This window comes from Bacillus sp. FSL W8-1141 (assembly GCF_038593205.1).
GTDB lineage: Bacteria > Bacillota > Bacilli > Bacillales > Bacillaceae > Bacillus > Bacillus altitudinis.
In genome coordinates, this window is record NZ_CP151973.1 from 2,629,282 (window position 1) to 3,090,654 (window position 461,373).

Genomic DNA, 461,373 nt, shown 5'->3' on the forward strand with positions numbered 1-461,373 from the left:
GCAATATTTTCATGCTGAGTATCCTTTAAATTCTTCATGACATCAATCGCTACTGCACAGCCGATACGGTTGTCCCAGGCTTTTGCAAGAAGCATTTTTTCGTCATTCATTACCGTAAACTCAAAGTAAGGTACGATTTGATCTCCAGGGAGGACGCCCCATTCCATTGCCTGTTCTTTGCTCGAAGCCCCAATATCAATGAACATATCTGTGATTTCGATTGATTTCTTTCGTGCTTCTGGTGATAAGACATGTGGCGGTTTAGAACCAATCACACCTGTAATGTCTCCTTTTTTCGTCACAATGGTGACACGCTGCGCCAACATAACTTGTGACCACCAGCCACCGACCGTTTGAAAACGAATATAGCCTTTGTCATCGATTTTTGTCACCATGAATCCTACTTCATCTAAGTGACCAGCAAGCATCACTTTAGGCCCATTTGCATTTCCTTCCTTCTTAGCAATTAAGCTGCCAAGGCGGTCTGTAGAGACTTCATCCGCATATGTTTCTATGTATGACTGCATGACTTTTTTTACATCACGTTCATTTCCTGGAATCCCTTTTGCATCCGTTAGGTCTTTCAGCATAGTTAATGTTTGATCTAGTTTTGTCATTCTGTGTATCCTCCTTTTTCTTCATGGTGCATTCTTATTATACAAAACCTCTTTCGTTCAATACGATCTTTTTATGAATATTTTTTCGTTAATCGAAATATTTTTTTAAAAAAAGTTGAAACCTTTTGTCTTTCTCATTCGTAGTACATCAGATAACGGTATTGGAGGTGCATCCTGTCATGTTTGTCATCCTCATTAGACTTGCTCTTGTTGCATTGCTTGTCTATATATTCTACATGGCGGTAAAATTCTTCTCAAACCCGAGAAGAAAGCTGAAACAAGCACAATTAAAAGAAGGCTTTTATTTTATGGACGAACAGCAAAATGCCCGTAAAAATTTTAATTTCGTCTATAAAGGTGTCTTGTTTGAAGGGGAGAAGCATGTTCCTTCTAAGGATCATCCTCTGTTTGTCCACTCCATTTACGTTTGGACGGAGTCACCTGAGAAGCTAAATGAATTCACATTAGAAGACTTTGAAAAACTTGAGGAAAACATCATTGAACGGTATCCTCAAACAAAAATTGATTGGGATCAGCCCATCAAAAAAATCAAACAAAAAAAGGGAGCAGACACGCCGACTTAACGGCGTCTGCTCCCTTTTCAGATGAGATTGAGATAGACCAATATCACCAATTGGACAACAATTAAAGCAGGCATACCCATTTGAAAGGCAGGATGCTTTGTTTTATGACGGAAATACTGCATGCCAAGAAATGACCCAGCAGCACCAAAAAGTACTGCAGCACTCCATAAGTGCGCTTCTGATATTCTCCATTTGTGTGCTTTCGCCCGGCGTTTATCCTCTCCCATGAGACAAAACCCATAGACATTGACCAAGATGAGCAGCACGATCAGAGCGATATTCATTGATTTCACCTCACATGATGAGAAAAAAAGATCACTCCTTGGCGGAATGATCTTTTATATGACTTACTTGTCTAGTTGTGCTTTTGCAGCATCAGCAAGCTGGTTGAATGCGTTTAGGTCATTCACAGCAAGATCAGCAAGCATTTTGCGGTTTACTTCGATACCAGAAAGCTTTAAGCCATGCATTAAACGGCTGTAAGAAAGACCGTTCATACGAGCTGCAGCATTGATACGAGTGATCCATAGTTTACGGAAGTCACGTTTTTTCTGACGACGGTCACGGAAAGCGTAGTTTCCAGATTTCATCACCTGTTGGTTTGCTACTTTATATAATCTATGTTTTGAACCGAAATAACCTTTTGCTAATTTAAGAACCTTTTTACGACGCTGACGCGACACAGTTCCGCCTTTTACTCTTGGCATTGTAATTCCCTCCTATGTTTCCTATTCCAGATTACTTGATGTTTGCAAGTTGTTGTTTGATACGTTTGAAATCTCCAGCACTTACGATTGCGCTCTTACGCAATTTACGTTTTTGCTTTGTAGATTTGTTAGCGAACAAGTGACTTGTGTACGCATGAGAACGTTTAAGTTTACCAGAACCTGTTTTTTTGAAACGTTTAGCAGATCCGCGGTGAGTTTTCATTTTTGGCATTGGATGTTTCCTCCCTCTGTTACTTTTACTTTTCGACTTTTGGTGCAAGCATGAGGAACATGCTGCGTCCGTCCATCTTAGGTTTTGTTTCTACTGTTGCTACTTCAGCGCAAGCTTCAGAGAAACGGTCTAACACGCGCTGTCCGATTTCTTTATGCGTAATCGCACGGCCTTTAAAGCGGATAGAAGCTTTCACTTTATCTCCCTTTTCAAGGAATTTGATTGCATTACGGAGCTTCGTGTTAAAATCATGTTCATCGATTGTCGGGCTCAACCGAACTTCTTTTAAGCTAATGATTTTTTGATTCTTACGTGCCTCTTTTTCCTTCTTCTGTTGTTCGAATCGGAACTTACCGTAGTCCATGATTCGGCAAACAGGTGGTTTTGCATTTGCAGCAACTAACACAAGGTCAAGATTGGCTTTCGTAGCAATTTCCAGAGCTTCCTGGCGGGTTTTAATCCCCAGCTGATCGCCATTTTGTCCGATCAAACGAACTTCACGCGCACGAATACCTTCATTAACTAATTGATCTTTGCTAATAGTGAGCCACCTCCATGAGATTTTGAATTGAGTTCACAATTCATTTTGACCATTTCGTTGTATGTTTTACAGGCAAACAAAAAGTGTGGGCATATAAAACACCCACACTGCGAACATTTGCATGAAAAAATAAATGTACGGTCAACCTGTCAACTACAAACATGTGTCAATCAGGTGAGAAGCGGGTGCTTCTGCTTGTGATATCTATTCAATTCGTTAACTATTCTACACAATTTTCATTTGTCCGTCAAGTAACCGAACTCTTGAAACAACTTTTTCATTTTAGCATGACGAAACGATTTGAGCAAGCCTTTTTCAAACAATGCTGCGATTAAAGAATCAATTGCAAGAAGATTGGGATGACAATTACGGTGACAACCCCTACTACCACCACAGCGATACTCGCCATTGCCGCTTCCACTTCCCCCATCTCAATCCCAACAGAAACGCCAAGCGCATGTCCAGATGTACCAAGTGCAAGGCCTTTGGCCACTGGGTTTTTAATCCGAAACAATTTTAAGAAGAAGGCACCTAGCGCATAGACAATCACCGCATTAAAAATGACTGCAAAGGCTGTAATATCTGCAATTCCGCCAATATCTTTTGCAATTGGCAAAGCAATCGCTGTCGTCGCTGCTTGTGGGAGCATGCTTTTCATAACAGCAGCATCAAGATGAATCCCTTTTGCTACTACATAAACAATTGTAATAGAACAAAGTGAGCCGACAAAAATAGCGGATAAAATTTGCCACCAATATTTTTTCAGCAAAGCTCGCTGTTTATAAAGAGGAATCGCAAACGCGATGGTCGCAGGCTCTAAGAAAAACTTGATAACCTTACCGCCTTCATTATAATCTGCATAGGAAAAACCGCCAATTTTCAAAAACAAAATGCCTAACACCATGGCAACAAATAGCGGGGTGAATAAGAAGAAACCTTTAGACTTTTTAAATAAAAATGTGCCAATTCCAAAGGCCACTAATGAGACGACAATGCCAAAATAAGGACTCATAGTACTTGTACCCATCTTACACCTCTCCTTTAATGCGTAGTTGAAGCTGGTTTATTTGAATGAGAAGGAGTGGATTTGCTCTCCTTTGTCTTTTGACGCTGTGGTCTTTCTGATAACTGCATCAGAAGCTGAGAGAACAGCCCAGTGGCGGCAAGTAACATAATGGTTGCAATGATAATCACACCCACTACCTGTACCCCTACTTCTTGCATGACACCTAATGATTGAATGACTGAGATACCAGAAGGAACAAATAGAAAACTAATAAGACCTGTCAATGAGCTACCTAATTGCTCTACTTGCTCTAGTTTCACAATCTTTGTTGTTAATAAAATAAATAATAGAACCAAACCAATAACAGATGCTGGCATCGGAATCGGTAAATACATTGAAATGAGATTAGAAACGAACATTACCGTTGCAAAGATAAATGCTTGAGATAGAAATCCATATACTTTTGTGGCACTCATGCCCTTTCACCTCTTTCTTCGACTGCCCTCAGTATATGGCATGAAACAAACAAATGAAGCGTTTACAATAAAACTCACCTAATATCCTGACTGAAATGCAGAAAATGAGGATTGAAATGCAAATGAAAAAAGCCGCCCTATTCTAATAGGAGCGACTTCTTTAGTTCTTTCGCATATGTTCGGCTGACAGGGACGATAGACCCGTCTGTCATATGAAGATTATACGTTGAATTAAACCAAGGCTGCACTTCTTTCATATGAGACGTGTTGACGATATAGCTTCGGTGAACTCTCATAAAATAAGCCTCAGGTAATTTCTTTTCAATGACCACAAGCGGTTCTGTCACCTCATACATATGATCTCTTGTTTTCACAACCTTTTTTCCTTCACTAAGCCCTACATACATAATCTCGTCAACCTGCAAGATCACAATAGACTCATCGACAGAGATCGCTAATTTTTGGTTGTGAGAAAATTTGTCTTCTGAAAGAGACGGTTCCTGCGTCTCAATAGCTTTCCACTTCTTAAACTTTTGCATCGTTTGCAACAGCCGCTCTTCATCAAAAGGTTTTGTTAAGTAATCTAGTGCACTCACCTCAAACGCCTTCAGCGCATATTGATCAAATGCTGTAGCAAATACAATCGCCGGCGGATCAGACATTCGGTTGAGTCTTTTGGCAATATCAAACCCATTCTCGCCTGATAAATCGATATCTAAAAAGAGCAAATCGGGCTTATGATCGACCATCCGGTCAAAAGCAGATTCTATATTTTCCGCTTCCTCTATTTGAACATTCTCTTTTGTTCTTTGTAACAAATATTTTAATTCGTCTCTTGCTAAAACTTCATCATCTACAATCAATACCTTTATCAACGAGAATCATCCTTTTTTACATAATCCATTGGAATGCGAAATGAGATGTCAGTACCATTGCCGCTATGAATGGATAAAGCAGCTGGCCGGCCAAAAATTCCTCTTAGCCGCTGGTCTAAATTATAAAGTGCTGTACCTGTTCCTTCTTTTGATTCAACTGGCGATTTTAATAATTGAGCCATCTTGTCGTCTTCAATCCCCTGGCCATTATCTGTGACTTTCATATAGACATGCCCATCTTTTATCAAAGCGGATACGATGACTTCACAATTTGTTTGATGTTTAGGAAAAGCATGTCTCACTGCATTTTCAACAAGCACTTGAAGCACAAAGGGAGGGATCATGACCTGTTCCAGCTCTTTTTCAATTTGAAAGGTCACTAGATATTTATTTGGAAATCTCGCTTGCTCCAGTGATAAATAAGCCTCCACATGCTGAATTTCTTTATGCATTGGAATAAGCAGCTGGCGAGCACCTTGTAAATTCGATCGAAAATAAATACTCAGCTGTAGTAGCAACTTCCTTGCCATCTCTACATTCGTTCTACACAAAACGGAGATGGTGTTAATGGAGTTAAATAAAAAGTGCGGATTCACCTGGGCCTGAAGCGCCTTGATCTCTGCATCTTTCAGCAGACGGCTTTGGGTCTCAGCCTCCCCAAGCTCAAGCTGTGTGGAAAAGAGCATCGCCAAACCTTCTGCAAGCTCTTCTTCTACTCTGCTTAATCCGACTGGAGAATTGAAATACATTTTTAATGTTCCAATTGTTTGACCATTAGACGTGAGTGGAAGCACTATGGCTGCTTCAAGCGGGCAGTGGGCGACTGAACAATTGATTTCATCTTTTGAGTGCGCCTTCATAATCTTCCCACTTATCAACACTTGCTTAGACAGTCCTGTAATCAGGCTTTTCGATGGAATATGATGATCAGTTCCATCTCCGACATGTGCTAAAATCTTTTCTGTATCTGTTAAGGAGACAGCATCTGTTTCTGTTAAACGATGAATGATTTCTGCCACACTTTTACATGATTGTTCGTTTAGCCCTTGCCGGAAATAAGGAAGTGTTTGATCTGCGATAGAAAATACTCGATGCGTCTGCATCGCTTTTGCCTGCTCTTCCTGACGAATCACTGACTGTAAAATAGATAAAAAGATAAAACTCCCGATTCCATTCACAAAGATCATCGGCAGAGCAATAATACTCACAAGGCCCCAAGCATCAGCAAATGGCTTCGCAAACAGAAGGATAATGACCATTTGTAAAGATTCCATCGCTACACCAAAAATCGCTGCTTGTCGCGGTGTGACCATTCGATTCTTCCGCTTAAATCGCCTGCCGACATAGCCTGCAATCACACCGGCTAAAATGGAAGAAATTGCACAGCTAAGCGCGGTGCTCCCTCCTAGTGAATAGCGATGAATGCCAGCTAAAAGCCCAGCACCAATCCCTACAAACGGCCCTCCTATTAAGCCGCCCATTTCGATCCCCATAATTCTCGTATTGGCGATAGAACTTGATGAGCCTAAGTGATATGAAAATTCGTGGTTCATCACAATCTGCTGCTGGATTTCAATTCCAGTGTAATTGCTGATGATACTAAAAGAAGCAAAGATAAAGACAAGGATTGCCTTTTTTCGAAACCCTTGATTATGTAGTAAGAGATTGCGAAAGCCCTTGACATGGGCAAGCACAAATCCCAAAATAACGATGATTCCTACACGCTCAATCATCATAATAATTAAATGAAGCAAACCGGCCACCTCAATTGATGTATGTGATATCTACTGTCTATCTATTCTATCATGCACGGTCAATGCTCAAAAATCTCTCAAATCTTTTCTTTATTGCCCTCTGCTTCTATTGTAAAATGAACATGAGCCTGTCACATGCAATTGAGGGTAACTACATACATAACAAGGGAGAAGATCATGAAAGCCGTATTTTTCGATTTAGATGATACTTTGCTTTGGGATGAAAAAAGCATTCATACCACTTTTCAGGAAACATGCAGGGAAGCGGAAAAGAAATATGGACTTGATCCAGAATCGTTTGAACAGATCGTGCGTGAAGAAGCAAGAAAGCTGTACTCTTCTTATGAAACATATGATTATACTGTTATGATTGGCATTAATCCTTTTGAAGGACTGTGGTCTAATTTTAGTGAGCCGATTAGCGAAGGCTTTCAAAAGCTGAACGCCCTTGCACCAGAGTATCGCAAAAACGCATGGACGAACGGCTTAAAAGAGGCAGGAATTGATGATGAAGCATTTGGTCAATACTTAGCAGATTTCTTTGCAGCAGAGCGCAGAAAACGCCCGTATGTCTATGAAGAAACGTATCCTGTTTTAGAGCGCCTGAAGGGCACCTATGAATTACTCCTTTTAACAAATGGAGATCCTAGTCTGCAAAAAGAAAAACTTGCAGGTGTTCCGGAACTTGCCCCTTACTTTAATGAAATTGTGATTTCTGGAGATTATGGAAAAGGAAAGCCTGATCCTGGCATCTTTGAGCACTGCCTTCAGCTGTTAAATCTCACAAAAGATGATGTCATCATGGTAGGAGATAATCCAAAAACAGATATTCTCGGCGCTTCTCGCGCTGGCATCCAAACCGTTTGGATCAATCGTCATGGCAAGAAAAATGAAACAGATGTGACACCAGATTATGAAATTAAAGACTTACACGAATTGTTTGATATTTTAAAATAAACCATAGGAAAAACACCCTTCTCCTGATCGAGATTGGGTGTATTTTCGTTTTCGGCTATACAATTGCTGCTAAACTTTGTGCTTGACGATCTAAGCCGCGTGCTGCTTCTCCTACATTCATGAATTCCTCGCTTGCCTGCTTGACAAGATCCCGGTTTGTAAACACGCTTGTCTTTGCACGGCTTGTTCCGGTGCTGACCTTTTCAACTTCTAAATGGATCGCCTTCACATAACGATCCACCTTTACGATCGCTTCCTTTGAATCTGTCGCAAGCTTACGGATTTCTGCCGCGACGACACTAAAGCCATTTCCATAGGAACCCGCATGCGCAGCTTCTATGGCCGCATTTAATGCGAGCAGCTGCGTTTGGGAAGCGATACTGTTAATCGTTGTAGCAATTGAGCTGATCGACTCCACCTGCTCTGTTAACTCTTCTAGCAAACTCATATTTTGATCAGTTTCACTCGCGATATGTTCAAAAGAAGCATTTACACTTTGACTATGCTGGATGCCGATTTCCGCTCGCTCCATTAATTTTGCAGACATATCCTTTAGGTCTTCTACTACCTGCTTCATTGTGTTTTCTCTCTCTGTAATATCTGTTGCCACTTTCACGACAGCCACTACATTCCCCTCTTCATCGAGCACTGGCGTATACGTCGCTTCAAGCCATAAGGTGTCACCGTACTTCGTGATCCGCTGCACCTTTTCCTGAAACACTTGACCATTCTTCAAACGCTTCCAAAACATTTGATAACTTGCGTCTTCTGCAATATGCGGAGGACAAAACTGTCTATGCTTTAAACCAATCATTTCTTCCTTTGAATATTTCATGGCTTTTGCAAAAATATCATTGACCCATAGGACCTTACCTGTGACATCAAATTCAATCATCGCCAGTGAGTGCTCTAGCGCACGAAGCACAGCTGATTGCTCCAATACTTGTGTTGATACAGTATTTGTTGTTTGAATCATTGCTTTCATTCCCCCAATTTGCCTCTCTCTAATAGTACATACTTACCCATACTTTCGTACTATCTAAACGTATCATTTGCGCAAATGGATCACTAGTGGAGAATTTTTTTCCATAAGAAAAAAGCCAGCAACCTCAATAGATGAGATCACTGACTGTTTCGTTCGCCTTCATTATTTTTTTGCTTCTGCGACTGCATGTTTCACAAAAGCTTCGAGGTCCATTGTTTCTGAATCTTGTTCCCCATATTTTCTTACATTGACCGCGCCATTTTCTGCTTCTTGATCACCGACAACTAGCATGTACGGGATCTTTTGCATTTGCGCTTCTCTAATTTTGTATCCTATTTTTTCATCACGACTGTCTAGTTCTACACGCAGTCCTTCAAGCTGCAAACGTTCTTGCACTTTTTTCGCGTAATCTAGATGGACAGATGGTGAAACCGGGATGACTTGGAATTGTACAGGTGCCAGCCATGTTGGAAGAGCTCCTTTGTATTCTTCAATTAAGAAGGCAACGAAGCGTTCCATTGTGGACACAACTCCTCTATGAATGACAACTGGACGATGGTGTTTTCCATCTTCTCCGATATATGTGAGATCGAAACGCTCTGGAAGTAAGAAGTCTAGCTGTACAGTAGACAAAGTCTCTTCTTTTCCAAGAGCTGTCTTTACTTGGACGTCAAGCTTCGGACCATAAAATGCCGCTTCGCCTTCTGCTTCATAGTAGTCATGTCCAAGCTCGTCCATTGCATCTTTCAGCATAGACTGTGCTTTATTCCACATTGCATCATCGTCAAAATACTTCTCAGTATCTTCTGGATCACGGTAAGATAAGCGGAACGTATAATCATTTAAGCCGAAGTCTTGATACACTTCTTCAATTAGGCGAACTGTACGAATGAATTCGTCTTTGATTTGATCTGGACGAACAAAGATATGGGCATCGTTTAATGTCATCCCACGAACACGTTGAAGGCCGGATAAAGCACCTGACATTTCATAACGGTGCATTGTACCAAGCTCTGCAATCCGAATTGGTAGTTCACGATAGCTATGCGGTTCATTTTTATAAATCATCATATGGTGCGGACAGTTCATTGGACGGAGAACAAGATCTTCATTGTCCATTTCCATCACAGGGAACATGTCTTCTTGATAATGCGCCCAGTGGCCTGATGTTTTATACAATTCTACACTCGCAAGAACGGGTGTATACACATGCTCATAACCAAGGCGTACTTCTTTATCAACAATATAACGCTCAATGACGCGGCGAATTGTGGCCCCTTTTGGCAGCCAGAGCGGAAGACCTTGGCCCACCTTTTGAGAGTTCGCAAACAGTTTCAATTCTTTGCCTAGTTTACGGTGATCACGCTCTTTTGCTTCTTCAAGCAGACGTAAATGCTCGTTTAATTCCTCTTTGCTGAAGAAAGCTGTTCCGTAAATACGCTGAAGCATTTGGTTGTTACTGTCGCCTCTCCAGTAAGCACCTGCAAGGCTTAACAGCTTGAATTCTTTGATTTTCCCTGTAGACGGCAAGTGAATACCACGGCATAGATCGAAGAATTCACCTTGCTCATAAATTGTGACGGCTTCGCCTTCTGGGATTGCTTCTAACAGCTCTAGCTTCAATTCATCACCAATTGCTTCAAAGCGTGCTTTCGCTTCTTCTCTTGAAACTTCAATGCGCTCAATCGGCAAATTGCTGTTAATGATTTTTTTCATTTCTTTTTCAATCTTTGGTAAATCTTCAGGTGTAATCGCTACATCGATATCGACATCATAGTAAAAGCCATTTTCGATGACAGGGCCTACACCAAACTGGACGTGATGCTCCTTTCCATAAATGCGTTTGATTGCCTGTGCAAGCAAATGCGCTGTGCTGTGTCGCATAATATCGAGCGCTTCTTCACTCTTATCTGTGATGATCTCGATTGTTCCACTTTCTAACAGCGGCGTACGCAGATCTATTTCTTTGCCGTTCAATTTACCGGCAAGCGCTTTTTTCTTTAGGCCTGGGCTAATTGATGCCGCGATGTCTTCTGTTGTAGCTGTTTTATCAAACTCCTTGACTGCTCCATCTGGAAATGTAAGTTGAATTTGTTCTGACATCTCTAGTCACTCCTTTTTTTGGCAATATAAAAACCCCGCCCCCTGGAAAGGGACGAGGTTGAATAAACGGAATCGTGGTTCCACCCTTTTTCCCGTATTTGCAGCTTGCTTTGTCAAAAGCAAATACGGCTTGTGGTTCAATAACGGGAATTCCCGTCAGCTATTACTAAACAGTTCACAGCTGATGTTCAAAGGTGGTAAAGCAAATGGTCCTCTGCTAGGAAGCTTTCAGCCACGGCTTCCCTCTCTTTAAGCGGGTGTTCATTTGTTCATGTCCTTATCAATACGGTCTCTGTATGAAGTTACACCGTATTATAAAACGTTTTTTCGTGAAAATCAAGAAAGCTTTTCACTTTTCTTTTCCAAATGACTAGGAACAAATTGAACATGCTGTTCCTGAAACGAATGAGAAGGGAATACCTCAACTCTTTCTTGAAAAATATTTTGAATGGTTTGCACCATCGAGTGACCTGTATCATCTGTAAATAGGTCAATCTTTTGTGGCGCAATGGATACAAGCGGTGCAATCAACTGCGAATCAATATACATTGGATGCTCTCTTACAAACTGTCTGTCTATGTATTGTTTTTGATCACGCTCAGAAGCGTACCGAAATTCCCAAATCATCAGGCGGTCCTGATGCACAACATGTACTTTTTCAAGCTTAGGTTCTCTTGACATCACATAGTCTCGAAGGGATTGAATAAAGTTTTGATATTCTTGTTCCATTTTATATTCTTCAATGGATACTTCAACATAGTTCTTCAGCCTTCTGTCATACGCTGAGAGCCTAAATGTCATAAATGAACCAATGGAAAAAACACCTTTCTGTAAAGAAATCGTCTCAAGCTCTTTTTTTAACAGATCCTCCCTCGGTGGGTCTTGATGAATTCCAGGAATATCATCTAGATCCCCTTTCATGATGCTATGGGCGATTGAAAGAATTTGGTGCTGCTCTTCTGGATCTTTAAATAAGTATGTGTTTTCAAGGATGCTGCGCATGCGTTCATTTTCTTTGCATTCCAAAAAAAAGTGAATCAGTAATGTCCGCACAATGTGCTCTATGGCTTCTCCTGATTTCTTCGCTTCTATGAGAAGCCGGTCTTTCCCTTGTTGAATCGAAATGTGATGCCGACTGTCCAAGTGTTCAGCAAGATGTAAAAAAGCGGCGGTATCATATTCATCTTCAAAGATTATTTCAAGCATGTTTGTCCCCCCTAACGACATCTGTTACATATATATGGGGGGAACATAAAAAATAGACGCCTAAAATAAATCAGGCATCTTTCTTTTTAAAATCAGTGGCACTGAGATAAAGATCAAATAAATCAAACAAACAATCGCTAAGGCGGCATAATTTCCGCTCACAAAGCTTGATCCAAGGACATTTAACGCCACAGTACCAGGTATTAACCCTAAAAAAGTCGCCGCCGCAAATGCACGATAATTCGCACGTGAAGCTGCTGCGGCATAACTGACAAAATCAAAGTGAATGGGCGCAATGCGTAATAAGAGGATATAAAGAAATCCATGCTCTTGAATACGGGACGTCACCGCTTTTAGCTTCCGATTGCTTGATTCGGTTTCCTGCTTGTTTGAACGGAAGGTTGAGGCAAGCAGGAAAGATCCTGTTGCACCTGCTGTCGCACCAGCTAAGGCATAAATGGTCCCAAGGACACTGCCGAATGCCAAACCTGCTGCTAGCGAAAAGACGGTGAGAGGGACAAGCACAAATGGACGAAAAAGTGATAAGAAAAGAAAGACAAAGGGAGCTAGCATCCCAAATTGAAGAATCCAATTCTTCACATCTTTCGGCGACAGTTGAAAATGCTGTTTGTTGAGCCACCATAGCACAGCAGCTAGGACGCCAATCACGAGGAAAAGCAGCCATTTTCTTTTATTCATTTCATCCGCTCCCCTTCACGTGACCTATCTTTTTATAAATGACGGCGATTTTCCCCTTCAAGCAGAACTGGTTCAGCTAGGTAGAGAATACGTTCCATTAATCGAGCTGCCTTCACCTCTTCTTTTTCCCCGCGCTGTGAGTACGTAAAGTGATGCTTTAACTCATTCGGTGAGAAATTAGAAGAGAAAAAAGTCGGCAGCTGCTCTGCCATGCGGTATTGCAAGATTGTTCCTAAAAGTTCATCTCGTACCCAGCTTGTCATCGACTCTGCTCCAATATCATCAAGCATTAAAATTGGTGTTGATTTGACCATATTCAGCTTCTCTTCGAGTGTATGATCAGCTAACGAATTTTTTAACTCTCTCACAAATTCAGGCACGTATACAAGGAGAGATGGATACTCTTTTACCGCTAGCTGCTGCGCAATCGCTGCCAGAATAAATGTTTTTCCGACCCCAAACTTTCCATGTAAATAGAGGCCTTTTCCCTTACCTGTTTCATCATAACTTTGCAGGAATTGACCTACTTTTTGAATGACTTCTTGTCTTCCAACCACATTTAAATCAGCAAACGTCGCTTGAAGAACATTCTGTGGAATGTACATACTTTTCATAAGTTCTTGCTGTTTTTTCTGTCTATCAAGTCGCAGTTTGACAGGACAAGGGGAATATTCAATATCAATGCTCTGACCTTTGATCACAAGCTTCGGGTGATACCCGTCTAAAATGACATTTACATTCTCTTCCTCTAAGCAGTAAGAACAGCCCTTTGATTGTTGTACATATTCAAAGAGCCTATTCAAGCTGCGATTGATCATGTCTTCTTGGATGTCCTCTTGATGCTCCTTTAAAAAAGCTTTTACATCTTCATCAGCTAGGACACTTTCTTTAATCTGATTGTATCTCACGCGAAAATCTACCCGCCCTTTTAGCTGATCAAATGAACGACCGATCGGTTTCATCTCCATCTCACCTCACATTAATGTGCATTGTACTTTTTCATATTATTAAACTGATCTAACAATTTTTCTTTTTCTCGTTCGAGGTCCTCTGTAGACAAGTTATCTGTCTGTTCTTTTGGCTGTTCTTTCGTTTCAGCTTCTTTCATCCAGTCAGGCAGCTTCTCCTCGCGGATCACTTTTCCTGACCCATATGATTGACGCTTATTTTTTTGCTGCGCCCATTCTGTCATTTGCCTATTCTCTTCTTTGGCAATTTTCATAGCAGCTGCCACTGTTTTGATTTTCTTTCGCACCCAGTGGGCGGCGATTTTCTGCATATATGTTTTGGACAGTTTCATATCGGTTTTTAGCAGTGTATAGTAGATCAGGACATTCATGACCCCAGGCTCTAGCTGCTGCTCAAGCATAATATCTTCAACAATTCTTAAGTCTGCATACGTCGGCTCAATGCCATCTGCCATATCTTTTAGAAGCTCTCTAGGCGAAATATGATCAAGCTTTTCAATCAATTTCGCATCAGGCGCATCTGCACCTGAATTCTGCGTGACATTGTGACGTAAATGCCTTGGCTGTTTTTGATCAATCAGCTTCGGCTGTTCACCTCTGTATTCAATTTGATACCAGTCTCTCGCTGCTTTTCGCAGATCCTCAGTTGATATCATCTGATCTGAACCACAGGCACCTGCGACAATATTTTGCATTTGCAGCGGGGTGATGCCATAGACGACCGCTAACTTCTTAATTGTCTCTTTCACTTGCTTTGTCAAAGCTTTTCTCGGAATCATCATATCCGACATGCCTGCTAACAATAGATCAAAATCAAAAGATTCATCTGAAAGCGGTGCAGGCTGACTTGAGCCAACTGTCACATATTCGTAGCCCTCGTCAAGCGATGACGCCTGATTGATTTCCTCTGTCATCTTGCGCTCTCCTGGCTGCAAGACGTGAAACACTTCTTCAAACGATCGGGAGATGTTCTTTGCATCAGCAGGAACTCCTGGATAAGAAAAATAATCACGAAGCTGCATATATTTTGCTTTCTCTACCCGATGATACAAAAGGACATTCAGCATACCGTCTTGGAAAAATTCATCCGGTCTCAGCGGCGGCACGAGCTCATATGTAAACAGTCTGCCTTCTTCCGTTTCCTGTTCATATGTGCGGAGTAATCCGATCGCTTCAAGCTTTAAGCGCTCCTCAAAAATATCATTTAAATTCGTTTGCAGCATCACCATCAGCTGACGGTGAGGTGCGGGTTTCCCCCACATTCGATTTTGTTCCAGCTCTCCCCACAGCGTCATGTATAAACTGAAAGCGGACATGCCAATAAGCGGCTGATATAAAAGAGTTATAAGCTGTCTATCGATGTCACCGAGCAATGAAGCGCTTTTGACGACATACGGATCGACGGCTAGCACTTCCTTCCAATGCTCTGTCATATGCTGATCCTCCCTTAATACGGTTGTCTTCATTGTACACTCTTTTCGCGTTTTACGCTTTACGCAGGAAAAAGAGCATGAAGAATCTTCAGCTCTTTTTTAGCGTTCTTTCTTTAATAAATCTTTTAATTCATCAATAAATACATTGATATCTTTAAATTGACGGTATACCGAGGCAAACCTGACGTAAGACACTTCATCAATTTTCGCCAGCTCGTCCATCACCATTTCCCCTACAAGCTCGCTTTTCACCTCTGACATGCCTTGGTTACGCAATTCCTTCTCGATGTTAAAGCAGACATCCTCGAGCTGTTTTAAAGCGACAGGACGCTTTTCACACGCTTTAATGAGGCCTCTCAGCATCTTTTCCCGGCTGAATTCTTCTCGAATTCCTTCTTTTTTCACCACAATCAATGGCAATTCTTCTAATTTTTCAAACGTCGTAAAGCGATATTGACAGCTTTCACACTCTCTTCTCCGACGGATGGACTTCCCTTCATCTACTGGTCTTGAATCAAGCACCCTTGTGCCAAGGTGCTGACATGTGGGACATTTCATTTCATCAGCTCCGATCTCTTCTTGGAAGTTGTTTGTCTAGTTCTTTATAAAGGGACAAAACAGCCTTTTGACTGTAGCCAAAGTCTGTTGGCAGTGCTGTTTCTGTTGTCACATTAAAATCGACAGCTGTTTCAAAAGGACGAATTGAAATGACAGTCGCCACGAGAAAAGCTTTTTTCGGCGTTCGTATGTTTGCGCTGATTTCACCTCGTTCTGCTGAAACAGATGTCACTTGATAGGAATCGTTTCTTAAAAGAACGGCTTCTACCGCTTGGAAAACTTGAGTTTGTGTCGATTTGTAGTAATGGCTTTTCAGCTCTGACACTGGATGATGGTCAGATGTTTCTGTATGATTTGAAATGAATCGTTTGAGCTTTTGTCCTAAAGTCATACACATATCCCCTTTGTCATAAACCCTCTTCTTTATTTTATAAAAAAAACCTTTGTTTTCCTAGAACAAAAGTATAGACAGGTTGGATCATGCTGGATGCCCGTGTATGGAACAAATATAAAAAGGAGCATAACACAAAGGCATTTAATGCTTTTGGCCAGCTCCCATTGCAATCTTTTTTATGTTTACAGTGCTTTGGCTTGCGCCTGTTTCACTTGTACAGGTCCCATGCCTCGAGGAATTTCGATGTTTTCTCTTGTTTCAGCACCTAGTTCATCTCCGATATGATCTGCTGCAATATTCGGATCTAGATCGCCGCAAGTATAAACATCTATGCTCGCATAACCATGTTCAGGAAAGCTGTGAATTGTCAGATGAGATTCAGAAATAATGACAACTCCACTTACTCCTTGAGGTGCAAATTTGTGAAAAGCAACCTCTCTTACTTCAGCTCCTGATTTCAAAGCTGCATTTACAAACGTTTTTTCAATAAAATCCATGTCGTTCAGTTTATCACAGTCGCATCCCCATAACTCGGAGATAACGTGACGTCCGATTGTTTCCATCATGGACCCCCCTTAAACAAGAATGAAAGAGTGAAGTTCTAAGCAGCCGGACCGGACATATACCACGGGGGAAAGTTAGTCCAAAGAGGTCCTAACCCTTTAAGTATACCCGAATGAGTCTGCGAACAAGAAGTTCACGAAAAATAGTATACTTTGTTTAGACCCATTTTGCAAGCTGTGTTTTTAGTGGGATTTTCTCTCATTTCTTGAAAAGGGACGTTCATTCTTCTTCATTTCAAACAGCTGAAAGCTCTTTCATCTGGGAACCAACAAACTTTACAAGATCAACCACTCTGCAAGAATAGCCCCATTCATTGTCATACCATGCAAGAACTTTTACTTTTCTGCCTTCCATCACCATCGTTGTAAGTCCATCAACGACAGCAGAATAAGGGTTTGTGTTAAAGTCTGTGGAGACAAGTGGTTCATCTGTGTAATCTAATATGCCAACAAGAGATGTTTTTGAAGCCGTTGCAAAGGCAGCATTTACCTCTTCTGCTGTGACATCTTTTTTCAAGTCGACCACAAGATCAACCATCGACACATTTGAAACCGGTACGCGAAGTGCAAGTCCATGTAATTTCCCTTTCATGTGCGGCAGCACTAAAGAAAGCGCTTTAGCGGCACCCGTCGTCGTTGGAATGATGGACTGGGCACATGCTCTTGCCCGGCGCAAATCCTTGTGGGGGTTGTCGATATTTTTTTGATCATTTGTATAAGCATGAACCGTTGTCATTAAGCCGTTGTCGATGCCAAATTCATCATCTAACAGCTTGACAACTGGTGCTAAACAGTTTGTTGTACAAGATGCATTTGAAATAATGACATGCTTTTCAGGATCAAGATCATCCTCATTGACACCCATCACAATTGTAATGTCTTCATTTTTACCTGGAGCTGTGAGTACGACCTTTTTCGCTCCGGCATCTATATGGCCCATCGCTTGATCTTTTGAATTAAATTTCCCTGTTGCTTCGATCACGATATCAATCCCAAGCTCTCCCCATGGAAGCTGCTTCGGGTCTCTATTATTGAGCAAAAGCACTCTTTTGCCATTGACAATCAACGCGTCATCTTCTGCTGTCACATCGCATTCGTAACGTCCATGATTTGTGTCATATTTAATTAAATGTGCTAGCGTTTCGGCAGGATAGCTTGCGTTCACCGCTACAATTTGAATTTGATCATCAAGCATTGCTTTTCTGAAGACCATGCGTCCAATTCTGCCAAACCCATTGATCGCTGCTTTTACCTTCATGAACAGGTCACTCCTCTATTATGTGTTATACTCAATAAATTTATTTATGAAATTAGTATATCACATTAGAATGTAATTGCCAGTATATAAACGTATATTTTCAAAAAAGGGCTGTTCTTTGCAATGAAATTGACGAAAAAAGCATAAAAAAAGAAGAGTACTGTATGTACTCTTACTTATCTGTATGTTCCCATTCGTTTAATATGTTCTCTAATTGCTTTCTAATAAAAGCAAGATCTTTTGTGTTTTCTATCACGCGGTCTGCTTTTTGGCATTTTTCCTCAAGAGGCTGCTGGGAGTGAATGCGATTCAGTGCTTCTTCCTCGCTCAGGTCGTTTCGATTCATGAGCCGCGACAGCTGCAATTCAGGCGTCGTGTACACAACGATGATGCGGTCGACTAGACCTTCCAGCTTGCTCTCGAATAGGAGCGGGATATCAAGCACAACGAATGTTTCATTGTTGCTCACCCCTTCATCACGCTGCTCGAGCATTTCCTTTCTGACTTCAGGATGAACGATGGCATTGAGCTTTTTTCTTTTCTCTTCATCAGAAAAAATGATCGCTCCAAGCTGCTGCCGGTTCAGTTCACCATTTGGCAGAAGAACCTCTTCACCAAAAGTTTGAACGATTTGATGAAGGGCAGCCGATCCTTTAGAAACCGCTTCTTTTGCAATGATATCAGCATCCACCACCCGAATGCCTTTCTCTTTTATCATCTGCGAGACTGTGCTTTTTCCGCTAGCAATCCCGCCTGTTAATCCAATGACGAGCGTCAATTCGTTTCCTCCTTTACAGCTTCCACACCCCAATTAAAATGAGCAACAGCCCTGGTAAGCATGCGAGTTTATCGATCCAGCGCCAATTGGCCAAATAATGACCTGCACGCAGTCCGATGCATACAAAAAGAGAACTCATCACAGCGACCGTGATGCTCATGACAATTGGAGAAAAACCAAGAATCGCTGCACCAATCCCTGCACCAAATGCATCGATGGATAAAGCAATTCCAAGAAGCACCGCTTCCATTCCATTAATGGTGCCAGAGCGGTCAATATCTGCACTTGTAGGCTTTCGTAAAATATGAATGACAAGCCCAAGAGACTGCACTTCTACATTGAGAAGTGTTTTTTCATGAAGGAGCAAATCACGCTCTTTCGCTGGTTTATAAAATTGATACAGAACCCAAAGTCCGATGGCAATTAAAATGCCTCCACCCAGTTTATCTGTCACTGAGACAGGGAGGAATGTCGTGAGCAGGCTGCCAATCAGCATGGAAATGAGCAACACAATTCCTGAACAGCAAGCAATAATAACGATGGCTTTAAATGGAATCCTCATCTTGCGAAGACCATACGTAAAACCTACAGAAAAGCTGTCAATGCTGACGGCAATAGCTAAAAACAGAAGCGAAAACGAAATCATACCTGTACTCTTCCTTTCTGTTCATGCAACGATGATCAAGAGTCTCTAGGCGTCCTTAGACTCTTCTTCACTATATGAAGAGCAGGTGGGCTGTGTGTCAGTCTACACCTTGCTGAAAAAAGAATGTTTTTTATCGTATGCATGGCAAAAAGGAAGCATGCTGACGGCTTACCTTTATGAAGGGCGTTTTTGGCAGGTCACACAAAAATGGGTGCCGCGCCCTCCCACCACTGTTTTCTCTATGATACTGCCGCACGTCTGGCAAGGTTCTCCCCGCCGGTCATATACAAGAAGCTGTAATTGAAAAGTCCCAATATCACCTTGTGAATTGATGTAGGAGCGAATGGTGCTACCTCCTGCATCAACAGCCACTTGAAGCGTGTCAATAATATGTTTGTGGAGCACCTTGCAAGATGCAAGACTTAGCTGATTCGCTTTTGTTTCTGGATGAATACCTGATTTAAACAGCACTTCATCTACATAAATATTACCGAGGCCAACCACGATTTTTTGATCAAGTAAAGCCGTTTTGACTACGCGGGAGGTTTTCTTTAATTGCTCCCATAAATAGTCTGGTGTAAATGAATCTGAAAAAGGTTCATACCCCAGCTGTGATAGCGGAAGTTCTTTTTCTTCTTCGCCTGGCTGAAATAGATGCATCGTCCCAAATTTACGGACATCATGGTACCGAAGTTCGGTACCGTCTGTGAACGTAAAGACGACGTGTACATGTTTATCATAAGGCTCACCAGTTTCATGTACACGGTATTTCCCTTCCATTCTTAAATGGGAGACCATCACATAGTGGTCTAAATGAAAGAGTAGAAACTTCCCTCTTCTTTCAATGGTTTGAATGGTTTCTCCTACCATCCTTCTAGCGAACTCTTCCGGTTCCCCAGGACGTTTGATGATATTTGGCCATTTGATATCGACCGTTTCAATCGTTTTTCCTTTGACTAACCGTTGAAGAGTGCGCCGGACGGTCTCAACCTCTGGTAATTCCGGCATGCTCCTCGCTCCTTTTTCTCTCTCTTTATTTTGCGTCGTACCAAGATGGGCCTGAAGCGAAATCGACTTTTAGCGGCACATCGAGCTGAAGTGCGTTTTCCATGACTTCAGGGACGATTTTTTCTAATATGGCGATTTCTTCTTTTGGCGCTTCAAAAATCAGTTCGTCGTGCACTTGCAATAACAGATTTGCCTGCAGATTCTCTTCTTTTAACTTTCGTGCCATATCAATCATCGCTTTTTTGATGATATCGGCAGCACTGCCTTGAATCGGTGTGTTCATTGCCGTTCTTTCCGCAAAGCTTTTCACATTAAAATTACGGCTTGTGATATCTGGGATATATCGTCTGCGTTTAAGAAGCGTGGTCACATATCCTTTTTGTTTTGCTTCCTGCACGATGTCCTCCATATAGGTTTTCACGCCTTTAAAGCTTGTTAAATAACGTTCAATGAAGGCCGCTGCTTCTTTTCTTGTAATCCCAAGGTTTTGAGACAGTCCATAATCACTAATTCCATATACGATTCCGAAGTTGACAGCTTTGGCCTGTCTTCTCATAGAGGAAGTCACTTCTTCTTCTGAGACATGGAACACATCCATGGCTGTTTTCGTGTGAATATCCATATCTTGCGTAAAGGCTTCAATCAAGTTCTCATCTTGAGAAATGTGCGCGAGTACACGCAGCTCAATTTGAGAATAGTCAGCTGCAAACATGAGCCAGCCTTCTTTTGACGGAACGAACGCTTGACGAATTTTTCGGCCTTCTTCTAAACGAATCGGGATGTTTTGAAGGTTTGGGTCTGTTGAGCTTAGTCTTCCTGTTTGTGTAAGTGCCTGATTAAATCTTGTGTGCACTTTATGCGTATCTTTGCGCGTCACTTTCATTAAGCCTTCCACATAAGTGGATTGCAGCTTTCCTATTTGACGGTAATGCAGAATGGACCGAATAATTTCGTGCTTATCTTCAAGCTTTTCAAGGACATCCGCAGACGTAGAGTAGCCTGTTTTGGTCTTTTTGATAACCGGCAGTCCTAATTTTTCAAATAAAATCACACCAAGTTGCTTCGGTGAATTGATGTTAAATGTTTCTCCTGCTAACCGATGAATGGTTTCTTCATATTCCTTCAGCTTCTTCGTGAGTTCTTCACCCATTTTCTGAAGACGTTCAACATCCACTTTTACCCCAAGAGATTCCATTTCACCTAAGATGAGGGCAAGTGGCAACTCTAAATCTTCATACAGTTCATGCTGATCATTTTTTTCTAACGCTTCAAGGGTCAAATCATGCAGCGCAGAGATCGCTGCTGCTTTTCTTCCAAGATGGTCTTTTAGCTCTTCTTCAGATGGAATCGCCTGTTTCGCTCCTTTTCCGTAAACTTTTTCATCGGAAAGGGCTATGTTCAGGCCATATTCCTTCGCCACACTTGCAACGTCCTCATAAGATTTCTGCGGATTGACCACATAGGAAGCGAGCAGGACATCGTTATCGACACCTTTTAGATCAACATCATGCCATCTAAGGGCAACAACCGCTCTTTTGGAATCAAAGACCCATTTCTTCTTCGTTGCATCCTGTACCCATTGTTTAAACGCTTCAGATTGCAGAGCATCTTCTTTTGTCATAAAAAATGCACCGTTCTCATTATGGATCGCAAACCCTATCAAATCGGCTTCGTGATAATTGTCTCCTAGCTGTTCTACCACAAGTGCAGCGTGATCTGTCAGCATGTCCTCCGTGACATCTGTCATTTTCTTCACGTCTAGTTCGTCTATTTCTACTGGTTCATCTGATTCTGGCGCTTCTCCTAAACGCTCTAGCAGCGTTTGAAAGCCCAGTTCTTTATAAAGCGAGATGACCTGCTCCATGTGAGGACCTTCATAGGCGAGCTCTTTGCTTGACACATCTATTGGTGCTTCTACGAGAATCGTCGCCAGCTTTTTACTCATCACCGCTTGTTCTTTATATTCTTCAAGCTTTTCTTTTAGCTTTTTCCCGCTGACTTCGTCAATATGATCAAGCAGATTTTCAAGGCTTTCAAACTGCTTTAGTAATTTAATCGCTGTTTTTTCACCGACACCAGGCACGCCAGGGATATTGTCTGATGAGTCTCCCATCAGCCCTTTCATGTCGATGATTTGATCTGGTCTGAGGCCATATTTCTCTTCAATATGGGCCGGAGTGTAATATTCTACTTCTGTGATACCTTTTTTCGTAATGGCTACTGTTGTATGATCTGTTGAAAGCTGCGTTAAGTCTTTATCTCCTGAGAAGATTTTGACCTCAAAGCCGTCCTTTTCTGCCTCTACAGCCAGTGTGCCGATAATGTCATCCGCCTCGTATTGCGGAAGCTCGTACCTTTTCACTTGATAAGCATCTAATAGCTCACGGATGAACGGCATTTGTTCTGATAGTTCTGGCGGAGTTTTTTGTCTTCCGCCTTTATATTCCTTAAAGGTCTCGTGACGGAAGGTGGTTTTACCCGCATCAAATGCTACGAGCATATGAGTCGGCTTCTCGTCTTCCAGCATCTTCATTAAGATCATCGCAAAGCCATAAATGGCATTTGTATGTACGCCTTTATCATTGGATAATAGCGGCAAAGCAAAAAAGGCTCGATAAGCGAGACTGTTTCCATCCACAAGTACTAATTTCTTTTGATCTGTCATCTTTTAATCCTCCATCGACTGAGCCGGCTCAGCCGTCTCTTTCGCACATTGTATGTTCATTTTATCAAAGTTTATTTTGAAAAGAAAATAGACGAGCCTGCATAAAAAAGGGACGAAAACAACAAGTGTTTTCGTCCTTCCAAAATTGGCTCCTTGGATGAAGGGGTTCCTATTCATCCTACCAATGATTGATTAACAAAACATGAATTCATTGTAAAGATCATGTAAATTTTAACGCCACTTTCCATTCTTCTCTATTTTGACTTTAAACTCACGGTAAACGTCGTCCCTTTGCCTTGTTTGCTATGAACAGAAATCGTTCCTTCATGTGCTTCGACAAGGTGTTTGACAATGGCAAGACCAAGCCCTGTACCGCCTGAGTTTCTACTTCTATCTTTATCAATTCGATAAAATCTCTCGAATATTCTTGGAATCTCACTCTTTTTCATACCGATCCCTGTATCTGCTACATCAAATTCATAGCTGTCTTTCCTCTGTCTTGCTGTGATCGTGACACTTCCTCCCTCTGGTGTATAGGTGAGGGCATTATTGATCAGGTTGAGGAAAATTTGTTTTAATCTCAACGGATCTGCCATGACATAGACCGGCTCTTTCGGAACACGCACTTGTAGGTCAATGCCTTTTTCAGCAGCCTTTTGTTTTAGCAGTACTTCAATCTCTTGAATGATTTCTGTCGCATTGGCTTCTTGAATATTCAGCTTAAAATGCTGCTGTTCAATTTTCGAGAGATCAAGTAAGTCTTGGATGAGCGTTTCTAAACGAATACTCTCTTTTAGGATGATGGACAAAAATTGTGTCAGCGCTTCTTTATCGTCAATGGCACCATCCAGAAGTGTTTCAGAAAAGCCTTTAATTGACGTGATCGGTGTCTTTAATTCATGTGACACGTTAGCGACAAAGTCTTTTCGCATCTGTTCTAGCTGCTTTGTTTCTGTCACATCATGAAAGACAAGAACAATCCCTTTCCATTCATCGTCTGTACTTAAGATCGGAACACCATCGACTTGGAAATAACGGCGCTCGATGTCAACAGCGAGACGTAAAAACTTTCGGACCTTGGTTTCTGTCATGAAAATTTCGTCTATTAACTCAATAATCTCTTCATGGGTAAAGGCTTCATGATACAGCTTGTGCATGTAAATATGTTTTTGCACTTTGAATTGCTTGCGGAATGTTCGATTGACTAAGTGGATATAGCCCATTTTATCAATCAAAATGATCCCCGCTCCAATGTTTTCAATGACTGTTTGCAGACGATCTCGCTGCATTTCGCCAGCGCTTGTCATGTCTTGAAGACTTTCTGCCAGACGCTTCATTGATGTATTGAGTTCACTTGTTTCAATGATCAGCTCTTCATAGTTATTTGTATCATAGTTCCCTCGTTCAAGCTGTTTGGCCACCTTTGTGGCATAATCAATCGGCTTTACATACTTCATCGACATGCGATAGCCAAAGAAGACGATGATAATGATGGCCGAACCAAGACAAAAGGCTAATGCAAGCCAGAGCTGACCATCAATCTCATTCAAAGGCTGGAATGAAGCATGAAGAAATAAATATCCCGCCGGTTCGTTTTGTTTCATCATTGGGACTGCATAATGAAACAGCGCATCCTTCTCATCCTCAATGAACGTTCCTTTTGTTTGGAGCTGCTCACTTTTCAGTGTGTTTAAAATGACAGCCCTTTGTTCTGCTTGACCCGTTGTATGTATGATATTCCCCTTCACGTCCACAATCGACGCATTCATATCGAGATGCTGCTTTGCTTGATTGAGAATCTTCTTGTTTTGCTCCGCATTCAAATCTTCAACATTCATAGAAGAAAGGAGAAAACTCGATTCCTTTTCCATTCGTTCGGTTAATTTTGTTTCATAGAAAATATGAAACATATGATCCAAGAAAAGACCAAGCGCAACAAACACAATAAACAGGAGAAAAATGAGCCCAGAAAAAAGGCGGGTTCTCACTTTACTCATTTGGCTTTGGCTCCTCCAATTTGTAGCCTAAGCCTCGAATGGTTTTAATATATGTTGGTTTTTTCGTGTTCTTTTCAATTTTGTCCCGCAAGTGGCTGATATGCACATCCACAATACGAGTATCACCTGCAAAGTCATAATTCCAAACCGCACTTAACAATAGATCACGCGTAAGGACACGGCCTTTATGCTTAGCCAAATAAAGAAGCAGTTCAAATTCCTTTGGCGTAAGCTCTAGACGTTCTTCTTGGAAATAAACTTCGTAATGTTCAGGTAAAATGCGTAGGTCTCCAATTTTGATTTGGTCTGCAATGATCTCTTCCTTCTCTTCTTGCACGGGAGCCGGCTGAGATTGCTGTGCTCTTCTCAAAATGGCTTTTACCCGAGCACCCACTTCTCTAGGACTGAAAGGTTTTGTCATGTAATCATCGGCTCCAAGTTCAAGACCGAGCACCTTATCAAATTCATCGTCCTTTGCTGTCAGCATTAAAATAGGGAACATCATTTTTTGAATTCTCAGTTGTTTGCACACTTCAATGCCGTCCATTTTCGGCAGCATTAAATCAAGCACAATCAGATCAGGCTGTTCACTTGCTGCTTTTTCAAGCGCTTCTTCTCCGTCTCTTGCTGTGACGACATCGTAGCCCGCCCTTTCAAGGTTATAGCTTAGAAGTGTTACAATTGATTCTTCATCATCCACAACTAATATTTTTTTATTCATGTTGTGCCTCCAATTAGTGATTTCCCCTGCATCCGGTTTTTTGTATCTTATGTGAAAAGCGAGAAGTCATGCTTTCTCTTTCATTTTAACGAAAGCTTAACAAGAGAACAATTTAAAATTTCGACAAGGTTGGCTTTGTAAACAAAAAGAAGACTCCTCATACGAGAAGCCTTCTTTTTTATTCATATTAAGACAATACTTTCATGACGTTCTTTACAGATTCAACAGAACGGTCAAGCTGACTTCTTTCTTCTTCTGTCAGCTCAAGCTCGATGATCTGCTCAAGGCCGTTTCCACCTACGATTGTTGGAACTCCAAGGTAAATGCCTTCGTAGCCATATTCACCTTCAAGGTATGCAATCGTCGGCATGACGCGACGTTGATCTTTTAAGATCGCCTCAACCATTTCAACGAGTGAAGCAGCAGGTGCATAATACGCACTACCGTTACCTAATAGGTTGACGATTTCACCGCCGCCTTTTCTTGTTCTTTCAACAATTGCATCAATTCGCTCTTTAGGAATTAATGTTTCCAGCGGGATACCGCCTGCGTAAGAGTAACGTACAAGAGGAACCATGTCGTCCCCATGTCCACCAAGAACAAAGCCCGTCACATCTTTCACAGATAGGTTTAATTCTTGAGCAACGAACGTACGGAAACGTGCTGTATCAAGAATTCCTGATTGTCCGATGACTTTTTCTTTTGGTAATCCTGATTCTTTATAAACTGCATATGTCATTGCATCAACAGGGTTTGTTAACACAACAATGATCGCTTCTGGAGAATATTTAACGATTTCACGTGTCACACTGCGCATGATTTTTTCATTTGTTGACACGAGGTCGTCACGGCTCATTCCCGGCTTTCTTGCAATTCCTGCCGTAATGACCACGACATCAGAACCGGCTGTATCTTCGTAGTTAGAAGTTCCTGTAATATTCGCATCGAAGCCTTGAACAGGACTTGCTTCCAGCATGTCAAGTGCTTTCCCTTTTGTCGGGTTCTCAAGCTGAGGGATATCCACTAATACGACATCCGCTAATTCTTTTTGAGCTGTTAGAAATGCTGTAGTTGCTCCAGTAAAGCCTGCTCCGATGACAGATACTTTTTTACGCTTGTTTGCCATTTCCTTTTTCCCCTTTAACTTTAAAGTTTAAGAATCAAGACAAGTTTTTGATGAGCTCGTCAGCAAACTCAGAACATTTCACTTCTGTTGCACCATCCATTAATCTAGCAAAATCGTACGTGACGACTTTAGATGCAATTGTTTTTTCAACAGATTGAATCACTAGATCAGCAGCTTCTTGCCATCCAAGGTGCTCAAGTAAAAGCACGCCTGATAGAAGAACAGAAGATGGATTCACTTTATCAAGACCAGCATATTTCGGTGCTGTTCCGTGAGTCGCTTCAAAAATAGCGTGTCCTGTTTCGTAGTTGATATTTGCACCAGGTGCGATACCAATTCCACCAACTTGTGCTGCAAGTGCATCAGAGATGTAGTCTCCGTTTAAGTTCATTGTTGCGACAACATCGAACTCAGCTGGACGAGTTAAAATTTGTTGAAGGAAAATATCTGCAATGCTGTCTTTGACAATGATTTTGCCAGCAGCTTCTGCTTCACTTTGCGCTTTGTTTGCCGCATCTTTTCCATCTTGTTCTACAATACGATCATATTGTGCCCATGTAAAGACTTTGTCGCCAAACTCTTTTTCAGCCACTTCGTAGCCCCAGTTTTTGAAGGCTCCTTCTGTAAATTTCATGATGTTTCCTTTGTGAACAAGCGTCACAGATTTACGGCCTTGGTCAATCGCATATTGGATCGCTGCTCTGACAAGACGAGATGTTCCTTCTTCAGAAACTGGTTTGATTCCGATACCTGATGTTTCTGGGAAACGGATTTTATTCACACCTAATTCGTTTTTCAAGAAGTCGATTAACTTCTTCACTTCGTCTGATCCTTTTGCATACTCGATTCCTGCATAGATATCTTCAGTGTTTTCACGGAAGATGACCATGTCTGTGTCTTCTGGACGTTTCACAGGAGATGGTACACCTTTGAACCAGCGAACTGGACGTAAGCATGTGAATAAATCAAGCTCTTGTCTTAGTGCCACGTTCAATGAACGGATTCCTCCGCCAATTGGTGTTGTCAGTGGTCCTTTGATCGCGATTAAATATTCACGAATGTCTTCAAGTGTTTGCTCTGGAAGCCACTCGCCAGTTTTATTGTAAGCTTTTTCACCTGCATATACTTCTTTCCAAGTGATTTGCTTTTCACCTTTATATGCTTTTTCTACAGCTGCTTCAAGAACTCTTGATGCTGCTTTCCAAATGTCAGGACCGATTCCGTCCCCTTCGATAAACGGGATAATTGGATTATTTGGTACATTCAATACGCCGCCAGTAACTGTAATTTTTTCGCCTTGTGACAATGATATTACCTCCCAGGTTATGTAGTGAATATTTGAAACTTCCAAGCTTGATGTCTGCAAGCCAAGAAGTTTTTCACGTGATTCGTTTTTTGTTGATATGGAGGCTGATTGGTTTAGATGGATCAGCCTCCGCTATTCTATAAACATTAGTCTCTTTCACTGATCGGAACAAACGTTTGAAGATCAGGTCCAATATAGTCAGCTCTTGGACGGATCAGACGGTTGTTGTCATATTGCTCTAAAATGTGAGCAATCCATCCAGAGAATCGGCTGATCACGAAAATTGGTGTAAACAAGTCATGATCAATCCCAAGACTGTGATAGACAGAAGCAGAATAAAAATCAACATTTGGCGGAAGATTTTTCTCTGATGTCACGATTTCCTCTGCGCGCACAGACATTTCATACCATTTTGGCTCGCCCGTGAGATTTGTTAAGCGCTGGCTCATTTCTTTTAAATGTTTTGCACGCGGGTCACCCTGGCGGTAAACGCGGTGGCCAAAGCCCATAATTTTCTCTTTCTTCTCTAGCTTACCATGAATATAGGAATCTACGTTTTCAACTTCGCCAATTTCTGAGAGCATCTTCATTACGCCTTCATTCGCGCCGCCATGAAGTGGTCCTTTCAATGCGCCGATAGCCGCTGTTACACCAGAGTAGATATCTGATAGTGTAGCAACACATACACGTGCTGTAAATGTCGATGCGTTTAATTCGTGATCCGCATGTAGAATGAGCGCTTTATCAATCGCTTCAATTTCTACTGGTGAAGGCTCTTCGCCGTTTAGCATATATAAGAAGTTTGCAGCATAGCTGTATTCTTCTTTTGGCTGTACAGGCTCAAGTCCCTTTCGAATACGTGAGAATGCAGCGACAAGTCCAGAAATTTTCGCTTGTAAGCGAATGGCTTTTCTGTAATTCGCTTCTTTGTCCATAATCTCTGATTCGTCATCAAGTAAACCTAATAAGGATACCGCTGTACGAATCGCAGACATTGGATGAACCCCATCCAGCGAATAAGATTTAAAGTGCTCAATGATCTCTTGCGGAATATGAGCATTTTCATTGAGCTGCTGCTTTAACTCGCTTAGCTCCTGCTCATTCGGCAGCTTTAAGTGCCATAACAGGTAGACAATTTCTTCGAAAGTCGCATTTTCAGTTAAATCATCGATATTGTACCCTACATAAGTAAGAGTATCATCAATAATTGAGCTTACGGATGAAGTTGTTGCCACGATACCTTCAAGACCTCTTGTTGCTGTCATGTTCAATCTCCCCTTTTTAAAAAGATTCCCCTTCGTTGCAAAATTCTCGCTTTTTGAAAGCGCTATCCAACCAAAATAGGCTGGCAGGTTTAGAAAAGAAAATGCTTACATTTACCTATACGGTTAGAGCGCTTTTAGCCTCATATCTCGTGTTAGATCAATGAGTTCAAAATTAAGCCTATTCCCATTATAAACAATAATCAGACATTTGTTAAATGTTTAACTATAATTTTTTTTGATATTTTTTTTTCCAGCCTTCCGGTTCGGGCATGGAATAAAGGGATTTTGCTTCTTTTAATATATTTAATTATGTTTTTTTGCAAAAGCTCACGCCAGAAAAAAATCAAAAGAAAGTGGCATGAGCCACTCTCTTTTTAACCGCTGAAAAATTTCACTGCTTGCATCGCTAAATAGGCAATTCCAGCACCAATCAGCGGGCCAACAGCCACACCTTTGAATAAGCTGACTGCCAAAATCGTACCGAATACAAGTGCTGCTGTGATATGCGGATCGTTTTCGAGTAGCACAATGCCGTTTTTTGCAATTAATGCTACTAATATACCCGCTCCAAGAGCTATCCAAGCATAGGAAGATTTCATCGCTTCTCCAAGCTGTTTAAATCCAATGTCCCCTGTTGCGATCGGTACAAGCACAGCGATCGTGATGACCGTCACACCCCAATTGATACCTTTTGATTGCAGAACCGGGAATATTTTTTGATCCAGGCCAATCAGCTTAATGGCAATCAGCACAGAGACCGCTAAAATTAACGAATTGTTTTTTGCAATAAGTGCAATAACGAGTAAAAGAACCAAAAACAAATTTGCTTGAGTAAACATACGCCGCTCCTTTCTTTCTTTTTATTGCGACCTTTTCATATTACTAATCTTTTTGAATAAAATGAAGTATCGGACATGCTTGTTTTTTGGAGGGGATTGTGTGAATCACACTTATGTGGGCATTTTTTTGCGAAGTTTGATGATTTTCAGCATCGCCGTTTGTGCGGTTGTTTTTTTATATCAGTCTTTTCCGTTTTTATATCCATTTTGGATTGCATTTGCCGTGTCGTGTTTGATTCATCCAGCCGTATGCAAAATTGAAAACATGACCGGGATGCCAAGAGGTTTTGTTGTCATCATTGTGTTATTACTCTTTTTAGTGGCAGCAGCTGGATTCATGACACTTTTAGTGGCGGAAATCATTTCAGGAAGTGCTTATTTAGCAAAGGTCCTGCCAGGTCATCTTGATCAACTGATTGGGATCGTGGAACGTTTTTTCACAGATCAGATTTTGCCTTTATATCATGATTTGACTGCTCAATTTAATACACTTCAAGCAGGTCAAAAGGAATCGATTTTAGGACAAATTCAAGCACTTGGTGACGAAGCAGCGGCAAAAATCGGGACTTTTCTTTCAAAAACTCTTGAATTCATTCCAGCTTTTTTAGGTCTTTTGCCTGATGCAGCAGCGACGCTTTTATTTTCCGCACTAGCGACTTTTTTTATCACAAAAGATTGGTTTACGTTAAAAAAATATAGTTCTCGTATCTTTCCCGCCAAATGGATGCTTCATACACGTGCCATTTTATCTGAAATCAAAAAAGCCATTTCTGGCTTTATGAAAGCCCAGCTTCTCCTTGTTGCCATGACCATTGGGATCGTGCTGATTGGACTTTTCATCTTAAAGGTCGAGCATGCGATTGTGATTGCTCTATGTATTGGTCTAGTTGATTTACTTCCTTACATCGGGAGTGGCACGGTTTTTCTTCCGTGGATCATTTACTCCGCCATGACAGGAAATCTTTCACTCGCCATTGGACTGGGCATTTTGTATATTGTGGTGCTCATTCAAAGACAAATATCAGAGCCAAAAGTCTTAAGTAAATCAATCGGTCTAAATCCTTTAGCAACACTTGTGGCGCTGTTTGTCGGGTTAAAATGCTTTGGTTTTCTTGGACTTGCACTCGGTCCCGCTTCTCTTGTCGTTTGGCAGGCGTTTCGTAATGCAGGGGTTTTCAGAGACCTTTATCAGTACATTCGGTATGGTGCGCAAAAGTAAAAGAGACCTGATGCGAAGGTCTCTTTAGCGTATAATCGTATAGCGTTTGCGATTGGACATGTTTCTAAGCCAGCGCTCAAAGAGCGGTTTGATCCGTTTTCTTGTCATGGGAATGAGCAGCACAGCCCCAATCAGATCAGAAAGGAATCCAGGTATGAGCAGCAGCAAACCACCGATCAGAATGCAGAAGCCATCGACAATGGTGGCCCCTGGCATTTTGCCATACTGTAAATCTCGCTGCACTTTCTGAAATGCTTCTATTCCTTGTTTCCTTGCAAAGTAAGCACCTAGTGCGCTTGTTAGCACAATGAATAGCATCGTTGGTAAAATACCAATGATGTTACTTGAGATTAAAAATAAACTAATTTCCACTGCTGGGAACAGAATCAATAATAGTAGAAAATATTTTTTCAACCATATCACCTCATGGGGTCTCTTTCATCGAAAGCTGTTTACTTTTTTTAGTGTAACATAAAAAAAGAGAGGAGTCAGATAACTCCCCTCGTGTGTGATTTAAAGGACGCTTGCACGGCCTTTGTAGATCGCTCCGCGTGCTGGATCTACTGTAATCTCTTCGCCTTCTTTTAGAAGTGTTGTGGCACTGTCAAGACCGACAATGACTGGAATGCCAAGACTAAGCCCAACGACTGCTGCATGGCTTGTTAGACCGCCTTCTTCCGTGATAAGGGCAGACGCTTTTTCTAAAGCACCCATCATATCACGATCTGTGCAGTTTGCGACAAGAATCGCACCATCATACATTTTTTCCTCTGCTTCTTTTCCGCTTTGTGCAATAACAACCGGTCCAAATGCAGATTTGCGGCCAATTCCTTGACCCTTCGCAATGATGTCACCGACAACATACACTTTCATTAAGTTCGTTGTACCAGCTTCCCCAACCGGCACACCAGCTGTAATGACAATCAAGTCGCCATGTCTTACATAGCCAGATTCAATAGATTTTTCTACTGCATTCTCTAGCATTTCATCAGTAGATGACGTATTTGATCCACTCTTCGCAAATACACCGAATACGAGAGATAGCTTTCTTGCTACTGATTCGTTTGCTGTGACTGCAACGATTGGTGCTTTAGGTCTATATTTTGAAATCATTCTTGCTGTATGACCACTCTCAGTAGGTGTCACAATCGCTGCCACATCAAGCTTCATAGCTGTGTGCGCAACAGATTGACCGATTGCATCTGTAATGCTGACCTCTACTTCTTCGCTTCTGCGAGAAAGGATTGCTTTATAGTTAAGTGCTTCCTCTGAACGTGAGGCAATGTTGTGCATCGTTTGCACAGCTTCAACTGGATATGTTCCTGCTGCTGTTTCACCAGATAGCATGATCGCATCTGTACCGTCAAAAATAGCATTTGCCACGTCACTTGCTTCCGCACGTGTTGGACGCGGGTTACGCTGCATGCTATCCAGCATTTGAGTTGCTGTGATGACAGGCTTGCCTAAACGGTTGCATTTTTTGATCAGCATTTTTTGAACAAGTGGTACTTCTTCTGCCGGAATCTCTACACCAAGATCTCCACGCGCGACCATTAGTCCATCTGATACCTCAAGGATTTCATCAATGTTATCCACGCCCTCTTGGTTTTCAATCTTCGGAATGATTTGAATGTCAGCTGCGTTGTTCTTTTCAAGTAGCTCACGAATTTCAAGAACATCAGAAGCTCGTCTTACAAAAGAAGCTGCGATGAAATCGACACCTTGTTCAATTCCAAACAGAATATCATTGGCATCCTTTTCTGTAATACCCGGCAAGTTCACACTCACACCTGGTACGTTGACACCTTTTTTGTTTTTCAGTGTGCCTGTATTCATTACTTTTGTGACGATTTCTTTTCGGTCCTTATTTAACTCTTTTACTTCTAGACCAATCAGACCATCATCTAATAAGATGGTTGAGCCCACTTCTACATCATGAATTAAATCTTCGTACGTCACACTGATTTTTTCAGTGTTTCCCACAATGTCTTCCATACTCACGATAAGATCAGCACCAGCAACTAACTCAATTGAGCCGTTTTCAACTGTGCGTGTACGGATCTCTGGACCTTTTGTATCAAGAAGGATCGCAATGTCCTTGCCTAAAGTTTTACCTGCTTTGCGAATGTTTTCAATACGTGCACCATGCTCTTCAAAATCTCCATGAGAGAAGTTTAGTCTGGCTACATTCATTCCTGCTTCAATCAATTCAGTCAGCTTTTCAATGCTTTCACTTGCTGGACCGATTGTACAAACGATTTTTGTCTTTCTCATTACTGTTCCTCCTAAGGTCTTCTCGTTTTATATAGAGAGCTCTTGTGAAAGTCGGTACATATTTTGATCGACTGTATGCTTTTTATCTAAGATGTCTAAAATATCGTGATGAACGAGTTCGTTGCTTTGTATGCCTACACAGCGTCCGCCTCTTCCTTCAAGAAGAAGTTCTACTGCATACGCTCCTAGGCGACTTGCGAGCACTCGGTCAAACGCACTTGGAGAACCTCCACGTTGAATATGTCCTAAGACAGATACACGCGTTTCAAGGCTTGTCTCCTCTTCAATTCTCTTACCAAATTCGACACCGCTGCCTACGCCTTCTGCGACAATGATGATACTGTGCTTCTTGCCGCGCTCATGTCCTCTTCTCAATCTGGCAATAATTTCGTCCATGTCATAGTCTGCTTCAGGAATCAAAATCGATTCAGCTCCGCCTGCAAGACCTGACCACAGGGCAATATCCCCTGCATGTCTTCCCATTACTTCCACTACGTATGTACGTTCATGAGATGTGGCTGTATCACGAATTTTATCAATGGCATCAATGACTGTATTTAGTGCTGTATCAAAGCCAATAGTGAAATCAGTACCAGGAATGTCATTGTCAATCGTGCCAGGGACACCTACACATGGAAAACCGAGCTCTGTTAATTTCTTCGCTCCCATGAATGAGCCATCTCCACCGATGACAACAAGTCCTTCAATACCGAATTTTTTTAAGTTCTCAATCCCTTTTTCACGACCTTCAACTGTCTTGAATTCAGGACATCTTGCCGTGTAAAGTTTTGTTCCTCCACGATGAATGATATCGCCTACTGAACCTATTTCGAGTTTCTCAATTTTACCGTTAATTAGACCTGAATATCCATTATAAATACCGTAAACTTCTACATTATGGTAAATTGCTTTCCTTACAACTGCGCGCACAGCTGCATTCATTCCTGGGGAATCCCCACCGCTCGTTAAAACTCCTATACGCTTCATCTTTTTCACCTCAGAGACCATATATGAATTAAACATACCATTTCCACTGCTTGAAAACAATCATGAGCAAAACCGGATGTTTTCAATACGAATTTCTAAAACCGTACTTATTATACAATTAAATAAAATGTTTTTAAACAAAAGTTAAGAAAGTCATGAAAGCACTTTGTTCAAAAAACAGTTGATTCAAGTGCTATAAACCCTGTTAAATCAACGTTTTCAGACGTTTCAAATTTTATGAAAACAAAAGAAAATTATTTTCAAATAGCGCTTACATCAGATCGTTTTGATGAAAAAAGACGAAAAAAATAAACGCCAGCCAAAAGGCTGTACGTTTATTTAGTTTACCCCAATATATTGATTTTCAATCGATACTTTGCCGATTGCTTTGTATTTTTGATATCTTTGTTCGACTAATTCTTCAGGCGATTGTTTGAGCAAAGATGTAAGTGACTGTTTTAATGTTTTTTCAATGTAGGCTGCTTGTTGTTTCACGTCTCGGTGTGCTCCACCTTGCACTTCTTTAATAACATCATCTATAATATCTAATTCTTTTAGGTCTGGAGCGGTAATTTTCATTGATTCTGCAGCTTTTTTCGCAAGTGATGAGTCCTTCCAGAGCAGTGCTGCTGCACCTTCAGGTGAAATCACTGAATATGTTGAGTTCTCTAGCATAAATAGGTGGTTTCCTACGCCTAAGCCTAGTGCTCCGCCACTTCCGCCTTCTCCAATGACAATACAGACAACCGGTACACGAAGTCCTGCCATTTCGAAAAGGTTTTTCGCAATTGCTTCACTTTGCCCGCGTTCTTCAGCTGCTTTACCAGGATAAGCTCCTTTTGTATCAATAAAGCAAATGATTGGACGATTAAATTTATCTGCTTGTTTCATCAAGCGCAATGCTTTACGGTAACCTTCTGGATGCGGCATCCCGAAATTACGGCGCAAGTTTTCTTTTGTGTCTTTTCCGCGCTGATGACCAATGACTGTGACAGGAAGTCCTTTAAACGTAGCAATTCCTCCAACGATAGCTTCATCGTCGCCATAAAAACGGTCACCGTGACATTCGAAAAAGTTATCAAACAGCTCTTGAATGTAATCGAGAGTTGTTGGGCGCATCGCATGACGAGCAATTTGTACTCTGTCCCACGGCTTTAAATTTGTATAAATGTCTGTTTCAAGCTTACTCAGACGCGTTTCAAGGCGCTCAATTTCCGCACTTAAATCCATCTCTGAGTTTTGTGTGAACTTTTTCAATTCATCAATTTTCGCTCGAAGTTCAATGACAGGTTTTTCAAATTCTAGTTCTCCAGCCACTCTCGTTCACCTCCTGTGCTGTGTAATGCTAAGATTTGGCCTAATGTTTCTTTCATTTCTGCACGGTGAATCACAGCATCTAGCTGACCATGCTTCATTAAAAATTCAGCCGTTTGGAAGTCCTCAGGTAGGTCTTCACGAATGGTTTGTTCAATGATTCTGCGACCAGCAAAACCAATTAATGCACCAGGCTCTGCAAAGTTGTAATCACCGAGAGACGCGAAACTAGCTGATACACCGCCAGTTGTCGGATTGGTCATCACAGAGATAATCAGACCTTGATCCTCGCTGAACAGCTTTAATGCTGAACTTGTTTTTGCCATCTGCATCAGACTAAGAATCCCCTCTTGCATTCTTGCTCCTCCAGATGCAGTGAAGATGATAAATGGCACCTTGTCCGCTTTTGCTTTCTCAATAGCTAATGTAATCTTTTCACCAACAACTGAGCCCATGCTGCCCATACGGAACGTGGCATCCATGACAGCAATGACAGCACTTTGACCTTTAATTTCACCTTTTCCTGTTACGATGGCTTCATTCAAAGATGTTTTTTCTCTGTCTTTCTGAAGCTTTTCTTCGTAGCCTGGGAAACCAAGCGGGTTCTCAGAAATGAGGTGACCGTTAAATTCTTCAAATGTGCCTTCGTCTACAAGGCTTTCAATACGTTGTTTTGCATTCATTTGCAAATGTCTGCCGCAATTCATGCAAACACGTAAATTTTTATCTAGTTCTTTGGTGAGCATTATTTTTTTACATTGCGGACATTTGGTCATGATGCCTTCAGGCACATCTTGACTTGCCTGTTCAGAGGGTACAGATGCATATTTTTTCTTTTTACTGAAAATATTCTTGATTGACAAATGACTACCTCCCTTTTTGAAGGGTTTTTTCTTTACACGCACATCCACTATTATAGGACATGTCATAACTGTACCGAAACTATTGTACTTTTTTTGTCAAACGCTGTCATCCTTCATTCAATTTTTTCAGTGGGGAATTGAGGAGAAATGAGTATAGGTTTGGGGCGCTGAGTAGTTGGTATATGTGAATTGTGAACGTCTACAAAAAAATCTCATTTAGGATGAAAAAAATTTCGTGTAAGAGAGGAAATGGTGCACGTTTTTCCTCCAAATTCAGAAAGAACGTGCACACTTTTCCAATTCGATTACTCGCCGATAATCGTTAATTTTCTTGTTTTTTCTGCAACAGCTTCTGGGTCTACTTTGATTCTTGAAACGCCCGTTTCCATTGCTGCTTTTGCCACTGCTTTGGCTACCGCTGGCGCTACTCGTGCATCAAATGGTGCAGGGATAACGTATTCCGCTGACAATTCTTCATCTGATACAAGGGAAGCAATCGCTTCAACAGCTGCAATTTTCATTTCTTCGTTAATGTGTGTCGCACGTACATCAAGCGCTCCACGGAAAATACCAGGGAATGCAAGGACGTTGTTCACTTGGTTCGGGAAGTCAGAACGGCCAGTTCCTACAACACTTGCACCTGCTGCATGTGCATCTTCTGGCATGATCTCTGGGTTTGGATTCGCCATTGCGAAGATGACAGGATCTTTTGCCATTTTTCCAACCATTTCTTTTGTTAAAGCGCCTGCTACTGAAACGCCGATAAAGACATCTGCGCCTTCAATCACTTCTTCTAAAGAACCTTCTTTACGATCTTGGTTCGTGAATTTAGCTACTTCATTTTTCACTGCATTCATACCATTCGGACGGCCTTCATAAATAGCGCCTTTTGTATCACACATGATGATATCACGTACACCGAAATGATAAAGAAGTTTGATAATCGCAATTCCTGCTGCTCCAGCGCCGTTTGCAACCACTTTAATTGAAGACATTGATTTTCCAGACAGCTTCAGCGCATTCACAAGTCCTGCCACTGTTACAATCGCTGTCCCGTGCTGATCATCGTGGAAAACAGGAATGTTTGTCTCTTTTTTCAAACGCTCTTCAATGATAAAGCAGTTTGGTGCTGCAATATCTTCAAGGTTCACGCCGCCAAACGTCGGCTCAAGAAGCTTCACTGTTTCAACGATTTTGTCTACATCGTTTGTTGCAAGTGCGATTGGGAATGCATCAACACCTGCAAAGCTTTTGAATAAGACAGCTTTTCCTTCCATTACTGGAAGAGATGCTTCTGCCCCAATGTTTCCAAGCCCTAATACAGCACTTCCGTCTGTGACAACAGCGACCATATTGCCTTTCATTGTATAATCATACACTTTGCTTGTATCGTCATAAATATCTTTACATGGCTCCGCTACACCTGGTGAGTAAGCCAAGCTCAAGTCTTTCGCATTTTTCACTTGTACCTTTGATTTTGATTCGAGTTTGCCTTGATTCTCTTTGTGCATATGTAATGCTTCTTCTCTTAATGACATGTGATGAACACTCCTTCAAGTGGAAAATGATTTAATGAATTGCTAAGTTGATAAGCACATACTTGGCAGTTTAAATACACAGAATCTTTAAAATGATAACACAATAGGTGAAATTGTAAAACATATTCAGACGATTTGTCATCATTTAATCACAACGTTTTGTTCACCTAGCAGCTCTTTTAACTGGAAAATGACCGCATGATCTGCATGAACTTTGTATGCATCTGGAAGTCTCATCGTCTTTTTTTGCTTTTCATAATACAAATAGACATCTGCTTCTCCCCTGTGCATGGAGATTACTCGCTTCACTTGTTCTAGCAGCTCCTGCGTATGGTTCTCTTCTTTGACTCGAATGTAGACAGATTCTTTTCTTTTAGAGCCCATCTCTTCCAGTAGAACAGCTTCTTGCACGATGATTTGACTGCTCTCATTTCTGACATCTATTCTGCCTTCAACATAAAGCATTGCGCCCTCCTCAAGTAAGGGGGACAGCTTTCTAAATTGCTCTGGAAAGACGACACCTTCCATTTCTCCCGTTTCATCCCCGAATGTGACAAATGCCATCGATTGTCCGTTTTTTGTCCGAATCGATTTCACCTTTGTCAAAAGACCACCCATTGAGATCTTTCGCTTTATATAGGAAGAAAGTCTGATGATTTCCATCGCACCATTCTCTCTTAAGCGATCTCGATACGCTTGTACAGGGTGATTTGATAAATATAACCCGAGTGCCTCTTTTTCAAATTGCAGGAGATCAACAAGCGGCAGTTCGTCTATCTCCGCATATTTTGGCTTAATGGAGAACGTTGTATCCCCAAGAAAGTCCAGTTGATCCTCAGGTGTTAAAAATGACACATGGTCTAACGCAATATCTATCGATGCTAATAACGAAGCACGATTTGGATGAAGCTCATCCATTGCCCCTGAGAAAATGAGGGCTTCAATCGTTTTTCGGTTGACACTCTTTGTTGATACCCTTGCGCAAAAATCAAATAAATCTTCAAATGGCCTTTCCTGTCTTGCTCTGTATATATCCTTTACAGCTGACACTCCGACATTTTTAATCGCTCTTAAGCTGTAGCGGATCTCCCCTTTTTCAACCGTGAATGGAAATTCGCTCTTATTAATAGAAGGCTTCAACACAGATATCCCTTTTTCCTTTGCCTCATAGAAATATTGAGCCACTTTGTCTTCATTTCCAATCACACTCGTTAAAAGACCGCACATAAAATATAACGGATAATGCGCTTTTAAATAAGCAAGCTGAAAGCCGATCATGCTATATGCAACAGCATGGCTTCTATTAAAACCATAGTTTGCAAATTTGACGATTAGGTCATAAACGTCATTTGCAATGTTAACAGGATACTCCTTTTTTAGGCATCCTTCAACAAAATGGCTTCGCTCTTCATCAAGCACCTTTTTATCCTTCTTTGAAACGGCTCTTCTTAGTAGATCGGCCTCGCCCAGCTGAAAGCCTGCCATCTTTGCTGCAATCAGCATGATTTGCTCCTGATAGACGATGACCCCATATGTATCCTTTAAGATGTCATACAAATCTGGATGCGGGTAGGAGACTTTCACTCTGCCATGCTTTCGGTCGATAAAGAGCGGGATATTCTCCATCGGACCCGGGCGGTATAAGGCATTGACAGCCACGATATCTTCTAGACTAGAAGGTTTCAGTCGTCTCAGCACCTGACGCATACCTTGTGACTCCAGCTGGAAAATCCCCGTTGTATCTCCCGCTGATAACAAATCAAACGTTTTCTGATCTTCATATGAAATGTCACTAAAGTTAATGTGGACGTTTTCCTGTCTTTCAATCTGGTTTTTAATGGATTCAATTAATGTTAAGTTTCTCAAACCTAAAAAATCCATTTTCAAAAGACCGAGATCTTCTAAATAATTCATCGCATATTGCGTCAAATACACTCCATCATGGCCTTCTTGAATAGGCACGACTTGTGTGAGCGGCTCCTCACTTAGGACAACGCCGGCTGCATGTGTTGACGTATGTCTTGGTAATCCTTCTACCTTTAAAGCGGTTTGAAACACTCTTTGCAGCTCTTCAGATTGCTGGAGCAGTGTTTTTAATTCTGAGGAGACTGTCACCGCTTCTTTCAGTGTCGTCCCTGGCTTTGATGGGATGAGCTTTGCAAGGCGGTCTGCTGCTTTTGAATCAATTCCCATCACACGTCCGACATCTCTTAAAGCTGCCTTTGCGGCAAGTGTTCCAAACGTGACAATTTGCGCCACATGCATATCCCCATATTTGTCTTTTACATATGAAATGATTTCATCTCTTCTCGTGTCAGGAAAATCGATATCTATATCTGGCATGCTGATTCGTTCAGGATTTAAAAAACGCTCAAATAAAAGCCCGTGACGGATCGGATCGACATCTGTAATAAATAGAACATACGCAACTAAAGAGCCTGCTGCTGATCCCCTGCCAGGACCTGTGACAATGCCATGATCATGAGCATACTTCATAAAATCCCACACAATGAGGAAATAATCACTGAAATTCATTTTTTGAATGATGCTCAGCTCATACTCAAGCCTTTTGATATATGTGTCATTTGAAGCAATCTGTCTTCGTTTCATGCCTTCTTGGCACACTCTTCGTAAAAATTGATCAGCTGTTGATTGATCAGGCGTCGGATAGGTTGGCAGTTTCGTCTGGCCAAGATTTAAATCGACCTCGCAGCGGTTTGCAATCTCAACCGTTCTTGCCAGCAATTCTGGATCATCACCATACCACTTCATCATTTCTTCGATCGATCTGAAATGCTTGTCTCCTTGGTCTTCCTCAATTTCTGATAACTGCTGGCCTGCTTTAATGGCTTTTAAACATGTATATGCGGTTTTGTCCTCTTGATGGATATAGTGGACGTCACCTGTTGCCACAAGCGGGATGTTCGCCCTTTTTGAGAGTTCCCTGAGCTTATGAGACAGCTCTTCGTCCTGCTGAAACGGCTGAACGGCTAAATACACATGTTCCTCACCAAAAAGATCTTTTAAATGGCTGGCTGCATCCCTTGCTTCATCTAGCTGATCATGTTGCAGCAGCGTTTCAATATAGCCGGATACGCCTGGTGTGATGGCAATAAGGCCATGATGATAGGCTTTCAGCCATTTCTCTTTCAGGCCGGTTTTTGACTTTGATTTCAAGACACTGCTAATTTTGATCAAGTTTTGATAGCCTTCATTGTTTTTGGCAAGGAGGATCAAAGGATAAGCCTCTGTCTCTTGTTCATCTATGAAGACAGAAGCTGTTAAACCGATAATCGGTTTGATGCCATGTGTTTTACATTCCTTATAAAATTCAACCGTTCCATACATCACATGGTCATCGGTAAGAGCGAGCGCTTGATAGCCAAGTTCTTTCGCCTTTAATACGAGCTCCTTGACCTTCGCTGCACTGCTCAACAAGCTGTATCCACTGTGAACCTGAAGATGAACATAGGACATGCTTAATCCACTCCTTTCGTCTAAATTCATTCTTTCATTATAAATCGCGATGCGGTGAGAAACAAATGTTCTTTCTTTTCCGCTCGTTCATACTTGTCCAGCATTCGCCATATATTGAATAGAGTGAGGTGGGAAAAATGGATGTGAAGGAAGCCTTTATTCCAAACTTTATTAGCTGTTATTTTATCGCACTAGGGGTTATTTTGGGCGGTGCCATTATAGGCGGGGTAGGTGCATATTTATCTGGTCAGCCGCCGCTATCAATTATTTCAAGTCTTGCCAACCGCTTAAAAATTTGGGCACTTGTTGCGGCAATCGGTGGAACTTTTGATGCGGTCTATAGTTTTGAAAGAGGGATTTTCGAAGGGAACACACGTGATATTTTCAAGCAGATCTTGCTCATTATCTCTGCTATGGGCGGTGCGCAAACGGGATATCTCCTGATTACGTGGCTCACTCAGGAGCATGTATCATCATGAGGGTGCCTGAGCTGTATAAACGTCCAGGCTGGCAGCGTTTTTTTGCTGGGATGATGTTCGGCGCAATTATCAGCTGGCTGATTTTTCTCTTTACTTATGGCACCTTTCAGGAGAAGCAGGTGACACTGCTCAGAAGCCAGCAGCACCATATGGACAGTCTGAAAGAACAAATCACACTCTATCGGGAAGATTTGCATAAATTAAATGAAGACAATAAGCAGCGTCTGCTTATTCAGAGCGTAGACGTTCACCTCGTCAACCGTGAGCAGTACAAAATCCCGGAGCCAGATACCTTGAAATTTGAAGATCAGGTGAAAGAGGATATCTCAGAGGTGATCACAAAGGATATTGAAAGTGTGTATAAAACAAAAGAGCTCTTAAAACGGACCGTGGAAAATAAAGAATATACGATTAGAGAAAAGGCATACCGCGCCAAAGTCACCGAACTGACCATCTATACAAAACTTTCGCTTGAAGTGCGTATTTCCTTTGCTGAATAATAGATGATGTGGAATTTTTATGAATTTCTGCACTCAATGATCGCTTTTCACTTGTTATTTTTATACACTAAAAGAAGAACGAGATGATTATAAGAAAGAGGTGAGAACAATGGAGGTTTACAGCTATCGTCAAATGGCACGAGACAAAGCAAGCCGGATTAAAGACGGCATGTGTGCTTATGCTGAGACAGAAATGATGGCCCATTTAATTAAAAAAGAATTAAAGCATCAAAATCTCCAAGCCTATGAAGATTCAACTGACATCGGCTGCTGGTTTATCCCTGTATCCAAGTAACCCTTTTCTCAAAGCTCAAAAAAAGAGAGGGGGACTTGAAGCCCCTCTCTCACGATGATGATGATTTACATACTTCTTCTAAATCACGCAAAATCTCATCTGCAACTGCCCAATCATATATGGACGCACCGGCTGCAAGCGGGTGACCTCCGCCATGATATTTTTTAGCAATGGTGTTAATGACGACGCCTTTTGAGCGGAATCTCACACGAATCTGATCGTTCTCTTCCACAAAAAAGACCCATGCCTTAATCCCTGCAATATTTCCAAGTGTCCCAACAAGCTGTGAGGCTTGCTGCGCTGTTGTTTGGAACGACTCCAAAATGTCACGTTTAATAAAAACAGAAGCTACGCCATTCTCTGATAAAGAGATATGTTGAAAAATATAGCCATTTAATTTCACGACATTCAAATCTGTCTCATACAATTGATTGAAAAGGTCTGATGATGAAAACGGATATTCGATGAGTTCACCCGCATATTTGAGTGTCTTTTTCGTTGTGTTTGGGAAAAGGAAACGGCCTGTGTCTCCTACAATGCCGGCATAAATGAGTTCTGCCGCCTTTGTATTCAGCTGATATCCTTCTTCTTTCCCCTCTAAATACAGCTCATAAATCATTTCACTGACAGAGCTTGCTTCTGTATCAACCCAAAGCAAATCACCATACGGATCTTCATTCGGATGATGATCAATTTTCATCAGCTTATCGCCCATTGAATAGCGCTGATCATCAATTCTAGCTTGATTCGCAGTGTCACAGACAATGACAAGGGCACCTTTGTACACTTCATCCGGCACGTCATCTAATTCATATAAAAATGAAAGAGATGGCTCAGGGGTTCCTGTTGCATAAATATTTTTTTCTGGATAGGTGGCACGCAAGATTTCCGTAAGGCCGCACTGTGATCCATATGCGTCTGGATCAGGTCTTACATGTCTATGAATGATGATGGTGTCATATAATGATATGGTTCTAATCAGTTCTTTTTTCATAAATACTCCTTCTTATGCGATACTCTTTTTATTATTAAATCATAATCTACCCAGACAGAAAAGTGAGGAATAGACAATTTATTCTAGTAAGCAAGCCTATTTACGTTTAAAATAGGGTTGTAACCACTTACAATGGAGGCTTGGCACATGCTTGTTTTGATTGTGTTTATTATTTGTTCTGCCATGTTTTATTTATACTACAAAGCAAAGAATGTCCGTACGAACCGGCCGGTCGAAAAGAAATTCTGGTCTGCTAAATCAAGTATGGCACTTGGCTGCTTTGTCCTGCTCTTCGGTGTGAATCAATTATTTTTAAACCGCTCGTCACTCGCATTTGTCATTGGGTTTGTTTTTGTTGCAGTTGGTATCGGCAGTACATGGGCCGGATATAAAGCCTATAAGCACTATCTTCCGCTCTTTTTAAAGGAAGGCGAAAAAGACCACGCATAATAGAGAAAGGGCTAAAATGAACTTGATTTTAGCCCTTTCTCTTCTTTTCAGCGTGTTAGAAAACCTTTGCAGTCTAGGAAGGACAGCTACTTTTACCGAGCGAATTTGTCATTCGTGAGCACCAGCACGCAGGACTGACAAAGAATTCAAGGGTTTGTTTACACGCTGAAAGGACGCATTCATGCCGCCCTTTTTTACCTTTTATCCTCTCTCCATCAGCTGCACCATCAACATCGCTTTGCCTACAATATTTGACTGATGGTAAACTTCCACTTCCAGCTTTCCAAACTTGCGCCCAACTTCTAAAATATTCGGTTTGATCTGTATCGTGGATTCCATTTGAACTGGTTTTAAGAAATAGACAGAAAGACTTTCTACAATTAGTTCGCCTTTTTTATGAGACTTTAAGAAGCGGTTGGCTGATTCGATTAAAATTTGTGTAAACACACCATACGAAATATTACCGAGTTGATTTGTCATTTGTGGTGAGACTTCATATTGGTACACCGCATCTGTTTTTGGTTTTTCTGTCTCAGTCTCCTTAAACCCTCGTGACACGACATCATCCAACTTTTCACCGACCTGCGGCTGCTTTTGAATCATTTGCAGCGCCTTCAGCACGTCCTGACGGCTAATCATCCCAATCAGCTTCGCATGATCATTTACAACTGGCAGTACCTCAATACCTTCCCACACCATCATTTGTGCAGCTGAAGCGACAGATGTTTTGCCAATAACGGTCAGCGGATTTTTTGTCATCACCTTTTCAATCGGTGTAGAACGGTCATGGCCCGCAATATCCTTTGAGGTCAAAATGCCGTGAATTTTCATTTGATCGTCTGCTACCGGGAACCGGCCGTGCCCGGTTTCATAATTCTTTTCATACCATTTCTCAAGTTTGTCTTCTGGCGATAAATAGACGGTCCGTTCTATCGGCGTTAAAATATCCTCCACAAGCACAATTTCTTTTTTAATCAACTGGTCATAAATGGCCCGGTTAATGAGAGCCGCTACGGTAAATGTATCGTAGCTTGTTGATAAAATGGGCAGCTCAAGCTCATCTGCGAGCTGAATAATTTCATCATCTGTTGAGAATCCGCCCGTGACCAGCACAGCCGCTCCCGCCTCTAATGCTTGCCGGTGAGCATTGATTCGGTTTCCGACGATTAACAGGTTGCCTGCTGCTGTGTATCGCATCATCGCATCCAGTTCCATTGCACCGATGACAAATTTATTTAACGTTTTATGTAAGCCGGCTCGTCCGCCAAGTACCTGACCATCAATGACATTGACGACTTCCGCATATGTCAGCTTTTCAATATTTTCTTTTTTCTTCTGTTCAATTCGAATGGTACCGACTCGTTCAATGGTGCTCACGAACCCTTTATTTTCAGCATCCTTAATAGCCCGGTAAGCCGTGCCTTCACTGACTTTCATTTCTTTCGCTATACGCCGGACAGAAATTTTCTCTCCGACATCCAATGAATCAATATACGATAAAATTTGCTCATGCTTTGTCGCCAATCCCGTTCACCCTTTTTGTTTTCAGCGTTTTCATCTATATTTCATTATAAAGGCAGGAGGCTTTTAATAGCAATTTGTCTTTTACTCAAGCACAATAAAGGCAAACAAAAAAACCGGCTTTTTTGTGCCGGTTTTAGATGGGGGAAATCCGAGATAAGTCCAAAAAGCGCCATACAAATGTAAAAAAATGAAAAAAGAACACAAAGGCCCTCCATTAAGCTGTTTTAAACCCTAATCCCAGCCTTCCATCTAAAGGTTCAGGCAGTTCTTCTAAATCAATGACGTAATCGTTCCATAAGATAAGGACTAAATACACTTAGGTCATCCGGGTCTATGTTAGTTCCAAAACTTATTCCCCAAAACAAAGTTCCATCTAAACAAATCAAAACCTTTTTGAAAAGTCATTAAAATTTACATGTTCCATCTGAACAATAATCATCGAGCGACGGCTCTAATTTATGCTCTTCAGCCTTAGCCTTCGCGTAATCTTCTTGCCAAACATTTTGTAATGTTTCTAAAAATACTTGGCTAGGTTGCGCTCCTGAGATGGCATATTTGTCATTCACTACGAAAAAGGGCACACCTTGAATCCCGATATTTGATCCCTCGGCTTTATCAGCTGCAATATTCTCGTTATATTTATCATTTACTAAAACATCCAAAGTTTCGTTGACATCAAGACCTATCTCACTTGCAAGTTGAACAAGTGTTGCATGGTCACCGATGTCTAGTGAATCCGTGAAGTGAGCTTTCATAATACGCTCTATGAACTCCTTCATTTTACCTTTCTCTTTTGCATAATAAGAAAGACGATGTGCATCATATGAATTTGTAGGAATCATTTTATCCATTTGATAATCTAATCCAACTGCTTTCGCTTGTTGCACCATGTGATCATTTAACGCTTTTGCTTTTTCATATGGGATACCATGCTTTGAAGATAATACTTGATGGATATCCATCCCTGTATTTTTTTTCGCATATGGATCTAATTGAAAACTACGAAATACGACTTCTACCTCTTCTTTATGTTCAAACTGTTCTAACCCTATTTCAAATTTACGTTTGCCAATATAACAAAAAGGACAAACATAATCCGACCATATCTCAATTTTCATTTTGAATGCTCCCTTTTAAGCTGATTTAATTATTATAGACAATGGGCATTTTTCTGTTCAATTGGCTTTGCTGAGTAGCGGCATATATGAATTTCACCACATTTTCCCTAGTGACGGACAGTTTAGCCTACCAATCGCCGAATGAATAATCATAAGATTGCCCTTTGTGTTTGACATTAGGATTATTCATTCGTACAACCGTCCTATCTAGGTTCGATTGTTTAATTATTCCTTCCATCTTCTTCATTTTTGGTGATTGATGCCGGATTATACCCCAATGGAGACATCTTGTTCACTACACCCTTTCTCTTGTTATAAACAAAAGTACAGTTTCAAATTACAGGAGGCAAGCCGGGGTCGATCCCTGTCATATCAACGGATACATCCCACAGTCGCTTGGCAAGCTTCGGATCTTTCGCCTCCTCTGAGCGGGAACATTCACGGGAAGGTCCCCGCAACTCGCCTAATCCTGACGGCCCGTAATAGCCGCCTGGCTTTATCTTCCCTGTGGCTGCGTGCAACGCGCCCCAGGCACCCATGGCCGGTTTGGCAAAGAACAGGCCGATCAACGGCATCATTACTTTGCCAGCCATGTTATCGCGTCCAAGGTCCGTTCCCACAAGGCCCGGGTGACAAGCCACGACTGTTACTGGTGATCCCGCCGCCCGCAACCGCCGGTCCAGCTCGAAGACGAAGAGCATATTCGCGAGCTTACTGGCGCCATAGCGCGGGAGCCATTTGTAGCTCTTTTCTGCATTAAGGTCTTCCCACTCGATTTTCGCATCTTTGTGTTGGCCGCTACTCGTGACGACGATGCGCGCCCCAGACGTTTCCATGAGCTTGGGCAGCAACAGCGTGGTGAACGCAAAGCAACCAAGGTGATTGACGCCGAACGTCAGCTCGAAGCCTTGCACAGTGTGCCTCAGTTTCGAACCTTGCACGCCGGCATTGTTGATCAATACATCGATGCGTGGTTCCTTGGCGGCCAATTCAGCTGCACTCCGCACACTCTCCATATCCGCCAAGTCGAGCGGCAGGAAAGCTAGGTCCGCTCCCGGGGTCTTCCTCCGAATCCGATCCATGGCTTCTTTCGCCTTCGCATGGTTGCGGCAGGCCAGCAGCACACGTGCACCTCGTGCTGCAAGCACTTGCGATACTTCGAAGCCAATTCCAGTATTGGCCCCGGTGACGATGATGCATTTGCCCGATTGGTCAGGTACATTTTCATCCGTAAATCCTGTGTGACCGCTTGCCCCAAAAATAGTGATGTTCATGGTCTTCTGCCTCCTTGTGTTATGATAGGTACTATTTTATTTATTAACAACCAATTGTCTTTTCAATTTTTGGGTATGATTCTGAATGATCACAATAATTAGCTTGATAAAACCCTCCCACAAAAACATGTGTTATTTAAGCAACACACGTTGTATAATTGATGATAAGATGAAAAAGAACTATCAACAACCACCAAAATGGCTAACATGTTGTTTACCCAACACTTCTAATGTATTGTCGTTTTTAGACAAGATGATGAACCCTAAAAGGAGAAGAAAAAATGATTATGCAAAAAAAAGATCCGAGAATACTTCGTACAAGACAATTGATTGTAGACTCTTTTCTTTCGTTAGCTAGTGAAAAAGATTTCAACCATATAACGGTACGTGATATCACAGAAAAGGCTACTATTAACCGGGCTACATTTTATGCGCACTTTGACGATAAATTTGATTTGTTACATTCTACAATCACCAATACATTTACAGACAAATTGAAAAAAAGACTCAATGATCACGATGGATTCAATGAAAAAGTCATTGCAAATATTTTTCTAGCCATGTGTGATCACCATAAAGAGATTAGCGACCTATGTCCTAAAGGTTATCAATCTTTAGGAACTATTATCGAAAGTAAAATTAAAGAGGAGTTACAGAAACTAATAGCTGATCTTATGCTAAAAGGAACTAACAACATCATCGAATTAGAGGATAAACAAATGGTAACAACCCTATCTACTATGCTAAGTTGGGGGATTTACGGAGCTGCATACACATGGAATAAGGATGGAAGACTTATTTCATCAGAAGAGCTAGTGACTAAGACCCTGCCTATCTTTAAAAATGGCATGAGTAAATATTTCTTTTAAAGAAACTTATGTTAATTATAAAAAGTAGCGATAAACTTTTGGTATTAACTGTTTTATGATAATAAGTTAAAAACTCCAGTCATCGTAATTTAACAATCGGGTACTATTGTTGAATAAAACTTAGATTTTCAAACGACTTTATTGTTAAATTTTTAGTGTAGTGAAGTATCTTACATCAAAAATTAAATAACTACAGTTTTAACCCCGTCCTAAATTTAGAACGGGGCTATGCATGTTTGAGACTTTAAAATTAAATAACTTTATTGCCATATTACAGGAGGGCTTATACGGAAAGCTAAAAGCATAATAAGGGCTTATGTACTTTTATTTACATTTTCTTGCATCTGCATGGCGCTTTTTGGACCTTATCTCGGACTTACCCCTAGATTATTGGCAAAGGGCTAAAATGTACTCTATTTTAGCCCTTTGCCTTCTTTTTAGCGTGATAGAAAACCTTTGCAGTCTAGGAAGGTCTAGCTCAGGAGCGGAGCGAATTTGACATTCGTGAGCACCGGCGCGCAGACCTGACAACGGATGCGTGGGTTTATCTACACACTGAAGCCAATATTTGTGTGCCGGTTTTTCTGCATCTTGATTAAATATCGATGGATTCTCCGCTGTTTAATACGTGACCCACGCCGCCATGCAAGCTGTCTGCAAACGCATGAGGATCTTGCTCAATCGGCGGGAATGTACTGTAATGAATCGGTACGACTTGTTTCGCACGAAGCCACTCTGCTGCGATTCTTGCATCGTCTGGTCCCATTGTGAAGTTATCACCTATTGGCAGGAAGGCGAGCTCAATATGATTCAGCTCCCCAATGAGTTTCATATCCGAGAAGAGAGCCGTGTCTCCAGCATGATAAATTGTTTTGCCTTCAGCAGTAAATAAAATACCGGATGGCATCCCTGTATACGTAATCGTTTTGGATTCTTCATCAATGACCGCTGAGCCATGGAACGCTTGCGTCAGCTTGACTTTACCAAATTCAAATTCACGGCCGCCGCCAATAGAAAGCGGGTGTGTCTTCACCCCTTGCCAGCCTAAATAAGTGGCAAGTTCGAATGGCGCAATCACGAGTGCGTCATTGTTTTTAGCGATTTCAATCGTGTCTCCGACGTGATCTCCATGCCCGTGCGTGAGCAAAATCACATCTGCTTTCACATCTTGCGGTTTGATCTCTGTATGCTTATTTCCATTTAAAAATGGATCAATCCAAATATGGTATCCGTTTGTTTCAATGTGTACGACTGAATGTCCATGATATGTAGCTTTCATGTAAATATATCCACCTTTCGAATTTGATCTCATTTTGTCTATTCCCTCTATAAAAAGCTGAAAAACTTAGTGCCTGTGAATTACATTAAGACCACCTGTTGCTTCAATGACGGTTCCTGTAATGAGGTCTGAACGGTCATCACATAGAAATGAAATGATACGACCGATATCCTCACCTGTCCCAGACCGACCAATCGGTGTTTCATCGTCTTTTATCTGACGTGCTTCCTCTATCGTTGATTCTTTCATGTCTCCAACGATTTTGCCTGGACACACCATATTAGCGGTGATGCCGTTTTCTGCTTCTTCAATCGCAATGGTTTTCGTCAATGACGCAAGACCCACTTTTGCCGCTCCGAAAGCTGATCTGTGCATCCAGCCTGGCGCATGGTCTGCTCCTTGGAAGCCATATGTGATAATCCGGCCAAAGCCTTGTTTTCTCATCATAGGGATCACCATTCGGAACAAATGGAACACTGCGGATAGGTTGCCTTCCATCATTTGATACCATTCGTCTTCAGAGTAATCCGCGAGTTTTTTTCGTTCAAAAATATAAGGTCCAGCATTATTGATCAAGGCATCAATCCGCCCAAATCGCTCTGCTGCCAACTCGACCATGTTTTTTAAATCTTCTTTGTTTGTTACATCGCCTTGGACAAATTGAAGCTTTTCTTCGTATTCTTGCAGTTCTTCTTTCATCTGCCGGACAGCTTCATCATCACTTCGATAATTCACTGTCACAGAATACCCCATATTCAGTAAAGACTCGGTGACTTTCCTGCCAAGTCCTTTAGAACCCGCTGTTATTAATGCGTGTCGCACACAATCTCCTCCTAAAGCAAAGGTTGCAAGTTCATGTGTTTCTTTTGTTATCTTTACTTTACTATAAACCGGCTCCCTTCGCACTTTTGAACCCTTTAACAGTGAGGGGAAAAACGTATAGGGTGATTCATCCACTTTTTCATATCCCATGAACCATGGATATCGAGAAGCAGCGAAACAAACCGATAGCATTCTCTCACCTCATGAAGCTGGCGAGGAAGCGGGCAAATCTCTTCATACCCTAATTGAACCGCTTGTGCAGCTTCTTTCGTCAAAAGGTATTCGAGTGCAATCAAATCAAACGCAGCTGGTCCAAATACGACATATTCCGTATCAATTAGACTCGTCACTTGATCATCGTCTTCAATATATTGCGATGGGTCTAAATCAATTAAAATGAGACTGGCTGCATCAGGAGGACTTAGCTTTTCAAGCTTTTGCTGCACCTTTTCTGCATAATTCTGATATTCAGGCTGATCAGCGTAAAAGTGGCTGATGAGTTTGGAAACTGCCTTTTTTAACAGCGCATGGAATTCTCTCAAATGTCTCTTTTCTCCACCGTATACTGCACCGAAAAAGTTTGTTTGATATGAATGAAGATGCGCTAGTTTCCTCCCGTAATCCCTATAGAATTGTGCTGAACGGCCCTCAAAAGATGTTAAAGGGATTCCTTCTACTTTTTCCATGACATAAAAGTGTTTCCCCGCCTTCTTCACTTTACGAACAACTTTCGGAATATGAAAGGAATTCGTATGAGACAGCTTTTCATTGATTTCATCAAGATGCTCCTGTACAGTACGGGCATCTACTCCATATATCATGTTGATGCCATACACAAATTCACTTTCTTCTCTTGCAGTTTTTGGAGATTTCACTACATATTCCGTCTGATCTTGCAAGGAAATCAGCCACACATCATTAGCCCGGCCGTCGTATGGTTCTCCTAACGTTTTCACTGATACGATAGGCTGATCAAACAAAGCCTGAAGCGTTTTCTTCATGAACTGTTGTCACTCCTTATTCAGCTTGACACTGGTATGCTTTCATTTTCTCCAGTGAAGATCAATCTCCTTTTTCCCATGAAAAAAACCATCCGTATAAACGAATGGTTTTGGCGAATTATGCTAGGCAGGCTTTTGCTTTTTCTAAAGCGAGCTGAATTTGTTTGAATCCAGTTCCACCTGCACTTGTTCTTTTTTCAACAGCAACATACGGATCAAGAACAGTGTAAATATCTTGTTCAAAAAGGCCGCTTGCTTCTGTAAATGTTTCAAATGGAAGGTCACTTAAATAGATGCCTTTTTGAATGCATGTATACACAAGCTTCCCAACGATTTCGTGTGCTTCACGGAATGGCATACCTTTTTTCGCAAGGTAGTCTGCCACTTCGGTCGCATTTGAGAAATCTTCTTTTGTTGCTTTTTTCATGACATCTTCGTTCACTGTCATTGTTTGAATCATACCTGTGAAGATTTGCAGGCTGCCAGCGATCGTTTTCACCGTATCAAACATGCCTTCTTTATCTTCTTGCAAGTCTTTGTTATACGTAAGCGGCAAGCCTTTCATAATCGTGAGCAGTCCCATCAGGTTGCCATATACTCTGCCTGTTTTTCCGCGGATCAATTCAGCCATATCCGGGTTTTTCTTTTGCGGCATCATGCTGCTACCTGTTGCGTACGTGTCATCAAGCTCAATGAATTTGAATTCTTGAGAGCACCATAAAATGATTTCTTCACAAAGACGTGAGAGGTGCATCATCACAAGACTGCTATTAGACAAGAACTCTAAAATGAAATCACGATCACTCACGCCATCAAGGCTGTTCTCGTAAATATGGTCAAAGCCCAGAAGCTCTGCTGTATATTCACGATCAATTGGGAATGTCGTTCCTGCTAACGCCCCGCATCCAAGTGGTGACACATTAATCCGCTTCAATGAATCTTGAAAACGCGCTTTGTCCCGCTCAAGCATCCAAAAGTAGGCGAGCATATGGTGAGCAAAGGAGATAGGCTGTGCACGCTGTAAGTGCGTATATCCTGGAAAAATCGTTTCAACGTGCTGTTCAGCTTTTTCTACAAGCACTGTTTGAAAAGAAGAGATCAGCTCAATGATATGCTCTACTTGGTTATTCAAATATAAATGCATATCGGTTGCGACCTGATCATTCCGGCTTCTCGCTGTGTGCAATTTGCCGCCAAGCGGACCAATCTCATCAATGAGCATTTTTTCAAGGTTTAAATGAATGTCCTCATAATCTACTGAGAAATCGAGTTCATCCGCCTCTGCCTTTTTCATGAGCGTATTCAGTCCGTCTTTGATTGCAGCGGCCTCCTCATCACCGATGATACCGCATTTATTCAGCATACTTGCATGGGCAAGGGAGCCGGTCAGATCTTCTTTGACTAATTGTTTGTCGAAATGAATGGATGCACCAAACTCATCGACCCATTTTTCTGGTGTTTTTTGAAATCGGCCTCCCCAAAGCTTTTTCATGCTTTAACCTGCTCCTTTTTGTTCACGATGCTGTTTACTTTTGTTGGTAAACCCCAAAGGTTAATAAATCCTACAGCTGCATCATGATCGAATTCATCTGCTTTTGTGTAAGTTGCTAGATTTTCATCATAAAGTGAATATGGTGATTTACGTCCTTCTACAATGGCATGGCCTTTAAATAGTTTCACACGTACAACACCTGTTACGTTCTTTTGCGTTTCTTGTAAGAATGCATCTAGTGCTCCTTTAAGTGGTGAGAACCATAAGCCGTTGTATATTAATTCGGCCATTTTTTGTTCAACGATTGGCTTAAAGTGTGCTACTTCTTTGACAAGCGTTAAGTCTTCAAGTTCTTTGTGTGCTTTTAACAATGTAACTGCACCTGGGCACTCATACACTTCACGAGATTTGATTCCAACAAGACGGTTTTCAACATGATCGATTCTGCCTACACCATGCTGGCCAGCAACTTCATTTAAATGAAGGATCAGATCAGATAATGAATACTGGATTCCGTCAATGGCTGTTGGTTTTCCTTTTTCAAACGTGATTTCAATGATTTCAGGTGTGTCAGGTGTTTTTTCAAGTGGATTTGTCAGATCATAAGCACCTTCTGGCGGCGCTGCCCAAGGATCTTCTAAAATACCACATTCGTTACTTCTGCCCCAAAGGTTTTGGTCAATTGAATATGGGCTGTCTAAGTTAATCGGAATTGGAATCCCGTGCTTTTGTGCATAGTCGATTTCTTCATCACGAGACCATTTCCATTCACGCACTGGTGCAAGAACTTCTAGGTCTGGATTCAATGCTTTGATTGATACTTCAAAACGAACTTGGTCGTTTCCTTTACCTGTACATCCGTGTGCAACGGCTACGGCATTTTCTTTCTCTGCGACTTCCACTAACTTTTTGGCAATGAGCGGACGAGATAGTGCAGACACGAGTGGGTATTTTCCTTCATACATCGTGTGGGCTTGCAGTGCAGCAAGTGCAAATTCTTCAGCAAACTCTTCTTTTGCGTCGATCATGTAAGATTGAACAGCTCCGACTTGAAGTGCTTTTTGTTGAACGAATGCTAAATCTTTTCCTTCACCTACGTCCAGGCAGCAAGCAACAACTTCGTAACCTTGCTCCTGTAACCATTTAACTGCAACAGAGGTATCAAGACCTCCGGAATATGCTAATACGACTTTTTTATTTTGTGACATGTTTGAAAAGCTCCTCTCGCTTGTTTTGATTCTGTGAATGTTTTTTGCATAAAAATAAGTTTTAATTTATAAACATGCATTTAGTATGTATACACTGTAACAAGGAAAAATTGTTTTTTCAACCCCTTTATGAAAAAAACTCTGCCAAATTTTCTTGGCAGAGTCATTTTGGGCTATTTTTGATCTTTTTCAAGCTCTCGCAAGACATGAGGAAGCTCTGGAATAATGAGTTTGGTCATGGCTAACCGAACTGCTCCGGTAGAGCCTGGTGTGGCAAAAACGGCTTTTTGGTTAATCACCCCTGCCGTCGCTCTAGATAAGATAGCGGCTGATCCAATATCTTCTGTATAGCTCAGCATGCGAAATATTTCTCCAAAGCCCGGCAGCTCTTTTGAGAAAAGAGGTGTAATGGATTCAATCGTGACGTCCCTTGCTGCAATACCAGTTCCCCCGTTTAACAAGACGGCATCAATCTTCGCTTCACTTGTTCCTTCTAAAACGGCATCTTGAATCGCTCCAATGTGATCTTTCACAATATCGTATGCAAGAATAAGGTGCCCTTGTTCTTTGAGCAAATCAATCATTAGACGGCCGCTTTTATCTGTTTCTTTTGTCCTTGTATCACTGACGGTAATGACTTTTACATGAAGCCTCGTTTTCGCTTCGCGTTTATGTTCTTCGACGCTCATATCTTCACACCGCTCCTTTCATATTGCCTCACATTATAGCATGCTGATTTCAATAGAAAAAAGCCCTTTTCCGCTGAGGAAAAGAGCTTCAAAAGGATATTACGCTAAACGCATAACGTCTCTTGCAATCATAACTTCTTCGTTCGTTGGAATCACGATGACTTTTACAGGAGAGTGAGGGTAGCTGATGAATGCTTCTTCGCCTCTCATGTTGTTAAGAGATGGATCCCAATATACGCCCATGAATTCTAGACCACGAAGTACACGTGCTCTCACTTCTGAGCTGTTTTCACCGATTCCAGCTGTGAAGATGATGGCATCTACACCATTCATTCTCGCTGCATAAGAACCGATGTATTTATGAATACGGCTTGCAAAAATATCTAGTGCTACTTCAGCACGGTCGTTTCCTTCTTCTGTCGCTTCTTCGATATCACGAAGATCACTTGAAAGACCAGACACACCTAAAAGACCACTCTTCTTATTCAAAGTAGAAAGTACTTCTTCAGCTGTATGTCCTGTTTTCTCCATAATAAATGGAATAAGGGCAGGGTCAATGTTACCTGAACGTGTTCCCATTGCAACACCCGCAAGTGGTGTGAAGCCCATTGACGTATCGATTGATTTTCCGCCTTCAACTGCTGCGATACTTGCACCATTTCCAAGGTGGCAAGAAATCAAACGAAGCTCTTCAAGAGGACGGCCTAATAGCTCTGCTGCACGCTCTGTTACGAACTTATGGCTTGTCCCGTGGAATCCGTATTTACGAATACCAAAGTTTTTGTAGTAGTCATACGGAAGGCTGTATAGGTAAGACTGCTCTGGCATTGTTTGGTGGAACGCTGTATCGAACACAGCAATCGCTGGTACGTCAGGCAGAATTTGTTTGAATGCTTTGATTCCTACAACGTTTGCAGGGTTGTGAAGTGGTGCAAGCTCTGAAAGCTGATCAATGTCTTTGATGACTTCATCTGTTAAAACAACAGAATCGCTGAATTTTTCTCCGCCGTGAACGACGCGGTGTCCTACGCCATCAATTTCATTAAAGTCTTTGATGATGTTAAATTCAATTAGTTTTTCAAGCAGCATTTTAACCGCTACTGCATGATCTGGAATATCTGTGACTTCTGTTTTCTTTTCTCCATCTACAGAAATCGTGAAGATACTGTTGTCCATTCCGATTCTTTCAACAAGACCTTTTGTTAAAACGGTTTCTTCTGGCATGTCGAACAATTGGAATTTAAGAGATGAGCTTCCTGCGTTGATTGCAATAATTTTGGACATTACTGTCGCTCCTTTTACTCAGTTGTTATATAAGGTTTCACGTTTTTTCGGTGCTATATTCAACCTGTTTGAACGGGTCTTTTATAGTTTAACGATAAGTCCGAAAAATATCTGACTTTTTCATTTAAACATTGAAAACTTTGCATTTCAAGTACACCTTCGAACTGTTACCGCTTACATCAATAAGTCGTTATTTTCTGAATAATAAAATAGCCAGACATCACTCTGGCTATTCTTTCGTTTCTTTTTCTTCTAAAAACCATTGGTCTAATTTTCTCATGACGCCAACCATTGCTTCTTTCTGTGAGAAAGATGGCAGATTGGCAAATAGCATACGTTTCGGTGCTTCGAGCCCCTCTTTTTTCTTTTGCATCACAAATAAGCTTTTGGCATGCTTTTTGTCTTTGAACATAGAGACTGGCAGCTGAATTAACGCATTCATATATGCATGTTCTTTGATGAAATCCTTTAATTGTACGCTTTCTTTTCCTTCAAACAAATCGTTTGGAATGATGAAGAATAAGAAGCCGCCTTCTTTCGTGTAACGCAGACTTTGCTCAATGAATAAATAATGCGCAAAGGAATGACCTTCTTTTGCCTTTAATTCATAGTCTTTAGCGCGCTCATCATTTGGATAAAACCCGACAGGAAGACTACATACAGCAACATCTGCTGGTGAGATAAGAAGCGGCTCAAGGCTGTCCTGGTGGAATAGCTCTACTTCTTTTTCTTCTAAGTTCGCTTGTGCCCACGCAATTTTAATGAGCACGTCATCAATTTCAGAGGCAAAACCGCGTGTTGTTTCTGCTGTTACATTGTTGAGGACCGCAAGCAGTAAATTCCCTGTTCCCGCTGCTGGATCAAAGACAACCAGCTCTTTTTGTCCTTCTAAAAATTTATTGACCAAATAGCTGACAAACAGACCAATTGTATCAGGTGTCATCTGCCGGTTTGGATGTGAAATATCCTTTTGTCCTTTTAATACGGCGAGCTGAAACGCTTTACGAATCTGCTCATGATCATAAGAGGCGAAATCTGCTTTCTCTATTAAATCTTTTAGTAAACCGTTTCGATCATTTGCCTGGAAAAAGGCTTCTCCTGCTTCTGCCAATGCTTCAATATAGGAAATGTTCTGTTCCTTTTTTAAACGAATTGAAGCTGTATCGAGCAGCTCAAAAATCGTACTCACTTGATCTTTCTGCAATGCTTTTCTCTCCTCGCTTTGTTAAAAGCTATATGTTCTCATTGAAAAGAGCCCCAGTATGAAGCCGGAGCTCTTGTCGATGCTGCTTTTATAACAGTGATTTCGCAGCCTCAATGGCTTTTTCATAATTTGGATGATTGGTTGCTTCGCTTACGTACTCAGTGTAAACCACTTTTCCGCTTGGGTCTAATACGAAGACCGCACGCGCCAATAAACGCAATTCTTTCATATATAAACCAAACGCTTCACCAAATGACATATCTCTATGATCAGATAATGTTTCGACATTTTCAATTCCGTTTGCTCCGCACCAACGTGCTTGTGCAAATGGTAGGTCTGCACTAATGGTATAGATATTGACCGGACCTAAACCGGCTGCCTCTTCATTGAAACGTCTTGTTTGTGCGTCACACACACCTGTATCAATAGAAGGAATCACTGAGATAATCGTCACTTTTCCTGTTAAATCAGAAAGTGAAACTTCCCCTAGTGAGTTCGTTAATACCGTGAAATCTGGAGCCTGCTCGCCTACTTTCACTTCATTTCCTACAAGCGTTACTGGGCTCCCTTTAAATGTGATCGATGCCAAAACAATTCCTCCCTTATCAAATGTATGGTTCTATCATAGTAGAGAAAGCAAAAAACTGCAAAGCCTAATCGTCCATTTTGAAAAAAAAGTTAACTGCAGGGCAGCTAACTTTTTAAAGGTCTATGTCATCTAGTTTTCGTTCTTTGTGACGATGCTCCCGTTCATCCTTCTTAAACATGTGCTGAAGACGTTCAATTGCTTGAGGAGCAGAATCCAATATTTTATCGAGCAGATGTGTGTGTTCATCCAAATGAAGCATTCGTACGCCATTTGTTCCCACAATTAAAAAGGCGATTGGTGTAATCGATACTCCCCCACCGCTTCCGCCTCCAAATGGGAGTCTCGGTTCTTTTCGTTCTTGTTCATCAGACCGTTTTTCTTTCTTTTGGTTACCGTTGAATTCACTGCCGCCGGCTGCAAATCCAAAACCAACCTTTGACACAGTGAGAATGACACTGCCGTCAGGGGTTTCGACTGGATCGCCGATGATCGTGTTCACATCAATCATTTCTTTTAAGTTTTCCATCGCTGTCTTCATCAGACCTTGGATTGGATGATCTGCCATTTTCGGGTTCCTCCTTAAACAGATGATTCATTCTTCGTTGCTTGAAGAGAGGCATTCTTTCTCGCCTTTCTCCCTTTTAACCAATGGACAAGTAATCGAATGGCTGCAAGCATAGCATGTCCAATCCGAAAATAAGCTATACATGCAAAGTGTGTCTGTGATACTTTGTGCTGAAAAGCGGGAATCACTTCATAGACGGGTTTGTGCTTAAAGGTGAGGTGCTCCTGCATAAAGGCAAGAAGTGCTCCTTTGACTGACCACACACCACCGGCTGCTACACCTGTTAAAGCTGCGTCATGAAAACCAATCCATGTGGACCAGTGAAATGAGACGATTTTTATATGAATGAAAAACGTTCGCATGATCCGGTTTAGATCGACAATTTCTTTTGTAATACGCTCCATTTGATGAAGGATTTCCTTTACATCACGTTTTCCCACTTTTTTATGCATGGTTTCTTTTTCTTGATTAGGCGTTTTGGTGCTGGCCATTTTCTTTTCACGAATATCAATCGTTTGATCTTCCGTATTCACTTTCACCATCGGAATGTCTTTCTTCAGTCTGACGATTCCATATAAGGTGATGATCTTCACCGCAATATGGTCATTGTCATTTGCATGTGAATAGTCCAGTGAAATGGTCACTTTCATAAAGATCAATAAGATCACAAGGAACAAAAAAGCTGCGATCCAAACGTACAGCACTGTGCTCACTTCCTCCATAACAAATGATGCTTCCTCTACGATTATGGCTCTCCTTCTGGATTTTATACCCAATCACCAAAAAAAAGAGTTTGACCGGTACCCGGCCAAACTCTCTTTGATTATGCGTTTGCTTCTGTTTTTTCATATAAATGTTCATGAACAACCACCGTATCTGCAAAGTAGTCATGAACCCCTTGCTTTTTCGGCGTGAACCCAACCACAGCATAGAGAACAAAAAGCGTATTAATATATCGCCCCACAATTTCTCTAAAGAAAATGACATCCCATGGCAGCTTCTTCTCCGGCTGAAGTGAGACGACTTTGATTCCAAACACCATCTTTCCAAGTGTTTGTTGGAAAATCTTTGTCATGATCGCAAAATAAAGCAGAAAGACAATTGTCGTTGTGACGGAAAATGGGGAAAACCAACCTCCCCCTTTTGACCAGCCAAAGAGACTAAAGATTGGAGAAACCGTCAAATGGTTAACACCCCATACGACGAGCCAATCTAGGATAAATGCCCAAAATCTAATCCAGAAACCTGCAAAAGCCTGCGCTTCAATTGAAGTGCGCTTCGCAAGAGTCGGCCTTGATTCTCCCTCTTGGCTGCGACTTTCCGTTACTTCATCGAATGTAGAATCCATCTATGATCCCTCCTTTATTTTGAATAGAGATACATCGGTTTAGACCCATTTGAGCCAGCCAGTGTTTCTTTTAAGTTCAGAAAATCAATTTCGCTTTTAAAGAGCTTGCTTGCACTCATATTGAAGAGAGAGTTCCAGCCGAAGCTTTGAGAATAGCTGATCACTGTCGCTCCTTTTAACCCTTTTTCATTTTTCTTCATTGCTTTTAGAGCATCTTCATAGTACCCAAGCTCATCCACTAATCCGTTCGATTTCGCCTGTGTTCCGTCATAGATTCGGCCGTCAGCAATTTTCTTGACGTCCTGCTTAGACATGCCACGTCCTTCTGAGATGACTTTCACAAAGCCTTCATAAGAGTTGTCAACCATGCTTTGCATGATGTCTCGCTCATCTTTTGTCATATCACGATTTGGGGACATGATGTCTTTGAATTTTCCACTTTTAATGGTTTCATATTTGATGCCTAAATTATCTGCCAGCTTTGCATAATTCAAACTTTGCATGATGACCCCTAGAGACCCTGTTAACGTTTCAGGTGAAGCAAAGATTTTTTTCGCTGGAGTGGATACATAATAGCCGCCAGAAGCCGCCATTGAACCCATGGAAACATAAATTGGCTTCTTCGCTTTCTTTACTTCTTCTAATTTTTTATGTATTTCAGCACTTTCATAGACACCGCCGCCAGGAGAGTTGACGCGCAGCAAGACACCTTTCACAGACGCATCGTCTTTTGCTTTATCTAATTCCTTTAAGAACGCACGATGATCATACGCTTCCCCGCCTAGAAGGCTGGATGCACCGCCGTTATCTTGAATCGTGCCATTAATCTCAAGTACAGCAATTTTACTCGCACCGCTGCCATCTTCTAGTACCTTTTCTTCGATTTCGTCCCCGAATTGATAGCTCATCTTATTATCATTGAAGCTTTCATACAAGGCCGTCGTGATACTAATCACAATCGAAAAGCCGAAAACACCAAGTGCAATGATTAAGGCTACCCATCTTTTCGCATTCATTTCTTTCTCCTCCTTTTTGTCTCACTTCGTTCATACGAATACACATATGAAATGTTTCACAGGAACTGTGGTTTTTTTACATTTCATTTCAACATATGATAGCACCGATGTGAAATGACGATCAACTTTACATCTTCTATCATTTGCTCATCATGACGAAAAATTGGTTATTTTATCCTCTTTCTACATCTAATAGATCAGCTCATCTCCACAACGAAACACCCAGACCTCTCTTTCTTCCAAAATGAGCTATTAAATTATGCTCAAAGTCAGCGTTGTCTAATCACTTACAATGACTCATTTCTCAAATGGAAGCCTCTATCAAAATGAAGCGTCTTTCTAATATTTTTACTTTCATATGAAAAAAGTGTAAAATGTGAACAAGGGTTTTCTATGTAAGCCCTTTATTACTCGAAATCTATTTTTGACAACAAAGGGGAGAACGTCAATGACAGACAATCGTCGCAATGTATTTTTCTTTTACAAAAAAGATCATGAATTGGATGGACACATTTCTTCTCTGGAGAAGCTCGCTACCGATCAAGGCTTTCACGTCGTAAAGCGTGCAGAAGATGCCCATATCATTGCTTCAATTGGTGGAGATGGTACATTTCTTCAAGCCGTTCGCAAAACGAACTTCCGGGATGACTGCTTGTATGTAGGGGTATCAAAAACAGAGAATTCGCACCTATACTGCGATTTTTCGTTAGAACATTTTGATAAAATGATTGATGCCATGAACACTGAACAAATTGAAGTGAGAAAATATCCGATCATCGATGTAAGCGTTGACAGTACAAACCAGTTCCATTGCTTAAACGAACTGTCGATCCGCTCTAGCATCATTAAAACATTTGTCATCGATGTGTATATAGATGATTTCCATTTTGAAACCTTTAGAGGCGACGGGATGATTATTTCCACTCCAACCGGTTCAACGGCCTACAATAAATCGGTCAACGGCGCCGTGGTGGATCCGATGCTTCCGTGTATGCAAGTAACCGAGCTGGCATCGCTGAACAACAACTCATACCGTACACTTGGAGCTCCTTTCATTTTAAGCAGTGACCGCAAGCTGACACTAAAGGTTGTTCAGGACGGTAACGACCATCCGATTATCGGTCTTGATAACGAAGCGCTAGGTACAAAACATGTCAAACAAATTGATATTGGCCTTTCTGGTAAAGTGATCAAGACGGTCAAATTAAAAGATAACTCCTATTGGGAAAAAGTAAAACGCAGATTCCTTTAATCAAAAAGCTCCTTTAAGGGGCTTTTGTTTTCTTTTCAGCGTGATAGAAAACCTTTGAAGTCTAGGAAGAGTGAGCACCGGAACGGAGCGAATTTGACATTCGTGAGTACCGGAGCGCAAATCTGACACCGAATGCGAGGGTTTGTCTACACGCTGAAAGCTCCTTTACGGGGCTTTTTTTGATGCTTTTTCATTCAAGGTCATGGTGTCTTTGAAAAGATATGGTATGATGTCACAAGTATACATGTACGAAAAGGAGAACACGATGCCATTACAACATTTTGATCAATATCCATTAAGCGATGAATTGAAACAAGCGCTAGAAGCGCTTCATTTCCATACACCTACACCCGTCCAGCACGAGACATTATCCGTTGCTTTTTCAAAGCAGGACCTCATTGTCAAATCTCAGACAGGCAGTGGCAAAACAGCAGCCTACGGTCTGCCAATTTGTGAAATGGTGGATTGGGCTGAGAATAAACCTCAAGCCCTCATCCTCGTCCCAACAAGAGAACTTGCCATGCAGGTCAAACAGGATCTGACCAGCCTCGGACGATTTAAACGAATCAAAGCGGCCGCCATTTATGGAAAAGCTCCATTTCAAGCACAAAAAATAGAGCTTGCACAAAAGAACCACATTGTGTGCGGAACGCCAGGACGAATATTGGATCACCTTGAAAAAGGGACACTTTCTTTAGACAATCTGTCATTTTTCGTGTTAGATGAAGCAGACGAAATGCTGAACATGGGATTTATTGATCAAGTCTCTTCTATTATTCAGCATCTGCCGCCAAAGCGGATGTCGATGTTATTTTCAGCGACGATGTCTGATGAAATGAAGGATTTGAGTGAGCAGTTTTTACAATCGCCAAAAGTGATAGAGATTGCTCGGGAGGAAACGACGAAGCAGCATATCACCCACACCTTGATTGAAACCGAGGAAGAAGGCAAGTTTTCATTACTTCAACGAACGATTGTCATTGAAAATCCAGATAGCTGTATCATTTTTTGCAATACGCAGGAGCGAGTGAATGAGCTGACGATGAAGCTGGATGAGTGGGATGTTCCTTGCGATAAGATTCATGGCGGGATGAGGCAGGAAGACCGCTTTGCTGTCATGGATGAATTCAAAAACGGGGAATTCCGTTATTTGATCGCAACCGATATAGCAGCCCGAGGAATTGATGTCAGTGATATGACACATGTCATTCATTACGACCTACCTTATGAAAAAGAACGCTATATTCATCGGACCGGAAGAACTGGCAGAGCGGGTAAAAGCGGGAAAACGATTGCGTTTATGACAAGGCACGGGCAGCCGCTTATTGAAGAATTAAAAGAGGAAGCTGGTATTCATTTTCAAATTCAGCCTTATCCTACAAAAGAAGAAGCAGAACAGCATGTGGCAAGCTTTGAAGAAAAAATTGAAACACCGATTCAAAAGGAAAATAAGCAGGCCGACATAGAGAAAGATATTATGAAGCTGTATTTTAACGGCGGGAAGAAAAAGAAGCTGCGGGCTGTTGATTTCGTTGGGACCATTGCCAAAATAGAAGGCGTTGCCTTTGATGACATTGGGATTATTACCATTCAAGATACGAAAACATACGTCGATATTTTAAACGGCAAAGGCCCTCTTGTGCTAAATGCCATGCGCCACACAACCATTAAAGGCAAGCAGTTAAAAGTACATGAAGCACGTCAATAAAAAGTGAAGGCTAAGCGCCTTTACTTTTTTATTTAAAATAAAATAAGCTTACAACCCTTGAACCATCAGCCTTTCCTGCGTCCAACATGACAAATGTCATATTGAATACATGATGGGTGCTACTATGAGCATGACACCTTTCCTTATATACTTTGAAGTAGAAAGAAACGGAAAGGACTTGAACGTTCATGACGACTTCAACAAACACACAGCAGCAAGCCACTTTAAGAAAACAAGTTGGCCAATTCTCTGGTGCTAATTCGAAAAAAAGTATCATTCAACTCTTTAATACATTCATTCCATTTTTGGGGCTTTGGTTTCTTGCCTATTATAGCCTGAACATCTCCTACCTTTTAACCCTCTTCTTTGCGGTGATTGCAGCTGGTTTTTTAGTACGTGTCTTTATTATTTTTCACGACTGCTGCCATCAATCCTTTTTTAAACAGAAGCCGCTGAATCACCTGTTCGGTTTTGTAACGGGCGTACTCACCCTTTTCCCTTATCTTCAATGGCAAAGAGATCATTCAATTCACCATGCCACAAGCAGTAATCTAGACAAACGAGGTACTGGCGACATTTGGCTCCTGACAGTTAAAGAATATCAAGAAGCATCAGCTTGGACGAAGTTTCGCTACAGATTTTACCGTAATCCTTTTGTGATGTTTATTTTAGGACCGATCTTTGTATTTCTCTTAAAAAACCGTTTCAACGTCAAAAATGCTCGTAAAAAAGAGCGCTGGAACACGTATTTCACAAACGTGAGCATCATTGCACTAGCAGCTGCAACGTGTCTTCTTTTTGGCTGGCAGGAGTTCCTGCTTGTCCAAGGTCCAATCTTCCTGATCTCAGGATCAATCGGCGTATGGCTGTTTTATGTGCAGCATACATTTGAAGATTCTTACTTTGAAGCAGATGAACATTGGAATTATGTGCAGGCGGCAGTAGAAGGCAGTTCTTTTTACAAATTACCAAAGCTTCTTCAATGGTTAACAGGCAATATCGGCTATCACCATGTTCATCATTTAAGTCCGAGGGTACCGAATTATCACTTGGAGCATGCACATGATCATAGTGAGCCGCTTCAAAATGTTCCAACCATCACTTTAAAAACAAGTATCGAATCAATGAAATTTAGACTTTGGGATGAAGAAACGAAAGCATTCGTTACCTTTAAAGAAGCACGGCAATCTAAGAAGATGCCCGCACCTGTCATTAAAGGAGACATTCTGAAGAAAAATGCATAATTGGTGCAAGCTCTTTCTTACTCTAGAAGGAGCTTGTTGCCATTTACAGGATGCAACCGTAAGTTAAATTTGATAAAGTAAGGAAAAGAACGAAAACGGAAAAGGTGGCACACGGATGAAAAAACAGTTTAAAATTCAAAAATTGCATGGGATTTCCCCCTATATATGGGCCATTTTTTTCATCCTGCCCTTCTATTTTATTTTAAAGACGCCTACGACTTTAGGTATTGTCATTGGTATTATTTTGAACGTGGTTTTTTTCGGAGTGTATCGTTTTGCCTTTGTCGCAAAAGGATGGTCTTTATATGTCTTCGGTCTTTTATTGATTGCGATTTCTACAGGCTATGTGATGCTCTACAGCTATATTTATTTCGCTTTTTGCATCGCCTATTTCAATGGGCACATTAAAAGAAAAGTCCCTTTTTATATCTTATACTATATTCATCTAGGGAGCGCCGCCGTAGCAGTGAACTTTAGCTTGATTTTAAAAAAGGGATGGTTTCTCACACAAATTCCTTTTGTTGTGATCACACTTATTAGCGCCATTCTCCTCCCTCTCAGCATTCGAAGCCGAAAAGAACGTGAACGCCTTGAAGAGAAATTAGAAAATGCCAATGAACGGATCGCCGATCTTGTCAAACTTGAAGAAAGACAGCGCATTGCTCGTGACCTGCATGATACACTTGGACAAAAACTCTCTCTTATTGGTTTAAAGAGTGACCTTGCCCGTAAGCTCGTGTATAAAGATCCTGAACAGGCTCGTGCAGAACTAAAGAGTGTTCAGCAGACAGCTAGAACGTCTCTAAATGAAGTGCGGAAAATTGTTTCTTCCATGAAAGGTATTCGGATCAAAGATGAAATATTGAACATCAAGCAAATCCTTGAAGCCGCCGATATTGACATGATTTATGATGAAAAGGAAGCGCCGAAACACATCTCTCTTCTGAACGAAAACATTGTGAGCATGTGCATTAAAGAAGCCGTAACGAATGTCGTCAAACATAGCGATGCCACTGTCTGTCAAATCACCATTCATCAAAAGTCAAAGGAAGTTGTCATTACAGTTGAGGATAACGGCACATTTAAAGGCGGTGATCCATCCTCTCAAACAAAGGGACATGGCCTTTTAGGGATTAGAGAAAGATTGGAATTTGCAAATGGACGCCTGCACATTGAAACAAAAGACGGGACGAAGCTGATCATGAGTATTCCAAATGATTCAGCAGCGAAAGATAAGGAGGAAATAAAATGATTAACATCTTTATCGCAGAGGACCAGCAAATGTTGCTCGGTGCTCTTGGATCTCTTCTTGATTTAGAAGACGATATGACGGTTGTTGGAAAAGGCACTAACGGCCAGGACGCGATTGATTTTGCTCAAAAACACCCGGTCGATATTTGTTTAATGGATATTGAAATGCCCGGGAAATCTGGGCTCGACGCCGCTGAAGAACTCAAAAAGTCTGATGTGAAGATCATCATTTTAACAACCTTTGCCCGTTCTGGCTATTTTCAAAGAGCACTGAAAGCTGGCGTTAGCGGCTACATGTTAAAAGACAGCCCAAGCGAAGATTTGGCAAGTGCCATCCGCAGCGTGATGAAAGGGAAAAAGGTGTACGCCCCTGAATTAATGGAAGACTTGTACAGCGACGAAAATCCTTTAACTGAAAGAGAAAAGTCTGTTCTAGAACTCGTCGCAGACGGAAAAAACACAAAAGAAATCGCCAAGGAACTCAGCATAAAAAGCGGCACTGTCCGAAACTACATATCCGTTATTTTAGATAAACTAGAAGTCAAAAACCGAATTGAAGCCATCACTCGTTCCAAAGAAAAAGGCTGGTTTAAATAAGAAAAAAGATCAGGTCAGACACTGCCTTGATCTTTTTTTCTTTTTATCAGAATTCCTCTATCCACTGCTAAAATATCATTGACAACAAACCTCACTTCTATGGTATGATATCTGAGTGATAATAATTATCATTATCACTCATACAATCAAATACACGGCTGATGTGCCGATTTCAAAGGAGTTTACATTCATGAAGAAAATATTGTTCCCTCTGATGCTCATCTTCGTACTTGCGTTGAGCGCATGTGGCAATAGCAGCAACTCTTCCTCAAATAAAGGAAAGCAATCAACGTCATCAGACACGATTACATATCAATCTGAAAATGGACCTGTGAAGCTGCCAGCAAATCCAAAACGTGTTGTTGTTCTCGCCTCTTATACAGGAAATGTCTTGTCACTTGGTGTGAACCTTGTGGGCGTTGACTCTTGGTCAAAAAAGAATCCACGTTTCAAAAAGAAATTAAAAAATGTGGAAGAAGTATCCGATGAAAATGTAGAAAAAATCATGAAGCTAAAGCCTGATGTCATCATCGGTTTAAGCGGTGCAAAAAATGTAGAAAAACTGAAAAAAATCGCCCCTACCGTTTTATTCACGTATAACAAAGTCGATTACCTTCAGCAGCATATTGAAATTGGAAAAGTCTTAAACAAAGAAAAAGAAGCAAAAGCATGGGTCAAGGATTTCAAACAGCGTGCAGCTGAAGCTGGCAAAGAAATCAAAGCAAAAATTGGTGAAGATGCAACCGTATCTGTCTTTGAAAGCGGCACAAAAGATCTTTACGTCTTTGGAGATGCGTGGGGTCGCGGAACAGAAATCCTCTACCAAGCAATGAAACTAAAAATGCCTGAAAAAGTAAAAGAAAAAGCATTAAAAGCTGGTTATTATGCGGTATCACAAGAGGTCATCCCTGAATTTGCCGGAGACTATATGATCATTAGCAAAAACAGCGAGATGGACAATTCCTATCAAAACAGTGAAATCTATAAGTCCATTCCTGCTGTGAAAAAACATCGTGTGTATGAAGCAAATGCGGAAGAGTTTTACTTTAATGATCCACTCACACTTGAATATCAATTATCATTCTTTAAAAAGCACTTTTTAGGTAAATAAACCGAAGCAAGGGATCTCTTCCCTTGCTTTTTTGCTGTCTGCTTCTAGCGGGAGTGCCTGTTTTCCGCTACAATGATGTACAAGTAATTCAAAAAGTGTGGTGCTCGTTTTGTTTAAAATTTTGCTGATTGAGGATGATACAACCCTCTTCCAAGAAATCAAAGAACGTTTAGTCAACTGGTCTTATGATGTGTATGGGATCAACAATTTTCAACAGGTCATGCAGGAGTTCACTTCCATCCAGCCTGATTTAGTCATTATTGATATTCAACTGCCAAAGTACGATGGCTTTCATTGGTGCCGGATGATTCGGCATCATTCTAATGTGCCCATCATCTTTCTTTCCTCTCGTGATCATCCTGCTGATATGGTCATGTCGATGCAGCTTGGAGCTGATGATTTTGTACAAAAGCCCTTTCACTTTGACGTTCTCATCGCCAAAGTAAGTGCTGTTCTTCGCCGAGTCCATGATTATAATGCGGAACCAACCAACTTAAAAGTCTGGTGCGGCGCTACCCTTGACCTCGAAAATAATACAGTGACAAATGAAAACGGTGAGATTGAATTAACAAAAAATGAGTTTTTTATTCTCAAAGAATTAATTCAGCATAAAAACCATATCGTCAAAAGGGAATCTCTCATCCAAGCTTTATGGGACGATGAACGATTCGTGAGTGACAATACACTCACTGTAAACGTCAACCGCCTTAGAAAAAAACTAGACGAAATCTCCCTTGGCGCCTTCATTGAAACAAAAGTGGGTCAAGGTTATCTTGCAAAGGAAAAGGATGATCAATGATGCTGCAAGCATTTCTAAAAGAACGACGAAGCTGGATCTTGTTCTTTCTTAGTTTGCAGCTTCTCATTCTCTTTGTTGCATATTTGGATACAACGATTCCACTCGCTTCTCTTTTTTATATCGTGCTTTTGTCTACATTACTCTTCATTGTTTTTCTTTTTTTTCGTTATCGGAAAGAAACTGCTTATTACATGCAACTGAAAGAATGGGATGAAAACATAGACCATCAAATACGTCTCAAACCCTCTTCCCCCTTTGAACAAATTGTACAGGAGGCAGCGTCAGAGCAAATTGACCGATACCGCCAGATGACGGCTAAGCAAAAGACTGCACTGGAAGAAGAAAAAGATGAACTACTCTCATGGATACATGAGGTGAAAACGCCGCTCACGGCGATGCACTTAATGATTGACCGCATAACAGAACAGCCGCTCAAATCAAATATGACATATGAATGGCTTAGAATACATTTACTCCTTGATGCACAGCTGCATCAAAGCAGGATCCAACATATAGAAAATGATTTATTTATTGAAAAACTGGATCTCCAAAACATGCTAACGAAAGAAATCAAAGCGCTCCAATCGTGGTGTATGCAAAAAGGAATTGGCTTTGACCTTTTATTAGAAGAGCGAGACGTATTAAGTGATACAAAATGGTTATCCTTTATGATCAGACAAGTGCTAACAAACGCCGTCAAGTACAGCCAATCATCTGACATTATCATCGAAAGCAAACAAATGAACGAACAAGTGGTGCTCACCATCACAGATCAAGGCAGAGGAATTGACCCAAGAGACGTGTCCCGTATTTTTGAAAAAGGCTTTACCTCCACAAGACATCACAATGACACGGCCTCCACAGGCATGGGGCTCTATTTAACAAAAAAGGGAGCTGACGCTCTTCATATCACAATCGAGGTCAACTCCACATTAGATCAAGGGACAACTTTCACCTTTATCTTTCCGAAAAAGAATGATTTTGTGCATATTGCAAGCATGTGAACATGCAGTTCAAGAAACCCAATCTCTTCATCCAACGATGCATTGAAGAGATTGGGTTATTTTATACAGCCATATCACGCTACTTCACGACACATTTCTCCTAGCTGTTTCCTTCTATAAATACTCATTAGCAGCCCGACTGACATCATTTCTAGAAGAATATGAGATCCCCCATAGCTCATAAAAGGCATGGAAACTCCTGATATAGGCAATAATCCAAAGTTTGTGAAAATACTTAAGATAAATTTTGCTGCAAATGTGGTTGCCAAACCAATCATTAATATTTTGCCATAAGCAGATTGAACTCGTTTCGCTGTATGAACTACTCTATAAATCAAAGTCACAAACAAAATAAAAACGGCCAATCCTGCAAACCATCCGAATGAATAAATGATATACGTCAACATCCAATCAGTGTGAACATCATACAATGCGTACGGATTTATTTGAAAACCATTTGAGCTAAATTCATGAAGTGAGTATTGGTAAAAGTGGGACATATCAGCTTGATAAAGAGAAAATAATTGAACAATGAGATAGACAATACCTGCTGCTGTGAATGGAATAAGCTGTCTCATTCTTGCATGAGATACATACATCATCGTTATGCATATGACCATAAAGGTGATGGTTGCAGAAAGAGATCCGACTATATGTAATAAAATAATGGGTAAAGTGACAATCGCTAACCCTAACCAAGACTTAAAACCATTCTTCCAGTTCCAAGATTGGTAAATGCCCGCTAACGAAATAATCATCAGAAATGGAAAAATTTCAGTCAGATTGATCGATCCATTATTTAAGCTTAAAAAAAGAATACCGTTCACTCTTGTCCCAATCATCATTGTAAGAATCAGCATTCCAATCGTTCCTATATATAAATGCCAAGAATAGGGTAAAAAGCGCCGATAATCAAAAGCAAACAGCCCAAACATCAACGCAAGACCAAATACATAGTAAATGAGACTTTTATAAAAGATATTCGTGTCTTGAAAATGAAGTAAATGAGAATGAAACTGAAAATAATACATCACAAACAGCCCAAATGAACAAGTAGCTAATACAAGAAGTATCGTTTTAAAGTCCACTTGAGTTTTGTGTGTTTCATGGAGCTGCATTCCGAGTATGGCTGCATCTCCAATTTGATTGAGCGCTTGATCTATCGCCTCTTCTTCTGACATGCCCGCACTGACCGCTTCCTCTTTCAGTGTGTATAAATGATCACGAAGCTCAAGCTTTATACTTGCATGTACGTCTTTATTTTTGATTCGTTTACACACATTTTTGATATATTGTTCAAATTTTTTCTCTAGTCCCATACGACTTTCTCCCCATTCAAAACGCCATCTACTGCATCTTTGAAGACATTCCATTCTTCCTTCTTTTCTTTCATAAACGCTTTGCCCTGTTCATTAATCTTGTAATACTTTCTTTTTCGATTGCCATTCCCTTCGCCCCAGTAAGACACAATGAATCCTTTCCCCTCCAAAGTGTGCAAAATAGGATATATCGTCCCCTCTTTAAAGCTAAAAATTCCTTCGGATTTCGACTCCAATTGCTTAATCATTTCATATCCATACATTGGTTTTTCACTTAACAAGCTTAAAATAAGGGTAGCAGTACTCCCCTTTAGAAGCTCTTTACTCACTTTCATCCATCGTCACCTCTAATACATAGATTTACTATGCATATATTTGATATGCATATCTTACATGAAATCACATACTCTGTAAAGGTTCATCAGAAAAAAACAAGAAATTTGATACATCATAGCGAAAAACAGATAAAATAATTGAATATCCATCTGAATTCTACATAAGGCTTTGACATATAAAACAAGCATGTGACAACAATGTCACATGCACGTCTGTTTTGTTCGCCAAATCGCAGGAAGTCTGATCGGCTTCTTTTTATACTAGAGATATCAATTAAATAAAAAAGGGGTTCGACAGATGAACATTTTAGAAGCTCGTAAATTATATAAAAGCTATGGAAATAAATTCAATAAACAAGAGGTGCTGAAAGGCATTGATTTGACGATAGAAGCTGGAGAATTTGTCAGCATCATGGGGCCATCAGGCTCGGGGAAAACGACCCTTTTGAACGTATTGTCATCGATTGATCATGTGTCCAGCGGATCGATTCGGATCGCAGATGCAGAAATGACGCAAATGAAAGATCAGCAGCTCGCTGAATTTAGAAAGAAACAGCTTGGCTTTGTTTTTCAGGATTATAACTTACTTGATACACTCACGGTTAAAGAGAACATCCTCTTGCCATTATCCATCTCCAAAACGCCTAAAAAAGAAGCTTTTGAACGCTTTCAACAGCTTGCAGAGGATATGGGGATTTATGAACTAAGAGACAAATATCCAAATGAACTGTCTGGTGGACAAAAGCAACGGACATCTGCGGTACGTGCCTTTATTCATGAACCAAGCCTTATTTTTGCTGATGAACCAACCGGAGCACTTGATTCCAAATCTGCGTCTGACTTACTGAACAAGCTGCAAGAATTCAATCACAAGCGCAAAGCAACCATTGTCATGGTGACGCATGACCCTGTTGCAGCCAGTTATTCAAGACGAGTGATTTTTATCAAAGATGGACAGATCTATACACAATTGAATAAAGGCGCATTAGAGAGAAAGATGTTTTTCGAGGATATTATGAAAACGCAAGGTGTTTTAGGCGGTGTGAAGCATGAACATTAATCAGCTCGTCTTCCGCAATCTGAAGAAAAACTTAAAAAATTACTATTTATACGTGTTTGCACTTGTATTTAGTGTGGCGCTCTATTTTTCCTTTGTCACCTTGCAGTATTCACCAGCACTTGATGATGTGAAAGGGTCTATTAAAGGCGGTGCATCCATTAAAGCCGCTTCTATTCTGCTGATCGCCATCGTCGGCATCTTCCTTTTATATGCAAATAGCATTTTCATCAAACGTAGAGGAAAAGAAATCGGTCTCTTGCAGCTCATTGGAATGACGAAACAAAAAATTTCCAAGCTGCTCCATGCAGAAAATTTTATCCTCTATATGATTTCGATGGCTATTGGAATATTGGCCGGATTTATCGGTTCAAAGCTGATGCTGATGGTTCTATTTAAAGTCACAGGTGTTCATGCAATTGCCAATCTTCATTTTTCTGGCACGGCTCTTTTGCAAACAATCATCGTGTTTCTCTTGATTTATGTTGTCATCATGCTAAGAAATAGACGTTTTATTCAGAAGCAAACGATCTTAGCTTTGTTTAGAACAACCTCTTCTACAGAGCAGCGTATTAAAAAAATCTCTGTCTTTGAAATCATCATCGGGGTTCTAGGCATTGCCTTTATCAGCTCAGGCTATTACATTTCTTCTCAGCTTTTTAATGGCTCATACACATCGATGTTTTCGTTATCTTTAGCCATGATCTATATTTTAGGTTCTGTCATTATTGGTACTTTCCTTTTCTATAAAGGCTCTGTTTCATTTATTGCCAATATCGTACGAAAAAGAAAAAATGGCTACCTTGCCATTCATGAAGTCTTGTCTTTATCGTCGATCATGTTCCGTTTAAAATCAAATGCATTGCTGTTAACGATTATTACTACCGTATCTGCACTTGCCATCGGTTTGTTATCACTCAGCTATATTTCCTACTACTCAGCAGAAAAAACAGCTGAACAGCAAATTCCAGCACATTTTGTCATGGGATCAGAGAAAGATGCTGGCACATTCACTCGCGCACTTTCTGATCAGCATATTGCCTATGAGAAAAAGCAGTTCGAGGTCATTCAAGCCGATTTTGATGCAAATCAAATCATCGATACGAAGTTAAGCAGTGTGAATAAAGCTCCAGGAGTCTTAACACTACCTGTGATCAGCGAGAAAAACGTACCAAATATTCATGTAGAGAACAACGAAGTCATGTTAAGTGGCTACAATGATTTATTGAAAAAATTCATGCCGATTAAAAGCTCTGGTGATGTGAAACTTTTAATAAAAAAACCAATTGATTTAAAAGTAATTGATATGAAAAAGGATCATTTAATCTCTTACCAGTTCACTTCTGGCGGCCTACCTGTTGCTGTCGTCAGTCAAAACGTCTTTGAGCAGCTTGATCAAAACAAAGACCCTAAGCTGCAGCGTGAGAATAACCAATATATTGCGATCAATATAAAAGATGAAGGAAAAGTTGAACAAGCCAATGACGTCTTTATGTCTGTGAAATTGAGTGATGAAAGTATGTCTAGATTTGCTACCACTCAGCAGCAAAAACAAACCATCGGACTGATGATGTTTGTAGTCGGATTTTTAGGCCTCAGCTTCCTTGTGACATCAGGCTGTATTTTATACTTCAAACAGATGAATGAGAGCGAAGAGGAACAAAGCTCATACACGATTCTGCGTAAGCTTGGTTTTACGGAGACAGATCTCTTAAAAGGCATTCGGCTCAAACAGCTTTTCAACTTTGGCATTCCGCTTCTCGTCGGGCTCTTGCACAGCTACTTTGCTGTACAATCTGGCTGGTTTTTATTTGGCAGCGAACTGTGGACACCTATGCTGATTGTCATGGCGATTTATACCGTTTTATACTCAGTCTTCGGATTCCTATCTGTCCAATATTATAAAAAAGTCATTAAAGAATCGTTGTAAAGTATTCCCCATAGGCAGTGGCCTATGGGGATATTGCACGTCATTTTGTTGATTCAAACTGATGCGATAAAATATGATCTCTTGCCGCATAAGCTTTTTGTTTGATCTCTTCTAAGTTCACTCCAACTAGCTTCCCATTTTGTTTCACTGCTTTTCCAGCCACATAGACAGAGTCAACATTTGAAGGGTGTGCCGTTTGCACAACTGCTCCAGCTGGATCTGTCATCGGAAGAAGATTCATGCTTGTCCGATCGATCAAGATAAAATCAGCTTCTTTTCCAGGTGTGAGTGAGCCGATTTTGTCATCCAGCTTCAAGGCACGAGCCCCGTTTATTGTGGCTGCTTCAAGCATTTGCTGTGCAGACAATCCAAGTTCAGGCCCTGGCATCGTCCCTTCCATCAATAAAGATTGATTTTGAATCGCTCGTTCCGCCTGTAGTCCGAATTTCATTTGAGTAAATAAATCTCCGCCTGTCGCTGTCACCACATCTACACCAAGCGTTGGCAGAACACCATTTTCAATGGCGAGCCCTGTGACAGGATATCCGTGTCCCATCATCATTTCAATCTCAGGTGTAATAGAGATGGAGCTTCCGCTGTCAGCTAACATCTTCATTTGATCTGCATCAATTGCATTGATATGCACCATATTCAAATCAGGCCCGAGCAGCCCTGCTTGATGAAGCCGCTCAATCGATCGATCCGCCGCTCCCCAATTTCCAAAGCCAATGTGCATACTGCATAATGCATCTAGTGATCTCGCTGTTTCAATTTCAAAGACGGTCGTCTCCCATGAAGAAAATTCAGGTCCACGAATGGCAAGTCCCATCGTCAACAGCTGATCCGATGATTGAAAATGTTTTTGTTTCACGCGGGCTGCGTCTTCCATATTCGTGAGCGTACTCTCTCTGTCCCAATACGCTGCATCTCCAGAGGTACCAAAACCAAAGACCGCTCGAATACCCGCATCTTTTAAACCTCCAATGAGTTCTTCTGTATGATCCATAGAATTGATCATCGTCCAGTCGAAAAACGTGGTCACTCCTGCATCTAATGCCTCTAATGCGCCTAAATAATTAGCAATTCGATCATCTGATGGACGTCTCATCGCCCCATAGTTGCCATAATAAATTTTGCTCAAATACGTTTGCAAAGACCAATCTGTTCCGATTCCCCGTATGACAGACTGCCACACATGACGATGGGTATCCACAAGCCCTGGCATGATGACCATGTCAGACGCATCAACAACATCAGCACCGCTTACTTCAATCGAAGGTCCGACTTCTAAAATATGTGCCCCTTCAATTAATAGATCTCCCTTCTCCAGAAAACCTAAAGATGGATCAAGTGTGATAAGAGCCGCATCTTTAAACAATGTTTTCTTCATCCATATCCCCCTTTTCAAATAAAGAGAATGAGTCACTCACTCTCTCTGTCATTTTAAGACATAACAGGTTCAAATTAGAAGAAAAGTGACTCAAGGAATGTGGTTTTATGAGCTGATATTCCGAAAATAGTTGTATATCCGTTTTAATTTCACGTCATGCTTCCCTTTCGGACTTTCCATCATGCCAAATTCAAAGAACTTCACCGGTTTAATCCCGACATATTGTAAAAGAGCTCGTCTCATTAACACCTTGTGGGCATTTTGCAAAAAGAAGAAAGGGTAGTGGGTCGGTCCTTGCATTGTCGATACACATACAGCCCTCTTTCCTTTTAACAAGCCTTCTGGAAGCAGCCCGCCTGTTTGACGGTAAGCAAAATTCGCTGCAAACATGCGATCAATAAAACCAAGCAGCATGGCTGGCGGCCGCCCCCACCAAATCGGATAAACAAACACGATGTTGTCTGCCCATTTGATTTTCTCTTGATATTCTTGAATCTCAGGGTCCTTATGCATATCACGTCTTTTTTTCTCTTCATTAAAAATAAGTACAGGATCAAATTTGTCTTGGTATAAATCTATGATTCTCACTTCTTGAACGTTTGGATTTTCTTCACTGCCCTTTAGGATTTCTTTAAAAAAAGCACCATTTAAACTATTGTGATGGGGGTGAGTATAAATAATGAGTACATTCATGGCTTGTCTCCTTTAGTTATCATTTGATAACAAAAAGCATACACCCCTCTTTTTTAGTTGTCAAATGATAATTGTTTTTTGATAACAAATTTGGTATGGTACGTAGGAGGTGAAAAATGATGAAAAATCCACATTTTTTCAAAGAGTTTGTCACATTTGCTTCTACTTTTTCTGAGCTAAAACATGCTATGATGAGCAAGATCAAACCATCTGATCTAACCACTCTACAATATTTGATTCTGGAGCAGTTAGCCGTCAGTGAGCCGCTAACACCTAGTGAAATCGCCGATTGTCAGCACATGTCTCTTCCGAATGTCAGCAGAGAATTGAAAAAGCTTCACGAAAAACAATTCATTGATAGACAAGAAGATAAAGATGACAAGCGAAAACATGTCATTATGCTATCTAAAAAAGGCCGTGCGTGTATGGACAAAGCATTTCAACAAATTGAATCCATGCTCATGGACAGCCTTTCTTCCTCTGACCAAAATCAAATGGATGATATCGTACAAGCTCTTCGTCTATTAAATCAAACCATCTTCAAAAAATGATCGAATGAAAAAAGCATGAGCGTATCGCTCATGCAAATGATTTTTGAACACATTAGTAAAGAGATGCTAAAAGATACGTGATGAAACCTACTATTGGAATAATCGGGATCATCAGCTTCAATGTTTTATTCGTATTCTTATATAAATTCCACAACAAGACTGGTACACCAAACGTCAATGTATCAAAGACAGCAAGCACTGCCCCTTTACGCTGTTCTTTATGAGCCATTTGAAAACCTCCACATCCAATAAAATACATTTTTTATAGTGTAGCATACATTCTATTTTGATCATTTCCTCCAGGTAATTGAATCGTCAGTATGTCTGAGATAAATGAACGGGGTGTAACCGATGCTTGCCCCGAGACAGTAGACAACAAAAAAACGCCGGATGTTTTCCATCCAACGCTTCTTCAAATGACATGTTCAACATCACGTCTCTTTTGCTCTATGTATCCTTTATCCAATAAGCTGATAGGCGATATATAATGCAACTAGCCAGATCATGACCGCAGAGGCTTTATTGATCCGGTTCATCCACTTGCCGTTTGTATCTAGCTTTCCTAACATTTTCCCGAGAAGGGCAAGACCCATAAACCATAACCACGAGACAATGATACAGGCTGCGGTAAATGCCACCTTTTCCGCCCCATGATATTGAAGAGAGTTCGTTCCTATCACTCCTATTGTATCGAGAATCGCGTGAGGATTTAAAAGTGAAACGGAACAGGCAAATATGATTTGTTTTCTCATAGGCATCAAGTCCATCTTTTCTTGATTACCTGTTGCGGAGCTCGTGTTCCAAACTGACCATCCCATATAAAGTAAAAAGAAAAATCCAATGATAAAAAGACCCATTTGCAAGATAGGAATGGTGAGTACAACAACCGAAACCCCAATGACAGCTAAAGTAATTAAAAGTGTGTCGCAGAGAGCAGCTGTAATGACCACAGGCAGTACGCGATATAATCGCGGCTGAAGGGCTCCTTGCTGAAATACAAATACATTTTGTGCGCCCAAAGGTAAAATAAGGCCAAAGGCAAGCACAATCCCATGAATTATCGCAATCGACATTTTCAGAACATTCTCCTTTTCAAGTCATCCTTACACATTTTAACATAAAACATCATGAACGAATTTTACATATTTGATTTGTCCAATAAAAAAAGCGCTGGATGATTTTCCATCCAGACGCTTATTGTTTCTACTGTTATGATGATTTTCGTGCAAGCTCTCTTTCTCTCAGCTCGACACGTCGAATTTTCGCTGACGGAGTTTTTGGTAGCTCGTCAATGAATTCGATTTCTCTTGGATATTTGTACGGTGCTGTTGTATTTTTCACGTGTGTTTGCAGTTCTTTAATCAGCTCATCGCTTTGTGCAGATGCATCACGCAGGACGACGTATGCTTTCACGATTGATCCTCTGATTTCATCTGGACTTGCCACAACCGCACATTCTTTCACTGCTGGGTGCTTAATCAGTGCATCTTCGACTTCAAATGGACCAATTGTATAACCTGAGCTGACAATGATGTCATCCCTGCGGCTTTCAAACCAAAAATACCCGTCTTCATCTTTTTTCGCTCGGTCACCGGTAATAAAGTAATCCCCGCGGCGCTGCGCCTTTGTACGCTCTGCATCTTTGTAATATTCCTTGAATAAAGCCGGTGTTTCAAGATGAACGGCAATGTCACCTATTTCTCCTGGAGCACAGATCTGGCCATTCTCATCAATGATCTCTACTTCATTTCCAGGTGTTGGTTTGCCCATGCTACCTGGCTTGATGTCCATTCCTTTCAGCACCCCGACTAGCAGCGTGCTTTCTGTTTGCCCGTAACCATCTCGCACTTCGATATCGAAATGTTTTTTGAACGTATCGATGACTTCACGGTTGAGCGGCTCTCCCGCAGAAACAGCACTATGCAATGTTGGTAGCTCGTACTGACTGAGGTCATCCACTTTTGCCATAAATCGATATTCTGTTGGTGTACAGCATAGAACATTGATTTCATTTTTTTGAAGCAGCTCTAAGTACGTATTCGGATTAAATTTCCCTCCATAAACAAAACCTTCTGCTCCACTTCCTAAAACAGATAAGAGAGGACTCCACACCCATTTTTGCCAGCCTGGTCCTGCTGTTGCCCATACTTTATCCCCTTCATTAATGGAGAGCCATGCTTTGGCCGCAGTACGTAAATGTGCATACGCCCAGCCGTGTGTATGAACAACCCCTTTTGGGTTACCTGTTGTGCCTGATGTATAAGAGAGAAACGCCATGTCTGTACGTGTTGTGTCTGCCAATTTCAACTCGCTTGACTGCTCTTCCTTTTGCGCAACAATGTTTGTCCAGCCATGATCATTCTCACCAATCGAGAATGTTTTGAAATCTTTTGGCTGGTTGGTTCCTTCAAACGATTGAATGAATGATGCGTAAACAATCGCTCCTTTTGCTTCTGCATGTTCAATTCGGTAATCTATATCTTTAGCGCGAAGCATTTCTGAACAAGGAATCACAACCATTCCTGTTTTTAAAATGGCTAAATAAATGCTGTATGCCTCTAGCATACGAGGCACCATCACAATGATTTTATCGCCTTTTTTAAAGCCTGCATTTAATAGAACATGACCAATTTTATTCGCCTCTTCCACTAATGCTGCATATGTCACATGCGCTTCATGGCCATTTCCATCCTGCCAGTGCAGGGCGATTTTCTCCTGGTCATGACTGAACGCTTCAATCTCACTGACTAAGTTATATTGTTCTGGTGCAATTAAGTCTTCTCTTTTCATGGTACAGCTCCTTTTAGCCTCTTTCTATGAAACGAATCATGTTTCAATTTACCTATTCTAACACTCATAACTGAAAAATGCTTGAATTAGGACCTACTCCTAGTATTATGCCATAATTTTTTCATTTCGTCTTCTTTTTTAAAAATATTCTAACAATTTATGTACAAAAAAAAGAGCGGGAATGAACCCGCTCATAAGCCATAGCTTTTTAATTGTGTGTCTTAGAAAGATCCGCCACCCATATGTTGTTGAGCGTAAGATACAAGACGCTTAGTGATTTCTCCACCAACTGATCCGTTAGCGCGAGCTGTTGTTTCTGGTCCAAGGTTTACGCCAAATTCTGAAGCGATTTCGTACTTCATTTGGTCGATCGCTTGTGCAGCGCCTGGAACGACTAATTGATTAGAACTGCTTTGTCTGTTTTGTTGAGCCATGTGTTCTCACCTCCTTGTGAATATAGAATGTGTAGAAACACATGACTTCATGCGATTGATTTTATGGTAATTATTATGAAATTTTTTATTTAGAATAAATCAGCGAATTTGTCAGCTGCTTTCTTTTCATTTGTGACAACGATTGTTTCGATCTGCTCCACTGCCTCATCAAGCATTGGCTCGAATTCAGCAAAGCTTTCGTAGCGTTCTACTTTTTCAAGCTTTGGTTTTGTTTTTGGAGATGGCGGCGTAAAGATCGTGCAGCAATCCTCAAATGGCTGAATGCTTGTCTCATATGTGCCAATTCGTCTCGCTTCTTCGATAATGTCATTCTTATCCACGGCAATCAGCGGGCGAATGATCGGTGTGTTTGTGACATGATTAATGGCATACATGCTTTCAAGTGTCTGACTTGCCACTTGACCAAGGCTTTCCCCTGTAATAATGGCAAGCGCATCACGCTTGGCTCTTATTTTATCTGCAATTTTGAGCATCATTCTTCTCGTTGAAGTCATCGTATAGTTTTCTGGTACTTGTTTGTGAATGAGCTCTTGGATTTTTGTAAAAGGAACGATGTGAAGCTTGACTTCGCCTCCATAGGCAGCTAAGCATTCCGCTAGATCAATGACCTTTTGCTTGGCACGTTCACTTGTATAAGGTGGGCTAAAGAAATGAACCGCTTCAATTTGAATGCCTCGTTTCATTGCCTGATAGCCGGCCACTGGGCTGTCAAAACCGCCAGAGAGCATCAGCATCGCTCTTCCGCTTGAACCAACTGGCAGTCCGCCTGCACCTTTTACATCTTTAAATGTAATGTACGTCGCATGTTCTCTTATTTCAATTCGCAAGTGAACATCTGGCTGTTTCACATTAACGGTTAAGTTGTCTGTATTCCTTAGAACATGTCCACCAATTTCTCGGTTCATTTCATTTGAATCAAGCTTAAATTGTTTATAAGAGCGTTTCGTTGAGACCTTAAATGTATTTCCTTGTTCATACACTTCCTGAACCGCTGAGAGTGCCGCTTCTTTGATGGCATCAAGATTTGTCTCACATTTTACAGCCAGGCTAAAGCTTTGAATGCCAAATACACCTTTAAGCTGTTCTGAAATCGGTTCAGGGTCTTCTCCGTTTAGCATGATCGTAATACGGTCTCTATCAGATGCATACTTTAATGCTTCAAAGTCTTTTAATACAAACCGGATATGCTGTCTTAGTTTTTCGATAAATTTCTTTCTATTTTTCCCTTTTGTTGAAATCTCACCAAAACGGACTAAAATATGGTCATACTTCATGTTGTTATCTCATTCCCTTTAATTTTTTCACACTTTGTGCGATCGATGTGATGATTTGCGGCGCTAGCTCTGGTCCTTGTCCATATGTCAAACTGATTCTCATGCTGCTTTTGGCTGCTTCTTCTGATTTTCCCATCGCGAGCAGGACACGGCTTGGTTCCTTTTTCTTAGCAGAACAAGCAGACGTTGTCGAAACGTAAATGCCTTCTTTTTCGAGCATATGCAGAAGGACTTCGATCTGAATACCTGGCACTGAAAAATTCACAATGTGCGGTGCGCTATGCGTCAGCGGTGTGTTTATGACGACGCCTTCTATCTTTCCAAGCTGCTGCTCTAGCTCCGTTTTTAAGGCGATCATCTCATCATGATGCTTGTTTGAATATTCAAATGATTGCTTTATGGCTTTTGCTAAACTGACAGCTCCAGCAGGGTTCTCAGTCCCTGAGCGAAGGCCTAGTTCTTGCTCTCCTCCTGTGATAAAAGGTGCAAGTACGATCTCTCTCTTTAAAAAGAGGGCACCTGTTCCCTTCAGGCCGTGAATCTTGTGGCCTGACATCGTTAAAAGATCAATATCCATCTCTTTAGGCAGCGGAACCTTGCCAATTCCTTGTACGCCGTCAACATGAAAAATCGCCTCTTTGGCATACTTCCGAATGATGCTGGCCGCTTCCTCTATCGGCTGAATCGCGCCTGTTTCATTGTTTACATGCATGAGACTGACAAGCACTGTATCAGGGCGAAGCACTTCTTTTAAATGCGTCATATCTGCACGGCCATGCTCATTTACTTGAATATAGGAAATATCAAAGCCAAATAATGTTTTCAGCTGTTCAAACGATTCGATGACAGATGGATGCTCAATCGCTGTTGTGACAATATGTCTGCCTCGGTTCATCTTGGCAAGAGCAGCCCCTTTGATGGCAATGTTATTTGCTTCTGTTGCACCTGAAGTAAAAATAATCTCATATTGTGTAAAACCTGTATAGTGAAGGATTTGTTTTCGCGTTTCACTTAATAGACGGCTCGCATCAATTCCAAGTTGATGCAGCGAAGACGGATTCCCAAAAAAACGCTCACTCACTTGCTGATGTACTTGTAAAACCTCTGGATAAGGCTTTGTTGTAGCACTATTATCAAGATAAATCATATCTTAAACTCCTTACAAAAAAACTTAAAAAATAAATGCATTTATATGTTACCATAATGAAGTCAGACAGAGAATTTTCTGAAAATGGCAGTTGACAACTTTTTATTTTCACTATATCATCCATAGTGCAATTGTCATATAAACACCTAAATTGTCAGAATATTTAAATTTGACACAATACACTGATTGAGGAGGGACTATTTTGAATAATAGTTTAAGTATAAAAGAGACATTGGCTATTGGACTAATGCTTTTTGCATTATTCTTTGGTGCAGGAAATATGATTTTCCCGCCTGTTCTTGGACAATATGCTGGTGAAAACGTATGGCTTGCCATCGGCGGATTCCTACTTACAGGCGTAGGTCTTCCACTATTAGGGGTTATTGCTGTCGCCCTTACAGGTACCGGCGCCAAAGGTCTTGCCGATAAAGCACACCCTAAATTCGGGACTATCTTTACCGTTATTCTGTATTTATCCATTGGACCATTTTTCGCCATTCCGCGAACTGGTACGGTTTCGTATGAGATTGGATTAGCTCCATTTCTCTCAGGTGCCCAAGCCACTTCATGGGTACCACTATTCATCTTTACCGTAGTGTTTTTCACTATTTCATACTTGCTTGCGTTAAATCCTTCAAAGCTGGTTGATCGTATTGGTAAAATTTTGACACCGATCTTATTAACTGTTATTGCTATTATTGTCATTAAAGCCATTGCTACGCCAATGGGAATGATCGGTGCTCCAGATAAAACATATGAGGCAAATCCGCTTTTCACTGGATTTTTAGAAGGCTATAAAACAATGGATGCACTTGCTTCTATCGTATTTGGAATCGTCGTGGTGACAGCTGTTAAGGACAGAGGCATCACAGAGCGAAAATCTCTTGCAGCAGCTTGTATTAAGGCAGGAATCGTAGCAGCTGTTGGACTGGCACTCGTGTACATTTCACTTGCTTATGTGGGTGCTTCAAGCCCCGATGCCACGGGAATGGTTGGAGCAAATGATGGCGGCAAACTGCTTTCACTTTCTGCCAACTTTTTATTCGGTTCTGCTGGTAACATTGTTCTTGGCGCAGCCATTTTATTCGCTTGTTTAACGACTAGTGTTGGACTTATTTCATCTTGTGGAGAATACTTTTCAAAGCTCTTCCCAGCACTTTCTTATCGTACTGTCGTTCTAATTGTTTCTTTATTTAGCACATTCGTTGCAAACCTCGGACTGGCACAAATCATTTCTCTGTCGGTGCCTGTACTCGTAGCGATCTATCCACTGGCCATTGTCATTATTTTATTATCGTTCCTTGACCGCTGGATTAACGGCAGAAGAGTCATTTATATCACTTCTCTTATCTTTACTGGTTTCTTTGCCATCACTGATGGATTATTAGCTGCCAAAGTGAATCTAGGCGGATTGCCTGGCATCTTGAAATCAATTGTTCCGTTTTACGATTTAGGCATTGGCTGGATCATACCAGCTATTATCGGTGCTCTGATTGGTGTACTTATTTCCATGTTTACCAGCCCACCAAAGCAACTTGCCTCATAATCATCACAAGCCAAAACATCCCCTTCCAAAGAAGAAGGGGATGTTTTTTTATTGTTCTTCATATACTAAAATAGAAAAATTCATGACTTTTGTACGAAAACACATGTTGACATCAGGCGTACATCCTTTATAATTAGTGATTGTTAATGATGAACGGTTACCTAGCAACTAATTAACAGAATATTTCAACATAATAATGGAGGCTTTAAATGCAATGAAGGCAACTTTGTCGACGAAAGATACGGTTATCATAGGTTTTATGCTGTTTGCTCTATTCTTCGGCGCCGGTAATATGATTTATCCACCAGAGCTTGGGCAATATGCTGGGCAAAATGTGTGGAAAGCAATGGGCGGATTTTTATTAACAGGTGTCGGTTTACCTCTTCTAGGGATTATTGCAATCGCTTTGACAGGTCGAGATGCGAAAGGATTAGCTGATAAAGCTCACCCAGCTTTTGGAACAGCGTTTACAGTCATTTTATATTTATCTATCGGGCCACTTTTCGCTATTCCTCGTACAGGAACGGTTTCATATGAAATTGGTGCACTACCCTTTTTAGCTGGTGTACCAGCTTGGCTCTCACTTCTTTTATTTACACTGGCCTTTTTTGGTATTACGTATTATCTTGCACTAAATCCAACGAAAATTGTGGATCGTGTAGGGAAAGTGTTAACACCGATTAAATTTACGATCATTTTGATTATTATCGTCAAAGCCATTTTGACACCAATGGGCGTCATTGGCACACCTGATGTGTCCTATAGCAATGGATCATTTTTCAAAGGGTTTTTAGAAGGCTATAAAACCATGGACGCTCTTGCATCTATTGTGTTTGGAGTTGTTGTCATCAACGCTATTAAAGGACGCGGCGTGACAAGTAAAAAGGCACTGACATCCGCTTGTATCAAAGCAGGCCTAATTGCAGCTTGCGGATTAACATTTGTTTATCTATCACTTGCTTATTTAGGTGCTTCAAGTACACACGCCATTGGTTTTGTTGGAGATGGCAGTAAGATCTTGGCTCAGTCTTCACAATTTCTTTTTGGCAGTTTAGGAAATATTGTGTTAGGTGCGGCGATTACGGTTGCCTGTTTAACTACAAGTATCGGTCTCGTGACATCGTGCGGAGAGTATTTCTCAAATTTATTACCTAAACTTTCTTATAAAATGGTCGTTACACTCGTCACATTATTCAGTTTTATCATTTCAAATTTTGGACTTGCTCATATTATCGCTTTTTCAGTACCTGTGTTAACTGCGATTTACCCGTTAGCGATTGTGATTATCGTCTTATCACTTGCTGACAAATGGCTTGGTCATAGAAGACCTGTGTATGTCCTTACTTTGATTTTAACTGGCTGCGTCAGTCTGTTTGACGGCTTAGCAGCGGCGAAACTGCCGATTGGTCCTGTGAAAGATCTCTTTCAAACGATCTTGCCGCTATATGACCTTGGCATTGGCTGGATTGTACCTGCCATACTCGGAATCGTGATTGGATTTGTTATCTCTCTATTCACTTCTTCTGCTTCAGAAGAACGCCAAAAGCAAGCTTCATAACATGGAAAAAGCTGAAGTCCCAAAATGGACTTCAGCTTTTTTTATTGATGCTGATATTCTTTTTCTTGCTGAGTTAAAAGCTTCTGAACGGCTCCAGGTGATGCTTTTTCGACAGCAGCTGCTGCCACATCAAACGAATCGTTATAATCATAGGCATAAAATCTTCGTTCTGCCTCTTTTAATTGCTCTGAAAGAATATGGTTTTGACTTCTAAACCGGTTGCCGTATTGTATAATCCGTTCAATTTGATCCACTTTACGAAGCATGTCATGTGTTTCATCAACGACATGTCTAACTGTTTCAGAGGCTTCTTTTAATTGCTGGTTCACTGCTAGCATATTCAGCGGCAAATTCTCTAGCTGCTCTTGCACTTGCTGAATCATCTCCTGCGCTTTTTCAGCACGTTCTTTGATGTCAGCAGGCACACCTGGAATGTTGCTTTTGTGCAGCTGGCGCACTGTATCTGTCAGCATGGTTTTAAGTTCAGCCAATGTTTCTCTTGCCTGTAATTCTTCTTTTCGTAACGATTGAAGGTGATCTTTAAACGCTTCATGAAGCGTTTTGGCTTCCTCAATAAAGGTCGCAAGCTGATTGATTTCATCCATTAATAATGTGTATGCGACATGGTCACGATCAAGCTTCTCTCGTATTTGCTTCATGAGCTTTTCAATTTCTTCTAATCGTTTTTCGAAGGCTTTCTGCTGATCCAGTTCTCCTGCTGTCAGCTTGTAGCTTTCTTTCACAAGAGCCGTTTCTGCCTTAGTCTGCGTGTGGTCTTGTTCAAGTTTTTCAAATGCCTCGGTCAGCTCAGGCATTTTGCTCTTGATTTCCTGACCTGCTTCTACTTCTGCTTCTAGCTGATCATACAGCGTCTGAATCGCATCATCAATCATTTGCAAAATGCTTGATGCTTCATCTAAATTGAGTTCATCGATCAGCAGTTTCTCCGCCCGGGTCAGCTGTTTATTCAAGTTCTCCAGCTCTTTTGTGATCTGGATGTGCTCTAGCTTGTAGCCTTTGTCTGTCATTTCTTTATAACCGTCTTTCAGCTTCGTCAGCTGACCTGGCACCGTTTGTTTGCAGTCTGCGATGAGCTTCGGTACATCATTGATATATAATTGCAGCTGATCGAGTCTACGGTCTTGCTCAAGCAAAATTTTCCTTGCTGTCATGTAGTTTCCGTTTTCTGTCTCTTCCTCATACTGCTTAATCCCTTCCCAGGCCTCGTCCAAGTCCTGCTCCATTTTGTCATAAAGGGTGCCGTATAAATGGCTGTAAGCAAGTAGATTTTTTCGTACCGTTTGATATTGCTCTTTGACCTTCTCGATGTCTTTTCGGTTTTGCTCTTCACTTGTGACAAGGTCTGCAATCTCTTTTAAAATGTCTTCGATGTTTGAATCAGCAGCGGTGAGCAGATCTCCTATATGCGCAAGGACTTGCTTCGCTTTGGAGAATCGATATTTATCAGAATACTCCTCTGCATCATATAATAGCTCCTCTACCTTTGGAAGATGGGCTGTGACGATATCGTCCCACTCTGCACGCCATCTTTCAAAAAACTGCTCTGTTTCTCCGGTCATTTTTAAATGTTTGATTTTTGAAATTTCTTCTACAATTGATCTGTTTAAAATTTCAATTTTCCATGCTTCCAATCGGTCAATCTCTTTATATATATTTTTTCTGAGGAAATAACCGACTGAAAACAAAGCAAGCAAAATGACAATTAAACCGATGATAAACTCCATAATGAGCCCCCTTGTTGTGATCTAAGTGATGTCAGGGTAGTGTCCCGAGTAGACCTGAGAACCCTTTCGTGTCCGCTTTGCATTTGTTTTTTATAAGCAGGATTGTATTTTTCCCAATACGATCCATTCACGGTTTTATGTATGTTTTTTCAAGAAAGTCATTCAGGCTTTCTATCATTTGATCACATGTATTGATGTGACCTGTTTTTATGTATGCGGAAGCTGTCGTTTTCATTGTTATTATGATACCATGTAACCAGCATTTTTGGTCATGATTTTTCATTATTTTCGCTGATAAACATGACGTTTTTCAAAATATCGACAAGAGGTGACGACATGTTGAAACAAGATGCACATTTACATACGCCATTTTGCCCGCACGGTACGCTTGATCCTTTTCATTCTTATATTGAAAAAGCAATGAAAAAGGGATTTGATTCCATCACCTTTACCGAGCATGCCCCGTTGCCTCCTTCGTTTCGAGATCCAACGCCTGAGCAGGATAGCGCCATGAAGCTTCGAGACCTTGAAGCCTATTTGACGAAGCTGGATCAGCTGAAACAGGAATACAAAGGACAGTTAATAGTAAAAACTGGGCTTGAGGTCGACTATATCAAAGAGTATGAAGAGGAAACAAGTGCCTTTTTAGACTGCTACGGCCCTGAACTAGACGATAGCATTTTATCTGTTCACTTTCTTCCTGCTGGCAATGATTATATTTGTCTTGATTTTGATGAGCACGCCTTCAAGCAGCTGATCAGCATCTATGGCAGCACCGAACACGTCTATCAAAGCTACTATGACCAAATTCATTCTTCTATTCTATCATCTTTAGGTCCATATAAGCCAAAGAGAATCGGTCATATCACCCTTGTCCAGAAATTCAAACAGCTTTTTCCATACGAAATGTCGCCAGAACTATGTCAAAGGGTCACCCTTTGTCTTGAAGAAACGGCAAAAAAAGGCATGTCCTTAGATTTTAATACATCAGGTCTTCGTAAAACATATGCCAGAAGTATCTATTTAGATCAATGGATGATCGATCTTGCAAAACAGAAAAAAATTCCGCTCATATTCGGGTCTGATGCCCATCAAGCGGAAGATCTCGGGTATGCGTATGATCAATTTGAAGACATCATGAGTTTCAGGTGAGGATCAAGTGCGGGTTCGTTTGGTTCTAACAGATGATGAAGCGACCGGCTCAGTTCCTTATAGTACGTTTGATAAAAGTAAGGCTCGTTTGGGTTGATATAAAGCACCTCTGTTAAATATTGCGGCTGTAAATATGGCATCATCAGAAGTGATTTTAGCTGGATCATAAATGATGAGAGTGACAGCTGCTTACAAATCACATGGGTGCTTTTTCCTTTTTCAATGATGAGCTGAAACAAGTATTTTTCCTTTGTTAAATAGGTGGACATGATTTCCCTGATCAGCGTTGAATCAATGGTCACCTCTCGATAAACGAAACGGGTTAATTGACGATTTTCATGCTGATAAGATAAAATATCAAAAACCACATGAAGTAAACATTCTTTTGCATGACGGGTTTCCATGTGCTGGATGTGCGATTCAATCATCTGAATATAGCCTTCATAAAAATCGGATACGAGTTGCTCGAGCAGCCCTCCTTTTCCTTGAAAGTAATAAGATATATGGGCAACGTTGACGTTTGCTTCCTTCGCAATCTCACGGACAGAGGTTCCAGAAAATCCTTTTTGGTTAAAAAGTCTGATGGCAGCTTCAATAATACGGTCTTTTGTTTGCACGGTTGTTGATGTTTTCATCCGCTCACCCCTCTTCATGTGTACATACTTCAAGGCGAAGGCGGAAGTTCCTTTAATCATTGCTCGACAAATCCCACATGCGAAGCGCAAGTTATGTATTTTTGAGATAGAAAGTAGGAGATTTTCATGTTTCATGTCGAAAAACAGTCTGGTGATCCATCGAAAGACTATCAATTACTCATCAAGCAAGTAGAAGCGATTACGGATGGTGAACCTGATCTCATTGCCAACCTAGCCAATGCTGCGGCGCTGCTTTATCACTCGCTTCCTGAAGTCAATTGGGCAGGATTTTATTTAGCAAAAGGCGGAGAACTTGTGCTTGGTCCATTCAACGGACTTCCCGCATGTGTACGCATTCCTTCTGGAAAAGGGGTTTGCGGTACAGCATTTGCGACAGGTGATGTACAGCGTATCGCTGATGTCCATGCATTCCCTGGTCATATTGCATGTGATGCAGCATCGCAATCTGAAATTGTGATCCCACTTAAAGTAAATGGACAAATCATTGGGGTACTCGATATTGACAGTCCAGTGAAAGATCGTTTCAATGAAGTGGATGAAACGTACTTAGTTCAATTTACAGAGGTTCTCCAAAATGCGTTATCAGCCTCTACTGATGCGTCATGATGCGTGAAAAGCAGACAATGTGTCTGCTTTTTTATTTTGTTTTCTTTCTCGGTAAAAGCCGGCCGTGTTTGACATTCTCCTCTTTAAATAGGTTGACTTCTCCTATCTGGCGTCATATAATAGAGTTTGTGTGAAATATGGCAGCCTTTTTGTTCGGCTTTTTTGTATCATTTTGTTCCTTCTATATGGAGGTGCATCTTGTAACTCCCTGCTGCTGGAGCGAGGATGCATGAAAACATAATGACGGAAAAGACAAAGAACAGACGGTTTTTATTTTTCACAAATAAAAACAATAAGGAGGAGTCACATTATGGCTCGCTATACAGGTCCAAGTTGGAAGATTTCCCGCCGTTTAGGCATTTCATTAAGCGGAACAGGTAAGGAACTTGAAAAACGCCCTTACGCTCCAGGCCCACATGGTCCAGGACAACGCAAAAAACTATCTGAATACGGTTTACAATTACAAGAGAAGCAAAAGCTTCGTCACATGTACGGTGTCAACGAACGTCAATTCCGTACACTATTTGACAGAGCTGCTAAACTTCCTGGTAAACAAGGTGAAAACTTCATGATCCTTCTTGAAACTCGCCTTGACAACCTAGTATACCGTCTTGGCCTTGCTCGTACGCGCCGCCAAGCTCGTCAGCTAGTAAACCATGGTCACATCCTTGTTGATGGAAGCCGTGTAGACATCCCATCTTTCTCTGTGAAACCAGGTCAAACGATTGCTCTTCGTGAGAAATCTCAAAACCTTGCAGTTGTGAAAGAATCAGTTGAAGTGAACAACTTCGTACCTGAATACCTTACTTTCGATGCTGAAAAGCTTGAAGGAACTTTCACTCGTCTTCCAGAGCGTTCTGAATTAGCGCCTGAAATCAGCGAACAACTAATCGTTGAGTTCTACTCTCGTTAATTTCATGACTCTCTCAGAGAGTGATCAAACAAACCCTAGAGACCTTGATTGTTCAAGGATTTCTAGGGTTTTTTGTTTGTATTCTATCATGTTCTAACACCTAACTAGATGAGAGTGGATGTATGACAGTGTTTAACAAAATCCTTTTTATGTTATAATACAAATAGATGTAGCGTAAATTAAAAGAAGCCAGGATGCTGTCACATCCCGGCAATGCACAAATGCTTGGCTCAAAGTGAGCTGGCTAGAAGGTACACAATAAATGGACCTACCCTACAAGTTGTCTAGGCTCAAAGGGTGGTCTATTTCTTTTTGTCTATATACGTCAACAAAGCAAGAATAAACATCCCAAATAAAAACATAAGGGACAACGCTTGAAAAGTTGACATAGGCTGCACCCCCTTTCAAGGGGATTTAGCCAAGACCACCTTTGAGTACGCCGTACATTTGTACGCTCTCTATTATACATGAAAACATTGGAAGTTATCTTCCATATTTAAAAACCTTTCTTTGCAGCATAACCACCTTCACGCTTCATTACGTGATTGTCATTCCCACATGCAACTATAGGAAAAAAATATCATTTAGCTGCCGTTTGTCTATTGGTACAATGATGATAGAGATTTTTTTCTAACGCACTAAGCTGGAGGAATTCCATGTTTTTTACCATAGTCATGATTTTCGTTCTCTTTTTCTTGTCTATTTTCGCCTATTCTCTTTTAAGAAAAAAGCAGGTCATAGATGCACCACCAAACCTACTGGCTACGATATCGTTCATATTACTGCTTTATTTTTCTCTCTGCCTCGTGATCGCTGTTCCAAGTGTCATGCTGTGCATCGGCGCTTTAGGGATAAACTATCTTTTTGGAGATTACATCACATATGATTCATTTTTTTCTTTCATCTCGTTCTCTTTACTGGTGAGTGGAATCGTGGTTTTTTGGTCACCTTTTCTTCTTTTCATAGGCAAAGGGCTGGCTTATTTACTCAAATTCCCTTCATGGCTGACTTTTGCTTTGGAGTGGATCAGTTCTTGGATCGTTTTACACCTCTCGATTAAGTATGTCCTTTACATAAAACTAGTAAATATCTCCATTTGGGAGCACGGCACACTCATTTTATCTTTTTTTGTCAGCTTCTTATTTATTGGAATTGATCTCATCTACTCAAGTATTGAACAACGAAAACAGCCGCTGGATGAACAAGCAAAAAGCTCCTAGAGATGATTCTAGGAGCTTTTGCTTGCCCAATTTGTGATCAGCTGCTCAGTTGTCAGGACAGTCGCAAATTCGTCATGCAGTGTTGCAAGTGAAAGGCGATGGATCGTTTCTGGATCATAGTATGTACCGGTTTGATCTGTTAAACCAAAGGCGGCTGTTGCATCTGACATGAGGTATGTATCAAAGCCTAGGTTTCCACTCATTCTTGTTGTTGTAGATACGCAGTGCGGTGTTGTGAGTCCAGCAATCACAACAGTGTCGATCTCGTTTGATCTTAGTTGTTCCTCTAAGTTTGTGCCTATAAAGCTGCTGTTGACTTTCTTTTGTATGACCGTTTCTTCATCTAGCGGTTTGGCGATCTCTTTGAAGGAGTGCCCTTCATTTGCTGGATAAAATAAGGAGTGCGGCTGATCCGATGTATGCTGAATATGAATGACTGTCCATCCTTTTTCTCTCCAAAACGTCAATAGACGACTGATATTCTTCTCTGCATCTAGGTTATTCCGTTCTCCCCATTTTTCGTGCTCGAATGCTTTCTGTACATCGACCATAATCAAAGCCTTTTGATGTTGTTGCACAAATACCCACCTCCGAAGATTCTCGTTCATTATATGTAGTGTAAGGAATGGCAGTTGATTTGTACATGTTTTTATTTGGCTATGTACGATGTTTTGTCTGTTTTTGCAGTAAAAAGACAAACCACACACTGGCTATTAAGTAATAGATACCAATGATGGATGTACAATTAGATATGACTTCTGCCCATTGCACTGATTTGACGATTGCCATCCAGATCATATAGATGATCAGAAATGAACATGGGAAATAGAGAAAGTAGCCTAAGAAAGCATATTTGAGTTTTTGCGTCATCTTTTATCCTCCTAAAAATCTTCTTCAACACCTAGCAGCTCCCATATAACCATGACATCAAAAAAGACAGCACAAATCGCTGTCTTTTTGATTTTTTAATTCGTATTCTGTCCTCCGCTATTCAATCCTTCTTTCACATAGCCTTTGACTTGGCTTGAGGTTAATAGACCGATATGTCCAACGCCGTGGATGAGGACGTTTCTTGCGCCAATTAAGCGAGAGAGGCTGTTGACGACGATGAGATCGGCTGAGCTATAGACGGATGTGTAAAGAATTTTTTGATTTGGATCGGTGCCTGGTAATGCTCTGAGTGATACGAGTCCGTTCGCTCCACCAAGTGTGACGACGTTTTCAATTTTATCTCCACCGTCTAGGTTTTTAATATAGTATAACGTGTTCGCACCGCCCATACTATGAGCCACAATATCTACTTTTTTGGCGCCCGTTTTGGCTAGTACATCTTTGACGAATCTAGAGAGCCTCGGGCCATTGTTCAGGTTATTACCTGTTTTGTCTATGAAATCGATTGCAAAAAGTTGGTTTTGATCCCATCCCTGTGATACCAAGTATCGTTTGATCGAAGCAAAGTTATAAGACGCACCACCCATGCCGTGTACCATTACAACCGGATTATGCTCAGCCGCATTGGCCTCTTTCGGCTGGATGAAGGCTATTGAACCTAGCACTAAGGCAAAGGCAACAAGAATTTGCAAACTCTTTTTCTTAAATCGAATCACTTTCATTCCCCCTTATTCATCTTATTCGACTCTATTTTATACAAGAAAAATATGTCAGAAAAGTGAACAAGGTAATGTTTATGAGATGATTTTACAGAAATATAAATAATCATAAAGCACCTTGGACTTTTTTAAATTAAAACAAAAAGACTACGAGCCCCTCTATCTTTCATATATAATGTGAATAGACAAAAGGAGGTTCTGCTAGATGCTGTTTACTCAAACACCTGCACTACCCTATTATGCGGTGATTTTCACATCAAAACGAACAAATGTCGAGCAGAAAGAATACGCCGTAGCTGCTCAAAAAATGGAAGAATTAGCGAAAGAACTAGACGGGTTTCTTGGAATAGAAAGTGTACGAGATGAACATGGTGTTGGAATCACTGTCTCTTACTGGGATTCATTAGCAGCCATCAAAGAATGGAAAGCACATACAGCACATCAGCGTGTTCAAAAAAAAGGAAAAAAAGATTGGTATGAATCCTATACAACCCGAATTTGTAAAGTAGAACATGCTTATACAAACGAAAATTCACTCCTTGAATAAGAAACAGACAAATGAGAGAAAACCGCTCTGTAAAAGTTTAATTCCTACTTGTGAATAAAAAAGAAAAGCACCTCAATATATATGAACATTTGAGGTGCTTTTCATGATACTTACTGTTTCATAAGGATTTATTTATACGTCACAAGGAAATATTTCTTTTTCCCTCTTCTTAAGACGGTAAATTGGTTTTCAATTCTATCTTCAGCTGAAAGGACGTAGTCTTTGTCGGTTTGTCTCTCTCCGTTGATGGAAACTGCGCCATTCGTGATATCTTCACGTGCTTGGCGTTTTGATGGAGACAGTTTTGATTCGACAAGAACATCAACCAGTGTTAATTCTTCTGCACTGTCTTTCTCCATTGATGGCACATCTTTAAAGCCTACTTTCACTTCTTCTGCTGTAAGAGATTTAATCTCACCTTTAAATAGCGCATTTGAGATGTTGACAGCCTGTTCTAGTGATTCACGGCCATGCACAAGTGTTGTGACTTCTTCTGCCAAACGGCGCTGTGCTTCACGCTTTTCAGGAGCTGTTTGCACTTTTTCTTCATACGATGCGATCTCTTCTTTTGATAGGAACGTAAAGTATTTTAAGTATTTCACGACATCACGGTCATCTGTGTTGATCCAGAATTGGTAGAATTCATATGGTGATGTTTTTTCTTTATCTAACCAAATGGCGCCGCCTTCTGTTTTCCCAAACTTCGTGCCGTCTGCTTTTGTCACAAGCGGCATTGTGAGACCGAATGCTTTTGCACCTTCTGCTTCAGACTTACGGATCAACTCAAGTCCAGATGTGATATTTCCCCACTGGTCACTTCCGCCGATTTGCAGCTTACAGTTTTCATTTCTGTAAAGGTTCAAGAAGTCTAACGATTGCAGAATCACGTAGCTGAATTCTGTGTACGAAATCCCTGTCTCAATCCGTGAGCTGACGATATCTTTTGCGAGCATGAAGTTGACGCCGAAGTTCTTTCCAATATCACGAAGGAACGTGATCACATTCATTTGACTGATCCAGTCATAGTTATTGACGATGACAGCTGGGTTGTCACCTGCTTCAAAATCAAGGAATTGAGAGAGCTGGCCTTTGATTTTCTCTGACCACTGTTCGACGATTTCTGCTGGGTTTAGTGAACGTTCTGCTTTTTTGAAACTTGGGTCACCAATCAATCCAGTTGCGCCGCCAACAAGTGCAATCGGATGATGGCCTGCTTCTTGGAATCTGCGCAATGTTAAAATTGGCAGTAAGTGACCAATGTGCAAGCTGTCAGCTGTTGGATCAAAGCCGGAGTATAGCTTGATTTTTTCTTCTGCTAATAATTTTGTTAAACCTTCTTCATCTGTTTGCTGCTGAATTAATCCTCTGAACGATAATTCTTCCATCAATTGACTCATATCCAAATCTCCTTTTTTTACAATTCAACATAAAAAACGCCCCTTCGAATGAACGAAGGGACGATATATATCGCGGTACCACCCTGCTTAAAAGACAAAACAACACGTCTTTTCACTTACACTGATAACGGACAGATCCGTTCTTTCACTAATCAGGCAACATGCATGCTCCTTTTCGTAAAAGCGGTTCGTGAGGGTAATTCGAATATCTCTTTGTACTGACTCGCACCAGCCGTCAGCTCTCTTGGACAGGGAAAGATGATTCTACTGAATCTCAGTCAAAACCTTTTCATATTCAACTAAAGTCATTTTTAACATACTTTTGATATCAAGTCAACTGACGGAAGCGATTAATCTTCCATTGTCGAGAGATCGCCAGCAGGTAAATTCAGTTCCCACGCTTTTAGCACACGTCTCATAATTTTACCGCTTCGTGTTTTTGGCAGTTTGTCTTTAAACTCAATTTCTCTCGGTGCTGCATGTGCAGCGAGTCCTTTTTTCACAAACGTGCGAATCTCTTCTTTCAGCTCATCTGTCGGTTCGTATCCGCTTCTAAGCGCTATAAATGCTTTAATAATTTCACCGCGCACAGGATCTGGTTTTCCGATGACACCAGCCTCTGCAATGGCCGGATGTTCCACCAGTTTACTTTCTACCTCAAATGGACCGACCCGCTCTCCTGACGTCATGATGACATCGTCGACACGTCCCTGGAACCAGAAGTATCCATCTTCATCCATATAAGCTGAATCTCCTGAAACATACCAATCTCCCGGCATAAAGTAAGATTCATATTTTTCAGGATTGTTCCAGATCGTATGCATCATAGATGGCCAGCCCTTTTTGATGGCAAGGTTCCCCATCCGGTATGGCGGAAGTTCATTTCCGGCATTATCTACAATCGCAGCTTCAACGCCTGGAATTGGTTTCCCCATCGAACCTGGTTTGATATCCATGCATGGATAGTTACAAATCAGTTGTGCACCTGTTTCTGTCATCCACCAAGTGTCATGAATTCGTTTACCAAATACAGCGTCTCCCCAGCGGATCACTTCTGGATTAAGTGGCTCTCCTACACTTAACACATGACGGAGTGAGCTGAGATCATATTTTTGAATGAGATCGTCTCCGGCTCCCATCAGCATTCTGAAGGCTGTCGGTGCACTGTACCAAACGGTCACACCAAGCGATTCGATGGTTTCGTACCACGTATCAGGATTGAACCTGCCGCCTAAAATGACATTCGTCGCTCCATTCAACCACGGAGAAAAAATACCGTAAACCGTCCCTGTTACCCAGCCTGGATCAGCTGTGCACCAGTAGACATCTTCTTCTTTCAAATCAAGTACCCATTTACCCGTCTGGCCTTGCTGCACCATTGCGCCATGAACATGGAGCACACCTTTTGGCGTACCAGTGGACCCTGACGTGTAATGAAGCAGGTATCCATCTTTTTCATCCATCCACTCGATTTCAAGTTCCTTCGCTGCCTGTTCAAATGCTTCTTCAAAGTGAATCGTCCGCACACCACCTGCATCCTCTTTTTCACCGCCGACAATGATGACGGATTCAAGCTTTGGAAGTTCTGCAAACGGAATCCGCTCAAGCAGATCAGGCGTTGTCACAATCACTTTTGCCTCACTATTTTCTAAACGATCTTTGACGGCACCTTCCATAAATGCCTCAAATAACGGACCGACGATCGCACCAATTTTGACAGCACCCAGCAGTAGAAAATAGAGCTCAGGTGATCTTGGCATAAAGATAAACACGCGATCCCCTTTTTGCACATGTGCCTGTTCTCTTAATAGATTTCCTGCTTTGTTTGTCTTGATTTTCATATCCCTGAACGTATACTTTTCATCCCGCTCTGAATCTTTGTAGTGAAGCGCCACCTTGTTTTTACGAAACGAGTCCGCATGTCTGTCAATCGCTTCATAAGCTGCATTTACTTTTCCTGTTTCATACCAAGAGAAATTTTTTCTCGCTTCCTCCCATGAAAATTCTTTGTATGCTTGCTCATAATCATTTAAATGATAGTCCCCTTTTACTGATGGTAGCGTTTCCACTTTCATCAAACAGTCCCCCTTTGCATACGTTTACAATGACCATTATAGTATAGATGACTTTTTTTCTCAATTTTTAAAAAACTTCTGATGAAACCGTTTTAATTATTGCAAGATTTAAGATAGAATAGAGACGACTCACTAGAATTTGAGGCGGTGGATACGTGGAGCATCCTAAAACTTATTATTCAAAAACCATTGAGCGAGAAACAGGTTCCATCCTGATTGAAGGACCGGTACCTGCATCAGAGCTTGCGAACTATACGTTTCATGAAGGACTAACGGCATTTCGCACGCCTGAGGAACAGAAACAAGCACTTGTTGAAATAGCAGATCTTCCTGAAGGACGTATTATCATTGCTAGGGTGGATGAGCTTGTCGTAGGCTATGTCACGTATTTGTACCCTGATCCGCTTGAACGCTGGTCAGAAGGCAACATGGACAATTTAATTGAGCTCGGTGCCATTGAAGTCGCTCCTCCATTCAGAGGCTGCTCACTTGGCAAGCATTTACTGGATGTGAGCATGATGGATGAGCAAATGGAGAATTACATTATCATTACAACTGAATATTACTGGCATTGGGATTTAAAGGGGACAAAGAAAAACGTGTGGGAGTACCGCAAAATGATGGAGAAAATGATGAACGCAGGCGGTCTTGTCTGGTTTGCAACAGACGAGCCAGAGATTAGCTCACATCCAGCCAATTGTTTAATGGCCAGAATTGGGAAACATGTGAGTCCTGATTCGATCGAGCGTTTCGATCGTCTTCGCTTCCATCAGCGCTTTATGTATTAACGTTCAATTCGTTTTTTTTTGGCAAAGGGGATTGGTAAACATGATGATTGAACAAATTATGGAGCGTGATGTGATCACGCTGCGCAAAACCGATACGATTGAAGAGGCCATTCAAAAAATGAGTGCACATCACATTCGGCATATTCCCATCGTATCTGAGCAGGGATCTGTCATTGGGATGGTGACAGATCGGGATATTAAAAATGCCAGTCCAAGTATTTTTGAAACAGAGAAAAGGCAGCTTTTTATTCAGCGGCCGGTTGAAGACATCATGGTGCTAGAGACGATTACCGCTCATCCGCTTGATTTCGTTGAGGAGATTTCAAGTGTCTTTTTTGAACACGGAATTGGCTGTCTTCCCGTTGTGAGACGTGGCAAGCTTGTAGGGATCATCACAAAAACAGATTTACTTCGTACATTTGTAAGACTAACAGGTGCAGATCAGCCTGGATCACATTTAGAGGTTGAAGTAGCGCAAGTGACAGAGGGTCTTGCAGACATTACGGCCATTTTAAAAGAACAGCATATCCAAATGCTGAGTGTACTCGTGTACCCACATGCCAATGAAGCCTCTAAAGTACTCGTCTTCCGCCTTCAAACGATGCATGCAGATCATGTGATGAAGCTGATTCGTGCAAAAGGTTATAAAGTGCTCTGGCCTATGGAGCAGACGATCAAATGAAGGAAGCGACCTTTGTTTTTTCACCATCTTTTCAAACGTACCAGTTTCACCAAGATCATCCCTTCAATCAGCTTCGCGTCTACTTAACTTATGATCTTCTTCAAAAAATGAAGGCATTAACGGATGATGAGATTGTCGCACCTCGTATGGCGACGCTGGAGGAATTAAAGCTCGTCCATACAACAGACTACATTCAAGCAGTACAGCGGGCAAGTGAAGGAAAACTGTCCACCGCAGAGGGGGAACGTTATGGTCTTGGCACTGAGGATACCCCGATGTTTGCAGGGATGCATGAGGCAGCTTCTCTCCTAGTTGGCGGGACATTAACAGCGGTTGATCAAGTGATGCTTGGGCATTCGCAGCATGCGCTCAATCTTGGCGGCGGGCTTCACCATGGATTTAAAGGGCGTGCTTCTGGCTTTTGTATTTATAATGACAGCTCTGTAGCCATTCAGTATATTCAAAAGACATATGGCGCTAGAATTTTATATATTGATACAGATGCTCATCATGGCGATGGTGTACAGTTTAGCTTCTATGATGATCCAGAGGTATGTACTGTTTCCATTCATGAAACAGGGCGCTATTTGTTCCCTGGAACTGGACAAGTACAGGAAAGGGGTCATGATAAAGGCTATGGCTATGCATATAATATCCCGCTTGACGCATTTACAGAAGACGAATCATTTTTAGAAGCCTATCGAACAGCAGTGACAGAGATTGCTGCTTTTTTTAAACCAGATGTCATTTTGACGCAAAATGGAGCAGATGCCCACTATTATGACCCTTTGACGCATTTATCTGCTACCATGAAAATATATGAGGAAATTCCTAGAATTGCCCATGAGCTGGCGCATCAATATTGTGATGGAAAATGGATCGCTGTGGGCGGAGGCGGCTATGATATTTGGCGTGTCGTCCCAAGAGCATGGAGCCGCATTTGGCTTGAGATGAAAGGCATTACACCACCAGATGCACTTCCTCAGGAATGGATTCGGGCATGGGAAAAACAATCGCCTGTTCCGCTTCCATCCACATGGCTAGATCCTGACGATTTATATCCACCGATTCCAAGAAGAGCAGAAATTACAGAAAAAAATGCACAAACGGTAGAAAAAGCACTCATGCCTGTTCGACGAGAAAAGAAAAAGGCATAAAAAAAAGCAGGCGTCCACTGATCAAGTGAGCCTGCTTTCTTTTTTATTTCGTCGATTGTCTTTCTTCGATTCTATGTGGCAATTCAACAATTTGATCTTCTACTTGTTCTTTGTTCATGAGCTTTGTCAAAAGTCTCATCGCAACAGCGCCAATATCGTAAGTCGGCTGAACAACTGTTGTCAATTGAGGGCGAACCATGAGGGATAGTCTTGTGTTATCAAAACCAATCACTTCTAAATCTTCAGGAATTGATACGCCTCTGTCCTGCGCTCCATGAATGACACCTAGCGCCATTTCGTCAGTAGCTGCAATCACAGCCGTCGGCTTGTCAGATTGATCAAGCAGATTAGCGAGCGCTTCAATACCAGAGTCATATGAGTAGTCTCCTTCAGCAACAAGCGCTTCGTCAAACACGATACCAGCTTCTTCAAGCGCACGCTTATAACCAGCAAGCTTTCTCATAGAGTTAATTGGTTCTGACATTGGTCCAGATACAAACGCAATTCGTTTATGTCCTTTTTCAACTAATAGCTGAACTGAATCATAAATGGCTTGTTCATAGTTAATGTTGACTGATGGTGTTTGTGCCTGCTCTTCAACAGATGCTGCAAGTACAATGGGTACAGGAGAGCGCTTAAATTCTTCCACATGCACATCTGTAATGTTTCCGCCCATAAAAACGATTCCATCTACTTGTTTGCCAAGCATTGTGTTTAACAAATGAAGTTCTTTATCAGTATTTTGGTCTGAGTTGCTCAAAATAATGTTGTACTTGTACATCGTCGCAATATCTTCAATTCCTCGTGCAAGCTCTGAATAGAAGATACTTGAAATATCAGGGATGATGACCCCAACTGTTGTGGTCTTTTTACTTGCAAGGCCTCGTGCGACTGCGTTTGGACGGTAGCCGAGACGATCAATTGCTTCAAGCACCTTTTTTCTTGTTGTTGGTTTTACGTTTGGATTACCATTAACAACGCGTGATACCGTTGCCATACTTACGTTTGCTTCTCTTGCTACATCATATATTGTAACATTATTCACATAAATCACTCCTTCAAATACACTTCATATCTATAGCATTCACCAATTGGATAGAGACATGTCAGATACGAGGAAAATAATATCCTATTTGTCATTAAAACGATGAAAAGAGACACATAATTTTTCAATCTACATCAAAATGACATTCTTTTATGAAATTATACACGTTTTTTCTTCATATGAAAACGTTCCCTTTCTTTTTATAACTAAATTAAACAAACTTTAATGAGCTTGTTACCTGTAAATTGAATCATATTTCACCAAAAATCGTCGTGAACGTCAGCTATGACAATGATCTTAGCAGATTCTATCGAATTTTAAAAATGAAAACATTGTGAACAAGCGTATTTTTAGCTTGCAATGTGCTCTCTTCCTTTCATTGCCAATCTTGATCGTATTTTTTCATGAAAAAACCGCCGGGCTGTCATCCGGCGGCTTTTCTATTTATGGTTACGCGTGAATGTTGACAAGTGGTCTTAACGCATCTAACCATTTTTCGAATTGTGGAATGTCCATTTGCTGCGCTGAATCAGATAGGGCAACAGATGGATCTGGATGCACTTCTGCCATCACACCGTCTGCTCCAATCGCAAGAGCTGCTTTAGCTGTTGGAAGAAGTAGATCTCTGCGTCCTGTTGAGTGTGTCACGTCAACAAAGACTGGTAAATGTGTCTCTTGTTTCAAGATTGGCACAGCCGAGATATCTAGTGTATTTCTTGTGGCTGTTTCGTATGTGCGGATGCCTCGCTCGCAAAGGATGATTTGGTCATTTCCTTGTGCGATGATGTATTCAGCTGCATTGATGAATTCTGAAATTGTTGCTGCTAAACCGCGTTTTAAAAGAACTGGTTTGTTCACTGATCCAGCTTCTTTTAAAAGCTCGAAGTTCTGCATGTTACGTGCTCCAATTTGGATGACATCGATATGCTCAATCGCTTCTTCAATATGAGCAGGATTCACGATTTCACTAATAACTGCAAGACCGTATTCATCTGCTACACGTTTTAGAATTTTTAGACCGTCTACGCCAAGTCCTTGGAAGTCGTATGGACTTGTGCGAGGCTTAAATGCGCCACCACGAAGAAGTTTTAGTCCCTGCTGTTTCGCTGCTGCCGCTACTTCTGCAACTTGCTCGTAGCTTTCAACGGCACATGGCCCAACGATGAAACGTTGTTTTCCGTCACCGATCGCTTCTCCATTGATATTTACAATTGTATTTTCAGGTTTTTTCTTACGAGAAACAAGAAGTGCTTTGCTGTGGTCATCTTCTTGAAGCTCTAAACCTGCTTTGAAAATTTCTTTGAAAATATGTTGAATCGTTGAATTTTCAAATGGGCCATCATTTTCTTCAAGAATTTGATTAAGCATTGTGCGCTCTCTGACAGGGTCATAACGGTTGACACCTTGCGCTTCTTTAGCCTTTCCAATTTCTTTTACAATGTTTCCTCTTTCATTGATCAGTTTTAAGATTTGAAGATTTAGTTCATCTGCTTGCTGTCTCAATTGTTCCAATTCATTGTTGCTCATTTTTGTCATCCTTTCCTCTGCCCGCTCTCGCTTTTTATTTTTGATCTCTTATAATAGGGTTTATTATAAACAAAGATTTCGGAATTGTCACGAAAAAATTCTTTATTACCCAAACGCTTTTAAGCGATAAAGTATTATGTGTAAGATTATAGCATACTTTTGATGCAAGTAAACCTTTTTTATAAAAAAAACGTCAGCAATCGCTGACGTTTCAGCGGGTAGACAAACCCTCGCATTCTTTGTCAGTCCTGCGCGCTGGTACTCACGAATGACAAATTCGCTCCGTGCCAGTGCTCGTCCTTCCTAGACTGCAAAGGTTTTCTATCACGCCGAAAAGAAGACAAAGGGCTAAAATAAAATTCATTTTAGCCCTTTGTCCACAATCTTGAACGTCAGCAATCGCTGACGTTTTTCTACATGTTATGTTCAAGCGCTTCTTTTGTAATGCTTGAGTGAGAAGCATGCCACTTTACTTTGCCACCGCTAAAGATGAGTGCCTGCGGGCTTTCGTGCTTGATCCCTGACTTTTCAGTCACATAGGATGAAAGTTCTCTTGTGTTTTGAATTTGCAAGAAATAAGCAGGAACATCCTCATGTTCTGACGCAAACGCTTCAAACTCTTGAAAAGCAGCTTGGCTGATTGGACATGTCAAACTGTGCTTAAAAAAGACAAAGGTTCCGTCTTGATTCGTTAGTTGATCAAACTGTTCTTCTGTTTCTATGAGTTGTTTAGACATGATGTGCTCCTTCCTAACTTAAGCAGCGAGTTAGCCTTTCGTAGATTGTTCTACTTTTTCTTTGACATCTTTGATGCCGTCTTCAATGTCTGCTTTTGCTTCTTGTGCTCTTACTTTTGCTTCATCTGCTACATCTGAAGCTTCATTTGCAATATTTGCTGCAGCATCTTCTGCTTCGCTTTTTACTTGTTTAGCTTTTCCAGCTGTACGATCTTTTATGTCTTTTACTTTGTCTAAAATCTGGTTTGACTGCTCTGCTACGAGCTGAGACAATTCAGATGTTTTGTCTTTCGCAATCGTCACATATTCAGTGCCTTTTTCCTTTGCATCTGTTGTGAGACGATCTGTTTTTTCTTTTAGGGCATTCGCTTGGGTGTTCAAATCATCGCGAAGCTCTTTCCCTGACTTTGGTGCTAAAAATAATGCCGTTGTTGCACCGATAATGCCACCGATAAGTGTTCCGATCAAAAAGTCTTTGCTATTGATTCCGTCTTTGCTCATGATTATTCCTCCTATGCGAAAATGGTTGTTTATTGTTGTTTACGCTGTTTCCATTTTTTATAGATTTCAAGTGCTGCGTTACTCCAGCTTACCACATCCGTGACTTTCTCTTGATTTCGTTCAACGGATGAAGAAACCGCACCAGCTGCCTGCTTTATGCTTGTATTAAATTGGTTGATCGAGCCACCAATTCCCTGCACCGCATCCACAACTGTGTTAAGTTTTGCCGATTTGTCTTGAATATCTTCAGCAAGCTGATTGGTCTTATGTAGCAACTGTGCTGTCTCTGTGGTGATGCCTTGCATCTGTCCTTCAAGACCTTCTAAAGTTGATGCGACATTCTTTAATGTCAGCTGTAAGGATTTCAATGTTTTGGACAAGTAGATGACAAGAATGAGGAAAGCGATTGCGATGAGTGCAACGCTTAAATAGAGAATAATAATCATCTGATACCTCCTTTGCTGCGGGCATATTCAATTCAATACCCTCTCGTTGTATCATTCAAACATCGCCTAGAATGACCGATTGAATAATAATTCTACACTTATTCGCCAATTCCTGTCCACAGCGAACGAAAAAAAGCGGCACATCTTGTCACATTTAGCCCCTTTGTCACATTTTATTCAAAATAAAAAAGCGCCGATTGAATCGGCACTTTTTGACAGACAATTATACTGCGACTTTCTCATAAGCACGAAGATACTTTTGAATATCTCCTGCTCCCATAAAGACCAAGATCGCATTTTCATGTGCTTTCAGCACAGATGTTTCTTCTTCTTCAATCAATTGGGCTTGCGGAATTTTTTCCCGCAAATCTTCAATGCTTAGTTTCCCAATGTTTTCACGAGCTGAGCCGAAAATATCACAGAGGTATACATAGTCTGCTTTTTTCAGACTGTCCGCAAATTCACTTAAAAATTGCTGTGTACGAGTGAAAGTGTGCGGCTGGAAGACTGCCACAATATCACGGTCTGGATACTTTTGGCGAGCTGCTTCGATCGTGACTTCAATTTCAGTCGGATGGTGCGCATAGTCGTCAATTAAGACTTGTTCACCGACTACTTTTTCATTAAAGCGTCGTTTCACACCGCCAAATGTCGTTAAAGCACCTTTGATGAGCTCTACATCAATGGCTTCATAGTGGCATAATGCAATGACCGCTAATGAGTTAAGGACATTGTGGTTTCCGTAAGCAGGAATGTAGAAGGTATCATAAAACGTATTACGTACAAATACATCAAATGTGGTGCCTTCTGTGTTTTTCACAACATTTCGTGCTTGGAAATCATTTTCTTCATTGAATCCGTAGTACACAACAGGTACTTTTGCTTGGATCTTGAGCAGATGCTCATCATCACCGCAAGCGATGATGGCTTTTTTCACTTGAAGTGCCATGTTTTGAAACGCATCAAACACGTCATCAATATCCGTGAAATAATCAGGGTGATCAAAATCAATATTGGTCATGATCGCATAGTCTGGATGGTAGCTGAGGAAATGTCTGCGGTATTCGCACGCTTCAAATACAAAATACTCGCTGTTTTCTTTCCCCATTCCAGATCCATCACCGATTAAGTAGGAAGTTGGTTTTGCCGCTTGCATCACATGTGCAAGCAGACCTGTTGTCGATGTTTTACCATGAGCACCAGTAATTGCAACGTTTGTGAATGAATCCATGTATTCTCCAAGAAATTTATGATAACGAATGACAGGAATCCCTTCAGAAAGAGCACGCTCAATCTCAGGGTGTGTATCTGGGAATGCATTTCCTGCAATCACCGTCATCCCTGGCTGAATATTATCTGGGTCAAATGGAAGAATTTTAATATTTCGTTCTTCTAATGCTTTTTGTGTAAAGATATGTTTTTCGATATCCGATCCTTGGACAGTATACCCAGTATCATGAAGAATTTGGGCCAGTGGACTCATACCTGTCCCTTTTATTCCAACAAAATGATAAACAGTCATAATTGTACCTCCAACAAACGTCTATCTGACTTACAGTATATGACGCTCATTTCAATTTGCAACTTGTGATTTTTGTCTCTAGCTGATCACAAATCGCAGCTCCAAATAAAGATTTTTTTCCGATCTTCCTATTCTAATCAATATTAACTATGATTAGTATCCGACAACTTTCCCATTTCTAACACCTGCTTTCGCTCATTTTCGTTAAAAAGCGTTCAGACAGGCATGCGAAAAGCGTCCAATTCAAAAATTGCACCTATGTGCTATCATACCATGTTTATCAAAAAAATGAAGTGGTTTGTTTAGATCAATTGTTCTAAATCACTCAGTGTCATGAGGACCTCTCTTGGCTTACTGCCTTTTGCACCAGAGATCATTCCTTCACGTTCCATCATATCAATCAATCTCGCTGCTCGATTGTAGCCAATTCTAAATCTTCTTTGCAAACTGGATGTACTTGCACTATTTTGCTCGATGGCGAATCGGCATGCGTCCATAAACAATTCATCTTCGTCTGTAATGGCAGAGCCTTGGAGCATCAATTCTTCCTGTTCAAATAGGAACACAGGCTTGCGCTGTTTTCTCACATGCGCTACCACTTCATCAATCTCTCGATCTGATACAAAGTTCCCTTGCAGCCTTGTCGGTTTGCCAGAGCCATTTTCTAAGAACAGCATGTCTCCTTTTCCGAGAAGCTTTTCAGCACCTGCCATATCAATAATGGTTCTTGAATCCACTTGGCTTGAAACAGAGAAAGCAATTCTTGTTGGGATGTTTGCTTTAATGAGGCCTGTAATGACATCAACAGAAGGTCTTTGCGTCGCAATGAGTAAGTGAATCCCGCATGCTCTAGCTTTTTGGGCAATTCGGCAAATGCTTTCTTCGACTTCATTTGGTGCGACCATCATTAAATCAGCCAACTCATCAATGACAACGACGAGATATGGTAGTTTTTCACCCATTTGTTTTTCTTTCACCAGTTCGTTAAATCGTTTGATTTCTCTCACACCAGAGTGTGCAAACAGTTCATAGCGTCTTTCCATTTCATCTACTACCCATTTCAAAGCAGCTGTTGCTGTCTTGGCATCAGTAATAACTGGGCTCACAAGATGCGGAATGTGATTATACGGCGCCAGTTCGACCATTTTAGGGTCGATTAACAGCATTTTCACTTCATCAGGTGAAGCTTTAAACATCAGGCTTACGAGAATGGTATTAATACAGACACTTTTTCCTGAACCTGTTGCTCCGGCAATTAAGCCGTGCGGCATTTTTTGCAAATCAACCACAACGGGCTGACCGGAAATATCCAATCCGAGCGCCGCCGTTAATGGAGATGGATTGTCTCTGAAGGCACTACTTCTGATCATTTCTCTTAAGAAAACCATTTTACTGTGAAGGTTCGGCACTTCGATTCCAATCGTGTTCTTCCCAGGAATCGGCGCTTCGATTCGAATATCTTTTGCAGACAAACTGAGTTTGATATCATCTGACAGGTTTGTAATTTTGTTCACTTTCACGCCTGGTTCAGGATGCACTTCAAATCTTGTAACAGAAGGACCTTGCGTCACATGAACAACACTTGCTCTGACATTGAAATTTTTCAGTGTGGCATTGAGCAGTTCTGCCCGTTCTTTCACCCATGTTCCGTCCTCTTCTTTTTGTGCTGGCGGAACGTCTAGAAGGGCTAAACTCGGAAATACATATCCTTGTGCATCTGCCGTTTTCTTCTGTCCTTGCACGCGCTGATCACTTTTTAACATCATGACGTTAAAAGGAACGGTGGAGGTTTGACCGCTTGAGCGCTTTGGCTGTGGAGAAGACGGTTTTGGTTCTTCACGTTTTATTTCAGGCGTTTCTTCAGGTGTTCCCTCAAGCTCTTCTGCCATATCCCCGGCGATCTCTGCTTGTCCAGAGTCAGCAAATTCATCTGATGCTTCTTCAACTGGCATGACTTCATCATCTGTTAATTTTTCTTCCGGCAGAGAATCATCATCTTGCGAATCTTGTATGATCACCGGTTCTTCTTGTTCAAATGCTGCCACTGACACGTCTGCTTGACTTTCTTCTATCCATGTAGCCTCTGTTATTTCCTCCGCAGCCTCTACTTCATTCTCTTCCAGCATCGCAGTTTCTTCTACTGGGCTTTCTATCTCCATGTCGAGTGCTGGTGATGCGCTTAAAGCTGTTTCAAATGTAAAGCTCTCTTTTTTCTCAGTATCATCTTCAAGCGGAATCATCGGCTCTTCTTGTTCAACGGTGACTGCCTGTTCTTGCTCCATCTCTAGAGGCTCGTTAGATGCTTCAGCTTGCTCCATATGTAAGGATGCTTCTCGATCGTCTTTGGTCTGTGACAAAGCTTGATCTTGATCCTCTGTCTCACTGAAAGGCTCGTCATATAAACGTTCCATCGTTGATTGAACGTGATCTTGATAAGCGAGTTCCTCTTGCAAAGTAAGCGGCGTCGTGACAGGTTGCTTCTCTGCTTGTTCTTCTGTTTGGGCTGACATCATGTCTTCCATACGTTGTTCTTTTCGTATAGACGGGATGTTCATTTGCTGTCTTACATTCCGTTCACGCTCTGCTTCTTCTGATAACAGTGTGACACGCTGTGACGTTTCTTCTGACGATTTCATTTTGACAGAAGATGTGTCTTCTTTGGCTGCTGCATGTTTAGGACGCATATCCTGGTGGTAGCCATAGATGGGTGAAGGAATTTGCTCTGGTTTAAAAGGCTTTTTATTGAGATCAGGCTGCACTGTTTGTTTTGGCTGATAGGTCGTCTGCTTTGCCTTTGGCTGACTTGGCCGCGTGCGCCTTCTTTCTTGTTGCTTTGCTGCCTCACGTGCAGGTTCATCTGGAACGAGAGGAAAGCGGAAATTGCCTTTTGGATATTCATAATACACTTTCGTATCTTCAACTTTTTTATATTCTTTATGCTGTTCAACAGCTGGCTGCTTTGGTGCAATCGGACCTGTTTCAGGCCTCTCAGCTTTTTCTTCTTTTTTTTCTTCTCCTAAAAATACACTAAAAAATTTATCTAACCAACTCATCATTTATCACTCACTTTAACTCCCCTTACGTTTTCTTGGGCGATTTTTAGTATACCATTGCTTTTTCATGCAGAAAAGCGAGAAAAGTGCTACGCTTTGCTGTTCATGCTGTCTGTAGATGAAAAAAAGTCACTAAGTACGTACTTAGTGACTTTTGGTATAACACATTCTTCGCTCATTTGTACCCGTTTATGGGAGGTTACGCTTCAAATGGTTCGCCAGCTTGGCGGCTTCCTTCTAGAACAAGGATTCCTTTTTCAGCAGGCGCATTCGGAAGATCTAATTCTTTTGCAGAACAAATCATTCCGCTTGAAGGAACACCTCTTAGTTCAGCATCTTTGATCACCAAACCGCTCGGCATCACAGCACCGACCTTTGCAACCACAACATATTGACCTTGATCAACGTTTGGTGCACCGCACACGATTTGTAAGGTTTCATCGCCAACATCTACTTGGCAAATGTTCAGTTTATCTGCATTCGGATGTTTTTCTTTTTCCTTCACATAACCGACCACAAACTTAGGTGATAGATCAACTGTTAATGTTTCACTGACACCGTTGCGGTTTAAAATTTCATTGATATCTTGAACAAGCGTTTCAGAAAGCGGTACAGATCCGTTTTCTTCAATTTTCATGTAAGTAGATGCATTGAAAATATTAAAACCTGTTGTTTCTTTTGTGTCTTGATTGAAGATTCTTACGACATCTCCAAACGTTTCATGACCTACTTCTTCTCTTGTTACATCTTTCAATGAAATAAGGAGTGTGTCGCCGACACCTTCTGCATTATAAAAAACGTTCATTCTTCAAAATTCCCTTCTACTGCTGTTTTGGTCTGCTTTTTGCAAGAATAAAGATCGGTTCAAGCTTGCCTTCGTCATATAAAAATGACAAGGCCGTAATCGGAACCGTGCCGCTGGCGAAGAAGCTCATCGACATTTGCCCTAAAATATCATAGCCTGATTCATTGCGTACATCTGCAATGATGAACACATCTTGATGGGGAACGGAAATGGCCATTTGCCCCTCTACTTTTTGCGCATATTCTTGTAAAATCGATTCATTTAAAATTCTGCTTGCATCGTACCCGTCGTTTGCACGGAAGAAATAAAAACGGTTGCCCGCCACTTCATCCATTTTCACCACAGTCTTTAGTGAACGGACGTTAAAACTTGCGGTTTCTCTGATTCGTTCTTTTGTCCAGTTTTCCTTTTGCAGCATCTTCTCGTCAATTAATCTGTAGGTGCTTCCAAGGTCAAGTGCATAGTAGATTCTTGTCTCTGCTGTATGCTCATCAAAAACGAGCGGAATCTCATCACTTGATGTTTCTGGAAAGGACGTTGAACGAATGACCGGATAAATGTGCTTTTCTTTGCCTGAGATGTGCTGCGCTTCACCTTTCATTGCGCTGAGCGCCTCTTTCACATAATAAACGATCTCATCCAGTGTTTCATCAGGCTTTACTTCCCACTTTGCAATAATCGGCGGGAGCTCAAGCGTGATGCCCTTTCCTGTATGTTTATCTTCCACACGAAGCGTATCTTTTTCCCTGTCAAACTGGTGGGTCCAGCTGTCGCTCGTCAGACGGCTTTTCAATTGATTGGCAAGCTGTCTTGATGTCATTTTCGCCATGATAAGACTCTCCTTTCGTTATTTAGAAAGAGAATCTGTTAAAAATGCTTCAATCTCTTCCTTTGTCTTACGATCTTTGCTGACAAAACGGTTGATCTCTTGTCCGTTTTTAAAGACTAAAAAGCTTGGAATTCCGTAAATTTCCCACTCTGCACAAGTGTCGATGAACTGATCTCTATCCACATAGAAGTATTCAAATTCTGGATAGTTTGCTTCAAGCTCTGGCAAAAACGGCTCAATAAATGTGCAGTCCGGGCACCAGTCAGCTGAAAATAGTAATACGGTTAAGTCTTCTTGAATCACTTTTTGTAATTCTTCGTTTGATTCAATTTTTTTCATGTTTGATTCCTCCAGTTTGTATACTTAAATCTCCGAATTGTATATAGCCTTTCTTTCTCATCCATTCTGATACTACCAAACTAATCACTGCCGGGCCAACGATATGCAAGAGAGCAATTGCAAGGAAAACGGAAGGATGAAATCCCATGACTGTGAGTGTCATGAGCTGGCCGACAAGTCCGCTCGTTCCCATACCCGCTCCTGCCGCATTATTGACCATCCCAAAGCCAATGATACCAATTGGCGCAAGAATCAGTCCTGCAATCGTCGGCGGAATGAGAATGAGCGGATTTTTCACAATGTTCGGCAGCTGTAGTTTTGATGTTCCAATGCCTACCGCAGCAAGACCGCCAAAACGATTTTCCCTAAATCCTGCAGCAGCAAAGCCGACCATCTGCGCGCAGCAGCCAATCGTCGCCGCACCAGCAGCAAGACCGCTTAAATCAAGCATCAGCGCAAGCGCAGCACTTGAAATCGGTGAGCTAAGAGCAAGTCCAACAATGGTTGCAACCAGCATGCCCATGATGAGTGGACTTTGGTCAGTCCCCCATACGATCAGCCTGCCGAGCCCTGTCATCACCGCCTGAATCCCAGGGCCGATGAAAGCAGCGGTGAGAAAACCTGTGATAATGGTCACAAGCGGCGTTAAAATAATATCAATTCTTGTCTCACCACTGATGAGTTTGCCTAATTCCACACCAATAAGAGCAGCCACGAAGCTTCCAGCAGGTCCCCCAAGCTCTGCTCCGGCGGCACCTGAAACAACACTTGCGAAAATAATTAAAGGAGAAGCGTTTAAGCGATAAGCAACCGCTACGCCAATTGCTGGTCCCATCAGCCCCATTGCGAGCGTTCCCATTTCCACGATGAGAGGAAATGATAACAGGCCGCCTGCTGTTTTTAAAATCAGCCCTACCACTAATGTAGCAAATAGACCTAAAGCCATATAAGAGAGTGCATCAATAAAATAGACCTTTGGCGAAAGGGAAATACCCTTTCTTTTTAAATAAGTCATCAACGTCGTCTTCCTGCTTTCTCATAGGAAAGACGAGGAGGCCTGTCCTTCCCATTATATGTAGTCTTCTTACGATGAAAAATAGTCTCTACCATGAATATCATAATCATATTTTTTTTGCTTTATCAAGCACTTCTTGTGTAACATGAAAAGAAACAGGGCAAACCTTTACTAAGTTTGTGCACAAGGAGGAGATTGTTATGCAATTAACGGTTTATTTAGCTGGAGAAATTCATAGCCAGTGGCGCGATGAAATTAAGGAAAAAAGCCAGTCTTTGAAACTACCAGTGACGTTTGTTGGTCCAATGGAGAATCATGACCGATCAGATAACATCGGAGAAGATATTTTAGGCGGGCAGCCAAATGCCATCTTGAAAGACGATGCGGCTTCTGATTTGAACAATTTCCGCACCGAACTATTATTAAATAAGGCAGACGTCGTCATCGCCCGCTTTGGTGAGAAATATAAACAGTGGAACACGGCAATGGATGCTTCTTCTGCCATTGCCAAAGGAAAACCCCTTATTTTGATTCGTCCTAAAGAATTACATCATCCCCTAAAGGAACTATCAAACAAAGCAAATATCACTGTCGAAACAGTGAATCAAGCAATTAAGGCGTTGTCATACGTGTTTGAACAAGAATAAGAAAAAGGGCTAAAATGAACTTGATTTTAGCCCTTTTTCTTATTTTCAGCGTGATAGAAAACCTTTGCAGCCCTAGGAAGGTCGAGTACCGGCGCGGAGCGAATTTGACATTCGTGAGCACCGGCACGCAGGACTGACAAAGAATGCGAGGGTTTGTCTACACGCTGAAGGCTGTGCTCTTAAAAGAGGCAGCCTTTTTCTTATCGTTTACACTTGTTGATAAATCGAATCCACCGTGCTTTGATCACAATTTTTCACAAGACGAACAATTAATTCTTTTGCCGCTGCATAATCATCCACATGCAAGACAGAGTGACTTGTATGAATGTAACGCGCACATACACCAATAACAGCAGACGGTACACCTTGATTTGAGATATGGACACGTCCAGCATCCGTACCGCCTGGCGATACGAAATATTGATATGGAATATTGTTTGTTTCGGCTGTATCGAGAACAAATTCTCTCATGCCTCGATGCGTAATCATCGTGCGATCATAAATACGAAGAAGTGCACCTTTTCCAAGCTGGCCAAATTGTGATTTGTCTCCCGTCACATCATTTGCGGGACTCGCATCTAGAGCAAAGAACAGATCAGGCTGAATCATATTCGCAGCTACCTCAGCCCCTCTGAGCCCTACTTCCTCTTGTACGGTGGCGCCTGAATACAATTGACATGAAAGGGTTTCGTCTTTTAATTCTTTTAATAATTCAATGGCAAGTCCGCATCCATAGCGGTTATCCCAAGCTTTGGCTAAAATCTTTTTCGGATTGGCCATTGGGGTAAAGACCGTTGCAGGAACGATTTGCTGCCCTGGGCGAACGCCAAGCTCTTTCGCTTCTTCTTCACTGTCTGCACCAATATCAATAAGCATATCTGACGGTTTTACTGATTTGCTTTTTTGTTCTGGTGTCAGAAGGTGAGGAGGTGTGCTCGATATAACGCCCGGAATTGGCCCGTGATCCGTATGAACATCCACACGCTGCGCAAGCATCACTTGACTCCACCAGGCACCAAGTGTTTGAAAACGAATCATTCCGTTTTTCGTAATGGATGACACCATAAAACCGACTTCATCCATATGACCAGCCACCATAATCTTCGGCGCGTTCTCTGGGCCTTTGCGGACACCAAACACTCCACCAAGACGATCCTGTATGAGTTCATCGGAATATTTCTCAAGTTCCTTTTTCATAAAAGCACGCACATGGTGCTCATTACCTGAAGTCCCTTGTAGTTCTGTTAAATTTCGGAAAAGCGACATTGTTTCTTCGTTCATTTGACAGTTACCCTCATTTCTATGTAATGACCATATAAATTCCTATAAAAATAACACTCACTTTATACTATAAGAATTCTTTCGGTTTTCCAAGTATCTCTCCAGAAATTTTGAATATGCTTTCAAGTATTCGGATTTCTTAACATCGCTGGACAAGTTTTGTATAATGGAAAAAACAGCAATACGGAGGTGCAGCACGTTGAAGTTAAAACATGTTCTGATTGGTGCGAGTATTGGCGTAGCCGCTGCAATTGTTGCAAAGAAAGTCTTTTTCCCGACGTATATCTCGTCTGAAAAAGCGTTAAAAATTGTGAAATCCGCTTTTAAACAGCGCGGCCCGATTGATGGCTCTTGGATTTATACTGTACCAGAACCGTATACCGTAAATGGTGAAACGATTGATGTGTACAAATCTGGCATTACACGCTCCGCCTTTGGCGAGCTGGAACAGTATGAAGTCATGATTGATGCAAAAACAGGCATGATCGTTGATGTCATTGATTCTGTTGCTTAATAAGAAAGCTTCGCAAAGACAAGTCCTTGCGAAGCTTTTTTTAGATGGCTTTGATTTTTTTGTATACAGGGTGCCACATGGCGTCTTGCACAGCCTGAATGAGGTCATCAGGGGTTTCTTCCGCAATTCCTTCGTCAATCGCTGCTTGTGCCACACGGACAGCCACTGTCGCTGAAACCGTTCTGAGCTGATCAACACTTGGAAGCATCGCAGCACCCGGTTTTCCGACATTGACCATGCTCGCAATCGCTTCAGCACTCGCAACAAACATGCTGTCTGTCATGAGACGGGCTTTACACACAATCGTTCCAAGACCAAGCCCTGGAAACACAAGAGCATTATTTGCCTGCCCAATTTCATATGTCACACCGCCATATTCAACTGGATCAAACGGGCTTCCCGTTGTGACAAGCGCACGTCCTTTTGTCCACTCAATGAGATCTTCCGGCTTTGCCTCTGAAAGAGGTGTCGGGTTTGACATCGGTAAAATCGCTGGCCGCTCTACATGTGACGCCATTTCTTTCACTATTTCCTCTGTAAATGCCCCACCTACAGTTGAGGTACCAATTAAGATCGTAGGTTTCGCCTGCTTCACGACCTCTAACAAATCAATTGAATGCTTTGGACCATTACGTGCATAATCCTTCACTTCATCAGAACGTCTTGCATACGGCTTTTGGAATGGCTGAATGTCGGGTGAATCATCTGTGAGCAATCCCGTTTTATCAATACACCAGAAATGATCATATGATTCCTCTTCTTTGACACCATCTCTCACGATGGCATCACGAATTTGCTCGGCTATACCAATCCCTGCTGTACCTGCTCCAAAGATCACGATTCGGTGATCTTTCAGCGGAACCTTCGATGCTTTTGCACAAGCCAGAACGGCAGCAAGTGAAACGGCTCCAGTTCCTTGAATATCATCATTAAATGTACAAATACGGTCCTTATATTTTTCCAAAATGGCGCGCGCATTTTTTGTACCGAAGTCTTCCCAGTGAAGAAGTGCATTTGGAAAAGTCGCACGGGCAAGCTCAACATATTGATCAATAAATTGATCATAGCGCTCTCCTCGAACGCGGGAGTGCTGATTTCCCACATAAAGCGGATCATTTAAAAGGCTTTCTTGGTTGGTTCCAGCATCAAGCACCACTGCCAGTACACGGCTAGGATCAATACCTGCTGCGGCTGTATAAACAGCCAGTTTTCCGACTGAAATCGCGATTCCACCAACACCCCAGTCACCGATGCCTAAAATTCCTTCTGCATCTGTTGCGACAATGAGATCAATTGATTCATCCACTCCGTAAGATGCAAAAATTTCTTCCATTCCTTCTAGGTCATCAATGGATAAATAAATTCCTCTTGGCTTTCTATACTCGTGGCTGTAACGCTGAATCGCTGTTCCTACGGTCGGTGTGTAAACAATCGGCAGCATTTCTGCCAAATGCTCATTTAATAATTTATAAAAGAGCACTTCATTTCTGTCATGAAGCGCAGTTAAATAGACATTTTTCCCAAGTGCGTCTGGCTGTGCTTTGAACTGTTCATATGCACGCTTTGCTTGATCTTCTAGTGTTAACACCTTCGGCGGCAGAAATCCCTTTAACCCAAGCTCTTCCCGCTCTTCCTTTGTAAATGCGACCCCTTTGTTTAAATAAGGGACAGACATGACTTCCATCCCTCTTAACGGTGTCTCGATGACATCACCATGTACACGATAAAATTGATTCACCTGCACTCTTCCTTTCACAAGTTCATTTTGTCGTTATTTTGTGTGAAAGGCGCAAAAACATACAGATGATCTTTTATCTTCCGGTTTCTCTTTTGACCTCATGGGTCATTGCCCCGTCTTCATTCCACTTTACAGCACGGTAGATGGCATCATGATAAAACAAGTACCATGCATTGTTTTCTTCGGCAAATGCCTGCCATTTTTGCTTCGCCGGGATCGAGGTCATTGGATAATCATCGTATGCCAAGACCCAAAGCGGGTTTTTATGAGCGTGTGTCGGCATGATATCCGCTAAATGAATAGCTGTTTCTCCCTGACTTGTGAGCGTTAAGATGCTATGCCCATTGCTATGTCCACCTGTATGATGCAGGCGAATGCCTTCTGTTACTTCGATGCTATCTTCAAATGTCATGACTTGATCGGCAACAGGCTCCCAGTTTTCTTTCCAATATGTATTTCTTGAGCGGATGTTCGGCGCTCTCATTTCGTCCCATTCAATTTTGGACGTGATGATTTTTGCCTGCTGAAAAACAGACACGAGCTCATCGCCTTCACGTTTTGTCAGCCCGCTTGCATGATCAAAATGCAAATGAGTCATTAAGACGAAATCTATATCAGATGGGCGCAAACCGAGAGCCGCAAGTGATTCTTCTATTTTCGTTTCCTCTGTGACACCATAATTGCGTTTTTGTTTCTCTGTCAGCTTCCCTGACCCGATGCCGGAATCTACTAACAGATGAAGACCGTTCCACCGTATGAGCATTGGATCACACCGTAATTCAATTTGATTTCGATCATTCACAGGGTATTTTTTTGACCATAATGGCTTTGGCACCACGCCAAACATGGCACCGCCATCCATGTGTGTATCTCCCCCATTTAACCAGAACAGTTCCATTTCACCTATTTTCATTGTCTCCATTGCTGTCATCCCTCCTTTTTCTATCGTAGCAAATACAAAGAAAAATCGCATGTACTAATCTTTTCATCAAAAAAGCTGACCGCAATCGTTCGTTGCAGCCAGCTTTGTTCGCTTGTTATTCAGGGAATTTTACTTCTGATCGATAGATCGGTTGTCCCATGGAAGAGAATTTCTCTTCATATTCTGTCATGACATTTCCTTCGAGACCATCCTCATGTAAATCAAGGCTCACATATGTTAAAAGGAGTCCGTAAGACGAAAAACTTTTCAAGGAATATTCAAATAGTCCGCGGTTATCGGTTTTGAAATGTAATTCACCGCCTGGACGGAGGATCTGTTCATATCGCTTTAAAAAGGCTTTAAACGTCAACCTACGTTTTTCATGCCTTGATTTTGGCCACGGATCAGAGAAGTTCAAATACACCCGGTCAATCTCATTTTCCGCAAAGACATCTGTCAGTGTCTCTGCGTTGATGTTTAGAAGCTTTACGTTTTCTACATCTGTTTCTTTGATTTTATCGACTGCCGTCACAATGACACTTTTAAATAATTCAATGCCGATATAGTTCAACTCAGGATGAAGCTTACCCATTCCGGCAATAAAGCTCCCTTTTCCTGTACCGACTTCGATATGGATTGGATGATCATTTCCAAACAGCTCATGCCATTTCCCTTTGTATTGTTCAGGGTTGGCTAAAGCAATATGAGCATTTTCAGCTAAGTAATCATCCGCCCATGGTTTATGTCGCATTCTCAATTTGATACACCTCTATTTTCTTTACATTTTATCAAGATACCATGAAACATAAAGAGCCGCAAGACAGCATCTTATCCGCACATATGAAAAAGACCAGCTGCTAATTGGGCTGGTCTGCTTCATGTATAAAATCAAAGCTGAATGCACAGTTTAACCACATAAATGACACGCCCTGAAAGGAGCATACGTATGGGATTAAACCGCCAACATCAGCTTCAATTAATCAAAGATATTTTAACTGATCACCAGCTGGATTGCTGCGGGACTGTTGCAGAATATGAACAGGTGGGACGCGTGATTCAATTAATGCTGGCAAAAGAAGATTTGGATGCTGACGTTCGTCAGCTACTAACAGATATTTATGATTACAGCCAAAAAGGTACCTCTGTCAGTTCAATTGATGCACATATCGAAGCGCATCAATCGCATCTATCTGACTGGGTCGAGAACATTCCACTGTCTTAATGGATGTTTAACCGTTTTAAGAGTGCATGTAGCTCGGCTTGCACTTCTTTTTGCGCCTTTTCATTTCCTTTTCTTTTATGCCAAACGACAAACGAGACGGTTTCAGCCAGCACATACCATGCCATGCGTTTTCGCAAGTTGTCGGTCAGCGGAGCACCATACATAGAGAGCCAGCTTTCCCAGTTCTCTTCTTCAACATAATGGTATAAGAGCGGTCCAAGATCAATCGCTGGATCCGCAATCATTGCCCCGTCCCAATCAATTAAATAGAGCTGGTTTTCATCTGTCAGCAGCCAATTATTATGGTTGAGGTCACAATGGCATACGACCTTATCCTCGAAATGAACTGCCTCCACATGTTTCTCTAAATACTGGATGGCGCGCGTGATATCATGTGAGTCAATCTGCTCTTTTAAGATCGATGCCTTGAGATGCATCAAGATCGATGCCGGGTCAAGCGAGTGCTTTTCTAATCGTTTCAGCATATCGAGCAGCTCTTTTGATGTATGAATTTTTCTTAGCTGCTCCGCTACAGGACGGTCATTCATGTCCTTTGGCTTCAGCTCTCTGCCGCTCAGCCAGTGCTGCGCAGTAATGACATCCCCATTTTCCATCCGTTTTGTCCAGACAAGCTTCGGCACAATGCCTTCAGCTGACAAAACCGCAAGAAACGGTGACGTATTGCGTTTTAAAAATAGCTTTTGGTCATTGTGTGTTGCGAAGTACGCATCTCCCGTAGCGCCTCCAGCAGGAGAGATGTGCCATTCGCTACCTAATATTTGTCCCAACCAGTTCATATCAATTTTCAACCCATCATTTCTTAAAATATTTTAAATCATGCTTTTTTAGTCGACAAAATTCAGCCGATTGAGATCAATTGGCTGTTTATTTTTTATTTATATGATCATAAAAACAAAAAGGACAGCTATTGAGAATGAGATGCTAAACAATAGCCGTCCTATAGATTTTATCGCTACCTTCTTATACTCGTCAAGCAAAACTAGAAAAACAGGACAAGAACCTTATGAAAAGGGAAGTCTTTTTTCATGTTTCTTTTGCTCGTGCGCACACTGGCTGCTTCTTAGCCACGTAATTTTAACGATCGCTCACTAGCCTTAACAAACACTGGAGTGGCGCCAATCACTTCTCCATCAGCGTGAAATAGGATTTTTTCATCTGCCTCCAAGTAGGCTTCTTCATGCTGAAAAAGGGTGACTCCCTCCATTACAAGGTGCTTTTTAAAAACCATTGCACTTAAAAATAAGAGGACTTTTAATGGATTCAAATCCGTGACAACGATTGTTTGAAATCCTGATTGCCTCGCACTTGCTTCCGGCGCTGCTTCCAGCCCGCCTCCATAATATGGGTGATTACATACGATCACAAACCACACTTGGCGAAAAACTTTTCTCTCATTTTCAATAAAAAGAGCAAGGTCAAACGGTTTGAAAGACCATAACGAATGTAGAAAGGACAGCGGGTAGATGATAAACCCGAGTTTGAGTCGGTTGAGCCACTTTTTCCCTCTAAAATGGACCGTTCTCTTCAAGACATGCGCATCAAAACCAACACCAATATGATTGAGAAAAAGAACAGATTGCGGACTTTCTGCATGATCTTGAAAGGAACCGAGAGAAAATGTTTTCGTCAGCATCCTCTTTTGTTTTCTCACTTCTTTGATCACATCATGACGCTGGATGCCCAGCCCCTTCGCAGCATCATTCCAATGACCTGCTGGGACAAAGCTTAGCTGCACATGATCAATTTCTTTTAAACCATTCAGTACTTCATGAAATGTGCCGTCACCGCCAATGACGATCAGCCGTTTCAATCTGTCGTCTTGCATAGCGCTAATTTGTCTCGCCAAAACTTCGGCATGTCCTTCATGCTGGGTAAGAAACGATCTGTATGAGATCTCTACCTTTTGTAATTCTTTCTCTATGCTTCTCCAAGTGCGGAGTCCTTTTCCTTGTCCTGCTGCTGGATTGACGATAAAGTACCATTCATTCATATATTAGCTCCACTCAGGTCTCATTTTTTGGTGACCTTGATATGCCTTTAATCGAGCCATTCCTGCCTTCTTTTGCTGTCTGATTCACCATAAGCAAGCAATGCCTTTGTCGCTTTGAATTGCTGGTGCTTTGTCGGCGCCGTGTTTTTCCGCTGCTTGTCAAACCAATCCTCCGCTTTCTTCTTATCGACAACCTCCATCCCGAATGGAACTTCGGGCAAATCAATATACGAGGTGCGGCTGATGAGGATTTTTTTCACAGGAAGCTCTACACCACTTTGCTGTAAAATTTTTGACACAACAGTTCCAGAGCGCAGAAGGCTTGCACAAGGGTTTAAAACGGATTGAACAGCTTTTCCCGTCGCCCGCTTTTCCCAAAAACGTTCCTTCGATCCAATATATACGCTGTCTGGCTCTGCTTCTAAGAAAGATAAACAGATGACTTCAAGCGGTGTAATGAGCACTGGACACAATTCCATCTCAGCTTTTTGAATGAGCAGCACCGGCTTGTACATCACAAAATAAGAATCTGGCAGCTGCCTTGCAAGCATCCGCAGCTTTTCATCATAGCGAATGTGATGGGAGACAGTTGAAATATGAGAAATCGTCGAGCTGGCCCATTTTAACTGAACATCGTAAAGATGATCTTTAAAAAAGTGAATCAGCTTCTTTTCATCGGTAGGAACGTTTGTAAAGACACCTTGTTCTATATCTGTTGGCTCGTTAAAAAGACTCAGGTCCCGTTCCTTTTTCATATCGGCTTCTTTTTGCTTTCTTTTTAAGGAGAATTTCTTTCTCTTTTCTTCCTCTTGTTCAGGTGCTTGCTCGATGGCTTGGTCAGCCTGTTTTTGCACCTGCTCTTTGGAAGCCTTTTTTAACTCGTCCCATCTTTGTTTTTTCAACCGAATAAACTGATTGATGTAATGATGCGGGTCTTGTTCATATCGTGATATATAATCTTGGATTTTAATAATTTGCGCCATCTGCTGCTCACTCCAACCTCTAGAATCATTTATGTAGTGTAAATTGTTTGATCGCGTGATAACGCGGGGTTTCTTTTAGACGGATTTCAAATAAAGCGATACTAGAAACCTCCATCGAATATGGTTCTTTCCGTAAGGGTGCTTGTTCTATATAGGACTGTTCCCTATTCCATTTGCGCGCAATCGTCATATGTGGATGAAAGGGTCTCTTTTCGACAGGATGACCTGCTGTCAAAACGGCTGCTTTCACTTTTTCTCTAAGATCCATCAAAGGCTTACTTTCACTAGGCTTTGCAAAAAAGACTCTCGGCCGCTCCTTTTGGCCAAATATCCCTACTTCATTCAGCTTCAGCGGGAAAGCAGACACCTCAGGAGACAGCTGTGCAAGTAGCTCAGAAATCTTATTTAAACGGTCCTCTGGAATCGCACCTAAAAACACAAGGGTGACATGATAATCAATGGGTGCTGTCCATTTTTGAAAGGAAAGTCCGCTCCTCTTGTCTATATCCGCTTTCATTTGATACGCGAGTTGTTCAGGGATTGGAATCCCGATAAAATAATGACGGCTTTCGGCCATATTTTCACCTGTCCTTTTTAACAAACTTTACGAATCCCCATTGATGATAGTATAACTAAAGTAATGCGGAATGAGAAGAAAGGGTGTCACATGATGAAGGTTGCACAAAATATAGCTGAATTAATAGGTCATACACCACTTGTAAAATTACAGCGCCTTCAGCCAGAACATGGCGCTGCTATTTATTTAAAACTGGAATCATTTAATCCTAGCGGAAGTGTAAAAGATCGGGCTGCTTACAATATGATCCTTGAGGCAGAAAAACAAGGAAAGCTCACAAAAGGGGCAACGATTATTGAACCAACAAGCGGGAATACAGGAATTGGCTTAGCGATGAACGCTGCTGCAAGAGGCTACAAAGCCATTCTGATCATGCCTGATACGATGACCCAAGAAAGAATCAATATTTTAAAGGCATACGGCGCACAGGTCGTCTTAACCCCGGGGGAGGAAAAAATGCCAGGCTGTATTCGCAAGGCAGAAGAATTAGCTGCTCAAATTCCTAACAGCTTTATTCCCATGCAATTTGACAATGGTGCGAACCCCGATGCTCATAGAGGGACAACGGCTGTAGAAATTATTGATGCAGTGCAACAGATTGGGCAGCCGCTTGCCGCTTTTGTCGCAACTGCTGGAACTGGCGGAACCATTACAGGCACTGGAGAGGAACTCAAAAAAGCATTCCCGGAATTGACGATACATGTGGCAGAGCCAAAGGGGTCTCCTGTTTTATCAGGCGGGAAACCTGGTAAACATAAACTTGTTGGCACAAGTCCAGGATTTATCCCACAAATTTTAAACGAACAGGTGTATGATGAGATTGTACAAGTGAGTGATGAAGATGCTTACGACATCACACGAAAGCTCGCCCGTCTTGAAGGTATTTTAGTCGGTCCATCATCTGGCGCGGCATGCTATGCAGCCATTGAAGCAGCCAAGCAAATGCCAAAGGATCACATTGTCATTTGTATGACAGCAGACACGGGTGAACGTTATTTATCAAGTGATGTGTTTCAAGATTAAAAAAGGAACAGGACATATGCTCCTGTTCCTTTCAGATTGTTGACAAAGGGCTAAAATGAACTTGATTTTAGCCCTTTGTCATCTTTTCAAAAACCTTTGCAGCCCTAGGAAGGACGAGTACTGGCGCGGAGCGTATTTGACATTCGTGAGCACCGAAGCGCAGGACTGACACCGAATGCGAGGGTTTGTCTACACGCTGAAAGGAACAACTCAGACCGTCTTGACCTCAGTCTGTTCGCCTGTCACAAGTAAAACTTGTTCATCAGTGAGCGGGCATAAAGAGAGCGTATTTTGATCTTTCTCTATGATATGCTGCGCGGCTTCACCTAAATAAGGATTGTTTATATGCGGTACCGGATAGCTGTTGATCTCATTGAATCCTTCAAAGGAAGATAATTCTAGCGCTTTCTCCTGATCATCCATCAGTGAGATGTATTCAATGCTTGGCGCCATGATAATACTCCCCGCGGATTCTCCGATATACAGCTTGCCTTTGCCGATCTCTTCTTTCAATACACGATCGAGCCCGTGCTTTCTTAATTCTTGCAGCAAATAAAAGGTATTGCCGCCAGATACATACATGACATCATTCTTTCCAATGATCTGTGTGATTTCCTGAACCGTTTGCCCGGTCAGCTGAACAGTCTCTACACGCATTTCTAATTGATGAAAGGCTTCTTTTGCTGCATCGACATAGTGCGTGACTTCTTCCACTTCACTGGCTGCCGGAATGAATGTCACACTTTTTCCTTTTAAGGTGTCGCCTGCAAAGTCAGACAAGAGAGAATAGCTGTCTTTGAATGAAGAGCATAAGAACATTTTTTTCACGGTGAAACCCCTCTTCTCTTTCCTTTTTTATTTCGCCAATTCATACATGGCTTGTGCATATAGCGCAGTTGCTCGTAGTAAATCATCGATTTCGATATATTCATCCTTTTGATGTGCACAATCAGGTCTTCCTGGGAATAGAGGGCCAAAGGCAACGCCTGCTTCTAATGACCTTGCATACGTTCCTCCCCCAATCGCAATAAGATGGGCAGGATCTCCTGTTTGTTCTTCGTAGACACGCTGTAATGTTTTCACAAGTGGATGGTCTTTTGAGACGTGATGAGGAGGACTGTCATCAAATTTCTCAATCGCTGCCCCTTTTATTCGTTCAATCCCTTTTTTGACTTCCTCACCGTCCGCTGTTACAGGATAGCGGACATTCAGCCCAAGCTTCGCTTCTTCGTTTTGCGAATAGCGGATTGTGCCAACATTCAAGGTCAAGTCACCACTAATATCATCTTTACAAGCGATGCCGAGTTTTTGTCCTCTTGTGTCTTGATCAAATAAAGCATTTATTTGTGATGTAAAAGCGAGCCCTCTTTCATCTAATTCATGCGCACATAAGAAATTCGCCATATGAATGCCCGCATTTGTGCCATTCGCCGGCTCCATTGCATGAACTGATACACCTTTTAATGTGAATGTCAGTCCATCTGCTGTATGGTTTGTCTCACCGGTTAGCTGATTTTCTGCAAGATAGGCTACAAAAGCCGTTTTTAATGCTTCAGCATCGTGATCATTTGCTGCTGCCACAATCGCGCGAGCCTCATCTGGGACCATATTGAGACGCATGCCTGATGTGAATTGCTTAAGGATGTAACGCTTGTTTTCTTCTGATTGTTCGTATGTAAAGGATACGATGGCATCTATGATCCCTTTTTCAGCATGAATAATTGGAAAATCAGCATCTGGCGCAAACCCAATTTGCGGCATCGCCTCATGCTTGAAATAGTGATCGACGCATCTCCAATCGCTTTCTTCATCTGTGCCAATGATGATTCGAATCTTTTTCGACAGCGGTAGACCGGCATCTTTTAACATTTTCAATGCGTAAAACGCCGCCATGGTCGGCCCTTTATCATCAATGGCTCCTCTTGCAAAGATTTTATTTTCTCTTATGTCCGCTGAAAATGGCGGGGTTGTCCAGTCGTCTCCCGCAGGCACGACATCCACATGGCATAGCACACCGACGATATCTTCGCCTTCTCCATATTCAATATGACCAGCATAACCATCAACATTTTTCACTTTGAAGCCCTCGTCCTGCCCTTTTTTGAGCATATACTGAAGAGCCTCATCCACTTTTTCACCGAACGGTTTTCCTGCTATGCCGCCTTCTTCATCCAAGACACTTTCAATTTGTAAAAAAGATTGTGTATCCTGAATCAAATTGTCTTTTTTTCGTATGACTTCTGCTTCCCAATTCATTTTTCCATTCCTCCTTGAAAAAAGGTTGCAATCCACCCTTAAAACGAATATTATATTAAGTGTTTTGTAATAATGTTCGTAAATGGAGGATTTTATGTTTCAGTTAAAAGAGAACCAAACCAATATAAAGAAAGAATTACTCGCTGGTATGACGACATTCTTTACGATGGTATATATTGTAGCCGTCAATCCAGGAATCCTTTCAGATGCAGGCATTCCTTTTGACCAAGTCTTTACTGCAACCATTATCGCTGCTGTTGTCGGTACACTCTGGATGGCACTCTTTGCAAACTATCCGATTGCCATTGCACCAGGTATGGGGCTGAATGTCTATTTCACCGTCACTGTTGTCGGTGGTGGAGGTCTCAGCTATCAAACAGCATTTAGTGCGGTATTTGTTGCTGGAATACTCTTTATTATTTTATCGTTAACATCCCTTAGAAAACAACTTATTGAGGCGATTCCAGATAATTTAAAGTACGGGATTACAGCAGGTATCGGATTATTTATTGCATTCATTGGGCTAAGACAGTCTGGAATCATCACTGCTGATCCACAAAATCTTGTGAAGCTTGGCAATTTAAGCTCACCTGTTGTCATTTTGACACTCGTTGGTTTAATGATTTCTGTCATATTAATGGTTCTTCAAGTGAATGGAGCGCTGTTTATCGGCATGTTAGCAACCACGTTAATTGCACTTGCAACAGGTCAGCTTCATTTTCCTAAAGTGCTAGTGGATACCCCAGCACTGCCTGAAGGAATGCTGATTACAAATCCATTCGCTGCGTTTGGCGATGTATTTTCCCATCACTTGTATGCTGTTGTCTTCTCCTTTTTACTTGTGACGATTTTTGATACAACTGGAACAATGATCGGGGTTGCGGAACAAGCAGGTTTAATGAAAAATGGTCAGCTCCCAAAAGTACGCAGAGCCTTACTTGCTGACTCTGCTGCAACGACAATTGGCTCAATGTTTGGAACAAGCCCAACCACAGCTTACATTGAATCTTCATCAGGAGTGGCTGCTGGCGGAAGAACTGGACTGACCTCTTTAACCGTTGCTGCATTGTTTATTGTGGCTTTGTTTTTTGGTCCGCTCGTTCAAGCCATTTCGTCTTTGCCGTCCATCACTTCACCTGTCTTAATCATTGTCGGCTGTTTGATGATGAATTCAGTGTCACGTATTCGCTGGAATGAGCTTGACGAAGCATTTCCTGCTTTTCTTGTGATTCTTTCCATGCCGCTGACATCTAGCATCTCTACAGGAATTTCACTAGGATTTATTTCATATCCACTTGTGAAGCTGGCAAAAGGAAAATGGAAAGAAGTGCATATTCTTGTGCTCATTTTTGCCGTCTTATTTTTCGTGCAGCTCTTTTTCTTAGAAGGATAACCAAAATAAAAAGACACATTTCTCATTTGAATGTGTCTTTTTTGTATGAATGATTTTTTATTTTGTAAATTTTCTGTGTTTATTTTTTGATCTTTCTTAAGTGGCAATTTTCTTTATACGCCTTGTGTTTATTGGGTTGTAACCGGATTCAAATCATGATATATACCATAATTTCATTCATGAAGACAAGTTTAAAAACACGTAAAGTTGACTTTTTGGTGGAACTAGATGCATAATAACGTGTATAATAGAATAAAACATTAAGAAACACGAACATTTACCATTGTTGCATGTCCTTATGTCGCAGTTTTAGTGTAGTAAGTTGTGGTTAGTCAAGTCCATCCGATCTTATTGATAGGGAGTGGTTTTTTGAAACCTTCAACAAACCGTATGATGACTCGAATAAAATCAGTTTATATGTTCATTCAAGAGAAAGGTCTTGTGACGACGCAAGAGCTGGTTGATGAATTCGGGATCACACCTAGAACCATCCAAAGAGACTTAAACGTGCTTGCCTATAACGATCTTGTTCATAGTCCAAGCAGAGGCAAATGGGAAACAACGAGAAAAAAAGTAAAAATATCATCATAAGCGAATAATGAACTTCCATATAACAAAAAGAACCGGCGATATGCCGGTTCTTTTCATTTTGCTGACAAAGGGCTAAAATGAACTTGATTTTAGCTCTTTGTCTTCTTTTCATTTGCTCTATATTAATCACGATTGATTAAACTGTCTAACTCTTCCTCCGTCAATTCACGGTATTCTCCTGGCGCCAAATCTTCGTCTAATGAAACAGCCCCCATCGAGAGCCGTTTTAAAAAGATCACTTCATTGCCCACGGCTTGTGCCATCAGCTTCACTTGATGGTACTTCCCTTCAGTAATCGTTAAACGGATTCGTGTATCTGCCTCTTGGTTGGCATCTACTTCAACCTTCGCTGGCTTCGTTCGGTAGTCGTCTAAAATCACAACTCCCTCTTCAAGACGAGTGATGTCTTGATCTCCAAGCGGGTATTTTAGATGAACTTCATACGTTTTCGGGACATGCTTTTTCGGAGATAACAATTGATGAGCAAGCTGGCCGTCATTTGTAAGGAGGAGGAGACCGACTGTATCCTTATCCAGTCTCCCCACAGGGAATGGCTCCCTTGCAATATCCTCTGGCTCTAGTAAATCAACAACCGTCTCATCTCGCAGATCCTCCGTTGCTGAAATGACACCGTCTGGCTTGTTCATCATGAGATAAATGAATTCTTTATACTCTACACGCTCTCCATGCACGAGCACTTCATCATTTGTTGGATCGACATGATCTTTCACCTGCTTCGCCACTTCTCCATTCACTGTGACAGCCCGGGCCTTGACCAGCTTCTTTACATCTTTCCTTGAACCAAAGCCGGTATTGGCCAGCAATTTATCAAGCCTCATGCTTCTCCACCTCTTCTTAACTCTTTTTTCTTAAAAATGATGGCATCCGGCTGCCAAGTACACGCTCTAACAATCCAACTTTATAAGATAAGAACATATACACACCGCCGCCAGTGATCATTGAAATCAAAATAACAATACCCGCTTGTATGATTCCGCCTTCATATGAAATGACTTGACTCACAAGCTGACATGTCACATAAGCCACTACAGCCATGATTGCCGTTAAAATACCAATTAAAATAAACCGTTTGAAAATCCTGCGGAACGAATAGCCTGCATGGCGCTTGATCATGATGAACATATACAAAATCGAGGCACTGTAACCTAATGCCGTTGCAAGCACAGAACCGTTTCCTTGCAACCAGCTAATCAGCGGGATATTGAGAACCGTTTTAATGATAATCCCTAACAAAAGACTGACGATCGCAAATTTTTGTTTGTTAATCCCTTGTAAAATCGCTGCGTTAATGGTGAATAAAGAAAACAGTAACGCAACAGGTGCATACCAAAACAAAATAGAAGTCCCAATCTCAGGATGCACAGACGGATAGAAAAACCAATAAACTGGTCCAGCCAATGCCGAAATACCAAATGAAGCAGGCAGAACGAAGAATAAAATGACCTGCATCGTTTGATCAATTTGTCGATTCAGCAGCTTGTAATTTCGCGCTGTAAAGGATTCCGTTATGGTAGGAATCAATGTTAAACCAAATGCAGTTGCAAGTGACACAGGAATCATGACAAGCTTCGGTAAATATAACGTCACAATAGACAGAACCGCTGTACTAATATCCTGATGTCCTGATGCAATCATCGCTCTGTTAATTGTATTTGTATCAATATAAGAATAAATCGGAATGGCAAGCCCAACAAACACATAGGGTGCTGCATAACTGAACAGCTCTGTAAACATTTGCTTATAAGATAATCCAGAATAGTCCCCTGTATTCGGCTGCATTGCCAAAAGCCGATCTTTCCGCTTCAGCCAATATAAATAAAGCGTAAATAGACCGCCAAACGCACCAATGAGTGCGGCAAATGTGGCATAACCAACCGCAATAACAAGACCGCCGTCAAGCACTTTTAAAATGATAAACGTCGCTGTTAATAGGAAGATGATTCTGACAAGTTGTTCGATGACTTGGGAAACAGCTGTCGGGCCCATCATCGAGTGCCCTTGGAAAAAGCCTCGCACAAGACTCATAATGGGTACAACCAATAGACCCAAACTGACCATCCGAATTACATAGACCACTTGATCGACCGTCAAACCGCCCGTTTCATTCGATCCTCCAAGCTGGATCTTGGCAAAGATCGGTGCGGTCAAATATAAAATAGAAAAGGCGATAATACCGGTGACAAGCATGACCGACATACCCGCCCTGAACATTTTTCTTGTTGTCTCATAATCGCCGATTGCATTATATTTAGAAACGAATTTCGATACCGCTGTTGGAAAACCGAGCGTAGCAATACTTAAAAAGATCGTATACTGATTGTATCCATATTGGAATAGCGCACCACCAGTCGCTCCGACCATTGCGCTAAATGGAATTAAGTAAATCATACCAAGAATACGAGAGAGATAAGTCCCTATCGTTAAAACCAACGTACCACGAAGCAGTTTATTAGACATGCGCTTAACCACCATTTTTCTAATGAATATTCAACTTAACTATTTTAACACATCATTTCATCGCACAGGTAACAAATCCAATACAGAAGTCACAAAACCAATCAATTCATATTTCAGCCTTCCCCAATCTTCGTTATAATAGAGAAATGACTGAAAGTAGAAAGAGGAATGTAACATGAAACATTATGATGTCATTGTCATTGGCGGTGGACCTTCTGGACTGATGGCCGCGATTGCATCGGCAGAACACGGTGCATCGGTTCTGTTAATTGACAAAGGAAACAAACTTGGCAGAAAGCTCGCCATTTCTGGCGGTGGACGCTGCAATGTGACCAATCGCCTTCCAGTAGAAGAAATCATCAAGCATATTCCCGGAAACGGCCGTTTTCTATATAGTGCATTTTCTGAGTTCAATAACGAGGATATTATTTCGTTCTTTGAAAATCTAGGTATTGAACTAAAAGAAGAAGACCATGGACGTATGTTCCCTGTCTCAAACAAAGCACAATCTGTTGTGGATGCCCTATTGGATAGGCTCCGCGTGCTCAATGTGACCATTCGAACGAATGAAAAGATTAAAACCGTTCTGTATCAAGACGGACAAGCAGCTGGAATTGTTACAAATAATGATGAAAAAATTTCAAGTCATGCCGTTGTCATTGCTGTTGGCGGGAAAAGTGTGCCGCATACAGGCTCTACTGGCGATGGCTATGCATGGGCAGAAGCCGCTGGCCATACCATTACAGAGCTCTTCCCAACCGAAGTACCCGTCACGTCAGACGAGCGTTTTATTAAGGACAAAGTGCTTCAAGGTCTTTCATTAAGAAGTGTGGCCGTGAGTGTTTTAAATAAAAAAGGAAAACCCGTCGTCACTCATGTCATGGATATGATCTTTACACACTTTGGCTTATCAGGTCCTGCCGTTCTGAGATGCAGCGGATTTGTTGTGAAGGAACTGAAAAAGCAACAGGCCGTCCGTCTTCAAATTGACTTATACCCAAAGCTCAATGACGAGGAGCTATTCCAAAAGCTTCATCGCGATCTAAAAGATGAACCAAAAAAAGCCATTAAAAATGTCCTGAAATCTTGGATGCAAGAGCGCTATTTATTGTTCCTTTTAGAACGAAATGGCATTGATCCGCAGGAGACATTTTCTGGTCTGGCTAAAGATAAACTGCGCGCTTTTGCTCATGATTGTAAACATTTCATCGTCCATGCAAATGGGACGCTTTCTTTAGATAAAGCCTTTGTTACAGGTGGCGGCGTTTCTGTCAAAGAAATTGAACCGAAGAAAATGGCATCCAAAAAAATGGCCGGTCTTTATTTCTGCGGAGAAATTTTAGATATTCACGGTTACACAGGTGGTTACAATATTACGTCAGCACTTGTGACAGGCAGGTTAGCTGGCATGAATGCCGCACTAGAAGTAAAGGAGAGATTTCAATGATTAGACGCGCACTTCCGATTGTCCTTGCAGTTGTCATTAGTTTGACAGCCGCTTTCTTTATGAAGCTGTCCATTACCCCGTTAAAAATCGCCATTATTTTAGCGTTTACGATTTTCGCAGTTTGTTTAAAAGAATATGTCTACCGTCTGCGCAAACGAATTGAAGAAAAGTCATCTTCACATATCGATGGTTGATAAATGGAAGCAAAACATGTTACGGTAAAATAGAGGTCGAGTGAGAAACTCGCCTCTTTTTGTTTGAAAATAGTTGAGACAGGGGATATTAAACAAAATCCTCTGCTTAAACGTGTAGAACAACAGGAGAGTGAGATGGTGTGAAAAACGTATCAAGTGTATTTTGGATTGTGATTGCTATCACATTTATTGCCGTTCTATGGGGAGCCTTTTCTCCAGAATCACTGCAAAATGTGACAGATCAAATTCAAACATACATTACAAATGACTTTGGCTGGTATTATTTATTAGTCGTATCGCTTCTAGTCGGCTTTTGTCTATTCTTTATCTTTAGCCCTATCGGAAAAATTACGTTAGGAAAGCCAGGTGAAGAGCCTGAATTTGGTCTTTTTTCTTGGTTTGCCATGCTATTTAGTGCTGGAATGGGTATTGGGCTTGTTTTTTACGGAGCAGCTGAACCGATCAGTCATTATGCGATTCAATCACCAACGGGTGACACTGAAACTGCACAAGCCTTCCGTGATTCCCTTCGCTATACTTTTTTCCACTGGGGACTTCATGCATGGGCGATCTATGCCATTGTTGCGCTTTGCATTGCATACTTTAAATTTAGAAAAGATGCGCCTGGCTTAATCAGTGCAACACTGCAGCCAGTTTTAGGAGATAAAACGCACGGATGGATCGGAAAAACCATCGATTGTATTGCTGTGTTTGCGACAGTTGTTGGTGTTGCAACGAGCTTAGGATTAGGCGCAGCACAAATCAATGGCGGATTGGATTATCTATTTAACATTCCAAATGCCTTTAGCACACAATTGATTATCATCATCATTGTGACGGTGCTCTTCCTTGCATCTGCTCTTAGCGGTATTGGTAAAGGGATTAAATATTTAAGTAATATCAACATGGTATTAGCAGCTGTTCTGATGTTTTTCTTACTTTTGGTAGGTCCAACAGTTTATATTTTAAATTCATTTACTGACTCTATTGGACAATACTTATCCAACATCGTTCAAATGAGCTTTCGCTTATCTCCAAATGACCCTGAAAAGAGAGAATGGATTAACGGATGGACGATCTTTTATTGGGCATGGTGGATCTCTTGGGCACCATTTGTCGGGATCTTTATTGCACGTGTATCACGTGGACGAACCATTCGAGAGTTTTTAGTTGGTGTGTTAGTTGCTCCATCTATCCTTGTATTTCTTTGGTTCTCTATTTTCGGTGTTTCTGCGATGGACTTACAGCAAAAGAATATTGTCGATGTTGCAGGCCTTTCTACGGAAACCATGCTTTTTGGTGTACTAAATGAATATCCGCTGGCAATGATCACATCGATTCTAGCTCTTATTTTAATTGCGGTATTCTTTATCACATCAGCAGACTCAGCTACATTCGTTCTCGGCATGCAGACAACCTATGGATCATTAAATCCAGCGAATAGTGTAAAGATCAGCTGGGGTATTATCCAGTCAGCAGTTGCGGCAGTGCTCTTATTTTCAGGCGGTCTTGAAGCCTTGCAAAACACAGCCAAACTTGCTGCTTTGCCGTTCTCTGTTGTCATCATTTTAATGATTGTATCCCTGTACAAGTCACTAAATGAAGAACGAAGAGCGATTAAACAAGCAAATAAGTACAATAAACCAAGAAGTCCAAGAGTAAAAAAAGCATAATCATCACAAGAGAAAAGTCGTTCCTCATCCGAACGGCTTTTTTTCTCGTTGAAATAATTGAAGATTGTCATGACATCGCGTATTCCGATAAAATAGTGTTGAATCATCACTTTTCTACATAATGGAGGTTTATATGACGTTACCTACGTTCAAGTACAACCCAGACCCAGTTTCATTACATGTGATTAAAAAAGAGCAGACGATATGCCCCGTTTGTGAGAAAGAACGAGATTATGTATATCATGGTCCTTTTTATTCTATTGAAGACGTTTCTGGCATTTGTCCTTGGTGCATTAAAGATGGATCAGCTGCTCAAACATATAATGGAATGTTTCAAGACGATGTGAGTTGTGATGACGTCGATCATGAAGAATATATAGATGAACTGATCTACAGAACGCCGGGTTACCGCGGATGGCAGCAGGAATATTGGTTAAGCCATTGCGGGGATTTTTGCGCGATTGTGCAGTATGTTGGATGGAAAGAAATTGAGCATTTAGAGGAAGAACTCTCAGAGGATATTGAAGAGATTTGCAGTGGTGGACATTTCACAAAAGAGAACCTGAAACAATGGCTCGTGAACGGAGGAGACTTGCAAGGCTATCTCTTTCAATGCGTTCACTGCAAAAAGCATCGTTTGCATATTGATGCTAGTTGATCATGGTAAAAGGACCTTTCAGCAGGTCCTTTTATTTTTTATATAAAATGAGCGCTGAAAAACAGTAGAGCTGCTCTCCTCCTTGCTCACAGATCACCGCCACATTGTATTTGATGTCAATAATTTGGTCGTCGTCCATTCCTTTTAAAAAAAGATTGATTTCGCTTTGCAAATCTTTCTCGTGCTCTTCATCAAATACGGCTACCTTCAGCACATATGCCACTCTCCCTTCTCTTGCTACTCTATTTTTATGCAAATAGAGACGGACATATGAACAAAAAAAAGCCTTCCATCTTGTCGATGAAAGGACTTCTTTTTACAGCTTCGGTTTTGTTTCTCCTGTCCATGCAAGCATGCCGCCAACGACATTGGTTGCTTGATAGCCTTGGTCTTCTAAGAAATAGCAGACATTCTCACTGCGTTTACCAGAACGGCAAATAATATAATACTCTTGCGTCTTATCAAACGCATCTAGCTTCTCAGGAATATCGCCCATTCGAATATGGACTGCCTCTGGAATCATGCCTTCTGCTACCTCTTCATCCTCACGCACATCGACGAGTTGAATGGCTTCTTCTTGCTCTAGTTTTTGCTTTAATTCTTCTATTGAAATTTCTTTTACTGACACGACTCTCATCTCTCCTTTTATTCACGGTGACACCATTATAGCAAATCATACACATCACTGCGTATTCACCCGCTTGGATTGAAGGAAAGACGGGAATCGTTTCTTCACATCAACTGCCGGCTGCTCGCTTTCAAACTCTATCTTTTTAAATACTTGATAGGCTAGCCACATGTGGCCATATGCGAGAATGCTGATGCTAAAAAACGGCACGATCCCTGGCAAATAAGCAAATAGGATAAAGAGAACAGCCGAGAAAACGAGCATAGAGAGCGTATATTGCAAATACGAGATGCCAAGCAGAAGGGAAAATTTCAAATAAAGACGCTTTTTCCAATCATAATGAGCCAGCAGCGGAAAGATATAAAACAAGCTGACAATAAACAGAAAACCAAAGATATAGATCGCAAAGCGAAGCACGTGTAAAAACCAACTCGTTGGATAAATATAAGCAAGGTCTACATAAATAATTGTCCCGATGATGACCAGCACCACTCCAATGACATTAGAGCGTACAAATTCTTCGCGGTATACTTTCCAAAAGGTTTGAAAGACGCTGACTTGCTCGTGCCCTTGTATCCACTTTCTCATCACAGAAAATAACGCTGTTGTTGCAGGCATGAAGCCAAGGATTCCAAGCCCAAGTAAAGTGAACAAAAGCCATAACAAATTCGTATAGGCAAGTCTCATCACCCACTCACACATGCGCAACATTCTGCTCATTGATCCATCATGATCCATCTCTCTTCCCTCCTCTCTTTCTCGTTACACCGTCTCTTTTTGAAACAATTCTTCTATTTCAATCGGACGTTTTTCTGCAACTGAGCGCCACATGCCTTCGCCAAGTGCAATGGAATAAGCCCCCGCCTCTGCTCCTGCCGAAATGTCATAAGAAATGAGCGGATCTTTTCCTAAAAATAAATCTGCTAATAATAGCGGATCTCCGCCTCCATGACCTCCTGATTGCTTCACAACTTCAATCGTTTCTTTTCCTCCAAACATTGGGTAGTAATCAATCGTCTGTTCTGGAAATTGAAAAGGAATTCTAGATGGTACATGAAACTCATTTGTTTCAATCCGTCCCTTCGTCCCGTTAATCGCAAGCCGGTAGCCTTCATATGGCGCTGAAAATTGAATCGAATAACTTAACAAAGCCCCCTGATCATAAGCCACTGATGCCACATACGTATCCTCAATATCAATTTCTTGATCAAAAATACAGGCATCCGGGCGATAATTTGAGTATTGCTTTGACTGCTGCTCACCCGATTCAATATGGTCATCCTCCACCTTTGTGCGCTCTACCCGCGGATTCCACCTTGCTTCATAATGACAGGTATCTCTTACATGACAGGTTCCACAATATCGATTCTCTTCACCCTGCAAAGGATTCCAAGGACTTTCATCCCCATAATAATTCAGTGCGCCATAGGCAAATACTTGCTTCGGCTTTTGATCAATCCACCAGTTGACCAAGTCAAAGTGATGGGTCGATTTATGAATAGACAGACCGCCTGAATATTGACGCGAGCGGTTCCACCTTTTAAAATAACTGGCTCCGTGATACGTATCAATGAGCCAGCTTAACTCAACAGACGTAACCCTTCCAATCTTTCCATCTAAAATGAGCTCTTTTATCTTTCGGTGGAATGGATTGTAGCGATAATTAAAGGTGACGGTGACCTTCCCTTTGCTTTCTGCCTCTTTTTCCATCACCTGTTTGGCGTCTTTTGCTGTTGTGACCATCGGCTTTTCCGTTATGACATCCAGATCATGATCCAGTGCCTGCAGGATATATGTGACATGTGTATCATCTCGCCCCGCCACAATGACGATATCTGGTCTTGCTTCCTTCACCATCTGACCAAATGCATCCTCATGAAAAAATGAGACGCCGCTTAGTGATGGAAAACGCTCCTGACAAAGTGTATACCGCTTCTCATCTACATCTAAGAGCCCTGTAATCCTGTAATGCTCGTTGAAATCCTCGGTGAGCGGTTTGATAAACATATTGAAGGCACGGTGACTAAGCCCGCAAACAGCGACCCTTTTCACATTCCCCCACCCCTTTTTCTATTGGTTTTCACGAAGCTGCTTCATGAGAGACAGTGCTTCTTTAGATTTCTCCGCATACACAGGAATAAAGGCGACCATATCTCGGTGTAATCGAAAGGTATAGCCATTTAGCTGCTTCGTTCCTTTCTTGATTTGGACCGCATAATCGACTGTATTTCCCGTCTTTGCATCTTCCACCGTATATGGTCCTGCCCCTTCGCCATCTATCCGCATCTCTTCAAGCAGCTGAAAGCTTTCAGGATCATCATATGTTCTAAACATTTCTTCCGGGACAAACATCACGTCCCCCTCTTTTGCAGTTATTTCAACAAGAAGTTTTTCAGGAATTGCAGGGAAGATGTGAACGTCGTATGTCTCCTGATTTGGTTGAAAAGCTTTCTCCACTAATTGGTCTTTCATTGCTTTTGACATGTCAGAAAAAATAAGGACATCAATCCCCTCTGTTTTCCCCTGACAGGCGGACAAATAAAAGGCAGCGATGAAGCTGAGGAGCCATGCCGCAGCCCTTTGATGCCGCCTCATACCTTTTGAAACACAGACAGCTTTTCTAGTTCAGTTAACGCCATAATAAAAGCGCCTGCTCCATGCAAATCATTCGTGCTCCGCTCTCTGCCAACGTAATAATCATAAAATCCCGCAGATGTTCCAATACAAATATCGTTCACCGTAAAATCGCCGTTGTCTTTTTCCTCCGTTTTATATTGAATCAATCCTTGATACGCTTGGACCACATGATCAACATATCGAAGACTGACATATCCTTCATTCATGGCTTTTGCCATCGCATATATGAATAGACATGACCCTGAGCTTTCAAGCCAATTGTCGCTATGACTTCCTTTATCAATGATTTGATGCCATAAACCCGTCTCGTCGTCCTGATATTTTGCTACACTTTCCAGCATATCTGTCAGTGTGTCCTTCCACACTTTTCGTCCTTCATGTCCTTCTGGTAAATCTTCGATCATATCGGCTAACGCAAGGACATACCAGCCAAAGGATCTTGCCCAAAATTCTGGGGAACAGCCCGTCTGTTGATCAGCCCATGGCATCACTTTCCGTTCATCCCATGCGTGATAGTAAAGGCCCGTTTTTTCATCTTTGGTATGCTTTCTCATGAGATGCTCTTGATGGATGACCATGTCCACCAGCTCCGATTCTCCTGTCAACTGGGCATACTTTAAAGCAAAAGGCCCACCCATATAAAGACCATCTAGCCACATTTGATAGGCATAATTGTCTTTATGCCAGAAACCGCCCTCAGACGTGCGATTCAGCGTCCGGTAAAGCCCCCGAAGCTTTTCTGCTGCCTTCACATACCGCTTCTCTCCCGTTCTTTCAATCAGCGGGAATAAAATCAGCCCTGCTTGAATGGCATCAAGCTCGTCTCTGCGGAATAACAGATTCCCATGGTCATCAATGAGTGAGTCAGCATAATTTTTCACATAATCAAAGTACGCCTCGTTTTCTGTTGCTTCGTAAAGCTTCATCACTCCGCAAAGGAAAACCCCTTGATGATAGTGCCACCTTCCAGCTGGCGGAAGTTCAATCGGTGTATACGCTTTCATTATTGTTTGTGCTAATTTCTCTGCATGCTCAAGCGGTGATCCCTTTTCAATCGATAATGTCATTGGTCTTCATCTCCCCTTTTAATAAATCCCTTCTTCTCCAAACTTCTTTGCTAAACGGTTCGCCATCATGACCAAAATAAGTCCAACGGCTGCTTTAAATAAACCAACAGCGGTACTATAGCTGAATTGTCCTTGCTTCAGACCAGCTGTATACACATACGTATCAAAAATCTCTGCAACTTCCCTGTTGGTCGCATTGAGTAATAAATAGACATGCTCAAATCCAAGCTCTAATGTATCACCGATTTTTAAAATGAGCAGTACAACAATGACACTTTTAATCGCAGGAAGGGTGATGTGCCACATTTGTCTGAGTCTGCCGGCTCCATCCATTTTTGCTGCTTCATATAGCTGCGGATCTACTGCTGTAATCGCTGCAAGATAAATAATGGTTGACCAACCCGCTTCTCTCCAGATTACCTGCAAAATGTACATGGGTCTAAACCATTCTTGACTAAGAAGGAAGTTAATCTTTTCTCCTCCGAAGAAAGCAATCAATTCATTGATTAACCCGCCATCTACCGTTAACAAAACAAAAGATAAGGACACGACAATCACCCATGACATGAAGTGAGGAATATAAATCATTGTCTGAACAAATTTCTTAAACAGTGCCAATCTGACCTCGTTTAAAAGAAGGGCTAATAAGATTGGAATCGGAAAGAAAATCACGACATTCATGGCAAATAAAATGAGCGTATTTTTTAATAAGATGAAAAATGTTGGTTCTGTAAATAAGCGAATAAAGTGTTTGAAGCCAACCCACTCACTGCCAAGAATTCCGAGAAACGGCTGGTAATCTTGAAAGGCAATGATCAGCCCCCACATAGGGACATATTTAAAGACAAGAAAATAAAGGAGCCCTGGCAAAATCATTAAATACAGAAATTTTTGACTAAGTAATTGGTTAAGTAAGCGCTTTCTCTTTTCTTTTTTCAAAGCTGCCGCAGGCACACCCTTGGCAGTGACATCCTGTGTTTTCACAGATAAAGCCTCCCCTCATGCTGATGCATGTGTTAACTGTATCTTAAGGATGAAAAATCCGTCTACAATCATATCATCAGATCATATTTACTCAGGGGAAGCTACTCAAAACGTTACATAAAACATAAGAAAATGATCCTAATCTCAGAAAATGATTATTGACAAACCTACCAGATTTTTGGATTAATAAACTAAGGGGAAAAGATTGTTTCGTTTGAAATGGGGGGTTTTATGAAAAGAAAGCAGTATAAATTTTATTACAAGCTGGTGACGTTTTTTTTCGTGCTTAGTACAATTCCTGTTATTATTGTCGGTATTTTTTCTTATCAGCATTCGCAAAAAACTGCACTCGAAAATATTTCAAATGAAAAGCTGGACAGCGTCAAACAAACGCAATCCAATATTGAGCATATTCTAAAGACAGTAGATCATTCTCTCACTCACTATGTCAGTTCGCCGCCTCTCCTTCAAACACTGGCAGAACCTTTAAATCCAGACCAATTCCAACTTTATAATCAAGTCCAGCAAGAACTGAATTACCTGCAAACCTTCGACACCGATCTCTCCAATATTACACTTGTTAGTAAAATGGAAGATTGGTATATGAACAATTCTGGTCTTTATCATGTCTCAAACGGAGATCAAGAGAAAGCGTTAACCTCTTACCTCAATATTCCGAGTCATTCCAGCTGGGCACTTGAAGAAAATAATCCACTTGTCTCAACAAAAGAAGGAAAGACATCCTTTTGCAAATACAATGTGAATTTAATTAAGCAGCTTCCAATGAACAGTGTCCAAAAGAAGGGGATCGCCGTCGCCAGCATTCCAAGCTGCGTGATTGCTGACAACATGCCTGACTTCTCTCAATCTGATAGTATGTTTGTCATTGATACAAACGGAAAAGTACTGCTACATAATCGAAAAGAACAAATTGGTGACTCGTTAAAAAATCAAGATTTCGTCAAACATGTCCTGTCACTTGAAGAACGATCCGGACAATTTGATATGAAAATCGATGAACTAAACTATCAAATTACGTTTCAAAAATCAGATTATAACGAATGGACATACTTATCCTTTGTCTCCATTCCAGAACTAAAGCAGCAAACGAAATCAATCGGGTGGATCACCTTTATTATTTGCTTTATTTTGTTAGCGCTTTCATTATTATTTTCATGGTTTGGCTCTAGACACTTTTATAAACCGATTCGCTTATTATACGAATCCTTTGCACGTAATGAGTCGTTTTTGCATAAACAGCCTTTCCAAAATGAATTTGAGCTCATCGAATCGAGCATTAAACAAATGAAAGATCAAAACAATGATCTAGAGGAACGGATTGAGCAGCAAGTGACCCACTTACAGCAATACTTTATGGTGCGGCTGCTGCTTGGCAAACTGACGGAAGAAGAGATTCACAACCGATTTCAAAGTCTAGGCTTTCCTCGTGACTGGTCCCATTTGTCCATGCTTGTGACCCAAATCGATACACTAAAAGGAACGCCGTATGAAAAAAAGGATGCAGACTTGCTTTTATTTGCGATAAACGGACTGATTGAGCAGATTATTCCGCTAGAGGAGCACCTTCAGCCGACCGTTGTCAATCAGCATCAAACGACGATTGTTCTCAATCAATCGAAGTCAGAAGAGGAATTTACTGAATATTTAAATCAATTAGCCGAAACAATTCAGCAGCGGATTGAGGAAGAGCTGGGCTTATCGATCAGCATTGGGATCAGTCGCTCATTTAAAGAGCTCTCTATGGCCAAACATGCTTATATTGAGGGAAAAGAAGCCTTAAAATATAGGCTCAAGGCAGAGAAAAAATCCATTCTTTTATACGAGCACATTCAGCAAGGAAAGACGTTTAAGACTCATTTCCCAAAACAGCTGCAGCATGATTTATTTGATGCCATTAAAGCAGGCGATCAAGGCAAGGCAGATCACTATTTACATGTGCTTCTGCAATCCATTTTTTCTAAAAATGCTGGACCACATGAGTACCAGATTGCTCTCGCTCGTTTTTTAAACAATCTCATCGAGCTGATGCATTTGCTAGGCATTGAATTGTTTGAAGTCGAAGATAATAAAATGCTCTATGATACGATCTTTGAGTTTAAAACGTTTGAAGATACAGAAGCGTGGCTGAAACATGAGATCATTCGACCCATCATTGATCAGCTCGGCGCGCGTGAAGACTCTCAATATAAAAATATCTCAGAGAAAATCATTCATATCATTCATCAAGAATTTGACTCAGATCTGACATTGGACGAAATCGCTACACGCCTACACTACAACCCAAATTATTTAAGCAGTATTTTTAGAAAAGAAATGGATATCTCCTTTAGTGAATATCTCTCGTCTTACAGACATCATGTCGCCAAAAACTGGTTGGTGGAAACGGATATGTCGGTGAAAGAAATTTCGGAAAAGCTAAAATATAAAAATCCGCAAAATTTCATCCGCTCCTTTAAAAAGCTGGAAGGCACGACACCTGGGAAATACCGTGATCAGAAAAAAGGCACATAAAGCAAAGTCCCGCTCTCACAAAAAGCGGGACTTTTTTATTTAAACTGTTCATTTAGAATGCTGTCTTCTAGCACTGAAAGCGGCTCTCCATACACTCGTTCAATATGGGCTGCCCCCCAATCACATAACGCATTCAAAATTCGCTCAAGTGACTGTCCGTATTCACTTAATTCATACTCCACTTTAGGCGGCACTTGTTCATATACAATGCGGTTAATCACACCGTCATTTTCAAGCTCTCTCAGCTGCTGTGTGAGCATTTTTTGCGTGATATTTGGCATGAGGCGCTTCAGTTCACTCGTCCGCTTTTTCCCATGTGTTAAATGACATAAGATGACACACTTCCATTTCCCGCCGATCACTTCAAGCGTTGCCTCCACAGAGATATTATATTTCTTCTTTTCCAACGTCGCTTCACTCCTTTTGATGCTGAACAGGCACTTTTTAGTACCTATATTACAAAAAAGTACGTACTTTTTTTTCTGTCATCTATGTTAGATAATAACTCTTGCCGATCGTCTTCGTCTATTAAAATGTCATGAAAGAAGGATGTGAATCACTATGCAAAATAAACAAAATCACTTTGCCCTTCTCGCACTAGCGATTAGTGCATTTGCTATAGGTACAACTGAATTTATCTCTGTAGGTCTCCTACCGATGATCTCAGAGGACTTTGGCGTGAGTGTCAGTCAGGCCGGCTGGACCGTTTCTTTATATGCGCTCGGTGTTACCTTTGGCGCACCAATTCTAACCTCCCTGACTTCCGCTATGAACAAAAAGACATTGCTTTTGCTCATTATGCTCGTCTTTTTGATCGGAAATACACTCGCCACGATTGCCCCGACCTTTTCTGTACTGTTAATCGGACGAGTGATTTCAGCCCTATCACATGGCGTATTTATGTCGATTGGCTCGACCATTGCCGCAAGCCTTGTGGTGAAAGAAAAGCGGGCAAGCGCTATTGCCTTTATGTTCACTGGTTTAACAGTCGCTACTGTGACCGGTGTGCCATTCGGTACGTTTCTTGGTCATGAGCTCGGCTGGCGGACGTCATTTGGTGTGATTGTCATGATTGGCCTAATCGCACTGATTTCTAACTATTTCCTTGTTCCGTCTCAATTGAAACAGGGCGTGAAAACAACGTTTAAGGATCAAGCAGCCTTATTAAAGACGAAAAGAATTTTGCTTTTATTTGTCATTACTGCTACAGGGTATGGAGGAACTTTTGTCGTCTTCACCTATTTATCCCCTCTCTTGCAGCATGTGACAGGTCTTGCGCCTGGAACAGTTGCCTTGATCCTGCTGTTATACGGGATGACCATCGCCGCTGGGAATGTCATTGGCGGAAAAGCAGCGAATAAACAGCCAATGAAAGCACTGATTTATATGTTTATCATTCAAAGTCTCATCTTGTTTATCCTTAGCTTTACTGCTGGATTTATGACACTCGGGATTGGAACTGTGATGCTGATGGGACTGTTTGCTTTCATGAATGTACCCGGCCTTCAAGTTGCCGTCGTTGATTTTGCAGAAAGGTATACACCTGGAGCTGTCGATGTTGCTTCCGCTCTGAATATCGCTGCCTTTAATGCAGGTATCGCCATTGGTTCATTTTTAGGCGGTATCGTGACAGATACCCTTGGGCTTGTGCATACCGGCTGGGTTGGCGGCATCATGGTGCTCATGGCGGCCATACTCACGATGGTGAGTCATCAAATCGAACAAAAAGAATACAAACAAACCATTTAAAGGAGTCTTTCATATGAACGATTTACAAAGTACAAAAACATTAAACAACGGCGTCCGCATGCCAGGATTTGGTCTTGGGGTCTTTCAGGTTGAAGAGGGAACGGAATTAATTGAAGCTGTTAAAACAGCCATTCAATTAGGATATCGCAGTATTGATACAGCTTCTATTTACGGCAATGAAGAAGGTGTTGGACGAGGCATACAACTTGGTCTAGCAGAAACAGGCCTTCGCCGCGAAGACATCTTTGTGACATCCAAAGTGTGGAATGCCGATTTAGGATATGAAGCGACACTAAAAGCATACGAAGACAGCCTGAAAAAACTTCAGCTTGATTACCTTGATCTGTATTTAATTCACTGGCCAGTTGAAGGGAAATACAAGGAAGCATGGCGCGCGCTTGAAACGCTGTACCGTGAAGGAAAAGTTAGAGCCATCGGTGTAAGTAACTTCCAGCCGCATCATCTAGATGAATTATTGAAAGATGCGGACATCATTCCAGCGATTAATCAAGTCGAGTTTCATCCAAAACTCACGCAGGAAACGCTGTTTACGTATTTGAAAACACATGGTATCCAAATGGAAGCCTGGTCACCACTTATGCAGGGGGAACTGCTAAAACACCCGCTGATCACAGAGCTTGCGGGCACATACAGCAAAACACCTGCTCAAATTATTTTGCGCTGGGATGTGCAAAAAGGCGTCATTACGATTCCTAAATCAACGAAAGCCCATCGTTTAAAAGAAAATGCCGACATTTTCGATTTTGTCCTATCTGATGAGGATATGAAGCGCCTGTCTGCTTTAAATGAAAATAAACGAATTGGTCCTGATCCCGACAACTTCGACTTTTAATGAAAACACCCCCGCTTTTTACTAAGCGGGGGTCTTCATGTTCATCATTTTGATTTTTTAAAGGAAGCTTCATATTCTTCTATGATTTTATTTCCACCATTTGATTTCCACTTCTCTACATCTTTCTTAAATTGTTCTTCGTTGATATCACCAAGAATGAACTTATAGGTTGCATCATCGATGATTTTCTTCAATTCATTTCCTCGCTCTGATGCCGTTTCTGAATACAGGCTTTCAGCAGGGTTAGCGACAATGATGTTTTTATTGTCTTCTTCTAGCTCTTCATATTTTGTACGAACTGCATCGCCTTTATTTTTCAAGTAACGTTTATCAATCCCTACGAGGCTGACAAGCGGCTGTACATCTGTCTGCCAGCTTTTCACTTGGCTTTCTTCCCTCACAAATGTATTTCCATCTTGTTTGTTATAATGCTTTCCATCAATCCCATACGTCATGAGACCATATACGTCTTCTTCTGCAATGCGGTCAAAGAAAGCCAAAATTCTCTTTAACTCTGCTTCTGATTTGACGCTTGTTTTAGGGAAGGCGAAGATGCCATTATGGCCGCCTGATGCCCATACACGTTCTTTGCCATCTGGGCCTTTGATTCGGTTGATAATATCCACTTCCATGTTCTTATCTGTTGCATCATCTCTTAAGTTCACTGCATCTACCATATTTCCAACATAGATACCCGCTTTTCCTTGTGAGAACAATTCTTGCTGCTGCGTTTTGCTTGTGACTGGGAAGTCTTTGTTTATATAGCCATTGTCACGCAGTTTTTTCATATATTTCATTGTATTCATATACTCATCCGTCATAAAGTCTGGCGTAAATTTGCCGTTTTCTTCTTTCCAATCTGTTGGCATTCCTTCATAAGAACCTAGCGTTTTAAATGCACCGTAAATCAAATCGTTACGGTCTGTAAAACCAATTGTATCGTCCTTGCCATTTTTGTTCGGATCTTTTTCAGTAAATGCCTTGGCTACTTCATAAAGGTCATCCAGCGTTTTTGGTGTATCCAAATTTAAATTTTCAAGCCAATCCTTTCGAATGACAATCCCTTGTCTTGAAAGTGGTCTCTCTCTATAAATGCCATAAAGCTTCCCATCGATAGAGGCATTTTTATTAATCAGTTCGTTCATCTTACTTAAATTTGGATAATCCTTTAAGTATGGACCGATTTCCCAGAACATGCCTGATCTGAACGCATTGATAGCAGATGAATTCTTAATGTCTTGAATCGTCACAATTTGCGGGAGGTTCCCTGCGGCAAGTGCTGAATTTAAACGGTCTTCTTTCACCGCATCAGGCACCCACGTAATATCAAGCTCTGTATTTGTGAGCTTCTCAATCTCTTTTAACACTGACTCTTTCGGCGGCTGCTGATGATATAAAATCGCCATCCATGTCAGCTTCACCTTTTTGTCTAAATCAACCTTTTCATCTGATGAGCTTGTCCCTTTACTTGAACAAGCTGACAGAATACCACTTGCGGCAAATAACAAAACAAAGGCAATCAGCCATAATTTCTTTCTCCCCATAAGATCCCTCCGTTATTCCATCTTTTTAACCCTTTACAGAACCTAGTAATGCCCCTTTGTTGAAATGCTTTTGAATAAATGGATAGACAAGCAGAACGGGAATGGTCGCCACGACGATGACCGCCATTTTAATGGTTTGGTCTGGCGGCGGTGTTGATGAGCCCATATCTGACATATCTCCCTGCATACCGCTTGATACAATGACGATTTGTCTTAACAGGACCTGAATTGGCCATTTCACCGAATCGTTTAAATATAAAATGGCTGTCATGTACGTATTCCAATACGTCACGGCATAAAAAAGTGAAATCGTCGCAATAGCTGGCAAAGAAAGTGGCAGCACGATTTTAAAGAAGATCCCTAAATCGTTACAGCCGTCCATCTTCGCTGATTCTTCAAGGCTAGCCGGTATGTTTTGAAAGAAGTTTTTCAAAATGATCAAATTGAATGCATTGATGGCCACTGGCAGAATGAGTGACCAGTAAGTATCAAGCAGCCCAAGTGTTTTCACGACGATAAACGTCGGAATCATCCCTCCGCTAAACAGCATCGTAAAGACAACGAGAAACATGAGGGTTCTTCGGCCCTTTAGCTCCTGACGAGACAGCCCATACGCCATGAGTGAGGATAAAAACATGCTGACCGCTGTTCCAACGAATGTCACAAGAATGGATACAATCAGGCTGCGATACACAATATCTGTAGAAAAGATATAGCGATAGGCCTCTAGAGAAAACGTCGTTGGAAACAAAATAAACTTCTTTGAGATGACCTCTTCTACTGTCGCAAAAGAGGCGGCAATGACATGGATGAACGGGAGCACACATATTAATGCGAACATGAGTAGAAAAGAGTAATTAAATACATTGAACAATCGGCCTTTAATAGAACGATCTATGTTCATCACGCCCTTTCTTTGTAAGCGTTATCATTTCGTCTGAACATAAGCTGCAGCCTTTGACGATATCGTGATTAAAATGTAACAAACGGGGGAAGAAAGCGTCTATAATCATCATGACAGACCACAGAGATGATCATGCCATTCGTGCTTTTAGCCTCATCAATGAAAAGAAAAAGATCATGAGCTAATGTCATGATTATGCCCTATGCCTGATCGTTTTCTTTCAAAATTTCTGCCGTATTGACATCTGGCCTGTAGCCTAACTCCTGCTTCGTTTTCTCAGTAGACCAAGGTTTTCCTTCGTTTTCTGATACAGCATAATAAGTCCCGAATGGAACGTCCGTTTCGATGGCAGCCTTGATCATGCCGAAAAGGTCTTCATGTGAAAGAAGCGTTCGTTTCGTTCTTTTTTTAGTGTGCAATCCTTCCATCTCATCTGTCACGACGGTTCCAATTCTCAAATTGATGACAGACATACCTGTTTGATCGTGAAACAAACGTCCAAGCTGTTCGGAAGCAAATTTTAAAATGCCATACACATTTTTCGTTGCTGGTACATCATCAGTCGTAATTTCTCGCCCTAGTAAGGAGTGACCATCTTTTTCATAGCGATCTGTCACATGGTTACTGCTTGCAAAAATGACTTTTGGAATGCTTAACCGGGCCGCTGAACGAAACATATTATACGTGCTTATCCAAAACACATCATTCATTTTTGTAAACTCCTTTTCATTCATCACATCATGCGTCATGCCTATGTTTAAAAGATGAATGATCACATCTGTATCTCTTGGAATGGCTTGAAACAACTCCTCTTCAATTGCCGCATTTGCAAAAATGACTTCTTCTACACATCTTGTTTGATCAATGATGGTCAGGTCATACTCCGAAGAGAGCTCTTTAGTTAATAAACGTCCGATGACACCACATCCGCCAATCATGGTGATTTTTTTCATCTGTTTCCTCCTTCATCTTCTATCGGAGTAGTATGTCCATGCCGTCTATTGATTACAGCCACTTTTTCAAAAAACGTGTAGCCTCGTGGCGCATAGCAGCCGTTTCAAAATGACCTGCATGTAAACCTACAAGCTGATAACGTTCCTTTAAGGAAGCAGCTTGATAGGCTTGACTTAATGTCTGTTGAATTCGTCCAACACCTTCAGCAGGTGTAAGCTGATCATGCTTTCCAACTAAGCTTAAATGCGGTCTTGGGAAAATCATTTCTTGGATGTCAGCTGCTGTAAAGTGCTTAGCTAAGCTCGGTACATAATAGTAAAAACCGTGTCTATCTAAATGATTTGTTTCAATCAATGTGTGATGATCAACCTGTGCGCAAAGATCCACACACACACTGACCCTCTCATCAAGTGCTGCCGTCCACCATGAAAGAAGGCCGCCCATTGACATCCCAAAAACAGCTAAACGCTCTGGAAGCACATCAGAGCGGGACAGCAAATAATCAATTGCACACATGCTCTCATACAGCATCATGCCCCACATCACTTTTCCTGTTAACAGCATTTCTTTGAAAATTTCACTTTCTGTTCTTCCCCTTCTTTCACCAAATCCCGCATGATCAATCGCCAACACACTATAGCCCTTTGAAGTGAATTCTTTTGCGTATGAAGGCGCTTGCAAATAATGAGCCCCCTTCAATAACTCTTCTTTCCCATCCACATAATTCCCACCATGAGAATGCTGAAACAAGACAACAGGCCTTTTTTTCACTGTATCTTTCGGCTTCACAAAATAAGCCGGAACTTCCTCCACCCCATGAATAGAGAGAATGAGTGTTTCTACTAAGTACGATTCACGTTCCTCAATCTTTAACGTATACGCCTCCACACGATGGCGCTCCGGCATTTCCCCTAATAAACTGAGCAGTTGTTCACGTTTGCTTTCCTTTTCCATTGACGTCACTCCTCATTTTCTTGATCAACTTGTTAAATACGAGATTGATGGAGGAATTACCTTGTTTTCGACAAAATTATGTCCCGGGAAATAAACAACACCCATCGGCTGATACCGATGGGTGCGTTCATTAGTTCGCGACAATATTGACAAGTTTTCCAGGAACTGCAATCACTTTACGGATTGTTTTCCCTTCAAGCTGTTCTTTTATCCGTGCATCATTTTTCGCAAGCTCTTCTAGCTGCTCTTTTGTTGCATCAGCAGGGACCGTTAATTTTGCTTTCACTTTTCCATTTATCTGTACGACAATTTCCACTTCATCATCGACAAGTTTTGACTCATCATATTGCGGCCATGCTTCATAAGAAATAGACCCTTCATGACCAAGTTTATTCCAAAGCTCTTCCGCTACATGCGGTGCAATCGGAGAAAGAAGTTTCACAAATCCTTCTGCATATTCTTTCGGCAGTGTGTCAGCCTTGTATGCATCGTTGATGAACACCATTAATTGTGAAATCCCAGTATTGAAACGTAAGCCTTCATAATGATCCGTTACCTTCATGACGGTTTCATGGTAGCTGCGCTCTAATGCGCCGCCAGATTGCTCTGTCACTTTATCACTGATGGAGCCATCTTCATTTGTAAACAGACGCCATACACGATCTAGGAAACGACGAGCACCATCAAGACCTGTTTCAGACCAAGCAATCGATGCATCTAAAGGTCCCATGAACATTTCATACAGTCTTAATGTATCTGCACCATGAGATTCTACGATATCATCTGGGTTGACAACATTCCCTTTTGATTTACTCATTTTTTCATTATTTTCACCAAGAATCATTCCTTGGTTGAACAATTTCATGAACGGTTCTTTTGTTGGAACAACACCAATATCATACAAGAATTTATGCCAGAATCGTGCATATAGCAGATGAAGCACAGCATGTTCTGCTCCACCAATATACACATCAACCGGAAGCCATTTCTTCAGCTTTTCAGGCGATGCAAGTTCTTCTGTGTTATGTGGATCAATATAACGTAAGAAGTACCAGCAGCTACCTGCCCATTGTGGCATCGTATTGGTTTCACGGCGTCCTTTTTTACCTGTCACTGGATCGACGACCTCTACCCAATCTTTAATATTCGCTAAAGGTGATTCACCTGTTCCGCTTGGCTTAATCTCAGTCGTCTTAGGCAAAATCAGTGGAAGCTCTTCTTCTGAAACAGCTGAAGATGTTCCGTCCTCCCAATGAATAATTGGAATTGGCTCTCCCCAGTAACGCTGACGGCTGAACAGCCAGTCTCTTAAACGATAAGTGACTTTCTTTTCACCTTTTTGATGTTCTTCCAGCCATGCAATCGCTTTTTCAATTGCTTCTTCTTTCCCTAAGCCGTTTAAGAAATCAGAGTTGATGTGCTTTCCATCACCTGTGTAAGCTTCTTTGTCAATGTCTCCACCTTCGACAACCTCTTTGATTGGAAGATCGAATGTTTTGGCGAATTCATAATCACGCTCATCATGAGCAGGAACTGCCATGATCGCTCCAGTGCCATATGTGGCTAACACATAATCTGCAATCCAGATCGGCATCTTTGCCCCATTCAATGGATTGATGGCATAAGCACCTGTGAAAATGCCCGTTTTCGTTTTAGCAAGATCTGTTCGCTCTAAGTCACTCTTAGACTGAATTTCTTTGATATATGCTTCAACTGCTTCTTTTTGAGCAGCTGTTGTAATTTTTTCAACTAGTGCATGCTCTGGTGCAAGAACGGCATATGTTGCACCAAATAGTGTATCAGGACGTGTTGTAAACACCGTAAACTGTTCGTCATGTCCTTCTACTTCGAAGTGAACATGTGCACCTTCAGAACGACCAATCCAGTTGCGCTGCATATCTTTGATGCTTTCAGGCCAATCAATGTCTTCTAAATCTTCTAACAGCCTGTCCGCATATGCTGTAATTTTTAGCATCCATTGCTTCATTGGACGTCTTTCAACAGGATGCCCTCCGCGCTCACTTTTCCCATCAATGACTTCTTCATTTGCAAGGACTGTACCAAGTGCTGGGCACCAGTTTACAGGTACTTCATCAATATACGCCAATCCTTTTTCGTACAATTTCAAGAAAATCCACTGGGTCCATTTATAATAATTCGGATCTGTCGTGTTAATTTCTCGATCCCAATCATACGAGAAGCCCAATGATTGAATTTGACGGCGGAAATTATTAATGTTCTCTTCTGTAAATTCAGCTGGATCATTTCCTGTATCCAGCGCATATTGTTCCGCTGGAAGACCAAATGCGTCCCATCCCATTGGATGAAGAACATCGTAGCCCTGCATACGTTTCATACGTGATAAAATATCCGTTGCTGTGTATCCTTCAGGATGCCCTACATGAAGCCCTGCTCCTGATGGATAAGGAAACATATCTAGCGCATAAAACTTTGGTTTATCTTCCGAGTCAGATGTGGCGAATGTTTTATGTGTCAGCCAATAATCCTGCCACTTTTTTTCAATTTCCCGATGCTGAAAACTCAATGTGAAAACCTCCTTTAATATGTACGGCTTTATCTGCTCAGATGACCACTGCAAGAATTCAGATTTTTCTAAAATCAACAAAAAACCCTCATCCCTGGAAAGGGACGAGAGATTTTTTGGTTCCCGCGGTACCACCCTTGTTAGCGTCATGAACTGTTCATACGCTCACTTAATATCTTTAACGCAGACATGCGACAGAAGCTTTAACGCAACTGCAACTCTGAGGCGAGTTCAGAAGCAGATTTGATTGACTTTCACCAGCCGTCAATTCTCTAAAGACAAATACTGCTTTCCTACTACTCCTCTTCACTGTTCTTATCGTAACCGTCATCTAAGTAGTATTTTATAGAATTATGATCATAAGTGCAAGCAGGTTTGTATACAATGGGAATGTACCCTAGACTAGGGTAAAGTGAGGATATTATTCGTGTGGAGATCGGTTATGACGGTTGGAGCCTGCATCCTGTGAACGTTCTTCTCTCACAAAATCGAAGCTTCGCAGAACTGCTTCTCCTCCGTAACCTGAAATAATGGATAAGATGATCAAGTGCAGACTAGATTCGGGATTTGAGGATAAGACAAGCAGTGTAGCAGCAATCATCCCAACGAGCCAATCTTCAATAAACCCTAGATAAATAAACTTCTTTGTCATTCTGGGCTTCTCTAGCCTGCCTTTTTTCTTTACGTGACCGAGAATGCCCATGACCCCTCCAATGGCGCAAGCAATAATGACTTGTTGCAGCATTTTCATCACCTTCCTAAAGCCCTTAGAATAGTAAAGCGACTTCAGGCTGTCCAGCCCCCTGTAATGCCATTCTGCTGTTCCGTCATAATCCATGTAAAAGGTCTATTCTCTCTAACGAAGAAAAAAAGCTTGTTTCTTCCATTATATGTGAATGACCCAAAAACAATCTTGATGCATTGGAATCATTTTCACCTAATCCATATTAACTATTTTTGTCATTTTATGAATTATCCTCAAATGATCCCTTCTTTTTCTAATGAAAAGTCTCCTTACTTACTCTATTCTAATGGAGGACAAACTATGATGACAAATTTAACAAAGCGATTGCAATCATTGAAACAGAACATATGTTATGTTACGTTTAAAAAGAATTCATTTGGTTTTAAAAAAAACCATCTTAAATGTCTGATAGCAGCAGCAAAGGAGGGTAATATGGTCAGCTCGAACATCTTCGGCTTGCAAAAACAGCTTGAACTCATAAAAAAAGCGCTGGATCATGCGCGGATTGGTGTTGTCATTACAGACCCTTCTTTAGAGGATAACCCTATCGTTTATGTGAATCATGGCTTTACACAAATGACTGGATATAAACCAGATGAGATTCTTGGACGTAATTGTCGATTCCTCCAAGGAAAAGACACAAATCAAGAGCAACTTGCCTTAATACGTCACGGAATTCAAAACAAAACACCTATTACCACACAGCTCAAAAATTATAAAAAAGACGGTACTTTTTTTTGGAATGAACTCAATATAGACCCTCTATACATTGAACAAGATGACAAAACATTTTTTATTGGCTTTCAAAAGGACATTACAAAGCAGAAAGAATATGAACAACTCCTAGAAGATTCCTTACAGGAAGTCACCTCTCTGTCGACGCCAATTGTCCCAATCAAAAATGGTGTTTCCGCTCTTCCACTCATCGGAAAATTATCAGAAGAACGCTTTGATGCTATCGTCGCGAAGTTAACTTGTATATTAGAAGATTCAAAGGATGATTATTTAATTGTCGATCTTTCTGGTTTAATTGATGTCGATGATTCCGTTGCAGCGCGAATTTTCAAACTGCATCACCTGCTGAACTTAACTGGAACTGAACTCATCATCACTGGGATCAAACCACAGCTTGCGATGAAAATGAAAGACTTAGATACAGACTTCCAGAATACGATCACTTATTTAACAGTAAAAGAAGCAATCAAAGGATTGCCATTAGCTGAAAACCCTGTTTAAACAGGGTTTTTTTAATTGAACCGCTCCCCAAAATGGAAAAATGAGGTATGATAGGTATAAATAGCGATATAGGGGGGCTGCCAGATGATGATGTTACTCATCATAGGTCTTTTATGTATTTGTTTCGCCATAGGATATGCCGTCAATTTCTTATTACTTAAACACCAAAATCAACAAATCTTTTCAAAAAAACTCTTCTATTCTTTTTTGACCATTGGTCTTGTTTTTTCTATTATGTCATTACCGTTTGCCGGCACAGGTGCTCCGAAAGCACAAGCAGATCCATCTTCTGAACAGCTGCTGAAAGAGCAAAAACAATTAGCATCTGACATTTCTCGTCTAAAGGAAGACAAAGAAACGCTGACGGCCTCTTTAGAAGACGTGACCAAAGAAAAAGAAAAGCTATCCAAGAAATTAGAAACCATCACCTCCGAAAAGAAGACAGTCAAACAGCAAGAAAAAACCATCCATGAGCTTGAAGAGAAAATAGACAAGCTCACCTCTACAAACGAAACACTCAAAAAAGAACACCAGAAAGTAAACAAAGACACCACGTCATCGGCCCAGCGATCTGCTCCTAAAGATGATGGGTCGAATACTGGCGGTCATGAGTCACAAAAAGAAACAAAAAAAGAATCTGCCGCCTGTAATATTAAAGGAAGTGTCAACGGCATATATCACACACCGAGCAGCAGATACTACTCACGGACAAAAAACGTGACCAAAATGTTCTGCTCCGTAGAAGAAGCTGAGCGTGCAGGGTACCGGGCACCAAAGCAATAGACATCTTTTGACGATAAAAAAACCTCCTGTCAGCCCAATATAGGTACAGGAGGTTCTTCTTTAAATTTCTCTTCTTAATGCTGTTAATACATTCGTTTTTGTCGCCTTACGTGCTGGATTGAGTCCAGAAATAATGGCGACTCCTGCACTAATCACTGTTGCTGTGACCACAAGGCTTAGCGGAATATAGGAGAAGGTGATCGAGAATTGATCACTGGATCCCCCTTCAGACATAGAAGACAAAATTGCTGGAATGATTAAATTCACTGCAAAACTAACGATGTACGAGATGATAATCCCGATGATCGATCCAATTACCCCAATATAAGCACTTTCCATGAGGAACATTCGCTTAATAATGGAAGGATTCGCACCGATGGCTTTCATGATCCCAATCTCTTGTGTCCGCTCTGTTACGGCCATTGTCATCGTATTGAAAATGCCGATCGCCGAAATAATTACCGCAATACATCCAACAAAGATGAGTCCAATTTTAAAGACTGTAAAGAACATATCCATTCCTTCAAGCTGATTCGTCACAGAGATGACTTGATAGCCGTCATCTGTCAGCTTATCTGTGAGCGTACCGACATTGTCGAACTTATCAGCATAGACAGACGTCATTTTTTCGACATTTCCTGCATCAGGAGACAGATCGAGCACTTGACTAAATTCTTTTTGATAAGCATTCGGAATAAGAATTTTATGATCCTGCTGCCACTCCAAATTCGGTTTCTTCAATACACCGACGACACGGAAATCGAACGTCTTTTCTTTCACCACTTCATTTTCTTCATTCAGTTTTGGCACCTTGATTTGAATGACTTTGTTTAAAATTTCCTTCGTATAGCCTTTTGGCTCTTCCGGTGTATCTTCACCATTTGATGTCTGATTCATTTCTTTTTCATAGTCTTTTCGTTCTTTTTCCGTCCAAAGTTGTTCTGCCATTTGATACCCAACTACAATTTCATTCGCCGATGTTGGGACTTTTCCACGGTCTAGTTCAAGGCCTGCCTCTTTTTCTTCTTTCATATCTGTCAGTACAGCCTGCGTATCACTTGAGCGATTATCGAGCTCGACGTGAACCGATGGAATGATTGACGTTCTCGCAACGACAGATTTCGCATGATCATATTTCTTTAAATCGTCAACCTTGACGTCACCTTTTTCTTTGCCTAACACTTTAATTTCTGTGATAATTTGTTGTTTCATGATTTCATCTTGAGCCGATTTTTGCAGACCAAAACCAACTGACGCTAGAACGATTAAGAAAGAGCATGCCATTGTCGTTGCAAGTATGGTCATAAACACACGCAATCTATTTTTCTTCATATTTCTTCTGATGAATTTGACCTGATCTCTAAATTTCAATGGACTGATCCCCTTTCTTTAATACACCATCATGAAGCTGGAACGTTGTGTCTGCGATTGAAGCGACTTCATCGTCATGTGTAATGATGACAAATGTAATTCCTTTTTCACGATTAAGCTGCTGGATAAAGGCTAGAATTTCGCCTTCAGTTTCTGAATCCAGACTGCCTGTTGGTTCATCTGCTAAAATAATAGACGGATTAAGGATCAAGGCTCTTGCAATACTCACACGCTGCTGCTGTCCACCTGACAGTTCATTAGGATAATGCCCTGCGTGATGTTCAAGACCAACTCGTTTCAGCATTTCCTTTACTTTCACTTTTCGCTCAGACGGCTTCACACCTTTTAAAGTGAGCGGAAGTTCAACGTTCTCATATGTTGTTAAACTCCCGATCAATTGAAAGCTTTGAAAGATAAAGCCAAAATGATCTAACCGAAAGTCTGCCCATTCTTTCTCATTAAAGCCGGTCACATTGGTGCCATCAACCATAATTTGTCCGCTTGTTGGCGTAATATATCCCGATATTAAATTCAGTAAAGTTGATTTCCCCGAACCGCTTCGTCCGACGATACATGCAATTTCGCCTCTTTTAATAGACAAGTCAATGTCTTTGAGCACAGGAATCTCGTTCTCCCTGCCCTTTTTCCCAATTTTAAACACATGATCTAACGATTGAATTTGAATCATCTCTACTCCCCTGCTCTCTGTTTATCTTTTTCGATAGATTAAGAAATAACTCGTCAGTGCGCCTACAGCTCCACCGATGCACATGCCAACAAAATATCCAATTAATGAATCTGAAGAGAAACCAACCCAGCCAAACCCTAAGACGCCAAACACGATCACCATAATTTGAATTGGGCGATCCATTATTGAATAAAGGAAGAATCGGCCATTTCGTTCAATTGGATGTTTAATAAAGCTAAACAAGCCTATAAGGTAAAATAGCAACATCATGACAATTGGAACGATGTATTCTTCACCATTGAACCAAAGCGGATATTCCTGATAAAAACTGTTAGCTGTAATATAAGTAATGGGGGAAATGGGCGTGATCAAAAAATTAAAGATTTTATCCAGCCACATCCCGCTTGTTTTAAAGATAAAATCTAAATGAAGGATTGGTAAACCAATCACTAAGTAAGGTAAAATAGCTGTACTAAATCCAACGATTGCTTGAGAAATAGCACTCCCTGTTAAAGCACCTGCTGCAAAAAACAAACTATAGATCATCAAGGCTGACAACAACGCAGAGAAATAATGACTGTTGAATCCAGGTGTCTCTATTGGCCCAAGACCTAATTTTAATAAATAAATGAGAAGGTATGAAACAGCATGAACACTTGCAATAATTCCAGCACCTAAGAAAAACTTTGTGTGAAAGATGGAACTTCTACTAAACGGCAAGGATACGGTAAAGTCCATCTGCCCTTTATTTCTTTCAAATCCTAGCTGAATCACAGCAAAAAATATTCCCATGACCCATGAAAGTGAGAGAAATGCGTCCGTCTTAAAAATATAAGTGAATGTTGTTGTATCCATTAGACATTCTCGGTTTTCTAAACAATCTTGAAAGGATGAGTATTCCATTAAAAAGGATAATGGCGTCGCAAATACCGCAACAAGCATCACTAAAATGAATGTCAGCTCAGACTGCTTCCATTCCTTATATAACAATTGCCGCTTTACCATCTGCGTTTCCCTCCAAACTTCGCAATGAATACTTCTTCTAAATTTACAGGCAGTTCATGCCAGACTTTTGGTTCAAGCGATTTCAAATACTCTTTTGCTTCTTCATCTGTTTTGAGTACAAGTGCTGTATAGAACACACCCGCTTGATCTAAGATGGCAACGCCTTTTTTTCTAATACTTAAGTTCATATCCTCTTCAAATGCCATCTGGATTTTAACGTAGTCATTCTTTAATTCGTCTAAATCCATAACACTTGTGAGCTGATTTCCTTCCAAAAACCCGATTCGGTTACACATACGCTCAATATCCTCTAAACGGTGAGATGTAATTAAAATCGTTGTTTGTCGTTCTGCCACCTCGTCAATCATCAGCTGAAGAACGTCATTTCTTGTGACTGCATCAATCCCGTCTGTCGGCTCATCTAACAAAATGACTGCTGGTTTGATGGCAAAACTTAAAATGAGGGATAGCTGTTTCTTTAGACCTGTCGACAATTCACGGTATTTCACTTTTTCCGGAATCTCATACCGGTTCACAAGCTCATTGGCATATGTCACGTCAAACTTTGGATACAGTTGTTTTAACAGCTTCACAAGCTGTCCATAATTGTACCGGTCAAAGTAGGGATTTACGACTGGCATATACACAATATTTTGCTTCACTAACGGGTGGTCTTTTACGAGTACATCTTTAAAATAAATCTCTCCTTCATCTGGAAGAAGGATTTGCTGAATCAAGCGAAGAAGTGTTGTTTTACCAGAGCCATTCCGGCCAAGCAGACCAAAGATCTCTCCTTCGCCTATCTTGAAGGAAACGTTGCTGAGTACTTCGCGTCCATTTAATTTCTTTGATACATTTCTGACCTCAATCAACTTGTTTTCCTCCTTTTAGACTTGAGCTGATCTCCTCCAGCCACTCTTTGAGTTGATGAATATCAATACCGGCATAATGAGCTTCAATAATGAGTTGCCTTAATTGCTCCTTCATCTCTAACACCTTCCCTTCATTCAGCTTTAACTGTGCACCTTCTGTCACATACGTTCCACGGCCTCTTAATGTTTCAATAATTCCTTCCCGTTCAAGCTCTTTATACGCTTTGCTGACGGTGTTTGGATTCGCAATAATAATGGTGGCAAGCTCTCTCACAGAGGGCAGTTTGTCACCTGGTTTCATCACGCCTTTTAAGCACAAAATTTTTAACTGCTCAATGATTTGTTCATATATTGGTGCAGCGCTTCTTGGATCTATTTGAATCATGATGGCTCCCTCTTTTCTCATTCATGCTTTTGCAGTCCTATCGCTTGATCATGTCCTTGCATTAAAGGGACCGAATTTGGAATAAAATCTTTTTGAACTTCAAAACCAATGAAAACGAGAACGAAAAAAAATGTACATGCTAACGCAACAGCCAGCACCATCCACTTTAAATTGATTGGTTTTTTTTCTTTTTTCATGGTTAAACACCTTTCTTCACGTTTAAGTGTCTGTAGTGTATTAGTTGATGTAGTACACTTAATACAATATAGACACTTAATTGAAAAGTCAAGAGACTCTAGAAAAAAATAGGCAGACGAACCAGATAAAATGACGAAGCTACTTAAAAGCTTTCGGAAGCCAGGTTTGCTTCTGGTTTAGGGTGTTCAACACGTTAATAACTTTCATAATCGCCTGAAAAAGTGCATAATAAAAGACCCCGAATATTGAGGTCTCTACAATGTTTTAATTAGATACTATTACTTTGTTTTTGGACTTGCTTTTGAACAGGATTAGCACCCACCATACTAATAAAAATATATAGCCTATAACTGTAAAGATAGACCAAACTGCACCCTGTCGCAATTGACTAAATAAGTGTTCAAATTCATTCATTCCTTCTACTCTACCAATGCTATTTATCAGGCTAATAATCGGAATTGTAACAGTAAATACAATGGTTAGAATGGACAATCCCCTATGTTTATTTTTCACAACACTGAATATTGCGGTTCCTAATGTTGCTAAGAAAAACAAGTAATATAATGCCCAAAACCAATCAGGAAGAGTCTCCAACATTTCTTCTACCCCCTTGAAGATATTTGCAATTTCTATATATAACATACTTTAACAGAATAAAAACCTATTTATCCAAAAACAACTTTGCGAAAACAGCCAAAAAATAAAAACAGACCCTTAAAAGAAGGATCTGTTCATCATTCGTTCTCGTATGAAATACCTAAAATCATTTGGTTTTGCAGACTTTGAATTTGTACACGCGTTCTGTCTAAACGTTCTCTTTGCTGATCATTGGCGACATCTTTTAACTTTTCTAATTCATTCACCGCATCCTCAAGCATGAGCTGCGCTTTTGAAAATTCTTCTACGTTATAATGTTCTTGGCGAGAGCTCAAATCAAACTGTTCGCTTGCAAACTCAAGAGTCTCAGTGCTTTTTTGGACAAATTCATCGATTGATTTTCTAGTTGCCATCTAGCCATCCCTCCATTTCATCATTGCTCTCGCCTATTTTGCCCACGTAAAGCTTTTTCACTAAAGAAAATGTTGGACAGATTCAATTGTCCTCTTTCGTGATTTTTGTTAAACTTTAAGGATGCCTATTATTATGCAAGGAGGTTACTGACTTGGATCAGCATAACCCTTTTTTATATTCAAACAGCGAAAAACGTTATCACACATGGAATTATCATTTGCGTGAGCACTTTGGTCATAAAGTATTTAAAGTCGCATTAGACGGCGGCTTTGATTGTCCAAACCGTGATGGTACTGTCGCACATGGAGGCTGCACATTTTGCAGCGCAGCAGGATCTGGTGATTTTGCAGGGAACCGGGCGGATGATCTCATCACTCAATTTAATGAAATCAAGGACCGGATGCATACAAAATGGAAAGATGGAAAATACATGGCGTATTTCCAAGCTTACACAAACACACATGCGCCGCTTCCTGTTTTAAAAGAAAAATACGAAACCGTCATGAATCTGGATGGAGTGGTTGGTTTATCGATTGCCACAAGACCTGATTGCCTGCCAGATGACGTCGTGGAATATTTAGCTGAGTTAAACGAACGGACGTATTTATGGGTTGAACTTGGTCTACAAACTGTGCATGAGCGGACAGCGATGCTCATCAACCGTGCCCATGATTATGAATGCTACGTAAAAGGTGTAGAAAAACTGCGAAAACATGGCATTCGAGTCTGTTCACATATCATCAACGGTCTTCCTCTTGAAAACCCAGATATGATGATGGAAACAGCAAAAGCTGTCGCTGATTTAGATGTGCAAGGAATTAAAATTCATCTACTTCACCTGTTAAAAGGAACACCGATGGTAAAGCAATATGAGAAAGGCAAACTAGAGTTTCTCAGCCAAGAGGAATATGTCCAGCTTGTCTGTGATCAGCTGGAGATCCTGCCCCCAGAAATGATTATTCATCGTATTACAGGCGATGGTCCCATTGAATTAATGGTAGGTCCAATGTGGAGTGTGAATAAATGGGAAGTGCTCAATGCCATTAATGCTGAGCTTGAAAGACGTAACAGCTACCAAGGTAAACGCTTCGTCAGATTGGAAGAAGCGGCAAAATGATTTTAAAACGGATGCTCCCTTTTAGTAAAGAGCTGTTAGAACGTGCTTGTCAAAAAGGCGATATTGTCATTGATGCAACGATGGGAAATGGCCATGATACACGCTATTTAGCTGACCTTGTCGGGAGAGATGGACAAGTTTTCGCATTCGATGTACAGAAGGAAGCCATTGAGCAAACAAGCAAAAGACTTGGTAAGCACTATCCAAACGTTCACCTGATCCATGACGGACATGAACAACTTGCTGAGCATCTGCCAGCGGATGCTTATGGTCACATATCTGGTGCAGTGTTCAATCTTGGGTACTTACCAGGAGGCGATAAAACCGTCACGACTCAGGCCCATACGACCATTGAAGCGATCAAACAGCTCATTGATTGGTTAAAGCCTGGAGGTCTGATCGTTCTTGTGATTTACCACGGGCACCCTGAAGGAAAAAAAGAGAAGGACATCCTCCTTGATTATTGCAAAACACTCCATCACGAAGAAGTACAGGTGATATCTTATCAATACATGAATATTCAAAACGACCCGCCCTTTGTGGTAGCCATCGAAAAAAAACTCAAATCCTCTTAATGGATTTGAGTTTTATTATTTAATAAGCGTATTGGTCAATGATTTCTTCAAGCACTACTTCTAGCTCTTCTGCATCTGCAAGCTCTGATCGAGTAAAGCGGACACGTACAAGCTGTTCTCCGTCATTATACATTTCTTCCAGCCAGCCACGCAGCCCTCTTGCTCTGCGGTCAACTTCAAAAATGAGATCTAGCCCCTCTTCATCAATGAAGAAAATCACCTCTAACTCATCAAGCATTTGACGATAATAATCGGAAGTCGGTATGAACTCAAACTCTTGAACAAAGGGAAGGCGGCGCCTGAAATAAGGTGCTTCTTCGCAGTCTGCTTCATGAAGGTGAAAGCCTAAGTTTCCAACAGCTTCAAGCACACGATTCACCCACGGGTGCGCGCTTACAAAAATGCGGTCATGATCAGATTTATCAATACCACCTTGAATATCAAGGTCTGTCACAACAGCCACCTCTACTTTACCTACAGTCATTGGTGTATCAAGAGGAAGGTAAAAAGAGAAAGTAAACTGATGAGCTTCCCCTGGCTGAATCGTGAATGATTCAGTCACTCGGACAGAATGGATCGTTGTGTATTTTCGCTGCTCTTCATCATCTTTTACGATGGTGTACCATGTATTCAACTTTAAATCAATATAGCGAATATCTTGAGGCACTTTTCCGCCCTTCACATGGACTGTTCCCTTTACTTCTTCTCCCGGTTCATACGCATCTTTCTCCAAAATTGTATCCACTTTTGCTGCACCGATTCCTACACTTGCTGCAAACTTTTTAAAAAACGACATATTCGACCTTCCCCTTTTTTAAAATTTCCAACAAATATACGCCATAAGAAGGAGATACGATTCGCTTGATTCATACTTTTCTCCTACTTTTCGCACACTAAGAATAATATCGGTAGCAAATAAGAGGATTGTAATCATAAAAGAACTGTACATGGCCCAAAGCAAAACAGTTCAAAACAAAAAAGCTTGTAGAAAAACATTTTCTACAAGCTGATGAGCTTATTTTATACGTTAAGAAGATTTCATCCAAGGCATTTTCTGATAGGTTCGATAGGCTCTGCCATTGATATAGAAAAAGAACGATGTTTTCCCGCTTGATTTGATCAACCGCTTTGCCAGCTTGTTCATCTCTTTTTGAGCTGTCACTTTTTCATCAGACAAATAGACCGCAAGTAACCCTCTATTGATTAGTTTGTGAAAATTCTCGTGTGGAATGCCTTTCAGCTGTTCATCCGCTTTTTCAATAAAATGCTGTAGTCTATCCATCATCTCATGATGAGAGTTGTAGTACGAGCAAAAATTCAAATCGCCTTCCAACCTGTCCTCTTCTTGGTCGATTAAATAGTCCAGTAAGATGTGCAGACCTTGGATATAAGGGAAATAACTTTCGTAAATTTGCTTCGCCTGCTTCTCTGTAAAATCAGGCTGCAGTGCATAAGCCACAAGACAGAAAATACCCAGCGTTGATCCTGCACATGCGGAAAACTCATACCACTCCATCTTTGGTAAATCCTTTTCATACTGGCGGAACCATGACTCTAATCGAGGTTCACGCTCATGAGGAACCACATGCTTATGTACTTGTAAATCACTATAATAATCACACAGCGTATGTAAATAGGGCTGAATGATCGGATAATGCGCTAGACGTGACAGCACATCTTGGCACGTCCTGACTAGCGCATGCAAGTACCCATGATCCTCTTGATCATCACGGAATTGATAATACGGCTTAAGCTCCGCATGAATATCGAGTGCATCTCTCATCGCTTGATGCAGCATATGAAAATCCTTTGGATCAAGTGATGTACTGCGGTCACACAAGTTATCTAAGTAATCGCTAATCGTTTGGTACGCCACAATGAATTCAATACACGTTTCCTTCGCTTCACCTGCAAGAAGAGATAAAATTCCCCCGCCTTCACAGTGAAAGGTTTTACTGGATATGCTCGCTAGTGCCTGCGTTCTCAGTTCTTCATTTTCAATCATTTCTGCATGCGCCCGCCACTTTTTTAGCTCCTGATGAACTAGCGGAAAAATATCTTTATACACCTTCGTCATCAGTGCAAAAGGACGTTCTGGTACTGACAAATCAATCCACCCCCAACTTAAGCTCACAATCAAATATATTGATCAGTAAAGGCTCTTGCCGCCTTAAACACATCTTCTCGCTCGGGCTCATTAAAAATTTCATGATAAAGCCCTTCCCATTCACGGTATGATTTATTGGTTGATTCAATGCCATTGAACCATTTCATCACTCTTGTTTTATCTACAATCTTGTCATCGCCTGCCTGCATGAGCAGGAGTGGAATCGACCGAAAGACATTCGTTGGCTGCATCGCCGCATCGATATTTTTCACCAGTTCTCGATACCAGCGAACCGACACCTTCGTCACATAAAGCGAATCATTGGAATCTGCCTCTATCACATCTTGATTCCGTGTAGCAAGTTCGATCGACAGCCCAGATTCGACTTTAAAAGACGGCGCCAGCACATTTAGCCCTTTTGACGCAAAATCCATCAGCTTCTTCGGTTTAAATTGCAGACCTAAACAAGGTGATGATAAAATAAGGCCATCAATCTTCGTATGGGTATACTGCTTGAACCATTCAATCGAAATCAGTCCCCCCATACTATGTCCAAGTAAAAATGTCGGAAGTCTGAACGACTTCGCATGTTCAATCCATTCATCCACTGTATCAATGTATTCTTGAAAAGAACGAATGTGGCCTCTCGCACGTGTCGATGTCCCTTGCCCAGGCAGGTCACCCATGACGACGTGATAGCCTGCATTTCGCCACATTTCGATCAGCCATTTATATCGGCCATGATATTCACTAGCACCATGTACAATGACAATTGTACCAACCGGTCTTTCAGCATGCCAAGTCCACAAAGTAAACACCTCACAAATGTTGTATTAAGAAAGGAAGTCGAAAAAGTGATTTATCCATATCATCAGTTTACACCTGAGATTCATGAATCGGTCTTTATTGCAGAAAACGCCACCATTACAGGTGATGTCACAATTGGAGAATATTCAAGCGTTTGGTTCCAAACGGTCATTAGAGGCGATGTAGCTCCTGTGAGAATTGGAAAAAACGTCAACATTCAAGACTTATCCTGTCTGCATCAAAGTCCTGGAAAAACACTTCTTATTGAAGATGGTGCTACCATTGGACACCAAGTCACATTACATAGCTCTATCATTCGAAAAAATGCCCTCATTGGCATGGGTTCCATCATTCTCGATGGTGCGGAAATTGGCGAAGGAGCCTTTATTGGTGCAGGTAGCCTTGTCCCGCAAGGAAAAGTCATCCCAAAAGGTTCACTCGCTTTTGGCCGTCCAGCCAAAGTCGTTCGCCAGTTAACAGATGAAGATATCCAAGACATGGATCGTATCCGCAGAGAATATGTAGAAAAAGGACAATACTATCGTTCCCTTTTATCGCGTTAACATCATACATGTATCTTCACTTTATCATGTTTTTTTCAGGATATTAAGCAATAACTGTGTACCGCTTGTTATTTTACCCTTTTCCACTACTTTCTATCATGACAAAAAAGGTTTTCAGCACAAAGCTGAAAACCTTTTTCATTAGCTAAAAATAACTTCTTTCGGCTGGTGATTCAACTGCTCTGGATCAATGCTGCGCTCTACATAGATGCTATGCCAGATCATAAAGATCAGGACAGTCCAAATCTTACGGCTATGATCTGCTTTTCCAGCACAATGATCATTTAATAAATCAAGAACATATGCCTTGTTAATGTATTCATCTGTCTGACTGTTTTTAATGATATCTTTCGCCCAAGCGTTCATCTCATTTTTCAGCCAATGACGAATTGGAACAGGGAAACCTAGTTTTTTACGGTTTAACACATGGTCCGGCACAATGCCTTCTGCTGCTTTACGCAATAAATATTTCGTTGTGCCGTCTTTCGTTTTCAACTCTTCTGGAATTTTAGAAGCTGCTTCAAATACGACCTTATCAAGGAATGGAACACGAAGCTCAAGAGAATTCGCCATTGTCATCTTATCTGCTTTCAGCAGGATATCCCCGCGCATCCACGTATGGATATCAACATATTGCATTTTGTTAATATCGCTGTAGCCTGCACTTTCCTCGAAGTATGTTTTCGTCACGTCACGATACGTGATGTTCGGATCATACTGCTTTAAGAGGTTTTTCTTCACTGGCTCTTCAAAGATTTTCGCATTGCCGATATAACGTTCCTCTAATGGCGTACAGCCGCGAACGATAAAGCTTTTCCCTTTCATTCCTTCTGGCATTAAACGAGCCAGACGAAGAAGAAGCTTTTTCAGCATGGATGGTACAGATTCAAAAGGCTTTAGAGATAGCGGCTCACGGTAAATATTATATCCACCGAACAGCTCGTCTGCTCCCTCACCTGAAAGAACAACTGTGACTTGTTTTTTCGCTTCTTTTGCCACGAAATACAATGGAATCGCCGCTGGATCAGCCAAAGGATCATCTAAATGCCAGACGATCTTTGGAAGCTCATTCATATATTCCTCAGGAGAAATCACAGCACTAAAGTTTTGCAATCCCAGCTTATCAGCTGTTTCTTTTGCTACATCTACCTCACTGAATCCATCCTGCTGGAAACCAACAGAGAATGTCTTCAGTTCAGGGTGAAATTCCTTTGCGACCGACACGATGAAAGAAGAATCGATCCCGCCTGATAGGAATGAACCAACAGGCACATCACTTCTCATGTGGACTTTTACAGAATCATAGATAGCATCACGTACTTCTTCTACTAATTTCTGCTCTTGTGTTTGTTCAGGTTTGAATTGAACTTTCCAGTAAGTCTTAAATGCAATGTCTTGGCCTGGACGCAGTGTAAACTGATGACCTGGCTCGACTTTGTGCACTTTTTGATCAAGTGTATTTGGCTCAGGAACGAACTGAAAAGACATGTACTGCTGCAAAGCAGTCTCATCAAATAAAATGTTCTCATTCACAGCCATTAAGCTTTTGCGTTCAGAAGCAAAGTACACTTGGTCATCCAATTGTGTAAAATAGAGCGGTTTAATGCCGAAAGGATCTCTTGCGCCATATAATAACTGCGCTTCTTTATCCCAAATTAAAAATGCAAACATCCCGCGAAGCTTCGATGCCGCTTCTTCTTTATAGTGGCGATATGTGGCAAGAAGGACTTCCGTATCAGAATCTGTGCTGAACGTATAGCCTTTTTTCACAAGCTCTTCTTTCAGCTCCACATAGTTATAAATTTCTCCGTTGAAAATAATCCAATATTTTTCATCTTCATAAGAAAGCGGCTGCTTTCCGTGTTCAACATCTATAATACTTAAACGTCTAAATCCAAATCCTACATGCTCATCATGAAAGTACCCCTCATCATCCGGACCTCGATGAACGATGAGACGATTCATTTGCTTAATTAACTCTTCCTGCTCAGTAGTTTCGGACAATGGACGGTGATTAAATACACCAACAAACCCACACATATTATTGCCTCCACGTTATGTTATTTCTTAAAAGTAGACCTATAATTAGACAGTATTTTGTCCAATTTTGTTTCACATTTTTACGCTTTTTGTAGAATTTTTTTTAATCAAAAGGAAAACCGCTTAAAATAAGCGGTTTTGTATGTTGTTATTCTCCTAATGCTTCCTTGCGAAGCGTGTCGGCTTTATCCGTTTTTTCCCATGGAAGATCCAAGTCATGACGGCCAAAGTGTCCGTATGCAGCGGTTTGTTTATAGATCGGACGACGTAAGTCAAGCATTTTAATAATGCCAGCTGGACGAAGATCAAAGTTTGCACGTACCACTTCAATTAATTTCTCTTCAGAGGCTTTTCCTGTTCCAAATGTATCAATTGAAATGGAGACAGGCTGTGCAACACCAATTGCATAAGCAAGCTGTACTTCACATGAATCTGCAAGACCAGCTGCTACGATGTTTTTCGCTACATAGCGAGCCGCATATGCTGCAGAACGGTCAACCTTCGTTGCATCCTTACCAGAGAAAGCACCGCCACCGTGACGAGCATACCCGCCATAAGTATCAACGATGATTTTACGTCCAGTTAAACCAGCATCCCCTTGAGGTCCACCGATAACAAAGCGGCCTGTTGGGTTGATGAAGTATTTTGTTTCTTCATCGATCAGTTCACTTGGAACGACAGGGCGGATGACATGCTCTTTTAAGTCGCTTTGAATTTGTTCAAGCGTCACTTCTGGTGCATGCTGTGTAGAAATAACCACCGTATCAATACGAACTGGTTTGTTTTGTTCATCATATTCAACTGTTACTTGAGTTTTTCCGTCTGGACGAAGGTATGCAAGTGTTTCATTCTTGCGTACTTCTGTTAAACGGCGAGATAATTTATGTGCAAGAGAAATCGGCAGTGGCATAAGCTCTTCAGTTTCGTTGTTTGCAAAACCAAACATCAAACCTTGGTCACCTGCACCGATCGCATCAATTTCTTCTTCAGTCATTGTTCCTTCACGTGCTTCAAGCGCTTTGTCTACACCTTGCGCAATATCAGCAGACTGTTCATCAATTGATGTAAGAACCGCACATGTTTCCGCATCAAAACCATATTTCGCACGTGTGTAGCCAATTTCCTTAATCGTGTCACGCACCGTCTTTGGAATGTCGACATAAGTAGACGTTGTAATCTCACCGCTTACTAATACGAGACCGGTTGTTACAGAAGTTTCACAGGCAACACGTGCATTTGGATCTTTCTTTAAAATTTCATCCAAAATGCTGTCTGAAATTTGATCACAGATTTTATCTGGATGTCCTTCGGTCACTGATTCTGAAGTAAATAAACGACGATTTTGACTCATAATGGCTATTTCCTCCTGTACAAGACCACATCATCCCAAGATGAGGCCTCCAATATGATACGGAACTCGTTCCCTCTTATATTTCAACATGTTTATATTAGAGATGTTATTGGCAATTTGTTCATATGATATCCCAAAAATAAAAAAACCATTTCCTTCATTGCGAGGAAAGGGTCTGAGATCGCATGCCTTTCACTCTTATCGCTCAAGGTGTTCTTGTACCTTGCATCAGGTTAGCACCTTGGTTTCTCAGCATGTTCATGCCTTTTTCATAAGAAACCGGTTGCTGGGCTTCATCGGGCCTGTCCCTCCACCAACTCGGGATAAGAGTATCCGTTCAATAAGATATCTTATCTTAAACCCTTGCGTCATGTCAATGGTTCATAGGAATTATCTCCCCTTTTTTTCACCTCATCATTAGCATCACCAAAAAGCATATTTTCATAGCAGAAATGAAAAAACACACACAAAAATGTTTAAATAGTATAGACTATTATTATCAATGTGTTATACTAATCAAAACAAACAAATTCAACGGTAAAGGAAGGGTTTTTTTATGAACTCAGTGGATTTAAAAGAAGATTTGCAGTCATTGCTCTCATTAGAAAATACGCACCAAAATTTATCTGTTCCGAAACTTGTTGAAAAGATTTTGGCACGTAATGAAGGCGTTTTAACTTCAACTGGTGCTGTCCGCGCAACAACGGGTGCCTACACTGGACGTTCGCCTAAAGATAAATTCATCGTAAAAGAAGAAAACTCTGAACATAAAATTGATTGGGGTCAAGTGAATCAGCCGATCTCGAAAGAGGCATTTGATCGTTTATATACAAAGGTTGTGTCATACTTAAAAGAACGTGATGAACTATTTGTCTTTGATGGTTTTGCCGGTGCTGACGAAAAATACCGTATGCCAATTACAGTTGTAAATGAATTCGCTTGGCACAATCTCTTTGCAAAGCAACTATTCATCAGACCTGATGGATCAACACCATCATCAAACGAAAAACCTTTCACCATCTTATCTGCACCTCACTTTAAAGCAGATCCTGAAACAGATGGCACAAACTCTGAAACGTTTATTATCGTTTCTTTTGAAAAACGGACGATTCTGATCGGTGGAACAGAATATGCAGGTGAGATGAAAAAATCCATTTTCTCTGTTATGAACTACCTGCTTCCTGAACAAGATATTTTATCAATGCACTGCTCTGCTAACGTCGGTCAAGAAGGCGATGTTGCTTTATTTTTCGGCCTTTCAGGTACTGGAAAAACGACGCTTTCTGCAAGTGCAAGCCGCAAGCTGATTGGAGACGATGAGCACGGTTGGTCTAACACAGGTGTCTTCAATATTGAAGGCGGATGCTATGCAAAATGTGTGAACTTAAGTGAAGAAAAAGAACCACAAATTTACAAAGCCATCAGCTTCGGATCAGTGCTTGAAAATGTAGTACTTGATGAAGAAACACGTGAAGCAGATTATGATGACACATTCTTTACTGAAAATACACGTGCGGCTTACCCAATCGAAATGATTGATAACATCGTGAAACCAAGTATTGCAGGTCACCCATCTGCCATCGTCTTTTTAACAGCTGATGCATTCGGCGTTTTACCTCCAATCAGCCGTTTAACGAAAGAACAGGCGATGTACCACTTCTTGAGCGGTTACACAAGTAAATTAGCGGGAACTGAGCGTGGTGTGACGTCACCAGAAACAACGTTCTCTACTTGCTTTGGTTCACCATTCTTGCCACTTCCTGCTCATGTCTATGCTGAAATGCTTGGTAAAAAAATCGATGAGCACGGCGCAAAAGTATTCCTTGTGAATACAGGCTGGACTGGCGGCGGCTACGGTACGGGCAAACGAATGAATCTTGCTCATACAAGAGCAATGGTGCAGGCAGCGATCGAAGGCGATCTTGACAACGCTGAAATGATCACTGACGACATCTTCGGATTACACATCCCGCTTCATATTCCAGGAGTGCCAGATGAAGTGCTTCAGCCTGCTAAAACATGGGACGATCAAGAGGCTTACAAAGAAAAAGCAAACTTCCTTGCAAATGAATTTAAAAAGAACTTCAAAAAATTCAGCCATGCAGCAAGTGATATTGAAGCAAAAGGCGGACCACTCGTCTAATCAAAAGGAAAAAGCTGAGGGAATGAATCCCTCAGCTTTTTTAGTTCGTTGAATGTAATGACACAAGACGGTACGTCACCTTCGTGATATTGTCTGTGAGCTCCAGCTTTTCAACATGTGCTGTTCCCGTTTTTTCTCCGTCTTTCGTTTTACGCACCTCAAGCGGAATATTTAATGGATAAATGCGGTACCCTTCCTTCATGAGCTCAAACACATTTTCTTCAATTCTTGTCTCTTTTCCTTTTGTGACAATCATTGTATTAAATTCAACAGGCATTCCCATAATGAAAATCCCCCTACTTTCTATATTTCTTTCTACCGTTTATTTTACCACATTTCCGCCTTTTCGGCTGTGCATCCATGTCGTCAGCCGTCTGACAATCTCCCGGTTATGCTGTGGCGGGAAATAATGATGATATCCGTGAAAATACCATGTTTCCACAGACTTGCCATGCTGACGCAGTGCATCTTCTAATAAATACGCATGCTCAATGGATACATTCTCATCCAGCTCCCCATGAATGATTAGGACAGGTGCTTCAATTTGGTGCACATGATTCAAAGGCGTTCTAGCCTCATATGCTTCTGGTACCTTATGCGGAGGACCTCCTATCACACGCTTCATCATTCTTCTCATATCCACACGTTCTTCATAGGTGAGCTTCATATCACTTACGCCTCCCCATGTCACAAAGGAAGCGGCCTCATGCTTCATTTCAACAGCGGTCCATATGCCCATAATTCCGCCGCGGGAAAAACCAAAGATATGAATGCGCTCCTGCTTCACCTTTTGATGATGTTTCAACAGCTGAAATGCAGCAAATGCATCTTTCCGGTCTTCTCCGGCAAAATCCTCGTTCCCTTCGCCTCCTTGATTCCCTCGGTAGAAGGGCGCAAAGACGACAAACCCTTGCGCAGCAAATTGCACAATTCGGCCAGGTCTAACCATTCCCACATTTTTAATGCCGCCCCGTAAATATAAAAAACCGTCATAGAGACCTTCTCCTGCCGGTTCAGCGAGCAGCCCCTTCATCCGAAGTCCATCGGCCTCATATGTCACTGTATATAAGTGAATATGCGGATGTGGCGACGGGAACCTTCTCTTTTCCACAATCACTTGAATTCTCTCCTTTTCATTCGGTGTTACGTCAAATGCTTGATAATGGCCTCTGCGACGAGCTGTCCTGATTTTGTCACCATCGGAGTGCCGCCGCCTGGATGACTTGTGCCCCCAACAAACCAAAGTCCTTCAATATCCTTTGATTGATTATTGATGCGAAAAAATGCCTGCTTGAACGAGTTTGACGACATGCCATAAATGGCCCCATGATACGCTCCCGTTTTTTGCTGCAAATCAAGCGGGGTTTGTACCGCTTCAAATTCTACAAGCTGGTCAAGATCAAAGAGACCCTTTTCCTTTAGTTTTGTTTTCATATGCTGGCCATATGTCTCCTTTAGCATGTCCCAATTTTGCTCTTTTGTCACATATGGCGCATTGGCTAATACAAACAAGTTACTTCTTCCTGGCCCTCCGCTTAAAGCTGGCTCTGAATGACCTGAATAACAGATGTAAAGCGTCGGATCATGAGGAAGCTGTTTTTTCTGAAAAATATCCTTGAATTCTTGTTCATAATTCTCTGGAAAAAACACGTTGTGATGAGACAGTTGTTCATAGACTTTAGGGACGCCCAACAAAAGAACAAAACCTGATAACGATGGCTCAATGTTTGCCAGTTTTTGATTTCCAAAGCTCGGGCGGTCTTCTTCATCAATTAATTGGCGATAAACAGTCAGTGCATCTGCCCCCGCAATGACTTGATCTGCCTCATATAACTGGTGATCTGTTTCAACTCCTTGGATTCGCTTATTCTTTACATGAATCTTTTTGACTGGTTCATTGAGATGAATTCGGACACCCAATTCCTTTGCCAGTGTCTCAAATGCCTCAACTAAACGATGCGTACCGCCCTTAATACCATAAATGCCTTTTTCTCCTTCTAAATAAGCCATCATATTAAAAATAGCAGGTGCCTCGTATGGAGAAGAGCCAATGTAAGTCGCATACCGGCCAAACATCGCCAATGTATGAGGATGACGAAAATATTGACGTAGCAAACGCTGAACAGATGTAAAAGGTTTGACAGCAAGAAGGGCTTTCATTAGCTTGACATCCGCTTTATCCTTCCAGGTCAATAATAAACGATTTAAAAACTGATCCTCTGCCATTTGAAAAAGCTTCTTCGATTCCTGTAAAAATGCCCGGTATTGCTGTGCATCCTCTGGACTAAAAACTGCAATTTGTGATTCCATTTGCTCAATATCTGGCGTAAACTCGACCGTATGTCCATCTGAAAAAACATTTTTAGTAAGGGGGAATATCGGATAAAACGTCACATAATCCTCCATTCGTCTATGACAGGAGGTAAATACTTCCTCAAAATACGCCTTCATTGTAATGGTACTCGGTCCTAAATCAAAAGAGTAGCCAGACGCTTGATGGCGTTGTAATTTCCCGCCTAAAGAAGCTTCTTTTTCTAAAATGGTGACCTGGAAACCGCGTGACTGTAAGCGAATCGCAGCCGATAACCCGCCAAGTCCGCCGCCAATAATGATCACTTTTTTCATTCGTACCTTCTTCCTTTCCATTCATAGCCTTCTTTTTTCAGCCCAATTTTCATAGAAGCAAAACCAATGGCAATCAGGCTCATGATACTGACAGGCAATAAAAAGGCCATCGTAGACGTTCTTCCATTTTCGATATCAATGACCGCTTTAATGGATACACCCAGCCCGTAGCAAAGAAGGGCTAAACAGAGATTGACCACATCAAAATGAATTAGTGCGATCATAAAGCAAATAACAGGAACTACATAAAGGACGGAGTATAAACAAAAGACACTGCTTAACAAAGCAATGTTTCGATTCACTCCCGGGAACAAATTTTTCCGATATCCTTCCCATACTTCCTGTCCACTCTCATACATTCTCATGTAGACAAAAGAATGAATACTTGCCAGTGTGAACGGAAAGCCCTTCGCTTTCACTCGTTTAGCCAAAGCCATATCATCCACAAGAGAATCCTTGATCGCTTCATGACCACCTATTTCGTGATAACAGTTCTTTTCAATGGCAATAAAGCCGCCATGTGCTGCGGCAAAAGCAGGATGTTGAGATGTTCTGACCCACTTCACTGGCAGATGACAGCCAATCGTAAACATCATCATAGGAACGACAAGATGCTCAAAAGGCGTTCCCGTTTTTTGCTCTGGGAAACCTGAAAGCATGCCCGTTTTTTGTATGCATAACTGCTTGTACACCGCTTCAATAGCTCCTTGTTTTAAGCGGACATCTGCATCTAAAAATAACAGCCAATCAGAAGATGCTGCCTCAGCAAGCTGGGAACAAGCATATGATTTTCCAAGCCAGCCACGCTTCAATACTTGACCTGACTGCACGCGAATCCATGGATATGTCTCTGCGAAGCCCTCTGCAATCATTCTCGTCTGATCTGTCGAGTGATCATCCAGCACGATCAACTCTTTCGGATGGAGACGCTGATCAACAATCGACTGAAGGCAGGCTTCCAGCCGTTTTTCTTCATTTCTCGCTGGAATGAGAACCGATAATGAAATGGGTTCATCAGGTGAAAGAGATGCCGGCTTGAGTACAGGAAATTGCTTCATATTCCAAATCGTAAACATCAATTGGCAGAGCAGCAAAACACTGATGACAATTAAGAAGATCGCCATGTTTTCACCCACTTTTTAAAGGAATCAAACGCATCACTAGTTGACCGGCTTGTCCTTGTCACCTGCCTAAAATGTTCGTTTGTTGAAAAATCTGGATCAGCAATAACCTGTGCTTGATGTGCGTTTAACTGTGTTTCAAGCAGGTCTCCGAGTAAACTTGTTACTTCCTTACTCCGAAGTGATCGGCCAGCTACTAGGACATCTTCTCCAAATTCAACCGATACCGTCGGTTTTTGAAATTGATTAAATGTATAATGCAGCGTCACAGGTTTGATGACGACCTGCTCAAATTGCCTGACTAAAAAAGAAGCTCCGCCTTCCAGTTCAAGCGGCCTTATGTCTTGGTGCATAATTTTCCCCTGCGGGAAGAGCCACACAGCCCCGCCAGCCTCCATCTTCTCCTTTGCGGTCATTAATGCCTGCTTGACACTTTTCAGCTTCTCTTTATGAACTGGAAATGCACCAAGTTTTTGAAAAAAAGCATATTGCTTCAACTGCTTCTCTTCCATCATCATGGCATGATCCAGCTCAGACATTTGTTCTATTAAAAGAAAAATGATCAGTCCATCCCACCATGAACTGTGATTAGCAAGATAAAGAACAGGATGCTTCTCCTTTGGGTCAACCGTACCTTTCATCATGACACAGCGAAAATGTTTGTTCAGTAAATATCGTTCAAGATAAAAATAAAAGAGTCGTCTAAACGATCGGTTTTTGTCGCTTTCTTTCAAATCGAACCCTTCCTTCACACAAGATGACAATGATCAGTGCTAAATAAAAAATGACATCCAGCCCGCCCTTTAATGCTAAAAGACCAAAGAAGAACACCATGGCCTGATAAATACGCCCATTCCAGCGCAATGCCTGCTGATCAATTGATACGAGCGGGAACAGAAATGAAAGTCCTGCTCCAATGATACCCCAGCTGACAAAATTCTCAAAAGGGATACCAAAGAAACCTCCGCCGTCATACCACACCCAAAACTTTCGTTCAGCCGCTACCGGATCTAATATGAGATCAAGCAGTACAATCCATATACCCGTTTCGACGGCTCGTTTCCACTTCGATTGTTGTCTTGATAAAAAAAGACTATTTAAAAACACACCAACCCATGCAAAAGCGATCGTCAAAGGCACTCCCGCCACAAGAAATCCAAGTGTCGGATAATAATCATAGGCCCCAAATGGAAAATCAGTTGTGATCCCCACCCATTCAACTGTAAACGTCAACACACCCACAATGGCTGCTCTTACGATCACAAAGCTCCATGCCCCGTAAATATTTCGGCCAATCTCAATGACGCAGCAGGCATAAAGCACAAGAAAGATACCATTCGCAAACTGAAGCCATGCCGGCACTTCAAAAAAGACCATTAAAATAAGACCTACTACATACCAACCAACAAATACCCAACTCAATCTATACACGAAACCGCTCCTTTATTTCTGCCAAATTCAAGAAAGCATTCATGCTTCTAGTATAGAAAAAAAGACACGTTCTATAAATAAACAATGCGCTTCTTATTTCATCTAGGCACTCACCAAAAATCCCTTTTGACATACTTTAATTAGTGATCTAGAACAAAGGAGGCGAATTACTCTTGAATCGTTCCATTAAAGTCAGACTGGCATTCATATTCGTTGTCCTGCTCTTTATTCCATTTGTCGCCTGTAAAAAAGACCAAGAGCAGACCGTACAAGTAGCCGAGGTGACCCATTCGGTCTTTTATGCACCGCTTTATGTCGCCCTATCCGAAGGATTTTTCAAAGATGAAGGCTTAGAGGTTGAATTAAAAACCACTTGGGGCGGCGATAAAACAATGACAGCTCTCTTATCTGGCGGCGCTGATATCGCTCTGACCGGATCTGAATCTTCTATTTATGTGGAAGCACAAGACACGAAAGACTCTGTCATGAACTTTGCACAGCTGACACAAACAGACGGTACATTTCTTGTTTCAAGGGAAAAAATCAATCAATTTTCTTGGGATCAATTGAAAGGAAAAGACTTTCTCGGACAACGGAAAGGCGGCATGCCGCAAATGGTCGGTGAATATGTCCTGAAAAAAGAAGGCATTGATTTGAAACAAGATCTTCGCATGATTCAAAATATTGATTTTGCCAACATTTCAGGTGCTTTTTCCTCTGGAACTGGCGATTTTGTGCAGTTATTCGAACCGACAGCTTCCTTAATTGAAAAAGAAGGCAAAGGGTACATTACCGCCTCCTTTGGTGAGGCTTCCGGCAAGGTGCCTTATACCACCTTTATGGCAAAGAAGAGTTACTTAGAAGAAAACAAAGAGACAGCTGAAGCCTTTACCCGTGCCATTTACAAAGCGCAAAAATGGGTCAAAGCAAAGAGCCCAGAGGAGATTGCCAAGACAATCCAATCTCAATTTCCTGATACAGACCTTGATGTCTTATCAACAGCTATCAAACGCTACAAACAGCAGAACTCCTATGCAACAGATCCCCTTCTAAATGAAGAGGAATGGAACAAATTACAGGAAATCATGAAGGCAAGTGGTGAACTACCGGAATTTATCCCGTACAAACAACTTGTCGATTCATCCATTGCCAAGAAGGTCACAGATCACAAATAGAACAGGAGGTAGCACATGTCTTTCCTTCAAATTGACCATGTGACCCACACGTACTTCTCTTTAAAAGAAAAAACAACGGCCATACAGCACATCAATATGGAGATCACTCAAGGTGAATTCATCTCATTTATTGGTCCTAGCGGCTGCGGGAAAACAACCTTGCTTTCCATCATCGCAGGCATTACGCCACCCTCTGAAGGTCGAATTTTAATCGAAGGAAAAGAACCGAATCAACAGGAGCATCAAATCGGTTATATGCTCCAGCAAGATTATTTGTTCCCATGGAAAACGATCAAGGAAAATGTCATTCTCGGGTTAAAAATTGCAAAACAAGATTCACATGAAGCCACCTCAGCTGCCCTTAGCTTACTGCCAAAGCTTGGACTCAATGATGTCGAAGAAAAATACCCGAAGGAGCTGTCAGGCGGGATGAGGCAGCGTGCGGCTCTCGCCCGAACGCTTGCAGTTGATCCCGGCCTGCTTCTGCTAGATGAGCCATTTTCAGCACTAGATTACCAGACGAAACTGACATTAGAAGACCTCGTCTTTCACACATTAAAAAACTACCAAAAAACGGCTGTTCTTGTCACGCATGACATCGGCGAAGCCATTGCGATGAGTGATCGCATTTTCTTATTCTCAAAGCATCCCGGCTCTATCCAGCGAATGTTTACCGTTCCCGATGATCTGAGGACGCTCTCTCCTTTTGAAGCGAGACAGACAGCAAGTTTCCAAGAGCTCTTTCAAACGATTTGGAAGGAGCTGAAGACAGTTGAAACACAGTGATCTTTTACATGAAGCCTATCGAAAAAAAGTTCGAATGGAAAAACGCATGACACGAGTCTACCAGTTGATCATTTTCGCCAGTTTCTTTTCACTTTGGGAGCTTGCGAGCCATTTCAGACTGATTGACCCGCTCATTTTCAGTTCACCATCTGCCGTCTGCCAATTGTTTGTACAAAAATTATCAGATGGTTCATTAATTAATCATATGAGCATTACGCTATTTGAAACAGTGCTCGGCTTTCTACTTGGTACTTTTTGCGGCATTTTATTAGCCGCCGCCTTATGGTGGTCCACCCGTCTTGCAAATGTACTTGATCCTTATTTGGTTATTTTAAATGCGATGCCGAAAGTCGCTCTCGCCCCCATTTTAATTGTTGCCCTTGGACCAGGCATGATCAGCATTGTCGCGATGGGTGCCATTATCAGTGTGATCATTACCACCATCGTCATTTATACAGCCTTTCAAGAAGTCGATGAGAATTATTTAAAAGTCATGAAAACCTTTGGCGCGAAAAAAAGAACGGTCTTCCGTGAGGTCATTTTACCAGCAAGTATTCCAACGATGATCTCTGCCATTAAGGTCAATGTTGGTCTTTCTTGGGTTGGGGTCATTGTGGGAGAATTCCTTGTTTCCTCAAAAGGACTCGGCTATATGATCATCTATGGCTTTCAAGTCTTCAACTTTACACTCGTGTTCTTAAGTCTTTTCATTATCGCCGTCTTCGCCACCATCATGTATCAGCTTGTTGAATGGCTGGAACGCCGTTTTCTGCAAAAATAAAAAGCGCAGGGTCATTTCCCTACGCTTTTTTAACGAATTAAACCGTTCTTTTCTAAATAAGCCATACTTTGCCTTAACACATCATCTTTCATAATAAAACTGAAATTTTTATTTTTTGCGATGGATCTTGGTAAGTCTGCGAAAAGAACGGGTCCTTTCGTTTCAAAATACGTGTCCTGCTTGACGAGCCTTTCAATATCGGCGAAATAAATATTTTTGACAATGACTTTCTCTCTGCCCAGCACCTGATATTGACCAATATACGTTAATTCACGAACAACAGCACCCGTCTCTTCGTGAATCTCTCGTATAGCGGCTTGATCTGCTTCTTCATTTGGCTCTACTTTCCCTCCTGGAAACTCGTAGCCTCGATCCTCATGTTCTGTAAGTAGCCATTTTCCTTGATAGCGGCAAATAGCCCAAACATGCTTAGGATGACTTGAAAAAGGCTGCTCTTCAAAAGAGAGCTTGACCGTATTATGATAATAGTCTTTAAATACATGCATGTGAAATCCCTCATATCCTGTCCTTGCTTCTTGTAAAACATCATACCACAGATCACATTTCTCTGAAGAATTTTTATGAAAAGTGAAACAAACAAGTGCTTCTATCTCGTCTGTATGTAAAATAAGTATTCTTGCTAAAACCTTTTTATCATCTCCATCCTCATCCCATTTTAATCATGAAACCTTTTGCCCATGATGACGTAAATCAATAAGTGTTTGTCCTACACAGACGAGGAGGAAACCAACATGAGCATCACAAATGGATCAAAACAAGAAAATAACAAAGCATGGCCAATGAGGCCACATGAGAAAGAAGACGCTTCTCTTGAGGCAGTGAAGAAACACCTCATGAAAGGACAAAAGTTAGATTTAACAAAAGACAATCCAAATGTAGATCAAATTCATATCGGACTTGGCTGGGACTTATCTGGTCAGCCAATTGATTTAGATACGCAAGTGTTTCTCTTAAATGAAGAGGACAAGCTTCTGTCTCCAAAACACCTGATCTATTATCATCAGCAGCAAAGCTTAGATGGAGCTGTTCGCCATCTAGGTGATCATCAGGTCGGCGGAGGCCATCGGGATAATGAGATCATCATTATGCAACTGAGCAGAGTCTCACCCGATATTCAGAAAATCGTCGTAACAGCCACGATACATGATGCACACGAGCGGGCACATCATTTTGGACAGGTGACCAATGCCTACTTGCGCCTTGCAGATCAAATCACACAACAGGAGATTTGTACCTTTCAGTTAACAGAGGATTATTCATTTTGTACATCCATCATTTGTGCTGAACTAACGAGAGTTGAGAACGAATGGAAAATCACCGCTACCGGACAAGGTACGACCCTTGATTTAAACGACCTATGCCGCATCTACGGATTCACATCTTGACAAAGAAAAGGAGCTGGCACAAATGGGATTTCATTTCAACACGATCGAAGAATTGACCTTACAAGCAGAAGGCAGCGGGATCTTTTTTGCCAAAAAAGGCGCGATGATTGCCGATCAAGGTACATTTCAATACCGTAAACGATTACTTGGGACGAATAAAGGTAATATGGTCAGCCAAGTATTTAATCATATTAGCAGAAAATTAACAGGTGAAAACCTTGAGATGATGGAAGTGAGTGGACAAGGCACTTGCTACTTGGCTGATTCTAGCGAGCATGTGACCGTCATCAATCTTGAGCCGAACGGTCCTTGGCAACATGTTAGCGTGGAAAGTGAAGATTTACTTGCCTTTACTGAAGAATGTCACTATGGCGTGACACCAGTAGGCGTTGGGATTTTATCACAGAAAGGGCTGTTTACTTCAAAGCTCTCGTATCAAGGTCACGGGGCGCAGGTTGCCATCAAAACAAATGGAAACCCGCTGATTTTAAAAGCACCTTGCCGTGTAGATCCTGACGCCATTGTCGCTTGGACGGGCAAAGCACCGAAAGTCAAATTAGATGTGAACTGGAAAACGTTCATTGGACAAACATCAGGCGAATCCTACTTGTTTGAATTTCATGAACAGGACCAAATTGTGATTATCCAGCCATCTGAACGAACATCTGGAATGCGGGTCGGGATAGATGATAACCGGTACAAACCCCAGAGTCAGAGTACCTCACACGAAATCACCAACTCACAGCAGGAAAATAGAGGCGGAATCAGTGATCTAATCGGCGGTATCTTACAGCCTCGAAAATAAAAGCATGTAGAATGTCTCTACATACTTTCAGATCGTTGACAAAAGGCTAAAATGAACTTTCTTTTAGCCTTTTGTCTTCTTTTCAGCGTGATAGAAAACCTTTGCAGTCTAGGAAAAACGAGTACTGGCGCGGAGCGAATTTGACATTCATGAGCACCTGACAAAGGATGCGAGGGTTTGTCTACATGCTTTTTCAATTCATCAGTCCATTGGTCTCAATAAAGTTCTTTGTCTCTTCGTTACCGAGATCATGAATCATCGAGTAAATCTCTTTTCTTTTCCTGTCCATTTCGTCGTTTGGACTATCATAATGATATTCAAGAAATGGAACATGCGCCCGAAAGAAACCTTTCCAATCTGTCATATACTGTTCATCAAAATACTCTCTTAACTGCAAGATTTGGTCATCATCTGCTTCTATCTGAAATTGCCAAGCAGCCGCGTCTCTGTGCTGTGAGATTGATCCGTCTTGAACGGATACATAGTATGTGTGTGTCTCCATCTGATTCATCCTTTTTCCTTTAGTATGACCAGATATGAAGAAATTACGGCTTTTTGCGCAATTTATTTTTAATCATGTCTAACACATCAATAAACAACTGTGGAATGGGAATTCCGAGAGCTCTGGCTGTTGAGACAATCTGGTACGATTCATAAATAATATAAAAGATGAGCGCTAAATCCTTAATTGTCCCCCCAGTCTTCAGCATGACATCGAAGAAATGTGCCATGGATATTAAAGAGATCGTCACAACCTTTCGAACAAGCCTGGTCAAAAAACGCTTCATCGTAAGTTGTCCAGTCACAGATTCTCTTAGGCTTGAACAAATTAATTCTATAGCCATGAGTGTCACTAATATCATGAGTAAATATCCTGCTCCACCAAACAGAAAGCCCATTGCCGACAAACTGACTGTAAACAACGAAAAGATGCCTAAATCCTTGCTCACTTGGCATCAACATCCTTTCATAGTGGAACTTCTTACCTCAATAGTATATGCCGCATTTGATGAATAGCTTGGACGACAAAAAATAAAGGCATGGTCAGCTGTTCAAAAAATTCGTGAAGCGCATAAAAAGAGCCGCCTGTGACGGCGGCTTTCTTGGTTAAACTCTGACATCAATAAACGTAGCGTCTGAATCTTTGGGCTGAACAGCTTGAGGCTGCTGCTGCACTTGATCGAGCATCACCATGGCTTGGGCTGTGTTCGTGGCAAGCTGTGAATTCAACAAACTGATATTAAGTGTTTTTTGAATACTCGCCACTTGCTGGCTCATCATTCCTGCAATTGAGGACATCTTCTCCCCTCCCTTCCCTTTTCTCTTCGGCTGAAAGCCCCATCAATTCAATGGGCTGTCTGTCACAAATCCACAAAAAAAGAATGCCGATCTGTTTGATGATCGACATTCCTTTCACATTCGCTTATCCTAAGTATGCTTTTAGCATCCAGTTGTGTTTTTCAATGGATTGATGAATCGCAAGCAGCATATCACCTGTTGTTTCATCGCCAACTTCTGCAGCCAGCTCCATACCTTTCTTGAGTTCTTCTGCAATGTTAGAGAAATCATCATACAAATTTTTCACCATTTGCTCGGCTGATTCATTGCCTTCCGCTTCTTGAATGCTAGAAATTTCTAAGCACTCTTTCATTGTCGCAACAGGTTGTCCATTTAATGCGAGCATACGCTCAGCCAAATCATCGATATAAGTGGCTGTTTCTGTATATAATTCTTCGAATTTTTCATGGAGTGTAAAGAAATCTTTTCCCTTTACATACCAGTGATAGTTATGTAATTTTACGTAAAGCACAGTCCAATCTGCTACTTGTTTATTGACGACGTTTAATAATTTTTCAGACATGTTGATTCCTCCTTATGTAGTTGCGTTTAGTATGGGATTACCCTTTTTTTATTATACTGAAACCTGCCATCATTTTCTTCTATTTTGACCGCATGAAATATATGTTAATATGGAAATAAGGAGGGAGTTAGATGCTTTTACTTGGGATTATCAGCTTTATCATTATCTCAATCGTTGTCTTTTTATCACTGTGGACGACATCAAAGGCTTATGATTACAAGCATAAAGTCGATTCACCACAGGATGCTGAACCAAACCAACGTCCTAACCCAAAATAAAACCGCTTTCAATGATGTGAGGTATCTTCTTCTTCAGTAGATGAACTCTCTTTTTTCACATCACCTACATGGATGTTTGTCTTCGGCATATTATGCTGCTGTTTAGCTGTCACATGGACTTGTATGATATAAAGGCCATCTTGTTTGAAAGCTGTATGCAATTCATATACACCTTTGTTCTCTTTCTTTGGCTGAATCATCTTGCTGTTATCCTTGTCGCCATCTTTCCACACTTCAAATTGAACATCATCTGCATCATCAACAGGCGTATCACCATATGTGACAGCTGCTTTTACGATAACGTTTTCATTTTTCTCCACTTGCTCCGGCCCTGTTAGTTTGACTTCTAATAGCTCAGGCACTTCTCCCTTGTCATTGCTCGCTGCCGAGTTTCCACATGCACTAAGTAATGCGAGCATCAAAATGATTCCTACCATTTTCCACATTCGTGTATCCCCCTTTTTTTACTGACATGTCCATTTTAACAAATATCCCCTATTTTAACAGCTCTCGTTTCATTTCATATAAAAAACCGGACATTCAATATGTCCGGTTCATCATCTTACTGATTATCCAAATACTTTTAATAGCTCTTCTTGATCCTGAGACAGCCAGAAACGCATTAAACGTTTTGCTCCTTCAAGATCATGAAGCTTCGCTTGACCGCACTGCTCTTCATTTGCAGCAGGAATTTCTGTTACTTCCACTGCATCTTTGAATGTTGCATCAAGCAGTTCAACGATCTCTCTTGGTGTCGGTGCACCGCTGACAACTAAATAGTAGCCAGTCTGGCAGCCCATTGGAGAAATATCAATGATATCAAAATGATCGTAATTCTCTGAGTGTGTTCTAATATTAAACGCAAGTAAATGCTCTAATGTATGAATCGTATCAGGTTTCATTGCCTGCTTGTTTGGCTGACAAAAACGGATATCAAATTTGTTCACTTCCCCATCTGATCCCACTTTATGAACGCCGCAATGACGAACGTAAGGTGCTTTTACAGCATTATGGTCAAGTTCAAAGCTTTCAACTGAAGGCATTAATCACCACTCCTATAATTGCAATTTCCTATATTATAACATATTGTTCCGACCAGTTTAGTTTATAAAACTTCCCTTCCTTGTCCTTTTTTCTTATACTGTGAAAAGACAGACAAGGAGGAACCTCTATGAAACAAATTTTTATCGGCATCATTCGCTTTTATCAAAAATGCATTTCCCCTCTAACACCGCCGAGCTGCAGGTTTTACCCCACTTGCTCAAACTACGGGCTAGAGGCGATCAAAACGCATGGCGCTTTAAAAGGCGGCTGGCTCACGATTAAACGAATTTTAAAATGTCACCCGCTGCATCCTGGAGGCATGGATCCGGTCCCGCCTAAAAAGGAAAAATAACTTACTTTTCTTCATAACCATTGACAACTAAGTCAAGCTTACCTGTCCCAGGATCAATGACAAGACCATGTACAGGCACATCAGATGGAAGAAGCGGATGATTTTTAACGACAGATACACTGTCTTTCACACTTTCTTCAACTGAGCTAAAGCTTTTGAGCCACTGTTGAAAATCGATTCCTGAGTATTCCAGTACTTCAATCCGTTTTTCTGGAATACCACGCTCAATGGCTTTATTTAAGAGTGTTTCGCTGTCTATTTTACTCATCCCGCAATCGTGATGCCCAATGACGTACACCTCGTCAGCATTCAATTCATAAACAGCCACTAAAATGCTTCGCATAATACTTCCAAATGGGTGAGAAACAAGAGCGCCAGCACTTTTGACAATTTTAATATCGCCATTTTTCATGTTCATGGCGCGTGGAAGCAGTTCAACAAGTCTTGTATCCATACATGATAGAATGACAGCTTTTTTCTGTGGAAACTTCGTTGTTGTAAACTCTTCATATCGCTTCTCTTCAATAAATTGTTGGTTATATTCGATGATTTCGTCTAAAAGTTTCATAAGTTTGTCCATTCCTTTTTCTTTTTTTAAAAATAAATATAGCACAATGTTTTAAATTTCGTCACGTTTTGACGTCTATTTTTTTAGAGGAAACATCTTCTGATGAAAATTTTTTATTTTCCTCTTTTCAAATCGTAATTATTACGATACAATAACTCAGGACATTAAATCGTAATCATTTCTATCTAATAGGTTGAGAGGAGACATTCTTAGATGAAAAAAATCTTTTTTATTTTAACAGCTGCTTTATTAGCGGTCGGTCTTGCCGCTTGCTCAAGCAGTGCGGGGACAAATGCTTCAAAAGGAAAAGCAGACGGGAAATTAACCATTTACACGACGATCTTCCCTATTCAAGATTTCACTGAAAAAATTGGCGGCTCTCACGTGAACGCTCAAAGTGTGTACCCTGCCAATGCAGATGCACACAGCTTTGAACCAAGTTCAAAAACGATGGTTGAAATGGCTGAAGGAGATGCCTTTATTTACAGCGGAACAGGTGCTGAAGCATTTGCTGATAAAACGGCTTCTACGTTAAAAGACCAAGGCGTGAAAACAGTGAAAGCAGCCGAAGGCATCAAGCTATTATCAACACAAGAAGAACATGCTCATGAAGAAGGGGAGGACCATGATCACGATCATGAAGGTGAAGATCATGACCATGATGGACACGACCACGGAGATAAAGATCCCCATGCATGGCTAGACCCTGTTTATGCACAGCAAATGGCAAAAAACATTAAAGACACACTCGTTTCACTAGATCCAGATCATAAAGACGAATACACAAAAAACTATGAATCACTAAAAAAAGAATTACAATCGTTAGATCAGGAATTCAAAACAACGTTATCTAAAGCAGAACATAAAGAAATTCTTGTTTCTCACGCTGCATACGGCTACTGGGAAAAACGCTATGGCATTGAGCAAATCAGTGTACTAGGACTCTCTGCTTCTGAAGAGCCTTCCCAAAAACAGCTTGAAAATATCGTACAACAGGCAGAAAAGCATCACATCAAGTATGTCATTTTTGAAAATAACGTCAGCAGTAAAGTATCAGATACGATTCGCAGTGAAATTGGGGCAAAAAGCCTTACACTGAAAAATCTAGAATCCATTACAGAAGATGATGCTAAAAATGGCGAAAGCTATGTCAGCTTAATGAAACAAAATTTAAACACATTAAAAACAGCTTTAAATGTTGAATGAATTCATAAACCCCGTGCGATCAGCCGGGGTTTTTTACTGCACAAAAAAACACACCATGATCAGGTGTGTTTCTTTGTCTACATTTGGTATTTTTTCTTAAACTGCTCCGCTCTGCCGCCTTTTTCTCCGAATTTTTGGCGTCCTGTATAAAATGGATGCGTATCAGAGCTTGTCTCTACTTTAATGACAGGATAAGTCTTCCCATCTTCCCACTCTACGGTCTCATGTGATGTCTTTGTTGATCTACTTAAGAAGCGGTAACCGCTGTTTACGTCCATAAATACAACTTCATGTGAGGTTGGATGAATATCTCTTTTCAATGTCAAAACTCCCTTCATCATTAAAACGTAATGATTACGTTTTATAATTATATTCTACTCCCTCTTTTACAACTTGTCAAAAAACAAGCTTTATTAGTCAGGAAGAATAATCTAAAAATGGTGGAGAATAATAAACACCATCAAAAGAGATGCGATAAGAAAGGCGGAGAAAAAATTGACTGATCTCGTTTTAGCTAGAAGTCTGTTCGGCACAACAATGGGCTTCCATATTATTTATGCCTCGCTTGGCGTAGGCATCCCGCTAATGATTTTGTTAGCTGAACTCATCTTTCAAAAAACGAAGGACCCGCATTATGCCATCATGGCCAAACGATGGACAAAAGCGCAGGCTGTTCTGTTAGGGGTTGCCATTCCAACCGGTACCATTGCTGGTACGCAGCTTGCCCTTCTATGGCCTGGTTTTATGGAGGTCATCGGAAAAGTCATGTCACTGCCATTTCAAATAGAAATTTATGCTTTCTTTATTGAAGCATTATTTATGTCTATTTATGTGTACGCAGCAGATCGTTTATCACCAGCCATGCGCATCATTACCGTTATTTTCGTTGTCATTGGTGCAGCAGCTTCAGCGATTCTCATTACAAACGTACATGCTTTTGAAGGAACACCCGCTGGCTTTCAAATGGTCAATGGAGAAATAACGAATATCGAACCTTGGAAGGCATTTTTCAATCCTAGTTTTGTTGTAACTGCTACTCACGTAGTACTGTCTGCTTTTACAACAGGCGCTTTTGTCATTGCTTCTGTCGCTGCATTTAAAATGTTGAAAACAAGAAAAAACGAAAAGCTCTATACCTTTCATCGAAAAGCCCTTTTTCTTGGACTGATTGTTGGTGGACTTTTCTCTTTTCTCACAGCCTTAAACGGTCACGAATCAGCTCAGCTTCTGTATGAATATCAGCCTGAAAAATTAGCGGGTGCTGAAGGTTTATTTGAAACGCAATCACATGCGCCTCTGGCCATTGGCGGTTTTACTGATGCCAATACGCAAGAAATCAAAGGAGCTATCGAAATCCCTTGGGCACTTAGTTTTCTTGCAGGAAATAGCTTTGATACTGTGGTTAAAGGGTTAAATGATTTTCCTAGGGACGAGTGGCCGCCTTTATTTATTCACACATTATTTAACGGAATGGTCATTATCGGCTCATTGCTCATTTTCTTTGCTGTGTTAGCACTGTTTTACCGCAAAATTTTAAAACGCGATCATTATCCAAAATGGCTGCTTGTCCTTTATTTATTTGGCGGGCCTCTTAGTCTTTTGGCGATTGAATTTGGCTGGATCTTTGCCTGTACAGGCCGTCAGCCATGGGTGATTTATCGAATGCTCAAAACCTCTGAAGTCGTTACATCATCAGGATCTATCGGTACACTTTTCATCCTTTTTGCCATTGTCTATCTCATTTTAGGCATCGCAACTGTGATTGTACTGACGTACTACTTTAGAAAACATTCAATTGAAGAAGACTTACGGTTAACAGAATCTTAAAAAGGGAGCGATCTTGATGCAAATGGATGTAACAACTGATGCACTCATTGCAATCACCATCTTATGGGGATTCGTGTTTATCTATGCAGTGATGGCATCAATGGATTTCGGTGCAGGATTTTGGTCAATGATTTACATGAACAAAGAGCAGACAAAGGCCGCAAATATCGCAAATAAGTATCTTTCTCCCACTTGGGAAGTAACAAACGTCTTCATTGTGGCCATCGTCGTTGCCTTGTTTAGCCTGTTTCCAGGTGCAACATTTGTGCTAGGTACTGTTCTATTAATACCCGGCAGCATTATTTTGTTGCTTCTGGCACTGCGAAGCGGATTTCTCGTCTTCTCTCATTCACTGCCTAAAAAATATAGAAAAGCCGTGACATATATTTCAGGAATTAGCGGCTTTATTATTCCGTCCATCCTCATCATGGTTCTCCCCATTACACATGGTGGATTCATCTTTCAGGAGAATAATGTCTACTCATTAGATTTAGGATTGGTCTTTACAAGCGCAAATGTCTATTCTTTCGTAGGTTTTGCGATTTTCAGTACCCTTTTCCTCTCATCTTTGCTTTTAGCTGATTTTTCTAATGTTGCAAACGAAGATGAGGCTTATAACATTTATAGAAGAGGAGCACTGATTACAGGTCCGCTTTCTCTCATGATGGCTTTCTTTATCATGCTCACACTGAGAAGTGAGGCCAATTGGCTGTTCACAAAAATGATGCAGAACATCCCGATCCTGCTTGTTTCTCTGCTCATGTTTTTGCTTGCAGGTTTGGCTCTATTTTTACCAAACAGCCGCTTTAAACATCGGAAAGGGAGACCACGTTTAGCGGTTATCGCCATTACAATTCAATATTTCTTAGCAAGCTATGTGTATGGACATGCGCATTTGCCCTATATGGCCTATCCTGATATTACCATCATGTCTGGGTTTACAGATCCCGTCACATTTAGGGCATTATTTATTACGTATATTGTAGGGTTTATCATCCTATTCCCTGGGTTCTACTTCTTCTGGAAATTGTTTATGAAAGATAAGCGTTATATTCGTCAGGAAGATTAACATGAATGAACGCCCCTTACTTCGGTTACATTATAGATGAAAGACATACTCAAAAGGAGGTCATCTGTATGAGTCAAAAAATCCTTTGTGAAGTAAACAACTGTTCCTACTGGAATGCTGGAAATCGTTGTGGTGCAGATGCAATTTATGTCGTCAGCCATACAGGAAATACGGCTGAGAAAAGTGAAGAAACTGACTGTAAAACGTTTAAACCTCAAGACCTTTAAGTCTCATTAAAGGAGGCGCTTCGCTTTGAAAAACGATCGGCTTGCTCAAACGTTTCTTGAAGAAATTCAGGACGCGGACGAGGCTGCATTTTATCAAGCAGCTCACTCCTTTTTAAATCTTTGGGATTATGAATACGGACATGTTTCCGACATGCCCAATGACATGCATCAGTATATTGGACAGCTTGCTTACGACAGCGGGCTTGTAGAAGAGTAAGAAAGAGCGGATGACCGCTCTTTCTTTTTGTTCAGACAGGAAGGAAAAACTTTCCTCAACTATACAGTGGTTCTATTGATGGTGCAAATGGCGATTCATTCGTTTTCATTTCACAAAATCATGTTTTGTAAACACATCAATTTTATCTGAGAAAGAACGAAGCGCTTGATAATCAACTTCTACACCCATACCTGGAGAACGCGGTACTTCAATAAACCCATTTTCAACTTTAATTTCAGGAAAAATGATATCCTGCTCCCAATATTTCGACGATGCTGAAATATCCCCAGGAATCGTAAATTGCGGAAGTGATGCAAGTGCCACGTTTTGCGCGCGAGAAATGCCTGTTTCAATCATTCCACCGCACCATAACGGAATCTGCTGCTCCTTGCAGAACGCATGAATTTTAAGTGCTTCAGTCAGCCCTCCAACTCGTGAAGGCTTCACATTAATAATCTGACAGCTTCCAAGTTCTACAGCTTTTCTCGCATCATCTAAAGAACAAATACTTTCATCCAAACAGATTGGTGTTTTTAAATGCTTTTGCAAATGCCGATGATCGACAATGTCATCTGCGGCTAAAGGCTGTTCAATCATTAATAAACGAATATCGTCGAGCTGCTTCAGTTTGCTAATATCTTTTAATTCATAAGCAGAGTTTGCATCCGCCATTAACGGAAGGTGAGGGAAAGACTCTCTTATCTTTTGTAGAAGTCCAATATCTTGTCCCGGCTTAATCTTCACTTTCACACGCTGATAGCCTTGATCAACAAACTGCTCGATTTGCTGAATCATATCATCTATTGGTCCTAAACCCGCAACGACACCAGATGGAATTCTATCTCTAGTACCGCCTAAGACGTCACGTAAGGACTTATTTTCTCGCTTCGCATAAATATCCCACACAGCTGCCTCAATTCCCGCTTTGGCCATTCTATTGCCTTTAAAATGGTACAAGCTGTCTGGTATGTCCGAAGGATGTGTAAAAGATCGGGTCAGCACGTTCGGGATAAAGAAAGCCCTGAGCATGTGATAACAGGTCTCGATGGTTTCTTCTGTATACCACGGAGAAGAGAAGGCAGATACCTCTCCCCATCCAGTTAATCCTGTTTGATCTTTGACCTCGACAATAATAAACTCACGCTCTGAAATGGTCCCAAGGCTCGTTGTAAATGGCTGTTTGAGTTTCATCGTGACATGATATAAGATCACACGTTCAATTTGAATCATCTAAAAACCCCTTTGATTTGAGTCTGTGCCTCTGCAATTTATTCGACGCATTCCTTGGCAGCTCATCCACAAAGTGAAAAGCGGCGGGCCATTTATACTTGGCTAATTGCGACTGACACAAAGCATAGAGCTCATTCTCCGGAATCTGCTCATCTGTCACAAGGAAGGCAGCAGGTACCTCTCCCCATTTTTTATCATATATACCCGTCACTCCGGCTTCCTTTACATTTGGATGTGTTAAAAGAACTGCTTCAATTTCTGCTGGATAAATATTTTCTCCACCAGAAATAATTAAGTCTGACCGCCGATCAAGCACAAATAAGAATCCGTCCTCATCTACATAACCAATATCACCCGTTTTCAGCCAGCCCTGCTCAAATGCAGCAGCTGTTGCCTCTTGACGATGAAGGTAGCCTTTCATGACATTTGCACCTTTGACCATGATTTCACCATGCTCAAAAGGACGACACGGACGGTCCTCATCTTGAATCTTTAATTCACACCCAAAAAGGGGTTTTCCCGCTGATCCAAGCTTTTCCACACTAAATTCTGGCGCAAGTGTCACAATTTGCGAGCAGGTCTCCGTCATACCGTACGATTGAAACACAGGAAATCCTTTCTCCTTACTCTCTTGAAGCATCGCATAAGGCGCAGGGCCTCCGCCTAACAGCAGGCAGCGCAAAGAAGACGGACATTCTTCAAGTCCACTTAATAAACGGGACAGCATGGTTTGAACAACTGACAACATCGTCACTCGATGCTGTTCAATAGCATTCTTGACTTCATCGACATCAAACTTTTGATGAAGCACGACAGTCATACCGTATATGACAGATTTAAATATAGCGGATAAACCGCTTATATGAAAAAGAGGCAAGGCAATGAGCCAGCGGTCGTCCTCCCTGATCCCTAAATTCAATGCCGAGGAAACAGCACTATGAAAATGATTGCCAAACGTTTGCTCCACCCCTTTAGGGCGTCCTGTCGTTCCAGATGTATACATAATCGTCGCCGTCTCATTTAAATCAATATCATGTACGACCTTCTTTTCCATATCATGATCTGCATCAGGTAAAGTCTCTATTGTATAAACAGGTAAATCACCATGATGCTCATTTGCATATGCAGGCTCTGTTAATAAAGCCATGACTTTCGCATCTTCCAACTGAAAACGTCTCTCTGCTTTTGTTAACTTATTGTTCAATAACACAATCTTGAAGCCTAATAAAAAACAAGCGTGAACAAGCATGACCATGTGAGGATGGTTGTTCATTAAAATCGCAACCGTATCCCCTTTTTTAAAAGATACACGTGTCAGTCGATTCGCAAGTTGGCCTACATCATTCGCTAAATCACGAAATGTCCACTTTTTGTCTTGATAAATGAGTGCGACCCGGTCTGGCGTTAAATACGCACGGTGCAGCAGCCAATTGGGTTGCTTCATCATGACACCTCCTTTTCATAAAAGAAAACAGCTCAGTCTGATGCACTAAGCTGTTTTCATCCATATCATTGAATCAAGGGAAACGAGGGAACTGACCGAAGTCTGGCTTCCGTTTTTCCTTAAAGGAATCGCGTCCTTCTTTTGCTTCATCTGTTGTGTAATAAAGAAGAGTCGCATCTCCTGCAAATTGCTGAATACCAGCTAATCCATCTGTGTCCGCATTAAATGCAGCTTTCAAGAATCGTAAAGCAGTCGGGCTCTTTTCTAGCATGTCCTCACACCACTTCACTGTTTCTTCTTCCAGCTGCTCTAATGGTACAACTGTGTTGACAAGTCCCATATCAAGCGCTTCTTGTGCATTGTATTGACGACATAAGTACCAGATCTCTCTTGCTTTCTTATGACCCACAATACGTGCAAGATAGCCAGATCCATAACCAGCATCAAAGCTGCCCACTTTTGGTCCTGTTTGTCCAAAAATCGCATTGTCTGCTGCAATGGTGAGGTCACACACGACATGAAGCACATGCCCGCCGCCAATCGCATAGCCCGCAACCATCGCAATAACTGGTTTTGGAATGACACGAATTAAACGCTGTAAGTCTAGGACGTTTAGACGCGGAATTTGATCGTCTCCTACATAGCCGCCATGCCCGCGTACTTTTTGGTCTCCACCAGAACAGAATGCTTTACCTCCAGCACCTGCAAGGACAATGACACCAACTTCTGAATTGTCACGAGCACGTGAGAATGCATCAATTAATTCACTTACGGTCTTTGGTGTAAAAGCATTATGTACGTGCGGACGGTTAATGGTGATTTTTGCAATCCCATTATATGTTTCATATAAAATTTCGTCATACTGACGCTCAGTTTGCCATTCAATAGCCATCAATATTTCCTCCTCTAATCTTGCGATAAAATAAACTCACTTACTATTTTACCAAAAAAATGTGGTTGTTCCACATGAACTGTATGCCCGGCATGCTCTGCTACTGTGAATTGACTGTATTCAAGCGCCTGCTGCATACGTTTGGCGATGTGACAAAACTTTTTATCAAGTGTTCCGCAAATGAGTAAAACAGGCTGTTTTATCTGCTTTAATGCTTGCCACATAGACGGCTGTGAACCGGTTCCTATACCTTCTAAGCTGCGAGCCAGCCCGTTAGGATCGGCTTTTAGCCTTCCCTCTCTCAGTTGCGTTAGCCTGTCCGCTGGCAAGGATTTCTGCGAAGCAAACAGCGGAATGTTCTCCCAAAAATCCACAAACTGCGCTAATCCTTCATGTCTGATCTTTTGAGCTAGCTGATGATCATGATTCAGCCTCTCCATCCGCTCTTTAAAAGAGTTCAGCCCTGGAGATGTACTCTCAAGAATCAGTTTGTTTACACGTTCTGGATAACGGGAGGCAAATGATAAAGCAATACGCCCTCCCATAGAATATCCGAGAATGTTCACTTTGTGAAGCTTTAATTGATCTAAAATCTCAGCAAGATCTGCCAGCTGTTGGGACATTGCATATCTTCTTATACTCTTTGGTGAGTCTGTGCGACCATGTCCAAGCAAGCTGACCTGAATCAATCTCGTATGTTTTTCTGTATAAGTATTCAAAAAAGCCCAAGAAGCTGCACTCCCTGTAAAGCCATGTAAACATAACGTGGCATTTTCAGCAGATGGATTATGGTCTATCACCTCATACGCCACTCCATCGTGCATTCGTATTATGAGTGAAGGCATTCTTTTTTCACTTCCCTCAATATCTCGTCCATCATTTGGCGATGTTTGCCCACGCGAGAATGCCGGTCAGTTTCAATCTCAATTAAATGAAGCCCTGGTTCTTGGATATGCGCCAAGTACACATCTTTTAACTCTTCTTTCGTTGTTGGCTTCGAATAGGTTCCCCCATATAGCTTTGATGCATACTCAAAATTCAACCCAGTCGGCGTACCAAAGAGCTTTTCATAATACGGTTCATCGGATGCCTGCGGAAGGAAAGAAAAGATTCCTCCACCATCATTGTTTAACAATACAACCGTGAGCGGAATGTCCATTAGCTTAGCTGCAAGAAGACCGTTCATATCATGGTAAAAAGATAAATCGCCGATGACTAAAGTGATGGGTTGTTTCAAGGCTGCATATGTTCCAAGAGCTGTGGACACAACACCATCAATACCATTTGTTCCGCGATTCGCCATCATCCGAAACGGTTTTGACTGCGTTTCAAAAAAGGTATCGACATCTCGAATAGGCATACTATTTCCGATAAAGAGCACACTCTCTTTTGGCAAAAGGTGCTGCAGCTGACGATACACATTTCCCTCAAATGTCAGGTCCTCATCATTGTATTGATTTACATGCATTCTAAAAGAAGAATTGACACTCTGCCAGCGTCGTAAATAAGATGTATCCTGACGCTTTTCCGCTCTCATCAAGACTTCTTCTACAAAAGAGGCTGCATGACTTTCAATCATGTATGATGCGCTTAAACCAGGATCTCGATAACCACCCGCAGCATCGACGACAATCTGCTTCACTTCCGCATGCTTTTCTAGCCACTTAAATAATGGCTTAGACACAGGCATCGGTCCAAAACGAATGACCATTTCAGGCAAGAGATGCTGCTGCAATGCCTCATCTTTTAACAAAGAATCGTATGCATCTATGATGTATTCTTCACTTTCATGTCCATTTCGCAAAAGAGAAAGCGGGTCAGCTAAAATAGGCAGATGCAAAGCTTTTGCAAGACGTAACACTGACGCCTGCTCTTCCGGCGAGTGAAGTTCACCAGCAACAATGATTCCTTTTGCCGCTTTGTTCATGATAGACACTAATTCTGACATAACCCGATCATCCGGACGAGCTTGACCTGCTGCTAAAACTTTGTTCGCAACTCCTTCTTCTCTATTAAAAGGATCAATAGACAAGTCAGGTAGCAATGGTTCTCTCAGCGGCACATTCACCTGAACTGGTCCCTTTGGCTCCTGCATAGACACATGACTTGCCCTAGCAGCAGTAGTTTGGACATACCGCAGCATCGTTTGGCTTTCTTCTGGCAAGGCTAAGTCTGTGAACCATTTAACAAACTTACCGAATAAGAATTGCTGATCAATCGCTTGAGGTGCCCCAACCTCCCTCAATTCGTGCGGCCGATCAGCAGTTAAAACAATCAATGGTACCCGAGAATAATGTGCCTCGACAACAGCTGGGTAAAAGTTAGCTGCTGCCGTACCTGATGTACAAATGAGTAGCACTGGTGTTTGGCTCGCTTTCGCAAGACCCAGTGCATAAAAAGCAGCAGACCGTTCATCCACTAACACATGGACATTGATTTCTTGATGAGCAAGAGCGAGCATCGCAAGCGGTGTTGAACGGGAGCCAGGACAAACAACTGCCTCATTCACACCACTTTGCACAAATTCATCCATTAATCTGCCAATATATCTTGTCATGATTTGATTATTCAATAGGACGACCTCCAAGAGCAGACAGCATTGGTCTTAATTTCACTTGCGTTTCTTCATACTCTTGTTTTGCAAGGGAATCCTCTACAATTCCACATCCAGCAAACAAACGAACTTGGTCTTCCTCAATAAGACCTGATCGAATGGCGACAGCAAATTCTCCATTGTCCTTAGAATCAATCCATCCCACTGGCGCCGCATACCAACCGCGTTTCAACGGTTCGATTTCACGAATCACCTCTACCGCTTTTTCCTTAGGATATCCTCCAAGCGCTGGTGTTGGATGAAGCTGTTCAATTAATGAAAAGAGTGAACAGCTGCTTTTAATTTCTCCCACAATGGGTGTAAATAAATGCTGAATGTTTTTCGTTTTATAAAGACTTGGTTGATTTGGCTTATGCACATGATGGCAGTTTGCTTCAAATGCCTGTTCAATCATATTCACGACAATTTGATGTTCAATCAAATTTTTCTCATCACAAAGCAGTTCCTCACCTAGTGCCTGATCTTCTACTTCATCTTGACCACGTACAATGGAACCTGCCAAACACGATGAAAACACTTCACCACCGCTTTTTTTTACTAAACGTTCAGGCGTCGCCCCGACAAACGCTTGTCTTCCCTGCTCTATAGCAAATACATAACTCGTTGTTTGATGTTTTAGTAATTCTGCTAATAGTGGAGCGAGTTCAATTTGATTTTTATAGTGAAGCAAGACTTCTCTTGCTAAAACAACCTTTTCATATTCGTTCACACGAATGTGTTCTGTCGCTTCATGGATTGCTTTCATCCATTCCTGGACATCTAACTCTTCCATATGAACAAGCTCAGCTTGTCCATGATTTCTGACAGGCAATGCATCAAAATTAGAAGCTTTCTGTTCTAACTCTTGAATGAGCTGATGAACATTCCCGTCCACCTCGTTCCATTCATTGATCGTTAGAAACGTGCCTTCTTTTGAAACAGTCAGCATCATCGATGGCACAAAAAAATGAGCCTCGCCAAATGCTTCCCAGTGACGCGCCTTTTCTTCGTATGGATCAAATGAAAATCCTCCAAATAAAAGCGGACCAACTGCCGCTTGCTTTAACTCCTTCTCATCATGAAAATGGAACATATGCTGTTTCAGCTGCTCCCATTCTTGATGGACGATATTGAATCGTTCTTTGCCTTGCTCTGATGATTTAATCACGGCCGCTCTGCCAAGTCCAGAAAATATCATTTGGCTTTCTGGATCAGACCAAAAAAACCGCTCGCCTAAAAAATCCGCTTCGCCGCTTTGGAAAAAGGCAAGAGGATCCAGATCGTCAACTCTTCTGGAGTAGCTTATCAAAACAGCATGGTTGACGTTATTCGCTTCTTCTAATGTCGCAAGCGCTTCCTGCCGGAAAGTACTTTGCACTGTTGTCACCATGATACATTCCTCCAAAATCCATGAAATAACATATAAAAATAAAACCATCATGTAAAAAAATACATGAACATTCGAGTATGTCGAATGACCTGCTTTTCTATTATAAACCTTAACAGATGAACTTAGTAAAGAAAACAGCTTTTAAAACCTCGAATCCTTATTATATCACGCTTTCAAGATTTTTTCGCTCCCGCATATTGAAATGAGAACATCCCTTAAAAAATGGTAAGACCTGTTCGAAGATCAAGCTTTCTCTCTAGATGGGAACGATTAGCAAACATCTTTTTCTTGTTTCATCGCATCAATATATTGACACCTTTTTGAACTTTGCTAAACTGGAATTTGGACGTGTACGTATTTTTTTATTTAAAGGAGTATATTTTATGCAGCATCAATCGATATCAGATCAGCTTTCACCAATTAAGCCTGATAAGAACTGGCGGATTTGGTGGAATTTACTACGACCGCATACATTAACAGCGGCATTTATTCCCGTTACTTTAGGAACTGTCCTAGCACTTCCGAGTGGTCAAATACATGTTGGGCTATTTTTAGCTATGCTATTTGCATCGATGTTTATCCAAATTGCAACGAACATGTTTAATGAGTACTTTGATTATGTTCGCGGATTGGACAATGAGAAATCTGTCGGTATCGGCGGAGCGATCGTGAGAAACGGTGTAAAACCAAAAACAGTTTTAGGCCTCGCTTATGCCTTATTCGCGCTTTCTTTATTACTTGGGATCTATATTTGCATGATGTCTAGCTGGTGGATTGCACTCATAGGACTAATTTGTATGGCAGCAGGCTATTTTTATACCGGTGGCCCTGTACCAATTGCTTATACACCATTTGGAGAACTTGTATCAGGTGCTTTTATGGGACTAGGCATCATTTTAATTAGTTTCTATATCCAAACAGGAACATTGACATCAAAAGCTGTGCTCATTTCATTACCTATCTCTATTTTAGTTGGTGCCATCTTACTGTCGAACAATATCCGTGATTTAGACGGTGATAAAGAGAATGGACGAAAGACACTTGCTATCCTAGCTGGACGTAAAGCGGCAGTCAACATCCTACTTTCCATGTTTGTGATCTCATATGTACTCATTTTTGTTTATATCTTTATGGATATCGTGGGTCTTTGGAGTCTTCTTGTCTTACTCAGTGTGCCAAAAGCTTATACAGCCATTAAAGAATTTAAGCAAAAAGAAAAACCAATTGAATTAATGAATGCCATGAAGTCGACAGCACAAACCAATACGTTTTTTGGTTTCCTGTTAACGATCGCATTGATCTTACAATATTATCTCGCATAACACAAAACGCCTGCAGCCGCAGGCGTTTTTTATTGAAGAATTGCTTCAAATTGGCACAAGTCTTACATAAAAATTTGCTCATACTAACAATATGTTTGATATGAAAGGGTGATCGCTTTGTTGTCTAAAAACGAATTACATCAGTTGAAGCAGCGACTTCTCGATGAAAAACAAGAAATTGAAGCCAAAAGCCATGACGATGAACAGAAAGTATCATTTCCTTATGATTCAGTGGGCGAACTGTCGGCCTATGATAACCACCCTGGCGACCAAGGGACAGAACTATTCGAACGCGGAAAAGACATTGCCTTAAACAGTTTGGAACATGAGCATCTGTCCGATATCAATGAAGCACTCCAAGCAATGGCAGACGGCTCTTATGGTTTGTGTAAAGTGTGTAAAGCCCCTATTCCTAAAGAACGCTTAGAAGCCCTTCCCACCGCCGTCACATGCACAGAGCATTCAAAAGAACAGACCGTTTCACAAAACCGTCCCATTGAAGAGGACTTATTAAGTCCGCCCTCAGGGCAATTTGAAAATGAAGAAAGTGCTGCATATGACGGAGAAGATGCCTACCAAGACGTAGAACGCTATGGGAACTCTGATACCCCATCCGATATGGAATTTCCTCCATTGACATACGATGATGTGTATACACAATCAGAAGATGAAGATGATGTGGAAGACTATGAAGGGTTTGCAGCTGCTGATATTGAAGGAAAAGCAAGCAAGGTCTATCCAAATAAAGCACACGAAGCTTATGAAGAAGCATTAGATGAAGAAGGCGTCATGACAGTGTTTGGTGACTTGAAGCCGTATGAAGAAGAACCTTATACTAAAAAAAATGATTAGTCCCCACATATTGGGGGCTTGATGTTTATATCATGTAATAATTGGGAAATAAGTTGAAGAGTGAATTGATTGGGAGGAGATTTCTGGATGGCTAAAAAAAGTATCATTTGGGCGGTTATCGTCTTCTTTATTACATACGCATTATTTTCTATTGCAGGGTTCCTGTTCCCTATCGACAGAGAATGGTATGACGCACTAAATAAACCTGAATGGACACCTAGTGGTGGTGTCATCGGTGCGGTCTGGGCTGTCTTATTCGCCCTCATTTCGTTATCTGCCGCCATCATTTATGCAAAGTATGGTTTTCAAAAAATCACATTACCATTTTGGATTCTGTTTCTTTTAAATTATGTATTCAATCAAGCCTTTAGCTTTTTTCAATTTACACAAAAAGATTTATTTGCAGCTACGATCGACTGCCTGCTTGTAGCACTGACAGCACTCGCACTTGTCATCGTCTCACGTAAACTAAGCAAAGTTGTCCCAATTTTATTGATTCCTTATGTTTTATGGGGATTCTTTGCGACATACTTGTCTTATACGATCTATTCCATGAATATGTAAAAAAGACCGCTATGATGGCGGTTTTTCGTTTTGTGGAAAATAAAAAAGAGGTCTTTATTAGACCTCTTTAAAAAATGACCCGTACGGGATTCGAACCCGTGTTACCGCCGTGAAAGGGCGGTGTCTTAACCGCTTGACCAACGGGCCAGAAAAATGGCGGAGAAGGAGGGATTTGAACCCTCGCGCCGCTTGCGCGACCTACACCCTTAGCAGGGGCGCCTCTTCAGCCACTTGAGTACTTCTCCATTTGGCTCCGCAGGTAGGATTCGAACCTACGACCGATCGGTTAACAGCCGATAGCTCTACCACTGAGCTACTGCGGAAAGTCATGGTGGGCCTGAGTGGACTCGAACCACCGACCTCACGCTTATCAGGCGTGCGCTCTAACCAGCTGAGCTACAGGCCCATGAACGATATGCAAATGGAGCGGGTGATGGGAATCGAACCCACGACATCAGCTTGGAAGGCTGAGGTTTTACCACTAAACTACACCCGCAAAAATATGTATGGGGCGATTGATGGGAATCGAACCCACGAGTGCCAGAGCCACAATCTGGTGCGTTAACCACTTCGCCACAACCGCCATACTGATATTTATTTGTAAAAGTGGCTCGGGACGGAATCGAACCGCCGACACACGGATTTTCAGTCCGTTGCTCTACCAACTGAGCTACCGAGCCATGTATTCATTTGAAAATGGCGGTCCGGACGGGACTCGAACCCGCGACCTCCTGCGTGACAGGCAGGCATTCTAACCAACTGAACTACCGGACCATTAGAGAAAAAATTTGGTTGCGGGGGCAGGATTTGAACCTGCGACCTTCGGGTTATGAGCCCGACGAGCTACCGAACTGCTCCACCCCGCGATGATATCATTTTTTAAAAATATGGCGGAGGAAGAGGGATTCGAACCCCCGCGGGCTTTGACACCCCTGTCGGTTTTCAAGACCGATCCCTTCAGCCGGACTTGGGTATTCCTCCGTATAGATGGTGGACCTTGTAGGACTCGAACCTACGACCGGACGGTTATGAGCCGTCTGCTCTAACCAACTGAGCTAAAGGTCCTTTATAGCGGCGGAGGGGATCGAACCCCCGACCTCACGGGTATGAACCGTACGCTCTAGCCAGCTGAGCTACACCGCCATGATATAAAATAATCTTTTGAAAAGTGGAGCCTAGCGGGATCGAACCGCTGACCTCCTGCGTGCAAGGCAGGCGCTCTCCCAGCTGAGCTAAGGCCCCATAAAAGATGGTCGGGAAGACAGGATTCGAACCTGCGACCCCTTGGTCCCAAACCAAGTGCTCTACCAAGCTGAGCTACTTCCCGATCTTAATGGCGCGCCCGAGAGGAGTCGAACCCCTAACCTTTTGATCCGTAGTCAAACGCTCTATCCAATTGAGCTACGGGCGCTTATTTTATAATGCCGAGGGCCGGACTTGAACCGGCACGGTAGTCACCTACCGCAGGATTTTAAGTCCTGTGTGTCTGCCAATTCCACCACCCCGGCGTGGATGGTATAAGCGGAAGACGGGATTCGAACCCGCGACCCCCACCTTGGCAAGGTGGTGTTCTACCACTGAACTACTTCCGCATTACAGGATTTCTTTATGTTGTTTGGCAATGCGGGTGAAGGGACTTGAACCCCCACGTCATAAAGACACTAGATCCTAAGTCTAGCGCGTCTGCCAATTCCGCCACACCCGCATGAAAATGGTGAGCCATGAAGGACTCGAACCTTCGACCCTCTGATTAAAAGTCAGATGCTCTACCAACTGAGCTAATGGCTCGCTTTTAAAGCGACTTGTCTATCTTACCATATGAAAGTGGTGCCGGCAAGAGGACTTGAACCCCCAACCTACTGATTACAAGTCAGTTGCTCTACCAGTTGAGCTACACCGGCTTTATCTATCCTAACATTATGTAAGAATAAATATGGTGGAGGATGACGGGCTCGAACCGCCGACCCTCTGCTTGTAAGGCAGATGCTCTCCCAGCTGAGCTAATCCTCCACTATGTAGGAATCTCTCGATCCGACAAAGATTATTATATACAGGTTTCACTCATTTGTAAAGGCTATATTAAAAAAATTTTATTTCATTTTTCATGACGTATTTCTTTTAACAGATGATGTTGATGTTACCAGTCAAAACGGCTTCAATTCAACGATTAACAGCTGTATTTCTCTTCTTTATATTCTCTTTAAAAACGAGTAAATCCTTTAAAAATATCAACAGCCTTTCAATTTTTATACTTTAATGATATAGATATTTCTTTATTTCAACTGTTAAACGCAATGAATGTTTTGATTTCAATAAAATAGACTTATACAACTCCATTTAAATGAATGAATTTGTATCAGGCATCTATACACCTGCTATTCTTTCTCTCTATTACTTTTCTCCATACTTAAAAGTGAACATGCTTCACAGACTTTCACGTTGATTTAGAGCATCTCCACACTTGTAGTAAATTAAAACAACCTGATTTATACCACATATGTATCAAGGTGATCTTCTTTCAAACAGCACAAAAAGACCAGTTCCGACTGGAACTGATCCTTTGAAAGGCTTGGCGGCGTCCTACTCTCACAGGGGGAAACCCCCAACTACCATCGGCGCTGAAGAGCTTAACTTCCGTGTTCGGTATGGGAACGGGTGTGACCTCTTCGCTATCGCCACCAAACCTGATGGAGAGAATGTTCTCTCAAAACTAGATAACAATGTTCATTTTTCACATTAGAATATAGGTTAAGTCCTCGATCTATTAGTATCTGTCAGCTCCACGTGTCACCACGCTTCCACCTCAGACCTATCAACCTGATCATCTTTCAGGGATCTTACTTCCTTGCGGAATGGGAAATCTCATCTTGAGGGGGGCTTCATGCTTAGATGCTTTCAGCACTTATCCCGTCCGCACATAGCTACCCAGCGATGCCCTTGGCAGAACAACTGGTACACCAGCGGTGCGTCCATCCCGGTCCTCTCGTACTAAGGACAGCTCCTCTCAAATTTCCTGCGCCCGCGACGGATAGGGACCGAACTGTCTCACGACGTTCTGAACCCAGCTCGCGTACCGCTTTAATGGGCGAACAGCCCAACCCTTGGGACCGACTACAGCCCCAGGATGCGATGAGCCGACATCGAGGTGCCAAACCTCCCCGTCGATGTGGACTCTTGGGGGAGATAAGCCTGTTATCCCCGGGGTAGCTTTTATCCGTTGAGCGATGGCCCTTCCATGCGGAACCACCGGATCACTAAGCCCGACTTTCGTCCCTGCTCGACTTGTAGGTCTCGCAGTCAAGCTCCCTTGTGCCTTTACACTCTGCGAATGATTTCCAACCATTCTGAGGGAACCTTTGGGCGCCTCCGTTACATTTTAGGAGGCGACCGCCCCAGTCAAACTGCCCACCTGACACTGTCTCCCTGCCCGATAAGGGCAGCGGGTTAGAAGGTCAATACAGCCAGGGTAGTATCCCACCGATGCCTCCACCGAAGCTAGCGCTCCGGTTTCCAAGGCTCCTACCTATCCTGTACAAGCTGTACCAACATTCAATATCAGGCTGCAGTAAAGCTCCACGGGGTCTTTCCGTCCTGTCGCGGGTAACCTGCATCTTCACAGGTACTATAATTTCACCGAGTCTCTCGTTGAGACAGTGCCCAGATCGTTGCGCCTTTCGTGCGGGTCGGAACTTACCCGACAAGGAATTTCGCTACCTTAGGACCGTTATAGTTACGGCCGCCGTTTACTGGGGCTTCAATTCGCACCTTCGCTTACGCTAAGCGCTCCTCTTAACCTTCCAGCACCGGGCAGGCGTCAGCCCCTATACTTCGCCTTACGGCTTCGCAGAGACCTGTGTTTTTGCTAAACAGTCGCCTGGGCCTATTCACTGCGGCTTCTCGGGGCTTTAACACCCTAAGAAGCACCCCTTCTCCCGAAGTTACGGGGTCATTTTGCCGAGTTCCTTAACGAGAGTTCTCTCGATCACCTTAGGATTCTCTCCTCGCCTACCTGTGTCGGTTTGCGGTACGGGCACCTCTCACCTCGCTAGAGGCTTTTCTTGGCAGTGTGGAATCAGGAACTTCGCTACTAAATTTCGCTCGCCATCACAGCTCAGCCTTCACGGGAAACGGATTTGCCTATTTCCCAGCCTAACTGCTTGGACGCGGATATCCAATACCGCGCTTACCCTATCCTCCTGCGTCCCCCCATTGCTCAAATGGTGAGGAGGTGGTACAGGAATATCAACCTGTTGTCCATCGCCTACGCCTTTCGGCCTCGGCTTAGGTCCCGACTAACCCTGAGCGGACGAGCCTTCCTCAGGAAACCTTAGGCATTCGGTGGACGGGATTCTCACCCGTCTTTCGCTACTCATACCGGCATTCTCACTTCTAAGCGCTCCACCAGTCCTTCCGGTCTGACTTCACTGCACTTAGAACGCTCTCCTACCACTGTTCGTAAGAACAGTCCGCAGCTTCGGTGATACGTTTAGCCCCGGTACATTTTCGGCGCAGAGTCACTCGACCAGTGAGCTATTACGCACTCTTTAAATGGTGGCTGCTTCTAAGCCAACATCCTGGTTGTCTAAGCAACTCCACATCCTTTTCCACTTAACGTATACTTTGGGACCTTAGCTGGCGGTCTGGGCTGTTTCCCTTTCGACTACGGATCTTATCACTCGCAGTCTGACTCCCAAGGATAAGTCATCGGCATTCGGAGTTTGACTGAATTCGGTAACCCGGTAGGGGCCCCTAGTCCAATCAGTGCTCTACCTCCGAGACTCTTACCTTGAGGCTAGCCCTAAAGCTATTTCGGAGAGAACCAGCTATCTCCAGGTTCGATTGGCATTTCACCCCTACCCACACCTCATCCCCGCACTTTTCAACGTGCGTGGGTTCGGGCCTCCATTCAGTGTTACCTGAACTTCACCCTGGACATGGGTAGATCACCTGGTTTCGGGTCTACGACCACGTACTCATGCGCCCTATTCAGACTCGCTTTCGCTGCGGCTCCGCATCTTCTGCTTAACCTTGCACGGGATCGTAACTCGCCGGTTCATTCTACAAAAGGCACGCCATCACCCGTTAACGGGCTCTGACTACTTGTAGGCACACGGTTTCAGGATCTATTTCACTCCCCTTCCGGGGTGCTTTTCACCTTTCCCTCACGGTACTGGTTCACTATCGGTCACTAGGGAGTATTTAGCCTTGGGAGATGGTCCTCCCGGATTCCGACGGAATTTCACGTGTTCCGCCGTACTCAGGATCCACTCTGGAGAGAACAACATTTCAGTTACAGGGCTGTTACCTTCTTTGGCGGGCCTTTCCAGACCTCTTCGCTTATATCGTTCCTTTGTAACTCCGTATAGAGTGTCCTACAACCCCAAGAGGCAAGCCTCTTGGTTTGGGCTGTTCCCGTTTCGCTCGCCGCTACTCAGGGAATCGCATTTGCTTTCTCTTCCTCCGGGTACTTAGATGTTTCAGTTCCCCGGGTATGCCTTCTCATACTCTATGTATTCAAGTATGGATACTACTCCATTACGAGCAGTGGGTTTCCCCATTCGGAAATCTCCGGATCAAAGCTTGCTTACAGCTCCCCGAAGCATATCGGTGTTCGTCCCGTCCTTCATCGGCTCCTAGTGCCAAGGCATCCACCGTGCGCCCTTTCTAACTTAACCATTTCTTACTTTAGAAAGAATCACTATGTGTGATGAACTTTGCATTGCATTCAATGTGAATGTATTACTTATTGTTATCTAGTTTTCAAAGAACAATCCTGTCTCGCTAGAGACATGTTTGAAGGAATGATCCTTCAAAACTAAACAAGACGAAAAACGTACGCTGCTCCATATATCCTTAGAAAGGAGGTGATCCAGCCGCACCTTCCGATACGGCTACCTTGTTACGACTTCACCCCAATCATCTGCCCCACCTTCGGCGGCTGGCTCCATAAAGGTTACCTCACCGACTTCGGGTGTTGCAAACTCTCGTGGTGTGACGGGCGGTGTGTACAAGGCCCGGGAACGTATTCACCGCGGCATGCTGATCCGCGATTACTAGCGATTCCAGCTTCACGCAGTCGAGTTGCAGACTGCGATCCGAACTGAGAACAGATTTGTGGGATTGGCTAAACCTTGCGGTCTCGCAGCCCTTTGTTCTGTCCATTGTAGCACGTGTGTAGCCCAGGTCATAAGGGGCATGATGATTTGACGTCATCCCCACCTTCCTCCGGTTTGTCACCGGCAGTCACCTTAGAGTGCCCAACTGAATGCTGGCAACTAAGATCAAGGGTTGCGCTCGTTGCGGGACTTAACCCAACATCTCACGACACGAGCTGACGACAACCATGCACCACCTGTCACTCTGTCCCCGAAGGGAAAGCCCTATCTCTAGGGTTGTCAGAGGATGTCAAGACCTGGTAAGGTTCTTCGCGTTGCTTCGAATTAAACCACATGCTCCACCGCTTGTGCGGGCCCCCGTCAATTCCTTTGAGTTTCAGTCTTGCGACCGTACTCCCCAGGCGGAGTGCTTAATGCGTTAGCTGCAGCACTAAGGGGCGGAAACCCCCTAACACTTAGCACTCATCGTTTACGGCGTGGACTACCAGGGTATCTAATCCTGTTCGCTCCCCACGCTTTCGCTCCTCAGCGTCAGTTACAGACCAGAGAGTCGCCTTCGCCACTGGTGTTCCTCCACATCTCTACGCATTTCACCGCTACACGTGGAATTCCACTCTCCTCTTCTGCACTCAAGTTTCCCAGTTTCCAATGACCCTCCCCGGTTGAGCCGGGGGCTTTCACATCAGACTTAAGAAACCGCCTGCGAGCCCTTTACGCCCAATAATTCCGGACAACGCTTGCCACCTACGTATTACCGCGGCTGCTGGCACGTAGTTAGCCGTGGCTTTCTGGTTAGGTACCGTCAAGGTGCAAGCAGTTACTCTTGCACTTGTTCTTCCCTAACAACAGAGCTTTACGATCCGAAAACCTTCATCACTCACGCGGCGTTGCTCCGTCAGACTTTCGTCCATTGCGGAAGATTCCCTACTGCTGCCTCCCGTAGGAGTCTGGGCCGTGTCTCAGTCCCAGTGTGGCCGATCACCCTCTCAGGTCGGCTACGCATCGTCGCCTTGGTGAGCCGTTACCTCACCAACTAGCTAATGCGCCGCGGGTCCATCTGTAAGTGACAGCCGAAACCGTCTTTCATCCTTGAACCATGCGGTTCAAGGAACTATCCGGTATTAGCTCCGGTTTCCCGGAGTTATCCCAGTCTTACAGGCAGGTTACCCACGTGTTACTCACCCGTCCGCCGCTAACATCCGGGAGCAAGCTCCCTTCTGTCCGCTCGACTTGCATGTATTAGGCACGCCGCCAGCGTTCGTCCTGAGCCAGGATCAAACTCTCCGAAAAAGTACAAAACCGAAGTTTTGCTTTTCGCCAGTTTGACTGACTACCTATGATGTATCATAGGATTTTTTATAAAAACTCGAATTAACAGGTACGTTTTGTCTTGTTTAGTTTTCAAAGATCATCTTCGTTATCGCTCAGAGGCGACTTTATTAATATAACATTCTATCAAGATGAAGTCAACAACTTTTTTCTTGAATGTTATTTCTCAACCGCGCTGTTTCAGCGGCGAATACAAATATAACACCTTTTAAAAGAAGAAACAAGTATTTTTTCTAAATAATTTATTTTTCCTGATCTCTTCCTATATATTCGTACAAAAAGGGTTTAACTCCGTAATTCACTATTGTTGATCCTGTAGGTCTTTAGTATATTTATAATAGATTGAAATTTAATAACCGCAGGGGGAGCCTCGTGCTGAGAGTGAACAATTCGTTGTTCTGACCCTTTGAACCTGTCAGTTAATACTGAAGTAGGAATGTGGAATCACTTGCATACATGCATGTATGCAAGCCGATATGTTTTTCTATGAATCACATACTCATCCTGACATGGTCTCTCCTTGCACAATTCGTGAAAAGGGGATTTTTTTATGCAACAATCAAATCAATTAGTACGACTGATGGAGATCGCCATCATGACTTCTCTTGCACTTGTTTTAGATTATTTATCAGGTCTCTTTTTAAGAATGCCAAACGGCGGGTCAATTGCACTGATCATGATTCCTGTCATTCTCATGTCCATTAGATGGGGCGTGTCTGCTGGATTTATCATCGGTGTGTTAATCGCAGGACTACAGCTGATGAACAATCCTATTATTGCTACACCTGTACAAGGATTTCTCGATTACTTTGTCGCATCTGTTGTGATTTGTTTAAGCGGGCTATTTTCAGGATCAATTAAAAAAGCCATTCAGGATAAAAAGCGAAAGAAACAATTCTTCTATATTATCCTAGCTGTATTTGTCGCCAGTTTCTTCAGACTGCTGACGTTCTTTATTTCAGGTGTAATTTTCTTTTCTCATTATGCACCAAAAGGAACACCAGGATGGGTGTATTCATTAGTTTATAACAGCACATATATGATTCCTTCATTTATCATTTGTAGTATTGTTCTTTGTTTACTCATTCCTAGTGCGTCTCGTTTGGTTTTTCCTCGACAAAAATAACCCAGCTGTTTCAGCGGGTTATTTTTTTATGCATAATTTGCTGCTCTATTGAATCTATTAATAGTAGAAGATTTCATGCTGGAGGTACGACAATGAATCCTTACTCCATTATGCTGTGCTGTTACATCCTCAGTCTCGCCTACTTTTTGGCCAGTTTCTATGAGGCATTAAAAATAGCAGGTGTGGAAGGAAAAGTAGAAGCTTCTCCTTTTATATCTTATATTTTACTCGCCACCCTTTTTACTTTTTTCTCTCATTATTACTGGAAGCTGACGATATAATCTGTTGAATCTGAGCACTTAGTACAGACAGCTCCCATCCATACCCTATTTCTTCATGGTTCTCACCAGCCAGCTCAAACTGGCTGGTGACGGCAAAACTAGGTTGAAGTTTTTGATAAAATTGCTTCGCTGAATTTTGCTCAAATACCCAGAGCAGCATATTCTGATAGCCTTTCTCTATTAAATAATCCACACCTTTTGCAATCAAAGCCATCCCCGCTCCTGATTTCTGTTTTCTCTGCAACAAATAGATGGCATAAAGCTCACCATCATATATTGAATATCTCTCATCACGCTGTTTTCCGAAGGAAGCAAAACCAAATACTCCGTCAGCATCCTCTGCGACAAACGTGCCTTCAAGTGACTTGCTTCTCCAGCTCTCTTCCCGCTCCTCTACATTCAAAGCATCTAAATACTCTTGTGAAATAATGCCATGATAAGTCGTTTGCCAGCTCTTCACATGAATTTCGGCAATTTTAGGAATATCATTATGTACTGCATGTCTAACCTTCATCTGCACACCCCTTTTAGCCATTTCTTACTCTATGTTTCATATGATAAGTTGCTATTTTATAAAATTCAATCCTTAATGGATATTCGTTGACATTTTGTCAACACCCCTATATATTGGGTACGACTTCTTCTATTGAAGAGTTGAACTTTATGAAAAGGGTGAAGAAAGAGATGGAATTTAAAACAACTGAGCTTCGGCAGTTTTTAAAAGAACAACTGCAAATACGTTCTCTTTCATTAAGAGAACTCAGTACACAAACAGAAATTGATAAAGCCACACTGTCTAGAATCATGAACGGAAAAAGAAAACCGACTTTGAACCATTTACAGCGGCTTTCAGATGCTCTACACATTTCTTTAGATCATCTATTGACCACGGCTGGATTTTCTATTAAAAACGAAAGAGTTCACGGTAATACGTTCATTCAAGCAGTAGAAGAGATTGAGCGAACGCTGAAAGATCATGATGTCTATGACGGGAAATTCAGCGAGAATGAACTGAAACAGAAGCTAAATGAATATGAGACCTATAGTCAATCAGACGAGGGAAAAGAAACGATCTCAGCATATTTTGAAAAAAAGATAGATACGATAAGTGGTGTTGGGCCATTTCTTGATCAATTGAAAAGCATGTACAGCTCGTTCATGAGCAGACGGGGGACTTCTCGAGAATTGATGTTGATGGGAGGCGCATTACTTTACTTCATTATGCCCGTTGATTTAATACCAGATTATATTTTTCCGATCGGCTATATTGATGACGCTGCAGCGGTGCAGGTCGTATTAAACCAGCTGACAAATAGGTCATAGCAGGTGACAGAGACATGAAAAAACAGAACAGCATTGACTTCGCATTATTATTCACTGTCATTTGTTTCTTTGTGATCAGCCTACTGGCTGTGTATAGCGGATCGGGACAATATGAAACACAAGATATGTTTTATTTCGTCAAAAGACAAGTTTTCTGGTATATCGTCGGCTTTGGCCTTATGGCGGCAGTTGCTTACTTTGATTATGAACTGCTTGAGCGGTTATCTTTTCGATTATTTGCAGGTGGTCTTTTCCTCATCATTCTCGTTCATTTTTTTGGCACGAATCAAAATGGCTCCCAAAGATGGATCAGCTTGGGGCCCATGAAAGTGCAACCATCAGAATTTATGAAAATTTTTGTCATTCTTCTGTTAGCGGCTATTTTAAATCGATACAAACATCAGCGCTTTTCGTTTAAAGAAAGCATGATTCCTACAATGAACATCATATGCTGGACCGCTGTTCCTTTTTTCCTGATTTTAATTCAGCCAGATTTGGGGACGGCACTTGTGATCTTGTCTATTGCTTTTACACTGATGCTTGTGTCAGGCATTTCAAGTAAGATGATCGCTGCATTAATCGCTTCTTTTCTCGCGCTTCTTGCATTTTTGACCTACTTGCACAATGAACATTTTGAGCACTTTACAAAAGTGATTAAACCTCATCAGCTTGATCGCATTTATGGGTGGCTCTCCCCAGATGAATTTGATTCGACATATGGGTATCAACTGAAACAAGCAATGCTTGGCATTGGGTCAGGGCAATTATCAGGAAGCGGGTATACAAAAGGAAATCAAGTACAAGGGGGAAATATCCCTGAAGCCCATACAGATTTTATATTTGCAGTCATTGGCGAGGAGTTTGGTTTTATCGGCGCCTCCCTATTGATCTGTTTATATCTTATGATGGTCTATCGAATGATTCATGTGGCAATGCATGCGAATACCCTTTATGGGCTTTATATATGTGCTGGAGTGGTTGGGCTGATCGTTTTTCAAGTCTTCCAAAACGTTGGGATGACAGTAGGGCTAATGCCTGTGACTGGTCTTGCCCTTCCTTTTATCAGCTATGGAGGCAGTGCGCTTTTAACCAATATGATTGCCATTGGCCTTGTGTTTAGTGTCAATTTGAGGTCCTCATCCTACATGTTTGGACGTAACTGGGATTGAAGGTGATGTCATTGATTCTTTCTCACCTAAAAAAAATCGACCACATTCTTGCTGGGACGATTGTTTGTCTTTGTTTCTTTGGATTACTAATGGTGTACAGTGCGAGTTATCCTTTAGGCGAAATAAAATATGGAAAGGGTAGCTACTTCTTCATGAAACAGTGGCAATGGCTTTTGATTGGGTTCTTCTTTTTCATCGCTGCGGCCCTTGTTCCATATCAAGCTTACCGTAAATGGATTCGGTGGCTTGTGATGCTGTCATTGTTATGTCTTCTCCTTGTCCTGCTTCCTGGAATCGGTGTTGTCAAAAATAATTCACAACGATGGATTCAATTGGGCTCTCTGATCATCCAGCCGTCTGAGGCTGTGAAATTAGTGATGATCATCTATTTCGCCTATGTATATGCAAGGAAACAAGCGTACATCACATCCTTTAAAAAAGGAGTACTGCCTCCACTTCTTCTTTTAAGTCTAGCTTTTTTATTGATTTTAAAACAGCCAGATTTAGGTACAGCAGTTTCTATTTTATTGAGCTGCGGTATCGTCTTATTATGTGCTGGACTTAAAACACGCCACCTCATTCTACTAGGTTCGACGGCTGCGGCAGGGATCACTTTTTTTGCTGTGACCGCTCCTTATCGTTTGAAACGGATCACTTCTTTTCGTGATCCTTTCATGTATGAAGATGGAGATGGTTATCAGCTGATCCATTCTTATCTCTCCATGGATTCAGGGGGACTGACCGGGAATGGTTTAGGCGGAAGTATTCAAAAACTAGGATTTCTTCCTGAAGCCCATACAGATTTTATTATGGCCATCATCAGTGAAGAGCTGGGAATCATGGGGCTGTTGTTTGTGATGGGTGCCTACCTACTCATCATGTATCGCGCCGTTCGAATCGTTCAAGGTTTACAAGATCCATTTGGAAAGCTATTAACGATCGGGCTTACTTTTCAAATTATGATTCAAGCAGCCTTTAATCTAGGAGCTGTCTTTGGGCTTCTCCCCATTACAGGCATTCCTCTTCCCTTTATTAGCTACGGCGGATCTTCATTGGTGTTCATGATGATATCTGCAGGCATTCTTGTGAATCTCTCTTCATCTATCAAAAGACACCGGCATGTGCCCCAAGTAAAATAGACACCCTCTATCAGAAGGTGTCTTTTGATTTTTATTCTTCTATTTGACGATCAGCAATTTCTTTTTTTCTTGGCTGTTTGATTTCATTCGTCAGTTCTTGGATGCTTTGTTTCACATTGCCTTTGCCAGAGAAATTCTCAATAATTTCTTTGACATCAATTCCAGAGGAAGCTTTCAGGCTTTCTTGAAGACTGGACATAAGGTTTGTCGCATAGCCGGTCACTTTGTTGGCGCCGCTGCCTTCCCCGTTACCACCTGTATCAACAACTGTAATTTTATCAATGTTAGAAAGTGGAGCAGATACTTGTTTCGCATATTCAGGTAGCATTTTCACAATCATATCAAGAATCGCCGCTTGACCATACTGTTCGAATGCTTCTGCAATTTTCTCTTTCGCTTCTGCTTCCGCAAGTCCTTTCAACCTAATGACTTCTGCTTCTGTTTCCCCTTTTGCACGATCGGCTTCCGCTTTGGCAAGCCCGTCAATCCGAACTTTCTCTGCTTCTGCTTTTGCCATTGCTTCAATGCTGTATTTCTTCGCATCTGCTTCTGCAAGACGCTTCGCTTTTTCCGCCGCAGCCGACTGCTCAACAGCATAACGGTCCGCATCTGCTTTCTTTTTCACTTCAGAATCGTATTGACGCTCACGACGCTGGATCTCTTTTTCTTCTAATTCAATTTGCTTCTGACGTTCAATGATTTTGACTTGCATTTCTTGTTCAGTTACGTGCTGACGATTACGAGCTGTTTCAAGATCGTACGCTTGGTCAGCGCTTGCTTTTGCTGTATCTTGTTCACGTCTGAATTCTGCTCTTTTCAGCTCATTGATTTTTTCTGCTTCAGCGATTTCAGTGGCACGCTCAAGCTCAGATTTCTTCGCATCTTTATCTGCTTCTGCACGTTTGATACGTGTTTCTTTATCTGCTTCTGCTGTCGCAATATCTGCATCGCGTTTCACTTGAGCAATTCTAGGTTTACCTAGTGATTCTAAATAGCCATTTTTATCACGGACATCTTTGATTGTAAACGATACAATGACAAGACCCATTTTCGCTAGATCTTGAGAAGCGACACGCTGTACTTCTTGAGAAAATTTCTCTCTGTTTTTATAAATCTCTTCAACTGTCATTGACCCTAAAATGGAGCGAAGGTGTCCTTCTAGTACTTCTCTTGCTTCATTTTCACGATCTTCTTTTGTTTTCCCTAAAAACTGCTCTGCCGCAGTGGCGATTTCTTCAATTGATCCGCCAATTTTAATGATGGCCGTTCCATCCGCCATGACCGGTACACCTTGTTCAGTATAGACTTCAGGCGTTGAAACATCTAGCTTGCTAGATAGTAAGCTGAGCGGCTCTGCTTGTTGAAAAACAGGGAGTACAAAGGTACCTCCACCTCTTACAATCTTAATCTTGTTTCCACCTTCATCCACGTGGACATTTTTACTTCCGAGGTAACTTCCTGTGACAATTAATGCTTCATCTGGACCAGCTGTCCGGTATTTCGAAACAAATACACCAATAAGTGCAATGAGAATCACAAGCACAATTCCAATAATAATTAATATGGTTGTTCCTGGCATAGCATTCCCTCCTAGATTTCTTCATTTGGTATAACAGATAACACGCCTTTGTTCACTTCGACGACCAGCACCCGGGTTCCATATGGAATCTCCTCTTCGTCGAAACTGACGGCAGGCTTTGAGATTTTTCCGCTGTTACTAATTAACAGCACTTCTCCAAACCCATCTTTTGGTACAGATACAATGATCTCCCCAGTTCTTCCTTTTAGGTCGGCCTCCGTATATGAAAGAGATTCTTCAGCAGAGGAAAGCGGGACTAAGACAAATACATTTAAACAAGTAACGAGAATCACTGCGAGGATGGCAGATAATACGGCGCCAAGTCCACTTCCTACAATTGCTGTTTTTTCAGAGATAAATCCTCCAGCCGAGAAAAAGGTAAGAAATGCGAGGATCAATGTTGGTTGAAGGAACGGGACAGGAATCGCTTCAAACAATCCATCAAATACATCGCCAAAAAAGACGAAAACAAGCGTCAGGATTCCTGATACCATCAATATGTATAAGTACAGCGTCTGAAGAGGCAGCCCAAATACATCCATCTTCCTCACCCTTTCTTTATGAAATGAGCAGCTTTTCATTCATTTAGACCATGCTCACATCCAAGTGTATTCCTTCTAACAGGTAATACGAACCACTTTTGTAAAGGTTTCATTTTTCATCACAATTCATTAAAGGATTTCTCGGATAGCTAAAGAATGATTGTCTTGTACCAGTATGATAAAATTTGATCTTGAGGTGAGAGAAATGAGTTTATTACATGAAGCAAGACAAGAATTGTGGCAAGAGCTGCAAGGATTGAGCGAAGAACAATTAAATCAAAAATTATCTGATGATACTTGGAGTATTCAAGAAGTTGCAGATCATTTAAAGAAGATGGACCTAGTTGCAGCAAAACATCTAGCTGCCGAGGGGAAAAAAGCACCGATTAAAGAATATGAGCCAAAGCCGGTGGAAATGGCAGAGGATCGTTCAAAAAAAGCCACTGCGCCTAGTATCGTTGCGCCTGATCGCAAGCATGTAACACCTACACATTTAAAGGATGAGCTCGATACAGCACGTGAGAAGCTCAATCAAATTTTATCAACGTTTACAGAGGAAGATTTCAAACGCGTGATTGCACATCCTGTGTTTGAAGAACTTTCATTAAAGCAATACCTTGATTTTATCGGCGCACATGAAAAGCGCCATATTCATCAAATTAAAGAAATTAAAGAACAGCTATAAGATGTAAAAAAGACTCCCTTTTGGGAGCCTTTTTTCATTGTTACACTGTTTTAGGTGTTAAATCAAAGCAGCGAGCGTAAATCCAGTTGTATGCTTTTTCGTTCAGGTCTCTTGGGTTTCCAACTGTTTGCGGATCTTTCATTGCTTCTTTAGATAAACGGTCGATCATATCTTTTGGTACACCTTGTTCTTCTAATGAAGGAACTTCTAGGTCTTCCACTAAATCATACATCCAATTCACTGCTGCTTTTGCAGCTTCCTCTGTTGTCATTCTGCTTGTATCAATACCGAATGCTTGCGCAATTCGAGCGAATTTCTCTGGGTACCCTTTCCAGTTATATTCCATGACAGGTCCCATCATTGCCGCTACACATTGACCATGTGCGACTGGAATAATGCCTCCAAGCGTTTGGCTCATCGCATGGGCTGCGCCAGCTGATTCACTGCCATAGGAAAGTCCGGCAAGCATCGCAGCTTGTGCCATGCCATATCTTGCTTCCAAATCCTCTCCATCGGCAAAGGCACGGCGAATATAATGAGCAGCATATTCAATGGCCATGAGCGCTACCGCATCTGTAATCGGCTGAGCAAACTTCATCGTATAGCATTCGATCGCGTGAGCAAGCGCATCGATACCCGTCATTGCCGTCACATGCGGCGGCATAGATACATGAAGCTCAGGATCAATCACTGTTAGGTGAGCTGCAATGAGCGGTCCACCTGTGTTGAATTTGAATTCCCTTTCTTCGTCAGTGATCACTGCCCACTGCGTGACCTCTGAACCTGTACCAGCCGTTGTCGGAATTGTGGTTAACGGAGGGATTCTATTTTCAAGCGGTTTTTTCCCCTCAGCCGCTTCGTAATCAAGAACTGATCCTTCATGAGTCGCTTCCACACCGATAGCCTTCGCTGTATCCATTGAGCTTCCGCCGCCTACTGCGACTAAACCATTACAGCCTTCTTTTTCATATAACGCAGATCCTTCACTCACTAAACGGACTGGCGGGTTTGGTTCTACTTTATTAAATAGAACCACATCAACTTGCGCTTCTTTTAATGAAGCAATCACTGGATCTACAACACCTGCTTGATAAATACCAGGATCTGTGACAAGCAATACCTTTGAAACGCCGTATGCTTTCACTTCTTCCCCAACATGTTTCACTGCCCCAATGCCATGCTTGATGACAGTCGGAATTTCAAACGTATGGAATTTTTGCATGCTTTCAATTTTCATATTTAACGTCATATAGAATCTCCTCCAGATAAGTGATATTTATTTAAACCAATGAACCGCTTCTGGTTTTGTATTTCGATATAAATGTTTTAGTTCCGTATATTCTTCAAGGCCCGTACGTCCTAATTCACGTCCAAGACCTGATTGTTTATATCCGCCCCACGGTGCTTGGGCAAAATAAGGATGGAAGTCGTTGATCCAAACCGTGCCTAATCTTAATTGACGAGCCACTCGTTCGGCTTTGCCGATATCAGAAGACCAAACTGCTCCTGCTAAACCATAAATCGTGTCATTTGCCAGCTCGATGACTTCTTCCTCTGATCGGAAGGATTCGACAGTGAGGACTGGTCCAAACACTTCTTCCTGAACAATTCGCATGTCTGATGTACAGCCTGAGAAAATCGTCGGCAAGTAGAAGAATCCTTTTTGAAGCTCCTCTGCATCAGGTCGTTTCCCACCTGTTTCTAATGTTGCGCCTTCGTCTAAACCGATGCTGACGTATTTTTCTACTTTTTCTCGATGCTCAGCTGAGATAAGCGGTCCGCTCTGGGTTCCTTCATCAAAGCCGTTGCCTAGCTTGATTTTTTTCGTACGCTTCACCAGTTCTTCTAAAAATTCATCGTGAATGGATTCTTCCACTAACAAGCGTGAACCTGCTGAACACACTTGCCCTGCATGGAAAAACACAGCATTCATTGCCTGGTCAACCGCTACGTCTAAATCAGCATCTTGAAAGACGATATTCGGGTTTTTCCCGCCGAGCTCTAGGGCGATTTTCTTCACATTCCCGCTGGCTCCCTGCATGATTTTCTTACCTGTTTCAATACCGCCTGTGAATGAAATTAAATCGACTTGGTCATTGACAGCCAGCTCATCTCCAACAGTTGCTCCAGGTCCAAGCACTAAGTTGGCAACGCCTGCTGGAACACCCGCTTCTTCCATAAGTTTGAAAACTTTGATCGTGGTTAATGGTGTAATTTCACTTGGCTTTAGTACGATTGTATTTCCAGCTGCAAGGGCAGGAGCGATTTTCCAGCTCGCTTGAAGCAATGGATAGTTCCAAGGAGTGATTTGACCGCATACACCGACAGGTTCTCGGACTAATTCGCTTTTTGAGTTTGGAATAGGCGATGCAATGATTTCCCCGCCATCCTTATCAGCAAGCCCCGCATAATATTGGAACACGTTCGCAATATCGTCCATATCAGCTTTGCTTTCTTCTAATGTTTTACCCGTATCAAGTGATTCTAATTTGGCTAATTCATCTAGGTCTCGCCTAATCAATTCAGCAATTTTGAACACAATATTTCCTCTTTCAAGTCCAGGCATGTTTGCCCAATCACCTTGATCGAAGGTTTTTCTTGCTGCCTTAATGGCTAACTGCGCGTCATTTCTTGATCCTTCACTGACTGTCGCGATCACTTCTTGATTAAATGGATTGATGATATCTCTTGTATCGCCACTCTTAGCGCCAACCCATTGTCCATCGATAAATAGTGTTTGACTCATAGAAGGAACCTCCTCTGATTCTCTTTGGTAAATTTGTTAAATAAAAATTTAACGTTTTGAACATAATTAACTTAACATGTTCAAATTTTTCTGTCAAAGGGAGATATGTTTCATTTATTTTGACATTTTGCATTCTTTCGTTAACATATAGTCCATAAAGATTTTTTTGAACGTATTGAATTCACTTAATAGAAAGCAGGGACAAGATGAAAAAGCAGGAACAGCCACAAGCAGAAGAACGCATTTTAGCTGCTAAGGATCTCGTCATTGATTCCATCGCTGAAACAATGGATCTCTATGGCATTACTAGAAGTGCGGGTATTCTATATGGGACGATGTATTTAAATGAGGAAATGACGCTGGATGAAATGCGTGAAGAGCTGCAAATGAGTAAGCCTAGTATGAGTACGGGTGTGAAAAAACTGCAAGACATGAATATTGTCAAAAAGACTTTTCACCGTGGCCGAAGAAAACACAGCTTTGTTGCTGAGAAAGACTTTTTTAAGTTTTTCATGAACTTCTTCCCGCAAAAATGGGAACGAGAGGTTGAGGTCAATCTAGCAGCGATTGAAGAAGCGCAAGAACGCCTTCAAGATGTAGCTCGTGATGATCAGGCGGAGGAACATGAAAAAGAGGAAGCGAAACAGCTCATTGAACAGCTTGAAAGCTCAAAAGCCTATTATGACTGGCTTAGACGATTAGCCCACTCGGTTCATTCGGGAGACATCTTTGACTATATTCCGATTGATCAGAAAGAAAAATAGCCGGGGTGTTTGTGTTTTACAGCTTGAATTTTACAGGAGGATTGATTATAATAAGTTATGTCGTAATACTTCGGGGCATTAGCTCAGCTGGGAGAGCGCTACGCTGGCAGCGTAGAGGTCAGCGGTTCGATCCCGCTATGCTCCATTATCAAAAGCCTATCCAATGATGGATAGGCTTTTTCATTTGATTTTACTCATAAAAGCTTATTTGTCTGGTTCTTGAATTTGATAACCAAAGACTCCTTTTATCTCAACATCCCCACAGCCTTCTTTTTTGGTCAGTTTAATACCATGGGGTCTATAAATGTAGCGCCCACTTGATAAAATTCGGTCTGTTGCACTTAGATCATATTGGTTACCTGTATACTCTTTGACTGATGACGGAAAATCCGTTCCTGATAAGGATGTTCTGAAGAGTGTCACCTCTAAAGTACAACCCTCTGCATTTAGTATAGAAAATTGGTAGCCGTGAGTAGATGGATATTGTTCAGGATTATTTTGACCTCCTGGTACCCACAGATATTTTTCCTGTTCCGTCATGATGAAATCAACTTCTACTTCTCGATAAATGGTCTTAGCTGCAACCTTTTCCATATTAAAATGGAACATGACAATGAACCAAAGAGACATCATTACACTTATCCGCTTCATACAACCCCTCCATTCATTTTTACCATTATACAATAAATAACACCAAAAATGGTTTTATTTTACTTTTTTATAATGAATAAGGGTTGCTTCATTCCATATGTGTTTCTATGACCTTTCTTAATGTTTCTTTGGTCTTTGGACCATATATGCCATCTGGGGTTAACCCATGCATCATTTGAAATCGAGACACTGCATTCGCAGTCTTGGGTCCGTAGTACCCATCGATTCCATTATTGATCGCTCCCTTATCAGGATAAAAATAAATCGATGCTAAGGCTTGTTGTACAGCTTTTACAGCTGACCCTTTTGTAAGAGGCTTCGTCACTTTTAAAATACCTGCAGGCAAACTGTATGTTTTTTTGACCTTGTTGGTTTTAGATGTTGATCTCGTTGATATGGTTTTGATAGATGTTTCTTTCACAGGTTTAGCTGTTGTCATTTGACTTGATGCTGATGCAATACCAGCTTTGAAGCCATCCCACCGATTTAACAGCTTACGCGGACACTCTTTCCCGCTCCAATGCTTATGCGGCACCACGTTTGATAAAGGAATTCCTAAATCCCCCATCAGTTTTCGAATGAGCCATTGGGCGTTTTCAACGGCTTGTTCAAAGTTACCGCCTGCATTTTCACAAATTTCAATTCCAATTGATTTCATATTGCCGGTTCCCCTGCCATCTCCTGCGTGCCAGCCATTTTCGTTTAAAGGTAAATGCTGATAAATGACCTGATCATCGACCGTGTAGTGCCAGCTAACCCCGGTACTTGCCCGAGCAACAAATGCTGCATGATTTGCCGCATCAGCCCCCCGTCCAGTGTTCGATGTATTATGCACCGTAATATAGAGCGGCTTCATCCTGTTTCCTGGTCTGTTGCGATTTTGTTTTGGGATGAGTGCTTGAATGATCTTCACCATATTGTTTCTCCTTCAAAAATTATTTTGTTAACCCTCTTTGTTTCAGGGCATCTTTTTGCAATTGACCTTTATAGGTCACATAATTATTTTTAAACCAAGCGATCACGGCAGTGACCATAGTGAAAATTGTGGAACCTGCCACATATAGTGCCTCTCCTGCGGTTTGCACTTGCTCCTCGCTAATCGGCAGCACTGTTTGTCCAAACATGACAAGCGTTTGGTTGATAAGCGCAATAAAAAGAAGCACTGTGCGAATCACAGTGCCTTTGTCGAATGTTTTCATGATGTTTCCCTCCTATTTTAAATTCCGTTCAATTTTATCGAGCTTGTCGATCACGACGTCATACTTCTCACTAAACTTTGCTAACACATCATTTTGCGCCTCGATTTGCTCATTGAGTTTGTTTTCTCGTTCTTTTGTAGTGTTGAGAACATAAAACAGAATCCAGCAAAAAAGAACGGCGAATGGGCCTTGTGTCATTAAGTTTTGAACGACATCTACTTCCATTTGAATCACCTTCTTTCCGGCAAAAAAATAAAGCCATTAGGCTTTGTATATTTCTCCAGTTATATTTTGATAGTCTTCTGCCGAGATCCAGCCAATGCTTACATAAAATGCAATGTCCTCTGGGCCGTAACACTGCCAGTCCCAGAATTGTTTGATATCCGCTACAGTTGGAAACATCATTCTGAAGCACCTACTTTTTGCATAGCTAATAGCTGCGTTAATTGTTTTGATAACAAAGCATTTTGTTTCTTTAAAAGTTCGATATCACTTGGCGGGAGTGGGGCCGGTTTTAAGCTGTCTATATACTCTTGGGTCGCTGATTCATACCATTGTTGTTTTTTTACATCAAATGCTGCTTTATAGAAGGATGGATTATTAGGTGGAGCAATTGTTGTACATTGATCTGGCACTACATAATTTCCTTCGTCATCCACCTGAGACACTTCTATAGGTCTGACCAATTCGTATCGATGATTGTATTCATAGACTTGTATCATACTATCACTTCCTTAATTTAATGGGATGACCGTGTCTAAATAGTAGCCAGTTACCGCACTATCATTTGCTGATAATAAACCAGTTAGCTTTAGCTCTCCTGTTTTGTATATAAGTAATTTACTATGACCCGTTGTACCTGATACGGGAACTGATACTACTAGGCCTTTATCTGGTAAGCCTGTAATTGGAATACTTCCACAGATAACTTCTCTATTTGCTTTTAGGTGACCTCTCAACAATAATAAATTTCCCCATCTAGTATATTCAACTGGTCTTTCTCCAATAGAAGAACCATTACCTAAGGTTACATTTAGCCACTTAACATTTTCAAAATCAGCATCAGTCACTAGTTTTTTCCACCCTTTAAAAACACCATCAGTATGGACTGTTCCGAACCAATGAGTGTTGTCGTAACTTCTGCAGACATGAATGGTCTTTCTACCATTTACAGTTTCTAAGATATCGATATTAAACCAAGAAGAATCATTATCGACAGGCATATTTACAATATTAGATCCTACAGCAAAGTAAAAGCCGGATGGCAGCGTTAAAATATCAGTTCCTATTGACATTGAAAGTCTTAATCCCTTTGAATTTAATAGGTTATGGTCATTGAGACGTTTCCAACCGCTCCACTCTTGTTGTGTACCCGTTACATCAGTTGTTGAACGGTTAATATAAACATCTCCTGTATTGTTTGCACCGATGACCCATCCATAGGTATTTTCACTAAAAACAGACAAAGCCCTCATGGAACTTCTTGTCGGAAGATCTGGATGTGCTTCATGAATGTACCATGAATGAACTCCCGGCAATTTTATCAGCTTATCTAAAATACTAGGATCATCCGCATTAATTCTTTCAAAAGCTTTTCCATCGTCAGCAGTAATTTTAGATAATTGTCCTGCATCCCATTTATTTTTTTCGTTTTGAGTAGGCATTTGCAGCCAATTGATCGCAATGTCATTCACATGATAGTAAAAACAAAATGCATTACCTGAAGTGTCGATTGCGATTCCTACACCGATATTATTTTGACCTACTAGCTGAAAGCCTCTTAATGCAGCATTTCCTATAGCTGGAGAATCGACTACTCCAGAACCACCTGGCGCATAAAATGAGCAAGCCCCTAGCGCTTTAATTCCCTCATAGATACTGCCACCAGCAGGGATATTAATCAATTGGGACCCGTTATCATTTGTCAGTTTATATAGCTGTGATTCGTTCCATTTTTTCTTTTCCGAACCAGATACGTGAGGAATTGGATCTCCCGTATGAAGGTTGAATTGTTCTAGTAGTTCCTGATCATTTTCAATCAAAATTTTCACTAAATCGTTAAAGAGATCTGCATGAGCTTTATCACTCGTCTTAAAAGGTTGAGGTGTTTTTATAACGGTTTCTCCTTCCAAAAATACTTTATTATTAAGCGATATTATGATAAAAGCAACTAGTTCACTTCGTTCTAAATCGGAAACCAAACGTGATAAATTCATTAGGATTCAGATCATTAGAACAATATTGGACACAAACTTTTCCATCTGTCCCGATTGCTGTCCTATGAATTTGTGGTGTACTACTCTTACCTATGCTTGACGCTACTCCAATAAAGTGAGTCGATTGCATTGGTCTAAATCCTTCTTTTAAGGTAAAAGCAACAGAGTCAAAACCAACCTTACCACCGGTAATTGACCCAATAATTTCAACCACACCTAATGCATCTTTACTATATTGCACGGTGTGGGGAATACCATCGACAGAATTATATATTTTCCAACCATTATCGAGCTGCGGAAGTTCTACCTTGTTCCACTTCACCTCTTCATCCGCAGCAGTCAGTAATCTACGCCAGCCCTGCCAGCCTAAATTTAAATCAAGATAGTTCGTAAAGACGTTATTACGATAATCTACAGCAATCACCCATCCAAACGTCCCCTTGTTATTACTGTCCGCAGATGTAAAGTGATAAAAACCGCGTGCAGATAAAGCTGAAGGATTGTCCTGTACACCAGCTGGAGAATAAAATGTGCCAAATGTTTTTCCCGCCTGTGTAATTTTATCGAGTAAACTCTCTGTAGTTCCTACAGATACACGTACACCACCCGTGTCATTTGTAATTTTAATTAATTGGCTGCCATTCCATTTATTTAAATCTGATAAATTTGGTAGAGGTGTCCACGTAATCGTAGTGTGACCAGAATTGTAGTAAAAACTATATGCATTCCCCGCTATGTCTACTGCAAAGCCTGCTCCTATATTATTTTGGCCAACTATTTGCATACCTCTTAGTGATATATTTGACGGTGATGGAGAATCTTCGACTCCAGAAGCTGCATAAAATGTACATGTCCCTTTATCCTTAATCGCATCAAATATTTTTGAATCAGCAGAGACATTGATAAGCTGCATACCGTTATCTGCTGTTATTTTATAAATTTGTGATTCATTCCACTTTTTCTTTTCCACATCTGAGGAATGTAAATTGACATCACTTTTATGAGTTAAAAGTTGCTCAAGTAGCCCCTGATCATTCTCAAGTAAAACCTTTACCATGTCATTGAATAAATCAGCATGGGCTTTGTCGCTAACTTCAAATGACTTTGGTTTTTTTATCTCCATTTCGATCTACTCCTTCTTTTAGAAAGTTTGGGTCAATTTCTTTTAATTGCTCTAAAGTCAGTATGTGCTGGTGATATCCCTCTTTCATCTCTTCCATTGAACAATCCCCTAATTCAATGGCTTGTTTGACCAACTCAGGTGTCACCCATTGAAAATATAATGCCATGACCCAATAATTCATGTTTCACTCCCTCCTTTAATGAAGAGGATCTCATTTTTCAGCGCTTTTAGTTCGTTTGTTAGAAGATCACATTGGTGCTCAAGTTGTTTTCTCATCAGCTTTTCTTTGGCTACTTCTTGTGCTAGATAATCTAGTGGAAGAGGTGGTTGATACCTCGGGTTGGCTTGGGATTCCTCCCACCATTTTTTCAATTCTTCTGCCGTTGGCTTTGGCACATTTAAATGCCACTCGTTTATATACGAACCGTCACCATCATTTCTTAGTTCAAAATCTTTTTGGGGGTCCGCTTCGGGGTATTTATACTTAATGGCTTCATATAAAATCATCAGAATCCTCCTACACTCTCGGGAAATTTCGTCCGCCTATTTCCGTAATATCGAAATAGTTGTACCAACCTGAATTATCAGATACATAACGACTAACGTCTCCGTCATACCCTACATATAGGTACATTTCTAAATAGTCCCCCTTATTAGCCGGTACATTTGCAGCACCATAAAGTCCCATACTAAAGCTCAACGTATCAGATGGGCTTACCGGACTTTGCCTTTGTTGTGCAATATTTTTATATCTTTTTCCATTCAAATAGATCGATAATTCAAAGTTCGCGTATCGTTGAAAGCTTTCAATATAAACACCTGCATTTACTAAATACATTCCATTTTCAGGGCAGATGAAGCGATTATTATTGATATCAAAATTGTTATGACTATCTTTTATTTTTCGATTAAAAAGGACTTTTTGGTACTCTCCCTTGGTTAACAGCTGCTTACCAGTTGTACCAATATTCGTATGAAGAAAACCAGATATTTTGTGCCACTCGGTCCAACCAGAGGCAATATACCACTGTCTAAACCAAATACCTGTACTAGTAAAATAACTACCTGCTTCATTACCATTGCCATAATAATATTGTACAAAACGATACTCGTTTATTTTTTCGTTCTTCACAAAACCATATCTTGTAGGGTATCCAGTATCATTCGATTCAGTAATAGCCATCAACGTAATGCCAATCGGATATTCCTCACCGCTGACTGATGCATCTTGAATGGCTTGATCGCCTGTTAAAATGAACAAGCTTTCATTTGTGATTCCTTCTAATTGTTTACTGAGCGCATTATCATTCTCCACAAGTGTGTTGACCATCCGGTTAAATAAGTTGGCATGGGCTTTGTCAGAGGTTTCAAACGGTAAAGGTGATTTTATGTCCACTTCTTTTCCCCTCCATTAATAAATATCATCAATCTCAAAAACAAATTCGATGTCGCCGTCTTTTTGTTTGTCTGTCATGGTGCGGATGGCGGTGAATTTGCCGGCCTCGTCGACAAGGGCTAGTTCATTGATGACTTCGCCTGCGAGTTCTCCTTCAGCGATGGTGCAGGTGTAGCGGATTTTTGCCGGTTCCATGAAGGTAAATGAATCAATATTTTTTTGAATCAGTTCTTTTTTGAGTGCTTGTTCGGTTCCGTCAAGAGAGATCGGTTTTCCATCCTTTGTTCCTCCATTTCCGAATGCCATTTTGACGACTTTTGTGAGTTTTGTTCCTTCTGCTCGTGCCTTTGCCATTTGTTGACGTGCATATAGTGTGGTTACGGTTAATTGATCAGCCATTGTGATCCTCCTTATAGGTCTATTTTTTTAGAAGTTGCTGCTAGCATTTTTGATCCATCAAGCGGAATGGATCCATCGAGAATCCAATAATGCTCCTTGATCAGTAAACTGCCGCCTTGTTCATTTTGAACATGTACCGGTAAGCGGAACGTCATCCTCTTTTTCGTTTGATGTGAAAGCTGGTTCTTTGCGCGCAAAGTCAGCGTAGCTGCTTGCTTCGTTTCATGCGATGCTCCAGTCATGACATAATTCAGACGATATGCTGTTTCTTTCTCTTGTTGAAGCGGCATTCTCATCTTTAATGAATGCCGAAAGCGAGCAGGGACCTCCGTAATACCTCGTATCCCGCTAAGATAGAACGTTCCATTTAATACGAATTCACCATTGAGTAAAATTGGAATATGATCGAAAAAGCCCACTCTGCTTCGCAGTGTGAGCCGCTGGTGATGATCATTTGTTTCATGAACATCGGTATGATGAATGGCGGTGAACGTATACGCCAAATGTGCTGGCTTTAACGTTTCGAGTATTTCGACGATATATCTTGTGTTTTGCAGGTCATCCAGGTTGACACGCAATGCAAAATGATAACGATTGGTTGTAAGTCGGATGATCGCACTCGGATTTTTAAGAAATCGATTCACAGATTTCTCTAATGAAAGATACGTAATTGGTGGAATGTTCGACATCATATTAAGTAATCGCGCTCTGCGCAGCTCAATCGAATCATCTGACTCTCGCTGCACCTTGAGCATTCTTTCCCATCGATTCAATCCCCACGTCGCTGTTAAAGGGAAGAACTGATCCGTTACATCAAAAATGGATTCGTCCAATTGTTCAAACTCTGGTGCCTCTGTTTTTAGTAAATGATCCACATCATAAATCTCTGTGAAATAAGGCGGCAAGTAGTTTTTCATTTCATCAAGTTTGCTCAATAACCTTCACCTGCCTCAGACGTGGTATCTCAATGTCCTGTAATACTAAGTTTTTTGACTCCCCATTCAATAAGACGTTTGCATAATCAGACACACTCTCTGAATGGTACAAAATATCATTTAAGGCGGACATTCGAATCGTACTTTTTTCAAATGCGATTGATTTTAACAGTGCTTTGACCTTTTCTTCTATTTCTTTTTGCGCACCCTCAAGTGTCCAGTCCATCTGAAGTTCGACGGACACTTCTACGTCAATATCCAGCCACTTGGCGCTTTCCACGGTTGCTTTTGAACCAATAGGAGCTTGCCCTTCTCCTTCTCCCGGTACAGGATCGATATACTCCTGGACCCTTTTGACAAGAAGCTCAGATGCTACATCTAGATTGCCATCTGTGATGACAATTTTGACCGTTCCCTCTCCATTCCATAGCGGGAATACTTTCGCTCTGCCGACACCAACCACTTCCTCGGCCCACTTTTTGTAATGTGCTCTGTTGGCACTGACAGCCTCTCGCCTTGCGCGTATTAAATACCGATCGTATAATGACGCATCATCTTCTTCCTCTTGCCCTGGTATCACCAATTCCTTCATGATCATCGACTCTAGACCTGGAATTGTATCAAGCGATAGCAGCGGCTGACCTGTTAATTGCCCATTGCCGGCTGTACCTGTTGTCTCGCATTCAAGTGTACCGTCCTTTGAAAATTGAAAATAAACATCTTCAATAAAGAATCTTGATCCTGCTGGAATGTTTACGTTCTCTGGTTGAATGGTTACGGACCACACCGCTGTAGTGGCTGGCTTTCGTTCAATCCCCACTTCTGCTGCTCGTCGATCTAAAAATTCCCCCTGTGCTGTATCAGCAAAGACAAGCTCAAATACTTGATCAAGCCAAATATACGACTGAGCCAGTTCAGCAGCAGCAGGTGCCAAGGCATTCCAAATGACGCTGTTTTCTCTTTTATCTATGTCATCTGGCAGCCTGTCCAGCATTCTTTCCATCAACGCCTCATACGTTTGCTCCTCAAACATCTCCCTCCATCACCTCCTCTATTTCTAATGTGCCTTCATCTGTGACAATGGCTAGTTTGACTTGAAAGGCATCATTTTGCTTCGTGACCTCTATCTCTTCAATATGATCAATCCGCTCATCAACGACCAATGCTTCTTCTAGCAATCTTGGAATCTCCATTTCTTTGTATTCATCTGTTGCTTCTGTATCGGTCAATAGCTCCTGAATTTCAGTACCAATGTCGTGACTGTAAATGGGGTGTGCATAGCGCTCTGTTCTCAATGTCATATAAATAAATTGTCGGATCGCTTCAATGCCTGTAACGGCTTCATTTGTCAGCCTACCATTTTCAAAATCTATGCGATACGTCGTCGAGGTTTCTACCTCTTCGTCTTCTTCTGTTTCCTCGATTTCTTCCTCAGGTGAAAGTGCCACATTCATCACCTCCCTTACAATTTGTCGATGATGTAAAAGGACTGCCCTCCTGCCATTGCAAGTACCATAATGCTGTCTCCCCTTTTCAACTCATCATCCTCACCCTTATTTAAGCGTTTAGGCCAAATAAGCAGTTCTTCTGGAATGATCAGCTTACTATTTTCATTTAATCGGATGTGAAGAGGCGAAGCCATTGTGACCTCTCCAATCACCAGATCAATTGGAGAAGCTGCATCTACTGCATTGACAGCGAGTCGTTTAATTGCTTCACTTAATCTCATGCTTGATCACCCTTTGGCATGGAATTTTTCTCAACGACGTCAATTGTCATGGTGTGCTTCACTCCATTGAATTCATGCTTGTCTTGATCGATCCAGTAGGTTTTTTTGATGTTGATTTCAGGGATTTTCAAATAGATTGGCAGACCGCTTTGCAGTTCAGGGATTCCGAGTGCTTGTATGCTTTTCACTTCTTGTTTGACGCCTTTTTTTTCAGCTAGGCGTACTTTCGCTCTTTTTTGAAGCTGCGGCTGGTTGATTTGACCTGTGACCGTCTCCACATGCTGTAAAATGCCGTACTGACTCTGACCCGCTTTGTCCTGTTCGATCACCACAATATCTGATTTGCTACCTTTTTTCTTATTCTTCCCCTGTTCGTCTACAGACGTGCGCATCTTCACACGTGTTGCTGTCTCTTCAATGGAGGTGCTGTACTGATAACCGATGAGGTTGACGCCTGATTCAATGACCCACACGTCCTCTGGATCGGGCCAAGCTCTCAGTCCCATCTTGCCTTTAGCAGAATAAATTTGATAATTTCTACCGGTTTGCCGCTTCGTTTCTTTCAATGCTTTTAAAATGATGTCATATAAACTCGTGTCATTTTTAAAAACGAGAGACTTCATGACATGTCCTGTATTTGCGATGGATGTCATAGGAATTTGAAAGTCTGCCCCGATCCGCCTCAAAATTTGATCTGCCCGTTGATTTGAAAAAACATATACATCTTGGTTTTTCACTAAATATTGGAGCATATCGTATGCGGTAAAGGTCAGCTTTCCTTCAACAGGCGTCCTAGAAAACACGATGCCTCTGAACAGCTCTTTTCCTTTCCATTTAAAAAGAACCGTGTCTCCTTCTGAGACACGGTAATATGTTTGACTGCCTTGCTTTGTGATAATATTCGCCTGAATAGAGCGAGGGGCCTGATACCTTTGCCCCTGAAGTGTCACACTCTCTGTGACAAGCTCATACATCGTGCCGCTTCTGATGGCAAAAAGCTCAATCAATGTCAGCCCCCCTATTGTGGTATTTTCAATTTTTGCCCTGGAAAAATCCAATGTCCCGGCTGTTTAATATTCCGTTTACTTCGTTTGATCATCGCTGCTTTATTGGCATTCCAAATACGCCGCCATTTTGTACTATCGCCATAAAAACGGCCTGAAATGGCCCAAAGAGTATCTCCTTTTTTGACAGTGTACAATTTTGGTGGTGTTTTTGAGGGTCTTTTCTTTTTGGTTTGTTTCGCTTTTTTCTTTCGTTTGATTTTCCTAGGCGATGCGGTTTTATATTCCTTTAACTCGATCGTAAATTCACGATCACCTATGTCATAAGACCCTTCCTTGTGTGTGAAGCTCTCAATGCTGCACGTCATATTGATTTTAGTCCCTGTCACAATTAGTCGCACAGACTTCTTTGAACGCATCATTCGTTCAATTTTCGCTATTGCATTCTCTGGTGATGGAATGCTTTTATATTCAGCAATTGGCGAATATTTCTTAGGAAATAATGAGGTGAATGATACTTGTTTAGCCGATGGTACATCAATAAAAGTCAGTTCTCCAAAGGAGGAGACCTTCACTGTTTCATTTTGTACATTATTTGTGATCTCAAGTTCGGATGGAAGCACAGGGAATCGCAACTTCTCCTTGCCTTGGGAAATCCACAATTGATACACTGATTTACCCATCGATCACGACCCCTTTCGTTCCTGTCTGAAGCTCTACTTCCAATTCGTCTACAAGCATTTGTCTAATTTTTTCGACAAGCGATTGCTGATCCTGTCCATTATGGAAATGCTGATCACCATTGAACTGGATGGTGATTTGTTTATTGCCTGACGTTGTTGCAGTCCCAGCTGACTGTGCTGAGGTGACTTGCTGCATCTGTGATTCTGGTAAAGGAGCAGATGCATTTGATGGATCATAGACTTGCATCCCAAGTGCCTTTGCTGCCTGCGTCAATAAATATCTCCCGCGAATGCCTCTTTCTTCTGGAATAATCCATTCGCGTTTGTTTCCTTCACCGACTCTAGCTACCTGCTCCTGAGTAATCAGACCGCCATTGGCGTAGCCTTTATAAGGACCGCCTCTTCTCATACTCCGTAATCCCGGTGTATTGAAGACTGTTCCATATCTGCCCTTAATGTAGTTAATGGCTGCTACGGCATTATGAATTGGGTTCCAAATATCATTCATGCCCTTGCCTTTATTGGAATGGAAGGTCGGCCCAATGGTTTGCATTAACCCTTTAGAAGGCGTTCCCTTCTTGGCGTTGGAATCCCACAAGTTGATGGCTTTCGGGTTACCATTTGATTCGTGCTGAGCAATTGTCATAAGACCTGGAAGCCAACTCATCGATGTGCCAGTCGCCATCAGAGCTGCCATGAGCCATTGCTGAACACTAAGACCTGAAGCACCCATACCGCTGAACGCTCCGATTAATGAACCCGCTTGATTTTCAGCAAACTTTTTCACATCAACTGAATCGAGCCCTTTGACGACACCAATCGATGCGAATTTCCCTAAATTCATCATGACACGTGAAGGAGAATGAATGTCTAGTTCTTCTCTAAACGCCTGTTCCACTTTCTTCGCCATTTCTTTGGCAGCTTGTGTGACTTCACTTGCTTTTGAACGCATGCCGCTATTGAAGGCGTCGATCATTCCTGAACCCCATCCTGGTGATTCTTGTTTGGCTTGCAGGAATGGTTGTTTGACGTGTTGGTCTACGTATTGGCTTGTGCCAGTAGATGTCATGTTTTGACCTGAAGCAAAGCCAGCAACAGTTTGTGAACCATAAATCGAAGAAGCTGCTTGAATTTGATTAAATGGTTGGTCAATATTGGCTTGTTTCCACTGATTAAGAGAAATTTTATTACTATTCATCCCCTTCTCAAAATCAGAAGTAAATTCTTTTCCATAACTAACGCCACTTTCGGAGTTGTTCATTGATATTGAACCTCTTCCAGATAAAGAAACAGATGAGGTTACGTCTGTCCTCTGCTTAGCTGAGACATTCGATGAAGCCAGATTACTAGCGCTTTTTGGCACAACATTCATCCCAAGGTGAGTTGCTGCTTGAGCAAGTAACATCTTCCCTCGACCTCTATTGTTTTCCGTTGGAATAACAAACTCCTTGCCCGCTTCCCCTATCCAAGAAAGCATAGGTTTAGTAATATACCCCCCAGTAGCTTTATGACCAACCTGATTTAAACCGGTTTTCTCTTCGCCTTTACCTATGAAAAATTCTATTACTCCGCCGCCTATTTCTTTTGCTTTATCTACTATTCTACCAATAAAACCAAACATTTTTTCCCACGTTTCTGTTAGTTCCTCAGCATGTTTCTTTAATGGCTCAAAGACATTTTTATTGAACCAATCACTCACTGTTTCCCAAACACCTTTGATCGTTTCCCAAACTGATTTAAACGTTTCCCAAACAAATTTTATTGCTGGTTCTGCATATTTTTGATACGGTTGCCATACGTTTTCATCAAACCAAGTAGAGAGTTTTTCCCATGTAGTTTTAATCCAGTTCCATGTATTTTGAAACAAATTCCACACAAAAGTAATGGCTGGCAATGCATATGTTTTAAACGGTGTCCAAACATATTCATTAAACCATTCAGAAAATACACTCCATGTTTCTTGAATCCAGTTCCACGTTTCAACAAGTTTGTTCCATACCCAGCCAATTGCTTCTATCGCATATTGACCGAATGGGTCCCAAACATTTGTTAAAAACCATTCAGAGAAAACACCCCATGTTTCTTGAATCCAGTTCCACGTTTCAACAAGCTTGTTCCATACCCAGCCAATTGCTTCTATCGCATATTGACCGAATGGGTCCCAAACATTTGTTAAAAACCATTCAGAAAATATCCCCCATGTTTCCTGAATCCAGTTCCATGTGTCAACAAGTTTATTCCACACCCAACCAATTGCTTCTATCGCATATTGGCCAAATGGTTCCCAAACATAATCCATGAACCATTTTGATGCTACTGCCCAAATATTTTTGATAATTGTCCATGCAACATCAAATACGCCAACTACAAAATTGATAATCGGAACTGAAAAATTATAAATAGGCAGCCAAACTTTTTCCATGAACCAAGAAGAAAGTTGTCCCCATTTTTCAGTGATCCAATTCCATGTCTCACCGAAGAATGTTGTAATAGGAGTTAATACATTATTATTGATCCATCCTGAAACTTTGTTCCAAGTATCTTTAATCCAATTAACTGCATTTTCAGCACCTTTGACAATGTCATCCCATTTTTTCTTCAAGGTTCCGTCATCAAACATCTTTCCGACCCATTTTCCTAAACCTTCACCTAAAATGCTTCCTAAAATTCCGCCGATTGCTGTTCCAATACCTGGTGCAATCATTGTTCCTATCGCGGCACCACCCATACCACCAGCAATGCCCCCGCCGAATCCTCCTACTTTTTCACCTACATTTTCTTTTGTTGTGCCAATTAATTCTGTTGCACTAAGTAAAGGCCCAAGTATGGGTACTTTTTTTAATAACTTGCCTGCACCTTTACCTAAATTTTTAAATGTATCTCCTAAGCCTTTTAGCTTATCAGTATCTTTGAATATCCCAGCGAGACCAGCTATAGCCATAATACCTGGAATTTTTTTGGTTAAACTGCCTAATTTAGTTGGAGATTTTTTATTCTTTTCAACCCTCGTAGTTCCAGTTGGATTATTCGGTTTGTTTTTCGGACCATTTCTATTATCTGTTTGGGTAGTTCCAGTTGGATTTAAACCTTTTGCACAACAAGAACAGCAGCTTATTTTAAATAAACCTTTTCCGTTTTGCGTTTGGTCTGAGTTCTGGTTACCCAACTGACCTGGTGAAGTATTATTATTAGACCCATCCGAGTTATTTGAAGGGTTTTTCGGACCAAGGATCAAATCTAATCCTTTGTTAAACCATTTATCTAGATACTCTTCAGGATTGATTTTAATTTTCTCACGAATTCGTCCGATTACTTCTTGCTTGTAGTCGTCTATTTTCGTTTCAATCCAAGGTAGCGCCTTTTCATCCCAAAATTTCCTAGGGCTTAATTTTTCCTTCAATTTATCTGAGACGTCACCTGCATATTTTTCAATTTCTTTTAACGCCTTGTTCCCCAAATTCCCCAGCCAGCTTTGTTTGTTTTCCTGCGTTTTTGTAGCAGCTGTCGCATTAGGTTTCTTTTTGATTTTCTTTTCTTTCACAACTGACTCTGCCTGATCTCGTTTTTTCAACTTACTCTTTGCATTGTCTTGAACAGACACTCTGATCTCATGTTTAGCCATTGTCAAGCTTTTGAGTGTCTTTTTGATTCGTTGAATGGCAGCGGTAGCTTGGTCAACCATGTTTAATCTCATATAGTATGTTCTGTTCATGAGTTGAAGGATTGATTTTTTGATTGATGACATTTTTCCTGACAACTGATCATTCAGTTTGAACGTCAGCAAGATTGGACTTGCTTGTGATTGTTTCAAGCGATCTATACTGGATTTAATGACATCTAGTCCTTTTGCTTGAATCGATATGACCATCTGTTTCGGTATCATGTTCAGCTGGTTTGTTAATGATTTGAGATCACGATAGATTCCTTGATCTAGCTTCATGGATAATACAGAAAACCTTCTAATCGATAAATTGAGGTTCCTTAGCTTCTTTTCATCCATTTCCAGGCTTATTTTCACCGGTTTTCTAAATGGTTTGAGCTGCTTCTCAAACGTTTGAAATCGTTTTTGAATGCGCAATAGCTTCTTTGATACTTTGTCTTCTAATTCAAATCGTGCAGTGAGCTTCGCCAGTTTATTTCCCTCCTTTCTTTGCTTCTTTTTCTAGCATGTCGAGTTTGTAGCTGATGAGTCCGAATAGGAATGCCTTAAATTGTCTTGGTGCTTCGTATAAATCGAGGAGCTCTGATGGAGAATAGTGAAGCTCATGCATGGCGTAATATAAAAACACCGCTTCCTTATCCCCATCTTTTATTAGTTTTTTGCTGCTTCTTCTAAATCTTCAATTTCGTCTTCAAATCCATTGATTTCAATCGCTTTGTTTAACCAGTTTGCATATTCACCGCCGACAGATAAAACACGTTTTGCAACTTCAACTGGATCTTGTGTGCTGTAGGCTTCTCTTAATTCCTTTGAACGGAAATCTGGATAAATCGTCGATTCAATGGCAATTCGTGCATAGAAGCGCTGGCTGTCTAAGTCTTTTACGCGGCCTCTGCCTTTGACATTTTTGAACGTGGTGTTTTCTTTTTCCAGTTCATCAATACGTTCCGTGGTAATCGCTTTGAAGACAAAAGGAATGACATTCCCTTTTTTATCAACAAAACGCTTAGAAATTGGTACTTTTACCTCTTCCGCTTCTACTGTTTGTCCTGGCATAAAAAATGAAAGATCAAATGTTTGTTTTTCGCTCATGTTTAAAAACTCCCTTTTGTTTGTTTTTTTTGAATACAAAAAAGCACATCCATTTTTGAATGTGCTTTCCAATCTTTTCATGTATAATTGAGAACGTACAATTGAACGGCTTGCTCAAGGGCGTCTGGCTCATCCCCGATAGGAAGGGGGTGATGCTCATGTCAACATTCCAAGCACTGATGTTAATGCTTGCTTTCGGGTCATTTATCATTGCCCTGTTGACATATATAGACAAAAAATAGACTCCCCCTTGAGCTTTGGTAGGTGAAAGGGAAAGTCTATCCTTAAAACTATCTAATTGATAAGCCAGCCCCTTGAAGGGCCTCATTGTACATTGCCGGGATGTTAGCGCATCCTGGCTTCTTTTTATTGTATGCAAATCGCTTTGCATGTAAACATAATTTTGTGTGTCATTTATTGCAATGTGCATTACAAATGCATTCATTTTTCATTACATTTGCATTATAGCATATTTGGTTTTTATTTAGCTAATTAATTAGCTAATTTCCTCCACATTTCTTAGAAAGAATTCTTCAGCTTTTCAGGCAGATCAAAGTCTTCAAATGTAAATGGAACTTCTTCTTCAAGTGCCTCTGAATCGACATCTAGTCCAGCAATTTTAGCTGAATCAAAGTTGACATCGAATAATGTCACACGCTCTGTGCCTCGGCCTGATGATTTATCATCAATTACCGCTTGAAGAGTGAAATAAGGATCTTCCCCTTTTTTCACATAGTTGAGCATGAGTTGAACGAAACGTGACGTAACTTTATAGAATGTTGCTGTTCCTGTTCCGTTTGCCCCAGTTGTTTTATGGCCAGTCATTCGGCGGCCCATTACGTTCACTTCTGATTTATTTTTCTCCACGTTTGCTTCAAACGTTTTGATAAAGGCAAGCTCCTCACCTTCTAAGAAAAGACGACCTTCTTTACCTGAGATTGTATTTTGCGCTTTAAAAGCCATCTTACTTCACCTCCACATTGAAATAGAATTTTTCTGCTGCGTCTACTGGCTGTACTGCTAAATCGATGATAAATCCATCACGATCTTCATTGAGGCCAATGACGATATCTGTTTCTGAGTTAAAGCCTGTAATACCGCTGCCATCTTGAAGTTGTGTGAGATACTGTGTAATCAGTGTTTTCACAAGCTGCACTCCATCATCAGATGCTGGAATGTCATTGCCATTGGCTTTGCGTAATTTAATCAAATTTTTCAGTTCAAATGTTAAATCATTGTTGATTGCATCTAGCACACGGATGATTTTGTTTTTCGCCATTTGCTGGTTCTTTTCAACCGTGAAGCTTGTCAAAGAGTTAATATCTTTTTCAACGCTCACCGTGCGGTCTCTTGCATCGAAAGTGAAAAGAAACTCTCCTTGTGATAAACGGTATTCTACTTGATCATTATCAAGACGCTCTAATGTATCGACTGCGCCTTCGTATTCAACAAAGGTCAGTGACTGATTAAAAGTCGCTCCTGCACTTGCTCCCGCGACCCAAGCTGTTGTTTGAGCAGGCGCGAGTTCTGTTCCGTCTTCTAAAACAACACCGCTTGTGACATTGATGATACCTTCTTGATCAGCTGCATAGTTAGCCACAACGCCTTGCACCTTACGTCCTTGCTTATTACGTAAACGCTCAATAAATGACGCGAATGTTGCTTTTAATTGCTCACTATTATCGACTGGGAGTGCAATAACATCAAAGTATTCCGTTTCAGCTGCTTCTAGGAAAGCTGTATAATCTGCGACACTTGCCACACCGTTTTTCCCGCCGCTTAAAGCCGCTCCAGCAGTAATGACCGCTTCGCCTTCACCAGAAAATTGAACGTATTTGTTTTTCACAAGATCTTTGACATCTGTGACCACCTGTTTATCGACAATATCTGTTCCAAGATAGGTGATGACGTCACGTTTTGTGCTGTCGAGTACATTTTCTGCCACTTGAATGGTAATCTCATTTCCTTTTTGACCACCGTAATTGGCAGTAACCACAAAGTTTTCTGCGATTTCCGCTTTGGCTGGCTCTCCTTCGTTTAGGCGATAAAGCAAGACCGTTTGCGCTTTTTTCTTCGCTTCACGGAAAAGAAGAAGTGACTTATCATCAATGTTGAGCCCGACCTTTTTATTTAAGTCTTCCATATCGGAAACGGAAATAAAGGTTTTTGGTTCTCCCCAGCTCATGACAAGAGGAAGTGCAACTGTTCCTCGCTCGCCTAAAGTAATTCGCTGCTCTGCTGTTGTTTTAAAATTAAAGTAAATGCCAGGACGCTTTTTCTCTGTACCTGGTGTAAAAGTGCCTCCGTTCATCCTTTAAACCTCCTTGGACAAAAAAGCATCGATGTGCTTCTTTGCTTCTGTTTTTGTAATTGGTTGATGTTTGATATAAAAAAGAGCACCTTCAAGGATTTCTGGTTTTACCCCAAAAAGATCCTTACTGTGCTCTTTTAAGGCTTCAAATGAAAAGCCAAATTCTTTTTCTTCGCCCGCTGTTTGATCGAGCTGTGTTTTTTTAGTCTTGCTCACGTTTGATCACCCCATCTGAAAAATTGATATCTTCTAGGCTTGGCTGTTTATCTCGGTTGTACCAATAGCTGCTATCCCATGTCAGGACAATCGCTGCTACACCTTGATCTATGATTCTTGTTTCCACTCTTTTTATGCGGACATAATCATCAAGCACCTCTCCATCTTCACTGATCATCTGAATGATTTGACGATCAGCAAGCAATGCATCGACGACTGTTTCCGCCGCATCATGCGCTTTTTCTGTATCCATATGAAACACTTTCACTTGCAGCGAATAAGATTTCATAAAAGTAGACACTGTATCTGGACCACTAATGACAGTCACTGGCGGCACATAAACAGATGGCACTTGAAAACGCTCTGGCAGAAGACGATCATACATTTTCACAGGAAAGTGTGTGTATATATAATGCATGATTGCCCCGACTTCTTGATTCATTCCATCACCTCCCAAAATGTCGATCGATCCAGCTTTGAAGCTTTCGATCCAGCGAGTGTTCAAACATTTGTTCATAGAGCATGACGGCATGATCCCAGTACCCATTTCCTTCAATCCATTGAGATGAAAGCATCATGCCAGTACTGGCATTCGGATCATATTCAAAGCGGCTGCCGTTCCATCTCCCAGGCACCCATCTTCGTTCTCCATTTGAAGAAATGGCATGTCCATCATTCACGTAAGAGGCATAATCAAGCTGTGTCCCTACTTCTAGCGTGAGCCCGCCTCGGGAAGTGAGAAAGTGATTCTCCTTGTCACCTTTTTGAAAGGAATTGAGGAGACGGCCTGTATCAACAGCCTTTTCTTTGATGATTTCATCTTGAATGATGTCTAAAAACTGTAAGCCCATTTCCTGTAACCACTCTTGATATTGCGCCGTTAAGCCGCCACTATTTTCCTGTTGGAGCTGGGATAGCAGCCGGTCAAGTCCATCAATTTTCATAGGTTTTCCTTTCTGACGGCCATCACTTCCATGTGATGATTTTTCACTCTTTTTGGCTGCTGCAATTTGAGTGAGATGCCGTTCCACACCATTTTGTCATGCAAGCGAATGTCGCTTGCTAAAGGGAAATGGACGAGATAGGACTGATAGATGACTGTATTCGGTTCTTCTTGCACGAGTGACTGGCTTTTTTCTACAACATAGCAAGCCACATCTCTCATACTTGGTGTATCAGGATAAGTGAGATCCGTCTGCAGATCTCCTGCTGGTATACCAAATTTGCCGCGGATTGCCTCTTCATTCTCTAAGTGAAAAAGATCACAGCGATCCGTTAATAGAGAATCATAACTCATAATGATCTCACCTTTAAATTGGCGCTGCCGCCAGTTAGTGAAGGTTCAATATAATCAACAAGAAGGGCATACACATAAGGTCTGCCTTTCACTTTGTCCGCTGCCTTTGCATATGAATAATCACCCATTTTTTCTGAAGTCAAGCCTTTCATCATGGATTCATCATCATTCAGCATGGCAAAATACTGGGCCATTTTTAATAAGGCGATCCTTGCTTTTTCAGGAATGGGCTGATATTTTTCATGTGTAAAATCGTGCCCGACAATTTGAAATACCGCTGCTTCTGCTTCAATAATATCTGCCGCTAGTCTCTCTACAGAACGATTTTTCACGCGATCAAATACAGAATAGGCTTGTAGTTCCTCAGCAGAAATGATCATAGCCTGCTGTCACCTACTCTTTCACTTTCATTACTTTGGCTACAGCATCCTCTTCCTCAAATTTGCTGTCGAGCTTCGCTGTCAGAACAATGATAAACTTACGGCTGCGAATATCTTTTTCTACTTCAATACGAATATTGCGAGAAAACCCTACGATAATGTTTTTCGGATGTGTCAGTAAAATATCTGATACGTCTGTTCCTTCTTCATCATATGGCTGCATATTGGCAAGACCTTTGACCGGAACACCGAATGCAGAAGAAAGTCCGCCTTGAATCGCCGCATCTCCGAGACCTGTCTGACGGTTTGCTACTTGGTCTTTCCACTCGACCTCTAAACTTGGGGATGTATAAAAACGAAAATCCTGAGGTACACGTAAATATTTTGACGGCATCGCTTTATAGGCTTGTTTGAACATTTGACGGCTAATTTCCGCTCCATTCGCATCGACAATATGAGAAACTGCCTGTTTTCGTACGCCATCCATTTGAGCTAAAAATGGATCTTGTGATGTTGTATCACCGTTGACGATCAGTTCTTCAATATCGACTGCCGCTCGTTCCGCCAGCATTTGCATAATGGTCTGCTGAATCCCGTCTTTTTCAATGTTGTTTTCAATGCTGTCGTACGTCATATGGATCTCAGCAATGACTTCTTTTGCATTGAGCTGGACAGTGCTTGTCGCTGGGACAACACGGTCTTTTGCATCAAGCGCTTTGCCTTCTTCTGCTGGGCGTAAAATGCGCTGACCGAAGCCGATTTTTTCGATTTTTTGTGAATCACTTTCCATTGGAATGATACGTGCATCATTTAAAACGGTTGGTGTATTTTGCATCATTCTAATGAATGTGTTGGATTGGGCTGCGTTCATGAGACCGCCTGTTTTTAAGCTGGCAAGTGTCATTTCAGCCTTGCGAATCAACTCTTGATTTCTCACACTTTTTCCTCCTTATTTAGGCTTATAGTAAGCCATCCCATATGGGCTTTGTCATATCATTTTGTGTATCGTGATTTGTTTGTTTAGAAATGCCCCGCGCTTTTTCAAGCATGTGTATCCGCTCTGAAATAGGCAGTAGCTGTTGCTGAAGCACTTCCTGAATCGCTGCTTTTTCTCTGCCTGCTGATTTCTCTAAGGAAGAGAGCTGATGACGAATTGGCGCAACCACTTGCTCCAGCACTTTTTGCACAGGTTCTTCTTCACCTGTTTGATCTGTCCCTTGTTTATCCGCTTGTAAAACGTTGTCGATGGCCATTTTTGCTTTTTCTAGTTCGCGTACTTGATCAGTCGTTAATCCGGCATCTTGCTTTTGAACGGATGCTGGTCTTTCACCAATCGTTTGGAGGACATCATTTGTTTTCAACACATCCTGCACGATTGGAATCAATTGTTCAAGTGCCGCTCTTACGCTAGACTCATCACCATCACTTGACTGCAACGTTTCCAGCAGATGATCTAAAACGCTCCAAAATTGTTGTGGCATATTTGCACCTTCCTCTTTCAAAAAGAAATTTTTCAGCAAAGAAAAAAGCCCTCTCTCGTTCGTTTCTTGAGATAGGAGCTGATCGTGTTCCTCTATTGCGATGATGTCTGCTGTTCCAGCCATTGAGTAGCCTGTAATATGGCCTTGCTGAATTTGGTCCCAAATATCTTGTGATGCCTTTGTCACAAGTACCCAAGATCCTTTTTGAATCAGCTCCCCGCCTACTTCAAAATCCGCTGGGGCAATGTATGATTCGACGACTTCACCAACACCATCTTGAAAATCATGCTGTTTATCAATGTGACGGGCATCTTTCATAAAACCGTGTGCTGCTCTTTCAATTTCTTTGGCCGACATAAAGTCTTGATGTGCATCAGGTGTATTCGGTTCATACACGACGCCATATACGAGGCGATGCGCATCCTCTGCCTTCGTCAGGACACTGACTTCTTTTTGAAAGTCAGGCTGCTTTTTCTTTGCTTTCATCAAGAAAAATTTCTTTTGGTTGGCGGCCTTGTCCACATAGGAAACATGTGTAATTTTTGCGTTTTTTAATTCCCTTGGCATATGTTCACCCCCTTTCAAAAAAGCTCACGTCCTTTTATTTCTCCAGCTGGTTTGACTCGGATGGAGACAGCCCATCAGCTGTTTTTATGCGGCTTTCTAAAGGTCGGTGGTAGAATTCTTCCGGCCATTCCTCTAACGTCTTACCAAGAATACGCCCCGCAAGATCTCGCAAATCATTTGGCGATACTGCCCCAGCCTGAATAAATGGTGTCAGAACCTTCGCTATCTCTAATGGATCTCTAAAGTCAGGACCATTTAATAGAAAGCGGACATGCCATATATCTAAATCCGGGAGAAAAAGAGTATTGAGTTTCCCTGTAATAAGATGCCGCTCTGGCTGAAACACTTGCTCCTCCGTTGTTTTTCGCGCGGTATCTGCCGTGGCCTTGTTATAATCTTGTGACTCTCCTGTGTAAATAGGCGGCAGACGAAAAGCGGAGCGGATTTTGTTTCTCGTCTTTTCATCGTATTCTAAAAAGAGCGCATCCTCTTGCAGGATTTCCGCCAAGGATTTAAAGTTCACTTTGACATTTGATACATCTTCTTCACCTGTTAATCCTTTTTCTGTCGGAAGCCCTTCTACTTCAAGCAATAGAAACTTATGCGCATGATCAGACCCTTCAATATCATCCATATAATCTTGTAGCTGCTGATAAGAAGTCTCTGACAGCATGCCGTTTTCAACAATGATGGCACCAGGTACATGCCGTCCTTGCTTAAAATAAAGATAATTCAGCTCTTCTGCTTTTCGTGCGCCATACATATTGACGATGTTGCCAATCCAGCGGGGAATCCCATACGTCCCACTGCCAATTTTAAAATGAATGACTTCTGTTGCTTGAAGTGGTTCTGGTGTAGCATCATCGTACTTGCCTGTTTCACAATTTAATATGCGCGGATCACCATACTCCTTGAAAAAGACTTTCTTCTCATTGATGACCTGCACATATTTTCGGAATCGTTTCTTGCGATTCATCGTCTTTAATTCGCCGTTTTCTGTGTAGCGGAATTCGACGTCGACTGGCTCACTCAGTTTGCAAATGCGGATATGGAGTGCATCCAAATACTCGATTCCTGCCGGCTTTCCTTGTCCATCCCGCAGCACCTCTAAAAAGCCATTTCCTGTTTTCTCCCGGTCTTCTAGGACATAACCAAGAATCACGTCAGCAGACTCATCATAGTTCATGTATTTCGTAAACTCTTCGAGTCTTGTCCATTCCTTCTCGGCTGTCTTCTTTTTGACCGGTTTCACATCTTCCGCATTAAAATCAAAGGCGTATTCCACCCCAAAGCCAAAGCCTAAAATGTTTGTTCGATACGCATCTATACATTGCTGAAGAATCGTTGAGTATTCTGCCATGCTTTTTAATTCATTGATATGGTAGGGCGGCGGGACAATATCATCTTTTTCGTATGAAAATTCATCCTCATACATTTGTTTTGTATGATCAGACATGTTGGCCTTCATAATCGTTGCTTTTAATTGTTTCATTGTATGGACCTCCTCTCTCGGTTTGGACGGACACGCTCTGAAGCAGTCTGTTTCAAATCGGTCACCTCATAATCATCTAGTGCATACCAAATGGCGGATAATGTGTGTGGATCGATTTGAAATTCATCTTCCTCTAAGCGACCGTTCTTATCTGCCTTATAGGTTAGTGATTGAAGTTCATAGATGGTATAAGGGCAAGCATCAGAACAAATGATTTTCTTAAATCGTTTGATTTTCTTTGTATATTGCAAACGTGACCCTTGGAACTTATGCGCAGCGACCATTTGAAATCCGCGCTGCCGAAAATAGTGAATCGTTTTAGGTTCTGCTGCATCTGCCTTAATGAGTTCCTTTGATTCAACAAATTCTTTCAGATCAACAGCTGTTTCATCATCCGTTTTCCCGCGGTCGTAATATTCCCAATAAATATATAAGTACTTTTTTTCATGATCGACAGCTAACCGAATGAGCGCATTGTAGGATTCGACAAATCCAAAATCCATCCCCGCTCGTTTCAGCGGTCTTTCAATCTGCCCGATCGCTTCTAATACGTCAGCATGCTGTCTTACCTCAAATTGCGGAAACACTTTTGTGCCATTGATACCGAAGTATCCCTTCCTTGCAATTCGATAAAGATCTGGATCGTATTCTTTCAGCTCATCCAGCTGCTTGACATAGCTTTTAGGAAGAAATAGATTGTCTTCTGCTGTTGAGTGGTGATAGTACGTATCTTTTATCACGATGGTTCGCTGTTTGTATAAGGTTTCGTCATCAAGGACAAAACGTTTCAGCTGCTCGTCTCGAAAGAAATGTCTGTACGTCCAATTATCCTGACCAACGGGATTCGTCGATAACATCATATAAAGAGGTAAAACCGGATGTCTCAGCCTTCCAAGCAGTTCTTTAAACCCTTCATATGAAACCTCGGAACACTCCTCAATCCAAATAATTGAGATGTTGTTGATCGACTTCAATTTCTCAGGCTTGTCCAGTCCTTTAAATAAAATGCTGCTCCCATTGCGAAAAGTGAGAGCAAGTGGTGAACTGCGGCACTTTACTAGATGATCGATGCCAAGATCGCTGACGATTTCTTGTAAAAGAGAGTAGGTCGACTCCCGGTGCGTATCATACACTTCTCGAATGACAAGTGCTGTTCGTTTTTCCTCAAGCAGTTTTAAAACCAGCTTTAAAGCAATGTGATAGCTTTTGGAGGAGCCATAACCGCCTACTAAAAACTGAAACTTTTGATTCCAATCGAACAAAAAGTGTTCAAAGTGAGGATTGACTTCTTTTTCAATCAACGGCGTCATGAATCGTCCTCTTTTCTTTTGATCATGATATGAAGATCTTCTTCTTTTTCCTCACGAACTGCTTTTTTTGTTTTTTCGATTGTCAGCTCAATTTGCTTCAGCCTTAATCTTCGTTCATCTTTTGCGTGAGCGAGCTCTTCAAACTGTTTAATCAGCCGTCTTAGTTCTCCCATTGCACGAGATTGGGCATTTAAAAAAGTAGCATGCCGATCCCATGAAAATTGAAACGAAAATTCCTCTGCCGTGATCTCTGGCTCTGGATGAATGCCTTCGCCTGTTTCTTCCTCTAATGAAGAAGGCAAGTACGTCGCCTTTTTCAGTTCTTTGATCATGTCATCTTGATCTGCTACATGCATGATGCGCTGCGCTCGAATAATGGCTGCGTATTGAATTTGAATTTGATCCCAGATGATATCAAGAGATGTGCGCCCATCCATTTTTTCCATGATTTCAATCGTTTCATCTGAAAGAAATTGATGAAAGATCGAGTGCGCCTGCTTTGACGGTGTTTTTTGTCTTTGCCAGCCGTATCGTCTTTTCCATGATTTAACGGTATGGATGGAGACGTTGTAATGATCGGCTAGTTGCTGGTACGTCATCCCTTTCATATAATCCTGCTTAGCCTCTATCCGTTTATCTTTCATTTACATTCACCTGCCGCCTCCTTTTAGTTCGAATGATTCCCTGAAGAGAAATCATTTGTGCCGGGCTAGCAAACATTCGTTTGGTCTTTCTAACTATAGGTGGCAACTGTAAGACAAGCTTTTGAAGATTGATGTGATGAAAGAAAAAACACCTATTCAGCAGCTCTGAATAGGCGTTCTTGTACTTTTTTGGACATTTTGGTCCGAGCTCTTTCCATATGTTTTTGGACTGTTCCTTTTTTTACATCTAGCATGATCGCAATCTCGCTAAATGACAGACCCTGCGTTGTGTGCATAAAAAATACGTCCTTCTCTCGATCTGTCAAAACGGATAAGGCTTCGTCAATTCGCCTTTTGTCCCGCTCACTTACCTCTCTTTCTTTCTCTTGAATGAGGGTGTATTCATGTGATAAAGCCTCTAATACCTCTTGATTAGCAAGAATGGTGCGCTGATACACAGACCGTCTATCTAATCCTCTGCGTGCGCCTGGCTCTCTACCGATTTGAAGCCATTCCACCACGTATTCTAAATCACTGACCATACTGGCGATCATTTTTTGATCATGTTTGTCCTGATCTGACATCTGTTTCTCTTCTTTGTCTTTCAATTGTTCATATCGTTTTCTGGCATCTTTTAAACTTCTTTTATATTCAATCAGTAAATCTTGCATCTATGCTCTCTCCCTTTTTTAAGAAAATAAAAAACGGACACCAATCAGCCCCTTTTTATAGGGTCTTGATCAGTGTCCGCAGGCTTTCCGTCTTGGACTTATTCAGTTGTTCTTTTTCATCAGGCTAGCTGATTTTAAAACCAATCTCATGATCAACTCTTGCAAAATGTCCTTTTGCTGTTTGAATAATCGTTTTTCCATGCTCAGGTACATCCATCATATAAGCCGTTCCTACGTTTCCATCTAACACAATGACTTGAATCTTTCCTTTTTCCATTTCACCGACAAATGTCTGGTTTTCTTGAATCATGAGTTGTTTTGGCTCGTTCATATGCTTGTCTCCTTATTTGGTGGTGAGGATCTCATATCATCACCCATCGTATTTAAAATGATTTCCATTCGAGGACGCATGCTATAAAACTGTGAAACTCTTAATTCTACAATCTGTAAAGAGGCGTCATCGGTAACGGCATGAAGTGCTTCTTGTATATACTGCAATTTTGGTTGAAGAATGCTGATGTGTACCGGGCGTATCAAGCCTTTTTCTGCAGATGTACGCGTGTCTTGGCTGTTCGCTAGATCAATGGGCATATTGTAAAATGAGCGAATGTCGAGTGATAATGCGCCTTTTATTTTGCTTGTGCATTGCGCTTTAGCGGCTGTTTGAATTCTGTTTATCAATGTCTCTTTTGTGCATAAATGTTCTTTTTCAATGATAAAATGAAGGACCATGCTACGATCTCCCGTCATCCTTCGCCCACTGCCGAATGTCTTGTTCGTTTTGACCCGCATTGAGCAAACATTTCAGGAATGTCATGATTTGCTTCAATCGATTCATGTCGCATTCATCCTTTCCTTCTTCTTGTCATCAACGGCTTTTTCTGCCATGAGGGTCATGTATGTGCGTTTTTCTTCTGCCGTAGGGAAAGCAAAAATCGGCTCTTTTTGATGAAAAGTGATCCAGCCGCCAGCTTGTACTAGGCAATGCTGGGCTTCTTTTCGGGCATCAAATGTCATCTGATGTCTCATCATCATCAAATCCTTTCTCACGGTCCTCGTCCTCTAATCGATAACCATTTCGGGACATTTCATATGGCCAGTAACGTTTTGGATAGCCGAAATCATTCATTTGTGTCACCATCGGATGTTCGATATTCATTCTGTTTGTCTCCCCTTTTTAAAAACGGTCTTCCTCAAGAATATTACTCTTTTTGTGTAACTTTTGACCAAAAAAAAGCTCTTGAACACCGATATTTAGCAAATCTGCAATATGCTTGGCTATTTCTAAACTAGGCTTTGTTCGGCCCATTTCTATATTTGCATAGCCACTCGTGTACTTATATCCAAGTTTTTTCGCCATATACGTTTGTGTTTTTCCTTGTAATATTCGTTCTTCTCGTAAATTTTCAAGTTTCATGTTTCCACCTCTTACTCATTATGTGTAAGTTATATTCATTATGATAATATACACAAAACGAGTAAGTCAATCATATTTTTATTCTTTTTGTGTATTTATTTATCTTTTCCGTGTAATTCATGATAAAATTTACACATAATATGAAAAAAAGGTGTTTCCGATGGATAATTTGACTGGAAAGATTCTAACTGAATTAAGAGAGAAACATGGATGGAGTAAGTCTACCGTTGCCAAAAAACTCGGGTTAAAGGCGATGTCGACCTATGCTAACTGGGAGTATGGATTGAGAAAGCCAGATGGTGAAATGATTGTGAAAATCGCCGAGTTATACGGGGTCTCAACAGATTATCTTCTCACAGGTAAAGACAAAAACGCCTCTGATGACGATCTTGCAGATGATCCTGATTTGCAAATTGCGTTTAAAGCTGCCTCCGATTTTTCTGAAGAAGCACGAAGACAAACCATCGACTTTATTAACTACATTAGAGAGAAAGAGAAACAAAAAGGCCGTCAGCCAAAACAGACAGACGACAAATAAAAGATCTCTTTTCATAAAGCATCACATAGCTGGGTAGATACCCAGCTTTTTTTATGTCTCTTTTTCTCCCTAAAAAAGAATGACATATGAATAAAAAATCATGTGTTTTTTGGGCAAAATCGTCTTCCCCTACATAATATGTGACAATTTTCACCAAAAATACTCATTTTTCCACTTATTTTGATTGACATATAATTCTATTATTATTAATATATGTATATACCAAAAAAAGGAGTGTTACCGATGAAAAAATTAATGAAAGCTTGTACATTGTCTTTAGCTGCTTTAGGTGCTCTTACGTTCTTCCAAACAGAAGGTGCTCATGCAGCTGCACAGCCTAAAGAACCAGTTATAGCAAAAGCTCCTATTATGAATAAAGTGATTACGGTGAACCGCACACTTACTGTAGGTTCTTCAATCGCTGTTTCACTTCCAGCAAGTCAAATTTCTGTCTCAGGCGCAACGTATGCCATTCAATTAGACCAAACTGCTCCAAACTTCACTTGGATCCGTGCTGTACAACGCGGTTCTGTTACAGTGTCTTACTATAATTCACTAGGTGAGCTTGTTATTAACTATATTACTGTTCGTTAAGCGATTTTTTTCATATGAAAAGGCGATGACTATATGTTCATCGCCTTTTTGTGTTTTTACTTAGGCTGCTTACCAGTGCTTGCCAATCTCTATCTATTATGTTAACTTTTAATAAAAATAAGTTTACATATTGAGAGGGGCTTATGATGGGAAAAATAACGTCTTTGTCTTGGGAAACGATCGTGAAGAAAGCCATCAATCATGAACCGATTACTATGGAAGAAGGTCTAAAAATTCTTGGAGCAGACGACGCAGAGTTGCTGCCTATTATGCATGCAGCTTATCAGGTGAGATTTCATTTTTTTCAAAAAAAGGTGAAGTTAAATATGATCTTTAATGCCAAAAGCGGATATTGTCCTGAAAACTGCGGGTATTGTTCACAATCGGTGATTTCAACAGCTCCTGTTGAGAGGTATACAATGCTTGACCAAAAAACCATTGTGGCCGGTGCGCGTGAGGCGTTAAAAAGAAAAGCAGGGACTTATTGTATTGTAGCAAGCGGGAGAGCACCTTCGCACCGTGAATTAGATGAAGTCACCGCAGCAGTAAAGGAAATTACTGAGACGATGCCTTTGAAGGTGTGTGCATGCCTTGGGTTATTAAATGAAGAAAAAGCGAAGCGGCTGAAGGAAGCGGGTGTTCATCGGTATAATCATAATCTCAATACACATCAAGATCATCATGCTCAAATTACAACGACCCATACGTATGATGACCGCGTATCGACCATTGATAAGGTCAAACAGTCAGGGATGTCACCATGTTCAGGGGTTATTATTGGAATGGGCGAAACCAATCAACAAATTGTCGAAATGGCTTTTGCGCTGAGAGCCCTTGATGCGGATTCGATTCCCGTCAACTTTCTCCACGCAATTGAAGGAACGCCTCTTGAACATCAAGAACGCACACATCCGATCAAAGCGTTGAAGGTTTTGGCACTGATGCGATTTATCAACCCGGCTAAGGAAATTCGAGTATCTGGGGGAAGAGAGTTTAATTTACGAACGCTTCAGCCTCTCGCATTATATGCAGCGAACTCTATTTTCGTAGGCGATTATTTAACGACAAAAGGACAGCAAGTTCAAACCGATCATCACATCATTGAAGATTTAGGTTTTGAAATAGAAGAATGTGCGCTTTAAAAAAGTCTGCCGATGGATCGGCAGACTTTTGACGTTAAGATTAGAATCTTTTATGGAAATCGACAGTACCGCTTCCTTCTTCGCGGTCAAAGCTACCAACAAAAGTCCAGTTAATATAGCCGCCGTCACCATTGTTGACAAACGTTCCATCTTCAAATACCCAAATACCAAACGTAATGCCGTCATATTCAACACTATCATAATAAACAACATTGTTCAGTCCGCTAAAGTCATGATCTTGGCTTAAGTTTTGAACAACTACGTTGTAATTTTGACCTGCTTCATAGAATGCACTGTATGCCGCATTTTTTACAAATCCATCACGATTTTGAGATGATTTGACTGCTTGTTCAATTTTATCGGCAATGGCTACTGGATCAATCGAGACACTTCCATCGACACCTGTTGTCGTAGCAGCTTCAGCCTTTTGACCAAAAGTCGTAAGAGATAAAGGGACAGCAACCATTGACGTAGCAATCATAGAGCTAACAAAAAATTTACTTGTTTTCCTCATTATTTCTAACTCCTCCTTTAATTGGTATGTTTATGTACTACCCTTTTCTTTGTCACTTAAACACTAATTTAAGAAAAAACTTCTTTTTCTACCAATTAAGAGGCTGTTTTTACTGTTTAAAAGGGCAAAACAACAAAAAAACTACTCTTTTAAAAGAGTAGTTTTCCATCATTACATAAACAGGATAAATAAAATCAGACCTAGGATGATTCGGTAGATCGCAAAAGGCACAAGTTTGATTTTATTAATCAGTTTTAGGAAGAATCGAACAACAAAGAGAGCCACAATAAACGCACTCACAAAGCCCACAATAAAGAATGGAAGCATGTCTGTTGTTAAATATTCGGCATTTTTAACAAGTGTTAAGAGGCTTGCTCCCGCCATAATCGGCATGGCCATAATAAACGTAAAGTCAGCCGCCGCGCGGTGATTCAGACCAAGAATAACACCACCTGCTATTGTAGAACCCGAACGCGAGAAGCCTGGCCATAGTGCTAAACATTGAAATAACCCGATATACAGCGCTTGTCTGTACGTCATATTATCCACAGAGCTTGTTTCTGTTTTACGTTTATTGATCCAATCAGCGACAAGCATCAGCACAGCCCCTAAAATCAAACCGACAGCGACCGTTCTCACATCAAACAAATATTTATCAATATAATCTTCAAATAAGAATCCTAAAATGACGGCTGGGACGAGTCCAACAGCAATTTGAGCAATGGTCAGCTTATGTCCGCTGCGTTTTTGTTCTTCTGTGATATTTTTCTTTAAGCCTAACAAGTTCAAAATACGATCTTTAAACACGATCATGACAGCTAAAATAGAACCTAACTGAATCACGACTTTAAATGTGTTTGCAGCCTCTGGCGTAATGATGTCTTTTGATTTTAGCCAAAGATCATCAACAATGATCATATGCCCTGTAGACGAGACAGGTGCATACTCTGTTAATCCTTCGACAATTCCTAAAACCAGTGCCACGAATAAATCCCATAGATTCATGATTTTCTTTCCTTTCAATTCTGATCTTTTGAAGGCAAACATCTATGTCCACATAAAGACAAGCTTTCTTTTTCGAAAGCTCGTCTTTATGATACTATATTTTTTTCTAAAAAAGATTATGACATCAAACCTTTTCTTCTTTATACAAATTGGATCGCATTTTGAACCAATCAAACAGGTGGGTCGTGATCACTTTCAGAACGGCATACGTCGGAATCGCGACAATGATGCCGACTACGCTGAACAATTTACCTGCTGTTAATAGAACAAAGATAATCGTGATCGGATGGATATGAAGGTTTTTCCCCATGACCTGAGGAGAAATGAATTTCCCTTCAATAAGTTGAACCACTGTCCAGACAATGATCAGTTTCAGTAGCATAATAGGTGATGTGACAAGTGCAATCACAATCGCTGGTGTAATGGCAATTGTTGGCCCAAGGTAAGGCACTACACTTGTACATGCCGCAATAATCGCCAGAAGCAGCGCATAGTCAAGTCCAATAATCAGATAACCGATTAAAAGAAGAACACCGATACAGAAGCTGACAATGATCTGTCCAAGAATATAAGAGCTTAAGCGATGGTTCATTTCGTGAAGCACGATATGTGTATGCTCTCTAAACTTATTCGGAATAAATTTCAAGAAATAGTCAGGCAGTTTTTTGCCGTCTTTTAATAGATAAAACAGAATGAACGGAACCGTCACGATCGAGATGATAATTTCAGTAAGCGCCCCTAAGAAAGTGCCGACTCCGGTAAAAGTACTTTCCAAAATCTTCGTCGCTTGACTTGACGCTTTACTCACCAATTCAGAGACGTTAAAATTCATCGTTTTCTGCGCCTGATTAATGAAGTTGCTTCCTGTTAGTTGTCGAATCTGTTCTTCTACTGTATCAACGTATTTTGGCAGATTATGAAACAGACTCATCGTTTGTGCTTGTAAAAAAGGAATAATAGATACAATGGTCACTGTAATAATCCCAATAATGACAATATATAAAAGCAAAATCGAAAAGATCCGTTTGACCTTAAATCTCTCTAATAAATTCACAATTGGATTTAATAAATAATACACAACCCCCGTTAAAATAATCGGTAAGGCAATGGTTTTGATGAGTACAATGAGCGGTGTAAAAATAAAAGATGCCTTCATGAAAACAAGGATATTCAACCCTATTAATAGCAGGATGAGTAAAAAGAGAACAAACTTGTTATCAAGAAAAAATTTTCTAAATCGACTGCTCCACATTTGCATAGAATTCATATCTTTCCTCCAAACACGGGCTATTTTATTAGTAAATTGTACACTACTTGATCATCATTTTGTGATCATTGTTTCAGCTTTTCTTCCAGTTTCGCAATGGACATGACCCATCCAATCAAAATCGGTTGTCCGATTAATCTCATCCATAACAAGGCTTGTTCTGTGCTCTCTTGCCCTGGAAATGGAATCCCTTCTCTCGCAGCAAATAGGTTCGCAGGGAAAATGAGCACCAGATAGACAGCGATCATTTTTGCTGCCACAATCCTTACGTTTGGAAGAAGCAGTAAAACGGCCAGCAGCCATTCCAAGCATGCGGTGGCATAAATGATGCCATAGGGAAATGGCCATCCAGACATCATGCGGGCAAAGCCGCTTGGCTCTATCACATGAAAAACACCGGCTGCTATAAATAAAAGCGCGAATGCGTATGTACTTCCTATATGTAGGATGCGCTTCATGTTCGTTTCCTCCTCCCTCCTTCTCAAGTATTACCCGAATGAAGGAGGAAACTATCCACTTTTCGTACATTTATATTCTTTATGTAAGACGCATCAGCTAAGGTAAAGGTTTCATCCGCTTTTCAATAAAAAAGAAGATTCTTTCATACAAACGCTTTCAAAGCATGTATAATCAGAGAAAAGCAGAAGGAGGGAATGTGATGATTCGATTTGCTGTCATCGGAACGAATTGGATTACAGATCGATTCTTACAGGCTGGTGAAGGAGTGGCGGATTTTACATGTACGGCCGTCTATTCTCGGTCTGCTGAAAAAGGACAGGCATTTGCAGACAAGTATGGCATTGATACCGTCTTTACTAATTTACAGAAAATGGCGGCAAGTGATGCGTTTGATGCTGTGTATATCGCAAGTCCAAACGCCCTTCACAAAGAGCAAGCGATGCTGATGATGGCGCATCAAAAACATGTATTATGTGAAAAACCATTGGCCTCTCACCGTAAAGAGGTTGAAGAAATGATTGCTGCTGCGAAAAAATATCAGGTGTGCTTAATGGAAGCGATGAAGACCACATTTCTGCCGAATTTTCTTCAAATCAAACAGCATCTTGATCAACTAGGCCCCATTCGGCAAGTGATCGCTCATTACTGTAAATATTCCTCAAGATACGATGCCTACCGAAACGGTGAGATTCCAAATGCTTTTAAGCCGGAATTATCCAATGGCTCCTTAATGGACATCGGCGTGTATCTTGTCTTTCCCATCATTTATTTATTCGGGCTGCCAAATCAAATCACCGCGAGAGGCTATACACTTTCTTCTGGAGTTGATGGGAGCGGTTCATTACTTTTACAATATGAAGGGCATCAAGCACTGCTTTTTCATTCAAAAATCTCAACGTCTCATGTATCTGCTGAAATTCAAGGGGAGGATGCCACGATGGTGATTGATCAATTCCATCGCCCTTCTCGTATCATCATCCATGATCGAAATGGACAGCAAACCGATATTTCTATCAAAGATGATCAACCTGCTATGTATTATGAAATCGATCACTTCATTCAATGCATCAAGCAAAAAAAGGGACAGTCTCCAATCAATACATTTGCCTTATCCGTTCAAACCATGTCCGTCATGGACGAGGCGAGAAGACAAATGGGCATTATCTATCCAGCCGACAGACAAATGTAATGAGGCATTGAATGAACAAAGGGCGTTTTACAGCCCTTTGTTTGTTCGTGTGAAACTAGTTTGCCGCTAATACATCGGCAAATGCTTTCACATATGGCGGAAGGTCCGGCGGGCGTCTGCTAGATACAATATGACCATCTGTCACAACGGCTTCATCAAACCATTCTGCTCCAGCATTCGTCATATCATCTTTAATACCAGGTGTACTCGTTACTTTTTTACCTTTCAGGATACCAGCTGAAATGAGCACCCATCCGGCATGACAGATTTGTCCGATCGGTTTGCCCTTTGCATCAAACGTACGAACGATGTCTAATACTTCTGGATATCGGCGCAGTTTATCCGGTGCCCATCCCCCAGGAACGAGAACCGCATCATAATCATCTGCTTGAATGGAATAGAAGTCTGCATCTGATACAGCTGGCACTCCGTACTTCCCGATATATTCATGATCTGCTTTTTCGCCAACGAGATGGACAGTTGCCCCCTCTTCTCTTAATCGCAAAACGGGATACCATAGCTCTAAATCTTCAAAATCATCACTGACTAACGCAATGACCTTCTTATTTGATAAACGCATAACATCTCTCCTTTTCTTCGGATTTCCTCTATTGTACGAGATCATCTCTTAAAAAGAAAAGCGGTTCCCCTTGAGGAGAACCACTTTCCATTATTCACTGATCTTGAATTTTTTAATTAAGTCACGCAATTCTTCCGCCATTTGGGAAAGCGTCGTCGAAGAAGAACTAATCTCTTCCATTGATGCCAGCTGTTCTTCTGCTGATGCCGCAATATCTTGAATACTTGCTGAACTCTCTCTCGATACATCTGCAATTTCATTCACTGCTTTAGAAATTTGCTCAGATCCTTTTGAAAGCTCACGAACTGTCGTATTCATTTCATTGATTCTTGTCGCAATTTCTGCCGTTTGCTGATTGATTTGTGAGAAGCTTTCTTTTGTTTGGTCTGTAATTGATAGACCATTTTTTACTTCTTCATTCACAGATTTGAACATATTTTGAGACGTTTCTATTTCAGAAACAATTTCTTTGACGAGTTTTTCAATCTCTTTTGCAGAATCTGATGATTGAACCGCCAGCTTACGGACTTCTTCTGCTACAACCGAGAAGCCTCTGCCTGACTCGCCCGCACGTGCTGCTTCAATGGCTGCATTAAGAGCCAGTAAATTCGTTTGATCTGCTATACCGTTAATGACACCTAAAATGTTGGTGATATCTTTTGATTTATGCTCTAATCCGTTGATCACACTTTCAGCTTCTTTCACTGAATGATCAATCGTTTTCATTTGGCCAACTGTCTGTTCAACAAGCTGTCCGCCTGTTTCTGCGACTGTTTTTGATTGAACCGATGATTCTGTAATGACATCAGATGTTTGTGCAACTTCATTTAGCCCTTCGTTCATTTGTTTCAAGTGGGCTGCACTTTGTTCCACCATTTCACTTTGATTTTCGTTTCCGTTCGAGAATGTTTCAATGGATGATGTAATATGTTCGGTTGCTTTTGTCGTTTGACCTGCACTTGCCGTCAGTTCTTCAGACGATGACGCCACGTTCTCAACAGATGTCTGTACAGCTTGGATGACATCTCTGAGTGACTCACTCATTTCATTAAAACTTGTACCGAGCTGACCAATTTCATCATTTGATTTAACATCAATTTTTTCTGTTAAATCTCCTTCGCTAATCTTCTTAGAAGAGGAGACAAGCATGGAAAGTGGTTTTGTAATGGAACGGATGATAAAGAAGATGAGAATACCGCCAATGATGAGCGCACCAGCTAATATAATGGCCGCCATGTTGAAGACTGGCTGCGCCGCTTCTTCTACTTCATTGACAAACATTGTACCGGCAATTTTCCAACCAGTCGCTTTGTTTGTTGTGAACTCCATTTGCTTTTCTTTTCCTTCAAACATATAACTCATTGAACCTTTGTCTTGTGTATAAAGCTTGTCTACCCAATCACCTGTTAATTTTGTTCCTGCTTTTTTCGTTGGATGTGCCACGTATGTTCGATCTGGGCTGCCGATAAAAGCATGACCTTCTTTACCAATATTGATACTATTAGACTCTTTTACTAGATTCGCAATGTCCAGGTTCATGGCAATAACTCCAGAACCGTCCTCTAGTTTTTTAGAAATCGTCACAACAAGTGTACCAGTTGATGCAGTTGGATATGGAGCGGAAACAGACAGCTCACCATTTTTCGCCCAGCCATCTTTGTACCAATCCCGCTCAGTTGCGACATAATCAGCAGGCATTTTTTGATTAGGATATCTCGAGAACACTTTTCCATCACTTGAAGCAACAAAGATGCCTTCTGTGTCATCATTCATGCTCATGAACTGTTCAAAGCGTCCTTGAATATCAGTCGTTCCTTTTTGTCCCAGCTTTTTCTTCGTAATCCATTTGCTAAAGAAATCGGCTGCGTCTGTTTTTACTTTCACAACCTTCGTAATGTTTTTGTCCAGCTGTTCTACATTTTCCTTTGCACTTTGCATGATTTGATCATTTAAAGAGGTGCTCGCCGTATGATATGAAGAGAATGCCAATACGATAATTGGGCATAAAAGAATAAATAAGAAAGAGAAAACGAGCTTTTTTGATATCGATGGTTTTTTGAAATACTGTATGAAATTCATAAAAAAGAAAACTCCTTTTAGTAAGATAGTATATATATCGGAAGTACTACTAGGTTCTTTACTTTTTTAACTTATTAAAGTCTAGATAAGTCCAAAATACCCAAATTATGTGCAAATAACGGAAAAACCCCTGACGTCAAAACGTCAAGGGTTCCAGATTATTGACAAAGGGCTAAAATGAACTTTATTTTAGCCCTTTGTCTTCTTTTCAGCGTGATAGAAAACCTTTGCAGTCTAGGAAGGACGAGTACTGGAGCGGAGCGAATTTGAATTCGTGAGCACCAGCACGCAGGACTGACACCGAATGCGAGGGTTTGTCTACACGCTGAAACCCCTGACGTCAAAACGTCAGGGGTTCTACTATGACTCTTATATTTTAAATTGTTTGATGAGCTCTCTCAGTTCTTCTGCCATTTGAGATAAAGTGGCGGAAGATGAGCTGATCTCTTCCATTGATGCCAGCTGTTCTTCTGCTGAAGCCGCAATATCTTGGAAGCCTGCGGAACTTTCACGTGAAAGCTCTTTGATTTGATTGACTGCTTGTGAAATATCGTTTGAGCCATGAGAAAGTTCTTGGGCTGATCCGTTCATTTGTTTCATTTGTTCTGTCATTTCTGATGTCTTATGGGTGATTTTCTCAAAACTCACTTTCGTTTCATCTGTAATGTTTAATCCAGATTGCACTTCACCTGCTACTTGTCTAAACATCTTCTGCGACTTTTCAATTTCATCTACAATTTCGTTCGTTAGGCTTTCAATTTCTTTTGAAGAGCTGCCTGATTGCTCTGCCAGCTTGCGGACTTCTTCTGCGACCACAGAGAAGCCTCTTCCTGCCTCACCTGCACGCGCAGCTTCTATCGCTGCATTTAAAGCGAGGAGGTTCGTCTGATCTGCAATGCCGTTGATGACTCCAAGAATGCTTGTAATGTCCTTAGATTTCTGTTCTAGCCCTGCAATCACAAGCTCTGCTTCTTTCACTGCTTGTTCAATCGTTTGCATTTGACCTGCTGTTTTTTGAACGAGCTCTCCACCAGCCTGAGCGGTTTTGCTAGACTCGATAGATGATTCCATCATGTGAGAAGTCGTGTTGACCATATGTGATAAACTACGATCCATGTCGTTTAGCTGGACAGAGCTTTTTTCAATCATCTCATTTTGATGTTCATTGCTGTTTGAGAACTGTTCAATAGATGAGGTAATATGCTCAGTTGCTTGGGCTGTCTGTCCTGCACTAGCCGTTAATTCTTCAGATGAGGCAGCAACATTTTCAATTGAATTCTGGACGGCTTGAATGACTTGTTTCAGCTTTGCCGACATATCGTTAAAGCTCTGTGCAAGTTTGCCGATTTCATCATGTGTGCGCACCTCAATATGCTGGGTAAGATCCCCCTGACTGATTTTCTCAGCCGATTCAGAGAGCTCTATGAGTGGTTTTCGGATTGATTTAATAATAAAATAAATCGCGATTCCACCGATGACAATCGCAGCAGCTAGGATGATCATGGTTAAGTCAAGCACTGGCTGTGCAGCTTCTTTCACTTCGTTGACATACATTGTTCCCGCGAGCTTCCAGCCTGTCGCTTCATTTGTGTCATAAAACATTTGCTTCGGCTGTCCGTTGAATTCATATTCGAAACTGCCTTTTTTATTGTGATACATTTTTTCGATGAAATCGCCTGTCAGTTTCGTCCCGGCCTTTTCCGTTTTATGAGCAATGTAACGTTGGTCTGAGGTAGCGACAAACGCATAACCTTCTTGACCAATTTTGATGCTGTTTGTATCTTTCACAATTGTGTTCAATCGTACATTTATGCCGATAACACCAGAACCATCTGCTAACTGTTCTGATATTGTGATGAGCAGGTCATCTGATGACTTGTCTGTAAAAGGATCTGAAATGATGAGTTTGTCATCTCCCATTGATTGTTGAAACCATGGTTCATTTTTTGCGCTTTTGGCACTGCCTTTATGAATCTCGGAATATTCAGTTAGTTTACCATTCTGATCTGCAACAAATACTTCTACGACATCGTCGTCTGTTTCCGATAGTTGCTCTAATTTCACCTTAAGTAAATCCTTATTTTTAGAGGCCAGTTCCTTTTTTTTCACCGATTTAGATAAATATGAAACAATATCAATTTTAGGCTGTACATCTTTATTGATCAGTTCATTTAATTGATTCACACCATTTGCAGCGCTAGACATAATCTCATCATTGAGAGACTTAGACGCCACTTCATAGGAAAATGCGGCCAACACAAGAATGGGCACTAGGAGAATCGCTAAGAATGCAGTAATTAATTTCTTTGACATCGTAAAGTGCTTAAAAAAGTTGATTTTTTTCATGACTCTACTCCTTTTGGTTTATGATTTGGGATCATCCCCCTCTATTCTTAGGTAATACGGATTATTTTTCAAGGTGTAATGTTCAAAAAACCACCAAAATAAGCATATTTACCTATTCCTTTCGATTTATTCACTTCAAAAAAAGAACCCCCTAGCTGGAGGTTCTTTTCATTTGGTTTATTCGACTTTAAATTTGCTAATCAAATCACGTAATTCTTCTGCCATTGAAGAAAGGGTGGCAGAGGATGAGCTGATCTCTTCCATTGATGCCAGCTGTTCTTCAGCTGAAGCGGCAATGTCTTGAATATTGGCGGAGCTTTCACGTGATACGTCTGCAATCTCACGGACAGCCTCAGAAACATGTGCAGATCCTTTTGACAACTGGACAACTGTTCGATTCATTGTTTGGAGCTGATCTGAGATTTCTTTGGTCATGTCGAAAATATTGTGGAAGCTGACTTTCGTTTGTTCAGTAAAGCTTAAGCCTGATTGAACTTCTTGATTTACTGCTGTGAATACTTCTTGTGATACATCAATATCTTGAACGATTTCTTTGATTAAGTTTTCAATTTCTTTCGCTGAGTTGGCAGATTGAACAGCAAGTTTTCTTACTTCTTCTGCTACAACAGAGAATCCTCGACCAGATTCTCCAGCTCTTGCTGCCTCAATCGCTGCATTCAGCGCAAGTAAATTCGTTTGATCTGCGATGCCATTAATGACACCAAGAATCTGGGTAATATCTTTTGATTTGCTTTCTAGCGCACTGATGACATTCTCTGCTTTTTTCACTGATTGATCAATCACGTTCATTTGAGAAGCGGTTTTTTCTACTAGCTGTCCGCCTTCTCCTGCAATCTCTGTTGATTTGATGGATGAAGCGGTAATCGATTCGGCCGATTCATTCATGTGCTGAAGGCCTCTGTTCATTTCTTCTAACTCTTCTGAGCTTGATTCCACTTTATCATTCTGGCTTTCGTTACCAGTAGAGAATTGTTCAATGGCTAATGTAATATGCTCTGTTGCTTTACTTGTTTGTCCTGCGCTTGCGGTCAGTTCTTCTGATGAAGAAGCGACATTTTCAACGGAGGTTTGGACGGCACCAATGAGGGATCTTAATGAGTCAATCATCGTATTAAAGCCTTTACCAACTTGTCCTATTTCATCATCTGATTGAATCTGAAGTTTATCACGTAAATCACCATCGCTGACCTTTTTCGAGAAACGGGCCAGATTGGATAATCTATTTGAAATAGAGCGGACAATAAAGAAGATGAGGGTTCCTGCTACGATCAGTGTCACACTGAACACAATAATGGCTGTATTGAAAACGGGTTTAGCTGCATCCTCTACTTCTGATACGAGCATCGTGCCGCCGATTTTCCAGCCGGTTAGTTCATTGGTGACATAAGCTACCTTTTTATCTGTTCCATTGAGTGTATAGCTGCCGTTTCCTTGTTTGTTTTTAAAAATAATGTTCGCCAAATTCTCATTGACTTTGCTTCCTGGCTTTTGGGTTGGATCTGCTAACACAGTTTTATCCTTCTCCATGATGAAAGCATATCCTTTTTGACCTATTTTGATTTCTTTTAGCTTTTGAATGAGGCTGTCAATTTCCATATCAAGACCAATCACCCCTGAGCCATCTTTCGTTTTTTGGGCAATGGTGATGACCATTTTACCTGTAGATGCTGCGACATATGGCTTCGTGATGACTTGTTTACCATCAGCACTCATGGCCTCTTGATACCATGGACGCTCTCGCGGGTCATAGCCTTCAGGCATTTTTTGAACTGGGTATTGCATGAACAAACCCTTTTCTGAACCTGCATAAATGGCTGAGACATCTTTTTCATTAATTTTTCCATATTGCTGCAATTCTTTAATGGTAGCTTTTCTATTTTTTTCTTGAAGATTAGCCGCCTTGAGATCATCTGTAAACAGGGTCACAGCCTCTGCCTTGTTCCCAATATTCTCATCGATTAAGGTATCAAATGCATTGACCTGACTCATCGCACTGCCCATAATCTGTTTGTCTAACTCTGTCTTTGATGTGAAAAACGCACTAATGGTCAGTGCAACAGTTGGCAGTATAAGGACTACCAAAAAGGCAATAACTAATTTTTTAGAAATGGATGGTTTTTTGAACCATTGGATCATTTTTCCCATTTTCTCTTTCCCCCTTTACTTCTCTAAAGTTATTATCGGATGAAAGGTTTATTTTTAGAGGGCTGGAAATGACGTTTAAAAATAAAAAAAATACCCAGACAATTCTGGATATTTTTTCATCGTTTTTTAATCAATTTTAAATTGACTTGTCAGCTCTTTTAGTTCCTCAGCCATATTGGCAAGTGTGACAGAAGAAGACGAAATTTCTTCCATAGATGCCAATTGTTCTTCAGCAGATGCCGCAATATCTTGAATGTTCGCCGCACTTTCTCTTGAAACTTGACGCATCTCTTGCATGGCTTGTGACACAAGTTTTGATCCGCTTGATAGGTCAACCGCTGTATCATTTAATTGAGTGAGTTTTTTCGACATACCTTCTGCCGCCTCATAGATGTTTTGGAAGCTTTCTTTTGCTTCTTCTGTCATCCCAAGTCCTGCATTTACTTCTCGGTTGACAGCTTTGAACATCTCTTGAGATTTGGAAATTTCCAACACAATTTCTTGGATCAGCTTTTCAATTTCTTTCGCTGAATCTGCAGATTGGACCGCTAGTTTTCTGACTTCCTCTGCTACGACAGAGAAACCGCGCCCTGATTCACCTGCTCTTGCTGCTTCTATGGCTGCATTGAGTGCAAGTAAATTCGTTTGATCTGCGATGCCATTAATGACATTTAAAATGCTCGTAATATCTTTAGATTTGTATTCTAATTCTTTCATGACTTGTTCGGCTTCTTGTACAGATGTATCGATATGTTTCATTTGATTCGCTGTGCTTTCAACGATACGTCCGCCTTGTCCAGCCGCTTCTGTCGATTGAATGGAGACAGCAGTCACTTCTGATGAAGTTTGTGACATACCTTGTAATCCTTCATTCATTGCGACAAGCTGATTCGTGCTAGATTCGACTTTCTCATTTTGTGCTTCATTCCCATTTGAGAATTGTTCAATCGACATGGTGATATGCTCTGTCGCCTGACTTGTTTGGCTGGCACTAGCAGTCAGCTCTTCTGAAGCTGAAGCCACATTGTCGACAGATTGCTGGACCGCTCGGATAACTTCACGCAAAGATTCACTCATCTTACTAAAGCTTCTTGTGAGGTCTCCTATTTCATCCTTCGATTTGGTTTCGAGGGTTTCCGTTAGATCCCCTTCACTCACCTTTTCTGAGAAATCAACAAGCCTTCTAAGTCCAATTGTGATGGAGCGAACGATAAAGAAGATCGCAATACCGCCAAGGATAAAAGAAGAAATTAAAAGAATAATGGCAGAATTCCAAACTGGCTGTGCTGCTTCTTCTGTTTCTGATACAAACATCGTTCCAGCAATTTTCCAACCTGTTAAATCATTTGTTACAAAAACGAGACGTTTTTGCTCTCCTTTATTCTCATAAGTTGATGTTCCTTCTTTGCTGCTGTAAAGGATTGATGAAATATTTTCAGTCACTGCAGATCCTGATTTTTCTTCTGGATGAGCGACAATCTGTTTATTTTTATTCGCAATAATTGGATATCCTTCTCGTCCAATTTTAATATCTTTGATTTTATCGACGATATCCTGAACATCAATATCAATCCCAATGGCTCCCGATCCGTCCTTCAGACGCTGAGCGATTGTGACAACCATGCCGTTTGTTGTGGCAGAGATGTATGGATTGGTGACCACAGGTTCACCTTTTTCGTCCTGCATCGCCGCTTTATACCAATCACGAGTTGTTGGATCATAGCCTTTTGGCATGTCTACTTTAGGGAACTGAATAAAGTCACGATTTTTACTTGCTGCATAAAACCCAACCACATCATCTTCATTGATTTTACTGTATATCTCAAAATGCTCATACAGTTCGTCCTGGTTTTTCTTTTTAAAGTCTGCAGCACTGGATGTTTCGGTAAACAGTTTGACTGCGTTCTCCTTATTCAAAAGCTTTTGCTCGATCATGTCATTCAGCTCATTGACTCTTGCGTTTGCTCCGTACATGATTTCATGATCTAATTCTTCTTTGGCAATCTGATATGAAATCGTACTGAGTGTAATGATAGGCAAGACGAGAACAAGTGTGAATGAAATAATCAGCCTTTTAGAAATCGATGGTTTTTTCAACCATTTTATGATACTTTTCATGTTTTTCCTCCTTTTAAACGTTATGTTTTATATCGGACATCTTCATATTATTTTCATGTTTTTCAAATAAAAAGGATGCCTTTTTGTTTATTTTCACAAATTGATTCCTTGCCCAAGCATCCCGCATACGCTAATACAAAAGGGGGCGCTTTTCATATGATTATCCTTTCAGGACAGCCAGTGACAAATGAGCAGCTGGCATCGTTTCAGCTAGAAGGACAAAAGCGGATCATTTTGATGCAGTTACAAGCCTCAAATGATACGTTCCGTTATAGGCAGGCATCTGATTTGTTATTTGAGGTGACTTTAAGATCGAATATCATGAATGCGGCAAGAGATTTGAATAAGAGCGGTGCCTCATTTGCTATCTTTCAAAGGTCCCGTGCGAATGACGCCTATTGGCGTGTATCAGAGGCCGGAGCGTTAGAACTGCGCTATCAAGTCGAGCCATCTACAGGGATTAAAGACATCTTTGAAAATGGCTCAAAATATGCCTTTGAATGTGCCACAGCGATTGTCATTGTGTTTTATATGGGAGTCTTGCAAACGGTAGGAGACGAGAAGTTCAATCGAAGACTTAGAAGTTTAACACTGTATGACTGGCACTATGATACATTGTCCATTTATACAGAGCGCGGAAATGATTTTATTTATGGGGATTGCCTATATTTCGAGAATCCAGAGTTTAGCTATCAACAGTCTCAATGGCGCGGAGAAAATGTGATTTACTTAGGGGAAGATCAATATTATGGGCATGGGCTTGGGATCTTAACAGCTGCAGAGATTATCGATAAATTAAATGCCAGAAGACGGCCAGGGGCGGTTCAGTCCGCTTATTTACTGCCGCAGACTACTAGGATGGATGTTATTTATCTCAGGCAAATGTTTGGCAGCTAAAAAAGGCCTCTTGTCTATAGGTTATGACAAGGGGCCTTTGTATGCCTTACGTTTTCGGTAATCATGGAGCGTGCCAAGCATTGTGTTTGCTAGGATTTCCATTTCTTCTAGATCGTTTCTTGTGACTGGAGGGTCGTGCTGATTCCATTTCACATAACGAACAAAATAGTAATGACGAATGGGGGTAAGAACAGCAGGGGAGTGCGGAAAATCATCAAATAGAAATTCAATTTGTCCTTTTTTCCGATATGAATGTTTTAAGATTTCCATCCTGTCACACCACCCATCATCAAATTATATCTGCGTGAGTTCATGCATGATCTCTTCAACGGTTAAAATGGAATGAATACGGCCAACCCCCTGACCTGCCCAAAGAGCCATTTGTTCTGGGTTTCCTGCAGCAGCTGCCGCTTTTCGCATCGGTGTTGTCCATACATGCTGTATAGGATAAGGAAGAACCCGGTCTTCATTTCGTCTTTCTTCCTCCATCCACTGATTGACAATACCTCTGGCCTTTTTTCCAGAGAAAAGCCGTGTCATCGCTGTTTCACTGCCTTCTGCCTGTAACAGCGCCTTTTTGTACACATCTGCCGCAGCACTTTCTTGACTCGCTAAAAATCGTGTCCCTATTTGAACCGCATCTGCTCCAAGTGCTAGTGCTGCTTTCATAGTGGTCCTGTCTGTGATACCTCCAGCTGCAATCAATGGGATATGACAGACAGACTTGACATCACTGATCAGGGAGAAAAGTCCCTGCAGAGCATCTCCCTTTGAAGGTAAAAAGGTGCCTCGGTGCCCTCCTGCTTCGCTTCCTTGAAGAACAATGGCATCCATTCCTTTTTCTTCTAAAAGCAGTGCTTCTTTTTTTGTTGTAGCTGTTCCGATGAGAAAGATCCCCTTTTGTTTCAGGTGATGAATGGTTTGTTCGTTTGGACAGGCAAATGTAAACGACAAAGCTGGGACTTCTTCTTCTTGAAGAATGTTGATTTTTTGTTCATAGTCCTTCCATAATTCTTCCTCGCTAGGGATTATCTGTGCTTCTGGTATAACAGGCAGCCGATCTGTCCAAAATGATACATCTTCTGTTTTCGTTTCTGAAATGGGTTCAGGGACAAACACATTCACTTGAAATGGACGAGATGTCAGCTGTTTGACCTGTCTGATTTGCTGCCTCATCTTTTCAGGTTGTACATAACCACTTGCTAAGCTGCCGAGACCGCCATATTGTGAAACAGCGGCGACAAGCTGCGGCGTCACCGCTCCTCCTGCCATTGGTGCTTGAATGATGCCATGTTCAATTTGAAGTAACGCTGTGAATTCTCCCATCTTCTCCCCCGCCCTTACTCGTTAGATGACACCTGTACATAAAAGTGACGATGTCTCGGTCCGTCAAACTCACAAAAATAGATTCCCTGCCACGTTCCAAGCACAAGATCACCATGATGGACAAGAACGTGCTGAGATGCTCCCATATAACTAGCTTTCATATGCGCTGCTGTATTGCCTTCCATATGACGATCTTTTGAATGTTCCCACGGAAAGACTTCGTCAAGCCGGCGCAGCATATCACGTTTGACGTCTGGGTCGGCATTTTCATTAATGGTGATTCCAGCCGTCGTATGTGGACAATAGACCATAACCGTTCCGTTTTGAATCCCAGTTTCCCGGACATATTGCTGAACTTCATGGGTAATGTCTATCATGTCATCGTGTTTGTCTGTTTGTACGTTGATTTTTTTCATTTCACTGGCTCCTTTTGATCATGTCTATAAAACCATACCCTTTTTATGTGAAACCAATCACTGCCGGTTGGCAGAAACAAATCTTCTTACCTAAAGTTTACCAAGCAAAAAAACCTCGTCAATAGCTCCGAGGTTTTTAGGAAAAGTGAACCTTTTTTACTTCTATGGTTCGAATATGATGATCTTCTGCATCGACAATTTTAAATTCACAGCCTTCTGCTTCAATGATATCTCCAATGTCAAAATCAATTTTATGCGTCATCATCCAGCCGGCAATTGTATCAACATCATCATTTTCAATCGCTAAATCCAATAAATCATTTACTTCATCGATCAAAGCTTTCCCATCCATGACATAGTGGAAGTCACCTTTTTTCACAATATGCGGGGTTTCATCTTGATCATATTCATCTCGAATCTCGCCCACAATTTCTTCTAATATGTCTTCAACTGTGACGAGACCTGCTGTTCCGCCGTATTCATCTACAAGCACCGACATATGAATCCGTTCCTTTTGCATCAAAATCAACAGTTCTTGAATCGGTGTACTTTCAATGACACGAATGACAGGGCGCATTAAGTCTTCAATGGACACCTCTTGGTTGAGAAAACTTGCTTTAAATACGTCTTTGCTATTGATCACACCAATGACATGATCTTTGTCTTCTTTAATGACAGGATAACGTGTATACCTTTCGTTCAGCATATAATGCGTCACGTCTTCCAGGCTCTGTTCAATTTCAATGGCAGAGATTTCTGTGCGCGGGATCATGATCTCTCTCGCCACTCGGTTATCAAATTCAAATATTTTATTGACATATTTGTATTCAGATTGGTTGATTTCGCCCTTTTCGTAGCTTTCAGACAGGATGAGACGCAATTCTTCCTCACTGATCGCCACTTCATGTTCTTTGACAGAATGAAAACCAAATAATTTCACAATGCCTCGTGCAGCCCCATTTAATGCTTTAATAAACGGGTACATGACTTTATAGAAAAAAATAAGAGGTTTTGCCGTCACAAGACTGACGGCTTCTGCCTTTTGAATGGCAATCGTTTTGGGAGCAAGTTCCCCAACGACAACATGCAAAAACGTAATGATCACAAAGGCAATGATAAACGATATGATGTCTGTCAAAGCGGAATGAAGCCCTGCCTTTTCAAAAAGCGGATGCAGGAAATGTTCCACTGTTGGCTCCCCTAACCACCCTAAGCCTAATGCCGTGATGGTAATGCCAAGCTGACAGGCAGATAAATATTCATCAAGGTTGGTTGTCAGTTTTTGAACATGAATGGCTCTCTTATCACCGCTTTCAATCAGCTGATTGATTTTTGAGCCTCTAATTTTCACAATCGCAAATTCAGTGACAACAAAAAATGCTGTCGCAGCAATGAGTAATAGGACTAAAAATACGTTTAAAATATACAAAAAAACCCTTACCTAACACGGGTAAGGGCTCACCTCCTCTGGCGTCAATTAATCATTACGGCCATTTAGGAAGATCATTACAAAACGGAGCAATTCAAACAGGGAGACAAGGGCCGCTGCTACGTACGTAAGAGCTGCGGCATTTAACACCTTGTTCACGCCTCTTTCTTCACTGCTTCTAATGATTCCTTCTGAAACAATGATATTCTTTGCACGAGAACTTGCGTTAAACTCAACAGGCAATGTCACTAGCTGAAAGAATACAGCAGCTGAGAACAGAACGATCCCAAGCCCGATTAAGTTAAGGCTGCCGAGCAATAATCCACCTAGGAAAAGAAGCGGGGCAACACCAGATGCAAAGTTCACGACAGGGAAGATCTTATGTCTCAAGACAAGCGCACCATAGGATTCCTGATGCTGCAAGGCATGTCCAACCTCGTGTGATGCGACTGAAATGGCCGAAATAGAATGGCCATAATACACTGGTTCAGATAAACGAACCACACGCTGCGTCGGGTCGTAATGATCAGTCAAAGTTCCTCTTACCGGTTCAACGGGTACATCGTATAACCCGTTGCGATCTAAAATATATCGAGCGGTTTCAGCACCTGTTTTCATACTGGCAGCTTCAACCTTTGAATACTTTTCAAAATTATTCTTTACTTTAAATTGTGCCCAAAAAGACAATCCCAATGCGGCAAATGTTAAAAAATAAAAAAACAGCATGCTCATCAGCTTCCTTTTTATTTTATATATTTATTTACAATTTTAATGACTTTTATGTAACGTGTACAGCAAAAAGCACTAGGTCTTTTTAAGGGGAATCACTACACCAATGAAAAAGAAGAACATTCCGATGCATGCTGTATAAAATGTCACCGTTCCATATAGGTCTTGAAAAAAACGAAGCCACGAAAAATCATTCATAAAATGGTTCACCGCATTTAAATCAAACACGAGTAAAATCACCGCAGATGATAAAAAGTGTGCGCCGATAAAAAGAAGTACGGTCTTTTGAACAAACGACATTCGCATTCCCTCCTTCTTCTCTCTTATTTTAAGATATGGGTTCTGTTTCAATACATGACGATGATGAAAAATTGTTTCCTAATCGGGCATACTGACATTAGCAGTCTCCCTGAAAGGACGAGTTCGATGAAATCAAACCGTATCTTCATTGCCTGGCTAAGATGGCCTCTTTATGTTCGCATTGCGATCATCATCTGTTTCTTGCTTCTCTTTTTTGGACAATTAATCGTCATACTTGAACCAAAGCAGTATCATACGATCTTTGATGGGATCTGGTGGGCTCTCATTACAGTCGCGACGGTAGGCTATGGTGATTTTGTGCCGCAAACCATGCCTGGGCAAGTAGCAGGGATGGCGCTTATTTTGATCGGCGCCAGCTTTGTCACTGCATATTTTGCCACGCTTGCTGCCGCTGTATTTAGCAAACAGCACCATTATGTAGAGGGGAAGGTGGCTTTCAAGGGGAAGGGACATCTCATCATTGTCGGCTGGAATGAGAAAACGAACAAACTGCTTCAATCGTTTCAAACCATTGATCCCGCCATGCCGATTGTACTCATTGATGATTCCTTAAAGGAAGGACCTCTTTTAGAGAATGTCCATTTTATTAAAGGCCATGGTACAGAGGATGCCACACTTCGCAGAGCAAATATTATGAGTGCTGATACATTGATGATTACCGCAGACCAGCATGAAAATGAAGTGACGGCTGATATGCAGAGTGTCTTAACCTTGCTTGCCGCAAAAGGATTAAATCCTTCGTTATATTGTTTAATTGAAATTTTAACCGATCGCTATGTGAAAAATGCTGAGCGTGCTGGAGCCAATCAAGTCATCCATACTTCTGATGCCGTGAATCATTTAATGGTGGAGCATTTTCTTTTAAAAGAACAGCTCATGGCGTTAAAAATAAAAAGAAACATGACCCTCCATAAACAGATCACTATCATTCCAGTACCAGCTTCATTAGCTGGAGAGACATTCTTAACGGCACTTCATCACTTTTTAGAGCATCATGTGATCATTGTAGGCGTACAAAAAAAAGAAGGACCCATGATGAATCCTCCTTTTGGATATGAGCTTCATCCAGAGGATGAGCTGATCAGCTTTTAAAGCAGTGCATCTTCTAATTCTTTGACGAGTGAAAAGCCAATTTCAGCGTAAGCCTTTGACACATCCCCGTCTTTCTCTTTCGGTTCTTGGAATTGGTTAAAAGATGCCCCTACATTTCCAACCATCGCATGGTCATCTAATTTATCTTGATAGACATGCTTTAAGAGAAATGGATGTCCCATTTTCACCACAACGCCTGGCTGATCCAGCTGTCCTTTCTCGGCTGTAAACGGAACTCTGAGAAAGGTATAGCCGTCACGGTTGTCAATTTTATAATCAAAATATCCATGATCATAATCCCAATTCCCATTAATGACATATCCGAGCGGCTTCATATTTTCTTCTAAATGGTACAGTGAAAAGCTTTCACCAGTCAGCCTAGATGGTACATGAATCATACAGAACCCTCCTTTTTGTATAGGGTTCGTTAAAGAGAGGAATTCATACATTTGCCTTTCGTGATTTGCACATTGTTTGTAAAAGCAGCATCAAATAAGCTTTGGCTGGATGATGCATTTGTCTCGTTCACACTGCCCGCTCCTGATGTTTCTTTCGTAGCACTCATTGGACAAATCCGCCCAACATTCCCAAAGTTAACGATGGCCTGCCCGGAAATGTCATGGATATAAATATGATTTGTTCTCATTGCTTCATCAACCTCCTCCATTGATTATTCTATGTACAGAGCTTAGGGAGGCTTGCACTGACACCATGAGAACATAAAAAAAGGCACACCTTATGCAAAGATGTGCCTTAGCGTGTAGACAAACCCTCGCATTCGTTGTCAGTCCTGCGCACTGGTGCTCACGAATGTCAAATTCGCTCCGCTCCAGTGCTCGTCCTTCCTAGACTTCAAAGGTTTTCTATCACGCTAAAAAGAAGACAAAGGGCTAAAATACAGTTCATTTTAGCCCTTTGTCAACAATCTGAGGCACACCTTATGCTAAGATGTGCCTTTTATTCTTATGATTGTTTGAGACGGCTCTCAAGTTCTGCCTTTTTCTCTTCGAAGCCCGGTTTTCCTAATAAAGCAAACATGTTCACTTTATACGCTTCTACTCCAGGCTGGTCGAATGGATTGACGCCTAGTAAATACCCAGACATCGCACAAGCTTTTTCGAAGAAGTACACGAGATATCCGAATGTATAAGCATCCATTTCAGGAATTGTCACAATCAGGTTCGGTACTTTTCCATCCGTATGAGCAAGCATTGTGCCTTCAAATGCTTTTTTATTGACGAAATCAACCGTTTTTCCTGCAAGATAGTTTAACCCATCAAGGTCTTGTTCTTCTGCTTCGATGACAAGTTCATGTCGTGGCTTGTCTACATTCACGATGGTTTCAAACAAGTCTCTTCTTCCTTCTTGTACATATTGACCAAGTGAATGAAGATCCGTTGAGAAGTTCGCAGATGAAGGATAGATTCCTTTTTCATCTTTCCCTTCACTTTCGCCGAATAACTGCTTCCACCACTCCGCAAAGTACTGTAAGCCTGGCTCATAGTTAATCAGCATTTCAATTGTCCGTCCTTTATTGTAAAGAACATTACGGACAACCGCATATTGATAAGCCGCATTTTCTGAGAGCTCAGATGATGCGAAGTCTTCACTTGCTTTCGCAGCACCTTCCATCATTTGATCAATGTCTGCACCGCTTACAGCGATTGGCAATAGACCAACTGCTGTTAAGACGGAATAGCGTCCGCCAACGTCATCAGGGATGATAAATGATTCATAGCCTTCTTCAGTTGCTAATGTTTTGAGTGCCCCGCGTGCCTTGTCAGTTGTTGCATAGATGCGTTTTTTCGCTTCTTCAGCACCATATTTTTCGATAAGGAGCTTTTTAAAGATACGGAACGCAATGGCTGGCTCTGTTGTTGTACCAGATTTTGAAATCACATTAATGGAGAAATCGGCATCTTCTAGCAGATCCATTACATCTGTTAAATAAGAAGAACTGATGTTGTTTCCAATAAAGATGATTTGCGGTGTTTTGCGTTTGCCTTTTGGCAAACTATTATAGAAAGAATGGTTTAAAAACTCAATGGCCGCACGTGCGCCAAGATAAGAACCACCAATTCCAACAACGAGTAATACATCAGAATCAGATTTAATCTTTTCTGCACTTTTTTTAATGCGGGCAAATTCTTCGCGATCATATTGCTTCGGTAAGTCAACCCAGCCTAAATAATCACTGCCAGTACCCGTTTGTTCATGAATATTATGATGGGCCACCTTCACAAAATCTTTTAAATATGTAAGCTCATGTTCTTGAAAGAAAGGTAACGCTTTCGAGTAGTCAAATTGAATATGTGTCATCGCTTGTAAGCCCTCCATTACGTTAGTTCTGTCCCTTTCACTTTAGCGGAACTAGCTATTGAAATCAAGTGATCGTCATTGGTACAGCAAAAAGCCGCTCCTCATGAAGAGAAGCGGCCATCCAAATTATAGAGAAGCTTTCAAAATCGCTAAAATGTCATCACGGTCAAGTTTCATAAAGTTACCAAAACCACCATATTCCATTTCTTTTGTTGCGATGTCAGCAATTTTGTCCAGTTGATCTTCACCAATATCATAATCCGCTAAACGACTCGGTGCACCGAGGCTTGTCCAGAAGGCTGATAGCTTGTCAATTCCTTCTAATGCGATGTCACGATCCGATTTTCCTTCTGTCTCAATGTCAAACATGTTCAACATGAGGTTTTTAAAACGTTCGACATTATGATCAAGTGTATGACGCATCCAGTTTGGGAAGAGGATCGCAAGTCCACCTGCATGCGGAATGTCATAGACTGCTGATACTGCATGCTCAATCGTATGTGATGCCCAGTCGCCAAAATAGCCCATTTGCAGCGTGCCATTTAAAGCAATTGTTCCTGCATAAAGGATGGTTTCACGGTGCTCATAGTTTTGTAAGTCTTCAAGTAGCTTTGGTGCTGTCTCAATGACTGTTTGAAGAACAGCAAAACACATCCGATCTTGTAGAGGCGTGTTTTTGACATTATGGAAGTATTGTTCAAACACATGGCTCATCATATCAACCATGCCATACACCGTTTGATTCTCTGGCACAGAATATGTGTGCTCAGGATCTAAAATTGAAAAAGCAGGGTGCGTGACTGAACTGCCCCACACGTACTTTTCATTTGTTTCCCAGTTTGTGATAACAGAGTCTGGATTCATTTCTGAACCAGTTGCCGCAAGTGTCAATACTGTGCCAAATGGCAGTGCTTTTTGAGCGGTCGTTTTCTTTGAAATAATATCCCATACATCCCCGTCATATTCAGCTCCAGCTGCAATGGCTTTTGTACAGTCGATGACACTTCCCCCACCAACTGCTAATAAGAAATCAATGTTCTCATTTTGGCAAATGTCGATCCCTTTTTGCACTGTAGTGAGACGAGGGTTCGGTTCAACTCCTGACAGTTCAAATACGTCAGCCTCTGCTTCATTTAAAGCGCTGATGACCTTATCATAAAGACCATTTTTCTTAATACTGCCTCCACCATATACAAGAAGCACTCGCTTTCCATAACGAGCGAGTTCGCTTTTTAGTCCGTCTAGTTGTCCTTTTCCAAACATCAATTTCGTTGGATTATAGTAAATAAAGTTTTCCATCTGTTCTACATCTCCTTAAAACATTTATATCCAAAAACATGAAAGACTACTGTAACATATGTGCATGCAGAACTCAAAAAAAGATAACTGCTTAAAAGCAGCTATCTTTTCCATGTTCGATTATAAAGAAGCATTTAATATAGCTAGAACATCTTCTTTGTTCAGCTTTTTAAATTGGCCAAATTCACCACGTGCCATTGCACGGTCTGCAATCAGATCAATTTTCTCATCGTTGATGTCATAGTCAGCTAAACGGTTTGGTGCGCCTAGACTTGTCCAGAAAGCAGAAAGTTTTTCGATTCCTTCTAAGCCAACTTCTTCGTCTGTTTTGCCCGCAGGATCTACATCGAATACACGCACTGCTAATTGCTTGAAGCGACCTGGGTTTTCTTGAATGACATGCTTCATCCAGTTCGGGAACAAGATCGCAAGTCCGCCTGCATGAGGGATGTCATACACCGCGGATACCGCATGTTCAATATTGTGAGATGCCCAGTCTCCGCGTGCCCCCATTGAAAGCATTCCATTCAGTGCAATGGTGCCTGTGAATAAAATCGTTTCACGAAGCTCATAGTTTTCCAAATCATTGATCAGCTTCGGTGCTGTCTCAATGACCGTACGAAGAAGTCCTTCACACATACGATCTTGGTAAGGTGTATTCTCCGTGTGATGGAAATATTGTTCAAATACGTGAGACATCATGTCGACCATGCCATAAATCGTATGGTTTTTTGGCACAGTAAATGTATTGACTGGGTCAAGAATAGAGAATTTAGGGAAGACAGCTGGACTGCCCCATCCGTATTTCTCATTTGTTTCCCAGTTTGTGATGACGGAGCCAGAGTTCATTTCAGAACCTGTCGCGGCAAGTGTTAATACTGTACCAAATGGGATGGCTTCCATTGGGACATGCTTACGAGTGACGATATCCCAAGCATCTCCATCGTATTTCGCACCAGCTGCGATCGCTTTTGTTGCGTCAATGACACTACCGCCGCCGACTGCCAATATAAAGTCAATTTGGTTCTCTTTGCAAAGCTCGACCCCTTTTCTAACCGTTGTTAAGCGCGGGTTTGGCTCAACACCAGCAAGCTCAGTGATTGCAGCTCCTGATTCTTTTAAGATGCTGACAACTTGGTCATAAAGGCCATTTCGTTTAATGCTGCCTCCACCATATACAAGCAATACGTTTTTTCCGTAGTGTTTTAGTTCATCTGAAAGGGCTGATACTTCTCCCTTTCCAAAAATTAATTTCGTTGGGTTCCAATAAGTAAATCGATCCATGTGATCTCCTCCTCGCGCTACATTATGCGCTTCTTTCATTCCAAAAGTAAAGTAATTTGCTTTCATCCATTTTCTTACGCATAGTTTGGCTAAAAATCTGCAAAATATAAATGTATTGATACTGTAGCGAAAGGAGGAATCACGATGAGTGCTATTCAGCGTATTGCCCTCGTGCTCACGATTATCGGTGCTATTAACTGGGGACTAATCGGCTTTTTTCAATTTGACTTAGTAGCAGCGATCTTTGGCGGTCAAGGTGCTGCATTATCACGTATTATTTATGGTCTTGTTGGAATTGCAGGTCTTGTCAATCTTGGTCTGTTGTTCAAACCTAGTGAAGAAGCTGTCCGCCGTGACGAGCCAAATCCAGAGGTCCGCTAATGAAAAAGACATAAAAAAAAGACTGCCTATGAGGCAGCCTAAGGCACCGTTTGAAGCGGTGCTTTTTTTATTTCTTGATAAGGTCTTTACGGTTAGATTGCTCAATCCACTCTTCAAGTTTATCTTTCAGTGTATTGAAACCTTGTGGTGCAGCAGCTTCTTCTTTCGCTTGCTGTGGTCTTTGTTTCTTTGGTTTGCTTTCTTTTCTTTCAGGTGCATCTTGTGTCGCACGGATAGAAAGGCTGATTTTACCTGCATTTTCATCAACAGAAAGAACTTTTACTTGTACTTCGTCACCAATTGAAAGGTGCTCGTTGATGTCTTTTACAAAGCCATGTGTTACTTCAGAAATATGCACAAGTCCTTGAGTTTCTTCATCTAATGCAACAAACGCACCATACGCTTGTAATCCTGTTACTTTACCAGTGTAAACACTGCCTACTTCAAACTTTGTCGCCATGATAACAACTCCTAAATAAATGTTTTAATATTCGTTTATACGCAATTAAAAACTATATCACAGAACGCTCTTTTACGCAAAATATTTTTTAATTGGGTTTAGATCAGTTTAAAAGGGGGAATACCTGAAAACAAGAATGCTTTCTAGTATTCCCCCCTAATTTGAGAGGCATGAGTCCAGATGGATTGATGCCTTTTTTTATTTTAAGATAGCAGGTGCTTCTTCTTTCACTTGTCTATTCTGTAAAAAACGCTGGATTCTTGAAAGTGATTCTTGCAAGTGATCGAGTGATGACGCATATGAACAACGAATATGTCCTTCACCACTTGGACCGAATACATTTCCAGGGACAACCGCTACTTTCTCGCTAAGCAGCAGCTCCTCGGCAAATTGTTCTGAAGTCATGCCTGTGCTTTTAATGGACGGGAAAGCGTAAAACGCTCCGTTTGGCTGGTGGCAAGTGAGTCCAAGTTCATTGAGAGAGCCGACAAACAAATTACGGCGCCTTCTGTAGCTTTTCTTCATTTTCTCCACATCTTCAAGTCCATTTTTTAATGCTTCTTCTGCGGCATATTGTGCCATAGCTGGTGCACACATCATAGAATATTGATGTATTTTCAGCATGGCATCACGGAGGACTGGCGGTGCTGCCACATAGCCTAAGCGCCAGCCCGTCATAGCGAATCCTTTTGAAAAGCCTGAAATCAAAATCGTTCTTTCCTTCATATCTTGAATCGCCGCCACACTCGTAAAAGCTTCATCGTACGTCAGCTCTGCATAAATCTCATCTGTGATGATTAAAAGATCATGCTCCTTTGCAAACTGAGCAATATCTTCAAGCTCTTCTTTCGAGTAAACAGACCCTGTTGGGTTTGATGGAGAGCATAGCAAGATGGCTTTTGTTTTCGGCGTCAGCTTCGTACGAAGATCAGCAGAATCGGCTTTAAAATCTTTTTCAGCCGATGTACTTAAATAAACCGGTACACCGCCCGCAAGTGTCGTAAGAGCCCCATATGCGACGAAACAAGGCTCTGGGATGATTACTTCGTCCCCGTTGTTTAAAATGGCGCGAAAGGCCAAATCAAGCGCCTGGCTGCCGCCAACGGTAATAATGAGTTCTTCTTCAGGACTGTACTCAATGTGAAACCGCTTATATAAATAATGGCTCAATTCTTTTCGCAAAGAGAGCAGCCCAGCATTTGCTGTATAAGAGGTCAGTCCTTGCTCTAAAGACATAATACTGGCTTCTCTCACATTCCAAGCTGTCACGAAATCCGGTTCGCCGACCCCGAGGGAGATAACCCCTTCCATTGTGGCTGCCAAATCAAAGAATTTCCGAATACCTGACGGCTGAATGCTTTGTACCGTTTCAGATAAATAAGACTTTTTCATTTAAGGAGACACCACGATTCTTTTGTCATCGTCCCCTGTTTCAAAGACTTTCCCATCATGCTTATATCTTTTCAAAATAAAGTGGGTAGTGGTTGAAACAACAGAATCAAGTGTCGATAATTTTTCAGATACGAAGCGGGCGATATCAGACATGGATCTTCCTCTGATCACAACAGATAAATCATACACGCCTGACATTAAATACACGGACTCCACTTCTTGGAACCTGTAAATGCGTTCAGCAATTTCATCAAAACCGACGCCTCTTTTTGGGGTCACTTTCACATCAATCATCGCTGTAACACCTTCGTGTCCGTCTACTTTTCGCCAGTCAATCATGGTCGAATAATCAATAATGACTTTTTGATCTTCCAGCTTTTGAATAATGGCTTCTGCTTCTTCTGATGTCACACCTGCCATTTTTGCAATTGTATTTAAATCGGCGCGGCTGTTTTCATCTAAAATCTCTAATATTTCAGTTTCTTTTTCGGTTAGTTTCATTGATTTCACACCTCTGATTGTAAAAAGCTAGTTTTAAAAAATCTTCTGAACATTATAGCACGTTTTTCCCGTTATGCTAAGCAGGGAAAAGATTCTAATCGTAGCTTAAAATCCACTTTTTAGGGTACAATACAGTCACCTAACAGAGAGTGAGTATCAAATATCGGAGTTGATGAGTGTGGACATTGTACAGCCATCCTATATGAAAAGTAAATTCGGTTTAGATATCTATTACGAACACTATCCAAATGAAGGTAAGAAGACATTGATTTTGATTCACGGCCTTTTCTCATCTACCTTCAGCTATCGAAAGCTCATCCCGCTTCTGAAACAAGACTTCAATTTAATTGCGATTGATCTGCCTCCATTCGGGCAGTCCGAAAAATCAAATACGTTCATTTACAGCTATCGGAACATGGCAAAAATCATCATTGAACTAGCTGGTTATTTGCAGATTCAGCATGCGATCCTCGTGGGGCATTCCATGGGGGGACAAATTGCTTTATATGCTGCCTCTGAGCGTCCCGACCTATTTGAAAAAGCCGTTCTTTTATGCAGTTCAGGGTATATGAATAAGTCCAAAAAGTCGCTTGTTTACAGCACTTATATTCCTTATTTTTATCTCTATTTAAAAAGAAAGTTGTTCAAGCAAGGTATTATGAAAAATTTAACCGCTGTTGTGCATGATCATTCGATTATTGATCAAGAGATGGTGGACGGATATTTAAAGCCTTTTTCAGATGACCAAATTTTCAGAGGTATTTTTCGTTTGATTCGGCACAGGGAAGGCGATTTAGCGTCAGATGTCTTAAAGAAAATGGAGACACCTGTCCTGCTGATTTGGGGGGAGGAAGACCGGATCGTTCCTATTCAAATTGGCGAAAGACTGCACAAAGATCTGCCGCATTCAACCTTTCACGCATTAAAAAAAACCGGGCACCTCATCCCTGAGGAAAATCCGGTCTTTGTGTCTGATCAAATTGGTCATTTCAGCCTGTCTTAAAACGAGCAGGAGCTAGTTTCTCTTATCATAAAAAGCTGATTTGCGATATGCTGACAGCTTTCCATCGGAAGAAGCTGATCAAATGAGTGATGGTAAATGGCTTGAATGTCTTTCGCGAAAGATAACGGGTCTTCTGCGTCGTATAAGGCACTGATGACGTCAGCAGGCTCCGTTTCGTAAAAGTCCTCTCCATACTGAAAAGGGTCCCATTGCTTAATGATTTGAATCATCTCTTCTACAGCTTGACTATCTTTCATGGGGATCACCGCTTATAATAAATTTTGTGATGTTTATTTTAGCACAACCAAGAGTGGTTGAAAAACGGCTAGAGGTGGGTTTCATGAATTTCGACGAACAGATCATACGTAAAGGTTCAAAATCAGTCAAATGGGATCAAGCAGAGTCTTTGTTCCTGACAACAGATGCGCTGCCAATGTGGGTAGCAGATATGGATTTTAAAGCGCCCCAAGTCGTGCTTGATGCTTTAAAAGAACGATTAGATCACGGTGTATTCGGCTATGCATTTCAGGATCAGGAAACGCAGCAAGTAGTAGCTGACTGGCTCAAAAGAAGACACGGTTGGACGATACAAACAGATGCCGTCACCTTCACACCAGGTATCGTGACAGCACTTAGTTTTGCGGTACAAGCCTTTACAGCTCCGAATGATGAAGTGGTCATTCAGTCACCGGTGTATACGCCCTTCTATCAAATGATTGAAAGAAACGGACGTATCGTCTCAACCAATCCTTTAAAAATAGAAAACAACCGTTACATGATGGATTTTGATGATTTAGAGAAAAAATTAAGCAGACCAGAAGCAAAGCTGATGTTTCTTTGTCATCCGCATAATCCTTCAGGGAGAGCTTGGTCAAAAGAGGAATTAAGGCGTGTAGGAGATCTATGTATACAGTACGGTGTCACCGTCGTGTCAGATGAAATTCATTCGGATCTGATGCTTTACGGACAGCCGCATGTGCCTTTTGCCAGCCTTTCTGATGAGATAGCTAACATCACGGTAACGTGTATTGCACCGAGTAAAACATTTAATTTAGCTGGTCTTCAGGCATCTGCCATTATCATTTCTGATGAAGAAAAAAGAACCCTTTTCACCAATGAATTGCAAAGAAATGGATTGTCCAAACTGAATGCCTTTGCGATTCCTGCCATGGAGGCGGCCTATCGCCACGGAGATGAGTGGCTTGATTCACTTGTTCTTTACCTCGAAAATAATATGAAGATCGCAATGGATTATATTGATGAATATCTGCCGAGCATGCGTTATATGAAACCAGATGCTTCTTATCTATTGTGGCTGGATATTCGTGATTATGAGCTCACTCAAGCAGAATTGAAACGTAATCTGCTGAAAAAGGGCAAGGTCATACTAGAGCTCGGAAACGTATATGGGCACGAAGGAGACGGCTTTATTCGAATGAATCTAGGCTGTCCTGCCGGAACAGTAAAAGAAGGTCTGAAGCGCCTTCATCAAGCATTCACTCTATCATCCGAATAAAACCATTTCTATCAAAAGAACATCCTAACGGGTGTTCTTTTTAAAGAAAAAAACCCTCCTATTATCATATCTACTTTGTACATGAAATGGTATAATGAGAGGAATTACAATTATTTACGAGGAGAGCATTTAAATGGAAATGTTCAAGGATTTTCTGCTCCATGTATCTTTTATTCTATTTCCAATCTTTTTATATCATGCACTATGGCTAAGCCGGACCCCTGCTCATTTCCCTAAAACGAATAAACTGCTCATCACCATATTTGCATCCATTTCATCAGCACTATGTATTATGTATCCAGTTGGTTCGATTTTAGATTTGCAGACTGGGCTTCAATCGATTCCCCTTGTACTGGCTATTTTATACGGGGGATATACCGCCGGAATCGTCGCTATCTTAGTTAGTTCAACCGTAAAGTTCGTGATGTATGGCTCTTTTTTATGGGTTGGATTGATTGTTGTACCGATTTACTTTTTCATTCCTTTCCTGCTTTACCGGAAATGGCGCCAATATTCTAAGCAGAGAAAGCTGTTATACGGAGTCCTAATTGCGTTATCAAAAGGGATGTTTATTTACATTGGACTGCTTGTGGTCAGCTTAATTGAGTACAGCCCTGCATTCATTATGCAACAAAAGCTGCTCGAATTATTTTTCTCAACTCTTTACTACATATTCTTTCTTGTGCTGAGTATTTATTCCATTGAGTTTGTGAAAGAGAATGCGCAAATGAGAACACAGCTTGTCCAATCAGAGAAACTGACGATTGTGAGTGAACTTGCAGCAAGTGTCGCCCATGAAGTCCGCAATCCGCTGACGGTGGTGAGAGGATTTATCCAACTGCTCTTTTCAAGTGACAATACGAAAGAGCCGTCAACCAATAAAGATTATAAAAATCTCGTTTTATCTGAACTTGACCGTGCGCAGGATATTATTACGAGCTATCTTGATATTGCGAAACAAAATTATTATCAAATTGAGTCTCTCAATTTATCTAAATTACTTGAAGAGTGTGCATCGCTGATGACATCCTATGCGAATTTTAAGTCGGTCACGATTCATCAATCGATTGAACCAGACTTATACATCCAAGGTGATGAAACGAAAATCAAACAAGTCATGATTAATTTAATCAAAAATGCAATCGAAGCAGCGCCCGAACACGAAGGTAAAATCGAACTGTTTGCTTCAAAAGAAAATCATCGAATCTGCCTTTATTTCGTTGATAACGGTGTAGGCATGTCAGAAAGTCAAATGAAAAAGCTTGGTGAACCCTATTACACATTGAAAAATAAAGGAACAGGGCTTGGGTTGACAGTGACATTTTCCATCATTGAAAATCATCATGGAACGATTCGTTTCAAAAGCTCATTGCAGTCTGGTACAACAGTCACCGTGAAGTTTCCTGAAGATACAAGAAGAAAATGATCAATCCATTTTTTTTGTCCTTTTTTCATCGATCTGCTCCTGCTTCTTAGAAGCACGAACGATCAGACGAAAGCAAATAAATGCAGCAGCAAAGAAAAGCACCGTCGTGATTGCCGCAGGGATATACTCCCTTTTATCTTCAGGAAAATACAGTAGAAAGAATATGATGAACGACATGTTCCGCTCTTCCCCCTTTTGCTCGTTTACTTCACTATATTGGCTAAAAGAAAGGAAATACCTTCTTATGCGAAGGAAATGGAGGAATTTCATATGACAGACATTCAGATTGGACAAATCGTGAAAGGTTTTTACAAAACAGGTGTTTACATTGGGGAAGTGACAGCCGTTAAACCATCTACTTATCTCGTTCAAGTAAAAGCGGTTTTAACACACCCCACTCAAGGTGACCTGCATCATCCAAAAGAAGCGGACGTACCTTTTTTTCAGGAAAGACGGGCTTTGGCCTTTAGGGAACAGATGAACATCCCTCATCATATGGTCAAGCCTTATGATGGCGACATCCCTGATTATCAAGTATCACTGAAAGACGCCGTAGACAAATTGAAAAAAGGGCTCAGTGCGGATGATTCCAAGTGGGCTGAAAAATCAAGAGCGTGCCTCTCTTCTCTTGAAAAAGATTATTTTCCAGAAGACGCCCGCTAATCTGCCGAATCAAAAAAGTGAGAGAAGTCAATGAGTTCACCAATTTTGGTTGTTTGCGGATTTTCCACATAGGATCGATCTTTTTCAAAAAGGGTGAACAGCTGATAAGTGGTCATGGCATCATCGAGTGCTTTATGATGCTTACCAGCTCCTTCACTGCCGTACTCCTTAGCTGCTTTCCGAAGTCCTGTGAGTGTTCTATCACCAAAAAAGGTTTTATATTCAAAAGCCAGATCCCTTTGATTCCCCTTAAAAGGAAAACCAATATGATTGAGCATACAGTTTTGCTTCAGTACCTTCATGTCCATATTTCCCCATGTGATAATCTCACAGTCTTCTCCCCCATCGAGTGACACGAGCTTCTCGATAAACGTCTCAAAAGAAATCCCGCTTTCTACATCCTGCTGCGTAATGCCAAGGAACGATTTACAGCGCTTTGTCAGCTTCGGGAACTTTTTCGGTTTGACATAGCTTGAGAATGTGTCTATGATCGTTTCATTTGATGCTTTAACGACACCGGCCTCAATGATTTCCGGGAAAAAATTTTGCGGATGATATTTCCCATCAGGCATCGTAAATTCAAAATCGACCACAAGCAGCGTCTTCTGTTCCATCAGTCTCACCCCACTTTCTCGTCTGTTTTCCATCCTGCTACTATTATATTAAGACGGACTTTGAAATCACTTCATTTTCGTGAAAATAATGCAGATTCACTATGCCCAACCTATTCATCAGATGAAAGATCGTTTATTTTCCTTTATAATTATTAAGGAACACGAAATAAATAAAGAAGGTGGTCTTTATCACAAACAGGAAGAAAAACTTGTACATCATGTGGTTTGTGAACTTTTTTGTATCTGCCAGCATTACAATGATCGTCCCTTTTTTATCACTTTACATAGAGTCTCTTGATAGCAGTTATTCGAATGAATTTGTTCAAAGATGGAGCGGCTATGTCTTTGGGGTTACGTTTTTAACAGCCTTTCTCATTTCTCCAATTTGGGGACGGATTGGTGACCGGCATGGCTATAAAAAGATTTTGCTCATTAACGGCATTGGGATTGCAACAAGCATTTTATTAATGGGGCTTGTTCAAACCGTTTATCAACTATTTGCGTTACGGCTTTTCATGGGGCTTGTGACAGGCTTTATTTCGACTTCGATGGCACTGATTTCTGCACAGACCGAAAAGGCAACAGCCGGTAAGACCCTTGGTACAATGCAGATGAGTAATGTCGCCGGAGGGTTATTCGGTCCATTAATGGGTGGATTTATGGCAGACAGTGTCGGATTCATTTATACATTTTTCTTAACAGCCGCTGTCATATATGTGTCAGCGATTGTCATTATCTTCGGTGTGAAAGAACAGCCGATCCGTTCAAAAGAAGCAAAACGGGTTTCTTACTCACGGAAGGACGTCCTTGTCCATATTTTCAAACAGCCTTTACTTGTCGTCACCATGCTTCTCACATTCATTACGCAAGTCGGGAACTTTAGTATTCAGCCGCTTTTAGCCTTGTACATTCATGATTTACACGGCCCAGTCAACCTTGCCTTTTATGCAGGGCTGGCGTTTTCTGCAACCGGGCTTGGCAATTTGCTGTTTACACGGAAATGGGGAGATCTTGGAGATCGTATTGGTCACGATAAGGTGCTGCTTGCCCTTCTCATCCTCTCCTCCATTTTATTTATCCCGCAAGCGATGGCAGATTCCTACGGGATGTTAGTCATCTTCCGTTTCTTATACGGGATGGCACTAGGCGGCATCATTCCTTGTACGACGGCCTATATTCGCATCAAAGCGCCTGCCTCTATGCAAGGGGAAGTGCTTGGTTACAATGTCAGCTTCCGCTTTCTTGGAAATGTCGTCGGACCCGTTATAGGCGGCATTGTGGCGAGTCATTACGGAATTCCAGCTGTCTTTTATGTTACCGCCGGCATTTTCCTTTTCGGGGCATTATTTTTATGGGCGGTCCGCTCACAATCAAAGACAAAAGAGAGGAGTGTCTGATCCATCATCAGATACTCTTTTCTTCTGTCTAAATGCCTTGTTTACTAGACTTCACGTCTATTCTTTTCTAAAAATAACCTTCTCGTAATCGCAAAAGAATGGTACGATATGGCTAGAAATCCGAAGAAAGTGAGTGACCTCATGTTTCGTGCAATCATTGGATGGTTATTACTTGTTGCCCTCATTCCATTATTTGTTCTGACTTTTTATCTATCAAAGGAAGAAGCCGCAAGTGTAAAACCTGTTAACGAAGTGCTTGATCAAAAAATCAAGCTGGAAAAGGTAGACTTTTCCCAAAACAGTTATATGTATGATCGAGATGGTTCTCTTATCTCTGAGATCGTATCAAACGATGAGAACCGTGTTTTCGTGAAGTACGATAAAATTCCTGATTCCGTCAAGGAGCTGTTCCTCCGATCAGAGGACCGCAACTTTTATGACCATAAAGGCATTGACTTTATGGGCGTGATTCGTGCCCTTGCCGCAAATGTGAAAAACCATGGCATTAGCCAAGGCGCTAGCACCATCACACAACAGTTATCCCGTAATTTATATTTAAGTCATGAACGTTCATTCAGCCGAAAGTTTACAGAACTGCTCTATTCCTATGAGCTCGAGCGAAAATTTACAAAAGAGGAAATTCTCGAAAGCTATTTAAATACGATTTATTTCAGCAACGGGGTTTACGGTGTCGGTTCTGCGGCTAATTACTATTTTGATAAGCCGCTTAGTTCTTTGACGCTTGCACAGATGGCATTTATTTCTGCGATTCCTAACAACCCTACGCTGTATGACCCATTGAAACAATTCAAACATACAAAGAAACGCCAGGAACGGCTGCTTGGTATTTTAGAAAAAGATGGTGTCATTACAAAGAAGCAATACAAAAAAGCAGTGAAAGAAAAAATCAGCTTGTCCTTAAGTGAAAAGAAAAATCTTTACCCTGACTATGTGACATACGCCAATGAAGAATTTACCGATCTGGTGTCTGATCAGGAAGGCTTTACAAAACGATTGAAAAAAGCCAAAACAGCTGGCGCAAAAAAGGCAATTCAAAAAGAATTATCAGAAAAGGTCAGTGCATTGCTTCAAGATGGTGTGAAGATTTATACAGCACTAGACCCTTCCTTACAACAAAGAGCGGTTTATCAGCTCAATGCACAATTGCCTTATCAAGGTGTGGAAGGCGGTTCAGCAGTCATTAACCACCAAACCCATCAAATTGTCGCACTTGCTGGCGGGAAGAATTATAAAAAGTTTGATTTCAACTACGCCTATCAAGCGCAAAGACAACCAGGTTCCGCCATTAAGCCGCTGTTAGATTATGGCCCTTATATTGATCAAACCGGTGCCACGGCATCAAGCAAAATCAGTGCCGGCAAGTTTTGCAGTAGCGGATATTGCCCGCAAAACTATAATCATAAAACGTATGGAACTGTAACACTTGAAACAGCCTTTAAGAACTCTTACAATACACCAGCGATTCGTATGCTTGATACAGTCGGTGTCAAAAAAGGCTTCAGCTATTTAGAAAAGTTTTCATTCGAACATATTGTCGCAGATGATTACCGCCTCCCTTCTGCACTTGGAGGATTTACAAAAGGCTTCTCGCCGCTAGAAATAACCGATGCATATACCGTGTTTGGCAATCAAGGTGCCTATACGCGAAATCACTCCATTACAAAGGTCACAGACTTAAACGGCAAAACCCTTTACAAGTGGAAAGAGTCGCCGAAGCAAATCTATTCTCAGCGTACAAATGAAACAATGCGCAAGCTGCTTGCCTCTGTTGTGAAAAGTGGAACAGGGAAAAAGGCGAATTTCAATTCTCCTTACATTGGGGGAAAAACAGGCACATCCAATGACTACAAAGACATTTGGTTTGTTGGCCTGACAGATCAATACACAATGGGTGTATGGGTAGGAAGAGATAGAGGAACCGTTGAATCTATTTATAGTTCAAGTCCGCACTTACGTATTTGGAAACAAACTATGCAATACGCTAGATAAACAGGAGGTTTGATTGCGATGCATTCAACACAACCCTCTCACTTCATTTTATTTGACGGTGTCTGCAACGTGTGCAGTGGTGCTGTTCAGTTTATCATCAAGCGCGACCCGAATGAGCGGATGATGTTTGCTTCTTTACAATCAGATACAGGGCAGCGTATTTTAAAAGAAAACGGCTTGCCTTTAGATGAGTTCAATTCATTCATTTATATTGAAAATGGGACCCTTTATATGAAGTCAACAGGCATCTTAAAAGCCGCGCGGCATTTAAAAGGGATATACAGATGGAGCTATTTACTCCTCGCGATCCCTCGACCAATCCGTGACTGGTTTTATCAACTCATTGCAAAGAATCGCTACAAATGGTTTGGTCAAAAAACATCCTGTATGATGCCTACACCTGATATTCAGAAGCGGTTTCTTCCATAAAAAAAGCATCCTCCATCATCGGAGGATGCTTTCTTTCGTCTGATTAAGCTGGCAGACTCGCCATCACACTGTTATAAAGCTTAATAAATAAGTACAAAATGCCGATCAAAAACGTGGCCCAAAACAGCAGATTAAACATCATAAACCCAATTAAATTCAGCATGGAAAGTGATTGATAAATGCGTACCACAACCCAGATAAAATAGACGAGACTTGCTAAAACAAAAAGTCCAACAAGCAAAATGAGCTGCTGCGTCAATAGAAATGCAAGTAAGCTGGCAAACAAATAGACAACCGATGCAATCCGAATTTTCTTTAAGTTCTCCCCTTCAGGGTCCTTTGCAAAAAAGAGCAGCGCCAACTCTAACACCGTATCTGCAATGAGTTTTAAAGCAGATAAAATCATAAAATAAACAAGTGCAAATGCGGCAAATAAAGCAAGACGAATGCCCTGTTCAGAGAAAAATTCCAGCATTCCTTTTAAAATCCCTGCTTGGGTCAAGAAGTCAGTCGTGATACCTACTGTAAAAATAGAAAAGGCAGAGCTGAATAGCAAAATTGAAATCAGCGGAAAATATCCAGTCAAATATGTATTTTTCATAAATAGATCCTTTCTCATAAGCTCATTTTTATTATGGCTCACTTAAAACGGATTGACAAGATGCTTTCCAAGTAAACTGGAATCTAAATCAAATTTGTGATTTTGCACGTACATTCCTTCACAAACTTACATTTTCCCGTTAAAGTATTACTATTACGAAAAAATTGCGCGTTAGGGGTATACTCGTGAAAAAAACTTTAAGACTGCAAACACGGCTGACGATCTTTGTCTGTATTGTTGTCCTGATCTCCCTCTGTATCACATTCTTTACGATCTGGTCAGAAACAGCCAAAAATATTCATCAGCAGGAACGTGATATCGCCCTCTCCACTGCCAAAATGGTCGCAGAGGCTCCGATCACAGCAAAATCATTGGAAAAAGATCAATCATATACAGCACTGCGAAAATATACAACAAGTGTTCAGCGTATTACCAAAACCGAATTCGTTGTCGTCATGGATATGAACGGTATCCGCAAAACACATCCGAATCCGCAAAAGATTGGGAAGCGGTTTGCTGGCGGTGATGAAAAACCGGCATTACAGGGTAAAGAACATATTAGTACCGCATCTGGAACACTTGGCAAGTCCATGCGTGCCTTTGTTCCTGTTTATAACCAAGATGGCAAGCAGCTCGGGGCTGTGGCAGTTGGGATTACATTAAAGGAAATTGATTTAATTATTCATCAAAGCCTGCTCCCGCTCTACTTTGTCACATCGCTAAGCCTTTTATCTGGCATTATCGGTGCACTCATTGTGGCACGTAAAGTAAAGAAGATTATGTTTGGACTAGAGCCAGATGAAATTGCCACATTATTAAAAGAACGAAGCGCTATGCTAGAATCAACAAAAGAAGGCATTCTTGCCGTCGATCAGCACGGTAAAATCAAGCTGGCAAATGCAGAAGCTAAACGTCTTTTTCATAATATGGGCATTATGGTTGACCCTAGAGAACAAGATGTACAGGCCCTTCTTCCTTCAAGCGGCTTAAAGCAAGTAATCGAAACACGGAAACCGCTGCTTGATCGTGATGTCAGAATGAACGGACTGGAGCTGGTCTTTAATGAGGTGCCGATTACGGTAAAAGGGGAAATTGTCGGAGCGATCGCAACCTTCCGTGACAAAACAGAAGTCAAACACCTGGCTGAGCAGCTGAGCGGGGTGAAAATGTATGCCAATGCACTTCGTGCCCAGTCACACGAATTTATGAACAAGCTTCATGTCATTTTAGGATTGGTCCAGCTAAAGAACTATGATGACCTTGGCACCTATATTAAAGATATTGCGATTTATCAGCAGACAGAAACAAATGAAATCATCAACCATGTGAAAAACTCAGTCTTAGCCGGGTTTTTACTAGGAAAACAAAGCTACATCAGAGAACAAGGCGCATCTTTAGAAGTCAATTGCAGTACACAGGTACCAAACTCGGAGGACCCAGCAGTCACACATGACCTTATTACGGTCATCGGTAATCTGTTAAATAACGCACTCGATGCCGTTTCCCATACAGAGAACAAAAATATCTCCATCTCATTCAGATATGTCCAAGAGCAGCTTCATATTGAAATTACAGACACAGGGGTCGGTCTGACAAAAGAAGAACAGGACATTATGTTTGATCAAGGCTTTTCAACAAAAGGAGAAGACAGAGGATTTGGCCTTTATTTTGTTGACCAAAGCATCAAAAAACTGAACGGACATATGATCGTCACAAGCGAAAAAGGAGAAGGAACGACCTTTAGTCTCCGTATTCCATATAAACAAAAGGAGGATTCACATGATTAATGTGTTGATCGTAGAAGATGACCCAATGGTCGGGGAGCTGAATAAACGCTACTTGACCCAAATAGAAGGATTTGAATTAAAAGGGATTGCCACCTCATTTCAGAAGGCACTAGACATCTTAAAATCAGAAATCATTCACCTTGTATTGCTTGATATTTATATGCCTGGACAAAATGGGCTCGCCCTATTATCAGAAATTCGTGAGAAAAATCATTCCGTTGACGTCATCGTCATTTCAGCTGCAAATGAAGTGGATGTCGTACAGCAAACGATGCGAAACGGAGCTGTCGACTATTTAATCAAACCTTTTGAGTTTGAACGCTTCCAATCAGCACTGACAGAATATAAAAGAAAACATGCCCTATACCAAACGATGAACAGCATCTCCCAAAATGATTTAGACGCGAAGCTTTTTCATAAAAAAGCAGAGGCGGAAAAAGTCCTGCTGCCAAAAGGCCTGACGAAGAGCACACTCAAACTCATCTGGACAAGCATTCAATCATTCGGTCAGCAGGCTTTCACGACCGAAGACCTAGCCAATCATACTGAAATCTCCCAAGTTTCGATTAGAAAATATTTGAAATTTCTTGAGGATATCGAAGTGGTTGATGTGGAGATGGCATACGGGACAATCGGCCGCCCTGTTTTCCAATATAAACTGAATACAAGCAACATGAATTTGATTCAGCAATATCTTTAATTTGACACATCTGACCTTTGACAAAGGCCAGATGTTTTTTTATGGCATACGATGTCACAAACCCCTTGATATCAGTGGTTCCACTGTAGTAGAGCACATCATAAAAGCGGCATTATATCATATTTCAGCACATAAAAAGACATCGAATTTAGCCTTTTAACATTTTTTTAAAAATAAAACAAATTTCTATTTATTTATTCGATGGGAAATGATAAATTATGATTGATTAGTTCAACGAGATATAAGTCTGATGTCTTACATCTTCTCTCCTGTTTCCATCAATTTTAAAAGAATGCAGGATAAAATACCCTTTTCACAAGGATAGGAGGAGGCAAGAGTCGGTCTTTTTTCGCGAGACTTTTCTGAAACTTTTAAATTTTATAGGGGGTTATGTTTTGAAGAAGCGCAAAATTGGACTTGCATTGTCCTTAGTCGTAGCAGCAGGAACCATCCTTGGAGCATGCGGCAACTCTGGCTCAAACAGCGGTGAAAACAAAAAAGATAAAGATCAATTCACTGTTGCAATGGTAACTGATGTCGGTGGTGTCGATGACAAATCGTTTAACCAATCTGCTTGGGAAGGTTTACAAGCATTTGGGAAAGACAACAATTTAACAAAAGGTAAAAACGGCTTTGATTACTTACAATCAAAAACGGATGCAGATTATCCAACAAATTTAAATACACTTGTTAGACAAAAATTTAACCTGATTTATGGTATCGGCTATAAAATGGAGAGTGCCATTTCTAAAATAGCTGATCAGCGAAAAGATTCCAAATTTGCAATTGTGGATGCAGTTGTTGATAAGAAGAACGTAGCTAGTATTACATTTAACGAAAACGAAGGGTCATTCCTTGTAGGTGTTGCAGCGGCTCTTTCTACAAAATCAAACAAAATTGGTTTTGTTGGCGGCGTTGATTCTGAATTAATCAGAAAATTCGAAGTTGGTTTCCGTGCAGGCGTTGAAGCAGCTAATCCAAAAGCAAAAGTTGAAGTGAAATATGCTGGTGCATTTGATAAAGCAGACATCGGTAAAGCAACAGCTGAAAGTATGTACAAATCTGGCGTTGACATTATTTATCATGCAGCTGGAGGTACTGGAACGGGTGTCTTTACAGAAGCAACCAATTTAAAAAAGGCAGATCCAAATCGAAATGTTTGGGTCATTGGTGTTGATAAAGACCAGTATGACGAAGGTAAAGTACCTGGAACAAAACAAAGTGTCACTCTTACTTCTATGATTAAGAAAGTAGACACAGCGGTACAAGACTTAACAACAAAAGCAAAAGAAGGTAAATTCCCTGGTGGCGAAGTCATCACGTACGGACTGAAAGAAGGCGGCGTTGACATCTCTCCATCTCAAGAGAATCTTGATAAAGATGTATTGAAGAAAATCGAAGAATGGAAACAAAAAATCATCAAGGGTGAAGTGAAAATCCCTGCAACACGTGATGAACTAAAAGATTTTAAAGCTTAATTTGTGCATCGGGATAAGCGCGTCTTATCCCCTTGCCTCTCCTTTACCTCCTCTTTATTCGTAAAAGGTGGTAAAAGAAAAGCTGCAGCCTTGTTTTGCAGCTTTTCTTTTGCTAGTTTTTATCTTCATCAGCACCCTAAAAAAGGAGCGGTTAAACCTGTGGATTATGTCATTGAAATGTTGAATATACGCAAAGAATTCCCTGGCATTGTAGCAAATGATAACATTACGCTACAGCTAAAAAAGGGCGAAATTCATGCGCTGCTTGGTGAAAACGGCGCTGGAAAATCAACGCTTATGAACGTGCTTTTCGGACTGTATCAGCCTGAAAAAGGTGAAATCAAGGTACACGGAAAACCGGTTACAATCTCAAGTCCAAATGATGCAAGTGATTTAGGCATTGGAATGGTCCATCAGCATTTTATGCTAGTTGATACATTTACTGTGGCTGAAAACATCATTTTAGGAAAAGAGCCAAAGAAATTTGGAAAGATTGACAAAGAACAAGCCATTCAGCAAGTGCAGGAACTTTCTGACCGTTATGGACTGAAAATAGACCCTGCCGCTAAAGTATCTGACATCTCAGTCGGTATGCAGCAGCGAGCAGAAATCTTAAAAACACTATACCGCGGCGCTGACATCTTGATCTTCGACGAACCAACAGCCGTCTTAACACCTCAAGAAATAAAAGAACTCATACAAATTATGAAAAACTTAATCAATGAAGGCAAATCCATTATTTTAATTACCCACAAACTAAAAGAAATTATGGATGCCTGTCATCGCGTGACCATTATCCGAAAAGGGCAAGGTATTCGTACACTTGATGTGGAACACACAAACAAAGACGAGCTTGCCAGCTTAATGGTCGGCCGCGAAGTCTCATTTAAAACAGACAAAAAAGCAGCCTCCCCTGCTGAAGAAGTCTTGCAAATTCAAGATCTCACTGTCAAAGATGCGCGAGGAATTGAAGCTGTGAAACAACTCAATTTATCAGTGAAAGCTGGTGAGATTGTCGGAATTGCGGGTGTAGACGGAAATGGTCAATCTGAATTAATTGAAGCCATTACAGGTCTGAAAAAATCCGAATCTGGCACGATCATGCTAAACGGGAAAGCCATTCAAAATCTCCCGCCTCGTAAGGTCACAGAATCTGGTATCGGACACATTCCTCAAGACCGTCATAAGCACGGACTTGTCCTTGATTTTTCAATTGGAGAAAATATTTCCTTACAAACGTATTATCAGCGTCCATATTCGAAGTTTGGCTTGATGAATATGAAAAATATTTATCAAAAAGCAAAACAAATCATTGCTGAATACGACGTACGGACGCCTAGTGAATATACAGAAGCACGTGCGCTATCAGGGGGTAACCAGCAAAAAGCCATTATTGGCCGTGAAGTGGACCGAAACCCTGATTTATTAATTGCCGCACAGCCGACACGCGGACTTGACGTCGGAGCCATTGAGTTTGTTCATAAGCGTCTGATTGAACAAAGGGATGCAGGCAAAGCCGTTCTGCTCATTTCCTTTGAGCTTGATGAAATTATCAATGTCAGTGATAAGATTGCCGTTATTTTCGAAGGCAGCATTATTGCCATTGTTGATCCAAAAGAAACAACAGAGCAAGAACTTGGTCTGTTAATGGCTGGAAGTACGCAACAGGAAGTGGGGAAAGAAGCAAATGTCTAATCGCTTAACAAATCTGCTGATTCCGCTTATAGCCATTGTACTTGGTCTTTTCGTTGGGGCCATCATTATGCTGGCAAGCGGTTATAGTGTCATCGAAGGTTATAGCGCCCTTTGGAATGGCGTATTCGGTGAAACGTATTATATGGGAGAAACCATCCGACAAGTCACGCCTTATATTTTATCAGGACTTGCTGTTGCCTTTGCATTTCGGACAGGCCTCTTTAATATCGGGGTAGAAGGTCAACTTCTCATTGGCTGGATTGCATCTGTATGGATAGGAACAACCGTCCATGCACCTGCGTATATCCACCTGCCTCTTGCACTGATCACTGCAGCTGCTGCTGGTGCATTATGGGGCTTTATTCCTGGGTTTTTAAAAGCACGTTTTTATGTTCATGAAGTGATTGTCACTATTATGATGAACTACATTGCACTTCATGTGACTAATTTTATTATTACAAATGTTCTTACAGATCATAAAGATAAAACAGATAATATTAATTCGACTGCCTCATTACACTCTGATTTTTTTGAAAAAATCACTGATTTTTCAAGCATGCATAACGGAATCATTGTAGCTGTCCTATCTGCCGTTATTATGTGGATCATTATCCAAAAAACCTCTAAAGGGTTTGAATTGCGTGCTGTTGGTATGAATCAACACGCATCCCAATATGCTGGAATGAATGTGAGAAAAAACATTATATATTCCATGCTCATTTCTGGTGCCTTTGCAGGGCTTGCAGGTGCGATGGAAGGGCTCGGAACCTTTGAATATGCATCAATAAAAGATGCCTTCACTGGCGTTGGTTTTGATGGAATCGCTGTTGCCTTATTAGGCGGAAATACAGCTATTGGTGTCGTCTTAGCGGCATTATTGCTTGGTGGATTGAAAGTCGGTGCTTTAAACATGCCGCTTGAATCTGGCGTACCGACTGAGGTCGTTGATATTGTGATTGCGATCATTATTCTTTTCGTTGCCTCAAGCTATATCATCCGTCTTGTCATTCAACAATTGAAGAAAAAGGGGGGAAAATAAGTGGGATTTCTGCAAATTCTTGAAATCATCGTCCCGGCTACACTTGTATATGCTGCACCACTTATTTTAACCGCTCTTGGAGGCGTCTTTTCAGAAAGATCAGGTGTCGTCAATATCGGTCTTGAAGGTTTGATGGTCGTCGGAGCATTTTCTAGTATTATCTTTAACTTAATGTTTGCTGATACGTTTGGTGCCTTGACCCCGTGGCTCGGTCTTCTTGTTGGTATGGCCATTGGCGGCGTGTTCTCACTCATTCACGCTGTTGCCACTATTACGTTCAGAGCAGATCAAACGGTCAGTGGTGTTGCGATTAACATGCTTGCCCTTGGTGCTACGCTGTTTGTTGTCAAACTGATTTATGGCAAAGCACAAACGGATAAAATTACAGAACCTTTCTATAAAGGAGATATTCCCCTTTTAAGTGACATTCCGATCATTGGTGATATTTTCTTTAAAGATGTGTATTATACGTCCATTCTCGCATTAGTTCTTGCGGTTGTCGCTTGGTTTGTTTTATTTAAAATGCCGTTTGGCTTGCGACTTCGTGCAGTCGGAGAGCATCCAATGGCAGCTGATACAATGGGAATCAAGGTATACCGGATGCGCTATATCGGCGTCTTCATTAGTGGTCTATTTGGCGGTCTTGGCGGAGCTGTGTATGCATCGACCATCGCTCTTGATTTCTCACACGCCACCATTACAGGACAAGGCTTCATTGCGCTAGCCGCCCTTGTTTTCGGGAAATGGCACCCATTTGGCGCTATGGGCGCTGCTTTATTCTTTGGATTTGCACAAAGCTTAAGCATCATTGGCTCTCTGCTTCCGCTGTTTCAAGATATCCCGAACGTGTACATGCTCATTGCACCATATGTGCTGACGATCCTAGCTCTTACTGGCTTCATTGGACGAGCAGACGCACCAAAAGCACTTGGTACCCCTTATTTAAAAGGAAAACGATAAATAAATACCATGTATGATCAATCCCCTGAAGGACAAACTATCTTCAGGGGATTTTTGTATGATAAAAACGACAAAACCCCCGTTTATTTTACTTTTATTACACTTAATTTAGTTTAATAAATAGATGAGTGTCACAGAATCTTCTACAATTGAGACAAATAGCATTTGGGGGTGTTTATGTGGCTAATACACAACAATTGAAATCGATTACAAACGATTCTGACAATAATAAAAGCGTTTTCCGAAAAATTCTTTCTTGGAAAATTGGTGTTATTGATCTACCTGTGTATATAGTGCTTGCAGCGATTATTTTAACTGCCGCTTATTTTAATAAAATTCCAGCAAATATGCTTGGTGGTTTCGCTGTTATTATGATTTTGGGGATTTTCCTAGGAGATGTAGGACAACGTATTCCAATCTTAAAAGATATTGGTGGACCGGCGATTCTTTCTTTATTCGTACCATCGTTCCTGGTCTTTTTTCATGTTCTGAATCCAAACTCGTTGGAAGCGGTTACGTCTCTGATGAAAACGTCGAACTTCCTATACTTCTATATATCTGCTCTTGTAGTAGGTAGTATTCTTGGAATGCAACGAACTGTTTTAGTGCAAGGCCTTATTCGTATGTTTGTTCCTCTTGTTGCAGGTACAATTACAGCTGTAGCTGCTGGAATTCTAGTGGGTCTTCTAGTTGGTTACACACCGCATCATTCGTTCTTCTTTATCATTGTACCGATTATTGCCGGTGGTGTCGGTGAAGGGATATTGCCATTATCAATTGCTTATTCACAAATTCTTGGTGTATCAGCAGAGTCATTAATTTCTCAATTGATTCCGGCTGCTGTCATTGGGAACGTCATTGCCATCATTTGTGCTGGCGCAATGAAAAAGCTTGGTGAAAAACGTCCTGAACTAAACGGGAATGGACGACTTGTTAAATCAAAAGAAGCAAATGAAATCTTTGAACAGCCTGACATGGATACTAAAGTTGACTTCAGCTTAATGGGTGCAGGTGTACTTGTTGCTTGTACAACCTTTATCTTTGGCGGCTTATTAGAAAGTTTTGTTCATATTCCAGGTCCAATCTTAATGATTGTTCTTGCTGCATTAATCAAATACTTAAACGTGATGCCTCAGCATTTGCAAAACGGCTCACAGCAGTTCTACAAGTTTGTATCGAAAAGCTTTACATGGCCTCTAATGGTTGGTTTAGGAATTCTATACATTCCACTTGATGATGTGGCCACTGTTATTTCGATTCCTTTCGTATGTGTATGTATTGCTGTTGTTCTAGGCATGGTTGGTTCTGGTTACTTTGTTGGTAAATTCATGAACATGTATCCAGTTGAATCTGCCATTGTGACTGGTTGTCACAGTGGATTAGGCGGTACTGGTGATGTTGCGATTCTTTCAGCTTCTGGAAGAATGGGCCTTATGCCTTTCGCTCAAGTCTCTACACGTCTTGGCGGAGCAGCAACCGTTATTTGCGCAACAATCTTACTCAGAATGTTTACTTAAAAAAGAAACAAAAAGCATGTCCTTTTCATAAGGGTCATGCTCAGATAATTGACAAAGGGCTAAAATGTACTTTATTTTAGCCCTTTGTCTTCTTTTCAGCGTGATAGAAAACCTTTGCAGTCTAGGAAGGACGAGCACCGGAGCAGAGCGAATCTGACATTCGTGAGCACCGGAGCGCAGGACTGACAAAGAATGCGAGGGTTTGTCTACACGCTGAGCATGTCCTTTTCGTAAGGAACATGCTTTTTTTTATATTTCTTTTCTCCCATACATCCTCATTCATCAGCTAATACAATTCGTATATACTCCCGAGGCTGAAAAGGATACTGTTTCGCCTGCGGATAGGTCATATGGAGGAGTTGTTCAGAAAATAGCGGCCATTCACTCCCGGCCTGCCACCTTTTTTGATCATTTCGTTCAATCAAGAATGCTCCTCCTAAAATCGTGCAGAATATGCTTAAGCTGATGGCGATCTTTCGTTTCATTTGATCAGCTCCTTTAAGAAAAGCATGTACGAAATACAAAACAATATACAACGAGTTTCATTTTTGATAAAATATTTTTTGTGGTCAAAAGAACTCAAAACAAATTCAATTTGTCGTAAATCAGTTCAAACCAATGCACTATGTCTGTATTTACGCTATAATTTTAATTACCAGTTCTTTAGAACGTGAATTTATATTGATCAAAGGAGGTTCATTTTCTTGCAGCTTATTCACTTCGCCATCCTATCACCTTTTTTACTTGCCTTTGTCGTCCCTTTTCTTTTTAAATACGTAAGGCGTATACATACAGGATGGTTTGTTCTCATCTTGCCTATTCTTTTATTTACCTATTTCATCCAAATGCTCCAGATCACCTCGAATGGACGAACGTTGTTCTCACAAGCTGAATGGATTCCCTCTCTAGGGATGAATTTCACTGTATATGTAGATGGTCTCAGCCTGTTATTTGCTTTACTCATCACAGGTATTGGTGCACTTGTGGTACTGTACAGTATTTTCTACTTATCAAAGGAAAAAGAACAGCTTGGCTCTTTCTATACGTATTTATTAATGTTTATGACCGCTATGCTCGGTGTTGTCCTCTCTGATAACATGGTCGTACTTTATTTGTTCTGGGAGCTAACAAGTATCTCTTCCTTCCTCTTAATTGGGTATTGGTATAAGCGTGAGCGTTCTCGTTACGGAGCAACCAAGTCACTGCTTATTACTGTGTTTGGCGGATTAGCTATGCTTGGCGGCTTCATCCTCATTTACCTGATCACTGATTCATTCAGTATTCGCGAAGCAGTCAATCAGCTTCAGCTCATTATGGCATCACCTTATTTCATCCCTGCGATGGTTCTCATTTTACTAGGGGCCTTCACGAAATCAGCGCAGTTCCCATTTTATATTTGGCTGCCTGATGCTATGGAAGCACCAACCCCTGTAAGCAGTTATCTGCATTCTGCTACTATGGTCAAAGCCGGTATTTATCTGGTTGCCCGCTTTAGTCCGATTTTTGCTATATCAGAGGTGTGGTTTTGGACCATTTCGATTGTCGGACTTATCACACTATTCTGGGGATCTTTCCACGCCGTTCGGCAAAATGATTTGAAAGCCATTCTGGCCTTCTCGACAGTGAGTCAACTCGGTATGATTATGCTCATGCTAGGAGTAGGCGCAGCTGCCATTCATGAAAACAACCCTGCCTTTTTTGGTGCAGCCGTTCTTGCTGCTATTTTTCATCTCATTAACCACGCAACCTTTAAAGGTAGTCTCTTTATGGCAGCAGGGATTATCGATCACGAAACAGGTACACGTGATATTCGCAAATTAGGTGGATTAATGACCATTATGCCAATTACCTTTACAATTACGTTAATTGGTACATTCTCGATGGCTGGACTCCCGCCTTTTAATGGATTTTTAAGTAAAGAGCTATTTTTCACAAGTATGATTCGGATTTCTGACATCAGCTTTACGGATGTTTCAACATGGGGGGCTGTCTTCCCTGCTATCGCTTGGCTCGCTAGTGTGTTTACGTTCATCTACAGTATGATGATCGTCTTCAAAACATTTAGAGGCCGTCTGAATGTCGATCAATTGGAGAAAAAACCGCATGAAGCACCGATTGGTATGCTGATCCCGCCAATTATTTTAGCTGCACTTGTGGTCACGTTTTTCTTTTTCCCTAATATTCTTGCCTATTCTGTCATTGAACCTGCCATTCAAGCGATCATTCCAGAAGCCATTCAAACAGGAAGCCGCTTTGCCGTAAAAATTGAAGCGTGGCATGGATTCCAGCCAGAGCTTTACATGACAATTGGTGTAGTTGCGCTCGGTACCATTGGCTATTTAACGCTGTCAAAATGGCGCCCAATGTACAACATATTTAAAGAAAAATGGTCATTTAACGCTTTGTATGATCGTTCACTTATAGGTGTAGAAAAAGGGTCATACCGCCTAACAAACAGCTATATGACAGGATTCCTTCGTGACTATCTTGTCTATGTATTTGGTTTTATGATTATCGTGCTGGGCAGCGTGATGTTCTACAAGCAAGCCTTCTCATTTCAAACTGAGCACGCTGCATCAATCGGCACGTACGAAGCCATCCTTTCACTTGTGATGGTCGCAGCGACAGTCACGACTGTATTTGCTCGTTCACGCTTAACAGCTATTATTGCGCTAGGTGTTATGGGCTACACGCTGTCACTATTCTTCGTGATTTTCAGAGCACCTGACCTTGCGCTGACACAGCTCATTATTGAAACCATTTCTGTCGCGCTGTTTTTACTTTGCTTCTATCATTTGCCAAAGCTGAGTCTGAAGCAAAAAACACGAAGATTTAAATTAACAAATTTGATGATCTCATTAGGTGTTGGAGTTGTTGTCACCTGTCTTGCTTTTGCTTCAACAAGCCAGCAGTCTCTTGACACGATTTCAACGTACTTCATTGAAAACAGCTACAAACTGGCTGGCGGAGACAATATTGTCAATGTCATTCTTGTCGATTTCAGGGGCTTTGATACACTCTTTGAAATTACAGTGCTGGCCATTGCGGCACTTGGTATTTATGGATTATTAAAGGTAAAAGCACAAGGAAAACGGAAGAGAGGCGTACGGCGATGAGAAAGATTGATACGAATGATATGCTCTTACAAGTCACTACTAAAATTACAGCATTCATCATCTTGCTTTTCTCACTTCACCTATTTCTTGCAGGACATAACAATCCTGGCGGAGGATTCATTGGCGGTTTGATGAGTGCTGGTGCTGTCGTCCTTCTGCTTTTAGCCTATGACCTTAAAACAGTCAGACGCATTTTACCATTTGACTTTATTTATGTGGCTGGTGTCGGTTTGCTCGTTGCCATCCTAACAGGCATGGGATCTTTTCTGTTCGGAGCACCTTTCCTATCCCATGCATTTGATTATTTCCAACTGCCGTTTCTAGGGAAAACAGAACTGGCGACAGCAGTCCTGTTTGATATCGGTGTGTATTTAGTTGTTGTTGGTGTCACCATGACCATTATTCAAACGATTGGAGAGAAGGAATAATGGAATTTCTAATGTCTATTATCGTCGGAATCATTTTTATGGCAGCGACCTATTTAATGCTTTCAAAAAGCCTTCTGCGGGTCATCGTCGGTACTGCCGTTTTAAGTCACGGCGTCCATTTGCTTCTATTAACAATGGGCGGCTTAAAAAAGGGAGCACCTCCTATTTTGAAAGAGGGGCTCACATCCTATGTAGATCCATTGCCACAAGCATTAATTTTAACAGCCATTGTCATTGCTTTTGGTGTAACATCCTTTTTGCTCGTGATGGCCTTCCGTGCCTTCCAAGAGCTGAGAACAGATGACATGGATCAAATGAGAGGAAATGATCAGCATGAATAATCTCGTGATCCTGCCTATATTAATACCATTACTAGCTGCTACATTATTGATTTTTATGAATAAAAACACCATGCTGTCGAGAGGCTTTAGTGTATTTGCATCTCTTTTAGCCATTATCTGTAATGTCTATTTGGTCCAAACGATTTTCACAAACGGCATACAAACCCTTTACCTAGGCGGCTGGAAAGCACCGTTTGGCATTGCCCTTGTGGCCGATCAGTTTGCTGCACTTCTTGTTTTGACCGCTTCCATTGTTGGACTTGTCACAGTTCTTTTTTCCTTTCAAACGATTGGGAAAGAAAGAGAGCGGCTGTTCTATTATTCTGGTGTCCAATTCTTGTTAGCTGGCGTGAGTGGTGCCTTTTTAACGGGAGATATTTTCAACCTGTTTGTCTTCTTTGAATTGTTGCTGATGGCATCTTATATGCTCATTGTTCTGGGTGGTTCAAAGCCTCAGCTTCGTGAATCACTGAAATACATTGTGTTTAATATTATCTCATCGGCATTATTTATTGTTGGCGTAGCGTGTTTATATGCAGTCACAGGCACACTGAACATGGCTGATTTAAGTGTGAAAATAGCTGAATCTGGGCAAACAGGGTTAATCACCGTGATTGCCATTCTGTTCCTGATTGTATTTGGCTTAAAAGCTGGGGTCTTCCCGCTTTATTTCTGGTTGCCAGGGTCTTATCATGCACCGCCAGCAGCGATTTCAGCTTTGTTTGGCGCACTGCTGACAAAGGTCGGGCTATATGCGATTGCCAGGGTCTTTACGCTCATCTTTATACATGATACAGGTTTTACACATACACTTATGGCTTGGCTAGCCGCTCTAACGGTTATATTCGGTGTCATTGGCTCTATCGCCTATTCTGATGTGCAAAAAATTGTGATTTATAACATTGTCACAGCTGTTGGTGTCATTTTGTTTGGGATTGCGGCCAATACACCGGCATCACTTCAAGGCGCCATTTATTACCTCATTCACGATATGGTGATCAAAGGAGCTCTATTTATGCTCGCAGGGGCACTGTTTGTGTATGCTGGAACCAATCATCTGAAAAAAATGGGTGGGCTGATTCAATCCCAGCCTCTACTCGGCTGGATGTTCTTCATATCGGCTTTATCACTTGCGGGTATTCCTCCGCTAAGTGGATTTGTTGGCAAGCTGAAAATTGTTGAAGGTGGGTTTTCTGCTGGGTACATGACGTTCTCTATCCTTGTTTTACTGTCCAGTCTTCTTGTCCTTTATTCTGTTATGAGGATTTTCATGCTCGCGTTTTGGGGAGAGGATCAGGATATGCGAAGAAGAAAGCCATCCATTAGAGGAATGGTGTATCCTGGGGTACTGCTTGTTATCTTATCGCTTGCGATTGGATTAGGCACAGAATTCATTGCACCTTATATCAATCAAGCTGCGGAAATGCTTTCAACACCAGAAAAATATATTCAAGCTGTGCTGAAGGAGTAGATGAACATGGCCTTTCAAATATTATTAAACGCTCTCCTCGCCTTTACATGGATGTTTATGAATGATACATACAGAGCTGCAGACTTTGTATCAGGCTTTGCACTAGGGATGATCGCCATTTTTATGCTACGGCGATTCTTCCCGCAACGTTTTTACGGCTATGCCCTTTATGCGATTTTCAAGCTCGTCATCATTTTTATCAGAGAGCTGCTTCTTGCCAATTTGAGTGTACTCAAGACGGTGTTATCTCCAAAGCTTAAGATCAAGCCTGGTATTTTCGCCTTTCGTACAGATTTAAAAACAGATTGGGAAATCACCATACTGGCCAATATGATTACATTAACACCTGGTACACTGGTCATCGATATTTCCGATGATCGTTCGATTTTATACATTCATGCGATGGATATTGAAGATGCTGAAAAAGCCATCCACGATATTCGGGTATCATTTGAAAAAGCGATTCAGGAGGTGAGCGGTAAGTAATGGAACTGATCTTGCAAATGTCACTTGGAATTCTTGCGCTGTCTACTTTGCTTTTTGTCATACGGGTCATCAAAGGACCTTCTATCCCTGATCGCGTTAGTGCGCTTGATGCGATAGGAATCAATTTAATTGGGATGACAGCCATCGTGTCTATCTTACTGAAAACCACTACGTTCTTTGAAATTATTTTACTGCTCGGTATTCTTGCCTTTATCGGCACTGTCGCTTTTTCCAAATTCCTTGAGAAAGGGGAAGTGATTGAAAATGATCGTCATCGCTAAAGCGATCGTGATTTTCTTTATTCTGCTTGGCGCCATCCTCTGTTTGATTTCAGCCATTGGTGTCCTTCGCCTGCCGGATGTTTACACACGTATGCATGCTGCATCAAAAGCATCGACACTTGGTGTTGTTCTCATTTTAGTTGGTGTATTCTTTCATGAATGGTTTCTTGCAGGGATCATCTCTGCGAAAATCCTGCTTGGGATTGTCTTTATCTTTCTGACCGCACCAGTCGGCGCTCATTTGATCGGAAGAGCCGCTTATAACACTGGTGTGAAAATGGACAAACGAAGTGTCCAAGATGATTATGGCGGTTTCCGTAACTTTGTCATTAAACGAAAAGAAGACTCTTATTTATAAATGAAGAACCTGACATTCAGGTCTTGTTCACTTTACCTGCATGTTCATAAAAGGGTATTAAAAAAAGCTTCCGCTGCACCGGGAGCTTTTTTATATGCGATCAATGACAGCGAGTGTACATCTTGACGTACAGATATGACGGTCTCGATCATCTTTTATATCGATTTGGAATACCATTGTACGCCGTCCAACATGTACAGGAACAGCTGTAGCTGTCACCACTCCATCACGTACAGATTTTAAATGATTGGCATTGATTTCAATACCTGAACAAACCTGCTTCGTTAAATCCAAATGAGCAGCGGCACCCATGCTTGCCACTGTTTCTGCTAGAGCAGCTGATGCTCCTCCGTGCAGTAATCCAAATGGCTGTTTTGTTCGGTGATCGACTGGCATTGTCGCCACGCATCGTGACGTATTGCATTCCACAATCTCAATCCCCAGTGCCTCAAGCAGTGTATTTGAACCACTCACATCCATCAAGGCCCTCTCCCTTCACACGTTTACAGCACACTTTCCGATTTTGCAATTAACACCGCTTCTGTTCGAGATCCAACATTCAGCTTATTAAAGATGGAGGTCAAACTGTATTCAATCGAGCGTTTGCTCAAATGAAGCACATCGGCGATCTCTTGGTTTGTGTACCCTTTTTCCACTTCTCTTAAGATTAAACATTCACGCTCTGTTAGCAGCTCATGATCCGTCTGCTGCGCCTGTTCTGGCTTCTCTTGCTGCTGTGAAATTAATTTCTTTAAATAGGATAGCTGAATGACAACTTCTCCTTGCAATGTGCGGTGTATGTATTCAATGATTTTGTCTTTTGTCTCTGTTTTACTTATTGCACCATGCAATCCAGCTCGAATGGCCTCTTCGAAATAATCATCTACTTCATATCCTGTATAAATGATAATTTTCACTTGTTGATTCGTTTCTAGAATTTGTTTGGCAATGTCCATTCCATTGATATCCCCGAGATTTAAATCCATCAAGATCACATCATAGATGGAAAAGTCATGCGTCTTTAAAAAGGCGCCTTCTGCATCAGGACTTAAACAATCGACTGATAGCTGCTGATCTGATTCTAATATGCTTTTTGTCCCTTCCATGACAGCCGGATGATCATCAATGACCAATATCTTCTTCATGTCTTCCTCCCTTTAAATCACTCACTTCCATTTTATATAAAAGACTTGGCAGATGCCAAGTCTTATTCCTTAAGAAATCGTTACAATTCCATTTCAATTTTCACCTTGAGCCCTTTTTCAGGTGCTGTGTGAATTTGAAGCTTTCCATTTAGAGCTTTGACTCGTTCCCTTATGCCAGAAAGACCCATGCTCATCGTGTGCTGATCAAGCTGGCTTGCATCAAATCCGACTCCATCGTCCTCATAATGGAGAACAACTTGATCTTTAATACAAATGAGCATCACTAAGACTTGGCTGGCCTTAGAATGCTTCAACGCATTGGATAGCAGCTCCTGCACTATCCGGTAAATATTCAGCTGTGAGTCAATATCAATGTCCAATTCTTTATCAAAGCGGGTTGTATTCAGCCTAATATGAAATGGCGCTTCCTCTTGAATTTGCGAAGTCAGCTTCGAAATTGCCTTCACTAACCCCAAATCATAGAGGAGCTGCGGCCGAAGTTCATGACATGTTTCTCTCGTAGTTTGAATCACCTTAGACATTTGTTCATTCCATGAGATCAATGAATTTTCAATAGATGTTGGGCATTGGTTGTTTTGGAAATTGGTTAAGAACATCTCGGACTGTCTCTTCAGTGAAATCAAATCCTGCAGCACAGAATCATGAAGATCCCTCGCTAAATCTGAGCGCTGCTTCTCTTCCATGGCGAACATGACTTTCTTCAGCCAGGCGGGATTGGCTTCCCGCTGTTTCAAATCCTCAAGATGCTCCATCAATTCTTCAATCTTGACGACATTTTCTAAACTGACACTTGTGTAAAATGCCAATGTTTTCAGCCATGAAATTTCATCGCGGGTTAGCTTAGGTGTCCGTAAATTAGATAAACAGCAAATCACAAACGAGTGACCGCCCCGCTCACCAATTTTCATCATGAATCCTTTATCCAACCCGATGATTTTACCAACTTCACCTAAAATATCTTGAAATTGATCTACATACTCTTTCCATAGCTGGCTTTCTTCTATTGATTCATCAATTTCAACAATTTGTCCATCTGCCTTCACTTCAAGCACAAAGGCTTTGTTCACAACAAGTACTTCTAAGATGGTGTATTTTAAATGATATAATACTTGATGAAGTGATGACGCCTCACGAATAAGCTGTGTAAATTTAAAAACGCTGTCCTGATAATTATGCTTTTCCGAAAAACGCTTCAGGCGAAAACGGAAATCGATGATTTCTTTGAAGTAGAAGACGGTGAGCATAAGAATGTACGTGATAATCGTAAATTTCACTGTATAGAAATTTGCATTTGGCTTTTGAATAAAATCAAAAATAACAACCACTAGTATTGTTGGTGTAATCGCTAAAAAGCCGTAGTATTTAATCCTCCCCATAAAGAAATCAACATTATACAGTTTATTTGACATAAATTGGTATACTAAGAAAAAAGGAATTAAAAGAACAAACGATGCAACAACATAAGGTGAAATAAAATATATACCAAAAAAATAAGGAATGATAAAAAATAGCATGAATGGACTGAATGCTGAGATTAAAATGAGTGCAAATGCTCGAAGTACATTGCTGACTTCATTGTCTTTCAATTTTTTAGCAGCCCTTATAGTGATAATAATCGAAAGGAAAGCCAGAACAAAAAATGAAAGTAAATTGACATATGCTAATAGATCTACTGGTCCTGCTTTATTTTTATAGAATAAAACTAATAAAACGTTAGTAACTGGAACTAGGTACAAATAAAAAAGAACTCGACGACGAATAATCTCTGTTCCTAATTCTTTTAAATATTGATACATAAAGTGCATATATAGTGGAGGTACAATATTCATTGTAACGATTACAAGAATACGACTGATAGCCTCTCCTTTTCCAGAACCACCAGAACTTACATAACCTATAGACACCGCCAAAAGAAATAAAGCTAAAATATATGCTGACTCTTTTTGGTTTGCTTTATTCATTTTTAAAATCATAAATATACAAAATAGACAGATGGAATAAAGAATGACTGGTATTAGATAAATAAACAGATTCGCTTGACTCAATAACCTTACATTCTCTAAATCAATTTTATCACCATGTCTATCAACGACTAAACTTTTAACATTAGCTAAAAAACCTCTTTTAACTTCTTCAACTGGTTTTTTATTCCCATTCACTTCAAGTATGATATCGCCTTTCCTAACTCCAGCTAGATAGCTATCTGTAAAATTATCGACATCCACTACCTCAAGTTGACCGTGACTATTTTCCTTAACAGCTGCTCCAACAAAAATATTAAATACGTTGATATAAGAGATGTAAATCACATAGATGAAGCTAAGGATAACTAATATAACTGTTAACTTAGAGTAAAACTTTCTCATAATATTTATCTACTCAAGCAGTTGCCCATATGATTGCTTTAATAACGTCTTCTTTCTGGAATCCGTCAACAATAATACTTGCAGTTTCTTGATCAACGTGAAGCAATGATGCGTTCCCATTAGCGATTTGATTTAATGTTGAAGGATTCTCCACTAAATAACTAACCAATTCCTGAATTTTCATCTTCTCCATCTCCATTTAAAAAAAGTATCAGTTTTTTCTTTTTTGAAGCCTCTAAATGTAGTTTCTTGAATGCTTCTTTAAACTTATTTCTGAGAAGGTTTCTCATAATAAATACATATTGTTGAGCACCAGATTTTTTTAATTTATCCTTTAATTCTTCAGAGCCGGCACTCTTATCCTTTGATTGAAAATAACTGAGCAAGTCTGAACTAGATGGATTAAACTCATTTTTCAAGTAAACTAGCGGTAATGTTTGCATTCTTTTAAAGTCAATATTATCTTTATTAAAAAGACCTAGATAGTCATTTTCAAGCTGTTCCGCCATTCCTAGGTAATAAGCATATTCTTCTACCTTCTTTTCAAAAGAACCTGTTGCCAAAACAACACCTAACACACAAGGTAATACAAACAGTGACCCTGCTTTTAACTTCATGATATTTAAACAATCCTGCTCATTCTCTGGCTCCAGTGTCATATCTATATGCTGCCCTTGCATTGACTGAATGGAATAAGAATATACATTGTTTAAAAGCTTCGCTCCATGATCAAGCTTTGAAAACACATCAAAACTCAATGCAAAGAGAACATTCGCCGCATTAATCGCAATTCCGCTCTGACATTTCATCCAAGGATACGAATCATTATCCTGATCTTCAATATCATCTAATATATCGGCAGATAAGATGAGAAGTTCAATCCCTGCTGCCAGTTTTGTAATCGCTTGCTTGTCTTGTCCGCCAAATGCCTCATAATGTTGGTAAGCCAATTGCCCAAAAGGAAATTCATTCTTTATATCTGTAAATTCGAGAAGCAGCTTTTGTAAATCATTTTGCCTGACTGCATGTTGAATAAAATCAGACATTTTCTGCTTGATTTTTGTATTCTCTAGATAGTTTAGCATACTCGATCTTGATCCTCACCCTCTCGCCTCTTATTTTACTAAAAAGAAATAAGCAAATGTCCACTGACATCACTATTTAACAATTATATAATAATATATCCTTTTTTTGTATGTATTTGGATAAAAAAAAGACTTGATGGTTATCAAGTCTTTAAGAAATTTTCACATATTCATATTTGTCGTATTGATCAATGCTTTTGTTAATGTTATGAAGAGAAGCCGTTGTTTCTCTAATTTCGTTTTCAAGTTTCCATAATAGTTGTTTAAGTTCTTCGATTTCATACTTTTCCATCGATTCCACTCTCCTTTTTTGGAAGATCAATGTATTTGTGTATGTTGATTGGGTCATAAGTATTTGATCTGTTACTAACAGTGTAAATGCTATTGAGTATTTTTTCACCGAAAAGTATGCACAAAATGTGTGCGTGATACCGCAAAATTCAATAGGTCTTTTTTCATCATTTTCAGACTTTTCAAATGATACTTTTATCTCAATTTCAAAGGAAATACGTCATTTTTGCGACATGAACAGGCATCATTCGTCACAATTCTCATGATACAGAACGTACGATCCCCTCTGTTTCCTCGGTTTTTCATGTTATAGGTCAGACGACAGGCTCTACTGTAGACACCGCAATTTTTTGGCGACATTCACCGAAATTGACCGCAAAAGTACCTATTTTTATGATGAATATGCAAAGGTAGAAAGATCATTTTGATTCTTTATTCGGATTTTCTTCATACATTTAGAACAGATATCCGTCCAAATTCACTTCAATGAGAGAAGAGGTGACCATGTGTTTTACTATGTTCCTTATCCGCCTTTGCAGGTTCCCGCAATAGGGAACGCATACCCGCGAACACCCATGACTTTTCCTCCAGTAGATGCTCATGCGTTTCAAAAGGCTGCAAAGGAATCAACCCGTCTCGTGGCTGATGCATCCCTCATTACACAGCAGATTTCCGGTTCGCTTTCGTTTGGACAGCGAATCATGGAAGCTGCTGAACGTGCTGACACCGCAAGTGTGATTCGAATGCTGAAGCAGATTGGGGTGAAAAGCAATATCGATATCCGCTTTAGTCCAGAAGGCATCCGTATTTACTTATCCCTCTCTTCCAGCAGGCTTTTTCTACTTTTACAGTGGGGATAACAAAGAAAGAAGCCGCTCTAGTGTGAGCGGCTTTTCTTAAGATTCAAACATTTTATGACACCATTCAATGGCTTCTATATAACAGCCGTAGGCTTCCTGCTTAGGGAGACTTCCACCTAACATCTCATCATCCCATTCATTTCGTTCAATACGTTTGGCAACGTCTAACACAAGGAAATAGTCATTTTCATAGCCAAGCAGTGCCTCACCTACTTCATCCGAAAGAGGCAGTTCTTTCACAAGTTCAGTAATGTCCGCCCTGACAAGCGTATCAATAAGTGAAAACATACCTGTTAGCATATAAGAAGCGGGATGCTCTCGTTCAGTCCGACTAGCAATGAGTTCACACGTTTTGGCACGAATGAACGACATTTTGATGATTTCCTTTTGGCTTGAGTTGGCTTGGACATTCAGTTCTTTAAATGAAAGGATAAAGATCCATCGCCGTATTTCATTAAACCCAAGCAGGATAATCGCCTGACGAATGCTCTTGATTTGATAAAGACGTCTCATGCCGCCAGAATTCAGCATTTTTAATAATTGATATGAAAGGGAAAGATCACTTTCTATAAAGTGCGTCACGGTCTGAATATTCGGCTGCTCCTTGCTCAGCTCATTCAATAGCTGATGGTATGCGTGGAAGCTAGTCGATAAGGCTCGTCCCGAAATGACGTGCGGCTCACTAAAGAAATATCCTTGAAACAAATGGAAGCCAGCTTCTAACGCTTCTTCATATTCTTTTCGCGTTTCTACCTTTTCAGCAAGGAATCGAAGTCTATACTTTTTATATGTATGTAAAATGTCTCTTCGTTCTTCACATGTTGTTTTCAGAAAATCAATTTTTAAAATATCAATGCAATAGAGGAGTTCATCGAGTAACTTGTCATGAAAATGTGTTCCGCTCAGAAAGAAATCATCGAGCGCAATCGTGTATCCCCACTTTTTTAATTGCTTACATCTCATAATAAGTGCCGGGGTAATCGGTACATTTTCTAATATTTCGATCACAAGCTGATGTGGATCAAAATAAGTGAGCAGATCAGACGAAAGCAAGCTTTCGGTGAAATTGATGTAGCATCGTTTTCCTTCTGTCAGTGTTTCGATGCCAATGTTTAAAAAACTATTGATAATGAGGTCCGTTGTCGCTTGATCACCATCTTCAGCGCTATATGTATTGGTTTCACTATCTCTATAAAGCAGCTCGTATGATACGACTTGTTCTTTTCTGTTAAAAATAGGCTGCCTTGCAACAAACACCCTCAACTGCTCCATTCCTCCTTTATGCAATGACAAACAAGATGTGCTTTCAGTATACCAAATGATTGCCCATAAGGTTCATTTTGAATCGTCCAACATGAAAAAAAAGAGACCATCTGGCTTGATGATCTCCTTTCCCGGGGTAATCAGCTTTCATAAAGCTCTTTTTTGATTTTATTTTTCACATCATGGATAAACTGCATCTTATTATCCCAGCATTTTTGACTCAAATCGACTGGGTATTCTTCTGGTTTGCTGATTCGTTTGTATTCCTCCCAGAAGAGTCCGAGACTGTCCTGCACATATGCTTGAATCGTTTGGATATCTGGATTATCATACACCAGCTTCCCTTGTTCAAAAATTGGGACATGAAGGTCCTTCGCCACAAAATTTGTCACAAATTTGCTGATAAATGTATGAACTGGATGGAACATTTTCAGCTTATCTTCACTTTGAACATCTTCTTCTTCAAGTGCAATGTAGTCTCCCTCAGAGTGATGATTCAATTGATTGATAATGCGATACACTCGTTTACGGCCTGGTGTTGTCACTTTCTCTGGATTAGAAGAAATTTTGATCGTGTCATTCATCTGACCGTTTTCTTCAATCGATACAAGCTTATATACAGCACCAAGAGCTGGCTGATCGAATGCGGTAATCAGTTTCGTTCCAACACCCCATACATCAATTTTTGCACCTTGTGCTTTTAAGTTCATAATGGTGTGTTCATCAAGATCGCTTGATGCAATGACTTTGGCGTCATGGAATCCAGCTTCATCCAGCATCGTTCTCGCCTTTTTAGACAAGTAGGCAAGGTCTCCGCTATCAAGTCTGACCCCAATAAAGTTGATTTTATCACCGAATTCTTTCGCTACCTTAATCGCATTTGGAATGCCTGATCTGACCGTATCATATGTATCCACTAAAAAGACACAGTCTGTATGTGTTTCGGCATATTTTCTAAATGCAGTATATTCGTCACGATATGCTTGTACAAGGGCATGGGCATGTGTGCCTGATACGGGAATATTGAAGCGTTTCCCTGCACGGACATTACTTGTTGCCTGAAATCCGCCGATCAGTGCTGCTCTTGCTCCCCACATGGCTGCATCCATTTCATGCGCACGTCTTGTTCCGAATTCTAATGCTGTCTCATCTTCAATGATTCCTTTAATACGAGCCGCCTTTGTTGCAATTAGCGTCTGGAAGTTCACGATGTTGAGCAGTGCCGTTTCAATTAGCTGCGCTTCAACAAGTGTTGCCTCGATACGCATAATAGGTTCATTCGCAAAGACAATTTCTCCTTCTCGCATTGAATGAAGTGTCCCTGTAAAAGACAATCCGCTTAAGTATTCAATGAAATCGCTTTTATAACCGAGTTCATCTTTTAAATATGCAAGGTCGCTCTCGGTGAAGGAGAAGTCCGATAAATATTCAATCGCTTTCTCTAAACCAGCAAATACAGCGAAGCCGTTGTCAAATGGAAGCTTTCTAAAGAAGAGTTCGAAGACTGCCTTCTTCTCATGAATGCCGTCTCTCCAATACGTTTCTGCCATGTTAATTTGATAAAGATCTGTATGTAGTGATAAACTGTCGTCAATAAACCGATGCTCCAACTTCCATTCTCCTTCCCTTACTTAACCACTTTCGCACCAAGCGTATGCTCAAAGTGAGAAAGTGCCCACTCGTGCCCCGCTTCATTAAAACTCGCTACGGCATTCTCATGAATCACAAGTTCAAAGCCTTTATTGTACGCATCAACAGCTGTATGAAGTACACAAATATCGGTACACACGCCGGCTAGGTGAAGTTCAGTGATGCCACGCTCGCGCAGTTTCATTTCTAATTGAGTGCCTGCAAAAGCAGAGTATCTTGTTTTTTCCATATAATAGACATGATTTAAATGTGTTGACGTGTGAAATAGTGAACTTAGTTTTCCGTAAAGTTCAATTCCTTCTGTCCCGCGAATATTATGGGGCGGAAATAACTTTGTCTCTGGATGATATGGATCTTGCTCTTCATGATGATCGACGGCAAAAACAACAAAGTGTCCTTCATCAATAAATGAAGAAGTGATCTCTGTGATCTTCGACTCAATCGCCTGTCCAGGCTTTCCGCACGTCAGTTTTCCATCGTCTGCAACAAAATCAACTGTATAATCAATACAAATCAATGCTTTGCCCATCCGCATCTCTCCCATATGCTCTTTTGAATCATTATAGCTTATTCATTTCACTAGGGAAACCTATTCAACAGATTCACGAGAAAAAGCTTTTTGAAAAAGCTCATCTTCTATATAGATATGCTCTTGATTGATCGCATGCGGCACCTCTATCACAAGCCCAAAAGGTGAATGTGACTCGTGATGGTTGACCACTTTAAAAGAACAACCAGCGGCATTTGCCATTTTGACATATGGAGAATAAGAAGCATATGACAATTCACCATTTAAAAGAACAGTGGCCTCTCGGTTTGCCTTCAATACTTGCTCTACCTCTTGATACGATTTATGTCTCGATACTTGCCCTTTTGTCAGAGCGAGAAGAGCACGTTCTCTTAATGAGCCGAGAAACATTCTTCGTTCATCTGGTTTTGTTTCAGCATGTCCAAATATCCCTTGCTGCAAATAAAAGTCTACGGATTCTTCTTTCATTGCTGTGTTCACTCCTGGTTTCTGAATTTACATTTCTGTGACCCAGTGCACAATTTTTTGTGCAAGTTCACGGGCTTCGTCTATTTCTACTCTTTTGTTTAAAGATTGTTCTAGTGCTTGCTCAAGCTGCGTTTTTTCGTCTTCATACGCAATAGAAATACTCCATTCTATGTCAGGTACAGCGACAAGCGTTTTATATTCTTTTTTATTTTCATGTAAATATACATTGTAGGTTGTTGGTTGCCCGCTTGTCAGATGCGCTTTTCTTATTTTCATTTGATGTGTTTTACCCCCCTTTTTCTTCTTCCTTCTTCTATCCATTGTACCATAAAAAAAGACAGCTTCTGAAAAGGAGACCCTTTCAAAGCTGGCTATGCGTTAAAGCTCTTTTGCTGGCTGATCAGGTTTGAATCCCAAACAAATGTGACGTTCGGATTGTTGAAGAATTGAACAAAATCTCCTGCATTATAGGTGCCTGAACCACCAGCGGAATGATCCACACTTTTTGGCGAAATGGCAAACACATCGCCGAAATGTGCAGAACCGTTTCCTATGACACGGTCAATATGAATGGGTCCAACAATTGCTGGCATCTTTCCACCACCTTTACTACCCTCATCATATGCCTAGCGGAACAATACGTGTCTATCCAACATAAAAAAGACAGCTGATATGTCATATGATCAGCTGTCTTTTATGCATTAAATGATTGAGGCTGGCCAAACAGTGTAAAGTCCCAAAGCATGGTGGCATTCGGATCGCTTGTCAGGGACATATAATCACCTGAATTAAAAGCTCCCGCTCCACCGGTCGAGTGATCTACAGCCAAAGGGGCAATGGCGAGAACGTCACCAAAAGTAGCCGAGCCGTTTCCGCCTAAAGACTCAATATGGATGGGTCCAACAATCGCAGGCATCTTCCTTCTCCTCCCTATTCGCTTATGTGAGTTATGTTATGCAAAAAGGGAAAAGTTGTGCATCTGCCCTAAACGTTTAAATGCTGTTCTTTTCGAGAGCGCTGACGCAGTTGAACCAATCTGACAATATTGAGTGTGATGGCTTTCAGTAGCGCATAGACAGGGACGGCAAAAATCATGCCAAGGATTCCGCCAAAACTTCCTGCCCCAATTAATAGCAAGATAATTGTTAACGGATGTGTGTTGAGACGTTTTCCAATGATCAATGGAGAAATGACGTTTCCATCGATCTGCTGAACAACAAGAATGACAATAACAGTCACAACCGCTTTTCCAGGCGAATCAAGAAAAGCAATGAGCACAGCTGGTGCCGCACCAAGATATGGCCCAAGATATGGAATGACGTTTGTCACCGCAATAATGATGCCGAGAATGAGCGCATATTTCACACCAATTAATAAGTATCCGATAAAACAAGCAACTCCGACAAATAAACAAACAACGATTTGCCCTTGTATGTAAGCAGCAAGCGTATCGTTTAATTCTTTAAAAATCTTCAATCCTTCCTTACGGTAAGGCATTGGCAAAAATTGAACGAGCTTGTCCGGAAACTTATGCCCGTCTTTTAGCATGTAAAATAAAATGAATGGAACGGTAATGACAGCGAGGGCAATATTCGCAATCACGCCAAACACCGCCGACATACTTGAAGCAATATTTTCCGGTAAATCTTTTAATGTCGAAACGATCGACTGTTCAAACTTCGAAACAGACACATAATCTTGGTTCATCATCCACGTAAATGTTTTAGAATGCGAGAAATCGTTGATAAATTTCTGCATGTCCGTGACATACCCTGGGAAACTTTTGACAAGTCCACCCACCTGCGTGACAATGACAGGTCCAGCAGCATTGACAATAAACGTGATAAGCCCGATGAATAGGAGATAAATAATCAGAATGGCGAGCGTCCTAGGTATCTTCTTCGACAAAAATCGAACAATCGGATTAAAGATGAAAAAGAGAATACCAGCCAGTAAAATAGGAACAAACAACGTTGAAGCAAATAAAATGATCGGCTGAAATAAAAACGAAACTTTTGTTGATACGTACACAATCAGTAAAACCAGTAATATTTGGAATGTCCAAAAATGAACTTTAGATTTTAACAAAGATGCTCCTCCTGTTACGTATTGACCTTATTAAAAAACTACTATTCAACCCACCTTCTGTCAACTGCTTCTTGTTTTAGAACCATATTTTTTGAAAAAAAAAGAACAATTGGTATATCATGCACTTTTTCCAGATATACATTCTGTAAGCATTGAAAAAAGCAGACACCTGTGCGTCTGCTTGTTACACTCTTTCACTGTGATCAGGCATCACCGACACGATTTGCTGGATCCGCACATAAAACACTGATTTTGCCCCCGCCTCAATCACAATATGATCCGGCATCACTTCCTTCAACTTTCCACGTACTGTATCTTTCACTGTTTGAACAATCAATCTCATACCGACTACTTTCTGCAATGTTTGATAAACATATGGATCAACTAATGAAACAAGCTGTGGACTTCCTTGTTGTGCCATGCTACCTGCCCCTTTACTTGTGTATTTACCCACAGCGTATGCAATGACCCATGTGAGTGTCACTCAGCAAACCTACAACATTATTACCGTATTTTTACATTTCGTATTTTTTTACAATTTTTAGAAGTATAATAGATTGGTGCTGCCAACATCTTAAATTATTTGAAGAGGTGAATGATCTTGAAAAAATTAATCTGTATCGTTGCTGTCATGCTCTTACTATCCTCTGCAAGTTATGCGCACGCAGGCACAATTGGAGATGCACCTGGTACACCAGGGAAGTGGTTTAAAGGAGAAGAACCGGTACAAAAAGACCTGTCAAAACCCCCACTTGTTTTTGTACATGGCATAAACAGTTCTTCCTCCACATGGTCTGATCGAAACGATATGGCAAAACAAGCTGTTCTGAACGGATACGAAAGCGCGTTCATAGATTTATATCCAGATCAGGACATGAAAAAGAATGGGAAACTATTAGCAGAAAAGTTAAAAGAAATCTATGAATTTTTCGGCAGAAAACTGATCATAATCGGTCATAGTAAAGGCGGAGTGGATACGCAGGCTGCACTCGTGTATTACAACGCTCATCCATATGTAGAGAAAGTCATCACACTTGGCTCTCCACATTATGGGACGCCGCTTGCGGATTTAGCCTATAGCAAAGGCGGAAGCTGGCTTGCGCAAATCCTTGGACAAAAGAGCGACGCACTCTATTCTCTGCAAACCGGGATGATGGCAGCTTTTCGAAGTGAAACCGACCGGCTGGAGATGTTTCCTCATAAATATGTAACCTATTCTGGTTCAGAATGGGGAACCTTTGGCGGAGTGCTTTATTTAGGCGGCATGTATTTAAAAAGCTTTGGTGCAAACGATGGCGCTGTGACAGTCAGCAGCACAAAGCTAGCATATGCAAACAATATTTTAACAGGAAAGTGGGATCACTTTTCGATCAAAAACGGCACAAGCATGTTCCCCGTATTTCAGGCACAGCTGCGTGCAAGTACCGCAAGCGCTGAAAGTGAAGACGAACAAGAGCAAGAACCAGTCTCTTCGGAGCTAAATACAAACGTTTATGTGAAAGGTGGAGAAAGTGAAAAGGATAAAACAGAAGCGTTCTATGTAGAGGAAGGAACGAATGGCCTATCGATTCAGTGGTTAAATGAAAGACAGGAAGCCAATCCGGAAATCGTTGCGCCAAATGGCGATGTCTTAACCAATTTGACGACATCGGAAGCATCATTCCCATATGAAGGCGCCTATTCACACCATGTGCAAATCAATAAACCCGTTCCAGGAAAATGGACGATTCGATCAAATTCAGGAAAAAAGGATCCTTATTTGCTACTTGTATCCTTTGATTCACCATTAAATGAAGAAATCAAAATCGCTGCAGCGAAATCAGGAGATGCATCGACACATTCGAGCAAGCTGATTAAACGATTAAGCAAAACTGTAGAGACCATTTATTTTAAAGATGCCGAGAAGGATCATCCACTGAAAACGAGCTCTTCATCAGCCGTTCAATTGAAAAAAGAAGGTGCTTATTCCGTCACGGTTCATTACACAGGTCTCACTGCGTCAGGGACATCGGCATTTAACCGTACTGTGATTCGCACATTGTATGTGGATCAGCACGGAACGATTCATGGAGATATTCCATATTAAACAGAGCGTTTCATGGGCTGAAGCGCCTGCTGCACTTTCTCATCCAAATCAGCAATTTTTTTGAGCGCAAGTGATTCATCTATTTGTCTGTAATGGTGGTGTCCACCAGGCTCTTCGTCCATTTCATCTGCTTTCTTCACAATTTGCTGGAGTGTGTCCTTATGCAGGTCGCCCTCTGGCAAATATGAATCTGTGTGAAGCAAAATCGCAAGGGCAATCTCTTTGGCTGCTTTTGGTTCCTCGCCTAGCCGTATGAGCAGTTTATGTGCCCGCTCTGCCCCTTTAATGGCATGAATATCATTCCGTCTATATGTCTCGTAATCCCATTCTCCGCCTGCTGTATACCATTCATAGTGGCCGATGTCATGCAAGAGTGCTGCTTTCACAGCAAGATCCGGGTTAATACCCGCCTGCATCGCCAGTTTGAATGCGTGATAAGCACAAGCAATGGCGTGGGCTTTTCCAGAACGATTTAAATATTTTTGAGCGACTGGATGGGTGTAAACATCCATTAATGTAACCTTTCTCATGGAAACCCCTCCTTATCTATATTTTTAGCATCCTAACATATTCTGAAAAGAAACTCAAATGTTCTGTCATATTTCCGATGAGTCTCAAAATTAGCTTATGCTCAATAAGCTGTCTTTGCTTGTACAATACGAAAAAAGCAGCCGTTATGACTGCTTTTTTCCATACTCACGGGCATCGTATACACAACCGCCAGCTGGGTCATCTGCTAGAAGGTCTAGTAAAATACCGGCCACTTCATCTGGGCTCTTTAGCGTACCTGTTTCATGTAATTGCTGAAACCGCTCAATTTGTTCAAAGTCCTGTTTGGAGGATTTCCGAATCTCTCCCTGCATATCCGTATCAATCGTACCGGGTGAAAAGGAAAACGTGGTGACAGGATATGCTTCGTCCTGCTGTTCCTCATGTAAAGTTCTCATAAACATATCAAGCCCTGCTTTTGAACTGCAATAGGCACTCCATCCTTTGTACGGATTTTTAGCTGCTCCAGAAGAAAGATGCACGATGGTTTTCTTCCCTTCAAGAGATTGTGTCTCTCTCACAAACACATGACTGAGCAAAACAGGGATGACAAGGTTCAGCGTATAATGCTGATGAAGCGTATCCTCTCCGCCTTGCCCTGCACGCTTGATAGGAGTCACCATTCCTGCATTATTGACAAGCAAGACGTCATAAGCGTCTGCGAGAGATTGCGAGGACAAGATGCCCTGAAGCCACTTTGCAGCCGATTCCTCATCAGTGAGATCGACCTGTGAATGCGTGAGGTGTGGATGGGATAGTGGCGACTCACTTCTTGCAGCGGTATACACGTTATCCCCGCGTGAAAGTAGCTGTTTGACAAGTGCTAAACCAAATCCTTTTGATCCGCCTGTGACGATTGAAATTCGAATGACAATCTCCTCCCTTGATAACACTATTTTAAATAGTGAATCGGTATCACATCAAGCAATCTGCATAAAGAAAAGCCTGCCCTTTTCATAAGGCAGGCTATTTCTTTTCCGTCTTCACATTCACCTTTGGAATGAGAATGATCATGACAATGATGCCAAAGGCGATCAAGATGCCAAAAATGATTGGCAGAAGTGCCGATCTCTGCTTTTCATGATCATCGCCAGAAGGCGTTGATACAGCCGAATCGCTGAAAGAGATATCCATCTCTTTCATCATACGAGCTGGCGTTTTAGGCGGATTGTCTTTCAGATCACTAAAAAGCTGCGGCGAAAGTTGACCACCAGAGGTCTTAGGCGGGTCAGCAAAGTGAATGTCCGTTTTGACTTTAGATGTTGTTTTGCTTTGTTCGTATTTCGTTTGATCCCTCAATATACTCGAATTAATATTGAGGTTCTTTTCTTGATATTCATTCGGCTTGACATTCGTATCCGTATCTTCACCTGTAGCAGCAAAAGCAGCAGGACTGAGGAGAAAAAGGGATATGACACCAAGTGCCATCCCTTTGACGAATAGATTAAGCCTCATGAGTGACATCACGTTCCTCTGTTTTGTCTTTCCATAGCTTCTTCACTAGTGGAATGACCATGAACAATATCGTTAAAATCAGTAGCCCTGTGATGCCCATACCGAAGTTGTCTCCATTTCCATATTGGATGGACAGATACACGTCTGTCACTGGATTTGTAAAATGGAAGTTTGGCATGACCAAATCAATTAACGGTGCAACAAAGAAGAAAATAAGCGCCGTTGCTGCCATCCATCCGGCAATTGAACCGAAAAGGAAAGCTGTGCGAATAAAGGCAGAGCACGCCACTAGCAGCAAAATCGTAAAGATCGACCATTGAATGGCTTGGTCATCAGCTAGTTTGTAAATGTTGAGTCCAAACAGGCTGATCATGAGCCCGACTAGCAGATTTAAAATACCAAAGAGTGCACCTTTGACCAGCATTGGCGCTGACGCATAGTACGAGCTAAAAAAGCCAATCAACAAACTGCTGATCATCACAATAACCAAAATGACTACTGGCGGTACAGTCTGCGTTTTTTCTTCTGGCACATCGCCGCTAATTTTCAGCGGATTGGCTAAATGGTTATACACATAGTTGCTGTTGCCTTGATCGTCTAAAGTGTTGCCTAAAATACCCTTTAAATCTTGTTGAACAAGCTTCGTAGAATTGACATTCTTACTCCAGTTTTCGTTCAACGTGTCTGCTTTTTCTTGGACGGTTGTGACACTTTCTTCAATATTATTCGTATAATCGGCCACCCCTTTTTGGCGGTCGGTTAACGAGCTCATATTTTCAGAAAGACGAAGCACTTCCTGACCAATTGAATCCTGTGCACTCACAACAATCGAACTGCCCGCAAGGTCTGCTGTATACACCGCATCTCCTTGATCAGCCATTTGTTCAGCTACTGTGTCCGCACTTTCAGAAATGGCATTTAACTCCTGTTCCATACTTGCCTGCTGAGTCGAAATGTATTCTGCGTAGCCATCTGAGAATTTTTGCATCTCATCAATAAAGGTAGACACATCATCATTTGACGTCAGCATCTGATTTTTGAGTGTATCCCAGTTTTCCGTTTCTTCTTTTTTGATGGAAAGGATGGACTGGATTTCATCTCCTTTTGTGTCTAGTAGAGATGAGTTGTTTGTTGGTTGATATAGATTCCCAAGCATCATCTCTAGCTGAGACAGTTGATTGGAGTATTCCATTAACTTTTTGGTGCTTGTTGAATTTGTTTTAAACTCTTGATCAAATATTTTCGTATTCAAAGTGTTGCCAATCGGCGAGTTTACTCGTTTCAGCTCTTGCACTCTGTTTAAAATAGAGGATTCCTGATTTTTGATTTCATTCGGAATGACGTTATATCGATCTTGTAACCTCAGAATCATCTTTTCAAGCTTCTCTACTTTTTTCGTGAGGCTTTCAAGCTCCTTACTCATTTGACTTACTTTGTCTTTCAATTGGTCGTTATGAGCGGTCGCTTTTTCTTGAATCTTCTTTTTCACTTCTTCTAAACGATTAGACAGTGCTTTTAGGTCATCTTTTGATTGATTCGTGCTGCTGTTATCTGGCTGAACAGCATCCTGACCATTTTCCCCCTCTTTATCATCTTCATTAGTAGGAGGTGCAGTCTGATCTTCTAATTGATCAGCTAGATCGTTCATTTCCGATGAAATTTGCGAGAGTTCATTTGTTTCATCATCTAAGTTAATGCCAATCTCTTCTGGGTTCTCATTATCTTGATCTGATTGCCCGTCATCATCAGGATCAGCTGGCTGCTCGGGTGCGTTGATTAGCTCTTGCCTTTTTGTCTCTAGCTTATTCTGCAAGGCGATGATCTTACTTTTATAGGCCTCTAAGTATTGACCTTCATAATTCTTCAACAGCTCTTCTTGAGACGCCTTCACAAGGTCCGTTAATCCCGACGATTGCTTAGGGATTGCGTCTTCTCTTGCCTTTTGAACAGATTGAATTGCGCTGTCCGTTGTTTTAAGCTGACTTTGGACCCCATTGATATCGGTTTTGAGTCCGCCCATTTGATCGCTAAAGCTGCGGGCATTTTGGTTTTGAATCTCCGCAAGCTGTTTGAGTCCTTGCTGGATTTGTTTTTTACTTGTCGATTGCGCTTTGATCAAGAGATCCTTTTGTTTGTCTTGATACTGCTGATATTGATCGACTACTTTTACGAAATCCTTCAGCTGGCTTTTCGCTTCTTCTGTTGTACTTAAACCGTCTTTATACTGTTTTTGTGAATCGGCCATCGCATTTTTTAGTTCTTCTATTTGTTTCTTCTGCTGCTGGACGGCATCAGATAGTTTGTTTGAATTTGGCTTATAGAAGTTGTACATCGTGTTTTGGAATTCGACCTCTTTGCCAACAATATGCTCAAACTCTTCTCTGACATTGCCGATTTCCTGTGATACAAAACTCCAATATAAAGTCGACATTTGTTCATTCATTTTCTTTTGAGCATTTTCTAGCTCTCTTTGTACTTTTTCTTTATTCACTGCATTGAGCTGATCTTGGATTGAGAATTGGATAGATGCCTTCTCAGGATGATCCTTATCATAGCTCAGCACATTTTTAGAGAAGTCAGATGGAATATAGAGAACTGCATCGTACTTTCTATTTTTCAGGCCATTTTCTGCCGCACTTCGATTGACGACTGTCCATGTGTAATCTGGACGCTCTGATAATGCCGCCACCACATCCTGTCCGAAACGAGCGGTATTTTCACTTTCGCTCGCCCCCATATCCTCATTGACCACGGCAATGTTACGTGTGGCATTCTTTTTCTGTTTTGCCGGATCATCCCCAATGAGATGGAAAAATAGAACCGGCAAGACGAGAATCAGTATCATGGTCGACACGATTTTGATGGAGCTTTTTTGCTGCTCTGTCATTGAACACTCTTCCTTTCTACCGCACATAAAGGAACCTGGATTTTCTTCTCTTTCCCGTTTTCAACCAAATATCCGAAGCCTGGCTGAATCTCTGGTTCTTGTCTTGCATACGGAAGCGGTATGATGTTTTGCTCTGATTTTTTCATCAGTAACATGGCATGACGAACCTGTTTGATTTCGTTTGTGAGTGCATCATAGCCTTTACTGAATTCGGTATGATTTCCTGACGCGATCAGGCTGAAGCCTAAGTGTGCATATGACTTCATGAAATCAGCCAATTGATCTTGAAGACGCGGGTCGATTGTCTGCTGAAAACGCGTAATGCCATCAATCACAAGCACAATTTGAGAGAACGACAACTGATCAGTCTCTCCTCGGCGCACAGCTTCGACGTACATCTCTTCACGCACCTTGAATAAACGATCTATTTCCTCTGCCCATTCTGTGATATCATCCTTTGTTTCAAGGTAATCAATGTTCTCTTCTTTTGCATAATGAGAGAGCCCCCGATCAATCGAATCAAAGACGGCCAGCTTCTCAGGTTTTGCTACTAATAGCTGATCAAGCATCAGTTTGGTCACATTTGTTTTCCCTCGCTGCGTTTGACCGATGATGAGGCAGTGTTTATTCTTCTTCAAGTCAAAGTAAACAGGTGCAACAGATTCCTCATCTAGTCCGACTGGAATGTCATACGGCTGTTTTTGTTCTTCTAAGCGACTCTCTAGCTCCCAAATGGTCAGTTTTTCAGGAAGCATTGGTACAGGTTTTGGTTTTTCAGCTGATTCAAAGCGAGCATCTAGAAGCTGGATCTCTTGTTTTAAATGCTCAAACAATTCGAGATCGTTCTCTCCTTCAACTGGCAGGAACATTTGGGCAAAGTAAAGCTCTTCTTTGTTGATAATGACTCGTCCTGGAATCGGCTCTAAGCTGAATTTCGGTCTGCCAATAATGGAGTATGCCTCTCCTTGATCCATTAAGTAATGGACAATCTTTGTTTTCAAGTTGTTCATAAGAGATTGACGGACTGCGTTGACACGAGTCGCTGTGATTAAGAAATAAATGCCTAACGATTGTCCATCACGGCTTAACTGAATAAATTCAGATTCGAGTTCATGCATTTCGTCTTTCACAATGTCAAAGTTGTCAATCACGATAAATATGAATGGAAGCTTTTTCTCATTCAGCGCATTGTACATTTTGATATGACTCATTTCCTGCTGTCTAAATAAACGCTTGCGATATTCAACCTCTTCACGAAGACGCTTCATCGACTTTTGAATCTTTCTCATTTGATCCATTAAGAAATAATCAGCCGTATGCGGAAGTTTGGCAAGCGGTAGCAAGGTGCCGTTACCGAAGTCATAAATATATGCATGCCATTCTTCAGGTGAATATCTTTCTGCGAAGCTCATAAGCAGTGTGGTTGCAGCAAGTGATTTGCCGTAGCCGGATGAACCGAAGATGCCAATATTTCCATCCTCCATCATTTGATAAGAAAGTGGATGCTGGCTTTGCTGATCTGGCTCATCGACAAGAGCGAAATGGAAGACGTGCTCTTCACTTGATGCATAACGTGTTTTTGGAATCCGCTCTTCAAGCGGTGGAAGCCATGGACTCGGAAGCTTTTCAATTCCAAGCTCCTGCTGCATACGTTCAATTTCATCCACAACAGCGGAAATTTCCGTCACTGTCTCTTTTTTCACAGCCGGCTCTGTACTTACCCCTGATAATGGGATCAGTCCAGTGTCCGTTACAATGGCAATGTCATCTTCTGATCCGTAGCCATCTTCCATATACGGTGCACCGCTCCACGCCGATTGGAATAATTCATAGATTTCATTGTTCCCCACTTGTAAATATCCACGACCTGTCACGGTAATCGACGCTGCATCACTATTTTTCAAAATTTCCTTACTGTCTGATGCATCTTGTACCTTTAATGCGACTTTAAAGCGGGAGTTACTCCAAATTTGATCATCAATGACCCCGCCAGGCTTTTGTGTCGCTAAAATGAGATGGACACCGAGACTTCGTCCAATCCGCGCAGCACTGACAAGCTCTCTAATAAAATCTGGCTCTTCACTTTTTAATTCAGCAAACTCATCAGAGATTAAGAACAAATGAGGCATCGCCTGTTCCGCCTTTTTCTCTTTATAGAGTTTCGTATAGTCATTGATATGATTCACATGATACTGATCAAACAAGCGCTGTCTTTTCTTCAGTTCACTTTTAATAGAGGCAAGCGCTCTTTCACTAAAGTTTTTGCTGCCTTCAATGTTTGTGATCGTACCAAGTAAGTGTGGAATATTTCGGAACGGCTGTGCCATTCCGCCTCCTTTGTAATCAATGAGCAGGAACGCCACTTCATGCGGGTGAAAGTGTACAGCCAAGGATAAAATATACGTCTGTAAAAACTCACTTTTTCCTGATCCCGTTGTTCCTGCTAATAGACCATGTGGGCCATGTGCTTTTTCATGCAGATTCAGATCGACAATATCGTTTTTTCCTTTATAACCGATAGGCACAGATAATGACTTTGCTGTTTCAGATGTCAGCCATTTTTCACGAATGCCAATGTCATCTACCTGCTTGGCATGAAACAGGTCAAGGAAGGAGACCGTTTCTGGAATTGAGTTGGTCATCCCGACTTGATGATCTAATGTTCTTAAGGTTCTGGCAAACAGCTCATTGTCCGCTCGCTCATGTGCATCCAGCTGAAATGGAATTCGTACGGCCTTCTTATGCTGAATGAGAATATCTCCTTCTTCTTCGTTAATGTAACGAACAAGCGTTGAAATATTTTCAGCCAAGCTTTCCTTTGTTTCTGCCGCAAAGATAATTGAGATGCCTAAATCCGTCCGGCTGCCTTCTAGGTATTCTAAAATCACATGTTCCGCAATGAGTTCATGGTTTGTCACGATAAACACAAAGTGAGGCGTAAAGATTTTTTTCTCTTTTTCCTCTTCCAGATCACGCTCTCGCAAAATTTCATAAATAGAAGACAAGAGCTGATCACGTGTTTGTTCGTTATATATAAACCCTTTCCCGTATGTATGAGGAAGTTGGAAGTGCGGCAGCCATTTCATCCATTCCCAGTTCTCATACTCCTGTTCATTAAAGATAAAAACAAATCTCAAATCATGATAGCTGTGCGAGAAAGCAAGCTGGCCGACAAGCTGGTGAAGCTCATTTTTGACAATTGCCGGTTTTCCTATTAATCCGGTTGGACCGTCCGCAAGACCGAACGTAATCGGTACATCTTTTACCTCGCGATAGACGTTTTGCATATGCTGTGTTTGTTCCATTAAGTCATCGATGTCACGATTGGCCATATCGCCGCCGCTCGTCGATAATTCATAACTTGAAGGAACTGCACCTGTCCCGAGACGCAGCTGTAAAAAATCATCACTGACAAGCGTCTTTTCCCAAATACGCCCGCTGATTTCTGACGTCAAATATTTCATTTGTTCAAAAGACGGATAATGATACGTTAAAATAAATTGTTGACGGTCATACAGCTCTTGCAGCTCTTTCCGCTTATTTTCTAAGTAAAGCGAGTAAACGCGTTGCCGCTTCTCTTCTCGTCTTTTGCGCTGTGATTTCTCTTTAAAATATTGAACGGACGAAGTAATTAACGTCATAATAAACATCGCCATCGACACGACAATAAAGATGCCTCGCGGCTGTACAAGGGCCACGATCCCCATGACAATCAGCATGACAAGCGGTGGAAGAACCACGAGCCAAAGTCCTCTGCCATTATTTTCACTCTCCTGTGAAGGAAAGCTGAAAGACACCCGGTCATCTGGCAGATCGTAAATCAAACGTGGTGTTCGTCTATATAAAGGATATTTTTGTTTCGTTTCGGTACTCGGCGGCCTTGTTTTTTCTAAACGTGTTTGAAATGGTTCAAATGCTGTTACTTGCAATAAATCATCATCTTTCAATGACAACGTCAAAAAGTTCCAAAACAGCTCATCTCCAGCAAGAAGCTGCTGTGGACCGTGCAACTGTTTCCCGTTCACATAGATCGTCTCATCTTGGGGAATGACATACCAAGTGCCTTCTATTTTTTCCAACGTGAAGGATTTGGCATCTTGAAACATTGAATGGGCTTGTTCTTTCCACACATCCGCTTCATCTATTTCTTCACTTGAAATAGTCACTTCGACTCTATTTCCTAGGTAATAAATGGATTGATCATGATGTGAATCCATCAACATGAGTGTGAGTGAACCAACCTGATATGGTTCATGTGGAAGTAAGTGACCTTTCTTTTTTTCGCCCTGATAAAGAGAAAAGCCGTCATTCGTTTCATCTGGAGATAAACGAATCAACCCTTCATCAAACGAAAGGGAAGGAATCGTTACTGTATGCTCTATTTCAGGTCCAATCACAGCTTCTCGGTTGAACTGCTCATCTAAACGGACGGTTTGATAATCTTCCTCATAAAAAACCCATAGAAGACTCAAACGCTCCACCTCCTCATCGGACAGCACCAACTGTCAGTTGTATCGAAAGAATTATTTTTTCTCATCTTTTTTCGTCTGAGAGGTTTTCTTTTTTGCATCAGATTCTTTCTCTTTTTTCTCCTGATCGGCTTTTGACTGCTCTTTTTGTTCAGCTGTTTCATCTGTTTGGCTTGCATCTGAGGAGTCATTGGTGCTCGTCTCCGTTGTTTCTTTTTCTTCATACTTCGCCATTTCCTTAATGATTGGATCTAGCTGTTTTTGTTTTTCTTCAGCAGATAGGCTGTCGTCATTTTGAATTTCATTGCGGTAGGCGACGAGTGCTGTGAATATGTATCGGTCGTCCCCGAGCACCCTTGCAATATCCAGAGCTTCCTTGCTATTGCCTTGTCCAATATGAATCCAGAACAGGAAGTATTGCGGGTCTGTCTGCAATGTGTACGTATCCGTGATTTCTTTTTTGTGCTGGTCAAGCAATAGATTCCCTTGATTCGTTTGCACATACGAAATGGCCAGTTCATATTGAAGAGAGACTGGCATTTGATCGGCTTTGTATTTTTCGAGCGTATCCACCACTTGGCTGTACTGTTTGTTGAGATAATACTTGTTCGCTTCCACATACGCTTCTTGTTTCGGCATGGCGAAAAAGAACGTGTAAATGGTATACACCAATGCAGGAATCAAAAGAACAAGGAGACCCAGTCCAATGTATCGTTCGATCTTCCATTTCTTTTTTGGAATGGTTAAGAGCGTCTTTTCTTTTGCTTCGATGGCTTCTATTTTTTGTTGAATCAAAGCAGACAATTCTTCCAGTGACTGTGTATCACTTATTTCCTTTGCCAGCTCAGATAATTTCAACGTATCATGATAAGCCAAATATTCTTGAAACTGATATTCATGGTCCACCACTCGAAGAATGACGGCTTTGACCTCTTTTAACAGACGATGTTGGTCGGTTTCATATGGCGGGATGCTTTCTTTAACCCCGTAATGCAAAAATGCAGGCGCTAAGCCTTGATGAAAAACAATGTTTTCAGGAGAAACAATAGGATGCAGCCGCTTCACGTCGTGTTTGCACACTGCATCGACAAGCTGGTATGAAAAAATCCATTTGCTTTTTTCATCCTTTGCATGGATGAAACGAAATTCCTGATAGGCAGGAGGCGGTTGAATCGAAATGATGACCTCACCTTCGGTTAATTGGATCTCTTTTTTAAATGAAGGATTGATGTCTTTAATCGGTGCCGCTTCTAAACCGTCTAAGAGTTTAATTGTCTCTCTTTGAAAAATGAAGGTGTAAGTGCCTTCCTCTTTTTTCATGACTGCTTCTAATTGTTCTTCTAAATAGGAACTCTTTTTATCTGCCATTTACAAAAGTCCTTTCATAGTATTTCCAGCCTGTCTCCTGTGGTGATTCCACAGTCTGACAGCTTATATTCGCCTGAAAACACAGCTTTCTTATTGACTACACGCACCCATCCGCCATCTCGTTTAGGTAGTGAGATTTGTTTTGCCTGCCAGGCGATATGGATGACTTGTTTAATATGTAAATAATTTGATAGTCTCAAATCAAACACACTGCCATCATAGTTTTTTAAGTCGATGGTAATATCGATATACACAAATTTCCACCTCACAAAATAGAAAGAGCGCCGGCATCAACTGACAGACTCGGCGCTTTTTCTGCTTTTCACACTTAGAAAGGAAATCCCTTTGATTAGCCGCGGATTTGGCTAGCGATGTCTTGGTCAGTGCTTTCAAGTGTATTTGCAGTTTGATCAAGCTGATTGCTGACATCTGTTAATAGATCAGACATTTTGATGAATGAAGGTTTAAGCTGTTCGTATTGATCAGCGAATGCTTCACTAGAAGCACCTTCCCACATTCCTTTTAGGTCAGAGATCATTCTATTTAGACGATCAACTTGGTTTAACACTTCTTGACTTTCAACACCATATTGCTTAGCGGTCGCTCTTAGTTCTTCTGGGGTTACGCGAATAATTCCTGACATATTCCTCATTACCTCCCGTGCATAGCCGCCATATAATGGGCTAATCCACTTATTTTTTGACGTTATTATTATAAAAACAGAAATGATACACAGTCAAACAAATCTGTTTTTATTTTACAAAATGAGTCTATGGAATTACTGTTTTTTCGCTCTTTATCTAGTATTTAACAATTTTTTGGTCATATATTCTTAATAAAAGGGCGTGCACTTCGATGAATCTTTCCGCCTATTGATTTTTTACTACATTATTATTGTACTATTTCTTTTTGTGATCAACGCATGACCAATGTGCTCATTTCTCAGGCTTTTTGTTTTTTTAATGATTATGGCATTTTCTTGTTGATTTACGTACCTGATTCTCTTCATAATGTAAGTACGTGAAATATTCGAAAAAGCAGGGGTTTTTTATGACAAAAAAGACAGATCCATTTAAGTATAGCCTTGATCGTTTAGAGGATGTGGCAGACCAAATTAGTGATGTGCTCAATTGCCCTATTACTATAGAAGATACTCATCATCGATTATTAGCCTATAGCACACATAATGATTTCACTGATCCCGCCAGAACTTCAACCATTATCTCCCGCCGTGTACCGGAAAAAGTCATTAATCGGCTTTGGAAAGACGGTATCATTCCTACACTCCTTAAAACAGATGAACCGCTTCGCGTACCTCAAATTGCAGAAGTCGGTCTATCCAGCAGGGTTGCCATTTCCATATGGAAAGACAAAGAGGTGCTCGGCTTTATCTGGGCAATTGAATCCACGCAGCCTTTTTCAGATGAAGAAATGGACCTTCTCAAGATGGCAGCACATGCCGTGAAAAACAAATTACTCAATTTACAAATTCGAAAAACGAAAACAGAAGAACGCAATCAGGAGCTATTTTGGAAGATGCTCACAGGACATATTCATGAAAAGGATGAGATGCTTGATCTCTTCTTGAGACTTGGGATGAGGTGTCCAGACACGTATGCGATTATTATTTTTCGCCTTCGTGATGAACTCACAGAAGATACGGAAAAGAAGCTCTCCTATCTGCTTGAAACAACGCAGCAAGTGCAGGTGCTGTTAACGACTGTTGATTTTAACGAATTCATTATTCTTGTCTCGCCAAAAACAGAACATCCGCTTCAAGATATTAAACAATTCACAAGCGGCATGCTAAAGCAGTTGTCTGATCGGTATCAGCTCCATGACGTTCAAGCGGCCATTGGTGGAATTTACGATCACATTACTCATATTCAGCCATCCTATAAAGAAGCACTGGCCGTCTTAAAAACAAAAGAACGCTTTCCTGTGGAAACAGAACAATTAAACAGCTTTTCTGAACTGGGTATTTATCAATACTTAGATGTGCTTGCTGAAAAACGAAAGGGATCGTCTTATTCCAGTTACTCTTTATCAAAGCTTGAGGATTACGATCTCAGGCATCATTCCAACCTCGTCGAGACCCTTGAACGGTTTATTGATTGTGACAGCAACGCCAATATCGCCGCAAAGCAGTTAAATATTCATATCAACACACTGAATTACAGGCTGAAGCGGATTACGGACATTGCAGAAATTGATTTAAAAAACATGAATGAGAAAATGACCATTTATCTTGATATGAAGCTAAAAAACGTCCCTTTGTGAAATTTCACAAAGAGGCGTTTTTTAATTTTTTCATTCAACCGAAGAATTTTCTAAACTTTCAGGATACACTAGACATACAATATCAATAGATAAGCATAGGAGGAATTGATATGATCATCGGCATTCCGAAAGAGATTAAGAACAATGAAAACCGGGTCGCATTAACACCAGGAGCAGCATCTCAATTGCTTTCAGCTGGACACCAGATTTTAATTGAAACGAACGCTGGTTTCGGAAGCGGTTTCACTGATGACGATTATGTATCTGTTGGTGCAGAGATTCTTGATCAAGCGAAAGATGTGTGGGCATCTTCTGATATGATTATGAAGGTAAAAGAACCATTACCTGAAGAATATGCTTATTTCAGAGAAGGTCTGATCTTATTTACGTACTTGCACCTTGCAGCAGAGCCCTCCTTGGCTGAAGCATTAAAACAAAAAGGTGTAACAGCCATTGCTTATGAAACGGTAACGGACGGAAAATCACTCCCTCTATTAACGCCAATGTCTGAAGTAGCAGGTAGAATGGCTGCTCAGATTGGTGCTCAATTTTTAGAAAAGCCAAAAGGCGGAAAAGGCATTTTGCTCGCAGGCGTGCCAGGAGTATCGAGAGGGAAAGTCACCATTATTGGCGGCGGTGTCGTTGGAACAAATGCAGCGAAAATGGCGATCGGACTTGGCGCAGATGTCACCCTTATTGATGTAAATGCGGAACGATTACGTCAGCTGGACGATCAGTTTGGTCATCAAATGAAAACGTTAATGTCTAATCCTGTTAACATTGCAGATTCAGTGAGCGAGGCAGACCTGCTCATTTGTGCGGTTCTCATCCCAGGTGCTAAAGCTCCAACCCTTGTCACAGAAGAAATGGTGAAACAAATGAAGCCTGGTTCTGTCATTGTCGATGTAGCCATTGACCAAGGCGGGATTGTGGAAACAATCGATCATATCACAACACATGATCAGCCTACTTATGAAAAGCACGGCATTTTACATTATGCTGTTGCCAATATGCCAGGAGCGGTTCCGAGAACATCGACAGTTGCTTTAACAAATGTCACGGTCCCATACGCCCTGCAGATTGCAAATAAAGGTGCTGCAAAAGCGATCAAAGAAAACAAGGCGATTGCTGAAGGCGTCAATGTGATGAACGGACATATCACCTATGAAGCTGTCGCTCGTGATCTCGGCTATGATTATGTGCCTGTTAGTAAAGCCCTTGAAACCTCTTCCATGACCGAAGCTTAATATCTAGCCCGCCCTTTTCAGGGGCGGGTTTTATTGTTAACCTAAAATAAAAATGAGTTGACAAAAGAACCTCTTCCCCTTAATCTATTTGTACAGATAAGACAGGGGGAAATATCATGCAAAAGAAGACAAGAACAGCTGACTTTGTGCTCGTCGGGATGTTTGCTGCGCTCATGGCTATCGGAGCCAATATCACATCCATTGTGCCATTTTTACAGGTCGGTGGAATCCCACTTACGATGCAGCCGTTTTTTTGTGTGCTTGCTGGTCTTTTGCTGGGCAGACGACTTGGCGCATTGGCCATGATTGTCTATGCTCTTGTTGGGATCGCTGGTGCACCTGTATTCGCACAGTTCTCGGCGGGTCTCGGCGTTATTTTAGGAAAAAGCGGTGGCTTTGTGTTATCATACATTCCTGCTGCATGGCTTGCCGGATTCATTCTTGAAAAAAGACAAAACCCTGGTTTTAGCCGCTTTTTATTTGCAGCCATTGCAGGAACGACCGTGATGTATGTGATCGGGACAACTTATACATACATCGCATTAAATGTATGGCTGAACGCACCAATCTCTTATCAAACCACATGGTTCTTCATGATGTGGTTTATGGTAAAAGACTACGCGCTGACCATCCTCCTTGCGATGCTGGCACCTAAAATTTATCGATCAGTTTCAAAAGCCACATCCTTTCGAAAAGAACAAACAGCTTCCTAATATCAAAAAAGGTTCCTTTACTCTATATGAGTAAGGAACCTTTTTTCATTTATAGCATAATTGCCGCAAGCCAGCCGAACAAGACGAGCGGGATATTATAAAAGGCGAATGTTGGGACACATGTACCCCAAATGTGGTGATGCTGTCCATCCATATTCAGTCCAGATGTTGGTCCAAGTGTACTGTCGCTTGCAGGTGAACCTGCATCTCCTACCGCCGCAGCTGAACCAATAATCGCAATAGTCGCCATCGGGCTGAATCCTAAGTGTAAACAAAGCGGGACAAAGATCGTCGTAATAATCGGAATCGTTGCAAATGATGAGCCAATGCCCATTGTCACTAGCAGACCCACCAATAGCATTAAAATAGCCGCTAAGCTTTGGCTGTTTCCGATAAATTGAGAAGACGCCTTGACGAGAGATTCAATATCTCCTGTTTTCGTTAAAACATTGGCAAATCCAGCTGCAACAAGCATGACAAATCCGATAAATGCCATCATGTTCATGCCAGATGTAATCAGCGCATCTGCTTCATCACGTTTCATCATTCCAGTTACAAACAAGACAAGCAAGCCTGCAAGCGCACCGAAGATCATCCCTTCGACTCCAAGGCTTTGAGAGAGATATAACTGAACAATAAGTGATACAAGGATCGCAAGTCCAGCAAAGAATAAGCTCTTTTTTGTATATGCTGATTTTTCTACATCCGTAATGTCACGATTCTCATATGTTTTTGGCTTACGATAGACAAAGAGTGAAACGATCAAGCCAACAACCATGCCGCCTACAGGAATCAGCATCGCATACGGAATGTCTGCTAAATTCACTGTTAAACCTGCATCTTTCATGTTGTCACGAAGCATTCCGTGAAAAATCTGTCCAAAACCGACCGGAAGTAAAATATATGGTGCAGTAAGTCCGAAAGTCATCACACATGCTAGCAGTCTGCGGTCAATTTGAAGCTCGTTAAACACCTTTAATAATGGCGGGATTAAGACCGGAATAAAGGCAATATGAACAGGAACAACGTTTTGAGAAAAACAAGATACAATCAAAATGACCAGAATAATGAGCACTTTTGATAATGTTTTTCTTCTTGAATCGCCTTCTTTTCCAAGAAGCTTCACAGCTCCTTCGACCATGGCATCAGGAAGACCCGTTTTCGTCAGTGCGGCTGCGAATGCACCTAATAGTGCGTAACTAATCGCCACTGTCGCATTTCCGCCAAGACCGTCAGTGAACGCTTGAACTGTTCCCCCTAGACCTAATCCACCTGCAAGTCCGCCCGCTAAAGCGCCAAGTGCCAACGCAATCACGACATTGACCCGCAGCAAGCTTAATATCAACATTAAAACAACCGCTAAAACAACTGCATTCATGGTGAAACCTCCGAAATCCTTTAGTTTACTAATGTAGTAGATAATTAAAGTACCAACGTATGTTACCATAGAAAATTTACTTCGTCAAATGGCGTATGTCCTACATAAAAAGCTCTGCCAACTGGCAGAGCTTCTGTCTTTATTTCTTCGGTTCAAATCGTTCCACAAATGTTGCTAATGATCTGACCATCACACCTGTTGCTCCTGTTGGTCCAAAGCATGAAGGCTTTTCTGTCGTGGCTGTTCCTGCAATATCTAAGTGCACCCAAGGGGTGTCTTCAGCGAATTCTCCGATAAATGCACCTGCCATGATCGCATGGCCATCACGGCCTGGTGAGTTATTCAGATCAGCCATTTTGCTGTTTCTTACTCGTTTTTTATCTTTTTCGGTGATTGGCAGCTGCCAAATCATTTCCCCACATTCTTCTGATGCCTCTTTAAACTGGGCATACAGTTCATCGTTATTTGTCATCACGCCTGTTGTCTCATTCCCAAGTGCCACAATGACACCGCCTGTTAATGTCGCAACATCCACAAGCACAGAGGCACCATGCTGCTTCGCATAGGTCACACCATCTGCTAAAACAAGACGACCTTCTGCATCCGTGTTAAGCACTTCGATTGTTTTGCCGCTTAGTGAGACAATGACGTCATCTGGCTTCATCGCATCTGCTGAGATCATATTATCGGTTGAGGCAATGACCGCAATGACATTTTGCTCTGGGCGCAGTTCTCCGATGATTTCCATTGCGCCTAAAACAGAGGCTGAGCCGCCCATATCTGTTTTCATCCCCACCATACTTGCTCTTGGCTTTAAGGAATACCCACCTGTATCATACGTAATACCTTTACCGACAAGGCCGATGACGTCTGTCCATTCTTCCTTGCCTTGATATTTCAATACAATTAGCTTTGGTGGTTCTGTTGAGCCTCTATTAACGGCTAGAATACCGCCCATTCCGAGCTCTTCCATTTGTTCTTTATCTAAAATTTCAATCTCGAATTCATATTTATAAGCAAGCTCTGCCGCATAGGATGCAAGATCAGAGGACGTGAGCATGTTCGGCGGCATATTCACAAGTGTACGAGCCGAATTGACCGATTGTCCGTAGACTTCGCCCACTTTCAAACTTGCCTGAATTTCGGCAGCATCATGATCCGTTGTTGCATAAACAAATTCGATAAAGCGATCCGGTTCATTCGTTTTATGTTTAAAATCTTGTAATTCATATGTAGCTAAAAGGCAGCTTTCAGAAAGGGCATGGGCTGCATCTTGAACAGGCAGATCCTTTCCTGTGAATGTATCAAGCAAAACCGAAACTGCTTGCTTTTTATCTTGATGAAGCTTTTTAAATAAATGCGCAAACACTTCCTTTGCCTCTTCAAACGTGTAATCTGACTCCTTCCCAAGCCCGACAAAATAAATACGTTTAATGCCGGTTTCAGGGGATGGGAAAAATTTCGAAAGCTGATTTCGCTTGGACGAAATATCGCCTTCTTTTAATAATTCAGTGATTCTTCCTCCATGTAACTCATCCATTTCTTTTGCTTTTCCTGATAATTGGCTCTTTTGAAAAAGTCCGATGGCCAGTGTATCTTTATGTTGCAACTCATTTGTCGAGAAAAACATATTTATCACACGCTCCTTCAATGAACTCCATATTTCACATTGGAACTTCTATTATATCAAAATTTATGTGCTGATACGATCATTGCCAGCCTGTCTTCCCTTGAAGAACATTTATATTTTGGCACGCGGAAGGGCATCATGAAAAAGCGGCAGCGATCCATAGCAGCCTGTCCATGGTCTCCTCGTTCCACATCTACTTTCTTTAATGTTATAATGAACATGGACTTGGCAACAGTTCTTACTGCCATCATTTTTTTATCTTACTAGGGTAAATACTTTATCATTTTGCACGTTATTTTTTCTTAAAGAGAGGATGTTTCTTGTTCATGAGCGTACTGACGAATTTTCCGCTGCTTGCCAGCCTTGCAGCCATCTTTTTTGCACAATTTGTAAAAGTACCGATTCAATTTATCATTTCTAGACGACTAGATTGGTCGCTCATTACAAGCACAGGCGGAATGCCAAGTTCACACTCCGCAGCAGTAACAGCACTCTCAACAGCAGTTGCTTTAGAGCACGGGCTAGGAACATCTATTTTTGCCATTTCCGCCATCTTTGCCATTATTACGATGTTTGATGCGACAGGTGTTCGCAGACAGGCAGGAGAACAGGCAACTGTCCTGAACAAACTGGTCACAGATTTTAACCGGTTTGTTGCCGAGGCAAAGAACTTCCCAAGTGCGGAAGAAAAAGAGAAGCAAAAGAAATTGAAAGAGCTTCTTGGGCATAAGCCGATTGAAGTCTTCTTCGGCGGCTTAACAGGAATTTTGCTCACACTCATCTTAGATTATTACTTCATGTAGAAACGAAAAAGCTTTGGACCTTTTGAGATCCAAAGCTTTTTTATTCTTTATTGGCTTGAAACTGCTGCCGGAACACTTGCATCGATTCTGCTTCATTCAACTGATTTAAGTCTTTTTCTGTCAGCGTTCCTTCACCCTTTTTAATCACATAAACGTCCAGCACTTTTTTACCCCATTCTCTATACACATCATCAACCGTTTCATAATATAAATCAAGCTTATGACCTTTAATCGCTTTCCCAGTATCTGCGACTACACCATAGCCATAATTGGGGATAAACAGGACAGTTCCAATCGGAAAGACAGATGGGTCCGCTGCCACGGTTGAATATAAATCACGTTTTACTTTGACGCCTGAATATGTAATGCCATATGCATGATGTTCTTTCGTCTTACCTGTTGATTCTACACCTGCTGTATAACCTGTGGCGACAACCTTTTGCTTCGGATAATCGTTCCAATTAAATGCTTCTTCGAGAGAAACAGCACGCAAATCGTCACTTTTCACCGCCATCGTCTGCCTTTTTGGATGCTTTAAAAAAGAAGATACGTGCTTACCGGCATCGGTCTCTTTCACCCATGCAGCTAAATCACTTGGTTCTACGCCAGATATGCCCGTAAAGCTTGTCATCAAGGCAAGCATAAACAGAACTGTCATGAACAATCGTTTCATCCATGTTTTCATTTCTATTTGTCACTCCTCTACCCATCTATTTGTTTCCAAACAAAATGGAAACTATGCAAAGGAGAAACAAAAAAACCCACTTGCGTGTAGACAAGTGAGTTAAAACATTTGATAGCCTCTTTTACGAAGAGCATTGATGACAAAACCTGAGGCAATGGCACCAATCAGACCACTTAATAAAATAATGATATCTGCCGCAGCAAGAGAAACGATGCGGTCTCCTATCCCGGAAAAAGCAATGCCTGGTTCTCTTACATAAGCGATCATCTTTTGATTATTGATAATGAAAAGGCATACAATTGGATATAAAATTGCCATAATCCATGACATTCTCAGCAGCATATTCAGCAAAAAGCCAATGCCGAAGAATAACACGAAAAATAAAATAACTGAAATGATAACGACTGGTAAACTGATCACTTCATCTCCACCCCCAAATATCCCATCATTAGTTTAACTTGGAAATAGAGATGAAGTCAATCAATGGAAAAAGCCGTAAGATTAATGCTTCTTTCCTGTCCCTTTACATTCCTCACATGTTTCTGATCCGCCGAGCAATAACTGAAAATATCCTTTTCCTGAACAATACTGACAAGTTGACTTTTTTTCTTTCGTTTGTGCATTCATATTGCTCACTCCTTAATCTAAATTTTCTGATAATTCATCATAACATATTTTTCTGTCCAGCACCAAGTGAGAAAATATTCCGTCAAACATTAAAAAACGTGTACCACAGGGATACACGTTTTTGTCTATATCGGTTTAGAAGAACTTGAATTTTCCTTTTTTCAGAACAAGTCCTGGTCCGCCAACCATGAATAATGAACGGTTGTCGATGATTTTTTTCATTGCAGAAGCTTTTGTTCCTTGAAGTTTTTTACCAAACGCAACACCTACAGCGTCGTGTTCACCAAGAGAAGCAACTGTTCCTTTGATGTCTGGCTTAAAGCTTTCAAGCGTGCCACCTTTTACTAGTGCTGCAAGGTTTTTCGCTACTGTTTCACCTTGTTGCATCGCAATTTGTGCAGTAGGTGGGTATGGACGATTAATTTCTTCATTGATGATTAATGAGCAGTCACCGATGATGAATACATCTTCATTTTCTGGTACACGAAGATCTGGAGACACTTTTACGCGGCCGCGCATGTTTTCAAATCCAGCTTCTTCAACGATTGGGTTACCACGTACACCAGCAGCCCATACAACAGTTTCAGCTTTGATTTCTTCTGTATCATCGTCTTTTCCAACAATGATGCCTTCAGGCGTACATTCTTTGATCGCTGTACCGATTTTGAACTCAACACCCTTACCTTGAAGGTAGTTCATCGCATAGTCGATCAATTCAGGATCAAATCCTGGAAGAGCTGTTGGTGCAGCTTCTACACAGATAATACGCACGTCTTTTTGATCAATATCATACTCTTTGCAAAGCTCAGGCACACGGTTTCCAAGCTCACCAAGGAACTCAATACCTGTGAAGCCTGCACCGCCGACAACGATTGTCAGACGCTCTGGACGCTTTTCAGCTTCTGTATTATATGTCGCAAATTGAAGTTCAATGTGCTCACGAAGCTGACGAGCAGAGTTGATGTTAGAGATTGAGAATGCATATTCTTTCAGTCCTGCAATACCAAATGTTTCAGGAACAGCACCAAGCGCAACAACAAGGTAGTCATAAGAAAGTTCGCCATCTGATGTCACAACTTTCTTCTCTTCCTTATTAATGCTTTCAACTGTTGCTTGTACAAAGTTGACACGGGAACTGTTAATCACATCTTTGATTTGATAACGACAACGGTCATGATGAAGAGTACCTGCACTTGCTTCATGTAACCATGTTGTTTCGTAATGATAATTATGCTTGTTCACAAGAGTAATGTCCGCATCATTTGTGCCAAGCTGTTTTGTTAATCTTGTTACAGTCATTAATCCGCCATAACCTGCACCTAATACAACGATTTTCGGTTTATTCACTGGAATCACATCCACCTTTTTTAAATTTGCTGTAAAACGGATAAAGAATTACATATCGTTATTCTCAACCGCTTTGCGGCATTTTATGAAATTTAAACAAAAAAATAAGTATGTGAAAATCTGAACTTTCACCTACAAAAAACGAAAGCATTTGACCGTATCCGACAAAAATTCATAAAAAATTAATATTTAGTTCCCTTAACAATAATAGCGAGTTCTGCTCCTTTTTTCAAGGCTTTAAACTGAAAATCCTTAGGATAAACGGTCTTTCTCTCTTTTTTCCCCTTTTCACAGCATCGGCATCAAAAAACGACAAGTTTTTCAAAACAAGTCAAACGACGATATGTGGTATGATATGATATAGTGATAACAATTTTCATTTGGGAGGATTAAGGAATGCAAGAAGATTCTAAGGTATATGACATTACCGTTATCGGGGGCGGCCCAGTCGGGTTGTTTACTGCGTTTTACGGGGGCATGAGACAGGCAAGTGTGAAAATCATTGAAAGCCTTCCTCAGCTCGGCGGTCAACTATCCGCTCTTTACCCTGAAAAATACATTTATGATGTGGCTGGTTTCCCAAAAATCCGCGCACAAGAATTAATTGATAATCTAAAGGAACAAATGGATAAATTTGATCAAACCATTTGCTTAGAGCAAGCTGTGGAAACGGTTGAAAAACAAGCAGACGGTATCTTCAAACTCGTTACGAATCAAGAGGTTCATTATTCAAAAACGATCATCATTACAGCTGGTAACGGTGCATTCCAACCGAGAAAGCTTGAGCTAAGTGCAGCAGAATCATTTGAAGGAAGCAACCTGCATTACTTCATCAATGACCTGAACCAATTCGCTGGCAGACGTGTTGCTGTTCTTGGCGGCGGAGACTCTGCGGTTGACTGGGCACTGATGCTTGAGCCAATCGCAAAAGAAGTATCGATTATTCACCGTCGTGATAAATTCCGTGCACATGAGCACAGTGTAGAAAACTTGCACAACTCGAAAGTCAATGTGCTGACACCATTTGTGCCAACTGAGCTCATTGGGGAAGACCGCATTGAACAAATTGTGCTTGAAGAAGTGAAAGGCGATAAAAAGCAAGTACTAGATGTGGATGACGTGATCGTCAACTTCGGTTTTGTTTCCTCCCTTGGACCAATCAAACAATGGGGCCTTGAAATCGAAAAGAACTCTATCGTGGTCAAATCCACGATGGAAACAAACATCGAAGGCTTCTATGCGGCAGGAGACATCTGTACGTATGAAGGAAAAGTCAAATTAATCGCAAGCGGATTTGGTGAAGCACCAACTGCTGTGAACAACGCGAAAGCTTACATGGACCCGAAAGCTCGTGTACAGCCGCTTCATTCCACAAGCTTATTTGAAAATAAATAAGAACGGATCAAAAAAAGGAGTTCCATCTGCGGAACTCCTTTTTTGTTTATTTAAAAATCCCAATATAGGCATTCGCCATTCCAAGTACCATTGCAGCAAGCAGCACCACAACAATTCCTGCCACAACCAAAATCACCCGATCCTTCACACGTTCCTTTTTCGGAAGCGGCTTGTCTATCCCGCAAGATGGACATGTTTTTGAACGATACGGAATCAGTTCATGACAGTTCCTGCAATTGATTTGTTCACTCAAACCTCAGCAACCTCTTTTCTGATGACAGTTTATGTTTGGTTCTCATGATACTCTTTTCGAGTGGAAATAGCCAGTTGTGAGGACAAGCTGTAACAAAATTGAGCGATTTACAAATTGTTTAAGAAGAAATGGAATCAATGAAGGTTTGATTGGTTCAGCCGATATAGGAAGTAGAAGATCGTCATGAAGGATAGGTGGAAAGATGATAAAGCGTTTCATGATTAGTTTAAGCTTGTTACTGATGATTGGCGGTTCAGTTGAAGTGTTTGCAAAAGACTATAACAAACACTATGCTCAATTCGCTGCCGGATTGAATATGGATGTTGATCAGCTAGAACCTTTTTTAACACATGTGTCTACTTCGATTTTAGATGCTGGTTTGAGTGATCAAGAAATCAAACAGATACTCACCAACGTTCAAAAAATGAATAAAAACAATGAAACAAAAAGAATGGGCATCTTTGAAGTGGTGTACCATGAAAAACCAGCAAAGATTAAAATTGAAATTGAAGTCCATGTGGAAGATGGCAATAAAGAAGTGGTGATCTATATGTTTAGCACCCAAGAGTTGGTGGATGTCTTGGATAAAGAACTATTGAAAATAGAAGAAGCAATTTGAGAAAGAGACGCTGAATGAGTGTCTTTTTTTCATTTTTTACACCTTCATTGAGCCCTTTCTATTGACCCTCACGTAACGTCATACTTTATAGTGAATATCATAAGGAGATGTGTTGAATATGAAAGTAAAAGAAGTCGCTGAATTGTTTGATATTAGTATTCGTACACTTCATCATTATGATCAAATTGGTTTGTTGCCCCCAAAAGAAGTCACGGATGCTGGTTACCGGCTTTATTCAGAAGAAAACCTTGAAACACTACAGCAAATATTATTTTTCAGAGAACTGGGATTTAACTTAAAGGAAATAAAAGAAATCATAAACAATCCGTCATTTGATAAACATGAAGCATTTATATTACAACGAAAAATGTTGATGGAAAAACGAAATACTCTCGATAGAATGATTGAAAATATTGATAAGACGCTAAAACATATAACGGGAGAAATTCACCTAACAAATAAAGAGAGGTTCAAGGGAATGAACATGAAATTCAACCAATATGAAGAAGAAGCTCGCTGTCGCTGGGGGAATCAGTCCATTGATAACGTGAACTTCAAATTAAGTCGATTGTCGAAAGATGAACAACATGATTTATCTTTGAGATGGGATAGAGTTTTTCATAACTTAGCATCCCTCCGCAACCTCACTCCTCAATCCAAAGAGGTACAAGCCGCCATCAAAGAATGGTATGAATTTTTAAATAATCACTTTACTCAATACTCCCTCGAGGCATTTAATGGATTAGGTCAACTTTATATTCAAGATGAACGATTTACAAAAAATATAGATCAATATGGTGAGGGCTTGGCTTCATTCATGAGTGAAGCCATGAAAGTATTTGCTGATCAACAGAAAAGAGGTCCCAGCGATGAACATCATCATTGAAGATACAATCGCTCAATACGAAAAATTGTTTTCGCTAAAAGAAAATAAAGAACACTTTTTTCGATACAACATGATGAGGCCTTTTGAAAAGATGTGGAATATGATAAACGTTCCGTTAAAAGCTACACAAAAAAATGGCTATGATGTCATCATGGCAACCAATATGCTTGGCTATCTTGATGTATCACAAACACAAACTGGTAAACAAGCGTTAAAAAAACTACAAGAAATTCAAGCTCTTCAAATGGCAAATACCACCTTGAACTATTGTATGAATTTTATAAAAAAACACAACCTTCATATAAATTCTAATGAATTGAGATTTGGTCTATATATAGCTGATCCGAAAAAGCTAGAACAACAAAAAGGGTATTGTGGCTTTGGAGGAATTCCGGGATTTATCCAATGCTCAATATATCCGAACTCTTATAACATCCCACGGATCCCCGCTCTAATTGCGCATGAGTTCCATCATAATATTCGTTTTTCCTATTTTGAATGGGATTACGGAAATGTAACGGTTGGAGATTACTTAATTATAGAAGGTTTAGCTGAATCATTTGCAAAAGAACTTTATGGTGAAAAGATGCTAGGACCTTGGGTCACTTCTTTTGATCAACAGGACTTAGAATATTCAAAAGAAGTGATTAAAGACGCTTTATATACGAAAGGGTTTGCTGAGGTCAGTAGTTATATGTTTGGTGATAACATTGCAAAAGAACAAGGATATCAACCTGTCGGATTATCACCCTTTGCAGGCTATGCAGTAGGTTATCAAGCTGTACAATCTTTTATGAAAATGAATAATGTAGGAATTGAAGAAGCAACCGTACTTGATACAAATGAAATTTTAAAAAATTGCGGATTATTTTTCACCTAAACATTTTAATGAATTTCAAAGCAAATCGGTGTAATAATGAATTCTAATTATCGTACGAAACATACTGTATGCTCATGCTATATCTAATCATTTCAAATAGACTTGTTGAAAACCTTGTTAGAATTTTAAGCACCTTTAAAAAAGAACATAAAAAAACCTCCTCAAATTTATAATCTAATTGAGGAGGTTTTTATTCAAAATGGATTTACAGAATTCATTGATACTGAAATTCTAACACTCTTCCGGCGTACCGGTATTGGTAGCTGTTCTGAACGAAGAACCGCATCCGCATGAAGCAATCGCGTTCGGATTGTCAATCGTGAAACCGCCGCCCATTAGTGATTGTTTGAAATCAATGATGGTTCCGTTCATGATGTCAAGGCTTTCGGAGTCGACAAGGACCTTGATGCCCTGCTGTTCGAACTGCGTGTCTTTCTCAGAAACTTCATGGTCAAAGCCCATTCCGTATGAAAGACCGCTGCAGCCGCCGCCTTTTACGCCCACTCGTAGGAACGCATTTTCTTCTTCATGTTCTTTCATCATATCTTTAATCTGCAATGCAGCAGCTTCTGTAATCGTTACTGGTGTACTCACGATCATCCCTCCTTTTGACTGGATGTTTCTTTTCAATTATAAACGTGATGTTGCCTTTTCTCAAATAAATGGTTTAGAAATAGAATGTGCCGTCACAAATTGTTTCAGCAGGTCCTGTCATCAGCACATGGTCATTGTCTTTCCAGCGAATGATGAGGTCTCCGCCAGCTAGATGAACGGTCATATCCGTTTCTTTTTTCGCATGTCCATTGACAATCGTTGATACAGCCGCAGCACATGCTCCTGTTCCGCACGCTTGCGTAATCCCTGATCCTCTTTCCCACACGCGGAAATGCAGTTCCGTTTCACTGACACGTTCCACAAATTCTACATTGACGCCTTCTGGAAACATGTCATGCTTTTCAATGATTGGCCCAAGCGAATCGAGGGGCGCCTGTTCAATGTCTTCTAAATAGAAAACGATATGGGGATTCCCCATTGAAACAGCTGTTCCATTTAAGGTCGTCGTGCCAAAATCAAGCGGTTCATTAATCGTTGTACTGGCCGGTTCACCAAGCATTGGCATCGCTTCTTTTTCAAAACGAGGTTTCCCCATATCTACTGTCACTAACTGAACGTGACCATCCTGCACATGAACGGTCGCCTCAACGAGTCCTGACAATGTCTCAATCTGGAACGTTGTGTCTGTTACGATTTGATGCTCATACACATATTTTGCAACGCAACGCAGACCGTTACCGCAGTTTTTGCCCTCTGATCCATCATTGTTGAAAATGCGCATCTTCACAGGCGCAACATCTGATGGGCAAATGAGGATCATTCCGTCTGAACCGATACCTGTATAAACAGAAGAAATGCGGATCGCTATCTCTGACAGCTGCTCTTCTGGAAGCTGTTCCTTCATCTGATTGACGTATATATAATTGTTTCCTAGTCCGTGCATTTTCGTGAATTGAAATGATGTCATGAGCGTCCTCCAAAAATGTTGTTTCTTTATAGTATAAAAGGAGTCGATTCAGGAGACAATCTTATCATCCCCCGTTTTTCATACATAGAAGCTCTTTGCTGCCATGGCAAAGGGCTTTTATTATGCATATGCCTCTTTTTCTCTCGTGTGATGCTTCATTTTGATGATATTTTATTAGCATAACATATTGGATGCGCTTTCTACATTTTCTCCTGAAAAATGGAAACTGAATATATGAAAAAAATGCACCTCATGACCCATGTGGTGCATTTAAAACATGTCGTTTTCCTCTATAAAAGCATAAATACGCTCAACTAGCTGCTCTGCATTTTCTCCAGAAACAAATTCTCCATTCACAAGGGCAAATGGGGAGTCCATACATTTGCCGCAGTAGCTTAAACAACCGTATTCCATTACATCTAAGTTTGGGTCTTTTTCAAGTTTCTCTTTTGCTTCTTGAGACCCTTGTGCAAGATTACTTACACAAAATTCGATCAGTGGAAACACTGTGCTTCACCTCACATTTGCCTTACTATCCTACCGAAATTCCTTCTATTAGTCAAAACATGAGCTTCAATAAATCGTTACGCCTATTCCCCGTAAAATGTTTTACTATTTAGGACTAAGTAATGAATATGTAGGTTATTTTGAAACAATTATTGTGGTTTCACAGTAAATTCGATATAATTTTATTTGGTATTTTAACTTAAAGTTTTTTAGTATAAGTGTTTTTCAATGTCTAGGGGGAAAAGGAGAATCGTCATGAAAAATTTAGTCTTGATCGGCGGAGGTTACGGGAATATGCGGGTTCTCCACCGCTTATTGCCAAATCAATTACCTGATGATGTTACTATCACATTAATTGATCGAAATCCTTACCACTGTTTAAAAACAGAATATTATGCACTTGCTGCTGGAACGATCTCTGATCATCACATTCGAGTATCTTTTCCAGAGCATCCGAAGCTGGATATTCAATACGGGGAAGTAGAAAAAATTGATATTGAAAACAAACAGATCTTATTTAGCGACCGTGAACCGCTTCCATATGATGATACGGTAATCGGACTCGGCTGTGAGGACAAGTATCACAATGTCCCTGGTGCGAAAGAACATACATACAGCATTCAAACCATTGATCAGTCAAGACATACGTATAACAAATTAAACAATTTGAGTGCAGGTGCAACGGTTGGTATCGTCGGTGCTGGACTTAGCGGGGTAGAGCTGGCCAGTGAACTGCGTGAAAGCCGTTCTGATTTAAACATCATTCTTTTTGACCGCGGAGAACTGATTCTTTCCAGTTTCCCAAAAAGATTAAGTTTATATGTACAAAAATGGTTTGAAGAAAATGATGTAAAGATCATTAATTGCGCCAATATTACGAAGGTTGAAGAAGGAGTTGTGTACAACCATGACGATGCCATTGAAGCAGATGTCATCGTGTGGACAGCAGGAATTCAGCCAAGTAAAGTCGTGCGAGATATGGATGTTGAAAAAGACGCCCAAGGCCGTGTCGTCTTAACTCCTCATCACAATCTCCCTGGAGATGAGCATGTCTATGTCGTAGGTGACTGCGCAAGCTTGCCGCACGCACCAAGTGCACAGCTTGCCGAGGCACAGGCAGAGCAAATTGTGCAATCTCTACAGAAACGCTGGAAGAACGAGCCGCTTCCTGAGGCTTACCCGCAGTTTAAGTTAAAAGGCGTACTCGGCTCTTTAGGGAAAAAAGCCGGCTTTGGCTTAGTAGCGGATCGCCCGCTTGTTGGTCGTGTTCCAAGACTCTTAAAATCTGGACTTCTTTGGATGTACAAGCATCACAATGGATAAAATGATGTGAATTTTTTCTCAAAGCTCCTTCTAATGAAGGAGCTTTTATTATGAAACGGCATGTGCCGATGGATGGTTCACTTTGATAGGAGCAAGCGCAAGGATGCAGTCTTTACGAAACGTTCTGATCGTCTTCTTCGATAAACAATACGCTTGTATGAACTGTTCAGTTTGACGATGTACAATGATTTTTCGTTTCGAGCACTCTCCATTTTTCTTCATATAAATCATATCAATCGGTATTTGTTGATGAAGAGATTGTTTTAGTAAATAATTCATGATGCTCACGCTCCTTTCATCTCATTATATACGAACAAACGTTCCAAATCAACCTAAAAAAGGAACGTTTGTTCGATTTATTTTTCTAAAAAAAGAACAGCTCATTCACTGCTCTCTTCGTACCCGTATTTCTCCATTTCTTGATAAATATCTTTTAATTTCGGATTGCCCTCTCCTACAATTTGATCCTCAACAAGGACAAGCGGATAAAAGAATTCATCATCAAGAATTCGTTCAGATAATTCTTTTTGGCGTTCGTTTTCAGGCGGGTGCTCAATATCGATATATGTGATGCGAAACGGCTGATTTGGATATTTTCGTTTTAATGCTGCATCTAACCACTCAAATGTATCTTTTGAAGAAGGCAGATTCACGCAGCTAGCGCACAGGACATCTCTTCCATATACATAAAGGTCAACGGTTTTGTTCATTTGACAAGCCCCCCATTCTTTCTTTATTTTAGCTGAATTTTCTGTATGAAAAAAGTCAAAATCACTTTTTGTTTCAAGATGAGATTGTGCTATAATGAGAAGGAAACTTTGAAACCAATCAATAGATTTTTATCGTCCAGATGAATATAATGGTGATATGTTGTGAAAGGAGCGATTATATCTAATGACTGAAGTCGAAATGAAAGACCAAGTACAGGAAGTACTGGACAAACTTCGTCCATTTCTATTACGTGATGGTGGAGACTGTGAGCTTGTAGACATTGAAGATGGCATTGTGAAATTACGCCTTCTTGGTGCATGCGGCAGCTGCCCAAGTTCAACCATTACATTGAAAGCCGGTATTGAGCGCGCATTATTAGAAGAAGTACCTGGCGTTGTAGAAGTTGAACAGGTTTTCTAATTCATATATGACATGAAAACGACCCTTACTGGGTCGTTTTTTAATTAGGATAACTTCTCTCTAAACCATTCTTGAATAAAGGTCAGTCTTTGAATACGCTGCCCAGGGTGGCCGCTTCTCGATAAATCATGAGAAGCCTTCGGGAATTTGACTAATCTCGTGTCTTTTCCAAGCTCCTTCAATGCCACAAAAAGCTGTTCTCCTTGATCGACTGGGCAACGGTAGTCTTCATCACTGTGCAGGATGAGAAGCGGTGTATTCACCTGTTTTACATACTTTAGCGGCGAACGATCCCATAGCTTATCAACAGAGTCATAAATATCCCCATCAATCTGCCATTTTGTAAAGAAATAACCGATATCACTGATGCCATAAAAGCTAATCCAGTTCGAGATGGAACGCTGTGTAACAGCTGCACGGAAACGGTCTGTCTGTCCGACAATCCAGTTGGTCATAAAACCGCCATAGCTGCCGCCTGTTACGCCAAGCCTTGTTTCATCAAGAAAGTCATAGGCTTCGAGCACATGATCAACAGCCAGCATGACATCCTCATAATCAACATCACCATAGCTGCCTCTTACCCGGTCTGTAAACATCTGTCCGTATCCATGACTGCCATGAGGATTGATGTACACAATCGCATACCCTTCAGCGGCAAGCATTTGAAATTCATGAAAATACGTATGACCGTACATCGCATGCGGCCCTCCATGAATTTCTAAGATTAGTGGATATGTCTTCCCCTCTTCCATCTGAGCAGGCTTCATCAACCAGCCATGTACAACGTCTTCTTCTTTTGACTGGAAAGAAATTGGTTCAGGTTCGGATATGACATGTTCCTTTAGAAAGTCATCATGCTCAAACGTGATTTGCTTGAGTGAGGATTCCCCTAAAGTCAGCTCATACAGCTCACTAGGCGAGACAGGTGAAAGACGGCTGATCAGTATTTTTGATTCGTCTGGATGAAGACTGAAATTCGTCACATGTTCTGCCTCTAAACGAACGGGATAGGCTAAGCCTTCAATAGAGAAATAATAAATTCCGGTACTCCCTTGATCAGAAACAAGCGCATAAAACCCCTGACTATCCTTTGTCCATTGTGGGAGCTGATTGGCCTCACCCATAACACTATCCCCTGCCATACAGTTTCCTACATACATATCGAGCATTTCTGACAATTGAACGGTCTTTTTCTCCTTCAGGTCATGCAGCCACAATGACAGGATGGTCGCATTTTCAAATTCACGTTCGTGTCCAATGTACAAAAGGCTTTCTCCATTTGGAGAAAATGATACAGTCGTGTAAGCGCCTGTTGATTGGGTGATTTTCTTGGATGTACCGTCCTCTAAGGAAAGGAGACAGATATCACTTATGTAAAACGTCTGGGGATTTGATTGAATATACGCAAGCCACTTCCCGCAAGGAGAGATAACATGATTCACATGATGATGCGGCTCATTCGTAACCATCTCTACCTCGCCGGAACGGACATCGATTTTTACAATTTGCATCAGACGTCCATCTAAAAAGCCTCTGCCGTCTGCTTTATAAGTCAAATCATCATATACGGCCGGAGCAAAGTCATCGCACTCTTCCTTTTTTTCATCATGAACAGATTCTTCTTGTTTTAATGAGACCGCTGCATAAATGAACGCTCCATCCGGTGAAAATACAGGTTGAGAGACGCCGTACGGAATATTCGTTAAGGTACGAATTCCGCCGCCATCGCTCTGAATGAGTGCGAGCTGGGGGACTTCCTTTGGCTTCTGCAAAATAAACGCAAGCTGCTTTCCGTCTTTTGACCATGCTGGCTGATGATGCTTCCCATCATCAAATGTCCATTGAGACAGCTCCCCTGTCTCTTCATCTCGAACCCATAAATGAATATTGTAATCATCCTTTTTTTCATTCACCGTTACTTTTGTAAAAACAGCCTTTTTTCCATCTGGTGAATAAATTGGATGAGAAACAGACACGATTTGCGTTAAATCCTCTGCTGCTATCAATTTCTTCATCAATAGATCTCCTCCTTTTATGTATCAAAAATAGTTCGCTTCTCTAAATAATAATCCCTGCTTTTGTTATGAAAAACAAGGATAAAAAAAGAACGTGCGTCTTCACAGCACGTTCTTCATTTGATTCACAGAATGATGCTCGACGACGACACCTTCTACCGGCACCGTCAGCACATCCACTTCACAACGCGGGAAATTTTGGGCAAGCTGCTTTTTCAGCGCTTCTCCCTTCCCTTTTTCCACTAAGGTCAAAATAGTCGGCCCAGCACCGCTTAATGCCGTTCCATAAGCTCCTTTTAATGAAGCAACGTGCTCCACCTTGGACAACTCTGGGACAAGCATCGTGCGGTATGGCTGATGAAATAAATCTTTATTCATCATTTCCCCTACAAGCGGCCAGTTCTGCGTCATTAAGGCGGCGACAAGGACGTTACTCACTGCACTCGCACTTACGGCCTGTTTATAGGAAAAATCCTCTGGCAGGACATCACGGGCATCCTTTGTGAGCACTTCATAAAAAGGAATCACGACGACGACATCTACATCCACATGCTGCACTTTAACGGCATGTGTCTTGTCTTCTTCATGAAGACCGATGAGTAAACCACCGAATAAAGAGGCACCCGCATTATCTGGATGACCTTCTACCTCACTTGCAAAAAAGAGCTTCTGATCATCGGTCATCTTTAATTCAAGCAACTGATTGGCGAGCTCAATAGCGGCGACAATGGCAGCAGCGCTGCTACCCAGCCCCCTTGCTAATGGAATATCACTCCACACTTTGACATGAACAGGCGGGAGTGTTTTTCCAAAGTCATCTGCGACCTTTTTAGCTGTTTGGTAGATCAGGTTATCGGTGCCTGATGGAATACCAGACACGACATCTGTTTCTGCTTCAAACAGCCAGCTATCATGGTCATAGACCGATAGCTTCAAATAGCGGCTGAGCGCCATTCCGACTGAGTCAAAGCCTGGTCCTAAGTTGGCAGTGCTTCCCGGTACTGTGATTGAAAAAAGCATGGAGGCGTTACTCATACGCGTGCGGCCTTTTCTAAATGTTCCAGAATTTGATCTTCATCTGCATCCAGTGTGACCGGTTTGATGTGTGAAATATCAATCGCCGTATTCGGATCTTTTAATCCGTTTCCTGTCAGTACAGCGACGACTTTACTGCCTGGCTTAATTTCTCCAGATTTCACTTGTTTGAGTACACCTGCAATTGATGCACAAGAGCCTGGCTCTGCAAACACACCTTCTTCACGTGCGATCAATTGATAGGCATGAAGAATTTCTTCATCTGTCACTTCATCAATTTTCCCGTTTGACTCATCTGCCGCTGCTACAGCTTGCTTCCAGCTTGCAGGGTTTCCGATGCGAATGGCTGTTGCGACTGTTTCTGGCTGCTCAATGACTTCATTTCTAACGATGGCTGCAGCTCCTTCTGCTTCAAAACCACGCATGACTGGCAGTCCCGTGCCTTTTTTCTCATGATATTCTTTGAAGCCTTTCCAGTACGCTGTAATATTCCCCGCATTTCCAACAGGAATCGCCAGTACGTCCGGTGCGGAGCCTAGCTGCTCACAGATTTCAAATGCCGCTGTTTTTTGTCCTTCAATTCGGTATGGATTAACGGAGTTAACAAGTGCAATCGGTGCTTTTTCACAGATGCTGCGGACAATTTTCAGCGCATCATCAAAGTTGCCATCAATGGCAATGATCTCTGCTCCGTACATGACAGCCTGCGCCAGCTTACCGAAGGCAATTTTTCCATCTGGAATGATGACAATACATTTCATATCAGCACGGGCTGCATAAGCGGCTGCCGCTGCAGACGTATTCCCTGTCGATGCACACATGATCGTATCATTGCCTTCTTCTTTTGCCTTTGCGACGGCCATGACCATCCCGCGATCCTTAAAAGAACCTGTAGGGTTGACGCCTTCTGTTTTCACATGAAGTTCAATCCCAAGCTTTTCAGATAGCTTTGCGAGATGAATCAGCGGTGTGTTTCCTTCATTTAATGTTAGTTTAGGTGTGTGTTCGTTTACTGGTAAAAATTCTTGAAATTCTTCAATGAGTCCATTCCACTTCATCAGCTTAAACCGTTCCCTTCTACTCGGTACGTGCTCTTCACTTGAACCACCACGTCGAGATCGTTTAATGTTTGCAGGATATTTGAGAAATCTTCTTCTGATGTCTGATGTGTAATAATCACAATTTCAGCAAGCTCATCATGCCCTTTGACAGGAAGCTGAAGGATCTTTTCAAAGCTGATGCCTCTTTCAGAAAAAATCGATGTAATGCGGGAGAAAGCTCCGACTTGATCTCTCACATGTATTCTTAAAAATTGCTGAGCAAATACTTCGGATGATGATTTGATTTTCTTCTCAAATTGCGGTGCAATAAATCCACTGCCATTCACACCAAGACGCATGTTTTTCATAACAGCGACTAAATCTGAGACTACAGCTGTTGCCGTTGGCAGGCTGCCTGCTCCAGGTCCGTAAAACATCGTTTCTCCGACAGCACTTCCGTAAACATAGACAGCATTAAATTCATTGTTGACGGAAGATAACGGGTGATGATCAGGAAGTAAAGTTGGCTGTACGCTGACCTCCACTTTCTCTCCGTCTCTTTGGGCAATTCCAATCAGCTTCATTGTATAGCCAAAACGTTTACTGAAATTAATGTCCTCGTCCGAGATGTCAGAGATGCCTTTCACTTTCACATCCTCTAAGTCTACATTCATGGAAAAGCCGAGTCTTGCCAGGATGGCCATCTTTCTTGCCGCATCCAGTCCTTCTACATCCGCCGTCGGATCTGCTTCTGCAAAGCCAAGATCCTGCGCTTCTTTTAATACATCTTCATACGCGCTTTTATCGACATTCATTTTTGTTAAAATAAAGTTCGTTGTCCCGTTCACGATTCCCATCATTTTTGTGATGCGGTCAGAGGCTAAACCTTCCTCTAGTGTACGCAAAATTGGAATCCCACCTGCGACACTTGCTTCATAGTAAAGGTCACAGCCGTTTTCTTTTGCTACATGTAAAAGCTCTGTGCCATATAGCGCCATTAAATCCTTATTGGCTGTAATGACATGCTTCTTCTCATTTAGTGCATCTATTAAATATTGTTTTGTCTCTTCAATGCCGCCCATCACTTCAATAATGACGTCGATCTCTGGATCTCGAATCACATCGTATACTTCAGTTGTGAAGACCTCTCTTGCCACATCCACATCTCTTTTTTTATCGGGATTGCTCACAAGCACTTTTTGTATTAATACCGGACAGCCGATCTGGTGCATTAATTTATCCTGATGATCTTGAATAATCTTAACGACACCGCTCCCCACTGTTCCTAATCCTAGTAGTCCAACTCGAATTGCCTTCACCTGAAATTCCACCTTTCTCCGTAAATGTCCTCTCTAAAAAGACATTTGTTAACCTAACACAGACATTCAATGTACACACATTATAAAGGGGTATCCTCATTTTGACAAGGTAATAAAATAAGAGAATATGAGAATGAAACCGCTTAACAGCTATTTATATCAAGATTCTATATTTTCAAAATATTTTTGTGAGAAAAGCTCCCGAAGCCGGGAAGCTTGAGATTACGCCTGAACTGGCGTTTTGGCTTGCTGATCTTGCAGGACAAGCGCAATATTTTCAGCACATAAATGCATCATGTTTTTTCTCGTTTCAACACTTGCACTTCCGATATGAGGAAGCACTGTCACATTTGGTAATGTCGTTAACGGGTGATCTGGGCTGACTGGCTCCTTGCTAAATACATCCAGACCTGCTCCTGCAATTTTCCCTGTCGTGACAGCATCATATAAAGCATCTTCATCTACCGTCTGCCCTCTGGAAACGTTGATGAAGTAAGCCGTGTTCTTCATCTGCTCAAATGCTTTCTTATTAAACATTTCTTTCGTTTCAGGCGTTAAAGGCGTCAAACAAACGATGAAATCAGACTGCGTAAGCAGCTCATCAAATGCGGCATAGGTCACACCTAGTTGCGCTTCTGCTTCTGGCTTTCTTGAACGATTATGATACAGAACATTCATATCAAAACCTTTTGCCCGCTTGGCCAGTGCGGTTCCAATACTGCCCATTCCGACAATCCCTAACGTTTTATGATGAACATCAGCACCGGCTAGAAGAAGCGGCCCCCAGCCTGTCCAGTTCCCATCCTTAATCCAATCACTCGCTTCGACAATTCGTCTTGCTGACGCCATCAAAAGCGCAAAGGCTAAATCAGCCGTCGATTCTGTTAAGACGTCCGGTGTATGACATACCGTGATCCCGTGCTTTTTAGCTGCCTTTAGATCAATATTGTCATAGCCGACCGCGAGATTCGCGACCACTTTTAGATTTGGAGCATTTGATAAAAGTGCCTCATCTACTTGATCTGACAGCATCGTGAGCAGCCCATCTGCTTGAGCCGCTTGTTTTTCTAACTCTTCTCTTGGACACGGCTCATCCTCGCTCGTCCACATATCAATATGAGCGACTTCTTTTAATGGTGTAAGTGTTGTTTCATCAAGCTTTCTTGTGATATAAACATAAGGTTTCGTCAAGAAGAACACTCCTTTGGTTGATTTCTTTAAGCATAACGAAAAACGCCTCAAGAGAAAAGAGACGTTTCGTCTGTTCACTGAAACTTCAAATCAGCGGATTGATGAATCCATCCAACAGGAGGAATGAGATGCCCACCGCTGCGCATGGCACTCAATTCTTGAAACACCTTGAGAAAATATTCGTAGCGGTTCGCATCATTTAAAACGTAATCTAATCGTTCTTCATAATAAGATTTTTCATTTTCTCCTGACATATAATAACCTTCGACAATTTCAAAATAATGAAGCGGAAACAGAAGACGGCTGTACAGCAGTCGCTTTGAAAATGATGAAAGAGGCGTAACCTGCTCATATTGCTGCAAAAAGGAAAATCCCTCTTCAATTAAATCCTCCTTATGCTGGACAAAGGTTTCTCTTAAATATTCCGCGATATCTCTTGTTGGATGGTCAAATACCCAGTCAACAGGTAAACGAAGCGGCTGCTCATGTGGCCAGGTCATACGTGAAAAGCGCTGATGACAAACAGTTCCTGAATCACATTCTTTTGGTTCATCATCAAGCTCTGTATCCACTAAATATTGAATGGCATTTTCCGTTAATCCGAGATAATACGGAAAGGATTCAATGAATTTCTTTTCAAATCGTTCAAGTGGTTTTTGATGCATTTGCTGCATCCAAAAGCCTTCCAGCTGGTCTAACCGTTTTGCCCATAATTCCTTCCAAGCTCCGACACGTTTTGTTTCAGACACCTCATAAGGAAACCCTCTCCCCCTGACATGAAAGGCCGCCAGCTCTGATGCGTGCTGAAATGAACGGCTTGTAACCCGCGGTGCTGCCTTTAATAGAGCGTACAGTTCTTTTCCATGGGTAAAAGTCGGTTTCTCTTCGTTTGTTAATTCAAACACGGCAACGTATGGGTCACCGTCATTCAGTAAATACTGACTGATATGATAAAGCTCTGTGAGTTCTTCTTCTCGCAAATGAGACACGGGAACAATGATGAAGAGAGCTTTCGCCGTTTGAAAGCTCTGATAACTGCCATATGGCATAAATTGACGCACATCAATACCAAATGTGTGATAAATGGTTTCTTTCATGATTTCACCTGCGTTCATAAAATCAGTCTCTTATCATATCGTAGTCGCAGGTTGAGGGATTTATGAATACTATTTACTATCCGAAGCTATTTCACACGTTGTGGACAAATTACGAGGATTGGGTGAGGAACATGCCGCATCATCATGAGATGAACGAAGTAGAAAAAACAGCAAGACGCCGTTTACAAGAACGAGGCGTAACCATTCAAGATATAGCAGACCTTGTCTTCTTTTTACAGGAAAAATATCATCCTGGCTTAGACATGACAGAGTGCATCCACAATGTGGAACGTGTCATCGCAAAACGTGAAGTCCAAAATGCCATCTTAACAGGCGTTGAACTAGATGTTCTCGCTGAGCAAAAAAAGCTGACAGAACCGCTGCAATCCATTCTTGAAACAGATGAAAGTCTATATGGTGTGGATGAAATTTTATCCTTTGCCATCGTTAATATTTATGGCTCCATCGGCTTTACGAATTACGGATATATCGATAAAGAAAAACCAGGGATTCTTGGGAAACTCAACGATAAATCCTCAGGCGAATGCCACACCTTTTTAGATGACATTGTCGGTGCTATTGCTGCGGCAGCATCAAGCAGACTGGCACATAGTGCGAGAAATGCAGAATAAAACACAAAAGAGGACGTGCGTCTGACGCTTGTCCTCTTTTCATTAAGATAATCGTTCAATCCACTCAGATAATGAATCAATGACATAGGTTGGCTGTTTGTCATATTTCTGAAGCAGCTCTTTTGTCGTGACGCCTGTATGGACAAGCAGTGTATCCATCCCTGCATTCATCCCTGCCATAATATCGGTATCATAGTTATCGCCCACCATGAGCGTCTCTGACACATCTGTCCCGAGCACCCGCATGGCCTGTTCCATAATGATAGACTCTGGCTTCCCGATAAATGTTGGCTGCACTGTTGTCGTAACCGTCAGCACAGATGTTAACGATCCATTTCCAGGTAACAGCCCTCTTTCTGTCGGAATGGCAATATCTCCATTTGTTGAAACAAATTGTGCACCTTGACGGATCGCAATGGCTCCTACCGCTAGTTTTTCATATGTAATACCGCGGTCTATTCCAACGACAACGAAATCAGCGTCTTCTTGACCAAACGACAGTCCTTTTTCTTCGATGGCCTGCTGAATGCCTTCTTCTCCGATCACATACACCGAGGCATCTTTCTTTTGTTCTGCGATATAGTTTGCCGTCGCCATACTGGTTGTAAAGACTTGTTCTTCCGTTGCTGGAATATCGAATGAAACCAGTTTTTCTGCTACTTGCTTCGGCGTGCGTGAAGAGTTATTCGTGACAAACAAATAAGGGATGTTCAACTCATTTAACTTGTGAACAAATTGCCCCGCCTCTTCGATCTTTTCTGTTCCTTTATACATCGTCCCGTCTAAATCAATTAAATAGCCTTTGTATTTCATGCTGCATACAACTCCAATGGTTTATTTAAACGCTGATACTGGTCCAAGCTCCTGCTCCAAGTAAGTGCGAATTCGATTCGGGAAGACTTGCAGCGCCTGTTCTACCTCACTGATGACCTGCAACAAATCGTGATGAACCACTTCTTGGTATTGCTGAACAAGTGTTTTACGGCACGAGACCAGTTTTTTCAGGTGAGTGCCTTCTTCTGTTGGTACAACTTTTTCGTCCACAAGAATATCCATGATGTCGTCATAGCTTCCTGGGTCCCGCATGATAAAGCCGTCAATCATATCATTTCCTGTATCAAGAATACATTCGACGAGCAAATGAACAATTCGTTCCAGCGCTTTTTTTTCTAAAGGGCTTGACCATGTTTGATGACTGCGCATCAAATTATATTGCTCCTCAAAAAAACGTAATGTCTCTTCAATCTTCTTTCTGTCTACGAAATACATCATGACGCTCCCCTTTGCGTTATTTTCTAATCCGCTTTAAGACAAAATAGGCACAGCCAAAATTACAGTATTCATAAATGTATTCATCGAGTGTACTGATTTTTGTATCGAATGTGGCCTTTTGGTTTTGGTCATCAAAGAACCCCTTCAGCCTAAGCTGGTTATAGCCCCAATCCCCCACAATATAATCATACTTATTTAAAATATCTGAGTACCTTGCTTTAAACGCTTCCTCATCAAAGCCGTCTTTGATTTCTCTGACAAGATCAAAGGTAGCATTCTGAATGACGATCATCTTCTCACCTCTTTTTAAACGATCCACCTTTAATGATAATTCATTGGAACAACTCCATCAATTGCTAAAGCATGTTTTTTCCGATTTAGCCGAAGCTAAAGAAAAAAGGAGGTCACATTTATGATGAAACAACTGACAGCCACTATTCTCCTATGCATGCTTTTAGGCGGGTGCGGCTTTCAATCCGGCATGAACCGGCAAGTGGATGAAGATTCTTCCAGTAAGACAATTCGCCTGTCTGATCGTCATGAAGGAAATAATTCCAACATGCCAGAAGCAGATACGAATCGAGCAGGCTATGTTCGTTATCAGCGCCAGCAAGTAACCGATCAGAAGGAAAGAACCCCTGCTTTAAATCGTGAGCATCTTGCCCACGTGATTACAAGTTTAGCCATTCAGCTGCCAAATATAAAGGATGCAGCAACACTTGTCACAGACGAGGATGCCCTCATTGTGTATCGAACAGGCAACAAAAAACGAGATGAATCAGCCGATCAAGTGAAAAAAACAGCGGTTTCTGTTCTCCCTCGTTATTATCATGTGTACGTCTCTGATAACCCAGAGCACTTTCAATCCATTGCCAATTTTTCACGTCTTCAAACCAACTCACGTGATTTTGATCAAATTTTAACGAAAACGATTCAACAAATGAAATACTCTCCTCAAGGCGGAGATATTTCAACGAAAGAAGATGCCAATGGCATGACGAATTCCGATCGGACCATGAGACGAAACGCACCTTACGGCCAAAATTAATACGAGAAAAAACGCCAGAGAGCTCTGGCGTTTTCTTTGTTATGCTTGCGCCTGACGCTTCTTAGACGCTTCGTTTACTTGTTCGTCTGCATGATAAGAAGAACGGACAAGCGGTCCAGCTTCACAGTGGCTAAAGCCTTTTGACATGGCAATTTCCTTCAGCTCTGCAAACTCATCTGGATGGTAGTATTTTTGCACTTTCAAATGCTTTTTCGAAGGTTGTAAATACTGACCAATTGCCATGATGTCGACGTTATTAGCAAGAAGATCATCCATAACTTCAATGATTTCTTCCTTCGTTTCACCGAGCCCAATCATAATGCTTGATTTCGTTGGAATGTCAGGCTGCATTTCTTTTGCACGACGCAAGAATTCCAATGAACGATCGTATGTAGCCCGTGCACGAACTCTTGGTGTTAACCTGCGTACTGTTTCAATATTGTGATTTAAAATATCAGGGCGTGTATCCATTAACGTTTTCAAATTATCATAATTGCCACCCATGTCTGAAGGGAGAACTTCAATTGTTGTGAATGGACTTTTTCTTCTAATGGCACGAACAGTTTCAGCAAATACGCCTGCTCCGCCATCTTTTTGGTCATCCCTTGCAACCGCTGTTATAACAGCGTGCTTTAAATTCATCAAAGCCACTGAATCTGCCACGCGTTCTGGCTCTTGCAAGTCTAACTCAGTAGGAAGTCCGGTTTTCACCGCACAGAAACGGCATGCGCGCGTACAAACAGATCCGAGGATCATAAATGTAGCAGTTCTTCTCACTGCCCAGCATTCGTGAATATTCGGACATTTCGCTTCCTCACAAACGGTATGCAGGTTGTTTTCCCGCATCATTTTTTTCAAACCGGTATAGTTTTCATTCGTATTCAGCTTAATTTTAAGCCAGTCCGGTTTTCTTACGTGCTCTTCCTTCTTTGCCAATTCCATCATCTCCATATGAATTCGTTAAAGGTGCATATACAATCATCTTCCTGCTATATACGATGGATGCAGCTGTTGCCGCAAAAAATTGAATCTTCGGCCTAAGGCCTTTTCTTTAGACACTTTAACATAGTACAGATTGAACAACAAGGGAATGAGCTGCAAAAATACCCAAAAGACTCCTAAAATAACAGAAGAAAATTACTAACATTTTCTTCTTATGAAATAACGTGATCAAACCACACTAAACGGTAGAAGGTATGTTCGAAGAAAGGAGATGGACGTTTGTGAAAGTGGTTTTAGCGATCATCATCGCTCTTTCAATGATTCCCGCATCAGTCCATGCACAAGGGGCAAACAAACAGCCCGATGAATTAAAACAGCGAATGGCACTGTATGAAAAGATCGCCATCACCACACAGGTCCCGTGGTATGTACTTGCTGCGGTTGATCAGTATGAACACAATATACGCAAAAGCAGAAGAGATTTACCAAAACAAACAGGTGTGATTGGCATCTACATTCCCCGGGAAATGTGGATGGGACCAGAAAATCCCAATAAGCAGGATACCTCTCCATTAAGCATTAAAGTGTTTGACGGTATTGGACTTGATGGTAATGGGGATGGAAAAGCGGAAATCGATAACGATGAAGATGTCCTGTTCACGTTTGCTCAATACTTGCTCCATTACGGCAGCAGCATCGATCAATTAAAAATTGCGCTGTGGGATTATTACGGACGTGATCAAACCGTTGGAATCATTTCATCTTTTATGAAGCTCTATAAGCATTACGGCCATCTTGACCTTGGAAAGCATGCGTTTCCTCTTCCGGTTGGCGCTGACTACAGCTACAGGAGTACATGGGGTGATGCGAGAGGCTTTGGAGGCAGAAGAATTCATGAGGGCACTGATCTGTTTGCTCATTACGGTCTTCCTGTTCGTGCGACATCGTACGGCGTGATTGAAATGAAAGGCTGGAACCGCTTTGGCGGTTGGCGGATCGGCATTCGAGATATTCATAATCATTATCATTATTTTGCCCACTTAAATGGCTTTGCAAAAGGACTCAAAGCTGGGCAGATTGTAGAACCTGGTCAAGTCATCGGATCAGTCGGAAGCTCCGGTTACGGTCCACCTGGCACAGCAGGAAAATTCCCGCCACACCTTCATTACGGCATGTATAAAGACAATGGACGAACTGAATGGTCGTTTGATCCTTACCCTCATTTAAGGGCATGGGAAAGAGCCGAGCGGAAACGTCGATAAATAAAAGGGGAAGTTTAGCGATACCGCTTGCTTCTCCTTTTGATATGTATCAACATTTCCCCGGTCATCACTTGTCTACAGTTACTGCTTATGCTTCTCTTTCAATCCTAAAACTAAAAAAAGAATACCCATGATGAAAAAAAGGAGATACACAACTGTTACTTCGAGTGGAATCATGTCAAACATCCCTCTAAATAAGTCGACACTCAAACTGTCACTCCCAGCTAATAATATCGATGCTGACATATACTTAGCACTAAATACAATGGCAAATACTAAAAAACAAAACCCGCTTACATGAATTTTCTTCATATCAATCAAATCCTCCTCTCACCTTCATAACAGACGATCGTGAAAAACAGCCTTCAGGATAGCTACACTATTCAGAAAAGGAAAACAATGAACATTTATCATGGCACGTGATCCGTATGGAATCAAGTGGTTAATTAGGATAAGATGAACAGATCACATAAAAAAAAGTCTAAGCATCACAGCCAATGAAAGATTACTTCACAAAGAGTTAGGAGGTTGTTTTTTGAAAAGAGGAATGACTTTTACCATTCCAAATGAATACGGAGTCTTCCTTGGAGAAGTGCTAAAACCGATCGACATCACCAAATTCAGCTGGCGAATCGATACCGAAGACTCGAATATACTAGTTGATGGCCAAAAAGATGAAGAACTTTTTCCTGAAGGTAAAACAGAAATGGACGGTATAGAACTCAAACACCTCATTGAAAACAAGACGCATTATATGATTTTCGCCGATTTACAAGCATATCCAAAAGGGACATTGTCTCATATTAAGACCTATGAAGAATTTATTGAAAGCCAATGCGAGCTTGTTCTTTTAGTGGCCGATTGCTCCTATGTCACGATCTATTGCAAAAATAAGGGAACACTCGAATGGCTATACAAGAATGCAGTTGAATGTGGATTTGAAGACGTGACCTATATCACCGATGAAAATGATGCAAGGACAAGACTGTCTGTTTCGTAACAACAAAACGTTCATCACAAAAACACTATATGCAATCACAGTGTATGAAAAAACAGCCCAATCCGTCCATTGGGCTGTTATTCTTTCTTCTCCTTTTTTTCTGGCAGAACAATCGATGGAGCGCCTGAATTTGTTCCGCTGCCATTATAATAATCTGGGACATCTCCTTGAACGGCTTGAATGGAGACAGGCACGGAGTTTTTGACGACGATGGTTTCTGAGGCGAATGGGATGATGACTCTCACCTTCACCTCAATGAGTACACTAATATCAATCAAGGCATTGTTGATGCCATAAGGCTTAATGTTTTTTTCAACGTCCGTATGCGGGTCACCAATGACACTGAATCGTACAGGCACTTTTGGTCCTAGGTTGGCGATAAGTGCATTTCCGGACGCTTGCCCAAGCGGAATGTTATATATAATGCCGTCATGTCCATCTGTTTGATCCTTTAATGCTTCTTTTGCCTCTTTTTGAAAATTCCCCTTTTCAATGTCCTCTAGATTTTTTTGAAGGTGACGTGACAGGTCAGCCATTGCTTTCGATGTTGCTTGCGCATTGAAGTCGATAGTTGTCACTTTTCCGTTCTCACTTGTATTCATCACAACCATATCCTTCATATTCTCCTGATCATCTGCAAAATCCTGAACAGAATATTGGATGAGATGATTGGCGATTCGTTCTGTTTCTAGTTCAGCAATGTGAATCAACGTTGGTTTAATGGAACGATTGATGAAGAATAGGCTAATGACAGTTGAGAGCACAAAAAATAATATGGCAAGCAGCATGACATAACGAAATGGCAGAGGGCCCTTTTTATAGGGGCGATAACGGCGGTTCAATCTCAATAAAAAATCCCCCCTTCTCCATTACAAGTGTATGCAGACAGGCGGGGGGATAGGAATCATCTGTTCATTTTATTTCACCATTTTTAATAATGCATCTCTTCCAATTGTGCCAGCATGAATGCCGAGCGACTCAGCGGCATATGTCACAGATTCTAAAGGTGCATCCAGCAATTGCTCGATGGTTCTTACACCGACTGCTCTTCCTGCGATGATTCCTCTATCTGCAAGCTTTTCATTTAGGAGCCCGACATCAAGTGCACCGCACATAATATAACCATGCTCATTTGTCACTGCCATGAAATTGGTCTTTGGCAGTTTGACGGTGACGGCTGTAAAGGAATGGCCATCAATTGTAATAGGTGTTAAATTCACCATATCCCTTCACTCCCTTCAACACAATCTATGTGAAGGGAGGGCAAGTGTTGTTAGGCTGGAGCGGATTTCACTTTGCGTCCTTCAATCGCCAGCTCAGGACATCACGTAAAAATTCAGGCATGAAATATTCAATGTGTTCATGGTCACGTATATGGGGAAAAAGAGAGCCAAGTGTATACATATCCACTGTGCCAACCGTATAGGAATCATCTTCTTTGACGAGTTGATCGTTTACATAGACCTCTTTTACTCGTTTGGCTTCGCCCTCTTCTAATGAATAAGTCAAACCGCTGTATAGCATTTTCCCCATCAGTTCGCCTCTAAATCCAAAGCCTTTGATGCGTAGCTGTTCCATTTTTTCTTCACAGCCACGAGACACTGTTTCGATCAATTGCTTCCCAGTAAGCTTCACCCGAATTGGATTAATGGGATGCGGGCATATCCGGTGAATGTCTTCTCTTGTGACGATGCCAGCCTCTAATGAATCAAGCACCATCCCAGCATTCATCATGCCGATATCTGCCTCGCACCATTCTTTAATGGCATCTGTTAAAAGTTGCGGAAGCTGAGAGTCATCAAACCACTTTGTTTCGAGCTTTGATTTAATGGATGTCACTTTTTCCTGCATGAGTGACTTCGCTCGTCTTTCTGCTTTCTGTAAAGTCGTGATCGCTTCATCGGATTCACTGATCAGCTGGTCCACTGATTGCACCGTCGCTTTTTTCTCGATGAGCTCGCTACTCGCTGTGTCAATGGTCAGCTCGACACAGCCAATATAATGCCCATACTTTTCAGCACATGCAAGAAGAACGCCATTATCCATCTCGCCCTGTTCTAAAAGATGATGCGTATGTGAGCCTAAGATGATGTCGATTTCCGGGAAGTCATGGGCTACCTCTCGATCATGGATGATGCCCAGATGGGAAAGAAGAACAATGACATCGGCTTGTCCTTTCACTTCTTGTAGCATCTCCCGTATGCTCTCAAATGGGTCTGTAATGTCCCAGCCCAGCTTTTCATAGACAGGTGTATACGCAATGGTCACCCCTAAGACGGCGATCTTCAGTCCATTTTTCAACGTGATCACTTCATAAGGCTTTGCCCACGATGGTCTTTTGCCTTTTTCAAATAAATTAGATAAAATCACCGGGAATTGCGCGTCTTTGTACAATTGGTCGAGCTGCTCATGAGGCAACGTAATGCCTTCATTATTACCAATTGTGACTCCATCATAGCCAAGCTGATTGAGAAGTTTGACATTCACTTTTCCATAATCCGCTTCTGATACAAGGTTTACTCGATCCATATGATCGCCAATATCAAATAAGAGCATCTGATCGTGAACTTGACGCTTTTCTTCAATATAAGCTGCGATTTTTGGCCAGTTTTCAAAGTGGCTGTGCAAGTCGTTTGTATGATATAACCATAGCTTCTGCAGCATGTTGATCTCTCCCTCAAGTTGTCACTGAACCGTATCGTTCAAATTGAAAGCCCCAGCTCTCGTTTAACTAAATAAATCTAACTGCTTCGGGGATAAGCTTGAATACGTCAAATCCAGCAAATCAATCATTTGCTGGCCATTCGCTGCCGCATCTCCGCCTGAGTTATTATTAAATACGACATATACATCTTTCGATTGTTGATGCAGGATGTCGATGTTCTTTTTCCATTCCTTTAGTTCAGCTTCATTATATAAATATAAGTAACGAACTTCACGCCAGTTCTCATGATCTGCCGGGTGAAGCCAGCCTTGTTTATTTCTTCCGTGGAAACGGACCAATGTTTTGTCACGATGTGTGGCTTTTATGACTGGCGGTATAGACCCTTCTCCGACTTGCGGTTCATCACAGACGGAATGAATCCACCCTTCTTTCTCCATAAAGGATAAGGTTTGTTCATAAAACTCGTCTGAAAACCAAGTTCGGTTTCGGAATTCGAGTGCACAAGGGATGTCCCCCATCTTCTCCTTACACCATCTTAAATAGTGGACGTGCTCCTTTTTGCAATCAAACCATGGTGGAAATTGAAACAGAACCATCGCCAGTTTCCCTGCTCGAATGAGAGGAGTCAGTGAAAGAATAAAGGCATCAAACATTTCTTCCTTTGAAGCAAACGGGATCTCGCCTCTTTGATGCCCGGTCATTCCTTGATATGCTTTCACAACAAATTGAAAGGCGTCTGGCGTATCTTTTATCCATTTTTCATGGTTCCGCTCAGGCTGAACAGCATAAAAGCTTGCATCCAGTTCCACAATGGGAAACGTTGATGCGTAGTGAAACAGCTTTTGAGAGCTGCCGATTCTCGGCGGGTACAGACTGTCATGATCTCCCCAGCCAGTTAATCCGATATAAATCATCTATCTCACCTCTTGCCACTTGCTTGTCTAAACGGATTTTCCCATTGAAAGTCTTTGTTTCTTGGGATACCCATCTTTCTGAAAGAAATTCTTCTGTCTACAACATATCATATTTACCCATTTTTCTGAATGAAGATGACTGATGTGACGTGATTTTGCCCTGCCATCTTTTTTGTGATATTACATCACAACTTTCTATCTAAATTGAATGGAGCTGATAACATAAAATTGATATCAGAGACTTTGACAGCGATTGTCCATTTTTTTATTCATCTTCACCAAAGGCTTCAGCTCTAAAAAAAAGGAGAATGAGTGGATATGAACATTGTCGATCATCATGTTGAAGCATTGCAAAAAGTGGCCCAAAGAATTCATCAACCTGTCTATTTGATCAATCAGTATGGACGTATTCTTTTCACCTCACCCCAAGGTATGACAAATCCAGATTGGATACAAACGCTCCGCTTGTTTCACAGTACGCAGCAGCATTATTTTTCTATGGTTCATTCAAAAGAAAGCGTTTCTGTTTTTCCTATCTATATAAACGAACAAGCTTATGATTATTTAGTCGTTCCAGCCTTCATTCATCCTCAAGACGACATGGGGCTGCATTTGATAATTGAACAAGCTGTACATGCCATGTCCATTTCACGCATCAAACAACATGCCATCAAGCAATCCACAGAGCGAGCAAAAAATGAATGGTTTCGCAAATGGATGGAGGGGACGATTTCCTCAGAGCAAGATGTTGCCTGTCTGGCACGCATGTTTGGATTAAACACAACGATTCCCTATTTATGTATCGTCTCTCAACTTGATCAGAACAGTCATTTCAGTTGTTTCCTTAAGCAGCAAACCCTTGTAGATGATGTGTTTGCTTTACTTGAAAGCACCCTTTCGCACTGTCCATATCCCACCTTTCTTTTTGTCAAAGGTGATATCGGCATCTTCCTTATAGAAGAGACTGGCGGCTGGCTGGCAATGAACAAATCGATCTGTTCTTTTTTAAAACAAATGCAGATCCTTATTAAACAGCATGTGAATACCACCATTTCCTTTGGTGTAAGCTTAAGCGGTTATCTTATCACCGATCTGCCAAAAGGATTCAGTGAAGCTGCCTATGCTCTGCAATCAGGCCAGCTCTCATTACGAGCTGAATATATTCAGTTCTACCAAGCAAAAGATGTGTCAGATTTACTGAAGCTCATCCCACCAAAAGATTTAACAACATTCTATGAGCGGTATCTCCACCCATTATATGAACAATCACAAGTCGATCCAAACCTTCTCCACACCTTATCTGTTTATGTCGAAACACATTGCCATATTTCAGAAACAGCCAAACGTTTATCTGTTCATCGCAACACCGTGATATATCGACTGGAGAAATGTGAAGAACTGCTCCAGATCAGCCTAAAAGATCCTGATGCAACATTGCGCTTGCGATTAGCTTTGCGGATTCAAAAGCACCTTTCATCCGATTCCAATTGAATCTTTTTTTCTTACGCCTCATATATTTTGGAGGAGAAATGTGAATGACAAGGAGTGGTGTCAAATGGATGAGGAGATTCGTCACATCCCGCAACCGATTCGAGACGATGGGGCCGGCGCAACCGATTTAGGCCCGCGAGACGTTCTGCGCGATATGGAGAACCCAGATATGTTCGTTCCCCCTAAAACGGATGCGGGGACGATTCCTAATTTAAAATTTTCATATTCTGATACACATATGCACTTGAATCATGGCGGCTGGTCGAGGGAAATTACCGAGCGAGAGCTGCCTGTTTCAACAACGATTGCTGGTGTAAACATGCGGCTTACGCGCGGAGGTGTTCGTGAGCTTCATTGGCATAAGCAGGCGGAATGGGCATATATGATTTTAGGCAAAGCCCGGATCACATCTGTAGATGCAGAAGGACGGAATATGATCGCTGATGTAGAAGAAGGAGACTTGTGGTATTTCCCACCCGGTATTCCGCACTCCATTCAAGGTCTTGAGGATGGCTGTGAGTTTCTCCTTGTGTTTGATGATGGTGCTTTTTCTGAATTTGATACGTTCACCATCACAGACTGGTTTGCTCATACACCAAAAGACATTCTTTCTGCTAATTTCGGCGTGCCAATCAAGCTGTTTGATCACATTCCACATAAACAGCGCTATATGTTTCAAGGCTCTTCACCGGCATCCATTGAAAGCCAAACCGTCTCTGATCCATACGGCGGCATCAAACCGCCATTTACCCACCAGCTCCTTCGTCAAAAACCAATCGTGACCTCTGGGGGAACCGTGCGAATCGTCGACTCACGCAATTTTCCAGTATCTAAAACCATTGCTGCTGCACTTGTGGAGGTAAAACCTGGCGGGATGAGAGAAATGCACTGGCACCCGAATAATGATGAGTGGCAATACTATTTAACCGGTACAGCCAAAATGACGGTTTTTGGAGCAGGCGGGACAGCTCGCACCTTTAATTACAGAGCAGGTGATGTTGGTTATGTTCCTTTCGGGATGGGGCATTACATACAAAATATCGGGCAAACGAGCCTTTGGTTTCTAGAAATGTTTAAAAGCGATCGATTTGCTGATATTTCATTGAACCAATGGATGGCCTTAACCCCTCCTCAATTAGTGAAGGAGCATTTGCATGTAGACGATGCATTGATTCATGCGCTGCATAAAGAAAAATCACCAGTCGTGAAGTATGAGCGATGACGAAAAAAACCGATCCATTTGTGCTGATCGGTTTTTTCTATGCTGTCTTTACGATACGGCATGGGAATGTTGCTGCGCTTTTTTCGCCCATAAAATAGAAGCAATGAAACTCATACAAAGCACCAGCGTTCCAAACATAAATGGCAGCTCAATATTCACATCAAATAAAATACCCGCAAGACTTGGCCCGACGATATTCGCAAGGCTCATAAAGGAGGTATTGAGGCCGCCTGCTACCCCCTGCTGATTCCCTGCCATTTTAGATAGTAATGTATTGAGAGCTGGACGAACAAACGAGGTGGCCGATAAAAACAAAATGGAGCCCGTAAAAATCAGCCAAAAGGAAGGGGCAAAGCGGCAGGCGATCAGCATAAACGCCGCAGCTAAAAGGGCATAACGGACGACACGCATTTCGCCAAATCGTTTCACAAAGGTATTTACTAAAGCACCTTGAACGATGACACCCGCAAGTCCAGCTACCGTAATGACAAATGCAATATCCTTCGGTGTAAAGCCATGTTTTTGGTCCACATATAAGCCAAAAATCGATTCAAAATGAATGATTCCGAAATTCAAAACAAAGGCCAAGATAAACAAAAAACCATATGGTGTTTTTAAAGCCTGAATCATCTGCGTAAAAGGATTGAAATGAAGCTCTTTATTCAATCGTGCTTCTTCCTGCTTTTCCTTTGTTAAAGTTTCAGGTAAGAACAAGAAAGACAACAGCGTCGACAGGGCTGCAAAGGAACCAGCGATGAGGAAAGGAAAAGCAATCCCAAACTCAACCAAATAACCGCCTACGCCTGGTCCAATGACAAAGCCTAACGTCATTGCTGCACTAAATAGCCCCATTCCTTTCCCTCGATCCTTCTCACTTGTGATATCAGCGATGTATGCAAACATGGCGGGCATGAGTAAAGCTCCGGCAGCACCACCAAAAAACCGAGACACAAACAGCATCCAAAGCTGATCCGCAAATGCAAAAATAAACTGGGCAATCGTAAAGCCGGCAATCCCGGCAATAATCAATTTTCTGCGTCCAAATCGATCAGTCAGCGCTCCAGCGACGGGTGATAAAGCAAATTGTGTGAGGCCAGTTGCAGCAACGAGGAAACCAAGTGTTTTCCCAGTTGCGCCAAAGGCTTCAATATAACTTGGCATGACAGGAACGATCAGACCAAATCCAAGCATGGCAATAAAAATATTGAGCATCAAAATGTACAATCTGCCCATTTTTTTCATATTAAAACCTCTTTCTTCAAAATAAATGAAAATGATGACAAAAATGATAAGAACTTCTTCAGTATAGCGATATCGCTCTCTATAAGTCTAGTTTTTCAAAAAACAGCGTTTTTTCCCAAATAAAAAATACCCGCTGGTGGCGAGTATTTTGAGTATCCCTTTTTTATTCAGCTTGTTCATAGATGGAAAGAGCCGCCTGTAACCCAGCGCCACAATTGATGGCTGCGCCGTATTTCATCAAGATGGCTTCAAGGCCTGCTAAAACAAATAGAATATTTTCCTTTCGGCAGCTATAGCCCATTGAGCCAATTCTCCATATCCGTCCTGCAAGCGGTCCAAATGAACTCGCAATTTCAATTCCAAAATGATGAAGAAGATCAGCCCGGACCGCTTCTCCGTCGATATCATTTGGAATGACGATACACGTCACGACCGGCATTTTGCAGTCTGGATCACCAAATAATTCAAGCCCCATCGCTTCAAGTCCTGCCATTAAAGCCTTTTCATGAAACAAGTGGCGTTGAAAACGTTCCTCCAGACCTTCTTCTAGTACAAGTCGAACCCCTTCTCTCAGTGCATAAAGCATCGTTGTCGCTTCTGTATGATGATTTAACCGCCTCGGGCTCCAATAATCTTGCAGCTGGCTTAGATCAAAGTAATTGCTTTTGATTGGAGAAATGTCTACCTGTTTTTGCAGTTCGTCCTGTGTTGCAATCCCTTTTTCTACTTTCTTTCTCGATTGTACGACGTCTGCCACTCGTTCATTATATGTGATCGGTGACATCCCTGATGGAACAGACAAGCATTTCTGCGAGCCCCCAATTGCCGCATCGATTTTCCATTCGTCTACCTTGACCTCGACACCACCAATTGTCGCCACAGCGTCTACAATAAAAAGCGCATCAAGCGCTCGGCATGCTTCACCAATTTTCTCAAGCGACTGTAATCTTCCGGTAGATGTTTCACCATGAACCATCGCAACAATTTTCGGCTTGACTTGATGCATCTCTGCGATGATGTCGTCTTGCTTAAAAACCGTTCCCCATTCACATTCCATTGTATGTACCTCAGCACCATAGCGCTGTCCAATTTCAATCAGCAAATGACCGAAGCGTCCAAAGACCGGAACAAGCATCACATCTCCGGGCTCGATCACACTGGCAAGCACAGCTTCAAGCCCTGAGCGGGACGTCCCATCAATTGGATAAGCCCATTCATTTTCTGTTTGAAAAAGTGATCGTAATAAGGTCATCGTTTCATTCATGATCTCTGTAAATGCAGGATCAAATTGACCAAGAATTGGTGTACTCATCACTCGAAGGACTCTCGGATCTACTTCGACAGGTCCTGGTGTCATAATGGTTCTAGTAGGTGTGTGTAGTTCTTTCACGTTATCCATCCTCTCCCTTGCTGTGTCCATCCTTATATGCCCACTTATACAGCAATGCTGATAAAATAGCAATCTCTTTTCTTACGAATTGGTTACATAAAATTTACGATAAATCCATTTATTTCTTTATGGCAATATGATAGAACTAAAGAGTATGCATTCCCTATGAAGGAGGAAATAGAATGAAAAGATCTTTATTTGGAACTGTGGCCGCCGGAATCATGATTTTCGGTACATTTGCCGCTCCGCTGCCTCCCGCTGCAAATGCTCAAGGCTTTACTCTGAATGAACCGAGTCAAACCATCACCTTTTCCCCGTTACAGCTACAAACCGAAACATCTGCTCAACATGCGAAAACAACCGCTTCAAGTCAAATTGATTCCTATTACCAATCTGCTGCTGGCAAATCTGGACCTGCTCTTAAGAAAGCATTACACGATATTATTGATGATCATACGCAGCTATCCTACAGCCAGGTTTGGGATGCATTAAAGAAAACGGATGAAGATCCAAAAAATCCAAGCAATGTGCTTTTGCTCTATAGCGGTATCTCCAGGTCAAAGCAAGCAAATGGAGGAAACGTGGGACAGTGGAACCGGGAGCATGTGTGGGCTAAATCTCACGGCAATTTTGGGACGAGCCAGGGACCTGGTACAGATCTCCATCACCTTCGGGCAACAGACGTACAAACGAATAGCACACGAGGAAATTTAGATTTTGATATAGGCGGAAATGAATACAAGGGAGCGCCGGGCAACTTCTACGACAGCGACTCATTTGAACCTCATAGCCGGGTGAAAGGAGATGTAGCAAGAATGCTCTTTTATATGGCCGTCCGATATGAAGGTGATGATCATTTCCCAGATTTAGAATTGAACAACAAAGTGAATAATGGAAGCGCCCCTCTTCACGGCAAAATGTCTGTCCTATTGAAATGGCACAAGCAAGATCCAGTCGATCAAATCGAACGGAATCGTAACGAAATCATCTATCAAACGTACCAGCACAATCGCAATCCTTTTATTGATCACCCTGAATGGGTAAGCGATATTTGGGAATAAAAAAGAGAGGCACTGCTATGAACAAGCAGTGCCTCTTTCCATTACTATCTCTATAAAAGATGATCATACAACATCAAACACACTTCTCATCTTATAAAGATTCTGATCATTATGTTATGTTTATTCCCCAAATTTACTAATAATAATTCTTTCTACATTGCGATCTAAACAGAAAAATTCTATTTTGATATCATGCTTTGAATCCTTATAGCCTAAAATTTCATATCCCTGATCGTCATTTCTACGATAATAATTTTCACCTAGATAATCATAGATATCTTTTTTAGTTGAATGAATATTTATTGTGTTGTTTATATTACTTTGATTATTTTCTAAAGAGATTGCCACTATTTCTTTTCTATTATTCACTTTAAAATAATTTGAATTTGAAGTTTTAATCCACTTGTTTTCACTATAGTTTCTCTTTATTAATCCCAACTTCAATTCTCCCACCTTTAATTCAGTAAGATTTGTACTTTTTACTTTAAGAAAAGAGATGTGGTTTTTAAGTGGTTGAATGAAGAACAAGCCAATGATGATGATGAAAATAAAGATGATATATATGATAATTTTTTTCATATCAGTTCCTTCCATAAATGATTATATAATGAAACAATATAACATAAATATCATATTTAAATTTATACATAAATATTTAAGAAAAATCGAATCTAATAAAAAAACACCTTGCATAAGGTGTTTTTTTACTTTAGCGGACAGACGAGACAATAATCAAGACTTTCCGATTTCTTCTCAAGCTTATAATACATACAGCAAGTCTTTCGATTTGATGTGTCTAGCAAACTTTCATCTAAATTTAAGCTGTGCTGAAAAGGATTTTGCTTCACTCCGAAAAGATCACCCGATGCCTTCTTCAGAAACAAATAATCCTCCCGTACGCGCTCTTTCATTTTAGGCTCTTCCGTTTCTCGCATCATGCTACGGTAAAGAGAATTGATACGTACCGCTACATTTTCCCATAAAATCGAATACGGAAGTCTTGAAGTACGTTTCAATACATCTAAAAGAGGTGTGACACACTGCGTAAATAGCATGCGGACGACCTGCTCTCTCCACTCATGACGATCTCCTTCTAACTGAACAAATGAACAGAGCGTTTCATCTAGCTCAATTTTACGATCTTCTCTAAAGACACACGCCTCTGGTGAAAACCGGTAGACAGCATCATACATCGTCATCAAGTACAAAGTAGAACTAACAGCTAAATAGGCATAGCGTTTTGAAAACATGGACGCCGCCACTGCTATATTCGGTGCATGCATCGCTTCCTTTTCAGCTTCTAATAAACGTCTGATAGATGCTTCTGAAAAAAGCGCAGCAAGTGTGCGATCAGATGTCATTGGTCCATTTGTGATGTGTACCCCGAAATCAAGTAATTCTCTCTCAACCCACTCTGGCTTCATATCAAAACCCCCATCTTTCGTTTAACGATTTCGCTGTTGATATAACAAATAAATAAAGAACGGTGCACCAATTGCCGCCGTAAAAACACCTGCCGGGACATCTAACGGGAGAAAAGCCGTTCTCGCAACTAAGTCTGCCAGCATCACGAGAATACTTCCAACAAGCGCAGATGCTGGAACAAGCGCAATAAAGGAACGACCGATGATCATCCTTGCTACATGTGGCGCCATCAGTCCAACAAATTCAATACCACCTGCGAATGCAACGGCAATACCGGCTAATGTCACACTCATCAGTAGAAAGAATAACCGCTTCGCCTGAACCTTGACACCGAGACCTGTTGCAAGATCATCTCCAAGCTCCTTCACATTCATCGTTCTTGCCAGCACCATGACAATCGGTAAAATAATCAATACCCAAGGAAGCATTGCGATGACGTCCTTCATTGTAGAACCATATAAACTGCCCGTCAGCCAGATGTATGACTTGGTCGTGGTCATCGTATCGCTGAGCACAAGAGTAAACGTCACACACGCCTTCATAATGGCGGAAATCCCAATCCCCATCAAGACGAGCGTGATTGGCTTGACGCCTTTTTTCCATGAAAGCAAATAAATCAGGCATGATACCGCAAAAGCGCCTGCAATGGCCCACAACGACTGATAAGCAATAGGCACAGTACCCATCCAAAAGACGATGAACATAATGGCGCCAAACGACGCACCGCTCGTAATTCCTATGATGTCAGGCGATGCAAGCGGATTTCGAATGAGACCTTGTAAAATAAGCCCCGATACCGCAAGTGCCGCTCCCACTAAAACCGCAAGCAGGGTCCTTGGAATCCTCAACGTATTTAATACAAACGTATTTCCCTCGCCTTGTCCGAAGATATGCAGCAGCACATCAGCAGGCGGAATAAAGCGGCTGCCCATACAAAGGCTCAGAATAAATAAACCAAAGGCAACGCCTGTCAATAATAGTAAAATCAAAAACGTCCGCTTTGAAAATTGAAATGAAATGCGCCCGCCCTTTGAACGCACTGTATATGTTTTAGCCACCTGTCTTCAACCCCTTGCGCACGAGATAAACAAATAGAGGCGCTCCTGCAATTGCCGTCATGACACCAATCGGTACTTCCTGCGGCATGATCAGAAAACGAGCGGCAAGATCTGCGACAAGTAAAAGCGACGCCCCTACAACGGCACAATACGGCAGTACCCAGCGGTGGTCAGGTCCAACAAGCTTTTTCACAATATGCGGCACAAGAAAACCAACAAATCCAATGGATCCTGCGACAGCGACGGAACCTCCTGCTAAAAAGACGACAAGTACCCCCATCGTCATCTTCAAAAGCAACGTACGCTGACCAAGCCCTTTCGCAATATCATCACCCGATAAAAGGACATTGATCGAGCGGCCAAGAAGCAGCGCCACCACAGTCGCCCCAAGAATATAAGGCAGCACAGGCAGAAGCATATCTATACTTCTTCCTGACACTGAACCAGCCATCCAGAACAGGATGCTTTGAATGGACTGTTCATTCACGATTAAAAGTCCTTGAGTAAAGGACGCAAACAGAGCAGATATCGCAGCACCTGCGAGTACAATTTTGACCGGTGTCAGTCCGTCTCTTCCAATGGAGCCTAGAAGAAAGACAAGCATACCTGCAATGGCAGCGCCTAAAAAGGCCGTCCACATATAACCTGTTAACGACTCGGTAGAAAAGAAAACAATCGAAATCACAATAAAAAAGAGTCCACCTGCATTAATACCTAAAAGATCTGGTGCAGCCAGCGGATTTCTCGTCAATGCCTGCATGAGTGCACCTGAAATCGCTAGACTTGATCCAACAACCGTCGCAATTAAAGCTCTTGATAATCTGGATGTCATGACAATCACACTGTTTGGATCTGACTCATCAAACTGAAGAAACGCATGGATGGTGGCTTTGAGGGAAATTGAGGTTTGCCCAAGAGAAATACTGAGCATAAAAAAGACCAACATCAACACGATGAATCCAGCAAATAGCAGTGCCTTGCTCGAATCCTTTTTTAATAAACTTCTCATCTGATTCCCGCTTTCAATCTGTTATGGAAAAAGGAGAAAATGGTTTTTCACATTTTCTCCTCTGCTACACTTATTTATCAAGCCCTAGACGATCATAAATATCATCAAGCATCATGTTTGCAGCGGTGATACCGCCAGCCATGTTCCAAGTGATTTCATCAACTTTATGCACTTGTTTCGCTTTCACTGCATCAAGCTGCTTCCATAAAGGATGACTTGTCCACTCTTTATATGCTTTTTCAACTGCTTTATCCTGATCATCCATGAAGTAATAGATCACATCTGCATCCATTTGTGGAATGCTCTCTTTGTCTGTAAGTGTAATGATATCTTGCTTTTTATCTTTGACATTTTTAGGACCTTCAAAGCCTAGCTCTGTTAAAATTGAACCTGCAAACCCAGTTTGATAGATTCTTGCATGATCTGCACGGAAGTTCACCACAGACACACTCATTGGCCAGTTTTTAATGTCTTTCTTTGCTTTTTCTTTGAAGTCAGCGACACGGTCATCCCACTTCGTCAGCAATTCTTTTGATTTGTCTTGCTTGTTTAACGCTTCACCCATTAAATTCACTGTGTCTTTAAAAGTGAACACTGTTTCTGTTGCAACAGTTGGAGCGATTTCTTTCAGCTGATCAAAAATTTGCTCGTGACGGATTTTTGATGCAATGATCAAATCTGGCTTCAGCTTTTCAATTTCTTCTAAGTTTGGTTGTGTTTCCTGCCCAACAATTTTGACACCCTTTAAATCATCTCTTAAATATTTATACGTAGGTGCTTCAAGCCAAGATTCTACAACACCCACTGGTTTAATGCCCATAGCGACGGCTGCATCTGTTGCTCCTTGATACAACGTCACCACACGTTTAGGCGATCCTTTAATTTCAGTTGAACCGATAGCGCTTTCAACGGTTCTTGTTTTCTCATTACTATCTGACTTGCCTTCGCTGCTATTACTGCCACAAGCCGCAAGTAATACGATGGAGAGCACAACTAATAGCGACCAAAAAGATTTTTTGAACATGTACCTCACCTATCCATTCTATATGTAGTCATATCGTTTGATAACGATTCTCATTATCACACTATGATTTTATCATAGAAAAGGATGGTGTCAATGTAAATTTTTAAGAAAAAGGTAGAGTGTTGACTAGTTGTTCAGGTTAAATGGAACTTTTCCACATTTGGATGGTACGCCCAATCTTTTTTCCCGATTCTAGTAAAATGGACAAATGAGTATGGTTTTCTATCACTTGGTAAACAGATTGATTTTTCACCTGCTGATTTGGAAGCGCCAGATATGGATGAAATTTGTCTACGTCGTATAACTCATCCTCGCTTCCAACAAACATGCCATAAGGCTGGTCCAGCCTTGCAAATTGTTTTTGAGGTGCAGATGGCGTTAAGGCAAGAGACATATTGATGGTAATGCCTGTTAAAAGAAGTGGATCTTGTGCAATCACCCATGCTGGGTAGTGAAATCGTACAGCTTCTGAATGACCCATCAGCCTTCCTTTTGTCATCGCAGATAGCACGAATTTCCAAACTTGAACTGTGGCAAAAGGGACTTGATTAGACTTCGCTGTGTCAGATTTGTAGCCAAATTCAGGAGCAATAAAAAAGTAACCGTCTACTTTTCTTTTTTCATCCCAAGATAGATATTGAAGCAGCAATCCAGCTCCAGAGGAATGACCACAAAGATAAAGTGCTCCTTCGTGCTGCTGTTTGATGACATCCACAACTTGCGAAATATCTTGCCATACGTCAGTGACTTTGGGTGTATCCCCCTTCTTTCCTTCAGAATGTCCGTGGCCTCTCAAATCCAGCAAAAACACATTCACGTGAAAATCATGTTGCAATGTATAGGCGATATGCTCATAACCAGCCAAGCTGTGAGCGCCTCCGCCATGAATGATGATCACATTGGTCTGCGTGTTTGTTTCTGATAAAAACGGATAATAAGCAAGTCGGATGCCGTCATGTGATTGAATGAACTGTCTTTCTGGAATAGCTACAGGAGCTGCTTCCTGCATACTTGTAAATGAGAACGGTTCTGTTTCGTTCATAATTAACTTTTGACCCCCAACTAGACACGAGAATGGCTAGAGCATTGCTGGCCATCCTCATGTTCGCATCTATTTTGTCATATCCCTCAAAGGGAACGTCTTACTCTCAATAATAGCGACAATTTGTTTTAACGCTTGGTTCGCTTCGGGAATAGGGAAGACAGGAAAGACGTGATTCATTTTTGGGTATTCGATATAGTTGATGGGAACACCCTGCTTGTCTGCCATCTCTTTGAATTTCCGGGCATCTGGGAGAAAGAATTCATGAGTGCCAATAAAAACAGAAATTCGTCCTAACGATTTGATTTCTCCATAGATTGGACTGATCAAATGATGTGTTTCATCTGTATCACCTGCATAGGCTTTGCCCGATTCGATTAGTAAATCTAGGTTGAGCATTGGCTCTTTTGGAACCATTTTAGCGATATCAGGATTACTTAATGTCACATCAAGCCATGGTGATAATAGAATCAAGTTTCCAGGCTGCGGAAGACCTTTTTTTGCTAAGTATTGAGCAAAGGCGAGCGATAAACCTCCGCCAGCAGAATCACCCATGATCACGATTTTTTCTGGTGTTCCTTTTTCTAAAAGAGCTTGGTAAACTGGGAGAACACTCTCGATTGCATCCATATATTGATGATTCGGTGCTTTTGGATAAACTGGCACATACACCGTACTATTTAATTGCTTCGTCAATCGATCCAAGAAACGCCAATGCCATACGAGCGGCTGCTCAATATAGCCTCCTCCATGTAAAAATAGCACCTGATGATCATCTGGCTGCACATCTGATTTCAACATGTACGTATCGACTGAAAGCGCGCTGCTTTTGGTGATGTGATATTTCTTTTTCAACTTCTCAGGCAGCACATAAGGTAATTGATTCGCCATTCTTCGTTCCTCTAAATACCCCTCAACATTCAGTTTCTTCTTTGTAAGTACAAGTAACCATTCAACAAACAAACTTTGAATACTTCGCATACGATCGACCCCTATAGATAGAATGATGACAATCAATGTCTAGGAAAAGAATGGTTTCTCTTTTTCTAAAGCATAACATAAGAACTTGTGAATCCGTTAACTGCTTTGGACAGAATACTTTTTCTATACATCTATTCATTTATGAACACCTGTCTATTTACATTATATTTTCTAGATCCATCATCATCAATTGTCAATCTTTCAATCATTGTTCATTAATCAACACATATTCAAAAACTGTTCATTTAAACACAAAAAAGACGGGTGTTGACCACTCGTCCTTCTTCTTCCTCACTTCACTTCCTCATGCTCATGAGCAGTATCTCTTTTGCTCGCGATAAAGAGTGCACAGGTCATCGCAAGAATGGCCAGTGCCCACCAGAATGTCGATACGGCCTGTTCATGATCAATGATAATCAAACGGATGACAGCTGTGATGCCAATATAAATAAAATAACGTAGCGGAAAATGAAAGTTGGATTTAAAATATTTAATAATTAAGGCGATAAACTCAAAATACATAAAGAAGATCAGCAGCTCGCCAAGCATTCCATAATAGCTTTCTCCTTTGTTAAACACTGTTTTATAGACGAATTGCACGATGTACCATGTTTCACTAATTAAGAGTACGCTTAGCGCAATCGCTAGAAAGAACAGGCAGATATTCAGAAGGGCTTGCAGAAGATCAGGTACCTTTTGGAAATTGTTGAATCGTTTCATCAGATTGTTTCCCCATTCCATGATGTTGTTTTTGCTCTCTACATTTTGGTATTCCAAAATCGCAGCACGATGTAGTAGGTATCGTTCTTTTCTACACTTTCAAACTGTCCATGCATTCGGGACATCATCCGCTTGATGCTTCGTTCCCCGAGTCCATTGCTTTCCGGGATGATGTCTGTCTTTTTTATCGCATTGCTCACATGGATTTCAAAGACATCTTGGTCGGATAAAAAAGTGATCTGAATGTCCTTTTCAGGATCTGCGTATTTACGTAAATTTGACATCACATTATCAAACACTCTGCCAAGTTCCTCGACGTTTACGTTAATATAACTATCCGGCATTTCGCCTACAATATGGACCGTGAAATTCTCCTGATGCAGCAGGGCGACCTGATCTGATAGAAGATCATAAATCACTTCTTTCACTGCAACGGTTTCAAGCTCTGACTCGTGCTCTTTATCTAGCAGGAAATAGGCAAATAGGTTGTCAGACAGATTCTTTAATTGCAGGGCTTTTCCATACGCACTCGCTATATATTGCTCCTTGCGGGTATCCGCTAGAGCCCCCTCTTTTTTCGCAAATTCCAAATTCATGATGAGTGATGTCAGCGGGGTCCTCATATCATGCGACATTTCGGTCACTAAACTGCGGCTCTCTTCCTGCAGATCATCAATGGCGTGAAGCTTGTCCAAAAAGGCTGTTCTTAAATCCTCAATGCTCTTTGCAATCATGGCCAACTCATCATGCCCTTTCACTGTCATCTCATAATCGAGCTCACCGCCTTCAAGAATATGAATCTCTTCACGGATCGTTTGCAAGTAACGTAGGCTTCGGCGAATGCCAACAAGCACAATCAGGAGAAAAATGAGTGTTGCACCAAGCAGTTCTAGTGTAAAGGCGAGATCGTGATATCGAGAAGAGTAAAACCCGTCTACCATAACCCTACCTTCTCCGTCGCTAAATTGAACCGGGTAAGAATGACGCTTTGCGTAGTCGGTCACCTTTTCTTTCCCATAGGCCGATTCGTCAGCGGCAGAGTAAATCGAGTCATATTGAAGCACTTCATCCTTGTAAACAGTGAGATTAATATAATCTTCTTTTTTCACCCACTCACCGAATGCTTTTCGATCCGTTGAAGTCAGCTCATGTTCTGAAACGTAGCGGCTGAATGTTTGAATGTATCTGGCTGACTCTGCCTGATCATACTCATCTGAACTCAAATATCCTTCGATCAGGTGATCGGTGATCTTTTGCAGTGTCAAAAAGACAACACCACTTACGATAGCAGCGACCAAAATGAGCAGTGACAGCTTTTTGGTCAGCGTATATTTACGATGTGCCAAACCGGTATCCTCTCCCCCATTCTGTTTTGATATACACGGGACGAGCCGGGTCATCTTCAATTTTGGCACGCAGCTTTCGGATATGCACCATGACCGTATTGTTTGAACAATAAAAATAAGGCTGGCCCCACACGCTTTCATAAATATTTTGAGCAGAAAATATTTTGTTTCGTTTGTTCATGAGCAGTTTTAATATCCGATATTCTAAATCAGATAACTTGATTTGCTGCCCACTTTTCCACACTTCATTAAATTCCTCACTCACCTTCAGGCTACCGCCAACTAAATAGGTTTCTTCCTGTTCCTTTTTTTCCTGATAGATGGTATATCTGCGCAATTGCGCCATGACCCTAGCGTGAAGCTCCTCTTCTGAAAAAGGTTTTGTCATATAATCATCTCCGCCAGCGAGTAATCCTTCGGTTTTATCCCATGTACTAGATCTGGCGGTCAAAAATAAAATTGGCACATTTGAGGTGGCTCTTATTTGCTGGCACGTTTCGATCCCAGAGATACCTGGCATCATAACATCCAAAATCACCAAATCAAGCGAATCATCTACAACATACAATGCCTGCTTGCCATTCATGGCTCTCAGCACCTCATACCCTGCACGTGTCAGAGATTCCTGCAAAAGATCACCGATATCCTGATCATCCTCTACAACTAATATTCGATGGGTCATGTCTCAATCACCTCATCCTTCATGATGTTCATTCTTATATGTTATTACTATATATCATCTAGCTATGTGAAAAGATACACCATAAATCTTAAGTGTTTATGAATATGATCAATTGCCATCAAGTTGTCACATTTATTTTCAAAAAATTGGATCTTCATAAATGATTAAGAATTGACCTGTATATTGATTCATTGAAGGATCTACCTTTAGATCCAATACACGAAAAGGAGCATAGATATGAATGTAAACAAGGTAGAACACGGACAACCAATGAGTCTCAAAGAACGGGTGCATTTCTTGGACATCGTACGAGGATTCGCCTTAATGGGGATTATTTTGGTCAACTATTTTTTGATTGTGGATTCGGTCAAGGGATTTGAGATGGAGTCTAATGATGGTTTTCACCACATTGTGAATTGGTTTGCCTCGGGGAAATTCATTACGTTATTTTCTTTTCTATTCGGGGTTGGTTTTATGATATTTATGGATCGAGCCGCTCAAAAGGTGGACAGCCCGAACAAGTTGTTTGCTCGCAGATTAACCATTCTCTTAGGGATTGGTCTTCTGCATGTCACGTTTGTATGGATTGGAGATATTTTAACCTATTATGCTATCGCGGGCTTTTTACTGCTTTTCTTTTACAAACGCACAGCCAAAACCATCCAGTACTGGCTCATCACACTCTTTGTGATTCAATTGCTCACGCCTCTTTTCACCATGCTGCTCAATACCATCAGTACAGGATCATCAGGCAAGCCGGATTTTGCCGATTTTGAATTGACCAGTCACAACAGTCTGACTTATTTAGCATCGATAGGTGACCGGTGGACGGATATGTTCACGATGGCTTCGAGCTCATTTTCCACCGTCTATTCCATGTTCTTCATGTTTTTACTTGGTGTGTATTTTGTGAAAATGTCGTTTTTCAAAAACATGGAGACGAAAAAAGCGCTTTGGAATCGTATTTGGATGATTTGTACAATTGCTTTTCTTATCACACTAGCCAGTACGATTATGACAGCGGTCACCCCTTTTGAACATACGCCATGGATGAACATTGTCTCTGCACTTGAGCAAAATGGGGGATTGACTGGCAGTATGTTTTATATGAGTTCACTTGCGATGCTGTTTCTGCACATTCCTCAGCTGCGAGGTGCTTTAATGGTGTTCACCAAAGTCGGCCGAATGTCCCTGACCTGTTATTTGCTTCACTCCATTATTGGAACAATGCTATTTCTCAAGTACGGAGCTGGACTTGCCGATCATCTTTCACCGGCTGGCACGTTCTTCATGGCAATTGGCGTGTATGCCTTCCTTGTCCTTTTCAGTACGTTATGGTTAAAGCGATTTAAGTCTGGACCGATGGAATTTATCTGGCGTCAGCTGACGTATGGGAAGGTCAATGACCAATCGAAAACAAATACATTTCAGGCGGCGAAGTAATAAAAAAAGGCGAATTACGACAGTTCGCCTTTTTTCATGTGTTGAGTTTTTGTGGTTCAGATACAATCCGTTCATTTTATATATTGATCCATCATTTCTTGCAATTGAGTCAAATAACTCTCTTTTAATTCATCGGGGTATTCAATTTTGATATGTTTCCCAAATGAGATCAAATAGTGAGTCATATACGATAATTCTTCTTGGTTGTACCCACCCAATATATAAGGCGTATCATCAATGGTCTCCAATCTCATATTCGGATAATGATTCTTCAAAAACTTCTCTTTCCCTTGTTCCGTTAATCGACATTTAAAAGAGATATCATGATAAGTTTTTTCGTATTCGAGCTGCAGTGCTTTTAATTCTTCCTTCGTAAAAGTGTCTTTCGTTTCTTCTTCGATCATCATGTCCGTCATACAATCACATCTGTAGATGCCCCACTTTTTATTCTGAACATCATATGCTTCGGTAAACCAAATCCCATTTCGATAAAACAACTCAAGAAATTGTAGCCTGATCCTTTTATGTTCATATTGAGTGTATGTCATCTTTACGATTTGATCTTCCATCATTGCCTGCAATATCAAATCCAAATGATTTTGTTCACTTACTGGCGCAACATGGTAGTAATGAATCACATCCAAAATCTCCGTGATCCGCTGTTTTCTCTCATCAGACATTGTAGCAAACAGTTTTTGGCGAATCTGTGAGTAAGACTTTTTAAACGGTGTTGCTGACAACAGATCTAAGGCTTTAAGAGCGAAAAAAATGGCTTGAACTTCATCTATTTGAAAATAGATCGGAACCAATGGAGATTGATTCACGAGCCGATATCCTCCATGTCTGCCATTTTCAACATAAAAAGCTAAGCCCATGGACTCTAGCTCTTCCATATCTCTTAAAGCCGTACGTTTAGAAATGCCAAATTCAGTTTCTAAATCTTTTAATTGAAATGAATATTTATCACTTAAAAATATAAGCTCTTGGTTTAAGCGTTCTGATTTTTTCATTTGATTTTCCTTCTGAAAAAGGTGACATGTTTTGTCACCTTTATATTTTATACTCAGTTTATCAAAAGAAAAGGAGCATGCATATGAAAACATTCATTATTAACGCGCACCCTGATTTCACTGATCGAGAAAGTTATTCAAGCAAACTGCAAACACTATTTTTAGAACAGTTTAAAAAAAGATTCCCTCATGAGGAGCCAACAATTTTACATTTATATGGAACTGAAATTCCTCGTATCGAAAAAGACCAGCTACTACGTATTTGGGAAAAGCAAGCATCTGAACAAACATTAACACTTGCGGAGAAAAAAATCGCCTCTTCTTCTGCTGCTTTATTGGCTCAATTCAAAGCACATCATCGAATCGTGATTGTATCACCTGTTCATAATTTCAATGTGACGTCACGTATGAAAGATTATATAGATAATATCTTCATTGCTAGAGAAACGTTCAAATATACAGAAAATGGTTCAGTTGGTCTGATGACTGACGATTATCGTGTACTTTTGCTTCAAGCAAGTGGCTCAATTTTCACAAATAACGATCGATACACACCACTGGAATTTTCACATCATTACCTAAAAGAAATATTTCAAAACTTGATGGGATTTCATCAATTTCATATTGTCCGGGCACAAGGAACAGCGATTTTAGATCAAAGGACTATCTTACAATCTGCATCTGATGATATGACGAAAACCTTAGATGCGTTTTATGCACCTCGTTAATCTTTAAAGACCCAGAACGAAAAATTTTGCTCACTTGTCATCAATCTTATTTTTTCGTTTTGGGGTGATTCCTATCTGCTAGTACAAATATTATTGATGACTAATGCTGCCGTTTCACTCGGATGGCTAAGAGGGAAATGGTGGCCATACGGAACAAAATCAACCTTCCCAAGATGCGATGGCGCAGAATAGCCTCTGTCATACTCCCCCCAAATCATGTGAAGATGATCCTTTGTGACTTCTTTAAAGTCACCTCGATCGGTTTTCAGTAATAAATGGTTAAGCTGAACCGTCGTATTTAAAATTCTAGGAGAAGTAAAGCTGTTTCTGATTTTTTCAATATAATGTTTAGGGATGCTCTCCGTGCTTTCAAACAAACCATTTCTTAATACATAACGCTCTATCAAATGAGTCGTTGCCAATCTTAATGTCCATTTGTTCAGAAATTGAGGAACATGTAGTGTTTTTGCCTTTTGTTTAGCAACAGGCGGCTGAAGTAAAGTGATGGAATACTTCTTATCGATGTATTCTTGTCCCAATGCTTCCAAAAGAATATACGCACCGAATGAATGACCGATTAGATGTGCACCATTCGTCGCTTTTTCTATTACTTTTTTCACTACATTTAAATAGATATCTAGAAGATGTTTCTCTCGTTTAAAGGGAGAACGCCCCAAACCAGGAAGGTCCAAAATCCATACAGGTTGACCTGTTTCCTCATGAAGCTCCTGTGCTAAAGGAAATAAATCTTCTCCATCACTCAATAAACCATGTAATAAAATAAACGGCTTCCCTTCTCCTTGTAATTGGTAAAGGGTGTTATTATCGCATAATGTTCGTTTAAATAAATGTTGGTGCTCACCATTTTGAGCCATCATTCGATAATCTAGATCAGCTACTACAGCAGGGAAAAATGTCATGACACTCGTCTTCTTAAACCAATCTTCTCCCATTATTTTTTTCACTGAAACATTTGAGAACATTCGTTTTGTCATAAAATTCAATCCGTCAGAAGGAATGTTTGTGAGTTTACTTACACCACTCTTCATGATAGCTTTCATCAGTGGCATAGGAACAGAGATGCTAGGTGCCTTCATATTCATACTTTCTGACATAATACTTAATAGTCCAGCAACGTTCTGATCGTGCTCTTTGTCTTCAACAAGTGTATATGTTTGAATAGCCGGCTGCTCCAACTTGAAAACCTGTACAATAAACTTCGCAAACTCATCGTTTGAAATAAGTGGTAACCGATAGTCCTTACCTCCAGGAATCACCGGCATGAGCCCTCTTCGCATACTCTTTACAAGCAAACCCAATCCTGCAATTTGCTCTGTACTCCCTGTTTGACTACTACCAACAACAGTTGGCGGATTAATGACAGAAAGCGGATAACCTACTGCTGATGCCTGTTGACGAATATAAAGATCTGCTAAAAACTTTGTTCTCTCATAAGGATTTTTTATTTTCAAGTAATCGTTTCCTTCTTCAAACACGTCGATGGCAATCTTGCTATTTTGATCATCAAAGGGGCTCATATAACCGACAACATGAATAAATTGCTGCAAGCCCTTCAATTGATGAATACTTTTAGCTAACTCACTAATGTGTTTGGCGCCATTCAAAAAGACAGAAGCTGCCTCTTTACTTGTCGCTTGAATATCCATAGGGCCTCCTGCGTGAATCATCACATCCGTCTTCAATACCCTCTCTTTATCTTCAGGACTTAGACCTAAATCTATTTTCGTCAAATCACCTTCAACAAAGTGCATCACTGACTCTTTTAAAATACCTCTTTCTTGAAAAATGCGTGTTGCTTTACTTTTTGACCTTACTAAAAGAAGAATGTTCACATCCTCTTTCGCTAATTCCTCGACTAATTGCTTCCCAATAAAGCCCGTTCCACCAATTAAAAATACTGTTTTCATCTGAGGTCTCCTTTTTAGTACTAATTAGTACTAATTTGATGTAAAAAAAAATGCTTCTTTTATCGAAGCAAGTTAAATAAATGATCTGCTGTTTTTGTGATGACAGTGGCATCTTTCAATGTTTCTGAAATAAATAACGCTCCTTCAAGATTTGTCATAAAAAGTGATGCCACCTCATCAATCTGAATCGAATCTCTGAATTCCCCATTCTCTACCCCTTGTTTCAGTAATAGAGAAACTTTCTCTTGTAATCCTGTGAAAAAAAGTCCTATTTTTTCTTTTATTTGTGTGGCCTGTGCAGGACTTTGAATATAAAGAGTAATAAATGGACAGCCACCCTTATACTCTCTCGACTGAACGCCTTGTGATAATTGCTTTAAAAACAGTTGAATACGATCTTCAACTGAAAATTGGGTCTGAGACAGTACGTCATCCATTGCAGATTGATACATGTCAATCCAATAATCAACGACCCCTTCTAATAATTCCTCCTTATTAGAAAAGTGATAATACACATTAGACTTTGACACTTTGCTTACACGAACTAATTCGTCCATACTCGTATAAGCAAACCCTTTTTCCAAAAATAATGTTGCAGCTACTTCAAGTACACGTTTTTGATTCATTAATTTTACCTTTGTCATAATTAGAACTATACAGTACTAATTTGAATGTGGCAAGTATTTATTTTGAATAAAGTTGATCTGAACCTCGAAGTTGTTAGCGGCCTTAAAGGTAAAATCATTTCTCCTTTAAAAGGTTCAAAACAAATGTTGTGAGAAAGTATTTCAGAGAAGTTTATAAAAGACATGCATTGAGCATAGCCATGCTGTAAACGTTTTGAATAAGAACTATGTATGGGAAAGGTTAAGACATTCTAGTATAAAAAACAACCGCAGACACGTATCTCCATGTCACCCAAAAATTGAGGACCAAAGGAATTGTATCTGCGGTATGTTCAATAATTAAATTTTGTGGGCGCTTTGTGGGTGCTTAATATAAATATAACGTCTAAACACCTTTAATCCCCTCTATATCAACGGTTAACCAATCGAACCTTCCATCTCAAACTTAATCAAACGGTTCATTTCAACGGCGTATTCCATTGGCAGTTCTTTTGTGAATGGTTCGATGAAGCCCATGACGATCATTTCTGTTGCTTCTTCTTCAGAAATTCCGCGGCTCATCAAGTAGAATAGCTGCTCTTCTGATACTTTTGATACCTTCGCTTCGTGCTCTAATGAAATGTTGTCGTTTAAGATTTCATTGTAAGGGATCGTATCAGATGTTGATTTGTTATCCATGATGAGTGTATCACACTCGATGTTTGAGCGTGCCCCCTCTGCTTTGCGTCCGAAGTGTACGATTCCACGGTATGTGACTTTACCGCCTTGTTTGGAAATCGATTTCGATACGATCGTTGAAGATGTGTTTGGTGCAAGGTGAATCATTTTTGCACCTGCATCTTGGTGCTGACCTTTACCTGCTAGGGCAATACTTAATGTCATACCACGAGCGCCTTCACCTTTTAGGATAACCGCTGGGTATTTCATTGTCAGCTTAGAACCGATGTTTCCATCAATCCATTCCATTGTTGCATTCTCTTCACATACTGTACGTTTTGTCACAAGGTTGAAGACGTTGTTTGCCCAGTTTTGAATCGTCGTATAACGGCAGTAGCCGCCTTTTTTCACGATGATTTCAACAACCGCACTATGAAGTGAGTTTGTTGTGTAAACTGGAGCTGTACAACCTTCTACGTAATGCACGTGTGCGCCTTCATCAACGATGATCAGTGTACGTTCGAACTGACCCATGTTCTCAGAGTTGATTCGGAAGTATGCTTGAAGTGGTGTATCTACTTTTACGCCTTTTGGTACGTAGATGAATGAACCACCAGACCATACAGCCGAGTTAAGCGCAGCAAATTTGTTGTCAGTCGGAGGAATGACTTTTGCCCAGTGCTCACGGAAGATGTCTTCGTTCTCTTTTAATGCACTGTCTGTATCTTTAAACACAATGCCTAGATCTTCAAGATCTTGCTTCATGTTGTGATACACAACTTCAGATTCATACTGAGCAGATACACCTGCTAAGTACTTTTGCTCTGCTTCAGGGATTCCAAGCTTATCAAAGGTTTGTTTGATTTCTTCTGGTACTTCATCCCAAGAACGCTCAGAGCGTTCTGATGGTTTTACGTAGTACGTAATTTCATCAAAGTTTAATGCATTTAAATCTCCGCCCCATTGTGGCATCGGCATGTTGTAAAAGTGCTCAAGAGATTTCAAACGGAAGTCGAGCATCCACTGAGGCTCTTCTTTCATACGAGAAATTTCTTCAACGATCTCTTTTGTCAGTCCGCGCTCTGAACGGAAAATGGAAACGTCTTTATCAGAAAAGCCGTATTTATATTCACCAACATCTGGCATTTTTTTAGCCATCCATTTTCACTCCAATCTTATGATTTGCCGTTATCTTCGGCAGATGCGCCTTTTTCAAGCGCCTTCCAGGATAATGTTGCACATTTGATGCGCGCTGGGAATTTTGCCACTCCCTGCAGCGCCTCAATGTCACCAAGATCAATGGAATCGTCGTATTCTTTTCCTAGCATCATATCGGAGAAAATCTGAGACATTTTCAAAGCTGTTTCAATATCTTTCCCTTTAATCGCCTGCGTCATCATAGAGGCAGATGCCATCGAAATCGAGCATCCTTCTCCTTCAAATTTCGCATCCATGACCTTTTCGTCTTCGATTTTCATCGTGAGACGAATGCGGTCACCACACGTAGGGTTGTTCATATCGACGACAATGCTGTCGTTTAACACACCTTTGTTTCTCGGATTTTTATAATGATCCATAATCACTTGTCTGTACAGTGTGTCTAAGTTTACATTAAAAGACATTCGTAAAATACTCCTTTGTCTTACGGAGCGCTGCCATGAGCTCGTCAATCTCCTCTTCTGTATTGTACAGATAGAAGCTTGCTCTTGCAGTCGCTGATACACCAAGCCATTTCATGAGCGGCTGTGCACAGTGATGTCCAGCACGAATGGCGACACCTTCCGTATCTAGAACAGTTGAGGCATCATGAGGATGGACGTCGTCCAAGTTAAACGTCACAAGTCCAGCTCGGTGCTGCGGTCCGTAAACCGTGGCACCTTCAAGCTCCTTAAAGCGCTCAAGTGCATAAGTCGCAAGCTGATGCTCGTAACGGCTGACTTCCTCCATTCCGATGTCATTTAAGAAATCAATCGCTTTTCCGAGCCCAATTGCTCCTGCAATAATCGGTGTTCCCGCTTCAAATTTCCACGGCAGCTCTTTCCATGTAGAATCATATAGATCCACAAAGTCGATCATTTCACCGCCAAACTCAGCAGGCTCCATATTATTCAAAAGGTCCTTCTTCCCGTAAAGAACACCAATGCCAGTCGGTCCACACATTTTATGCCCAGAGAAGGCGAAAAAGTCGCAATCCAAGTCCTGAACATCAATTTGCATGTGAGGGGTGCTCTGGGCACCATCGACGACGATAATTGCACCGTGATCGTGAGCAATCTTTGCGATGTCTTTAATTGGGTTGATGGTTCCTAATACGTTTGAAACATGTGTGACAGCAACGATTTTCGTTTGATGTGTGATGGTTTGCTTCACATCTTCAAGCGACAGCGTGCCGTCTTCCTGTAACGGAATATATTTCAATGTGGCGCCAGTTGCTTTTGCTGCCTGCTGCCAAGGGATGATATTCGCATGATGTTCCATATGCGTAATGACGATCTCATCGCCTTCTTTAAGGTTTGCTCTTGCATAGCTGATTGCCACTGTGTTTAGTGCGGTTGTTGTACCTCTAGTAAAAATAATCTCCTGGACAGAAGAAGCGCCAATGAATGCTCGAACTTTCTCTCTTGCACCCTCGTATGCGTCCGTTGCTCTTGTGCCAAGGGTATGAACACCCCGGTGGACGTTCGAGTTGTAAGACCGGTAATACTCATTCATTGCATCAATGACAACTCGTGGTTTTTGAGATGTCGCTGCACTGTCCAAATACACCAAATCATGTCCGTTCACTTGCTGATGAAGGATTGGAAACTGCTCACGAACGTCTTTGATATTCATTATTTTACTTTCCTTTCAATCACAGAAACGAGCTGCTTTTTAACTCCTTCAATCGGCAGTTCTTTGACGACTGGATTTAAGAAGCCATAAATGACAAGTCTTTCTGCATCTTCTTTGGAAATCCCACGGCTCATGAGGTAATAGAGTTGAATTGGATCAACACGCCCAACAGAAGCAGCGTGCCCTGCTGTTACATCATCTTCATCGATTAAAAGAATTGGGTTAGCATCACCGCGTGCTTTCTCACTCAGCATGAGAACACGAGATTCTTGCTCCGCATTTGACTTCGTTGCGCCATGCTCGATTTTACCAATCCCGTTAAAGATAGAAGATGCTTGATCCTTCATGACACCATGCTTCAAGATATACCCTTCAGAGTTTTTACCGAAGTGGATGATGCTTGTTGTGAAGTTTTCCGTTTGATTCCCGCGGCCAACAACAACTGATTTTGTATCACCGAATGTACCGTCGCCCATAAGCTTCGTGATGTTTTCAGACACGACATCTCCATCATTCATCAGACCAAGCGCCCATTCGATTTTACTGTCACGGCCATTTGCCATACCACGTCTATTCACATAGACTGTCACACCTTCTGCAAGGTTATCCACTGCACCGTAAGTGACGCGGGCATTTGCACCTGTGAAGACTTCAGACACGATATTGAAGATCGCTTCTTCTGGTGTTGCCGTACTGATGTAGTTTTCGACATATGTCACAGCACTATGATCGTCTGCTACAACGATGACATGGTTGAACAACGTTGTTTCGTCATTTTCATGAAGATAAACGGCTTGAATTGGTGCTTCAAGCTCTACGTTTTTCGGTACATAGAGGAAAGCTCCGCCATTCACTAAAGCAGCATGTAGAGCTGTTAGTTTGTGCTCATCCACTTTCACTGCATCTGTCATGAAATATTTCTTCACTAGGTCTCCATGTTCGCGAATCGCTGTATGGATATCAGTGAAGATCACGCCTTTGTCTTTTGCTTCCGTAGAAAGAGACAAGTATGCTGGCGTTTGATCACGCTGAATGTAGACTGTCTTATCTGTGTCCTCTAAATCAATAAGAGACTTCACTTCTTCAGGAAGCTCTTCTAAAGATCCAAATGGCGCACTTTCGACTGTATGCTGTTTGAAATTGGTTAAATTCCATTTAGAAATATTCGTTTTGTCAGGCTTTGGCATTGGAAGGTCTTCTGCTTTTTCAAGAGCCTGTAAGCGAAGGGAACTCATCCATGCCGGTTCCTGATGCTTCTCGGAGAAGCTTTTGACATAATCTTGATCTACTGATAATTTCGTTTCTAATGTCATCAATAATCCTCCTAACGCTTACGCTTCTTGACCAACAGTTTCGTCTTCAATTCCTAACTCTTTTTTAATCCAGTCATAACCTTCTGCTTCTAGACGCTGCGCGAGTTCTGGTCCGCCAGATTTCACAATACGTCCTTGCATCATGACATGAACGTGATCTGGTGTGATGTAGTTCAATAAACGCTGATAGTGAGTGATCATTAAGCAGCCGAAGCTTTCGCCGCGCATTTTATTAATTCCTTTAGAAACAACTTTCAGCGCATCGATATCAAGACCAGAATCGATTTCGTCAAGAATGGCGATTTTTGGTTCAATCATCATTAATTGAAGAATTTCGTTGCGTTTTTTCTCCCCGCCTGAGAAACCTTCGTTTAGGTAGCGCTGTGCCATATCTGGGTCCATTTCAAGGAATTCCATGTTTTCGTCCATTTTGCGGATGAATTTCATGAGAGAGATTTCATCGCCTTCTTCTCTGCGTGCGTTAATAGCCGAACGAAGGAAGTCTGCATTTGTCACACCACTAATTTCAGATGGATATTGCATTGCAAGGAAAAGACCCGCTTGAGCGCGCTCATCTACTTCCATTTCAAGAACATCTTCGCCATCAAGCAAGATGCTGCCTTTTGTCACTTCATACTTAGGGTGGCCCATGATAGCAGCAGATAAAGTAGATTTACCTGTTCCGTTTGGTCCCATTACTGCGTGGAATTCTCCACCTTTTATTTCTAGGTTTACACCTTTTAAGATTTCTTTCCCTTCAATCTCAACGTGCAAGTCCTTAATTGTTAATGTCGAAGCAGTCATATATCGATACCTCCAAAATAATCATTATTCTCAATTTATTCTCATTCTAATTTTATAACAAATTAAAAGTGAATACAACACATTCACGACAAGCGTGAGAGGATGCTCTCAAAATTCTAACAAAAAATACAGGTAGATAAAAGGATTTATGTCGAAAAGACAGTTTTCATAAAGAAAGGACGGGAAACTATTCTCCCCGTCCCTTAGCTATTTAATAGCCTTGTATATTCATTTTTGCGAGCTGCCTTTTCTCATCTCGATAGGACTGCTCTCGTTTATATTCCACTTTCATCCTTAAGTCATGGTCTCTTTCGTACTCTGCATAGCTCATGCCATGAGCTTTATGCATGGCCTTTTCCATCTCGGCGGTATAATCCAATCCCAGTGTACTATGGTCCGAACAAATAATAAACCATTCCCTTCTTTGAGTGTAGCTTCATTGTATCAAAGGCACGCGGCTTCACTCAAAAGGGATATAGCGCGCTATGCTGGCATATTTTCTCACACTAAAGGCTGAGAACGACTCAACTCCCTGAGATGGATAAATACCATCTTATCCTTCCCTTAATGCGTCTGTCCTCCAAATTCGTCAATACATTGCTGAACAACTGTGATACCTTGACTTAGCGCAGCACCACCGCCAAACGCTGCCGCCACACTGACGACCTCTAGCAAATTCTCTTCCGTTGCGCCTTGATCGAGCGCTCCCTTTGTATGATAGATCATGCAATATTCATCCTGTGCATGAATGCTGATGCCGAGGGCAATCATTTGTTTTTCTTTTTGTGTTAATGAATCGCTCTGAAAGCACTGCTCCGTAAATTCATTGAATTTCTTGCCAAACACCGGCATTTTCTTCTGAAATTCACCCATTGCCGTTTTATAATCCGTCAGTGATTGCTGCATCGATCCGCTCATATGTTGTTCATTCATCTTCATTCCATCCCTTCAGGTCATTTGTTCGTTTTTATTATGAGCGAGATTTGAAAAAATACACAAAAAAACCTCGCTTTCATGAAAGCGAGGTTGCAGATGATTGACAAAGGGCTAAAATGATCTTTATTTTAGCCCTTTGACTTCTTTTTTCAGCGTGATAGAAAACCTTTGCAGTCTAGGAAGGGCGAGTACCGGAGCAGAGCGAATTTGACATTCGTGAGCACCGGAGCGCAGACCTGACAACGAATGCGAGGGTTTGTCTACACGTTGAAACCTCGCTTTGATGAAAGCGAGGTTTACAAGTTGTTATTCAGATACAGGCAATACTGCACCATCATACTTTTTGTCGATGAATTCTTTGATTTTATCAGAGTGAAGAACTTCCATTAATACCTTGATCTTCTCTGATTTTTCGTCACCTTTGCGAACAGCGACGATGTTTGCATATGGGTTGTTTTTCGTTTGCTCAAGTTCAATTGAATCTTTTTTCGGATTCAATTTATTTTGGATCGCATAGTTAACGTTAATAAATACTGCATCGCCTTCACTGTTTTCATAAGCTTTCGCTGTTAGTTCAGGAGCGATTTTTTTGAATTTTAGGTTCTTCGGGTTTTCTTTGATGTTTTTGACTGTTGCGTTGATTGTATCTACTTTTGGATCAAGCTTGATCACACCAGCATTTTGTAATAGGGCAAGCATACGTCCTTGCTCAGCTACGTTGTTTGTCATGATGATCGTGCCGCCGTTTGGAATATCTTTTACTGATTTGTATTTCTTAGAGTAGATACCGAAAGGCTCAAGGTGAACGGCACCAGCACTCACTAAGTTGTAATCTTTGTTTGATTTATTTTCTTCGTTTAAGTAAGGGATATGTTGGAAAAAGTTCGCATCCACTTCTTTTTCAGCTAATGCTTTGTTGTACATTTTATAATCGCTCAGTACTTTCACTTTTAGATCGTAGCCTTTTTCTTTTAGAAGTGGTTTTGCTTCTTCAAGAATCTCGGCATGTGGTGTTTTTGAAGCGGCAACCGTGATGGTTTTGTTATCGCTTGCGTTATTTGATGAACCGCACGCAGCTAAAATGCCTGCAAATGCTAGAAATAGTGCACTTAAAATCAATTTCTTCATGAATAATTCCTCCCTTAACGTTTATCAATTTTATTTGTAATCAAATCACCGATTATTTGAATGATAAAGACGATGATCAGAATAAACACAGTGGCTACAAGTGTGACATCTGTATTACCAGATTGGTATCCTTCCACATAAGCAAGGTCACCAAGTCCGCCTGCTCCAATTGCTCCTGCAATTGCAGTAGAGCCAATCAGAGCAATCGCTGTTACAGTAATTCCTGAAATAAGGGCTGGCAATGATTCTGGCAGCAATACTTTGAAAATGATTGTTGACGTTTTCGCTCCCATAGATCGTGCTGCTTCAATGACTCCTTTGTCTACTTCACGCAGTGCAATTTCAACAAGACGTGCGTAGAAAGGAGCTGAGCCAATGACAAGGGCTGGTAATGCTGCATTTGGGCCTAATATCGTGCCCATAATTAGTTTAGTAAATCCTAATAATAGAATGATTAATATGATAAAGGGAATCGATCTGAAAATGTTGACGACTGCGCCGATAACAGCATTAATTGGTTTGTTTTCCCACAAACCGCCTTTACTTGTCAAAAAGAGCAACAGCCCAAGAATGATGCCGATAGCAAAAGCAAACGCTAATGCAATGAGTGTCATATAGACCGTTTCACCCGTCGCGTTCCAAATAACCTCTAGATCAACGTTCGGAAACCATTTCTCAAACATGTGTCATCACCTCGATTTCAACCTGTTTGCTTTGGATATAGGCGATGGCTTTTTCAACTTCGTTCTCGTCTCCATTTATATGGATAAAGAGTGTTCCAAACGCGCCTTCCTGCGTTTGAGAAATCTTTCCTTGCAGGATGTTCACATCGACCTTGAAGGATCGAATGATTTCCGTGATCAGCGGCTGTTCGGCAGAATCTCCGATAAAGGACAACCGGACGACCTGACCTTCTTTTACTCTCTCTAGGACGTGCTCGATCGTTTCTTTTGCTTCTTCTGGTTCAGCAAGCTGTTTCACGAATCGTTTCGTCATTTCTTCTTTCGGCTGTCTGAAGACACGTAATACTTCGCCTTCTTCGACAATACGGCCATTCTCCATCACCGCCACACGGTGACAAATTTTGCGAATGACGTGCATTTCGTGTGTGATCAATACAATGGTGAGTCCTAGTCGTTTATTAATATCGGCTAAAAGCTCAAGGATGGAATCTGTTGTTTGTGGATCAAGAGCAGATGTCGCTTCGTCACATAGCAGAACTTTTGGGTCATTCGCTAATGCTCTCGCAATCCCTACACGCTGCTTTTGCCCGCCGCTGAGCTGAGAAGGATAGGCATTTTCTTTTCCTTCTAAACCGACCAATTTAATCAGTTCGTTTGCACGAGCTCTCCGTTTTGATGTTGGTACACCTGCGATCTCGAGCGGGAACATAATATTTTGTCTCACTGTTCTTGACCAGAGCAAGTTAAAGTGCTGGAAAATCATGCTGATTTCTTGTCTTGCTTTCCGAAGTTTCGCATTCGATACTTCATTGATTCGGTTGCCTGCCACTTCAACGATTCCTTCTGTTGGCAGCTCCAGACCGTTTAATAGGCGAATCAGGGAGCTTTTCCCTGCGCCGCTATACCCGATAATTCCGAATATTTCACCTTTATCGATATCCAAGTTGACGTCTTTTACGGCATCAACATTTCCGCTTTTTGAATGATACGTTTTTGATACATTCTGTAAATGGATCACAGTCTGTTCACCTGCTTTCTTGCTGAATCTATAGGTTGCCATCACATACGTTCAATTATTCTTCCGACTGTTATGACGCTAGCCTGACGCCAGGTCAGTAAAAAAGACCTAACTGCAACGCAAGCAGAAAGGCCTTTTATATCAAATACGCCTTTCTCTCATCTTTCAAAGCATTGCGGCTTTGAGTGAATTGGCACCAATTTCAGCTATGCTGACGGTTGCCGGGTTTCATAGGGCACGTCCCTCCACCTCTCTTAATAAGAGAAAATATGTTGTTTTATGTGATGTTCATGTTTTTACTAACGTAGAATATCATGCTATCTGAGATATGTCAACGCTGTAAATCGCTAATTTCCAAGTAAACGACTACGTTATCATTTTTCGAAAAAAACCGTTCGTCAGCCAAAGTACTGCTTCTAGTCGAAGAAGTGCTCGAAATGAGCCTTTCACTTTCACTTGTCCTCTGCTGATCAGCTGCTGTAAGGACATGTCTCCATCTAATAATTGCAAAATCTCTTTTCGCTCACCATAAAAGATGAGATCCGATAACTCAATTGCAGGTAGTTTCTTCACTTCACCACGTTCATCCACAATCAATGTACAAGAGTCCGTTTCCGCCTCAAATGTAATCTTCAAGGATGATGATGAGAGCAACGGCTTTAACAATAATCGCTGCCCTGCACTTCCATGGGCTTTCACATTTTCCACATGTATAACCTCCCTGTCATTTGGTTATACATAACATTTCTCTACAAACATCGGCTTGTCCTTTATAAATAGCTCGACAAATTTTCAAATGAATTGCTTGAAATATGACAAAAAACCGCTTTATTTAGCGGTTTCAATCATTTCATGAAGATATGGAACGGAGTGAAAGGCATAGCCTTTTTGCACGATTTCACCCTTTTTAAACAGGAGAAAGCAAGGGACACTTTCGATCTCAAATGCTTTCGCAAAACTTGGCGAGTAATTTAAGTTATTCTCATAAAAAGGAACTTCCGGCTGCATGGCATCAACCACTGCCAGCATCTTCTTTGCCAGCTGGCATGTTCCGCAAAATGGTGTATATAAGTACAAAAGAAATAAATCGTCCTCTATCTCCTTGAATTCATGCTCTTCAATCTCTTTCATATACGTCACCCTTATAAATATTTCGAATGAACATCAATGTTTGCAGCTAATAGAATAGATGCAATATGGGCTGACGGTGAAGCGGCCACTTCGCGGTACGTTCTGTCGACAAAAAGATGCAGTGCTTCAGGGAATTCTTTTCGAAATTGCTTCCGCAGTTTATCGCCAGCATCGTCACTGTCTGCTAATATGTAAACGTCTTTCCCGAATAAATCGTCCACAAGCTGATCCAGCTTCGATGTACTGATCGTGCCATTGGTGCAAATGATGGTAACAGGTTCACTTATGACTTCTTTTAGCTTCTGTTTATCTGATTTACCTTCTACAATGATGACCTTTTCTATCTCGACATTCATCACGATCACCCGGCCCTTTTGACGTTGATTCACTTCTTCCTTAGATTACAATCTTTCATTCAGGTTGTAAAGATTGGGCAATTGATCAACAAAAAGACTGCAGCACTCACTGCAGCCTTATCTGTGATCAGCACCAGCCATTTTCATCGTCACAGTCTACATATTTTTCAGTCCCATGGGTCAATGTATCTGACAGACGATAAAAACGGTTTTGATCATAGGAATAACCTGATTTTAATTCATATTGATTTTCACTAATCATCGTACCAATCTCTTCGTTTTGATGGTAAAGCACCATGCCACTCTCTTTGAATCGTCCAGTGACATGCTCTGTTATATCCACCTGTTCTTTTTGAAAAGACAAATTGGACACCCCCCATAAAGGTAGAGTGTCCAATTTCACATGAATTAGTCTTCTTTTGTCATTTCTTCATATTGCTCAGCAGTCATTAAGTTCTCGATTTCAGATGCATCCGCTGGCTCTACTACGATCATCCAAGCTTTTTCGTATGGAGAGTCGTTGACGAACTCTGGGCTGTCATCTAGCTCATCGTTTACTTCAACGATTGTGCCGTTAATCGGTGCGTATAGTTCAGAAACTGTTTTGACTGATTCTACACTTCCGAAAGGCTCGTCCGCTGTAATTTTGTCTCCTACTTCAGGAAGCTCAACGAACACGATATCGCCTAGCTCAGATTGAGCAAAATGCGTAATACCGATACGCACCTTATCTCCTTCTACTTTGACCCATTCGTGTTCTTCTGAATAACGTAAATCTTTTGGTGTGCTCATTTCATACCCCTCCAGTCTTTTCTTACAATCTATATTGAAGATACCACAATCTGAATGAAAGTTACATCATTTCCAGACGCTTTTAAATGTATCTTCATTAAATCCAACTGTCACTCGTTTGCCGTCTGTTGTAATTGGACGCTTGATCAGCATTCCGTTAGACGCAAGTAATTCAAGCTGCTCGTCCTCTGACATTGCAGGAAGTTTATCTTTCAGCTGCAGCTCTCTGTATTTCTGACCGCTCGTATTAAAAAATTTCTTCAGCTCTAAACCGCTTTTTTCGTAAAGGGCTTTTAATGTTTCTTTATCAGGCGTCTCTTCGACGATATGTATGCTGTTGATGTCTTTATTGTGTTCTTCCAGCCATTTTTTTGCTTTTCGGCATGTACCGCAAGATGGGTATTCGTAAAAATCTAAAGCCACCATTTTCACCTCCTGCAAATAGTGACAACATTTTATCACAAAACATATGAAAAACCTAAATGTATGCTTACAAAAAGGTGCGGCATGATATCCGCACCTTTTCAGCCGTCTTATACGATATATTTCTCTGCTTCAAAGATTCGTTTCGCCACCTCACGCTTTTTCGCGATGACATTCATTGGCGTGAATCTTGTCAGCTTGCGAAGGGCTGACAGACTCATACGGAGTGAATCTCCTTCTTCCATGGCAATCAATGATTCTTTCGCATGAGCTTCAATCTTTAAAAAGGCTTCCTGTGTGAAAATTTGTGTATACGCAAGCTTTTGTGCATTTTTTTCTGTGCCTGATGCAGCGATTGCTTTTTCCGTACGCAAGACCGCCGACTCAGCAGCAAAGAGTTCATTGACGATATCTGCTATATTCACAAGGATTTCTTGCTCTTTGTCTAATGCTTTCCCATATTTCATCGCCGCCATTCCAGATACCATCAAGGCGATCTTTTTCGCATGGGCAAGTAAGTATTTCTCTTGATCAAGCGGCTGATCACCCGGCTCTTCCGGCATCATCATCATCAGCTCTTCCTGTAGGGTTTGCGCTTTTTGAAGAAGTGGAAGCTCTCCTTTCATCGCTTTCTTCAAGAAGGTGCCTGGCACAAGCAATCGGTTAATTTCGTTCGTTCCTTCAAAAATACGGTTAATTCGTGAGTCGCGATAGGCTCTTTCGACTTCGTATTCTTGCATGAAACCATATCCGCCGTGAATCTGCACACCTTCATCCACAATGTAATCGAGCGTTTCAGAGCCAAGCACTTTACAAAGAGAGCATTCAATCGCATATTCTGCAATGGATTGCGCAATTTGTTTCCCATCCTTTTGCTCCTCGTCACTTAACAGACCCATTCTTTGTTCAAATAACCCGACTGTGCGGTATACAGCACTTTCCATGGCATAAAGCTTTGCCGACATGTTGGCTGCTTTTTCGCCAATTAAGCTAAATTGAGAAATTGGTGTTTTAAACTGCTTGCGCTGATTGGCATACTCTGCCGATAATTGAATGACTCGTTTTGATGCACCGATTGTCCCTACAGCCAGTTTATAGCGTCCAATGTTCAAAATGTTAAAGGCAATGACATGACCTCTGCCTGCTTCACCAAGCAAATTCTCCTTTGGCACTTCGGCATCTTCAAGGATTAACGTTCTCGTCGAGGACCCTTTAATGCCCATCTTTTTCTCTTCAGGTCCTGTTTTGACTCCAGGAAAATCCTTTTCTACGATGAAAGCAGAGAAGTGTTCACCATCAATCTTCGCATACACGACAAACACATCGGCAAATGCGGAGTTTGTGATCCATTGTTTTTCCCCATTGAGGACATAATGTGTTCCAGCTTCATTCAGGACTGCCGTTGTTTTCGCACCTAGCGCATCAGAACCTGACCCTGGCTCTGTTAGGGCATAGGCCGCAATTGTTTCTCCAGAGGCGAGTCCTGGCAGGTACTTTTCCTTTTGCGCTTGATTGCCAAACAGCACGATCGGCAAAGAACCGATCCCGACATGGGCGCCGTAAGAAAGAGAGAAGCTGCCTGCTCTTGCAAATTTTTCAGTAATGATGGCTGAGCTGATTTTATCTAGCCCAAGCCCGCCAAATTCCTCAGGAACATCCGCACCAAGCAGGCCAAGCTCTCCAGCCTTTTTCAAGAGACGAACAGAATGCTCGAATTCATGATTTTCAATTTGATCGATGTGCGGAACGACATCTTGTAAAATGTAATCTTCTGTTGTTTTCCCGATCATTTGATGTTCATCAGAGAAATCCTCTGGTGTAAAGATATGCTCATAATTCGTCTCATCAATTAAGAAACTGCCACCCTTTTTTACTTCTTCCATTGCTTTCATCCTGTTTTCCCCCTTTAGATCAATTCAAAAATGCCTGCTGCTCCCATGCCCCCGCCGATACACATCGTCACAATACCAAATTGTTCATTTCGCCGTTTCATTTCATGAATGAGGGACAGCGTGAGTTTCGTTCCTGTACAGCCTAGCGGATGTCCTAATGCAATGGCGCCGCCGTTGACATTTACCTTCTCTTCATCGATCCCTAAATGACGAATGACTTGAATCGCCTGAGAAGCAAATGCTTCATTTAATTCAAACAGCCCGATGTCCTTCAGCTCTAGACCAGCGATTTTCAGCGCACGCGGAATGGCTTCAACCGGCCCAATTCCCATGACTTCAGGTGGTACACCACCAACAGCAAACGCTCTGAACTTGGCGAGCGGCTGAAGAGAAAGAGAAGATGCTTTTTCGCGATCCATCATCATGACACATGCCGCTCCATCACTCGTCTGCGAAGAGTTTCCTGCAGTCACTGTGCCTTTTGTTGAGAAGGCAGGTCGTAACGTTGAGAGAACCTCCTCTGTTGTGCCCGCTCTGACACCTTCATCTTGTGAGAACGTAAATTGGCGTTCTTCTAGTTGATGATTCTGCTCTCCTACCCGTCTTTCTGTCACATCAACGGGAACAATTTCATCTGAAAATTTCCCTTCTTGAAGTGCCTTTGCTGCCTTTTGATGGCTCCTCACCGCAAAAGCATCTTGATCTTGCCGTGTGACCTGATACTTTTGCGCCACTTGCTCCGCTGTGTGGCCCATGCTCATATAGTATTCAGGCGCTTGCTCTGCCAAAAGAGCGTTTGGACGAATGGAGTGACCCATCATTGGGACTTGCGACATCGATTCGACGCCTCCGGCCAAAATGGTTTCTGCCTGCCCAAGCATAATTCGTTCACCTGCATAAGCAATTGACTGCAGACCAGAAGAGCAATAGCGGTTAATGGTAATAGCAGGTACTGTATATGGCAAACCTGCTAATGCCCCAATATTCCGGGCCACATTTAGCCCTTGCTCTGCTTCTGGTGTCGCACATCCGATGATTAAATCATCGATTGTTCCATCATAATCACCGGCACGCTTTAGCGTTTCTTTTACACACAATGCGCCCATATCATCAGGTCTGACATGTTTTAATGATCCTTTTTTGGCTTTCCCTACTGGTGTTCTTGCGCCAGCTACAATCACTGCTTCTCTCATTTTGACTCCCCCCTAGTTACGTAAAGGTTTTCCTTTAACGAGCATGTGCTGCATGCGTGCCTGAGATTTGACTTCCCCTACAAGACTTAAAAAGGCTTCTCTTTCAAGCTCTAATAAGTATTGTTCATCCACCTCTGTACCAAATGGCAATTTGCCGCCAGAAATGACATGTGCTAGTTTTTTCGCAATGGTCATGTCATGGTCTGAAATGTATCCAGACAATCTCATGTTTTCAGCAGCCAGCACCATTGCTGCGTAGCCTGTTTCCCCCATCACGGGCACCTTTCGCTTCAGCGGTGCACGATAACCCGCTTCATCAAGAGAAAGAACGAGTTGTTTCGCATCATGGATTAAATGATCACCATTCATGCTGATCCGGTCATTCACTCGGAGCATCTTCATATCACGCGCTTCCTCTGCTGATGTAGATACCTTTGCCATCGCAATGGCTTCAAAGGTTTGTAGCGTAGCATCTTGGATCGCAGTTGCTGATGGCTTTTCCGCTCCTTGCAGATGGCGAATATAGAGTTCTTTGTTTCCGCCTCCGCCCGGTATGAGTCCGACCCCCGCTTCGACAAGCCCCATATACGTTTCACTGGACGCTTGGATAGCGGCTGCTGGTAGACAAAGCTCCGTCCCTCCGCCAAGTGTCATACCAAATGGTGCAGCCACAACTGGACGGTCACTATACTTCACCTTCATCATCGCCTGCTGGAACCTGCGAATGACAAAATCAATTTCAAAGAAGTTGTCGTCCTGTGCTTCCATTAAAATTAAGGCGAGATTCGCACCAACACAGAAGTTCTTTCCTTGGTTACCGATGACCAGCCCTTTATAATTCTTTTCCGTTTCATCTACAGCACGGTTGATCATATCAATGACATCAAGCCCAATGGCATTACTTTTCGAATGAAATTCAAGCAAGGCAACATCATCCCCGATATCGATCAAGCTTGCACCCGTATTTTTAAAAATGACATCGTGTTTCTTTTTCAATCTAGCTAACGACATATTCTTGTCGTTTCCCTTTTCCTGTTCATAAGCACCATTCTGATAAAATGCACGGTCTCCTTCGGCATTTTCTTGATAGAACGTGTCATGTCCTTCTGAAAGCATATCTTGCACCCACGACGGGATGCTGTGCCCTTCCGCTTCCATTCGACTGACGGCTTTTTTCACGCCAATCGCATCCCACAGCTCGAACGGGCCATGCTGCCAGCCAAATCCCCATTTCATGGCGTTATCGATGGACTGAATATCATCCGCAATGTCGCCTTTTAGATGAGCTGAATAAAGAAGAACAGGTGCGGTCATATTCCAAAGCAATTGCCCAGCACGGCCATCTTGATAAATAAGCGCTTTCAATTTCGCTTTTGTCCCCTTTTGCTGCTTGGCAATGTCAATGCCCGGATCCTTCAGCTTTGTCCGTTCTCCGTATGTGAGTGTGACAGGATCAAGCTCTAAAATGGTCTTTCCGTTTTTTTGATAAAATCCTTGCCCTGCTTTGCTGCCGATCCACCCTTTTTCGAGCATTCTTTCCATAAACTCAGGCAGCTGAAAAATATCTTTTTCCTTTCCTTCTACCTGTTCATACACATTGCGGGCTACATGAGAAAATGTGTCGAGTCCCACCACATCAAGTGTGCGGAAGGTCGCACTTTTCGGTCTGCCAATGAGTGGACCTGTAACAGAATCGACCTCTCCGATCGTGTATTTGTTCTCAAGCATTTCACGCACTGTGACAAGAAGCCCATAAGTGCCAATTCGGTTGGCAATAAAGTTCGGTGTATCTTTTGCTTCGACCACACCCTTGCCAAGTACATCTTCACCAAATGTTTTCATATATGAGAGTACTTCTGGATCTGTTTCTTGAATAGGAATTACTTCTAACAGCTTTAAATAACGAGCTGGGTTAAAAAAGTGAGTGCCTAAAAAGTGGCGTTTAAAATCAGCTGATCGGCCTTCTGCCATTTTTTCAACAGAAATACCGGATGTATTGCTGGATACGATGCTGCCTTCTTTGCGGTGTTCGTCGATGAGAGAGAATACGTGTTGTTTAATGCTGAGCTTTTCAGTGACGACTTCAATGATCCAGTCAGCATCGTGTAATAAGGAAAGGTGATCTGTGAAATTTCCGGGTGTGATGTATGATAGGTTTTTGGCTGAAGTAAGAGGTGCTGGCTTTTGCTTTAACAATTTTTTCATTGCGTCTTGGCTTAATCTATTCCGAACACTAGGGTGATCAAGCGTTAGCTTTTTTGCCGTTTCTTCCTTTGTCAGTTCATGTGGCACAATATCTAGCAATGTTACTGGTATCCCGATATTGGCTAGATGTGCAGCAATGCCTGAGCCCATGACACCTGAACCAATGACAGCCGCCTTGCGAATATGTTTGCCCATAAATATCCCCCTAAACATTTTGAATGAACAGTCATTCATTTTTTGTCCAAAAAAAAGCAATGCCTCTTTCTTTATCTTAAAAGATTTTCCGAAACAGTTCAATAGCAGATTTCAAAAATTTACACATTCTCATGCGTCTTTCTTTACAGCGTATGAATTAAAGACGAGGGGGAATTGTAAGAATGGAGGTGATGTCCACATGTCTCGTTTGCAAAAGAACCCATCAAAAGCAGGCGTAAGTGCTGCAAGTGTGAAAGGAAACGCAGGTCCATCACAAGAAGCAGACCTAGGCGGTAAAAAGACCAGTCAAAATCAGCAATATAAAAAGAAATCGTAAGGAGGAACACATCTTGAACAACCAGCAAATGAATATGCCCCCACAGGTGATTTCAGTAAAGGATTCCTTGTACCTAGAGGATATGCTGAACTGGAATTTGATCGCGATGAAAAAGGCCCACTTTATGGCCGAGCATTGTCAGGATCAAACATTGAAACAAGAACTCAATCAAGTTGGTCAAATGCACCATCAGCATTACACACAAATACTTCAACATTTAGGCAGCTCAGGGCAAGGCCAGTCTTCTGGCTTTATGCAATAGGAGGTAACAGACATGGAACAGCAAAACCAACAAAAAATCGGGAATCCACAAACGCCGGTTCCAACAACGACAAACATGAACGATCGCGACTTTGTCACAGACCTTTTGTCGACTGAAAAATATATGACAAGCGGATATAACACAGCGCTCAATGAATTCAGCCATGAATCTCTTTACCAAGATATTCAGCGAATTGCGCTAGAAACACAAAAAACGCAAAGACATTTATATGATGTCATGTTCCAATATGGCTGGTACTCTGTCGAAGCCGCTGACCAGCAGAAGCTCCAGCAGGCACATCAGAAGTTCCAGCAAACACTGACAGATCAATCACCGTACGGATCATCACCCATGCCATAAAGAAAAACTGCCAGCTCGTACTGGCAGTTTTTTAACGGTCTTTATTGGCACGATGAGCTTCATTTAATTGCTTGATCCGCTGAATCGTTTCTTTGATGTCTTCTTTTGCCTCTGGATACGTGTCATTAAAATGCTTGGCTAAAGGCGGCATGCTTTTGGCAATATGAGAATAGATGATCCACTGCGAGACATCTCTTTTCAGTTCCTCATTCGTTTCACCAAGCAGCAGCTCTGTATATTTATCAAGCAGGCCTTCGAGCTTTTCATCTAATTCATTTCCCATTTGTATTCCGCTCCTTTTTTCAGAAAAAAGCCTGACTCTGCGTGTAACAGATGTCAGGCTTTTCACATACGATTATCTTGCAGCAAGAAATGTCTCAGCTTGTGCCTGTTGGACAATACAGCGTCCTCTGCCGTGCGGAATACATAACGGTGTTCCGAATAAAGGATCTGTTGTTACTTGGCAGTTCATATCAAAGACATTTTTCACAAGATCACAGTTAATGACAGTTTCCGGTCTTCCTTCTGCATAAATTGACTTGTCTTTAATGGCCACAAGGTGATGCGCATATCTGCAAGCGAGATTGAGGTCATGCAGAACCATGACAATCGTGCGCTGCTCTTTTTCATTTAAATCAAAAAGAAGATCCAGGATTTCAATTTGGTGCGTCATGTCTAAATACGTTGTTGGCTCATCTAATAGAATAATATCCGTCTCCTGTGCCAATGTCATCGCAATCCATGCACGCTGCCTTTGTCCACCTGATAATGAATCAACCGTTCGATCAGCAAGGTCTTCCATCTTCGTTGATTTCAGTGCGCGATTTACCGCTTCTTCATCTTGCTTTGACCATTGCTTCAGCCAATTTTGATAAGGATATCGCCCTTGCTTGACGAGTTGATGTACCGTTAATCCTTCTGGCGCTTCTGGCCCTTGCGGAAGAATGGCGAGCTGTTTCGCCACTTCCTTTGTTGGTAATTTGGCAATGGAATGACCTTCAAGCAGGACAGAACCACCCATTGGCTTCATGAGACGGGCCAAAGAGCGAAGTAGCGTGGATTTACCGCATCCATTGCTGCCAATAAATACTGTGATTTCACCCTTAGGGATTGACACATTTAGTTCGTCTATGATCATTGTTTCTCCGTAACCTAAGCTTAAACCTTCAGTAGAAATGGCACTCATTCCGCTCAAACGCTCCTTTTCTCATCCAAATTTTTTATATTGAATATTGTCTATGTAGACGTCAAAGATCACTTATCTCAATTTAGTGTATCAGATTTAAGTGATCTTGAAAATCATTTTCAATTAAAAAATGAGAAAGTCTCGTTTACTTTTTCTTTTCGAATGCACGTTTTGTCCCATCTTCGAGCTTGATATCGACTCGTATCCGCTGATAATCATCATCTAAATTAAAAGCAGATAATAATTCATTGACATATGTTTCATTCAGCTTTGCACTAGGAATCGACATATCATTGAGCTTCATCTTCATTTCACGTAAAGCTTCTTCCCCTTCATAGCGGACACCATTCATATGATCTCGAATCAGTGCTTCTTCTCTTCCACCAGCTTGACGATAGGTAGCTTCATATAATTCGCTTTTTTGTCCATATTGTACGTGCAATTGCAAATGCTGAAATGGCAGTTCCTTCATTTGAACAGCTGACAGACTTTCAGCTTCTGCTTCATGTGGATGTTGTATTGGTTCGATTGAACGACAGCCAGACAGCATAAAGAACAGCACTCCTAGCAGTCCCGCCTTCTTCCAGCACATCATGTATTTCCTCCTATTTCATAGCATCGTTTTTTATTCTTCTCCAAGCCCCTTTTCGTTATTCAATAAAACAGCAGACTATGGTAGATTAAAACAAAAAGGAGAACCGGATGATGAATAAAACAGCCATTGTGACTGGTGCCAACAGCGGTTTCGGAAAGCTCATCACATTGCGTCTTGCTCAGCAAGGGTACACTGTGATTGCTGGCGTAAGACAGGAGACCAATGCGAAAAAGCTTTCCGAAGAAGTAAAGAACGCCGCTTTATCCGAATCGATACATATTGAAGCATTAGATGTGACAGATACACAGTCCATTCAAGCATTTCAGAAAAGGCTTAATGCCTATGCTCCCATTCACCTGCTTGTGAACAATGCGGGAACGGCCTATGCTGGTTTTGCTGAAGAGGTGCCTGTTGATCAGTACCGTGAGCAATTTGAAGTGAATGTCTTTGGTGTGATGGAAATGACACAAGCAGTCCTTCCGTTGATGACGAGCGGCGCAAAAATTTTGAATATGAGCAGTATCAGCGGACTCATGGGAATGCCCGCACTCTCTCCATATGTATCGTCAAAGTTTGCGCTAGAGGGCTATACAGAGAGTTTGCGAATTGAGCTGGCTGCGTTTGGCATTCAGGCCGCTTTGATTGAGCCGGGTTCTTTCCAAACGAACATTTGGAACACCTCCATGAATGAGCAAATGACACCACCCGCAGCAGGTTCTAAATACACAGCTATTTATCAAAACATGATGTCCTATATAGAGGCGCAAAAAAACAACTATGGAGATCCCGGCGAAGTTGCAGAGCTTGTGGTTTCGCTTGCAGAGAAGAAGCGGCTAAAGAAGCTAAGGTATCTTGTCGGGAAAGGTGTTCGGCTTTCATTCATAGCAAAGCAGCTCCTGCCTTGGAATGTATGGGAAAACATTATTTTACGGACACTATCTTCAAAAAAATAGGCACAAAAAAACAGGTGGATCGTTTATCCACCTGTCAGCGTGTAGACAAACCCTTGCATTCTTTGTCAGTCCTGCGTGCTGGTGCTCACGAATGTCAAATTCGCTCCGCGCCAGCACTCGTCCTTCCTAGACTGCAAAGGCTTTCTATCACGCTGAAAAAAAGAAGACAAAGGGCTAAAATAAAGTTCATTTTAGCCCTTTGTCAACAATCTAACAGGTGGATCGTTTATCCACCTGTTTTCTTTTATTCGTTATCAGACTGCCCAAGGGTAATATCAAGATTTTTGTTCTTTCCATCACGAATGACAGTCATAGTCGTTTTATCGCCAATTTTTGTTTCTTTATAAAGGATTTCTTTCAGCTGTGAGCTGTTCGCTACATCTTTTCCTTTGAACTTGATGATGACATCTCCAGACTTCAAGCCTGCTTTTTGTGCAGGAGATCCTTTTGATACATCTTTTACATAAATGCCTTTACCGATTTGTTTATCAAATAGGCCAAGTGTATTTTCCTGATACGTTTCAGGCACTTGCTCAAGGTCAATCATTTGTACACCAAGGTAAGGACGTTCGACTTTTCCATTTTTCAACAGCTGATCTACGATCGGTTTTACATCGTTACTTGGGATCGCAAATCCGAGTGATTCTACTCCGCTTTCGCTAATTTTCAAGCTGTTGATGCCGATGACTTGACCGTCTGTATTGATCAGCGGACCGCCACTGTTTCCAGGGTTAATGGCTGCATCTGTTTGAAGCACATTCATCTCAACAGTTCCAGATGATGTATTGGCTTCAACGGTACGATCGAGACCACTAATAATCCCTTCTGTTACTGTACCAGAGAACTGCGCACCAAGCGGGTTCCCGATTGCAATGACTTTGTCTCCAGCCCGAAGCTTAGAAGAATCTCCAAAGCTTGCAACTTTATCAATGCCGTCAGCATTTATTTCCACGACAGCTAAATCTGTCATTACGTCACTGCCGACAAGCTTCGCATCTTTTGTTTTTCCATCGTATAGTGTGACCTTTAATTTATTGGCACCCTCGACTACATGGTTATTTGTGATAATGTATGCTTTTTTGCCATCTTTTTTGAAGATGACACCAGAACCCGTTCCAGCTTCTGCTTCAGTTGAATCACCGCTAAGACCGAACGAGTTTTGTGTAGATTGATAGTTTGAAACCCCTACAATCGTCGGCTCTAAATCTTCTACCATATCAGCAACATTCGTCGCATTGGTGATTTGTTTTGTTGAGAAATTTTCAGATGAAGCCGGTTCGCTTGATGCTGTTTGGGTTTGAGTGTTTGCCGCTGTATCTTGTGACTGCGGTAAAAGCGGTGTAATGCCAAGCACAAGACCGCCACCAATAATCCCTCCAAGAATAGGACTCAGCCATGCAGCCTTCCGTTTTTTCTCCTTTTTAGACGAACGGTCATCAATCACTTGAGGAGACCCGTTTGACACCCTCTCCTGAGAGGCAGATGCTTCGTTTTCATGATGGTGAAAAACGAGTTCTTTCTCTTTTTCTGGTTCTTCTATTTGTTTCTCATTCTCTTGATGTGCGTGTTCTTGATCATTCATCTTTTTCTCTTCATCTTCTCTTCGGAAATCCATCGCTTGCACTCCTTTGCATCATTTTCATGAAATGCTTCATTCATATGTCTAGACAGGACTCATGTCCTCTTAATGGCAATATCATTGAAAAATTCTTTATGACAATATGTCAAATTATATAATACTTATTCATAGAAAAAAAGCAAGGTGTGCACATTGGTGAAAAGCACCTATTCATTAGCCTTTTGTCTATGCCCTTTTTTCCCTTGAGCTTATCATAAACAAACATTATGGGATAATGATGAGAAGAATATGTGAAATTGTGAAAAAAGCGTGTGATTGTTGACATGCCGCCTTTGTATCCCGTTATAATGACGTTGAGAGGATGTGGAAGACTTTGTCGTACACCATTTATTTAGTTGAAGATGAGCAGAATTTAAATGAACTGTTAACCAAATATTTAGAGAGTGAAAATTGGAATGTGTCCTCTTTTTTAACCGGAGAAGCGGCACGCGAAGCAATGAACAAGCCCCCGCATCTATGGATTTTAGATATTATGCTGCCTGATACAGACGGCTACACACTCATTAAAGAAATCAAAGCAGCCTCGCCTGACGTACCGGTCATTTTTATTTCGGCACGTGATGCAGATATTGATCGTGTGCTTGGCTTAGAACTCGGGAGCAGTGATTATATTGCGAAACCCTTTCTTCCGCGCGAGCTGATCATCCGCGTGCAAAAGCTGCTGGAGCTTGTATATAAAAACAGTGACAAACCGCAGCAAAGCGTCACACCCGTTTCTTCCTATATCATTCATGAGGACGTAAGAGAGGTGTATGAAGGAGATCAGCTGATTAATTTAACGTCTAAGGAATTTGATTTGCTGCTCTTATTTACCCATCATCAAGGACATGCCTTTTCCCGGGAAGATATCCTCGTCAAGATCTGGGGGCACGATTACTTCGGGACAGATCGTGTGGTCGATGATCTTGTCAGACGGCTGCGCAAAAAAATGCCTGACTTAAAAGTCGAGACCATTTATGGATTTGGCTATAGGATGCTAAAAGGATGAAGAACAAACCACTCGCTTTTCAAATTTGGGTTGTCATCTCTGGCATTTTACTCACCATCTCGATTGTCCTGATCATTTTATTTTCAAATACATTACGCAGCTTCTTTACGAATGAAATTTATAAAAACATCGAAAACGAGCAGCAAGTGTTAACAGAATACCCTCTGAATCGAGACGGCTCACCAAAGTCGACACCAGAAAACCGCTCGGTTCAGCACATTCTGATTCCGTCAAATGAATTAAATCAAATGGCTCAGTTTTTCCCGCATGCCTTTATTGAAAAAGTGCAGTCCTTTGTTAAAAAACAAAAAAGCGCAACAAAACGCTATTCTGAAGAAGTGAATGGTCAGCATATCTTTTTTGTGATCAAAAAAGTCTCAACAGGCAATACACAATATATTCTCTTGTCATATGCACCCGATTCTTATCGAGATGACTTGTCCTTTACACTGTTTAAACAGCTGATTTTCATCTTAGGAACGGTTATTTTACTAAGCTGGATTCCATCGATTTGGCTCGCCCGCTACTTATCACGTCCAATCGTCGCGTTTGAAAAGCACGTCAAGCGCATTGCACAAGAAGACTGGGACGATCCTGTGATTGTTGACCGGCAAGATGAAATTGGCAAACTGGGGCATACGATTGAAGAAATGAGACAAAAGCTCATTCAAAAGGATGAAACAGAACGAACGCTTTTGCAAAATATATCACACGACTTAAAAACACCTGTGATGGTCATCCGCGGTTATACGCAGTCTATTAAAGATGGAATTTTCCCTAAAGGAGATCTTGAACAAACGGTGGAAGTGATTGAAGGCGAAGCGGAAAAGCTTGAGAAGAAAATCAAAGATTTGCTGTATTTAACAAAGCTTGATTATTTATCAAAACAACATCCGGCGCATTCTCCCTTCCTTGTGAGTAATACAATGCTGGAAGTGGTTGACCGTTTACGCTGGTCGAAAAATGAATTGCAGTGGAACGTGGACTTAGATGATGAGGCTGCACTTGAAGGCGATCCAGAACAATGGAGCAAATTATTTGAAAATGTATTAGAAAATCAACTGCGTTACGCAAAAAGTAAAATTGATATTCATATGAAGCAGGAAGAGGATCAAATTCGCATCGTCATTCGTAATGATGGCCCTCCAATTGAAGAACACATGCTATCCAGCCTATACGAACCTTTTAGTAAGGGAAAAAAGGGCGAATTCGGCATTGGATTAAGCATTGTCAAACGAATTCTTTCAATGCATCAAGCGTCCATATCAATTGAAAATGATGAACTAGGTGTACGCTATACGATCACTGTTCCAAAGAAGAGGCTGTAGGTTTTACACCGCAGTCTTTTTTAGATGAATGAATACCCATTGAAATCACGGTATGTGGCTTTGATTTTCTTGCCAGCTTGATACATCCATTTCTTTTCAATGGTTGTCTCTTTCGGCATTTTGACTTTTTCTACTTGAATTCCTTTTGTTTTCAAGCGTCTAATCATATCATCAATTTCTCTCATGGAACATCATCCTTTCACATTTTTTGACCGGTTGGTCACCTTACTTTATAATATAAAGAATTACACTGTAAAAAACAAGTTACAATCTGATTAATTTTTGAAAAGTTTTGTCGTTTATGACCGATAAGTCACATCTCTTTGCGCACGTTTCCTAAGACATTTGTCTCTCGGTAAGAAAGGATGACATTCATATTGAAAAAGAAAGAAAAAATGATTATTGAGGCTGGTATGAAGTTATTTGCCAGCAAAGGCTATAATACAACGTCTGTTCAGGAAATTGCAGATGAATGCCACATGTCAAAGGGTGCGTTTTACCTTTATTTCAAATCGAAAGAAGCACTGCTTATTTCGATCTTGCATTACTATTACGATAAGGTATTTACCCGGATTCACGAGGTTCAAACAGAGGGCGGCACACCAAAAGAGGCCTACCGGAAACAGCTCACTGTCTATTACGATAATATTTTGCAGCAAAAAGATTTTATTAAAATGCAGCTAAGCGACAGGGCGCTCCCATTGAACGAAGAAACGCAACAGCTCGCAAAGCAAATTCGACTTGCGACGATTCAGTTGCACATTGATAACATTAAGCAAGTGTATGGAGATGCAGCCATTCCTTATATGGCTGATCTATGTTTAACGATTGAGGGCATGAGTCACGTTTACTTTGAGCTTGCCATTTTATATGATTTTCAGCTCGAAGCAGAGGAGCTTGCCGCAACAATGATTCACCGTATCGATGATCTAATGGGCGGTATGATGAAGCGCAATGACCATCCACTCATTTCTGTGGACCAAGCAAGCGACTGGTTCGGCCCGATTTATGAACGATCATTTGACCCGCTCACAGAATCTCTATTAAAAGAATTAAGAGAGCTGGCAGAAGCACATTATGAAGTGAAAGACGAGCCAGATTTATTTGAAGCGCTTGGCATTTTAGAAAACGAGTTAAACAAACAAAAACCAAGACAAGTCATCGTCAAAGGCATGCTTTACCAATTGAAATTATACACACCACTTCAGCCGGTCTCAGGCTCCTTATTACGTATTCTAAAAGAAGATCATTTATAAAACCCAGGGCTTGGTTGCCCTGGGTTTATGATTGTGACAAATAATCAAAATTCTTTTCTGTGATTTCAGGGAGTTTCCATAAAAAAACCAGAGGCACAGAGGCCTCTGGTGTCTTATTTTGCTTTCGGTGTCACCATTTCTTCTGGTTTCACAAACTCTTCAAACTGCTCTTCTGTTAATAGCTCTAATTGAAGGGCAGCTTCTTTTAGTGTTAATCCTTCTTTGTGCGCAAGCTTCGCAATTTTTGCTGCATTTTCATATCCGATGTGCGGGTTGAGTGCCGTCACAAGCATCAATGAATTGTTTAGGTTTTTCTCGATCGTTTCTAGGTTTGGTTCAATTCCAACGGCACACTTGTCATGGAATGAGTTCATACCGTCAGCAAGCAATTCAACTGACTGCAGGAAGTTATAGATGATGACCGGCTTAAATACGTTCAGCTCGAAGTTTCCTTGGCTTGCGGCAAAACCGATTGTTGCATCATTCCCCATGATTTGTGCGGCAATCATTGTTAAAGCTTCACTTTGAGTTGGGTTGACTTTTCCTGGCATAATGGAGCTGCCTGGCTCATTTTCAGGAATGATCAATTCACCAATTCCGCAGCGAGGACCACTTGCAAGCCATCTCACATCATTGGCAATTTTCATTAAGTCAGCTGCAAGTGCTTTAAGCGCACCGTGTGCATATGTGATTTCATCATGGCTTGTCAGCGCATGGAATTTGTTTGGTGAAGAATTGAACGTTTGACCTGTTAACTGGCTGATTTCTTCTGCCACGTATTTACCAAACTCAGGATGTGCGTTAATTCCCGTACCAACAGCTGTGCCGCCAATGGCAAGTTCTCTCATTTTTTCAGTAGATTCTAAAATCATTTCTTTTGAACGATCAAGCATGTACACCCAGCCGCTAATCTCTTGGCCCACTGTAAGAGGTGTTGCATCTTGCAAATGCGTACGGCCAATTTTCACGATCTCTTGGTATGCTTTTGCTTTCTCATCAAGCGTCGCTCTTAACTGGTCAATCGCAGGCAATAGCTTTTTGTACACAGCTAAAACAGCTGCCACGTGCATAGCCGTTGGGAATGTATCATTTGAGCTTTGGCTGCGGTTGACATCGTCATTCGGGTGAATGCTGAATTCACTATTTTTATCTTTCAAGTAAGCAGTTGCTCTATTTGCAACGACTTCGTTCATGTTCATGTTACTTTGTGTTCCACTTCCTGTTTGCCATACAACAAGCGGGAAATGCTCGTCATACTTTCCACTGATGATGTCATCACATACAGCAGCAATCGCTTCTGCTTTTTCACTTTCTAAGTTGCCTAGACGTTCGTTCGCAATCGCTGTGCTACGTTTCAAAATTGCAAACGCATTCACAACTTCCTTTGGCATTTTCTCAGAACCGATTTTGAAATTTTCTTTGCTTCGTTGTGTTTGTGCACCCCAGAACTTGTCCTGTGGCACCTTGATTTCGCCCATTGTATCTTTTTCGATTCTAAATTCTGTCATTATGTATCCCTCCATAGCTTCATCACTCAACTCTATTCTATACAAAAAACGAAAATCCTTTAAGCGTTTTCAATTAAAATTTTATCTTTATTTTAATTTTAGTTCAATATAAACACGAACATCTTTGGAATATTTGTATTTTGGATTTGTTTTTCCGTAATCTTTTGACGTATAAGTCACCTCATAATGCTTGTCAAACGACTGTAGAATAAGGTCGATCTCCTCTTTTGTTCCTGCCAAACGAATTTGCGCCATCTTCTTTCCTCCAACACCGTGATTCTTTCATATACCACAAAATAATGTAACACAGAATATTGTTTTTTCAAGCAGGTAATGCTAAGAAAAAGAAATTGAGGCGGGTGATCCATTTGAATCAAACTCCATTGAAAGAGCACTTATACGATAATCTCTCTGTCATTCTCCCTCAGTTAAAGGACATGGATGATTTGATCCATGAGAAAAAAACATTGCCTCATGGACAGGTTGTCTACTATTTATACATTAAAGAAATGAACGAAGCGATGCAGATTCAAACCTTCTTAAAGCTGCTATTGCAAGATCATGCCTCTCTAACAAAAGAGAAGCTAGAATCCAATTTATCGATGATGACTACCCGTACGGTAAAAACCTCTGAAGAACTAGTAGATGCTATTTTTCAAGGACATTGTGTCGTACTGATTAATGGATTTCAGCACGCTTATATTTTAGAAACACATGGAACGAAGAAACGCAATTTAGGAGATGCTACATCTGAAACCGTCGTAAGAGGACCAAAGATTGGTTTCATTGAAGATATCAACACGAACTTAGCTCTCGTCAGACAGCGTTTGAAAAATCCTGATCTCAAAACAGTAGACATGAAAATCGGCGAAAAGAAATACACCCAAGTATCGATCATGTACATTGACGGTATCGTTGAGCCCTCTGTTTTAAAAGAGGTAAAAAAGCGTCTCAAACAAGTCACCATTGATGATATACAAGACTCTGGCGTCCTTGAAGAGCTCATTGAAGACAATGTGTATTCTCCTTTTCCGCAAATTCAAAACACAGAACGGCCTGATAAAGTGGCATCTGCTTTAAACAATGGGCGCGTCGCCATCTTTGTCGATCATTCGCCTTTTATCTTAATTGTGCCTGCTTCCCTCGCGACGATTATGCAGTCACCTGATGATTATTATGAAAGATGGATCGCCGCCTCTCTTATTCGTTTGCTACGTTTTACGTCCATCTTTCTCACATTGTTTTTATCAGCCATTTATATTGCCCTTGTGTCCTTCCATCAAGGCCTTTTGCCCACAACTTTAGCTATTTCCATCTCAAGCACACGAGAGAATGTCCCCTTTCCTCCTATTGTGGAAGCACTCATCATGGAAATGACCATTGAGCTGCTGCGAGAGGCCGGGTTAAGACTTCCTAATCCACTTGGACAAACAATCGGACTTGTGGGCGGTGTTGTCATTGGGCAGGCAGCCGTACAAGCCCATATCGTCAGCTCCATTATGGTCATTATTGTCAGCGTCATTGCACTTGCATCCTTTACCTTTCCTCAATATGGAATGGGGATATCATTTCGTGTCCTTCGCTTTGTATCCATGTTTACTGCAGCTGCATTCGGTTTATATGGACTTGTCCTGTTTATGCTCGTCTTACTCACTCATTTGACCAGACAAAAAAGCTTTGGCACCCCATATTTTTCACCAGATTTTGTGTTCAGTTATAAAAATGAGGACAATTCCATCATCAGATTGCCTTTGAAAAATCAAAAGAAAGGGGAACGACATGGTCAATCATAAAGAGTCGATCACAAGCTATCAGGCAAGTGCCATTATCGCCAATACCACGCTAGGCGCAAGTATGATGATTCTGCCAAGATCAATGGCTCAAGCTGCGCCTACACCTGACGGCTGGATTGCACTCTTACTCATGAGTGTGATATACATTGTGTTCATTTTTGTGAATGTGCTCATGATGAAAAAGGTCTCCTTTTCTTCCTACTATGACTATACAAAAGAAGGACTTGGGAAATGGATTGGCTCACTTGCCAACCTGTTGATTATTATTTACTTTCTCGGCGTTGCCAGCTATGAAGTGCGAGCCATGTCTGAGATGGTGAAATTCTTTCTACTTCAAAACACACCTGTAGCCGTGACGATGATCAGCTTTATTTTGGTTGGTTTTTACCTTGTGATTGGGGGGATTGGTGATTTTGCCCGACTGTGCCCTTTTTTTCTGATTGTCACACTCATCATCTTATTTGTAGCCTACGGACTTAGTGTACAAGAGTTTAAGCTCGATAACCTACGGCCAGTTTTAGGAGAGGGCATTTCCCCTGTTTTCAATTCCTTGAATGCTTCGGCCATTTCGTTTGTCGGCATTGAAATGATGCTTTTCATGCCTGCCTATATGAATACGCAAAAACACACTTTTGCATATGGCTCCATCGGCTTTTTGATTCCTGCGATCATCTATATTTTCACCTATATTCTTGTGGTTGGTGCGCTCACGGTGAAAGAAACGGCGACTCTGACGTGGCCGACCATTGCCTTATTTCAATCATTTGATATTCAGGGGATTTTTATTGAACGGATTGAATCCTTTTTGCTGATTGTTTGGCTTGTCCAGCTTTATACGAGCTTTGTAGGATATACGTTTTTTGCTACGATAGGAGTCATCAAATTGACTAAATTCCCTAAAAAAATCGCGCTCGCCTTGATGGGCATTGTGATCTTCTTTGCCGCTCTTTTCCCAAAAGATGTTGATACGGTCCGAGACTATTTATCCTACGTAAACAACTTGTTCTTTCTTCTATTTGGTATACTCCCGTTTCTTTTATTTATCATCGTATTTTTCAAAAGGAGGCGGAAAACAGCATGAAAAAGAAAGCGGTTCTTGCGCTCTTCTCACTGATTCTATTATGCGGGTGCTGGGATAGTACAAATATCGAGGAGCTCAACATGGCAATTGGATTTGCTGTAGATAAAGGAGATGACGGACATAAATTGAAGCTGTCTATGCAGGTGCTCGTTCCGCAAAAAATTGAGCAAGAATCAAGCGTGAAAGATCCGACGAAGATTATTGAAACAAGCGGTGATTCCATACACCAAATTTTTCGTACGACGGCCCTAAAAACACACCGCATTTTTGCTCAGCAGCTGAGGGTTTATTTGTTTTCTCAAGACCTTATCAATGAAAATAATTTCGATTTGGTCATCAATCAATTCATTCGGGACAATGAAACACGAAGAGGAAGCCTTGTCTTTATGGCCTCTGAGAAGCCTGGAGATATGCTGAAAATCAATGACGACGGCCAGCCTGCCGCTTCCACCTTATACGATATTTCTTCGAATACAAAAACGACCATTCGTATGTTCAAGCCCGTTTCCTTAGGAGATATTTCTTCTGCTATGCAAAACAACGTATCCTTTGCCATTCCGAAAGTCAGTGTCAGTCAGGGCAAATTAATGCTGGATGGTGCCTCGATTATTCAGAACAAACGATTTCTCACCAACATCTCTCCTTTAGCGGTGCAGTCCTACAACCTGCTGACTGGAGATGCAACAGGCGGAGTGATTGAATTCCAATATGAACATAGCATTTATTCTTTTGAGATCTTTAAAATCAAACACAACATTGACACCCATAAAACAGCCAGTGGCAAATATGAATTTGATGTGTCAGTGGAGCTTGATGGAAGATTGTCTGAGGATTGGAATGAACGGGAAAATTCATTTAATGAAAAATACCTCCAAGAAATTGAGAAAGTCGTGGCACATCGACTTGAGGAAAATGTAAAAGATTTTATCGGGGAATTACAGCATGAGATCAAAGCAGATATTTGTGGATTTTATCAAAAAGCGAGTATTGCCTATCCGAAGGAATTCCGAAAAGAAGCAAAACATTGGGATGACATTTTTAGTGAATCGGATATTCGTTACAAGGTAAATGTGAAAATCCGTGACTTCGGGACTAAGGGCGCAACACAATCCTTATAGAGTATGTTAAAATGGTAAGAAAAAAAGGGTGTCAATCATGAAACGAGCTTTACTTTCGGCCGGCATTCTATTTTTGATTCTAGGAATACTTCTGTTAGTCGTGGTATTCATGCAATCAAAAGAAGATTTCTTCATTGAAGCCGACAGCTTTTCAAGCACATTTTTGATCGTGATTTATTATGGACAAACCCCTGCGCTCCTTCTGATTGGAGGCGGTTTATTTGTTGGACTTTCACAGATCATTGATTTGCAAGAGAAAAAAGCGGCAGTGGCAAAGGAAAGCGTCAAACTGCTTTCCGAGATGAAGAAAACCCTGGAAGACAAATCGGCCGAGGAGCAGGAGGCTTTTCCAGTTCCTGAGCTCCATCAACTATCCGAACGTCCAATCACAGGACAGAAGGACTAATTTTGCGCATGTTCCAGCAGCTTTCATTTGAAAGCTGTTTTTTTATTGAATCAGCTTATGGCGATGTGCATACACGGCTGCTTGTGTGCGGTCTTCTACATCAAGCTTGGAAAGAATGTTGGTAATATGCGTCTTGACTGTTTTGATGGTAATAAACAATTCCTCAGCAATGACCTTATTCGATTTTCCATCGGCAATCAGCTTTAATATTTCCATCTCTCTTGCGGTTAACGAATCGTGCAGAATGGACCCATTTGATGAATGGCGGAGTTTGTTCATGACCTTTCCAGCTACTTTTGATTCAAGTCTTGGTTCGCCGATACTCGCAGACCTGATGGCATCAGCAATTTCTCCTGCTTTCGATGTTTTTAAAAGATAGCTTAAGGCACCAGCCTCAATAACTGGATACACTTTATCATCATCAATAAAGCTCGTCAGTACAATAATCCGGGCATCCTCTATTTCCTGACAAATTCTTTTCGTTGCTTCGATGCCATCCATGCCTTCCATAACAAGGTCCATTAAAATCACGTCTGGCTTTAATTCAACCGCTAGTTCTACACCTTTTTGTCCATCTGACGCTTCACCGATGACTTCAATATCCGCCTGTGCCTCTAAAAAAGCAGCAAGACCCATTCTCACCATTTCGTGATCGTCAATTAAAAGCACTCGAATCATCGAACGTTCTCTCCTTTTCCTTCATCAAAAATGGGAACCTTCACATCAATTTGTGTGCCTTTTCCCTCAAATGACATAATCTCTGCGACACCGCCTACTTCACTTGTTCTTTCTCGTATCGATTCAAGTCCGTAGGAAGCAGTCTTCACATGATCTGTTTGAAAACCAATCCCGTTGTCGATAATTTTCAACTGAACTTGACGGTTCCGAATAAGCAGACGTACTGTCACCTTTGTCGCCTTTGCATGCCTAAACACATTGGAAAGGGCTTCTTGCACAATTCGGAACAGATGGTCCTCCACCCCTTTAGACAGCGGAGCATCATCTTCTATTTCCCAATCAATATCAATTGGCTGCTTTGCCTGAAATTCATTGAGTAGCTCAATCAAGCCTTTTTTCAAGTCTTTTCCTTCAAGGGTGATCGGTCTTAAATGCAGAAGGAGTGCACGCATCTCATTTTGTGCATCGCCAGCCATTCGTTCCACAAGACGCATTTGCTTTAAAATCTTTTCATCCTTTTCCTTCATCCCTTCAAGAATCGCAGACGTCATCATCGAAATGGCGAATAGCTGCTGGCTGACTGCATCATGCAGCTCACGCGCTAGACGCTGACGCTCTTCTGAGACAACCGATTTTTTCATTTGAACCTGCCATTCAGCTCGCTCATTTGAAAGCTTTTGTAAGGAGGCTACTTGCCCTTCCACTCGTTTCGCCATTTCATTTAATTGATCTGCCGCCAAACCAATTTCATCATCACCTAGAGAAGGCAGTCTATAGGCAAAATTCCCATTTTCAAACTTCAAAATCGACTCTACAAGCTGATCCAGCCGCTTCTTATGCTGATAGCCAAACACATGCCCCGCTGATACACCAATGGCGAGACTAATAATGAGTAAAATACAAAAAAACGGGATGCCGAACCACCGCGTAGACAGCAAAATCATGGGATCAAGCTGGTAATAAAAAAACATCGGGAGTGTCGTCATGATGACAACACCAAGCGAGATACCGACTGCAAGACGAACAGATTGCCACTGGATGCCTAAATGCAGTTTCCTCATAAGTACCTCACATCCACATCCCCAATCAGGAGAGAAATGGAGATTTTCACTTTTCGCTTGCTCTCATCATAATCATTTGTCATGACATACACTTTACTGCCGAACCCGCTTCTTTTTTCATCAATGATTTTCATATCACCAATTGCAGCCGAAGCACTCACACATACTTCAATATCCTGAGGTACATAAATATCGACATCTCCGATGAGCCCACTAATGACGATCGTGCTCTCTTCCTCAGCAATAATCGCCTTGGATAAGTCGATTTTGACATCGCCAATAAAACCTGAAATGGTCAAATCGCTTAATTGAAATGGTTTTTTCATCAGCCTGACTTCACCGATGAAGAAATCATGTTCTTTGCGCGGCTTTGTCTGGCTTTTTGTTTTCTTCTGATCGCCCTCTTTTTCAAGATTGACTTTCAGTGAAGGCTTTCCATCGTCTGATGATTCCTTTTTATCGACATCAAAAACAGGTTTGTTTTTCAATAAACGATAGCCCGCATAGATCAAAAAGGCAGCAAATAAATACCCAGTCAAACTAAACGTGATATTTAGTAGAAACTTCAAGAAGAGAAAGCCTGCAAAAATATAGGAAACCGAACCGAGCCAACGTTTAGATCGAGAGTGCAGCCAATAACCAGCCAGAGCAAAAAACACTGGCCAAAATAGGTCTGCCCCAATCCCAATAATTTTGAGAAAAAGATTAATACCGAAAATCACCACAATGATGCCTAAAATTTGATTTCTAGAAAAACGCAGTTGACTCGCCTCCTTCCTTTTTACGTTTGTTTACCGCAATTTTAAGTTTCCGCTTGTCATCTCAATATCGACTAAGTGTGTCCCTTTCCCATGCGTGCCTGTAAAACCTCGGCCTTCACTATCCGCTTGGTCAAAATCATACGAATGATCAATACGTCCACTCGTTTTTTTCACTTGGACTTTGAAATCTCCCTCATCTGGCAAGTTAAATTTCGCACTGCCTGATGTCATGTGAAAGTCGACTGGTGAATCAATTGTATCAAAGCTTGCTGTTAGCCTGCCGCTTGTCATGCCTAATTGCAGCTTTCCTTTTACATCTTGAATATCAGCACGACCAGAAGTGGCACCAATATCACTTTCCTTCGCATCAATATGAGACACTGAAAGTCTGCCAGAAGTCGCTTTGATTTCCACACGATTTGCTGAGAAGTTCTCAGCTGTGAGGTTTCCGCTCGTTGATTTGAGCGTCACATCTTGAAGAGACAGCTTTCCTTCGCCATTTACTTCGCTCACGCCGATTCCACCTGTTATTTTCACATCTTTATGATAATCTGTTGGAATTTTGACTAAGAGTTCTCCTTTTTCAAATGCAGAGAAAAACAAAAATCCTTTATTTTCAGCACGGACTTTGAATGTTCCGCCTGTTTGTTCCGCATACATTTTCCCTTTTCCATTCACAACCATCACAGAAATATCCGAACGATCTTCCGGCTTCACCTTGATGCGAAATCCAGAAAGAGAGATATCTAATTGTTCAACCTCATCCTTTTTCGCTGAAGCTGTTGTGACCGCTTTATCACGAGAAAAGCTCAAATGAAAGAGATCTCCATTTTTGAAAAGCATCCCAATCATCAAAAAAACACCAACAAGTATACAAATTAGACCAATGAACCGTTTCATTTATATCATCCCTTTATCCTTTGACCTTTTTATTATAAGGAAAAGCGAAACAGAAAGAAATCAAATAACGGAAGAAAAATCCTGTTTTTCTTCCGTTTTGACACATTTCCATTAGTTTGCCGGCTGTTTCTCAAGCTGCTTTGATCGCTTAAGCTTTTGCCATTCCTTTTCAACCTCATCAGCGTAATCAAGATGAGCATAAGCACCCTGATCGGCAAATTGTGCATAGCTACCCGCTTTTGTCTCCATTTCCTCTATACGGTTCTCCATGCGTAGAAATTCTTTATAAGCACTTTCACTATCAACCTTATTCATAGATTCATTCATATGCTGCTTTGCCTGTGCGGCATTGGCTCTTGCAATCAGCGCTTGCTTCTTGTCTTTAACATCACGCAGCTTTGTTTCTAGATGCTGCAACTGTTCTTTCAGCTCTTTCAGCTGTTTAACAGATTGCTGATAGGCATCTTGATATTCGTTGTGCTTTTCTTCAAAATACTTCATTTCAGTCAGTGCTTTCCGTGCAAGTTCTTCTTCTCCTGCATGAAACGCCAGCTCCGCCTGTTTCTTTCGCTTATCAGCAAATTCTTCTGTTTCTTCTGCTTTTCTCAAGAAACCTTGCTGAATGGTTTGCTGTTTAATGATCGCATGCTTTGCTTTGGCAATATCGTCCTCCATATCACGAACATATTGATTCAGCATGACACGCGGATTCTCCAATTTATCTAAGCCTTCATTGACTGTTGCAACAAACATATCACGTACTCTTCTTAATACCATTTCATATTCCTCCCTTTATTTTTTCTTTAAAAAGTCTTCCCATTCTTGATCAAATGACGTGTGCATAGTTTCTTCCATGTTCGGTGCCGTGTTTGGCTCCATATATGTTGTTCTGCCGGATGATTCCTTTGCAGATTCACCATTGATCATCTTCCAGCCAAAGTAGAGAAGTACTCCAGCAAATGCGATTCCGAGTAAAAATGGCAGCGACTGTGCGACGAGCAATACACCGATAATAGAGAGTATGACCCCTGTTGTTTTACTGCCTTTATCATATTTTTTGACACCTACATAAATGAGCCACGCCCCAATCAAAGTCGGGATCAGCCCGCCCAATGAACCACCAAAGAAGATGGATAAACCGATAAACATCAGGATTGAACCGATGATGGTTTTACTTGTGATTTTCATCTTCATGCCTCCTTTCTTGCTCCTTGCTTTAACTATAGTCAAAAAAGGAAGCCGACAAAACGTGTCGTAGATTGATCTTTGATTGCGACCAGAGTCGTAACATGGCTCAGACTGAACGGTTGAATCCATAGAAAAAGCACTCTTCGACTAGAAGAGTGCTCAGATTATTGACAAAGGGCTAAAATGAACTTTATTTTAGCTCTTTGTCTTCTTTTCAGCGTGATAGAAAACCTTTGCAGTCTAGGAAGAACGAGTACTGGCGCGGAGCGAATTTCACATTCGTGAGCACCAGCGCGTAGGACTGACAAAGAATGCGAGGGTTTGCCTACACGCTGAACACTCTTCGACTAGAAGAGTGCTTTTCCTCATTTAGAACGAAACACATCTGCACTTCGTTCATATTCAACATCCGCTTCACCAAGCCGATGATTCACAATACGGGCGGCAGCAAATAAATAGTCGGATAGACGGTTCACATATGTGAGCGTAACTGCTGGAATTTCCTCCTGCTTTGCGAGTGTCACAATATGCCGCTCGGCTCTCCTGACGACTGTTCGCGCTACATGTAAGAGGGCAGCACCTCCCTGGCCGCCAGGTAAAATAAATTTAGTCAGCGGTGCGGCTTCTTCTACATACACGTCCATTCGCTCTTCAAGGACTGTGACAGAATCTTCTTTTAACTTGCCTTCTTTCGGTGGTTTCACCGCTGCTAAATCACCGCCGCAGTCAAACAGTTCATGCTGAATGACCATCAGCTCAGATAGAATATCTTGAAACAATTCGCCATGCTGCCTTAAGTTTGCATGGGCTAGTCCAATCAAACTATTCGCCTCATCTAATGTACCGTACGCTTCTACCCTTGCGTCATCTTTATCAGCCCGCCCGCCAATCAAGCCTGTTTGACCTTGATCTCCTGTTTTTGTATAAAGTTTCATTGAGGTTCCCCCTTATCCATTGCTTGTTCCTTTTAGTATACCCTGAAGTGGAAAAGATGTATTTGTTTTATTATGAAACACTTTTATTCAAAACCTCTTCATTTCCACTTTATATGTTGAATGATGAAACATCACATTTTATAATAAATGAAAGCGCTTTTTAATTATGACAGATGGGTGGGATGATAGATGATTTTACAAAACAAAGTAGCAATCATTACAGGTGCAAGCAGAGGGATTGGCCGCGCCATTGCGGAGGCATTTGTCTCTGAAGGAGCTAAAGTGGTGCTGAACGGAACGAATGAAGTGCTATTGCAAGACGTTTGCTCCTCTCTGAATAAAGAAGAGACACGCGCTGTTTCTGTCGCTGGTGATGCTAGTTTACCAGCGACAGCTGCCTCCCTCGTTGAGAAGGCAAAAAACCATTTCGGACAGATTGATATATTGGTCAACAATGCTGGGATCAATTTGCGGAAATCAACAGTCGATACATCTGTTGATGAATGGAAAAGACTAATTGATATTAATTTGACGGGTACGTTTCTCATGTGTCAAGCAGTCATTCCTGACATGATCAAACAGCAAGGCGGGAAGATTGTCAACATGAGTTCAACTACTGGCAAAACCCCTCATCACAATGCATCACCCGCTTACGGCGTTTCAAAGGCAGGTATCAATTACTTAACGATGCATCTTGCCAAAGAATTAGCAGCACATCACATTCATGTAAATGCTGTCTGTCCTGGGCCAATTGAGACAGACATGAGCAAACAGTGGAGTGATGAATACCGTAGATCTGTTTTAGAAAGAATTCCTCTGAAAACAATTGGAACACCGCAGCAAGTCGCAAACGCCGTTACCTTTTTAGCCTCTGATCAGTCAGATTTCATCACAGGGGAAACCATCAATATGAATGGCGGAACGTATATGAACTAAAGAAAGAGCCCCATTGGAAGGCTCTCAGATTGTTGACAAAGGGTTAAAATGAACTTTATTTTAACCCTTTGTCTTCTTTTCAGCGTGATAGAAAACCTTTGCAGCCCTAGGAAGGACGAGCATCGGCGCGGAGCGAATTTGACATTCGTGAGCACCGAAGCGCAGGACTGACACCGAATGCGAGGGTTTGTCTACACGCTGAGAGCCTCCATTTGAAGGCTCTTTCTCTTTTACTATCGGTTCTCTCTCGTACCAGAAAGCATGATTGCCTGCCGAATGGCTTCTTCCATACTCGCAGAATCAGCCTTTCCTGTTCCTGCAATATCAAATGCCGTCCCATGATCGACACTTGTACGGATTATAGGCAATCCAACTGTAATGTTCACGCCTGATTCTAAGCCAAGCACCTTGATTGGTCCATGCCCTTGATCATGATACATCGCCACAACGATATCAAAGTCGCCTCTTGTCGCCCTAAAGAACAGTGTATCAGCTGGTAGCGGGCCAAATACTTGAACCCCTTCATCCTGCGCTCGTTCTACCGCTGGAATGATCTTCTCCTCTTCTTCTCCATTTCCAAACAGACCATTCTCCCCGGCATGCGGATTAATCCCGCACACAGCAATTCTAGGTGCAGGGATACCAGATCGAACGAGGGTATCATGAGCCAGTTTAATCGTTGTGTATACACGCTCAGGATTGATTTTTAAGATGGCATCCATTAATCCGATATGTGTCGTCACATGCACCACTTTTAAATTAGGAGCTGCCAGCATCATGGCATAATCGTCCGTACCTGTCAGGTCAGCTAAAATTTCTGTATGCCCTGGATACATATGACCAGCCTTATGAAGTGCTTCCTTGTTTAACGGCGCTGTACAAATGCCGTCAATTCTACGGTCATTCGCAAGTGTAATGGCTTTTTCAAGATATCGAAAAGCGGCATTCCCTGCTTCTTTTGAAATCTCTCCTACTGGAATATCGCTTGTTAATAGATGAAGATCAAGACAAGGAACGGCACCAGATTTTACTTGTTCCGCTTTCTCTGGTTCTTTAATACTGACAATCTCCACATCTGTATTCACAAAATCTTTCGCCCTATTTAATATATGGGTGTCTCCAATGACAAATAGAACGGCTTCTTCATGTAAACGACTTTGCTGGAAGGCTTTTAAAATAATTTCAGGACCAACCCCAGAAGCATCTCCCATCGTTACAGCAATGATTGGTTTTGCCATTCGTCTACCCCCTCTATGTTTTTCAACACTTCAACCGCATGGAGCACAGAATCTTTTTGACCATATGCCCCTGCTTTTGTGACCGCATATACACTCGTATCAACGAGCCGCCCAAGCGGGATGCCGGGTTCAATTTCTTTCAACAGCTGAATCCCGCCTGCTCCAAGCTCATGGCATATCGCACGCGCCGTATCTCCACCAGTTAAAAAAAGGCGTTTCATCCCTGTTAATTCAACAATGTCTTTTGTGATCTTACCAAGACAGACAGATAAGGTACTTCCTACTTCTTGTCTTGTCATACCATTCGCTTCACCGTATGCCAACATCTGTTCAACCATTTCTGGCCTTGCGTCTGTATAAAGGAGAATATCTTCATCCTGACGCATGAGCAGCTGATCCATGACTGATTTCCTTTCCCATGCTTCACGGCCGTTTAATACATTCAACGGGTTCACTTTCACCTCGAGACAATCGTGTTTTTCTCTTAAAAAAGCAAACTGCTCATTTGTTTTTTGAGAAGCACTTCCTGAAACGATGAGAACAGATTCATGCTTTTTTGCATGAGAAAGATTGCAGTGTTTCGCGACATAGGATGATAATGCGCCAGCGAGTCCGGCTGACCCGACCCAAAGCACTCTTTGATTGATCTTCATAAACAAATCAACGATCTGTGTTAAATCATTGTTCGTTTCTGCATCACACACAAACCATTGATGACCATGTTTTAATAAAGATGAAATGTCATGACTCGTTTCGTTTAGCTCTGAATAGACCGCTTGCTGCGAAAGATGTTTTGGCTTGATGTTTGTCTGCTCGTCAATTAAGTCTGAAATACTGGATGTCAGGACAGGCGTTTTTGGGTCCTTCGCTGCTTCTGATAGATGAACAGGCACACCCTCCACATAATGAATCCCATAGGCCGTAGATCTATTCGCATCGGGGTAAGCGGGGGCAATGACTGCCGCATCAAACCGGCCAAGATCCATTAGTGCCTGAAGCTCTACTCCTATATTTCCTCTTAACGTTGAATCTATTTTTTTAAAGAAAAGGTGCGAATCCCCTTGTAGAAACGGCTGAATCACTTGACTGACCTCATTATACGCTCTTTCAGAAGACATACTTCGTGAGTCTGTATCGACAATCAGTACATCTTCCTCCTTGTACCGGCTCATATCCTCAAGTGACGGCTGGAACAGCACAGAGGCTTTTAAACCGGCCTTCACAAATTGAACACCTGTATCACTTGCGCCTGTTAAATCATCAGCCACAATGATCACCTTTTGCTCTAAGTTCGCTCCTTTTTTTAATAGATCGTTTGTCATTTAGACACCTCGGTCTCATTGCATATTATTCCTTTAGCTTTCTCCACAGCGTCGTGCGGTTAATATTTAGCCGCTTTGCTGCTTTTGATTGATTCATATTTTCTTCTTCCAGCACCGTCCGAATGATTCGTCTTTCAATCTCGTCAAGCGTGCCATGTAAATAGCTGGACAGCTGTTTTTCTTCATTCTCAGAAGCAAGTTGCTCAATTGCCGGCTTTGCTTTACTCAACGTGATATATCCACTTTTTGTTGTCAGCACCAGTTCTTCCATAATCCGCTTGAACTGCCGGACATTTTCTCTAAATCGCTCGTTTTGAAAGGCGGCAATCACTTCTGCTGACAGCCCAACAACCTGCGTCCCATAAAGAGAATTTAATTCAGCTATAAATAACCGGCTCATATCCTCAATATCTTCTGCCCGTTCAGATAACGGCGGGACATGAATGACGAGCTCCTGCAAACACGTATATAGGTCTTCATGAAACGCCCCAGATTGCATCAATTTGAACAAATCAACTGTAGATGCAGCCATCCAGCGAATGTTCTGCTGATGATGAATAAGCTGCTCGGCCATGATGGACTGCATAGCCATTGGGACACGATCAATATCCTTCAGAAAGATCGTCCCTTTTTGATGCACCGGAATTATGTTTACATCATCTAATTCAGTCAAACGGCTGCAATGCACCGTCATAAAGCTCTCATTTTTCCTCTCGCTCATTTGGTGAATAGCAAAAGCAAGGCTTGATTTACCAGTTCCTTGTTCACCATAGAGACAAATCGATCGATCTGTTTGGCTGAACGCCTTTGCCCTTTTAATCACATCTTTCATATTTAAACTCTGCTCAGTAAAAAGAGCAAATGGATGTGCTGAATGAACAGGTGCAGCCAGCGTCCATATACGCTGCCCCTCCCTATTAATCACAGCAGAAGGCTTCTCAATCGTCAAAAGCAGCTCACCTTTAGATAATAAGCTTCCTTTGACATGCCACACTTGCTGCTGAAAGGAGATTTGAGAATATCCATTTTGTTTTCCTTCTCGAACCGCTTTTACTGCTGGTTCAAGCGCCGGGCACCAAGCCATCACATCAACATGAGACGTAAACGGTGCAAATAACCCTTTTTCTGTCCATTCTTTCATTTGTTGATTGATAAAATAAAGCTGATTGTGCTGATCAATGATCAGCATCCCTTTTGACTCCTGATCAATCATTTCACGAAAGAGGCGCTGCTCAGCTGTCGCCTCTTTATATAAACAGTACATTTGTTTTGCTTGATGAAACGCTTCTTTGACAGATTCACGTCCTGAGGTAATGAGCATGCTTTGCATCCCCAACTCCTTGGCCGCTTTATCTGTAATCACATCCCCCAGCACAACCTGTGTCCCTTGTTCCTGTAACTGCTGTAAAAGATCCCACACTTCTTCCTCTTGCTGTATCGTATAAATATCAATTTTGATCCCGTATAACTCTCCGATGGTGCGTACACCTTGTGTAATATTTTCAAATCCAACAACTGCTTTTTTCCCTTGGTAATCTTTAATCAGCGTGAGGGCACGAAGCAAGTCGTAGCCTGACACAGGGATATCCACCACTGGAATGTTGACGTGTTTTTGAATAAGCGCAGCTGTCCCCCCGCGGCTCATAATAATATCCATTCCTTGAGCCTCGGCCTGTTCTGCCAGTGCAACACCAGACCTAAGATCTCCGACTTCAAGCTGGAATGTGATGCTTTTTTCGTCTTTGGCAAGGTCGATTAATACATCGCCTAATCCTTTATACGGCGCAATACCTAATACTTTTATACTCATGAAAAGGACCCCCCATTTTTTATCTCTTCATCGTGAGACATACGTTGAGGGAGTCCAAATGTTAGCAAATTGAGACAACCCTCCAAACATCAATTATAAATGAAGAAAATGAGGGTTACAATTCACGGAAACACTGATCCCTTGCGGTTAAGACGTGTGATGAGTCCATTCTTCTTTCACACACACATACTTGATGGCCTGCCGGTAAAAAGTAAACGCAATGTGCAGACTACCATCTTTTCCTTCTGTGATGGATGGATAGGAATACTCTCGATTCAATTTGTCCTTTGAGTTGTTTGTCATGGCATATCCATCGCCAATTTCAAGGTTACGTCTGACGGGCCATGTCGCACCGTCATCCGTCGAGATGGCAAGTGTCATTGGCGCACGCGGTGTTCCCCAAAAGGCTGGACGCGCCTCTGTATCAACAGCCGTTCGTGTATCGCCTTCATCCTCAATCTCATCATACAAGGACGCTCTTCTTTCTGTTTGATCATCCGCATTGATATGGTTATAAACGAGGGCAAGATGACCATTATGGAGCACCGTAAATTGAATGGATGAGTTATTGTTTGGCAGCTCTGTTGCTCTTGGCTCAGACCATGTCCGTCCATGATCCACTGAACGGCTCATATAAATCGAATCAGCAAACCGGCTTCTAAAGAGGGCAAGCAGGGAACCATCCGCACATTTTCCGATATTCATATGAACACAGCCAGTACTGTTTGGCACAGTGACCTCTTCCCAGGTCTTCCCTTGATCTGAGGAAATCTTCACAGCACTGACATCACGGTTTCCTGTCCATTTTACGCCAGGAATCGTTTTACAATAGAACACCGGAAGGAGCCAATCATCATTATCCAATACAACAATAGGCTGTCGTATAAACGTCCCCGGCTGATCAAATAAAGTACCAATCTCTCCCCAAGTCTCTCCTCTATCCTCCGATAAACGATATCTCACAAGAGCTGTATCTTGATTGCCAGAAAGTTGTGCTGTATAAAGCAGCCACAGCCTGCCATCTTTCTCTTGAAAAAGAACTGGATTTTGTTCAGATCGTGTAGAATCATCAGACAGCTTCACAGCCTTCGTCCATTGATTACTTCCTTGCTTGAGCCTTGACATATAGATAGAGATATCAGGAATTCCTTCTTGCGTACCGCCAAACCATACACACAGCAAATCTCCATTATCCAGCTCGATGAGATTAGCCGCATGGTTTTGCACGCAATCTGTTGGTAGAAAGGCTTCTTTTCTTGCTGCGTCTTGTTCATTTTGTCGCAATTTTCCATCTATTTTGATCATGATGTCTTCATTTGTCATCATAATTCTCCTTTCAGTGATTGATCCTTTTTAGCTGGCGGGCTGATCCATCGATCCATCACCAGAACTAGGAAAGGAATGATAATGGCCACATACATATTATCGATTCCAAATGGATTATCGAGTAAATACCACACCGTCGTGGCGATGCCTGAAGCGGCAAGACCAATGGTTGCTCCTCTATTTGAATTAAAGTATGGCAAGTAAAAGCCCATTGCTGCTACAACTGCAATCGATGTTCGAAGTGCTCGTGTAAAAAAGGAAAGTGACAGCAACTCTGGTGCAAGTGCGACCCCCACAAGCGGCACAATCCCAACCATGACAGCTACATACCGAGTCACCTTCATACGCTGCTCTGGTGATGGTTTCTTTTTCGGTACATAAAAGTCATCAATAATCAACGTGGTTGTAGCAAGTGCAACCGTCGAGACACCAACAAAAATGGACGCGACAAGCGATGTTGCCACAATAGCGCTCAAAATCGGATTCATATGCTGTAAAAAGACAGGGAAAGCATAAATAGGGTCAATGTCTGGATACAAATAACGGGCTGAGACACCGATGATCCCGATCGCAATGGCAAGCGGCAAACAAAGGAGTGCTGCATACAGGGTCGATTTTTTCGCTTCTCGTTCACTTTTCGACGAGGTGATCGCTTGAATGATAAACTGCGTCGCAAAAATGGCACCCATATTTCCTATAAACCAAGCTCCAATCGTTCCCCAACCGATGGTCCCATCCCATGTAAAGAAATGGTCGGGTAATGTTTGTTTCATTGGCTCAAAGCCTTTTGTTAAATAAAGGGCTACCCCTAGTGTAATTAAAATCCCCGCATACTTCACAATTGAATGAAGGATCGTGACCCATGCAACCCCCTTCATTCCTCCGAAAGTAAAATAAAATGTACTCACAACCGCCGTGATGATGGCACAGGTCATTAAAGGAAGGCCAAGAATAGATGCAATGGCAGCTGAACCACTTAAATAGTTTCCTAGATTCACTAAGAGCAGGGCTGCAATCATAATGACAGAGACAACAAGCTTTGTTGATTTTCCAAATTTTTGATCAATAATACCTGAAATCGTGTATTGTCCTGTTCGATAAAACTTTCCCACTAAGAAAAAGGAAAAAATAAAAAAGGCAATAGCAACTGTGATAACAGACCATGAAGCGGAAAGCCCGTGTGTAAAAGCAGATTCAGCTGTTCCGACGGTTGACTTCGTCCCAATGAATTCACTCATTAACAAAATACCGACCACAATAGCTGGAAGTGACTTAGCGGCATTGTTAAATTCTGAGTTAGACTTACTACGGAAACGCATCGTCAGCCAGGTCGTAAACAGAATATAGAGAATAATGACGATTAAAATAAATGTGATGACAGAACTGCTTAAGACATTCACTTAAAATCCCCCTTTGTGTGCAAGCCGTATGAAGCAACTTCTCATGTCCCATCCCAGTGACGTATGAAGTGTTAAACGTGGAGCAGTTTCATGTAGACCTGTTCAATATCAGAGACAGACATCGGCTTCGGGTTGTTATCCATTAATCTCTTCACCTCCGAAGCAGCTTCAGCAAGTGCCGGCACATCTTCTTTTGACACACCGAAGGATTTGAGTTGTTGAGGAATGTGTAAATCCGCTGTCCACTCTTCAATTTGACGAATCACTTGCTCTGCAAGCGTATGCTTTGAGCCTTTCTCTTCGATCCCTATCACTCTAGCAATATCTTCAAGACGATCTTTGATATGGTCTGCATTAAACGCCGTAACATGAGGAAGCAGCATGGAATTGGCGACACCGTGTGAAATCTTGTATTTCCCCCCTAACGGATAAGCCATTGCATGAACAGCAGCGGTTCCAGCACTTGTGAGCGCCATCCCGCCATACATGGCACCAACCAGCATATCTTCCCTTGCTGTCATGTTATCCCCGTGATGATAGGCCTCCTGAATACTTCCTGAAATGAGCCTCATCGATTCGAGTGCAAACATATCACTAAATGGATTGGCTTTATTTGAAATATACGATTCAAGCGCATGCGTAAACGCATCCATCCCTGTAGCTGCGGTAATGGCTTTTGGCAATTTGAGTGTCAGTGCGGGATCTAAGATCACAAGATCAGGCAAAAGGTATGGGCTGACCATGCCAATTTTTAATTCTTTTTCCGGAAAGGTAACAATCGCGTTTGGTGTCACTTCTGATCCCGTACCTGAGGTTGTTGGAATGAGAATCGTTGGAACTCCTCTTTTTTTAACAAGGTTCGTGCCAACGAGATCAGAAATTGGCTGATCATTCGTCTTTAGAACAGCTAATATTTTGGCCGCATCCAGCACACTCCCGCCACCAATCCCAATAATGGCTTCATGCTCCCCTTTTAAAAATGTCTGGAATACGTCCTCGATATTTTCTTCCGTTGGTTCAGGCTTAATCTCTGTGCTGATCTCACTCGCAATCCCTTTTTTCGCAAGTTCTGTTTTGATTTGATCTGCGTAACCAAGAGATACGATGGATGGCTGCGTTAAAATAAAAATCGATCTCAACTTGCTAAGTCCTAATAGCTCTAGTTTCTCCCCAAGGAGCTCTAGAGAGTGGGCGCCAGAAACAATGTGTGATGCCGTTTGAAAGTGATAATGTGATATCGTCATCTCTTCACGACTCCTTTGCTGCTTTTGCTTGTATCCGATAATTCTCCATCATGTTCGCCACAGCTTCTAAAGCCTCGCCGGATAATGCTTTGACCGGGCTTTTTGGCGGACCTACAGGAATCCCTGAAAGTTCAGCTGCTTTTTTCAAAGGTGCTGGTAACGTTCCTAATGTGAATGTCGCTCTTAACGGCTGCAGCTGCTGCTGACATTGCTCACTTTGGTCAAGATTTCCTTGCTGAAACGATTCATAAATGCCAACGACGGTTTTGGGAAGCACATTTGCCGTTGCCGCCACTGCACCTGTTCCGCCTAGCTTCAATGTCTCTAAAATGAGGGAATCCGTTCCTGCAAGCACGACAAACTCTTCATCCTTTGTGACATCGAGATACGCTTTGATATTGGCAATATCTCCACTACTGTCTTTAATACCTAACACATTCGGTAGGACGCTGAGCCTTGCAACCGTCTCTGGCGCAAGTGACACACCTGTTCTTGATGGAATGTTATAAAGTAAAATGGGGATGGTCACATTCTCTGAAATATGACGAAAATGCTCATACAGCTCCTCTTGTGATGGCGCAACAAAATAAGGGGTGATAACCGACAAGACATCTACGCCTAAATCTGCGAACTTGTTTGACAGCTTAATGGTTGCATCAGTGCTATTCTCACCTGCTCCCATGTATACAGGCACCCTGCCGCCCGCAGCCTTTACAACAGTTTCAGCAATTTGAAGCTTTTCTTCCTCTGAAAACAAATGAAATTCGCCGTTTGTCCCTAAAGCAAAGATGCCGTGCACACCTGAGTTGATTAAATGATCAATGAGTTGCTTTGTCACTTCTGGATGAAAATGCTCTTCTTCTGTAAGCGGTGTCAAAATAGCTGGAATGATTCCCTGAATGTTCAAATGATCCTCCCCTTCCGGTTGTTGCATTTTTAAACAATTAATTATTAAAACGCTTTCATGATTCTTATTATAAAAGCAATATGATTTATTTAGCAACATCTTTTTCGTTTTTTTCAAATATTCAGTGGGTGACATAAGTAAATGTTGATGTTTTCAACAAAAAAAGTGAACCAACCGGTTCACTTTTTCATGGCATTCAATGTATGAAGAAGATGCTTCACTTTCAGTCTGACTCTTTCATGTAAATGAGCAGTATGCTCCTTTTCTTCTGCGTTGGCAGCAGCGATACAAAGATGATGTACCTGGATACTTGTCTCTTGTTTAATGAAGTGCATCAGCTCGCCCATCAGCTGGACAGACGCACCATCTGATATCGTTCCTTTCAGCACAAGCCAAACGGACAACTCTCCTTCTTGATGCATCCCGTAAAGAAGGACATCATCCTCGTCATCTTCAGCGGCGTATTGCTTCGGCCCATCAGATTGACCAAGAAATAAATTCCCTTCCCCATCATCCAGCATGTCATGGAGTGCTTCAGTTCCCGTGCCAAGGGACCGTGTCCAAAAGAAACCCCCGCTTTTCTCATGTGATGAAAGGATGCGCAATGGCTGATGAGTAGAAAATGTCATTCCGTTTGCGCCATATGTTTTCCACCCATCCGCTAAGTTCAGCCTTGAATGTTCAGAGATGGACGCAGGTTCAATTACCAGCTGAGGGTTTGCCCGCAGTGGATGTTGGAGAGGTGTTACATCTGTTTCATACACCCGGTTCACCCGTTCGGTGGTCAACACATGATGCGGTTCTCCCAGCATGTCCGTCTTTCCTTCATTCAGCAAAAGCAGGCGGTCACAATACAAACTGGCAATGTTCACATCATGAAACACACCGATCACCGTTAAGTTAGAGGAAACCGTCTCTTGTTTAATCAAATCGAGTAACTCTTTTTGATAAGCTAAATCAAGAAAACTGGTTGGTTCATCCAGCAATAAATAGTCAGGGCACTGAGCCAGCGCTTGAGCTAAGTAAACCCGCTGCTGTTCTCCACCGCTTAACTCATGGATGGATTGATCCTTAAATTGAGCAATATCTGTTTGGTCCATCACCATGCTGACAATCTCGATATCTTCTTTTGTAACAGATTGTAGCCACCCTTTCTGATAAGGATAACGCCCAAACTGGACCGTTTCTTCCACTGTAAATGAAAAGGCTTGATCGGTCTTCTGGGGAAGAACCGCCAATTTTTGCGCAAGTGCCTTTGGCCGGTAGGATTGAACTGGATGGCCACTTAGTGTTACTTGGCCGCTCTCAGGTGCTAAAATACCTGCGATCATTTTAAGTAGCGTCGTCTTACCGCTCCCATTCGGACCAAGGATGCCGAGGAATTCCCCTCGCTCCACTTCAAAACTCACGCCATGAATGACCTCTTTTTCACCATATCCTCCTCTAACTTCCTTCACTTGAATCATAGATGCGTCCCTCCTCTATATCTGCGGATGAGGATGATACCAAAGACAGGAGCACCAATTAACGCCGTAATGATGCCAATAGGCAATTCAGTCGGTTCAATGATCGTACGGGAGAGCACATCTGCTAAAACGAGAAAGGAAGCACCATTCAGCATCGACAAAGGCAGCAAATGACGATGATCCGTAATGGATAAAAGACGGATAAAATGTGGAATCACCAGTCCTACAAATCCGATCGTTCCTGACACAGCCACCGCACTTCCAGTCAGAATCGAACCAGCAAGCAACACCACATATTTGCTCCGTTTCACATGAACCCCTAACAGTTTTGCCTTTTCTTCGCCATATGTCATCACATTTAAATCTCTTCCCATCAAGATCAATGCAAATGTACCAATGAGGAAAAAAGGAAGGAAAAGAGCAATATATCGCCAGCCTCTCATAGACACACTGCCTAGAAGCCAATGAATAATCTCTTTTAAATCATCACCTGTTAACGCAATCATTAATGAAATGAGGGCTCCTAAAAAAGAGCTAAAGATGACCCCCGTCAAAATTAAAGAAGAAATGCTCATTCCTCGGTGAACCATACGGGCAAAAAAGAGGACGAGACATAGTGTGACAAGCGCTGTTGTCATACTCAAAAAAGGCAGTGTAAAACTGCCAAGCAAAGGAAACTGCAAACTGAAAAACAATGTGGCTACAGCCCCCACAGATGCTCCTTGAGATACCCCAAGTGTATAAGGGTCAGCGAGGGGATTTTTTAATAAACCTTGAAAGGCTGCACCAGATAACGCCAGAGCTGCTCCGACTAACGCCGCTAATATCACTCTCGGCAGCCGGATATTCATCATAATATTGCGGTCAATCGCATCAATGATTCCGGCCTGAATTCCAAATACTTCATGAACAAAAATCCGAAGTATAGAAGGAATGGGAATCCCTAAACTGCCAAATGAGATTCCCATTCCAATGCTCACCACAAGAAGTAAGACACTTGCTGTGTATGCGATGATGATTTTATTTGAACGTGTCAGGATAGATGCTTTTCGCAAGAGCCTCCACTCCTTCAACCAATCGCGGTCCCGGTCTTGATGCCAGATCCGTATTCAATTGAAAGACTTGTTTTTCTTTGACTGCTTTGATCGCCTTCCAGCCGTCTCTTTTTTTCAGATCAGCTAAACTTGCGCCATCAATCGTAACGATGGCATCAGGATTTCGTTTAATAATTGATTCTTCCGTCATTTGCACCCAGCCTGTTTGGTCGCCAGCAGCATTTTTTGCATGAATGACAGACAACATTTCGTCCATAAACGTTTGTTTACCTGTTGTATAAATTTCAGGCGCACCTGATACTTCGACAAAAACTGTTTTTTGTTTGTCTTTGGAGATGGATTCTGCTTGTTTTTTGATGTCATTCAGTTTTGATTTCATCTCGTCTACAAGCTTCGTTGATGCCTTTTTTACGCCAGCTGCTTCACCAATCATATTAATAGACTTATACACATCTTTGAAGGAAGCTGCATCATTAACAGTCAGCACTTGAATACCTGCATCTTCAAGCTGTTTAAATCCGTCTTTTGAACTCATTTGTGATGCATGTGCTAAGACAAGATCAGGTTTTAAGGAAATAACCTTCTCTACATTGAAATCAAGACCGCCAATCTTCTCCACCTTTTCTACTTCCTTTGGATAGTTGTCAAAGTCTGATCTACCAACGATTTTATCTCCAAGACCAAGGGCATAGGCAACCTCTGTATTACTTGGAATTAACGAAACAATTCGTTTAGGCTGTTCTTTGATTTCAACTGTTTTACCAGCTGCATCTTTGATGGATACAGGAAATGCCGCAGCCGCTGTCTCTTTAGGCTTTGAACTGTTTGTTTTTTGGTCCGTTTCCGCACCTGCACACCCTGCTAAAACACCGATCACAAGTAACAATGATAGCCAAATACCAGTTAACTTCTTCATCAATAAACCCCCTGCTTTATGTACTGCTTGACGTCATCTCTTTCGTCAATTCTTTTCTAATTTCGGGAATATTATACTACAGTGCAGATAGGTTGTATATGTGATTCCGAATACGTCTTGTCTGTCCTTATAAAAGAAAAACAGCCTTTGACGTGGCTGTTTTCACTTCCGCTATTGGTTGATATGTTCACCATTAATGACAACTTTCTGAAATGAAGGAGATACTGCATGTTCCAATGAAAGAGGGTACGTGACATCGTCAATGACACAGTCTTTCATTTTAAAGTGTGTGACCGGGGAATGTGAGTATGCGGCGATCTTCACGCCATATCGTCCCCCGCTGCTTTTTAACCCTTCTACTTCAATATGACGGACTACAGGCCTATGCGGACCGGCATCCCCTTCCTCATACATCATGTCGATACAGACCACCTCATGCTTTAAGCTTTTCACTAGATTGTTTTTAAAATAGATGTGTTCAATGGTACCGCCCCTGACAGAGTTGGTCTTAATGCGCAATGCCCTGTCGAGGTTCGGACTGTCCATGACATTATCCTCTGCATATACATACTTGACGCCTCCAGAGATTTCACTCCCGATCGTTACTCCGCCATGACCATCACGCATCGTATTTCTACGAATGACGATGTTTTCAGATGGAACACCGATTCTCCGGCCGTCCTCATTTCTGCCCGATTTAATGGCAATACAATCATCGCCATTATCAAAATAACAATCTTCAATGAGCACATGTCGGCACGACTCTGGATTCACACCATCTGTATTTGGGCCATGACCGATGATATTCACCCCACGGACGATGACGTTTTCACTTAACACCGGATGGACTTGCCACATCGGTGAATCCTTTACTGTTACTCCTTCAATGAGAATGTTTTGGCAATTGTATGGCTGGATAAAGCTTGATCTTAAATAATGGCCTTCGCCAAACACTCTTTCTTCCACTGGTATTCTTTTTTCAGCCATTTCAAAAAGAAGCTGACGATCCCGATCTTGAGAGGGTTGACCATTTGTTCCATACTTCCAAGGCCACCAGTGGTGTTCATCCCCTCTCCCGTCCAGCGTGCCTGCTCCTGTAATCGCGATGTTTTCCGCATGATGGGCATAAATAAGTGGTGAATAATTATAAAGCTCAATTCCTTCATATCTTGTTAGAACAAGGGGGAGATAATCACGTGTATCTTGGCTGAAGCTCACATAGGCGTTTTCATGAAGATGAAGCTCTACATTGCTTTTCAATTCTAGAGCGCCTGTCAAAAATGTCCCTTCAGGAATCAGCACACGCCCTCCTTTCAAACGATGTGCATCATCGATGGCAGACTGAATAGCATTTGTCGAAAGCTCTATCCCTTTGTTATCTGCACCATAATGAATGACATTGAATTCACGATCTGGGAACTTTGGCGCTTTTATCTGCTTTAACACCTGATCTATGCCATTTGTTTCTTTGTCTTTTTTCCCTTGCTTTGCTAAACGTGCGAGTCCAATTCCTGTTAGTACTGTTCCTGCTGTCACATACATCAAATTCCGTTTTTTAGACATTTCCTCATCCCCCAGACGCCTTAAAGTGTCACACCTGTTTTAAAAATGGCCAGCTCTCTAAAATTGTTTTTTTCATGATTTAACAGCTTTCCACTCGCCACATCAATCACCGTGGCAATGAATTTCTCTAGCACCACATCTTCTGGTACATCTTCAAGCAATTCCCCCGCATTAAAGTCGATCCAATGTTTTTTTGTTTCATATAAAGCGGTATTGGTCGATACCTTCATCGTTGGAACAAATGTGCCAAACGGTGTGCCTCTGCCTGTTGTAAAGAGGACGAGCTGACAGCCAGACGCTGCGAGAGCAGATGAAGCAACCAAATCATTCCCGGGCGCACTTAATAAATTCAATCCTTTTCGTTTTAGCAGCTCCCCGTATGTTAAAACATCCTTTATAACGGAAGTACCCGCTTTTTGTGTGCAACCGAGAGATTTATCTTCTAATGTCGAAATTCCTCCTGCTTTATTTCCCGGGGAAGGATTTTCATATACTGGCTGTCGATGATCCATAAAGTATTGTTTAAAATCATTGATCATCTGCACAATATTGTCGAATGTCGCTTTTGATTCCGCTCTCTCCATTAAGATCGTTTCAGCCCCGAACATTTCCGGTACTTCTGTTAAGACGGTGGTCCCTCCTTGAGCCACAATGAAATCGGACAGTCTACCTAAAAGTGGATTTGCGGTAATGCCTGAAAACCCATCTGATCCTCCGCATTTCAAGCCAATTTTCAGCTCAGATAACGGAATGTCTTCACGCTGATCTTCTTTCGCTGCGTCATAAATTTCCTTGAGCAAAGCGACACCCGTCTCAATCTCATCCCCTACTTCTTGGCTTCTTAAAAATTTCACCCTCGTCTGGTCATACTCCCCTAATGTAGCTTTAAAATCCTCAATATCATTGTTTTCACAGCCAAGCCCTAGAACAAGAACCCCTCCAGCATTTGGGTGCTTTACGGCATTTTGTAAGATGGTTTTTGTGTTTTCATGATCATCCCCAAGTTGTGAGCATCCATAGTTGTGTTTTAATACTAACGCCGTTTCAAAAGGATGGATGCTTCCCCCCATTTCAGCGGTAAATATTTGAATGATTTGATCGGCAATGCCATTGACACACCCAACTGTTGGGACAATCCAAAGCTCATTTCGTATACCACTTGCGCCATTTTTTCGTTTATACCCTTTGAATGTCAGATTCGTTTTTTCATAGGGGTTTTCTGTTAAAGAAGGGCGGTATTCGTAATCGAGCTTACCTGATAGATTCGTTTTGATATTGTGCGTATGCACCCATTCTCCAGTCGAAATCGCAGTGGATGCATGACCAATGGGGTAGCCATATTTGATGATATTCTCTTTTTCTTTGATCTCAGCCAATGCAAATTTATGACCTTTAGCAACGGTTTCTTTTAAAATGATTGTATGACCTTGGTGCTGAAGCTCTTCGCCTTGCTCAAGCACTTTTAAAGCGATACCAACATTATCTGAAGGATGAATCACAACAAAGTCCCTCATGCCTTCTCCCCCTGACTTTCATATTGAAGTATTTGGTGAACAGCAGCTCTCATGCCATTTTCATGTATGCAGGTGAGCTGCTCGGCTACTGCATCCTTCAGCCCTGCGATCCTTGTCAAATCCATCCCCCATAAAACTTCGTTTGAAAGAAGTCGATCGACCATTAATTCATAGGAATGGTCCACTTCCTCCCATGCTTCCTTCATGAATGCCATCACAGACTCATCATCCTTTATTTGATCTGCATGGACTTGATAAAAATAAATCAGACTGCTCAGTGAGAACATAAGCTTCGTAGGCAACTGTTTTTTTAGCTCTATATAATCTAGAAGAGACGGGAGAATACGTGCCCGAAATTTAAATACACCATTTAAGGCAATATCGAGTAATTGATGTTTGACAAAAGGGTTGCAGAATCGATCCCAAACGGATTGTGTATAAAGAAGCAGCTCTTCTTCAGGAAGTGGCAAACTTGGCAACACTTCCTCCTCAAGCATGCGGCGAATGAACACACCAACATGCTCATCATCCACCGCTTTTTTGACAGTATCCAAGCCACATGCATATGCAATCGGCACCATCGCTGTATGCGCACCGTTTAAAATGCGAACCTTGCTCATACGATAGGGAGCGATATCTTCCACAAAAAGTACGTTTAACCCTGCTTCTTGAAAAGGAAGCTCTTTTTGAACAAACGGAGGTGCTTCAATGACAAACAGGTGATAATATTCTGCCGTGACAAGCAATTCATCGATATACCCCTCTTCTTTTTGAACAGTCTCCGCTGCTTTCTGAGAAAATCCTGGGACAATCCGATCAACTAACGTATTACAGAACGTGTTGGCTTCCTTGACCCAAGCCACAAAATCAGGCGGAAGATTCCACTCAGCTGCCATTGTGATCACATATTCTCTTAATCGATCACCGTTTTGTTCAATCAATTCACAAGGTAAGATGATCAAGCCCTTTTTCTCATCTCCAGAAAAAGCTTTAAAGCGGTGATACAAGAAGGCTGTCAGCTTTCCTGGAAAACTTGCTTGCGGCCGATCTTCTAATCGGTCCTCTTTTCTTAACACAAGTCCTGCCTCTGTTGTATTAGAAAAGACAAAGCGCACATCAGGACTTTCCGCTACATGTAAAAAGGCTTCATAATCTGTATATGTGCTGATTCCCCTGCTGATGGATTGAATGACGATCCGTTCGTTCATTTCTTTTTGGTCATGAAATCCTTGAATACATAAAGTGTACAAACCATCTTGTTCATTTAGAGCGGTCACTGATCCTTTTCGAGGAGGAACAACCACTGCTCTTCCTTTAAAATCTGTACAGTCGTTTAGCTTCTGGATCTGCCAATTCATAAATCCCCGCATAAAGTTCCCTTCGCCAATTTGTAGAATGGTTTCAGGATATTCAGCCACTGGGTACACATCTTTGGATAATCGTCTCAAACGCTTTTCCTCCCCGCATTTTTTGCACACGTGAACATTTTTATTTAAAAGATGCTGATTACTGCACCTTTTTTACTGAATCTCTAATCATCAGCTCTGTGTGGACATACACTTTTTCCAGATGATCGTCTTCTTGTTTTTCACCGTTGATGACTGAAAGGATGGCTTCTGCTCCAAGCGCACACATTTTTTCAATTGGCTTTTTGACTGTTGTGAGGGCAGGCGTTGTATAAGATGAAAATGAAATATCATCAAAACCGATAATAGAGAGATCATCAGGACACCTTTTACCTTTTGCAAACAATGCATTCATCGCACCAATCGCCATGTCATCGTTTGAGCAAAAAAGGGCAGTTGGCGGATCATCAAGAGTGAGTAAGGCTTCCATTGATTCATAGCCGCTCTTCATATGATAGTCGCCTATGATCATGTATTCTTTCTTCATGGGTACATGATGGTCAATGAGTGCTTGCAAAAAACCAGCTTTTCTTTCCTGTGTGGATTTAAACCCTTCTTTCCCTTCAATAATGGCAATTTGTTTATGCCCCTGCTGAATGAAATAGTGTGCAGCTTGGTATGCCCCTTCACCATCATCCGCTAATATATTCATCACTTGATTACTTTCTACACGGCGATTCAGTACAATAATGGGAATGCCCTGCTTTTTCACATGATGGATAAACGCTTCATCATGCTCGCTTTGGCTCATGAGCAAAATACCATCATACCGCTGTTTATGAATGGTTGTGTAATCGTGAAAATCGTCAATTCCTCTTACAACCAAATGATAGTTTTCTGTTATCACACTGTTGACGCCTTTTAATGCATCAACAAAGAAACTTGAGGATGTGCCTTCTGTTAAACTCGTAAAAAACAGACCAATTGTAAATGATTTTTGCGAGACAAGGCCTCTGGCATGGACATTCGGTGAATAATTCAGCTGTTTTGCAATCGACAAGATGTTTTGTTTTGTTTTCTCTTTAATAAAAGGACTATTATTCAAAGCCCTTGATACTGTGGTATGAGAAACGTTTGCCAATTTTGCTATATCTTTGATTGTGACTGTCATGCTATTCCGCCTTTTATGATTTTTTATCATCTTATCATAAAAACGCTTTCATATTCCTGCTTTTTGTTCATATCATCTTGCTTTTATGCGGAAGCTCATTTGCCCGTTCAAATTGAAAATACTGCTTTGCATTTTCATAGCTGATTCCTTTTACCATTCCCCCTAGCAAATTGAGATCATTAGGCGCTTCACCTTTTTCCACCCAATCTCCAATGATGTCACATAACAGTCTACGGAAATATTCATGTCTTGTGTACGACAGGAAGCTTCGTGAATCTGTCAGCATCCCAATAAATCGGCTGATCAGTCCGATACTGGAAAGTGCCATCATCTGCTCTGTCATTCCCTGCTTTGTATCATTAAACCACCAGGCTGTTCCATGCTGCATTTTCCCAGGAGTCTTTCCATCTTGAAAACTTCCAGCTATCGTTGAAATCACCACATTGTCCCTTGGATTCAAGGAATAGAGGATGGTTTTTGGCAATGCATGTGCTTGTTCTAACCGATCTAATACGCGGCAAAGAGGTTTTGCAATGTCTTCATCATTCATTGCATCATATCCGGTATCTGGTCCAAGCCGCTCAAACATTTTGGAATTGTTGTTTCTGAGCGCATTGATATGAAGCTGCATCGCCCATCCCCGCTGAGCATATGCCTGACCGAGTTCAATGAATGTGTGCGTTTTAAATTGAATCTTCTCCTTTTCCGTCAATGGATGTCCAGACATTCTTTTATGAAAAATGATCGTAGCTTCTTCTTCCGTCGTGTCTTCGTACGTCATTTCATTGATGGCATGATCTGAAATCAAACAGCCCTGTTCATGAAAGAAATCGATTCGCATATGAAGTGCTTTTATGAAGTCTTGATAGGATTCGATCTGGATAGATGAAACCTCCGCCAGCTGATGAACATACTCGATAAACAAATCATTTGTGATATCTAATGCCTTATCTGGCCGAAACCCTGGCAGTACTTGCACAGAAAAGCCTTCTTCCCGCAGTTGTTGGTGATAAATCAACGAATCAACCGGATCGTCTGTCGTCACAACCGTTTCAACATTTGATTTCACAATGAAATCTCTCGCACCAAATCCGTCTCCTTGCAACTTTTCATTTACTTTTTTCCAGATGATGTCTGCGCTTTCTTCATTCAACAGTTCTTCGACATCAAAATATCGTCTTAGCTCTAGATGGGTCCAGTGATAGAGAGGATTTCCAATCGTCATCGGAACGGTTTTCGCCCATGCTAAAAATTTCTCATAATCTGAGGCATCTCCTGTGATATGTGTTTCAGGTATCCCATTTGCTCTCATGGCGCGCCATTTGTAATGATCTCCGTAAAGCCATGCTTCGGTTATATTTTGGAACGTTTTATTTTCATAGATTTCTTTTGGACTTAAGTGACAATGGTAATCAATAATCGGAAGGTTCTTTGCAAACTCATGGTATAGCTTTTCCGCCGTTTGACTGTTTAATAAAAACTGCTCATCTAAAAAGGCTTTCATCTAACTCCCTCATCTCTTATAATGATAAAAATGATTTTGTTCACGTTAACAATTTTATTGTAATCGTTTACAAAATCGATTTCAATCCTAAAACAAGAAAAAACGATCTCCTTTAGAAAAGAAAATCGTTTTTTGGCTATTTTACAGATGGTGTTTTCTTTAGGATAATCGCAATAGTTGTTCCTTGACCTAATTCACTTTCTACTTGAATATCGCCATCGTGCAGCAAGACAAGCTCTTTTGCAATCGCCAGTCCTAATCCTGTTCCATTTGTTGGATCATTCGTATTTGTCCCTCTATAGTAACGATTAAATAAATGATCCACCGTTTCTTGCGCCATTCCGCGTCCGTTATCTTTCATTTCGATCCGAACCTCATCATTTGTTTCAGATAGAACAGCTTGAATAAGAGTACCTTTCTGGTTATGCTTCACTGCGTTTGCCAGCAGGTTCTCAATGACTCGTCTAAACCAGGCTTTATCGATCTCAAACATGACACCCTCTGTTTGATCTTCAAAGGATGACATATAATCTTCAGAAAGCGTGCTTCTTGAAAACTCGTCCATAATGGAGGCTAAAAATTCACCAAGCTCAACAGGTTTTCGATTAATAGGCAATGCACCATTTTTCAATCGATACGTGAGGTTTAAATCCTCAATCAAGGTCGACATGTATTCTGATTTCTCACGAATGACTTGTCCCATTTCCATGACTTCTTCCTTGGACCATTGGTATTGATTTGATTCTAGCATTAATCCATAGCCGTAAATCGTACTAAGAGGCGTTTTTAGATCATGAGACAGCCCTGCGATCCATTCTTCCCTTGTGGTTTGAATTTTTCTTCGGTTTGCTTCATTCTCTTTTAACGTATTGGTGAGCTGATCCATTGTTTTAAGGATATCCTCAAACAGCCGATACTCTCGCTTAATACGGCCCTTTTTATTTTTACTTACTGGAATACCTTTTCTATTTGTTGGCTCCTGCAATTTATTTCTTGATAAGAAAATCAGCCAGCGGATAATGTGATAGATCGGTAGCCCATAGCGATACGAGTACCATAATGTCATAACGATAATAATCGTAAGCGCAAGACCTGCAATCAAAAGCGTTGTATATTGGTTTAAAGCCTCTGTCTCTTTATCATAAAGCTCGTCTGGGCTGTATACTTTGTTTGGCACCGAAACAATCATATACAGATCTTTATTCACTCTGATATAAGACAGGTCACTTCTAAACTCCCAAGGCTTTGATTGATACTTGAGCAGTTCAACATCCGTTACGTTATTTTTCAAATTATTTTTGGCTCGGATACCTTTTAAGTATTTTCCTTCTTCATTAAACAGATGCACTGATCCATTCATTCTTTTCAAAAATTCTTTTGTTTCAACTGAATATTGAGACAATGCAGCCAGGTTTTTTTCATGCTGCTTGAGATAATTGGCTACCTTTGTGCTGTTCGTTTTAAATCCATATAAGACGATAAAGCTTTCTTGATCAATCTCAATTGGCCAGAAGTACATCTTGTAATCTTTAAATTGTCTTTTTTCAAAGATCTTGATCATTTCATCCTTTTGATAGGATGTTGGAATGTTTTTAGGGAGTTGATAGCTATAGACGTTGCGTTTTTTGGAATCAATCACTTGCAGCCAGCCATCACGTTTTTCCACTGCTTGTTTGAGCTGATCATCGGCTTCCATTTTTCCATCCTCGTTAAAATAAAGCCAGCTCATGAGTGTATCTCCATCTGCCTTCGTTAAACCAGTTTCAGTCATATTCTCATAGCGCTTTTGAAAATAAAGATTTTCAGAGAATGTTTGCCCGATCGTCAGAATGACGATGACAATAAACATTTGTCCGACAAAGTGAAAGAAAAGTTTTGTTCGTAAATTCATAAACTATTGAAGAACCTTCACAGGTTGCGGAATGAACTTATAGCCCATACCACGGATCGTCACAATATATTCAGGCTGGCTTGGATCTAACTCTATTTTTTCTCTCAGCTTTCGGATATGAACCATGACGGTGTTGTTGTCACCATATGACGGAACACCCCATACTTTCTCATAGATTTGATCTTTTGAAAGTACCACATTCGGATGGTCACAAAAATACTTCAGCAAGGACAAAAGCTGAGCTGAGCAAGCCGTCACCTTTCCCCTTACTTTCAACTCGGCTGCATGAGGATGGTACGAGAAATGAGCATATTCATATTGACTGTGCGCTTCTTCCTGCTCCTCCTGTAAGGAGATATAAGTTCGGTTTAAGTGCGCCTTAATTCTAGCTACTAGCTCTAACGGATTAAATGGCTTTGTGATGTAATCGTCTGCACCTTGTGCAAATCCAGTCAATTTGTCTACATCAGACGTTCTTGCTGTTAAATAGAAAATCGGTACCTTCGTCATTTTCCTGATTTCAGGTAGAACATCAAAGCCAGACTTACCGGGCATCATCACATCTAGAAGTAAGAGGTGGATGTCCTCGTTTTTGACAATATCTAATGCTTCATCTGCATGATAGGCTTTATAAATATGTTGAAACCCTTCTTTTTTTAATACGCGTTCAACCATTTTTACAATTGCTTCTTCGTCATCTGCAATCAATATTTTTGCTGTTTCCACGCATCTCTTTCCTTTCTAGCTATGATCTCTAACCGTATATTACCATTGTCCAAAGTAAAAAAGTACCTCTTTTCTGCATAAAAGCGAAAAAAGATCAACTGGAGAAAATGGCATAACAAGGTAATATCAAAAAATGCAAAAAAAACCCGGTCATACATACCGAGTTTTTTGTCCATCTATTATCCGTTCACAGCTTCAAGCTTTCTTTCATGATTCATTAAGTCATATGTTAAACAGATCGGCTTATTCGTTCTCGGATCAAGAACAATTTCTGCATCGATGTGGAACACCTGACTGAGCACCTCTTTTGTCATGACCTCATGAGGCGTACCATCTTTAATGACTTTCCCTTGATTGAGGGCAATCATGTAATGTGAAAAGCGTGCAGCATGATTCAGGTCATGAATCACCATCAGCACCGTTCTGCCCTGCTCTCTGTTTAAGCGTTCTAATAGCTGAAGGATCTCCAGCTGATGAGCAAGATCTAAATACGTCGTTGGTTCGTCTAATAAAAGCAGCTCTGTTTCCTGAGCGAGTGCCATCGCAATCCATACCCGCTGACGCTGTCCACCGGAGAGTGCTTCAATTGGCCGGTCATGAAATGCAATCATTCCCGTCTCCTCAAGTGCCCATCTGATGATTCGTTTGTCCTCATTTGATAAACGGCCAAATCCATTTTGATGCGGGAAACGTCCATATGACACAAGCTCATAAACGGTCAGACCACTTGGTGCTTCAGGCGTCTGCGGTAAGATGGCCATTTGTTTTGAAATTTCTTTTGTTGGTGTTTGATGGATAGCCTGGCCATTTAAATAAACAGCACCTTGATGGGACTTCATAATACGAGACATTGTTTTTAAAATCGTTGACTTCCCGCACCCATTCGGCCCAATTAATGTCGTCACCTTGCCTTTTGGGATGCTGATATTTAAATCGTCTACAATCAAACGGTCATGATAGCCAATACAAAGCTTTTCTGTTTCAAGTGATTTCATCTGTTGTACTCTCCTTCCTCATTAGTTCGTTTTCATCAATAAGTAAATGAAGTAAGGTGCGCCTAAGGCAGAAACGACAAGTCCAACGGGCACCTCTGATGGAGCAAGTATGACACGCCCAAGTGTATCTGCAAGTAATAACAGCAGTGCACCAATCATAGCGGACGCCGGTATCATTCCTTGATGTTTCGGTCCAACTAGCTTTCTTGCGAGGTGTGGTGCCGCTAACCCTAGGAACGATATACTCCCTGCAACAGCGACACTTGCACCGGCTAATGCAACTGCAATCAGCATGAGAAAACTTCTTTCTTTATGAACTGAAATCCCTAAGCCATAAGATATCTGATCACCCAAATTCATGATATTTAAGTAGCGTGCCCTCACCATCGCTAATACAAGAAAAATCAGCATCCACGGCACGACTGATAAGACATATGTCCAGCTTGAGCCCCAAATACTTCCTGACAGCCACACAATGGCTTGGTTAAAATCATTTGGGCTCATCTTTAATTGAATAACCACAATTGCTGCCGAAAATGCAGCATTGATCCCAATACCAGTTAAAATCAATCGAACAGGCGTAATGCCCTTTTTCCACGCTAGCACATAAATGAGAAATGCAGCAAAGGCTGCCCCTGCGAAAGCGAAAAGCGGCAGTACAAATATCGTAAAATCACCTAAGTTCGACATCGAGCCCTGAAAGGCAAAGATAAACAAAACAACCGCAAAACCTGCACCCGCATTTACACCTAGAATGCCGGGATCAGCTAAACCATTTTGAGAAACACCTTGCCAAATGGCTCCTGATACAGCGATAGAAGCGCCAACAAGTAAAGCGATGACCATCCTCGGAAGTCTGAACTCGAATAATACAAGCTCATCCATTTCACTTCCGAGTCCAAAAAATGTTTTGAATGTATCCATCGGAGAAATCCTTATCTCTCCGGTATTTAAACTTATTAGGAACACAGCCACGATGGCTAAAAAGATCATGACCATCGTTCGTTTGTATTTCTTTTTCTTTGCCTGCTGTACCATTTCCATTTAAATTCCGCTCCTTTCACGTCTCGCTAAATATAAGAAGAAAGGAACGCCTATAATGGCTGTAATGGCACCAACTGGCGTTTCAAACGGCGCATTGACAAGCCTTGCCGCAATGTCTGCATAAATGAGCAAAATAGCCCCTAAAATAGCTGAGCAAGGGATAATCCAGCGATAGTCAACGCCGACCAAGAAACGCGTAACATGAGGAATCACAAGCCCGATAAAGCCAATAGAACCTGCAACTGACACGGCTGCACCTGTTAAAAGGATCACGACCAATATGCCAAGTACCTTGACTGTTCGTGTATATTGTCCAAGCCCTTTTGCTAATTCATCACCTAAGCTTAAAACCGTGATGGAGCGGGCAAGAATCATTGCGATGATCAGTCCTACAGCCGCAACTGGAATGATGATCTTAATATTGCTCCAATTTACACCAGCCACACCGCCTGCGTACCAAAAACTCATATCTTGCGCGACGTCAAATCGAATGGCAATCGCTGAGGAAATTGAGCTTAAAAGTGCGCCAACAGCCGTACCGGCTAATGCGAGCTTCACAGGAGTAAGTCCCCCTTTTGAAAGGGTTCCAACCCCAAATACAATAGAGGCGCCAAGTGCTGCACCCAAAAATGACCAAAGAATTAATGTAAAAGAAGATTGGCCTGGGAAAAAAGCAAACGCAATGGCAATCGCAAATGCAGAGCCATTTGTCACACCCATGATTTCAGGAGACGCAAGCGCATTTCTTGTCATGCCTTGCATGATGGCACCTGATACTGCTAAAAAGGCACCGACAAGTGCGGCACCAACTGTACGCGGCAGCCTTAGTTCCCTAATGATTTGATGTGAGGTTTGTTGTGAGTCAAAATGAAAGACGGCTTCCCATACCGTGTGTAAATGAATGTTTGCCGCTCCTAGCGATACTGATAAAAAAAGACCAAATGCTAAAGCAATGATTCCTATGATGACAACAGCTGCTGTACCAAAAGGCTTTGTCACAATATCTATCGCATCATCTTTAGCTGACAGCTGTTTATTCGATTGTGAGCCCAAAACCAGTCTCTTCCTTTCCGTTCATATCTATTCGTTATTAATGATAATGATTATCAATCTCGGAGTCTAGTATATCACTTTCTTCACGTTTTGAAATCCTTGTTCTAATAAATTTCTTTATTTTCATCAAAAAACCGGGAGAATTTCACCATTTTCATTTTGGTCATAAAATAGCCGATGCATTTTTTCTTCTATCATGTTAAGATATAATCGCGAATGAGAATCATTATCATAAACAATTGAATAGGAGCGAACTTTAGTGAAAAAACGAACTGGACTTCTTTTGATTTCCTTCATGACCCTTATGATTTTTACTGCTGCTTGCGGCAGCACTTCCAATAAAGAATCGGGAGCCAAAAAAAATGACACGATCACCTATCAAGATGTAAAGGGTGACGTGAAACTGCCTCAAAACCCAAAACGTATTGTGCTTCTGGCGGAAAGCTATTACGGGGATCTCGTCACACTCGGCAAAACCCCAATTGCTGCCACTGCGCCCATCTTTAAAAACCCTTTCTATAAAGGAAAAACAGATGGAGTGAAAAATATTGGAAAATCTCCCTCTGTTGAGAAAGTAGCCTCTTTGAAGCCGGATATGATCATTGCTTGGGGAGAAGATGAGAAATTTGATCAATACAAAAAAATTGCACCTACAGTTGCCATTCAATACAATCAATATTCGTTTAAAGACCAGCTAAAAGAATTCGGTAAAATGACAGGCACATCAAAAAAAGCAACGGATTGGATCACAAAATGGGATGCCAAAATTGCTGAAGTGAAACCAAAGGTAACAAAAGCTGTAGGAAACAAAACCGTTTCGATCGTATCACCATTCGATAAGGGCATTTACATTTTCGGTAACACTTTTGCACGCGGTGGTGAAATCATTTATGACGAGCTGAAATTAAAAGCTCCGAAGGCTGTCCAAAAAGAAGCCATCGACAGTGGTGTCGGTTATGCAAACATTTCTCTTGAAAAGCTTCCAGAATTTGCAGGTGATTATATTTTCACAAGCCCATGGAGCGGTTCAAAAAGTAATGGCGATCAAGTGTATAAAAGCAGCATCTGGGCATCACTTCCTGCTGTCCAAAACAAACGTGTATTTGAAACAGATACAGTCGGTTACTTCTTTAATGACCCTGTGTCACTAGAAGGTCAGCTCGAATTTATTGTGGATCGATTAACATCTGCCTCATAAAAAATACGTTTCTCCAATGCTGGAGAAACGTATTTTTTAAACTGTATCTTTGGCAAATTTTTTGGACATGAATGGGTAGAGTAAAATGCCAACTAAGAACAATCCAATACCAAGACCAAATGTTTTTAAATCAGCTGTGCCTGAAATAATGACCCAAGCGGAATACCCCATGGCCACAAGCGCAATGATCCCGTCTCTTGTCCGGTTTCCTTTTTGGAGCTCATATGTGTCACCTTGCATGATGACCTTAAAGCTGTAGATCGACGACACGATATACGGAATGAGATACGCAAGTGTCGCTGATGTTGTTAAGAAAGTAAAGGCTTCATTAATCGTACGTGACATGACTGAGAAAATAAACAGCTGTGACATGATATTTGTGACAGTCAAAGCAAAAACAGGACTACCTTTTTTGTTTGTTTTTGCAAACACTGCTGGGAAATCGCCAGCTTTTGCTGCTTGATAAGGGACTTCAGAACCAAGCAAAATCCAGCCAAGCATCGAACCAAATAAACAAATGATCGCAAGAAGTGCCATGACAATTCCGCCAGCCGGCCCGATAATGAGCTGAAGCACGTCTACGAATGGTTTATCAGAACCTTGCAATTGATCATGCGGCAGAACGCCCATTGTAATCAAGGTAATAATCATATAAATAGACAGTGCAATTAAAAGTCCTGTAATCGTCGCACGTTTGACATCACGTTGCGAAGAGGCTCTTCCTGATAAAATGACAGCAGATTCGATGCCGATAAATGCCCATAGTGTGGAAATGGCCGCATGATGAATTTGGCCTCCAAGTCCGAGCACTCCTTCACCACTTGCTGCTTCAACAGGGAAGTAATAATGTTCAAATAATGCGGTTTGGAATGCAAATAAGCCTGCGACAATAAAAAGGACGAATCCAAGCACCTTTGAAAAGGTCGTAATAAAGTTCAACTTACTTGCTGCGCTTAAGCTTGTAATTAAAATCGTATGAGTCCCCCATAGAAGGATTGTACATACGATAAACGTTGTGAGCTGACCAAGTGTGATCGCTTCTTTTCCAAAAGTAAAGACCTCCGTTTTCACGGTTAAAATTGGGAAAAAGGTTGTTAAATAACCAGCTAGGCTTGTGATAATGGCGACATTACTAATCCAGCTTGCCACCCAATATCCCCAAACCATTGTAAAACCGGCTGCTTTTCCTTTTTTCGGATCTTTAAAAAGCGCTCTTGCATAGCTTTGTGGTCCAGCTGTCAGCTGCGGTTTATGAATGGACAAATGTCCAAACACAAAGGCAATCATCAGTACGCCGCCACCTGTGACAAGCCATGCCATCGTCACACCTAAAGGACTTGCATGCTGGGCAAGTGTACTAGGCAGCATAAAGATGCCTGAACCTACCATATTTCCGACGACAAAAGCCGTCAATAACCAAAAACCCCATTTTTTTGTCTGTTCCATTTTCGTACCTCCGTTATATTCACTTTGGACCAGACCCGGCAGTATCTTCATTGATATATTTGTGAAGCAATGACTTGCATTCTTTATGTTCATGTTGGGTCACTTTCTTACCAGCATACCCTTTTCTTAGGCAATCAGAACATAAAAAAAAGCCTGAACAAAAGTCCATGCTTTTCAAAACATACACCTTGATCTCCGGATAGCCCTCCACGCTTCAAAGACGTGGCAGTCCTGCATTTGTTCAATGCAGACCCAGCATAAAGAAAGTTGGAGCTCTCTCTACACTTCGGCGCTGATGCCTTTTTTCTCATGATCAACGATTCCATCTCTCCCATGAGTGACTCATCATCCGCGCAACCTCTACCTCACTGAGACATAGCGTGAGGATTTCTATTCATTTTTACTACACGAAGGTTATCAAACATTCTCATATCTGTCAAAGGGAAAAACATAGAAAAAAGGCAGAGAAATGATTCTCCGCCTTTTTGTCAGCTTATTGATGGTTGTTTTTCTTCTTTTGGACAGCTTCCTGAAGCGGATCGCCTGCTAGTTCTTTACTTGCTTCTTCTAACAGCTGATCTACCTGCTGATGGTCTTTCTCGCTTTTCGCCTTTTTATCCTTTTGGAAAAATGACATCGCTATTTCCCCCCTTTTCATAAAATGCCTTTGCCTGTTTAATTTGTGCTACAGCGCTCAGCATTATACAAAGAGGAGCGGTTCATTCATCGTGAAAGGTCTGTCTCATTTTTTGCAAATACGTTAGAAAGGTCTTTAAGTCTTCCTCTGTGAAGTCTGACATCATATGCTGAATCACCTTTCCAAAAAGACGTGTATGCTTTTCGTAAATAGCCAGCCCTTTTTCCGTGGCTTCTAGCCGGACAAGGGAATGATCGTCCTTGTCCCGTTCTCTCTGAATGTAGCCTTGCTCACATAATTTATTGAGGGCTATGGAAGCGGCACCTGGGTTGAGAGAGAGTCTTTGTTTGAGCTCTTCAGCATGTGATACTTTTCCTTGTATCAATATAGAAAGAGCATATATCTGTGGAGGCGTGATGTCTTTTTCTAACTCAAGTAACTTGCGGTTTAATTTACGGCTGACTTCATAATGTACAAGAACAATTTCTTTTAAAATGTCTGCATTACTCATCCGAATCGCATCCTTATCGTTAGTGTCAACATGACTTCCTTCTTATTATAGAATGTTTTTCCAAACAGCCAACTATTTTATCCCATTTTCTTTAGAAATAAGCCTTGCTGAATGGATTCACCCTTGATATAGTGAGTACTTGAACAAAAAACAGAACAGGAGTACGCATCATGACAGGAAAAACACATATTATGGGCGGAATTGCCGCCTCCACAGCCGTCGCCTATTATTACGGATTCGAACCAGTGACGATGGCTGCTGCTGGATCAGTAGGTGCCCTCATCCCAGATCTATGTCATACGAAAAGCAAAATCGGCAGGAAATTCCCGCTCCTTTCCACACTGATCAGTAGTGTGTTCGGTCACCGCACCTTTACACATAGTTTATTATTTCTGCTGATCATTTATTTTATTGCGACAACATACATTCCAAATGACAGCCTCAGTACCGGGTTACTAGTTGGGATGGCAAGCCACCTCATCCTTGATGCAGGCACAGTGAACGGTATTAAATTTTTGTTCCCTGCATCCATGAAAGTACGTCTCCCCTTTTATGTCAAAACAGGCAGCACAGGAGAACAAGTCGTACTAGCTGCTCTGACCATTGTCACCTGCTATTACATGGCTGTCATTTGCGGAATATCCATCCCATTGCCGTTTTAGAAAAAGAAAAAAGAGTTTTGCAAAAAAGCAGGATATGAATTGATCATTCCTCATTTTTTTAGTAGTTTTAAGATAAGTGTTTTTGCCTTGCAGCTGAATACAGAATGGTGAGGAGTTACATAAATGAAAGCGTTTTTCAAAAATCACTGGTTTTTAGTGTACTCCATCCTCTTTATGTGGATGAAAACATACATCATTTATCAATTCGGATTTCATATACGAACGGCCAATCTGTTTCACGAATGGCTGCTTTTGATCAATCCTCTTAGCTTTTTGCTCCCTTTGTTTGGGATTGCTCTTTTCTTAAATGAAACGAAACAAAAGGTCTTTTTATTGACCACAAATTTTATTTTGACAGCCATTTTGATATCGAATACGATCTTTTACGGTTTTTATATTGATTTCATTACCATTCCTGTCTTATTTCAAGCAAAGAACATGGGAGATATGGGCAGCAGTATGACTGAATTGTTTCATCCGCTATTTATACTCATGCTGATTGATTTTGTGGTGCTGGCATGGCTCTTAAAACGGAAACCGTTATCACCTAAAGCGTCTTTTAAGACAATCAAAACATACTATGTGGTTTGCTGCAGCTTGCTATTGTTCCATGTCAGCTCAGCTTTGATGGACCACCCTCGATTTTTGACAAGCTCATATGATCGAGAAGTCATTGTACGAAACCTTGGGCTGTTTCAATTCCATTTGTATGACGGTGCCGCTCAAACAGCACGAATTGGACAAAAAGCCTTTGCTGACGAAGATACACTTTCAACAGTGGCAAACTACACAAAAGCTGATTACAGTGCACCGAATGAAGACTACTTTGGACTTGCTAAAGGCAAAAATGTCGTGTTCATTTCACTTGAATCAACGCAGCAATTTGTCATGAATCAAAAGGTGAATGGACAATACATCACACCATTTTTAAATGAACTTGCCAAAAAAAGCTTCTATTTTGATGAATTTTATCAGCAGACAGAGCAAGGCAAAACGTCGGACTCAGAGTTTATCGTCGCAAACTCCCTCTATCCATCTAGCAGTGGCGCTGTCTTTTTCACAGCGAGTGACAACGAATATGACACACTGTACAAGCAATTGAAAAAAGAGAATTATCAATCCGTCCAATTTCATGCGAATAATAAAACGTTCTGGAATCGTGATGTGATGTATGAATCTCTTGGGATTGACCGCTTTTATGATGTCGATTCATTTGATGTCAATGAACAGAATTCGACTGGCTGGGGCTTAAAGGATATCGACTTTTTTGACCAATCCATCGATTATTTAAAAAAGCTGAAGACGCCTTATTACAGCACGTTTATTACCTTAACCAATCACTTCCCATTTGAAATTGATCCAAAGGATCAGTTCATTGATGAATACGATTCGACTAGCACCATTTTAAACCGCTATGTGACCACCGTCCGCTATCAAGATGAAGCCATCAAAAGGTTCTTTGAACGAATGAAAGAAGAAGGACTATATGAAAATACAATGTTTGTCCTGATGGGAGACCACTATGGCATTTCAGAAGCACATCATGAGGCAATGGCAGAGCTGCTGAAGCAGGATGAAATCACACCGTTTGATGCGGTTAAACTGCAGCGGGTCCCTTTTTTGATTTACATTCCTGGGGTGACAGACGAGGCCCCTCAAACCATTTCTGAAACAGCCGGTCAAATGGATGTCAAACCGACACTTCTTCATTTACTCGGCATTGAATCAAAAGATTCTATTCAATTTGGGAATGATCTTTTCTCCAATGAACGGACACCGTTCGCTGTGCTGAGAAATGGAAACTTTATTACGGATGATTATCTTTATACAAAGAACACGTGCTATGATCAAAAAACAAAACAACCTGTTGAAGAAGATGAAGTATGCCAGCCTTATATAGAAAAAGCCAATAAAGAGCTGTCTCTATCAGATAAAGTGATCAACGGGAACTTACTACGTTTTTATCAGCATTAAAAGCTGCCCTCTGGCGGCTTTTTCTTTTCTCTTTTCCTGAAAGCCTATGAATGGTCAAATAAGTTTGATTATAATAAAGGATACACATGATGTTGAATGATAAAGAGGTGTGATCATGAAATATTTATTCTTAACCTACGTCACCATCTGTTTGCTCCTGACTGGGTGTCAAACGGAGTCGACGTCATCAGATCAAAGCAAAAAGACAGAACTTGTGATTTCAGCGGCGGCAAGCCTGCAGGATGCTTTGAAAGAGATTGAATCTGCCTATGAAGATGATCATCCAAACGTGACACTCACGAATAATTTCGGATCATCCGGCGCATTGAAACAGCAAATCGCTCAAGGAGCAAAAGCGGATCTCTTCTTCTCAGCAGCTGAAGAGCCTTTTGATGACCTTGTTCAATCTGGCGACATCGATCAGGATCATACAAAGGACGTCATACAAAATGAGCTTGTCCTCATCGTGCCAAAAGAAGGTTCCTCTTCTATCAAAACCTTTCGCGATGTTGATTACATAAAAGGAAAGATAGCTCTTGGCACACCTGAATCTGTTCCTGCTGGTACATATGCAAAAGAGATTTTCACAAAACTGAATATATGGGACCAAGTGAAACGGAACGCTGTCTATGGCAAGGATGTTCGTCAAGTATTAAACTATGTCGAAACAGGAAATGTGGAAGCTGGTGTCGTGTATAAGACGGACGCGCTCGTTTCTCGCAAAGTAAAGATAGTAGATGAGGCAAATCAAGACATGCATTCCCCCATCATTTATCCTGTTGGCATTGTAAAACAGACCGATCACATGAAAGAGGCGAAAGCATTTTTTCAATATCTCCAATCAGATCCAGCCGCAGCGATTTTTAAAAAGTACGGCTTTCAAGTGAAATAATGCCGATGCTGACCGAAGATTTTCTTTCACCTATCTGGCTGTCCGTACAAGTGGCTGCTTTCAGTGGATTATTGGCTGTCGTTTTAGGAACGTCCATTGGTTTTTGGATGGCGCGTACATCTTTCAAAGGAAAAATGATCGTGGAAACGCTCCTCATGATGCCGCTTGTCCTTCCGCCAACGGTCGTAGGATTTCTGCTGCTCGTTGCGTTCGGGAAGAACAGCGTGATTGGACAAGCGATTGAATGGATCTTCCATCAGCCTGTCATCTTCACTTATTGGGCAGCGGTCATTGCATCGACAGTTGTCGCATTCCCGCTCATGTATCAATCAGCGAAAGCTGGTTTTTCTACGATTGAGTCAGACATTGAAGGTGCTGCAAAAGTTGATGGTGCGCATTCTTTCCAGGTCTTTGCCTATATTACCGTCCCACTCGCACTGCCATCTCTTCTCTCTGGTGCAGTTTTAAGTTTCGCAAGAGCCTTAGGAGAATTTGGAGCGACTTTAATGTTCGCCGGCAACATTCCTGGGAAAACGCAAACCCTCCCAACAGCCATCTATGTGGCGATTGATTCTGGACGAATGGAACTTGCGTGGGCTTGGACCATTTGTATTGTGATCCTGTCTTTCCTCATGCTGTTGGCTGTGCGCCGAAGCAGGAATTAAAAAATCCCCTTCTCAAAAAGAGAAAGGGATTCAGATTGTTGACAAAGGGCTAAAATGAACTTGATTTTAGCCCTTTGTCTTCTTTTCAGCGTGATAGAAAACCTTTGCTGTACTGGTGTGACATTTGTGAGCACCTGCACGCAGGACTGACAAAGAATGCGAGGGTTTGTCTACACGCTGAGGGAATAATTTTATTTATTCAAACCCAACCGTCATCGTTTCTGGATTAGACCCGACACGTTCGTTATTATTAAGTGCATTGATTTTTTCCATGTCTTCTTGTGAAAGCTCGAAGTCAAAAATGTCGGCATTTTGTTTAATGCGATCTTCATTGATTGATTTTGGAATGGTGACAACGCCGCTTTGCAGATCCCAACGCAAGATCACTTGAGCCACAGATTTGTTGTATTGTGCTGCAATTTCCTTTAATACGTCATGATCCAAAAGCTTTCCTTGCATCAGCGGAGACCATGCTTCAATTTGAATGCCTTTTTCTTTCGCATATTGTCGTAATTCTACAAGTGTCAGTTTTGGATGAAACTCCACTTGATTCACCGCTGGAACAACCTCCGCATCTTTTAACAGCTCTTCTAAATGCTGCACGTAGAAGTTGCTGACACCAATCGCTCTTACTTTTCCATCTTTATAAAGCTTCTCAAGCGCACGCCATGTCTCTTTAAACGTGTCTGCATTTGGTCCAGGCCAATGAATCAAATAGAGGTCTAAGTAATCAAGACCGAGCCGGTTTAAGCTTGCATCGAATGCAGCGAGTGCTTTGTCATATCCTTGATCTGTGTTCCATACTTTTGACGTAATGAACAATTCTTCTCTTTTTACGCCAGATTCTTTAATGGCTTTCCCTACGCCTGTCTCGTTTTTATAAACGGCAGCCGTATCAATGCTGCGATAACCGTTTCGTATGGCTGCTTTGACGGCATCAACCACTTGGTTGCCGTCCTCCACTTTGAATACACCTAAACCAAACCATGGCATTTCTACTCCGTTATTTAGTGTTACGGTATCATTCAAGCTTTTGACCATGTTAACAACCACCTTTTCATAGATTCCATCTTTTTCATTATCTCATGTTGCGTTTGAAAACTCTATTATCAGGCGTTTCTCTTCGCTTCAATCGCTAGTAGCAAAGCACCTGTCATACCTGCCTTGTCCTCAAGTCCAGGAGAGACAATGTATGTATCAAGCGGCGGCATGTCGACATAATCATTGACATACGCAGCCAGCTTCTCTCGAATGAGCGGAAATAGCTGTTTTTGCTTCATGACGCCTCCACCCATGATGATGCGTTCTGGGCTTAATATCAGCGTGTATTGCATTAATGCCTGTGCTAAATAATCTGCTTCAAGAGACCAAACTTCATCTTCTTCGGTAAGCTCTTTAGCCGGCTTTCCCCACCTTGCCTCAATAGATGGTCCTGCCGCCAGTCCTTCTAAGCAAGTACCATGCGCCGGGCAGACACCTGCAAACTGATCTGATTCATGCTGCCTGACCAGGATGTGTCCCATTTCTGGATGTGAGTGACCGTGGAGAAGCTCATTTTTCACAACAGCCCCGGCACCAATCCCCGTACCGACCGTGATATACAGACAGCTGCTTAGCCCTTTGGCGGCCCCTTTTGTCAGTTCACCTAATGCTGCGGCATTGACATCTGTCGTAAAGGACACCGGTACACCTAATTGTTTCTCCAGCTCAGGTATCAACGGGTAATGCTTCCATTCAACTTTCGGCGTATTCATGATGTAACCGTAAGAAGGATCGTCTTTCTGGACACAAATCGGTCCAAAGGAACCGACCCCTAATGCTGCAATTTCATGTTGCTGAAAAAATGGAATAAGTGATTGGATGGTTTTTTTCGGGTGCTCTGTTGGAATGGTTAATTCCTCTATGATATCCCCATGCTCATTGCCAATGGCACAGCAGAACTTTGTCCCCCCAGCTTCAATCGCTCCGTAATATGTCATCCTGCCTCTCCCCCTGCTCGTCTCTTTTTTTCATCATAAAACAAAGGGGAGAAGATGACAACATCATGTATTGGTCAGTAAGACTGCTTCCATGTCATTGATATATTCCCTTAAATGATGGGCAATATCACGATTGATTTCGCCATTTTCATATAAAGTTTGGATTTCATTACGAATCGTCTGTACGGCTTGGAAGTTAAGCTCTTTCTTCTTCCGGTCAAACGTACGATCCTTTTGCTGGAAGAAAGAAGGACCATGTTCACAGCGGAAAATCACTTGATTGTAAAACCCAATGACTTGATGACACGTTTGTTGATTGTCTTCGGTCATATGGTGCTTAATAGAATCCACCGCAGCTTCAGCTGTTTTCTTGCGGATTTGTTTATACGATTCCTCGTTTTCTAATATGCCGCTCGAAATACGCTGATGCGGACGCCACAATTGAAGCCATTGTAGTAAGCGCAGAAACTTCACTTTTGAGAAACGAATTTTAAAGGAGTTGGAATAGAGCATTTCCAGCTCATGAAATCTCTCCTGCAGCTCATATGCTTCTTCTTTGTCGATTTTCTCTTCCTCAATCAACTGCTGAAGTTTCATCTGTTCTGCTTTAATGCCGTGCAGTCTGATTTTTCTCTCTTGTTTTCTCATACCAAACTGGTACGGTTCCCGCTGAATATTTCGTAACTTCATTCGGAAATCATTGATGAGTGCAAGGGATACTTCTCGATTGTCCTCATTCATTCCTTCTTTTAACGTTTTAATGGCACTTCTCAGCAGCTTCCGTTTTGCGTGCTGAATCTTTGTATCTAAGTCCACATCCACTTGCTTATCTTTTTTCTCCGATAAAATAGGCAGTAGCACACTCGCTAAAATGAGTGTACATAAAATGACGCCTGCTGCGAGGAAAATAATTAAATGACGCTCAGGAAATGGTGATCCGTCTGCAAGCGTAAACGGGATGGAGAAAGCACCCGCTAATGTAACAGCACCACGAACACCAGAGAATGTCATCAGCATGGAAGCACGCAGCTTCGGTTTTTTCGCGTTCTTCTTTTTCGATACACTCCAGTTCCCTGCCCAGAACAGCCATACCCATAGGAATCTGAGAATCATCAGACAGAATGTAATGATTAAAATGTAACTGATGACCTGCATATTATTAAAGGCTTCATCTTGGAAAATGACGGTCGATACATCAGGAATTTGTAATCCAAGTAAAACGAAAACAAGGCCATTTAAAATAAATAAAATAATATTCCACGTGTTTGAAGAAGCAATTTGCAGTTTTGCTAAATTCGCTTCCATTCGGTCTTGCTCGATGGCATGTGTCACACCACCGGCAACAACGGCTAAAATGCCGGATACGCCAATTTCTTCCGCTGCTAAATAAATCACAAACGGCGTGAGGATTTGCAGGATGATGTGCATTGTGACATCGTCCATGCCTAAACGGCGGAGAAAATAGCGGAAACGAATGATAAAAAACGACAGAATAAATCCGGTCAATAATCCGCCAGCAGCAATCAGAACAAAGCTAAAGGATGCCTCTGCAATGGAAAATGCCCCTGTAACCGTTGCAGCAATAGCAAATTTAAAGGCAACAAGTCCTGACGCATCGTTCATCAGCCCTTCGCCTTCCAGCAGTCTCATGATCCCCTTCGGCATATTCACACGGCTGGAAAGGGCACTTACAGCCACTACATCTGTCGGTGATAAAATCGCTGCAAGCGCAAATGCAGCTGGAAGTGGTATGCTTGGAATCATCCAATGGATGGTATATCCAGCGACAATGACTGTCGCAAATACGAGCCCTAAAGCTAATAGAAGAATGGGCGCTCTTAATTTCCACAGCTCGTCCCTTGGGGTACGCTTCCCATCATTAAATAACAGCGGTGCAATGAATAAAACGAAGAATAGCTCAGGATTTAAAGAAATATGTAAACCTGAAGGAAAAGCTGCGACCAATATCCCTAAACCCACTTGGATTAATGGAACTGGAATAAAGGGCAGAAAACGATTGATAATATTAGATGATGCAATGAGTGCTAGTAGTACGAGCACTGCCAAAAAAATCTCCACTAGTACATGTCCCTCCCATTTCATTTTTTCCGTCATGTTTTGCTTACATGCAAAGATGTGTTCATTTCTTTCTGATCCATCCGTTCGGTCATGAGCGTTTTTTTAGTATCCCGCAAAAAGCGAAACCAACACATAACAATCCATCTAGGCAAAAAAAGACTGAATCTACATATTC

The 461,373-nt window shown here is 41.5% G+C and carries 473 protein-coding genes, 22 tRNA genes, 3 rRNA genes, 1 pseudogene, 4 riboswitches and 4 other annotated features (1 of these 507 only partly in view); of the genes and pseudogenes, 137 read left to right on the top strand and 362 right to left on the bottom strand.

The window, feature by feature from the left end; all coding sequences use genetic code 11:
- A protein-coding gene (locus NSQ52_RS13480; RefSeq protein ID WP_017358255.1) for a M42 family metallopeptidase crosses the window boundary here: on the bottom strand, positions 1-617 show its 5' portion. Its footprint begins 472 nt before the window's first position; the window shows 617 of its 1,089 coding nt (coding positions 1-617); its start codon is at positions 615-617; its stop codon lies beyond the left edge, outside the window.
- 179 nt (positions 618-796) lie between these two features.
- Between NSQ52_RS13480 and NSQ52_RS13485 the strand changes: the two genes are divergently transcribed.
- Positions 797-1,201 carry a hypothetical protein gene (locus tag NSQ52_RS13485; RefSeq protein ID WP_008346017.1) on the top strand — a complete coding sequence of 135 codons (405 nt, stop codon included), beginning with the start codon at positions 797-799 and terminating at the stop codon, positions 1,199-1,201.
- 17 nt (positions 1,202-1,218) lie between these two features.
- Here NSQ52_RS13485 and NSQ52_RS13490 read toward each other — a convergent pair whose 3' ends face one another.
- From NSQ52_RS13490 to NSQ52_RS13525, 8 genes are all read right to left on the bottom strand, one after another.
- The gene (locus NSQ52_RS13490; RefSeq protein WP_008346019.1) at positions 1,219-1,485 is read right to left on the bottom strand and encodes a DUF1294 domain-containing protein; all 267 of its coding nucleotides are present in this window, start codon (positions 1,483-1,485) and stop codon (positions 1,219-1,221) included.
- A 63-nt stretch (positions 1,486-1,548) separates the two neighbouring features.
- Positions 1,549-1,908, bottom strand: coding sequence for a 50S ribosomal protein L20 (rplT, locus tag NSQ52_RS13495; protein WP_007501659.1), 360 nt, complete (start codon positions 1,906-1,908; stop codon positions 1,549-1,551).
- Between the two features lie 31 nt (positions 1,909-1,939).
- Positions 1,940-2,140, bottom strand: coding sequence for a 50S ribosomal protein L35 (gene rpmI, locus NSQ52_RS13500; protein ID WP_003216324.1), 201 nt, complete (start codon positions 2,138-2,140; stop codon positions 1,940-1,942).
- A 25-nt stretch (positions 2,141-2,165) separates the two neighbouring features.
- Positions 2,166-2,681, bottom strand: a complete 516-nt coding sequence (infC, locus tag NSQ52_RS13505; RefSeq protein WP_024718649.1) for a translation initiation factor IF-3 — start codon at positions 2,679-2,681, stop codon at positions 2,166-2,168.
- A 71-nt stretch (positions 2,682-2,752) separates the two neighbouring features.
- Positions 2,753-2,884 (bottom strand) — a sequence feature (ribosomal protein L20 leader region).
- A 128-nt stretch (positions 2,885-3,012) separates the two neighbouring features.
- A complete protein-coding gene (gene lrgB / locus NSQ52_RS13510) occupies positions 3,013-3,708 on the bottom strand; it encodes an antiholin-like protein LrgB (RefSeq protein WP_327859412.1) in 696 nt (231 codons plus the stop codon).
- Between the two features lie 14 nt (positions 3,709-3,722).
- Positions 3,723-4,163, bottom strand: coding sequence for an antiholin-like murein hydrolase modulator LrgA (gene lrgA / locus NSQ52_RS13515; RefSeq protein WP_041092522.1), 441 nt, complete (start codon positions 4,161-4,163; stop codon positions 3,723-3,725).
- Between the two features lie 137 nt (positions 4,164-4,300).
- On the bottom strand, positions 4,301-5,038 hold the full coding sequence (locus tag NSQ52_RS13520) for a LytTR family transcriptional regulator DNA-binding domain-containing protein (protein WP_048002761.1): 738 nt from the start codon (positions 5,036-5,038) through the stop codon (positions 4,301-4,303).
- Positions 5,035-6,792 (bottom strand): sensor histidine kinase, encoded by a 1,758-nt coding sequence (locus NSQ52_RS13525; RefSeq protein ID WP_160757464.1) that lies wholly within the window; start codon positions 6,790-6,792, stop codon positions 5,035-5,037. Before NSQ52_RS13525 ends, NSQ52_RS13520 begins: the two co-directional genes overlap by 4 nt.
- 177 nt (positions 6,793-6,969) lie before the next feature.
- On the opposite strand from NSQ52_RS13525, the gene NSQ52_RS13530 reads away from it, so the two are divergent.
- The gene (locus NSQ52_RS13530; protein ID WP_024718651.1) at positions 6,970-7,749 is read left to right on the top strand and encodes an HAD family hydrolase; all 780 of its coding nucleotides are present in this window, start codon (positions 6,970-6,972) and stop codon (positions 7,747-7,749) included.
- Between the two features lie 55 nt (positions 7,750-7,804).
- Here NSQ52_RS13530 and NSQ52_RS13535 read toward each other — a convergent pair whose 3' ends face one another.
- The 20 genes from NSQ52_RS13535 to NSQ52_RS13630 all read right to left on the bottom strand — a co-directional run bounded on the left by NSQ52_RS13535 (position 7,805) and on the right by NSQ52_RS13630 (position 30,267).
- Positions 7,805-8,725: a methyl-accepting chemotaxis protein gene (locus NSQ52_RS13535; RefSeq protein WP_342473456.1), complete on the bottom strand. Its 921-nt coding sequence runs from the start codon at positions 8,723-8,725 to the stop codon at positions 7,805-7,807.
- Between the two features lie 171 nt (positions 8,726-8,896).
- Entirely contained in the window at positions 8,897-10,837 is a 1,941-nt protein-coding gene (gene thrS / locus NSQ52_RS13540) for a threonine--tRNA ligase (protein ID WP_007501674.1), read from the bottom strand.
- 45 nt (positions 10,838-10,882) lie between these two features.
- Positions 10,883-11,130 (bottom strand) — a binding site (T-box leader).
- A gap of 43 nt (positions 11,131-11,173) precedes the next feature.
- Positions 11,174-12,043, bottom strand: a complete 870-nt coding sequence (gene ytxC, locus NSQ52_RS13545; RefSeq protein WP_039168873.1) for a putative sporulation protein YtxC — start codon at positions 12,041-12,043, stop codon at positions 11,174-11,176.
- 60 nt (positions 12,044-12,103) lie between these two features.
- Positions 12,104-12,742, bottom strand: a complete 639-nt coding sequence (locus NSQ52_RS13550) for a TVP38/TMEM64 family protein (protein WP_058336551.1) — start codon at positions 12,740-12,742, stop codon at positions 12,104-12,106.
- A 32-nt stretch (positions 12,743-12,774) separates the two neighbouring features.
- Positions 12,775-13,704 (bottom strand): primosomal protein DnaI, encoded by a 930-nt coding sequence (dnaI, locus tag NSQ52_RS13555; RefSeq protein WP_008346034.1) that lies wholly within the window; start codon positions 13,702-13,704, stop codon positions 12,775-12,777.
- A gap of 17 nt (positions 13,705-13,721) precedes the next feature.
- Positions 13,722-15,143, bottom strand: coding sequence for a replication initiation and membrane attachment family protein (locus NSQ52_RS13560; RefSeq protein WP_017367826.1), 1,422 nt, complete (start codon positions 15,141-15,143; stop codon positions 13,722-13,724).
- A 99-nt stretch (positions 15,144-15,242) separates the two neighbouring features.
- On the bottom strand, positions 15,243-15,701 hold the full coding sequence (gene nrdR, locus NSQ52_RS13565; protein ID WP_003216720.1) for a transcriptional regulator NrdR: 459 nt from the start codon (positions 15,699-15,701) through the stop codon (positions 15,243-15,245).
- A 4-nt stretch (positions 15,702-15,705) separates the two neighbouring features.
- Positions 15,706-16,092 carry a cytosolic protein gene (locus NSQ52_RS13570; RefSeq protein ID WP_096881727.1) on the bottom strand — a complete coding sequence of 129 codons (387 nt, stop codon included), beginning with the start codon at positions 16,090-16,092 and terminating at the stop codon, positions 15,706-15,708.
- Positions 16,093-16,277: 185 nt separating this feature from the next.
- Positions 16,278-16,658 (bottom strand): adenosylmethionine decarboxylase, encoded by a 381-nt coding sequence (gene speD / locus NSQ52_RS13575; protein WP_003216492.1) that lies wholly within the window; start codon positions 16,656-16,658, stop codon positions 16,278-16,280.
- Positions 16,659-16,893: 235 nt separating this feature from the next.
- On the bottom strand, positions 16,894-17,916 hold the full coding sequence (locus NSQ52_RS13580; protein ID WP_342473458.1) for a glyceraldehyde-3-phosphate dehydrogenase: 1,023 nt from the start codon (positions 17,914-17,916) through the stop codon (positions 16,894-16,896).
- Positions 17,917-18,088: 172 nt separating this feature from the next.
- A complete protein-coding gene (gene coaE / locus NSQ52_RS13585) occupies positions 18,089-18,694 on the bottom strand; it encodes a dephospho-CoA kinase (RefSeq protein ID WP_024718656.1) in 606 nt (201 codons plus the stop codon).
- A gap of 13 nt (positions 18,695-18,707) precedes the next feature.
- Positions 18,708-19,340, bottom strand: a complete 633-nt coding sequence (gene ytaF, locus NSQ52_RS13590) for a sporulation membrane protein YtaF (RefSeq protein WP_007501684.1) — start codon at positions 19,338-19,340, stop codon at positions 18,708-18,710.
- A gap of 174 nt (positions 19,341-19,514) precedes the next feature.
- Positions 19,515-20,348 carry a DNA-formamidopyrimidine glycosylase gene (gene mutM / locus NSQ52_RS13595; protein ID WP_007501686.1) on the bottom strand — a complete coding sequence of 278 codons (834 nt, stop codon included), beginning with the start codon at positions 20,346-20,348 and terminating at the stop codon, positions 19,515-19,517.
- Between the two features lie 25 nt (positions 20,349-20,373).
- On the bottom strand, positions 20,374-23,013 hold the full coding sequence (polA, locus tag NSQ52_RS13600) for a DNA polymerase I (RefSeq protein ID WP_342473459.1): 2,640 nt from the start codon (positions 23,011-23,013) through the stop codon (positions 20,374-20,376).
- Positions 23,014-23,267: 254 nt separating this feature from the next.
- Complete coding sequence (locus NSQ52_RS13605; protein WP_017358268.1) at positions 23,268-25,010, bottom strand: ATP-binding protein; 1,743 nt, start codon at positions 25,008-25,010, stop codon at positions 23,268-23,270.
- Positions 25,003-25,731, bottom strand: coding sequence for a response regulator transcription factor (locus NSQ52_RS13610; protein WP_007501691.1), 729 nt, complete (start codon positions 25,729-25,731; stop codon positions 25,003-25,005). The genes NSQ52_RS13605 and NSQ52_RS13610 overlap by 8 nt, the downstream gene beginning before the upstream one ends.
- 187 nt (positions 25,732-25,918) lie before the next feature.
- Positions 25,919-26,857 carry a malate dehydrogenase gene (gene mdh / locus NSQ52_RS13615; RefSeq protein WP_007501693.1) on the bottom strand — a complete coding sequence of 313 codons (939 nt, stop codon included), beginning with the start codon at positions 26,855-26,857 and terminating at the stop codon, positions 25,919-25,921.
- Between the two features lie 34 nt (positions 26,858-26,891).
- On the bottom strand, positions 26,892-28,163 hold the full coding sequence (icd, locus tag NSQ52_RS13620) for an NADP-dependent isocitrate dehydrogenase (RefSeq protein ID WP_024424789.1): 1,272 nt from the start codon (positions 28,161-28,163) through the stop codon (positions 26,892-26,894).
- 146 nt (positions 28,164-28,309) lie between these two features.
- On the bottom strand, positions 28,310-29,428 hold the full coding sequence (citZ, locus tag NSQ52_RS13625) for a citrate synthase (RefSeq protein ID WP_342473461.1): 1,119 nt from the start codon (positions 29,426-29,428) through the stop codon (positions 28,310-28,312).
- Positions 29,429-29,802: 374 nt separating this feature from the next.
- Positions 29,803-30,267: a DUF441 domain-containing protein gene (locus tag NSQ52_RS13630; protein ID WP_007501699.1), complete on the bottom strand. Its 465-nt coding sequence runs from the start codon at positions 30,265-30,267 to the stop codon at positions 29,803-29,805.
- A 100-nt stretch (positions 30,268-30,367) separates the two neighbouring features.
- On the opposite strand from NSQ52_RS13630, the gene ytvI reads away from it, so the two are divergent.
- A complete protein-coding gene (gene ytvI / locus NSQ52_RS13635; protein ID WP_342473462.1) occupies positions 30,368-31,486 on the top strand; it encodes a sporulation integral membrane protein YtvI in 1,119 nt (372 codons plus the stop codon).
- A gap of 24 nt (positions 31,487-31,510) precedes the next feature.
- Here the strand turns inward: ytvI and NSQ52_RS13640 are convergent, their stop codons facing one another.
- The 7 genes from NSQ52_RS13640 to dnaE form a co-directional block, all read right to left on the bottom strand.
- Positions 31,511-31,900 carry an FxsA family protein gene (locus tag NSQ52_RS13640; protein WP_061419875.1) on the bottom strand — a complete coding sequence of 130 codons (390 nt, stop codon included), beginning with the start codon at positions 31,898-31,900 and terminating at the stop codon, positions 31,511-31,513.
- Positions 31,901-31,999: 99 nt separating this feature from the next.
- On the bottom strand, positions 32,000-33,760 hold the full coding sequence (gene pyk, locus NSQ52_RS13645; protein WP_024718661.1) for a pyruvate kinase: 1,761 nt from the start codon (positions 33,758-33,760) through the stop codon (positions 32,000-32,002).
- Between the two features lie 27 nt (positions 33,761-33,787).
- On the bottom strand, positions 33,788-34,747 hold the full coding sequence (gene pfkA / locus NSQ52_RS13650; RefSeq protein WP_017358271.1) for a 6-phosphofructokinase: 960 nt from the start codon (positions 34,745-34,747) through the stop codon (positions 33,788-33,790).
- 339 nt (positions 34,748-35,086) lie between these two features.
- Positions 35,087-36,064, bottom strand: a complete 978-nt coding sequence (gene accA, locus NSQ52_RS13655) for an acetyl-CoA carboxylase carboxyl transferase subunit alpha (protein WP_008346075.1) — start codon at positions 36,062-36,064, stop codon at positions 35,087-35,089.
- Complete coding sequence (accD, locus tag NSQ52_RS13660; RefSeq protein ID WP_008346077.1) at positions 36,049-36,924, bottom strand: acetyl-CoA carboxylase, carboxyltransferase subunit beta; 876 nt, start codon at positions 36,922-36,924, stop codon at positions 36,049-36,051. The genes accA and accD overlap by 16 nt, the downstream gene beginning before the upstream one ends.
- 305 nt (positions 36,925-37,229) lie before the next feature.
- Positions 37,230-38,462 carry a malic enzyme-like NAD(P)-binding protein gene (locus tag NSQ52_RS13665; RefSeq protein ID WP_007501712.1) on the bottom strand — a complete coding sequence of 411 codons (1,233 nt, stop codon included), beginning with the start codon at positions 38,460-38,462 and terminating at the stop codon, positions 37,230-37,232.
- Between the two features lie 141 nt (positions 38,463-38,603).
- Positions 38,604-41,939 carry a DNA polymerase III subunit alpha gene (dnaE, locus tag NSQ52_RS13670; protein ID WP_342473463.1) on the bottom strand — a complete coding sequence of 1,112 codons (3,336 nt, stop codon included), beginning with the start codon at positions 41,937-41,939 and terminating at the stop codon, positions 38,604-38,606.
- 137 nt (positions 41,940-42,076) lie between these two features.
- Between dnaE and NSQ52_RS13675 the strand changes: the two genes are divergently transcribed.
- The 3 genes from NSQ52_RS13675 (at position 42,077) to NSQ52_RS13685 (ending at position 43,213) form a co-directional block, all read left to right on the top strand.
- Complete coding sequence (locus NSQ52_RS13675) at positions 42,077-42,418, top strand: YtrH family sporulation protein (RefSeq protein WP_007501717.1); 342 nt, start codon at positions 42,077-42,079, stop codon at positions 42,416-42,418.
- Positions 42,415-42,918, top strand: a complete 504-nt coding sequence (gene ytrI, locus NSQ52_RS13680) for a sporulation membrane protein YtrI (protein WP_007501718.1) — start codon at positions 42,415-42,417, stop codon at positions 42,916-42,918. The genes NSQ52_RS13675 and ytrI overlap by 4 nt, the downstream gene beginning before the upstream one ends.
- Before the next feature lie 109 nt (positions 42,919-43,027).
- On the top strand, positions 43,028-43,213 hold the full coding sequence (locus NSQ52_RS13685) for a hypothetical protein (protein ID WP_008346082.1): 186 nt from the start codon (positions 43,028-43,030) through the stop codon (positions 43,211-43,213).
- Positions 43,214-43,262: 49 nt separating this feature from the next.
- Here the strand turns inward: NSQ52_RS13685 and NSQ52_RS13690 are convergent, their stop codons facing one another.
- Positions 43,263-44,207, bottom strand: coding sequence for a bifunctional oligoribonuclease/PAP phosphatase NrnA (locus NSQ52_RS13690; RefSeq protein WP_342473464.1), 945 nt, complete (start codon positions 44,205-44,207; stop codon positions 43,263-43,265).
- Positions 44,208-44,354: 147 nt separating this feature from the next.
- On the opposite strand from NSQ52_RS13690, the gene NSQ52_RS13695 reads away from it, so the two are divergent.
- Positions 44,355-44,657, top strand: a complete 303-nt coding sequence (locus tag NSQ52_RS13695) for a YtpI family protein (protein ID WP_008343164.1) — start codon at positions 44,355-44,357, stop codon at positions 44,655-44,657.
- A 201-nt stretch (positions 44,658-44,858) separates the two neighbouring features.
- On the opposite strand, the gene NSQ52_RS13700 is transcribed toward NSQ52_RS13695, so the two are convergent.
- The 3 genes from NSQ52_RS13700 to NSQ52_RS13710 form a co-directional block, all read right to left on the bottom strand.
- Entirely contained in the window at positions 44,859-46,181 is a 1,323-nt protein-coding gene (locus tag NSQ52_RS13700; RefSeq protein ID WP_017358275.1) for a CBS domain-containing protein, read from the bottom strand.
- Positions 46,182-46,585: 404 nt separating this feature from the next.
- Positions 46,586-47,299, bottom strand: a complete 714-nt coding sequence (locus tag NSQ52_RS13705; RefSeq protein WP_178930446.1) for a DsbA family oxidoreductase — start codon at positions 47,297-47,299, stop codon at positions 46,586-46,588.
- Between the two features lie 332 nt (positions 47,300-47,631).
- Positions 47,632-48,573 (bottom strand): oxidoreductase, encoded by a 942-nt coding sequence (locus NSQ52_RS13710; protein WP_342473466.1) that lies wholly within the window; start codon positions 48,571-48,573, stop codon positions 47,632-47,634.
- Between the two features lie 281 nt (positions 48,574-48,854).
- Between NSQ52_RS13710 and NSQ52_RS13715 the strand changes: the two genes are divergently transcribed.
- The gene (locus NSQ52_RS13715; protein WP_342467524.1) at positions 48,855-49,442 is read left to right on the top strand and encodes a TetR/AcrR family transcriptional regulator; all 588 of its coding nucleotides are present in this window, start codon (positions 48,855-48,857) and stop codon (positions 49,440-49,442) included.
- Between the two features lie 595 nt (positions 49,443-50,037).
- Here the strand turns inward: NSQ52_RS13715 and NSQ52_RS13720 are convergent.
- The 13 genes from NSQ52_RS13720 to sppA all read right to left on the bottom strand — a co-directional run bounded on the left by NSQ52_RS13720 (position 50,038) and on the right by sppA (position 61,939).
- Positions 50,038-50,721, bottom strand: coding sequence for a metal-dependent hydrolase (locus NSQ52_RS13720; RefSeq protein WP_017367834.1), 684 nt, complete (start codon positions 50,719-50,721; stop codon positions 50,038-50,040).
- Between the two features lie 66 nt (positions 50,722-50,787).
- Entirely contained in the window at positions 50,788-51,543 is a 756-nt protein-coding gene (locus NSQ52_RS13725; protein WP_008343153.1) for an SDR family oxidoreductase, read from the bottom strand.
- Between the two features lie 95 nt (positions 51,544-51,638).
- Complete coding sequence (locus tag NSQ52_RS13730) at positions 51,639-52,544, bottom strand: phosphotransferase (RefSeq protein WP_342473467.1); 906 nt, start codon at positions 52,542-52,544, stop codon at positions 51,639-51,641.
- Between the two features lie 118 nt (positions 52,545-52,662).
- Positions 52,663-54,036, bottom strand: a complete 1,374-nt coding sequence (gene argH / locus NSQ52_RS13735) for an argininosuccinate lyase (RefSeq protein WP_008343150.1) — start codon at positions 54,034-54,036, stop codon at positions 52,663-52,665.
- On the bottom strand, positions 54,033-55,244 hold the full coding sequence (locus tag NSQ52_RS13740) for an argininosuccinate synthase (protein ID WP_017358278.1): 1,212 nt from the start codon (positions 55,242-55,244) through the stop codon (positions 54,033-54,035). Before NSQ52_RS13740 ends, argH begins: the two co-directional genes overlap by 4 nt.
- Before the next feature lie 173 nt (positions 55,245-55,417).
- A complete protein-coding gene (locus NSQ52_RS13745) occupies positions 55,418-55,933 on the bottom strand; it encodes a molybdenum cofactor biosynthesis protein B (protein ID WP_024718668.1) in 516 nt (171 codons plus the stop codon).
- 99 nt (positions 55,934-56,032) lie between these two features.
- Complete coding sequence (locus NSQ52_RS13750; protein ID WP_024718669.1) at positions 56,033-57,217, bottom strand: acetate kinase; 1,185 nt, start codon at positions 57,215-57,217, stop codon at positions 56,033-56,035.
- A 229-nt stretch (positions 57,218-57,446) separates the two neighbouring features.
- Positions 57,447-58,421 (bottom strand): class I SAM-dependent methyltransferase, encoded by a 975-nt coding sequence (locus NSQ52_RS13755; protein WP_160757456.1) that lies wholly within the window; start codon positions 58,419-58,421, stop codon positions 57,447-57,449.
- Positions 58,422-58,509: 88 nt separating this feature from the next.
- Positions 58,510-59,010, bottom strand: a complete 501-nt coding sequence (gene tpx, locus NSQ52_RS13760; protein ID WP_007501731.1) for a thiol peroxidase — start codon at positions 59,008-59,010, stop codon at positions 58,510-58,512.
- 112 nt (positions 59,011-59,122) lie between these two features.
- Complete coding sequence (ytfJ, locus tag NSQ52_RS13765; protein WP_007501733.1) at positions 59,123-59,575, bottom strand: GerW family sporulation protein; 453 nt, start codon at positions 59,573-59,575, stop codon at positions 59,123-59,125.
- Between the two features lie 14 nt (positions 59,576-59,589).
- Positions 59,590-60,297 (bottom strand): DUF2953 domain-containing protein, encoded by a 708-nt coding sequence (locus NSQ52_RS13770; protein ID WP_034647385.1) that lies wholly within the window; start codon positions 60,295-60,297, stop codon positions 59,590-59,592.
- A gap of 101 nt (positions 60,298-60,398) precedes the next feature.
- Entirely contained in the window at positions 60,399-60,923 is a 525-nt protein-coding gene (locus tag NSQ52_RS13775) for an RDD family protein (RefSeq protein ID WP_138278862.1), read from the bottom strand.
- Between the two features lie 14 nt (positions 60,924-60,937).
- The gene (gene sppA / locus NSQ52_RS13780) at positions 60,938-61,939 is read right to left on the bottom strand and encodes a signal peptide peptidase SppA (protein ID WP_024718673.1); all 1,002 of its coding nucleotides are present in this window, start codon (positions 61,937-61,939) and stop codon (positions 60,938-60,940) included.
- A 448-nt stretch (positions 61,940-62,387) separates the two neighbouring features.
- Between sppA and NSQ52_RS13785 the strand changes: the two genes are divergently transcribed.
- The 8 genes from NSQ52_RS13785 (at position 62,388) to NSQ52_RS13820 (ending at position 70,905) form a co-directional block, all read left to right on the top strand.
- A complete protein-coding gene (locus tag NSQ52_RS13785) occupies positions 62,388-63,191 on the top strand; it encodes an NAD kinase (RefSeq protein WP_008343132.1) in 804 nt (267 codons plus the stop codon).
- 265 nt (positions 63,192-63,456) lie between these two features.
- Positions 63,457-64,899, top strand: coding sequence for a DEAD/DEAH box helicase (locus tag NSQ52_RS13790; RefSeq protein ID WP_048002752.1), 1,443 nt, complete (start codon positions 63,457-63,459; stop codon positions 64,897-64,899).
- Between the two features lie 188 nt (positions 64,900-65,087).
- Entirely contained in the window at positions 65,088-66,143 is a 1,056-nt protein-coding gene (locus tag NSQ52_RS13795; protein ID WP_024718675.1) for a fatty acid desaturase, read from the top strand.
- A 115-nt stretch (positions 66,144-66,258) separates the two neighbouring features.
- A complete protein-coding gene (locus NSQ52_RS13800) occupies positions 66,259-67,395 on the top strand; it encodes a sensor histidine kinase (protein WP_024718676.1) in 1,137 nt (378 codons plus the stop codon).
- On the top strand, positions 67,392-67,991 hold the full coding sequence (locus NSQ52_RS13805; RefSeq protein ID WP_007501749.1) for a response regulator transcription factor: 600 nt from the start codon (positions 67,392-67,394) through the stop codon (positions 67,989-67,991). Before NSQ52_RS13800 ends, NSQ52_RS13805 begins: the two co-directional genes overlap by 4 nt.
- Before the next feature lie 190 nt (positions 67,992-68,181).
- On the top strand, positions 68,182-69,102 hold the full coding sequence (locus NSQ52_RS13810) for an iron-hydroxamate ABC transporter substrate-binding protein (RefSeq protein ID WP_025207786.1): 921 nt from the start codon (positions 68,182-68,184) through the stop codon (positions 69,100-69,102).
- Positions 69,103-69,211: 109 nt separating this feature from the next.
- A complete protein-coding gene (locus NSQ52_RS13815) occupies positions 69,212-69,901 on the top strand; it encodes a response regulator transcription factor (RefSeq protein ID WP_341017162.1) in 690 nt (229 codons plus the stop codon).
- Positions 69,901-70,905 carry a sensor histidine kinase gene (locus NSQ52_RS13820; RefSeq protein ID WP_025207788.1) on the top strand — a complete coding sequence of 335 codons (1,005 nt, stop codon included), beginning with the start codon at positions 69,901-69,903 and terminating at the stop codon, positions 70,903-70,905. Before NSQ52_RS13815 ends, NSQ52_RS13820 begins: the two co-directional genes overlap by 1 nt.
- Positions 70,906-70,979: 74 nt before the next feature.
- Here the strand turns inward: NSQ52_RS13820 and NSQ52_RS13825 are convergent, their stop codons facing one another.
- Together NSQ52_RS13825 and NSQ52_RS13830 are read right to left on the bottom strand one after the other, a co-directional pair.
- Positions 70,980-72,224 carry an FtsW/RodA/SpoVE family cell cycle protein gene (locus NSQ52_RS13825; protein ID WP_342473470.1) on the bottom strand — a complete coding sequence of 415 codons (1,245 nt, stop codon included), beginning with the start codon at positions 72,222-72,224 and terminating at the stop codon, positions 70,980-70,982.
- A complete protein-coding gene (locus NSQ52_RS13830) occupies positions 72,215-72,559 on the bottom strand; it encodes a PadR family transcriptional regulator (RefSeq protein WP_045034159.1) in 345 nt (114 codons plus the stop codon). Before NSQ52_RS13830 ends, NSQ52_RS13825 begins: the two co-directional genes overlap by 10 nt.
- A gap of 298 nt (positions 72,560-72,857) precedes the next feature.
- Between NSQ52_RS13830 and NSQ52_RS13835 the strand changes: the two genes are divergently transcribed.
- A complete protein-coding gene (locus NSQ52_RS13835; RefSeq protein WP_007501759.1) occupies positions 72,858-73,619 on the top strand; it encodes an ABC transporter ATP-binding protein in 762 nt (253 codons plus the stop codon).
- A complete protein-coding gene (locus NSQ52_RS13840; protein ID WP_259253259.1) occupies positions 73,609-75,546 on the top strand; it encodes an ABC transporter permease in 1,938 nt (645 codons plus the stop codon). The genes NSQ52_RS13835 and NSQ52_RS13840 overlap by 11 nt, the downstream gene beginning before the upstream one ends.
- Positions 75,547-75,586: 40 nt before the next feature.
- Here the strand turns inward: NSQ52_RS13840 and NSQ52_RS13845 are convergent, their stop codons facing one another.
- Complete coding sequence (locus tag NSQ52_RS13845; protein WP_041506719.1) at positions 75,587-76,936, bottom strand: amidohydrolase family protein; 1,350 nt, start codon at positions 76,934-76,936, stop codon at positions 75,587-75,589.
- A 105-nt stretch (positions 76,937-77,041) separates the two neighbouring features.
- On the bottom strand, positions 77,042-77,629 hold the full coding sequence (locus NSQ52_RS13850; protein WP_342473471.1) for an NAD(P)H-dependent oxidoreductase: 588 nt from the start codon (positions 77,627-77,629) through the stop codon (positions 77,042-77,044).
- Positions 77,630-77,748: 119 nt separating this feature from the next.
- Here NSQ52_RS13850 and NSQ52_RS13855 point away from each other — a divergent pair, with 119 nt between their 5' ends.
- Complete coding sequence (locus NSQ52_RS13855) at positions 77,749-78,180, top strand: MarR family transcriptional regulator (protein WP_045034203.1); 432 nt, start codon at positions 77,749-77,751, stop codon at positions 78,178-78,180.
- 52 nt (positions 78,181-78,232) lie between these two features.
- On the opposite strand, the gene NSQ52_RS13860 is transcribed toward NSQ52_RS13855, so the two are convergent.
- The 6 genes from NSQ52_RS13860 to NSQ52_RS13885 form a co-directional block, all read right to left on the bottom strand.
- Positions 78,233-78,409, bottom strand: coding sequence for a hypothetical protein (locus tag NSQ52_RS13860; protein ID WP_008356320.1), 177 nt, complete (start codon positions 78,407-78,409; stop codon positions 78,233-78,235).
- Between the two features lie 229 nt (positions 78,410-78,638).
- Positions 78,639-79,253, bottom strand: coding sequence for a LysE/ArgO family amino acid transporter (locus NSQ52_RS13865; protein ID WP_041506718.1), 615 nt, complete (start codon positions 79,251-79,253; stop codon positions 78,639-78,641).
- A 136-nt stretch (positions 79,254-79,389) separates the two neighbouring features.
- Positions 79,390-80,970 (bottom strand): acyl--CoA ligase, encoded by a 1,581-nt coding sequence (locus tag NSQ52_RS13870; protein WP_047945286.1) that lies wholly within the window; start codon positions 80,968-80,970, stop codon positions 79,390-79,392.
- Between the two features lie 221 nt (positions 80,971-81,191).
- Positions 81,192-81,404 (bottom strand): alpha/beta-type small acid-soluble spore protein, encoded by a 213-nt coding sequence (locus tag NSQ52_RS13875; RefSeq protein ID WP_003216385.1) that lies wholly within the window; start codon positions 81,402-81,404, stop codon positions 81,192-81,194.
- 89 nt (positions 81,405-81,493) lie between these two features.
- Complete coding sequence (gene thiI, locus NSQ52_RS13880) at positions 81,494-82,699, bottom strand: tRNA uracil 4-sulfurtransferase ThiI (protein ID WP_342473473.1); 1,206 nt, start codon at positions 82,697-82,699, stop codon at positions 81,494-81,496.
- 4 nt (positions 82,700-82,703) lie between these two features.
- Complete coding sequence (locus NSQ52_RS13885; RefSeq protein WP_342473474.1) at positions 82,704-83,846, bottom strand: cysteine desulfurase family protein; 1,143 nt, start codon at positions 83,844-83,846, stop codon at positions 82,704-82,706.
- 202 nt (positions 83,847-84,048) lie between these two features.
- Between NSQ52_RS13885 and brnQ (NSQ52_RS13890) the strand changes: the two genes are divergently transcribed.
- Positions 84,049-85,392, top strand: coding sequence for a branched-chain amino acid transport system II carrier protein (gene brnQ, locus NSQ52_RS13890; RefSeq protein WP_144667149.1), 1,344 nt, complete (start codon positions 84,049-84,051; stop codon positions 85,390-85,392).
- Between the two features lie 214 nt (positions 85,393-85,606).
- Entirely contained in the window at positions 85,607-86,950 is a 1,344-nt protein-coding gene (gene brnQ / locus NSQ52_RS13895) for a branched-chain amino acid transport system II carrier protein (RefSeq protein WP_024718689.1), read from the top strand.
- A gap of 41 nt (positions 86,951-86,991) precedes the next feature.
- Here brnQ (NSQ52_RS13895) and ezrA read toward each other — a convergent pair whose 3' ends face one another.
- Complete coding sequence (gene ezrA, locus NSQ52_RS13900) at positions 86,992-88,695, bottom strand: septation ring formation regulator EzrA (RefSeq protein ID WP_342473475.1); 1,704 nt, start codon at positions 88,693-88,695, stop codon at positions 86,992-86,994.
- 336 nt (positions 88,696-89,031) lie between these two features.
- Here ezrA and hisJ point away from each other — a divergent pair, with 336 nt between their 5' ends.
- Positions 89,032-89,847, top strand: a complete 816-nt coding sequence (gene hisJ / locus NSQ52_RS13905) for a histidinol-phosphatase HisJ (protein WP_047945281.1) — start codon at positions 89,032-89,034, stop codon at positions 89,845-89,847.
- Here the strand turns inward: hisJ and refZ are convergent.
- The gene (gene refZ / locus NSQ52_RS13910; protein WP_008343081.1) at positions 89,817-90,482 is read right to left on the bottom strand and encodes a forespore capture DNA-binding protein RefZ; all 666 of its coding nucleotides are present in this window, start codon (positions 90,480-90,482) and stop codon (positions 89,817-89,819) included. The genes hisJ and refZ overlap by 31 nt on opposite strands.
- Positions 90,483-90,608: 126 nt before the next feature.
- Here refZ and NSQ52_RS13915 point away from each other — a divergent pair, with 126 nt between their 5' ends.
- Together NSQ52_RS13915 and rpsD are read left to right on the top strand one after the other, a co-directional pair.
- Positions 90,609-91,109 (top strand): GAF domain-containing protein, encoded by a 501-nt coding sequence (locus tag NSQ52_RS13915; protein WP_041092574.1) that lies wholly within the window; start codon positions 90,609-90,611, stop codon positions 91,107-91,109.
- 310 nt (positions 91,110-91,419) lie between these two features.
- Complete coding sequence (gene rpsD / locus NSQ52_RS13920; protein ID WP_007501777.1) at positions 91,420-92,022, top strand: 30S ribosomal protein S4; 603 nt, start codon at positions 91,420-91,422, stop codon at positions 92,020-92,022.
- 302 nt (positions 92,023-92,324) lie between these two features.
- Here the strand turns inward: rpsD and NSQ52_RS13925 are convergent, their stop codons facing one another.
- Positions 92,325-92,411 (bottom strand): putative holin-like toxin, encoded by an 87-nt coding sequence (locus tag NSQ52_RS13925; RefSeq protein WP_017358303.1) that lies wholly within the window; start codon positions 92,409-92,411, stop codon positions 92,325-92,327.
- Positions 92,412-92,678: 267 nt separating this feature from the next.
- Between NSQ52_RS13925 and NSQ52_RS13930 the strand changes: the two genes are divergently transcribed.
- Positions 92,679-93,242, top strand: a complete 564-nt coding sequence (locus NSQ52_RS13930; RefSeq protein ID WP_178930459.1) for a hypothetical protein — start codon at positions 92,679-92,681, stop codon at positions 93,240-93,242.
- A gap of 8 nt (positions 93,243-93,250) precedes the next feature.
- Here NSQ52_RS13930 and NSQ52_RS13935 read toward each other — a convergent pair whose 3' ends face one another.
- The 3 genes from NSQ52_RS13935 to NSQ52_RS13945 all read right to left on the bottom strand — a co-directional run bounded on the left by NSQ52_RS13935 (position 93,251) and on the right by NSQ52_RS13945 (position 94,855).
- Complete coding sequence (locus tag NSQ52_RS13935; protein ID WP_178930460.1) at positions 93,251-93,850, bottom strand: cysteine hydrolase family protein; 600 nt, start codon at positions 93,848-93,850, stop codon at positions 93,251-93,253.
- A gap of 49 nt (positions 93,851-93,899) precedes the next feature.
- Positions 93,900-94,112, bottom strand: a complete 213-nt coding sequence (locus NSQ52_RS13940; RefSeq protein ID WP_039170275.1) for a hypothetical protein — start codon at positions 94,110-94,112, stop codon at positions 93,900-93,902.
- Between the two features lie 95 nt (positions 94,113-94,207).
- Positions 94,208-94,855 carry a triacylglycerol lipase gene (locus tag NSQ52_RS13945; protein WP_342473476.1) on the bottom strand — a complete coding sequence of 216 codons (648 nt, stop codon included), beginning with the start codon at positions 94,853-94,855 and terminating at the stop codon, positions 94,208-94,210.
- A 202-nt stretch (positions 94,856-95,057) separates the two neighbouring features.
- On the opposite strand from NSQ52_RS13945, the gene NSQ52_RS13950 reads away from it, so the two are divergent.
- Positions 95,058-95,399, top strand: a complete 342-nt coding sequence (locus NSQ52_RS13950; protein ID WP_135009407.1) for an antibiotic biosynthesis monooxygenase — start codon at positions 95,058-95,060, stop codon at positions 95,397-95,399.
- 128 nt (positions 95,400-95,527) lie between these two features.
- Here NSQ52_RS13950 and tyrS read toward each other — a convergent pair whose 3' ends face one another.
- Both tyrS and acsA read right to left on the bottom strand, forming a co-directional pair.
- Complete coding sequence (tyrS, locus tag NSQ52_RS13955; protein ID WP_135009408.1) at positions 95,528-96,796, bottom strand: tyrosine--tRNA ligase; 1,269 nt, start codon at positions 96,794-96,796, stop codon at positions 95,528-95,530.
- A gap of 53 nt (positions 96,797-96,849) precedes the next feature.
- Positions 96,850-97,087: a binding site (T-box leader), on the bottom strand.
- A 59-nt stretch (positions 97,088-97,146) separates the two neighbouring features.
- Complete coding sequence (gene acsA, locus NSQ52_RS13960; RefSeq protein ID WP_144680003.1) at positions 97,147-98,871, bottom strand: acetate--CoA ligase; 1,725 nt, start codon at positions 98,869-98,871, stop codon at positions 97,147-97,149.
- A 155-nt stretch (positions 98,872-99,026) separates the two neighbouring features.
- Here acsA and NSQ52_RS13965 point away from each other — a divergent pair, with 155 nt between their 5' ends.
- From NSQ52_RS13965 to NSQ52_RS13975, 3 genes are read left to right on the top strand one after another with little or no spacing between them, the layout of a single operon-like run.
- Positions 99,027-99,659 (top strand): GNAT family N-acetyltransferase, encoded by a 633-nt coding sequence (locus tag NSQ52_RS13965; protein WP_159159892.1) that lies wholly within the window; start codon positions 99,027-99,029, stop codon positions 99,657-99,659.
- Positions 99,660-99,699: 40 nt separating this feature from the next.
- Positions 99,700-100,341, top strand: coding sequence for a CBS and ACT domain-containing protein (locus tag NSQ52_RS13970; protein WP_041092583.1), 642 nt, complete (start codon positions 99,700-99,702; stop codon positions 100,339-100,341).
- A complete protein-coding gene (locus NSQ52_RS13975) occupies positions 100,338-101,498 on the top strand; it encodes an acetoin utilization protein AcuC (protein WP_045034170.1) in 1,161 nt (386 codons plus the stop codon). The genes NSQ52_RS13970 and NSQ52_RS13975 overlap by 4 nt, the downstream gene beginning before the upstream one ends.
- A 43-nt stretch (positions 101,499-101,541) precedes the next feature.
- On the opposite strand, the gene ccpA is transcribed toward NSQ52_RS13975, so the two are convergent.
- The 11 genes from ccpA to NSQ52_RS14030 all read right to left on the bottom strand — a co-directional run bounded on the left by ccpA (position 101,542) and on the right by NSQ52_RS14030 (position 113,317).
- Positions 101,542-102,543 (bottom strand): catabolite control protein A, encoded by a 1,002-nt coding sequence (gene ccpA / locus NSQ52_RS13980; RefSeq protein ID WP_035702055.1) that lies wholly within the window; start codon positions 102,541-102,543, stop codon positions 101,542-101,544.
- A gap of 450 nt (positions 102,544-102,993) precedes the next feature.
- The gene (locus NSQ52_RS13985; RefSeq protein ID WP_017358315.1) at positions 102,994-104,070 is read right to left on the bottom strand and encodes a bifunctional 3-deoxy-7-phosphoheptulonate synthase/chorismate mutase; all 1,077 of its coding nucleotides are present in this window, start codon (positions 104,068-104,070) and stop codon (positions 102,994-102,996) included.
- 413 nt (positions 104,071-104,483) lie between these two features.
- Complete coding sequence (gene ytxJ, locus NSQ52_RS13990; protein WP_007501805.1) at positions 104,484-104,807, bottom strand: bacillithiol system redox-active protein YtxJ; 324 nt, start codon at positions 104,805-104,807, stop codon at positions 104,484-104,486.
- A 30-nt stretch (positions 104,808-104,837) separates the two neighbouring features.
- On the bottom strand, positions 104,838-105,308 hold the full coding sequence (locus NSQ52_RS13995) for a YtxH domain-containing protein (protein WP_007501807.1): 471 nt from the start codon (positions 105,306-105,308) through the stop codon (positions 104,838-104,840).
- Between the two features lie 29 nt (positions 105,309-105,337).
- Positions 105,338-105,754 carry a DUF948 domain-containing protein gene (locus NSQ52_RS14000; protein WP_017367864.1) on the bottom strand — a complete coding sequence of 139 codons (417 nt, stop codon included), beginning with the start codon at positions 105,752-105,754 and terminating at the stop codon, positions 105,338-105,340.
- A gap of 223 nt (positions 105,755-105,977) precedes the next feature.
- A complete protein-coding gene (murC, locus tag NSQ52_RS14005; protein ID WP_008343047.1) occupies positions 105,978-107,276 on the bottom strand; it encodes a UDP-N-acetylmuramate--L-alanine ligase in 1,299 nt (432 codons plus the stop codon).
- Positions 107,277-107,578: 302 nt separating this feature from the next.
- A complete protein-coding gene (locus NSQ52_RS14010) occupies positions 107,579-110,332 on the bottom strand; it encodes a DNA translocase FtsK (RefSeq protein WP_326377491.1) in 2,754 nt (917 codons plus the stop codon).
- Between the two features lie 196 nt (positions 110,333-110,528).
- Positions 110,529-111,134 carry a YtpR family tRNA-binding protein gene (ytpR, locus tag NSQ52_RS14015; RefSeq protein WP_007501813.1) on the bottom strand — a complete coding sequence of 202 codons (606 nt, stop codon included), beginning with the start codon at positions 111,132-111,134 and terminating at the stop codon, positions 110,529-110,531.
- 16 nt (positions 111,135-111,150) lie between these two features.
- Complete coding sequence (locus tag NSQ52_RS14020) at positions 111,151-111,963, bottom strand: DUF1444 domain-containing protein (RefSeq protein ID WP_268360681.1); 813 nt, start codon at positions 111,961-111,963, stop codon at positions 111,151-111,153.
- A gap of 18 nt (positions 111,964-111,981) precedes the next feature.
- A complete protein-coding gene (locus NSQ52_RS14025; RefSeq protein ID WP_003217665.1) occupies positions 111,982-112,302 on the bottom strand; it encodes a thioredoxin family protein in 321 nt (106 codons plus the stop codon).
- A complete protein-coding gene (locus tag NSQ52_RS14030) occupies positions 112,289-113,317 on the bottom strand; it encodes a PTS sugar transporter subunit IIC (RefSeq protein ID WP_019743715.1) in 1,029 nt (342 codons plus the stop codon). The genes NSQ52_RS14025 and NSQ52_RS14030 overlap by 14 nt, the downstream gene beginning before the upstream one ends.
- Positions 113,318-113,517: 200 nt before the next feature.
- On the opposite strand from NSQ52_RS14030, the gene NSQ52_RS14035 reads away from it, so the two are divergent.
- On the top strand, positions 113,518-113,964 hold the full coding sequence (locus NSQ52_RS14035; protein WP_007501817.1) for a YtoQ family protein: 447 nt from the start codon (positions 113,518-113,520) through the stop codon (positions 113,962-113,964).
- Positions 113,965-114,171: 207 nt separating this feature from the next.
- On the opposite strand, the gene NSQ52_RS14040 is transcribed toward NSQ52_RS14035, so the two are convergent.
- Entirely contained in the window at positions 114,172-115,245 is a 1,074-nt protein-coding gene (locus tag NSQ52_RS14040; RefSeq protein ID WP_342473479.1) for a M42 family metallopeptidase, read from the bottom strand.
- A gap of 199 nt (positions 115,246-115,444) precedes the next feature.
- On the opposite strand from NSQ52_RS14040, the gene NSQ52_RS14045 reads away from it, so the two are divergent.
- Positions 115,445-115,759 (top strand): PepSY domain-containing protein, encoded by a 315-nt coding sequence (locus NSQ52_RS14045; RefSeq protein WP_003217759.1) that lies wholly within the window; start codon positions 115,445-115,447, stop codon positions 115,757-115,759.
- Positions 115,760-115,799: 40 nt separating this feature from the next.
- On the opposite strand, the gene NSQ52_RS14050 is transcribed toward NSQ52_RS14045, so the two are convergent.
- The 3 genes from NSQ52_RS14050 to trmB all read right to left on the bottom strand — a co-directional run bounded on the left by NSQ52_RS14050 (position 115,800) and on the right by trmB (position 119,176).
- Complete coding sequence (locus NSQ52_RS14050; protein ID WP_342473480.1) at positions 115,800-117,497, bottom strand: NAD-dependent malic enzyme; 1,698 nt, start codon at positions 117,495-117,497, stop codon at positions 115,800-115,802.
- A 73-nt stretch (positions 117,498-117,570) separates the two neighbouring features.
- Positions 117,571-118,419, bottom strand: a complete 849-nt coding sequence (locus tag NSQ52_RS14055) for an MBL fold metallo-hydrolase (RefSeq protein ID WP_335350669.1) — start codon at positions 118,417-118,419, stop codon at positions 117,571-117,573.
- Positions 118,420-118,534: 115 nt separating this feature from the next.
- Positions 118,535-119,176, bottom strand: coding sequence for a tRNA (guanosine(46)-N7)-methyltransferase TrmB (gene trmB / locus NSQ52_RS14060; RefSeq protein WP_039168409.1), 642 nt, complete (start codon positions 119,174-119,176; stop codon positions 118,535-118,537).
- A 189-nt stretch (positions 119,177-119,365) separates the two neighbouring features.
- Between trmB and NSQ52_RS14065 the strand changes: the two genes are divergently transcribed.
- Positions 119,366-119,641, top strand: a complete 276-nt coding sequence (locus NSQ52_RS14065) for a YtzH-like family protein (protein WP_024719286.1) — start codon at positions 119,366-119,368, stop codon at positions 119,639-119,641.
- On the opposite strand, the gene NSQ52_RS14070 is transcribed toward NSQ52_RS14065, so the two are convergent.
- The 4 genes from NSQ52_RS14070 to thpR all read right to left on the bottom strand — a co-directional run bounded on the left by NSQ52_RS14070 (position 119,638) and on the right by thpR (position 123,212).
- Positions 119,638-120,438, bottom strand: coding sequence for a phosphotransferase family protein (locus tag NSQ52_RS14070; protein WP_025207816.1), 801 nt, complete (start codon positions 120,436-120,438; stop codon positions 119,638-119,640). The two genes, NSQ52_RS14065 and NSQ52_RS14070, sit on opposite strands and share 4 nt — an antisense overlap.
- A gap of 284 nt (positions 120,439-120,722) precedes the next feature.
- Complete coding sequence (locus tag NSQ52_RS14075; protein ID WP_007501831.1) at positions 120,723-121,652, bottom strand: YegS/Rv2252/BmrU family lipid kinase; 930 nt, start codon at positions 121,650-121,652, stop codon at positions 120,723-120,725.
- Positions 121,653-121,699: 47 nt separating this feature from the next.
- Entirely contained in the window at positions 121,700-122,635 is a 936-nt protein-coding gene (locus tag NSQ52_RS14080; RefSeq protein ID WP_342473482.1) for a hypothetical protein, read from the bottom strand.
- Positions 122,636-122,660: 25 nt separating this feature from the next.
- Positions 122,661-123,212, bottom strand: a complete 552-nt coding sequence (thpR, locus tag NSQ52_RS14085) for an RNA 2',3'-cyclic phosphodiesterase (protein WP_024719290.1) — start codon at positions 123,210-123,212, stop codon at positions 122,661-122,663.
- Positions 123,213-123,302: 90 nt separating this feature from the next.
- Between thpR and cysK the strand changes: the two genes are divergently transcribed.
- Positions 123,303-124,235, top strand: coding sequence for a cysteine synthase A (gene cysK / locus NSQ52_RS14090; RefSeq protein ID WP_178930467.1), 933 nt, complete (start codon positions 123,303-123,305; stop codon positions 124,233-124,235).
- 210 nt (positions 124,236-124,445) lie between these two features.
- Here cysK and NSQ52_RS14095 read toward each other — a convergent pair whose 3' ends face one another.
- A complete protein-coding gene (locus tag NSQ52_RS14095) occupies positions 124,446-125,063 on the bottom strand; it encodes a Type 1 glutamine amidotransferase-like domain-containing protein (protein WP_041093424.1) in 618 nt (205 codons plus the stop codon).
- Between the two features lie 27 nt (positions 125,064-125,090).
- Positions 125,091-126,491 carry a dipeptidase PepV gene (gene pepV, locus NSQ52_RS14100; protein WP_342473483.1) on the bottom strand — a complete coding sequence of 467 codons (1,401 nt, stop codon included), beginning with the start codon at positions 126,489-126,491 and terminating at the stop codon, positions 125,091-125,093.
- Between the two features lie 94 nt (positions 126,492-126,585).
- Here pepV and NSQ52_RS14105 point away from each other — a divergent pair, with 94 nt between their 5' ends.
- Complete coding sequence (locus tag NSQ52_RS14105) at positions 126,586-127,884, top strand: NCS2 family permease (RefSeq protein WP_017358329.1); 1,299 nt, start codon at positions 126,586-126,588, stop codon at positions 127,882-127,884.
- A 369-nt stretch (positions 127,885-128,253) separates the two neighbouring features.
- Entirely contained in the window at positions 128,254-128,475 is a 222-nt protein-coding gene (locus NSQ52_RS14110) for a DeoR family transcriptional regulator (protein WP_008356419.1), read from the top strand.
- 122 nt (positions 128,476-128,597) lie between these two features.
- On the opposite strand, the gene NSQ52_RS14115 is transcribed toward NSQ52_RS14110, so the two are convergent.
- Both NSQ52_RS14115 and NSQ52_RS14120 read right to left on the bottom strand, forming a co-directional pair.
- The gene (locus tag NSQ52_RS14115) at positions 128,598-129,314 is read right to left on the bottom strand and encodes a pseudouridine synthase (RefSeq protein WP_017367874.1); all 717 of its coding nucleotides are present in this window, start codon (positions 129,312-129,314) and stop codon (positions 128,598-128,600) included.
- A gap of 16 nt (positions 129,315-129,330) precedes the next feature.
- Positions 129,331-130,953 carry a polysaccharide biosynthesis protein gene (locus NSQ52_RS14120; RefSeq protein ID WP_017358331.1) on the bottom strand — a complete coding sequence of 541 codons (1,623 nt, stop codon included), beginning with the start codon at positions 130,951-130,953 and terminating at the stop codon, positions 129,331-129,333.
- Between the two features lie 175 nt (positions 130,954-131,128).
- Between NSQ52_RS14120 and NSQ52_RS14125 the strand changes: the two genes are divergently transcribed.
- From NSQ52_RS14125 to NSQ52_RS14140, 4 genes are all read left to right on the top strand, one after another.
- On the top strand, positions 131,129-132,400 hold the full coding sequence (locus NSQ52_RS14125) for an NAD(P)/FAD-dependent oxidoreductase (protein WP_073415770.1): 1,272 nt from the start codon (positions 131,129-131,131) through the stop codon (positions 132,398-132,400).
- Positions 132,397-132,594 (top strand): hypothetical protein, encoded by a 198-nt coding sequence (locus tag NSQ52_RS14130; RefSeq protein ID WP_008343027.1) that lies wholly within the window; start codon positions 132,397-132,399, stop codon positions 132,592-132,594. Before NSQ52_RS14125 ends, NSQ52_RS14130 begins: the two co-directional genes overlap by 4 nt.
- A gap of 140 nt (positions 132,595-132,734) precedes the next feature.
- Entirely contained in the window at positions 132,735-134,267 is a 1,533-nt protein-coding gene (locus NSQ52_RS14135) for a BCCT family transporter (RefSeq protein WP_017358333.1), read from the top strand.
- 133 nt (positions 134,268-134,400) lie between these two features.
- Positions 134,401-134,925, top strand: a complete 525-nt coding sequence (locus NSQ52_RS14140; RefSeq protein ID WP_138278895.1) for a CbrC family protein — start codon at positions 134,401-134,403, stop codon at positions 134,923-134,925.
- Positions 134,926-134,956: 31 nt separating this feature from the next.
- Here the strand turns inward: NSQ52_RS14140 and NSQ52_RS14145 are convergent, their stop codons facing one another.
- The 7 genes from NSQ52_RS14145 to NSQ52_RS14175 form a co-directional block, all read right to left on the bottom strand.
- A complete protein-coding gene (locus NSQ52_RS14145; protein ID WP_003217582.1) occupies positions 134,957-135,139 on the bottom strand; it encodes a sporulation protein Cse60 in 183 nt (60 codons plus the stop codon).
- A gap of 102 nt (positions 135,140-135,241) precedes the next feature.
- Positions 135,242-135,553 (bottom strand): rhodanese-like domain-containing protein, encoded by a 312-nt coding sequence (locus NSQ52_RS14150; RefSeq protein ID WP_017358336.1) that lies wholly within the window; start codon positions 135,551-135,553, stop codon positions 135,242-135,244.
- 54 nt (positions 135,554-135,607) lie between these two features.
- The gene (locus tag NSQ52_RS14155; RefSeq protein WP_039168385.1) at positions 135,608-136,291 is read right to left on the bottom strand and encodes a YesL family protein; all 684 of its coding nucleotides are present in this window, start codon (positions 136,289-136,291) and stop codon (positions 135,608-135,610) included.
- 24 nt (positions 136,292-136,315) lie between these two features.
- Positions 136,316-137,605 (bottom strand): Gfo/Idh/MocA family oxidoreductase, encoded by a 1,290-nt coding sequence (locus NSQ52_RS14160; RefSeq protein ID WP_138278897.1) that lies wholly within the window; start codon positions 137,603-137,605, stop codon positions 136,316-136,318.
- 18 nt (positions 137,606-137,623) lie between these two features.
- Positions 137,624-138,148, bottom strand: a complete 525-nt coding sequence (locus tag NSQ52_RS14165; protein ID WP_047945265.1) for a hypothetical protein — start codon at positions 138,146-138,148, stop codon at positions 137,624-137,626.
- Complete coding sequence (locus NSQ52_RS14170) at positions 138,145-139,257, bottom strand: glycoside hydrolase family 105 protein (RefSeq protein ID WP_138278899.1); 1,113 nt, start codon at positions 139,255-139,257, stop codon at positions 138,145-138,147. The genes NSQ52_RS14165 and NSQ52_RS14170 overlap by 4 nt, the downstream gene beginning before the upstream one ends.
- Positions 139,258-139,275: 18 nt before the next feature.
- Positions 139,276-140,241 (bottom strand): sugar ABC transporter permease, encoded by a 966-nt coding sequence (locus tag NSQ52_RS14175; RefSeq protein ID WP_008343019.1) that lies wholly within the window; start codon positions 140,239-140,241, stop codon positions 139,276-139,278.
- A gap of 231 nt (positions 140,242-140,472) precedes the next feature.
- Here NSQ52_RS14175 and NSQ52_RS14180 point away from each other — a divergent pair, with 231 nt between their 5' ends.
- The gene (locus tag NSQ52_RS14180; RefSeq protein WP_019743703.1) at positions 140,473-142,773 is read left to right on the top strand and encodes a helix-turn-helix domain-containing protein; all 2,301 of its coding nucleotides are present in this window, start codon (positions 140,473-140,475) and stop codon (positions 142,771-142,773) included.
- A 35-nt stretch (positions 142,774-142,808) separates the two neighbouring features.
- Here NSQ52_RS14180 and NSQ52_RS14185 read toward each other — a convergent pair whose 3' ends face one another.
- The gene (locus NSQ52_RS14185) at positions 142,809-143,180 is read right to left on the bottom strand and encodes a helix-turn-helix domain-containing protein (protein ID WP_008343017.1); all 372 of its coding nucleotides are present in this window, start codon (positions 143,178-143,180) and stop codon (positions 142,809-142,811) included.
- A 154-nt stretch (positions 143,181-143,334) separates the two neighbouring features.
- Between NSQ52_RS14185 and NSQ52_RS14190 the strand changes: the two genes are divergently transcribed.
- Both NSQ52_RS14190 and NSQ52_RS14195 read left to right on the top strand, forming a co-directional pair.
- The gene (locus NSQ52_RS14190; RefSeq protein ID WP_024719303.1) at positions 143,335-144,522 is read left to right on the top strand and encodes an MFS transporter; all 1,188 of its coding nucleotides are present in this window, start codon (positions 143,335-143,337) and stop codon (positions 144,520-144,522) included.
- A 13-nt stretch (positions 144,523-144,535) separates the two neighbouring features.
- On the top strand, positions 144,536-145,375 hold the full coding sequence (locus NSQ52_RS14195) for an aldo/keto reductase (RefSeq protein WP_061419961.1): 840 nt from the start codon (positions 144,536-144,538) through the stop codon (positions 145,373-145,375).
- Positions 145,376-145,419: 44 nt separating this feature from the next.
- Here the strand turns inward: NSQ52_RS14195 and NSQ52_RS14200 are convergent, their stop codons facing one another.
- The 6 genes from NSQ52_RS14200 to NSQ52_RS14225 all read right to left on the bottom strand — a co-directional run bounded on the left by NSQ52_RS14200 (position 145,420) and on the right by NSQ52_RS14225 (position 153,027).
- The gene (locus NSQ52_RS14200) at positions 145,420-146,919 is read right to left on the bottom strand and encodes an extracellular solute-binding protein (RefSeq protein ID WP_342473487.1); all 1,500 of its coding nucleotides are present in this window, start codon (positions 146,917-146,919) and stop codon (positions 145,420-145,422) included.
- A 25-nt stretch (positions 146,920-146,944) separates the two neighbouring features.
- Positions 146,945-147,805: a carbohydrate ABC transporter permease gene (locus NSQ52_RS14205; protein ID WP_113767071.1), complete on the bottom strand. Its 861-nt coding sequence runs from the start codon at positions 147,803-147,805 to the stop codon at positions 146,945-146,947.
- A gap of 218 nt (positions 147,806-148,023) precedes the next feature.
- Positions 148,024-148,776 carry an NAD(P)-dependent oxidoreductase gene (locus NSQ52_RS14210; RefSeq protein WP_096881760.1) on the bottom strand — a complete coding sequence of 251 codons (753 nt, stop codon included), beginning with the start codon at positions 148,774-148,776 and terminating at the stop codon, positions 148,024-148,026.
- A 52-nt stretch (positions 148,777-148,828) separates the two neighbouring features.
- Positions 148,829-149,731: an alpha/beta fold hydrolase gene (locus NSQ52_RS14215; protein ID WP_017367887.1), complete on the bottom strand. Its 903-nt coding sequence runs from the start codon at positions 149,729-149,731 to the stop codon at positions 148,829-148,831.
- Positions 149,732-149,861: 130 nt separating this feature from the next.
- Complete coding sequence (leuS, locus tag NSQ52_RS14220; protein ID WP_342473490.1) at positions 149,862-152,276, bottom strand: leucine--tRNA ligase; 2,415 nt, start codon at positions 152,274-152,276, stop codon at positions 149,862-149,864.
- Positions 152,277-152,373: 97 nt separating this feature from the next.
- Positions 152,374-152,595, bottom strand: a binding site (T-box leader).
- A 102-nt stretch (positions 152,596-152,697) separates the two neighbouring features.
- Complete coding sequence (locus NSQ52_RS14225) at positions 152,698-153,027, bottom strand: DUF4257 domain-containing protein (protein WP_008343006.1); 330 nt, start codon at positions 153,025-153,027, stop codon at positions 152,698-152,700.
- A gap of 426 nt (positions 153,028-153,453) precedes the next feature.
- Between NSQ52_RS14225 and NSQ52_RS14230 the strand changes: the two genes are divergently transcribed.
- Together NSQ52_RS14230 and NSQ52_RS14235 are read left to right on the top strand one after the other, a co-directional pair.
- Positions 153,454-154,257, top strand: a complete 804-nt coding sequence (locus NSQ52_RS14230; RefSeq protein ID WP_007501884.1) for an STAS domain-containing protein — start codon at positions 153,454-153,456, stop codon at positions 154,255-154,257.
- A gap of 84 nt (positions 154,258-154,341) precedes the next feature.
- Complete coding sequence (locus NSQ52_RS14235) at positions 154,342-155,040, top strand: hypothetical protein (RefSeq protein WP_338704081.1); 699 nt, start codon at positions 154,342-154,344, stop codon at positions 155,038-155,040.
- A 60-nt stretch (positions 155,041-155,100) separates the two neighbouring features.
- On the opposite strand, the gene NSQ52_RS14240 is transcribed toward NSQ52_RS14235, so the two are convergent.
- From NSQ52_RS14240 to NSQ52_RS14275, 8 genes are all read right to left on the bottom strand, one after another.
- Positions 155,101-156,411 (bottom strand): FtsX-like permease family protein, encoded by a 1,311-nt coding sequence (locus NSQ52_RS14240; protein WP_335364556.1) that lies wholly within the window; start codon positions 156,409-156,411, stop codon positions 155,101-155,103.
- Positions 156,401-157,099, bottom strand: coding sequence for an ABC transporter ATP-binding protein (locus NSQ52_RS14245; protein WP_007501890.1), 699 nt, complete (start codon positions 157,097-157,099; stop codon positions 156,401-156,403). Before NSQ52_RS14245 ends, NSQ52_RS14240 begins: the two co-directional genes overlap by 11 nt.
- A 21-nt stretch (positions 157,100-157,120) precedes the next feature.
- On the bottom strand, positions 157,121-158,104 hold the full coding sequence (locus NSQ52_RS14250) for an ABC transporter ATP-binding protein (RefSeq protein WP_047945254.1): 984 nt from the start codon (positions 158,102-158,104) through the stop codon (positions 157,121-157,123).
- Entirely contained in the window at positions 158,098-158,976 is an 879-nt protein-coding gene (locus NSQ52_RS14255) for an ABC transporter ATP-binding protein (protein ID WP_007501894.1), read from the bottom strand. The genes NSQ52_RS14250 and NSQ52_RS14255 overlap by 7 nt, the downstream gene beginning before the upstream one ends.
- Entirely contained in the window at positions 158,969-159,361 is a 393-nt protein-coding gene (locus NSQ52_RS14260; RefSeq protein WP_024719312.1) for a GntR family transcriptional regulator, read from the bottom strand. The genes NSQ52_RS14255 and NSQ52_RS14260 overlap by 8 nt, the downstream gene beginning before the upstream one ends.
- 17 nt (positions 159,362-159,378) lie before the next feature.
- Positions 159,379-159,558, bottom strand: a complete 180-nt coding sequence (locus NSQ52_RS14265; RefSeq protein ID WP_008342991.1) for a hypothetical protein — start codon at positions 159,556-159,558, stop codon at positions 159,379-159,381.
- Between the two features lie 265 nt (positions 159,559-159,823).
- Entirely contained in the window at positions 159,824-160,156 is a 333-nt protein-coding gene (locus tag NSQ52_RS14270) for a hypothetical protein (protein WP_061419967.1), read from the bottom strand.
- A gap of 137 nt (positions 160,157-160,293) precedes the next feature.
- Positions 160,294-160,569 (bottom strand): YtzC family protein, encoded by a 276-nt coding sequence (locus NSQ52_RS14275; protein ID WP_017367895.1) that lies wholly within the window; start codon positions 160,567-160,569, stop codon positions 160,294-160,296.
- Between the two features lie 152 nt (positions 160,570-160,721).
- Here NSQ52_RS14275 and NSQ52_RS14280 point away from each other — a divergent pair, with 152 nt between their 5' ends.
- Together NSQ52_RS14280 and NSQ52_RS14285 are read left to right on the top strand one after the other, a co-directional pair.
- Entirely contained in the window at positions 160,722-161,687 is a 966-nt protein-coding gene (locus tag NSQ52_RS14280; RefSeq protein ID WP_342473491.1) for a TIGR01212 family radical SAM protein, read from the top strand.
- Positions 161,684-162,262 carry a class I SAM-dependent methyltransferase gene (locus NSQ52_RS14285; protein ID WP_342473492.1) on the top strand — a complete coding sequence of 193 codons (579 nt, stop codon included), beginning with the start codon at positions 161,684-161,686 and terminating at the stop codon, positions 162,260-162,262. Before NSQ52_RS14280 ends, NSQ52_RS14285 begins: the two co-directional genes overlap by 4 nt.
- A gap of 19 nt (positions 162,263-162,281) precedes the next feature.
- On the opposite strand, the gene NSQ52_RS14290 is transcribed toward NSQ52_RS14285, so the two are convergent.
- From NSQ52_RS14290 to NSQ52_RS14300, 3 genes are all read right to left on the bottom strand, one after another.
- A complete protein-coding gene (locus NSQ52_RS14290; protein ID WP_144680040.1) occupies positions 162,282-163,058 on the bottom strand; it encodes a sporulation protein in 777 nt (258 codons plus the stop codon).
- 231 nt (positions 163,059-163,289) lie between these two features.
- On the bottom strand, positions 163,290-164,369 hold the full coding sequence (locus tag NSQ52_RS14295; protein WP_017358359.1) for a tetraprenyl-beta-curcumene synthase family protein: 1,080 nt from the start codon (positions 164,367-164,369) through the stop codon (positions 163,290-163,292).
- 29 nt (positions 164,370-164,398) lie between these two features.
- Positions 164,399-165,178 carry an alpha/beta hydrolase gene (locus NSQ52_RS14300; RefSeq protein WP_019743683.1) on the bottom strand — a complete coding sequence of 260 codons (780 nt, stop codon included), beginning with the start codon at positions 165,176-165,178 and terminating at the stop codon, positions 164,399-164,401.
- 45 nt (positions 165,179-165,223) lie between these two features.
- Here NSQ52_RS14300 and NSQ52_RS14305 point away from each other — a divergent pair, with 45 nt between their 5' ends.
- Positions 165,224-165,739: a gamma carbonic anhydrase family protein gene (locus tag NSQ52_RS14305; protein ID WP_268360648.1), complete on the top strand. Its 516-nt coding sequence runs from the start codon at positions 165,224-165,226 to the stop codon at positions 165,737-165,739.
- Between the two features lie 141 nt (positions 165,740-165,880).
- Here NSQ52_RS14305 and asnB read toward each other — a convergent pair whose 3' ends face one another.
- Positions 165,881-167,779, bottom strand: a complete 1,899-nt coding sequence (gene asnB / locus NSQ52_RS14310; protein ID WP_047945244.1) for an asparagine synthase (glutamine-hydrolyzing) — start codon at positions 167,777-167,779, stop codon at positions 165,881-165,883.
- 148 nt (positions 167,780-167,927) lie between these two features.
- Positions 167,928-169,130 carry a methionine adenosyltransferase gene (gene metK / locus NSQ52_RS14315; protein WP_008342973.1) on the bottom strand — a complete coding sequence of 401 codons (1,203 nt, stop codon included), beginning with the start codon at positions 169,128-169,130 and terminating at the stop codon, positions 167,928-167,930.
- 195 nt (positions 169,131-169,325) lie between these two features.
- Positions 169,326-169,460, bottom strand: a riboswitch (SAM riboswitch).
- A 226-nt stretch (positions 169,461-169,686) separates the two neighbouring features.
- Here metK and pckA point away from each other — a divergent pair.
- A complete protein-coding gene (gene pckA, locus NSQ52_RS14320) occupies positions 169,687-171,273 on the top strand; it encodes a phosphoenolpyruvate carboxykinase (ATP) (protein ID WP_007501908.1) in 1,587 nt (528 codons plus the stop codon).
- Between the two features lie 40 nt (positions 171,274-171,313).
- On the opposite strand, the gene NSQ52_RS14325 is transcribed toward pckA, so the two are convergent.
- The 6 genes from NSQ52_RS14325 to NSQ52_RS14350 are packed head-to-tail and all read right to left on the bottom strand — an operon-like array spanning position 171,314 to position 176,450.
- Entirely contained in the window at positions 171,314-171,556 is a 243-nt protein-coding gene (locus NSQ52_RS14325) for a DUF2584 domain-containing protein (RefSeq protein ID WP_017358362.1), read from the bottom strand.
- A 39-nt stretch (positions 171,557-171,595) separates the two neighbouring features.
- Positions 171,596-172,390 carry a prolyl oligopeptidase family serine peptidase gene (locus NSQ52_RS14330; RefSeq protein ID WP_017367901.1) on the bottom strand — a complete coding sequence of 265 codons (795 nt, stop codon included), beginning with the start codon at positions 172,388-172,390 and terminating at the stop codon, positions 171,596-171,598.
- 26 nt (positions 172,391-172,416) lie between these two features.
- Entirely contained in the window at positions 172,417-173,898 is a 1,482-nt protein-coding gene (crtI, locus tag NSQ52_RS14335) for a phytoene desaturase family protein (protein ID WP_039168338.1), read from the bottom strand.
- Complete coding sequence (locus tag NSQ52_RS14340) at positions 173,895-175,022, bottom strand: glycosyltransferase (protein ID WP_039168335.1); 1,128 nt, start codon at positions 175,020-175,022, stop codon at positions 173,895-173,897. The genes crtI and NSQ52_RS14340 overlap by 4 nt, the downstream gene beginning before the upstream one ends.
- The gene (locus NSQ52_RS14345; RefSeq protein WP_039168332.1) at positions 175,007-175,753 is read right to left on the bottom strand and encodes a lysophospholipid acyltransferase family protein; all 747 of its coding nucleotides are present in this window, start codon (positions 175,751-175,753) and stop codon (positions 175,007-175,009) included. Before NSQ52_RS14345 ends, NSQ52_RS14340 begins: the two co-directional genes overlap by 16 nt.
- Positions 175,722-176,450, bottom strand: a complete 729-nt coding sequence (locus NSQ52_RS14350; protein WP_017358367.1) for a carotenoid biosynthesis protein — start codon at positions 176,448-176,450, stop codon at positions 175,722-175,724. Before NSQ52_RS14350 ends, NSQ52_RS14345 begins: the two co-directional genes overlap by 32 nt.
- Before the next feature lie 173 nt (positions 176,451-176,623).
- Here NSQ52_RS14350 and NSQ52_RS14355 point away from each other — a divergent pair, with 173 nt between their 5' ends.
- Genes NSQ52_RS14355 through NSQ52_RS14365 form a run of 3 tightly spaced genes read left to right on the top strand, consistent with a single transcriptional unit; the run spans position 176,624 to position 179,192 of the window.
- Positions 176,624-177,625, top strand: a complete 1,002-nt coding sequence (locus tag NSQ52_RS14355) for an ABC transporter substrate-binding protein (RefSeq protein WP_024719321.1) — start codon at positions 176,624-176,626, stop codon at positions 177,623-177,625.
- A gap of 15 nt (positions 177,626-177,640) precedes the next feature.
- Positions 177,641-178,411 (top strand): ABC transporter ATP-binding protein, encoded by a 771-nt coding sequence (locus NSQ52_RS14360; protein ID WP_008342956.1) that lies wholly within the window; start codon positions 177,641-177,643, stop codon positions 178,409-178,411.
- Entirely contained in the window at positions 178,398-179,192 is a 795-nt protein-coding gene (locus NSQ52_RS14365) for an ABC transporter permease (protein WP_007501924.1), read from the top strand. The genes NSQ52_RS14360 and NSQ52_RS14365 overlap by 14 nt, the downstream gene beginning before the upstream one ends.
- Positions 179,193-179,221: 29 nt before the next feature.
- Here NSQ52_RS14365 and ytkD read toward each other — a convergent pair whose 3' ends face one another.
- A complete protein-coding gene (gene ytkD / locus NSQ52_RS14370) occupies positions 179,222-179,698 on the bottom strand; it encodes an RNA deprotection pyrophosphohydrolase (protein ID WP_039168329.1) in 477 nt (158 codons plus the stop codon).
- Positions 179,699-179,944: 246 nt separating this feature from the next.
- Between ytkD and NSQ52_RS14375 the strand changes: the two genes are divergently transcribed.
- Both NSQ52_RS14375 and NSQ52_RS14380 read left to right on the top strand, forming a co-directional pair.
- On the top strand, positions 179,945-180,598 hold the full coding sequence (locus tag NSQ52_RS14375) for a TerD family protein (protein ID WP_268373028.1): 654 nt from the start codon (positions 179,945-179,947) through the stop codon (positions 180,596-180,598).
- A gap of 22 nt (positions 180,599-180,620) precedes the next feature.
- Positions 180,621-181,403 carry an AIM24 family protein gene (locus tag NSQ52_RS14380; RefSeq protein WP_061419985.1) on the top strand — a complete coding sequence of 261 codons (783 nt, stop codon included), beginning with the start codon at positions 180,621-180,623 and terminating at the stop codon, positions 181,401-181,403.
- Between the two features lie 193 nt (positions 181,404-181,596).
- Here NSQ52_RS14380 and NSQ52_RS14385 read toward each other — a convergent pair whose 3' ends face one another.
- The 4 genes from NSQ52_RS14385 to NSQ52_RS14400 form a co-directional block, all read right to left on the bottom strand.
- Positions 181,597-181,905, bottom strand: coding sequence for a hydrolase (locus NSQ52_RS14385; protein WP_217967891.1), 309 nt, complete (start codon positions 181,903-181,905; stop codon positions 181,597-181,599).
- Between the two features lie 43 nt (positions 181,906-181,948).
- Positions 181,949-182,353, bottom strand: a complete 405-nt coding sequence (locus NSQ52_RS14390; RefSeq protein ID WP_008342944.1) for a phage holin family protein — start codon at positions 182,351-182,353, stop codon at positions 181,949-181,951.
- Positions 182,354-182,510: 157 nt separating this feature from the next.
- On the bottom strand, positions 182,511-182,702 hold the full coding sequence (locus tag NSQ52_RS14395; protein WP_008342942.1) for a hypothetical protein: 192 nt from the start codon (positions 182,700-182,702) through the stop codon (positions 182,511-182,513).
- A gap of 124 nt (positions 182,703-182,826) precedes the next feature.
- Positions 182,827-183,264 carry a Dps family protein gene (locus tag NSQ52_RS14400; protein WP_056705413.1) on the bottom strand — a complete coding sequence of 146 codons (438 nt, stop codon included), beginning with the start codon at positions 183,262-183,264 and terminating at the stop codon, positions 182,827-182,829.
- Between the two features lie 131 nt (positions 183,265-183,395).
- Between NSQ52_RS14400 and ytzI the strand changes: the two genes are divergently transcribed.
- The gene (gene ytzI, locus NSQ52_RS14405) at positions 183,396-183,542 is read left to right on the top strand and encodes a YtzI protein (RefSeq protein ID WP_017358370.1); all 147 of its coding nucleotides are present in this window, start codon (positions 183,396-183,398) and stop codon (positions 183,540-183,542) included.
- 8 nt (positions 183,543-183,550) lie between these two features.
- On the opposite strand, the gene NSQ52_RS14410 is transcribed toward ytzI, so the two are convergent.
- Positions 183,551-183,988, bottom strand: a complete 438-nt coding sequence (locus NSQ52_RS14410; RefSeq protein WP_056705411.1) for a FixH family protein — start codon at positions 183,986-183,988, stop codon at positions 183,551-183,553.
- Positions 183,989-184,111: 123 nt separating this feature from the next.
- Entirely contained in the window at positions 184,112-184,585 is a 474-nt protein-coding gene (locus NSQ52_RS14415) for an S-ribosylhomocysteine lyase (RefSeq protein WP_342473497.1), read from the bottom strand.
- A 128-nt stretch (positions 184,586-184,713) separates the two neighbouring features.
- On the opposite strand from NSQ52_RS14415, the gene yidD reads away from it, so the two are divergent.
- Complete coding sequence (gene yidD / locus NSQ52_RS14420) at positions 184,714-184,938, top strand: membrane protein insertion efficiency factor YidD (protein ID WP_008342933.1); 225 nt, start codon at positions 184,714-184,716, stop codon at positions 184,936-184,938.
- Position 184,939: 1 nt separating this feature from the next.
- On the opposite strand, the gene NSQ52_RS14425 is transcribed toward yidD, so the two are convergent.
- Positions 184,940-185,506, bottom strand: coding sequence for a carbonic anhydrase (locus NSQ52_RS14425; RefSeq protein ID WP_017358372.1), 567 nt, complete (start codon positions 185,504-185,506; stop codon positions 184,940-184,942).
- A 213-nt stretch (positions 185,507-185,719) separates the two neighbouring features.
- Here NSQ52_RS14425 and NSQ52_RS14430 point away from each other — a divergent pair, with 213 nt between their 5' ends.
- A complete protein-coding gene (locus NSQ52_RS14430) occupies positions 185,720-186,712 on the top strand; it encodes a zinc ABC transporter substrate-binding protein (protein WP_024719324.1) in 993 nt (330 codons plus the stop codon).
- A 77-nt stretch (positions 186,713-186,789) separates the two neighbouring features.
- Here the strand turns inward: NSQ52_RS14430 and NSQ52_RS14435 are convergent, their stop codons facing one another.
- On the bottom strand, positions 186,790-187,032 hold the full coding sequence (locus NSQ52_RS14435; RefSeq protein WP_017358374.1) for a type B 50S ribosomal protein L31: 243 nt from the start codon (positions 187,030-187,032) through the stop codon (positions 186,790-186,792).
- 175 nt (positions 187,033-187,207) lie between these two features.
- Here NSQ52_RS14435 and NSQ52_RS14440 point away from each other — a divergent pair, with 175 nt between their 5' ends.
- From NSQ52_RS14440 to NSQ52_RS14455, 4 genes are all read left to right on the top strand, one after another.
- Entirely contained in the window at positions 187,208-188,539 is a 1,332-nt protein-coding gene (locus NSQ52_RS14440) for a cytochrome ubiquinol oxidase subunit I (protein WP_017358375.1), read from the top strand.
- Positions 188,540-188,561: 22 nt separating this feature from the next.
- On the top strand, positions 188,562-189,608 hold the full coding sequence (locus NSQ52_RS14445; protein WP_169476099.1) for a cytochrome d ubiquinol oxidase subunit II: 1,047 nt from the start codon (positions 188,562-188,564) through the stop codon (positions 189,606-189,608).
- 68 nt (positions 189,609-189,676) lie between these two features.
- Positions 189,677-189,835, top strand: a complete 159-nt coding sequence (locus tag NSQ52_RS14450; RefSeq protein WP_008360682.1) for a DUF1540 domain-containing protein — start codon at positions 189,677-189,679, stop codon at positions 189,833-189,835.
- 25 nt (positions 189,836-189,860) lie between these two features.
- A complete protein-coding gene (locus NSQ52_RS14455; protein ID WP_017358376.1) occupies positions 189,861-190,052 on the top strand; it encodes a hypothetical protein in 192 nt (63 codons plus the stop codon).
- A 105-nt stretch (positions 190,053-190,157) separates the two neighbouring features.
- Here the strand turns inward: NSQ52_RS14455 and menC are convergent, their stop codons facing one another.
- The 6 genes from menC to NSQ52_RS14485 all read right to left on the bottom strand — a co-directional run bounded on the left by menC (position 190,158) and on the right by NSQ52_RS14485 (position 197,601).
- Entirely contained in the window at positions 190,158-191,282 is a 1,125-nt protein-coding gene (gene menC / locus NSQ52_RS14460; protein ID WP_008342917.1) for an o-succinylbenzoate synthase, read from the bottom strand.
- Positions 191,269-192,729, bottom strand: coding sequence for an o-succinylbenzoate--CoA ligase (locus NSQ52_RS14465; RefSeq protein ID WP_178930483.1), 1,461 nt, complete (start codon positions 192,727-192,729; stop codon positions 191,269-191,271). Before NSQ52_RS14465 ends, menC begins: the two co-directional genes overlap by 14 nt.
- A 70-nt stretch (positions 192,730-192,799) precedes the next feature.
- Positions 192,800-193,618 (bottom strand): 1,4-dihydroxy-2-naphthoyl-CoA synthase, encoded by an 819-nt coding sequence (gene menB / locus NSQ52_RS14470; protein ID WP_039168312.1) that lies wholly within the window; start codon positions 193,616-193,618, stop codon positions 192,800-192,802.
- Between the two features lie 14 nt (positions 193,619-193,632).
- Positions 193,633-194,463: a 2-succinyl-6-hydroxy-2,4-cyclohexadiene-1-carboxylate synthase gene (gene menH, locus NSQ52_RS14475; protein ID WP_047945221.1), complete on the bottom strand. Its 831-nt coding sequence runs from the start codon at positions 194,461-194,463 to the stop codon at positions 193,633-193,635.
- Entirely contained in the window at positions 194,448-196,190 is a 1,743-nt protein-coding gene (gene menD, locus NSQ52_RS14480; protein ID WP_144680055.1) for a 2-succinyl-5-enolpyruvyl-6-hydroxy-3-cyclohexene-1-carboxylic-acid synthase, read from the bottom strand. Before menD ends, menH begins: the two co-directional genes overlap by 16 nt.
- Complete coding sequence (locus NSQ52_RS14485) at positions 196,183-197,601, bottom strand: isochorismate synthase (RefSeq protein ID WP_008342907.1); 1,419 nt, start codon at positions 197,599-197,601, stop codon at positions 196,183-196,185. The genes menD and NSQ52_RS14485 overlap by 8 nt, the downstream gene beginning before the upstream one ends.
- Before the next feature lie 383 nt (positions 197,602-197,984).
- Between NSQ52_RS14485 and NSQ52_RS14490 the strand changes: the two genes are divergently transcribed.
- The 3 genes from NSQ52_RS14490 (at position 197,985) to NSQ52_RS14500 (ending at position 200,339) form a co-directional block, all read left to right on the top strand.
- Positions 197,985-198,923, top strand: a complete 939-nt coding sequence (locus NSQ52_RS14490) for a 1,4-dihydroxy-2-naphthoate polyprenyltransferase (RefSeq protein WP_017358382.1) — start codon at positions 197,985-197,987, stop codon at positions 198,921-198,923.
- Positions 198,924-199,040: 117 nt separating this feature from the next.
- The gene (locus tag NSQ52_RS14495; protein ID WP_096881770.1) at positions 199,041-199,775 is read left to right on the top strand and encodes a TraR/DksA C4-type zinc finger protein; all 735 of its coding nucleotides are present in this window, start codon (positions 199,041-199,043) and stop codon (positions 199,773-199,775) included.
- Between the two features lie 87 nt (positions 199,776-199,862).
- Positions 199,863-200,339 carry a tryptophan-rich sensory protein gene (locus NSQ52_RS14500; protein ID WP_041506519.1) on the top strand — a complete coding sequence of 159 codons (477 nt, stop codon included), beginning with the start codon at positions 199,863-199,865 and terminating at the stop codon, positions 200,337-200,339.
- A 75-nt stretch (positions 200,340-200,414) separates the two neighbouring features.
- Here the strand turns inward: NSQ52_RS14500 and NSQ52_RS14505 are convergent.
- The 24 genes from NSQ52_RS14505 to NSQ52_RS14620 all read right to left on the bottom strand — a co-directional run bounded on the left by NSQ52_RS14505 (position 200,415) and on the right by NSQ52_RS14620 (position 207,745).
- A tRNA-Glu gene (locus NSQ52_RS14505) sits at positions 200,415-200,486 on the bottom strand.
- Positions 200,487-200,493: 7 nt separating this feature from the next.
- Positions 200,494-200,584: transfer RNA gene (locus tag NSQ52_RS14510), tRNA-Ser, on the bottom strand.
- 3 nt (positions 200,585-200,587) lie between these two features.
- Positions 200,588-200,662 (bottom strand) — tRNA-Asn (locus tag NSQ52_RS14515).
- 6 nt (positions 200,663-200,668) lie between these two features.
- Positions 200,669-200,745: transfer RNA gene (locus tag NSQ52_RS14520), tRNA-Ile, on the bottom strand.
- A 16-nt stretch (positions 200,746-200,761) separates the two neighbouring features.
- Positions 200,762-200,835: transfer RNA gene (locus tag NSQ52_RS14525), tRNA-Gly, on the bottom strand.
- Positions 200,836-200,846: 11 nt separating this feature from the next.
- Positions 200,847-200,922: transfer RNA gene (locus NSQ52_RS14530), tRNA-His, on the bottom strand.
- 24 nt (positions 200,923-200,946) lie between these two features.
- Positions 200,947-201,019, bottom strand: a tRNA-Phe gene (locus NSQ52_RS14535).
- 17 nt (positions 201,020-201,036) lie between these two features.
- A tRNA-Asp gene (locus tag NSQ52_RS14540) sits at positions 201,037-201,113 on the bottom strand.
- 15 nt (positions 201,114-201,128) lie between these two features.
- Positions 201,129-201,205: transfer RNA gene (locus NSQ52_RS14545), tRNA-Met, on the bottom strand.
- Between the two features lie 22 nt (positions 201,206-201,227).
- Positions 201,228-201,320 (bottom strand) — tRNA-Ser (locus NSQ52_RS14550).
- 7 nt (positions 201,321-201,327) lie between these two features.
- Positions 201,328-201,404: transfer RNA gene (locus NSQ52_RS14555), tRNA-Ile, on the bottom strand.
- Between the two features lie 4 nt (positions 201,405-201,408).
- Positions 201,409-201,482: transfer RNA gene (locus tag NSQ52_RS14560), tRNA-Met, on the bottom strand.
- A gap of 26 nt (positions 201,483-201,508) precedes the next feature.
- Positions 201,509-201,581 (bottom strand) — tRNA-Ala (locus NSQ52_RS14565).
- Positions 201,582-201,589: 8 nt separating this feature from the next.
- Positions 201,590-201,666 (bottom strand) — tRNA-Pro (locus tag NSQ52_RS14570).
- Positions 201,667-201,673: 7 nt separating this feature from the next.
- Positions 201,674-201,750, bottom strand: a tRNA-Arg gene (locus NSQ52_RS14575).
- Positions 201,751-201,761: 11 nt separating this feature from the next.
- Positions 201,762-201,847, bottom strand: a tRNA-Leu gene (locus tag NSQ52_RS14580).
- A gap of 12 nt (positions 201,848-201,859) precedes the next feature.
- A tRNA-Gly gene (locus NSQ52_RS14585) sits at positions 201,860-201,931 on the bottom strand.
- A gap of 30 nt (positions 201,932-201,961) precedes the next feature.
- Positions 201,962-202,044: transfer RNA gene (locus tag NSQ52_RS14590), tRNA-Leu, on the bottom strand.
- A 7-nt stretch (positions 202,045-202,051) separates the two neighbouring features.
- A tRNA-Lys gene (locus tag NSQ52_RS14595) sits at positions 202,052-202,127 on the bottom strand.
- 37 nt (positions 202,128-202,164) lie between these two features.
- A tRNA-Thr gene (locus tag NSQ52_RS14600) sits at positions 202,165-202,240 on the bottom strand.
- Between the two features lie 33 nt (positions 202,241-202,273).
- A tRNA-Val gene (locus NSQ52_RS14605) sits at positions 202,274-202,349 on the bottom strand.
- 557 nt (positions 202,350-202,906) lie between these two features.
- A 5S ribosomal RNA gene (gene rrf / locus NSQ52_RS14610) occupies positions 202,907-203,022 on the bottom strand.
- Positions 203,023-203,083: 61 nt separating this feature from the next.
- Positions 203,084-206,014 (bottom strand): 23S ribosomal RNA (locus tag NSQ52_RS14615).
- Between the two features lie 182 nt (positions 206,015-206,196).
- Positions 206,197-207,745, bottom strand: a 16S ribosomal RNA gene (locus tag NSQ52_RS14620).
- Together the 16S, 23S and 5S rRNA genes form the textbook arrangement of a ribosomal RNA operon.
- 390 nt (positions 207,746-208,135) lie before the next feature.
- Positions 208,136-208,238: riboswitch (TPP riboswitch) on the top strand.
- A gap of 96 nt (positions 208,239-208,334) precedes the next feature.
- On the opposite strand from NSQ52_RS14620, the gene thiT reads away from it, so the two are divergent.
- Entirely contained in the window at positions 208,335-208,910 is a 576-nt protein-coding gene (gene thiT / locus NSQ52_RS14625) for an energy-coupled thiamine transporter ThiT (RefSeq protein ID WP_342473499.1), read from the top strand.
- 240 nt (positions 208,911-209,150) lie between these two features.
- Here thiT and NSQ52_RS14630 read toward each other — a convergent pair whose 3' ends face one another.
- Entirely contained in the window at positions 209,151-209,705 is a 555-nt protein-coding gene (locus NSQ52_RS14630) for a GNAT family N-acetyltransferase (protein ID WP_342473500.1), read from the bottom strand.
- A 149-nt stretch (positions 209,706-209,854) separates the two neighbouring features.
- Between NSQ52_RS14630 and NSQ52_RS14635 the strand changes: the two genes are divergently transcribed.
- Genes NSQ52_RS14635 through ftsW form a run of 3 tightly spaced genes read left to right on the top strand, consistent with a single transcriptional unit; the run spans position 209,855 to position 212,822 of the window.
- Positions 209,855-210,514, top strand: coding sequence for a DUF1232 domain-containing protein (locus tag NSQ52_RS14635; protein ID WP_342473501.1), 660 nt, complete (start codon positions 209,855-209,857; stop codon positions 210,512-210,514).
- A gap of 14 nt (positions 210,515-210,528) precedes the next feature.
- Complete coding sequence (gene rodA / locus NSQ52_RS14640; RefSeq protein WP_008344041.1) at positions 210,529-211,683, top strand: rod shape-determining protein RodA; 1,155 nt, start codon at positions 210,529-210,531, stop codon at positions 211,681-211,683.
- Positions 211,680-212,822, top strand: a complete 1,143-nt coding sequence (gene ftsW, locus NSQ52_RS14645; RefSeq protein ID WP_342473503.1) for a putative lipid II flippase FtsW — start codon at positions 211,680-211,682, stop codon at positions 212,820-212,822. The genes rodA and ftsW overlap by 4 nt, the downstream gene beginning before the upstream one ends.
- A 31-nt stretch (positions 212,823-212,853) precedes the next feature.
- On the opposite strand, the gene NSQ52_RS14650 is transcribed toward ftsW, so the two are convergent.
- Positions 212,854-214,401, bottom strand: coding sequence for a flotillin family protein (locus NSQ52_RS14650; RefSeq protein ID WP_008344044.1), 1,548 nt, complete (start codon positions 214,399-214,401; stop codon positions 212,854-212,856).
- Between the two features lie 11 nt (positions 214,402-214,412).
- Positions 214,413-214,943 carry a hypothetical protein gene (locus NSQ52_RS14655; protein WP_301231811.1) on the bottom strand — a complete coding sequence of 177 codons (531 nt, stop codon included), beginning with the start codon at positions 214,941-214,943 and terminating at the stop codon, positions 214,413-214,415.
- Positions 214,944-215,148: 205 nt separating this feature from the next.
- On the opposite strand from NSQ52_RS14655, the gene NSQ52_RS14660 reads away from it, so the two are divergent.
- Positions 215,149-215,628: a DinB family protein gene (locus NSQ52_RS14660; protein ID WP_047946755.1), complete on the top strand. Its 480-nt coding sequence runs from the start codon at positions 215,149-215,151 to the stop codon at positions 215,626-215,628.
- Between the two features lie 40 nt (positions 215,629-215,668).
- On the opposite strand, the gene NSQ52_RS14665 is transcribed toward NSQ52_RS14660, so the two are convergent.
- Positions 215,669-216,877 carry an iron-containing alcohol dehydrogenase gene (locus NSQ52_RS14665; protein WP_025207855.1) on the bottom strand — a complete coding sequence of 403 codons (1,209 nt, stop codon included), beginning with the start codon at positions 216,875-216,877 and terminating at the stop codon, positions 215,669-215,671.
- A gap of 27 nt (positions 216,878-216,904) precedes the next feature.
- Positions 216,905-218,374 carry a betaine-aldehyde dehydrogenase gene (betB, locus tag NSQ52_RS14670; protein WP_041507663.1) on the bottom strand — a complete coding sequence of 490 codons (1,470 nt, stop codon included), beginning with the start codon at positions 218,372-218,374 and terminating at the stop codon, positions 216,905-216,907.
- A gap of 206 nt (positions 218,375-218,580) precedes the next feature.
- Here betB and NSQ52_RS14675 point away from each other — a divergent pair, with 206 nt between their 5' ends.
- Together NSQ52_RS14675 and NSQ52_RS14680 are read left to right on the top strand one after the other, a co-directional pair.
- Positions 218,581-219,138: a GbsR/MarR family transcriptional regulator gene (locus NSQ52_RS14675; RefSeq protein WP_041507664.1), complete on the top strand. Its 558-nt coding sequence runs from the start codon at positions 218,581-218,583 to the stop codon at positions 219,136-219,138.
- A 72-nt stretch (positions 219,139-219,210) separates the two neighbouring features.
- Positions 219,211-219,283, top strand: a tRNA-Ala gene (locus NSQ52_RS14680).
- A gap of 59 nt (positions 219,284-219,342) precedes the next feature.
- Here the strand turns inward: NSQ52_RS14680 and NSQ52_RS14685 are convergent.
- From NSQ52_RS14685 to NSQ52_RS14785, 21 genes are all read right to left on the bottom strand, one after another.
- A complete protein-coding gene (locus NSQ52_RS14685) occupies positions 219,343-219,789 on the bottom strand; it encodes a hypothetical protein (protein ID WP_058336837.1) in 447 nt (148 codons plus the stop codon).
- 88 nt (positions 219,790-219,877) lie between these two features.
- Complete coding sequence (locus tag NSQ52_RS14690) at positions 219,878-220,705, bottom strand: N-acetylmuramoyl-L-alanine amidase (protein ID WP_342473504.1); 828 nt, start codon at positions 220,703-220,705, stop codon at positions 219,878-219,880.
- 19 nt (positions 220,706-220,724) lie between these two features.
- Entirely contained in the window at positions 220,725-220,988 is a 264-nt protein-coding gene (locus NSQ52_RS14695; RefSeq protein WP_019743388.1) for a phage holin, read from the bottom strand.
- Positions 220,989-221,000: 12 nt separating this feature from the next.
- Positions 221,001-221,213, bottom strand: coding sequence for a BhlA/UviB family holin-like peptide (locus NSQ52_RS14700; protein WP_017367922.1), 213 nt, complete (start codon positions 221,211-221,213; stop codon positions 221,001-221,003).
- Between the two features lie 36 nt (positions 221,214-221,249).
- Positions 221,250-221,393 carry an XkdX family protein gene (locus NSQ52_RS14705; protein WP_178897252.1) on the bottom strand — a complete coding sequence of 48 codons (144 nt, stop codon included), beginning with the start codon at positions 221,391-221,393 and terminating at the stop codon, positions 221,250-221,252.
- Complete coding sequence (locus tag NSQ52_RS14710) at positions 221,390-221,710, bottom strand: hypothetical protein (RefSeq protein WP_045034524.1); 321 nt, start codon at positions 221,708-221,710, stop codon at positions 221,390-221,392. The genes NSQ52_RS14705 and NSQ52_RS14710 overlap by 4 nt, the downstream gene beginning before the upstream one ends.
- Before the next feature lie 12 nt (positions 221,711-221,722).
- Entirely contained in the window at positions 221,723-223,204 is a 1,482-nt protein-coding gene (locus NSQ52_RS14715) for a hypothetical protein (protein WP_256734168.1), read from the bottom strand.
- Complete coding sequence (locus NSQ52_RS14720; RefSeq protein ID WP_342473507.1) at positions 223,164-224,327, bottom strand: hypothetical protein; 1,164 nt, start codon at positions 224,325-224,327, stop codon at positions 223,164-223,166. Before NSQ52_RS14720 ends, NSQ52_RS14715 begins: the two co-directional genes overlap by 41 nt.
- Positions 224,299-224,508, bottom strand: a complete 210-nt coding sequence (locus tag NSQ52_RS14725) for a phage portal protein (RefSeq protein WP_072368326.1) — start codon at positions 224,506-224,508, stop codon at positions 224,299-224,301. Before NSQ52_RS14725 ends, NSQ52_RS14720 begins: the two co-directional genes overlap by 29 nt.
- Positions 224,505-224,834, bottom strand: coding sequence for an XkdW family protein (locus tag NSQ52_RS14730; RefSeq protein ID WP_335364744.1), 330 nt, complete (start codon positions 224,832-224,834; stop codon positions 224,505-224,507). The genes NSQ52_RS14725 and NSQ52_RS14730 overlap by 4 nt, the downstream gene beginning before the upstream one ends.
- A gap of 10 nt (positions 224,835-224,844) precedes the next feature.
- Positions 224,845-225,723 carry a hypothetical protein gene (locus NSQ52_RS14735; protein WP_335364745.1) on the bottom strand — a complete coding sequence of 293 codons (879 nt, stop codon included), beginning with the start codon at positions 225,721-225,723 and terminating at the stop codon, positions 224,845-224,847.
- 15 nt (positions 225,724-225,738) lie between these two features.
- Positions 225,739-226,122, bottom strand: coding sequence for a phage tail protein (locus NSQ52_RS14740; RefSeq protein WP_017359000.1), 384 nt, complete (start codon positions 226,120-226,122; stop codon positions 225,739-225,741).
- 11 nt (positions 226,123-226,133) lie between these two features.
- A complete protein-coding gene (locus NSQ52_RS14745; protein ID WP_342473509.1) occupies positions 226,134-227,057 on the bottom strand; it encodes a YmfQ family protein in 924 nt (307 codons plus the stop codon).
- A complete protein-coding gene (locus NSQ52_RS14750) occupies positions 227,044-228,090 on the bottom strand; it encodes a baseplate J/gp47 family protein (protein WP_057079155.1) in 1,047 nt (348 codons plus the stop codon). The genes NSQ52_RS14745 and NSQ52_RS14750 overlap by 14 nt, the downstream gene beginning before the upstream one ends.
- Positions 228,083-228,505: a DUF2634 domain-containing protein gene (locus NSQ52_RS14755; protein WP_342473511.1), complete on the bottom strand. Its 423-nt coding sequence runs from the start codon at positions 228,503-228,505 to the stop codon at positions 228,083-228,085. Before NSQ52_RS14755 ends, NSQ52_RS14750 begins: the two co-directional genes overlap by 8 nt.
- Before the next feature lie 14 nt (positions 228,506-228,519).
- On the bottom strand, positions 228,520-228,786 hold the full coding sequence (locus NSQ52_RS14760) for a DUF2577 family protein (RefSeq protein WP_017358996.1): 267 nt from the start codon (positions 228,784-228,786) through the stop codon (positions 228,520-228,522).
- The gene (locus NSQ52_RS14765; protein ID WP_017367933.1) at positions 228,783-229,793 is read right to left on the bottom strand and encodes a hypothetical protein; all 1,011 of its coding nucleotides are present in this window, start codon (positions 229,791-229,793) and stop codon (positions 228,783-228,785) included. Before NSQ52_RS14765 ends, NSQ52_RS14760 begins: the two co-directional genes overlap by 4 nt.
- Before the next feature lie 11 nt (positions 229,794-229,804).
- On the bottom strand, positions 229,805-230,473 hold the full coding sequence (locus NSQ52_RS14770; protein WP_007500584.1) for a LysM peptidoglycan-binding domain-containing protein: 669 nt from the start codon (positions 230,471-230,473) through the stop codon (positions 229,805-229,807).
- The gene (locus NSQ52_RS14775) at positions 230,466-234,551 is read right to left on the bottom strand and encodes a transglycosylase SLT domain-containing protein (protein WP_342473512.1); all 4,086 of its coding nucleotides are present in this window, start codon (positions 234,549-234,551) and stop codon (positions 230,466-230,468) included. Before NSQ52_RS14775 ends, NSQ52_RS14770 begins: the two co-directional genes overlap by 8 nt.
- Positions 234,552-234,606: 55 nt before the next feature.
- Positions 234,607-234,744, bottom strand: coding sequence for a hypothetical protein (locus NSQ52_RS14780; protein WP_008344097.1), 138 nt, complete (start codon positions 234,742-234,744; stop codon positions 234,607-234,609).
- Between the two features lie 41 nt (positions 234,745-234,785).
- On the bottom strand, positions 234,786-235,226 hold the full coding sequence (locus NSQ52_RS14785; protein WP_012011040.1) for a phage portal protein: 441 nt from the start codon (positions 235,224-235,226) through the stop codon (positions 234,786-234,788).
- A gap of 152 nt (positions 235,227-235,378) precedes the next feature.
- Between NSQ52_RS14785 and NSQ52_RS14790 the strand changes: the two genes are divergently transcribed.
- A complete protein-coding gene (locus NSQ52_RS14790; protein WP_072368332.1) occupies positions 235,379-235,468 on the top strand; it encodes a putative holin-like toxin in 90 nt (29 codons plus the stop codon).
- 277 nt (positions 235,469-235,745) lie between these two features.
- Here the strand turns inward: NSQ52_RS14790 and NSQ52_RS14795 are convergent, their stop codons facing one another.
- The 18 genes from NSQ52_RS14795 to NSQ52_RS14880 form a co-directional block, all read right to left on the bottom strand.
- A complete protein-coding gene (locus tag NSQ52_RS14795) occupies positions 235,746-236,189 on the bottom strand; it encodes a phage tail tube protein (protein WP_003213309.1) in 444 nt (147 codons plus the stop codon).
- A 1-nt stretch (position 236,190) separates the two neighbouring features.
- Positions 236,191-237,537, bottom strand: a complete 1,347-nt coding sequence (locus NSQ52_RS14800) for a phage tail sheath family protein (RefSeq protein WP_024719687.1) — start codon at positions 237,535-237,537, stop codon at positions 236,191-236,193.
- A 3-nt stretch (positions 237,538-237,540) separates the two neighbouring features.
- Entirely contained in the window at positions 237,541-237,753 is a 213-nt protein-coding gene (locus NSQ52_RS14805; protein WP_008344108.1) for a hypothetical protein, read from the bottom strand.
- Positions 237,740-238,195, bottom strand: a complete 456-nt coding sequence (locus NSQ52_RS14810) for a DUF6838 family protein (RefSeq protein WP_041091933.1) — start codon at positions 238,193-238,195, stop codon at positions 237,740-237,742. The genes NSQ52_RS14805 and NSQ52_RS14810 overlap by 14 nt, the downstream gene beginning before the upstream one ends.
- 4 nt (positions 238,196-238,199) lie before the next feature.
- Positions 238,200-238,697, bottom strand: a complete 498-nt coding sequence (locus NSQ52_RS14815) for an HK97 gp10 family phage protein (protein WP_342473513.1) — start codon at positions 238,695-238,697, stop codon at positions 238,200-238,202.
- Positions 238,694-239,050 (bottom strand): YqbH/XkdH family protein, encoded by a 357-nt coding sequence (locus tag NSQ52_RS14820; protein ID WP_057079151.1) that lies wholly within the window; start codon positions 239,048-239,050, stop codon positions 238,694-238,696. The genes NSQ52_RS14815 and NSQ52_RS14820 overlap by 4 nt, the downstream gene beginning before the upstream one ends.
- Positions 239,047-239,430, bottom strand: a complete 384-nt coding sequence (locus NSQ52_RS14825; RefSeq protein WP_024719690.1) for a DUF3199 family protein — start codon at positions 239,428-239,430, stop codon at positions 239,047-239,049. Before NSQ52_RS14825 ends, NSQ52_RS14820 begins: the two co-directional genes overlap by 4 nt.
- 13 nt (positions 239,431-239,443) lie before the next feature.
- Positions 239,444-240,367: a phage major capsid protein gene (locus NSQ52_RS14830; RefSeq protein WP_008344119.1), complete on the bottom strand. Its 924-nt coding sequence runs from the start codon at positions 240,365-240,367 to the stop codon at positions 239,444-239,446.
- A gap of 22 nt (positions 240,368-240,389) precedes the next feature.
- A complete protein-coding gene (locus NSQ52_RS14835) occupies positions 240,390-241,478 on the bottom strand; it encodes an XkdF-like putative serine protease domain-containing protein (protein ID WP_061420044.1) in 1,089 nt (362 codons plus the stop codon).
- 34 nt (positions 241,479-241,512) lie between these two features.
- On the bottom strand, positions 241,513-242,970 hold the full coding sequence (locus tag NSQ52_RS14840; protein ID WP_041507681.1) for a phage portal protein: 1,458 nt from the start codon (positions 242,968-242,970) through the stop codon (positions 241,513-241,515).
- Positions 242,967-244,268, bottom strand: coding sequence for a PBSX family phage terminase large subunit (locus NSQ52_RS14845; RefSeq protein ID WP_165827459.1), 1,302 nt, complete (start codon positions 244,266-244,268; stop codon positions 242,967-242,969). The genes NSQ52_RS14840 and NSQ52_RS14845 overlap by 4 nt, the downstream gene beginning before the upstream one ends.
- An 8-nt stretch (positions 244,269-244,276) precedes the next feature.
- Positions 244,277-244,924 (bottom strand): phage terminase small subunit, encoded by a 648-nt coding sequence (terS, locus tag NSQ52_RS14850; RefSeq protein WP_008344125.1) that lies wholly within the window; start codon positions 244,922-244,924, stop codon positions 244,277-244,279.
- Between the two features lie 152 nt (positions 244,925-245,076).
- The gene (locus tag NSQ52_RS14855) at positions 245,077-245,595 is read right to left on the bottom strand and encodes a sigma-70 family RNA polymerase sigma factor (protein WP_024719695.1); all 519 of its coding nucleotides are present in this window, start codon (positions 245,593-245,595) and stop codon (positions 245,077-245,079) included.
- A gap of 124 nt (positions 245,596-245,719) precedes the next feature.
- Positions 245,720-245,926, bottom strand: coding sequence for an XtrA/YqaO family protein (locus NSQ52_RS14860; RefSeq protein ID WP_008344129.1), 207 nt, complete (start codon positions 245,924-245,926; stop codon positions 245,720-245,722).
- On the bottom strand, positions 245,923-246,327 hold the full coding sequence (locus tag NSQ52_RS14865) for a holliday junction resolvase (RefSeq protein ID WP_342473514.1): 405 nt from the start codon (positions 246,325-246,327) through the stop codon (positions 245,923-245,925). Before NSQ52_RS14865 ends, NSQ52_RS14860 begins: the two co-directional genes overlap by 4 nt.
- A 102-nt stretch (positions 246,328-246,429) precedes the next feature.
- The gene (locus NSQ52_RS14870) at positions 246,430-246,624 is read right to left on the bottom strand and encodes a hypothetical protein (RefSeq protein ID WP_226650593.1); all 195 of its coding nucleotides are present in this window, start codon (positions 246,622-246,624) and stop codon (positions 246,430-246,432) included.
- Entirely contained in the window at positions 246,602-246,754 is a 153-nt protein-coding gene (locus NSQ52_RS14875) for a hypothetical protein (protein ID WP_162835675.1), read from the bottom strand. The genes NSQ52_RS14870 and NSQ52_RS14875 overlap by 23 nt, the downstream gene beginning before the upstream one ends.
- Before the next feature lie 18 nt (positions 246,755-246,772).
- Positions 246,773-247,012, bottom strand: a complete 240-nt coding sequence (locus tag NSQ52_RS14880; protein ID WP_342473515.1) for a helix-turn-helix transcriptional regulator — start codon at positions 247,010-247,012, stop codon at positions 246,773-246,775.
- A 160-nt stretch (positions 247,013-247,172) separates the two neighbouring features.
- Between NSQ52_RS14880 and NSQ52_RS14885 the strand changes: the two genes are divergently transcribed.
- From NSQ52_RS14885 to bioB, 3 genes are all read left to right on the top strand, one after another.
- The gene (locus tag NSQ52_RS14885; protein WP_007500560.1) at positions 247,173-247,550 is read left to right on the top strand and encodes a helix-turn-helix transcriptional regulator; all 378 of its coding nucleotides are present in this window, start codon (positions 247,173-247,175) and stop codon (positions 247,548-247,550) included.
- A 243-nt stretch (positions 247,551-247,793) separates the two neighbouring features.
- Positions 247,794-248,144, top strand: a complete 351-nt coding sequence (locus NSQ52_RS14890; RefSeq protein WP_003213146.1) for a hypothetical protein — start codon at positions 247,794-247,796, stop codon at positions 248,142-248,144.
- A gap of 146 nt (positions 248,145-248,290) precedes the next feature.
- Positions 248,291-249,286, top strand: a complete 996-nt coding sequence (gene bioB / locus NSQ52_RS14895) for a biotin synthase BioB (protein ID WP_061420057.1) — start codon at positions 248,291-248,293, stop codon at positions 249,284-249,286.
- A gap of 40 nt (positions 249,287-249,326) precedes the next feature.
- Here bioB and NSQ52_RS14900 read toward each other — a convergent pair whose 3' ends face one another.
- The 4 genes from NSQ52_RS14900 to NSQ52_RS14915 form a co-directional block, all read right to left on the bottom strand.
- Positions 249,327-249,800: a hypothetical protein gene (locus NSQ52_RS14900; protein ID WP_007500557.1), complete on the bottom strand. Its 474-nt coding sequence runs from the start codon at positions 249,798-249,800 to the stop codon at positions 249,327-249,329.
- A 171-nt stretch (positions 249,801-249,971) separates the two neighbouring features.
- Positions 249,972-250,805 (bottom strand): undecaprenyl-diphosphate phosphatase, encoded by an 834-nt coding sequence (locus tag NSQ52_RS14905; RefSeq protein WP_024719699.1) that lies wholly within the window; start codon positions 250,803-250,805, stop codon positions 249,972-249,974.
- Between the two features lie 124 nt (positions 250,806-250,929).
- Positions 250,930-252,072, bottom strand: a complete 1,143-nt coding sequence (locus NSQ52_RS14910) for an AI-2E family transporter (RefSeq protein ID WP_024719700.1) — start codon at positions 252,070-252,072, stop codon at positions 250,930-250,932.
- A gap of 65 nt (positions 252,073-252,137) precedes the next feature.
- Positions 252,138-252,530 (bottom strand): DoxX family protein, encoded by a 393-nt coding sequence (locus tag NSQ52_RS14915; protein WP_268431534.1) that lies wholly within the window; start codon positions 252,528-252,530, stop codon positions 252,138-252,140.
- Positions 252,531-252,730: 200 nt separating this feature from the next.
- Here NSQ52_RS14915 and NSQ52_RS14920 point away from each other — a divergent pair, with 200 nt between their 5' ends.
- Complete coding sequence (locus NSQ52_RS14920; protein ID WP_342473516.1) at positions 252,731-253,720, top strand: Gfo/Idh/MocA family oxidoreductase; 990 nt, start codon at positions 252,731-252,733, stop codon at positions 253,718-253,720.
- Between the two features lie 55 nt (positions 253,721-253,775).
- On the opposite strand, the gene NSQ52_RS14925 is transcribed toward NSQ52_RS14920, so the two are convergent.
- From NSQ52_RS14925 to NSQ52_RS14945, 5 genes are all read right to left on the bottom strand, one after another.
- On the bottom strand, positions 253,776-254,300 hold the full coding sequence (locus NSQ52_RS14925) for a type 1 glutamine amidotransferase domain-containing protein (RefSeq protein ID WP_008344162.1): 525 nt from the start codon (positions 254,298-254,300) through the stop codon (positions 253,776-253,778).
- Positions 254,301-254,390: 90 nt separating this feature from the next.
- Positions 254,391-256,379, bottom strand: a complete 1,989-nt coding sequence (locus NSQ52_RS14930) for a methyl-accepting chemotaxis protein (protein WP_340937550.1) — start codon at positions 256,377-256,379, stop codon at positions 254,391-254,393.
- A gap of 369 nt (positions 256,380-256,748) precedes the next feature.
- On the bottom strand, positions 256,749-258,725 hold the full coding sequence (locus tag NSQ52_RS14935; protein WP_007500548.1) for a methyl-accepting chemotaxis protein: 1,977 nt from the start codon (positions 258,723-258,725) through the stop codon (positions 256,749-256,751).
- 177 nt (positions 258,726-258,902) lie between these two features.
- Positions 258,903-260,891, bottom strand: coding sequence for a methyl-accepting chemotaxis protein (locus NSQ52_RS14940; protein ID WP_035701170.1), 1,989 nt, complete (start codon positions 260,889-260,891; stop codon positions 258,903-258,905).
- A 126-nt stretch (positions 260,892-261,017) separates the two neighbouring features.
- A complete protein-coding gene (locus tag NSQ52_RS14945) occupies positions 261,018-263,009 on the bottom strand; it encodes a methyl-accepting chemotaxis protein (RefSeq protein ID WP_024719706.1) in 1,992 nt (663 codons plus the stop codon).
- A 156-nt stretch (positions 263,010-263,165) separates the two neighbouring features.
- Here NSQ52_RS14945 and NSQ52_RS14950 point away from each other — a divergent pair, with 156 nt between their 5' ends.
- Positions 263,166-263,906: a protein-glutamine gamma-glutamyltransferase gene (locus NSQ52_RS14950; RefSeq protein WP_008345763.1), complete on the top strand. Its 741-nt coding sequence runs from the start codon at positions 263,166-263,168 to the stop codon at positions 263,904-263,906.
- Positions 263,907-263,927: 21 nt separating this feature from the next.
- Here NSQ52_RS14950 and NSQ52_RS14955 read toward each other — a convergent pair whose 3' ends face one another.
- The 6 genes from NSQ52_RS14955 to NSQ52_RS14980 form a co-directional block, all read right to left on the bottom strand.
- Positions 263,928-264,176: a hypothetical protein gene (locus tag NSQ52_RS14955; protein WP_017358966.1), complete on the bottom strand. Its 249-nt coding sequence runs from the start codon at positions 264,174-264,176 to the stop codon at positions 263,928-263,930.
- A 24-nt stretch (positions 264,177-264,200) separates the two neighbouring features.
- Positions 264,201-265,232, bottom strand: coding sequence for a nitronate monooxygenase (locus NSQ52_RS14960; RefSeq protein WP_342473517.1), 1,032 nt, complete (start codon positions 265,230-265,232; stop codon positions 264,201-264,203).
- A gap of 14 nt (positions 265,233-265,246) precedes the next feature.
- Positions 265,247-265,648: a secondary thiamine-phosphate synthase enzyme YjbQ gene (locus NSQ52_RS14965; RefSeq protein WP_025207889.1), complete on the bottom strand. Its 402-nt coding sequence runs from the start codon at positions 265,646-265,648 to the stop codon at positions 265,247-265,249.
- 136 nt (positions 265,649-265,784) lie between these two features.
- Positions 265,785-267,077: a hemolysin family protein gene (locus NSQ52_RS14970; RefSeq protein WP_024719710.1), complete on the bottom strand. Its 1,293-nt coding sequence runs from the start codon at positions 267,075-267,077 to the stop codon at positions 265,785-265,787.
- A gap of 48 nt (positions 267,078-267,125) precedes the next feature.
- Positions 267,126-267,800 carry a zinc metallopeptidase gene (locus NSQ52_RS14975; protein WP_024719711.1) on the bottom strand — a complete coding sequence of 225 codons (675 nt, stop codon included), beginning with the start codon at positions 267,798-267,800 and terminating at the stop codon, positions 267,126-267,128.
- 81 nt (positions 267,801-267,881) lie between these two features.
- Positions 267,882-268,106 (bottom strand): hypothetical protein, encoded by a 225-nt coding sequence (locus NSQ52_RS14980; protein WP_008345775.1) that lies wholly within the window; start codon positions 268,104-268,106, stop codon positions 267,882-267,884.
- Positions 268,107-268,232: 126 nt separating this feature from the next.
- On the opposite strand from NSQ52_RS14980, the gene NSQ52_RS14985 reads away from it, so the two are divergent.
- Positions 268,233-269,219 carry a potassium channel family protein gene (locus NSQ52_RS14985; RefSeq protein ID WP_041091818.1) on the top strand — a complete coding sequence of 329 codons (987 nt, stop codon included), beginning with the start codon at positions 268,233-268,235 and terminating at the stop codon, positions 269,217-269,219.
- Here the strand turns inward: NSQ52_RS14985 and NSQ52_RS14990 are convergent.
- From NSQ52_RS14990 to NSQ52_RS15010, 5 genes are all read right to left on the bottom strand, one after another.
- The gene (locus NSQ52_RS14990; RefSeq protein ID WP_008345780.1) at positions 269,216-269,617 is read right to left on the bottom strand and encodes a YugN-like family protein; all 402 of its coding nucleotides are present in this window, start codon (positions 269,615-269,617) and stop codon (positions 269,216-269,218) included. The genes NSQ52_RS14985 and NSQ52_RS14990 overlap by 4 nt on opposite strands.
- Before the next feature lie 29 nt (positions 269,618-269,646).
- Positions 269,647-269,865 (bottom strand): spore germination protein, encoded by a 219-nt coding sequence (locus NSQ52_RS14995; protein WP_024719714.1) that lies wholly within the window; start codon positions 269,863-269,865, stop codon positions 269,647-269,649.
- A gap of 317 nt (positions 269,866-270,182) precedes the next feature.
- Entirely contained in the window at positions 270,183-271,538 is a 1,356-nt protein-coding gene (locus tag NSQ52_RS15000) for a glucose-6-phosphate isomerase (protein ID WP_024719715.1), read from the bottom strand.
- Positions 271,539-271,664: 126 nt separating this feature from the next.
- Positions 271,665-272,837, bottom strand: a complete 1,173-nt coding sequence (locus NSQ52_RS15005; RefSeq protein WP_342473520.1) for an iron-containing alcohol dehydrogenase — start codon at positions 272,835-272,837, stop codon at positions 271,665-271,667.
- Positions 272,838-272,957: 120 nt separating this feature from the next.
- Positions 272,958-274,121: an iron-containing alcohol dehydrogenase gene (locus NSQ52_RS15010; protein ID WP_017358962.1), complete on the bottom strand. Its 1,164-nt coding sequence runs from the start codon at positions 274,119-274,121 to the stop codon at positions 272,958-272,960.
- 144 nt (positions 274,122-274,265) lie between these two features.
- Between NSQ52_RS15010 and NSQ52_RS15015 the strand changes: the two genes are divergently transcribed.
- Positions 274,266-274,502 carry a DUF378 domain-containing protein gene (locus NSQ52_RS15015; RefSeq protein WP_008345792.1) on the top strand — a complete coding sequence of 79 codons (237 nt, stop codon included), beginning with the start codon at positions 274,266-274,268 and terminating at the stop codon, positions 274,500-274,502.
- Positions 274,503-274,569: 67 nt separating this feature from the next.
- On the opposite strand, the gene yugI is transcribed toward NSQ52_RS15015, so the two are convergent.
- From yugI to NSQ52_RS15030, 3 genes are all read right to left on the bottom strand, one after another.
- On the bottom strand, positions 274,570-274,962 hold the full coding sequence (gene yugI / locus NSQ52_RS15020; protein ID WP_024719717.1) for a S1 domain-containing post-transcriptional regulator GSP13: 393 nt from the start codon (positions 274,960-274,962) through the stop codon (positions 274,570-274,572).
- Between the two features lie 198 nt (positions 274,963-275,160).
- Positions 275,161-276,354: an aminotransferase gene (locus NSQ52_RS15025; RefSeq protein ID WP_039169726.1), complete on the bottom strand. Its 1,194-nt coding sequence runs from the start codon at positions 276,352-276,354 to the stop codon at positions 275,161-275,163.
- On the bottom strand, positions 276,355-276,855 hold the full coding sequence (locus NSQ52_RS15030; protein WP_007500517.1) for an Lrp/AsnC family transcriptional regulator: 501 nt from the start codon (positions 276,853-276,855) through the stop codon (positions 276,355-276,357).
- A 178-nt stretch (positions 276,856-277,033) separates the two neighbouring features.
- Between NSQ52_RS15030 and NSQ52_RS15035 the strand changes: the two genes are divergently transcribed.
- Positions 277,034-277,858 carry an alpha/beta hydrolase gene (locus NSQ52_RS15035; RefSeq protein WP_017358960.1) on the top strand — a complete coding sequence of 275 codons (825 nt, stop codon included), beginning with the start codon at positions 277,034-277,036 and terminating at the stop codon, positions 277,856-277,858.
- Here the strand turns inward: NSQ52_RS15035 and NSQ52_RS15040 are convergent.
- The gene (locus NSQ52_RS15040; protein ID WP_256688681.1) at positions 277,855-278,115 is read right to left on the bottom strand and encodes a DUF1871 family protein; all 261 of its coding nucleotides are present in this window, start codon (positions 278,113-278,115) and stop codon (positions 277,855-277,857) included. The genes NSQ52_RS15035 and NSQ52_RS15040 overlap by 4 nt on opposite strands.
- 83 nt (positions 278,116-278,198) lie before the next feature.
- On the opposite strand from NSQ52_RS15040, the gene NSQ52_RS15045 reads away from it, so the two are divergent.
- A complete protein-coding gene (locus tag NSQ52_RS15045) occupies positions 278,199-279,374 on the top strand; it encodes a MalY/PatB family protein (RefSeq protein ID WP_256688682.1) in 1,176 nt (391 codons plus the stop codon).
- Positions 279,375-279,507: 133 nt separating this feature from the next.
- Positions 279,508-280,800 (top strand): HAMP domain-containing sensor histidine kinase, encoded by a 1,293-nt coding sequence (locus tag NSQ52_RS15050; protein WP_008345807.1) that lies wholly within the window; start codon positions 279,508-279,510, stop codon positions 280,798-280,800.
- Here the strand turns inward: NSQ52_RS15050 and NSQ52_RS15055 are convergent, their stop codons facing one another.
- Entirely contained in the window at positions 280,801-280,977 is a 177-nt protein-coding gene (locus NSQ52_RS15055; protein ID WP_008345810.1) for a hypothetical protein, read from the bottom strand.
- A gap of 93 nt (positions 280,978-281,070) precedes the next feature.
- Here NSQ52_RS15055 and NSQ52_RS15060 point away from each other — a divergent pair, with 93 nt between their 5' ends.
- The gene (locus tag NSQ52_RS15060; protein WP_039169739.1) at positions 281,071-281,463 is read left to right on the top strand and encodes a kinase-associated lipoprotein B; all 393 of its coding nucleotides are present in this window, start codon (positions 281,071-281,073) and stop codon (positions 281,461-281,463) included.
- Here NSQ52_RS15060 and kapD read toward each other — a convergent pair.
- Positions 281,460-282,077 (bottom strand): 3'-5' exonuclease KapD, encoded by a 618-nt coding sequence (gene kapD / locus NSQ52_RS15065; RefSeq protein WP_025207898.1) that lies wholly within the window; start codon positions 282,075-282,077, stop codon positions 281,460-281,462. The two genes, NSQ52_RS15060 and kapD, sit on opposite strands and share 4 nt — an antisense overlap.
- A 218-nt stretch (positions 282,078-282,295) precedes the next feature.
- Between kapD and NSQ52_RS15070 the strand changes: the two genes are divergently transcribed.
- The 3 genes from NSQ52_RS15070 (at position 282,296) to NSQ52_RS15080 (ending at position 285,913) form a co-directional block, all read left to right on the top strand.
- Positions 282,296-283,474, top strand: coding sequence for an MFS transporter (locus tag NSQ52_RS15070; RefSeq protein ID WP_220482436.1), 1,179 nt, complete (start codon positions 282,296-282,298; stop codon positions 283,472-283,474).
- Between the two features lie 108 nt (positions 283,475-283,582).
- Complete coding sequence (locus NSQ52_RS15075; protein ID WP_024719722.1) at positions 283,583-285,484, top strand: transglycosylase domain-containing protein; 1,902 nt, start codon at positions 283,583-283,585, stop codon at positions 285,482-285,484.
- A gap of 18 nt (positions 285,485-285,502) precedes the next feature.
- Positions 285,503-285,913: a thiol-disulfide oxidoreductase DCC family protein gene (locus NSQ52_RS15080; protein WP_017358953.1), complete on the top strand. Its 411-nt coding sequence runs from the start codon at positions 285,503-285,505 to the stop codon at positions 285,911-285,913.
- A gap of 43 nt (positions 285,914-285,956) precedes the next feature.
- On the opposite strand, the gene NSQ52_RS15085 is transcribed toward NSQ52_RS15080, so the two are convergent.
- The gene (locus NSQ52_RS15085; protein WP_017367952.1) at positions 285,957-286,514 is read right to left on the bottom strand and encodes a YufK family protein; all 558 of its coding nucleotides are present in this window, start codon (positions 286,512-286,514) and stop codon (positions 285,957-285,959) included.
- A gap of 185 nt (positions 286,515-286,699) precedes the next feature.
- Here NSQ52_RS15085 and malK point away from each other — a divergent pair, with 185 nt between their 5' ends.
- The 7 genes from malK (at position 286,700) to NSQ52_RS15120 (ending at position 295,690) form a co-directional block, all read left to right on the top strand.
- Entirely contained in the window at positions 286,700-288,301 is a 1,602-nt protein-coding gene (gene malK / locus NSQ52_RS15090) for a malate sensor histidine kinase MalK (RefSeq protein WP_058336863.1), read from the top strand.
- A complete protein-coding gene (locus NSQ52_RS15095; protein ID WP_327872258.1) occupies positions 288,294-289,001 on the top strand; it encodes a response regulator in 708 nt (235 codons plus the stop codon). Before malK ends, NSQ52_RS15095 begins: the two co-directional genes overlap by 8 nt.
- 395 nt (positions 289,002-289,396) lie before the next feature.
- Positions 289,397-290,479 (top strand): BMP family protein, encoded by a 1,083-nt coding sequence (locus tag NSQ52_RS15100; RefSeq protein WP_017358951.1) that lies wholly within the window; start codon positions 289,397-289,399, stop codon positions 290,477-290,479.
- Positions 290,480-290,638: 159 nt separating this feature from the next.
- Complete coding sequence (locus tag NSQ52_RS15105; protein ID WP_058213661.1) at positions 290,639-292,174, top strand: ABC transporter ATP-binding protein; 1,536 nt, start codon at positions 290,639-290,641, stop codon at positions 292,172-292,174.
- Entirely contained in the window at positions 292,167-293,213 is a 1,047-nt protein-coding gene (locus tag NSQ52_RS15110) for an ABC transporter permease (protein ID WP_025207902.1), read from the top strand. The genes NSQ52_RS15105 and NSQ52_RS15110 overlap by 8 nt, the downstream gene beginning before the upstream one ends.
- Positions 293,214-294,173, top strand: coding sequence for an ABC transporter permease (locus tag NSQ52_RS15115; protein WP_008345835.1), 960 nt, complete (start codon positions 293,214-293,216; stop codon positions 294,171-294,173).
- 179 nt (positions 294,174-294,352) lie between these two features.
- Positions 294,353-295,690 (top strand): 2-hydroxycarboxylate transporter family protein, encoded by a 1,338-nt coding sequence (locus NSQ52_RS15120; protein ID WP_017367956.1) that lies wholly within the window; start codon positions 294,353-294,355, stop codon positions 295,688-295,690.
- Positions 295,691-295,965: 275 nt separating this feature from the next.
- Here the strand turns inward: NSQ52_RS15120 and NSQ52_RS15125 are convergent, their stop codons facing one another.
- Positions 295,966-296,175, bottom strand: coding sequence for a hypothetical protein (locus NSQ52_RS15125; protein ID WP_019744044.1), 210 nt, complete (start codon positions 296,173-296,175; stop codon positions 295,966-295,968).
- 219 nt (positions 296,176-296,394) lie between these two features.
- Here NSQ52_RS15125 and NSQ52_RS15130 point away from each other — a divergent pair, with 219 nt between their 5' ends.
- From NSQ52_RS15130 to mnhG, 7 genes are read left to right on the top strand one after another with little or no spacing between them, the layout of a single operon-like run.
- The gene (locus NSQ52_RS15130) at positions 296,395-298,806 is read left to right on the top strand and encodes a Na+/H+ antiporter subunit A (protein ID WP_178929931.1); all 2,412 of its coding nucleotides are present in this window, start codon (positions 296,395-296,397) and stop codon (positions 298,804-298,806) included.
- Positions 298,803-299,234, top strand: a complete 432-nt coding sequence (locus NSQ52_RS15135) for a Na(+)/H(+) antiporter subunit B (protein WP_008345843.1) — start codon at positions 298,803-298,805, stop codon at positions 299,232-299,234. Before NSQ52_RS15130 ends, NSQ52_RS15135 begins: the two co-directional genes overlap by 4 nt.
- Entirely contained in the window at positions 299,234-299,575 is a 342-nt protein-coding gene (locus NSQ52_RS15140) for a Na(+)/H(+) antiporter subunit C (protein ID WP_003213576.1), read from the top strand. The genes NSQ52_RS15135 and NSQ52_RS15140 overlap by 1 nt, the downstream gene beginning before the upstream one ends.
- Positions 299,568-301,046, top strand: coding sequence for a Na+/H+ antiporter subunit D (locus NSQ52_RS15145; RefSeq protein ID WP_079920595.1), 1,479 nt, complete (start codon positions 299,568-299,570; stop codon positions 301,044-301,046). The genes NSQ52_RS15140 and NSQ52_RS15145 overlap by 8 nt, the downstream gene beginning before the upstream one ends.
- Before the next feature lie 6 nt (positions 301,047-301,052).
- A complete protein-coding gene (locus NSQ52_RS15150) occupies positions 301,053-301,532 on the top strand; it encodes a Na+/H+ antiporter subunit E (protein WP_008345848.1) in 480 nt (159 codons plus the stop codon).
- On the top strand, positions 301,532-301,813 hold the full coding sequence (locus NSQ52_RS15155; RefSeq protein WP_008345849.1) for a Na(+)/H(+) antiporter subunit F1: 282 nt from the start codon (positions 301,532-301,534) through the stop codon (positions 301,811-301,813). Before NSQ52_RS15150 ends, NSQ52_RS15155 begins: the two co-directional genes overlap by 1 nt.
- Positions 301,797-302,171, top strand: a complete 375-nt coding sequence (gene mnhG, locus NSQ52_RS15160; RefSeq protein ID WP_003213369.1) for a monovalent cation/H(+) antiporter subunit G — start codon at positions 301,797-301,799, stop codon at positions 302,169-302,171. Before NSQ52_RS15155 ends, mnhG begins: the two co-directional genes overlap by 17 nt.
- Before the next feature lie 90 nt (positions 302,172-302,261).
- On the opposite strand, the gene NSQ52_RS15165 is transcribed toward mnhG, so the two are convergent.
- From NSQ52_RS15165 to degQ, 6 genes are all read right to left on the bottom strand, one after another.
- The gene (locus NSQ52_RS15165; protein ID WP_017358943.1) at positions 302,262-302,651 is read right to left on the bottom strand and encodes a hotdog fold thioesterase; all 390 of its coding nucleotides are present in this window, start codon (positions 302,649-302,651) and stop codon (positions 302,262-302,264) included.
- A gap of 23 nt (positions 302,652-302,674) precedes the next feature.
- Positions 302,675-303,316, bottom strand: a complete 642-nt coding sequence (locus NSQ52_RS15170) for a response regulator transcription factor (protein WP_007500477.1) — start codon at positions 303,314-303,316, stop codon at positions 302,675-302,677.
- An 80-nt stretch (positions 303,317-303,396) separates the two neighbouring features.
- Positions 303,397-305,703 (bottom strand): ATP-binding protein, encoded by a 2,307-nt coding sequence (locus NSQ52_RS15175; protein WP_073412603.1) that lies wholly within the window; start codon positions 305,701-305,703, stop codon positions 303,397-303,399.
- Between the two features lie 13 nt (positions 305,704-305,716).
- Positions 305,717-305,887: a competence pheromone ComX gene (comX, locus tag NSQ52_RS15180; protein ID WP_017358941.1), complete on the bottom strand. Its 171-nt coding sequence runs from the start codon at positions 305,885-305,887 to the stop codon at positions 305,717-305,719.
- Positions 305,865-306,788, bottom strand: a complete 924-nt coding sequence (locus tag NSQ52_RS15185; RefSeq protein ID WP_008345863.1) for a polyprenyl synthetase family protein — start codon at positions 306,786-306,788, stop codon at positions 305,865-305,867. Before NSQ52_RS15185 ends, comX begins: the two co-directional genes overlap by 23 nt.
- A gap of 151 nt (positions 306,789-306,939) precedes the next feature.
- Entirely contained in the window at positions 306,940-307,080 is a 141-nt protein-coding gene (gene degQ / locus NSQ52_RS15190) for a degradation enzyme regulation protein DegQ (RefSeq protein WP_003213123.1), read from the bottom strand.
- Positions 307,081-307,585: 505 nt separating this feature from the next.
- Here degQ and NSQ52_RS15195 point away from each other — a divergent pair.
- Positions 307,586-307,939: a hypothetical protein gene (locus NSQ52_RS15195; protein ID WP_017367963.1), complete on the top strand. Its 354-nt coding sequence runs from the start codon at positions 307,586-307,588 to the stop codon at positions 307,937-307,939.
- 36 nt (positions 307,940-307,975) lie between these two features.
- Here the strand turns inward: NSQ52_RS15195 and NSQ52_RS15200 are convergent, their stop codons facing one another.
- The 9 genes from NSQ52_RS15200 to NSQ52_RS15240 all read right to left on the bottom strand — a co-directional run bounded on the left by NSQ52_RS15200 (position 307,976) and on the right by NSQ52_RS15240 (position 314,358).
- A complete protein-coding gene (locus NSQ52_RS15200; protein ID WP_035701209.1) occupies positions 307,976-309,202 on the bottom strand; it encodes an HDOD domain-containing protein in 1,227 nt (408 codons plus the stop codon).
- Positions 309,203-309,342: 140 nt separating this feature from the next.
- Entirely contained in the window at positions 309,343-310,812 is a 1,470-nt protein-coding gene (locus NSQ52_RS15205) for a nicotinate phosphoribosyltransferase (RefSeq protein ID WP_007500472.1), read from the bottom strand.
- Positions 310,813-310,829: 17 nt separating this feature from the next.
- Positions 310,830-311,381, bottom strand: coding sequence for an isochorismatase family cysteine hydrolase (locus tag NSQ52_RS15210; RefSeq protein ID WP_008345872.1), 552 nt, complete (start codon positions 311,379-311,381; stop codon positions 310,830-310,832).
- Between the two features lie 60 nt (positions 311,382-311,441).
- Positions 311,442-311,849: a YueI family protein gene (locus NSQ52_RS15215; RefSeq protein ID WP_007500468.1), complete on the bottom strand. Its 408-nt coding sequence runs from the start codon at positions 311,847-311,849 to the stop codon at positions 311,442-311,444.
- A 27-nt stretch (positions 311,850-311,876) separates the two neighbouring features.
- Positions 311,877-312,125 (bottom strand): YueH family protein, encoded by a 249-nt coding sequence (locus NSQ52_RS15220; protein ID WP_024719734.1) that lies wholly within the window; start codon positions 312,123-312,125, stop codon positions 311,877-311,879.
- Positions 312,126-312,220: 95 nt separating this feature from the next.
- Positions 312,221-312,442, bottom strand: coding sequence for a spore germination protein (locus tag NSQ52_RS15225; RefSeq protein ID WP_008345878.1), 222 nt, complete (start codon positions 312,440-312,442; stop codon positions 312,221-312,223).
- Between the two features lie 101 nt (positions 312,443-312,543).
- Positions 312,544-312,765 carry a spore germination protein gene (locus NSQ52_RS15230; RefSeq protein ID WP_008345880.1) on the bottom strand — a complete coding sequence of 74 codons (222 nt, stop codon included), beginning with the start codon at positions 312,763-312,765 and terminating at the stop codon, positions 312,544-312,546.
- Positions 312,766-312,833: 68 nt separating this feature from the next.
- The gene (locus NSQ52_RS15235; RefSeq protein WP_039168924.1) at positions 312,834-313,937 is read right to left on the bottom strand and encodes an AI-2E family transporter; all 1,104 of its coding nucleotides are present in this window, start codon (positions 313,935-313,937) and stop codon (positions 312,834-312,836) included.
- Between the two features lie 184 nt (positions 313,938-314,121).
- Positions 314,122-314,358 (bottom strand): YuzF family protein, encoded by a 237-nt coding sequence (locus tag NSQ52_RS15240; protein WP_003213721.1) that lies wholly within the window; start codon positions 314,356-314,358, stop codon positions 314,122-314,124.
- Between the two features lie 180 nt (positions 314,359-314,538).
- Here NSQ52_RS15240 and NSQ52_RS15245 point away from each other — a divergent pair, with 180 nt between their 5' ends.
- Positions 314,539-316,023, top strand: coding sequence for an alpha/beta hydrolase (locus NSQ52_RS15245; protein WP_342473523.1), 1,485 nt, complete (start codon positions 314,539-314,541; stop codon positions 316,021-316,023).
- Here NSQ52_RS15245 and NSQ52_RS15250 read toward each other — a convergent pair.
- The 8 genes from NSQ52_RS15250 to NSQ52_RS15285 form a co-directional block, all read right to left on the bottom strand.
- Positions 316,020-316,553: an HD domain-containing protein gene (locus tag NSQ52_RS15250; RefSeq protein WP_007500462.1), complete on the bottom strand. Its 534-nt coding sequence runs from the start codon at positions 316,551-316,553 to the stop codon at positions 316,020-316,022. The two genes, NSQ52_RS15245 and NSQ52_RS15250, sit on opposite strands and share 4 nt — an antisense overlap.
- A gap of 144 nt (positions 316,554-316,697) precedes the next feature.
- Positions 316,698-317,441 carry a (S)-benzoin forming benzil reductase gene (locus NSQ52_RS15255; RefSeq protein ID WP_342474118.1) on the bottom strand — a complete coding sequence of 248 codons (744 nt, stop codon included), beginning with the start codon at positions 317,439-317,441 and terminating at the stop codon, positions 316,698-316,700.
- Positions 317,442-317,538: 97 nt separating this feature from the next.
- Positions 317,539-318,036: a type VII secretion protein EssA gene (gene essA / locus NSQ52_RS15260; protein ID WP_072368217.1), complete on the bottom strand. Its 498-nt coding sequence runs from the start codon at positions 318,034-318,036 to the stop codon at positions 317,539-317,541.
- Complete coding sequence (gene esaA / locus NSQ52_RS15265; protein WP_342473525.1) at positions 318,017-320,914, bottom strand: type VII secretion protein EsaA; 2,898 nt, start codon at positions 320,912-320,914, stop codon at positions 318,017-318,019. Before esaA ends, essA begins: the two co-directional genes overlap by 20 nt.
- A complete protein-coding gene (gene essC, locus NSQ52_RS15270) occupies positions 320,911-325,386 on the bottom strand; it encodes a type VII secretion protein EssC (RefSeq protein ID WP_251185040.1) in 4,476 nt (1,491 codons plus the stop codon). The genes esaA and essC overlap by 4 nt, the downstream gene beginning before the upstream one ends.
- A gap of 51 nt (positions 325,387-325,437) precedes the next feature.
- Complete coding sequence (gene essB, locus NSQ52_RS15275; protein WP_008345895.1) at positions 325,438-326,751, bottom strand: type VII secretion protein EssB; 1,314 nt, start codon at positions 326,749-326,751, stop codon at positions 325,438-325,440.
- 14 nt (positions 326,752-326,765) lie between these two features.
- Positions 326,766-327,005, bottom strand: a complete 240-nt coding sequence (locus tag NSQ52_RS15280) for an EsaB/YukD family protein (RefSeq protein ID WP_008345897.1) — start codon at positions 327,003-327,005, stop codon at positions 326,766-326,768.
- A 95-nt stretch (positions 327,006-327,100) separates the two neighbouring features.
- The gene (locus NSQ52_RS15285; protein ID WP_003213769.1) at positions 327,101-327,394 is read right to left on the bottom strand and encodes a WXG100 family type VII secretion target; all 294 of its coding nucleotides are present in this window, start codon (positions 327,392-327,394) and stop codon (positions 327,101-327,103) included.
- A gap of 407 nt (positions 327,395-327,801) precedes the next feature.
- Between NSQ52_RS15285 and NSQ52_RS15290 the strand changes: the two genes are divergently transcribed.
- From NSQ52_RS15290 to NSQ52_RS15300, 3 genes are all read left to right on the top strand, one after another.
- Positions 327,802-329,031: a PucR family transcriptional regulator gene (locus NSQ52_RS15290; protein WP_008345900.1), complete on the top strand. Its 1,230-nt coding sequence runs from the start codon at positions 327,802-327,804 to the stop codon at positions 329,029-329,031.
- A gap of 110 nt (positions 329,032-329,141) precedes the next feature.
- Positions 329,142-330,278 carry an alanine dehydrogenase gene (gene ald / locus NSQ52_RS15295; RefSeq protein ID WP_017358929.1) on the top strand — a complete coding sequence of 379 codons (1,137 nt, stop codon included), beginning with the start codon at positions 329,142-329,144 and terminating at the stop codon, positions 330,276-330,278.
- 116 nt (positions 330,279-330,394) lie between these two features.
- Entirely contained in the window at positions 330,395-330,991 is a 597-nt protein-coding gene (locus tag NSQ52_RS15300) for a biotin transporter BioY (protein ID WP_304717711.1), read from the top strand.
- Between the two features lie 49 nt (positions 330,992-331,040).
- On the opposite strand, the gene NSQ52_RS15305 is transcribed toward NSQ52_RS15300, so the two are convergent.
- Both NSQ52_RS15305 and NSQ52_RS15310 read right to left on the bottom strand, forming a co-directional pair.
- Positions 331,041-332,369: a Na+/H+ antiporter family protein gene (locus NSQ52_RS15305; RefSeq protein WP_024719743.1), complete on the bottom strand. Its 1,329-nt coding sequence runs from the start codon at positions 332,367-332,369 to the stop codon at positions 331,041-331,043.
- Between the two features lie 139 nt (positions 332,370-332,508).
- Positions 332,509-333,999, bottom strand: coding sequence for a leucyl aminopeptidase (locus NSQ52_RS15310; protein ID WP_041507711.1), 1,491 nt, complete (start codon positions 333,997-333,999; stop codon positions 332,509-332,511).
- Positions 334,000-334,325: 326 nt separating this feature from the next.
- Between NSQ52_RS15310 and NSQ52_RS15315 the strand changes: the two genes are divergently transcribed.
- A complete protein-coding gene (locus tag NSQ52_RS15315) occupies positions 334,326-334,802 on the top strand; it encodes a divergent PAP2 family protein (RefSeq protein WP_024719744.1) in 477 nt (158 codons plus the stop codon).
- Between the two features lie 40 nt (positions 334,803-334,842).
- Here the strand turns inward: NSQ52_RS15315 and NSQ52_RS15320 are convergent, their stop codons facing one another.
- The 4 genes from NSQ52_RS15320 to NSQ52_RS15335 form a co-directional block, all read right to left on the bottom strand.
- A complete protein-coding gene (locus NSQ52_RS15320; protein ID WP_024719745.1) occupies positions 334,843-335,487 on the bottom strand; it encodes a 3D domain-containing protein in 645 nt (214 codons plus the stop codon).
- 99 nt (positions 335,488-335,586) lie between these two features.
- On the bottom strand, positions 335,587-335,907 hold the full coding sequence (locus NSQ52_RS15325; protein WP_003212933.1) for a YuiB family protein: 321 nt from the start codon (positions 335,905-335,907) through the stop codon (positions 335,587-335,589).
- Between the two features lie 81 nt (positions 335,908-335,988).
- Complete coding sequence (locus NSQ52_RS15330; RefSeq protein ID WP_008346797.1) at positions 335,989-336,114, bottom strand: YuiA family protein; 126 nt, start codon at positions 336,112-336,114, stop codon at positions 335,989-335,991.
- Between the two features lie 135 nt (positions 336,115-336,249).
- Positions 336,250-337,467: an NAD(P)/FAD-dependent oxidoreductase gene (locus NSQ52_RS15335; RefSeq protein WP_160758061.1), complete on the bottom strand. Its 1,218-nt coding sequence runs from the start codon at positions 337,465-337,467 to the stop codon at positions 336,250-336,252.
- 390 nt (positions 337,468-337,857) lie between these two features.
- Between NSQ52_RS15335 and yumC the strand changes: the two genes are divergently transcribed.
- Positions 337,858-338,856 carry a ferredoxin--NADP reductase 2 gene (gene yumC, locus NSQ52_RS15340; protein ID WP_039168937.1) on the top strand — a complete coding sequence of 333 codons (999 nt, stop codon included), beginning with the start codon at positions 337,858-337,860 and terminating at the stop codon, positions 338,854-338,856.
- Positions 338,857-338,902: 46 nt separating this feature from the next.
- Here yumC and NSQ52_RS15345 read toward each other — a convergent pair whose 3' ends face one another.
- Entirely contained in the window at positions 338,903-339,109 is a 207-nt protein-coding gene (locus NSQ52_RS15345) for a hypothetical protein (RefSeq protein WP_008346803.1), read from the bottom strand.
- A gap of 202 nt (positions 339,110-339,311) precedes the next feature.
- Between NSQ52_RS15345 and NSQ52_RS15350 the strand changes: the two genes are divergently transcribed.
- The 3 genes from NSQ52_RS15350 to NSQ52_RS15360 all read left to right on the top strand — a co-directional run bounded on the left by NSQ52_RS15350 (position 339,312) and on the right by NSQ52_RS15360 (position 341,494).
- On the top strand, positions 339,312-339,728 hold the full coding sequence (locus NSQ52_RS15350; protein WP_024719747.1) for a hypothetical protein: 417 nt from the start codon (positions 339,312-339,314) through the stop codon (positions 339,726-339,728).
- 118 nt (positions 339,729-339,846) lie between these two features.
- Positions 339,847-340,614 (top strand): MerR family transcriptional regulator, encoded by a 768-nt coding sequence (locus NSQ52_RS15355; protein ID WP_342473527.1) that lies wholly within the window; start codon positions 339,847-339,849, stop codon positions 340,612-340,614.
- Positions 340,598-341,494 (top strand): DUF2268 domain-containing protein, encoded by an 897-nt coding sequence (locus NSQ52_RS15360; protein ID WP_342473529.1) that lies wholly within the window; start codon positions 340,598-340,600, stop codon positions 341,492-341,494. The genes NSQ52_RS15355 and NSQ52_RS15360 overlap by 17 nt, the downstream gene beginning before the upstream one ends.
- 231 nt (positions 341,495-341,725) lie before the next feature.
- Here NSQ52_RS15360 and erpA read toward each other — a convergent pair whose 3' ends face one another.
- From erpA to NSQ52_RS15375, 3 genes are all read right to left on the bottom strand, one after another.
- Positions 341,726-342,088 carry an iron-sulfur cluster insertion protein ErpA gene (gene erpA, locus NSQ52_RS15365; protein WP_017358921.1) on the bottom strand — a complete coding sequence of 121 codons (363 nt, stop codon included), beginning with the start codon at positions 342,086-342,088 and terminating at the stop codon, positions 341,726-341,728.
- Positions 342,089-342,161: 73 nt separating this feature from the next.
- Positions 342,162-343,016, bottom strand: a complete 855-nt coding sequence (gene dapF / locus NSQ52_RS15370; protein WP_342473530.1) for a diaminopimelate epimerase — start codon at positions 343,014-343,016, stop codon at positions 342,162-342,164.
- Between the two features lie 270 nt (positions 343,017-343,286).
- Entirely contained in the window at positions 343,287-343,523 is a 237-nt protein-coding gene (locus tag NSQ52_RS15375) for a YuzB family protein (RefSeq protein ID WP_008346813.1), read from the bottom strand.
- A gap of 255 nt (positions 343,524-343,778) precedes the next feature.
- Between NSQ52_RS15375 and NSQ52_RS15380 the strand changes: the two genes are divergently transcribed.
- Positions 343,779-344,846: an NAD(P)/FAD-dependent oxidoreductase gene (locus tag NSQ52_RS15380; protein WP_024719749.1), complete on the top strand. Its 1,068-nt coding sequence runs from the start codon at positions 343,779-343,781 to the stop codon at positions 344,844-344,846.
- Between the two features lie 48 nt (positions 344,847-344,894).
- Here the strand turns inward: NSQ52_RS15380 and NSQ52_RS15385 are convergent, their stop codons facing one another.
- Positions 344,895-345,125, bottom strand: a complete 231-nt coding sequence (locus NSQ52_RS15385) for a hypothetical protein (protein WP_008346816.1) — start codon at positions 345,123-345,125, stop codon at positions 344,895-344,897.
- A gap of 101 nt (positions 345,126-345,226) precedes the next feature.
- Positions 345,227-345,556, bottom strand: a complete 330-nt coding sequence (locus NSQ52_RS15390) for a YuzD family protein (protein ID WP_008346819.1) — start codon at positions 345,554-345,556, stop codon at positions 345,227-345,229.
- Between the two features lie 121 nt (positions 345,557-345,677).
- On the opposite strand from NSQ52_RS15390, the pseudogene NSQ52_RS15395 reads away from it, so the two are divergent.
- A pseudogene (locus NSQ52_RS15395) lies at positions 345,678-345,977 on the top strand (NifU family protein).
- Between the two features lie 44 nt (positions 345,978-346,021).
- On the opposite strand, the gene NSQ52_RS15400 reads toward NSQ52_RS15395, so the two are convergent.
- From NSQ52_RS15400 to yutH, 6 genes are all read right to left on the bottom strand, one after another.
- Entirely contained in the window at positions 346,022-347,992 is a 1,971-nt protein-coding gene (locus NSQ52_RS15400; RefSeq protein ID WP_342473531.1) for a S9 family peptidase, read from the bottom strand.
- Positions 347,993-348,094: 102 nt separating this feature from the next.
- Positions 348,095-349,027 (bottom strand): homoserine kinase, encoded by a 933-nt coding sequence (thrB, locus tag NSQ52_RS15405; RefSeq protein WP_342473532.1) that lies wholly within the window; start codon positions 349,025-349,027, stop codon positions 348,095-348,097.
- Entirely contained in the window at positions 349,024-350,085 is a 1,062-nt protein-coding gene (thrC, locus tag NSQ52_RS15410; protein WP_048002236.1) for a threonine synthase, read from the bottom strand. Before thrC ends, thrB begins: the two co-directional genes overlap by 4 nt.
- Positions 350,085-351,386, bottom strand: a complete 1,302-nt coding sequence (locus tag NSQ52_RS15415; RefSeq protein ID WP_024719752.1) for a homoserine dehydrogenase — start codon at positions 351,384-351,386, stop codon at positions 350,085-350,087. Before NSQ52_RS15415 ends, thrC begins: the two co-directional genes overlap by 1 nt.
- Positions 351,387-351,608: 222 nt before the next feature.
- Positions 351,609-352,577 carry a D-glycerate dehydrogenase gene (locus NSQ52_RS15420; protein WP_017367983.1) on the bottom strand — a complete coding sequence of 323 codons (969 nt, stop codon included), beginning with the start codon at positions 352,575-352,577 and terminating at the stop codon, positions 351,609-351,611.
- Positions 352,578-352,651: 74 nt separating this feature from the next.
- On the bottom strand, positions 352,652-353,692 hold the full coding sequence (gene yutH, locus NSQ52_RS15425; RefSeq protein ID WP_035389301.1) for a spore coat putative kinase YutH: 1,041 nt from the start codon (positions 353,690-353,692) through the stop codon (positions 352,652-352,654).
- A 113-nt stretch (positions 353,693-353,805) separates the two neighbouring features.
- Between yutH and NSQ52_RS15430 the strand changes: the two genes are divergently transcribed.
- Positions 353,806-354,306, top strand: coding sequence for a phosphatidylglycerophosphatase A (locus tag NSQ52_RS15430; RefSeq protein WP_024719755.1), 501 nt, complete (start codon positions 353,806-353,808; stop codon positions 354,304-354,306).
- Positions 354,307-354,348: 42 nt separating this feature from the next.
- Here NSQ52_RS15430 and NSQ52_RS15435 read toward each other — a convergent pair whose 3' ends face one another.
- Genes NSQ52_RS15435 through NSQ52_RS15445 form a run of 3 tightly spaced genes read right to left on the bottom strand, consistent with a single transcriptional unit; the run spans position 354,349 to position 355,870 of the window.
- The gene (locus NSQ52_RS15435) at positions 354,349-355,119 is read right to left on the bottom strand and encodes a TIGR01457 family HAD-type hydrolase (protein ID WP_008346835.1); all 771 of its coding nucleotides are present in this window, start codon (positions 355,117-355,119) and stop codon (positions 354,349-354,351) included.
- 21 nt (positions 355,120-355,140) lie between these two features.
- Positions 355,141-355,575 carry a DUF86 domain-containing protein gene (locus NSQ52_RS15440; RefSeq protein WP_017367989.1) on the bottom strand — a complete coding sequence of 145 codons (435 nt, stop codon included), beginning with the start codon at positions 355,573-355,575 and terminating at the stop codon, positions 355,141-355,143.
- Positions 355,576-355,594: 19 nt separating this feature from the next.
- Positions 355,595-355,870 (bottom strand): YutD-like domain-containing protein, encoded by a 276-nt coding sequence (locus tag NSQ52_RS15445; protein WP_008346837.1) that lies wholly within the window; start codon positions 355,868-355,870, stop codon positions 355,595-355,597.
- A 120-nt stretch (positions 355,871-355,990) separates the two neighbouring features.
- Here NSQ52_RS15445 and NSQ52_RS15450 point away from each other — a divergent pair, with 120 nt between their 5' ends.
- A complete protein-coding gene (locus NSQ52_RS15450; RefSeq protein ID WP_259253412.1) occupies positions 355,991-356,626 on the top strand; it encodes a YhcN/YlaJ family sporulation lipoprotein in 636 nt (211 codons plus the stop codon).
- Between the two features lie 39 nt (positions 356,627-356,665).
- Here NSQ52_RS15450 and lipA read toward each other — a convergent pair whose 3' ends face one another.
- Positions 356,666-357,562, bottom strand: a complete 897-nt coding sequence (gene lipA / locus NSQ52_RS15455; RefSeq protein ID WP_008360456.1) for a lipoyl synthase — start codon at positions 357,560-357,562, stop codon at positions 356,666-356,668.
- A 323-nt stretch (positions 357,563-357,885) separates the two neighbouring features.
- Here lipA and NSQ52_RS15460 point away from each other — a divergent pair, with 323 nt between their 5' ends.
- On the top strand, positions 357,886-358,830 hold the full coding sequence (locus NSQ52_RS15460; protein WP_226650614.1) for a M23 family metallopeptidase: 945 nt from the start codon (positions 357,886-357,888) through the stop codon (positions 358,828-358,830).
- Between the two features lie 81 nt (positions 358,831-358,911).
- On the opposite strand, the gene NSQ52_RS15465 is transcribed toward NSQ52_RS15460, so the two are convergent.
- Positions 358,912-359,142, bottom strand: coding sequence for a hypothetical protein (locus tag NSQ52_RS15465; RefSeq protein ID WP_008346846.1), 231 nt, complete (start codon positions 359,140-359,142; stop codon positions 358,912-358,914).
- Positions 359,143-359,365: 223 nt separating this feature from the next.
- Between NSQ52_RS15465 and NSQ52_RS15470 the strand changes: the two genes are divergently transcribed.
- The gene (locus tag NSQ52_RS15470; protein WP_342467574.1) at positions 359,366-359,830 is read left to right on the top strand and encodes a DUF2691 family protein; all 465 of its coding nucleotides are present in this window, start codon (positions 359,366-359,368) and stop codon (positions 359,828-359,830) included.
- A gap of 77 nt (positions 359,831-359,907) precedes the next feature.
- Here the strand turns inward: NSQ52_RS15470 and yunB are convergent, their stop codons facing one another.
- The 4 genes from yunB to NSQ52_RS15490 all read right to left on the bottom strand — a co-directional run bounded on the left by yunB (position 359,908) and on the right by NSQ52_RS15490 (position 363,409).
- The gene (yunB, locus tag NSQ52_RS15475) at positions 359,908-360,678 is read right to left on the bottom strand and encodes a sporulation protein YunB (RefSeq protein ID WP_007500406.1); all 771 of its coding nucleotides are present in this window, start codon (positions 360,676-360,678) and stop codon (positions 359,908-359,910) included.
- Positions 360,679-360,747: 69 nt separating this feature from the next.
- A complete protein-coding gene (locus tag NSQ52_RS15480) occupies positions 360,748-361,053 on the bottom strand; it encodes a DUF1805 domain-containing protein (protein ID WP_007500404.1) in 306 nt (101 codons plus the stop codon).
- A 67-nt stretch (positions 361,054-361,120) separates the two neighbouring features.
- Complete coding sequence (locus NSQ52_RS15485) at positions 361,121-362,494, bottom strand: bifunctional UDP-sugar hydrolase/5'-nucleotidase (protein ID WP_096881814.1); 1,374 nt, start codon at positions 362,492-362,494, stop codon at positions 361,121-361,123.
- A gap of 63 nt (positions 362,495-362,557) precedes the next feature.
- Entirely contained in the window at positions 362,558-363,409 is an 852-nt protein-coding gene (locus tag NSQ52_RS15490; RefSeq protein WP_041091849.1) for a DUF72 domain-containing protein, read from the bottom strand.
- Positions 363,410-363,727: 318 nt separating this feature from the next.
- Between NSQ52_RS15490 and NSQ52_RS15495 the strand changes: the two genes are divergently transcribed.
- Complete coding sequence (locus NSQ52_RS15495) at positions 363,728-364,900, top strand: helix-turn-helix domain-containing protein (RefSeq protein WP_342473533.1); 1,173 nt, start codon at positions 363,728-363,730, stop codon at positions 364,898-364,900.
- Between the two features lie 64 nt (positions 364,901-364,964).
- Positions 364,965-366,122, top strand: coding sequence for an oxalate decarboxylase family bicupin (locus tag NSQ52_RS15500; RefSeq protein ID WP_008346857.1), 1,158 nt, complete (start codon positions 364,965-364,967; stop codon positions 366,120-366,122).
- Positions 366,123-366,170: 48 nt separating this feature from the next.
- Here NSQ52_RS15500 and NSQ52_RS15505 read toward each other — a convergent pair whose 3' ends face one another.
- Both NSQ52_RS15505 and NSQ52_RS15510 read right to left on the bottom strand, forming a co-directional pair.
- Positions 366,171-367,364: a tetracycline resistance MFS efflux pump gene (locus NSQ52_RS15505; protein WP_008346860.1), complete on the bottom strand. Its 1,194-nt coding sequence runs from the start codon at positions 367,362-367,364 to the stop codon at positions 366,171-366,173.
- 163 nt (positions 367,365-367,527) lie between these two features.
- Entirely contained in the window at positions 367,528-368,763 is a 1,236-nt protein-coding gene (locus tag NSQ52_RS15510; protein WP_024719764.1) for an alanine--glyoxylate aminotransferase family protein, read from the bottom strand.
- Between the two features lie 173 nt (positions 368,764-368,936).
- Between NSQ52_RS15510 and NSQ52_RS15515 the strand changes: the two genes are divergently transcribed.
- Complete coding sequence (locus NSQ52_RS15515) at positions 368,937-369,815, top strand: endonuclease (RefSeq protein ID WP_035701278.1); 879 nt, start codon at positions 368,937-368,939, stop codon at positions 369,813-369,815.
- 120 nt (positions 369,816-369,935) lie between these two features.
- On the opposite strand, the gene NSQ52_RS15520 is transcribed toward NSQ52_RS15515, so the two are convergent.
- The 10 genes from NSQ52_RS15520 to NSQ52_RS15565 form a co-directional block, all read right to left on the bottom strand.
- Entirely contained in the window at positions 369,936-370,394 is a 459-nt protein-coding gene (locus NSQ52_RS15520) for a hypothetical protein (RefSeq protein WP_235672186.1), read from the bottom strand.
- A 125-nt stretch (positions 370,395-370,519) separates the two neighbouring features.
- Complete coding sequence (locus tag NSQ52_RS15525) at positions 370,520-371,239, bottom strand: IucA/IucC family C-terminal-domain containing protein (protein WP_113747021.1); 720 nt, start codon at positions 371,237-371,239, stop codon at positions 370,520-370,522.
- A 21-nt stretch (positions 371,240-371,260) separates the two neighbouring features.
- Positions 371,261-372,298, bottom strand: coding sequence for an iron ABC transporter permease (locus NSQ52_RS15530; protein WP_047945372.1), 1,038 nt, complete (start codon positions 372,296-372,298; stop codon positions 371,261-371,263).
- Positions 372,291-373,307, bottom strand: coding sequence for an iron ABC transporter permease (locus tag NSQ52_RS15535; RefSeq protein WP_008346988.1), 1,017 nt, complete (start codon positions 373,305-373,307; stop codon positions 372,291-372,293). Before NSQ52_RS15535 ends, NSQ52_RS15530 begins: the two co-directional genes overlap by 8 nt.
- A 70-nt stretch (positions 373,308-373,377) precedes the next feature.
- Positions 373,378-374,331 (bottom strand): iron-siderophore ABC transporter substrate-binding protein, encoded by a 954-nt coding sequence (locus tag NSQ52_RS15540; RefSeq protein ID WP_007500381.1) that lies wholly within the window; start codon positions 374,329-374,331, stop codon positions 373,378-373,380.
- 139 nt (positions 374,332-374,470) lie between these two features.
- A complete protein-coding gene (locus NSQ52_RS15545) occupies positions 374,471-375,373 on the bottom strand; it encodes an alpha/beta fold hydrolase (protein ID WP_342473535.1) in 903 nt (300 codons plus the stop codon).
- 69 nt (positions 375,374-375,442) lie between these two features.
- The gene (locus NSQ52_RS15550; protein ID WP_342473538.1) at positions 375,443-376,354 is read right to left on the bottom strand and encodes an alpha/beta hydrolase; all 912 of its coding nucleotides are present in this window, start codon (positions 376,352-376,354) and stop codon (positions 375,443-375,445) included.
- Between the two features lie 291 nt (positions 376,355-376,645).
- Entirely contained in the window at positions 376,646-377,074 is a 429-nt protein-coding gene (gene psiE / locus NSQ52_RS15555) for a phosphate-starvation-inducible protein PsiE (protein ID WP_024719769.1), read from the bottom strand.
- 38 nt (positions 377,075-377,112) lie between these two features.
- Entirely contained in the window at positions 377,113-378,420 is a 1,308-nt protein-coding gene (locus NSQ52_RS15560) for a HAMP domain-containing sensor histidine kinase (protein ID WP_342473539.1), read from the bottom strand.
- A complete protein-coding gene (locus tag NSQ52_RS15565) occupies positions 378,407-379,102 on the bottom strand; it encodes a response regulator transcription factor (RefSeq protein WP_342473541.1) in 696 nt (231 codons plus the stop codon). The genes NSQ52_RS15560 and NSQ52_RS15565 overlap by 14 nt, the downstream gene beginning before the upstream one ends.
- A 237-nt stretch (positions 379,103-379,339) precedes the next feature.
- Here NSQ52_RS15565 and NSQ52_RS15570 point away from each other — a divergent pair, with 237 nt between their 5' ends.
- On the top strand, positions 379,340-380,545 hold the full coding sequence (locus NSQ52_RS15570) for a DUF418 domain-containing protein (protein WP_341044050.1): 1,206 nt from the start codon (positions 379,340-379,342) through the stop codon (positions 380,543-380,545).
- 71 nt (positions 380,546-380,616) lie between these two features.
- On the opposite strand, the gene NSQ52_RS15575 is transcribed toward NSQ52_RS15570, so the two are convergent.
- Complete coding sequence (locus tag NSQ52_RS15575; protein WP_342473543.1) at positions 380,617-381,555, bottom strand: WYL domain-containing protein; 939 nt, start codon at positions 381,553-381,555, stop codon at positions 380,617-380,619.
- 83 nt (positions 381,556-381,638) lie between these two features.
- Between NSQ52_RS15575 and NSQ52_RS15580 the strand changes: the two genes are divergently transcribed.
- Positions 381,639-382,283 (top strand): NAD(P)H-dependent oxidoreductase, encoded by a 645-nt coding sequence (locus NSQ52_RS15580; RefSeq protein ID WP_342473545.1) that lies wholly within the window; start codon positions 381,639-381,641, stop codon positions 382,281-382,283.
- Positions 382,284-382,354: 71 nt separating this feature from the next.
- On the opposite strand, the gene NSQ52_RS15585 is transcribed toward NSQ52_RS15580, so the two are convergent.
- The 21 genes from NSQ52_RS15585 to NSQ52_RS15685 all read right to left on the bottom strand — a co-directional run bounded on the left by NSQ52_RS15585 (position 382,355) and on the right by NSQ52_RS15685 (position 402,395).
- Positions 382,355-384,211 carry an alpha/beta fold hydrolase gene (locus tag NSQ52_RS15585; RefSeq protein ID WP_342467582.1) on the bottom strand — a complete coding sequence of 619 codons (1,857 nt, stop codon included), beginning with the start codon at positions 384,209-384,211 and terminating at the stop codon, positions 382,355-382,357.
- Between the two features lie 59 nt (positions 384,212-384,270).
- On the bottom strand, positions 384,271-384,837 hold the full coding sequence (locus tag NSQ52_RS15590; RefSeq protein WP_268372811.1) for a TetR/AcrR family transcriptional regulator: 567 nt from the start codon (positions 384,835-384,837) through the stop codon (positions 384,271-384,273).
- Positions 384,838-385,254: 417 nt separating this feature from the next.
- Positions 385,255-386,652, bottom strand: coding sequence for a Fe-S cluster assembly protein SufB (sufB, locus tag NSQ52_RS15595; RefSeq protein WP_007500362.1), 1,398 nt, complete (start codon positions 386,650-386,652; stop codon positions 385,255-385,257).
- 17 nt (positions 386,653-386,669) lie between these two features.
- Positions 386,670-387,116, bottom strand: a complete 447-nt coding sequence (gene sufU / locus NSQ52_RS15600) for a Fe-S cluster assembly sulfur transfer protein SufU (protein WP_003212941.1) — start codon at positions 387,114-387,116, stop codon at positions 386,670-386,672.
- Positions 387,106-388,326 (bottom strand): cysteine desulfurase, encoded by a 1,221-nt coding sequence (locus tag NSQ52_RS15605; RefSeq protein ID WP_035389339.1) that lies wholly within the window; start codon positions 388,324-388,326, stop codon positions 387,106-387,108. Before NSQ52_RS15605 ends, sufU begins: the two co-directional genes overlap by 11 nt.
- Positions 388,326-389,639, bottom strand: coding sequence for a Fe-S cluster assembly protein SufD (gene sufD, locus NSQ52_RS15610; protein WP_008347022.1), 1,314 nt, complete (start codon positions 389,637-389,639; stop codon positions 388,326-388,328). Before sufD ends, NSQ52_RS15605 begins: the two co-directional genes overlap by 1 nt.
- Positions 389,640-389,657: 18 nt before the next feature.
- Positions 389,658-390,443 carry a Fe-S cluster assembly ATPase SufC gene (gene sufC, locus NSQ52_RS15615; RefSeq protein ID WP_007500355.1) on the bottom strand — a complete coding sequence of 262 codons (786 nt, stop codon included), beginning with the start codon at positions 390,441-390,443 and terminating at the stop codon, positions 389,658-389,660.
- 211 nt (positions 390,444-390,654) lie between these two features.
- Positions 390,655-390,792, bottom strand: coding sequence for a hypothetical protein (locus NSQ52_RS15620; protein WP_162835676.1), 138 nt, complete (start codon positions 390,790-390,792; stop codon positions 390,655-390,657).
- 215 nt (positions 390,793-391,007) lie between these two features.
- Positions 391,008-391,376: a carboxymuconolactone decarboxylase family protein gene (locus NSQ52_RS15625; protein WP_003212803.1), complete on the bottom strand. Its 369-nt coding sequence runs from the start codon at positions 391,374-391,376 to the stop codon at positions 391,008-391,010.
- A 309-nt stretch (positions 391,377-391,685) separates the two neighbouring features.
- Entirely contained in the window at positions 391,686-392,507 is an 822-nt protein-coding gene (metQ, locus tag NSQ52_RS15630; RefSeq protein WP_007500351.1) for a methionine ABC transporter substrate-binding lipoprotein MetQ, read from the bottom strand.
- Positions 392,508-392,521: 14 nt separating this feature from the next.
- Positions 392,522-393,190 carry a methionine ABC transporter permease gene (locus NSQ52_RS15635; RefSeq protein ID WP_025207943.1) on the bottom strand — a complete coding sequence of 223 codons (669 nt, stop codon included), beginning with the start codon at positions 393,188-393,190 and terminating at the stop codon, positions 392,522-392,524.
- A complete protein-coding gene (locus NSQ52_RS15640; RefSeq protein ID WP_024719778.1) occupies positions 393,183-394,208 on the bottom strand; it encodes a methionine ABC transporter ATP-binding protein in 1,026 nt (341 codons plus the stop codon). Before NSQ52_RS15640 ends, NSQ52_RS15635 begins: the two co-directional genes overlap by 8 nt.
- 155 nt (positions 394,209-394,363) lie before the next feature.
- A riboswitch (SAM riboswitch) is annotated at positions 394,364-394,472 on the bottom strand.
- Positions 394,473-394,574: 102 nt separating this feature from the next.
- Entirely contained in the window at positions 394,575-394,916 is a 342-nt protein-coding gene (locus NSQ52_RS15645; RefSeq protein ID WP_008347033.1) for an SCP2 sterol-binding domain-containing protein, read from the bottom strand.
- A 120-nt stretch (positions 394,917-395,036) separates the two neighbouring features.
- Positions 395,037-395,339: a thioredoxin family protein gene (locus NSQ52_RS15650; RefSeq protein ID WP_007500346.1), complete on the bottom strand. Its 303-nt coding sequence runs from the start codon at positions 395,337-395,339 to the stop codon at positions 395,037-395,039.
- 11 nt (positions 395,340-395,350) lie between these two features.
- Positions 395,351-395,695 carry a toprim domain-containing protein gene (locus tag NSQ52_RS15655; protein WP_008347035.1) on the bottom strand — a complete coding sequence of 115 codons (345 nt, stop codon included), beginning with the start codon at positions 395,693-395,695 and terminating at the stop codon, positions 395,351-395,353.
- Between the two features lie 127 nt (positions 395,696-395,822).
- Positions 395,823-396,059, bottom strand: a complete 237-nt coding sequence (locus tag NSQ52_RS15660) for a YusG family protein (protein WP_008347037.1) — start codon at positions 396,057-396,059, stop codon at positions 395,823-395,825.
- A gap of 44 nt (positions 396,060-396,103) precedes the next feature.
- Positions 396,104-396,487 carry a glycine cleavage system protein GcvH gene (gene gcvH, locus NSQ52_RS15665; protein WP_008347039.1) on the bottom strand — a complete coding sequence of 128 codons (384 nt, stop codon included), beginning with the start codon at positions 396,485-396,487 and terminating at the stop codon, positions 396,104-396,106.
- A gap of 66 nt (positions 396,488-396,553) precedes the next feature.
- Complete coding sequence (locus NSQ52_RS15670) at positions 396,554-396,910, bottom strand: arsenate reductase family protein (protein WP_008356673.1); 357 nt, start codon at positions 396,908-396,910, stop codon at positions 396,554-396,556.
- A 110-nt stretch (positions 396,911-397,020) separates the two neighbouring features.
- Positions 397,021-398,802 carry an acyl-CoA dehydrogenase family protein gene (locus NSQ52_RS15675; protein ID WP_251210442.1) on the bottom strand — a complete coding sequence of 594 codons (1,782 nt, stop codon included), beginning with the start codon at positions 398,800-398,802 and terminating at the stop codon, positions 397,021-397,023.
- Between the two features lie 14 nt (positions 398,803-398,816).
- Complete coding sequence (locus tag NSQ52_RS15680; RefSeq protein ID WP_039168145.1) at positions 398,817-399,995, bottom strand: acetyl-CoA C-acetyltransferase; 1,179 nt, start codon at positions 399,993-399,995, stop codon at positions 398,817-398,819.
- A gap of 12 nt (positions 399,996-400,007) precedes the next feature.
- Positions 400,008-402,395: a 3-hydroxyacyl-CoA dehydrogenase NAD-binding domain-containing protein gene (locus tag NSQ52_RS15685; protein ID WP_342473547.1), complete on the bottom strand. Its 2,388-nt coding sequence runs from the start codon at positions 402,393-402,395 to the stop codon at positions 400,008-400,010.
- Between the two features lie 199 nt (positions 402,396-402,594).
- Between NSQ52_RS15685 and NSQ52_RS15690 the strand changes: the two genes are divergently transcribed.
- The 3 genes from NSQ52_RS15690 to NSQ52_RS15700 are packed head-to-tail and all read left to right on the top strand — an operon-like array spanning position 402,595 to position 403,354.
- Positions 402,595-402,732 carry a YuzL family protein gene (locus NSQ52_RS15690; RefSeq protein WP_008347049.1) on the top strand — a complete coding sequence of 46 codons (138 nt, stop codon included), beginning with the start codon at positions 402,595-402,597 and terminating at the stop codon, positions 402,730-402,732.
- Between the two features lie 10 nt (positions 402,733-402,742).
- Positions 402,743-402,994, top strand: a complete 252-nt coding sequence (locus NSQ52_RS15695) for a hypothetical protein (RefSeq protein ID WP_060698253.1) — start codon at positions 402,743-402,745, stop codon at positions 402,992-402,994.
- Positions 402,995-403,006: 12 nt separating this feature from the next.
- Positions 403,007-403,354 carry a spore coat protein gene (locus NSQ52_RS15700; RefSeq protein ID WP_160758016.1) on the top strand — a complete coding sequence of 116 codons (348 nt, stop codon included), beginning with the start codon at positions 403,007-403,009 and terminating at the stop codon, positions 403,352-403,354.
- Positions 403,355-403,385: 31 nt separating this feature from the next.
- Here NSQ52_RS15700 and NSQ52_RS15705 read toward each other — a convergent pair whose 3' ends face one another.
- The 3 genes from NSQ52_RS15705 to NSQ52_RS15715 all read right to left on the bottom strand — a co-directional run bounded on the left by NSQ52_RS15705 (position 403,386) and on the right by NSQ52_RS15715 (position 405,132).
- The gene (locus NSQ52_RS15705) at positions 403,386-403,637 is read right to left on the bottom strand and encodes a YusU family protein (RefSeq protein ID WP_017359282.1); all 252 of its coding nucleotides are present in this window, start codon (positions 403,635-403,637) and stop codon (positions 403,386-403,388) included.
- A 72-nt stretch (positions 403,638-403,709) separates the two neighbouring features.
- Positions 403,710-404,540, bottom strand: a complete 831-nt coding sequence (locus NSQ52_RS15710; protein ID WP_008347057.1) for an ABC transporter ATP-binding protein — start codon at positions 404,538-404,540, stop codon at positions 403,710-403,712.
- A gap of 145 nt (positions 404,541-404,685) precedes the next feature.
- The gene (locus NSQ52_RS15715) at positions 404,686-405,132 is read right to left on the bottom strand and encodes a YusW family protein (protein ID WP_171465740.1); all 447 of its coding nucleotides are present in this window, start codon (positions 405,130-405,132) and stop codon (positions 404,686-404,688) included.
- A 113-nt stretch (positions 405,133-405,245) separates the two neighbouring features.
- On the opposite strand from NSQ52_RS15715, the gene NSQ52_RS15720 reads away from it, so the two are divergent.
- Entirely contained in the window at positions 405,246-406,088 is an 843-nt protein-coding gene (locus NSQ52_RS15720) for an oxidoreductase (protein WP_342473549.1), read from the top strand.
- 244 nt (positions 406,089-406,332) lie between these two features.
- Here the strand turns inward: NSQ52_RS15720 and NSQ52_RS15725 are convergent, their stop codons facing one another.
- A complete protein-coding gene (locus NSQ52_RS15725) occupies positions 406,333-407,703 on the bottom strand; it encodes a trypsin-like peptidase domain-containing protein (RefSeq protein WP_017359279.1) in 1,371 nt (456 codons plus the stop codon).
- A gap of 337 nt (positions 407,704-408,040) precedes the next feature.
- Between NSQ52_RS15725 and NSQ52_RS15730 the strand changes: the two genes are divergently transcribed.
- Together NSQ52_RS15730 and NSQ52_RS15735 are read left to right on the top strand one after the other, a co-directional pair.
- Positions 408,041-408,715, top strand: a complete 675-nt coding sequence (locus NSQ52_RS15730; protein WP_039963802.1) for a response regulator transcription factor — start codon at positions 408,041-408,043, stop codon at positions 408,713-408,715.
- Complete coding sequence (locus NSQ52_RS15735) at positions 408,712-410,043, top strand: HAMP domain-containing sensor histidine kinase (RefSeq protein ID WP_342473551.1); 1,332 nt, start codon at positions 408,712-408,714, stop codon at positions 410,041-410,043. Before NSQ52_RS15730 ends, NSQ52_RS15735 begins: the two co-directional genes overlap by 4 nt.
- 20 nt (positions 410,044-410,063) lie before the next feature.
- On the opposite strand, the gene spxO is transcribed toward NSQ52_RS15735, so the two are convergent.
- Entirely contained in the window at positions 410,064-410,228 is a 165-nt protein-coding gene (gene spxO, locus NSQ52_RS15740; RefSeq protein ID WP_096881830.1) for an anti-adapter protein SpxO, read from the bottom strand.
- Positions 410,229-410,420: 192 nt separating this feature from the next.
- Between spxO and NSQ52_RS15745 the strand changes: the two genes are divergently transcribed.
- Positions 410,421-411,299, top strand: coding sequence for a TetR/AcrR family transcriptional regulator (locus NSQ52_RS15745; RefSeq protein WP_017359276.1), 879 nt, complete (start codon positions 410,421-410,423; stop codon positions 411,297-411,299).
- Positions 411,300-411,412: 113 nt separating this feature from the next.
- Here the strand turns inward: NSQ52_RS15745 and fumC are convergent, their stop codons facing one another.
- On the bottom strand, positions 411,413-412,807 hold the full coding sequence (gene fumC / locus NSQ52_RS15750) for a class II fumarate hydratase (protein WP_017359275.1): 1,395 nt from the start codon (positions 412,805-412,807) through the stop codon (positions 411,413-411,415).
- Positions 412,808-412,894: 87 nt separating this feature from the next.
- Positions 412,895-413,062 carry a YvzF family protein gene (locus NSQ52_RS15755; protein ID WP_017359274.1) on the bottom strand — a complete coding sequence of 56 codons (168 nt, stop codon included), beginning with the start codon at positions 413,060-413,062 and terminating at the stop codon, positions 412,895-412,897.
- Between the two features lie 113 nt (positions 413,063-413,175).
- Here NSQ52_RS15755 and NSQ52_RS15760 point away from each other — a divergent pair, with 113 nt between their 5' ends.
- The 4 genes from NSQ52_RS15760 to NSQ52_RS15775 are packed head-to-tail and all read left to right on the top strand — an operon-like array spanning position 413,176 to position 417,205.
- Positions 413,176-414,600, top strand: a complete 1,425-nt coding sequence (locus tag NSQ52_RS15760; RefSeq protein ID WP_008347079.1) for a spore germination protein — start codon at positions 413,176-413,178, stop codon at positions 414,598-414,600.
- Entirely contained in the window at positions 414,587-415,681 is a 1,095-nt protein-coding gene (locus NSQ52_RS15765; protein ID WP_212360935.1) for an endospore germination permease, read from the top strand. The genes NSQ52_RS15760 and NSQ52_RS15765 overlap by 14 nt, the downstream gene beginning before the upstream one ends.
- Positions 415,678-416,799, top strand: coding sequence for a Ger(x)C family spore germination protein (locus NSQ52_RS15770; RefSeq protein ID WP_041507750.1), 1,122 nt, complete (start codon positions 415,678-415,680; stop codon positions 416,797-416,799). The genes NSQ52_RS15765 and NSQ52_RS15770 overlap by 4 nt, the downstream gene beginning before the upstream one ends.
- A gap of 37 nt (positions 416,800-416,836) precedes the next feature.
- Positions 416,837-417,205, top strand: a complete 369-nt coding sequence (locus tag NSQ52_RS15775; protein ID WP_007500307.1) for a hypothetical protein — start codon at positions 416,837-416,839, stop codon at positions 417,203-417,205.
- A gap of 42 nt (positions 417,206-417,247) precedes the next feature.
- Here NSQ52_RS15775 and NSQ52_RS15780 read toward each other — a convergent pair whose 3' ends face one another.
- From NSQ52_RS15780 to NSQ52_RS15810, 7 genes are all read right to left on the bottom strand, one after another.
- Positions 417,248-417,883 carry a response regulator transcription factor gene (locus tag NSQ52_RS15780; RefSeq protein ID WP_007500305.1) on the bottom strand — a complete coding sequence of 212 codons (636 nt, stop codon included), beginning with the start codon at positions 417,881-417,883 and terminating at the stop codon, positions 417,248-417,250.
- Complete coding sequence (liaS, locus tag NSQ52_RS15785; RefSeq protein ID WP_007500303.1) at positions 417,880-418,944, bottom strand: two-component system sensor histidine kinase LiaS; 1,065 nt, start codon at positions 418,942-418,944, stop codon at positions 417,880-417,882. The genes NSQ52_RS15780 and liaS overlap by 4 nt, the downstream gene beginning before the upstream one ends.
- Positions 418,941-419,705 (bottom strand): cell wall-active antibiotics response protein LiaF, encoded by a 765-nt coding sequence (liaF, locus tag NSQ52_RS15790; protein ID WP_007500301.1) that lies wholly within the window; start codon positions 419,703-419,705, stop codon positions 418,941-418,943. Before liaF ends, liaS begins: the two co-directional genes overlap by 4 nt.
- Before the next feature lie 30 nt (positions 419,706-419,735).
- The gene (locus NSQ52_RS15795; RefSeq protein ID WP_045034575.1) at positions 419,736-420,605 is read right to left on the bottom strand and encodes a DUF4097 domain-containing protein; all 870 of its coding nucleotides are present in this window, start codon (positions 420,603-420,605) and stop codon (positions 419,736-419,738) included.
- 111 nt (positions 420,606-420,716) lie between these two features.
- Positions 420,717-421,382, bottom strand: a complete 666-nt coding sequence (locus NSQ52_RS15800) for a PspA/IM30 family protein (protein WP_342473552.1) — start codon at positions 421,380-421,382, stop codon at positions 420,717-420,719.
- Between the two features lie 15 nt (positions 421,383-421,397).
- On the bottom strand, positions 421,398-421,793 hold the full coding sequence (locus NSQ52_RS15805) for a hypothetical protein (RefSeq protein ID WP_047945391.1): 396 nt from the start codon (positions 421,791-421,793) through the stop codon (positions 421,398-421,400).
- A gap of 365 nt (positions 421,794-422,158) precedes the next feature.
- On the bottom strand, positions 422,159-422,728 hold the full coding sequence (locus tag NSQ52_RS15810) for a cob(I)yrinic acid a,c-diamide adenosyltransferase (RefSeq protein ID WP_342473554.1): 570 nt from the start codon (positions 422,726-422,728) through the stop codon (positions 422,159-422,161).
- A 189-nt stretch (positions 422,729-422,917) separates the two neighbouring features.
- Here NSQ52_RS15810 and NSQ52_RS15815 point away from each other — a divergent pair, with 189 nt between their 5' ends.
- A complete protein-coding gene (locus tag NSQ52_RS15815) occupies positions 422,918-423,664 on the top strand; it encodes a 3-oxoacyl-ACP reductase family protein (protein WP_144679193.1) in 747 nt (248 codons plus the stop codon).
- A gap of 233 nt (positions 423,665-423,897) precedes the next feature.
- Here the strand turns inward: NSQ52_RS15815 and pdxA are convergent, their stop codons facing one another.
- The 20 genes from pdxA to NSQ52_RS15915 all read right to left on the bottom strand — a co-directional run bounded on the left by pdxA (position 423,898) and on the right by NSQ52_RS15915 (position 449,155).
- Positions 423,898-424,902, bottom strand: coding sequence for a 4-hydroxythreonine-4-phosphate dehydrogenase PdxA (gene pdxA, locus NSQ52_RS15820; protein ID WP_342473555.1), 1,005 nt, complete (start codon positions 424,900-424,902; stop codon positions 423,898-423,900).
- Complete coding sequence (locus tag NSQ52_RS15825; RefSeq protein WP_138278990.1) at positions 424,878-426,224, bottom strand: four-carbon acid sugar kinase family protein; 1,347 nt, start codon at positions 426,222-426,224, stop codon at positions 424,878-424,880. Before NSQ52_RS15825 ends, pdxA begins: the two co-directional genes overlap by 25 nt.
- 25 nt (positions 426,225-426,249) lie before the next feature.
- Entirely contained in the window at positions 426,250-428,034 is a 1,785-nt protein-coding gene (locus NSQ52_RS15830) for a PrpR N-terminal domain-containing protein (RefSeq protein WP_342473556.1), read from the bottom strand.
- A 147-nt stretch (positions 428,035-428,181) separates the two neighbouring features.
- Positions 428,182-429,357, bottom strand: coding sequence for an exo-alpha-sialidase (locus NSQ52_RS15835; RefSeq protein ID WP_008347099.1), 1,176 nt, complete (start codon positions 429,355-429,357; stop codon positions 428,182-428,184).
- Entirely contained in the window at positions 429,357-430,760 is a 1,404-nt protein-coding gene (locus NSQ52_RS15840; RefSeq protein ID WP_008347100.1) for a sodium:solute symporter family protein, read from the bottom strand. The genes NSQ52_RS15835 and NSQ52_RS15840 overlap by 1 nt, the downstream gene beginning before the upstream one ends.
- 71 nt (positions 430,761-430,831) lie before the next feature.
- On the bottom strand, positions 430,832-432,004 hold the full coding sequence (locus NSQ52_RS15845) for an iron-containing alcohol dehydrogenase (RefSeq protein WP_058336913.1): 1,173 nt from the start codon (positions 432,002-432,004) through the stop codon (positions 430,832-430,834).
- Positions 432,005-432,008: 4 nt separating this feature from the next.
- On the bottom strand, positions 432,009-432,911 hold the full coding sequence (gene dapA / locus NSQ52_RS15850; RefSeq protein WP_096881842.1) for a 4-hydroxy-tetrahydrodipicolinate synthase: 903 nt from the start codon (positions 432,909-432,911) through the stop codon (positions 432,009-432,011).
- 179 nt (positions 432,912-433,090) lie between these two features.
- On the bottom strand, positions 433,091-434,377 hold the full coding sequence (locus NSQ52_RS15855) for a heme ABC transporter ATP-binding protein (RefSeq protein ID WP_342473559.1): 1,287 nt from the start codon (positions 434,375-434,377) through the stop codon (positions 433,091-433,093).
- Positions 434,374-435,432, bottom strand: coding sequence for an iron ABC transporter permease (locus NSQ52_RS15860; RefSeq protein WP_259253436.1), 1,059 nt, complete (start codon positions 435,430-435,432; stop codon positions 434,374-434,376). The genes NSQ52_RS15855 and NSQ52_RS15860 overlap by 4 nt, the downstream gene beginning before the upstream one ends.
- On the bottom strand, positions 435,398-436,348 hold the full coding sequence (locus tag NSQ52_RS15865) for an ABC transporter substrate-binding protein (RefSeq protein ID WP_159145106.1): 951 nt from the start codon (positions 436,346-436,348) through the stop codon (positions 435,398-435,400). Before NSQ52_RS15865 ends, NSQ52_RS15860 begins: the two co-directional genes overlap by 35 nt.
- 171 nt (positions 436,349-436,519) lie before the next feature.
- Entirely contained in the window at positions 436,520-437,911 is a 1,392-nt protein-coding gene (locus tag NSQ52_RS15870) for a glycoside hydrolase family 28 protein (RefSeq protein WP_039168216.1), read from the bottom strand.
- A 20-nt stretch (positions 437,912-437,931) separates the two neighbouring features.
- Positions 437,932-439,425, bottom strand: coding sequence for an altronate dehydratase family protein (locus NSQ52_RS15875; protein WP_008347107.1), 1,494 nt, complete (start codon positions 439,423-439,425; stop codon positions 437,932-437,934).
- Entirely contained in the window at positions 439,422-440,873 is a 1,452-nt protein-coding gene (locus NSQ52_RS15880; RefSeq protein WP_342473563.1) for a tagaturonate reductase, read from the bottom strand. Before NSQ52_RS15880 ends, NSQ52_RS15875 begins: the two co-directional genes overlap by 4 nt.
- A gap of 58 nt (positions 440,874-440,931) precedes the next feature.
- Entirely contained in the window at positions 440,932-441,942 is a 1,011-nt protein-coding gene (locus NSQ52_RS15885; protein ID WP_058213615.1) for a LacI family DNA-binding transcriptional regulator, read from the bottom strand.
- Positions 441,943-442,009: 67 nt separating this feature from the next.
- A complete protein-coding gene (uxaC, locus tag NSQ52_RS15890; RefSeq protein ID WP_144679184.1) occupies positions 442,010-443,446 on the bottom strand; it encodes a glucuronate isomerase in 1,437 nt (478 codons plus the stop codon).
- 136 nt (positions 443,447-443,582) lie between these two features.
- Positions 443,583-445,337: a HAMP domain-containing sensor histidine kinase gene (locus NSQ52_RS15895; protein WP_342473564.1), complete on the bottom strand. Its 1,755-nt coding sequence runs from the start codon at positions 445,335-445,337 to the stop codon at positions 443,583-443,585.
- Between the two features lie 3 nt (positions 445,338-445,340).
- Complete coding sequence (locus NSQ52_RS15900; RefSeq protein ID WP_047945406.1) at positions 445,341-446,063, bottom strand: response regulator transcription factor; 723 nt, start codon at positions 446,061-446,063, stop codon at positions 445,341-445,343.
- 179 nt (positions 446,064-446,242) lie between these two features.
- Positions 446,243-447,058, bottom strand: coding sequence for an ABC transporter ATP-binding protein (locus tag NSQ52_RS15905; RefSeq protein WP_017368048.1), 816 nt, complete (start codon positions 447,056-447,058; stop codon positions 446,243-446,245).
- A gap of 21 nt (positions 447,059-447,079) precedes the next feature.
- The gene (locus tag NSQ52_RS15910) at positions 447,080-448,102 is read right to left on the bottom strand and encodes an iron ABC transporter permease (RefSeq protein WP_007500263.1); all 1,023 of its coding nucleotides are present in this window, start codon (positions 448,100-448,102) and stop codon (positions 447,080-447,082) included.
- Entirely contained in the window at positions 448,103-449,155 is a 1,053-nt protein-coding gene (locus NSQ52_RS15915) for an iron ABC transporter permease (RefSeq protein WP_008347113.1), read from the bottom strand. It abuts the gene before it with no gap.
- 259 nt (positions 449,156-449,414) lie between these two features.
- Here NSQ52_RS15915 and NSQ52_RS15920 point away from each other — a divergent pair, with 259 nt between their 5' ends.
- Positions 449,415-450,353 carry an ABC transporter substrate-binding protein gene (locus tag NSQ52_RS15920; RefSeq protein ID WP_282745716.1) on the top strand — a complete coding sequence of 313 codons (939 nt, stop codon included), beginning with the start codon at positions 449,415-449,417 and terminating at the stop codon, positions 450,351-450,353.
- A gap of 36 nt (positions 450,354-450,389) precedes the next feature.
- On the opposite strand, the gene NSQ52_RS15925 is transcribed toward NSQ52_RS15920, so the two are convergent.
- The 3 genes from NSQ52_RS15925 to NSQ52_RS15935 all read right to left on the bottom strand — a co-directional run bounded on the left by NSQ52_RS15925 (position 450,390) and on the right by NSQ52_RS15935 (position 452,947).
- Positions 450,390-451,799, bottom strand: coding sequence for an amino acid permease (locus NSQ52_RS15925; protein ID WP_342473567.1), 1,410 nt, complete (start codon positions 451,797-451,799; stop codon positions 450,390-450,392).
- A gap of 192 nt (positions 451,800-451,991) precedes the next feature.
- A riboswitch (Lysine riboswitch) is annotated at positions 451,992-452,170 on the bottom strand.
- A gap of 122 nt (positions 452,171-452,292) precedes the next feature.
- The gene (sspJ, locus tag NSQ52_RS15930; RefSeq protein WP_008347117.1) at positions 452,293-452,436 is read right to left on the bottom strand and encodes a small acid-soluble spore protein SspJ; all 144 of its coding nucleotides are present in this window, start codon (positions 452,434-452,436) and stop codon (positions 452,293-452,295) included.
- Between the two features lie 82 nt (positions 452,437-452,518).
- Positions 452,519-452,947, bottom strand: a complete 429-nt coding sequence (locus tag NSQ52_RS15935) for a MarR family transcriptional regulator (RefSeq protein ID WP_007500254.1) — start codon at positions 452,945-452,947, stop codon at positions 452,519-452,521.
- A gap of 170 nt (positions 452,948-453,117) precedes the next feature.
- Here NSQ52_RS15935 and NSQ52_RS15940 point away from each other — a divergent pair, with 170 nt between their 5' ends.
- The 4 genes from NSQ52_RS15940 (at position 453,118) to modB (ending at position 457,140) form a co-directional block, all read left to right on the top strand.
- Positions 453,118-453,609 (top strand): metal-dependent hydrolase, encoded by a 492-nt coding sequence (locus NSQ52_RS15940; RefSeq protein WP_039168236.1) that lies wholly within the window; start codon positions 453,118-453,120, stop codon positions 453,607-453,609.
- 123 nt (positions 453,610-453,732) lie between these two features.
- Positions 453,733-455,583: an LTA synthase family protein gene (locus tag NSQ52_RS15945; protein ID WP_058336922.1), complete on the top strand. Its 1,851-nt coding sequence runs from the start codon at positions 453,733-453,735 to the stop codon at positions 455,581-455,583.
- Between the two features lie 115 nt (positions 455,584-455,698).
- On the top strand, positions 455,699-456,475 hold the full coding sequence (modA, locus tag NSQ52_RS15950; protein WP_342473568.1) for a molybdate ABC transporter substrate-binding protein: 777 nt from the start codon (positions 455,699-455,701) through the stop codon (positions 456,473-456,475).
- The gene (gene modB / locus NSQ52_RS15955) at positions 456,475-457,140 is read left to right on the top strand and encodes a molybdate ABC transporter permease subunit (RefSeq protein WP_041507764.1); all 666 of its coding nucleotides are present in this window, start codon (positions 456,475-456,477) and stop codon (positions 457,138-457,140) included. The genes modA and modB overlap by 1 nt, the downstream gene beginning before the upstream one ends.
- A gap of 195 nt (positions 457,141-457,335) precedes the next feature.
- Here the strand turns inward: modB and NSQ52_RS15960 are convergent, their stop codons facing one another.
- From NSQ52_RS15960 to NSQ52_RS15970, 3 genes are all read right to left on the bottom strand, one after another.
- The gene (locus tag NSQ52_RS15960) at positions 457,336-458,181 is read right to left on the bottom strand and encodes an aldo/keto reductase (RefSeq protein WP_008347122.1); all 846 of its coding nucleotides are present in this window, start codon (positions 458,179-458,181) and stop codon (positions 457,336-457,338) included.
- Between the two features lie 68 nt (positions 458,182-458,249).
- Positions 458,250-459,119: an ROK family protein gene (locus tag NSQ52_RS15965; RefSeq protein ID WP_342473569.1), complete on the bottom strand. Its 870-nt coding sequence runs from the start codon at positions 459,117-459,119 to the stop codon at positions 458,250-458,252.
- A gap of 63 nt (positions 459,120-459,182) precedes the next feature.
- On the bottom strand, positions 459,183-461,198 hold the full coding sequence (locus NSQ52_RS15970) for a Na+/H+ antiporter (protein ID WP_024719813.1): 2,016 nt from the start codon (positions 461,196-461,198) through the stop codon (positions 459,183-459,185).
- Positions 461,199-461,373: the final 175 nt, after the last annotated feature.

What these genes read in the sequence shown, in the direction of transcription:
- menC (WP_008342917.1), bottom strand. Translation starts at nt 191,282, where the DNA reads ATGATTCAAATTGAACGTGTGATCTTATATCATGTCACGATGAAACTC.
- NSQ52_RS14995 (WP_024719714.1), bottom strand. Translation starts at nt 269,865, where the DNA reads ATGAGAACAAATCATATTTATATCCATGACATTTCCGGGCAGGCCATC.
- NSQ52_RS15380 (WP_024719749.1), top strand. Translation starts at nt 343,779, where the DNA reads ATGAAAAATTTAGTCTTGATCGGCGGAGGTTACGGGAATATGCGGGTT.
- essA (WP_072368217.1), bottom strand. Translation starts at nt 318,036, where the DNA reads ATGTCACTCATGAGGCTTAATCTATTCGTCAAAGGGATGGCACTTGGT.
- NSQ52_RS15505 (WP_008346860.1), bottom strand. Translation starts at nt 367,364, where the DNA reads ATGAAAAAAATGGGCAGATTGTACATTTTGATGCTCAATATTTTTATT.
- NSQ52_RS14180 (WP_019743703.1), top strand. Translation starts at nt 140,473, where the DNA reads ATGAAAAGAAAGCAGTATAAATTTTATTACAAGCTGGTGACGTTTTTT.
- NSQ52_RS14130 (WP_008343027.1), top strand. Translation starts at nt 132,397, where the DNA reads ATGATTAGACGCGCACTTCCGATTGTCCTTGCAGTTGTCATTAGTTTG.
- NSQ52_RS14140 (WP_138278895.1), top strand. Translation starts at nt 134,401, where the DNA reads ATGACGTTACCTACGTTCAAGTACAACCCAGACCCAGTTTCATTACAT.
- metK (WP_008342973.1), bottom strand. Translation starts at nt 169,130, where the DNA reads ATGAGTCAAAATCGTCGTTTATTTACTTCAGAATCAGTGACCGAAGGA.
- NSQ52_RS15635 (WP_025207943.1), bottom strand. Translation starts at nt 393,190, where the DNA reads ATGTTTGAGAAATGGTTTCCGAACGTTGATCTAGAGGTTATTTGGAAC.
- NSQ52_RS15185 (WP_008345863.1), bottom strand. Translation starts at nt 306,788, where the DNA reads ATGCTAAACTATCTAGAGAATACAAAAATCAAGCAGAAAATGTCTGAT.
- hisJ (WP_047945281.1), top strand. Translation starts at nt 89,032, where the DNA reads ATGTTGAAACAAGATGCACATTTACATACGCCATTTTGCCCGCACGGT.
- NSQ52_RS14660 (WP_047946755.1), top strand. Translation starts at nt 215,149, where the DNA reads ATGAGTTTATTACATGAAGCAAGACAAGAATTGTGGCAAGAGCTGCAA.
- NSQ52_RS15575 (WP_342473543.1), bottom strand. Translation starts at nt 381,555, where the DNA reads ATGAAAAAATCAGAACGCTTAAACCAAGAGCTTATATTTTTAAGTGAT.
- NSQ52_RS13800 (WP_024718676.1), top strand. Translation starts at nt 66,259, where the DNA reads ATGAAAAAACAGTTTAAAATTCAAAAATTGCATGGGATTTCCCCCTAT.
- dnaI (WP_008346034.1), bottom strand. Translation starts at nt 13,704, where the DNA reads ATGAAACCGATCGGTCGTTCATTTGATCAGCTAAAAGGGCGGGTAGAT.
- yugI (WP_024719717.1), bottom strand. Translation starts at nt 274,962, where the DNA reads ATGGCGACAAAGTTTGAAGTAGGCAGTGTTTACACTGGTAAAGTAACA.
- NSQ52_RS13860 (WP_008356320.1), bottom strand. Translation starts at nt 78,409, where the DNA reads ATGGCTCATAAAGAACAGCGTAAAGGGGCAGTGCTTGCTGTCTTTGAT.
- NSQ52_RS13535 (WP_342473456.1), bottom strand. Translation starts at nt 8,725, where the DNA reads ATGATTCAAACAACAAATACTGTATCAACACAAGTATTGGAGCAATCA.
- NSQ52_RS15690 (WP_008347049.1), top strand. Translation starts at nt 402,595, where the DNA reads ATGTCTCGTTTGCAAAAGAACCCATCAAAAGCAGGCGTAAGTGCTGCA.
- NSQ52_RS14325 (WP_017358362.1), bottom strand. Translation starts at nt 171,556, where the DNA reads ATGGGAATGCCTGTTGAATTTAATACAATGATTGTCACAAAAGGAAAA.
- NSQ52_RS13840 (WP_259253259.1), top strand. Translation starts at nt 73,609, where the DNA reads ATGAACATTAATCAGCTCGTCTTCCGCAATCTGAAGAAAAACTTAAAA.
- NSQ52_RS15825 (WP_138278990.1), bottom strand. Translation starts at nt 426,224, where the DNA reads ATGACAAACGATCTATTAAAAAAAGGAGCGAACTTAGAGCAAAAGGTG.
- speD (WP_003216492.1), bottom strand. Translation starts at nt 16,658, where the DNA reads ATGGAAACAATCGGACGTCACGTTATCTCCGAGTTATGGGGATGCGAC.
- NSQ52_RS15720 (WP_342473549.1), top strand. Translation starts at nt 405,246, where the DNA reads ATGAATAAAACAGCCATTGTGACTGGTGCCAACAGCGGTTTCGGAAAG.
- betB (WP_041507663.1), bottom strand. Translation starts at nt 218,374, where the DNA reads ATGAGTCAAACACTATTTATCGATGGACAATGGGTTGGCGCTAAGAGT.
- NSQ52_RS15735 (WP_342473551.1), top strand. Translation starts at nt 408,712, where the DNA reads ATGAAGAACAAACCACTCGCTTTTCAAATTTGGGTTGTCATCTCTGGC.
- NSQ52_RS14915 (WP_268431534.1), bottom strand. Translation starts at nt 252,530, where the DNA reads ATGAAGCGCATCCTACATATAGGAAGTACATACGCATTCGCGCTTTTA.
- NSQ52_RS13915 (WP_041092574.1), top strand. Translation starts at nt 90,609, where the DNA reads ATGTTTCATGTCGAAAAACAGTCTGGTGATCCATCGAAAGACTATCAA.
- ytxJ (WP_007501805.1), bottom strand. Translation starts at nt 104,807, where the DNA reads ATGTCTAAACAACTCATAGAAACAGAAGAACAGTTTGATCAACTAACG.
- NSQ52_RS14940 (WP_035701170.1), bottom strand. Translation starts at nt 260,891, where the DNA reads ATGGGAAAAATGATCCAATGGTTCAAAAAACCATCCATTTCTAAAAAA.
- NSQ52_RS14820 (WP_057079151.1), bottom strand. Translation starts at nt 239,050, where the DNA reads ATGAGTTATGATTCTCTATTAACGGATCGCTGTGATCTTTTTCACTTA.
- NSQ52_RS15590 (WP_268372811.1), bottom strand. Translation starts at nt 384,837, where the DNA reads ATGAATCAAAAACGTGTACTTGAAGTAGCTGCAACATTATTTTTGGAA.
- NSQ52_RS13995 (WP_007501807.1), bottom strand. Translation starts at nt 105,308, where the DNA reads ATGAGCAAAGACGGAATCAATAGCAAAGACTTTTTGATCGGAACACTT.
- NSQ52_RS15240 (WP_003213721.1), bottom strand. Translation starts at nt 314,358, where the DNA reads ATGGCACAACAAGGAAGTCCACAGCTTGTTTCATTAGTTGATCCATAT.
- NSQ52_RS14910 (WP_024719700.1), bottom strand. Translation starts at nt 252,072, where the DNA reads ATGAATTCTATGCAAATGTGGAGCAGTCGATTTAGAAAATTTTTTCTT.
- NSQ52_RS15700 (WP_160758016.1), top strand. Translation starts at nt 403,007, where the DNA reads ATGGAACAGCAAAACCAACAAAAAATCGGGAATCCACAAACGCCGGTT.
- pepV (WP_342473483.1), bottom strand. Translation starts at nt 126,491, where the DNA reads ATGAATTGGGAAGCAGAAGTCATACGAAAAAAAGACAATTTGATTCAG.
- NSQ52_RS14800 (WP_024719687.1), bottom strand. Translation starts at nt 237,537, where the DNA reads ATGAACGGAGGCACTTTTACACCAGGTACAGAGAAAAAGCGTCCTGGC.
- NSQ52_RS13745 (WP_024718668.1), bottom strand. Translation starts at nt 55,933, where the DNA reads ATGAGCGTCGAAGAACATAAACGCGAAGCGAAAACGAGGCTTCATGTA.
- NSQ52_RS15050 (WP_008345807.1), top strand. Translation starts at nt 279,508, where the DNA reads ATGGAAATGTTCAAGGATTTTCTGCTCCATGTATCTTTTATTCTATTT.
- NSQ52_RS15885 (WP_058213615.1), bottom strand. Translation starts at nt 441,942, where the DNA reads ATGACAGTCACAATCAAAGATATAGCAAAATTGGCAAACGTTTCTCAT.
- metQ (WP_007500351.1), bottom strand. Translation starts at nt 392,507, where the DNA reads ATGAAGAAATTGATTTTAAGTGCACTATTTCTAGCATTTGCAGGCATT.
- NSQ52_RS15655 (WP_008347035.1), bottom strand. Translation starts at nt 395,695, where the DNA reads ATGAATGTCGAGATAGAAAAGGTCATCATTGTAGAAGGTAAATCAGAT.
- NSQ52_RS13970 (WP_041092583.1), top strand. Translation starts at nt 99,700, where the DNA reads ATGATGATTGAACAAATTATGGAGCGTGATGTGATCACGCTGCGCAAA.
- NSQ52_RS14425 (WP_017358372.1), bottom strand. Translation starts at nt 185,506, where the DNA reads ATGAAACTTTTAGACGAAATCATCGAATATAACCAACAATTTATTGAA.
- NSQ52_RS13940 (WP_039170275.1), bottom strand. Translation starts at nt 94,112, where the DNA reads ATGACGCAAAAACTCAAATATGCTTTCTTAGGCTACTTTCTCTATTTC.
- yumC (WP_039168937.1), top strand. Translation starts at nt 337,858, where the DNA reads ATGCAAGAAGATTCTAAGGTATATGACATTACCGTTATCGGGGGCGGC.
- NSQ52_RS15400 (WP_342473531.1), bottom strand. Translation starts at nt 347,992, where the DNA reads ATGAAGAAATTGATAGCAGCAGAGGATTTAACGCAAATCGTGTCTGTT.
- NSQ52_RS13550 (WP_058336551.1), bottom strand. Translation starts at nt 12,742, where the DNA reads ATGAATAAAAGAAAATGGCTGCTTTTCCTCGTGATTGGCGTCCTAGCT.
- NSQ52_RS14920 (WP_342473516.1), top strand. Translation starts at nt 252,731, where the DNA reads ATGATTCGATTTGCTGTCATCGGAACGAATTGGATTACAGATCGATTC.
- NSQ52_RS14465 (WP_178930483.1), bottom strand. Translation starts at nt 192,729, where the DNA reads ATGATGAAGCAACCCAATTGGCTGCTGCACCGTGCGTATTTAACGCCA.
- NSQ52_RS13630 (WP_007501699.1), bottom strand. Translation starts at nt 30,267, where the DNA reads ATGTTTACTCAAGCAAATTTGTTTTTGGTTCTTTTACTCGTTATTGCA.
- NSQ52_RS13710 (WP_342473466.1), bottom strand. Translation starts at nt 48,573, where the DNA reads ATGAACATCACTATTTTTGGGGCAAGCGGTCACACAGGATTTACGGAT.
- NSQ52_RS13665 (WP_007501712.1), bottom strand. Translation starts at nt 38,462, where the DNA reads ATGTCATTAAGAGAAGAAGCATTACATATGCACAAAGAGAATCAAGGC.
- ytxC (WP_039168873.1), bottom strand. Translation starts at nt 12,043, where the DNA reads ATGCTTGAAATAATCTTTGAAGATGAATATGATACCGCCGCTTTTTTA.
- NSQ52_RS15070 (WP_220482436.1), top strand. Translation starts at nt 282,296, where the DNA reads ATGTGGTTTGTGAACTTTTTTGTATCTGCCAGCATTACAATGATCGTC.
- NSQ52_RS14720 (WP_342473507.1), bottom strand. Translation starts at nt 224,327, where the DNA reads ATGGAGATAAAAAAACCAAAGTCATTTGAAGTTAGCGACAAAGCCCAT.
- NSQ52_RS14055 (WP_335350669.1), bottom strand. Translation starts at nt 118,419, where the DNA reads ATGGAGACAATGAAAATAGGTGAAATGGAACTGTTCTGGTTAAATGGG.
- NSQ52_RS15910 (WP_007500263.1), bottom strand. Translation starts at nt 448,102, where the DNA reads ATGGAAATGGTACAGCAGGCAAAGAAAAAGAAATACAAACGAACGATG.
- NSQ52_RS13845 (WP_041506719.1), bottom strand. Translation starts at nt 76,936, where the DNA reads ATGAAGAAAACATTGTTTAAAGATGCGGCTCTTATCACACTTGATCCA.
- NSQ52_RS14010 (WP_326377491.1), bottom strand. Translation starts at nt 110,332, where the DNA reads ATGATGAGTTGGTTAGATAAATTTTTTAGTGTATTTTTAGGAGAAGAA.
- NSQ52_RS14690 (WP_342473504.1), bottom strand. Translation starts at nt 220,705, where the DNA reads ATGGTGAAGATCATTCAAGCACTCATCCCAAAACAAAATCGCAACAGA.
- NSQ52_RS15570 (WP_341044050.1), top strand. Translation starts at nt 379,340, where the DNA reads ATGAATGTAAACAAGGTAGAACACGGACAACCAATGAGTCTCAAAGAA.
- NSQ52_RS15480 (WP_007500404.1), bottom strand. Translation starts at nt 361,053, where the DNA reads ATGGTGAATTTAACACCTATTACAATTGATGGCCATTCCTTTACAGCC.
- ytrI (WP_007501718.1), top strand. Translation starts at nt 42,415, where the DNA reads ATGAGGGTGCCTGAGCTGTATAAACGTCCAGGCTGGCAGCGTTTTTTT.
- esaA (WP_342473525.1), bottom strand. Translation starts at nt 320,914, where the DNA reads ATGACAGAGCAGCAAAAAAGCTCCATCAAAATCGTGTCGACCATGATA.
- NSQ52_RS15060 (WP_039169739.1), top strand. Translation starts at nt 281,071, where the DNA reads ATGACAGACATTCAGATTGGACAAATCGTGAAAGGTTTTTACAAAACA.
- NSQ52_RS15030 (WP_007500517.1), bottom strand. Translation starts at nt 276,855, where the DNA reads ATGAAACTAACCGAAAAAGAAACTGAAATATTAGAGATTTTAGATGAA.
- NSQ52_RS14780 (WP_008344097.1), bottom strand. Translation starts at nt 234,744, where the DNA reads ATGCATGAGCTTCACTATTCTCCATCAGAGCTCCTCGATTTATACGAA.
- brnQ (WP_024718689.1), top strand. Translation starts at nt 85,607, where the DNA reads ATGAAGGCAACTTTGTCGACGAAAGATACGGTTATCATAGGTTTTATG.
- NSQ52_RS13925 (WP_017358303.1), bottom strand. Translation starts at nt 92,411, where the DNA reads ATGTCAACTTTTCAAGCGTTGTCCCTTATGTTTTTATTTGGGATGTTT.
- NSQ52_RS15945 (WP_058336922.1), top strand. Translation starts at nt 453,733, where the DNA reads ATGAAAGCGTTTTTCAAAAATCACTGGTTTTTAGTGTACTCCATCCTC.
- NSQ52_RS14195 (WP_061419961.1), top strand. Translation starts at nt 144,536, where the DNA reads ATGAACGATTTACAAAGTACAAAAACATTAAACAACGGCGTCCGCATG.
- NSQ52_RS15705 (WP_017359282.1), bottom strand. Translation starts at nt 403,637, where the DNA reads ATGGGAAATGAATTAGATGAAAAGCTCGAAGGCCTGCTTGATAAATAT.
- citZ (WP_342473461.1), bottom strand. Translation starts at nt 29,428, where the DNA reads ATGACAGCAACAAGAGGTCTTGAAGGTATCGTGGCAACAACTTCATCC.
- ytpR (WP_007501813.1), bottom strand. Translation starts at nt 111,134, where the DNA reads ATGAACGTTTTTTATAATGCAGAAGGTGTCGGCGACACACTCCTTATT.
- NSQ52_RS14785 (WP_012011040.1), bottom strand. Translation starts at nt 235,226, where the DNA reads ATGAGCGAAAAACAAACATTTGATCTTTCATTTTTTATGCCAGGACAA.
- NSQ52_RS14760 (WP_017358996.1), bottom strand. Translation starts at nt 228,786, where the DNA reads ATGAGATTAAGTGAAGCAATTAAACGACTCGCTGTCAATGCAGTAGAT.
- NSQ52_RS14125 (WP_073415770.1), top strand. Translation starts at nt 131,129, where the DNA reads ATGAAACATTATGATGTCATTGTCATTGGCGGTGGACCTTCTGGACTG.
- NSQ52_RS14630 (WP_342473500.1), bottom strand. Translation starts at nt 209,705, where the DNA reads ATGAAGGTTAGACATGCAGTACATAATGATATTCCTAAAATTGCCGAA.
- NSQ52_RS13705 (WP_178930446.1), bottom strand. Translation starts at nt 47,299, where the DNA reads ATGAAAATTGAGATATGGTCGGATTATGTTTGTCCTTTTTGTTATATT.
- NSQ52_RS13580 (WP_342473458.1), bottom strand. Translation starts at nt 17,916, where the DNA reads ATGAAGGTAAAAGCAGCGATCAATGGGTTTGGCAGAATTGGACGCATG.
- NSQ52_RS15430 (WP_024719755.1), top strand. Translation starts at nt 353,806, where the DNA reads ATGCCGCATCATCATGAGATGAACGAAGTAGAAAAAACAGCAAGACGC.
- NSQ52_RS15965 (WP_342473569.1), bottom strand. Translation starts at nt 459,119, where the DNA reads ATGACATATTACGGAGCGATTGAAGCTGGGGGGACAAAGTTCTGCTGT.
- NSQ52_RS13975 (WP_045034170.1), top strand. Translation starts at nt 100,338, where the DNA reads ATGAAGGAAGCGACCTTTGTTTTTTCACCATCTTTTCAAACGTACCAG.
- NSQ52_RS14675 (WP_041507664.1), top strand. Translation starts at nt 218,581, where the DNA reads ATGAAAAAGCAGGAACAGCCACAAGCAGAAGAACGCATTTTAGCTGCT.
- NSQ52_RS14840 (WP_041507681.1), bottom strand. Translation starts at nt 242,970, where the DNA reads ATGAAACAATTAAAAGCAACGATTATGAAGGCCAACATGTCTGATCAT.
- NSQ52_RS15550 (WP_342473538.1), bottom strand. Translation starts at nt 376,354, where the DNA reads ATGCGAAGTATTCAAAGTTTGTTTGTTGAATGGTTACTTGTACTTACA.
- NSQ52_RS14400 (WP_056705413.1), bottom strand. Translation starts at nt 183,264, where the DNA reads ATGTCTGAAAAATTATTAAACGTCGTCAATAAACAAGTAGCAGATTGG.
- sppA (WP_024718673.1), bottom strand. Translation starts at nt 61,939, where the DNA reads ATGAATGCGAAAAGATGGGTAGCCTTAATCATTGCACTTGGTGTTTTC.
- NSQ52_RS15175 (WP_073412603.1), bottom strand. Translation starts at nt 305,703, where the DNA reads ATGAGAAAGTTTTACTCTAAGTTAACAGTTATATTAGTTATCCTTAGC.
- NSQ52_RS15650 (WP_007500346.1), bottom strand. Translation starts at nt 395,339, where the DNA reads ATGAAAGAGATTGAAGAGCATGAATTCAAGGAGATAGAGGACGATTTA.
- NSQ52_RS13740 (WP_017358278.1), bottom strand. Translation starts at nt 55,244, where the DNA reads ATGTCACAAAATAAAAAAGTCGTATTAGCATATTCCGGAGGTCTTGAT.
- NSQ52_RS15315 (WP_024719744.1), top strand. Translation starts at nt 334,326, where the DNA reads ATGAGCGTACTGACGAATTTTCCGCTGCTTGCCAGCCTTGCAGCCATC.
- NSQ52_RS14290 (WP_144680040.1), bottom strand. Translation starts at nt 163,058, where the DNA reads ATGTCGTTTTTTAAAAAGTTTGCAGCAAGTGTAGGAATCGGTGCAGCA.
- NSQ52_RS15680 (WP_039168145.1), bottom strand. Translation starts at nt 399,995, where the DNA reads ATGAGAGAAGCAGTGATTGTAGCTGGCGCAAGAACACCAGTAGGGAAA.
- nrdR (WP_003216720.1), bottom strand. Translation starts at nt 15,701, where the DNA reads ATGAAATGTCCCACATGTCAGCACCTTGGCACAAGGGTGCTTGATTCA.
- NSQ52_RS15045 (WP_256688682.1), top strand. Translation starts at nt 278,199, where the DNA reads ATGAATTTCGACGAACAGATCATACGTAAAGGTTCAAAATCAGTCAAA.
- NSQ52_RS14965 (WP_025207889.1), bottom strand. Translation starts at nt 265,648, where the DNA reads ATGAAAAAAATCAACGTACAAACAGACAAACACGATGACATGATAGAC.
- ytfJ (WP_007501733.1), bottom strand. Translation starts at nt 59,575, where the DNA reads ATGGCAGATCATCCAATCCAAGGTCTGATGAAGACAGCGATGGAAAAC.
- modA (WP_342473568.1), top strand. Translation starts at nt 455,699, where the DNA reads ATGAAATATTTATTCTTAACCTACGTCACCATCTGTTTGCTCCTGACT.
- NSQ52_RS14265 (WP_008342991.1), bottom strand. Translation starts at nt 159,558, where the DNA reads ATGAAAAAAGAAAAAAAACCAATCAATTTAAAGTGGATGGTGCTGGCT.
- NSQ52_RS15490 (WP_041091849.1), bottom strand. Translation starts at nt 363,409, where the DNA reads ATGATTTATATCGGATTAACTGGCTGGGGAGATCATGACAGTCTGTAC.
- NSQ52_RS15225 (WP_008345878.1), bottom strand. Translation starts at nt 312,442, where the DNA reads ATGCCAGCAATTGTTGGACCCATTCATATTGACCGTGTCATAGGAAAC.
- NSQ52_RS15865 (WP_159145106.1), bottom strand. Translation starts at nt 436,348, where the DNA reads ATGAAGAAGTTAACTGGTATTTGGCTATCATTGTTACTTGTGATCGGT.
- NSQ52_RS14705 (WP_178897252.1), bottom strand. Translation starts at nt 221,393, where the DNA reads ATGATGTTTCCAACTGTAGCGGATATCAAACAATTCTGGGACTGGCAG.
- NSQ52_RS14665 (WP_025207855.1), bottom strand. Translation starts at nt 216,877, where the DNA reads ATGACGTTAAATATGAAAATTGAAAGCATGCAAAAATTCCATACGTTT.
- liaS (WP_007500303.1), bottom strand. Translation starts at nt 418,944, where the DNA reads ATGAGGAAACTGCATTTAGGCATCCAGTGGCAATCTGTTCGTCTTGCA.
- NSQ52_RS13605 (WP_017358268.1), bottom strand. Translation starts at nt 25,010, where the DNA reads ATGAGTAAAGTGAGAACCCGCCTTTTTTCTGGGCTCATTTTTCTCCTG.
- NSQ52_RS15545 (WP_342473535.1), bottom strand. Translation starts at nt 375,373, where the DNA reads ATGAACGAAACAGAACCGTTCTCATTTACAAGTATGCAGGAAGCAGCT.
- NSQ52_RS15350 (WP_024719747.1), top strand. Translation starts at nt 339,312, where the DNA reads ATGATAAAGCGTTTCATGATTAGTTTAAGCTTGTTACTGATGATTGGC.
- thiI (WP_342473473.1), bottom strand. Translation starts at nt 82,699, where the DNA reads ATGAAGTATGACCATATTTTAGTCCGTTTTGGTGAGATTTCAACAAAA.
- NSQ52_RS15795 (WP_045034575.1), bottom strand. Translation starts at nt 420,605, where the DNA reads ATGAAACGGTTCATTGGTCTAATTTGTATACTTGTTGGTGTTTTTTTG.
- argH (WP_008343150.1), bottom strand. Translation starts at nt 54,036, where the DNA reads ATGAAAAAGCTTTGGGGAGGCCGATTTCAAAAAACACCAGAAAAATGG.
- NSQ52_RS14260 (WP_024719312.1), bottom strand. Translation starts at nt 159,361, where the DNA reads ATGATTCAAATAGATCCAAGAAGCGCTGCACCAATATATGAACAAATC.
- fumC (WP_017359275.1), bottom strand. Translation starts at nt 412,807, where the DNA reads ATGACAGAATTTAGAATCGAAAAAGATACAATGGGCGAAATCAAGGTG.
- NSQ52_RS14385 (WP_217967891.1), bottom strand. Translation starts at nt 181,905, where the DNA reads ATGGAGACACACACATACTATGTATCCGTTCAAGACGGATCAATCTCA.
- NSQ52_RS14380 (WP_061419985.1), top strand. Translation starts at nt 180,621, where the DNA reads ATGGGATTTCATTTCAACACGATCGAAGAATTGACCTTACAAGCAGAA.
- NSQ52_RS14360 (WP_008342956.1), top strand. Translation starts at nt 177,641, where the DNA reads ATGTCTTTCCTTCAAATTGACCATGTGACCCACACGTACTTCTCTTTA.
- NSQ52_RS15710 (WP_008347057.1), bottom strand. Translation starts at nt 404,540, where the DNA reads ATGAGTGCCATTTCTACTGAAGGTTTAAGCTTAGGTTACGGAGAAACA.
- NSQ52_RS14215 (WP_017367887.1), bottom strand. Translation starts at nt 149,731, where the DNA reads ATGGAAAAGGAAAGCAAACGTGAACAACTGCTCAGTTTATTAGGGGAA.
- NSQ52_RS15515 (WP_035701278.1), top strand. Translation starts at nt 368,937, where the DNA reads ATGAAAAGATCTTTATTTGGAACTGTGGCCGCCGGAATCATGATTTTC.
- NSQ52_RS14875 (WP_162835675.1), bottom strand. Translation starts at nt 246,754, where the DNA reads ATGAATATCGAACATCCGATGGTGACACAAATGAATGATTTCGGCTAT.
- NSQ52_RS14655 (WP_301231811.1), bottom strand. Translation starts at nt 214,943, where the DNA reads ATGGATGTATTTGGGCTGCCTCTTCAGACGCTGTACTTATACATATTG.
- NSQ52_RS15525 (WP_113747021.1), bottom strand. Translation starts at nt 371,239, where the DNA reads ATGAAGCCAGAGTGGGTTGAGAGAGAATTACTTGATTTCGGGGTACAC.
- NSQ52_RS13730 (WP_342473467.1), bottom strand. Translation starts at nt 52,544, where the DNA reads ATGAAGAAAACGCTTCAGGCTTTGTTTGATCAGCCTATCGTATCAGTG.
- NSQ52_RS14880 (WP_342473515.1), bottom strand. Translation starts at nt 247,012, where the DNA reads ATGAAACTTGAAAATTTACGAGAAGAACGAATATTACAAGGAAAAACA.
- NSQ52_RS15435 (WP_008346835.1), bottom strand. Translation starts at nt 355,119, where the DNA reads ATGAAATACAAAGGCTATTTAATTGATTTAGACGGGACGATGTATAAA.
- sufB (WP_007500362.1), bottom strand. Translation starts at nt 386,652, where the DNA reads ATGGCTAAAAAAATGCCAGATGTTGGTGAATATAAATACGGCTTTTCT.
- NSQ52_RS15815 (WP_144679193.1), top strand. Translation starts at nt 422,918, where the DNA reads ATGATTTTACAAAACAAAGTAGCAATCATTACAGGTGCAAGCAGAGGG.
- NSQ52_RS15765 (WP_212360935.1), top strand. Translation starts at nt 414,587, where the DNA reads ATGGTCAATCATAAAGAGTCGATCACAAGCTATCAGGCAAGTGCCATT.
- NSQ52_RS14825 (WP_024719690.1), bottom strand. Translation starts at nt 239,430, where the DNA reads ATGATCATTTCTGCTGAGGAACTACAAGCCTATTCTGTATTTGATCGC.
- NSQ52_RS15895 (WP_342473564.1), bottom strand. Translation starts at nt 445,337, where the DNA reads ATGAATTTACGAACAAAACTTTTCTTTCACTTTGTCGGACAAATGTTT.
- NSQ52_RS14410 (WP_056705411.1), bottom strand. Translation starts at nt 183,988, where the DNA reads ATGTGGAAAATGGTAGGAATCATTTTGATGCTCGCATTACTTAGTGCA.
- NSQ52_RS14285 (WP_342473492.1), top strand. Translation starts at nt 161,684, where the DNA reads ATGATTTTAAAACGGATGCTCCCTTTTAGTAAAGAGCTGTTAGAACGT.
- NSQ52_RS15605 (WP_035389339.1), bottom strand. Translation starts at nt 388,326, where the DNA reads ATGAATATCAAAGACGTTCGTGAGCAGTTTCCAATCCTTCATCAGCAA.
- NSQ52_RS13875 (WP_003216385.1), bottom strand. Translation starts at nt 81,404, where the DNA reads ATGGCTCAACAAAACAGACAAAGCAGTTCTAATCAATTAGTCGTTCCA.
- dapF (WP_342473530.1), bottom strand. Translation starts at nt 343,016, where the DNA reads ATGACATCATTTCAATTCACGAAAATGCACGGACTAGGAAACAATTAT.
- NSQ52_RS14990 (WP_008345780.1), bottom strand. Translation starts at nt 269,617, where the DNA reads ATGATTCATGTACCATCTAGGCTGACTGGTGAAAGCTTTTCACTGTAC.
- thiT (WP_342473499.1), top strand. Translation starts at nt 208,335, where the DNA reads ATGCAACAATCAAATCAATTAGTACGACTGATGGAGATCGCCATCATG.
- NSQ52_RS14815 (WP_342473513.1), bottom strand. Translation starts at nt 238,697, where the DNA reads ATGAAAATTGATGGACTTGACCGGCTGCTATCCCAGCTCCAACAGGAA.
- NSQ52_RS14490 (WP_017358382.1), top strand. Translation starts at nt 197,985, where the DNA reads ATGCAGCATCAATCGATATCAGATCAGCTTTCACCAATTAAGCCTGAT.
- rpmI (WP_003216324.1), bottom strand. Translation starts at nt 2,140, where the DNA reads ATGCCAAAAATGAAAACTCACCGCGGATCTGCTAAACGTTTCAAAAAA.
- NSQ52_RS15960 (WP_008347122.1), bottom strand. Translation starts at nt 458,181, where the DNA reads ATGGTCAAAAGCTTGAATGATACCGTAACACTAAATAACGGAGTAGAA.
- NSQ52_RS14635 (WP_342473501.1), top strand. Translation starts at nt 209,855, where the DNA reads ATGAAAAGGGTGAAGAAAGAGATGGAATTTAAAACAACTGAGCTTCGG.
- NSQ52_RS15040 (WP_256688681.1), bottom strand. Translation starts at nt 278,115, where the DNA reads ATGAAAGATAGTCAAGCTGTAGAAGAGATGATTCAAATCATTAAGCAA.
- mutM (WP_007501686.1), bottom strand. Translation starts at nt 20,348, where the DNA reads ATGCCGGAATTACCAGAGGTTGAGACCGTCCGGCGCACTCTTCAACGG.
- NSQ52_RS14955 (WP_017358966.1), bottom strand. Translation starts at nt 264,176, where the DNA reads ATGGAAATCTTAAAACATTCATATCGGAAAAAAGGACAAATTGAATTT.
- gcvH (WP_008347039.1), bottom strand. Translation starts at nt 396,487, where the DNA reads ATGAGCACACCAAAAGATTTACGTTATTCAGAAGAACACGAATGGGTC.
- NSQ52_RS15165 (WP_017358943.1), bottom strand. Translation starts at nt 302,651, where the DNA reads ATGGATGTGAGTGGTTCAAATACACTGCTTGAGGCACTGGGGATTGAG.
- NSQ52_RS13825 (WP_342473470.1), bottom strand. Translation starts at nt 72,224, where the DNA reads ATGGGACTAGAGAAAAAATTTGAACAATATATCAAAAATGTGTGTAAA.
- NSQ52_RS15320 (WP_024719745.1), bottom strand. Translation starts at nt 335,487, where the DNA reads ATGAAAACATGGATGAAACGATTGTTCATGACAGTTCTGTTTATGCTT.
- rodA (WP_008344041.1), top strand. Translation starts at nt 210,529, where the DNA reads ATGAAAAAACAGAACAGCATTGACTTCGCATTATTATTCACTGTCATT.
- ytaF (WP_007501684.1), bottom strand. Translation starts at nt 19,340, where the DNA reads ATGATTTCGTTTTCGCTTCTGTTTTTAGCTATTGCCGTCAGCATTGAC.
- NSQ52_RS15215 (WP_007500468.1), bottom strand. Translation starts at nt 311,849, where the DNA reads ATGAAAGAAGAATCCGTAGACTTTTATTTGCAGCAAGGGATATTTGGA.
- NSQ52_RS15925 (WP_342473567.1), bottom strand. Translation starts at nt 451,799, where the DNA reads ATGGAACAGACAAAAAAATGGGGTTTTTGGTTATTGACGGCTTTTGTC.
- NSQ52_RS14950 (WP_008345763.1), top strand. Translation starts at nt 263,166, where the DNA reads ATGATTATCCTTTCAGGACAGCCAGTGACAAATGAGCAGCTGGCATCG.
- NSQ52_RS14250 (WP_047945254.1), bottom strand. Translation starts at nt 158,104, where the DNA reads ATGGTAAAGCGGCAATTGTTATATAAGGAATGGAAGCAGTCTGAGCTG.
- NSQ52_RS14855 (WP_024719695.1), bottom strand. Translation starts at nt 245,595, where the DNA reads ATGCAAGATTTACTGATTGAATATAAAAGAAGTTTAAAAGATGCCAGA.
- NSQ52_RS15565 (WP_342473541.1), bottom strand. Translation starts at nt 379,102, where the DNA reads ATGACCCATCGAATATTAGTTGTAGAGGATGATCAGGATATCGGTGAT.
- NSQ52_RS14105 (WP_017358329.1), top strand. Translation starts at nt 126,586, where the DNA reads ATGTTTCAGTTAAAAGAGAACCAAACCAATATAAAGAAAGAATTACTC.
- NSQ52_RS15620 (WP_162835676.1), bottom strand. Translation starts at nt 390,792, where the DNA reads ATGCATAAAGCTCATGGCATGAGCTATGCAGAGTACGAAAGAGACCAT.
- NSQ52_RS14170 (WP_138278899.1), bottom strand. Translation starts at nt 139,257, where the DNA reads ATGACATTATCGATTGAAAAGGGATCACCGCTTGAGCATGCAGAGAAA.
- NSQ52_RS15875 (WP_008347107.1), bottom strand. Translation starts at nt 439,425, where the DNA reads ATGAGGGACTTTGTTGTGATTCATCCTTCAGATAATGTTGGTATCGCT.
- NSQ52_RS15310 (WP_041507711.1), bottom strand. Translation starts at nt 333,999, where the DNA reads ATGTTTTTCTCGACAAATGAGTTGCAACATAAAGATACACTGGCCATC.
- lrgA (WP_041092522.1), bottom strand. Translation starts at nt 4,163, where the DNA reads ATGAGTGCCACAAAAGTATATGGATTTCTATCTCAAGCATTTATCTTT.
- NSQ52_RS14685 (WP_058336837.1), bottom strand. Translation starts at nt 219,789, where the DNA reads ATGAAGCGGATAAGTGTAATGATGTCTCTTTGGTTCATTGTCATGTTC.
- kapD (WP_025207898.1), bottom strand. Translation starts at nt 282,077, where the DNA reads ATGGAACAGAAGACGCTGCTTGTGGTCGATTTTGAATTTACGATGCCT.
- NSQ52_RS15835 (WP_008347099.1), bottom strand. Translation starts at nt 429,357, where the DNA reads ATGACAAATGAAGACATCATGATCAAAATAGATGGAAAATTGCGACAA.
- NSQ52_RS14485 (WP_008342907.1), bottom strand. Translation starts at nt 197,601, where the DNA reads ATGGTGACAACAGTGCAAAGTACTTTCCGGCAGGAAGCGCTTGCGACA.
- NSQ52_RS13855 (WP_045034203.1), top strand. Translation starts at nt 77,749, where the DNA reads ATGAAAAATCCACATTTTTTCAAAGAGTTTGTCACATTTGCTTCTACT.
- NSQ52_RS14450 (WP_008360682.1), top strand. Translation starts at nt 189,677, where the DNA reads ATGAGTCAAAAAATCCTTTGTGAAGTAAACAACTGTTCCTACTGGAAT.
- NSQ52_RS14430 (WP_024719324.1), top strand. Translation starts at nt 185,720, where the DNA reads ATGAAAAAAATCTTTTTTATTTTAACAGCTGCTTTATTAGCGGTCGGT.
- NSQ52_RS14025 (WP_003217665.1), bottom strand. Translation starts at nt 112,302, where the DNA reads ATGAAAAAAATTGAATCAAACGAAGAATTACAAAAAGTGATTCAAGAA.
- menB (WP_039168312.1), bottom strand. Translation starts at nt 193,618, where the DNA reads ATGGCTATTGAATGGCAAACTGAGCGTCAGTATGACGAAATTTTATAT.
- NSQ52_RS14340 (WP_039168335.1), bottom strand. Translation starts at nt 175,022, where the DNA reads ATGGCGATCTTCTTAATTGTCATCAGTGTTTTGCTGCTCTGCCAATTG.
- NSQ52_RS14165 (WP_047945265.1), bottom strand. Translation starts at nt 138,148, where the DNA reads ATGAGGCGGCATCAAAGGGCTGCGGCATGGCTCCTCAGCTTCATCGCT.
- pyk (WP_024718661.1), bottom strand. Translation starts at nt 33,760, where the DNA reads ATGAGAAAGACAAAAATCGTTTGTACAATCGGTCCAGCAAGTGAAAGC.
- sufC (WP_007500355.1), bottom strand. Translation starts at nt 390,443, where the DNA reads ATGACTGCTTCGACATTAACAATTAAGGACTTGCACGTTGAGATTGAA.
- murC (WP_008343047.1), bottom strand. Translation starts at nt 107,276, where the DNA reads ATGACTGTTTATCATTTTGTTGGAATAAAAGGGACAGGTATGAGTCCA.
- NSQ52_RS14230 (WP_007501884.1), top strand. Translation starts at nt 153,454, where the DNA reads ATGGTCAGCTCGAACATCTTCGGCTTGCAAAAACAGCTTGAACTCATA.
- mnhG (WP_003213369.1), top strand. Translation starts at nt 301,797, where the DNA reads ATGATCGTCATCGCTAAAGCGATCGTGATTTTCTTTATTCTGCTTGGC.
- ytzI (WP_017358370.1), top strand. Translation starts at nt 183,396, where the DNA reads ATGCTTTTACTTGGGATTATCAGCTTTATCATTATCTCAATCGTTGTC.
- NSQ52_RS13820 (WP_025207788.1), top strand. Translation starts at nt 69,901, where the DNA reads ATGCTGCAAGCATTTCTAAAAGAACGACGAAGCTGGATCTTGTTCTTT.
- NSQ52_RS14650 (WP_008344044.1), bottom strand. Translation starts at nt 214,401, where the DNA reads ATGCCAGGAACAACCATATTAATTATTATTGGAATTGTGCTTGTGATT.
- NSQ52_RS13790 (WP_048002752.1), top strand. Translation starts at nt 63,457, where the DNA reads ATGCCATTACAACATTTTGATCAATATCCATTAAGCGATGAATTGAAA.
- NSQ52_RS14415 (WP_342473497.1), bottom strand. Translation starts at nt 184,585, where the DNA reads ATGCCTTCAGTTGAAAGCTTTGAACTTGACCATAATGCTGTAAAAGCA.
- NSQ52_RS15870 (WP_039168216.1), bottom strand. Translation starts at nt 437,911, where the DNA reads ATGTCTAAAAAACGGAATTTGATGTATGTGACAGCAGGAACAGTACTA.
- NSQ52_RS15510 (WP_024719764.1), bottom strand. Translation starts at nt 368,763, where the DNA reads ATGGATAACGTGAAAGAACTACACACACCTACTAGAACCATTATGACA.
- NSQ52_RS14065 (WP_024719286.1), top strand. Translation starts at nt 119,366, where the DNA reads ATGGGATTAAACCGCCAACATCAGCTTCAATTAATCAAAGATATTTTA.
- ald (WP_017358929.1), top strand. Translation starts at nt 329,142, where the DNA reads ATGATCATCGGCATTCCGAAAGAGATTAAGAACAATGAAAACCGGGTC.
- NSQ52_RS15125 (WP_019744044.1), bottom strand. Translation starts at nt 296,175, where the DNA reads ATGAAACGAAAGATCGCCATCAGCTTAAGCATATTCTGCACGATTTTA.
- NSQ52_RS15170 (WP_007500477.1), bottom strand. Translation starts at nt 303,316, where the DNA reads ATGAAGAAGATATTGGTCATTGATGATCATCCGGCTGTCATGGAAGGG.
- NSQ52_RS14835 (WP_061420044.1), bottom strand. Translation starts at nt 241,478, where the DNA reads ATGCCAAGGGAATTAAAAAACGCAAAAATTACACATGTTTCCTATGTG.
- NSQ52_RS13795 (WP_024718675.1), top strand. Translation starts at nt 65,088, where the DNA reads ATGACGACTTCAACAAACACACAGCAGCAAGCCACTTTAAGAAAACAA.
- NSQ52_RS15075 (WP_024719722.1), top strand. Translation starts at nt 283,583, where the DNA reads ATGGCTAGAAATCCGAAGAAAGTGAGTGACCTCATGTTTCGTGCAATC.
- NSQ52_RS14445 (WP_169476099.1), top strand. Translation starts at nt 188,562, where the DNA reads ATGGATGTAACAACTGATGCACTCATTGCAATCACCATCTTATGGGGA.
- NSQ52_RS15005 (WP_342473520.1), bottom strand. Translation starts at nt 272,837, where the DNA reads ATGGAAAACTTTATTTACTATAATCCAACGAAATTGATGTTTGGAAAA.
- pdxA (WP_342473555.1), bottom strand. Translation starts at nt 424,902, where the DNA reads ATGGCAAAACCAATCATTGCTGTAACGATGGGAGATGCTTCTGGGGTT.
- pfkA (WP_017358271.1), bottom strand. Translation starts at nt 34,747, where the DNA reads ATGAAGCGTATAGGAGTTTTAACGAGCGGTGGGGATTCCCCAGGAATG.
- NSQ52_RS15055 (WP_008345810.1), bottom strand. Translation starts at nt 280,977, where the DNA reads ATGTCGTTCATCATATTCTTTCTACTGTATTTTCCTGAAGATAAAAGG.
- modB (WP_041507764.1), top strand. Translation starts at nt 456,475, where the DNA reads ATGCCGATGCTGACCGAAGATTTTCTTTCACCTATCTGGCTGTCCGTA.
- NSQ52_RS15580 (WP_342473545.1), top strand. Translation starts at nt 381,639, where the DNA reads ATGAAAACATTCATTATTAACGCGCACCCTGATTTCACTGATCGAGAA.
- thpR (WP_024719290.1), bottom strand. Translation starts at nt 123,212, where the DNA reads ATGGCCGAAAGCCGTCATTATTTTATCGGGATTCCAATCCCTGAACAA.
- NSQ52_RS14210 (WP_096881760.1), bottom strand. Translation starts at nt 148,776, where the DNA reads ATGAAAAAAATCACCATGATTGGCGGATGTGGTGTCATCGGACGTTTA.
- NSQ52_RS15845 (WP_058336913.1), bottom strand. Translation starts at nt 432,004, where the DNA reads ATGACGATATCACATTATCACTTTCAAACGGCATCACACATTGTTTCT.
- NSQ52_RS13675 (WP_007501717.1), top strand. Translation starts at nt 42,077, where the DNA reads ATGGATGTGAAGGAAGCCTTTATTCCAAACTTTATTAGCTGTTATTTT.
- NSQ52_RS15230 (WP_008345880.1), bottom strand. Translation starts at nt 312,765, where the DNA reads ATGCCTGCGATTGTTGGACCCATCCATATTGAGTCTTTAGGCGGAAAC.
- NSQ52_RS14075 (WP_007501831.1), bottom strand. Translation starts at nt 121,652, where the DNA reads ATGAATGAATGGTACTTTATCGTCAATCCAGCAGCAGGACAAGGAAAA.
- refZ (WP_008343081.1), bottom strand. Translation starts at nt 90,482, where the DNA reads ATGAAAACATCAACAACCGTGCAAACAAAAGACCGTATTATTGAAGCT.
- NSQ52_RS13685 (WP_008346082.1), top strand. Translation starts at nt 43,028, where the DNA reads ATGGAGGTTTACAGCTATCGTCAAATGGCACGAGACAAAGCAAGCCGG.
- thrC (WP_048002236.1), bottom strand. Translation starts at nt 350,085, where the DNA reads ATGAAGTGGAATGGACTCATTGAAGAATTTCAAGAATTTTTACCAGTA.
- NSQ52_RS14190 (WP_024719303.1), top strand. Translation starts at nt 143,335, where the DNA reads ATGCAAAATAAACAAAATCACTTTGCCCTTCTCGCACTAGCGATTAGT.
- bioB (WP_061420057.1), top strand. Translation starts at nt 248,291, where the DNA reads ATGGGAAAAATAACGTCTTTGTCTTGGGAAACGATCGTGAAGAAAGCC.
- NSQ52_RS14035 (WP_007501817.1), top strand. Translation starts at nt 113,518, where the DNA reads ATGCAATTAACGGTTTATTTAGCTGGAGAAATTCATAGCCAGTGGCGC.
- NSQ52_RS13830 (WP_045034159.1), bottom strand. Translation starts at nt 72,559, where the DNA reads ATGAAAGTGAGTAAAGAGCTTCTAAAGGGGAGTACTGCTACCCTTATT.
- NSQ52_RS15485 (WP_096881814.1), bottom strand. Translation starts at nt 362,494, where the DNA reads ATGCTGCAGAAGCTATGGTTATATCATACAAACGACTTGCACAGCCAC.
- NSQ52_RS15805 (WP_047945391.1), bottom strand. Translation starts at nt 421,793, where the DNA reads ATGAAAATCACAAGTAAAACCATCATCGGTTCAATCCTGATGTTTATC.
- ytkD (WP_039168329.1), bottom strand. Translation starts at nt 179,698, where the DNA reads ATGCATGTATTTAAAGACTATTATCATAATACGGTCAAGCTCTCTTTT.
- dnaE (WP_342473463.1), bottom strand. Translation starts at nt 41,939, where the DNA reads ATGTCCTATGTTCATCTTCAGGTTCACAGTGGATACAGCTTGTTGAGC.
- degQ (WP_003213123.1), bottom strand. Translation starts at nt 307,080, where the DNA reads ATGGAAAAGTATGAAATCGAAGAACTTAAACAACTATTATGGAAACTT.
- NSQ52_RS14900 (WP_007500557.1), bottom strand. Translation starts at nt 249,800, where the DNA reads ATGAGGAAAACAAGTAAATTTTTTGTTAGCTCTATGATTGCTACGTCA.
- cysK (WP_178930467.1), top strand. Translation starts at nt 123,303, where the DNA reads ATGATGAAGGTTGCACAAAATATAGCTGAATTAATAGGTCATACACCA.
- NSQ52_RS14200 (WP_342473487.1), bottom strand. Translation starts at nt 146,919, where the DNA reads ATGGGGAGAAAGAAATTATGGCTGATTGCCTTTGTTTTGTTATTTGCC.
- NSQ52_RS15250 (WP_007500462.1), bottom strand. Translation starts at nt 316,553, where the DNA reads ATGAGAAAGGTTACATTAATGGATGTTTACACCCATCCAGTCGCTCAA.
- NSQ52_RS13770 (WP_034647385.1), bottom strand. Translation starts at nt 60,297, where the DNA reads ATGGAGGAAGTGAGCACAGTGCTGTACGTTTGGATCGCAGCTTTTTTG.
- menH (WP_047945221.1), bottom strand. Translation starts at nt 194,463, where the DNA reads ATGCCTTCACTCATAATACGAATGCACGATGGAGTGGCGTATGAGGTG.
- NSQ52_RS15150 (WP_008345848.1), top strand. Translation starts at nt 301,053, where the DNA reads ATGGCCTTTCAAATATTATTAAACGCTCTCCTCGCCTTTACATGGATG.
- NSQ52_RS15685 (WP_342473547.1), bottom strand. Translation starts at nt 402,395, where the DNA reads ATGGGCAAACATATTCGCAAGGCGGCTGTCATTGGTTCAGGTGTCATG.
- NSQ52_RS14890 (WP_003213146.1), top strand. Translation starts at nt 247,794, where the DNA reads ATGAAAAAATTAATGAAAGCTTGTACATTGTCTTTAGCTGCTTTAGGT.
- pckA (WP_007501908.1), top strand. Translation starts at nt 169,687, where the DNA reads ATGAACTCAGTGGATTTAAAAGAAGATTTGCAGTCATTGCTCTCATTA.
- NSQ52_RS15210 (WP_008345872.1), bottom strand. Translation starts at nt 311,381, where the DNA reads ATGGGCAAAGCATTGATTTGTATTGATTATACAGTTGATTTTGTTGCA.
- NSQ52_RS15770 (WP_041507750.1), top strand. Translation starts at nt 415,678, where the DNA reads ATGAAAAAGAAAGCGGTTCTTGCGCTCTTCTCACTGATTCTATTATGC.
- NSQ52_RS15830 (WP_342473556.1), bottom strand. Translation starts at nt 428,034, where the DNA reads ATGAGTATAAAAGTATTAGGTATTGCGCCGTATAAAGGATTAGGCGAT.
- NSQ52_RS13805 (WP_007501749.1), top strand. Translation starts at nt 67,392, where the DNA reads ATGATTAACATCTTTATCGCAGAGGACCAGCAAATGTTGCTCGGTGCT.
- NSQ52_RS15780 (WP_007500305.1), bottom strand. Translation starts at nt 417,883, where the DNA reads ATGATTCGAGTGCTTTTAATTGACGATCACGAAATGGTGAGAATGGGT.
- NSQ52_RS13715 (WP_342467524.1), top strand. Translation starts at nt 48,855, where the DNA reads ATGATTATGCAAAAAAAAGATCCGAGAATACTTCGTACAAGACAATTG.
- essB (WP_008345895.1), bottom strand. Translation starts at nt 326,751, where the DNA reads ATGGCAGATAAAAAGAGTTCCTATTTAGAAGAACAATTAGAAGCAGTC.
- NSQ52_RS15905 (WP_017368048.1), bottom strand. Translation starts at nt 447,058, where the DNA reads ATGAAATCACTTGAAACAGAAAAGCTTTGTATTGGCTATCATGACCGT.
- NSQ52_RS13750 (WP_024718669.1), bottom strand. Translation starts at nt 57,217, where the DNA reads ATGTCCAAAATTATTGCAATCAACGCAGGAAGCTCATCTCTTAAATTC.
- NSQ52_RS14270 (WP_061419967.1), bottom strand. Translation starts at nt 160,156, where the DNA reads ATGTTGGAGACTCTTCCTGATTGGTTTTGGGCATTATATTACTTGTTT.
- NSQ52_RS15540 (WP_007500381.1), bottom strand. Translation starts at nt 374,331, where the DNA reads ATGTTCAAAAAATCTTTTTGGTCGCTATTAGTTGTGCTCTCCATCGTA.
- NSQ52_RS14695 (WP_019743388.1), bottom strand. Translation starts at nt 220,988, where the DNA reads ATGAAAACATTCGACAAAGGCACTGTGATTCGCACAGTGCTTCTTTTT.
- psiE (WP_024719769.1), bottom strand. Translation starts at nt 377,074, where the DNA reads ATGAAACGATTCAACAATTTCCAAAAGGTACCTGATCTTCTGCAAGCC.
- thrB (WP_342473532.1), bottom strand. Translation starts at nt 349,027, where the DNA reads ATGAGTAACGCCTCCATGCTTTTTTCAATCACAGTACCGGGAAGCACT.
- NSQ52_RS14245 (WP_007501890.1), bottom strand. Translation starts at nt 157,099, where the DNA reads ATGATTCAAATTCAATCGTTAGATCATGTGTTTAAAATTGGGAAAAAG.
- NSQ52_RS13690 (WP_342473464.1), bottom strand. Translation starts at nt 44,207, where the DNA reads ATGAAAAAAGAACTGATTAGAACCATATCATTATATGACACCATCATC.
- crtI (WP_039168338.1), bottom strand. Translation starts at nt 173,898, where the DNA reads ATGAAAAAAGTGATCATTATTGGCGGCGGACTTGGCGGGTTATCGGCT.
- lrgB (WP_327859412.1), bottom strand. Translation starts at nt 3,708, where the DNA reads ATGGGTACAAGTACTATGAGTCCTTATTTTGGCATTGTCGTCTCATTA.
- NSQ52_RS13610 (WP_007501691.1), bottom strand. Translation starts at nt 25,731, where the DNA reads ATGAATAAAAAAATATTAGTTGTGGATGATGAAGAATCAATTGTAACA.
- NSQ52_RS14725 (WP_072368326.1), bottom strand. Translation starts at nt 224,508, where the DNA reads ATGAATTATTGGGTCATGGCATTATATTTTCAATGGGTGACACCTGAG.
- NSQ52_RS15355 (WP_342473527.1), top strand. Translation starts at nt 339,847, where the DNA reads ATGAAAGTAAAAGAAGTCGCTGAATTGTTTGATATTAGTATTCGTACA.
- NSQ52_RS14120 (WP_017358331.1), bottom strand. Translation starts at nt 130,953, where the DNA reads ATGTCTAATAAACTGCTTCGTGGTACGTTGGTTTTAACGATAGGGACT.
- NSQ52_RS15285 (WP_003213769.1), bottom strand. Translation starts at nt 327,394, where the DNA reads ATGTCAGGAATTATTCGCGTAACCCCAGAAGAACTAAGAGCGACCGCT.
- NSQ52_RS14810 (WP_041091933.1), bottom strand. Translation starts at nt 238,195, where the DNA reads ATGAATCAAGAAGTCGGGGCAATCATGCATTATATATACACACACTTT.
- NSQ52_RS15675 (WP_251210442.1), bottom strand. Translation starts at nt 398,802, where the DNA reads ATGAAAGCAATGGAAGAAGTAAAAAAGGGTGGCAGTTTCTTAATTGAT.
- NSQ52_RS15450 (WP_259253412.1), top strand. Translation starts at nt 355,991, where the DNA reads ATGATGAAACAACTGACAGCCACTATTCTCCTATGCATGCTTTTAGGC.
- NSQ52_RS14275 (WP_017367895.1), bottom strand. Translation starts at nt 160,569, where the DNA reads ATGGCAACTAGAAAATCAATCGATGAATTTGTCCAAAAAAGCACTGAG.
- NSQ52_RS15800 (WP_342473552.1), bottom strand. Translation starts at nt 421,382, where the DNA reads ATGGTATTAAGAAGAGTACGTGATATGTTTGTTGCAACAGTCAATGAA.
- yutH (WP_035389301.1), bottom strand. Translation starts at nt 353,692, where the DNA reads ATGAACGCAGGTGAAATCATGAAAGAAACCATTTATCACACATTTGGT.
- NSQ52_RS13885 (WP_342473474.1), bottom strand. Translation starts at nt 83,846, where the DNA reads ATGATTTATCTTGATAATAGTGCTACAACAAAGCCTTATCCAGAGGTT.
- NSQ52_RS14115 (WP_017367874.1), bottom strand. Translation starts at nt 129,314, where the DNA reads ATGAGGCTTGATAAATTGCTGGCCAATACCGGCTTTGGTTCAAGGAAA.
- NSQ52_RS13490 (WP_008346019.1), bottom strand. Translation starts at nt 1,485, where the DNA reads ATGAATATCGCTCTGATCGTGCTGCTCATCTTGGTCAATGTCTATGGG.
- NSQ52_RS13720 (WP_017367834.1), bottom strand. Translation starts at nt 50,721, where the DNA reads ATGAAAGCTACATATCATGGACATTCAGTCGTACACATTGAAACAAAC.
- rplT (WP_007501659.1), bottom strand. Translation starts at nt 1,908, where the DNA reads ATGCCAAGAGTAAAAGGCGGAACTGTGTCGCGTCAGCGTCGTAAAAAG.
- NSQ52_RS14870 (WP_226650593.1), bottom strand. Translation starts at nt 246,624, where the DNA reads ATGAGACATCAGATGACATTTGATGCCCGAAAAGAAGCCCAGCATTGC.
- yidD (WP_008342933.1), top strand. Translation starts at nt 184,714, where the DNA reads ATGAAACAAATTTTTATCGGCATCATTCGCTTTTATCAAAAATGCATT.
- NSQ52_RS13775 (WP_138278862.1), bottom strand. Translation starts at nt 60,923, where the DNA reads ATGGATTCTACATTCGATGAAGTAACGGAAAGTCGCAGCCAAGAGGGA.
- NSQ52_RS14935 (WP_007500548.1), bottom strand. Translation starts at nt 258,725, where the DNA reads ATGAAAAAAATCAACTTTTTTAAGCACTTTACGATGTCAAAGAAATTA.
- NSQ52_RS13935 (WP_178930460.1), bottom strand. Translation starts at nt 93,850, where the DNA reads ATGAACGAGAATCTTCGGAGGTGGGTATTTGTGCAACAACATCAAAAG.
- NSQ52_RS15625 (WP_003212803.1), bottom strand. Translation starts at nt 391,376, where the DNA reads ATGAATGAACAACATATGAGCGGATCGATGCAGCAATCACTGACGGAT.
- NSQ52_RS14730 (WP_335364744.1), bottom strand. Translation starts at nt 224,834, where the DNA reads ATGATTTTATATGAAGCCATTAAGTATAAATACCCCGAAGCGGACCCC.
- NSQ52_RS13785 (WP_008343132.1), top strand. Translation starts at nt 62,388, where the DNA reads ATGACAGACAATCGTCGCAATGTATTTTTCTTTTACAAAAAAGATCAT.
- acsA (WP_144680003.1), bottom strand. Translation starts at nt 98,871, where the DNA reads ATGAAAGTGGAAACGCTACCATCAGTAAAAGGGGACTATCATTTAAAT.
- NSQ52_RS15390 (WP_008346819.1), bottom strand. Translation starts at nt 345,556, where the DNA reads ATGAACAAAACCGTTGACCTTTATGTATATGGAAGAGATGTCCTGTGC.
- NSQ52_RS14155 (WP_039168385.1), bottom strand. Translation starts at nt 136,291, where the DNA reads ATGGATCATGATGGATCAATGAGCAGAATGTTGCGCATGTGTGAGTGG.
- NSQ52_RS14020 (WP_268360681.1), bottom strand. Translation starts at nt 111,963, where the DNA reads ATGGCGAAAATGACATCAAGACAGCTTGCCAATCAATTGAAAAGCCGT.
- NSQ52_RS15500 (WP_008346857.1), top strand. Translation starts at nt 364,965, where the DNA reads ATGGATGAGGAGATTCGTCACATCCCGCAACCGATTCGAGACGATGGG.
- NSQ52_RS14000 (WP_017367864.1), bottom strand. Translation starts at nt 105,754, where the DNA reads ATGATTATTATTCTCTATTTAAGCGTTGCACTCATCGCAATCGCTTTC.
- NSQ52_RS14930 (WP_340937550.1), bottom strand. Translation starts at nt 256,379, where the DNA reads ATGAATTTCATACAGTATTTCAAAAAACCATCGATATCAAAAAAGCTC.
- NSQ52_RS15810 (WP_342473554.1), bottom strand. Translation starts at nt 422,728, where the DNA reads ATGAAACTTTATACAAAAACAGGAGATCAAGGTCAAACAGGCTTGATT.
- NSQ52_RS14860 (WP_008344129.1), bottom strand. Translation starts at nt 245,926, where the DNA reads ATGAACGAGCCAAAACAACTCATGATTCAAGAAAACCAGACATTTGTC.
- NSQ52_RS15940 (WP_039168236.1), top strand. Translation starts at nt 453,118, where the DNA reads ATGACAGGAAAAACACATATTATGGGCGGAATTGCCGCCTCCACAGCC.
- tyrS (WP_135009408.1), bottom strand. Translation starts at nt 96,796, where the DNA reads ATGAGTCAATTGATGGAAGAATTATCGTTCAGAGGATTAATTCAGCAG.
- NSQ52_RS14905 (WP_024719699.1), bottom strand. Translation starts at nt 250,805, where the DNA reads ATGAATCTATGGGATTTATTCGTGGCACTGGTTTTAGGAATTGTCGAA.
- NSQ52_RS15300 (WP_304717711.1), top strand. Translation starts at nt 330,395, where the DNA reads ATGCAAAAGAAGACAAGAACAGCTGACTTTGTGCTCGTCGGGATGTTT.
- NSQ52_RS14770 (WP_007500584.1), bottom strand. Translation starts at nt 230,473, where the DNA reads ATGGGTAAATCAGTGTATCAATTGTGGATTTCCCAAGGCAAGGAGAAG.
- NSQ52_RS13945 (WP_342473476.1), bottom strand. Translation starts at nt 94,855, where the DNA reads ATGAAAGTGATTCGATTTAAGAAAAAGAGTTTGCAAATTCTTGTTGCC.
- NSQ52_RS15440 (WP_017367989.1), bottom strand. Translation starts at nt 355,575, where the DNA reads ATGTATTTCGTAGACAGAAAGAAGATTGAAGAGACATTACGTTTTTTT.
- NSQ52_RS15135 (WP_008345843.1), top strand. Translation starts at nt 298,803, where the DNA reads ATGAGAAAGATTGATACGAATGATATGCTCTTACAAGTCACTACTAAA.
- rpsD (WP_007501777.1), top strand. Translation starts at nt 91,420, where the DNA reads ATGGCTCGCTATACAGGTCCAAGTTGGAAGATTTCCCGCCGTTTAGGC.
- NSQ52_RS15385 (WP_008346816.1), bottom strand. Translation starts at nt 345,125, where the DNA reads ATGAATTATTTACTAAAACAATCTCTTCATCAACAAATACCGATTGAT.
- NSQ52_RS14865 (WP_342473514.1), bottom strand. Translation starts at nt 246,327, where the DNA reads ATGGTCCTTCATTTTATCATTGAAAAAGAACATTTATGCACAAAAGAG.
- NSQ52_RS15715 (WP_171465740.1), bottom strand. Translation starts at nt 405,132, where the DNA reads ATGTGCTGGAAGAAGGCGGGACTGCTAGGAGTGCTGTTCTTTATGCTG.
- NSQ52_RS15520 (WP_235672186.1), bottom strand. Translation starts at nt 370,394, where the DNA reads ATGAAAAAAATTATCATATATATCATCTTTATTTTCATCATCATCATT.
- ezrA (WP_342473475.1), bottom strand. Translation starts at nt 88,695, where the DNA reads ATGGAGTTTATCATCGGTTTAATTGTCATTTTGCTTGCTTTGTTTTCA.
- NSQ52_RS13570 (WP_096881727.1), bottom strand. Translation starts at nt 16,092, where the DNA reads ATGACTTTAGGACAAAAGCTCAAACGATTCATTTCAAATCATACAGAA.
- NSQ52_RS15535 (WP_008346988.1), bottom strand. Translation starts at nt 373,307, where the DNA reads ATGAGAAGTTTATTAAAAAAGGATTCGAGCAAGGCACTGCTATTTGCT.
- sufD (WP_008347022.1), bottom strand. Translation starts at nt 389,639, where the DNA reads ATGACATTAGAAACGAAATTATCAGTAGATCAAGATTATGTCAAAAGC.
- NSQ52_RS14750 (WP_057079155.1), bottom strand. Translation starts at nt 228,090, where the DNA reads ATGTTTGAGGAGCAAACGTATGAGGCGTTGATGGAAAGAATGCTGGAC.
- NSQ52_RS15460 (WP_226650614.1), top strand. Translation starts at nt 357,886, where the DNA reads ATGATTCCCGCATCAGTCCATGCACAAGGGGCAAACAAACAGCCCGAT.
- NSQ52_RS15935 (WP_007500254.1), bottom strand. Translation starts at nt 452,947, where the DNA reads ATGAGTAATGCAGACATTTTAAAAGAAATTGTTCTTGTACATTATGAA.
- spxO (WP_096881830.1), bottom strand. Translation starts at nt 410,228, where the DNA reads ATGAGAGAAATTGATGATATGATTAGACGCTTGAAAACAAAAGGAATT.
- NSQ52_RS15220 (WP_024719734.1), bottom strand. Translation starts at nt 312,125, where the DNA reads ATGAAAATAAGAAAAGCGCATCTGACAAGCGGGCAACCAACAACCTAC.
- NSQ52_RS15015 (WP_008345792.1), top strand. Translation starts at nt 274,266, where the DNA reads ATGAGTGCTATTCAGCGTATTGCCCTCGTGCTCACGATTATCGGTGCT.
- NSQ52_RS15155 (WP_008345849.1), top strand. Translation starts at nt 301,532, where the DNA reads ATGGAACTGATCTTGCAAATGTCACTTGGAATTCTTGCGCTGTCTACT.
- NSQ52_RS14040 (WP_342473479.1), bottom strand. Translation starts at nt 115,245, where the DNA reads ATGAACGAAGAAACAATGTCGCTTTTCCGAAATTTAACAGAACTACAA.
- NSQ52_RS14710 (WP_045034524.1), bottom strand. Translation starts at nt 221,710, where the DNA reads ATGATACAAGTCTATGAATACAATCATCGATACGAATTGGTCAGACCT.
- NSQ52_RS15290 (WP_008345900.1), top strand. Translation starts at nt 327,802, where the DNA reads ATGACAAAAAAGACAGATCCATTTAAGTATAGCCTTGATCGTTTAGAG.
- NSQ52_RS14740 (WP_017359000.1), bottom strand. Translation starts at nt 226,122, where the DNA reads ATGGCTGATCAATTAACCGTAACCACACTATATGCACGTCAACAAATG.
- NSQ52_RS15585 (WP_342467582.1), bottom strand. Translation starts at nt 384,211, where the DNA reads ATGAAAACAGTATTTTTAATTGGTGGAACGGGCTTTATTGGGAAGCAA.
- NSQ52_RS14980 (WP_008345775.1), bottom strand. Translation starts at nt 268,106, where the DNA reads ATGTCGTTTGTTCAAAAGACCGTACTTCTTTTTATCGGCGCACACTTT.
- NSQ52_RS14070 (WP_025207816.1), bottom strand. Translation starts at nt 120,438, where the DNA reads ATGAACTGGTTGGGACAAATATTAGGTAGCGAATGGCACATCTCTCCT.
- NSQ52_RS14225 (WP_008343006.1), bottom strand. Translation starts at nt 153,027, where the DNA reads ATGAAAATGCTGCAACAAGTCATTATTGCTTGCGCCATTGGAGGGGTC.
- comX (WP_017358941.1), bottom strand. Translation starts at nt 305,887, where the DNA reads ATGAAAATTCAGGAATTGGTTAGTTATTTAGTGGAGAATCCTTCAACA.
- NSQ52_RS15010 (WP_017358962.1), bottom strand. Translation starts at nt 274,121, where the DNA reads ATGGATCGATTTACTTATTGGAACCCAACGAAATTAATTTTTGGAAAG.
- NSQ52_RS15855 (WP_342473559.1), bottom strand. Translation starts at nt 434,377, where the DNA reads ATGATTCAAGTGAAGGAAGTTAGAGGAGGATATGGTGAAAAAGAGGTC.
- mdh (WP_007501693.1), bottom strand. Translation starts at nt 26,857, where the DNA reads ATGGCAAACAAGCGTAAAAAAGTATCTGTCATCGGAGCAGGCTTTACT.
- NSQ52_RS13835 (WP_007501759.1), top strand. Translation starts at nt 72,858, where the DNA reads ATGAACATTTTAGAAGCTCGTAAATTATATAAAAGCTATGGAAATAAA.
- NSQ52_RS14790 (WP_072368332.1), top strand. Translation starts at nt 235,379, where the DNA reads ATGCTCATGTCAACATTCCAAGCACTGATGTTAATGCTTGCTTTCGGG.
- NSQ52_RS14715 (WP_256734168.1), bottom strand. Translation starts at nt 223,204, where the DNA reads ATGAATTTATCACGTTTGGTTTCCGATTTAGAACGAAGTGAACTAGTT.
- NSQ52_RS14960 (WP_342473517.1), bottom strand. Translation starts at nt 265,232, where the DNA reads ATGGGAGAATTCACAGCGTTACTTCAAATTGAACATGGCATCATTCAA.
- NSQ52_RS15775 (WP_007500307.1), top strand. Translation starts at nt 416,837, where the DNA reads ATGAAACGAGCTTTACTTTCGGCCGGCATTCTATTTTTGATTCTAGGA.
- NSQ52_RS14030 (WP_019743715.1), bottom strand. Translation starts at nt 113,317, where the DNA reads ATGACTTATTTAAAAAGAAAGGGTATTTCCCTTTCGCCAAAGGTCTAT.
- NSQ52_RS15725 (WP_017359279.1), bottom strand. Translation starts at nt 407,703, where the DNA reads ATGGATTTCCGAAGAGAAGATGAAGAGAAAAAGATGAATGATCAAGAA.
- NSQ52_RS14375 (WP_268373028.1), top strand. Translation starts at nt 179,945, where the DNA reads ATGAGCATCACAAATGGATCAAAACAAGAAAATAACAAAGCATGGCCA.
- NSQ52_RS15110 (WP_025207902.1), top strand. Translation starts at nt 292,167, where the DNA reads ATGTCTAATCGCTTAACAAATCTGCTGATTCCGCTTATAGCCATTGTA.
- NSQ52_RS15330 (WP_008346797.1), bottom strand. Translation starts at nt 336,114, where the DNA reads ATGAATGCACAAACGAAAGAAAAAAAGTCAACTTGTCAGTATTGTTCA.
- NSQ52_RS14985 (WP_041091818.1), top strand. Translation starts at nt 268,233, where the DNA reads ATGAAATCAAACCGTATCTTCATTGCCTGGCTAAGATGGCCTCTTTAT.
- terS (WP_008344125.1), bottom strand. Translation starts at nt 244,924, where the DNA reads ATGAAAGATAAACGGATAGAGGCTAAGCAGGATTATATGAAAGGGATG.
- sspJ (WP_008347117.1), bottom strand. Translation starts at nt 452,436, where the DNA reads ATGTCATTTTTCCAAAAGGATAAAAAGGCGAAAAGCGAGAAAGACCAT.
- NSQ52_RS13530 (WP_024718651.1), top strand. Translation starts at nt 6,970, where the DNA reads ATGAAAGCCGTATTTTTCGATTTAGATGATACTTTGCTTTGGGATGAA.
- NSQ52_RS15085 (WP_017367952.1), bottom strand. Translation starts at nt 286,514, where the DNA reads ATGAAAAATACATATTTGACTGGATATTTTCCGCTGATTTCAATTTTG.
- NSQ52_RS13485 (WP_008346017.1), top strand. Translation starts at nt 797, where the DNA reads ATGTTTGTCATCCTCATTAGACTTGCTCTTGTTGCATTGCTTGTCTAT.
- thrS (WP_007501674.1), bottom strand. Translation starts at nt 10,837, where the DNA reads ATGTCAGAACAAATTCAACTTACATTTCCAGATGGAGCAGTCAAGGAG.
- polA (WP_342473459.1), bottom strand. Translation starts at nt 23,013, where the DNA reads ATGACAGATCAAAAGAAATTAGTACTTGTGGATGGAAACAGTCTCGCT.
- NSQ52_RS13870 (WP_047945286.1), bottom strand. Translation starts at nt 80,970, where the DNA reads ATGAAAAGAGAAGACTTAATTGCACCAGAACAATATAACTTAGTCAGT.
- NSQ52_RS14500 (WP_041506519.1), top strand. Translation starts at nt 199,863, where the DNA reads ATGGCTAAAAAAAGTATCATTTGGGCGGTTATCGTCTTCTTTATTACA.
- NSQ52_RS13985 (WP_017358315.1), bottom strand. Translation starts at nt 104,070, where the DNA reads ATGAGCAACAATGAATTGGAACAATTGAGACAGCAAGCAGATGAACTA.
- NSQ52_RS15445 (WP_008346837.1), bottom strand. Translation starts at nt 355,870, where the DNA reads ATGATCGTCATTCAGAATGCTACCTTTGATCTTGTCAGAGAAATCAAA.
- NSQ52_RS14945 (WP_024719706.1), bottom strand. Translation starts at nt 263,009, where the DNA reads ATGAAAAGTATCATAAAATGGTTGAAAAAACCATCGATTTCTAAAAGG.
- NSQ52_RS15145 (WP_079920595.1), top strand. Translation starts at nt 299,568, where the DNA reads ATGAATAATCTCGTGATCCTGCCTATATTAATACCATTACTAGCTGCT.
- NSQ52_RS13560 (WP_017367826.1), bottom strand. Translation starts at nt 15,143, where the DNA reads ATGACAGAGCATTGGAAGGAAGTGCTAGCCGTCGATCCGTATGTCGTC.
- NSQ52_RS15465 (WP_008346846.1), bottom strand. Translation starts at nt 359,142, where the DNA reads ATGAAGAAAATTCATGTAAGCGGGTTTTGTTTTTTAGTATTTGCCATT.
- NSQ52_RS15755 (WP_017359274.1), bottom strand. Translation starts at nt 413,062, where the DNA reads ATGGCGCAAATTCGTTTGGCAGGAACAAAAGAGGAGATCGACCTTATT.
- NSQ52_RS13930 (WP_178930459.1), top strand. Translation starts at nt 92,679, where the DNA reads ATGTTTTTTACCATAGTCATGATTTTCGTTCTCTTTTTCTTGTCTATT.
- NSQ52_RS15140 (WP_003213576.1), top strand. Translation starts at nt 299,234, where the DNA reads ATGGAATTTCTAATGTCTATTATCGTCGGAATCATTTTTATGGCAGCG.
- NSQ52_RS15360 (WP_342473529.1), top strand. Translation starts at nt 340,598, where the DNA reads ATGAACATCATCATTGAAGATACAATCGCTCAATACGAAAAATTGTTT.
- NSQ52_RS14795 (WP_003213309.1), bottom strand. Translation starts at nt 236,189, where the DNA reads ATGGCTTTTAAAGCGCAAAATACAATCTCAGGTAAAGAAGGTCGTCTT.
- NSQ52_RS15305 (WP_024719743.1), bottom strand. Translation starts at nt 332,369, where the DNA reads ATGAATGCAGTTGTTTTAGCGGTTGTTTTAATGTTGATATTAAGCTTG.
- NSQ52_RS14235 (WP_338704081.1), top strand. Translation starts at nt 154,342, where the DNA reads ATGATGATGTTACTCATCATAGGTCTTTTATGTATTTGTTTCGCCATA.
- sufU (WP_003212941.1), bottom strand. Translation starts at nt 387,116, where the DNA reads ATGTCTTTTAATGTAAACTTAGACACACTGTACAGACAAGTGATTATG.
- NSQ52_RS15025 (WP_039169726.1), bottom strand. Translation starts at nt 276,354, where the DNA reads ATGAAAAAGTCTTATTTATCTGAAACGGTACAAAGCATTCAGCCGTCA.
- NSQ52_RS14885 (WP_007500560.1), top strand. Translation starts at nt 247,173, where the DNA reads ATGGATAATTTGACTGGAAAGATTCTAACTGAATTAAGAGAGAAACAT.
- NSQ52_RS13950 (WP_135009407.1), top strand. Translation starts at nt 95,058, where the DNA reads ATGCTGTTTACTCAAACACCTGCACTACCCTATTATGCGGTGATTTTC.
- NSQ52_RS13865 (WP_041506718.1), bottom strand. Translation starts at nt 79,253, where the DNA reads ATGTCGATTGCGATAATTCATGGGATTGTGCTTGCCTTTGGCCTTATT.
- NSQ52_RS14925 (WP_008344162.1), bottom strand. Translation starts at nt 254,300, where the DNA reads ATGCGTTTATCAAATAAGAAGGTCATTGCGTTAGTCAGTGATGATTTT.
- asnB (WP_047945244.1), bottom strand. Translation starts at nt 167,779, where the DNA reads ATGTGTGGGTTTGTTGGTGTATTTAATCACCGTCCATTGTCCGAAACT.
- NSQ52_RS15000 (WP_024719715.1), bottom strand. Translation starts at nt 271,538, where the DNA reads ATGACACATATTCAATTTGACTACTCGAAAGCGTTACCTTTCTTTCAA.
- NSQ52_RS13695 (WP_008343164.1), top strand. Translation starts at nt 44,355, where the DNA reads ATGCTTGTTTTGATTGTGTTTATTATTTGTTCTGCCATGTTTTATTTA.
- NSQ52_RS13850 (WP_342473471.1), bottom strand. Translation starts at nt 77,629, where the DNA reads ATGAATGTACTCATTATTTATACTCACCCCCATCACAATAGTTTAAAT.
- NSQ52_RS15080 (WP_017358953.1), top strand. Translation starts at nt 285,503, where the DNA reads ATGCATTCAACACAACCCTCTCACTTCATTTTATTTGACGGTGTCTGC.
- NSQ52_RS14080 (WP_342473482.1), bottom strand. Translation starts at nt 122,635, where the DNA reads ATGGCGCAAATTATTAAAATCCAAGATTATATATCACGATATGAACAA.
- NSQ52_RS14395 (WP_008342942.1), bottom strand. Translation starts at nt 182,702, where the DNA reads ATGTCCTCAATTGCAGGAATGATGAGCCAGCAAGTGGCGAGTATTCAA.
- NSQ52_RS15095 (WP_327872258.1), top strand. Translation starts at nt 288,294, where the DNA reads ATGATTAATGTGTTGATCGTAGAAGATGACCCAATGGTCGGGGAGCTG.
- NSQ52_RS15495 (WP_342473533.1), top strand. Translation starts at nt 363,728, where the DNA reads ATGAACATTGTCGATCATCATGTTGAAGCATTGCAAAAAGTGGCCCAA.
- uxaC (WP_144679184.1), bottom strand. Translation starts at nt 443,446, where the DNA reads ATGAAAGCCTTTTTAGATGAGCAGTTTTTATTAAACAGTCAAACGGCG.
- NSQ52_RS13810 (WP_025207786.1), top strand. Translation starts at nt 68,182, where the DNA reads ATGAAGAAAATATTGTTCCCTCTGATGCTCATCTTCGTACTTGCGTTG.
- NSQ52_RS14700 (WP_017367922.1), bottom strand. Translation starts at nt 221,213, where the DNA reads ATGGAAGTAGATGTCGTTCAAAACTTAATGACACAAGGCCCATTCGCC.